This is a genomic window from Massilia sp. Root418 (assembly GCF_001425265.1).
Lineage (GTDB): Bacteria > Pseudomonadota > Gammaproteobacteria > Burkholderiales > Burkholderiaceae_D > Rugamonas.
Map to the genome: position 1 here is coordinate 167,394 of NZ_LMEC01000011.1, position 461,373 is coordinate 628,766.

Annotated in this window: 377 protein-coding genes, 4 tRNA genes and 1 other RNA gene (2 of these 382 running past the window's edge); 184 read left to right on the plus strand and 198 right to left on the minus strand. The window is 65.9% G+C overall.

All coding sequences use genetic code 11. The annotated features are described in order from the left end of the window. Positions 1–336, plus strand: the end of a protein-coding gene (locus tag ASC94_RS08335) for a metal-dependent hydrolase (RefSeq protein ID WP_056393230.1). The gene continues 891 nt to the left of window position 1, outside the view; 336 of the gene's 1,227 nt are visible here — the last part of the coding sequence; its start codon lies beyond the left edge, outside the window; its stop codon occupies positions 334–336. Between the two features lie 170 nt (positions 337–506). Further along, positions 507–1,460 carry an ion transporter gene (locus ASC94_RS08340; RefSeq protein WP_082616354.1) on the plus strand — a complete coding sequence of 318 codons (954 nt, stop codon included), beginning with the start codon at positions 507–509 and terminating at the stop codon, positions 1,458–1,460. Here the strand turns inward: ASC94_RS08340 and ASC94_RS08345 are convergent. Further along, complete coding sequence (locus tag ASC94_RS08345; protein WP_056393233.1) at positions 1,457–2,308, minus strand: oxidoreductase; 852 nt, start codon at positions 2,306–2,308, stop codon at positions 1,457–1,459. The two genes, ASC94_RS08340 and ASC94_RS08345, sit on opposite strands and share 4 nt — an antisense overlap. A gap of 106 nt (positions 2,309–2,414) precedes the next feature. On the opposite strand from ASC94_RS08345, the gene ASC94_RS08350 reads away from it, so the two are divergent. From ASC94_RS08350 to ASC94_RS08370, 5 genes are all read left to right on the plus strand, one after another. Further along, positions 2,415–3,335, plus strand: coding sequence for a LysR family transcriptional regulator (locus tag ASC94_RS08350; RefSeq protein WP_056393235.1), 921 nt, complete (start codon positions 2,415–2,417; stop codon positions 3,333–3,335). A 1-nt stretch (position 3,336) separates the two neighbouring features. After that, entirely contained in the window at positions 3,337–4,245 is a 909-nt protein-coding gene (locus tag ASC94_RS08355; protein ID WP_056393238.1) for a LysR family transcriptional regulator, read from the plus strand. A 178-nt stretch (positions 4,246–4,423) separates the two neighbouring features. After that, on the plus strand, positions 4,424–5,656 hold the full coding sequence (locus tag ASC94_RS08360) for a CmpA/NrtA family ABC transporter substrate-binding protein (RefSeq protein WP_373888110.1): 1,233 nt from the start codon (positions 4,424–4,426) through the stop codon (positions 5,654–5,656). A gap of 9 nt (positions 5,657–5,665) precedes the next feature. Beyond that, positions 5,666–6,562: a nitrate ABC transporter permease gene (gene ntrB / locus ASC94_RS08365; protein ID WP_056393242.1), complete on the plus strand. Its 897-nt coding sequence runs from the start codon at positions 5,666–5,668 to the stop codon at positions 6,560–6,562. Between the two features lies 1 nt (position 6,563). Then, complete coding sequence (locus tag ASC94_RS08370; RefSeq protein ID WP_056393245.1) at positions 6,564–7,370, plus strand: ABC transporter ATP-binding protein; 807 nt, start codon at positions 6,564–6,566, stop codon at positions 7,368–7,370. A gap of 277 nt (positions 7,371–7,647) precedes the next feature. On the opposite strand, the gene tsaD is transcribed toward ASC94_RS08370, so the two are convergent. Further along, positions 7,648–8,688, minus strand: a complete 1,041-nt coding sequence (tsaD, locus tag ASC94_RS08375; protein ID WP_056393246.1) for a tRNA (adenosine(37)-N6)-threonylcarbamoyltransferase complex transferase subunit TsaD — start codon at positions 8,686–8,688, stop codon at positions 7,648–7,650. 231 nt (positions 8,689–8,919) lie between these two features. Here tsaD and ASC94_RS08380 point away from each other — a divergent pair, with 231 nt between their 5' ends. Further along, positions 8,920–9,234, plus strand: coding sequence for a hypothetical protein (locus ASC94_RS08380; RefSeq protein WP_056393248.1), 315 nt, complete (start codon positions 8,920–8,922; stop codon positions 9,232–9,234). A 37-nt stretch (positions 9,235–9,271) separates the two neighbouring features. On the opposite strand, the gene ASC94_RS08385 is transcribed toward ASC94_RS08380, so the two are convergent. Beyond that, complete coding sequence (locus ASC94_RS08385) at positions 9,272–10,330, minus strand: 3-deoxy-7-phosphoheptulonate synthase (RefSeq protein WP_056393250.1); 1,059 nt, start codon at positions 10,328–10,330, stop codon at positions 9,272–9,274. Between the two features lie 100 nt (positions 10,331–10,430). Between ASC94_RS08385 and ybiB the strand changes: the two genes are divergently transcribed. The 8 genes from ybiB (at position 10,431) to ASC94_RS08425 (ending at position 18,982) form a co-directional block, all read left to right on the plus strand. After that, positions 10,431–11,384: a DNA-binding protein YbiB gene (gene ybiB, locus ASC94_RS08390; RefSeq protein WP_056393252.1), complete on the plus strand. Its 954-nt coding sequence runs from the start codon at positions 10,431–10,433 to the stop codon at positions 11,382–11,384. Between the two features lie 164 nt (positions 11,385–11,548). Continuing rightward, positions 11,549–12,757, plus strand: coding sequence for an NAD(P)/FAD-dependent oxidoreductase (locus tag ASC94_RS08395; protein WP_056393254.1), 1,209 nt, complete (start codon positions 11,549–11,551; stop codon positions 12,755–12,757). A gap of 192 nt (positions 12,758–12,949) precedes the next feature. Then, on the plus strand, positions 12,950–13,162 hold the full coding sequence (rpsU, locus tag ASC94_RS08400) for a 30S ribosomal protein S21 (RefSeq protein ID WP_008451879.1): 213 nt from the start codon (positions 12,950–12,952) through the stop codon (positions 13,160–13,162). Positions 13,163–13,295: 133 nt separating this feature from the next. Then, a complete protein-coding gene (locus ASC94_RS08405) occupies positions 13,296–13,745 on the plus strand; it encodes a GatB/YqeY domain-containing protein (RefSeq protein WP_056393256.1) in 450 nt (149 codons plus the stop codon). Between the two features lie 195 nt (positions 13,746–13,940). Then, positions 13,941–15,737 carry a DNA primase gene (gene dnaG / locus ASC94_RS08410; protein WP_056393258.1) on the plus strand — a complete coding sequence of 599 codons (1,797 nt, stop codon included), beginning with the start codon at positions 13,941–13,943 and terminating at the stop codon, positions 15,735–15,737. A 424-nt stretch (positions 15,738–16,161) separates the two neighbouring features. After that, on the plus strand, positions 16,162–18,402 hold the full coding sequence (gene rpoD / locus ASC94_RS08415) for an RNA polymerase sigma factor RpoD (protein ID WP_056393261.1): 2,241 nt from the start codon (positions 16,162–16,164) through the stop codon (positions 18,400–18,402). Positions 18,403–18,458: 56 nt separating this feature from the next. After that, positions 18,459–18,537: transfer RNA gene (locus tag ASC94_RS08420), tRNA-Ile, on the plus strand. 172 nt (positions 18,538–18,709) lie between these two features. After that, positions 18,710–18,982 carry a DUF4242 domain-containing protein gene (locus ASC94_RS08425; RefSeq protein ID WP_056393263.1) on the plus strand — a complete coding sequence of 91 codons (273 nt, stop codon included), beginning with the start codon at positions 18,710–18,712 and terminating at the stop codon, positions 18,980–18,982. A 26-nt stretch (positions 18,983–19,008) separates the two neighbouring features. Here ASC94_RS08425 and ASC94_RS08430 read toward each other — a convergent pair whose 3' ends face one another. Together ASC94_RS08430 and ASC94_RS08435 are read right to left on the minus strand one after the other, a co-directional pair. Further along, complete coding sequence (locus ASC94_RS08430) at positions 19,009–19,968, minus strand: alpha/beta fold hydrolase (protein WP_056393265.1); 960 nt, start codon at positions 19,966–19,968, stop codon at positions 19,009–19,011. A gap of 138 nt (positions 19,969–20,106) precedes the next feature. Further along, complete coding sequence (locus ASC94_RS08435) at positions 20,107–20,589, minus strand: MarR family winged helix-turn-helix transcriptional regulator (RefSeq protein ID WP_056393267.1); 483 nt, start codon at positions 20,587–20,589, stop codon at positions 20,107–20,109. A gap of 26 nt (positions 20,590–20,615) precedes the next feature. Between ASC94_RS08435 and ASC94_RS08440 the strand changes: the two genes are divergently transcribed. After that, positions 20,616–21,350, plus strand: coding sequence for a siderophore-interacting protein (locus ASC94_RS08440; RefSeq protein ID WP_056393269.1), 735 nt, complete (start codon positions 20,616–20,618; stop codon positions 21,348–21,350). Here ASC94_RS08440 and ASC94_RS08445 read toward each other — a convergent pair. Beyond that, positions 21,332–22,645 (minus strand): MFS transporter, encoded by a 1,314-nt coding sequence (locus tag ASC94_RS08445; RefSeq protein WP_056393271.1) that lies wholly within the window; start codon positions 22,643–22,645, stop codon positions 21,332–21,334. The two genes, ASC94_RS08440 and ASC94_RS08445, sit on opposite strands and share 19 nt — an antisense overlap. 87 nt (positions 22,646–22,732) lie before the next feature. Between ASC94_RS08445 and ASC94_RS08450 the strand changes: the two genes are divergently transcribed. From ASC94_RS08450 to ASC94_RS08460, 3 genes are all read left to right on the plus strand, one after another. Then, positions 22,733–23,194 carry a helix-turn-helix domain-containing protein gene (locus tag ASC94_RS08450; RefSeq protein WP_056393273.1) on the plus strand — a complete coding sequence of 154 codons (462 nt, stop codon included), beginning with the start codon at positions 22,733–22,735 and terminating at the stop codon, positions 23,192–23,194. After that, positions 23,191–24,105 (plus strand): hypothetical protein, encoded by a 915-nt coding sequence (locus ASC94_RS08455; protein WP_157201345.1) that lies wholly within the window; start codon positions 23,191–23,193, stop codon positions 24,103–24,105. Before ASC94_RS08450 ends, ASC94_RS08455 begins: the two co-directional genes overlap by 4 nt. 127 nt (positions 24,106–24,232) lie before the next feature. Then, positions 24,233–25,150 (plus strand): hypothetical protein, encoded by a 918-nt coding sequence (locus tag ASC94_RS08460; RefSeq protein WP_162251402.1) that lies wholly within the window; start codon positions 24,233–24,235, stop codon positions 25,148–25,150. Positions 25,151–25,300: 150 nt separating this feature from the next. On the opposite strand, the gene ASC94_RS08465 is transcribed toward ASC94_RS08460, so the two are convergent. Further along, positions 25,301–25,930, minus strand: coding sequence for a hypothetical protein (locus ASC94_RS08465; protein ID WP_056393280.1), 630 nt, complete (start codon positions 25,928–25,930; stop codon positions 25,301–25,303). Between the two features lie 104 nt (positions 25,931–26,034). Here ASC94_RS08465 and ASC94_RS08470 point away from each other — a divergent pair, with 104 nt between their 5' ends. After that, positions 26,035–27,162: a hypothetical protein gene (locus ASC94_RS08470; RefSeq protein WP_056393281.1), complete on the plus strand. Its 1,128-nt coding sequence runs from the start codon at positions 26,035–26,037 to the stop codon at positions 27,160–27,162. 109 nt (positions 27,163–27,271) lie between these two features. Here the strand turns inward: ASC94_RS08470 and ASC94_RS08475 are convergent, their stop codons facing one another. Next, positions 27,272–27,586, minus strand: a complete 315-nt coding sequence (locus tag ASC94_RS08475; protein ID WP_056393283.1) for a hypothetical protein — start codon at positions 27,584–27,586, stop codon at positions 27,272–27,274. Between the two features lie 94 nt (positions 27,587–27,680). Here ASC94_RS08475 and lpxO point away from each other — a divergent pair, with 94 nt between their 5' ends. Continuing rightward, positions 27,681–28,580: a lipid A hydroxylase LpxO gene (gene lpxO, locus ASC94_RS08480; RefSeq protein WP_056393285.1), complete on the plus strand. Its 900-nt coding sequence runs from the start codon at positions 27,681–27,683 to the stop codon at positions 28,578–28,580. A 3-nt stretch (positions 28,581–28,583) separates the two neighbouring features. Here the strand turns inward: lpxO and ASC94_RS08485 are convergent, their stop codons facing one another. After that, entirely contained in the window at positions 28,584–28,922 is a 339-nt protein-coding gene (locus ASC94_RS08485) for a hypothetical protein (protein WP_056393287.1), read from the minus strand. 130 nt (positions 28,923–29,052) lie between these two features. Here ASC94_RS08485 and ASC94_RS08490 point away from each other — a divergent pair, with 130 nt between their 5' ends. Continuing rightward, positions 29,053–30,831: a methyl-accepting chemotaxis protein gene (locus tag ASC94_RS08490; protein WP_056393288.1), complete on the plus strand. Its 1,779-nt coding sequence runs from the start codon at positions 29,053–29,055 to the stop codon at positions 30,829–30,831. A gap of 81 nt (positions 30,832–30,912) precedes the next feature. Here the strand turns inward: ASC94_RS08490 and ASC94_RS08495 are convergent, their stop codons facing one another. Further along, complete coding sequence (locus tag ASC94_RS08495; RefSeq protein WP_056393291.1) at positions 30,913–31,122, minus strand: oxidoreductase-like domain-containing protein; 210 nt, start codon at positions 31,120–31,122, stop codon at positions 30,913–30,915. Positions 31,123–31,145: 23 nt separating this feature from the next. Beyond that, positions 31,146–34,313, minus strand: a complete 3,168-nt coding sequence (locus tag ASC94_RS08500) for a ligand-binding sensor domain-containing diguanylate cyclase (RefSeq protein WP_229417214.1) — start codon at positions 34,311–34,313, stop codon at positions 31,146–31,148. A 186-nt stretch (positions 34,314–34,499) separates the two neighbouring features. Between ASC94_RS08500 and ASC94_RS08505 the strand changes: the two genes are divergently transcribed. Together ASC94_RS08505 and ASC94_RS08510 are read left to right on the plus strand one after the other, a co-directional pair. Beyond that, on the plus strand, positions 34,500–36,065 hold the full coding sequence (locus ASC94_RS08505; RefSeq protein ID WP_082616355.1) for a DEAD/DEAH box helicase: 1,566 nt from the start codon (positions 34,500–34,502) through the stop codon (positions 36,063–36,065). Continuing rightward, on the plus strand, positions 36,062–37,027 hold the full coding sequence (locus ASC94_RS08510; protein WP_056393295.1) for a glycosyltransferase family 2 protein: 966 nt from the start codon (positions 36,062–36,064) through the stop codon (positions 37,025–37,027). The genes ASC94_RS08505 and ASC94_RS08510 overlap by 4 nt, the downstream gene beginning before the upstream one ends. A gap of 19 nt (positions 37,028–37,046) precedes the next feature. Here ASC94_RS08510 and rffA read toward each other — a convergent pair whose 3' ends face one another. The 15 genes from rffA to ASC94_RS08585 form a co-directional block, all read right to left on the minus strand. Then, positions 37,047–38,174 carry a dTDP-4-amino-4,6-dideoxygalactose transaminase gene (gene rffA, locus ASC94_RS08515; protein ID WP_056393298.1) on the minus strand — a complete coding sequence of 376 codons (1,128 nt, stop codon included), beginning with the start codon at positions 38,172–38,174 and terminating at the stop codon, positions 37,047–37,049. Positions 38,175–38,201: 27 nt separating this feature from the next. After that, positions 38,202–38,576, minus strand: coding sequence for an EamA family transporter (locus ASC94_RS08520; protein WP_056393304.1), 375 nt, complete (start codon positions 38,574–38,576; stop codon positions 38,202–38,204). Next, on the minus strand, positions 38,573–39,343 hold the full coding sequence (locus tag ASC94_RS08525; protein ID WP_056393306.1) for a GNAT family N-acetyltransferase: 771 nt from the start codon (positions 39,341–39,343) through the stop codon (positions 38,573–38,575). Before ASC94_RS08525 ends, ASC94_RS08520 begins: the two co-directional genes overlap by 4 nt. A gap of 17 nt (positions 39,344–39,360) precedes the next feature. Continuing rightward, positions 39,361–40,344: a glycosyltransferase family 2 protein gene (locus tag ASC94_RS08530; RefSeq protein WP_082616442.1), complete on the minus strand. Its 984-nt coding sequence runs from the start codon at positions 40,342–40,344 to the stop codon at positions 39,361–39,363. Further along, positions 40,344–42,455 (minus strand): hypothetical protein, encoded by a 2,112-nt coding sequence (locus ASC94_RS08535; protein ID WP_056393308.1) that lies wholly within the window; start codon positions 42,453–42,455, stop codon positions 40,344–40,346. Before ASC94_RS08535 ends, ASC94_RS08530 begins: the two co-directional genes overlap by 1 nt. An 87-nt stretch (positions 42,456–42,542) precedes the next feature. Next, positions 42,543–44,573 carry a hypothetical protein gene (locus tag ASC94_RS08540; RefSeq protein WP_157201347.1) on the minus strand — a complete coding sequence of 677 codons (2,031 nt, stop codon included), beginning with the start codon at positions 44,571–44,573 and terminating at the stop codon, positions 42,543–42,545. Positions 44,574–44,647: 74 nt separating this feature from the next. Next, the gene (locus ASC94_RS08545) at positions 44,648–45,856 is read right to left on the minus strand and encodes a glycosyltransferase family 1 protein (RefSeq protein ID WP_056393312.1); all 1,209 of its coding nucleotides are present in this window, start codon (positions 45,854–45,856) and stop codon (positions 44,648–44,650) included. Further along, entirely contained in the window at positions 45,846–48,914 is a 3,069-nt protein-coding gene (locus ASC94_RS08550; RefSeq protein WP_056393314.1) for a glycosyltransferase, read from the minus strand. Before ASC94_RS08550 ends, ASC94_RS08545 begins: the two co-directional genes overlap by 11 nt. Positions 48,915–48,928: 14 nt before the next feature. Then, positions 48,929–50,512, minus strand: coding sequence for an FkbM family methyltransferase (locus ASC94_RS34000; RefSeq protein ID WP_056393316.1), 1,584 nt, complete (start codon positions 50,510–50,512; stop codon positions 48,929–48,931). Further along, a complete protein-coding gene (locus ASC94_RS08560; RefSeq protein ID WP_056393318.1) occupies positions 50,509–51,747 on the minus strand; it encodes an ABC transporter ATP-binding protein in 1,239 nt (412 codons plus the stop codon). The genes ASC94_RS34000 and ASC94_RS08560 overlap by 4 nt, the downstream gene beginning before the upstream one ends. After that, positions 51,744–52,544 (minus strand): ABC transporter permease, encoded by an 801-nt coding sequence (locus ASC94_RS08565; protein ID WP_056393325.1) that lies wholly within the window; start codon positions 52,542–52,544, stop codon positions 51,744–51,746. The genes ASC94_RS08560 and ASC94_RS08565 overlap by 4 nt, the downstream gene beginning before the upstream one ends. A 123-nt stretch (positions 52,545–52,667) precedes the next feature. Then, the gene (locus ASC94_RS08570; protein WP_082616356.1) at positions 52,668–53,417 is read right to left on the minus strand and encodes a Crp/Fnr family transcriptional regulator; all 750 of its coding nucleotides are present in this window, start codon (positions 53,415–53,417) and stop codon (positions 52,668–52,670) included. 9 nt (positions 53,418–53,426) lie between these two features. Continuing rightward, positions 53,427–53,762 carry a VanZ family protein gene (locus ASC94_RS08575; RefSeq protein ID WP_229417215.1) on the minus strand — a complete coding sequence of 112 codons (336 nt, stop codon included), beginning with the start codon at positions 53,760–53,762 and terminating at the stop codon, positions 53,427–53,429. 122 nt (positions 53,763–53,884) lie between these two features. Then, on the minus strand, positions 53,885–55,090 hold the full coding sequence (locus ASC94_RS08580) for a tetratricopeptide repeat protein (RefSeq protein WP_056393329.1): 1,206 nt from the start codon (positions 55,088–55,090) through the stop codon (positions 53,885–53,887). Beyond that, positions 55,087–56,976 carry a CHASE2 domain-containing protein gene (locus ASC94_RS08585; RefSeq protein ID WP_056393332.1) on the minus strand — a complete coding sequence of 630 codons (1,890 nt, stop codon included), beginning with the start codon at positions 56,974–56,976 and terminating at the stop codon, positions 55,087–55,089. The genes ASC94_RS08580 and ASC94_RS08585 overlap by 4 nt, the downstream gene beginning before the upstream one ends. A 296-nt stretch (positions 56,977–57,272) precedes the next feature. Here ASC94_RS08585 and ASC94_RS08590 point away from each other — a divergent pair, with 296 nt between their 5' ends. The 6 genes from ASC94_RS08590 (at position 57,273) to ASC94_RS08615 (ending at position 68,822) form a co-directional block, all read left to right on the plus strand. Then, positions 57,273–58,757, plus strand: coding sequence for a FecR domain-containing protein (locus ASC94_RS08590; protein WP_056393333.1), 1,485 nt, complete (start codon positions 57,273–57,275; stop codon positions 58,755–58,757). Positions 58,758–59,118: 361 nt separating this feature from the next. Then, a complete protein-coding gene (locus ASC94_RS08595; RefSeq protein WP_162251403.1) occupies positions 59,119–63,441 on the plus strand; it encodes a DUF4214 domain-containing protein in 4,323 nt (1,440 codons plus the stop codon). A gap of 155 nt (positions 63,442–63,596) precedes the next feature. Then, entirely contained in the window at positions 63,597–64,133 is a 537-nt protein-coding gene (locus ASC94_RS08600) for a hypothetical protein (protein ID WP_157201348.1), read from the plus strand. Between the two features lie 180 nt (positions 64,134–64,313). Next, on the plus strand, positions 64,314–66,113 hold the full coding sequence (locus tag ASC94_RS08605) for a type I secretion system permease/ATPase (RefSeq protein WP_056393340.1): 1,800 nt from the start codon (positions 64,314–64,316) through the stop codon (positions 66,111–66,113). 2 nt (positions 66,114–66,115) lie between these two features. Next, the gene (locus ASC94_RS08610; protein ID WP_157201349.1) at positions 66,116–67,477 is read left to right on the plus strand and encodes an HlyD family type I secretion periplasmic adaptor subunit; all 1,362 of its coding nucleotides are present in this window, start codon (positions 66,116–66,118) and stop codon (positions 67,475–67,477) included. Position 67,478: 1 nt separating this feature from the next. Then, on the plus strand, positions 67,479–68,822 hold the full coding sequence (locus ASC94_RS08615) for a TolC family outer membrane protein (protein ID WP_056393342.1): 1,344 nt from the start codon (positions 67,479–67,481) through the stop codon (positions 68,820–68,822). A gap of 42 nt (positions 68,823–68,864) precedes the next feature. Here ASC94_RS08615 and ASC94_RS08620 read toward each other — a convergent pair whose 3' ends face one another. Next, positions 68,865–69,962: an acyltransferase gene (locus tag ASC94_RS08620; protein WP_056393344.1), complete on the minus strand. Its 1,098-nt coding sequence runs from the start codon at positions 69,960–69,962 to the stop codon at positions 68,865–68,867. A 110-nt stretch (positions 69,963–70,072) separates the two neighbouring features. On the opposite strand from ASC94_RS08620, the gene ASC94_RS08625 reads away from it, so the two are divergent. Then, on the plus strand, positions 70,073–71,164 hold the full coding sequence (locus ASC94_RS08625) for an acyltransferase (RefSeq protein WP_056393346.1): 1,092 nt from the start codon (positions 70,073–70,075) through the stop codon (positions 71,162–71,164). 6 nt (positions 71,165–71,170) lie between these two features. On the opposite strand, the gene ASC94_RS08630 is transcribed toward ASC94_RS08625, so the two are convergent. Then, the gene (locus ASC94_RS08630) at positions 71,171–72,064 is read right to left on the minus strand and encodes a sulfurtransferase (RefSeq protein WP_056393348.1); all 894 of its coding nucleotides are present in this window, start codon (positions 72,062–72,064) and stop codon (positions 71,171–71,173) included. 84 nt (positions 72,065–72,148) lie between these two features. Beyond that, positions 72,149–72,859 (minus strand): chemotaxis protein CheB, encoded by a 711-nt coding sequence (locus ASC94_RS08635; protein WP_157201350.1) that lies wholly within the window; start codon positions 72,857–72,859, stop codon positions 72,149–72,151. Positions 72,860–72,936: 77 nt separating this feature from the next. Between ASC94_RS08635 and ASC94_RS08640 the strand changes: the two genes are divergently transcribed. The 4 genes from ASC94_RS08640 (at position 72,937) to ASC94_RS08655 (ending at position 79,142) form a co-directional block, all read left to right on the plus strand. Further along, positions 72,937–73,179: a type II toxin-antitoxin system Phd/YefM family antitoxin gene (locus tag ASC94_RS08640; RefSeq protein WP_056393353.1), complete on the plus strand. Its 243-nt coding sequence runs from the start codon at positions 72,937–72,939 to the stop codon at positions 73,177–73,179. Then, positions 73,176–73,583 (plus strand): type II toxin-antitoxin system VapC family toxin, encoded by a 408-nt coding sequence (locus tag ASC94_RS08645; RefSeq protein ID WP_229417216.1) that lies wholly within the window; start codon positions 73,176–73,178, stop codon positions 73,581–73,583. The genes ASC94_RS08640 and ASC94_RS08645 overlap by 4 nt, the downstream gene beginning before the upstream one ends. Positions 73,584–73,642: 59 nt before the next feature. Continuing rightward, positions 73,643–77,188, plus strand: a complete 3,546-nt coding sequence (gene dnaE, locus ASC94_RS08650; RefSeq protein WP_056393355.1) for a DNA polymerase III subunit alpha — start codon at positions 73,643–73,645, stop codon at positions 77,186–77,188. A gap of 88 nt (positions 77,189–77,276) precedes the next feature. Then, on the plus strand, positions 77,277–79,142 hold the full coding sequence (locus tag ASC94_RS08655; protein ID WP_056393357.1) for a DUF4214 domain-containing protein: 1,866 nt from the start codon (positions 77,277–77,279) through the stop codon (positions 79,140–79,142). A 30-nt stretch (positions 79,143–79,172) separates the two neighbouring features. Here the strand turns inward: ASC94_RS08655 and ASC94_RS08660 are convergent, their stop codons facing one another. Then, positions 79,173–79,403, minus strand: a complete 231-nt coding sequence (locus tag ASC94_RS08660) for a DUF6139 family protein (protein WP_056393358.1) — start codon at positions 79,401–79,403, stop codon at positions 79,173–79,175. Positions 79,404–79,540: 137 nt separating this feature from the next. Continuing rightward, complete coding sequence (locus ASC94_RS08665; RefSeq protein WP_082616358.1) at positions 79,541–80,530, minus strand: DUF535 family protein; 990 nt, start codon at positions 80,528–80,530, stop codon at positions 79,541–79,543. 165 nt (positions 80,531–80,695) lie between these two features. Between ASC94_RS08665 and ASC94_RS08670 the strand changes: the two genes are divergently transcribed. Further along, complete coding sequence (locus ASC94_RS08670) at positions 80,696–82,267, plus strand: ATP-binding protein (RefSeq protein ID WP_056393362.1); 1,572 nt, start codon at positions 80,696–80,698, stop codon at positions 82,265–82,267. A 5-nt stretch (positions 82,268–82,272) separates the two neighbouring features. Beyond that, complete coding sequence (locus ASC94_RS08675; protein ID WP_157201351.1) at positions 82,273–82,872, plus strand: response regulator transcription factor; 600 nt, start codon at positions 82,273–82,275, stop codon at positions 82,870–82,872. A gap of 46 nt (positions 82,873–82,918) precedes the next feature. On the opposite strand, the gene ASC94_RS08680 is transcribed toward ASC94_RS08675, so the two are convergent. Continuing rightward, on the minus strand, positions 82,919–83,842 hold the full coding sequence (locus ASC94_RS08680) for a glycosyltransferase family 2 protein (RefSeq protein ID WP_082616359.1): 924 nt from the start codon (positions 83,840–83,842) through the stop codon (positions 82,919–82,921). Positions 83,843–84,152: 310 nt separating this feature from the next. Between ASC94_RS08680 and ASC94_RS08685 the strand changes: the two genes are divergently transcribed. The 3 genes from ASC94_RS08685 (at position 84,153) to ASC94_RS08695 (ending at position 87,305) form a co-directional block, all read left to right on the plus strand. After that, positions 84,153–85,157 carry an O-antigen ligase gene (locus tag ASC94_RS08685; RefSeq protein ID WP_162251405.1) on the plus strand — a complete coding sequence of 335 codons (1,005 nt, stop codon included), beginning with the start codon at positions 84,153–84,155 and terminating at the stop codon, positions 85,155–85,157. After that, positions 85,154–86,224 (plus strand): lipopolysaccharide heptosyltransferase II, encoded by a 1,071-nt coding sequence (gene waaF, locus ASC94_RS08690; protein ID WP_056393370.1) that lies wholly within the window; start codon positions 85,154–85,156, stop codon positions 86,222–86,224. Before ASC94_RS08685 ends, waaF begins: the two co-directional genes overlap by 4 nt. A gap of 208 nt (positions 86,225–86,432) precedes the next feature. Next, positions 86,433–87,305: a PEP-CTERM sorting domain-containing protein gene (locus tag ASC94_RS08695; RefSeq protein WP_162251406.1), complete on the plus strand. Its 873-nt coding sequence runs from the start codon at positions 86,433–86,435 to the stop codon at positions 87,303–87,305. A gap of 39 nt (positions 87,306–87,344) precedes the next feature. Here the strand turns inward: ASC94_RS08695 and ASC94_RS08700 are convergent, their stop codons facing one another. Both ASC94_RS08700 and ASC94_RS34225 read right to left on the minus strand, forming a co-directional pair. Then, the gene (locus ASC94_RS08700; RefSeq protein ID WP_056393372.1) at positions 87,345–87,569 is read right to left on the minus strand and encodes a hypothetical protein; all 225 of its coding nucleotides are present in this window, start codon (positions 87,567–87,569) and stop codon (positions 87,345–87,347) included. Further along, a complete protein-coding gene (locus tag ASC94_RS34225; protein WP_082616362.1) occupies positions 87,562–87,795 on the minus strand; it encodes a colicin E3/pyocin S6 family cytotoxin in 234 nt (77 codons plus the stop codon). Before ASC94_RS34225 ends, ASC94_RS08700 begins: the two co-directional genes overlap by 8 nt. Positions 87,796–87,991: 196 nt before the next feature. Between ASC94_RS34225 and ASC94_RS08705 the strand changes: the two genes are divergently transcribed. Beyond that, positions 87,992–89,014, plus strand: a complete 1,023-nt coding sequence (locus ASC94_RS08705; RefSeq protein WP_200955616.1) for an AAA family ATPase — start codon at positions 87,992–87,994, stop codon at positions 89,012–89,014. Beyond that, entirely contained in the window at positions 89,011–90,924 is a 1,914-nt protein-coding gene (locus ASC94_RS08710) for a hypothetical protein (protein WP_056393376.1), read from the plus strand. The genes ASC94_RS08705 and ASC94_RS08710 overlap by 4 nt, the downstream gene beginning before the upstream one ends. A gap of 39 nt (positions 90,925–90,963) precedes the next feature. Here ASC94_RS08710 and rng read toward each other — a convergent pair whose 3' ends face one another. The 8 genes from rng to ASC94_RS08750 form a co-directional block, all read right to left on the minus strand. Then, a complete protein-coding gene (gene rng, locus ASC94_RS08715) occupies positions 90,964–92,427 on the minus strand; it encodes a ribonuclease G (protein WP_056393379.1) in 1,464 nt (487 codons plus the stop codon). 43 nt (positions 92,428–92,470) lie between these two features. Then, entirely contained in the window at positions 92,471–93,091 is a 621-nt protein-coding gene (locus tag ASC94_RS08720; protein WP_056393381.1) for a nucleoside triphosphate pyrophosphatase, read from the minus strand. A 21-nt stretch (positions 93,092–93,112) separates the two neighbouring features. Continuing rightward, positions 93,113–93,583 (minus strand): 23S rRNA (pseudouridine(1915)-N(3))-methyltransferase RlmH, encoded by a 471-nt coding sequence (rlmH, locus tag ASC94_RS08725; protein ID WP_056393385.1) that lies wholly within the window; start codon positions 93,581–93,583, stop codon positions 93,113–93,115. A gap of 10 nt (positions 93,584–93,593) precedes the next feature. Then, on the minus strand, positions 93,594–94,334 hold the full coding sequence (rsfS, locus tag ASC94_RS08730) for a ribosome silencing factor (protein ID WP_056393386.1): 741 nt from the start codon (positions 94,332–94,334) through the stop codon (positions 93,594–93,596). Beyond that, complete coding sequence (locus tag ASC94_RS08735) at positions 94,334–94,996, minus strand: nicotinate-nucleotide adenylyltransferase (protein WP_056393388.1); 663 nt, start codon at positions 94,994–94,996, stop codon at positions 94,334–94,336. Before ASC94_RS08735 ends, rsfS begins: the two co-directional genes overlap by 1 nt. Positions 94,997–95,016: 20 nt before the next feature. Beyond that, positions 95,017–95,928 carry an oxygen-dependent coproporphyrinogen oxidase gene (hemF, locus tag ASC94_RS08740; RefSeq protein WP_056393390.1) on the minus strand — a complete coding sequence of 304 codons (912 nt, stop codon included), beginning with the start codon at positions 95,926–95,928 and terminating at the stop codon, positions 95,017–95,019. A 187-nt stretch (positions 95,929–96,115) separates the two neighbouring features. Next, positions 96,116–97,384, minus strand: a complete 1,269-nt coding sequence (gene purD, locus ASC94_RS08745; protein ID WP_056393391.1) for a phosphoribosylamine--glycine ligase — start codon at positions 97,382–97,384, stop codon at positions 96,116–96,118. Positions 97,385–97,451: 67 nt separating this feature from the next. Continuing rightward, positions 97,452–98,177, minus strand: coding sequence for a YebC/PmpR family DNA-binding transcriptional regulator (locus ASC94_RS08750; protein ID WP_056393393.1), 726 nt, complete (start codon positions 98,175–98,177; stop codon positions 97,452–97,454). 184 nt (positions 98,178–98,361) lie between these two features. Here ASC94_RS08750 and ASC94_RS08755 point away from each other — a divergent pair, with 184 nt between their 5' ends. The 5 genes from ASC94_RS08755 to ASC94_RS34005 all read left to right on the plus strand — a co-directional run bounded on the left by ASC94_RS08755 (position 98,362) and on the right by ASC94_RS34005 (position 103,599). Further along, a complete protein-coding gene (locus ASC94_RS08755; protein WP_056393395.1) occupies positions 98,362–100,866 on the plus strand; it encodes an alkaline phosphatase in 2,505 nt (834 codons plus the stop codon). A gap of 292 nt (positions 100,867–101,158) precedes the next feature. Next, the gene (locus ASC94_RS08760) at positions 101,159–102,076 is read left to right on the plus strand and encodes a DMT family transporter (RefSeq protein ID WP_056393402.1); all 918 of its coding nucleotides are present in this window, start codon (positions 101,159–101,161) and stop codon (positions 102,074–102,076) included. 28 nt (positions 102,077–102,104) lie between these two features. Then, positions 102,105–102,494 carry a methylglyoxal synthase gene (locus ASC94_RS08765; RefSeq protein WP_056393404.1) on the plus strand — a complete coding sequence of 130 codons (390 nt, stop codon included), beginning with the start codon at positions 102,105–102,107 and terminating at the stop codon, positions 102,492–102,494. After that, the gene (locus ASC94_RS08770) at positions 102,491–103,465 is read left to right on the plus strand and encodes a quinone oxidoreductase (protein ID WP_056393406.1); all 975 of its coding nucleotides are present in this window, start codon (positions 102,491–102,493) and stop codon (positions 103,463–103,465) included. The genes ASC94_RS08765 and ASC94_RS08770 overlap by 4 nt, the downstream gene beginning before the upstream one ends. 5 nt (positions 103,466–103,470) lie before the next feature. Next, positions 103,471–103,599, plus strand: coding sequence for a hypothetical protein (locus ASC94_RS34005; RefSeq protein ID WP_267875097.1), 129 nt, complete (start codon positions 103,471–103,473; stop codon positions 103,597–103,599). Positions 103,600–103,768: 169 nt separating this feature from the next. Here ASC94_RS34005 and ASC94_RS08775 read toward each other — a convergent pair whose 3' ends face one another. Beyond that, the gene (locus tag ASC94_RS08775; RefSeq protein ID WP_056393409.1) at positions 103,769–106,537 is read right to left on the minus strand and encodes a pitrilysin family protein; all 2,769 of its coding nucleotides are present in this window, start codon (positions 106,535–106,537) and stop codon (positions 103,769–103,771) included. Between the two features lie 136 nt (positions 106,538–106,673). Continuing rightward, the gene (locus ASC94_RS08780) at positions 106,674–107,318 is read right to left on the minus strand and encodes a DUF4136 domain-containing protein (protein WP_056393411.1); all 645 of its coding nucleotides are present in this window, start codon (positions 107,316–107,318) and stop codon (positions 106,674–106,676) included. A gap of 210 nt (positions 107,319–107,528) precedes the next feature. On the opposite strand from ASC94_RS08780, the gene pepN reads away from it, so the two are divergent. The 4 genes from pepN (at position 107,529) to ASC94_RS08800 (ending at position 112,786) form a co-directional block, all read left to right on the plus strand. Beyond that, entirely contained in the window at positions 107,529–110,174 is a 2,646-nt protein-coding gene (gene pepN, locus ASC94_RS08785) for an aminopeptidase N (protein WP_056393414.1), read from the plus strand. A 27-nt stretch (positions 110,175–110,201) separates the two neighbouring features. Further along, on the plus strand, positions 110,202–111,203 hold the full coding sequence (locus ASC94_RS08790; RefSeq protein WP_056393415.1) for a class 1 fructose-bisphosphatase: 1,002 nt from the start codon (positions 110,202–110,204) through the stop codon (positions 111,201–111,203). 111 nt (positions 111,204–111,314) lie between these two features. Continuing rightward, positions 111,315–111,390, plus strand: a tRNA-Thr gene (locus tag ASC94_RS08795). Between the two features lie 178 nt (positions 111,391–111,568). Then, the gene (locus ASC94_RS08800; protein ID WP_056393417.1) at positions 111,569–112,786 is read left to right on the plus strand and encodes an integrase arm-type DNA-binding domain-containing protein; all 1,218 of its coding nucleotides are present in this window, start codon (positions 111,569–111,571) and stop codon (positions 112,784–112,786) included. A 94-nt stretch (positions 112,787–112,880) separates the two neighbouring features. Here ASC94_RS08800 and ASC94_RS08805 read toward each other — a convergent pair whose 3' ends face one another. Next, the gene (locus ASC94_RS08805; RefSeq protein WP_082616444.1) at positions 112,881–113,081 is read right to left on the minus strand and encodes an AlpA family transcriptional regulator; all 201 of its coding nucleotides are present in this window, start codon (positions 113,079–113,081) and stop codon (positions 112,881–112,883) included. Between the two features lie 898 nt (positions 113,082–113,979). On the opposite strand from ASC94_RS08805, the gene ASC94_RS32405 reads away from it, so the two are divergent. The 4 genes from ASC94_RS32405 to ASC94_RS32415 all read left to right on the plus strand — a co-directional run bounded on the left by ASC94_RS32405 (position 113,980) and on the right by ASC94_RS32415 (position 118,687). Continuing rightward, on the plus strand, positions 113,980–114,864 hold the full coding sequence (locus ASC94_RS32405) for a hypothetical protein (RefSeq protein WP_157201352.1): 885 nt from the start codon (positions 113,980–113,982) through the stop codon (positions 114,862–114,864). Positions 114,865–114,984: 120 nt separating this feature from the next. Then, on the plus strand, positions 114,985–116,169 hold the full coding sequence (locus ASC94_RS31650) for a hypothetical protein (RefSeq protein WP_200955617.1): 1,185 nt from the start codon (positions 114,985–114,987) through the stop codon (positions 116,167–116,169). Next, positions 116,166–117,305, plus strand: a complete 1,140-nt coding sequence (locus ASC94_RS32410; RefSeq protein WP_157201353.1) for a hypothetical protein — start codon at positions 116,166–116,168, stop codon at positions 117,303–117,305. Before ASC94_RS31650 ends, ASC94_RS32410 begins: the two co-directional genes overlap by 4 nt. Before the next feature lie 44 nt (positions 117,306–117,349). Beyond that, positions 117,350–118,687 (plus strand): hypothetical protein, encoded by a 1,338-nt coding sequence (locus ASC94_RS32415; protein ID WP_157201354.1) that lies wholly within the window; start codon positions 117,350–117,352, stop codon positions 118,685–118,687. 361 nt (positions 118,688–119,048) lie between these two features. Here ASC94_RS32415 and ASC94_RS08820 read toward each other — a convergent pair whose 3' ends face one another. Next, positions 119,049–119,915, minus strand: a complete 867-nt coding sequence (locus ASC94_RS08820; protein WP_056394952.1) for a phage integrase N-terminal domain-containing protein — start codon at positions 119,913–119,915, stop codon at positions 119,049–119,051. 1,200 nt (positions 119,916–121,115) lie between these two features. Here ASC94_RS08820 and ASC94_RS08825 point away from each other — a divergent pair. After that, positions 121,116–121,547 carry an integrase arm-type DNA-binding domain-containing protein gene (locus ASC94_RS08825; RefSeq protein ID WP_056393431.1) on the plus strand — a complete coding sequence of 144 codons (432 nt, stop codon included), beginning with the start codon at positions 121,116–121,118 and terminating at the stop codon, positions 121,545–121,547. 458 nt (positions 121,548–122,005) lie between these two features. Here the strand turns inward: ASC94_RS08825 and ASC94_RS31655 are convergent, their stop codons facing one another. Beyond that, positions 122,006–123,241: a Fic family protein gene (locus ASC94_RS31655; protein ID WP_082616363.1), complete on the minus strand. Its 1,236-nt coding sequence runs from the start codon at positions 123,239–123,241 to the stop codon at positions 122,006–122,008. Positions 123,242–123,695: 454 nt separating this feature from the next. Then, on the minus strand, positions 123,696–124,157 hold the full coding sequence (locus ASC94_RS32420; RefSeq protein ID WP_157201355.1) for a hypothetical protein: 462 nt from the start codon (positions 124,155–124,157) through the stop codon (positions 123,696–123,698). Positions 124,158–124,803: 646 nt separating this feature from the next. Here ASC94_RS32420 and ASC94_RS33600 point away from each other — a divergent pair. Further along, positions 124,804–125,373, plus strand: coding sequence for a hypothetical protein (locus ASC94_RS33600; RefSeq protein WP_056393437.1), 570 nt, complete (start codon positions 124,804–124,806; stop codon positions 125,371–125,373). Positions 125,374–125,402: 29 nt separating this feature from the next. On the opposite strand, the gene ASC94_RS08845 is transcribed toward ASC94_RS33600, so the two are convergent. After that, positions 125,403–126,149, minus strand: a complete 747-nt coding sequence (locus ASC94_RS08845) for an ABC transporter substrate-binding protein (protein WP_056393440.1) — start codon at positions 126,147–126,149, stop codon at positions 125,403–125,405. 121 nt (positions 126,150–126,270) lie between these two features. On the opposite strand from ASC94_RS08845, the gene ASC94_RS08850 reads away from it, so the two are divergent. From ASC94_RS08850 to ASC94_RS08875, 6 genes are all read left to right on the plus strand, one after another. Next, complete coding sequence (locus ASC94_RS08850) at positions 126,271–126,603, plus strand: winged helix-turn-helix domain-containing protein (RefSeq protein ID WP_056393442.1); 333 nt, start codon at positions 126,271–126,273, stop codon at positions 126,601–126,603. Between the two features lie 8 nt (positions 126,604–126,611). Continuing rightward, positions 126,612–126,869 (plus strand): hypothetical protein, encoded by a 258-nt coding sequence (locus ASC94_RS08855; protein ID WP_056393444.1) that lies wholly within the window; start codon positions 126,612–126,614, stop codon positions 126,867–126,869. 26 nt (positions 126,870–126,895) lie between these two features. Further along, positions 126,896–127,615 (plus strand): DUF4386 domain-containing protein, encoded by a 720-nt coding sequence (locus ASC94_RS08860; RefSeq protein ID WP_056393447.1) that lies wholly within the window; start codon positions 126,896–126,898, stop codon positions 127,613–127,615. Positions 127,616–127,720: 105 nt separating this feature from the next. Further along, complete coding sequence (locus ASC94_RS08865; protein WP_082616364.1) at positions 127,721–130,297, plus strand: MXAN_6230/SCO0854 family RING domain-containing protein; 2,577 nt, start codon at positions 127,721–127,723, stop codon at positions 130,295–130,297. A gap of 137 nt (positions 130,298–130,434) precedes the next feature. Next, a complete protein-coding gene (locus ASC94_RS08870; RefSeq protein ID WP_056393450.1) occupies positions 130,435–132,159 on the plus strand; it encodes a triacylglycerol lipase in 1,725 nt (574 codons plus the stop codon). Between the two features lie 101 nt (positions 132,160–132,260). Beyond that, on the plus strand, positions 132,261–133,142 hold the full coding sequence (locus tag ASC94_RS08875) for a T6SS immunity protein Tli4 family protein (RefSeq protein WP_157201357.1): 882 nt from the start codon (positions 132,261–132,263) through the stop codon (positions 133,140–133,142). Between the two features lie 9 nt (positions 133,143–133,151). Here ASC94_RS08875 and ASC94_RS08880 read toward each other — a convergent pair whose 3' ends face one another. From ASC94_RS08880 to ASC94_RS08905, 6 genes are read right to left on the minus strand one after another with little or no spacing between them, the layout of a single operon-like run. Beyond that, on the minus strand, positions 133,152–135,116 hold the full coding sequence (locus tag ASC94_RS08880; RefSeq protein ID WP_056393459.1) for an MFS transporter: 1,965 nt from the start codon (positions 135,114–135,116) through the stop codon (positions 133,152–133,154). A gap of 16 nt (positions 135,117–135,132) precedes the next feature. Continuing rightward, the gene (locus tag ASC94_RS08885) at positions 135,133–136,230 is read right to left on the minus strand and encodes an N-acetylglucosamine-6-phosphate deacetylase (RefSeq protein WP_056393461.1); all 1,098 of its coding nucleotides are present in this window, start codon (positions 136,228–136,230) and stop codon (positions 135,133–135,135) included. Between the two features lie 3 nt (positions 136,231–136,233). After that, positions 136,234–137,001 carry a DeoR family transcriptional regulator gene (locus tag ASC94_RS08890; protein ID WP_056393463.1) on the minus strand — a complete coding sequence of 256 codons (768 nt, stop codon included), beginning with the start codon at positions 136,999–137,001 and terminating at the stop codon, positions 136,234–136,236. Between the two features lie 35 nt (positions 137,002–137,036). Then, the gene (locus tag ASC94_RS08895; protein WP_056393465.1) at positions 137,037–138,407 is read right to left on the minus strand and encodes a D-tagatose-bisphosphate aldolase, class II, non-catalytic subunit; all 1,371 of its coding nucleotides are present in this window, start codon (positions 138,405–138,407) and stop codon (positions 137,037–137,039) included. 4 nt (positions 138,408–138,411) lie between these two features. After that, positions 138,412–139,371: an ROK family protein gene (locus ASC94_RS08900; RefSeq protein ID WP_056393467.1), complete on the minus strand. Its 960-nt coding sequence runs from the start codon at positions 139,369–139,371 to the stop codon at positions 138,412–138,414. Then, the gene (locus ASC94_RS08905; RefSeq protein ID WP_056393469.1) at positions 139,358–140,494 is read right to left on the minus strand and encodes an SIS domain-containing protein; all 1,137 of its coding nucleotides are present in this window, start codon (positions 140,492–140,494) and stop codon (positions 139,358–139,360) included. The genes ASC94_RS08900 and ASC94_RS08905 overlap by 14 nt, the downstream gene beginning before the upstream one ends. Positions 140,495–140,787: 293 nt before the next feature. Here ASC94_RS08905 and ASC94_RS08910 point away from each other — a divergent pair, with 293 nt between their 5' ends. The 4 genes from ASC94_RS08910 to ASC94_RS08925 all read left to right on the plus strand — a co-directional run bounded on the left by ASC94_RS08910 (position 140,788) and on the right by ASC94_RS08925 (position 149,097). Next, positions 140,788–144,189: a TIM-barrel domain-containing protein gene (locus ASC94_RS08910; protein ID WP_056393471.1), complete on the plus strand. Its 3,402-nt coding sequence runs from the start codon at positions 140,788–140,790 to the stop codon at positions 144,187–144,189. Positions 144,190–144,286: 97 nt separating this feature from the next. Then, positions 144,287–147,256, plus strand: a complete 2,970-nt coding sequence (locus tag ASC94_RS08915) for a TonB-dependent siderophore receptor (RefSeq protein WP_157201358.1) — start codon at positions 144,287–144,289, stop codon at positions 147,254–147,256. Positions 147,257–147,305: 49 nt separating this feature from the next. Next, on the plus strand, positions 147,306–148,679 hold the full coding sequence (locus ASC94_RS08920; RefSeq protein WP_200955618.1) for a Gfo/Idh/MocA family protein: 1,374 nt from the start codon (positions 147,306–147,308) through the stop codon (positions 148,677–148,679). 169 nt (positions 148,680–148,848) lie between these two features. Further along, the gene (locus ASC94_RS08925) at positions 148,849–149,097 is read left to right on the plus strand and encodes a hypothetical protein (RefSeq protein WP_157201359.1); all 249 of its coding nucleotides are present in this window, start codon (positions 148,849–148,851) and stop codon (positions 149,095–149,097) included. On the opposite strand, the gene ASC94_RS08930 is transcribed toward ASC94_RS08925, so the two are convergent. Further along, positions 149,094–150,254, minus strand: coding sequence for a zinc-dependent alcohol dehydrogenase (locus ASC94_RS08930; protein ID WP_056393481.1), 1,161 nt, complete (start codon positions 150,252–150,254; stop codon positions 149,094–149,096). The genes ASC94_RS08925 and ASC94_RS08930 overlap by 4 nt on opposite strands. 204 nt (positions 150,255–150,458) lie before the next feature. On the opposite strand from ASC94_RS08930, the gene ASC94_RS08935 reads away from it, so the two are divergent. Continuing rightward, a complete protein-coding gene (locus ASC94_RS08935) occupies positions 150,459–150,695 on the plus strand; it encodes a hypothetical protein (protein ID WP_157201360.1) in 237 nt (78 codons plus the stop codon). Positions 150,696–150,807: 112 nt separating this feature from the next. On the opposite strand, the gene ASC94_RS08940 is transcribed toward ASC94_RS08935, so the two are convergent. The 12 genes from ASC94_RS08940 to ASC94_RS08995 all read right to left on the minus strand — a co-directional run bounded on the left by ASC94_RS08940 (position 150,808) and on the right by ASC94_RS08995 (position 168,157). After that, positions 150,808–151,941, minus strand: a complete 1,134-nt coding sequence (locus ASC94_RS08940; RefSeq protein WP_056393484.1) for a branched-chain amino acid ABC transporter substrate-binding protein — start codon at positions 151,939–151,941, stop codon at positions 150,808–150,810. A 101-nt stretch (positions 151,942–152,042) separates the two neighbouring features. After that, a complete protein-coding gene (locus ASC94_RS08945) occupies positions 152,043–152,837 on the minus strand; it encodes an ABC transporter substrate-binding protein (protein ID WP_056393486.1) in 795 nt (264 codons plus the stop codon). A gap of 81 nt (positions 152,838–152,918) precedes the next feature. Then, positions 152,919–155,612, minus strand: a complete 2,694-nt coding sequence (locus ASC94_RS08950) for a hypothetical protein (protein ID WP_056393488.1) — start codon at positions 155,610–155,612, stop codon at positions 152,919–152,921. Positions 155,613–155,700: 88 nt separating this feature from the next. Further along, positions 155,701–158,091, minus strand: a complete 2,391-nt coding sequence (locus tag ASC94_RS08955; protein WP_056393490.1) for a glycoside hydrolase family 3 N-terminal domain-containing protein — start codon at positions 158,089–158,091, stop codon at positions 155,701–155,703. Between the two features lie 25 nt (positions 158,092–158,116). Continuing rightward, positions 158,117–159,250, minus strand: a complete 1,134-nt coding sequence (locus tag ASC94_RS08960; protein WP_056393492.1) for a sugar ABC transporter permease — start codon at positions 159,248–159,250, stop codon at positions 158,117–158,119. A 126-nt stretch (positions 159,251–159,376) separates the two neighbouring features. Further along, positions 159,377–160,900, minus strand: a complete 1,524-nt coding sequence (gene xylG, locus ASC94_RS08965) for a D-xylose ABC transporter ATP-binding protein (protein ID WP_056393494.1) — start codon at positions 160,898–160,900, stop codon at positions 159,377–159,379. A 16-nt stretch (positions 160,901–160,916) separates the two neighbouring features. After that, positions 160,917–161,927, minus strand: a complete 1,011-nt coding sequence (gene xylF, locus ASC94_RS08970) for a D-xylose ABC transporter substrate-binding protein (RefSeq protein ID WP_056393497.1) — start codon at positions 161,925–161,927, stop codon at positions 160,917–160,919. A 154-nt stretch (positions 161,928–162,081) separates the two neighbouring features. Then, the gene (locus ASC94_RS08975; protein ID WP_056393499.1) at positions 162,082–163,848 is read right to left on the minus strand and encodes an IlvD/Edd family dehydratase; all 1,767 of its coding nucleotides are present in this window, start codon (positions 163,846–163,848) and stop codon (positions 162,082–162,084) included. 1 nt (position 163,849) lies between these two features. Next, the gene (locus ASC94_RS08980; protein ID WP_229417218.1) at positions 163,850–164,740 is read right to left on the minus strand and encodes an SMP-30/gluconolactonase/LRE family protein; all 891 of its coding nucleotides are present in this window, start codon (positions 164,738–164,740) and stop codon (positions 163,850–163,852) included. Continuing rightward, positions 164,737–165,504, minus strand: coding sequence for an SDR family NAD(P)-dependent oxidoreductase (locus tag ASC94_RS08985; RefSeq protein ID WP_056393502.1), 768 nt, complete (start codon positions 165,502–165,504; stop codon positions 164,737–164,739). The genes ASC94_RS08980 and ASC94_RS08985 overlap by 4 nt, the downstream gene beginning before the upstream one ends. A gap of 34 nt (positions 165,505–165,538) precedes the next feature. Then, complete coding sequence (locus ASC94_RS08990; RefSeq protein WP_056393504.1) at positions 165,539–166,738, minus strand: fumarylacetoacetate hydrolase family protein; 1,200 nt, start codon at positions 166,736–166,738, stop codon at positions 165,539–165,541. A gap of 21 nt (positions 166,739–166,759) precedes the next feature. Then, on the minus strand, positions 166,760–168,157 hold the full coding sequence (locus tag ASC94_RS08995; protein WP_056393506.1) for an enolase C-terminal domain-like protein: 1,398 nt from the start codon (positions 168,155–168,157) through the stop codon (positions 166,760–166,762). A gap of 93 nt (positions 168,158–168,250) precedes the next feature. On the opposite strand from ASC94_RS08995, the gene ASC94_RS09000 reads away from it, so the two are divergent. The 8 genes from ASC94_RS09000 to ASC94_RS09035 all read left to right on the plus strand — a co-directional run bounded on the left by ASC94_RS09000 (position 168,251) and on the right by ASC94_RS09035 (position 181,268). Continuing rightward, the gene (locus ASC94_RS09000) at positions 168,251–169,495 is read left to right on the plus strand and encodes an SGNH/GDSL hydrolase family protein (protein ID WP_229417219.1); all 1,245 of its coding nucleotides are present in this window, start codon (positions 168,251–168,253) and stop codon (positions 169,493–169,495) included. Between the two features lie 139 nt (positions 169,496–169,634). Beyond that, positions 169,635–172,502 carry a glycosyl hydrolase 115 family protein gene (locus ASC94_RS09005; RefSeq protein WP_056393509.1) on the plus strand — a complete coding sequence of 956 codons (2,868 nt, stop codon included), beginning with the start codon at positions 169,635–169,637 and terminating at the stop codon, positions 172,500–172,502. 121 nt (positions 172,503–172,623) lie between these two features. Then, the gene (locus tag ASC94_RS09010; protein ID WP_082616365.1) at positions 172,624–174,900 is read left to right on the plus strand and encodes an alpha-glucuronidase family glycosyl hydrolase; all 2,277 of its coding nucleotides are present in this window, start codon (positions 172,624–172,626) and stop codon (positions 174,898–174,900) included. A gap of 183 nt (positions 174,901–175,083) precedes the next feature. Continuing rightward, positions 175,084–176,121, plus strand: a complete 1,038-nt coding sequence (locus ASC94_RS09015; protein ID WP_229417220.1) for a LacI family DNA-binding transcriptional regulator — start codon at positions 175,084–175,086, stop codon at positions 176,119–176,121. 187 nt (positions 176,122–176,308) lie between these two features. Then, complete coding sequence (locus ASC94_RS09020; protein WP_056393512.1) at positions 176,309–177,259, plus strand: alpha/beta fold hydrolase; 951 nt, start codon at positions 176,309–176,311, stop codon at positions 177,257–177,259. Positions 177,260–177,366: 107 nt separating this feature from the next. Beyond that, a complete protein-coding gene (locus tag ASC94_RS09025; protein ID WP_056393515.1) occupies positions 177,367–177,789 on the plus strand; it encodes a hypothetical protein in 423 nt (140 codons plus the stop codon). A gap of 80 nt (positions 177,790–177,869) precedes the next feature. After that, positions 177,870–178,844, plus strand: coding sequence for a hypothetical protein (locus ASC94_RS09030; RefSeq protein WP_229417221.1), 975 nt, complete (start codon positions 177,870–177,872; stop codon positions 178,842–178,844). Between the two features lie 120 nt (positions 178,845–178,964). Beyond that, positions 178,965–181,268 carry a catalase gene (locus ASC94_RS09035; protein WP_056393517.1) on the plus strand — a complete coding sequence of 768 codons (2,304 nt, stop codon included), beginning with the start codon at positions 178,965–178,967 and terminating at the stop codon, positions 181,266–181,268. Positions 181,269–181,417: 149 nt separating this feature from the next. On the opposite strand, the gene ASC94_RS09040 is transcribed toward ASC94_RS09035, so the two are convergent. From ASC94_RS09040 to ASC94_RS09065, 6 genes are read right to left on the minus strand one after another with little or no spacing between them, the layout of a single operon-like run. After that, positions 181,418–182,398, minus strand: a complete 981-nt coding sequence (locus ASC94_RS09040) for a PfkB family carbohydrate kinase (protein WP_056393521.1) — start codon at positions 182,396–182,398, stop codon at positions 181,418–181,420. A 40-nt stretch (positions 182,399–182,438) separates the two neighbouring features. Beyond that, the gene (locus tag ASC94_RS09045) at positions 182,439–183,662 is read right to left on the minus strand and encodes an ROK family transcriptional regulator (RefSeq protein ID WP_056393523.1); all 1,224 of its coding nucleotides are present in this window, start codon (positions 183,660–183,662) and stop codon (positions 182,439–182,441) included. Continuing rightward, complete coding sequence (locus ASC94_RS09050; protein WP_056393525.1) at positions 183,659–184,114, minus strand: RbsD/FucU family protein; 456 nt, start codon at positions 184,112–184,114, stop codon at positions 183,659–183,661. Before ASC94_RS09050 ends, ASC94_RS09045 begins: the two co-directional genes overlap by 4 nt. Continuing rightward, the gene (locus ASC94_RS09055; protein ID WP_056393526.1) at positions 184,107–184,904 is read right to left on the minus strand and encodes an ATP-binding cassette domain-containing protein; all 798 of its coding nucleotides are present in this window, start codon (positions 184,902–184,904) and stop codon (positions 184,107–184,109) included. Before ASC94_RS09055 ends, ASC94_RS09050 begins: the two co-directional genes overlap by 8 nt. Positions 184,905–184,906: 2 nt before the next feature. Then, entirely contained in the window at positions 184,907–185,959 is a 1,053-nt protein-coding gene (locus ASC94_RS09060) for an ABC transporter permease (RefSeq protein WP_082616366.1), read from the minus strand. Between the two features lie 39 nt (positions 185,960–185,998). Continuing rightward, positions 185,999–186,991 carry a sugar ABC transporter substrate-binding protein gene (locus ASC94_RS09065; RefSeq protein WP_056393528.1) on the minus strand — a complete coding sequence of 331 codons (993 nt, stop codon included), beginning with the start codon at positions 186,989–186,991 and terminating at the stop codon, positions 185,999–186,001. A 215-nt stretch (positions 186,992–187,206) separates the two neighbouring features. Between ASC94_RS09065 and ASC94_RS09070 the strand changes: the two genes are divergently transcribed. Continuing rightward, entirely contained in the window at positions 187,207–188,451 is a 1,245-nt protein-coding gene (locus tag ASC94_RS09070; RefSeq protein ID WP_056393530.1) for an ROK family transcriptional regulator, read from the plus strand. A 34-nt stretch (positions 188,452–188,485) separates the two neighbouring features. Here the strand turns inward: ASC94_RS09070 and ASC94_RS09075 are convergent, their stop codons facing one another. Continuing rightward, positions 188,486–189,784 carry a carbohydrate porin gene (locus ASC94_RS09075; protein WP_056393532.1) on the minus strand — a complete coding sequence of 433 codons (1,299 nt, stop codon included), beginning with the start codon at positions 189,782–189,784 and terminating at the stop codon, positions 188,486–188,488. Between the two features lie 203 nt (positions 189,785–189,987). Between ASC94_RS09075 and ASC94_RS09080 the strand changes: the two genes are divergently transcribed. The 3 genes from ASC94_RS09080 to ASC94_RS09090 are packed head-to-tail and all read left to right on the plus strand — an operon-like array spanning position 189,988 to position 194,380. Beyond that, positions 189,988–191,664 carry an MFS transporter gene (locus ASC94_RS09080; protein WP_056393534.1) on the plus strand — a complete coding sequence of 559 codons (1,677 nt, stop codon included), beginning with the start codon at positions 189,988–189,990 and terminating at the stop codon, positions 191,662–191,664. Further along, positions 191,661–192,947: an HlyD family secretion protein gene (locus ASC94_RS09085; RefSeq protein WP_082616367.1), complete on the plus strand. Its 1,287-nt coding sequence runs from the start codon at positions 191,661–191,663 to the stop codon at positions 192,945–192,947. The genes ASC94_RS09080 and ASC94_RS09085 overlap by 4 nt, the downstream gene beginning before the upstream one ends. Next, positions 192,944–194,380 (plus strand): efflux transporter outer membrane subunit, encoded by a 1,437-nt coding sequence (locus ASC94_RS09090; RefSeq protein WP_082616368.1) that lies wholly within the window; start codon positions 192,944–192,946, stop codon positions 194,378–194,380. Before ASC94_RS09085 ends, ASC94_RS09090 begins: the two co-directional genes overlap by 4 nt. A gap of 86 nt (positions 194,381–194,466) precedes the next feature. On the opposite strand, the gene ASC94_RS09095 is transcribed toward ASC94_RS09090, so the two are convergent. From ASC94_RS09095 to ASC94_RS09115, 5 genes are read right to left on the minus strand one after another with little or no spacing between them, the layout of a single operon-like run. After that, positions 194,467–194,928, minus strand: coding sequence for a GyrI-like domain-containing protein (locus ASC94_RS09095; protein ID WP_056393536.1), 462 nt, complete (start codon positions 194,926–194,928; stop codon positions 194,467–194,469). 11 nt (positions 194,929–194,939) lie between these two features. Next, positions 194,940–198,062: an efflux RND transporter permease subunit gene (locus ASC94_RS09100; protein WP_056393539.1), complete on the minus strand. Its 3,123-nt coding sequence runs from the start codon at positions 198,060–198,062 to the stop codon at positions 194,940–194,942. A gap of 9 nt (positions 198,063–198,071) precedes the next feature. Continuing rightward, the gene (locus ASC94_RS09105; protein ID WP_056394961.1) at positions 198,072–199,256 is read right to left on the minus strand and encodes an efflux RND transporter periplasmic adaptor subunit; all 1,185 of its coding nucleotides are present in this window, start codon (positions 199,254–199,256) and stop codon (positions 198,072–198,074) included. 14 nt (positions 199,257–199,270) lie between these two features. After that, entirely contained in the window at positions 199,271–200,635 is a 1,365-nt protein-coding gene (locus tag ASC94_RS09110; RefSeq protein ID WP_056394963.1) for an efflux transporter outer membrane subunit, read from the minus strand. Between the two features lie 56 nt (positions 200,636–200,691). Further along, positions 200,692–201,360 carry a CerR family C-terminal domain-containing protein gene (locus ASC94_RS09115; RefSeq protein ID WP_056393541.1) on the minus strand — a complete coding sequence of 223 codons (669 nt, stop codon included), beginning with the start codon at positions 201,358–201,360 and terminating at the stop codon, positions 200,692–200,694. 191 nt (positions 201,361–201,551) lie between these two features. Here ASC94_RS09115 and ASC94_RS09120 point away from each other — a divergent pair, with 191 nt between their 5' ends. Beyond that, positions 201,552–202,997 carry a DUF1800 domain-containing protein gene (locus ASC94_RS09120; RefSeq protein WP_056393543.1) on the plus strand — a complete coding sequence of 482 codons (1,446 nt, stop codon included), beginning with the start codon at positions 201,552–201,554 and terminating at the stop codon, positions 202,995–202,997. A gap of 29 nt (positions 202,998–203,026) precedes the next feature. Beyond that, positions 203,027–204,283, plus strand: coding sequence for a DUF1501 domain-containing protein (locus ASC94_RS09125; RefSeq protein WP_056393545.1), 1,257 nt, complete (start codon positions 203,027–203,029; stop codon positions 204,281–204,283). Between the two features lie 221 nt (positions 204,284–204,504). On the opposite strand, the gene ASC94_RS34150 is transcribed toward ASC94_RS09125, so the two are convergent. The 5 genes from ASC94_RS34150 to ASC94_RS09150 all read right to left on the minus strand — a co-directional run bounded on the left by ASC94_RS34150 (position 204,505) and on the right by ASC94_RS09150 (position 212,099). After that, the gene (locus ASC94_RS34150; RefSeq protein WP_056393547.1) at positions 204,505–206,589 is read right to left on the minus strand and encodes a patatin-like phospholipase family protein; all 2,085 of its coding nucleotides are present in this window, start codon (positions 206,587–206,589) and stop codon (positions 204,505–204,507) included. Between the two features lie 248 nt (positions 206,590–206,837). After that, entirely contained in the window at positions 206,838–207,662 is an 825-nt protein-coding gene (locus ASC94_RS33135; RefSeq protein ID WP_200955619.1) for a response regulator, read from the minus strand. A 28-nt stretch (positions 207,663–207,690) separates the two neighbouring features. Then, positions 207,691–209,058, minus strand: coding sequence for a hybrid sensor histidine kinase/response regulator (locus tag ASC94_RS09140; protein ID WP_056393549.1), 1,368 nt, complete (start codon positions 209,056–209,058; stop codon positions 207,691–207,693). 115 nt (positions 209,059–209,173) lie between these two features. Next, on the minus strand, positions 209,174–209,923 hold the full coding sequence (locus tag ASC94_RS09145) for a 2OG-Fe dioxygenase family protein (RefSeq protein ID WP_056393551.1): 750 nt from the start codon (positions 209,921–209,923) through the stop codon (positions 209,174–209,176). Positions 209,924–209,975: 52 nt separating this feature from the next. Further along, complete coding sequence (locus ASC94_RS09150; protein ID WP_056393553.1) at positions 209,976–212,099, minus strand: TonB-dependent receptor; 2,124 nt, start codon at positions 212,097–212,099, stop codon at positions 209,976–209,978. A 112-nt stretch (positions 212,100–212,211) separates the two neighbouring features. On the opposite strand from ASC94_RS09150, the gene ASC94_RS33140 reads away from it, so the two are divergent. Then, positions 212,212–213,972 carry a serine hydrolase gene (locus ASC94_RS33140; RefSeq protein ID WP_200955620.1) on the plus strand — a complete coding sequence of 587 codons (1,761 nt, stop codon included), beginning with the start codon at positions 212,212–212,214 and terminating at the stop codon, positions 213,970–213,972. 30 nt (positions 213,973–214,002) lie between these two features. Here ASC94_RS33140 and ASC94_RS09160 read toward each other — a convergent pair whose 3' ends face one another. The 5 genes from ASC94_RS09160 to ASC94_RS09180 form a co-directional block, all read right to left on the minus strand. Next, entirely contained in the window at positions 214,003–215,484 is a 1,482-nt protein-coding gene (locus ASC94_RS09160; RefSeq protein WP_056393559.1) for a hypothetical protein, read from the minus strand. 86 nt (positions 215,485–215,570) lie between these two features. Continuing rightward, positions 215,571–217,457 carry a PAS domain-containing sensor histidine kinase gene (locus ASC94_RS09165; RefSeq protein WP_056393561.1) on the minus strand — a complete coding sequence of 629 codons (1,887 nt, stop codon included), beginning with the start codon at positions 217,455–217,457 and terminating at the stop codon, positions 215,571–215,573. Positions 217,458–217,587: 130 nt separating this feature from the next. Further along, on the minus strand, positions 217,588–218,100 hold the full coding sequence (locus ASC94_RS09170) for a DUF6702 family protein (RefSeq protein WP_056393563.1): 513 nt from the start codon (positions 218,098–218,100) through the stop codon (positions 217,588–217,590). Beyond that, positions 218,097–220,484: a M1 family metallopeptidase gene (locus tag ASC94_RS09175; protein ID WP_056393564.1), complete on the minus strand. Its 2,388-nt coding sequence runs from the start codon at positions 220,482–220,484 to the stop codon at positions 218,097–218,099. The genes ASC94_RS09170 and ASC94_RS09175 overlap by 4 nt, the downstream gene beginning before the upstream one ends. 184 nt (positions 220,485–220,668) lie before the next feature. Beyond that, the gene (locus tag ASC94_RS09180) at positions 220,669–221,139 is read right to left on the minus strand and encodes a MarR family winged helix-turn-helix transcriptional regulator (protein WP_056393566.1); all 471 of its coding nucleotides are present in this window, start codon (positions 221,137–221,139) and stop codon (positions 220,669–220,671) included. 130 nt (positions 221,140–221,269) lie between these two features. Here ASC94_RS09180 and ASC94_RS09185 point away from each other — a divergent pair, with 130 nt between their 5' ends. From ASC94_RS09185 to ASC94_RS09195, 3 genes are all read left to right on the plus strand, one after another. After that, on the plus strand, positions 221,270–221,551 hold the full coding sequence (locus tag ASC94_RS09185) for a hypothetical protein (RefSeq protein ID WP_157201362.1): 282 nt from the start codon (positions 221,270–221,272) through the stop codon (positions 221,549–221,551). A 76-nt stretch (positions 221,552–221,627) separates the two neighbouring features. Then, positions 221,628–222,743 carry an HD domain-containing phosphohydrolase gene (locus ASC94_RS09190; RefSeq protein WP_056393573.1) on the plus strand — a complete coding sequence of 372 codons (1,116 nt, stop codon included), beginning with the start codon at positions 221,628–221,630 and terminating at the stop codon, positions 222,741–222,743. A gap of 107 nt (positions 222,744–222,850) precedes the next feature. Beyond that, positions 222,851–224,854, plus strand: a complete 2,004-nt coding sequence (locus ASC94_RS09195) for a CHASE domain-containing protein (protein ID WP_056393574.1) — start codon at positions 222,851–222,853, stop codon at positions 224,852–224,854. Here the strand turns inward: ASC94_RS09195 and ASC94_RS09200 are convergent. Continuing rightward, entirely contained in the window at positions 224,845–225,660 is an 816-nt protein-coding gene (locus ASC94_RS09200; protein ID WP_056393576.1) for a TIM barrel protein, read from the minus strand. The two genes, ASC94_RS09195 and ASC94_RS09200, sit on opposite strands and share 10 nt — an antisense overlap. After that, the gene (locus tag ASC94_RS09205) at positions 225,661–226,500 is read right to left on the minus strand and encodes a phytanoyl-CoA dioxygenase family protein (protein WP_056393578.1); all 840 of its coding nucleotides are present in this window, start codon (positions 226,498–226,500) and stop codon (positions 225,661–225,663) included. A 107-nt stretch (positions 226,501–226,607) separates the two neighbouring features. Here ASC94_RS09205 and ASC94_RS09210 point away from each other — a divergent pair, with 107 nt between their 5' ends. Then, entirely contained in the window at positions 226,608–227,537 is a 930-nt protein-coding gene (locus ASC94_RS09210) for a LysR family transcriptional regulator (RefSeq protein WP_229417224.1), read from the plus strand. A 10-nt stretch (positions 227,538–227,547) separates the two neighbouring features. Here ASC94_RS09210 and ASC94_RS09215 read toward each other — a convergent pair whose 3' ends face one another. Both ASC94_RS09215 and ASC94_RS09220 read right to left on the minus strand, forming a co-directional pair. Beyond that, positions 227,548–231,018, minus strand: coding sequence for an ATP-binding protein (locus ASC94_RS09215; protein ID WP_056393582.1), 3,471 nt, complete (start codon positions 231,016–231,018; stop codon positions 227,548–227,550). A gap of 27 nt (positions 231,019–231,045) precedes the next feature. Next, entirely contained in the window at positions 231,046–232,134 is a 1,089-nt protein-coding gene (locus tag ASC94_RS09220) for a hypothetical protein (RefSeq protein WP_229417225.1), read from the minus strand. Between the two features lie 151 nt (positions 232,135–232,285). Between ASC94_RS09220 and ASC94_RS09225 the strand changes: the two genes are divergently transcribed. Beyond that, positions 232,286–232,741 (plus strand): hypothetical protein, encoded by a 456-nt coding sequence (locus tag ASC94_RS09225; RefSeq protein ID WP_056393588.1) that lies wholly within the window; start codon positions 232,286–232,288, stop codon positions 232,739–232,741. Positions 232,742–232,750: 9 nt separating this feature from the next. Here ASC94_RS09225 and ASC94_RS09230 read toward each other — a convergent pair whose 3' ends face one another. Together ASC94_RS09230 and ASC94_RS09235 are read right to left on the minus strand one after the other, a co-directional pair. Next, entirely contained in the window at positions 232,751–234,253 is a 1,503-nt protein-coding gene (locus tag ASC94_RS09230; RefSeq protein ID WP_056393590.1) for a choice-of-anchor X domain-containing protein, read from the minus strand. Continuing rightward, the gene (locus ASC94_RS09235) at positions 234,250–235,347 is read right to left on the minus strand and encodes a hypothetical protein (RefSeq protein WP_056393591.1); all 1,098 of its coding nucleotides are present in this window, start codon (positions 235,345–235,347) and stop codon (positions 234,250–234,252) included. The genes ASC94_RS09230 and ASC94_RS09235 overlap by 4 nt, the downstream gene beginning before the upstream one ends. A 206-nt stretch (positions 235,348–235,553) precedes the next feature. Here ASC94_RS09235 and ASC94_RS09240 point away from each other — a divergent pair, with 206 nt between their 5' ends. The 7 genes from ASC94_RS09240 (at position 235,554) to ASC94_RS09270 (ending at position 245,947) form a co-directional block, all read left to right on the plus strand. Further along, positions 235,554–236,036, plus strand: a complete 483-nt coding sequence (locus ASC94_RS09240) for a cache domain-containing protein (RefSeq protein WP_200955621.1) — start codon at positions 235,554–235,556, stop codon at positions 236,034–236,036. A gap of 179 nt (positions 236,037–236,215) precedes the next feature. Beyond that, positions 236,216–237,868 carry a hypothetical protein gene (locus ASC94_RS09245; protein ID WP_056393593.1) on the plus strand — a complete coding sequence of 551 codons (1,653 nt, stop codon included), beginning with the start codon at positions 236,216–236,218 and terminating at the stop codon, positions 237,866–237,868. Beyond that, positions 237,865–239,388: a hypothetical protein gene (locus ASC94_RS09250; RefSeq protein WP_056393596.1), complete on the plus strand. Its 1,524-nt coding sequence runs from the start codon at positions 237,865–237,867 to the stop codon at positions 239,386–239,388. The genes ASC94_RS09245 and ASC94_RS09250 overlap by 4 nt, the downstream gene beginning before the upstream one ends. A 28-nt stretch (positions 239,389–239,416) precedes the next feature. After that, positions 239,417–239,878, plus strand: coding sequence for a hypothetical protein (locus ASC94_RS09255; RefSeq protein ID WP_056393598.1), 462 nt, complete (start codon positions 239,417–239,419; stop codon positions 239,876–239,878). 22 nt (positions 239,879–239,900) lie between these two features. Next, the gene (locus ASC94_RS09260) at positions 239,901–243,560 is read left to right on the plus strand and encodes a tubulin-like doman-containing protein (protein ID WP_056393600.1); all 3,660 of its coding nucleotides are present in this window, start codon (positions 239,901–239,903) and stop codon (positions 243,558–243,560) included. A 13-nt stretch (positions 243,561–243,573) separates the two neighbouring features. Then, a complete protein-coding gene (locus tag ASC94_RS09265) occupies positions 243,574–245,208 on the plus strand; it encodes a hypothetical protein (RefSeq protein WP_157201363.1) in 1,635 nt (544 codons plus the stop codon). A 19-nt stretch (positions 245,209–245,227) separates the two neighbouring features. Next, on the plus strand, positions 245,228–245,947 hold the full coding sequence (locus ASC94_RS09270; RefSeq protein ID WP_056393604.1) for a hypothetical protein: 720 nt from the start codon (positions 245,228–245,230) through the stop codon (positions 245,945–245,947). 39 nt (positions 245,948–245,986) lie between these two features. Here ASC94_RS09270 and ASC94_RS09275 read toward each other — a convergent pair whose 3' ends face one another. From ASC94_RS09275 to ASC94_RS09300, 6 genes are all read right to left on the minus strand, one after another. Then, entirely contained in the window at positions 245,987–247,525 is a 1,539-nt protein-coding gene (locus ASC94_RS09275; protein WP_056393606.1) for a cryptochrome/photolyase family protein, read from the minus strand. Between the two features lie 69 nt (positions 247,526–247,594). Continuing rightward, entirely contained in the window at positions 247,595–248,863 is a 1,269-nt protein-coding gene (locus ASC94_RS09280) for a hypothetical protein (protein WP_157201364.1), read from the minus strand. Positions 248,864–248,937: 74 nt separating this feature from the next. Continuing rightward, complete coding sequence (locus ASC94_RS09285) at positions 248,938–250,302, minus strand: hypothetical protein (RefSeq protein WP_157201365.1); 1,365 nt, start codon at positions 250,300–250,302, stop codon at positions 248,938–248,940. Continuing rightward, complete coding sequence (locus tag ASC94_RS09290) at positions 250,299–251,126, minus strand: ABC transporter ATP-binding protein (RefSeq protein ID WP_056393613.1); 828 nt, start codon at positions 251,124–251,126, stop codon at positions 250,299–250,301. The genes ASC94_RS09285 and ASC94_RS09290 overlap by 4 nt, the downstream gene beginning before the upstream one ends. Then, positions 251,119–251,514, minus strand: a complete 396-nt coding sequence (locus ASC94_RS09295) for a GntR family transcriptional regulator (protein WP_056393615.1) — start codon at positions 251,512–251,514, stop codon at positions 251,119–251,121. Before ASC94_RS09295 ends, ASC94_RS09290 begins: the two co-directional genes overlap by 8 nt. Before the next feature lie 157 nt (positions 251,515–251,671). Then, positions 251,672–253,900, minus strand: a complete 2,229-nt coding sequence (locus tag ASC94_RS09300) for a molybdopterin-dependent oxidoreductase (protein WP_056393617.1) — start codon at positions 253,898–253,900, stop codon at positions 251,672–251,674. Positions 253,901–254,011: 111 nt separating this feature from the next. On the opposite strand from ASC94_RS09300, the gene ASC94_RS09305 reads away from it, so the two are divergent. Continuing rightward, positions 254,012–254,323, plus strand: coding sequence for a hypothetical protein (locus tag ASC94_RS09305; protein ID WP_056393618.1), 312 nt, complete (start codon positions 254,012–254,014; stop codon positions 254,321–254,323). A 92-nt stretch (positions 254,324–254,415) separates the two neighbouring features. Here the strand turns inward: ASC94_RS09305 and ASC94_RS09310 are convergent, their stop codons facing one another. The 5 genes from ASC94_RS09310 to ASC94_RS09330 form a co-directional block, all read right to left on the minus strand. Next, positions 254,416–256,515, minus strand: a complete 2,100-nt coding sequence (locus tag ASC94_RS09310) for a tetratricopeptide repeat-containing diguanylate cyclase (RefSeq protein ID WP_056393620.1) — start codon at positions 256,513–256,515, stop codon at positions 254,416–254,418. A gap of 116 nt (positions 256,516–256,631) precedes the next feature. Then, entirely contained in the window at positions 256,632–258,326 is a 1,695-nt protein-coding gene (locus ASC94_RS09315; RefSeq protein WP_056393622.1) for a methyl-accepting chemotaxis protein, read from the minus strand. A gap of 69 nt (positions 258,327–258,395) precedes the next feature. Further along, the gene (locus ASC94_RS09320; protein ID WP_056393624.1) at positions 258,396–260,204 is read right to left on the minus strand and encodes an ABC transporter ATP-binding protein; all 1,809 of its coding nucleotides are present in this window, start codon (positions 260,202–260,204) and stop codon (positions 258,396–258,398) included. After that, a complete protein-coding gene (locus ASC94_RS09325) occupies positions 260,194–261,966 on the minus strand; it encodes an ABC transporter ATP-binding protein (protein ID WP_056393626.1) in 1,773 nt (590 codons plus the stop codon). Before ASC94_RS09325 ends, ASC94_RS09320 begins: the two co-directional genes overlap by 11 nt. Before the next feature lie 91 nt (positions 261,967–262,057). Next, the gene (locus tag ASC94_RS09330; protein WP_056393628.1) at positions 262,058–262,822 is read right to left on the minus strand and encodes a phasin family protein; all 765 of its coding nucleotides are present in this window, start codon (positions 262,820–262,822) and stop codon (positions 262,058–262,060) included. 194 nt (positions 262,823–263,016) lie between these two features. Here ASC94_RS09330 and ASC94_RS09335 point away from each other — a divergent pair, with 194 nt between their 5' ends. The 4 genes from ASC94_RS09335 (at position 263,017) to ASC94_RS09350 (ending at position 267,164) form a co-directional block, all read left to right on the plus strand. Next, positions 263,017–264,297 (plus strand): amidohydrolase family protein, encoded by a 1,281-nt coding sequence (locus ASC94_RS09335; RefSeq protein WP_056393630.1) that lies wholly within the window; start codon positions 263,017–263,019, stop codon positions 264,295–264,297. 62 nt (positions 264,298–264,359) lie between these two features. Beyond that, positions 264,360–264,875: a GNAT family N-acetyltransferase gene (locus tag ASC94_RS09340; protein ID WP_056393632.1), complete on the plus strand. Its 516-nt coding sequence runs from the start codon at positions 264,360–264,362 to the stop codon at positions 264,873–264,875. Between the two features lie 15 nt (positions 264,876–264,890). Further along, complete coding sequence (locus tag ASC94_RS09345; protein WP_056393634.1) at positions 264,891–265,409, plus strand: GNAT family N-acetyltransferase; 519 nt, start codon at positions 264,891–264,893, stop codon at positions 265,407–265,409. Positions 265,410–265,502: 93 nt separating this feature from the next. After that, positions 265,503–267,164 (plus strand): methyl-accepting chemotaxis protein, encoded by a 1,662-nt coding sequence (locus tag ASC94_RS09350; RefSeq protein WP_056393636.1) that lies wholly within the window; start codon positions 265,503–265,505, stop codon positions 267,162–267,164. Here the strand turns inward: ASC94_RS09350 and ASC94_RS09355 are convergent. Beyond that, entirely contained in the window at positions 267,102–269,804 is a 2,703-nt protein-coding gene (locus ASC94_RS09355) for an alpha-amylase family glycosyl hydrolase (RefSeq protein ID WP_082616370.1), read from the minus strand. The genes ASC94_RS09350 and ASC94_RS09355 overlap by 63 nt on opposite strands. Before the next feature lie 120 nt (positions 269,805–269,924). Between ASC94_RS09355 and ASC94_RS09360 the strand changes: the two genes are divergently transcribed. Together ASC94_RS09360 and ASC94_RS09365 are read left to right on the plus strand one after the other, a co-directional pair. Then, positions 269,925–270,881, plus strand: coding sequence for an alpha/beta hydrolase (locus ASC94_RS09360; RefSeq protein ID WP_082616371.1), 957 nt, complete (start codon positions 269,925–269,927; stop codon positions 270,879–270,881). A 254-nt stretch (positions 270,882–271,135) separates the two neighbouring features. Further along, positions 271,136–273,862, plus strand: coding sequence for a TonB-dependent receptor (locus ASC94_RS09365; RefSeq protein ID WP_056393640.1), 2,727 nt, complete (start codon positions 271,136–271,138; stop codon positions 273,860–273,862). A gap of 287 nt (positions 273,863–274,149) precedes the next feature. On the opposite strand, the gene ASC94_RS09370 is transcribed toward ASC94_RS09365, so the two are convergent. From ASC94_RS09370 to ASC94_RS09405, 8 genes are all read right to left on the minus strand, one after another. Continuing rightward, on the minus strand, positions 274,150–276,012 hold the full coding sequence (locus tag ASC94_RS09370; RefSeq protein ID WP_229417226.1) for a M2 family metallopeptidase: 1,863 nt from the start codon (positions 276,010–276,012) through the stop codon (positions 274,150–274,152). A 28-nt stretch (positions 276,013–276,040) separates the two neighbouring features. After that, a complete protein-coding gene (locus tag ASC94_RS09375) occupies positions 276,041–276,412 on the minus strand; it encodes a DUF3325 domain-containing protein (protein WP_229417227.1) in 372 nt (123 codons plus the stop codon). Continuing rightward, complete coding sequence (locus ASC94_RS09380) at positions 276,409–278,103, minus strand: PepSY domain-containing protein (protein ID WP_082616372.1); 1,695 nt, start codon at positions 278,101–278,103, stop codon at positions 276,409–276,411. The genes ASC94_RS09375 and ASC94_RS09380 overlap by 4 nt, the downstream gene beginning before the upstream one ends. A gap of 8 nt (positions 278,104–278,111) precedes the next feature. Next, a complete protein-coding gene (locus ASC94_RS09385) occupies positions 278,112–278,444 on the minus strand; it encodes a DUF3649 domain-containing protein (RefSeq protein ID WP_229417228.1) in 333 nt (110 codons plus the stop codon). 4 nt (positions 278,445–278,448) lie between these two features. Beyond that, entirely contained in the window at positions 278,449–280,620 is a 2,172-nt protein-coding gene (locus ASC94_RS09390; protein ID WP_056393645.1) for a TonB-dependent siderophore receptor, read from the minus strand. A 106-nt stretch (positions 280,621–280,726) separates the two neighbouring features. Then, on the minus strand, positions 280,727–281,131 hold the full coding sequence (locus ASC94_RS09395; protein ID WP_056393646.1) for a GFA family protein: 405 nt from the start codon (positions 281,129–281,131) through the stop codon (positions 280,727–280,729). 111 nt (positions 281,132–281,242) lie between these two features. Beyond that, positions 281,243–283,060, minus strand: coding sequence for a monovalent cation:proton antiporter-2 (CPA2) family protein (locus ASC94_RS09400; protein WP_056393648.1), 1,818 nt, complete (start codon positions 283,058–283,060; stop codon positions 281,243–281,245). Between the two features lie 230 nt (positions 283,061–283,290). Further along, positions 283,291–285,693 carry a TIM-barrel domain-containing protein gene (locus tag ASC94_RS09405; RefSeq protein ID WP_056393650.1) on the minus strand — a complete coding sequence of 801 codons (2,403 nt, stop codon included), beginning with the start codon at positions 285,691–285,693 and terminating at the stop codon, positions 283,291–283,293. A 186-nt stretch (positions 285,694–285,879) separates the two neighbouring features. Here ASC94_RS09405 and ASC94_RS09410 point away from each other — a divergent pair, with 186 nt between their 5' ends. From ASC94_RS09410 to ASC94_RS09420, 3 genes are all read left to right on the plus strand, one after another. Beyond that, complete coding sequence (locus tag ASC94_RS09410; RefSeq protein ID WP_056393653.1) at positions 285,880–287,190, plus strand: MFS transporter; 1,311 nt, start codon at positions 285,880–285,882, stop codon at positions 287,188–287,190. A gap of 89 nt (positions 287,191–287,279) precedes the next feature. Continuing rightward, positions 287,280–288,911 (plus strand): alpha-D-glucose phosphate-specific phosphoglucomutase, encoded by a 1,632-nt coding sequence (locus ASC94_RS09415; protein ID WP_056393655.1) that lies wholly within the window; start codon positions 287,280–287,282, stop codon positions 288,909–288,911. Positions 288,912–288,934: 23 nt separating this feature from the next. Beyond that, entirely contained in the window at positions 288,935–290,623 is a 1,689-nt protein-coding gene (locus tag ASC94_RS09420) for an alpha-amylase family glycosyl hydrolase (RefSeq protein ID WP_056393660.1), read from the plus strand. 141 nt (positions 290,624–290,764) lie between these two features. Here the strand turns inward: ASC94_RS09420 and ASC94_RS09425 are convergent, their stop codons facing one another. The 7 genes from ASC94_RS09425 to ASC94_RS09455 form a co-directional block, all read right to left on the minus strand. Next, positions 290,765–293,488: an alpha-1,6-glucosidase domain-containing protein gene (locus tag ASC94_RS09425; protein ID WP_056393662.1), complete on the minus strand. Its 2,724-nt coding sequence runs from the start codon at positions 293,486–293,488 to the stop codon at positions 290,765–290,767. A gap of 107 nt (positions 293,489–293,595) precedes the next feature. After that, the gene (locus ASC94_RS09430; protein WP_056393664.1) at positions 293,596–294,963 is read right to left on the minus strand and encodes a sigma-54 dependent transcriptional regulator; all 1,368 of its coding nucleotides are present in this window, start codon (positions 294,961–294,963) and stop codon (positions 293,596–293,598) included. After that, positions 294,932–296,827: an ATP-binding protein gene (locus ASC94_RS09435; RefSeq protein WP_056393666.1), complete on the minus strand. Its 1,896-nt coding sequence runs from the start codon at positions 296,825–296,827 to the stop codon at positions 294,932–294,934. Before ASC94_RS09435 ends, ASC94_RS09430 begins: the two co-directional genes overlap by 32 nt. Before the next feature lie 23 nt (positions 296,828–296,850). Further along, positions 296,851–297,654, minus strand: a complete 804-nt coding sequence (locus ASC94_RS09440; RefSeq protein ID WP_056394968.1) for an ABC transporter ATP-binding protein — start codon at positions 297,652–297,654, stop codon at positions 296,851–296,853. Positions 297,655–297,664: 10 nt separating this feature from the next. Then, positions 297,665–298,486, minus strand: coding sequence for an ABC transporter permease (locus ASC94_RS09445; RefSeq protein WP_056393667.1), 822 nt, complete (start codon positions 298,484–298,486; stop codon positions 297,665–297,667). 12 nt (positions 298,487–298,498) lie between these two features. Beyond that, on the minus strand, positions 298,499–299,503 hold the full coding sequence (locus ASC94_RS09450) for an ABC transporter substrate-binding protein (RefSeq protein ID WP_157201366.1): 1,005 nt from the start codon (positions 299,501–299,503) through the stop codon (positions 298,499–298,501). 246 nt (positions 299,504–299,749) lie between these two features. After that, positions 299,750–301,375, minus strand: coding sequence for an oligopeptide:H+ symporter (locus ASC94_RS09455; protein WP_056393670.1), 1,626 nt, complete (start codon positions 301,373–301,375; stop codon positions 299,750–299,752). Positions 301,376–301,625: 250 nt separating this feature from the next. On the opposite strand from ASC94_RS09455, the gene ASC94_RS09460 reads away from it, so the two are divergent. Together ASC94_RS09460 and ASC94_RS09465 are read left to right on the plus strand one after the other, a co-directional pair. Beyond that, positions 301,626–303,248 (plus strand): alpha-glucosidase, encoded by a 1,623-nt coding sequence (locus tag ASC94_RS09460; RefSeq protein ID WP_056393672.1) that lies wholly within the window; start codon positions 301,626–301,628, stop codon positions 303,246–303,248. A 118-nt stretch (positions 303,249–303,366) separates the two neighbouring features. Next, on the plus strand, positions 303,367–305,244 hold the full coding sequence (locus tag ASC94_RS09465) for a glucokinase (protein ID WP_056393674.1): 1,878 nt from the start codon (positions 303,367–303,369) through the stop codon (positions 305,242–305,244). 77 nt (positions 305,245–305,321) lie between these two features. Here ASC94_RS09465 and ASC94_RS09470 read toward each other — a convergent pair whose 3' ends face one another. After that, positions 305,322–305,990, minus strand: coding sequence for a hypothetical protein (locus tag ASC94_RS09470; protein ID WP_056393677.1), 669 nt, complete (start codon positions 305,988–305,990; stop codon positions 305,322–305,324). 130 nt (positions 305,991–306,120) lie between these two features. Between ASC94_RS09470 and ASC94_RS09475 the strand changes: the two genes are divergently transcribed. Both ASC94_RS09475 and ASC94_RS09480 read left to right on the plus strand, forming a co-directional pair. Beyond that, a complete protein-coding gene (locus ASC94_RS09475; RefSeq protein ID WP_056393679.1) occupies positions 306,121–306,648 on the plus strand; it encodes a PadR family transcriptional regulator in 528 nt (175 codons plus the stop codon). An 11-nt stretch (positions 306,649–306,659) separates the two neighbouring features. Next, a complete protein-coding gene (locus ASC94_RS09480) occupies positions 306,660–307,925 on the plus strand; it encodes an MFS transporter (RefSeq protein ID WP_056393681.1) in 1,266 nt (421 codons plus the stop codon). Positions 307,926–307,978: 53 nt separating this feature from the next. Here ASC94_RS09480 and ASC94_RS09485 read toward each other — a convergent pair whose 3' ends face one another. The 3 genes from ASC94_RS09485 to groES all read right to left on the minus strand — a co-directional run bounded on the left by ASC94_RS09485 (position 307,979) and on the right by groES (position 310,626). Continuing rightward, positions 307,979–308,488 (minus strand): hypothetical protein, encoded by a 510-nt coding sequence (locus ASC94_RS09485; RefSeq protein ID WP_229417229.1) that lies wholly within the window; start codon positions 308,486–308,488, stop codon positions 307,979–307,981. Between the two features lie 172 nt (positions 308,489–308,660). Beyond that, on the minus strand, positions 308,661–310,307 hold the full coding sequence (gene groL / locus ASC94_RS09490) for a chaperonin GroEL (RefSeq protein WP_056393683.1): 1,647 nt from the start codon (positions 310,305–310,307) through the stop codon (positions 308,661–308,663). Positions 310,308–310,335: 28 nt separating this feature from the next. After that, positions 310,336–310,626, minus strand: a complete 291-nt coding sequence (gene groES, locus ASC94_RS09495; protein ID WP_056393686.1) for a co-chaperone GroES — start codon at positions 310,624–310,626, stop codon at positions 310,336–310,338. Positions 310,627–310,948: 322 nt separating this feature from the next. Between groES and ASC94_RS09500 the strand changes: the two genes are divergently transcribed. The 6 genes from ASC94_RS09500 to ASC94_RS09525 all read left to right on the plus strand — a co-directional run bounded on the left by ASC94_RS09500 (position 310,949) and on the right by ASC94_RS09525 (position 316,641). Beyond that, entirely contained in the window at positions 310,949–314,263 is a 3,315-nt protein-coding gene (locus ASC94_RS09500) for a hypothetical protein (RefSeq protein WP_056393687.1), read from the plus strand. A gap of 12 nt (positions 314,264–314,275) precedes the next feature. Beyond that, positions 314,276–314,926 (plus strand): PEP-CTERM sorting domain-containing protein, encoded by a 651-nt coding sequence (locus ASC94_RS09505; protein ID WP_056393689.1) that lies wholly within the window; start codon positions 314,276–314,278, stop codon positions 314,924–314,926. Positions 314,927–315,304: 378 nt separating this feature from the next. After that, positions 315,305–315,568 carry a hypothetical protein gene (locus ASC94_RS09515; protein WP_056393694.1) on the plus strand — a complete coding sequence of 88 codons (264 nt, stop codon included), beginning with the start codon at positions 315,305–315,307 and terminating at the stop codon, positions 315,566–315,568. Then, positions 315,565–315,876, plus strand: a complete 312-nt coding sequence (locus ASC94_RS09520; protein ID WP_056393696.1) for a cell division protein ZapA — start codon at positions 315,565–315,567, stop codon at positions 315,874–315,876. Before ASC94_RS09515 ends, ASC94_RS09520 begins: the two co-directional genes overlap by 4 nt. Positions 315,877–315,922: 46 nt before the next feature. Further along, positions 315,923–316,101: non-coding RNA, 6S RNA (ssrS, locus tag ASC94_RS31660), on the plus strand. Positions 316,102–316,182: 81 nt separating this feature from the next. Then, positions 316,183–316,641, plus strand: a complete 459-nt coding sequence (locus ASC94_RS09525; RefSeq protein ID WP_056393698.1) for an EVE domain-containing protein — start codon at positions 316,183–316,185, stop codon at positions 316,639–316,641. Here ASC94_RS09525 and ASC94_RS09530 read toward each other — a convergent pair. Then, the gene (locus ASC94_RS09530) at positions 316,619–317,536 is read right to left on the minus strand and encodes a LysR family transcriptional regulator (RefSeq protein ID WP_056393700.1); all 918 of its coding nucleotides are present in this window, start codon (positions 317,534–317,536) and stop codon (positions 316,619–316,621) included. The genes ASC94_RS09525 and ASC94_RS09530 overlap by 23 nt on opposite strands. A gap of 90 nt (positions 317,537–317,626) precedes the next feature. Between ASC94_RS09530 and ASC94_RS09535 the strand changes: the two genes are divergently transcribed. Then, entirely contained in the window at positions 317,627–318,433 is an 807-nt protein-coding gene (locus tag ASC94_RS09535) for an isocitrate lyase/phosphoenolpyruvate mutase family protein (protein WP_056394974.1), read from the plus strand. A gap of 52 nt (positions 318,434–318,485) precedes the next feature. Here ASC94_RS09535 and lgt read toward each other — a convergent pair whose 3' ends face one another. Next, a complete protein-coding gene (gene lgt / locus ASC94_RS09540) occupies positions 318,486–319,304 on the minus strand; it encodes a prolipoprotein diacylglyceryl transferase (protein WP_056393702.1) in 819 nt (272 codons plus the stop codon). Next, on the minus strand, positions 319,298–320,200 hold the full coding sequence (locus ASC94_RS09545; protein WP_056393704.1) for a LysR family transcriptional regulator: 903 nt from the start codon (positions 320,198–320,200) through the stop codon (positions 319,298–319,300). The genes lgt and ASC94_RS09545 overlap by 7 nt, the downstream gene beginning before the upstream one ends. Before the next feature lie 120 nt (positions 320,201–320,320). Between ASC94_RS09545 and ilvD the strand changes: the two genes are divergently transcribed. Further along, complete coding sequence (gene ilvD / locus ASC94_RS09550) at positions 320,321–322,183, plus strand: dihydroxy-acid dehydratase (RefSeq protein ID WP_056393707.1); 1,863 nt, start codon at positions 320,321–320,323, stop codon at positions 322,181–322,183. Between the two features lie 74 nt (positions 322,184–322,257). Here ilvD and ASC94_RS09555 read toward each other — a convergent pair whose 3' ends face one another. Continuing rightward, a complete protein-coding gene (locus ASC94_RS09555; RefSeq protein ID WP_056393709.1) occupies positions 322,258–322,482 on the minus strand; it encodes a TIGR04438 family Trp-rich protein in 225 nt (74 codons plus the stop codon). Positions 322,483–322,617: 135 nt separating this feature from the next. Between ASC94_RS09555 and ASC94_RS09560 the strand changes: the two genes are divergently transcribed. Then, positions 322,618–322,929, plus strand: a complete 312-nt coding sequence (locus ASC94_RS09560) for a c-type cytochrome (protein WP_056394976.1) — start codon at positions 322,618–322,620, stop codon at positions 322,927–322,929. 109 nt (positions 322,930–323,038) lie between these two features. Here ASC94_RS09560 and ASC94_RS09565 read toward each other — a convergent pair whose 3' ends face one another. The 7 genes from ASC94_RS09565 to folD form a co-directional block, all read right to left on the minus strand. Further along, complete coding sequence (locus ASC94_RS09565) at positions 323,039–324,169, minus strand: branched-chain amino acid ABC transporter substrate-binding protein (protein ID WP_056393712.1); 1,131 nt, start codon at positions 324,167–324,169, stop codon at positions 323,039–323,041. A gap of 103 nt (positions 324,170–324,272) precedes the next feature. Continuing rightward, the gene (locus tag ASC94_RS09570) at positions 324,273–325,415 is read right to left on the minus strand and encodes a branched-chain amino acid ABC transporter substrate-binding protein (protein WP_056394978.1); all 1,143 of its coding nucleotides are present in this window, start codon (positions 325,413–325,415) and stop codon (positions 324,273–324,275) included. 156 nt (positions 325,416–325,571) lie between these two features. Further along, positions 325,572–325,943 (minus strand): hypothetical protein, encoded by a 372-nt coding sequence (locus ASC94_RS09575; RefSeq protein WP_056393714.1) that lies wholly within the window; start codon positions 325,941–325,943, stop codon positions 325,572–325,574. Further along, the gene (locus ASC94_RS09580) at positions 325,940–326,365 is read right to left on the minus strand and encodes a DNA polymerase III subunit chi (RefSeq protein ID WP_056393716.1); all 426 of its coding nucleotides are present in this window, start codon (positions 326,363–326,365) and stop codon (positions 325,940–325,942) included. Before ASC94_RS09580 ends, ASC94_RS09575 begins: the two co-directional genes overlap by 4 nt. Before the next feature lie 52 nt (positions 326,366–326,417). Continuing rightward, a complete protein-coding gene (locus ASC94_RS09585; protein ID WP_056393720.1) occupies positions 326,418–327,047 on the minus strand; it encodes a glutaredoxin family protein in 630 nt (209 codons plus the stop codon). Positions 327,048–327,092: 45 nt separating this feature from the next. After that, positions 327,093–329,177: a M3 family metallopeptidase gene (locus ASC94_RS09590; RefSeq protein WP_056393722.1), complete on the minus strand. Its 2,085-nt coding sequence runs from the start codon at positions 329,175–329,177 to the stop codon at positions 327,093–327,095. A 29-nt stretch (positions 329,178–329,206) separates the two neighbouring features. Beyond that, positions 329,207–330,052: a bifunctional methylenetetrahydrofolate dehydrogenase/methenyltetrahydrofolate cyclohydrolase FolD gene (folD, locus tag ASC94_RS09595; protein WP_056393724.1), complete on the minus strand. Its 846-nt coding sequence runs from the start codon at positions 330,050–330,052 to the stop codon at positions 329,207–329,209. Positions 330,053–330,253: 201 nt separating this feature from the next. Between folD and aceE the strand changes: the two genes are divergently transcribed. The 3 genes from aceE to lpdA are packed head-to-tail and all read left to right on the plus strand — an operon-like array spanning position 330,254 to position 336,442. Beyond that, positions 330,254–332,950, plus strand: coding sequence for a pyruvate dehydrogenase (acetyl-transferring), homodimeric type (gene aceE, locus ASC94_RS09600; RefSeq protein ID WP_056393726.1), 2,697 nt, complete (start codon positions 330,254–330,256; stop codon positions 332,948–332,950). A gap of 21 nt (positions 332,951–332,971) precedes the next feature. Continuing rightward, a complete protein-coding gene (gene aceF, locus ASC94_RS09605; RefSeq protein WP_056393729.1) occupies positions 332,972–334,636 on the plus strand; it encodes a dihydrolipoyllysine-residue acetyltransferase in 1,665 nt (554 codons plus the stop codon). 9 nt (positions 334,637–334,645) lie between these two features. Then, a complete protein-coding gene (lpdA, locus tag ASC94_RS09610; protein WP_056393731.1) occupies positions 334,646–336,442 on the plus strand; it encodes a dihydrolipoyl dehydrogenase in 1,797 nt (598 codons plus the stop codon). An 8-nt stretch (positions 336,443–336,450) separates the two neighbouring features. Here the strand turns inward: lpdA and ASC94_RS09615 are convergent, their stop codons facing one another. Both ASC94_RS09615 and ASC94_RS09620 read right to left on the minus strand, forming a co-directional pair. Then, on the minus strand, positions 336,451–336,777 hold the full coding sequence (locus ASC94_RS09615; protein WP_056393733.1) for a hypothetical protein: 327 nt from the start codon (positions 336,775–336,777) through the stop codon (positions 336,451–336,453). A gap of 149 nt (positions 336,778–336,926) precedes the next feature. Then, positions 336,927–337,352 (minus strand): PACE efflux transporter, encoded by a 426-nt coding sequence (locus ASC94_RS09620; RefSeq protein ID WP_056393735.1) that lies wholly within the window; start codon positions 337,350–337,352, stop codon positions 336,927–336,929. Between the two features lie 85 nt (positions 337,353–337,437). Between ASC94_RS09620 and ASC94_RS09625 the strand changes: the two genes are divergently transcribed. Continuing rightward, complete coding sequence (locus ASC94_RS09625) at positions 337,438–338,343, plus strand: LysR family transcriptional regulator (protein WP_056393737.1); 906 nt, start codon at positions 337,438–337,440, stop codon at positions 338,341–338,343. A gap of 12 nt (positions 338,344–338,355) precedes the next feature. On the opposite strand, the gene ASC94_RS09630 is transcribed toward ASC94_RS09625, so the two are convergent. The 4 genes from ASC94_RS09630 to ASC94_RS09645 form a co-directional block, all read right to left on the minus strand. Then, the gene (locus tag ASC94_RS09630) at positions 338,356–338,643 is read right to left on the minus strand and encodes a DUF3144 domain-containing protein (RefSeq protein WP_056393739.1); all 288 of its coding nucleotides are present in this window, start codon (positions 338,641–338,643) and stop codon (positions 338,356–338,358) included. Positions 338,644–338,709: 66 nt separating this feature from the next. After that, positions 338,710–339,942 carry an RNA polymerase sigma factor gene (locus tag ASC94_RS09635; RefSeq protein ID WP_200955624.1) on the minus strand — a complete coding sequence of 411 codons (1,233 nt, stop codon included), beginning with the start codon at positions 339,940–339,942 and terminating at the stop codon, positions 338,710–338,712. 137 nt (positions 339,943–340,079) lie between these two features. Next, entirely contained in the window at positions 340,080–340,262 is a 183-nt protein-coding gene (locus ASC94_RS09640) for a hypothetical protein (RefSeq protein ID WP_056393741.1), read from the minus strand. 75 nt (positions 340,263–340,337) lie between these two features. Then, the gene (locus ASC94_RS09645; protein WP_162251407.1) at positions 340,338–341,021 is read right to left on the minus strand and encodes a TetR/AcrR family transcriptional regulator; all 684 of its coding nucleotides are present in this window, start codon (positions 341,019–341,021) and stop codon (positions 340,338–340,340) included. A 169-nt stretch (positions 341,022–341,190) separates the two neighbouring features. Between ASC94_RS09645 and ASC94_RS09650 the strand changes: the two genes are divergently transcribed. Genes ASC94_RS09650 through ASC94_RS09660 form a run of 3 tightly spaced genes read left to right on the plus strand, consistent with a single transcriptional unit; the run spans position 341,191 to position 345,413 of the window. After that, complete coding sequence (locus ASC94_RS09650; protein ID WP_056393743.1) at positions 341,191–342,324, plus strand: HlyD family secretion protein; 1,134 nt, start codon at positions 341,191–341,193, stop codon at positions 342,322–342,324. A 12-nt stretch (positions 342,325–342,336) separates the two neighbouring features. Then, positions 342,337–343,935 carry a DHA2 family efflux MFS transporter permease subunit gene (locus tag ASC94_RS09655; RefSeq protein WP_056393745.1) on the plus strand — a complete coding sequence of 533 codons (1,599 nt, stop codon included), beginning with the start codon at positions 342,337–342,339 and terminating at the stop codon, positions 343,933–343,935. Between the two features lie 20 nt (positions 343,936–343,955). Then, a complete protein-coding gene (locus tag ASC94_RS09660) occupies positions 343,956–345,413 on the plus strand; it encodes an efflux transporter outer membrane subunit (protein ID WP_056393746.1) in 1,458 nt (485 codons plus the stop codon). Positions 345,414–345,492: 79 nt separating this feature from the next. Here the strand turns inward: ASC94_RS09660 and ASC94_RS09665 are convergent, their stop codons facing one another. Further along, entirely contained in the window at positions 345,493–346,401 is a 909-nt protein-coding gene (locus ASC94_RS09665; RefSeq protein ID WP_056393747.1) for a LysR family transcriptional regulator, read from the minus strand. A 102-nt stretch (positions 346,402–346,503) separates the two neighbouring features. Here ASC94_RS09665 and ASC94_RS09670 point away from each other — a divergent pair, with 102 nt between their 5' ends. From ASC94_RS09670 to ASC94_RS09690, 5 genes are all read left to right on the plus strand, one after another. Further along, complete coding sequence (locus ASC94_RS09670) at positions 346,504–347,103, plus strand: short chain dehydrogenase (protein ID WP_056393749.1); 600 nt, start codon at positions 346,504–346,506, stop codon at positions 347,101–347,103. A 165-nt stretch (positions 347,104–347,268) separates the two neighbouring features. Next, the gene (locus ASC94_RS09675; RefSeq protein WP_056393752.1) at positions 347,269–349,017 is read left to right on the plus strand and encodes a methyl-accepting chemotaxis protein; all 1,749 of its coding nucleotides are present in this window, start codon (positions 347,269–347,271) and stop codon (positions 349,015–349,017) included. 113 nt (positions 349,018–349,130) lie between these two features. Further along, positions 349,131–349,829, plus strand: a complete 699-nt coding sequence (locus ASC94_RS09680; protein ID WP_056393753.1) for a hypothetical protein — start codon at positions 349,131–349,133, stop codon at positions 349,827–349,829. 110 nt (positions 349,830–349,939) lie between these two features. Next, on the plus strand, positions 349,940–350,770 hold the full coding sequence (locus tag ASC94_RS09685) for a BON domain-containing protein (RefSeq protein ID WP_056393756.1): 831 nt from the start codon (positions 349,940–349,942) through the stop codon (positions 350,768–350,770). Positions 350,771–350,925: 155 nt separating this feature from the next. Next, entirely contained in the window at positions 350,926–352,233 is a 1,308-nt protein-coding gene (locus ASC94_RS09690) for an MFS transporter (RefSeq protein ID WP_056393759.1), read from the plus strand. Between the two features lie 34 nt (positions 352,234–352,267). Here the strand turns inward: ASC94_RS09690 and ASC94_RS09695 are convergent, their stop codons facing one another. After that, positions 352,268–352,711 (minus strand): hypothetical protein, encoded by a 444-nt coding sequence (locus ASC94_RS09695; protein ID WP_056393761.1) that lies wholly within the window; start codon positions 352,709–352,711, stop codon positions 352,268–352,270. A gap of 154 nt (positions 352,712–352,865) precedes the next feature. Between ASC94_RS09695 and ASC94_RS09700 the strand changes: the two genes are divergently transcribed. Then, positions 352,866–353,927 carry a lysozyme inhibitor LprI family protein gene (locus tag ASC94_RS09700; RefSeq protein ID WP_056393763.1) on the plus strand — a complete coding sequence of 354 codons (1,062 nt, stop codon included), beginning with the start codon at positions 352,866–352,868 and terminating at the stop codon, positions 353,925–353,927. Positions 353,928–354,026: 99 nt separating this feature from the next. Here ASC94_RS09700 and ASC94_RS09705 read toward each other — a convergent pair whose 3' ends face one another. Together ASC94_RS09705 and ASC94_RS09710 are read right to left on the minus strand one after the other, a co-directional pair. Next, positions 354,027–356,174: a S9 family peptidase gene (locus ASC94_RS09705; RefSeq protein ID WP_056393765.1), complete on the minus strand. Its 2,148-nt coding sequence runs from the start codon at positions 356,172–356,174 to the stop codon at positions 354,027–354,029. 58 nt (positions 356,175–356,232) lie between these two features. After that, complete coding sequence (locus ASC94_RS09710) at positions 356,233–357,879, minus strand: GMC family oxidoreductase (protein ID WP_056393768.1); 1,647 nt, start codon at positions 357,877–357,879, stop codon at positions 356,233–356,235. A gap of 152 nt (positions 357,880–358,031) precedes the next feature. Between ASC94_RS09710 and ASC94_RS09715 the strand changes: the two genes are divergently transcribed. Continuing rightward, positions 358,032–358,952 carry a polysaccharide deacetylase family protein gene (locus ASC94_RS09715; protein ID WP_056393769.1) on the plus strand — a complete coding sequence of 307 codons (921 nt, stop codon included), beginning with the start codon at positions 358,032–358,034 and terminating at the stop codon, positions 358,950–358,952. Here the strand turns inward: ASC94_RS09715 and rodA are convergent. Beyond that, positions 358,949–360,031 (minus strand): rod shape-determining protein RodA, encoded by a 1,083-nt coding sequence (rodA, locus tag ASC94_RS09720; RefSeq protein ID WP_056393771.1) that lies wholly within the window; start codon positions 360,029–360,031, stop codon positions 358,949–358,951. The genes ASC94_RS09715 and rodA overlap by 4 nt on opposite strands. Then, entirely contained in the window at positions 360,031–360,168 is a 138-nt protein-coding gene (locus ASC94_RS32435) for a hypothetical protein (RefSeq protein WP_157201368.1), read from the minus strand. Before ASC94_RS32435 ends, rodA begins: the two co-directional genes overlap by 1 nt. A 222-nt stretch (positions 360,169–360,390) precedes the next feature. Between ASC94_RS32435 and ASC94_RS09725 the strand changes: the two genes are divergently transcribed. Further along, on the plus strand, positions 360,391–361,209 hold the full coding sequence (locus ASC94_RS09725) for a PEP-CTERM sorting domain-containing protein (RefSeq protein WP_056393773.1): 819 nt from the start codon (positions 360,391–360,393) through the stop codon (positions 361,207–361,209). 7 nt (positions 361,210–361,216) lie between these two features. Here ASC94_RS09725 and ASC94_RS09730 read toward each other — a convergent pair whose 3' ends face one another. Continuing rightward, positions 361,217–362,209: a GlxA family transcriptional regulator gene (locus tag ASC94_RS09730; protein ID WP_056393774.1), complete on the minus strand. Its 993-nt coding sequence runs from the start codon at positions 362,207–362,209 to the stop codon at positions 361,217–361,219. Between the two features lie 55 nt (positions 362,210–362,264). Between ASC94_RS09730 and ASC94_RS09735 the strand changes: the two genes are divergently transcribed. Beyond that, positions 362,265–362,573: a DUF1272 domain-containing protein gene (locus ASC94_RS09735; protein WP_056393777.1), complete on the plus strand. Its 309-nt coding sequence runs from the start codon at positions 362,265–362,267 to the stop codon at positions 362,571–362,573. On the opposite strand, the gene ASC94_RS09740 is transcribed toward ASC94_RS09735, so the two are convergent. Then, positions 362,570–363,208: a PEP-CTERM sorting domain-containing protein gene (locus tag ASC94_RS09740; protein ID WP_056393778.1), complete on the minus strand. Its 639-nt coding sequence runs from the start codon at positions 363,206–363,208 to the stop codon at positions 362,570–362,572. The two genes, ASC94_RS09735 and ASC94_RS09740, sit on opposite strands and share 4 nt — an antisense overlap. A gap of 110 nt (positions 363,209–363,318) precedes the next feature. On the opposite strand from ASC94_RS09740, the gene ASC94_RS09745 reads away from it, so the two are divergent. After that, entirely contained in the window at positions 363,319–364,143 is an 825-nt protein-coding gene (locus ASC94_RS09745) for a hypothetical protein (RefSeq protein WP_157201369.1), read from the plus strand. A gap of 25 nt (positions 364,144–364,168) precedes the next feature. Here the strand turns inward: ASC94_RS09745 and ASC94_RS09750 are convergent, their stop codons facing one another. The 6 genes from ASC94_RS09750 to ASC94_RS09775 all read right to left on the minus strand — a co-directional run bounded on the left by ASC94_RS09750 (position 364,169) and on the right by ASC94_RS09775 (position 369,267). Then, complete coding sequence (locus ASC94_RS09750) at positions 364,169–364,903, minus strand: hypothetical protein (protein WP_056393781.1); 735 nt, start codon at positions 364,901–364,903, stop codon at positions 364,169–364,171. Positions 364,904–364,924: 21 nt separating this feature from the next. Further along, positions 364,925–365,683, minus strand: a complete 759-nt coding sequence (locus ASC94_RS09755) for a helix-turn-helix domain-containing protein (RefSeq protein ID WP_056393783.1) — start codon at positions 365,681–365,683, stop codon at positions 364,925–364,927. Positions 365,684–365,885: 202 nt separating this feature from the next. Next, a tRNA-Lys gene (locus ASC94_RS09760) sits at positions 365,886–365,961 on the minus strand. A gap of 61 nt (positions 365,962–366,022) precedes the next feature. After that, positions 366,023–367,789, minus strand: coding sequence for a GspE/PulE family protein (locus tag ASC94_RS09765; RefSeq protein WP_056393785.1), 1,767 nt, complete (start codon positions 367,787–367,789; stop codon positions 366,023–366,025). 18 nt (positions 367,790–367,807) lie between these two features. Further along, positions 367,808–368,617: a spermidine synthase gene (locus ASC94_RS09770; RefSeq protein ID WP_056393787.1), complete on the minus strand. Its 810-nt coding sequence runs from the start codon at positions 368,615–368,617 to the stop codon at positions 367,808–367,810. A gap of 143 nt (positions 368,618–368,760) precedes the next feature. After that, positions 368,761–369,267 (minus strand): glycine zipper 2TM domain-containing protein, encoded by a 507-nt coding sequence (locus ASC94_RS09775; RefSeq protein ID WP_056393789.1) that lies wholly within the window; start codon positions 369,265–369,267, stop codon positions 368,761–368,763. Positions 369,268–369,620: 353 nt separating this feature from the next. Here ASC94_RS09775 and ASC94_RS09780 point away from each other — a divergent pair, with 353 nt between their 5' ends. From ASC94_RS09780 to ASC94_RS32440, 7 genes are all read left to right on the plus strand, one after another. Beyond that, positions 369,621–370,019, plus strand: coding sequence for a barstar family protein (locus tag ASC94_RS09780; RefSeq protein ID WP_056393791.1), 399 nt, complete (start codon positions 369,621–369,623; stop codon positions 370,017–370,019). A gap of 35 nt (positions 370,020–370,054) precedes the next feature. Continuing rightward, positions 370,055–370,675 carry a phosphoribosylglycinamide formyltransferase gene (gene purN / locus ASC94_RS09785; RefSeq protein WP_056393793.1) on the plus strand — a complete coding sequence of 207 codons (621 nt, stop codon included), beginning with the start codon at positions 370,055–370,057 and terminating at the stop codon, positions 370,673–370,675. Between the two features lie 16 nt (positions 370,676–370,691). Beyond that, complete coding sequence (locus ASC94_RS09790) at positions 370,692–372,011, plus strand: RsmB/NOP family class I SAM-dependent RNA methyltransferase (protein WP_056393795.1); 1,320 nt, start codon at positions 370,692–370,694, stop codon at positions 372,009–372,011. 55 nt (positions 372,012–372,066) lie between these two features. Further along, positions 372,067–373,389 (plus strand): mechanosensitive ion channel family protein, encoded by a 1,323-nt coding sequence (locus ASC94_RS09795; RefSeq protein WP_056393797.1) that lies wholly within the window; start codon positions 372,067–372,069, stop codon positions 373,387–373,389. A 125-nt stretch (positions 373,390–373,514) separates the two neighbouring features. Beyond that, complete coding sequence (locus tag ASC94_RS09800) at positions 373,515–374,717, plus strand: fatty acid desaturase (RefSeq protein ID WP_056393799.1); 1,203 nt, start codon at positions 373,515–373,517, stop codon at positions 374,715–374,717. Between the two features lie 219 nt (positions 374,718–374,936). Beyond that, positions 374,937–375,239, plus strand: coding sequence for a hypothetical protein (locus tag ASC94_RS09805; RefSeq protein WP_157201370.1), 303 nt, complete (start codon positions 374,937–374,939; stop codon positions 375,237–375,239). Between the two features lie 2 nt (positions 375,240–375,241). Further along, a complete protein-coding gene (locus ASC94_RS32440) occupies positions 375,242–375,385 on the plus strand; it encodes a hypothetical protein (protein ID WP_157201371.1) in 144 nt (47 codons plus the stop codon). Between the two features lie 56 nt (positions 375,386–375,441). On the opposite strand, the gene rpmG is transcribed toward ASC94_RS32440, so the two are convergent. The 5 genes from rpmG to ASC94_RS09825 all read right to left on the minus strand — a co-directional run bounded on the left by rpmG (position 375,442) and on the right by ASC94_RS09825 (position 378,206). Beyond that, complete coding sequence (gene rpmG, locus ASC94_RS09810) at positions 375,442–375,609, minus strand: 50S ribosomal protein L33 (RefSeq protein WP_056393804.1); 168 nt, start codon at positions 375,607–375,609, stop codon at positions 375,442–375,444. Positions 375,610–375,624: 15 nt separating this feature from the next. Then, positions 375,625–375,861 carry a 50S ribosomal protein L28 gene (gene rpmB, locus ASC94_RS31665; protein WP_008451488.1) on the minus strand — a complete coding sequence of 79 codons (237 nt, stop codon included), beginning with the start codon at positions 375,859–375,861 and terminating at the stop codon, positions 375,625–375,627. A 182-nt stretch (positions 375,862–376,043) separates the two neighbouring features. Continuing rightward, positions 376,044–376,718 (minus strand): DNA repair protein RadC, encoded by a 675-nt coding sequence (gene radC / locus ASC94_RS09815; RefSeq protein WP_056393806.1) that lies wholly within the window; start codon positions 376,716–376,718, stop codon positions 376,044–376,046. A 110-nt stretch (positions 376,719–376,828) separates the two neighbouring features. Continuing rightward, positions 376,829–377,170 carry a multidrug efflux SMR transporter gene (locus ASC94_RS09820; protein WP_056393808.1) on the minus strand — a complete coding sequence of 114 codons (342 nt, stop codon included), beginning with the start codon at positions 377,168–377,170 and terminating at the stop codon, positions 376,829–376,831. Between the two features lie 40 nt (positions 377,171–377,210). Next, positions 377,211–378,206 carry a hypothetical protein gene (locus tag ASC94_RS09825; RefSeq protein ID WP_157201372.1) on the minus strand — a complete coding sequence of 332 codons (996 nt, stop codon included), beginning with the start codon at positions 378,204–378,206 and terminating at the stop codon, positions 377,211–377,213. A 115-nt stretch (positions 378,207–378,321) separates the two neighbouring features. On the opposite strand from ASC94_RS09825, the gene ASC94_RS09830 reads away from it, so the two are divergent. From ASC94_RS09830 to ASC94_RS09865, 8 genes are all read left to right on the plus strand, one after another. Further along, the gene (locus ASC94_RS09830) at positions 378,322–378,777 is read left to right on the plus strand and encodes a peptidylprolyl isomerase (protein ID WP_056393812.1); all 456 of its coding nucleotides are present in this window, start codon (positions 378,322–378,324) and stop codon (positions 378,775–378,777) included. An 11-nt stretch (positions 378,778–378,788) separates the two neighbouring features. Beyond that, positions 378,789–379,751, plus strand: a complete 963-nt coding sequence (ispH, locus tag ASC94_RS09835; protein WP_056393814.1) for a 4-hydroxy-3-methylbut-2-enyl diphosphate reductase — start codon at positions 378,789–378,791, stop codon at positions 379,749–379,751. Between the two features lie 208 nt (positions 379,752–379,959). Next, positions 379,960–380,889, plus strand: a complete 930-nt coding sequence (locus tag ASC94_RS09840) for a branched-chain amino acid ABC transporter permease (RefSeq protein ID WP_056393816.1) — start codon at positions 379,960–379,962, stop codon at positions 380,887–380,889. A 12-nt stretch (positions 380,890–380,901) separates the two neighbouring features. After that, a complete protein-coding gene (locus ASC94_RS09845) occupies positions 380,902–382,119 on the plus strand; it encodes an ABC transporter ATP-binding protein (protein WP_056393817.1) in 1,218 nt (405 codons plus the stop codon). Between the two features lie 8 nt (positions 382,120–382,127). Further along, complete coding sequence (locus ASC94_RS09850) at positions 382,128–382,898, plus strand: ABC transporter ATP-binding protein (protein WP_056393819.1); 771 nt, start codon at positions 382,128–382,130, stop codon at positions 382,896–382,898. Beyond that, a complete protein-coding gene (locus tag ASC94_RS09855; protein WP_056393821.1) occupies positions 382,898–383,620 on the plus strand; it encodes an ABC transporter ATP-binding protein in 723 nt (240 codons plus the stop codon). Before ASC94_RS09850 ends, ASC94_RS09855 begins: the two co-directional genes overlap by 1 nt. Before the next feature lie 96 nt (positions 383,621–383,716). Then, a complete protein-coding gene (locus ASC94_RS09860; protein ID WP_056393823.1) occupies positions 383,717–384,766 on the plus strand; it encodes a M14 family zinc carboxypeptidase in 1,050 nt (349 codons plus the stop codon). Continuing rightward, positions 384,763–385,533, plus strand: a complete 771-nt coding sequence (locus ASC94_RS09865; protein ID WP_056393824.1) for an alpha/beta fold hydrolase — start codon at positions 384,763–384,765, stop codon at positions 385,531–385,533. Before ASC94_RS09860 ends, ASC94_RS09865 begins: the two co-directional genes overlap by 4 nt. Before the next feature lie 190 nt (positions 385,534–385,723). On the opposite strand, the gene ASC94_RS09870 is transcribed toward ASC94_RS09865, so the two are convergent. Next, positions 385,724–386,287: a phasin family protein gene (locus tag ASC94_RS09870; RefSeq protein WP_056393826.1), complete on the minus strand. Its 564-nt coding sequence runs from the start codon at positions 386,285–386,287 to the stop codon at positions 385,724–385,726. A 355-nt stretch (positions 386,288–386,642) separates the two neighbouring features. On the opposite strand from ASC94_RS09870, the gene ASC94_RS09875 reads away from it, so the two are divergent. From ASC94_RS09875 to ASC94_RS09885, 3 genes are all read left to right on the plus strand, one after another. Beyond that, complete coding sequence (locus tag ASC94_RS09875) at positions 386,643–387,512, plus strand: DMT family transporter (protein WP_056393828.1); 870 nt, start codon at positions 386,643–386,645, stop codon at positions 387,510–387,512. 4 nt (positions 387,513–387,516) lie between these two features. Next, positions 387,517–388,212 carry a nitroreductase gene (locus ASC94_RS09880; RefSeq protein WP_056393829.1) on the plus strand — a complete coding sequence of 232 codons (696 nt, stop codon included), beginning with the start codon at positions 387,517–387,519 and terminating at the stop codon, positions 388,210–388,212. Between the two features lie 105 nt (positions 388,213–388,317). After that, on the plus strand, positions 388,318–389,493 hold the full coding sequence (locus tag ASC94_RS09885; protein ID WP_082616379.1) for a serine hydrolase: 1,176 nt from the start codon (positions 388,318–388,320) through the stop codon (positions 389,491–389,493). On the opposite strand, the gene ASC94_RS09890 is transcribed toward ASC94_RS09885, so the two are convergent. Next, positions 389,475–390,254, minus strand: a complete 780-nt coding sequence (locus tag ASC94_RS09890) for an IclR family transcriptional regulator (protein ID WP_056393830.1) — start codon at positions 390,252–390,254, stop codon at positions 389,475–389,477. The genes ASC94_RS09885 and ASC94_RS09890 overlap by 19 nt on opposite strands. Before the next feature lie 129 nt (positions 390,255–390,383). Between ASC94_RS09890 and ASC94_RS09895 the strand changes: the two genes are divergently transcribed. The 10 genes from ASC94_RS09895 to ASC94_RS09940 all read left to right on the plus strand — a co-directional run bounded on the left by ASC94_RS09895 (position 390,384) and on the right by ASC94_RS09940 (position 399,670). Then, positions 390,384–390,770: a diacylglycerol kinase gene (locus ASC94_RS09895; protein WP_056393831.1), complete on the plus strand. Its 387-nt coding sequence runs from the start codon at positions 390,384–390,386 to the stop codon at positions 390,768–390,770. A gap of 108 nt (positions 390,771–390,878) precedes the next feature. Next, positions 390,879–391,883, plus strand: a complete 1,005-nt coding sequence (locus tag ASC94_RS09900) for a sulfate ABC transporter substrate-binding protein (protein WP_056393832.1) — start codon at positions 390,879–390,881, stop codon at positions 391,881–391,883. A gap of 12 nt (positions 391,884–391,895) precedes the next feature. Continuing rightward, on the plus strand, positions 391,896–392,456 hold the full coding sequence (locus tag ASC94_RS09905) for an alpha/beta hydrolase (RefSeq protein WP_056393833.1): 561 nt from the start codon (positions 391,896–391,898) through the stop codon (positions 392,454–392,456). A gap of 27 nt (positions 392,457–392,483) precedes the next feature. Beyond that, entirely contained in the window at positions 392,484–393,122 is a 639-nt protein-coding gene (locus ASC94_RS09910; protein WP_056393834.1) for a peroxiredoxin, read from the plus strand. 96 nt (positions 393,123–393,218) lie between these two features. Next, on the plus strand, positions 393,219–393,992 hold the full coding sequence (locus ASC94_RS09915) for a sulfite exporter TauE/SafE family protein (RefSeq protein WP_056393836.1): 774 nt from the start codon (positions 393,219–393,221) through the stop codon (positions 393,990–393,992). A 223-nt stretch (positions 393,993–394,215) separates the two neighbouring features. Next, positions 394,216–395,022, plus strand: coding sequence for a sulfate ABC transporter permease subunit CysT (cysT, locus tag ASC94_RS09920; protein WP_056393838.1), 807 nt, complete (start codon positions 394,216–394,218; stop codon positions 395,020–395,022). After that, a complete protein-coding gene (gene cysW, locus ASC94_RS09925; protein WP_056393839.1) occupies positions 395,022–395,915 on the plus strand; it encodes a sulfate ABC transporter permease subunit CysW in 894 nt (297 codons plus the stop codon). Before cysT ends, cysW begins: the two co-directional genes overlap by 1 nt. A gap of 3 nt (positions 395,916–395,918) precedes the next feature. Then, the gene (locus ASC94_RS09930; protein WP_056393841.1) at positions 395,919–396,992 is read left to right on the plus strand and encodes a sulfate/molybdate ABC transporter ATP-binding protein; all 1,074 of its coding nucleotides are present in this window, start codon (positions 395,919–395,921) and stop codon (positions 396,990–396,992) included. After that, the gene (locus ASC94_RS09935) at positions 396,989–397,921 is read left to right on the plus strand and encodes a CysB family HTH-type transcriptional regulator (RefSeq protein WP_056393843.1); all 933 of its coding nucleotides are present in this window, start codon (positions 396,989–396,991) and stop codon (positions 397,919–397,921) included. The genes ASC94_RS09930 and ASC94_RS09935 overlap by 4 nt, the downstream gene beginning before the upstream one ends. 138 nt (positions 397,922–398,059) lie before the next feature. Beyond that, on the plus strand, positions 398,060–399,670 hold the full coding sequence (locus ASC94_RS09940; RefSeq protein WP_056393845.1) for a methyl-accepting chemotaxis protein: 1,611 nt from the start codon (positions 398,060–398,062) through the stop codon (positions 399,668–399,670). Between the two features lie 120 nt (positions 399,671–399,790). Here ASC94_RS09940 and ASC94_RS09945 read toward each other — a convergent pair whose 3' ends face one another. The 6 genes from ASC94_RS09945 to ASC94_RS09970 form a co-directional block, all read right to left on the minus strand. Then, positions 399,791–402,187, minus strand: coding sequence for a TonB-dependent siderophore receptor (locus ASC94_RS09945; protein ID WP_056393846.1), 2,397 nt, complete (start codon positions 402,185–402,187; stop codon positions 399,791–399,793). A gap of 162 nt (positions 402,188–402,349) precedes the next feature. Continuing rightward, complete coding sequence (locus tag ASC94_RS09950) at positions 402,350–403,396, minus strand: aldo/keto reductase (protein WP_056393848.1); 1,047 nt, start codon at positions 403,394–403,396, stop codon at positions 402,350–402,352. Positions 403,397–403,406: 10 nt separating this feature from the next. Next, the gene (locus ASC94_RS09955) at positions 403,407–404,450 is read right to left on the minus strand and encodes a quinone-dependent dihydroorotate dehydrogenase (protein ID WP_056393849.1); all 1,044 of its coding nucleotides are present in this window, start codon (positions 404,448–404,450) and stop codon (positions 403,407–403,409) included. Positions 404,451–404,482: 32 nt separating this feature from the next. Next, complete coding sequence (locus ASC94_RS09960; protein ID WP_056393850.1) at positions 404,483–405,211, minus strand: arginyltransferase; 729 nt, start codon at positions 405,209–405,211, stop codon at positions 404,483–404,485. Between the two features lie 82 nt (positions 405,212–405,293). Further along, complete coding sequence (aat, locus tag ASC94_RS09965) at positions 405,294–406,028, minus strand: leucyl/phenylalanyl-tRNA--protein transferase (protein ID WP_056393851.1); 735 nt, start codon at positions 406,026–406,028, stop codon at positions 405,294–405,296. After that, positions 406,025–406,600: an NUDIX hydrolase gene (locus ASC94_RS09970; protein ID WP_056393852.1), complete on the minus strand. Its 576-nt coding sequence runs from the start codon at positions 406,598–406,600 to the stop codon at positions 406,025–406,027. The genes aat and ASC94_RS09970 overlap by 4 nt, the downstream gene beginning before the upstream one ends. A 199-nt stretch (positions 406,601–406,799) precedes the next feature. On the opposite strand from ASC94_RS09970, the gene ASC94_RS09975 reads away from it, so the two are divergent. Next, positions 406,800–406,876, plus strand: a tRNA-Met gene (locus tag ASC94_RS09975). Positions 406,877–406,930: 54 nt separating this feature from the next. Here ASC94_RS09975 and ASC94_RS32445 read toward each other — a convergent pair. From ASC94_RS32445 to ASC94_RS09985, 3 genes are all read right to left on the minus strand, one after another. After that, on the minus strand, positions 406,931–407,071 hold the full coding sequence (locus ASC94_RS32445) for a hypothetical protein (protein WP_157201373.1): 141 nt from the start codon (positions 407,069–407,071) through the stop codon (positions 406,931–406,933). Positions 407,072–407,368: 297 nt separating this feature from the next. Beyond that, positions 407,369–408,385 carry a MerR family transcriptional regulator gene (locus tag ASC94_RS09980; RefSeq protein WP_056393853.1) on the minus strand — a complete coding sequence of 339 codons (1,017 nt, stop codon included), beginning with the start codon at positions 408,383–408,385 and terminating at the stop codon, positions 407,369–407,371. Further along, on the minus strand, positions 408,382–409,263 hold the full coding sequence (locus tag ASC94_RS09985) for a class I SAM-dependent methyltransferase (protein WP_056393854.1): 882 nt from the start codon (positions 409,261–409,263) through the stop codon (positions 408,382–408,384). The genes ASC94_RS09980 and ASC94_RS09985 overlap by 4 nt, the downstream gene beginning before the upstream one ends. A 95-nt stretch (positions 409,264–409,358) precedes the next feature. Here ASC94_RS09985 and ASC94_RS09990 point away from each other — a divergent pair, with 95 nt between their 5' ends. Together ASC94_RS09990 and ASC94_RS09995 are read left to right on the plus strand one after the other, a co-directional pair. Next, the gene (locus ASC94_RS09990) at positions 409,359–410,159 is read left to right on the plus strand and encodes a hypothetical protein (RefSeq protein WP_157201374.1); all 801 of its coding nucleotides are present in this window, start codon (positions 409,359–409,361) and stop codon (positions 410,157–410,159) included. Further along, positions 410,156–412,414, plus strand: coding sequence for a hypothetical protein (locus tag ASC94_RS09995; protein WP_056393858.1), 2,259 nt, complete (start codon positions 410,156–410,158; stop codon positions 412,412–412,414). Before ASC94_RS09990 ends, ASC94_RS09995 begins: the two co-directional genes overlap by 4 nt. Here ASC94_RS09995 and ASC94_RS10000 read toward each other — a convergent pair. From ASC94_RS10000 to ASC94_RS10085, 18 genes are all read right to left on the minus strand, one after another. Further along, positions 412,411–413,316, minus strand: a complete 906-nt coding sequence (locus tag ASC94_RS10000; RefSeq protein WP_056393860.1) for a DNA-3-methyladenine glycosylase 2 — start codon at positions 413,314–413,316, stop codon at positions 412,411–412,413. The two genes, ASC94_RS09995 and ASC94_RS10000, sit on opposite strands and share 4 nt — an antisense overlap. Beyond that, complete coding sequence (locus tag ASC94_RS10005) at positions 413,313–414,203, minus strand: DMT family transporter (protein ID WP_056393863.1); 891 nt, start codon at positions 414,201–414,203, stop codon at positions 413,313–413,315. The genes ASC94_RS10000 and ASC94_RS10005 overlap by 4 nt, the downstream gene beginning before the upstream one ends. 99 nt (positions 414,204–414,302) lie before the next feature. Continuing rightward, entirely contained in the window at positions 414,303–415,325 is a 1,023-nt protein-coding gene (locus tag ASC94_RS10010; RefSeq protein ID WP_056393865.1) for an XdhC family protein, read from the minus strand. A 195-nt stretch (positions 415,326–415,520) separates the two neighbouring features. Next, positions 415,521–415,955, minus strand: coding sequence for a surface-adhesin E family protein (locus ASC94_RS10015; RefSeq protein ID WP_056393867.1), 435 nt, complete (start codon positions 415,953–415,955; stop codon positions 415,521–415,523). Next, complete coding sequence (locus ASC94_RS10020; protein WP_056393869.1) at positions 415,955–417,007, minus strand: M48 family metallopeptidase; 1,053 nt, start codon at positions 417,005–417,007, stop codon at positions 415,955–415,957. Before ASC94_RS10020 ends, ASC94_RS10015 begins: the two co-directional genes overlap by 1 nt. 139 nt (positions 417,008–417,146) lie before the next feature. Next, positions 417,147–417,596, minus strand: coding sequence for a dUTP diphosphatase (gene dut / locus ASC94_RS10025; protein WP_056393871.1), 450 nt, complete (start codon positions 417,594–417,596; stop codon positions 417,147–417,149). A gap of 5 nt (positions 417,597–417,601) precedes the next feature. Further along, positions 417,602–418,822, minus strand: coding sequence for a bifunctional phosphopantothenoylcysteine decarboxylase/phosphopantothenate--cysteine ligase CoaBC (gene coaBC / locus ASC94_RS10030; protein WP_056393873.1), 1,221 nt, complete (start codon positions 418,820–418,822; stop codon positions 417,602–417,604). A gap of 15 nt (positions 418,823–418,837) precedes the next feature. Further along, positions 418,838–419,347: a signal peptidase II gene (gene lspA, locus ASC94_RS10035; RefSeq protein WP_056393874.1), complete on the minus strand. Its 510-nt coding sequence runs from the start codon at positions 419,345–419,347 to the stop codon at positions 418,838–418,840. A 150-nt stretch (positions 419,348–419,497) separates the two neighbouring features. Then, on the minus strand, positions 419,498–422,362 hold the full coding sequence (gene ileS, locus ASC94_RS10040; protein WP_056393876.1) for an isoleucine--tRNA ligase: 2,865 nt from the start codon (positions 422,360–422,362) through the stop codon (positions 419,498–419,500). Between the two features lie 63 nt (positions 422,363–422,425). Next, on the minus strand, positions 422,426–423,409 hold the full coding sequence (locus ASC94_RS10045; protein WP_056393879.1) for a bifunctional riboflavin kinase/FAD synthetase: 984 nt from the start codon (positions 423,407–423,409) through the stop codon (positions 422,426–422,428). Between the two features lie 146 nt (positions 423,410–423,555). Continuing rightward, the gene (locus ASC94_RS10050; RefSeq protein ID WP_056393881.1) at positions 423,556–424,779 is read right to left on the minus strand and encodes a lipopolysaccharide assembly protein LapB; all 1,224 of its coding nucleotides are present in this window, start codon (positions 424,777–424,779) and stop codon (positions 423,556–423,558) included. 68 nt (positions 424,780–424,847) lie between these two features. After that, the gene (locus tag ASC94_RS10055) at positions 424,848–425,276 is read right to left on the minus strand and encodes a biopolymer transporter ExbD (RefSeq protein ID WP_181260123.1); all 429 of its coding nucleotides are present in this window, start codon (positions 425,274–425,276) and stop codon (positions 424,848–424,850) included. Positions 425,277–425,355: 79 nt separating this feature from the next. Further along, positions 425,356–425,781, minus strand: coding sequence for a biopolymer transporter ExbD (locus ASC94_RS10060; RefSeq protein WP_056393885.1), 426 nt, complete (start codon positions 425,779–425,781; stop codon positions 425,356–425,358). A gap of 5 nt (positions 425,782–425,786) precedes the next feature. Continuing rightward, complete coding sequence (locus tag ASC94_RS10065; protein WP_082616381.1) at positions 425,787–426,713, minus strand: MotA/TolQ/ExbB proton channel family protein; 927 nt, start codon at positions 426,711–426,713, stop codon at positions 425,787–425,789. Positions 426,714–426,794: 81 nt separating this feature from the next. After that, positions 426,795–427,457, minus strand: coding sequence for an energy transducer TonB (locus tag ASC94_RS10070; RefSeq protein WP_056393889.1), 663 nt, complete (start codon positions 427,455–427,457; stop codon positions 426,795–426,797). A gap of 492 nt (positions 427,458–427,949) precedes the next feature. After that, a complete protein-coding gene (locus ASC94_RS10075) occupies positions 427,950–429,488 on the minus strand; it encodes a SpoVR family protein (protein ID WP_056393892.1) in 1,539 nt (512 codons plus the stop codon). An 11-nt stretch (positions 429,489–429,499) separates the two neighbouring features. Beyond that, positions 429,500–430,768 carry a YeaH/YhbH family protein gene (locus ASC94_RS10080; RefSeq protein WP_056393895.1) on the minus strand — a complete coding sequence of 423 codons (1,269 nt, stop codon included), beginning with the start codon at positions 430,766–430,768 and terminating at the stop codon, positions 429,500–429,502. 94 nt (positions 430,769–430,862) lie between these two features. Further along, positions 430,863–432,785: a PrkA family serine protein kinase gene (locus tag ASC94_RS10085; RefSeq protein WP_056393897.1), complete on the minus strand. Its 1,923-nt coding sequence runs from the start codon at positions 432,783–432,785 to the stop codon at positions 430,863–430,865. A gap of 494 nt (positions 432,786–433,279) precedes the next feature. On the opposite strand from ASC94_RS10085, the gene ASC94_RS10090 reads away from it, so the two are divergent. Both ASC94_RS10090 and ASC94_RS10095 read left to right on the plus strand, forming a co-directional pair. Beyond that, a complete protein-coding gene (locus ASC94_RS10090) occupies positions 433,280–434,290 on the plus strand; it encodes an adenosine deaminase (RefSeq protein WP_056393899.1) in 1,011 nt (336 codons plus the stop codon). A 332-nt stretch (positions 434,291–434,622) separates the two neighbouring features. Then, positions 434,623–437,160 carry an ABC transporter permease gene (locus ASC94_RS10095; RefSeq protein WP_056393901.1) on the plus strand — a complete coding sequence of 846 codons (2,538 nt, stop codon included), beginning with the start codon at positions 434,623–434,625 and terminating at the stop codon, positions 437,158–437,160. A gap of 68 nt (positions 437,161–437,228) precedes the next feature. On the opposite strand, the gene ASC94_RS10100 is transcribed toward ASC94_RS10095, so the two are convergent. Beyond that, complete coding sequence (locus tag ASC94_RS10100; protein WP_056393903.1) at positions 437,229–438,194, minus strand: response regulator; 966 nt, start codon at positions 438,192–438,194, stop codon at positions 437,229–437,231. A 100-nt stretch (positions 438,195–438,294) separates the two neighbouring features. Between ASC94_RS10100 and ASC94_RS10105 the strand changes: the two genes are divergently transcribed. After that, positions 438,295–438,684 carry a group II truncated hemoglobin gene (locus tag ASC94_RS10105; RefSeq protein WP_373888106.1) on the plus strand — a complete coding sequence of 130 codons (390 nt, stop codon included), beginning with the start codon at positions 438,295–438,297 and terminating at the stop codon, positions 438,682–438,684. 206 nt (positions 438,685–438,890) lie between these two features. Here the strand turns inward: ASC94_RS10105 and ASC94_RS34010 are convergent, their stop codons facing one another. Then, positions 438,891–439,016 (minus strand): hypothetical protein, encoded by a 126-nt coding sequence (locus ASC94_RS34010; protein ID WP_267875098.1) that lies wholly within the window; start codon positions 439,014–439,016, stop codon positions 438,891–438,893. A 186-nt stretch (positions 439,017–439,202) separates the two neighbouring features. On the opposite strand from ASC94_RS34010, the gene ASC94_RS10110 reads away from it, so the two are divergent. From ASC94_RS10110 to ASC94_RS10140, 7 genes are all read left to right on the plus strand, one after another. Next, on the plus strand, positions 439,203–440,549 hold the full coding sequence (locus ASC94_RS10110; protein WP_082616382.1) for a sigma-54 dependent transcriptional regulator: 1,347 nt from the start codon (positions 439,203–439,205) through the stop codon (positions 440,547–440,549). A 283-nt stretch (positions 440,550–440,832) separates the two neighbouring features. Further along, entirely contained in the window at positions 440,833–442,584 is a 1,752-nt protein-coding gene (locus ASC94_RS10115) for a hypothetical protein (protein WP_056393907.1), read from the plus strand. A gap of 79 nt (positions 442,585–442,663) precedes the next feature. Next, entirely contained in the window at positions 442,664–443,104 is a 441-nt protein-coding gene (locus ASC94_RS10120) for a hypothetical protein (RefSeq protein ID WP_056393908.1), read from the plus strand. Then, the gene (locus tag ASC94_RS10125; protein ID WP_056393910.1) at positions 443,101–443,802 is read left to right on the plus strand and encodes a C39 family peptidase; all 702 of its coding nucleotides are present in this window, start codon (positions 443,101–443,103) and stop codon (positions 443,800–443,802) included. The genes ASC94_RS10120 and ASC94_RS10125 overlap by 4 nt, the downstream gene beginning before the upstream one ends. Positions 443,803–443,817: 15 nt before the next feature. Then, positions 443,818–444,294, plus strand: a complete 477-nt coding sequence (locus tag ASC94_RS10130; RefSeq protein ID WP_056393912.1) for a hypothetical protein — start codon at positions 443,818–443,820, stop codon at positions 444,292–444,294. Between the two features lie 28 nt (positions 444,295–444,322). Then, positions 444,323–445,597, plus strand: a complete 1,275-nt coding sequence (locus ASC94_RS10135) for an acetate kinase (protein WP_229417230.1) — start codon at positions 444,323–444,325, stop codon at positions 445,595–445,597. 84 nt (positions 445,598–445,681) lie between these two features. Continuing rightward, positions 445,682–446,947, plus strand: coding sequence for a DNA recombination protein RmuC (locus ASC94_RS10140; protein WP_056393914.1), 1,266 nt, complete (start codon positions 445,682–445,684; stop codon positions 446,945–446,947). 103 nt (positions 446,948–447,050) lie between these two features. Here the strand turns inward: ASC94_RS10140 and glp are convergent, their stop codons facing one another. From glp to ASC94_RS10155, 3 genes are all read right to left on the minus strand, one after another. After that, positions 447,051–448,958 (minus strand): gephyrin-like molybdotransferase Glp, encoded by a 1,908-nt coding sequence (gene glp, locus ASC94_RS10145; protein ID WP_307718834.1) that lies wholly within the window; start codon positions 448,956–448,958, stop codon positions 447,051–447,053. A 7-nt stretch (positions 448,959–448,965) separates the two neighbouring features. Next, complete coding sequence (moaA, locus tag ASC94_RS10150) at positions 448,966–450,066, minus strand: GTP 3',8-cyclase MoaA (protein WP_056393916.1); 1,101 nt, start codon at positions 450,064–450,066, stop codon at positions 448,966–448,968. Between the two features lie 114 nt (positions 450,067–450,180). Beyond that, positions 450,181–453,399: an Rne/Rng family ribonuclease gene (locus ASC94_RS10155; RefSeq protein ID WP_056393918.1), complete on the minus strand. Its 3,219-nt coding sequence runs from the start codon at positions 453,397–453,399 to the stop codon at positions 450,181–450,183. A 576-nt stretch (positions 453,400–453,975) separates the two neighbouring features. On the opposite strand from ASC94_RS10155, the gene ASC94_RS10160 reads away from it, so the two are divergent. From ASC94_RS10160 to ASC94_RS10175, 4 genes are read left to right on the plus strand one after another with little or no spacing between them, the layout of a single operon-like run. Continuing rightward, the gene (locus ASC94_RS10160) at positions 453,976–455,010 is read left to right on the plus strand and encodes an RluA family pseudouridine synthase (protein WP_056393920.1); all 1,035 of its coding nucleotides are present in this window, start codon (positions 453,976–453,978) and stop codon (positions 455,008–455,010) included. A 45-nt stretch (positions 455,011–455,055) separates the two neighbouring features. Beyond that, positions 455,056–455,715, plus strand: a complete 660-nt coding sequence (locus ASC94_RS10165) for an HAD-IIIA family hydrolase (RefSeq protein WP_056393921.1) — start codon at positions 455,056–455,058, stop codon at positions 455,713–455,715. Beyond that, positions 455,715–456,089: a Rieske 2Fe-2S domain-containing protein gene (locus tag ASC94_RS10170; protein WP_056393922.1), complete on the plus strand. Its 375-nt coding sequence runs from the start codon at positions 455,715–455,717 to the stop codon at positions 456,087–456,089. The genes ASC94_RS10165 and ASC94_RS10170 overlap by 1 nt, the downstream gene beginning before the upstream one ends. Before the next feature lie 28 nt (positions 456,090–456,117). Further along, positions 456,118–457,137, plus strand: coding sequence for a S49 family peptidase (locus tag ASC94_RS10175; protein ID WP_056393924.1), 1,020 nt, complete (start codon positions 456,118–456,120; stop codon positions 457,135–457,137). A 168-nt stretch (positions 457,138–457,305) separates the two neighbouring features. On the opposite strand, the gene ASC94_RS10180 is transcribed toward ASC94_RS10175, so the two are convergent. After that, positions 457,306–457,584: a hypothetical protein gene (locus ASC94_RS10180; RefSeq protein ID WP_056393926.1), complete on the minus strand. Its 279-nt coding sequence runs from the start codon at positions 457,582–457,584 to the stop codon at positions 457,306–457,308. A 119-nt stretch (positions 457,585–457,703) separates the two neighbouring features. On the opposite strand from ASC94_RS10180, the gene ASC94_RS10185 reads away from it, so the two are divergent. The 3 genes from ASC94_RS10185 to flhA all read left to right on the plus strand — a co-directional run. After that, the gene (locus ASC94_RS10185; protein ID WP_056393928.1) at positions 457,704–458,420 is read left to right on the plus strand and encodes a pseudouridine synthase; all 717 of its coding nucleotides are present in this window, start codon (positions 457,704–457,706) and stop codon (positions 458,418–458,420) included. Between the two features lie 123 nt (positions 458,421–458,543). After that, a complete protein-coding gene (gene flhB, locus ASC94_RS10190; RefSeq protein ID WP_082616383.1) occupies positions 458,544–459,758 on the plus strand; it encodes a flagellar biosynthesis protein FlhB in 1,215 nt (404 codons plus the stop codon). Continuing rightward, positions 459,755–461,373 carry the 5' portion of a flagellar biosynthesis protein FlhA gene (gene flhA / locus ASC94_RS10195; protein WP_056393930.1) on the plus strand. Its footprint extends 529 nt past the window's final position, so only the first 1,619 of its 2,148 coding nucleotides appear in the window; the start codon lies at positions 459,755–459,757; the stop codon falls past the right edge of the window. The genes flhB and flhA overlap by 4 nt, the downstream gene beginning before the upstream one ends.

Below are 461,373 nucleotides of genomic sequence, written 5' to 3' on the forward strand. Positions count from 1 at the left end.
CTGGCGCCGGCCTGGCTGCCGCCACAGCAATGCCCGTCCGGCCTGCTGGACCCGCAGCCGCACAGCGCGGCCGTGCCCGGCATCGAGCTCTATGGCCAGGCCGGCGGCAGTCTGGCCGAACTGCGCAGCCAGGGCGCGGCCAACTGCTGGCTGGCCGCCTGGATGCGCTTCGCGCGCATGCCCGCCATCGCCGACGGCGTGGCCAGCGACATGCGCTTCGCCACCACCCCGCGCGGCAATTTCACCACGCTGGACCTGGCCGCCACGGCAGGCCGCGCCTGTCCCGCCGACGTGCCCGCCTGGACCCCGCCTCGCGCGGCCCTGCTGGCCCGCTAGCGCCGCCCGGCCTGCCATAGTTGCGCCAGCACAGCAGCCTGAGCCGCATTTTCTCCCACTTCGGGGTCAGACCCCGAAGTAGGCGAAAATGCGGCTCAGCTCGCTGTAGCGTGCAGACGGCGGGGGAGGGGCGCGGTATGATGGCGCGGACCTTGTAACCGGCACTGACCATGACGCCTACCGAATCTCCTCCCCATGCAGCGCCGGCGCCGGCCGATGCGTCGGCCGATCCGTGGCAGCGCTACGGCAAGCCGGACGGCGGCTGGCGCGCCAGCCTGTATGCGGTGATCTTCGAGTCCGATACCCACGCGGGCCGGCTGTTCGACCTGGCCCTGATCGGCGCCATCGTGCTGAGCGTGCTGGTGGTGGTGCTGTCGAGCATGGCGCCGGTGGCGCGCGAGCATGCAACCTTGCTGAAAGTGGCGGAGTGGTTCTTCACGCTGCTGTTCACTGTGGAGTACATCGGCCGCCTGCTGTGCGTGCGGCGCCCGCTGCGCTATGCGCGCAGCTTCTTCGGCGTGATCGACCTGCTGGCCGTGCTGCCCAGCTATGCGTCGCTGCTGGTGCCGGGCGCCCACGTGCTGCTTGATATCCGCATCCTGCGCCTGCTGCGCATGTTCCGCATCCTCAAGCTGACGCTCTACATCCAGGAGTACAGCATGCTGGGCCGCGCGCTGATGGCGAGCCGGCGCAAGATCCTGGTTTTCCTGTCGGTGGTGATGATGGTGGTGTTCCTGCTGGGTACGGTGATGTACCTGGTGGAGGGGCCGCGGCACGGCTACACCAGCATCCCGACTGCCGTCTATTGGGCCATCAGCACGGTGACCACGGTGGGCTTCGGCGACCTGGTGCCCAAGACCGACCTGGGGCGCGGTGTGGCCTCGCTGATGATGCTGCTGGGCTGGGGCATCCTGGCGGTGCCGACCGGCATCATCAGCTCGGAGATCACGCACCAGCGCAGCACCGGCTACGCGCCGCTGCGGCGCTGCCCGGCGTGCCGCGCGGAAGGGCACGAGCTGCTGGCGCGCTACTGCAAGGATTGCGGCGGCGCCTTGCCGGCGTCCCCGGTGCCGCCCGTGGCACAGGGTGCGCCGGCTGCGCCCGCCGCACCGCCCCAGGCTTAGGCCGCCTGCTGCTGTACGTCGTCGTGGTCGGTGGACAGCGACAGCGCCAGCCATTCGCCCAGTTCCTGCTCGACGAAGCGGTTTTTCTCGCGCACCATGCGCACCGTGTCGCTGCCCAGCAGCAAGCGCACCGGCGGCCGGGCCGCGTCGGCCAGCTTGAGGATGGCCAGCGACAGCTTGCGCGGGTCGCCCGGCTGTTTCAGGCTGACGCTGGCGGCAAAGCTGCGCATGGCGCCCACGGTGCCGGCGTAGTCGTCCAGCTGCGCGGCGGTGGACACCAGCGAGTTCCCCTCCAGGAATTCGGTGCGGAAATAGCCCGGTTCCACCACCGTCACATGGATGCCCAGCGGCCGCACTTCCTCGGCCAGCGCTTCGCTGATGCCCTCGACCGCGAACTTGGTGGAGCCGTACAAGCCCCAGCCGGCCGCTGCCGTGTAGCCGCCCACGGACGAGATATTCATCACGTGGCCGCTGCCCTGGCGGCGCATGTGGGGCAGCACGGCGCGCGTGACGTTGAGCAGGCCGAAGACATTGGTGTCGTACAGCGCACGCACTTCCGCATCGCCGGCCTCCTCGACCGCGCCCAGCAGGCCGTAGCCTGCATTGTTGACCAGTACGTCGATGCGGCCGAAGCGGTCCACGGCGGCGCGCGCGGCCAGCACGGCGGCTGCCTCCTGCGTCACGTCCAGGCGCAGGGCCAGCAGATTGGGGTGCTCCCCCAGCGCATCGATGATGGCTTGCGGGTTGCGGGCGGTGGCGGCCACGCTGTCGCCGCGCGCCAGCGCGTCCCTGGCCATCAGGACGCCGAAGCCGCGGGATGCACCAGTGATAAACCATACTTTGGACATGCTGTTCTCCTTGAGAGGTGGTGGGTTGATGGGGGCAAGTTTAGGCCGGCTGCCTCTGCTACACTAGATACTGTAAAGACGTTTGATCTTCATCTCCTGGTTGTAAATGGATACCACCCGCGTCATCACCCTGTTCATCGCCGTGGTCCGCGCCGGCAGCTTCAGCCAGGCGGCGGCCGAGCTCGGCCTGTCGCCGCAGGCGGTCAGCAAGGCCGTGCGCCAGCTGGAGGGCAACCTCGGCGTGCGCCTGTTCCACCGCACCACGCGCAGCCTGAGCCTGACGGAGGAGGGCACGCGCCTGTTCGAGCTGGCCAACCCCGGCCTGCGCCTGCTGGACGAGGCGCTGGAGCACGTGCGCAACAGCCGCAGCGACATGGACGGCATGATCCGCGTGGCTGCGCCCACCTCCTTCGGCCGCCACATGCTGATCCCGCTGGTGCGCGACTTCCAGGACCTGCACCCCGGCGTGCAGTTCGACCTGCTGCTGGAAGACCATTTCACGGACCTGATCGAAGCCAAGATCGACGTCGGCTTCCGTGGCGGCAATCCGCCCGAGCGCAACCTGATCTCGCGCCGCATCGGCCAGCTGGCGCTGATGGTGTGCGCGGCGCCGGCCTATATTGCCCGCCACGGCGCGCCGCGCAGCGTGGACGAGCTGGCGGCGCACCGCTGCACCGGCTTCCGCCAGCCCAACACGGGCCGCCTGATGCCGTGGGAACTGCACGTCGAGGGCGGCACCATCTACAAGGACATCCCGGCCGTCGCCAGCTTCAATACCGCCGAGGCCGAGGCCGAGGCGGTCCTGGCCGGCATGGCGATCGGCCAGCTGGCCGGCTATATGGCGGCGGAGCATGTGCAGGCCGGCACGCTGGTGCACCTGCTGCCGTCCACCACGGTGGCCAGCGGCGCCATCTATATGTACTACCAGCAGCGCACGCAGATGCCGCAGCGCGTGCGCGAATTCATCGATTTCGCTTCGGAGCACGCCCCCGGCCTGTTCCCGAAGATTCAACTTGAAAAGCGCTGACATGGACCGTTTGCATTTGATGGGGGTGTTTGTCGCCGTGGGCGAGGAGCAGAGTTTCGCCGGCGGCGCGCGCCGGCTGGGGATGTCGCCGCCGGCCGTCACGCGCGCCATCGCCACCCTGGAAGAGCGCCTCGGCGTGCGCCTGCTGGACCGCAGCACGCGCCACGTGCGCGTCACCGAGGCCGGCCAGCGCTACCTGGACGATGCGCGCCGCATCATCGCCGAGGTGGACGAGGCCGACGAGGCGGCCGCCGGCAGCAACGCCGCCCCGCGCGGCCACCTGTCGGTGACGGCGCCGGTGCTGTTCGGCCGCCAGTACATCACGCCCGGCATCGTCGAGTACCTGCGGCGCTACCCGGGCATGGAGGTGAGCGCCATGTTCGTCGACCGCGTGACCAATATGATGGAAGAGGGCATCGATGTGGCGGTGCGCATCGGCGAGCTGCCCGACTCCAGCCTGCGCGCCGTTCCGGTGGGACAGGTGCGGCGCGTGATCTGCGCGGCGCCTGCCTACCTGGCCGAACACGGCGCGCCGGCCGTGCCCGAGGACCTGGCGCGGCACGTCATCGTCGCCTCGTCCGGCTCCAGCACGCCGCCGGACTGGCGCTTCGCCAACGCGGGGCGCAGCCAGTCGCTGCGCATCAAGCCGCGCCTGGTGGTCAACAGCAACGACGCGGCCATCGAGGCAGTGCGGCGCGGCTTCGGCATCACGCGCCTGCTGTCCTACCAGGCCGAGGCCCTGCTGGCCTCCGGCGAGCTGACTTTGTTGTTGGAGGAGTACGCCACGCCGGGCGTGCCGGTCAGCATCGTGCACCGCGACAGCCGCCAGGGCTCGGCCCGCATCCGCAGTTTCGTCGCCCTGATGGCCGAGCGCCTGCGGGCGGAACCCATTTTGGCGCCTTCCGCCTAGCCTGCCAGCTTGCGGTGCGCCTGCTTTTGGTGCGCCGCACAATGTCGGTGCTGAAAATACACTGTGTTCCCCGCGTTTGACGGCTGCTGCCCCGGAATTGCCCTGGCACAGCTATTGCAAAGCTAGTGGCAGGGCAGGCGTCCGCCTGCCGCAGTTCACAAACTAGCATGGGGATATGATGGACAGCAAAATCAGCTTGACTCGCCGCAGCCTGTTGAAAGCCGGCGCCGCCACTGCAATCTCCGGCCTTGCCACGCAAGGGGTCTGGGCCGCCGGCTCCGACAAGCCTGAAAAAGAAGAAGTCAAAGTGGGCTTTATTCCGCTGACCGATTGCGCCTCGGTGGTGATGGCGTCCGTGCTGGGCTTCGACCGCAAGTACGGCATCAAGATCGTGCCCAGCAAGGAATCGTCCTGGCCCAGCGTGCGCGACAAGCTGGTCAACGGTGAACTGGATGCGGCGCACGTGCTGTACGGCCTGGTGTACGGCGTGCACCTGGGCGCCGGCGGTCCGAAGAAGGACATGGCAGTGCTGATGAACCTGAACCACAACGGCCAGGCCATCACGCTGTCGAAGAAAGTGGCCGACAAGGGCGCGGTGGACGGCGCCTCCCTGGCCGCGCTGATGAAGAAAGACCCGCGCGAATACTCCTTCGCCCAGACCTTCCCCACCGGCACCCACGCCATGTGGCTGTACTACTGGCTGGCCAGCTACGGCATCAACCCCATGAAGGACGCCAAGACCATCACCGTGCCGCCGCCGCAAATGGTGGCCAATATGCGCATCGGGAATATGGACGGCTTCTGCGTGGGCGAACCGTGGAACCACCGCGCCATCGTGGACGGCATCGGCATCACCGCCACCACCACCCAGGACATCTGGCGCGACCACCCGGAAAAGGTGCTGGGCACCAGCGCCGAGTGGGTCAAGAAGTATCCCAACACGGCGCGCGCGCTGACCGCCGCCATCCTCGACGCCGGCCGCTGGATCGACGCCTCGCTGTCGAACAAGCTGAAGATGGCCGAAACCATCGCCGACAAGTCCTATGTGAACACCTCGGTGGACGTGATCAACCAGCGCATCCTGGGCCGCTACCAGAACGGCCTGGGCAAGACCTGGGACGACCCGAACGCGATGAAATTCTTCAACGACGGCGCGGTGAACTTCCCCTACCTGTCGGACGGCATGTGGTTCCTCACGCAGCAGAAGCGCTGGGGCCTGCTGAAAGCCGAGCCGGACTACCTGGCCGTGGCCACGCAGATCAACCAGATCGACGTCTACAAGGACGCCGCGGCCATGGCCAAGGTGGCGGTGCCCAAGTCCGCCATGCGCAGCGTGAAGCTGCTCGACGGCACCGTCTGGGACGGCAAGAACCCCAAAGCCTACGCCGATTCATTCAAGATCAAAGCATAAGGAGCAGCCATGAGCGCAGTCCTGCACACCATCTCCGCCGTGCCCGTGGAAGAAGCGGCGCCGCCCAAGCCCCCGCGCAGCGCGCGCATCGCCGCCAAGGGCATCAAGCTCGAATCGGGCAGCGCCCGCATGCGGCCCTACGTGATGAAATACCTGCCGCCCGTGATCGGCCTGGCGCTGCTGGTGCTGGCCTGGCAGATCCTGGCCTCGAAGAACAGCAGCTTCCCCACCCCCTGGGCCACCTGGGAGGAAGCGGTGAAGCTGTTCTCCGACCCGTTCTACCGCAAGGGCCCGAACGACCAGGGCATAGGCTGGAACGTGCTCGCCTCGCTGCAGCGCGTGGGCGTGGGCTTCGGCCTGGCCGCGCTGGTGGGCATCCCGCTCGGCTTCATCATCGGCCGCTTCAAGTTCATGTACGGCATGTTCAGCCCCATCATCAGTTTGCTCAAGCCGGTGTCGCCGCTGGCCTGGCTGCCGATCGGCCTGCTGGTCTTCAAGGCCGCCGATCCTGCCGCCATCTGGTCGATCTTCATCTGCTCGATCTGGCCGATGATCATCAACACCGCCGTCGGCGTGCAGCGCGTGCCGCAGGACTACCTGAACGTGGCGCGCGTGCTCAGCCTGTCGGAGTGGAAGATCGTCACCAAGATCCTGCTGCCGTCCGTGCTGCCCTATATGCTCACCGGCGTGCGCCTGGCCATCGGCACCGCCTGGCTGGTGATCGTCGCGGCCGAGATGCTGACCGGCGGCGTGGGGATCGGCTTCTGGGTCTGGGACGAATGGAACAACCTGAACGTGCCGCACATCCTGATCGCCATCGGCGTGATCGGCGTGGTCGGGCTGCTGCTGGAATGGGCGCTGGTGTCGCTGGCCAAAGCCTTCACCTACGAACAAGTGGAGAACTGATATGAGTGCGAACAAATTCATCGACATCAGCAACGCCGACATGGTGTTCAACACCAGGAAGGGCCAGTTCCATGCGCTGGCCGAGGTCAGCCTGACGGTGGAGCAGGGCGAGTTCATCACCCTGATCGGCCACTCCGGCTGCGGCAAGTCCACCTTGCTCAACCTGATCGCCGGCCTCACTACACCGACCGGCGGCATCATGATCTGCAACGGCCGCGAGATCGCGGGGCCCTCGCCGGAGCGCGCGGTGGTGTTCCAGAACCACTCGCTGCTGCCCTGGCTCACCTGCTTCGAGAACGTCTACCTGGCGGTGGAGCGCGTGTTCAGCGCCAGGGAAAGCAACAAGCAGCTGCAGGAACGCACCTGGGCCGCGCTGGCGCTGGTGGGCCTGACGCCGGCGGCCGGCAAGCGGCCGCATGAAATCTCGGGCGGCATGAAGCAGCGCGTCGGCATCGCCCGCGCGCTGGCGATGGAGCCGAAAGTGCTGCTGATGGACGAACCGTTCGGCGCGCTGGACGCGCTCACCCGCGCCCACCTGCAGGACGAGCTGCTGCGCATCGTGGCGGCCACCGGCTCGACGGTGGTGATGGTGACGCACGACGTGGACGAGGCGGTGCTGCTGTCGGACCGCATCGTGATGATGACCAACGGCCCGGCGGCCACCATCGGCGACATCGTGCAAGTGCGCCTGGCGCGCCCGCGCGACCGCTTGGCGCTGGCGCAGGACCCGCTCTACATCGACTACCGCACCAGCGTGCTGGAGTTCCTGTACCACCGCCAGGGGCGCCCGGCGCAGAAGGCCGCGTGAACGCCCGGCGGGTTACGGTGCTGCGCACCTAACCCGCCCTACGTGCGCGTGCCCATCGTACCCACCGTACCCACCGTACCCACCGTACCCACCGTACCCACCGTACCCACCGTACCCACCGTACCCACCGTACCCCCACCGTACCCACCGTACCCACCGTACCCACCGTACCCACCGTACCCATCTTGCCCACCGTGACCATCTTGCCCACCGTACCCATCATGGCCCTCGTGCCCCTCGTAGGGCGGGTTAGGCGGAACGCCGTAACCCGCCGTGCTTAAACGACCCGCAGCTCATCCAGCGGCCAGCGCGGCCGCACATTGAAGGAATAGTCCTTCTGCGCCGCGTCCGGGTTAATCATCAGCCGCCTGGCGCCCGCGAACGCGATCATGGCGCCGTTATCGGTGCAGAACTCCAGCTCCGGGTAAAACACCTTGAAGCGCTTCTTGGCGGCCGCCGCGTTCAGCGACGCGCGCAGCTGCGCGTTGGCGCCCACGCCGCCGGCGATCACCAGGCGCTTCAAGCCCGTGTGCTTGAGCGCCGACACGCACTTGGCCGTGAGCACCTCCACGATCGCATCGACAAAGCCGCGCGCGATGTCGGCCTTGTCCTGCTCGCAGATATTGGCGATCACTTTTTCCTCGTGGTTCTTCACCACCGTCAGCACCGCCGTTTTCAGGCCGGAAAAGCTGAAATTGAAATCCTTGGTGTGCATCATCGGGCGCGGCAGCTTGTAGGCGGACGGGTCGCCGAACTCGGCCAGGCGCGAAATGGCCGGTCCGCCCGGATAGCCCAGGCCCAGCAGCTTGGCCGACTTGTCGAAGGCCTCGCCGGCCGCGTCGTCCAGGGTCTCGCCCAGCAAGGTGTACTGGCCCACGCCGTCCACCCGCATCAGCTGCGTGTGGCCGCCCGATACCAGCAGCGCGATGAAGGGAAACGCCGGCGGCTCCGAGGCCAGCAGCGGCGACAGCAGGTGGCCTTCCAGGTGGTGCACGCCCAGCACCGGCTTGTCCAGCGCCATGCCCAGGCTGCAGGCAATGGACGAGCCCACCAGCAGCGCGCCGGCCAGGCCGGGCCCCTGCGTATAGGCGATGGCGTCGATGTCGGCCAGCCGCTTGCCGGCGCCGGTCAGCGACTGCTCCAGCAGCGGGATGGCGCGGCGGATATGGTCGCGCGAGGCCAGCTCGGGCACCACGCCGCCGTACTCCTCGTGCATCGCAACCTGGGAATACAGGGCATGGGACAGCAGGCCGCGCTCGGTGTCATACAGAGCCAGGCCGGTTTCGTCACAGGAGGATTCAACGCCGAGAACGATCATTGGAACAGTGCAAAGTGAAAGGGGAATCCGCCATTGTAATGGAAAGCGCGCCCGGCCCGCACCAAAGCCGCCCGCGCCGCACCGCCGCAGGGCGCACGCCCAGGCAGCCTGAGCCGCATTTTGGCCACTTTCGGGGTCAGACCCCGAAGCGGGCCAAAATGCGGCTCAGCTTGCCGGGGGTGGCATTGGTCTTGCTTTAGAGGAAACATACGACTTGAAGGAGCCTGGGCCATGGCTGAGTATTGGAAACTGATCTGCAAGCTGAAGGACATCCCGCCGCAGGGCGTGCGGCGGGTGCCGCGCGGGCTGGCGTGGCAGGAACTGCCCGGCGTGGCGGTGATACGCACCCTGGACGACCAGGTGTTTGCCGTGCTCGACGGCACCGCCCCCGACCAGGCGGGCGTGCGCCACTACGCCGTCAAGCTGGAGGAGGGCAGGATCTATCTGGACTTGAATGAACTGAACGCCCCGGCCAGCCGCGCGGAGGCGGCGTTGGCGGGGGCGTTCGGTGTCGCCCCGCATGTGGGGGCGAATTCCTGGACGTAGGGCGGGTCAGGCGCGCGCGCCGTAACCCGCCAGCGCATCACGGACGCTTGAGCAGTTCCGCATGCGCCTTGCGCAGCATATCGGCCGTGGTATCCCAGTCGATGCAGCCGTCGGTCACCGAGCAGCCGTACTTCAGCTCGCGCAAGTCGGCCGGGATCTTCTGGTTGCCGGCCACGATGTTCGATTCGATCATCACGCCCACCAGCGACTGGTTGCCGTGCGTGATCTGGTTGACCACGTCCGTCATCACCAGCGGCTGCAGTTCCGGCTTCTTGTAGCTGTTGGCGTGCGAGCAGTCCACCACCACGTTGGCCGGCAGCTTGGCCTTGGCCAGCGCCTGCTCGGCAATCGCCACCGACACCGAATCGTAGTTCGGCCGGCCGTCGCCGCCGCGCAGCACCACGTGGCCGTACGCGTTGCCGCGCGTGCGCACGATGGACACATTGCCTTCGCTGTTAATGCCCAGGAAGGCGTGCGGGTTGGCCGCCGACAGGATGGCGTTGATGGCAATGCCGATGTCGCCGTCGGTGCCGTTCTTGAAGCCCACCGGGGTCGACAGGCCGGACGACATCTCGCGGTGCGTCTGCGACTCGGTGGTGCGGGCGCCGATCGCGGTCCACGCGATCAGGTCGCCCAGGTACTGCGGAGAGATCGGGTCGAGCGCCTCCGTCGCGGTCGGCAGGCCCAGCTCGCACACGTCCAGCAGGAACTGGCGCGCCTTTTCCATGCCCACGTCCACGCGGAAAGAATCGTCCATGTCCGGATCGTTGATATAGCCCTTCCAGCCGGTGGTGGTGCGCGGCTTCTCGAAATACACGCGCATTACCAGCAGCATGGTGTCGGCCACTTCGGCCTGCAGCGCCTTCAGGCGGCGCGCATAGTCCAGGCCCGCCACCGGGTCGTGGATGGAGCAGGGACCCACCACCACGAACAGGCGCTTGTCCTTGCGGTCCAGGATGGCGCGCAGGTCCGCACGGCCTTGCATCACGGTGGCCGACGCGGCGTCGGTCAGCGGCAGTTTCGCGTGCAGCGCCGTCGGGGTCGGCATGGACGCGAAGTTGGTAACGTTTACGTTTTCGATATCTGGCGAGATCATGATTCGGTGCCTCAACTCTATATTTTGATCAGGGGGACCTGCAAGTGTAGCCGAAATGCAGGATTCATGCGGGCTGCGGCTTGGTGTAAGCTCTCGCTCTATGACTACACATGCCACCCCCTACCCGGCCGCCCATTTCATCAAGGAAATCGGACGCGGCAAAAAGGGCGCGCGCAGCATGACGCGCGCCGACGCCAACGAACTCTTCCAAGCCATCCTGGACGGCCGCGTGTCCGACCTGGAGCTGGGCGGCATCCTGCTGGCCATGCGCATCAAGGGCGAATCGGTGGAAGAGATCGCCGGTTTCCTGGATGCGGCCGAAGCCTCGTTCACGCCGCTGCGGGCACCGGCCGGCGCCTGCGCCCCGGTGCTGATTCCCACGTACAACGGCGCCCGCAAGCTGGCCAACCTGACGCCGCTGCTGGCGCTGCTGCTGGCGCGCGAAGGCGTGCCGGTGCTGGTGCACGGCGTGCCGCACGACACCGGCCGCGTGGCCACGGCCGAGGTGTTCGCCGAGCTGGGCATCCACGCCGCGCGCGGCCATGCCGAGGCCGAGGCGGCGCTGGCGGCCGGCAAGGTGGCCTTCATCACCATCGGGACGCTGGCGCCCAAGCTGGCGCACATGCTGTCGCTGCGCCGCATCCTCGGCGTGCGCAACTCCACCCATACGCTGGTGAAAATGATGCAGCCCTTCGCCGGTCCGGCGCTGCGGCTGGTGTCCTACACCCACCCGGAATACCTGGAGATGCTGGGCGAATACTTCAGCACGGCCGCCGCGCCCGGACGCGGCGATGCCTTCCTGATGCGCGGCACCGAGGGCGAGACGGTGGCCAACGCCAACAAGGGCCAGCGCATCGACTGGTTCCACGCCGGCCAGCGCACGGTGCTGGTTGAGAAGCAGCTTACGGCGGAGCAGGAGGTGGTGCTGCCCGAGGATAAGAGCGCGGCCGCCACGGCCGCCTGGATTGCGTCCGTGCTGCGCGGCGACATCGCCGTGCCTGCGTCCATCGCCGAGCAGGTGGCCCAGTGCGCCAGGGTGGCGCGCAGTTTGTAGTGGCGGCGCTCGGCGGGTTACGCGCTGCGCGCTAACCCGCCCTACGGGTGTACCGGCCGGGATGCCGTAGGGCGGGTTAGACGCGCAGCGCCGTAACCCGCCGGGTGCCGCCACCGGCCCCGGCAAGGTACAATGACCGGTTTTGAAGCAGAATCGGAGCAGTGATGGCGAAATTTGATGTGGCAGTAATCGGCGCGGGCGCGGCGGGAATGATGTGCGCGGCCGAAGCCGCCAAACGCGGGCGCCGGGTGGTGCTGATCGACCACGCCGCCAAGCTGGCCGAAAAAATCCGCATCTCCGGCGGCGGGCGCTGCAATTTCACCAATATCAACGCCGGCCCTGCCAACTTCCTGTCCGAGAACCCGCACTTCTGCAAGAGCGCGCTGTCGCGCTACACGCCGTCGGACTTCCTGGCGCTGGTGAAGAAGTACCGCATCGCCCACCACGAGAAGCACCGCGGCCAGCTGTTCTGCGATGATTCCGCCGAGCGCATCATCGACATGCTCAAGGCCGAGTGCGCGGCGGGCGACGTGCACTGGCGCATGCCGTGCAAGGTCTCCAGCGTGGAGCAGCTGGACGACGGCAGCTATTTCCTCGTCACCGACACCGGCGACATTGAATGCGAGAGCGTGGTGATCGCCACCGGCGGCCTGTCGATTCCCAAAATCGGCGCCTCCGCCTTCGCCTACCAGATCGCCGAGCAGTTCGGCCTGCGCATGGTGGCGCCGCGCCCGGCGCTGGTGCCGCTTACCTTCGACGCCGAGACCTGGGCCCCGTTCGCGCCCCTGTCCGGCATTTCGCTGGAAGTGGACGTGGAAACCGGCACCCTGAAGGGTCGCAACCCGGACGGCGCGCGCTTCCGCGAAGACTTGCTGTTCACCCACCGCGGCCTGTCCGGCCCGGCCATCCTGCAGATTTCCAGCTTCTGGCAGCCGGGCGCGCCCATCGTGATCAACCTGCTGCCGGAGATGGACGTGGCCAAGGAGCTGATCGAGGGCAAGCAGACCGTCAAGAAGCAGCTCGGCAACGTGCTGGCGCAATGGCTGCCGGCGCGCCTGGCCGAGGGCCTGCTGCAGGCGCACGGCTTTGCCGCCGACACCCGCCTGGCCGACATGCAGGACGCCGCGCTGCGCAAGCTCGGCTCGGCCATCAACCAATGGACCATCACTCCCAACGGTTCGGAAGGCTACCGCAAGGCCGAGGTGACCCGGGGCGGGGTGGACACGCGCGAGCTGTCGCAGCAGACCATGATGGTGAGCAAGGTGCCCGGCCTGTACTTCATCGGCGAAGCGGTGGACGTGACCGGGTGGCTGGGCGGCTACAATTTCCAGTGGGCGTGGGCTTCGGGTGTGGCGGCGGGCGAGGCAGTCTGATATCATTGCATTCCCGGCGTGATCTTCCCGCCCGGAGTCAGATGTTGGCAGGACGAAAAGGTTGCTCAAAAACAGACAGTTCCATGCGAATCTGGGCCTGTTGAGCCGGTTTTACGTCCAAAGGTCTTCCCAATTTGGCCGAATACTGCTAATATCTTTATCTTCCTAAAATCTAACGGTTTGAATTTTTACATGACCACTATCCGCCTTAAAGAAAACGAGCCGTTCGAAGTCGCAATGCGTCGCTTCAAGCGCACCATCGAAAAAACCGGCCTGCTGACCGAACTGCGCGCACGCGAGTTCTACGAGAAGCCAACTGCAGAGCGCAAGCGCAAGCTGGCCGCCGCAGTGAAGCGTCACTACAAGCGCATCCGCAGCCAGCAACTGCCTAAGAAACTGTTCTAAGACTGATTCTTCAGGATAGCCCGGCAGTACGGCGTCGCGCCGCGGGGTGTCCTGTCCAGTCGCATACCCGCTCCGGTTCGCCGCAGCGGGTTTTCGCATTTTTGCGCCACATTTTTCCCTGTGAGGAACGAGCATGAGCTTAAAACAACAGATTTCCGATGACATGAAAGCCGCCATGCGCGCCAAGGAAGCGGGCAAGCTGGCCACCATCCGCCTGATGCTGGCCGAGATCAAGCGCAAGGAAGTGGACGAGCAGATCGAAGTGAGCGACGAGCAAGTGGTGGCCATCATCGACAAGATGGTCAAGCAGCGCAAGGATTCCATCACCCAGTTCGAGGCCGGCAACCGCCAGGACCTGGCCGACATTGAAAAAGCCGAGCTGGAAGTGCTGCTGGCCTACAAGCCGGCCGGCCTGTCGGATGAAGTGGTCGCTGCCGAAGTGGCTGCCGCGGTGGCCGCCTCGGGCGCCGCCGGTCCGCAGGACATGGGCAAGGTCATGGCCATCGTCAAGCCCAAGCTGGCCGGCAAGGCCGACATGGCCATGGTGTCCGCGCTGATCAAAAAAGCGCTGACGCCGGCCTGACCTGCGGCTCCGGCGGGTTACGCGCCCTGCGCTAACCCGCCCTACGTGTGCCCCGTCTGGCCGTAGGGCGGGTTAGCGCGCAGCGCGTAACCCGCCGGGCGCCGCCAGCGCCTCATTTGCGCCGCGGCTTGATCCGCCTCAACCCGGACCAGCGCGCGGCGGTATAGCCTCTGATGTAGAACAAGACTGATCGCCGTGATACCTCAATCCTTTATCTCCGATCTATTGAACCGCGTCGACATCGTGGACGTGGTCGGCCGCTATGTGCAGCTCAAGAAGGGCGGCGCCAACTTCATGGGCCTGTGCCCCTTCCACAACGAAAAATCCCCCAGCTTCACGGTCAGCCCCACCAAGCAGTTCTACCACTGCTTCGGCTGCGGCGCGCACGGCACCTCGATCGGCTTCATGATCGAATACTCCGGCATGGGCTTTGTCGATGCGGTGAAAGAACTGGCGCAAAACTGCGGCATGGTGGTGCCCGAGCAGGACGACAAGATCCCGCCTGCCCAGCGCGCCCAGATGCAGGCGCAAAGCATGGCGCTGTCCGAGGCCATGAGCCGCGCCGCCGACTACTACAAGTCCCAGCTGCGCTCGGCGCCCAACGCCATCGGCTACCTGAAAAGCCGCGGCCTGACCGGCGAGATCGCGGCCCGCTTCGCGCTCGGCTTCGCCCCCAACGGCTGGGACAACCTGCGTTCCGTGTTCCCCGACTACGAGGCACTGGCCCTGGTCGAAGCCGGCCTGGTGATCGACCGCGTGGACGAGGAGGGCAACCACCGCAAGCGCTACGACCGTTTCCGCGAGCGCGTAATGTTCCCCATCCGCAACACCAAGGGCCAGGTGATCGCCTTCGGCGGCCGCATCATGGAACAAGGCGAACCAAAGTACTTGAATTCTCCCGAAACGCCTTTATTTTCAAAGGGTCACGAGCTGTACGGCCTGTTTGAAGCACGCCAGGCAATCCGCGACGCGGGCTATGTGCTGGTGACGGAAGGCTATATGGACGTGGTGGCGCTGGCGCAAATGGGTTTCCCGCAGTCGGTGGCAACCCTGGGCACGGCCTGCACCAGCACCCACGTGCAGAAGTTGTTGCGTCAAACAGACACGGTGATCTTCAGTTTCGACGGCGACAAGGCTGGCCGCCGCGCCGCCCAGCGCGCGCTGGAAGCCTGCCTGCCGCACGTGTCGGACAACAAGACCATCAAGTTCCTGTTCCTGCCGGCCGAGCACGACCCGGACAGCTATATCCGCGAATATGGCGCCCCGGCCTTCGAGCAGCAGGTGCACGAAGCCATGCCGCTGTCGCAGTTCCTGCTGCGGGTGGTGTCGGCCGAGCATGACTTGAGCGAGCCGGAAGGGCGCGCGCGGGTGCAGTTCGAGGCCAAGCCGCTGCTGCAGGCCATGACGCCGTCGGCGCTGCGCCTGCAGATCGTGCGCGGCCTGGCCACCATGACGCAGAGCAGCCCGGGCGAAATCGAGCAGTTGTATGAATTGAGCAAGCCGGTGGCCGAAGTGCGCAAGGCGCCCCAGCGCAGCAGCCGTCCTCAGCCGGTGGGCCTGGAGCTGCAGATCGTGCGGCACCTGGTGGCGCACCCGCCGCTGGCCTTCACGATAGACGAGGCCGGCCTGGCCGCCTTCGCCAATTTCGGCGAGGAATCGGCCGAGCGGCTGTACCAGCTGATCGCGGCCGCCATCGCGCTGGGGCCGCAGGGCAGCTTCGCCGCGCTGGCGCAGCATTTGAAGGAGCAGGGTAGCGAGTACGATGGCATCATCAGCGAGATTGCCGCCGAGCCGGAATCGGACTTCGACGCCATCAAGACGTATCTGAGCAGCGCCATCCGCCAGATCAAGACGGATGCCCTGAAAGCCGAGCTGGCACAGTTGTTTGCGTCCGGTTTGTCTTCCAGTGAAATTGGTGTACGCTACCGCGAAATTACGGCCATGCAAGATCAATTGTTGAGAGAGGCAGAAGCGGAGCTTGCAGCCCGCTAGTGACGTGCCCGGCGCCCCTATGGGGCGGGCGTCCCGGGGCTCTGGAAATTGTAAAGTGGCGTGCTATAATAAAACGCTAAGTATTGACTGCTTAGCTTTGGTGTTTCAGTTCGGAATTCTGTTTGTTTTCAGTAAGTTAGGCTCTTGATCGGCGTAAAGATTGTGCGCCGGCGGCCGGGGCCGGAATATGGCCGGATGGCGCAACCAGCAACCGCCCAGGCGCGGCGCCTGCCTCCGGACATTCGTGGATCTAGCCCCCATGCGCTGTCTACAGTAGAATTTCTGCCGAGTACGGTCCCGGGTTTGGACCGGCGGCGGAGTTCCCTGTTTGCGCAAGGAGCCAGAAGGTGTAAGTATTCGTAGCATTGTTGCAAGAACTTTATCCTAACCCGTAAAGCAAGTCGTTGTGTAATCGAAAGCGCCTGTGCCAACAAAGAAACCTGAATCCAAAGCGGCTGTAAAGCCGAGCAAAGTGACCGCCAAGGCTGCCAAAACGGCCGACAAACCGGAGACGCGTGTTGCCAGCACGCCGCCGGCGGTGAGCCAGACCACGGATGCCGCCGCGCTGGCTGCCATCGATACCTCCGGCTACGTGCTGCCGTCCGTGAAGGTGCCGGGCCGTCGCGGCCGCAAGCCGAAAGAATTCCAGCCCGAGAACGACGAGGTCGCCGCGCTGAATGCGGTCGAGCGCGCCGAGCTGAAAGCGGTCGACAAGGCCAAGGCCAAGGACCGCAAGGCCAAGGAAAAGGCCCTGCTCAAGGACGCCTTCTCGTCCGACACGGAAGCGACCGAGGAAGAGCTCGAGCGCCGCCGCCAGAAACTCAAGACCCTGATCAAGTTCGGCAAGGAACGCGGCTTCCTCACGTACGCCGAGATCAACGACCACCTGCCCGAGAACATCGTCGATCCGGAAGCGATCGAAGGCATCATCGGCACCTTCAACGACATGGGCATCGCCGTCTACGAGCACGCGCCGGACGCCGAGACCCTGCTGCTGTCGGACAACGTGGCCACCATCGCCAGCGACGACGAAGCCGAAGCGGCTGCCGAAGCGGCGCTGTCCACGGTCGATTCGGACTTCGGCCGCACCACCGACCCGGTGCGCATGTACATGCGCGAAATGGGTTCGGTCGAGCTGCTCACGCGCGAAGGCGAAATCGAGATCGCCAAGCGCATCGAAGACGGCCTGAAGGACATGATCCAGGCCATTTCCGCCTGCCCGGTGACGATCGCCGAGATCATCGCCGCCTCCGACCGCATCCGTAACGACGAGATCAAGATCGACGAGATCGTCGACGGCCTGGTCGACGAGAGCGAAGGCGAGCCGGCTCCGGCCGCCGCTGCCGCCGAGGAAGAGGAAGAAGACGAGGAAGAGGAAGAAGAGGAAGAAGAGGAAGAGGAAGAAGCGGCCAGCCCGTCGGGCGCGGCGGGCTACTCGGCCGAACAGCTGGAGCAGATGAAGCAGGCTGCGCTGGAAAAGTTCGACATGATCTCGCAGCAGTTCGACAAGATGCGCCGCGCCTTCGAGAAGGACGGCTACAACTCGAAAGCCTACGTCAAGGCGCAGGAAGCGATTTCCTTCGAGCTGCTGGGCATCCGCTTCACCGCCAAGGTGGTGGAAAAGCTGTGCGACACCCTGCGCGGCCAGGTGGACGAAGTGCGCCACATCGAGAAGCAGATCCTGGACGTGGCGGTGAACAAGTGCGGCATGCCGCGCGCCCACTTCATCAAGGTCTTCCCCGGCAATGAAACCAACCTGGACTGGGTGGACGGCGAAGTCGACGCCGGCCACGCCTACAGCGCCATCCTGGGCCGCAACATTCCGACCATCAAGGAACTGCAGCAGCGCCTGATCGACCTGCAGGCGCGCGTGGTGCTGCCGCTGCCGGACCTGCGCAACATCAACCGCCAGATGGCGGCCGGCGAAATGAAGGCGCGCAAGGCCAAGCGCGAAATGACCGAGGCCAACTTGCGCCTGGTGATTTCCATCGCCAAGAAGTACACCAACCGCGGCCTGCAATTCCTGGACCTGATCCAGGAAGGCAACATCGGCCTGATGAAGGCGGTGGACAAATTCGAATACCGCCGCGGCTACAAGTTCTCGACCTACGCCACGTGGTGGATCCGGCAGGCCATTACCCGCTCGATCGCCGACCAGGCGCGCACCATCCGCATCCCGGTGCACATGATCGAGACCATCAACAAGATGAACCGCATCTCGCGCCAGATCTTGCAGGAAACGGGCGCCGAGCCTGATCCGGCGACCCTGGCCATCAAGATGGAAATGCCGGAAGACAAGATCCGCAAGATCATGAAGATCGCGAAGGAACCGATCTCCATGGAAACGCCGATCGGCGACGACGACGATTCCCATCTGGGCGACTTCATCGAGGACAACAACACCCTGGCCCCGTCCGACGCGGCGCTGCACGCGTCCATGCGCGGCGTGGTCAAGGACGTGCTGGACTCGCTGACCCCGCGCGAAGCGAAGGTGCTGCGCATGCGTTTCGGCATTGAAATGTCCACCGACCACACCTTGGAAGAGGTCGGCAAACAGTTCGACGTCACGCGCGAGCGCATCCGCCAGATCGAAGCCAAAGCGCTGCGCAAGCTGCGCCACCCGTCGCGTTCCGACAAGCTGAAGAGCTTCCTGGAAGGCAACTAGGACTTGACGACAATCCGCGCAGCCCCTATGCTGCCGGGTCGTTGTCCACAAGTTTCGGGCCCTTAGCTCATGCTTGGTTAGAGCAGAGGACTCATAATCCTTTGGTGCGCGGTTCGACTCCGCGAGGGCCTACCAGTTGGAAGAATCAGGGGTTACGTTTGCGCGTAGCCCCTTTTTTATTGCCTGGTGCCGGGCAGGCGTTCATGGTTGACTTCCTCCTTGCATGGATTACGCTACAAAAGCCACCGCAGCGCGGCAGCATCTTCCTGACGCCGCACTCCGATTGCCAACCAAGAGGAGTGACACCATGCCGAAATACGTCATTGAGCGTGAGCTGCCCGGAGCGGGCAAGCTCAGCAGCGCTGATCTGCAGGGCATTTCCGCCAAATCCTGCGCCGTCCTGAACGAACTGGGGCCGTCCATCCAGTGGGTGCACAGCTACGTCACCGACGACAAGATCTACTGCATCTACAACGCGCCCAGCGAAGCGCTGGTGCGGGAGCACGCGCAACGCGGAGGCTTTCCAGCCAATCGCATCTCGCAGGTGACGGAGATCATCGATCCAGTCACCGCGGAGTAGAGCGCCTGCGCCCTAGTGCCTGCGCCCTAGCGGCTGCCCAGCCTGGCCATGAAGGCGCCGGTGAGCCTGGCTACCTCGTCCAGCCTGGTGTCCATCACGAAGTGGCCGCCGTCCAGGATGTGCACTTCCGCCGCCGGATTGTCGCGGCGGAAGGCGTGCGCACCGGGCACGGTGAAGGCCAGGTCGTGCTTGCCCCATACCACCAGCGTCGGCAGCTGGCGCTGCTTCAGCCACGCTTGCCAGGCGGGGTAGGCGGCCAGGTTGGTCTGGTAGTCGTAGATCAGGTCGGCCTGGATTTTGGCCTGGCCGGGGCGGTTCAGGTAGGCGTATTCGTCCATCCACAGGTCCGGGTCGTAGGCTTCCACGGCCGGGTCGTCGCCGATGTGGCGGGCGCGCGTGGCGGCAACCGACTGGTGCACCGCGATCACGTCTTTTTCGTGCGCCGCGCGGTCGGCCCAGAAAGGCTTGCGCTTGGCCCACATGGCGCCCAGGCCTTCTTCGTACACATTCCCGTTCTGGAAGATCAGGCCCTGGACTGCGGCGGGGCGGGCCATGGCCATGCGCATGCCGACCGGCGCGCCGTAGTCCTGCATCAGCAGCACGTAGCGGGTGGCGCCCACCGCGTCGGTGAACTTTTGCATCACGGCGGCCAGGTGGTCGAAGGTGTAGCTGAAGCTGGCAGGGTCGGGCGCTTCGCTGTTGCCGAAGCCGGGGTAGTCCGGGGCGATCAGGTGGTAGCGGTCGCCCAGCTTGCGCAGCAGCCCGTCGTACATGCGCGAGGAGCTCGGTACGCCGTGCAGCAGCACGATGGCCGGTTTGCCGGCATCCCCGGCTTCGCGGTAGGCGATTTGCACGCCTTCCACGGAAACGGTGCGGTACGCCACCGGTGCGGCGTGCGCGCCGGTCATGGTCGAAGCAAGGGCTAGTGCTGCTGCTACTTTTGTTGCTGCTGCCAGGGCGTGTGCGCCGGTGGACTTGGTGTGCATGATTGGCCTCCGTTGGTTGCTGGTGGTGCCAATGTAGCTGCCGTGCCGGGCCGGAAAAAGCAGGCTGGGATCAATAGATAGTTTCGCTAGGCGAAACTGCGGGCCGCCATCCTGCAAGAGCGCCGCACGTGCATGCCGTCAGGCGGGCTTGTCCAGGTTTTGCTTCACCTGCTGCAGCAGTTCCAGCAGCGCCTGCTGCTGCTGCGCGCTCATGCCGCGCACGGCTTGCGCGTTCAGGATTTCCGCTTCGCGCTGCGCCGCCTGCTGGATGGCGCGGCCGGCGTCGGTGAGGGACAACCGGGTATTGCGGCGGTCGGCGGCGTCGGCCTCGCCCTGCAGCAGGCCGCGCTCGCGCAGCGCCGTGATCAGGCGCGCCAACTGGGCCTTGTCGCGCCCGCTGTGCCGCGCCAGGTCGCTTTGCGTGGTTCCGGGCCGGTGGCCGAAATAGCTCAGCACTTTCGCCTCCATGTGGGTCAGCTCGTGCTGGCCGTCGCGCAGGGCCTGGAATTGCTGGGTCTTGTACTGGTGCATGATGGTATGGACCAGCTCCAATACCGCGTCCGGCCGCTGTTCGCGGCAATGGTTGACATTGTCATTCGATTCGGGGATGATGGGTGACATTGTCAATCAATTGGAAAAGTAAAGACATGAGTATAGACTCTCCCGTCAGCCGTGTGCAGCGCGTGCGCCACGAGCTCAAGATCCGCCAGGTGGAGGTGGTGCGCGTGCGCGCCATCGGCAGCCATTTCCGCGCCATCACCTTCGGCGGCCCCGCGCTGCAGGACTTCCACAGCGCCTCCTTCGACGACCACGTCAAGTTCATCCTCGGCGAAGGGCCGGATGCAGCGAAGCGCGACTACACGCCGCGCAGTTTCGATCCCGTGGCGGGCGAGCTGGTGATCGAGTTCGCGCTGCACGGCGACGGCCCCTGTGCGGCATGGGCGGCGCAGGCTGCGCCGGGCCAGCGCGTCATCATCGGCGGTCCGCGCGGCTCGCTCATCATCCCGGTCGACTACGAATGGCATCTGCTGGTGGGCGACGAAACCGGTTTGCCGGCCATTTCGCGCCGCCTCGAAGAACTGCCGCGCGGCGCGCGCGCCACCGTCATCGTGAAGGTGGAGGATGCGGCGGACCGCCGCGCCTTCGCCGGCGAGGCAGCGCCCGACGTGCGCTGGGTCGCCAGCGACGCGGAGCTGCTGGCCGCCGTGCAGGCCTGGCCGCTGCCTGCCGGCGACGGCTACGCCTGGTGCGCGGGCGAGGCTGCCACCATGGCCGCCGTACGCCACGAGCTGGTCGGCGTGAAAGGCCTGGGCAAGCACGCCATCCGCGCCGCCGCGTACTGGAAGCGCGGCGGCAGCGGCTATCACGAGAACCTGGAGTAGGCCGCGCAGGCCGGCGCGCGGCGGGGCAGGGTGATGGCCCAGAACAGCAGCGCCGCCAGGCTCACGGCCGCGCCCAGCGCGCATACGCCCAGCCAGCCGGCCGCCGCGTACATGCGGGTGGAGGCCACGGCGCCCAGCCCGCTGCCGGCGGCGTAGAACATCATGTAGCAGCCCACCACGCGGCTGTGAGCCTGCGGATGGCGGCTGAAGATCATGCTCTGGTTGGTAACGTGGATGGCCTGGCCCGCCAGGTCGAGCACGATGATGCCGGCCACCAGCGCCCACAGCGATTGTCCGGTGAATGCCAGCGGCAGCCAGGCCGCCACCAGCAGGGCCAGCGCCACGCCGCTGGTGCGCTGGCCCAGGCCCCGGTCGGCCATGCTCCCGGTGCGCGACGCCGCCAGCGCGCCGATTACGCCGACCAGTCCGAACGCGCCGATGGCCGAGTGCGACAGCGCATGGGGCGGGGCGCTCAGCGGCAGCACCAGCGCGGTCCAGAAGATGCTCAGCGCGCCGAACATCAGCATGGCGATGGTGCCGCGCACTTGCAGTGTGCGGTCGTTGAGCAGCATGGCCAGCATGGAGCGCAGCAGTTGCGCGTAGCGCAGGGCCATGCTCCCTGCTGGCGCAGTTGCGGCCGGCGTGGCGGCGGTTGACGCCTCCGCCGGGGCGGCGTTGCCAGCGCCCGGCATGGGGCTGGCCGGGCGCGCCCCCGCGCCGACGCTGGGCGCCGGGCGCTGCGCGGGCAGGGCGCGCCACAGCACGGCCGCCAGCACCAGCGCCAGCGCGGCCGAGGTCCAGTAGACCGCGCGCCAGCCGGCGAGGTCGGCCAGCAAGCCCGCCACCGTGCGTGCGCTCAGCAACCCGATCAGCACCCCCGCCTGCACCGTGCCGACTATACGCCCGCGCTCGGCCGGCGCGGCGGTGGCTGCCGCGTAGGCGATCAGGCCTTGCGTCATGGCCGTGCCCAGCAGGCCCACGGCCAGCATGCCGCACAGCAGCAGCGGCGCGGCCGGCGCACAGCCCACCGCCAGCAGGGCCGCGCTCAGCAATCCCAGTTGCGCGAGCATCAGGCGGCGCCGGTCCAGCAAATCCCCCAGCGGCACCACCAGCAGCAAGGCCAGCGCGCAGCCCAGCTGGGTAGCGGCGATCACCGCGCCGACCGCCGCGTGCGTGATGCCGAAGTCGCGCGCGAGCGCGTCCAGCAGCGGCTGCGCGTAATAGACGTTGGCGACACTGATGCCGCAGGAAACGGAAAACAGCAGCGTCATCAGCCGCGAAGTGGTGGGTGGCATTCGGCCTCCAATCTGGTTTCAAATTAAAACTAGTTTCGAGTGTATGCAATCCAGTATTAAAATGCAACCACGTTTGAAGGGAAGAAGATGGCCAAGCGGAAAACGCTGAAAGACGATGTCTGCCCGGTGGCGCGCGGACTGGACGTGGTGGGCGACCAGTGGGCGCTGCTGATCGTGCGCGACGCATTCGACGGCGTGCGCCGCTTCAGCGCCTTCCAGAAGAACCTGGGCGTGGCGCGCAACATCCTGTCGGACCGTCTGCACAAGCTGGTGGAGCATGGCATCCTGACGGTGTCGCCGGCCTCCGACGGCACCGCCTATGGCGAATACGTGCTGACCGAAAAGGGCCAGGCCCTGTTCCCGCTGCTGGTGAGCTTGCGCCAGTGGAGCGAACAGTTCCTGTACCGCGAGGGGGAAGCGCGTTCCATGCTGGTGCGGCAGGATACGGGCCAGCCCGTGCCGCCGCTGCGGCTGGTCGATGAACAGGGGCGCGCGCTGGCCGCGGCCGATACCGTGGTGCGCAAGTTGCCGTTGGAGGAAGTTGCATGAAATTGGTTTCCGTACTTTGCTGTTCGATGCTGGCCCAGGCACTGCTGGCCCAGCCGGCCCTGGCGCTGTCGTTCGACTACCGCATCGGCGCCACCGGCTTTACCGAGGACGAACACGGCATCGTGATCCATGCGCACGAACCGTTGAAGCTGGAAGTGCGGCCGGGCGGGCGTGTCTGGCCGCCGCTGGTGGTGGACGACGGCGGCCGCATCTATGCCGGCGGCACGGTGATCGACGCGCTCAGCGGCCGCGTGCTGCAGGCCGCCGGCGGCGGGGTGATCGCCATGCCCTACGGCATCCAGGTGGCGCCGGAGGCGCGCGGATATCGCTTCCGCAACCGCGCCACGCCCGGCCGCGACTGCCTGCTGCCGCTGAGCAAACTCAACGCGGGCGGCGGCAAGCCGGCCTTGCAGGCCATGAAGGACGCCAACGTGGCTTTCGCCTCGTCGCCGCGCGGGGTGGTGGGGCTGGCCACGCATTTCGGCGCGGACGGCAGGGTGTCCGGCTACACCGCCAGCCTGATCGATACCGTGTCCTGCAAGGTGGAGCACAGCACGCCGCTGGGCAATCCGGACCTGCTGGTGGAGCTTGCGGCGTCGAAGTCGGGCGGCTGGTGGATCACGGGGTCTATCGAGCAGACTTTGCTGCGCTCGGCCGACGGGCGGCGCTGGCGCAAGGTGGCCTTGCCGGCCAAGGTGTCCTCTCTGGTAAGCAGCTACGCGGTCAACGACAAGGAAATCTGGCTGGCCGCCGCGCAGGCGGGGGACGATGAGGACAGGCCTTATATGCTGACCTATTCCGGCGACGGCGGCGCCAGCTGGGCCAGCCTGCGGCGCGACGATCCCTTGCTGGGCCGGCTGCCGCCGGCGTGGCTGGAGGGCCAGCGCCGCCGCGCCACCGGCAGCGACTAGCGAAGCGCCGGTTTTTTCGGGGTTTGAGTAATCTGCTGTTGGGACGGTTCTTTTCGGGCGAACTATGGACGATCGGCAGGCAGGACAGGCGGAGCGCGAAGCACAGGGCGCGGCGGATATGGCAAACATGGCCGGTGCGGCTGGCACGGGCAATACGGCCAATCGGGGTGGTACGGCAGAGGCTGCTGACACTGCAGCGGCGGCTAGCTCGGCAGGGGCGGGCAGCGCGGCAGGGGCGGCCGGGCTGGCGGCGCTGTTGGGCGGCGGTGCGGCGGAGGCCCGCAGCGGGCGGCTGCGGGCGCTCGGCTTGTGGAGTGCGTCGGCACTGGCCATAGCCGCCCTGGCCGTGAGCGGTTTTCTGATGTGGCGCAGCTTGCAGGCGGACAAGGCGATTTCCCTGGTGGCCAGATCGGCCATGCCTGCGCGAGCCGACCCGGTGTTGGCGCCACTGCCGGAAGTGGCCAGCGCGCAGGACGTGGCAGCGGCCTTGACCGCACCGGCGGCCGGCCCGGCGGCCCTGCATGGGGATGCGGAACAGGGTGCCCCGGCCGCTGCCGCGCCGGCTTTGCCGTCGGCGGTGCAGGCTGCTACCCCGCCGGTCGGATTGGCTGCGCAGGCCGCGCCGCCGGCTGGACTGGCGGAACAGAACACCGCGCGTCCCGCGGAATTGGCGGAGCAAGGCGCGGCTCGGCCTGCGCTGGCCGCCGCCGTCCGGCCGGAAGCGGTGGCGCCTCAGGCGGGCGCGAAGCGTCCCGCTGCGCGGGCGCGCGTGGCGCTGGCCAGGCCCGGCAGCCAGGCGCGGGCGCCGCTCACGCGGGCGACGGCACGCGGCAAGGGCAGCGTGGCGGGTAAGTCGGCGGCGCTGCGGCGGGTGAAGGCCGCGCCGGCTGTGCGCAAGCCGCTGGAAACCAGCGTGCAGCGCGGGCTGGCGTTATGCAAGGAGAAGGCAGGGGAAGCCGCTGCGGCGTGCTTTGCGCGCGCCTGCCGCAGCTATGCGCGCAACGCGCCCATCTGCCTCAACGACGAACCGGTACGCCGCCGCTAGCGCTGCGCAAGGCTGGCCGCAGGCAGGCAGGCAGGCGGGCAGGCAGGCAGGTCTGGATAAGCTTGGCGGGCTGCGGGCTGCGGGCTGCGGACTGCAGACTGCAGACTGCGGACTGCGGACTGCGGGCAGCAGGATGTGGGCGGTCGCGGATCAGCGGGCGGCTTCGGCGGCTGTCACGTCGTGCATGGCCACCACCAGGTCGGCAGCTGTCAGCACCGGTTTGAGCGGGAAGCCGTCTTCCAGCGCCACCAGCAGGCGGTCGGACGGTTGCTCGGGGCGCGCGGGCAGGAAGGCGAACTGCGGAAAGCGCGTTTCGCCGTGCCGCGCGATCTCGTGCAAGGTGCGCGGCGCCGCGCGCAGCAGGCCGTTGCGCACGTGGCGCTGGCGTTCTTCGGTGCGCTCCTTGAGCAGCGTGCTCAGTCGCGTCACTTCCTTGCGCAGGCGTTCGGCTTCGGCCTGCTGGCGCTGCAATTCCTCGTCGCTGAGCGCTTCTTCCCACTGCGTGAGCTTGAGCAGGCCGCGCTTGTGCAGTGCTTGCCGCTGCAGGTCGATGTCGAGCGCGGCCAGGTGCTGCTGGTGGCTTTCCAGGTCTTGCGTTTCCTTGGTGTCCCCGTTGGCGCGCAGCCATTTGTCGCCGAAGTCGAACACCAGGCCGTCATAGTAGAAATACATGGGCAATGGCTTCGGGGAGGCGAGCAGCAGCACTTCCTGCGCCGTCATGTTCCAGCGGGCGGCCAGTTCGGCCAGGGTGAGGGTGATTTGCGGGGCGTGTGATGTCATGCGCGCAGTATACGGGCATTTGCGGCGCTTCGCCCGGATCGCGGTGGCGCAGGTGTGGTAGAGTCCTGTTCGCTTTTTTCGTGCTTTTCCGGATCCCCAAACTTATGAAGATGCAGACTACGCCGCGTGTCGAGCCGACTTTCGGCGACGCTCCGCCGCCGGCTGCGGCGCCCGAATTCGCCGAGACCGCCTGGCCCGAGCCCGGCCAATTCCCTGCCGAGCCGTCCGCCGGACCGCAAACTGAGCCGTACGCTGAGCCGTACGCTGAGCCGTACGCTGAGCCGCATATCGCACCGCGCATCGCACCGCAGACCGACGCGCAGGCACAAGCGCCAACCCGCCCCCAGCCCAAAGGACATGCTGCGCCAGTGGCCGGCACTGCCGCTGCGCCGGCCGCTGTGGACACGCCGGCAGCCACGCTCCCGGCTGCCGTCGCCCGCCGCGCTTTGCCCGTGAAGACGATGGCCTTGGGCGGTATCGCCGCTGCCGGCCTGATCGGCGCTATCGTGTGGATAGGCAACGCGGCGCAGGAACAGCGCCACCGTCCGCCCGAGCCAAAGGCCCTGGCCGCGCCGCCCGGCATGAGCGCCAAGGCCTTGCCGGCGCCGGAAGTGCAGGCGATTGCGCCGCCGCCGGTCGTGCAGTCGGCTTTTGTGGCGCCATCCGAGCCGCAGCATGCCGTGCCGGCGCCGCCGGTGCCGCCAGGCGCGAGCGCCGCGATTGCCGGGACGCCTGCCAGCACCAGCGCCACCGGCATCATCACCCCCGCCGCAGCCATCATCGCCCCCGCTGCAGGCTTGGCCGCGCCGGCGACAGCGGCCAGCCGCGCCATCGCGCCCGTGGAGCAAGTGGCCGTGCCGGCGCAAGTGCCCGTCAAAATGAAGACAGCGGCTGCGCACCCGGCGGTAGCCAAGGCAGCCACCGTGGACAAAGCCAGGGCGGCCGCCCAGCCCACGAAGGCCGGCAAAGCGGCTAACGCGGCTAAGGCGGCTAAAGCGCCCAAGGCCGACAAGCCGGCCAAGGCCGTCAAGCCAGCCAAGGACGCCAAGGCTTCCAGGAGCACGGCCAAGGCGGCCGGGAGCGGCACAGCGAGCGGGCCCCGCAAGCAGGCCGCCGCCCAGCCCGCGCGCAAGGTGGCTGCAGCCGCAAAGCCGCGCTGCGAAGCGGCCAACCGCAACACGGCGCGCTGCCGCGCCATCAGCAAGACGGCAAAGACCAGCGCGGCGAAATAGCCGCCGAGCGCCGCATGGCGCACGGCCAGCGGAGCGAAGGAACGGCCGGCCTGGCGGCAGGCAGCAGCAGCCGGCCAATGCAGCCGGCCAATGCCGCCGGCCTGGCCGCTCAGGCGCCGCGCTTGGCGAGGCGGCGGCTTGCCAGCCAGTCGGTGCCGCCGTTGTCGAGGGCGGCCGCAATCACGTCCGGCGGCAGGCTGTACACGGTGGCCCAGGTGGCGCGGCCGTCGACGGTATTGGCCGGGAAGCTGCTGGACTCGATCGGCCAGTGGTATTTGCGCTTGAGCGCCTTGACGATGGCCGCCAGCGACACGCGCCCCTGCAGGGGCTCGGCGCCGGTCTGGTCGCTGTTCGACAGCAGCACTGCCAGCACGGCAGCCCGCGCACTGAGCGGGCCGGGGAATTTGGGAGTTTTACTTGCCATAGAGGCATTGTAGCCTGAAGTTTACGCCCCACGAAGATTGGGCAGGAACTACGGTTTGGCGATATCATGGCGGATTGTGTACGCTGGAGGCGCCATGAAGTTGGCACTGGTATCGTTCTATCTGTTAGCAATCTTTCACATCCACTTCCGTGGCAAGGTGAGGCTGCCGTTCATGCGCCAGCTGTTCGACCATTCGTCGTTCATGGCGCCCATCAACCTGTTCATGCACGTGTTCTCGAAGGTGCCGTCGCAGCCCTACCTGGCGCTGGACCAGTTCAAGGAGCTGGAGCCGCTGCAGCAGAACTGGCAAGTGATCCGCGCCGAGGCAGAAAACCTGCTGGCGCTGAAAAAGATCAAGGCTGCCGAACAGAACAACGACGCCGGCTTCAATTCCTTCTTCAAGAACGGCTGGAAGCGCTTCTACCTGAAATGGTACGACGCCAGCCACCCGTCCGCCGAGCAGTTGTGCCCGCAGACCTATGCGCTGCTGAAAGCCATCCCCAGCGTGAAGGCGGCCATGTTTGCCGAGCTGCCGCCGGGCGGCAAGCTGAACCCGCACCGCGACCCCTTTGCCGGCTCGCTGCGCTACCACCTGGGCCTGGCCACGCCGAACGACGACCGCTGCTTCATCGACGTGGACGGCGAACGCCACAGCTGGCGCGACGGCCAGGGCGTGATGTTCGACGAAACCTATATCCACTGGGCCATCAACGGCAGCGAGAGCGACCGCATCATCCTGTTCTGCGACGTGGAGCGCCCGATGCGCTACCGCTGGGCGCAAGCCGTGAACCGCTGGCTGGGCCGCACCATGATGACCGCCGCCGCCTCGCCCAACGAGCAGGGCGACCAGACCGGCCTGGTGAGCAAGCTGTTCAAGGTGTCCTACGTGGCCGGCCAGTACCGCCGCCGCTACAAGGCCTGGAACAAGACCGCCTACAAGGCCACCAAGTTCGGCCTGATCATCGCGGTGGCCGCCGCCATCATCTTCCTGTAAGCCTTATTTGCCGGCCGGCGCACGCTGGCCGGCCTCTTCCCTGGTCAGTATCCACACGTTCAGGATCTGGCCTTCGCTATCTTCCTGGTAGTTCACCACCATATTCTCGCCGCGCAGGCTGGCCGGCATTTCTATCGTATTGTCCGCATTGAAAATGCGCGCCGCCGGCGAGAGCGTGCGCGTTTTGCCGTCAATGACGATGGCGGGATACCAGGCCGGCGTCATCTTGCCGCGCTTGGCGTTGGGCGGGAAAGGGCGGCCGTCCGCCAGCGCCGGCAGGGGCAGTAAAAAAGGCAGCAGCAACAGTATCGAAGACAGGGCCAGGCTGCGTCGTATCCACATGGTGCGCGTCCGGGGAGGGAAAACGCCAGCTTACCCCATCGGCGCCGCCTTGGCGACGGATAACGGACGCGGCCCGTTGCGCCATCGGCCTATACTGGTTCTCCGGACGGTACGCCTGACAGGAGATGCCATGAAATGGTTCTACGACCTCAAGATTGCCACCAAACTGATCGTGTCCTTCGCCGCCGTGCAGGTGCTGGCGCTGATCCTCGGCTTGAACGCCATCGCCGCCATGGGCCGCATGGACCAGGCCTCCGATGACCTGGCGGAAAACTGGTTGCCCAGTGTCCAGGCAGCGATGGCCATCCGCATCGATATCGGCGACTACCGCCGCTGGCAATTGCTGCATATCCTGAGCAGCGAGGACAAATGGCACGATACCTACGAGAAGCGTCTCAGCGACACGCTGGCGGTGTTCCAGGCAGACAGTGAACGCCACCAGAAGCTCATCTCCAGCCCGGAAGAAAAAGCCCTGTACGACGGCTTCCTGGCGCAATGGCAGCAATTCTCCGCCGAGGGCGCGAAGCTGATCGACGCCTCGCGCAAGGGGCTCAAGGACGAAGCCCGCGCCATGGCCACCGGCCCAACTGTGCAGATGCTGGCCAGCCTGAATGAGCAAATGAACAAGCTGGTCAAGCTCAACGCGGAGGGCGGCGCCCGGGCCAGCGCGGCTGCCACCGCCACCTACGAGCGGGCCCGCCTGACCATTGCCCTGCTGCTGCTGGCCACGGTGGTGCTGGGCATGCTGCTGGCGCTGTGGGTGGCGCGCATCGTCGCCCGTCCGCTGCAGGAGGCGGTCACGGTGGCCCGGCAGGTGGCCGGCGGCGACCTGACGCAGGATATCGAAGTGACATCCCGCTGCGAAACCGGGCAGCTGATGGGCGCGTTGAAGGACATGACCGCCAGCCTGCAAGCGCTGGTGGCGCAGGTGCGCAGCGGCACCGACACCATCGCCACCGCCTCCAGCCAGATCGCCTCCGGCAACCAGGACCTGTCCTCGCGCACCGAGCAGCAGGCCAGTTCGCTGGAAGAGACGGCCTCGTCGATGGAGGAGCTCACCTCCACCGTCAAGCAGAACGCGGACAATGCGCGCCAGGCCAACCAGCTGGCGCAGTCGGCTTCCGGCATCGCCGTCAAGGGCGGCGACGTGGTGGGGCAGGTGGTGGGCACCATGGCCTCCATCAATGAGTCGTCGCGCAAGATCGTGGACATCATTTCCGTCATCGACGGCATCGCCTTCCAGACCAACATCCTGGCCTTGAACGCGGCGGTGGAAGCGGCGCGCGCCGGCGAGCAGGGGCGCGGCTTCGCGGTGGTCGCTTCCGAGGTGCGCAACCTGGCGCAGCGCTCGGCCTCTGCGGCCAAGGACATCAAGGCGCTGATCGGCGATTCGGTGGAGAAAGTGGACGCCGGCTCGCGCCTGGTGAGCCAGGCCGGCGCCACCATGGACGAGATCGTGTCCAGCATCGCGCGCGTGACGGACATCATGTCCGAGATCACGGCGGCCAGCCAGGAGCAGAGCAGCGGCATCGAGCAGGTCAACACCGCCATCGTCGAGATGGACCATGTGACGCAGCAGAATGCGGCGCTGGTGGAGCAGGCCGCCGCGGCGGCCGAGGCCATGATGGACCAGGCGGCGCACCTGAGCGAAGTGGTCGGCGCCTTCAAGCTCAACGCGGCGGCCATGGCCGCCACCGGGGCGCCGCCGGCGCGCCGGGCCGCAGCCCATGGCGGCCCGGCGCGTGCCGCCCGATCCGCCCCTGCCGCGCGTTCCGTGCCGGCACCGGCGGCCGGCCCAGCCATCAAGGCGGCAGCGGCCAAGGCGGTGCCGCAGGCCCGCCTTGCCGGCAGGCCGCAGCCGGCGCGCGCCGCAGCCAGGCCGGCGGCGGACGAGTGGGAGGAATTCTGAGCCGCCAGGCCGGACGGCGTGGCCACGCTGCCGTCCAGGCATTGCATGCGGCCGGTGCAATGTCCGGTGCGCGCCGCCGGCTTAGTGCCCGGCGTCCTCCGGATGGCGCGCCTGCCAGGCCTTGAGGTCGGCGCGGTACTGGTCCAGCGCGTCCTGGTAGATGTCGTCCACGCAGTAGGCGCAGCCGCTGTGGCAGCAGTCGCCCGGCTCGGGCGGCTGCGGCGCTTCGGGGCGCGGGTCGGCGGACGGGACGGTGGATGGGACGGCGGACTGGTCTGGTGTGATGCTCATGCTGATAACCTGATGCGAATTGCTTAATCCATGCCAAGCGCCAGCAGCGCCTGGTTGCGGCCTTTTTCCTTGGCGCGGTACATGGCCTGGTCGGCCAGCGCCACCAGCGCTTCGGCTGTATTGTCGTCGTTCGGCGCCAGCACCGCCACCCCAATGCTGATGGTGACCACGCCGAACGGCGAATCCTCGTGCGGGATGGCCAGCCTGGCCAGCTCGGCGCAGATGTCCTGCGCCACGCCGAAGGCGTCGGCGGCATTGGTGGCGGCCGCCAGCAGCGCGAACTCTTCGCCGCCGTAGCGCGCCACCAGGTCGGTGGTGCGGCGCCCGTGCTTGGTGATCAGTTCGGCCACCGTGCGCAAGCAGGTGTCGCCGGCCAGGTGGCCGTAGCGGTCGTTGTACTTCTTGAAGTGGTCCACGTCCAGCAGCGACAGCGCCACTGTCTGCCCGGTGCGCGCGGCGCGCCGCCATTCGGCCGCCAGGGCCTCGTCGAAGCCGCGCCGGTTGCGCACCCCGGTCAGGCCGTCGGTGGTGCTGAGCGCAGCCAGCTTGCGGTTCGATTCCTCCAGCGCGGCGGTGCGCGCCGTCACCAGGTCGGCCAGCTCGGCCTGGCGCCGCGTCAGGCGCCGGATGCGCCAGCGGTGCGTGGCCAGCAGCCCGGCCAGCACCAGTAGGCCCAGCGCCGCGCGGAACCACCAGCGCTGCCAGAATGGCGGCGTGATGATGATGGTCATCTCGGCCGGCTCGGCGTTCCACATGCCGCGGTGGTTGGCCGCGCGCACGCGGAAGGTGTAGGTGCCGGGGTTCAGGTTGGTGTAGCTGGCGTTGCGGTGGCCGGCGTCGGTCAGCACCCAGTCGCGGTCGAAGCCGGCCAGCTGGTAGGCATAGCGGTTCTGGCCGGGGTCGGTGTAGTGCAGGGCCGCGAACTCGATCGAGAACACCGACGCTTGCGCCGACAGGGTCAGCACGCGCGGCGCGGTGACCGCGCCCTCCAGCTCGGCCCCTTCGCTGCGCTGGCCTTCGCCCAGCGAGCGGTTGAACACGGTGATGTCGGTGATGGCCACCTGCGGCGCCACCGTGTCGGCCCGCACCGCGCGCGGCGACACCGCCGTCATGCCGTGCACGCCGCCGAAGTACAAGGTGCCGTCGCTGCCGGCAGCCGAGGAATTGGTGGTGTAGCCGTCGGTCAGGCCGTCGGCCGGACTGTAGCGCTCGACCTGGCCGCTGGCCGGGTCCAGGCGGTACAGGCCGGCGATGGTGCTGGCCCAGACTTTGCCTTCCAGGTCGCTGCGGATGGCCAGCACCTTGCCCGAGCCGACCGCCGCCGCGTAGGGCTTCACGCTCAGGGCGCCGTTCGCGCCCACCGTCACCAGGTCCAGGCCCTTGGCGGTGCCGACCCAGATGCGTCCGGCCGCGTCCTCGTGCAGGCTGGAGACGTTGTCGTCCGACAGGCTGGGCACGTTGCTGGCGGCGCCGTCGCCGGCGTGGCGCAGGTGGCGGAACTTGCCGGTGGCCGGGTCCAGCAGGTCCAGTCCGCCGCCGTTCCATTCCGAGCCGGCCCACACGCGCCCGGCGCGGTCTTCCAGCACCGCCGAGGTGCCGTTGACGCTGCGGCTGGCCGGGTCGGCCGGGTCGTTGTAGTAGATGTGGAAGCTGTCGCGCACGCTGTCGTAGCGCACCAGGCTGTTGCCAGTGGCCAGCCATAGCACGCCGTCCCGGCCGGGCGCGATGGCGTTGATGTAGTCGCTGGCGGTATTGCCGAAGCGGATCACCTTGAAGTGCCCGTCCGGCCCCAGCCGGTTCAGGCCGTTCGCGGTGCCGGCCCATAGCGGGCCCGCCTTGGCGCCGGCCGGGCTGGCGTCCTTGCCCTTGCCGACGCCCTGGCCCACATCCTGGTACAGGCTGTACACGATGTCGTGGCTGAGGCTGCCCGGTTTGCCTTCCTCGCTGCGGTAGCTTTGCAGCACGGTGGCGCTGGCCGGGTCGTACAGGCTCAGGCCGAGGTTGGCCGCCAGCCAGACCTTGCCGTCCGGCGCGGCTGCAAGCGCCAGCAGCGCATTGGTGGACAGCTTGCCCTGGTCCAGGCGGTGCGGCACGTGGCGCCGGAAGCCGCTGCTGTTCAGGTTGGCCAGGCTGATGCCGTCGGTGAAGGACGCCACCCACAGCATGCCGCCGCGGTCCTGCAGCATGGCGCGCAGGTTGTTGCCCGGCAGCGAGTAGGGATCGCTGGACTGGTGCTGGTACTGGTCGAAGCTGGCCGAAGCGGGGTTCCAGCGCAGCAGGCCGGCCGACAGGGTGGTGGCCCACAGGGTGTGCGCGTTGTCGATGTAGAAGCTGGTGATGCGGCTGGCCGGGCTGGCGGCCGGGCGGCGCGGGGCCCAGGGCTGGCCGGCCGGCTGGTTCAGCACGCCGGCCTCGGTGCCCAGCCACAGGGTGCCGTCGCGGTCGAACTGCATGGCGCGCACGATGTTGCTGCGGCTGTCCGGGCGCGCCTCGCTGTCCACGCGGTGGTGGCGGAATTCGGTGGCGCCGGGCGCCAGGTAGTCCACCCCGCCCGGCCAGGTGCCGGCCCACAGGCCGCCGTCCTGGTCCAGCGCCAGCGCGTTCAGGTCGTTGCTGCCCAGGCTGCCCGGCCTGGCCGGGTCGTGCGCGTACACCGTGAACTGGCCGCTGTCCGGGTTGAAGTGCTGCAGGCCGCCCCAGGTGCCCACCCACATGCCGTCCTTGCCGTCGGAAATGATGTTCTTGACGATCAGGCGGTTGACCGGGCCGGCAGGCGGGGCGAACACCGTGAAATCGTTGCTGTCCGGGTTGTAGCGCGCCAGGCCGCTGGAGGTGCCGGCCCACAGCCGGCCGCGCTTGTCCTCGAAGATGGCGGCCACGCGGTCGTGCGGCAGGCTGCGCGGATTGTTGCGCGCGTGCGCGAACTTGACCGCGCGGTAGCCGTCGTAGCGGTACAGGCCGTTGCTGTGGGTGCCGATCCAGACGAAGCCCTGGCGGTCCTGTAGCAGCGCCAGCATGGACGGCTCGTCATTGTCGAGCGGCCCCAGCTTCTTGAAGCGCAGCGAGGGCGGGGCGGCCAGCGCCTGGCTGCAGGCCAGCAGCAGCATCAGCAGCATCGGCAGCAGCGTGAGCAGGAGCGGGGGCAGGCGGCGCGCCGGCAGGGAAAGTGGGGGAGTGGGGGTTGCCATCATTACCATTATACATTTCATTCATGTAACAGAATTACCGGAAAGCGTCTGTTTCCGTGTACAGTGGCGGAAAATTAAGGTATCGTGTAGGCCGCTGAATTTGTATCCTGTATCCGCGCAAGCTGGCCCCGCCCTGCTGTCCTCCCGCCTCGCCGCTTTTCGCGGATTTTGTTGTTTATTGAAAAATTTATGTCCGACATCGAGAACATTTCCACGCCAGAAGCCGTCCCCGCCCCTGCCGCCGCGCCAGCTGTTGCCGAAGCCGCAGTTGCCGCCGCCGCCGAGCAGGTCCGCTTTGCCGACTTCGGCCTGTCGCCCGACATTCTGCGCGCGCTGACCGCGCAAGGCTATGTGCACCCGACGCCGATCCAGGCCCAGGCCATCCCCGTGGTGCTGCAGGGCCGCGACGTGATGGGCGCCGCCCAGACCGGCACCGGCAAGACCGCCGGCTTTTCGCTGCCCATCATCCAGCTGCTGCTGGCGCATGCCAACAGCTCCATGTCGCCGGCGCGCCACCCGGTGCGCGCGCTGATCCTGACCCCGACCCGCGAACTGGCGGTGCAGGTGGCCGAGAACGTGGCCGCCTACTGCAAGTTCACCCCGCTGCGCTCCTGCGTGGTGTTCGGCGGCATGGACATGAAGGGCCAGACCGTGGCCCTGAAGGCCGGCGTCGAGATCGTCATCGCCACCCCGGGCCGCCTGCTGGACCACATCGAGCAGAAGAACATCTCCCTGAGCCAGGTGCAGATGCTGGTGATGGACGAGGCCGACCGCATGCTGGACATGGGCTTCCTGCCCGACCTGCAGCGCATCATCAACCTGCTGCCCAAGCAGCGCCAGAACCTGATGTTCTCGGCCACCTTCTCGGGCGAGATCAAGAAGCTGGCCAACAGCTTCCTGAAGGAGCCGGTGCTGATCGAAGTGGCGCGCAGCAACGCCACCGCCGAGCGCGTCACGCAGGTGGTGTACAAGGTCAGCGAAGAGCACAAGCGCGACGTGGTGGCCCACATCCTGCGCCAGCGCGAGCTCAAGCAGGTGATCGTGTTCTCCAACACCAAGATCGGCGCTTCGCGCCTGGCGCGCGGCCTGGAGCAGGAGGGCATGAAAGCCACCGCCATCCACGGCGACAAGACGCAGCAGGAACGCATGGCCGCGCTGGAATCGTTCAAGAAGGGCGAGATCGACGTGCTGGTGGCCACCGACGTGGCCGCGCGCGGCCTGGACATTTCGGACCTGCCTTGCGTCATCAACTATGACCTGCCCTACAACGCGGAAGACTATGTGCACCGTATCGGCCGCACCGGCCGCGCGGGCGCCTCGGGCGATGCGATTTCCATCTTCTCGGACAAGGATGAGCGCCTGCTGGCCGACATCGAGAAGCTGATCAAGCAGACCATCACGCGCGGCGAGCTGCAGGGCTTCGCGCCGGCCTCCTCGCGCGGCGAGCGCGACGACCGGCACGGCGAGCGCCGCCACGGCAGCCGCCGTCCCGACGGCGAAGGCCGCCCGGCCGGCGCCGGCTTTGGCGGCAGCGCCGGCCCGGGCGCGCGTCCCGAGCGCAGCCGTTCCAGCTCGTCCTCTTCCTCCGGTTCCGGCTACGGTGGCGCGCCGCGCCGCGAGAAAATCGACCCCTGGTTCCTCAAGCCTTACGAGCCGGCCAAGAGCAGCGCCCCGGCGCCCGCGCCGCTGCCGCAGTCGAGCAGCAAGCCCAAGCAAAAAGTGGCCGCCCTGCTGGGAGGGCTGCGCAAGCCGTGAGTGTCCTGAGTCACCAGCGTATCGCCATCCTGCTGCCTTGCTATAACGAGGCGCTGACCGTGGCCGGCATCGTGCGCGATTTCAACGCCTGCCTGCCGGGCGCGCCGGTCTATGTGTTCGACAACAATTCCACCGACGACACCGTGGCAGTGGCGCGCGCCGCCGGCGCCATCGTGCGCACGGTGGCCCAGCAGGGCAAGGGCAATGTCATCCGCCGCATGTTCGCCGACGTCGAAGCCGACATCTATATCATGGTGGACGGCGATGACACCTACGATGCCAGCGTGGCGCCGCAACTGGCCGCGCGGCTGGTGGCGGACGGCCTGGACATGCTGGTGGGCACCCGTGTTAGCGAACAGCAGCAAGCCTACCGTTTTGGCCACCGCTTCGGCAACAGGCTGCTGACCGGCTGCGTGGCGGCCGTGTTCGGCGACACCTTCACCGACATGCTGTCCGGCTACCGCGTGTTCTCGCGCCGCTACGCCAAGTCCTTCGCCGCGCACGCGGCCGGCTTCGAGACGGAAACCGAACTCACCGTGCACGCGCTGGAATTGCGCATGCCGGTGGCCGAGGTACCCACCGTGTACAAGGCGCGTCCGGAAGGCTCGGTGAGCAAGCTCAACACCTATCGCGACGGCGTGCGCATCCTGTGGATGATCGTCAAGCTGTACAAGAATGAGAAGCCGCTGCAGTTCTTTGCGGCCGGCTCGGCGGCCAGCATGCTGCTGTCGGTGATCCTGGCGCTGCCGCTGCTGGAGACGTATATGCAGACCGGCCTGGTGCCGCGCCTGCCCACGGCGGTGCTGTGCGTGGGCCTGGGCCTGCTGGCGGGGCTGCTGCTGTCCTGCGGCCTGGTGCTCGATACCGTGACCAAGGGCCGCGTGGAGCAGAAACGCTTTGCCTACTTGCAGATACCGGCGCCGGCGCCGCGCGATGCCGGCGGCTTGGCGCGCCGCGCCTGAGCCGCCGACGCGGGCGCTGCTACAGCGCTTCCTTGAGCGCCCGCACCACGCGGTCCTGCTCTTCTTCCAGTCCCACCCAGAGCGGCAGGCGCAACAGGCGCTCGGACAGGCCGTCGGTGTGCGCCATGCCGCCGTGCGCGCGGCTGAACTTGCGGCCGGCCGGTGCGCTGTGCAGGGGCACGTAGTGGAACACGGAATTGACGCCCTGGCGCTTCAGGTTGGCGATCGCCTCGGTACGCTGCTCCAGCGAGTCGAGCAGGATGTAGTACATGTGCGCGTTGTGCGTGCAGCCTTCCGGCACCACCGGGCGGCGCAGCCGGCCCTCGGCTTCCAGCGGCGCCAGCGCGGCGTGGTAGCTGTCCCACAGCGCCAGGCGGCGCGCGGTGATGTTGTTGGCCTCTTCCATCTGCGCCCACAGGAAGGCGGCGATCACTTCGCCCGGCAGGTAGGACGAGCCGATATCGACCCAGGTGTATTTGTCCACCTGGCCGCGGAAGAACTGGCTGCGGTTGGTGCCCTTTTCGCGGATGATCTCGGCGCGCTCGGCGAACACCGGGTCGTTCACCAGCAGCGCGCCGCCTTCGCCGGCGATGATGTTCTTGGTCTCGTGGAAGGAATAGGCGCCCATGTGGCCGATGCTGCCCAGCGCGCGGCCCTTGTAGGTCGACATGATGCCCTGCGCCGCGTCCTCGATCACGATCAGGTTGTGGCGCTTGGCGATGTCCATGATGGTGTCCATCTCGCACGCCACGCCGGCGTAGTGCACCGGCAGGATGACCTTGGTGCGCGCGGTAATGGCCGCCTCGATCTTGGTCTCGTCGATGTTGAGCGTGTCGGGGCGGATGTCCACGAACACCGGCACGGCGCCGCGCATCACGAAGGCGTTGGCGGTCGAGACGAAGGTGTAGGACGGCATGATGACTTCGTCGCCTTCCTGCACCTCGGCCAGCAGCGCGGCCATTTCCAGCGCCGCCGTGCACGAATGGGTCAGCAGCGCGCGCGCCGCGCCGGTATTCTGTTCCAGCCAGCGGTGGCAGCGCTTGGTGAAGCTGCCGTCGCCGGACAGGTGGCCGTTGGTGTGCGCCTGGGCGATGTACCACAGCTCGCGGCCGGTCATGAAGGGTTTGTTGAATGGTATCGGGTTCATGCATTTATCCTTGTATGTGTGCTGCGGTTACCCTTGTGAGGCAACCACGGTGCCGAGGCAGATCAGTGCAACGCCGATGGCGCGCGTCATCGACAGGGGTTCGTTGAACAGCCACGCGCCCAGCAGCAGCACGATGACGAAGTTCAGGCTCATGAACGGGTAGGCATGGCTCAGCTGGAACTTGCTCATGGCCCCCATCCAGGTCACGGACGCCAGGAAGGCGGCCGCGAACGCGCTGATGATCCAGGGGTTGAGCAGCAAGCGTATCAAAAACATGAGCTTGTCGCCGCCCGCCGCCGGAAGCGCGCCGGCCTGCATCACCTGCATCTTGATGGCGATCTGGCCGTACACGGTGAGCGCGATGGTGGCCAGGATGTACAGGTAGTTGCCGTAGCCGCTCACGCTGCTGCTCCTTGCGCCGCGCCGCCCGCCGCCGCACCGGCCCCCTCGAACCACTTGTGGAAGGTGTAGTAGCTTTTCGACGGCTCGAAACCCTGGCGGCACCACACTTTTTGCACCGACAGGTTGGTGATCTGGGTCGACACGATCATGTGCGCGATGTCGCGCCCGCGCGCCCAGTTCTGCGCCAGCTGCATCAGCGCGTGGTACAGGCGCTTGCCCTGGTGGCCGGGATGCACGCCGAACAGCACGCCTTCGAACTCCAGGCTGTTGTGCACCTTGAGCGTGGCGAAGGCGGCGATCTGGCCGCCGTGCTCGATCAGCACCACGGCGTCGGCCACGGCGGGGTTGCCGCAGGAATTGGCGGCCCAGCTCGAATAAACCAGGTCGGCATCGCGCTTGTCCAGGCGCGGATCGACGTGGTAGTGGCCGAAATAGCCTTCAAAGGTGAGGCCGGCCAGCGCGCCCACCGCCTCGGCGTCGGCCGCCGTGGCCAGGCGCGTGGTGTAGCCGTCAGGCAGGGCCACGTCCTGCTGCGCGATATGGCGCTTGAGGAAATAGACCAGGGTGTCGGTCAGGAAGCAGCCGGCCTGTTCCAGCTGCTGCACCTGCGCCAGCTCGGTGCTGGCGCAGCGCGCGATCAGCATCTGCACGCCGTGCGCGCCGCACCACTGCATCACCTCGGGCACCGGCTCGCTGCCGTCCAGCGTGGCCTTGGCGGTGACGACGCCGAAACGCTGGCGGTCGATGTCGGAAAGGGAAATCTTCATAACGGTCTCCGGAAGGGTTAGGGGCGGCCGTGGCCCGGTTCGCGGCCGGGCACGGCGTTCGGCGTCAGGCGGCGCACGATGTACAGGGGGCGCTTCTTGACCTCGTCGAAGGTCTTGCCCAGGTACAGGCCGAGGATGCCCAGGATGCCGATGATCAGGCCGCCGATGAAGTACAGCGACACCATCATGCTGGCCCAGCCCGGAATGGCGGTGCCGTGCAGCAGGGCGCGGCCCAGGATCCAGCCGCCGAAGCCGAACGACACGGCCGCCATGCTCAGGCCCAGCGTGACGGCCATGCGCAGCGGCTTGTCCGAGTAGGCCAGGATGGTGTCGGCCGCCAGCTTGCGCAGCTTGGCGAAGGTATAGGTGGACTTGCCGTCCAGGCGTTCGGCGTGCTGCACGCGGATGCCGGTGGTGGGGAAGCCCATCCACTGCACGTGGCCGCCGAAAAAGCGCAGCTGCTCGCGCATGCGGCCGAAATTGTCCACCACCTGGCGCGACATGATGCGGAAGTTGCCGCTGTCGCCGTCGATGTTGATGTCGGCCAGGTAGCTGAACAGGCGGTAGAACAGCCACGAGGTGGCGCGCTTGAGCAGCGGGTCCTGGCGCGGGCCGCGCAGCGCCAGCACCACGTCATAGCCCTCCTGGGCCTTGGCGTACAGGCGCGGGATTTCCTCGGGCGCGTCCTGCAGGTCGCAGTCCATCACCACCACCCAGTCGCCGCGCGCCTGGTCCATGCCGGCCGTGATGCCGTAGTGCTGGCCGAAGTTGCGGCTGAACTGCAGGCCCACCACGCGCGGGTCGGCCTGCGCCAGCCGTTCGATGACGTCCCATGAGCGGTCCGGGCCGCAGTCTTCCACCAGCACGATTTCAAAGTTCGGGCTGATGGTCTGCAGCGCCGCGCTCAGGCGGCGGTACAGTTCGTCGAGCATGGTTTCGGCCCGGTACACCGGGATCACGACGGAAACGACGGGGGGCGGGGAGAGCGTTTGTGCTTGCATTATTGTCCTGCGCCGGCGGCTGCCGGCTTGCTGATGGGTGAAGGAAGGGCGGGCGCGCGCACCAGCTCGATCGAGCGCAGCGCCACGCGGCCCGTGCCATTGACGAAGGCGCGCAGTTCGACCAGGCCGGTGCGCCGGGCCAGCGTGAACGGCACGCTGAGGCGCTGGCGGCCGTTGCCGCTGAGCGTGCGCTGGCCGTGCACGGTGGCACCGGCGGCCGAGCTCACGTCCACGTGGCCGACGCCGGCGCCGGCAGGCGCGTCCGGCGCGCCGGCGATGTCCACCTCGAAGGTGGCGATATAGTTGCCCGGCCGGACAGCGAGGGCGGGCCCGAAGTGCAGGGTGCCCTGTTCGCCCGGCTGGGCCACCAGCCCGCCGTCCGGGGCGGGCTGGCCGACCGTGTGCGGCGAGGCCGCACCCACCGCGAAGCGGGCCGGCGTGGCGTAGCTCAGGTCCCAGCCCGGCAGCGCAGCCAGGTTGCCGGCAAATTCCAGCACGTTCGCTTCCTCGAAGCGCAGCGTGCGCACCGGCGCGCCCGCCAGCGCGGCCAGCGCGGGCAGGTTGATCTGTTTGAGCTCGTCGTCGCCCAGCAGCAGGAAGGTCTTGCCGCTCCAGTAGGCGCGTTCGTACCAGCGGTTCGAGCCCAGGCCGCGCATCGGCGCCGGCAGGCCGTTCTCGATGACGATCTGGCGCACCCGCACGCGCTCGCCGCTCAGCACCGTGAGCTTGCCGGCGTTCCAGTAGCTGGCGTAGCCGTACTGCAGCCCGTTTTGCTGGAGGAAGTCGAGCAGGCGCGTGTCGCGGGTTGGCATGTGCATCGACGGCGGGGCCGGAAAGATCATGGCGTAATAGTTCAGGTAGGCGCCCGGCGCGCTGGTGGCCAGCACGGCGATGGCAGCCGCGCCCGCATAGCGGCCGAACGCCGGCAGCGCCTTGCCGTCCACGATCACGCCGGCAAACACCAGCAGCATGCACAGCAGCGCCGGCACCAGGTAGCGCACCGAGCTGATCATCGCTTCCGTGCCGCCCATGTCGGCCAGCGTGGTGGTCAGCAGGATGAACAGGTTGATGCCCAGCGCGGCGGCGGTGAATACGGCCACGAACAGGCGGCCCCGGTGCTGGCGCTGGAAGGCCTTGGCCAGCGTCCAGGGCAGCAGGGCCAGCAGCGCCACGCCGGCCACCAGCCGCACCGCCTGGTACACGCCGGCTGCCGTCAGCACGGCCTTGCCGCCGGTGGGCAGCGCGCCCAGCACGCCCAGCAGGCCCTGCAGCGTGCCCAGCAGCTGGTGCTGCATGCCGGCGAAGTCCAGCCAGTTGAGGGCGGCCAGGCCCTGGTGGTTGATCACGTGTGCCAGCGTGCGGCGGTTGAGCAGCACCCCGGCCGCCAGCGCTGCCAGCACCACGGCCATGGCGCGCCAGTGCGCGGCCGGCGCGGGCGCCGGCCCGTCCGCGCCGGCCGCGTCCTGGCGGTCGGCCAGCATGAGGGCGGCGGCGGCCAGCAGCAGCGGCAGGGCAAAGAACACCAGCGCGCGCTGGGGGTTGGACCAGAAGGCCAGCACGGTCAGCAGGGCCAGCAGCGTGGCCCAGCCCCAGCGCGCGCGGCCGGCGCTGCGCGTCATCGACCAGTAGCCCTGCAGCATGAAGCAGGTCATGTAGAACAGGGTGCCGTAGGCGGCCTGGCCGTACACGTGTTCGGCCAGCATCACCGTCATGCCGCTCGACAGCAGCACCATGCTCACCAGCCGCGCGGCCGGCGACTGCCCCAGCAGGCCGGTGAGCTTCCAGCCGCCCAGCAGGATCAGGGCGGCCGACAGCAGCGAGGCGGCCGCGTGCAGGGCGAAGCTGTTGCGCGCCAGCGGCAGCAGCGCCAGGATGAAGGCGTGGTTGAACAGCACCCACACGTCGTTGTTAATGTAGTTCCACTCGGGCGGGAAGAAGCGGCCGGTCTCGAACATTTCCTGCGCCAGCAGGTTCTTCACGGCGGCGTCCGCGTGAAAGATCAGCTGGTAGCCGAAGACCAGGAAGAACGCCAGCATCAGCAGGTTCAGCGCCAGCAGTGCCAGCAGCCATTTGCGGCCTGGTTTGCTTGTGATGGAAAGGGGAAACGGCATAGGCAGCTAGTTGCAATCGAGCGCGCCATGATAGCACGCCATTATTAATTAGATAATATTGAAGCCAGCCGTGCAGGCCGGCTTCGCTCAGGCCGGCAGCCGCACCAGGCTGACCTGGTACACCAGCATCTTGCTGATGCCGTTGGTCAGCACCCGGAACTCCAGCAGCTTGGTCGGCTCGCGCACGTCGATCTGCAAGGTCAGCAACTGGCGGCCGCTGCCGGTGACGGTGCGGCGTGCGAACGACGTCACGCCGGCGGCTGCCACCACGTCCACTGCGCCCAGTTCGGCGCCGGCCGGCGCCGCGCCGGTTTCCAGGTCGAAGCTCACCGCGTAGCGGCCGGGCTCGATATCGATATAAGGGCCGTAGTGCAGCCAGCCCGGGGTGCCCGCTTCGCCGACCAGCGCGCCTGCCTTGGCGTCGTAATGGCCGGTGTGGTGCGGGCTGCGCTCGGACACGGGGAAATGCGTGGGCGCGCTGACCCGCGGATTCCAGGATTGCATCACGGCCAGGTTGGCCGGGTAGACCAGGATGGTCATGTCGCCGTGGCGCAGCGTGCGCTGCGGCGCGCCCACTTCGGCGGCCAGGCGCGCCAGGTCCACCTGCGCCAGTTCGCCCTGGGTCAGCATCAGGAAGGTTGGACCGCTCCAGGCGGCCGGCTGGTACCAGCGGTTGGACGCCAATTTGCGCATCGGCATCGGCACGCCGCCCTCGATGACCACCTGCCGCACTTTCACCTCGTGGCCGCTCAGCACGGTGAGCTTGCCCGCGTTCCAGAAGCTGGCGTAGCCGTAGTGCAGGCCGTTCGCGCGCAGGTAGTCCAGCAGGTTGTTTTCCGGGCTGGGCAGGTTGATGGCCGGCGGCAGCTTGAAATGCTGGTTGTAGGGCGACAGGTAGGACGGCGCCGCGCTGGTGGCCAGCAAGGCCAGCGCCAGCACCGCCGCCGCGCGCGCCGGCAGGCTGCCGCTGGGGCGGTCCACCACTTCGCCCACGGTCAGCATCAGCAACAGCAGCACGCCGGGCACCAGGTAGCGCACCGAGGCGGTGGGCGCGGACATGTCGGCCAGGGTGGTGGTCAGCATGATCAGCAGGTTCAGGCCCAGCATGGCCGAGGCGAACACCGCCACGAACAGGCGGCCGCGGTGCGCGCTGCGCAGGGCGCGGCGCAGCGCCAGCGGCGCCAGCACCATCACCGTCACGGCTGCCAGCAGGCGCAGGATCTGGTACACGCCCGGGATCGACACCACCCGGGTGGCCGCGCGCGGCTCGCCGCCCAGGATGCCGAACAGGCCGCCGATGATGGCGTGCACGTTGTGCACCATGCCGTCGTAGGACAGCCAGTTCATGGCGGTCAGGCCGCGGTGGTTGATCACCTGGCGCAGCGTGTAGCTGTTGAGCGCAACGCCCACCACCAGGCCGGCCATCAGCACGCCAAGGTAGCAGCCGTGGCGCCGGCCGGCGCCGGGCGCCCCGGCCTGCCTGTCCAGCGCCCACAGCGTGCCGCCGGCCAGCAGCAGCGGCAAGCCGTAGTAGATCATCGCGCGCTGCGGATTGGCCCAGAACACCAGCGCCGCCAGCACGGCGGTGGCGGCGCCCCAGCCCCAGCGCGCGCGGCCCTGCGCCTGCGTGAGCGACCAGTACGCCACCAGCAGGAAGCAGCCGAGGTAGTAGGCTGCGCCATAGGCGGCCTGCCCGAACACGTGTTCGGCCATGATCTCGGACATGCCGCTGCTGAGCACAATCATGCTCACCAGGCGCGCCGTGGGCGACTGCCCCAGCACGCCGCTCACTTTCCAGCTGGCCCACAGCAGCAGCGCAGCCGAGATGACGTCCGAGGCCGCGTGCGCGGCAAAGCCGTTGGGCATGAAGGCCAGCAGCGGGACGATGAAGGCGTGGTTGAAGAACACCCACAGGTCGTTGTTGACGTAGTTCCATTCGCGCGGGAAGAAGCGCCCCGTCTCGACCATTTCCTGCGCCAGCAGGTTCTTCACGGCGGAATCGGAATGGAAGATCAGCTGGTAGTCGAAACCGATGAAAAACAGCAGCAGCAAGATGTTGCTGAGCAGCAGTAGTGCTAGCAGCTTGCGGGTCAAGCCAGCGGAAACGGGGAACGCCATGGGAAGCTTAGTGGGGAAAAAGAAAGGCGTGGATGATAGCACGCAGTTGTAATTTAATACACATATAAATTGGCTTACGGCAACTCAACGGTGGCGCGGCGGTGCCAGCGCTGGCCCAGCACCACGTCCAGCATCTGCTGCGTGCTTTGCTGCCAGCTCAGGCAGGGCATGCCGGACGAGGGCGGCGCCTTGCCGTCGGCGTGCAAGGCCAGCCACTGCTGCAGCGCCTTGGCCAGCGCGGCGCCGTTGGCGGCAGTGAAGTACCACGCGTGCGCGCCGGCCACTTCGCGGAACACCGGCAGGTCGCGCGCGATCACCGGCAGGCCGTGCTGCGCCGCCTCGATCAGCGGCAGGCCGAAGCCTTCCGCGGCGGACGCCGCCACCAGCGCTGCACTGCGGCGGTACAGCTGCTGCAGCGTGTCGTCGCTGGCGCGTTCCAGCCAGAACAGCCTGCGGCCCAGTTCGGGGTGCCCGCGCAGGCGCGCCTGCAGCTGCGCCACTTCCCAGCCGGGCTGGCCGACGATCACGAGGCAGCTGTCCTTGCCCTTGCCGCCGTCGCTGCCGGCGCGCCACAGCAGTTCCATCGCGTCGAGCACCTGCGCGTGCATCTTGCGCGGCTCCAGCGTGCCCACCATCAGCAGCGCGCGGCGGCCGGCAATGGCCTCCAGCACGGCCTGGTCGGCCGCGCCGCTGCCGGTGCTCGGCAGGCTGGCTTCCAGGTCCGCGCCCAGGTGGCAGTAGCCGATCGGCAGCGGCGCGGCGCGGCGCGGCGGCTGCCGCTCCAGGCGCTCGGCCAGCTCGTCGGCTACGGCGCGCGAAATGCACACCAGGCCGTCCGCCTGGCGGCACACCGTGTCCAGCCAGCGCTGGAACCACGGCGCCATGGATGGGTGGAACATGGACGGGTGGCTCAGCGGCACCAGGTCGTACACCATGAAGTACAGGCGCACGCCGTGCCGGCGCAGGCTGGCCAGCAGCGCCTCGTTGCGCGGCAGCTGGTCGGGACACAGGTCCAGGCCGAGGAACAGGTCGCCCGCGCGCACGCGGATCGGATCGGGCCCGGCGCCGCCATCCATGGCGCCGGGTGCCGGCGCGTAAGCGTAGTAGCCGCCCGCGTCGTACACGGCGGCCACGTCGTAGCCCGCCGGCGGCGCGGCTGCCAGCGCCTGGTGCATGCTGCGCACCACGCGCTGGATGCCGGACCTGGCATCGTGCCTGACCAGCTGCGACAGGTCGATCAGCAGTTGCGCCGGCGCACCGGCCAGCGGCGCCTTAGACTGCATCGGCGGTCCCTTCCGCAGCCAGGGCCGGCGCGGCCGTGCCGGCTGCCGGGCCCGCCGCCAGCGGCAGCGCCACGCTGTGCAGCGCCATGCCGCTGCGTTCCAGTTCCGCGTACAGCGCGGCCAGCGCGGCCGCCAGCGCCGGCAGGGCCGCCGCGTTGTCCAGGCCGCCCTCCGCGCCGCCGTCGAAGTGGGCCTGCTGCACGCCGATATTGCTCAGCGCCAGGTCGGCTTCCTGCGCCGGGTCCAGGCGCACCAGGCAGTCGCCCGGCTTGATGTCGGCCACGCTGTCTTCCAGGCCGAGCTGGCCGCAGCCGATGGCGTGCAGCGCGTAGCGGCGCGCGTAATAGTAGCGCTGCTCGCGCAGCAGCACCGGCTCGGCGCGCCAGCCCGGCAGCGTCTCGGCCAGCAAGGCCTTGAGCAGCGCGGGCGCGGCGGCGCCGTCGGGGTCCGCCTCGGCCAGCGCCGTCACGTCCAGCAGCAGCTGGCGCGGGCCGGCGGCCGGCGCGTTGGCGGCGATGCTGGAGGCCACCTGCAGCCAGTCCTCGTCGCTTGGCTCCATGCTGGCGCGGATGGCGCCCAGCCCGTCCAGCAAGTCCTCATAGCGCGCACGCGCACTGCTGTGGGCGAAATGCTCGATGGCGTCGCGGTACTGCGCGCCGATGCGGGCCGGGTGGTGTTCGGTGGCGATATGGTCCACGCCGCGCAGCGCTTGCGCGCGCGCTTCGTCCGGCGCGTTGCGCAGGCGTTGCATGGCCGCGCCCAGTTCATCCAGCGTGAACGCGTCCTGCAGCTTGATCACGATGTGCTCCGGCAGCTCGGCCGCCGAGCCGTGGCTGTTGATGATGGCCGGCACCTGGTGCGCCAGGCAGTCCAGCACCGTGCCCGAGGTTTCGCCGCGCGAACGGGTGCGCAGCTGCACCGCGGCGTCGGCCGCCATGAGGTAGTTGCGGTACAGCTCCTGCGAGGCGAAGCCGGTGATCTTGATGCGCGGGTGGCGCGCGATGCGGGCCGACAGCGCGTTGCCGAAACTGTCGATGGCGTTCTCGCCGACGAACACCAGGTGGCAGCGCTCGTCCGCGGCCAGCGGCGAGGCCAGCCATGCCTCGACGATCTTGTCGTTGTACTTGGTGCGGCCCAGCAGGCCGAAGGAACACATCAGGAAGTCGTCCTCGCCCATGCCCAGCGCGGCGCGCGCGGCGTCGCGCTCCAGCGCGGGCGGCAGCACGCGCAGGTGGGGAATCATGCGCCAGCCGCCGGCCTGGCGCGGGCCGTACCACAGCGCGGCCAGTTCCTGCGAATGGCGCGAATGCACCAGCACGCCGGCCGCGTTGTCCAGCACCTCCTTGTTGCACGGATAGTGGTAGTAGGACGCTTCGCGCCCCTCGGCGCGCTCGTGGGCCAGGGCCGGGTAGCCGTGCGAGGCGAACAGCGCCTTGCCGTAGCCGTCCGCCGTGCCCGAGTGCAGGTAGTTGACCGCGCCGCTCAGGTAGAAGTCGTGCAGCATCACCACGCCGGGGTGGCGCTGCAGCAGGCCGAACATGTGGGCGTGGAAGGAGGAGTTGCCGAAGTTGTACAGCACCCGGTCGTAGCGGGCGCTGTTGGCCTCGAACCAGTCCACCGAGCGCGGCGTGAAGTTGGCCTGCAGCCAGCGCTCGTCCACCGACTCCTGGGTCACCACCACGTCGATGTCGTAGTAGCGCGCCAGCTCGGGCAGCAGCTCGGCGCTGTAGTCGGCAATGCCGGAGCGCTCCGGCGGCAGCGGCGACACGTAGGCCAGGCGCGGGCGGCGCGCGGGCGCGGCCAGGCCGCCGGCCGACAGCGCGCGGCGCTGCTGCTGGCGCCGTTCATGCACCTGTTCGAACGCGTCCAGCGCCTTGCGCGCGCTGGCGTCCCAGGAGAACAGCTTGCACTGTTCCAGGCCGTGCGCGCGCAGCTCGGCGGCAAAGTCCGGCGTGGTCAGCACCTGCTGCATCTTGGCGCAGATCTCGGCCACCTTGTTCGGGTCGAACAGCGCGTCGGCGCGCCCGATCACCTCGGGGATGCTGCTGTTGTTCGAGCCGATCACCGGCACGCCGCAGGACATCGCCTCCAGCGCCGGCAGGCCGAACCCTTCCTGCAGCGAGGGGAACACGAACAGGTCGGTCAGGTTGTACAGCGACACCAGGTCGTCGTCCGAGACGAAGCCGGTCAGCACCAGGTCGCCCTTCGGGATCTTGAAGCTGGCGGCCAGCGCCTGCAGGCGCAGGCGCTCGGCCTCGCCGATGCTGCACACCACGGCCAGCTGGTACTGCGCGCGCAGCGCGCCGGGCAGCATGGAATAGGCCTCGATCAGGCCCTCGATGTTCTTGCGGTAGTCGATGCCGCCGGTGTACATGATGTAGCCGCGCGTCAGGCCGAAGCCGGCCAGCAGCGCCTTGGCGTCGGCCGGCGCCAGCGTGCGCGGCTTGAAGATGGTGTCCACCGCCGAGGAGATGTTGGCGATGCGTTCGCCCGGCAGCTGCAGCGCTTCCATCGCCTCCAGGCGCGAGTGGCCGGAAATGGCCAGCAGCAGTTCGGCGTTCTTCAGGCTTTGCAGCTTGCGGTAGTACCAGTTGGCCACGTTCGGATCGGTCAGGTAGGTCTGCTTGCGCACCAGCGGGATCAGGTCGTACAAGGTGACGGCGCTGTCGAACTGGTTGCGGCTGTGCAGTGCGGACACGCAGGCGTCCTCGCCCAGGCCTTCGAACAGGCTGGACATGTGCACCACGTCCGGCGCCAGGCTGGCCAGGTAGTGCTCGCGCACCTGCTCGGCCGCGCGCAGGCGCCAGCTGTTCTGGGTCTGGTGCTCCCAGATCTTGGCCGGCAGCGCGTAGGCGCTGATGTGCGACTGCGGCAGCAGGCCGTCGAAGCTCTTGCGCAGCACCGCCACGCTGTCCGGGAAGCGGTTGTTGAGCACGATGCGGAAGTCGTGCTGGCCGCCCTGGCGCAGCATGCCCAGCGTGAGCGCCATGGAATAGCGGCCGATGCCGCGGTGCGTGCTGGAGCCCTGGCAGGCTTGCAGGTCTAATACGATACGCATAGGTCTTGTTCTGGTCAGGAGTGGGAAGCGCGGCGGCGCAGGTCGGCGAGCACCTGGCGCGCGGCGTCGGGGATCTGGCTCGGCGCGCTTGGTGGCGGTGCACTGGGCACGGCAGCGGCGGTGGCTTGCACGTTCTGGCTTGCTTCCAGGCGCATCTTCAGCGAGCGCAGCAGCGGCACCATGAAGGGCAGGCGCGCGGCGTTGCGGCGCAGGAAGAACGACAGCTTGGGCCGCGCGATCACGTAGCGCATCGAGCGGCGCAGCACGCCCTTGCCGGCGCGCACCGCGAAGGCGCGCACGCGGCCTGGCTGGCGGCGCGCGTAGCGCACGCTGCGCAGCAGCTGGAACTTGCCCCAGCGCAGCGGACGGGTGATGCGCCACGACAGGCTGGCGTAGGTCGCCTGCAGCGTGGTTTCAGCCTGCGCCGCGCGCGCGTGCAGGCCCGGCAGCTGGCTCTCGGCGCCGCTGGCGCGCGCGGTCATGTGGGCCAGCTCGCTGGCCAGTTCCCCGGCCCGCTGTTCCATCTGGCCGGCGCGCTGCGCCTGTTCGTTGACGCGCTGCTCCAGCGTGCCGGCCTGCAGGCGCGCTTCGGCCAGCTGCTGTTCGCTGTGCTCGGCCCGCAGGTCCGCGTCGCGCGCGTGGTTGTTGGCCCATTGCGCGGTCTCTTCGGCGCGCTTGTCGGCGTCGCGCACGCGCACCAGCAGGTCGTCGATGGTGTGGCGCGCGTCGGCGATGGCTTCGGCGGTGTCGGCGCGCGCTTCGGCGGCGGCCACGCGGGCGTCGGCCAGGTCGGCGCGGGCGTTGGCGGCCAGCGCCGATTGGTGCAGGCGCTCGGCTTCGGCGGCGGCGGTGGCCGCGTGCGAGGCGGCCAGGCGCGCGCGCAGCTCCTCAAGCGGCCAGGCGCGCGGGTGGCCTTCGCACAGCACGAAACCGTCCGCCGGCTGCGCGGGCAGGGCCAGTTTGGCGGCCAGCCCGTGGTCGGCCGCGCGCTCGCCGGCCACGTAGAAATGGTTCACGCCGTCGGCCTGGGCCAGCTGGTAGCGCGCCGCCAGCAGCGCCGCCAGCGGCGCGGTGTCGGCGCGCTTGAGCACGATCACCCACGGGCGCCAGCGCTGCAGGTCCAGGCCCGCCAGCAACGCGGCCTCGGCCTGGCCGTCCGCGCTGCCGACGTCCAGGTGCAGCAGGTGGATGGCCTGCGGCGCGTGCGCCGCGCACACCGCGTCCAGCGTGGTCAGTTCCACTTCGCGCAGCAGCACGGCCTGGCTGGCCGCGCGCAGCGCCCCGGCGCGTTCCGCGTCCAGCGTGGAGCGGCCGCTGCCGGCCACTTCGTAGAAGGGCACCGGCGCGCTGCCGGCCGCGGCGGCCAGCGCCACCCCCAGGCAGGTGTCGGCCGGGCGCGCCGCGCGCAGGCGGCGCAGCAGGGTGTGTGCCGGTTCGATATTGATGCCGCGCCAGCCCTGGTTGTACAGCGCGCAGGTAAGCGAGCCGCGTTCCGGATCGGCCGCGCCGGCGTCGATGTAGAAGCCATCCTGCACGTGGCCCAGCGCGCGCCACAGCAGCGCGTCTTCGAAGTTGTCGGCGTACGAGGTCAGTATCATGCTAGCGCTCCGTGGCTGACCATCTCGATGCGCGGATCGAGCCAGCTGCAGCCTTCAAAATAGGTATGCTTCAAATTCATCACTTCGAACACCAGCGCCAGGTCGCGCCATTCGTAGTTGTCGATCAGGTGGTTGTCGGCGCTGTGCAGCGCGGTGGCCACCGAGTAGGTGCCCGGTCCCAGGTTGAGCGGGAAGCTGAAGCGGAACTCAAGCTGCTGGCCGCGCCGCACCGGCGGAATCGCGTGGCCCTTGTGGTAGGTGTTGGTGCCGAAGATGTTCTGGCCCAGGCGGTCCTTGATGCGGTAGCCCAGGGTCAGGTCGGGGATGTCGGCGTGCACGTCCACCCGCACCAGCAGGGTGACGCTGGTGCCGGTGCCGTGCACCTCGGCCGGCTCGCCGCGCTCGTTGAGCAGGGCAATGCTGCCCACGGTGGCTTCGCCGCTGCCGGAAATGGTCTGCACCTTGCCGTTTTCCGTGGTTTCCTGGCGCACGTTGTCGCCTTCGCGCTCGGCCAGCATGGCGTTGTACAGGTCCATGATCTCTTCCGGCGTGCCTTCCTTGCTCACCCGTCCGCCGTCCAGCAGGATGGCGCGGTCGCAGATCGACTGGATCGCGCCCTTGTCGTGCGACACGATCAGCAGGGTGGTGCCCAGCGCGCGGAAGGCGCGGATGCGCTCGAAGCTCTTGTGCTGGAAGTAGGCGTCGCCCACCGACAGCGCCTCGTCGACGATCAGCACGTCCGGGCGGCGCGCGGTGGCCACGGCGAACGCCAGCCGCATCTGCATGCCGCTCGAATACACGCGCACCGGCTGGTCGATGTACTCGCCGATCTCGGCGAAGCCCTCGATGTCCGGCATCAGGGTGGTGATCTCGTCGACCGACAGGCCGATCAGCTGGCCGGCCATGTAGGCGTTCTGGCGCCCGGTGAAGTCGGGGTGGAAGCCCATGCCCAGCTCCAGCATGGCGGCCACGCGGCCGTGCATCTCCACGCTGCCCACGGTGGCGGCGGCGGTGCCGGTGATGAGCTTGAGCAGGGTGCTCTTGCCGGCGCCGTTAATGCCGATGATGCCCAGCGCCTGGCCGGGGCGCACCGAGAAGGTGATGTCCTTGAGCACCCAGATGGTCTGGTGGCGCGCTTTGCCGGACGGCGAGAGCCACTCCAGCAGGCGCGCGCGGTGGCTCGGATAGCGTTTGTAGGCCTTGCCCAGGTTGCTGACTCGTATGCTGCCGTTCACAGTTCGTCCACCATTTCTCCCGCGCGCTTGCGGAACAGTTGCATGCCCAGCAGGCACAGGATGCAGGCCAGGCCCAGCGCCGGCAGCAGGCTGTCCCACTGCGGCAGCTTGTGCGCCACCAGGATGTCCTGGTAGGCCATGATCACCGGCGCCATCGGGTTCCAGTCCAGCAGGCCGCGCGCCTCGGCCGGCAGCGCCTTGACCGGGTACACCACGGGCGTGAACCAGAACCAGAACTGCAGGCTGATCGAGAAGAACTGGCCCACGTCGCGGAAGAACACGTTGAGCACCGCCAGCACCATGCCCAGGCCGATGGCCAGCAGCACCTGCACCGCCAGCACCGGGAACACGGCGAAATAAGTCCAGCCCGGGAAGTTGCCGGAGATGACAAGGAAGGCCGTGAACAGGGCGAAGATGATGGCGAAGTTCAGGCCGGCGTTCAGCACCACGATGACGGGCAGGCACAGGCGCGGGAAGTTGATCTTCTTGATCAGGCCGGCGTTGTCGATGAACACGCTTTGCGCCTTGCTGGTGATTTCGGCGAACAGGTTCCAGGTCAGCACCCCGGCGCACAGGTAGATGCTGTAGGCGAAGGTGGAGTCGCTGCCGGGCAGGCGCGAGCGCATCACCTGGGCGAACACCACCGTGTAGACCAGGATCATGGCCAGCGGGTTGAGCACGGTCCAGGCCGCGCCGAGGATGGAATTGCGGTACTTGGACTGGAACTCGCGCTGCACGCTGCCCAGGATGAAGCCGCGGTAGTTGGCGATGTTGCGCAGACGGCCCAGGATCACCATGGCTGGCCCCCGGCGCCGTATTGCGGTAAAGAAACTGTCATGTATGGATTCACAAAGAGAAAAAGGCGGCGCCAAAACGGCCGGGGCGCGCGAAACCGGCGATTATACTTTATGGTCAAACTGCTACGGCGTTCCCTCGACCAGTTTTTGCAGGGCCTGCGGCTTGACGATGATGATGCGGTGAGTTTCTTTTTGGATAATGCCCTGTTGCACCAGCGTGAGCAGCGCCCGCGTGACGGTTTCGCGGCTGGTGTTGATCATGTTGGCAATATCCTGGTGGGTGGGCAGGTTTTCCACCACGTCCGTGCCGCCCGGTTCGGTCTTTTTCATCTGCACCAGGAAGGTGTAGATGCGGCGCGTGGTGTTATTAATGCTGAGCAGGGAGCGGAATTCGGAATCGCGCTGGATCTTCGCGGCCAGGTGGCGCAGCATCTGATTGGCCACCGAGGGCGAGTGCGAAAACAGGTGCAGCGCGGCCGGCGCAGGCAGGAAGGCCACGAGCACCGGCGTCATGGCCACCACCGAGGCGGTGCGCTTGGAGCCGTTGATGACGGCGATTTCGCCGAAAAAGTCGCCCGGCGCCAGCATGCGCAGGCCGATGGCGCGGCCGTCCTCGGTCACGTCGATCACCTGCAGCTGGCCCGACAGCAGGAACAGCAGGCCGTCGCCCTCGCCGCCTTTTTGCAGCACGATATCGCGCTTGGCGTGCTGGCGGAAGCGCAGGTCAACGACGACTTTTTGCAGCTCCTCGTCGCTCAATCCAGACAGCAGCGGGATCTTGCGCAGCTGGACCTGATGCACTTGCAAATTCGAGGGCTTCCTCTCGGCTGCTGCGGCGGGCGTCTCGTTCGGCGTTGGATTCGGAGTGGTCATGAGCGTATTCTACAAAACTGTTGCGGCCAGCGGCGCGGCGCCTCCCCGCCACAGCCAGACCAGCGCGCCGGCGCAGGCGATGCCGGCCGCGTTGGCGGCCTGGTCGCGCCAGCTGAAGCCGCGCCCCGGAACCAGTTGCTGCAGGCATTCCACGAGCCAGCCGGCTACCAGCAGGCCGAGCAGGGTCCAGGCATAGGCCGCCGGCGTGGCGGCCAGCCGGGCGGCCAGCCCGGCCAGGGCGAAGTAGGCGCCGAAATGCAGCAGCTTGTCGTTGGGCAGGGGCGGCAGCCACGCATTGGGCACCAGGCAGCCGCCCAGCACCGCAGCGGCAGCGCCGGCGAACATTATCAGGTCCCACGGCATAAAAAACACAACTTTCAAGGTAAGCAATTGTAAAGCGGGCTGTAGTCTGCGTCGGCTACCGCCGGTAAGCGGCAGCGTCAATGGCACCGTCAGCGGCACCGGCCCTACCACCCATACATGTGCCAGCTCAGCTGGAGCTGGCGGGCGCGGTACTGGAACAGCGACACGTTGTCGCGGTTGTTAGTCACGCGCCATTCCAGGTGCAGCGCCTGGTCGCGCGTGAGCGGATAGACCACGGTGGCGCGCGCCGAGGTGATGGCCTGGCGCCGCACGGTGTCGATCAGGCCCGGCGAGTAGGGCTGCTGGCCGGCCCAGTGGTTGCGGTTGAGCTCGAACTCGCCCTTGAGCGGGCCGAACAGCGGGCGCTGCACGCCCAGCCGCGCTGACCAGCCGTCGCGGTCGCCGCCCGGGCGGTTGCCGCTGGCGTGGTCGTGCACGTAGCCGGCGCTGAACTGTGCCTGGGTCGGTTCGCCCCGGTAGGACAGCACCGCGCGCAGCTCGGCGGTGCCGCCGTCGAATTCGCTCAGCGTCTTGTAGGTGGTGTAGCCCATGCCGGCCTGCAGGCTCAGCTCCAGGCGCTCCGGCAGCTTCCAGGGCGGCGTGGCGCGTACCTGGAGCAAGCCCTGCTCCTGGTACAGCCGCCCGCCCAGGGTGAGCGCGCCCAGGGTGGCCGTGCCGCGCAGGCGCCAGCGTCCCCAGCGCCACGGATGCTCGGCCCCCACCAGCAGGGCGGCGGTATTATAACTGGACAGCGAGTCGTGGCGGCGCAGCTGCAGCTGCACGAAGCCGACGTCGCCGTTCTGGCCCAGTTCGCGCAGGTAGTCGCCGGTGAGGGCGCTGTACTGGTCGCTGCGCGGCAGGTATTCCGGCAGCAGCTCCAGCGGCTTGCCGTTTTCCGGCGTGTAGAACTGGCTGCTGGCGCCCTGGTTGACGTTGCTGTCCGTGCCGCGCGCCACCGCCAGCGCCCACTGGCTGAGCGCCTTGGGGCCGCGGCAGCCGCCCTTGCGCTGCTGTTCGATGATGTCCATGATGCCTGCGCCCGGATTGAAGCGCTGTTCCACGTCGCGGAACAGCGCTTCGGCCTGGCGCTGGTTGCCCAGCGCGCAGTGCAGCATGGCCAGGTCCAGCCATTCGCCGGCGTTCTGCGGGCCCTGGGCCGTCATCTGGGCCAGGATCTGGCCGGCCTCGGTCTGGCGGCCGTCGGAAATGGCCTGCAGGGCACGCAGATACAGGTCTTCGGCCTCCGCCGCGTGGGCGGAGGAGCCGGCCAGCATCATGGCGCACAGCAGGGCGTGCAAACGTTTGATCAAGGCATTCCTTCTGCTGGCGCCAGGGCGGCCAGCGTGTAAAGCGTAGTAGGGCGGTCGCGGCCGCGCAACAGGGTTTCGCCGATGCGGCGCAGCGGCTGGCGCCGCGCCAGGGCGGCCGTGCCGGGGCCCACGATCACATCATACGGATAGTCGCGCGCGGCCGTTTCCAGGCGCGAAGCGACGTTCACGCTGTCGCCCACGGCGGTGTAGATGCTGCGCGAGGACGAGCCGAAGTCGCCGGCCATGGCGCTGCCGCTTTCGATGCCGATGCGCACCCGCACCGGCGCCAGGCCGCGCGCGGCGCGCGCCGCGTTGAAAGGGCGCAGCGCGGCAATGATGGCTTCGGCCGCCTCCAGCGCCTGGTCGGCATGGTCCGGTACGGCCAGCGGCGCGCCCCAGAACGCCACCAGGCCGTCCCCGGTGTATTTGTCCAGTGTGCCGCGCGCCGCCAGCACCGGACCGGTCAGGCAGTCGAGGAAGTCGCGCGTGAGCTGCGCGGCCTGCTCCAGCGGCAAATTGGCCACGTGGCTGGTGTAGCCCTGCATGTCGGCGATCAGCGTGGTCACCTCGCAGAGGCTGGGCGCCAGCGGGTCGGCCAGGTCGCTGCGCAGCAGCTCGTCCACCACCGCATCGGCCACGTACTGGCGCAGCGTGCCGAGCAGGCGGCGCGACTGGCGCTGCGCCTGCTGCCAGGCGAACGGCACCCCGGCCGCCAGCAGGAACAGGATGCTCCACAGCGGGCCCACGGTGGAAAACACCGCGTCGTGCGGGGCCGCCACGTAGGCCAGTGCCAGCCACAGCGCGCCGGCCGTGCACAGCAGCGCCACGTTGGCCAGCGCGGACAGGCGCGGCAGGGTCCACGCCGTGAGCAGGGCCAGCGCGCCGGTGTACACCAGCGCGATGGCGCGCCCCGGCCAGGGCGACGGCGCCAGGCCGGCGCGCGCATCGAGCTGGGCGGTGAGGGCGGCCGCATGCACCAGCAGGCCGCTGGTGTTGGCGCTGATGGGGGTGGCCACGCGGTCGGACAGGCCCAGCGAGGACGAGCCGATCAGCACCAGCTTGTCCCGGATCAGCTCGGCCGGCGCGCTCAGGTCGAGCACGGCGGCGGCGGGGATGACCGCGTAAGCGTTCCAGCTGCGGCTGTAGGGCAGGCGGCGCAGGCCCTGGCCCGCGGCCATGCCGCCGGTCGGGCCGGCTGCGGGGGCGGCGCTGCCGCTAGATGTGGTGCCGCCGCAGCAGCCGAGCAGGGCCAGCGACAGCGTGGGAAACAGCCGTCCCTCGAACCAGGTCTGCATGGGCAGGCGCCGTATCATGCCGTCCTGGTCGGGAATGAAGCCGATATTGCCGATGTGGGCCGCGCGCCCCAGGCCGGCGTGGTTGGCCACGTAGCCGCTGGCCGCCAGCGCGCCGCCGCGCGGCCCCGGCGCGCCGCCGGTGAGCTGGCCCACCCGCAGCGGCAGGTTGCCGTTGAAGTCGAACGCCTGCGGCAGCACCACCGGGCCGTGCTCGGCCAGGACGGCAAGGCGCTCGTCGCCGCCGGCGTCGGCGCGCTCGGGTAGTACCAGGTCCAGCGCCACGCCGCGCGCCCCGTAGTGGCCCAGCAGCTGCTCCACCAAGGTGGCCAGGCGCTCGCGAGGCCAAGGCCACGGCCCGGCCTTGGCCAGGCTGGATTCATCGATGTCGATCACCGCCATGCGCTCTTCCGGCGCGTCCGACGCCTGCACCCGCACCAGCTGGTCGCGCAGCCATTCGTCCACCAGCTGGGTGCCCGGTCCGCCGGCTTGCCACTGCGGCCAGGCGGTCAGCAGCACCGCCACCAGCGCGATCAGAACGCGGATGGCGGCAACGGGCACTTCCGGAAGGCGTTGCAGGACCGATAACTTCATGTCGAAAATGTGGTGCGCGCCCAGTAGCGCGCAAGCAGGAAATAACCTGTAAGTATAACGCTTAGCCGGGGGATGCAGTAAGAATAGTTGCTGCTAATGCATCAAAAATTTCACAGAGGGTCGCGCCGTGTGGCATCAAAACGTGAGATTTGGTAACAGCCTTAGGTTGCCGCTGGCTGCTGCGCTACACTCCGCCGATAATCCCCAAGCCGTGTACGCAAAACGCATGCGGCTGTGATCGCTGTCACAGAAAGTGCGCAGGAAAAGCGGAAAATATGCAAAAAAGGAGTATTCCCATGGTGCCTCTCAAATTGTTCCCTCTGCCGCTGCGCGGCCTGCGCTGCGCCATCGCCGGCGCGGCTGCGGTCGTCCTTTGCGCGGCGGGCGGCAGCGCGTTTGCGGGGGAAGCCGGCCGCATCGTCTTCGTCAGCGGCGACGTGCGCAGCACCAAGGGCGAGGCCGCCATGGGCGACGCCATCCAGGAGGGCGATGAGCTCAGCACCGGCAAGAACGGCTACGTCTATCTGAAAACCGTGGACAACGGCCTGCTGATCCTGCGCCCGGGCAGCCGCGCGCGCATTGTTTCCTACTATATAGATAAGGCCAACCCGGCCAACACCCGCGTCAAGCTGGAATTGCTCTCCGGCGTGGCCCGCGCCGTGTCCGGCGACGGCGTAAAGCAGGCGCGCCAGAATTTCCGCTTCAACACCCCTGTGGCCGCCATTGGCGTGCGCGGCACTGACTTTACTGTCTATACCGACCAGGAAACGTCCAACGTCACCGTGCTGTCGGGCGCTATCGTCGTCAGTGGCTTCGGCGGCGCCTGCGCGCCGGGCGGCAGTGGTCCGTGCGAACACGCGGCCAGCCGCGAGCTGGCTGCCGGCCAGGTCGGCCAAGTGCTCCAGGTTAAACGCGGGGAAGCGGTGCCGCGCGTGCTGAGCAGCGGTGCGCTCGTGCCGGACCAGGTGGCGCCGCCGCGCCCCGACGAGCCGACCGCCAAGACCGGTGCGCCGTCCGCCCCACCTCCTCCGCCGATGACGATAGGTGAGCCTATTTTGGATCCCCAGAAAGCCTCGGCCGCGCTGCAGCAGCAGAGTTTCGTGGTGCGCCAGGCCGAAGTGGCGACGCCGCCGCCATCCACCAATCAGCCCACGTTGCCGGCGGTGCCGCCTATCGTTGAGGTGCCCGATGCGGGCCCCGTTGTCACTCCGTCCGATCCGGTCGTTGTGCCGCCAACTGATCCGGTGGTGGTGACGCCGCCGCCGCCGGTTATTCCGTCCAAGCAGATTGTTTGGGGGCGCTGGGCTGCCGTAATGAACCAGCCTGCTACGATTGAGCCAGCCAAGCTGGTGGCGGAAAAAGCAAAGCGCATGGCGCAAAACTCGTATTATTCGATTTTTTTGACCGCCGGTGCAGATTGGCAGGTGCCGCAGCAAGGCACCATGGGATTCGCGCTGCGTAGCAGCGAAGCGTTCTTACTGGACATTCCTACTCAGTCCATGAGTTCGGCCAGCGTTCAGAACGGTGTATTGCAGGTAGATTTCGGCAAGGGGACCTTTGCGACGTCCTTGGACTTCGTGGCCGGCGCCGACACTTATAAGCTTAGGTCTGAAGGTTACGTTGGTAGTAATGGCCAATTAAGTGGCAAGCCCGAGGTAATCCGACCGACGAATATGACAGTCAACGGTACGCTTGGTCCGGACGACAATGCCGCCTACATATTCTCGTCGAAGCTGAATGCCACCAAGTCCGCCAACGGCATTACATATTGGACCAAATAGTTTCTATTCCTCTCATCCATACAAAGCCGGGTGCCGCAGCGAACGCGCGGCACCCGGCTTTTTCTTTGCAATCTACGCAGCTTATAAGTTCAGCCGTTTTTGTTTCGACGCGGGGTTGACTCAGGCGTTACAACTCTGTACAACCGAGCCAGTTTGTAAACCTGTAACTATTGATTTCCCCACAGTGTTCTCCGATAATGCATCGCGGGCTTTTTTATCGAAATATTTGTGTAAAAAAACTGACAAATGCCTTGACGTGTGACGTGCGTCACATAAATCGCAAATGTCTTCTGCCATGATGGCAACCGTAGTACTGCAAGCATCTCAGCAAGCAGCTCACCAATCTCTAGGAGTGTTTTTAATGGCTACCACCGTTACCGAAATTCAAGCATTGTACGTTGCTTACTTCAACCGTCCAGCCGACGTGCTGGGCCTGCAATTCTGGCTGGACCGCGCCAATGCATCGCCAAACGGCGCCGACTCCGTTGCTAACGAATTCAGCAACTCGGACGAATACCGCGACCTGTACGCTAACAAGACTTCGGCTGAGATCGTCGACGCTATCTACATGAACCTGTTCGGCCGTCACGCTGAAGCAGCTGGCCTGGTTTACTGGGCAAACAAACTGAACACCGGCGAACTGAACATCGGTAACGTTGCTCGCATCATCTCGCAGAGCGCACAAAACGAAGACCAAGTAGCGATCGACTCCAAAGTCAGCGCTGCAGAACAGTTCACCGCTTCCCTGACCGACGCTTCGGAAATCCTGGGCTACTCGGGCGACGCAGCAAACGCTGTCGCTAAGACCTGGCTGTCGGGCGTTAAAGATGAAGCCACCCTGGCCGCAGCTACCACCGAAGCCGCTCTGCAAGCCGTTTCCGACGCAGCTGTTGATGCACACGACGGTGAAGTCAACGTACCGACCACCTCCGTTCTGACCAAAGGTCTGGACAATGTCAATGGCGGCGCTGGTAGCGACCTGATCATCGGTGCTATCGATTCCGGCAACAGCGAACTGAACACCCTGAGCGGCATCGACAACATCAACGGCGGCGCCGGCATCGACACGCTGAAAATCGCTCACAACACCGGTACCATCACCCTGGGCAACCTGTCCAACGTTGAAATCGTCACCATCGAGAGCGCTACTGCAGTGACCCTGGACGCATCGACCGTTGTCGGCGTGACCAACCTGAACATCGCTAAAGCCGGTGGTAACATCGATGCAACCGCAGCTGCATCCACCAGCGTTAATGTGTCGCTGAAAGACGGCGGTACCGTTAAAGTCAGCGGCGGCAAAGACGTGAACGTTGCCCTGACCGACAACACCCACAACATCGACGTCGGCGCGACCGGCACCGATCCAGTTGGCGCAGTGACCATCACCACCACCGGTGCTGCTGCGATCAACAACACCAACGTAACCATGGGCAACATCAGCGTTGGCGGTGGCAAGACAGTTAATGTAACCCAGCACGCTACCAGCAATGCTGGCGCGATCGTGGCTGACGCCGTGACCGAAACTGTTACCCAAGGTAACGTGGTTGTTACCGCTTCCGCTCTGACCACCGACGTGACCGTTACCCAAGACGCAACCGTGGCCGCTGCCAGCCGCGTTGCAGTTACCGGCGCCACCGAAGTTGCCAGCGTGAAGTTCACCAAGCTGAATTCCGGCGAATCCGTCACCGTAGGCAGCCTGACCTTCACCGCCGCTAAAGACCTGACCGCCGCTGAAGTGGCTCAAGCCTTCGCAAACGTGGGCACGAGCGCCGTTCTGCCAACGCAGATCGCTGGCTCCCCAACCACCGCCACCGGTGACACCAACGGCTCCAGCGCAGCAGCCAACGGTATCTTTACCGGCGCCCTGCTGGCAAACTGGAGCACTGCTGCTTCGGCTGACGACACCGTCGTGTTCAACGGCAAGGCCAACACCGCGTTGACCGACCTGATCGCAACCGCCAAAGCCACCGTTACCACGACCACCCAAGGCGTGGCCGCCGTTACGGCCAAGAACACCCTGGGTGTTACCGCTGGTACCGTCACCATCGACGGCGGTGTAGCTCTGAAAACCGTAACCGTGGACGGCTTCGCTGCTTCCACCGGTGTCGCTGGCGTCAACGGCTCCACCAACACCGCGCTGGACACCATCAAGCTGTCGAACGGCGCTAGCTTCACCGTTGACAGCGCTGCTGCCACCCTGGCACTGGCACTGAACAACGTTGACGGCACCGTCACTGTTGCCGCTGGCGCCAAGACCATCAACGCGCAAGTTGACGGCGCTGATGTTGACACCGTTCTGGCATCGGGTTCCGCTGAAACCATCAACGTTACCGGCGCAGGCAACGTGGTAGGCGACACCACCTCCGGTCTGACCGCTGCTAAGGCAATCAGCACCGTTGGCCTGACCGGCACCGCTACCTTCACCATCGCTAACGGCACCGCAACCACCTTCACCGGCGGCGCTGGTGTTGACACCGTTACCGTTTCGAACGCTGGCACCGCAATCACCAAGGCAATCGACCTGGGCGCTGGCGATGATTCGCTGACCCTGAACGGCACCGTTGTTGTTCCTACCGCAGCCCTGAACGGCGGCGACGGCACCGACACCATCGGCCTGAACGGCGCTAGCGCTGCAACCCTGTCGGCTAACGGCGACTTCGCAGGCAAGATCAGCGGCTTCGAGAAACTGGCAATCACCGACACCGTTGGCACCGCTACCACCGTCAACATGGCTAACATGGACGGCATCACCTACGTGGTCAGCAACAACTCGACTGCTGTTGGTACTTCCGCTACCAAAGAAGTGTTCACCGTTGACTTCGCCACCTCCGGCACCATCACTGGCGCTGACCGGATTGTCTTCGACGGCGTGACCGTGACCCTGGCTGGCGGCGAATCCGCAGCGCAGATCGCTGCTAAGTTCGTCGGTCAAACCTACGGCAACTGGGTCGCAACCGGCCTGAACGGTTCCGTAGTGACCTTCGAAGCCATCAATCCAGGCGCAGTGACTCCAAACGTGACCGCTGCTAGCTTCGTCGTAACCGACGTGGATGCAACGACTGCTGCTGTAGTTGCTGCCGCGCCAAGCGCTCAAGGTACCGTTAGCTACACCCTCGACCTGACCGGCGTGGCACTGTATGACACCGACACGCTGACGATCGGCGGCCAAACCGTCTACACCGCTCCTGCCGCTACCACTCTGCAAAACGCTACGGCTGTGAAGGCTGGTGCAGTTGCGACTGGTACCGTCACCATCGGTGGCGTGGTGTACACGATCTCTGCCGGTACCGGTAATAACATCATTCTGACCACCAGCAACGTAGCTCCTGCTGCAACCCTGACGTTCGCGGCAGTTGACACTGGCGCTGACGGTAACGGCTTCGCTGCTGGCACCCCGGCTGTGGTAGCTAAGGTAAACGCTGCTTCCGAAGCGTTCTCGGCTAACTTCGCTACCTCCGGCGCGATTGAAGATGGCGACACCATCGTGTTCGATGGCGTAACCATCACGCTGGCAACCGGCAACACCCCGACCCAGATCGCAGCTGCTGTTGCTGCTGGCACCTACGCCAACTGGACCGCCGTACAGAGCGGCACCTCGGTTGACTTCGTTGCCAAGACTGCCGGTGTGAAGGCTGACGTAGTGAGTAACGACTTCGCTATCACCAACGTCAACGTACTCAACAACGCGACCGCACCTAAGGCTGTTGTCGTCACCACCAGCGAAGGTGCTGGTGCCGGTGCAGGTAACGCTGCTCTGACCATCGACAAGCTGGCTAACGCTGGTACCGTTGAACTGGTTGCCGCTGGTGCTGGCGTCATCGTTAAGATGGCTGATGCTTCCGGTTCGGCAGACAGCTTCAACCTGGTAACCAAGGTTGATGCTAGCGATCTGTCCTTCGGTACCGTGACCGTTGCAGGCGTTGAAACCATCAAGTTCAGCGCTATCGACCTGGACACCACCACTGTTAATACCGCTAGCGTGACCCTGAAGGCAGACAAGGCAACGGCCCTGACCATCGACGGTTCGTCGAACGTGACCCTGACCCTGGATGCGACCACCACCAAGCTGGCTACCATCGATGCAAGCGCTCTGACCGGCAAGCTGGCTGCTTCGGCTAACGGTTCGGTTGCAATGACCATCACCGGTGGCGCTGGTGCCGACACTCTGCACGCTTCGGTTGGTACCTCGGCTAAAGCTGACGTGATCAACGGCGGTGCTGGCAAGGACGTCATCTACGCTGGTACCAACGGTGCTCATCTGACCGGTGGTGACGGCAACGACCTGTTCATCGTGACCGCTGCTTCGGCTTCGGAAGGCAATAAAGAGTCGAACACCTACTCTGAAATCCTGGACTTCAAAGCTGGCGACCTGCTGCAACTGCAAGCCTACAACAACGGTACCGCTGCTGCTGCAGACGTATCGAGCCTGGGCAAGCTGACCGCGACCCTGAACGAAAGCACCGCTGTGTTCTCGGACTTCGTCAACGCAGCAATCAAGCAAGCTGATGCTGGCGCTGCAGTGTGGTTCAACTACAAGGGCGATGCCTACGTTGTTGTTGACAGCGATCTGAACAGCACGAGCGACACCTTCGCCAACGGCACCGACCTGATCGTCAAGCTGACCGGCATCAACGGCGACAACCTGAGCTTCAACTCGGACTTCGGTACCGCCGCTCTGGTGTAATCTCTTCGGAGACAGGCCTTTCCGCAAGGATGGGCCTGCACTGAAAGCTGAAAAACCCCGTCACTTCGGTGCCGGGGTTTTTTTTCGTCCGGAATTTCCCCCGTACTCAGGGTCGGGTACACTAACTGCCCTGTTTCGAATTTAGGTAACGCGTCGTGACAACGAACTATGCAATTGAGCGGATCACTACGGAGTTTGATATCAAAGAAGACCGCGTCCGGCTCTCTGGTGCACTGCCGGGAGGGGAGGCAGTTGTTATCTGGTTGACCCGCCGGATGCTGGGTTTCCTGGTGCCGGTACTGCTGGAGCGGTTGGAGCCGCTCACGCCTGCGGTCGCTGCGGTCCCGACGCCAGCGCCAGCCGATGCCTACGTCGAGCTGCGCAAGGAATTCGCCCAGCAAGCTGCTCGTGAAGCGATCCAGCCTGCGGCTCCGGTGATTGCTGCGCCTGCCAGCGGGCAGTTGTTGCCATCCTTTGTGGACGTCACGCCAAGTAATGGCGTCATTTCGCTGAGATTTCGTGACGAGGCCGGCAATACCGCGACCTTCGGCGTGACCGAAACAGGCCTGCGCCAGTGGCTGCACCTGTTGTACCGTGCCGATCAGTCCGGCGCGTGGGCCTTGGGCGTATGGCCGTCGTGGCTGCGAGGTATTCAGCAGCCAGCCCGGGACCTTGGGATGACCGTGCATTAGCGCCAGGGCCCTTCTGGTGGGCTCCATCGTGTCTTTCCAGGGGCGTCGCGTTTTTTCGTCACGATAAATAAATGTGATGTACGTCACATTTTCTGAGCGTTTTAAGCGATAATGTGTGTGCCCGGCGTGATACGCCGTTTTTGCTGTTCATGCGCTACTACTGCACTGTTAATGCACTCCATGAAAAAATTCCTGAAACCTAAGAACGAAATCGAGCAGGTGCTCGCCAAGTTCAAGAGTACCTTCCTCACCGTTGGCGCGTTCAGCGCCATCAGCAACCTGCTGATGCTGGTGCCGTCCCTCTACATGCTGCAGGTCTACGACCGCGTGCTGCCAAGCCGCAACGAGACGACCCTGCTGATGCTGACAGTGATGATGCTGGGCGCATATCTGTTCATGAGCATGCTGGAACTGATCCGCAGCTTTGTGCTGGTGCGTGTCGGCGCCAAGTTCGATATGGACATGAACAAGCGCGTCTACACGGCCGCCTTCGAGCAGAACCTCAAGACCGGCGGCGGTAACGCCGGCCAGTCGCTGATGGACCTGACCAACATCCGCCAGTTCCTGACCGGCAACGCCCTGTTCGCCTTCTTTGATGCGCCCTGGTTCCCGGTGTACCTGATCGTGATCTTTATGTTCGAGCCATCGCTCGGCGTGTTTGCGTTGTGCGGCACCATCGTATTGGTCGTGCTGGCCTTCATCAACGAACGCGTCACGCACAAGCCGCTGGCGGAAGCCAACTCGATGGCGATTGCGTCCAGCACGCTGGCGACCAATAACCTGCGCAATGCCGAGGTGATTGAGTCGATGGGCATGCTGCCCAACCTGATGGGCCGCTGGATGAAGCTGCATTCGCGATTCCTTAAGCTGCAAGCGGATGCCAGCGAAAAGGCGGGCAAAATTGCGGCCGTTACCAAGTTCGTCCAAGTATCGCTGCAATCGCTGGTATTGGGCTACGGCGCATTGCTGGCCGTCGAGGGTAAGATTACTTCGGGCATGATGATCGCTGCTTCCATCCTGGTGGGCCGCGCGCTGCAACCTGTGCAGCAAGTGATCGGCGTATGGAAAAGCTACAGCAGCACCCGTAGCGCGTACGAGCGCCTGCTCAAACTGCTGGAAGACAATCCGGAGCGCCCGGCAGGTATGCCGCTGCCCAAACCTGCCGGCACGATGGCGATTGAGGCGGTCACCGCGGCGCCGCCGGGCGCCAAGGTTCCTGTGCTGAAAGGCTTGTCCTTTGCTATTGCCGCCGGCGATGTGCTCGGCGTAATCGGCCCCAGCGGTTCAGGTAAATCCACGCTGGCCCGGCTGCTGGTGGGCATCTGGCCTGCGGCGGTTGGCAAAGTGCGCCTGGATGGCGCCGACATCTTCCAGTGGAACAAAGCCGAACTGGGTCCGCACATTGGCTACCTGCCGCAGGATATCGAACTGTTCGGCGGTACCGTGAGCGAGAATATCGCCCGCTTCGGTACCATCGATCCGGACCAGGTGGTACTTGCTGCCAAACGCGCCGGCGTGCACGACATGATTCTGCACATGGCGAACGGGTATGACACCAAGCTGGGTGACGGCGGTATAGGCCTTTCCGGCGGCCAGCGTCAGCGCCTGGGCTTGGCCCGCGCGCTGTACGGCGACCCGACCGTCATTGTGCTGGATGAACCGAATTCAAACCTGGATGACGTGGGCGAACAAGCGCTGCTGCAGGCGATTAACGACTTGCGCCAGCGCGGCAAAACTATTGTGCTGATTACGCACCGTACCAATGTGATTGGGGCGACGAATAAATTGCTGTTGCTGCGCGATGGTGTGGCTGCCGCGTTCGGCCCCACCCGCGACGTGCTGGCAGCACTGAACGATGCCAATCAAAAGGCGCTGCAATCGCAGCAGCAAGCTCAGGCGCAACAGCAAGCCGCCCAAGCACAGCAGCAAGCCGCCCAGCAGCAAGCCGCTGCACCCAAGGCGACGACGGAAGAGGAATAATCATGGCAAATATGCTGACGAAACAAGAAGCGCCGACCGACGTCATTGCACACGACGTCACGCCGCTGGAAGTAAATACCGATGCGCGCAGCTACGCGCGCTTTGGCTGGCTGATTGTGTTGCTGGGGGTGGGCGGTTTCCTGCTGTGGGCGCTGCTGGCTCCGCTGGACAAAGGCGTTCCCATGCCTGGCACAGTGGCTAAGGAAAGCAATCGCAAGGCCATCCAGCATCTGACGGGTGGCATCATCCAGGAGATCCTGGTCAAAGACGGCGATGTCGTGAAGAAGGGCCAGGTGCTGGTTCGCATGAATAACGTTCTGGCCACCAGCCAGGCCGAGACGTCGCGCGCGCAGTACATCACTGCCCGTCTGACGGAGGCGCGCTTGCTGGCCGAACGCGACGGCTCGAAGTCGCTAACGTTCCCCGCTTCGCTGGCTGCCTTCAAGGATGATCCACGCGTGGTAGCTGGTTTCAGCCTGCAAAATCAACTGTTCAGCTCGCGCCGGCTGTCGCTCGACAGCGAGATCGGCGCCTTCGATGAGAACATCGCCGGCCTGAAGGCGCAAGTCGCTGGCCTGGAAGAATCCCGGGAAAGCAAGAAACAGCAGCAGGTCATCTTGCAAGAGCAGCTGGTCAATATGCGCGACCTGGCAAAAGATGGTTACGTTGCGCGCGCTCGCTTGCTCGACCTGGAGCGCACCTATGCGCAGATCAACGGCCAGATTTCCGAGGACATCGGCAACATCAGTCGCGCGCGCCGCCAAGTGGCTGAGATAACCTTGCGACGCAGCCAGCGTGCCTCCGATTTCCAGAAGGAAGTGCGGACCTTGCTGGCGGACACGCAGCGCGAAGCGGAGGCTTTGCAGCCGCGTATCTTGGCGCAAGAGTATGACGTAGCCAATACGGAAGTGAAAGCCCCGGTGGATGGCACTGTCGTGGCGCTGAACGTGTTCACGGCAGGTGGCGTGATCGGCCCGGGAACCAAGATGATGGAACTGGTGCCGAGCGATGATGAGATGATTGTTGAAGGCCAACTGCCAGTGAATCTGATCGACCGTGTGCACGTGGGCCTGCCGGTGGAACTGATGTTCTCCGCGTTCAACGTCAACAAGACGCCGCACATTCCCGGTATCGTGGAACAGGTGTCCGCTGACCGCGCGGTTGACGAGCGCAGCGGCGTGCCTTACTACAAAGTGCGCGCCCGCGTATCGCCCGAAGGCACCAAGTTGATCGCCCAGAAGAAACTGGCGATCCAGCCCGGCATGCCTGTGGAAATGTTCGTGAAGACGGGCGAGCGCACACTGATGAGCTACTTGCTGAAGCCGGTATTTGATCGCGCCAAGAATTCCCTGTCGGAGGAATAAGATGAGTGGTTTGAACAAACGTCTTGCGGTTGCGCTCAAGGTTGCCTTTTCAGGTGTGCTCTTGTATGCGGGCAGCGCCTCTGCCATGACCTTGGTCCAGGCATACGAAGCGGCGCTGGTAAATGACCCAACCTACCAGCAAGCAGTGCAGGATGCCGAAGCTGGCAAGGAGTACCGGATTCTCGGCCGTGCCGCACTGTTGCCAACTGTTCAGGCGAACTACTCGGCCAGCAAAGTGAACGCGGAGCAGGTTATCCATACCTCGCGCGAGGATGTACCTTCCTCGCCAAAGTACATTAGCCGGTCAGCCAGCGTCAGTTTCCGCCAGACGCTGTTCAATCTCGATGCTCTTGCCCGTTATAAGCAGGGCAATGCGCAAGCGGCCTATGCACTAGAAAACTTCGCTGGTCGCACCCAGGAGATGGTCGTGCGCGTGCTTAGCGCCTACATGGACGCGTTGTTCGCCAATGAGCAGGTGAGAATCGCTACGGCACAGCGCGACACCTACCTTGAACAAAAGGCGGTAAACGACCTGCTGTTCAAAAAAGGCGAGGGTACCAAGACCGATATGCTGGAAACCCAGGCTAGGCTGGAGGTAGCCGAGGCGCAGCTGCTGGAAGCGAAAGATAGTCAGCAAGCGCAAATGGCGACACTGGCAGGCATTGTGGGGCAGGAAGTCACGTCTCTCGACGAACTGCGCCCGGACTTCCGCGCGCAGACGGTTGTGGAAGGGGACTTCGAGTACTGGCGCAAGAAAGCCTTAGAACAGAATCCCGATTTGCAGGCACAGGTGTACGCGATCGAGGCTGCACGCCAGGAAGTGAACAGGAACAGGGCTGGCCATGCGCCGCGCCTCGATTTTATTGCCAGCTATTCCAAGGCGGACGCGGAAACATTGAACACCTACAACCAGGATACGACAAATCGTTCAGTGGGTATTCAGTTGACCGTTCCAATCTATGCGGGTGGCGCCGTCAGCGCATCCACCCGTCAGGCATCGGCTGGCCTGGAGCGTGCCAAGGCCGAACTGCAACTGCGGACCGACAAGGTGATGGTCGATCTGCGCAAGCAGTACGCATCCGTGCTGAGCAGCACGGCGAAAATCCAGGCGTTGGACAAAGCGGTCAGCTCCGGCGAATTGCTGATCACTGCCACCGAGCAAAGCATCAAGGGCGGGGTGCGCATCAACCTGGACTTGCTGAACGCCCGCCAGCAGCTTTACACGACCCAACGTGACTTGGCGCAGGCGCGCTACACTTATCTGCTCTCGGTGCTAAGGCTGCGAGCGGCAGCTGGAGAGCTGGGCCCAGACGACGTGCGCCACGTGGCGGCCTACTTCCGCTGATTCAGCGCTATAACGGCAAACGGCCCCTCGGGGCCGTTTTTTTTATGCCGGCATCGCGGCTGGCGCCTGGGGCTGCGGTGTCAGTCTGCGCGCCCAGCGGCGGCCAAGCTGGTTGCTGCCGGTTTCCACCGTGCGGTGCACCAGCCAGGCGAGGCCGACGGCGATTGCCAGCGCGACTATCACGGCGCCGCCGAATGGCAGGCCGTTGCCCATCAGCGCTTTTAGCACGCAATATCCCACTAAAGGGTGCACGCAGTACAACGGGTAGCTGATGTCGGCGAAGAAGTCGAGCACGCGTACCGGCCTGAAGCGTTCGCGGTTGAAATAGCACAGCGCAAACACGGCCACGGCGCTGTAGTACCAGATGGTGACCGCCGGGAACTGGCCTTTTTGCGGGCCGACGGACCACGTGAAGCTAAAGACGGCCAGCACGCTCAGCACCCGCACCGCCAAGGCCGGGGTGGAGATCAGCCCGCTCACGTGCTGGTGGAACAGCACGCCGATCATCATGAAGATCAGATAGTTCAACTCCATCACCGGCGTGACCAGGGCCGACAGGTGTCCGCTGGCGTGATACCAGGTGAAGGCTGCCGCCAGCGCAAGAAAGCCCAGCAGCCAGGCGGCGCTCTTGCGGAACAGGGCGAACGCGAACAGCGCGGCCAGGAGATAGAACTTGATTTCGATCGCCAGCGTCCAGTTCACCGAGTCCATGGACGGCAGGTTCATCAGGTTGTGTACCAGCAGCGCGTTGGCCGCCAGCACCTTGCCGTCGTAGCTGAAGGCCTGGCCCCAGTATCGGGCGCTTAGCCAGATCGCCAGCGTGCCCAGCGCCAGGCAGCAGATATAGGTGGGGAAGATGCGCAGCACGCGGTTGACGAGAAAGCCAGGTATCGAGGTCTTGCGCAAGCTAAAGGGGATCACGAAGCCGCTGATCAGGAAGAACACGGCAACGCCTAACGGCCCTTGGTAAGGCAGTTCGAAATAACGCACCCAAGCGGAGGGCTTGAAGCCCATTTCAGGCGAAAAGGTACGGCTGGCCAGCAGAGCCTGCTCGGCGAAATAGGTGCCGAAATAATGTGTCATAACCACCAATATTGCGGCAATACCACGCAACTGGTTGGCAAAGATGTATTTATTCATTGTTCCTGAACCGGATGGTGGCTTTCGCAGTGGTTATTCAGTACAGTGCCTCATCGTCATTATAAGGTACCGGCTTTCGGCCAAGACCCGGAAAGCTGACTCACTGCTCTATGAAGTCGCTTAATATCCAATACAACCCCCGCATTGACCAGCTGCGCTGGCTGGCCGCCACCATCGTCTTCCTGTTCCACTTCTATATCGAATACCGCAATGCAGGCGGCGCGCCAGCCACCACGGCGTGGCTGGGCATCGTCACCGAAGGTCATACGGGGGTGGGGCTGTTCTTCACGCTGTCCGGCTTCCTGTTTATGCAGATCGCGCTGCATCAGCAGCAGATCGTCTACCGCGACTTCCTGCGCAACCGCATGCTGCGCATCTTTCCGCTGTTTTTCACCGTGTTCCTGCTGGCCACGTCCATCGGGCGCGACAAGTTCCAGGCGCAGGACATCCTGTACATCTTTGCCACCAACCTGGGCAACGCACCGACCGGCATCAGCGTCATTACCGGGGCGGCGTGGTGCATATCACTGGAGTTCCTGTTCTACCTGATCTTTCCCTTCCTGGCGCGCTTTGCCATGGAGCAGGGTGCGCGCTATCTGCTGAAGCTGCTGGCGCTGATGCTGTTCTTTAAGCTGGCGGTGTACACCGAGAGCGAGCGCAGCACGCTGATGTATTTCAGCACCTTCGTCGGGCGCTTCGACCAGTTCCTGATCGGCATGCTGGCGGCCATGCTGGTCCAGCGCCATGGCGCAGTGCTGCAGCGCCACAGCGCGTGGCTGGCGCCGCTGGCCTTGCTGCTGGCCTTTGGCAACAGCGCGCTGCAGGCGCACGTGGCCTCGTTCAACGCGGTGCCGAAGTCGGCGTTCTGGATTACGTGGTCGATGCAGGAGAGCGCCGTGTGGGCGCTGGTGATCGTGGCCTGGGTGGCGCTGACGCGCGCGCTGCCGGCCTGGCTGGAACGGGTGCTGTGCCATGGGGGCAAGATCAGCTTTTCGTTCTATTTGCTGCACATGGCGGTGATCCATTTCCTGGCCAAGACCTTCGGCCTGGTGCCTGTCACCGGCCATGGCGCGCTTGACGCTGTGCTGCTGGGGCTGCTGGTCTATGGCGCCACGTGGGCGCTGGCCACGCTGAGCTACAACGCCATCGAGGAGCCGTTCCTGAAGCTGCGGCGCAAGTACGGCGCGCCGCAACCTTCCTGAGACAGCCTACGCGGCGGCCTGCTTGCCGTAGCAGTGCGGGCAGGACACGCCGTACACGTACTGCTCGGACAACTGCTCGCGCGGCGTGACCACGGCGCGGCAGGCGAAGCACTGGGTGGTTTCCACCGCTTCGAGCTGCGGATTGAGCGCGGTACGGTAGTCGAACACGAAGCAGTCGCCCGTGTAGTGCGCGCCGCCCACTTCCTCGAAGTATTTCAGGATGCCGCCTTCGAGCTGATACACGTTGTTGTAGCCGATGTTCTGCATGTGGATGGCCGCTTTCTCGCAGCGGATGCCGCCGGTGCAGAAGGTGACCACGGTCTTGCCCTCGAAATCGGCCTTGTGCGCCGCGATCACTTCCGGGAACTCGGTGAACTTCTTGATGCGGTAGTCCACCGTGTTGTCGAAGGTGCCCACGTCCACTTCGAAGTCGTTGCGGGTGTCCACCATCACCACCGGCTTGCCGGCGTCGTCGTGGCCCTGGTCCAGCCAGCGCTTCAGCGTGTGCGCTTCCACGAAGGGCGCGCGGCCTTCTTCCGGCTTGATCAGCGGCATGCGCATGGTGATGATCTCTTTCTTGATCTTCACCAGCATGCGCTTGTGCGACTGTTCGCTCGACAGGCTTTCCTTCACTTCCAGGTCGGCCAGGCGGGCGTCGCTGCGCACCCAGGCCAGGTACTGGTCGATGTCGGCACGCAGGCCGGACAGGAACATATTGATGCCTTCCGGGGTGAGCAGGATGGTGCCTTTCAGGCTCAGCCGGGCGCACTGGGCCTGGTATTGCGGGCGCAGGTCTTCCAGGTTGTCGAGCGTGATGAATTTATAGGCAGCGATGTTGACATACGGGGTCGCCGTTGCTGCGCCGGCTGCTGCGGGCGCGCTGGAGGTGTGAGCTTGCATGGTGCGTTTTTCAGGAAAATGCGGAACAGCCGCTATTATAAGCGAGGCGCTTGCCTGCCCGAAAAATGCGTGCTTCGTGCTGCGTTATTTCGCGCCCGTACTGCGCAGCATGGTGCGGATGCGCTGGATGTGCAGGTGCAGCTTTTCCAGGCGCTCGGCGCCGGACGAGTTGGCCGAGCCTTCGGCGTTCATACGCAGCAGCAAGTTGCGGTGTTCTTCGAACATGCGCAGCGCCACCCAAATGGTTTCTTCCATCTTCTCGGTCTGCTTGGCTAGCAGGGTGGCGGCCGTATAGGCGTGCCCGGTGTGGCAGCGGAAGCGCAGTTCCGTGCTATTGCCGATCTGCCACAGTACGCCGCCGCAGCCGGGGCAGTTGAACGGCGCTTGCCGGCCCAGCGATTCCACCGTCTCCAGGTCGCTCAGCACCCGCTTGGCCACGGCAGCTTCCACTGCCACGTGCTCCTGCACGGCGCTGCGCCGTCCGGGTTCGCGAACGGCCAGTTCGGACAGCAGGGCGCCCAGTTCGGCGCCCGGCAGGCAGAAATCCACCAGCACGTGCTGCATGGCGTTGCGCGGCATGTCGGGGTATTCGGCGTCGTCCGGGTCCTGCACCACGCACACGCCGCCGCAGCTGCGGATGGTTTCCAGGCCGGCCGTGCCGTCGTCCAGGTAGCCCGACAGCACCACGCCCACTGCGCGGTTGCCGTATTCCACGGCTGCGGAGCGGAACAGCGGGTCGATGGCTGGCCGGGCGCGGTTTTCCGGCGCGCCCGCATACATCCCACCTGGCGGCACAGGCGCGCGCCTGTGCTTGAATACGTGCCATGTGCCATCTACGATGAATGAACTAGTTCACAGCCCAGGTTGATGCCATGTACAAGGAAATCGGCGCCTTCGATGCGAAGGCAAAATTATCAGAGTTGTTGCGGTCGGTCCGCGCAGGCGAGAGTTTTACCATCACAGTGCGGGGCGTACCCGTGGCGGACTTGGTGCCTTACGTCAGGAAAAGCGATGCCGACGCGGCGGCGGCCGTGTCGGCGCTACAGGCTATGCCCAAGATCAGAGGCGCCAGCGATCAGGACATTGCGGATTGGATCGCCGAGGGCAGACCGTGACGCTGGTGCTGGACGCGTCGATGGCGCTAGCTTGGCTGTTCGAGCGCACCTTGGCTGCGGAGGCTGACTGCGCCCGCCGGGTACTGGCTGGTCTGCTGCAGGCGACGGTTGTGGTGCCGCCGTTGTGGCATCAAGAGGTGGCGAACGGCGCACTGGTCGGGGAGCGGCGGAACCTGGTTGCTGGCGCCCAGATTGACGCGTTTTTAGCGCAGCTCAGGCGCTTGCCGGTCTCGACCGATGAAACTCTGCCGTTGCCGCCTATATCACTGGCACGCAAGTGCGGGCTGACAGTCTATGACGCCTGCTACTTGGAGTTGGCGCTGCGCTCGGGCGCCGTGCTGGCGACTTTCGACCGCCGCCTGGCTGCGGCTGCGCGGGGCGCTGGCTGCGCGGTGTTCAGTTAGCGGCGAGCCGTCCGGGCGCGGTAGAATAGCGCCTCATTGGAACACTGGCGAGCAGCAGCATGAACATGATGGCAATCGAACAAGAAGGCGGCGCCGTAGCCGCGTCGCAAGCGCAGGGCCCGGCTTTTGTCCACCTGCGGGTGCACTCGGAATATTCCATTGTCGACGGGCTGGTGCGCATCGATGACCTGATTGCCACCGCCGCCAAGGACAAGCAGGCGGCGCTGGCCGTCACCGACCTGGGCAACCTGTTCGGCATGGTCAAGTTCTACAAGGCTGCGCGCGGCAAGGGCATCAAGCCGGTGGTGGGCTGCGAAGTGTGGATCACCAACGACGACAACCGCGACAAGCCTTCGCGCCTGCTGCTGCTGGCGAAAAACCGCATGGGCTATCTGCAGCTGTGCGAGCTGCTGTCCTCGGCCTGGCTCACCAACCAGTACAAGGGCCGCGCCGAGATCCGCACCGAGTGGCTGGCCGAGCGCGCCGGCAAGACCTACGAGCTGCTGCCCAACGAGCGCACCGACAACGGCCTGATCGCGCTGTCCGGCGCGCAGTTCGGCGACATCGGCGCCGCCATCGACAACGGCAACCTGGAGCTGGCCGAGCGCCACGCGCAGAAGTGGTCCGCCATCTTCCCCGGCCATTTCTACATCGAGATCCAGCGCGCCGGCCAGGCCAACCAGGAGGCGCAGGTGCGCCATTCGGTGGCGCTGGCGGCCAAGCTGGGCCTGCCCGTGGTAGCCACGCATCCGGTGCAGTTCATGTCGCCGGACGAATTCATCGCCCACGAGGCGCGCATCTGTATCGCCGAAGGCGAGATGCTGGCCAACGCCAAGCGCGTCAAGCGCTTCAACGAGCAGATGCGCTTCCTGTCGCAGGCCGAGATGGCCGAGCTGTTCCACGACCTGCCGGCCGCGCTGCAGAATTCCGTCGAAATCGCCAAGCGCTGCAACCTCACGCTCACCCTGGGCAAGCCGCAGCTGCCGAACTTCCCCACCCCGGGCATGACCATCGACGACTTCCTGCGCGCCGAAACCAAGAAGGGCCTGGAGGAGCGCCTGGAGCAGCTGTTCCCCGATCCCGTCAAGCGCGAGGCGGAGCGCCCGCGCTATGAGGCACGCCTGGAATTCGAGAACGAAACCATCATCAAGATGAAGTTCCCGGGTTACTTCCTGATCGTGGCGGAGTTTATCCAGTGGGGCAAGAACAACGGCGTGCCGATCGGCCCTGGCCGAGGCTCGGGCGCGGGTTCGCTGGTGGCGTACGCGCTGAAGATCACCGACCTCGATCCGCTGAAATACAACCTGCTGTTCGAACGTTTCCTGAACCCCGAACGCGTTTCGATGCCCGACTTCGACATCGACTTTTGCCAGGAAAAGCGCGAGCTGGTGATCCAGCACGTGAAGGACCTGTACGGCCGCGACGCCGTGTCGCAGATCGCCACCTTCGGTACCATGGCGGCCAAGGGCGCGATCCGCGACGTGGGCCGCGTGATGGACTTCGGCTACAACTTCTGCGACGGCGTGTCCAAGCTGATTCCGTTCAAGCCGGGCAAGCCGGTGTCGATCGCCGAGGCCATCGAGGAAGAGCCGATGCTCAAGGAGCGCCAGCAGAACGAGGAGGAAGTGCGCCAGCTGCTGGACCTGGCGCAGCAGGTGGAAGGCATCACCCGCAACATCGGCATGCACGCCGGCGGCGTGCTGATCGCCCCCGGCAAGCTGACCGACTTCTGCCCGCTGTACACGCAGTCCGGCGACACCGGCGTGGTGTCGCAGTACGACAAGGACGACGTGGAGGCCGTGGGCCTGGTGAAGTTCGACTTTTTGGGCCTGACCACGCTGACCATCCTGGACCGCGCGGTGACGTACATCAAGGACCTCGATCCGGCCATGGCCGATTTCGACCTGTCCAAGCTGCCGCTGAACGACCGCCCGTCCTACGACCTGCTGACCAAGGCCAAGACCGTGGCCGTGTTCCAGCTGGAGTCGCGCGGCATGCAGGGCATGCTGAAGGACGCGCGTCCCGACCGTTTCGAGGACATCATCGCGCTGGTGGCGCTGTACCGTCCGGGCCCGATGGACCTGATTCCCGACTTCTGCAAGCGCAAGCACGGCGAACGCTTCGACTATCCCGATCCGCGCACCGAGTCCATCCTGTCCGAAACCTACGGCATCATGGTGTACCAGGAGCAGGTGATGCAGATGGCGCAGATCGTCGGCGGCTACTCGCTGGGCGGCGCCGACATGCTGCGCCGCGCGATGGGTAAGAAAAAGGCCGAAGAGATGGCCGAGCACCGCGAGATCTTCCGCGCCGGCGCCGCCAAGGACGGCCTGTCGGCCGAGAAGGCCGACGAGATCTTCGACTTGATGGAAAAGTTCGCGGGCTACGGCTTCAACAAGTCGCACGCCGCCGCCTACGCGCTGCTGTCCTACCACACGGCCTACCTGAAGGCGCACCATCCGGCCGCGTTCATGGCAGCCAATATGTCGCTGGCCATGGACGACACCGAGAAGGTGAAGATCCTGGTCGAGGACTCGATCGACATCTGCGGCCTGACCGTGCTGCCGCCGGACATCAACAAGTCGGCCTACCGCTTCCGCCCGGACGGCGAGGCGCCGTCGGTCACCGGCAAGAAGGTCACCCAGATCCGCTACGGCCTGGGCGGCGTGAAGGGCGCCGGCCAGAACGCCATCGAAGCCATCATCGCCGCGCGCGAGTCGGGCGGGCCGTTCGTCAGCCTGTTCGACTTCTGTAAGCGGGTGGACAAGAAGCAGATCAACCGCCGCACCATCGAGGCGCTGATCCGCTCGGGCGCCTTCGACTGCCTGGGCGAGGACCGCGCCGTGCTGCTGGCCTCCGTCACCTTCGCCATGGAGTGCGCGGACCAGGAAGCCAAGGCCGCCAACCAGGTGTCGCTGTTCGGCGGCGACGATTCCGACCTGGTGGCGCCGCCAGAATACGTGAAGTGCGCGCCGTTCACCGACCGCCAGAAGCTGGCCGAGGAAAAGATCGCGCTGGGCTTCTACCTCTCCGGCCATATGTACGACTCCTATGCGCAGGAGGCGCGCCGCTTCTCGCGCACCAAGCTGTCCGACCTGGAGCCGTCGCGCGAGCCGCGCATGATGAGCGGCGTGATCACCGGCATGCGCCCGCAGATGACGCAGCGCGGCAAGCTGTGGATCATCACGCTGGACGACAAGACCGCGGTGGTGGAAGTGACCGTGTACAGCGAGGTGTTCGACGAGAACAAGCGCATGTTCAAGGACGACGAATTCCTGGCCGTGGTGGGCAAGGTGTCGGAAGACCGCTTCTCGGGTGGCTTGCGCATCTCGGCCGAGAAGGTGTACGACATCATCGCCGCGCGCAGCCAGTTCGGCCAGCAGTTCGGCTGGACCATGCCGACCACGGTGGCGCCGGCCAAGCTGCAGGAAGTGCTGGCGCCGTACCGCGACCAGAACGGCCTGCCGGTGGCCATGCGCGTCAAGCCGCAGGGCGTGGACTGCGTGGTGCAGCTGGGCGAGGAGTGGCGCGTGGCCCCGTCGGACGCGCTCAAGCTGTCGCTGGAGCAGGTGCTGGGCGCGCGCGAGGTGGCGGTGGAATACTGAAGGTAAATCGCGGTCTTAAGCAATTTACAATTGACAAGGCCGGGGCGCCACGAAATACTGGCGCCATCTCATCTTTCACCGAATTTCCATGGCAACCGTTACCGAAGCAACCACCGCTCTGCTGTCCGGCTACAACCATATCGACGCCTTGCTCGATGACGGTCCGGGCTGGAATTTCCTGGCGCCGTCCACGGCCAACGTCATCACCTATACCTTCTCCACCGCCAGCGGGCTGCAGACCGGCACGACCGGCCTGCAGGGCGCGCCGAGCGCCTTCAGCGCAGCGCAGCAGGCCGCCACGCGCGACGCCATGGCCTACGTGAGTCGCCTGACCGGCATCACCTTCGTCGAAACGGCCAATGGCGCAAGCGCCCAGGTTCACTTCAGCAACGCCGACATCAACGGGGCGCAGACCTCCGGCCTGTGCAGCTGGGGCAGCAGCTATTCCTATGACGGCAGCAACCAGGTCACCGCTTATAGCGCCAAGGCCTATATCTATCTGGACAACGTGCAGTGGGCAAGCCAGAACGCCGTGCTGAACGGCGGCCAGGGCGGCGAGACACTGCTGCACGAAATCGGCCACATGCTGGGCCTGAAGCACCCGTTCGAAGGCGCCATCCAGCTGCCGGACGCCACCGACAATTCCGCTTACACCGTCATGTCCTACACCAGCTCGGGCGGCCCGTACATGAGCTATAGCCCCTACGACGTGGCGGCGCTGAACTGGCTGTACGGCGGCGACGGTTTGGGCGGGGCGCTGGGCGTGAATTCCACCGGCGGCGGGCGCTACTACACCGGCACCGGCGCGGCCGACACGCTCACCGGCGGCAGCGGCGCCGATGCGCTGCAGGGCGCCGGCGGCAACGACGTGCTGAACGGCGGCGCCGGCAGCGACACCGCCATCTACCAGGGCGCGCGCAGCGACTACACGCTGAGGCAGATCACCACCGACAGCTGGGTGCTGAACGGCGCCGAGGGGCTGGACACGCTGAACGGCGTGGAATTGCTGCGCTTTAGCGATATGACGCTGGCGCTGTCGTCCATCGACGGCGTGGCACCGGCGGCGCCGATGCTGCAGTTCGTCAAGGACGGCAGCGGGGCGGCCAGCGGCAACCATCCGCTGTTCACCGGCACCGCCGAGGCGGGCGCCAAAGTGGCCGTGCTCAACGGCGGCACCGTGCTGGGAACCGCCACGGCCGACGCCAGCGGCAACTGGAGCGTCCAGCCGGTGGCGCTGGCCAACGGCGACTACGCCGTGGCAGCCCACGCCACCGACGCGGTTGGCCTGGTGTCGGCCTGGTCCTTGACGCAGACCTTCACGGTGTCGAGCCCGCTGAACCAGACCGGCGGCCAAGGGGCCGACCTGCTGCTGGCCACGGCGGGCAATAACCATCTGAACGGCGGCGGCGGGATCGACACCGTGCAGTACAGCGGCGCGGCCAGCAATTACACGGTGGCGCGCACCGACACCGGCTACACCGTCACCGACAAGACCGGCAGCGGCGGCACCGATCTGCTGGTGTCCGACGAGCGCATCAAGTTCGCCGACCAGAGCATCGGCATCGACATCGACGGCATCGGCGGCCAGGCTTACCGCATGTACCAGGCCTCGTTCGACCGCGCGCCCGACCTGCCGGGCCTGGGCTACTGGATGTACCTGATGGAGAACGGCTGGAGCCTGCGCCAGGCCGCCGCCGGCTTCATGAACAGCCAGGAGTTTGAAAACCTGTACGGTAGCCGCGCCCCGGCCAACGACGTGTTCGTGACCAAGCTGTACAACAACGTGCTGCACCGCGCGCCGGAGGCGGCGGGCTATGCGCACTGGATGGATATCCTGAGCAATGGCAAGGATACCCAGGCCGGCGTGCTGCTGGCGTTCAGCGAAAGCGACGAGAACCAGCTGCAGGTGATCGGCTCGATCCAGAACGGCTTCCAGTACACGCCCTTCGGCTGAGCACGGCGCGGCGCGAGGCCGCCGGCAGGGCTACACGTCTTTGACGCTGGTGATGGCGTAGCCCTTGACGCCGATCTGCTGGTGGGGCTGCTCGATGCGGAAGTCGGGCAGCGCGTCGGCGCCGTCGTCCACTTCCAGCGCCAGGCTGGCGGCTTCCCAGTCGGTATTGATGGCTTCCTGCGGGATGGGCTTGCCTTCAGGCACGGCCAGGTAGGAAAACAGGCCATCATGCTCCGCTCGTCGGTAGATATCCAGTCGCATCGCTTTCTCCCAAAGTGGTAAACAGGAATCAAACAGGAATCAAACAGCAATCAAACAGCAAACGTGCCACGATTCTACCGCGCGCGCGCGGGCGGTGCGCGCCGCGCTGGACGGCGTGCCGGCTGCCGCCGGCCGCTTCAGGCCGTGAGGAGCTCGGCGGCGTGGCTCCCGGCCGTATCCACTTCGATGGCGGCAGCCGCCGGGACGGGCTGCGCCGCAGGGCAGGCCGTGCCGCGCGGCCGCACGAAGCTGTCCACCACCTCGGCCGCCACGCCGGCCAGCAGGTCGTAGCGCTTGCGTGCCTCGGAGCGCTTCCTGGACGCGATCTCTTCCATCACCGGCGCCTGCAGCGGGCCGCAGGCCAGCGCGTAGTCGCCGTCGCTGCGCGGCTGGGCCCCCATTTCCAGCCAGAAGGCATTGTAGTCGGCGTGCACGCGGCCCTTGCGGATCTGCTTGAGCACGGCGCGGTTGTCGTTGCCCACCAACAGGACCTGGCTGCAGCCGTAGGCGTAGCCGAGCTGCTGCACCAGGCGCAGCAGCAGGTTTTTCGGCCGCAGGCCGTGCAGGTCGCGCGTGGCCTCGCGGCCCAGTTCCAGGCCGGCGCCGCACTGCGGTCCCTGCAGGCAGCCCACGCCCACGCTGGCTGCGGCGGACTGGGCGCCGTCGGCCAGGAAGGAGAACGCCACCGAATACACCAGCGCGCCGCGGCAGCGCAGCTGCAGCACCAGCTCGCCTTCGCGCTCCATCGGCACGATGGCGCGCAGGTCCACCTGGTAGGGCGCGCCGGACTTGCCTTCGAAGCGGGCCAGCACCAGCGGGCCGCGCACGGCTTGCGCCACGGTGCCGGCCAGTTCGTGCTGCAGCACGAAGCGGTAGTGCGCCGCCAGCGCCGCCAGGCGCTGCGGGCGGTCCAGGCGGCTGCTCAGGTAAGGGCGGTAAATCTTGTGCAGCAGGCGCGGCTGCAGCAGCGCCAGCTCGCGCAGCGCGCCGTGCGAATTGAGCACCTGCAGCCAGCCGCGCGTGATCAGCGGATGGGCCAGCGCCCGCGCCTGCAGTTTGACGGCCGCGCAGGCCATCGAGGGGAGAGATTTCCGTTCCAGCCCGGCGCGGAGGGTGATAGCCTGCATGTTGTTGGGTGCTCCAATGTGGCGGTACTGAGGAAATAAAGGGCGGCGTGGGCTGGGCCGTAGGAAACAGTGCGTTACAATCAGAAATATTAGCGGTGGCGTGGTGCGCCGACAATTCGCGGATCAGCTTAGGGGAAACACTTATATGGCGCAGTGGTGGGGCGTATGCGGTCCGTATTAACAAGGTTGCACGGCCTGTTATTTTTGTTGCTATACCTGTTGCTCGACTGGCTCACCTATGTCGACCCCCTGTATGGCCTGAACATCACCCCTTGGAACCCGGACCCGGCGCTGGGCCTGGTGTACTGGCTGCGCTATGGCAAAAAAGCCGCGCTGCCGTGGTTCCTGGCGTTGCTGCTGGGCGACATCTGGCTGCGCGGCACGGCCGCCGGGCCGTTTTACACGCTGCTGGGCGCGCTGAGCCTGACCTTGGGCTATGGCCTGATCGGCGAGGGCTTGCGGCGCAACTTCAGCACCAGCGCCATGTTCGACAACCGCCACCGCCTGCTGACCTGGCTGGCGGCCGTGGCGGCCGGCACCCTGCTCAACGCCGTGGTGTACGTGGCGCTGCTCTCGTCCGCCGGGCTGATCCCGCCCGGGCAGGGCGCGCTGGCCGTGTGGCGCTTCACCATCGGCGACGTGGTGGGCGTGATGGTGTCCATGCCGCTGATCTGGATGCTGGCCGGCGAGGACAGCCGCGCGCGCCTGCGGGCTGCCGCCTGGCGCTGGGAAACCCTGGGCTACCTGGTGCTGGCCGTCTGCATGCTCACGGCCGTGTTCGGCCACATCGCGCGCGCCGAATTCAAGCATTTCTACCTGCTGTTCCTGCCGGTGATCTGGGCCGCCACCCGCCAGGGCGTGTACGGCGCGGCGCTGATCGTGTTCACGCTGCAGCTGGCCATCGTCACCTTGGTGCGCTGGACCAATGCGGTGGACATCGAGGTGGCCGAACTGCAGCTGCTGGACGCGGTGCTGGCGCTGGTGGCCTTCTTCATCGGCATCGTGGTGGACGAACGGCGCCAGGTGGCCGACGAGCTGAAGCACACGCTGCGGCTGGCGGCGGCCGGCGAGATGGCCGCCGCGCTGGCGCACGAGCTGAACCAGCCGATGACCGCGCTGTCGGCCTATGGCAAGGCCTGCGAACACTTGCTGGAGCGCGGCGAGACGGGCGAGCTGCTGCAGGGCGCCATCCGGCGCATGGTGAGCGAATCGGGCCGCGCGGCCGAGGTGGTGCGGCGGCTGCGCGACTTTTTCCGCACCGGCGCGCTGCGCCTGGAGCCGGTGCCGGCCAGCACCCTGCTGGCGGCCATCACGCAGCAGTTCTTCAGCCAATGCCGCGAGCAGGGCGTGGAACTGGCGGTGGCGCAGGCGCCGCCGGTGGCGGTGCTGGCCGACCGCATCCAGGTTGAACTGGTGCTGCGCAACCTGCTGGCCAACGCGCTCGATTCGGTGGCCGCGTGCGCGCCGGGGCAGCGCCGCATCACGCTGTCGGCGCACGCGCTGGAGGGCGCGCGGCTGCGCATCACGGTGGAGGACAGCGGCGCCGGGGTGTCGGAAGCGCTGTCGCGGCGCCTGTTCGAGCCCTTCGTGTCCACCAAATCCAGCGGCCTGGGCCTGGGGCTGGTGCTGAGCCGCGCCATCATCGAAGCGCACGGCGGCAAATTGTGGGCCGAAGTAGCCGGCCACGGCATTTTCCGATTTATACTGCCGGCGCTGGAAGGCGAACCTGGAGGATGAGTGGCATGGACCTGACCGTATTTATAGTCGACGACGACCCCGCCGTGCGCGACGCGCTGGGCCTGCTGCTGGGCGTGCGCGGCTACCGCACGGCCGTGTTCGCCAGCGGTGAAGCGCTGCTGCAGGCATGGCGACCGGAGTGGGCCGGCTGCCTGCTGATCGACATCCGCATGAGCGGCATGGACGGCCTGGAGTTGCAGCAGCGCCTGGGGCAGCTGGGCAACCGCATTCCCATCGTCATCGTCACCGGCCACGGTGACGTCACCCTGGCGCGCGCCGCCTTCAAGGCGCAGGCGCTCGATTTCCTGGAAAAGCCCTTCGACGACGCCAAGCTGGTGGCCGCCATCGACGAGGCGTTTTCATCCGAAGCGCGCCAGCGGCGCCAGACGCGCGCGCGCGAAGACCACCGCACCCAATTGCGCGAGCTCACCCCGCGCGAACGGGAAGTGATGGAACTGGTGGTATTGGGGCGGCACAACCGCGAGATCGCGCCGGCGCTGGGCATCAGCGTACGGACGGTGGAAGTGCACAAAGCGCGGCTGATGGCCAAGCTAGGTGTCGGCAACGTCGCCGACCTGGTGCGCATCGCCTTGCAAGAAGAGTAGGGCGGGTTAGCCGCAGGCGTAACCCGCCAATACGCGGCCGAAGAGACTACTTCGCCGCCGCCAGATTAGGCGGCGCATTGGTCGGCAGTGCATCATTGGCTGGCGCAACAGGGCGCTGTGTCCCCGGCGCGATCGACACCCCCGGCGCCCCCGCCGGCTGCTGCAAGCCCTGCACCGCGCGCACCGTCCTGTCGGCCGCGCGCTGCAGCACGATATGCCGGTTGCGGTCCTCCAGGCTGCGTTCATTCTCCTTATGCCACAGGTGATACACCTCGGTGGCAAACGCCCCCTCCTTGCGCATCACCCCGGCGTTAAACAAGCGCACCACCAGGTCCGAATCCTCGTGCCCCCAGCCCTGGAAGCTCTCATCAAAGCCATTCACCGCGTCCAGGTCGCTGCGCCACACGCCCAGGTTGCAGCTCTTGATGCGGCGCCAGCTGAAGCGGCGGCTCTCGCGGCCCACGTCGGGCAAGGTCAGCACGGTCTGCAGGAATTTATTCAGGTCGCCGGTCAGGCGCAGCTTCAGCTTGTCCCACAGCGTCAGGCCGCGCAGGTTGAGGCGCTCGGCCAGCAGGCGCAGGGTGTAGCCGGGGCTGAGCAGCACGCGGCTGCCGGTCACCAGGTAGCCGCGCCTGGCCAGCTTGCGGTGCTGGCTGATGAAGCTCGGCTGCGGCATGCAGTCGCCGTCCAGGAACACGATATAGTCGCCGCTGGCAGCCAGGATGCCCTGGTTGCGGGCGCGCGCGGCGCGGAAACCTTCGTCGGGCTGCCACACGTGCAGCAGCGGCACGGGCGAGCGGCGCCTCAGGTTTTCCACGCACTGGCGCGTGTTGTGGGTGGAGCCGTCATCAGCGATAATGATTTCGAATTGATTATCGTCTTGGCAGAAGCATGCCTCCAGCACTGCCGCCAGGGCATCGGGCCGGTTGTAGGTCGTGATGATGACAGATATTTTTGACGCTTGTTGCATGAAGTGGATGCTGCCTGTGCTGATTTTGCAAGAATAAGCTCACAAAACATTAATGAATAATACTTTTACAAAAAAAAACATTCTGCAAGACAACGCGCTATCTTATCTCATCCACAGTCTGATTTTCCTGCTGCCGGCCTTGACGCTGATCACACGATTCGGCGTGAGCGCGGTCGGTTTTGCCTTTCTGCTGGCCGGTATCGTCTGCTGGCGGGCAGCAAAACCCCGCTTCGTGCGCCATCTTACTGAGGTTCGGCTGGTTTTAACAGCGTTCGGTGCCAGTTTCGTCTTTGCGCTCGCGGGTCTATTGTTGCATCCCGACATACAATTGCGCGCACTGGAGAAACCGGCGCGCATTTTCTTTTGCGTCACCGTGCTGCTGGCCGTGCTGGCCAGCCGTCCCCGCCGCAAGGCCCTGTGGTGGGGGCTGATCGCCGGGACGGTGGGCGGCGCGGTGTTCATTTGCTACCAGCGCTGGGGCCTGGACATCTCGCGTCCCGGCGGGCTTATTAATTCTATAACATTTGGCGACATTCAGCTCTGCATGGGCATGATGTGCCTGGCGGCCGTGCTCGACTTCAAGGGCCGGCAGGCGTTGTGGCCGGCGCTGGGTGCGCTGGCCGGCCTGGCCGGCTCCGTGGCCACCGGCACGCGCGGGGGCTGGATTGCCGTGCTGTTCGCGGTGGTGCTGTTCATCAAATACGGCCACTTCCTGCGCAGCCGCATCTCCAGGGCGCTGGCGGCGCTGGCGCTGCTGCTGCTGGTGAGCACTTATTTCATCGACCAGACCGGCACGCGCGAACGGCTGGAGCAGGGCGTGCACGACGTGACCGCGTATTACGACGGCGGCGCCAGCTACACCAACGTGGGCGTGCGCCTGGAGCTGTGGAAGGGCGGCCTGGCGCTGGCGAAGCAGCACCCGTGGCGCATCTCCAGCACCAGGGAAATCCGTGCCGAGCTGGAGCGCGAAGTGGCGGCCGGCCGCCTGCAGCCCTTCGTGCTGGAAGCCGAGCACTTCCACAACGATATGGTGCATGTGCTGGTATACGGCGGCATACCCGGCCTGCTGGTCTACCTGTTCACCATGCTGGCGCCTTTCCTGTTCTTCCTGCGCATACTGCGCACCCACGAGTCGGCCGGCCCGTCCGTCATTGCCCCGGCGCTGGCCGGCATGCTGCTGGTGATCGGCTATTTCAGCTTCGGCCTGACCGAGGTCATTTTCTGGTCCATTCTGAGCACCATGTTTTATGTGCAAATGCTGTTCCTGCTGATGGGCTTTTGCCTGAACGCGCAGGATGAAAGGAAAGCGGCATGAGCGCTGCCCGTACGCTGGTCATTTCACCCAACTGGATAGGCGACGCCGTGATGGCGCAGCCGCTGCTGGCGCTGCTGCGCGCGGCGCATCCGGAGCGGCCCATCGACGTGCTGGCGCCGCCCTCGGTGGCGCCGGTGTGGCGCCAGATGGCGGAAGTGGACGAGGTGCTGGAAACCCCGTTCCGCCACGGCCCGCTGCAGCTGCGCGAGCGCTGGCGCTACGCGCGCCAGCTGCGCCGGCGCGGCTACGCGGCGGCCTACGTGCTGCCTAACACGCTCAAGTACGCGCTGATCCCCTGGCTGGCAGGCATTACGCAGCGGGTGGGCTACAAGGGCGAGAGCCGCTACGGCCTGATCAACGTGATGCACCATGACGACGTGCCGCCGCGCCCCATGGTGCCGTTCTACGCGGCGCTGGCGCGCGGGCCGCAGGCGCCGCTGCAGCCGGTGCCGCGTCCGGTGCTGCAGGCCAGCGGCGCGCAGATCGCGGCCGCCTGCGCGCGCGCCGGGCTGGACTTGCAGCGCCCGCTGGTCGCGTTCGCGCCGGGTGCCGAATTCGGCTCGGCCAAGCGCTGGCCGGCCAGCCACTTCGCCGGGCTGGCGCAAGCCATCGCTGCGGCCCATCCGCAGGCGCAGATCGCGCTGCTCGGGTCCCCCAAGGACAAGGACGTGTGCACCCAGGTGGTGGAGGCGGCCACGGCGGGCGCCGCCGCTGCGGGCGTGGCCGCGCCCGCGCTGTTCAACCTGGCTGGCGCCACCAGCCTGGCCGAAGCGGTGGCGCTGATCGCGCACGCCGGCGCCGTGGTCAGCAACGACTCCGGCCTGCTGCACATTGCCTCCGCGCTGAACCGTCCCGTAATCGCCATCTACGGCCCCACCGATCCGGGCCACGCGCCGCCGTTCTCGGACGTGGCCGCGTCGATCTCGCTGCGGCTGGAGTGCGCGCCGTGCAAGCAGCGCGAATGCCCGCTGGGCCACCAGGACTGCATGCAGAAGATCGCCCCGCAGCAGGTCTGGCAGACCTTGCAGCCGATGCTGGCCGCGCAGCAAGCGCTGCTGGAGCCCTAGCCATAAGGATGGGGGGCGCCTGCCCTGGCACGGGCAAGCTGGCGCCGGTCGTGTCGGAAAACCTTACACTGCGGCGCAGCTGCGCGGCGGCCGCCCGGCTAAGTTATTGAATTGCAATATAAAGTTCTGCGTGGCATGTAAATTGCTTTTATGAACGATATATTTCCAATTTGAAAGCTTATCCATGAATTTGTTCCGTAAAGCGTGTGTGGCCGTCCTCCCTGTGCTGTTCGCCGCCCATGCGCAAGCAGCCTCCATCACCACCTCGGCGCTGCCGTTCGCGCCGGCTTCCTACACCAGCATGGCGGTGGACCCGGTGACCGGCAAGGTGTACCAGACCACCACCTATAGCGGCTCGTCCATCCTGGCCTACGCCAACACCAACCGTTACGACAGCCGTGCCAGCAACGGCAGCGTGGCGGTGGCGAACTTCGGACCATACCTGGCCGCTTACGACGGCTCGCTCTACCTGCGCACGGGCGGCACCAGCAGCACCGTTATCTCCAAGGTGTCGGCCACCACTGGCGCGATACAGAAGAGCGTAGGCGTGACCGGCGGCATGAGCAGCGAAACGTTTAACTGGGGCGGCTGGTCGGCCGTCAACCCCATGAGCGACGGCAGCAAGCTGTATGTGGTCGGCGGCGTGGCAGCCAACAACCAGTGGAGCATCGCCACCTTTGACTACGCCCTGAACCAGACCAAGACGGTGAGCTTCGATTTGCTGAACAGCACTGCCGGCTATGCGTTCGCCGTGAATGGTTATGTGTTCTTCGGCGACAGCTACAATAGCGCCCACATTTCGCGCCGGGTCGACGCAGCAACCGGCGCCGTGCAGGTGGTGGACTTCACGCTGGCTGGCCTGCAGCAAACTCCTTACATCACCGGCATCAGCTATGACTCGCTGCACGACAGCCTGTACGTGGCCAACAATGGCGGCGTCCTGAGCAAGGCGACCGGCATTGCCGCCCAGCTCGGTGTGCAGCGCAGCGCCGTACCGGAGCCGGCCTCCATGGCGCTGTTCGGCCTGGGCCTGGCAGCGCTGGCCATGACGCGCCGCCGCCAGGGCGCCGCATCCAAATAAGCCCGGCGCTATCCGCCCGGCCGCAATACGGGCCGGGCGCTACGCCTTGCCGCGCGGGCGTGCCGCGTGCGCGGCGATGATGGCGGGCAGCTCCGCTGGATCGCGCACCCAGCAGGCGTACTCGCCTGCGTCCATGCCCAGGCACTCGGCCAGGTCCCGATCCTGGCCGATCTGGTTCTGGTGCCAGCGTTCAACGTAGTCGTCGATCTCTTCTGCCGACGCCTTGCCGGCAATGCAGAGCGAAATGAAATTCTGGTTATTCATACAACCTCCGTCCCCGTACCGCACCCTTGATGGGCGTGCCAGTCACAGCGTCCAGCACCTGCAAATGATAGCCGCGCTTGTCGAATACTTCGATTTCCCCATGTAGGCCATCCCATGTGAAAAACCGTGAGCGCGCCGCATTGGTCCATACCTGGCGTCCCCAGATGACCCTGTATTTATCGAGTTGGTCCAGGAAACACGGGGAGGGCCTCGATATTGGCGTCATGCGTGATCAGTGTAGTTGAAAAATTGGGTCCGCAAAGCCAGAGATCAGATCGAGTTTGCTCTATTGCCGAGCACGGGTATTGATCGTCGTCAATTTGTTGGGCTGGTCGGAGGTCACTGGCCAGGGATTCAAATAGTATCTATGAGGAAATTATCAATATAGTAAAATAGGTGTTATTTATGCTTGGCTAAACACTATGAACCCAGACTTGTCTTTTGCCGCCATGCCTCGTCAACTCATCCTGTTTGGTTCGCCAGGCACGGGCAAGAGCCACAAGGTTGAGGCCGAGATTGCGCCGGCCTTGCACCAGCCGGCAACCATCAAAACAGTCTTCCATCCCGAGTACACTTACGGCGATTTCATGGGGCGGCTGATGCCGCTGAGCGAGCCGGATGGCAGGGTGAGCTACCGCTACTATCCCGGTCATTTCCTGCAGGCCCTGGCCGAGGCGTTGCGCCGCTATCACCAAGCGCCGGCGGGGACGCAGGCGCGCGATGTGCTGCTCGTGATAGACGAGATCAACCGGGGCAACAGCGCGGCCATCTTCGGCACGGTGTTCCAGCTGCTCGACCGCAATGATGATGGATGGTCCAGCTATGAGGTGAATATTTCGGACATGGAGCAGGATGCCCTGCTCAAATTGATGGGTGTTCACCGCTGCGCACGGCAGCCGGGCAGATATGAATGGGATGACGAAGGCGGCGGCCGTGCGGACTTGCCGGAACTGTTTAAGGGTAACCTGGCATTTGTTGCCGAACGAAAGATCAAGCTGCCGCCAAACTTGCACTTGGTGGGGACCATGAATACGTCGGATGAATCGATCTATTACATGGACAGCGCCTTCAAGCGTCGCTGGTCTTGGGAATATATGCCACTGGATGGCGTCCCGCAGTCCGTTCCGATCGAGACGCTGGAGGAAGCGGATTGGCGCCAGTTCGTGAACAAGCTGAATGCCTTCCTGCGCCGTCATACGGCGTCCATCCGCAAGGTGGAAGACAAGCAGATTGGCTACTATTTCATCCGCGCGCGCGACGGCAAGGTGGCGCACAGTGACATCCAGCATAAACTCATGTTCTTCCTGTGGGATACGGTATTTGCCCGCGACAAACGGCCTCTGGAAGATCTGTTCGGCGATAACTGCAAGCTGGTCACATTCGGCGAGTTCAGCGTCCGGTCGGCGCAGTTCATTGCCAAGATCAGCGGTTCGGAGGCACAGTGATCGACTTTTCCCGCCTGCAGGCGGTGGCGGGCAATGATAAGGACCAGCAGTTCTCTTTTGTCGGCATTCGTGACGGCGTGTTGCACTTGCCCAAGGGATGTGATCAGTGGGCGCGCCGCATCAATGATGCGGCCCCGGCAGAGTGCTTCCGGCTGGCGAAAGACGCGTTTATTATGTTGTTCCGCACGCTGGAGGCGTTTCGTGCCACCCGCAGCCCGCTACTGGCCACCGACCGCGATTCCGCCCAGCGCGGCACCGACGGTGCTGAGTTATTGGGCCAATGGGAGGAGTGCGGGAATGTTTTTTATTACCGCCAGCTGGATGTCCTGGATGGGATACTGCACCGGTTCGAAGAACTGGAGATCCTGACGCTGGCGCAGCGCAAGGGCCGCGGCGCAGCCATGGACGGCCGGCGTTTGTGTGGCGAACTGGCGCGCGCCACCTTCTTGGCGGACAACAGCTTTTACGTCGATGACATGTCGATCCCGCGCCTGCAGCTGGAATGCGAGCCCGCTGAACTGGTGCAGATGTACTGCTATGCCTTAGTGGAGGTGAAGCGATGGCTCGGCGAGGAAGATGATGTGCACCGTGACATTCACGTGCTGGCGGCGCAGTTCGCCGAGCTGCATTTGAAGTCGGGCGACGGTTTGTTCGACTTCAACAGCTGGCAGCCGACGCGGGCACTCATGCTGGAGCGGCTGCACGCGATCGACTGCCAGACCGCTTACAAAGATCCGGTATTCCATGAGTTTTACGACGCACTGGAGCGTTTTTTGCTGGGCGGATCGCAGCTTGCCGGCAACGGCTGGCAGTGGGGCATCAGCAGCTTTGCGCCAGTGTGGGAAGCCATGTGCCTGGAAGACCTGATACGCCGTCAGTTGCCCGCACTGGCGGCCTGCGACACCACCAACATCGCCGATGCCGAGACTAAACTGGCCTCGCTGCCGAAGTCGCTCTGCATTACCTCGGGCGGCACTATGATGACTATGCGCTGTTCGGAGTTGCTGTCGGCTGCGCTGGACGGCCGCGCCGGCATTGGCCAGCTGTTTCCTGACGCAGTGCTGCTACGTTCTGTTTCAGCACTGCAGTCCTACTATTACGGGCGCTACGGCGTGCCAACATTGGCGGATGCGGTTTTGCCGTCATCGCTGCCCGCAATCTATCTCAAGCCGCTGCAGGATCTGAAGAGTGGCAACGGCTACGATCAAAATCTTGCGGCCAAGGTATTAAAAAAGCTATTTGCCGAACAAAAACCGGATGCCTTGACCGCCTTTTACGTAGGCCGGGCCCTGTGTGCCAGTTACCAAAGGACTATGGTCACTGTGTGGGACCGGGCGCGGCTGACAGAGCAATTGCTCGCCGAGCGGGAACAGAGCTATTACCCCGATATCGTTATCGGCATGATGTGGGAAGTGCTGTTCCGGGCAGACGACAGCGTACGCCGGGAAAGCGGCGAGAGCAGGCGCTGCCTGGCCGAGCGCAAGGAATTGGGCAGCTACGCCATGGCGCAAGCGGCGATTGCGGTCAGTAAGGATACCCATGCCGAGATCGCGGGCATGGCTATGCTGCACGATTGTTGCTTGGGCGATAGCCGCCACGCGCTGGTCCTCGACGTCAAATATATGACTGGTGCCTATTTGACGGATAAGGCCAACATTGACGACCTGCGCGAACGGTCGGTACGCAAACAGTTCGTCTACGAGCACCAGCTGCGGCGCACGCTGGGGATAGAGACGCACATCAGCAGTGAGTTCCTGCTGCCGCAGTATGATGACAATTTTGATCAGCTCGAAGTGGCGTTTGACGCCGAACACGCAAAAGACTTCGCTGGCGGCTTCATTGCGCTGCGTGCCCTTAACGTCCCGCTGCTGATGCGGCGCTATGCGGCAAGCGCCAGGCGGGAACGCTAGCACCGCCGCAAGGATGCGCCACCCGGCGGCAGGTGGATGTTACATCAGGATCACGTCGTACTGTTCCTGGTGGTAGGAGTTTTCGACCTGTAGCGAGATCTTTTTGCCGATGAAGTCGCCCAGCATGGCCAGGTGCTGGGATTCCTCTTCAAGGAACAGGTCCACCACCTCCTGCGAGGCGAGGATGCGGAACTCGCGCGGGTTGAACTGCTTGGCTTCGCGCAGCAGCTCGCGCAGGATCTCGTAGCAGATGGTGCGCGAGGTTTTTACCTGGCCCTTGCCGGCGCAGGCAGGGCACGGTTCGCACAGGATGTGGGCCAGCGACTCGCGGGTGCGCTTGCGCGTCATTTCCACCAGCCCCAGCGCCGAGAAGCCGCTCACCGACACCTTGGTGCGGTCGCGCGCCAGGGTCTTCTTCAGCTCCAGCAGCACCGCCGCGCGGTGCTCCGCGTTCTCCATGTCGATGAAGTCCAGGATGATGATGCCGCCCAGGTTGCGCAGCCGCAGCTGGCGTGCGATCGCGTGCGCCGCTTCCAGGTTGGTCTTGAAGATGGTGTCGGCGAAGTTGCGCCCGCCCACGAAGCCGCCGGTGTTGACGTCGATGGTGGTCATGGCTTCGGTCTGGTCGACGATCAGGTAGCCGCCGGACTTCAGGTCTACGCGCCGGCCCAGCGCGCGCAGGATCTCTTCCTCCACGCCGTACAGGTCGAACAGCGGCCGCTCGCCGGTGTAGTGCTGCAGGCGCGGCAGCACGCTGGGGGTGTAGGTCTTGCCGAACTCGGTGAGCGCGATGTAGTTCTCGCGCGAGTCCACCTGGATGGTGGCAGTCTCGTCGTGCACGAAGTCGCGCAGCACGCGCTGGGCCAGGTTCAAGTCCTGGTGCAGCAGGCTGGTGGCGGGCAGGGTGCGCGCGCCGTGGGTGATGGCGGCCCAGGTCTTGCGCAGATAGTCCACGTCGGCCGCCAGGTCGGAGTCCGAAGCGTCCTCGGCCTGCGTGCGCACGATGTAGCCGCCTTTTTCCTCGGCCGGCAGCAGAGCCTGCAAGCGCGTGCGCAGCGACTCGCGCTCGGATTCCTTTTCGATTTTCTGCGATACGCCGATGTGGTTGTCCTGCGGCAGGTAGACCAGCATGCGGCCGGCGATGGAGATCTGGGTGGACAGGCGCGCGCCCTTGGTGCCGATCGGGTCCTTGATCACCTGCACCGTCAGCACCTGGCCGTCGAACAGGATCTTCTCGATCGGGGTGGGGGCGGCGTCGCGGCCGTCGTGCGGACGGGCTTCCCAGATGTCTGCCACGTGCAGGAAGGCGGCCCGTTCCAGGCCGATGTCGATGAAGGCGGACTGCATGCCCGGCAGCACCCGCACCACCTTGCCCGAATAGACGTTGCCCGCCAGGCCGCGCGTCAACGTGCGCTCGATGTGCAGTTCCTGCACGGCGCCCTGCAGTATCAGGGCGACCCGGGTTTCCTGGGGGGTGATGTTGATGAGGATGTCTTCGTTCATGTCGTGTTGCCGCTATTGTTCTGAACAAAGATCATACCCGGTATCAAGGCAACGGCAAACCTGCCTGGCGCAGCAATTGGGCCGTTTCGTACAGCGGCAGGCCCATGATGCCCGAATGGCTGCCCTCGATGTGCTCGACGAACAGCGAGGCCAGGCCCTGGATGCCGTAGCCGCCGGCCTTGTCGTAGGGTTCCTGGGTGGCGCAATAAGCCTGGATGGAAGCCGGCGAGAGCTGGCCGAAGCGCACTTCGGACACCTGCGTCACCTGCAGTGCCAGCGCGTGGTGGTGCACGGCGATGGCCGTCATCACCTGGTGGGTGCGGCCGGAGAGCTGCTCCAGCATGGCCACCGCCTCGTCCTTGCTGGCCGGCTTGCCGAGGATGGCGCCGTCCACCGTGACGGTGGTGTCGGCTGCCAGCACCGGGCGCGACACCAGGTGGCGCCGCTGCACCAGGTTCCACGCGAAGGCTGCCTTTTCGGCTGCCACGCGGCCCACGTAGTCATAAGCTTGCTCGCCCGGCAGCACATTCTCGGTGACGTCGGCGCCGCGCGGGCCGTCGCTGCGCAGCAGCAGCAGTTCGAAATCCACGCCGATCTGGCGCAGCAGCTCGCGCCGCCGCGGGCTCTTGGAAGCGAGATAGATCTTCTTGGCGGTCTGTTTCATGGCGTTCGTTCTGTTATGGTTTTAGACGCGATGATAAGGGTGGTTCTGCGTAATCGTCCACGCGCGGTACAACTGCTCGGCCAGCATCACGCGCACCATGCCGTGCGGCAGCGTCATGCTGGAAATGCGGATCAGGCCTTCGGCCCGGGCTTTGAGCGCCGGGTCCAGCCCGTCGGCGCCGCCGATCAGGAAGGCCGTGTCGCGGCCGTCCTGCTGCCACAGTTCCAGCTGCTGGGACAGGCCCACGCTGGTCAAGTCCTTGCCGCGTTCGTCGAGCGCGATGATGCGCACCGACTTCGGCAGCGCCGCCTCGATGCGCTCGCGCTCCAGCGCCATCGCGGTGGCGGCGGTCTTGCTGCCGGAGCGCTCCACCGGCTTGATTTCCTTGAGCACGATGCGCAGCTCGGGCGGCATGCGCTTGGTGTACTCGGCAAAGCCGGATTCGATCCAGGCCGGCATCTTGTGGCCGACCGCCGCGATAATCAGCTGCACTTACTTCGCCTTATTCAGCAGCGGCTTTTTTCAGGCGCTTGATCACGGTCTTGGCCGGTGCTTCCGCTGCCGCCTTCAGCTTGGAGGCAACCTTGGCCTTCTCTTCGCGGTTGGCCTTGGTGGACGCGGTCAGGGACTTGGTGGCGCCGACCTTGATTTTCTTGCCTTCCGGGATAGACGGGTCGATCACCGGTGCAGCGGCCTTCTTGCGCGCGGCCGGCTTCTTCGCTGCCACGGCGCCGTCTTCGGCAGCCTTCGGCTTGGCACGGCTCACGCCTGGTTTGCGCGCAGGCGCGGCTTTCTTCTCGATGACAGGCTCGGCGGCCTTTTCGTTTTTGCCCGCAGCCAGGTGGCCGGACACTTTCTTCGGCGCGGCAGCTTCGGCGCCTTCGGTGGTGGACTTGCGCTTGGCCGCGCCCAGTTTCACCGGCTTGTCGCCCCAGATCTCTTCCAGGCGGTAGTAAGCGCGGATCGGCGCCTGCATGATGTGGACGATCATGTCGCCCAGGTCGACCAGCACCCATTCACCGGTGTCCTCGCCTTCCATGCCGATCACGTCGCCGCCGGCGGCCTTCACCTTGTCGCGCACCGAGGCAGCCAGGGCCTTGGTCTGGCGGTTCGAGGTGCCGGACACGATGGCGATGCGGTCGAACAGGCTGGTCAGGTGGGTGGTGTCGAACAGGGCGATTTCCTGGCCTTTCACGTCTTCCAGGGCGTCCACGACAACGGTTTGCAGTTTTTTAATATCCATTATTCTTTGTAAAGATTATGTTGTTCAATATAGTCTAGCACTACCGGCGGAATAAGTAAGGCTGGCGAGACCGGCCCATTTCCGCGTTGTAACGCCGCACGAATGCCGGTGGCTGAGATGTCCAGCGCCAGGTCGGGCGCCATGCACGTCAGTCCAGACGGCGATTTTCCTATCTGCTCCGGCGCAGCCGCGCGCCGGGCGAATTCTTGTGCCACTGCCTCGGGCAGGGCGTCCAGCCGGAAGCCGGGGCGGCCCGCCACGCACAGGTGGGCCAGCCCGAACAGCGCCTGCCAGTCGTGCCAGGTGTCCAGCCGCTGCAGCTGGTCGGCCCCCATCAGGAAAGCGATGGAGGCCTGCGGCCCCAGTTCGGCGCGCAGCCCGCGCAGCGTGTCCACCGTGTAGGTCGGCTGGCCGCGTTCGAGCTCGCGGCGGTCCACCGTCACCGGGAAGGGCTGGCCGGCGAAGGCCAGTTCCACCATCTCGGCGCGCTGTTCCGGGCTGGCCTTGAGCGCCGCCTTCTGCCAGGGCAGGGCGGGCATGACGATCAGTTCGTCGGCTTGCAGCAAACGCATGAAATGCGCCGCCAGCGCGACGTGGCCTTCATGGACCGGATCGAATGTACCTCCCAGCAGGGCGATGCGGCGGGCCGGGGCGGGCTGCATGGCATCGGGCACTGTGTGCACTACGCCAGCCAGTCGCGGTGCGGCAGGAAGTCGGTGTACAGCGCCGCTTCCGGCGAGCCGGGCTCGGGATGCCAGTCGTAGCGCCATTTCACGATGGGCGGCATCGACATCAGGATGGCTTCGGTGCGCCCGCCGGACTGCAGGCCGAACAGCGTGCCGCGGTCGAAGACAAGGTTGAATTCGACGTAGCGGCCGCGCCGGTAAGCCTGGAAGTCGCGCTCGCGTTCACCGTACGGGGTGTCCTTGCGGCGCTCCAGCAGCGGCAGGTAGGCGGCCAGGAAAGCGTCGCCCACGCTGCGCACCATGGCGAAGCTCTGCTCGAAACCGGCGGCGTTGAAGTCATCGAAGAAGATGCCGCCCACGCCGCGCGCTTCCTTGCGGTGTTTCAGGTAAAAATACTCGTCGCACCAGCGCTTGAAGCGCGGATGCAGTTCGTCGCCGTACGGCGCCAGGGCATCGGCGCAGGTCTGGTGGAAATGGCGGGCGTCTTCCTCGAAGCCGTAGTACGGCGTCAGGTCCATGCCGCCGCCGAACCACCATACCGGCGTGCCGTCGGCCGCCGTGGTGCTGAAAAAGCGCACGTTCATGTGCACGGTCGGCGCGTACGGATTGCGCGGATGGAGCACCAGCGACACGCCGGTGGCTTCCCACGCGCGGCCGCCAAGTTCCGGGCGGGCCGCGGCGGCGGACGGCGGCAGGGCCGCGCCCATCACGTGCGAGAAATTGCAGCCGCCGCGCTCCAGCACATTGCCTTCTTCCACCAGGCGCGAAATGCCGCCGCCGCCTTCGGGGCGGTCCCACGCGTCGCGCAGGAAGGGCACGCCGTCCAGCTGTTCCAGCGCCAGCACGATGCGGTTCTGCAGGTCGAGCAGGTAATCCTTGACAGCGGCAGGGGAGGGCGTGGACGACATCGTGCGGTGGGAAAAAAGTGGAAGGACGGGATTGTAGCATGCGGCGCGCGGCGGGTTACGCGGCTGCGCCGCTAACCCGCCCTACGGAACCCCGGGGATACCGCAAATTATTGACGGCGTAGGGCGGTAGGGCGTAGGGCGGGTTAGCGCGCAGCGCGTAACCCGCCACTGCGCCGCCAATGCGTGCTCAGTGCTTCAACCCGCGCCACCCGATATCGCTGCGGTACTGCATGCCGTCGAAGTGGATCTTGTCCACCGCTTCGTAAGCCTGCTTCTGCGCCATCTTGATGCTGTCGCCCAGGCCCACCACGCACAGCACGCGGCCGCCGTTGGTCACCAGCTTGCCGTCCACCTGCGCCGTGCCGGCGTGGAAGGTGACCGATTCCGGCGTCTCGGCCGGGATGCCGTCGATGATGTCGCCCTTGACCGGGCTGTCCGGATAGCCGGCGGCGGCCAGCACCACGCCCACGGCGGTGCGGCGGTCCCACTCCAGTTCCACCGCGTCCAGGGTGCCGTTGACGGCGTGTTCCATCACCGCCAGCAGGTCCGTCTTCAGGCGCGCCATGATGGGCTGCGTTTCAGGATCGCCCATGCGGCAGTTGAATTCCAGCGTCTTCGGATTGCCGGCCGCGTCGATCATCAGGCCCGCGTACAGGAAGCCAGTGAACGGGATGCCGTCCTTGTGCATGCCGGCGATGGTGGGGTTGATGATCTCGCGCATCACGCGCGCATGCATGGCCGGGGTCACGATGGGGGCGGGCGAGTAGGCGCCCATGCCGCCGGTGTTCGGGCCCTGGTCGGCGTCCTGCAGGCGCTTGTGGTCCTGCGAGGTGGCCAGCGGCAGGATGTTTTTGCCGTCGCACATGACGATGAAGGAGGCTTCCTCGCCGGCCAGGAATTCCTCGATCACGATGCGCGCGCCGGCGTCGCCGAAGCGGTTGTCGGCCAGCATATGGTCCACCGCCTGGTGCGCTTCTTCCAGGGTCAGCGCAACCACCACGCCCTTGCCGGCAGCCAGGCCGTCGGCCTTGATGACGATGGGCGCGCCCTTGGCGTCGATGTAGGCGTGGGCCTGCTTCACGTCCGAGAAGGTCTGGTATTCGGCGGTGGGGATGCTGTGGCGCTGCATGAAGGCCTTGGCGAAGTCCTTCGACGATTCCAGCTGCGCCGCTTCGCGCGTTGGGCCGAACACCTTCAGGCCGCGCGCGCGGAACAGGTTGACGATGCCGGCGGCCAGCGGGGTTTCAGGGCCGACCACGGTCAGCGCAATGTGCTCGTTCTCGACAAACGTGGCCAGTTCGTGCAGGTCGGTGATGTTGATGTTTTGCAGGCGCGCATCCAGCGCGGTGCCGCCGTTGCCGGGGGCAACGTACACCATCTGCACGCGTTCCGATTGGGCCAGTTTCCAGGCCAGGGCGTGTTCGCGGCCGCCAGAGCCGACTACCAAAATTTTCATAAGACCGTTCCGAATGTAAAACTGGGGAGCGGCCCTGCGGCCGCCGTGAAATACCGGGAGGCCGCGATCAGTCTTCGATCAGGGCGTTGGAATAGACTTCCTGCACGTCGTCCAGGTTCTCCAGCGCGTCGAGCAGCTTTTGCATCTTGGCCGCGTCGTCGCCGGTGAACACGGTTTCGGTGGCGGGCTTCATGATGATCTCGGCCACTTCGGCCTTGAAGCCGGCCGCTTCCAGCGCGTCCTTGACGGCGGAAAAATCGTGCGGGCCGCAGATGACTTCGAAGCCGCCTTCCTCGTCGGCGACCACGTCCTCGGCGCCGGCTTCCAGCGCCGCTTCCATCAGCTTGTCTTCGTCCACGCCGGGCGCGAACAAGAACTGGCCGCAATGCTTGAACATGAAGGCCACCGAGCCTTCGGTGCCCATGTTGCCGCCGTATTTGTTGAAGGCGTGGCGCACTTCGGCCACGGTACGCACGCGGTTGTCGGTCATGCAGTCGACAATGATGGCCGCGCCGCCGATGCCGTAGCCTTCGTAGCGCACTTCCTCGTAGTTGGCGCCGTCTTCGCCGCCGGTGCCGCGCGTGATCGCGCGTTGCACGTTGTCCTTGGGCATATTGGCATCGGCCGCCTTGTCCACCGCCAGGCGCAGGCGCGGGTTGGTGGCGATGTCGCCGCCGCCCATGCGCGCCGCCACGGTGATCTCCTTGATCAGGCGGGTCCAGATTTTGCCGCGTTTCGCGTCAGTTGCGGCCTTTTTATGCTTGATATTGGCCCATTTGCTGTGTCCAGCCATGTTCAATCTTCCTTCGACGGTATGCCAGTGAGGCCGGTATTTTAGCATAAGCCCCCTCTGAAAAACCGCCGTGGCGCCACGGCTGGCTCGCCGGGTCATGCAATATAGTCATCACCTGTCACCGCAGTGAAATAAGTTTTTGCTAAGCTTTCCGTCCACACTTTATTTTGTAGGCGGGAACAAAATGGATAGACGGCAGTTTCTGAAATTCGGCGGTTTCATCACCGTGTCGGCCGCCAGCGGCGGCCTGGCGGGCTGCGGCAGCGGCGATTATGCCGAGCCCGGTTTGCCGCCCGCCACCGGCAGCAGCTGGACCTTCCCGCAAAGCGTGGCTTCCGGCGATCCGCGCGCCGACAGCATCCTGCTGTGGACCCGCGTGGTACCTTCGGGGCTGGACCCGGTGGCCGCCGTCGCCGCCGGGGACGACGTGGTGGTGCGCCTGCTGGTGAGCAGCGAGGACAACAGCAAGGCCATCGGCACGCCGGCCGCGCTGGCCGGCAGCCTGCTGGTGAACATCAAGGTGGCCGCGCAGGCGCAGTACGACAACACCATCCGCCACAAGCTCACCGGCCTGCTGCCGAACACCACCTATTACTACCAGTTCGCCGCCGGCGAGGTGCGCTCCAACGTGGGCCGCTTCAAGACCGCCCCGGCGGCCGGCGCCAGCGTGGCGCAGCTGCAGTTCGCCTACCTGACCTGCCAGGACTGGAGCATCAACCACTGGGGCGCGCTGGGCCATATCGCCGCCAATGAAAACCTGGACTTCATCATCCACCTGGGCGACTACATCTACGAGACCGTGGGCGAGAGCTTCCAGGTGGGCTCGGTGGAAACGCGGCACGACGCGCTCAAGCTGCCGGACGGCACCTTCAAGAGCGGCAGCAGCGGCGCCAAGTACGCCAGCTCGCTGGCCGACTACCGCTACCTGTACAAGAAATACCGCACCGACACCCGTCTGCAGGCAGTGCACGAGCGCTTCGCCTTCATCGCCATCTGGGACGACCACGAATTCTCGGACGACGCCTGGCAGGACACGCAAACTTATGAAACCCAGGCCGGCGCGCTGGACGTGCACGCGCCGCAGCGGCGCCGCAACGCCAACCAGGCCTGGTTCGAGTACATGCCGGCCGACGTCACGCTCGACACCGCCGGCGCCGGCTTCCAGAACATCCAGATCTACCGCGACTTCCAGTTCGGCTCCCTGATGCAGCTGGTGATGACGGACCAGCGCCTGTACCGCGCCGACCACGCCATTCCCGAGTCCAGCCCCAACCCCGCCACCGGCGCGCCGCTGGGCAGCGTGGGCACGCGCTACATGGTGGCGCAGGACATCTACAACGGCGCCGAGGCGGCCAAGGTCGCCGCCGCCGGCAAGGCCGGCAGCGACCCGCTGGCCCTGGTGAGCATGCTGGGCAGCACCCAGCGCGCCTGGTGGATGGACAAGATGAAGTCCGCCACTGCCACCTGGAAGCTGTGGGGCAATGAAGTGTCGCTGCTGCGCATGGGCCTGAGCGGCACGGACGCCATCGCCACCCTGCTGGCGCTCGCCTCGGTTACGCCGCTGGCCACGTCCATCGCCGGCACCGCGCCGCTGGCCGGCGGCAGCCTGCCGCTGGCTTCCGCCATCGTGGGCGCCGCCACCGCCGGAGCCGCGCCGGCGCAGGCGCAGGCCGGCGCCATGGCTATTGCAGCGGCCGCCGCCGCCGGCAAGGACACCAGCACCCAGATCACCGCCGCCGCCAGCGCCGGGCTGAACATTGGCGCAGCCAGCGTGGCCGTGGCCGCGTTCGGCGCCGCCGGCAACGCCGTGGCAGCGGGCAGCGCGCCCGCCGCCGTGGCCGCCGCCGCCGCGCAGTTCATCGCCTTCGGCTGGATCAAGCCGGACATCATCGTCAAGAAGGTGGAGTCGCCCTTCGTCACCGCGTCCGGCAAGCAGGCCGCGCTGGCGCCGTACTTCCGCCGCTTCCTGCTCAACTGCGACCAGTGGGACGGCTACAACGGCGAGCGCAAGGCGCTGATGGCGCACCTGAAGGCCAACAGCGTGGCCAACGTGGTGGCGCTCACCGGCGACATCCACTCCTTCTTCGCCGGCGCCGTGCATGACGACTACGACGCGCCCGGCGGCGGCACGCCGGTGATGGTGGACCTGGTGTCGGCCGGCGTCAGCTCGGACTCCTTCTTCACCTACCTGAAGGACGCGGCCGCCAGCCTGGGCGACCTGGCCACCTTGGTCTCCTACCCGCTGAGCCTGCCGGTGCCCGGCCTGGGCACGGTCGGCATCAGCGTCAACCTGCTGGACTACACCATGGGCAAGGCCGCGCCCACGCTGGACAGCCTGCTGGACCAGGTACGCGTGCAATTGCGCGGCGCCCTGGCGCGCAGCCTGCCCGAAGCCCAGCTGGACGGCACGGTGGCGGCGCTGCTGGTCGGCCTGAAAGCCGACAGCGGCTTCAGCGGGCAGCTGCTGCCGCTGGCGCAGCAGCTGGCGGGCCTGGGCAACAACCCCTGGCTCAAGCACCTGAACACCGACGCCCAAGGCTACACGGTGGTCACGCTCACGCCGGGCAAGCTGGTGGCCCAGTTCAAGCAGGTGAACAAGCTGGTGGGCGGCGCCGCCCCCGCCACCGTGATCGCGCGCACCACCACCGCCACCGTCACCGCCGGCACCCCCGCCGTCGCCATCAGCTAACTCCTACACAGCCTGAGCCGCATTTCCCCCCACTTCGGGGTCTGACCCCGAATTCGGGAAAATGCGGCTCAACTCGCTTTAAGGAAGAGCGTCATAGGGAAAAGATGGGGCAAGCGCGCAGCCGGACGCGGTGCTGCTTGTCGGCGGGAACGTTTCGGCATGCCGTGTAGCCATTTCTGCACTGGCAGCCTGAGCCGCATTTTCCCCCACTTCGGGGTCTGACCCCGAATTGGGAGGAATGCGGCTCAGGCTGCTGCCAGCGGGGTTCGGGCTTTCGCTTTACAATCGCAAGATGGATAAAAGCGCAACTGCCCCGGGCCAGTCTTCTTTGCACCGTTCTGCCTATCTCGGCGGCCTCGCCATCGCCATCGGCGGTGCGGTGCTGTTTTCCACCAAGGCGGTGGTGGCCAAGCTGCTCTACCGTTATCACATCGACGCGGTCACCCTGATCGCGTTCCGCATGATTTTCTCCCTGCCGGTGTTCGCCGCCGTGGCGCTGTGGAAAATGCGCACCGAGGCGCCGCTGAGCTGGGCCGACCGCTGGCGCCTGGTCGGCCTGGGGCTGATCGGCTATTACCTGTCCAGCTTCCTGGACTTCCTCGGCCTGCAGTACATCTCGGTGGGCCTGGAGCGGCTGATCCTGTTCCTCACGCCCACCTTCGTCCTCATCATTTCCACCTTGTTCCTGAAGCAGCACATCAGCCGCAAGCAGTGGCTGGCGCTGGCCTTGTCGTATGCGGGGATCGTGATGGTGTTCCTGCATGACCTGAAAGGCGGCGGACCCGACATCGGCCTTGGTTCGCTGCTGGTGCTGGGCTCGGCCAGCTCCTACGCGCTTTACCTGCTGTTCTCGGGCGAGATGGTCAAGCGCCTTGGCTCGCTGCGCCTGGTGGCCTACGCCATGTGCGTGTCCAGCGTGGCCTGCATTGCCCAGTTCTTCATCCTGCGCCCGGCCGCGCTGCTGATCCAGCCCATGCCGGTGTACTGGCTGTCGCTGGTGAACGGCATCTTCTGCACCGTGCTGCCGGTGTTCATGACCATGACCGCGGTGCAGCGCATCGGCGCCGGCACCGCGTCGCAGGCCGGGATGATAGGCCCGGTGTCCACTTTGTTCCTCGGCGCGCTGATCCTTGGCGAGCCGGTCACCGACTGGCAACTGGGCGGCACCGCCCTGGTGCTGTCGGGGATATATCTGCTGTCGAAAAAGTAGCCTTCTCAACTCTCTGATGGATGCCCTTATGAAACCCCGCATTGCCCTGATCGCCCACGACAAGAAAAAAGACGACATGATTAAGCTGGCCGGCGAGTATGTCGATTTCCTCAGGAGTTGCACCCTGACCGCCACCGGCACCACCGGCGGCCGCCTGGTCAGCGAGCTGGGCCTGGCGGTGGACCGCAAGCATTCCGGCCCCTTCGGCGGCGACCTGCAGATCGGCTCCATGCTGGTGGAGGGCGGCATCGACGCGGTGATCTTCCTGCGCGACCCGATGACCCCGCAGCCGCACGAACCGGACATCAATGCGCTGGTGCGCGCCTGCGACGTGCACAATGTGGCTTGCGCCACCAATGTGTCGACGGCGCACCTGGTTCTGTCCCAATTGCAACGTCAAGCGAAGGAGGCTCCATGAGCAAGGCAATACGCATGACCCGCACCGGCGGGCCGGAAGTGATGGAGTATGTGGACGTGGACGTGGGCGCGCCGGGACCCGGCGAGGCGACCGTGCGCCACGAAGCCATCGGCGTGAATTTCATCGACGTGTATTTCCGCACCGGCCTGTATCCGCAGCCGCTGCCGGCCGGCTTGGGCATGGAAGGCGCGGGCGTGGTGGAGGCGGTGGGCGAGGGCGTGACGGAAGTGAAGCCGGGCGACCGCGTGGTGTACGCTGGCCGCCCGAACGGCGCCTACGCGCAGGTGCGCAATATGCCGTCCGCGCAGCTAGTGGTGCTGCCCGATAAGATCGACTTCGAAACCGGCGCGGCCATGATGCTGCAGGGCCTGACGGTGCAGTATCTGTTCCACCGCACGGTGGCGCTGAAGGCCGGCGACACGGTGCTGTTCCACGCGGCGGCCGGCGGCGTGGGCCTGATCGCGTGCCAGTGGGCCAAGGTGCTGGGCGTGAACCTTATCGGCACGGTCGGTTCGGAAGAGAAGGCGGCGCTGGCCATCGAGCACGGCGCGGCGCACGTCATCAACTACAACAAGGAGAACTTCGCCGAGCGCGTGCGCGAGATCACGGGCGGCAAGGGCGTGTCGGTGGTGTACGACTCGATCGGCAAGGACACGTTCTTCGGCTCGCTCGACAGCCTGGCGCCGCTGGGCATGATGGTCAGCTTCGGCAACGCGTCCGGCCCGGTGCCGCCGTTCAGCCTGGGCGAGCTGCAGTCGCGCGGTTCGCTGTTCATCACGCGGCCCACGCTGATGTCGTACGCGGCGCAGCGCCAGGACCTGGAGGACATGGCGAAATCGCTGTTCGGCGTGGTGAGTAGCGGCGAGGTGAAGATCAACGTGAAGCAGCGCTATAATCTGGCCGATGTGGCGCAGGCCCACATCGACCTGGAGTCGCGCAAGACGACCGGGTCGTCCATTTTGATACCTTGAATCCCATGAGCACAGAAGACCAATCCAGCGACGACGACGGCAACCCAAAATTCGGGCGCCTGCTCGCCGTGCTGGTGACGGCGGTGCTGGTTGTGGTGGCGATTACGTTCGCTTCGGAGGCGTACTTTAGCTGAGGCGGCGGATTTATTATCGCTGCCGCCGGATGCGGTGCGGGCTGGCTCGGCGGGTTACGCGCTCTGCGCTAACCCGCCCTACGGGCGCCGGGTTGTCCGGCCGCCTGGCGCGGGAGGACGTGGGGCGGGTTAGGCGGCGCATGCCGCCGTAACCCGCCGATCCGCGGCCTCAGCGCCCCACCGGCACGCCGTCCGCGTTCAACACGCTGACCTCGCCCCAGTTCAGCGAACGCACGCCTGCCTCGATCTTGCGCAGGTCGCCGATCACGATCCACACCACCTCATCCGGCTTGATGAACCTGGCCGCCGCCCTGGCCAGCTGCTGTTCATCCAGCGCGCGCGTGCGGGCGGCGTAGGTGCTCCAATGGTCGTCCGGCAGACCCAGGTTCAAGGTGGACAGCGCGGCGCTCTCCAGCGACTGTATCGTCTCGAACCGCCCCGCCAGCCGCGACGTCACCGTGCGCATGATGCTGGTGTATTCCTCGCCCGTGATGGGTCGCGCGCCTGCGATGTCCCTGATCTCCTTGGCCACTTCCACCATGGCCTCCTTGGTCTTGTCGGTCTGCACCGGCGCCACCACGAAGAAAGGCCGCTGGCCGCGCGTGGCCGCGATCTGGCTGCTGGTGCCGTAGCTCCAGTGCTTGTCCAGGCGCAGGTTGCGGTTCAGGCGCGCGGTGGCCATGCCGCCGAAGTTGGTCATCACCGGTTCCAGCGCCAGGTCTTCCGGCTGCCCCTGCGGCAGCGACATGTGCGCCGCCATGATGGTCGACTGCGGCGCGTCCGGTTTGTCCACCAGGAAGATACGCTTGCCTTGCGTGGCCGGCGCCGTCACCAGCGGCTTGGCCGGTGCCTTGCCCGCCTGCCATTTGCCGAAGGACGCCTCCAGCAGCGGCTTCACTTGCGCCAGCGTGGTGTCGCCGGTGACGACGATGGTGGCGCTGCCCGGCTTGAACCAGTCGGCATGCCATTGCACCAGGTCCTCGCGGCGCATGCCGTTCACGCTCTGCTCGGAGCCGGACTGCGTGCGGCCGTAGGCGCTGTCGGCGCCGTACAGCACGGCCGGCATCAGGCGCTGCGCCAGGACGGTGGGCTGGGCCTTTTCCTGCGCGATCTGCGCCAGGCGGCGCTGCTTGGCCACGCTGAACTGGTCGGCCGGGAAGGACGGGCTGAGCGCCGCCTCGGCCAGCAGTTGCAGCGAGGGCGCCAGGTTGGCCGTGGTGGCCTGCAGGCGCGTGATGGATTGGTCCAGCGTGGTGGCGGTGCTGAGGCGACTGCCCAGCGACTCCAGCGCGTCCGACAGCTGGAAGGCGTTGTGCCTGGCGCTGCCCTTGTCCAGCAGGTCCAGCGTGAGCGAGGCCAGGCCGGCCTTGTCCTTGCTGTCGGACGCGGCGCCCGCGTCGATGGCCAGCGCCACGTTCACGATGGGCGCGGAGTGGCGCTCCAGCAGCATCACGTTCACGCCGTTCGACAGCGTGGCGCGCTGGATGGCCGGGAACTTCACGTCCGGCGCCGCGCCCAGCGCGGGCAGCAGCTTGCGGTTCAGTTCCGACTTGGCGGCGGACAGCTTGGCGAACGGCTTGACCGTCATGGTGTAGTGGTGCGCGCGCAGCCACTGGCTGGCGCTGGCCTTGACCTCGGCCGGGGTGGCCCTGGCCATCACGTCCAGCTGGGCCAGGTGCGCATCCGGCGTGCCGCCGAAGGTCTGGTTCTCGGCCAGCAGGTTGGCGCGGCTGCCGATGCGTTCCATCTCGCGCGAGAAGTCGGCCAGGGTGCTGGTGCGCACGCGCGCCAGCTCCGCAGCGGTGGGGCCCTTGTCGAGCAGTTCCTGCAGCACCGCGTCGATTTCGCGCTCCACCTCGGCCTGGTCCGCGCCAGGCTTGAGCGTGGCGACGATCTGGAAGGTGCCGGCGATTTCCCCGCCGCGCGCGAAGGCGCTCACGCTGGTGGCCAGGCCCTTGTCGTACACCAGGCGCTTGACCAGGCGCGAGCTCTTGGTGCTGGCCAGCACTTCCGCCAGCAGGGCGAGGTGCTGCTGCTGCGGGTCTTTCCAGGCCGGCGCGTGCCAGGCGCGGTAGACGCGCACTTGCGGCACCTGGTCTTCCATCTCGTCGCGGATGTTGCGGTCCAGCGTGGGGATCCAGGTCTCGGTGCGCGGCAGGGCCGGGCCGGGGGCGATGCCGTCGAAGTACTTCTTCACCAGCTCCAGCGCGCGCTCGGGCGTGATGTCGCCGGCCAGCGTGATGACGGCGTTGTTCGGGCCGTAGTAGGTCTTGTACCATTCCTTGATGTCGTCCAGCGAGGCGGCGTTCAGGTCGTCCATGCTGCCGATGGTGGTCCAGGAATACGGATGGGAATACGGGTACATCTTGGCCGGCTGCTCCACGCGCACGCGGCCGTAAGGCTGGTTCTCGCCCTGGCGCTTTTCGTTCTGCACCACGCCCCGCTCGCGCTCCAGCATCTCTTTCGAAATGTAGTTGGCCAGGAAGCCCATGCGGTCCGCCTCCAGGTACAGCGTGCGCTCCAGCGCGGACACCGGCACGTCCTCGAAGAAGTTGGTGCGGTCGGTATTGGTGGTGCCGTTGCGGTTGCTGGCGCCCAGGTCGTCCATGGCTTCGCGGAAGCCGTGCGGATAGTTTTCGGAACCGTTGAAGAAGAAGTGCTCGAACAGGTGGGCGAAGCCGGTCTTGCCGCGCTTCTCGTTGCGCGAACCCACGTGGTACCACATGTTCACGGCCACCACGGGCACGTTGTGGTCCTCGTGCACGATGAGCGTGAGGCCGTTCTGCAGCACGAACTTCTTGTAGTTGAGCGCGTAGGGCTTGAGGTCGAGGGCTGGCGCGGCCTTGGCTGCACCCGCAGGCTTGGCCGCTTCGGCAGCGGTGGAGGGGATGGTCTGCGCAAAGCAGAGCGCAAGCGCGAGCGCCAGTGTGGTCTTCATTTCTCACCTGTTGTAGTTTTAAATAAAAACATGCGCGATCGGGATTGCCGTCGCGCATGCTGTATTTATTCTAACAAGGTGGGTTCAGGCGGCAAGCGGAGAATTGTAGCGGCCTGATACAAATGCCCGGAAGGGCTTACTTCAGCTCCAGTTCCACTTGCCGCACCTGGCCGTTCTGGGCCGGGAAACCGGTGAACGCGCTCTGCACCAGCGCCGGCATGATCTGCGGCGTGGACTGCTTGCGGCTGGTGTTCTGCACCGTTACGTCATACAGCTTCTGCCCGGTGACCGTGTTGATGGCCACGCGCAGCTGGCGCTCGTAGTTGTGGCGGATGGTTTCGCGCAGTTCCATGGGGCCGTAGAAGAACGGGTCGTAGAACGGGCTGTAGCCGGCCCAGCGCGAGTAGCCCCAGTATGGACGGTAGAAACCCCGGCCGTAATAACCGCGGCCGAAGTAGGGGCCGGTCCAGAACGGATCGTAGGCTTCCAGCACGCGGGTGGGGCGGTCGATGGTGCTGACGAACACCCCAACTTTCAGCTTGGCGCTGTTGCCGTCGGCAGCCTGGGTGAAGCCCAGCTTGCTCAGCTCCTGGCCCACCATGGCCTGGTAGGTGCGCAGCTCCAGTGTATCGTCCGGGCTGCGCGGCTGGTCGAACACATAGGACTTGTCGGTCAGGTCGCCCGGCCATGCCTGGAAGGTCGTGACATCGCTGCGGATCGTAGTGGCGCAACCGCTCAGCAGCAAACTGGCCGCCGCCACCAGAATGGCTAAAGATTTCATGGCATTACTCTCCTGCAATAATAAAAACACTGTCACTTATATAGTGTACGGCGGCAGCGAAAGTTGCGCTTAACTATTACAGAATGTTACGGCGCCCGGAACAGGGGAAACAAGTCCCGGAAAAGAATCGGCCGAATCGGCCCGAAAGCGCGCGTCCTCCAGCCCGGTGTTGGTAAAATAGCTTTTTCCCCTAGTCCGATCGAATTCCCCATGCGCACCGACAGCCCACAGACGATCTTCCGTAAAGACTATACCCCTCCCAGCTACCTGGTGCACACCGTGGAACTGGGCTTCGACCTCGACCCGGCCCGCACCATCGTCGCCAGCCGCGTCACGCTGAGCCGCAACCCGGCCAGCAAGAGCAAGGATATCGTGCTGCACGGCGAGGAAATCGATCTGGTGGCGCTGCGCATGAACGGCAAGACCCTGCAGCCGGGCCAGTACCTGCTGGGCACCAACTCGCTGACCATTCCGAAAGCGCCGGCCGAGGTGACGCTGGAAATCGAAACCCTGTGCGCGCCCGAGCTGAACACCACGCTGTCCGGCCTGTACGTATCGAACGGCAGCTTCTACACCCAGTGCGAGGCCGAGGGCTTCCGCCGCATCACCTACTTCCCGGACCGTCCGGACGTGATGGCCAAGTACACGGTGATGCTGCGCGCGGACAAGGAGCGCTACCCGGTGCTGCTCTCGAACGGCAACCTGCTGGAACAGGGCGACCTGGACGACGGCCGCCACTACGCCAAGTGGGAAGACCCGTTCAAGAAGCCGTCCTACCTGTTCGCGCTGGTGGCCGCGCGCCTGGTGTGCCAGGAAGAGACCTACACCCTGAAATCCGGCCGCGAAGTGCTGCTGCAGGTGTGGGTGGAAGAGGGCAACCTGGACAAGACCGACTACGCCATGCAGTCGCTGAAGAACTCCATCCGCTGGGACGAGGAGCGCTTCGGCCTGGAGCTGGACCTGGACCGCTTCATGATTGTCGCCGTGGGCGACTTCAACATGGGCGCGATGGAAAACAAGGGCCTGAACATCTTCAACACCAAGTTCGTGCTGGCCAATTCGCGCGTGGCCACCGACATCGACTACGCCGGCATCGAAGCCGTGGTGGGCCACGAGTACTTCCACAACTGGACCGGCAACCGCGTGACCTGCCGCGACTGGTTCCAGCTGTCGCTCAAGGAAGGCCTGACCGTGTTCCGCGACCAGGAGTTCAGCGCCGACATGATAGGCACGGCCAGCGGCCGCGCCGTCACCCGCATCGACCAGGTGCGCACCTTGCGCCAGGCCCAGTTCCCGGAAGACGCCGGCCCGATGGCGCACCCGGTGCGCCCGGACTCCTTCGTCGAGATCAACAACTTCTACACCGTCACCGTGTACGAAAAGGGCGCCGAAGTGGTGCGCATGTACCAGACCCTGCTGGGCCGCGAAGGCTTCCGCAAGGGCATGGACCTGTACTTCGAGCGCCATGACGGCCAGGCCGTGCAGTGCGACGACTTCCGCGCCGCCATGGCCGACGCCAACGGCCGCGACCTGGCGCAGTTCGAACGCTGGTACAGCCAGGCCGGCACGCCCATCGTCAGCGCCGTCACGCGCTACGACGCGGCCGCGCAGACCTACGAGATCACCCTGAGCCAGCGCTGCCCGGACACGCCCGGCCAGACCGACAAGCTGCCCTTCCACATCCCGGTGGCCGTGGGCCTGCTGGACGCCGAAGGCAAGGACATGGCGCTGGCGCTGGACGGCACCGTGGTAGGCTCCACCACCGCCGTGCTGGAACTGAAGGAAGCCGAGCAGACCTTCCGCTTCACCGGCGTGCGCGAAGAGCCCGTGCCGTCCATCCTGCGCGACTTCTCCGCGCCGGTGGTGCTGGAATACCCGTACACGGACGCCGAGCTGCTGCACCTGTTCCGCTACGACAGCGACGCCGTGAACCGCTGGGAAGCGGGCCAGCGCCTGGGCATGGAGCGCCTGCTCAAGCTCACGGCGGCAGTGGCGTCCGGCGCCGCACTGGAACTTGACGACACCTTCATCGAAGCGCAGCGCGCCATCCTGGTGGACGAGTCGCTGGACGCGGCCTTCCGCGAGCTGGCGCTGGTGCTGCCGTCCGAAACCATCATCGCCGAGCAGATGGACGTGGTGGACCCGCACGCCATCCACGCCGCGCGCCAGTTCATGCGCCGCACCATCGCGCGCGAGCTCGCGCCAGAACTGCTGGCGCAGTACCAGGCCAACCAGACGCCAGGCCCCTACAGCCCGGACGCGCAGTCGGCCGGCAAGCGCGGACTGAAAAACCTGGCCCTGGCCTACCTGCTGATCGACCCCGGCACGGCCGAACTGAAGCTCGCGCAGCAGCAGTTCGAGCAAGCCACCAACATGACCGACCGCGCCGCCGCGCTGGTCGCCCTGATCCACAGCGGCGAAGACGCACGCAGCTACCTGCAAAGCTTCTACGACGACTTCTCCAACGAAGCGCTGGTGGTGGACAAATGGTTCGCCATGCAGGCAGCCGCCCCGAACACCGACGTGGCGGCCGTGCGCAAGCTGATGCAGCACCCGGCCTTCACCCTGAAGAACCCGAACCGCGCGCGCAGCCTGATCTTCAGCTTCTGCAACGCCAACCCGTCGCAGTTCCACGCCAGGGACGGCAGCGCCTACGAATTCTGGGCCGAGCACGTGATCGCGCTGGACGCGCTGAACCCGCAAGTGGCCGCGCGCCTGGCGCGCAGCATGGACCGCTGGCGCCGTTACGCGCCCGAGCTGCAGGAACAGATGCGCCGCGCGCTGGAAACGGTGGCGCGCGCTGCGCCGCTGTCGAACGACGTGATGGAAGTCGTCAGCAAAGCGCTGGCCAACTAATTTAATTTGCAAACCAAAAGGGAACCAATGAAACGCATCAGCCTGACCCAGTACCTGGTCGAAGAACAGCGCCTCCACAACACCATCCCGGCCGAACTGCGCCTGCTGATCGAAGTGGTGGCGCGCTCCTGCAAAACCATCTCGCACAGCGTGGGCAAGGGCGCCCTGGGCGACGTGCTGGGCGCGCTGGAAACCGAAAACGTGCAGGGCGAAGTGCAGAAAAAGCTGGACGTGATCTCCAACGAGATCCTGCTGGAAGCGAACGAATGGGGCGGCCACCTGGCGGCCATGGCGTCGGAAGAAATGGAAACCATCCACCCGATCCCCAACCGCTACCCGATGGGCGAATACCTGCTGGTGTTCGACCCGCTGGACGGCTCCTCCAACATCGACGTGAACGTCTCCATCGGCACCATCTTCTCCGTGCTGAAGGCGCCCGAAGGCATGGTCACCCCGTCCGAGCAGGACTTCCTGCAGCCGGGCGCGCAGCAGGTGGCGGCCGGCTACGCCGTCTACGGCCCGCAAACGCAGCTGGTGCTCACCACCGGCCACGGCGTGAACTGCTTCACCCTGGACCGCGAGATGGGTTCCTGGGTGCTGACCCAGCGCGGCATGCAGATCCCGCCCACCACCAAGGAATTCGCCATCAACATGTCCAACGCGCGCCACTGGCACGCGCCGGTCAAGCGCTACGTGGACGAACTGCTGGCCGGCGAAACCGGCCCGCGCGCCAAGAACTTCAACATGCGCTGGATCGCCTCCATGGTGGCCGACGTGCACCGCATCCTGAACCGCGGCGGCATCTTCATGTACCCGGCCGACACGCGCGACACCTCGATGCCGGGCAAGCTGCGTCTGATGTACGAAGCGAACCCGATGGCCTTCATCGTGGAGCAGGCAGGCGGCGCCGCCACCGACGGCAAGCAGCGCATCATGGACATCGCCCCGCACAAGCTGCACCAGCGCGTGCCGGTGTTCCTGGGCTCGCGTGACGAAGTGGCGGTGGTGACCGGCTACCATGCCGAGTGATTTATCGGTAAAAACGAAAAAGCACTAGCGCATCTGGACGGTTTATTGTTAGAATGCGAGCCTCTTTCGCCGTAGCCGGTACGCACCGCTACAGGCGCTAGGCAAGGTTTCGCCGCTGTAGCTCAGTCGGTAGAGCAGCGCATTCGTAATGCGAAGGTCACCAGTTCGATTCCGGTCAGCGGCACCAGTAGTTAGTATTAAGCAGCACCAAGAAGTATCAAAAACCCGCCTCTCTCATAGGGAGCGCGGGTTTTTTGTTGTCTCCTGTAGTCTGGTGGCGTAGCATAAAAGCGCGTAGAAATGGCGGTACTGGTGGCGGTATCTGGCTCGTGACGAAAAACGAGATACCGCCAACGGAGGCGAACATGGCACTGACTGATACGTTCGTCCGGACGGTAAAACCGGGCAGGCTCTCGGGCGAAAAGCACACGGATGGGGCCGGTATGTACCTTCTCGTGAAGGAGACAGGGAAGTACTGGCGGATGAACTACCGTTTCCTTGGCAAACGCAAGACGCTGGCGCTTGGCGTTTATCCGGAGGTATCGCTGGCTACCGCACGCAAGCGGCGCGATGACGCCCGCAGGTTGCTCGCCGAGGGCATCGACCCTAGCCAAGCCAAGCGGGACGACCGCAACACGCGAACCGCCGCCGCCGCACAAACCTTTGAGGCGGTAGCCAACCAATGGCTCTTGAAAATCGCGCCCACCCGTTCAACGAGCACGCAAGGCAAGGTCAAGGGCTGGCTCGAAAAAAACGTCTTCCCCGTGATCGGGAAAAAGCCCATTGCCAATATCAAGCCGCGTGACGTGCTGGCCGCCGTGCAGAAAATGGAAGCGCGAGGCGCCGTCGAGTCCGCACATCGGGTCAAACAAGTCTGCGGCCAGATTTTCCGGTTCGCCGTGGCGCTCGACTTGGTGGAGCGCGATATCACCGCCGACTTGCGTGGTGCGCTCGCACCGACCGTGAAGGGCAATTTCGCCGCGATCACGGAGCCGAAGCAGGTGGGGGCGCTGATGCGTGCCATTTACGACTACCACGGCTTTCCTGCGGCCGTGGCGGCGCTCAAACTGGCGCCCTTGATGTTTGTGCGTCCCGGTGAGTTGAGGGCCGCAGAGTGGGCGGAAATCGATCTAGACGCGGCAGAGTGGCGGATACCTGCGGCCAAAATGAAAATGAAGGTCGAGCACCTTGTTCCGCTCAGCACCCAGGCAGTGGACATCCTGCGCGAACTTCAACCGATCACAGGCGACGGCCAGTATGTCTTCCCGAGCCTACGCAGCAAGGCCTGCATGAGTGAGAACACCATCAACGCGGCCTTGCGCTATATGGGTTACGGCAAAGAGACCATGACCGGGCATGGCTTCCGCGCCATGGCGAGAACCATCCTCGATGAAGTGCTTGGCGAGCGCCCCGATCTGATCGAGCACCAGCTTGCCCATACGGTGCGCGATCCCTTAGGCCGTGCGTACAATCGCACGTCGCATCTGCCCGCCAGACGCGAAATGATGCAGCGGTGGGCGGACTATCTGGATAAGCTGCGGGTTGGTGCCGAGGTGGTGCCGCTCCGTGGCGGCGGACGATAGCAGCCGATAAGGGGAACGGAGCCGGCCAGCGTTGCTGACCGGCTCCGTTTGGCTTCCTTGCGAGGATAAGACGCAGGGACGCTTTCAGAAACGATCAGGTGATGCTGCGGCTGGCGTCAATACAGCGCTGCTGCCACTGCGCGATTTCAGCCGCATCCCAGGCCACTGACTTCGGCCCGATAGGAATTGGCGCTGGCAAAATCCCTGCCTTCACTTTCCGCCAGACAGTGGCGCGAGACCATCCGGTGGCTTCGATCACCGCAGGCAGGCGCAGGAATTTTCTGGTCGTGGTCATAACGTGCTCCTTCATTTCATGTGCATTAATGGGGGACGGGAACGCGTGCCGACTGCGTACGTAGTCCGTGGCGTTTCGATGAGGAAAGCTCTGTGTTCGCGCCAAGGGCCAAGGGCTGCAAGGGCGACCAGAGCCAATCTACTTAAAAAATCTGCTGTAGAGCGGTCCATCGCGGTTGGCCAGTGCAATTTCGCTCGATGTCCACACAATCTGAAGGTTCAATATGGGTGACGCTTGAAGGCTCGCCTACTTCTGCAGGGCTAGCTGCTGCCTCTGTAATGTAGGCAGCGCGGCAGCTTGTGTCAAACGGCTTGCACCGTATTTCCGAAGGCGGCTCTCGCCCTGCTGGAATTCGGCGAATGTACGCGAGCTGTAGCTAGGTGTCCTTGAGCTTTTGGGGCTTCGATCGCCCACCAGAGGAGCGGGTTAGAGGAAGGCAGGTATAACGCTCCTGGAGCGCTGTAGCTTACGGATCAAAGTGGTGGAGACATATCACAACGGTGCAGCAGGCAGGCGCGTTTCCCTCTTCGACTATGAAGAGCTCACGGCTACACAGCGTTCGGCGCCCATCACACCGTCTCCACCGACCGCGCAAATGATCTCAAATTTCACTAAGGCGATCGAGTCTCCCTGATCGGTAAGTCACCCACTCCCCAAGCAGGTGTCAATCGTGTACCCTTTATCCCCTAGAGCACGATGTACACTGTTTATCCTGCGTTAAGCCTTACGCTAGCGACAACGACGGCTTCCTACTGGCATCCGTAGCGTGACAATTTGTGAATTTTTCAAATTAGCAAGATGATATCCTGGCTCACAGGAAAGTCCGGAAGCAGTGATCGGCCAATGGATCGGTAGCGTAAAAGAGAGTTCCTGCAGAAGACCTCTTAAGGAAAAGGAATTGCAAGCGATGAGTAGTCAACAACTGGATGAGATGAGAGAGGCCGCGCGAGACAATCGCATTGCAGAAGAGCTCGGGATCACGCTGGACATTTTCGAAACGCTATCACCAGAGATTATCTTTGACGACGATCACCCGTTCTACTTTGTACTTCAGTTTAATGAGGACTCCCCTCCAGAATTGCTAAGGCTAGTGCAGGGCTTGGACGAGGGCGAGTACTCAATGCGTATTGATGCGGGAATTCTTGAAGAGCCCGATGAGTGGGACGGCGCAACATGGACCGAAATTGGTGAAGTCGCCCAGCCATATAAGGTATTTCTGAATTCTTATTACCACCTAGGTGACATCTTGGCTGAATATGGTGATGGGGGTAGTGGAATTTTACGGAATAGCACGCCTGTAATTTCCCGCATGGTATTTTGTCAATTAATTGGTGCATTAGAAGCTTATCTTGGCGACACCTTAATCAGAAATGTGATTGGAGATAAAAATTCGTTTATGCGGCTCCTTTCTTTAGACAAGGAACTTATTGAGACGCGAGTAACTTTACTCGAATTTGCCAAGAATCAAAATTTTTTGCAAGATCATGTGCGAACTCATCTTCAAAGCGTTCTGTATCACAATCTCGCAAAAGTCGGAAAACTGTACAAGATTGCATTGCAAATTGACATCTGGCCGGGCAAAGAGATTAAGGAAAACCTGTTCCAAGCAATTCAATGGCGGCATGATTGTATTCACCGCGATGGACGTACAAAAGATGGAATAGAACTCACCGCCATTACGACGGAATATGTAAAAGAAGTATTGGAAACCGTGAATAGCTTCATACTTCACATTGAGCAAAAACTTGGTGAAATTCAATATTATTCACCGAGAAAATTGTGAACGAAGATTGGGTTGAAATTGGCCTGAAAGTTTCGTAATGCTTCTCAATAGTTAATAGATTAACTTGCTAAGTCTATTTGTAAATTAATTCGATTAAAAAACAATTCAAGGAAAAAATTCGTGAACCCTATATTTTTGGAAGATGCTCGCGTCGGTTGTCTATCAGGGCTCGGCCAACTCAACGTAGAAGAATACCTTGCATTGGTCAATGAGGTTTACAAAGACAACGGAGGAATCCCGGGGCAACGCGCCCCGTTAAAAACGAAGACCGGCATCAATATCAGAAAGCGCATGATCGATGATCTTAAGCGAGGAGCGATTCTCCCACCTGTTGTTATTGGTGCCGTTGTTCCTCCAAGTATTTTTGAAGAGGCTCAAAATTGCAGATCCAATTCCGACTTTGAAAGGCTCATTCGGAAAATTGATAGATCGACGTTGTCGGTTATCGATGGCATGCAAAGAACAACCGCGTTGGAAACAGCAGTCGCAGAAGTTGGTGAGGGCAACAAACTGTGCAAAAGTATCCGTGTTGACCTCTGGTTAGCAAAATCAATCGATAGCATGGTTTACCGCATGCTCGTTCTTAATACTGGCCAAGTGCCATGGGATATAAAGCGACAGCTTGAAACTATCTATAAGCAAGTGCTTAAAACAATTGAGAGCGAAGTTTCTGATATTGATGTATTTAACATCGATGAAAAAGAGCGAAGAAGTGGTGCGGGCCAATATCGATCAACTCGAATTGTTGAGCTATTCCTTGCTTTTACTTCTCGAAAGCCCCATATCGAGGTGAAAGAGAAAGTCGCCGAAGATTTTGCTCGCATGGAAGCAACGGAGGCGACCGCGAACGAAAAAGCAGTTCCTGCGTTCATTGAGACGATGAAGTTGCTCGTCAAGTTAGATCAGGCCTTCGCGACAACCGCAATGCAGCCAGAATATGTCGATGCCGGAACTCGATTTAGCGAAGGCAAGGACATTTTTACGAGCGCTCCTGCGAGTATCGCTTTTTCTGCCGCAGCTGCGCAGTTCTTATTGGGTATGCCAGGCTATCCTTTTGATTTCGAGAATCTTGAAGCGAAACTTGGCACATTACGTTCGAGCATCGAAATCATCACAAAAAAAATTACGGACGCGCCTGATAAGGCTGATTTTATTGATTACTTAACTTTGAATCAAAAAGTTTCCGCAAGGTCCGGTCGGATCGGTGAGTATGAGCGCGAGCTATTCTTCCGTGCGTTCGAGCATATGTTCGAACATGCATCCAATCTTGAGAGCCTGACCCCTTGTTGGTCCGCATATAAATGACCAAAAACCTAAAGGATCTCTCAACTTCATTGCTTGCAAAATTCCGGGATGTTTCGGGACAGGCAGTTTCAGGTCGGTTGAGCGCGCCAAATGATTTGGCGGGGGAAACGGCGGCGCTAAAGAACTTGCTGGTAGGTGAGTCATGGCATTCCTCGAGTGGAGTCTGGGTATGCGATTTTATTCACGATGACGCATACTGTATTGCACTGGCTTTCGAGATATCTGCACAGGACAGGGTGCAACTCGATAGTGAAAGTGAGGGGACGATCGAACTTATTGACATACCTGGATCAGTCTATCTTTACTTAGCAGAAACCCTAAGGCTTCGGCCGATGGAACTGGATCCTCTATGGGTTGAAGAACATATTGGCGGCCCTGCCGGCGAAGTGGATGGGGTTGAGCTTGATGTTATTAAGGAAGTCCTTGATAGCGTTTCTGTATTTCGTTTGGGAGATAAGTCAATCTTCAAGCCGAAAACTTCAGGTCGATATGTAGCTAACTATTTATGCACCTTCGATAAAAACCTGAAGGAAAGTAATCGTCTCTCCGAAAATTCGCTTGAAATTATTCGTGAGATTTTCCTTCAAGAGAAAGATCATCTTATCGAAAGTAATCTATTCGAGGCAATGTCTACGACTGTTTTACGGCACGCGTTCCTAGAAATTTATCGGACACTCGAGTTTGTGTTCGTACTACCTCGAGCTAATTCTTTAATCAACCAACTTCGGGCGACAGGCGCAACGCTTAGTGTTAATGTACTCGATTTTGCGCGCCAATGTTATAAGGAGCTCGGTTGGAAACGCGTAGAACGCGACTCGATAGAAAGATTGTTCCGTGAGTATGCAAATGTAAATTACGGTGCTTTTCGCACTTTAGTCGGGAGTTGCACGCCGTTCGACAACATCACGCTCGTAACGCCGCCAGCTACCAATGCAGAAATAGTGACACTCGCCCGGGACGTGGCAGAGAAATATTACGCTTTACGCAATCAGGTTGCCCACCAATTTTGGCCTGAAGAGATGACACAATGTAGCGACGCAGATTGGCAGGCATTGATTGAATTCACATTGGGTTGCATTGCCCATTTCTACGACCAACATCTTAGTAAGCAAGCAACCACCTTAATCAAGGCATAGCGGTTGCGTCACAAAAAAATACAACCCTTCCAGACTGCAAGCCGATGGCCATAAAGAAAAAAAATTCCGACAAACCTTATTCTGGTTTTATTTTAACATTTGAGCCAGCACGTACTGAATGGCTAGCTGAGCGTGTGCAATCTGGGAAACAAATTTCCGAATCGTTTTCTGCTTTGGATGTTAGTTTTGAAAGAAGAGAGCTTGTAGCCTTGGTTTTAAACAAGAACCCATTTTCGATAAATGCACTCGCTTTAATGGAAAAGATGCACGGAAGCGGGGGAGCTGGGAAGATAAAAATGCGCATGTCAGAAATTCTTCCTTTCCCTGCTCCAGTAACTCATTTTGAACTGAGTAACCTGCATTTTGAGCTAAAGCCCTGCACTCCTGAAACTCTGCTGAGGTCAGAGCCAATTCAATGGTCAGAATTTGTTGACACTCTTTGCCGCCTTAGGCCAGAGATGCAGGAGCGGATTACTGAAATGGTCGCACGTCGTAATATGCGACCTTACTTAGCCGGAAATTCAGACAAGATTGACAGACTAAATGAGCAGCGCGACGGGCTAGGATTGAGCTTGGATATTGCGCAGATAGACCGGGCAGCCATTCTAAAAAGCCTTAACCCGGATAAAATACCAAAAGCCAATTCGATATTTGATCTACTGGACAATCTTCCGATTGCAGAACGGTCGCTATTGGAGCATGATGCCCCAATTATAAAGAAACTGCTAGGAACAGAGAGTGTAAAATCCGCCCACTTCTCCGAGGCGGGCCGTAGCGTCAGGGTGCACATTACAGATCAGACCCCTCTGGAATCGGTATTGGGCATAGATCTATTAATATATAGCACGTGTTACAATAATTTTCTATTGCTGCAATACAAGAAAATGCAAAAACGAGTCAAGGGATGGGCTTACACTGCTTCGCCTACTTCAAACATCCATGCCCAACTTGAATCCATGAGGAATTTCCACGAGACGGTTAATAATGAACCAGTTCAAGATACTAATCTGTGGAGCTATCGATTAAACAATGCACCATTCTATTTTAAATTCTGCGAGCAGTTAAACATTGACGCTAGAGATGATAGTCTTATCCCGGGCATTACTTTAAGCGAACCACATTTGCGTGAATTTCTTTCACTTCCAGCCGCGAAAGAGGATGGTCAAACGCTGACGATAGGTCATCAAAATTGCCCCCGCTACCTCAATAATAGCGAATTCATTCAGCTGGCAAGGGTGGGATGGATTGGCTCAGACGCAAGAGCGACCAACTTGATAAGGAAGTTGCTAGAAGAGAACGAAAAAGGAGGACGTCGAGCAATGCTTGCAATTATTGACATTCCTCAAACTAAGGAAGCATCTAGCCGAGGCAAAAAAAAATAGACTGCACAGTGCCCTGCGACATTGGCGGGGTGGACTTTGTCTGTCTTCTTCCCCCAACTGACGATGCACACCAAAAAAAACTCCGGTAACGATCCGGTCAGTAGACAGCTGTCTGGTCCAGTTCTGGTGACGTCGTCGAGCAGGCCCCTCGCCAGCCAGGTAGTTCATGATTCTTGATTTTTCCTCGGTTCACCCGCAAGATCCACGGATTCCAACTCACAGGCCCCTGAACGAGGAATTGTGGAGCGACGTCCAACGTAGACCACGACTGCCTAAAGGGGCGAATCGATAGCTTGTAGCGGCAATGTCCGTTTTGGGCGAAAGCTGCCGTTCGCCTGGTGCATATACGAAAGATGACCGCTCATCTACCCAAGTAGATAGAGGTAACCTGCTCACGAAAATGGCCCATCTCCGCCGACAACTGCAGCCGCACAGCTTGATCTACCGATTTGCTGGCCGCATCCAGCTGCCTGGATGTGAGCCCGCCGCCCGCTGGGCAGGGCCAGCCGGCCAACTCGGCATAGCGCCGCTGTGCATACTCATGCCGCAACCCATGCACGCCATGGACGCCCGCTTTGTCGCACTGCGCCCGAAAGCGGTTCAGCTGATCGCGATAGCGCATCTCCGCCGGAATCAGACTGCCTTTCCCCGCTAGTGCCTTCGCCGCATCCAGGACGGCGCGCTGCTGCACAGTCGTGATCGGCACCTCCCGATACTTGCCGCCTTTGGTCCAGCTATCCTGCAAGCGCAGGAAGCTGCCGCGATCGGCCCACACAGGCTTGATCTTGATGCTTTCCTCCCGCCGCAATCCAAACGCAGCCTGCAACTGCAAGGACATCCGGGTATAGGGATCGGTCACGCGGGCGAGCATGTCGGCATCGAGCACCTTGGCCTTCGACACGTTGGTGACAAACACCCGCTCGGCGATGCCATACGCGTCGTTGGTGCGCGCAATGATGTTGTCCTTGCCGATCTTCTCGGCCCACCAGCGCAAGGCGCTCATGCGGTTCTTGAGCGTCCCGGTGCTAATGCCGTCCAGCTTCCATTTATCGAGCAGCGCCGCCACATGCTTGGGCTTCAGGCTGTCCGCGCTCATATGGTGGAAGCCCCGTTCCGCCAGGTCGTTCGCGCACAGGTTCAGCAAGCGCTCGCGGTCGGCCTGCGTCGCAAAGCTGCCATCCCGGTTGCGGTGACAAAGCTGTTTGAGCTGGTAGTTCAAGTCGCGCATGGCAAAGTTCCTCCTTCCGATCATTGGGTTTCAACATCAATGCCGCGTGGTGTAGGTTTGTCAGGTAAGTGTTTCTGGCCACTTGTACTGCCGCAGCAGGACAAGTTGAACTAGGGCCTCGGGACACCACTCCCGTGTATGCGGTTTCTGATACTGCCTGCCTGCGCCGCATGCGCTTGTGGCACCGCTGCGCGGTCCCGGAGGGAACTGCCGCAGCGGGGACCAATCACCCAGGGTCCATGGAGTGCACCTCGTGCACGGATCAAACTCAAACAACCAAGCCCGAAGCGGGCGGAGGGAATCGCAAGGCTTGCTTGCGATGGAGGCGCTTGGCCTCGTCACTGAACACCATCACGCGGAAGTAAGCCGCTTGCCGCCTGAGGCTATGCCGTCGGCGGCGCGTCGTCACTGGCAGCACGCCGCCAGTAACGACGCCTTTGGTGACGCCGCTATCGCACGGTGTGCGACGGTCACGGCGATTCGGAAGCGCCTGCATTGGCGATTCGTGCGCGATGCTGGCCTGCAGCGATACCGCTGCTGGTAGTGCCGGCCAATCGCGCAGAGTGCAACGCAGGGCTTTGTAGCGGCCCGCTGCCACGAGGAGCTGGCGGGCCAATCCAGGCAAGGAGCTTGCCCTTGCCATGCGCGCCGCTTGGCGCTGGTCGGGAGCGTATGCTTCCCGGATTCTGTGGCGTGAAGTTCAGGCCACGGTGTCGTGCAATGACGGCTTACTTTGCTGAATAACGTGGACGCGCTTGGCGTCCGATATGGAGGCGGGTAACGACCGCAACGCCCATGCTCTGTGCATGGGACCACGCTCGACAGCGTGGGGGTGGGAGCAATTCCCGCCACTTGAGAAACTTCATTCTATGCCGGGCGGCGGCGTTTTCAAGGGATTCGCCTTGGGCGCGGCCTGAAAACTCCCAGCACGGAGCACTTGCCGATGTGGCGGTATCTTTGGCGGTACTTTTCAAAAAATGGCGGAAATCGCCCTCTGGTAGTGCGGTTCCGGTCAGCGCACCAGTAGTTAGTATTAAGCAGCACCAAGAAGTATCAGAAACCCGCCTCCCTCATAGGGAGCGCGGGTTTTTTGTTGTCTCCTGAAGTCTGGTGGCGTGGCATAAAAGCTCAGGGAAATACTGGCATTTTTGACGGTATCTCCGGCAATCGCGGAGCCGAGATACCGTCAGGGAGGCAGCCATGGCGCTCACCGATATGTTCATCCGGGAGGTCAGACCCAGCAGCGCTGCGGGCGACAAGCACGCCGATGGCGGCGGCATGTATTTGCTGGTGAAGGGCAGTGGTAAGTACTGGCGCATGGACTACGGCTTCCTGGGCAAACGCAAGACACTGGCGCTGGGCGTCTACCCGGCAGTGTCGCTGGCAAGCGCCCGCAAGCGGCGCGATGAGGCCCGCACCTTGCTGGCCGAGGGTGTCGACCCGAGTCAGGCCAAGCAGGAGGGCAAGTACGCCAGGACCGCCGCCGCCGCGCAAACCTTTGAAGTGGTTGCCAGTCAGTGGCTTCGGAAAGTCGCGCCAAGCCGTTCGGTCAGCACCCAGGACAAGGTTAAAGGCTGGCTCGACAAGAACCTCTTCCCCGTGATCGGCAAAAAACCGATTGCCGATATCTAGCCGCGTGACCTACTGGCCGCCGTGCAGAAAATGGAAGCGCGAGGCGCTGTCGAGTCCGCACATCGAGTCAAACAAGTATCGGCCAGATCTTCCGGTTCGCGGTGGCGCTCGACCTGGTGGAACGAGGCTGCGATCTTGTACACCACGGTTTTTCAAATCGTCCATTTGATGTGCCCTCCTAGCCGTCAATTTGCCAGCTGAAAGCGCGCACGTCCGTGCGGCCGCACACGAAACGCACATGGTTCCGCCACGCGTCCAGCCAGGACCATGCAAATAACTGTGGCAAGAGCGGTTCTAATCGCGAGCCGGGGGGGGGCGGGTGATTGGATCGGCCGATCAACTCCTCTTAAACTATCTTCAATGTCAACTATCCGCAGGTAAACTCGAATTCAAACCAAGCCATTAGCTTAAAAATTGGACGGCCCTACGGCAGATTGATTGAAGAGGTATTTCAGAATTCAGCTAGGGGTATTCGCTAATTGCAACCCAGTCAACAACACCAAATCGGACGCGCCAACTAATGGCTCCAATAGCGAAAACCCCAGTACAAGTCGGGCATTGATCACTGCGTCGTCTGTTATCAGGGCAATGCGTAACACAATATCGGGAAATTTTGCTTTTATCATACGCGCCCTAACTAGTAACTCTGCCGTACTATCGGTAGTTACGGCCATGAGTAGCGGAATAGGACTCCGAACTGAAGAGCGAAGGTCACTAAGACGCGTGACCGCGTATTCTATTTTTACAAGCTGGCCTAACTCTTCCGATATGCCATGGATCTGATTGACAAAATGCCAGTTCCGCTCAGGGAATTTAGACCTGAAGAGCCATTCTTTCGCTATTATCAACGGCCTAACAGAAATTGCATCCTCTGCTACGAGATTGCGCGACGCGTCCGCTATTGCTTGGGCGAACTGGTCCTCGTCCCCCTCGATCTTGCCTCCGCCATCAATGATGAACTGCGCATATCCTGTGGCCATATATCGCATATGATGCAACAATTCTGTGTAATCACCAGTTACTCCTGCTACAGCCAAGTACTCCTCAAATTGTCCATTGCCCGCCATTAGGACATCAGAAAGCGGAAAATAGGCTGACGCAGGATCGCTTTTTTTCAAATACGCATTGAATATAATTCTGGCCACGCGACCGTTTCCATCTTTAAATGGATGTGCGGTAATAACAACAAGATATGCAAGGAGGGCGCGAAAAATCGCTGGCTCCGTAGTTTGCGGGGTGTACCAATGAAATGGAGAATCCCTAGGCACGGGCGCCAGCCTTAGCCAGGGCAGATAACTGATCGATAATGGAGTGGTTCTGCTAATTGGCTCCGCTTGCATTAGACGTGCAAACACGCGGTAGGCAGTCAACTCCATTCCATTGGGTTGCGTATACAGAGCTGACTTATCAACGCTTTCCAGCGCGGCCCATTCTTGGCCAACCATGTAGCTATGCCGCGGCTGAGTCTTGATCCATTCCCGAATAGTTTCTCGGATCGGCAAATTAGCCAACGGCACCGAGAAGCTACTCATCTGGCTGTAGCCAGGTCTAGGTTTGGAGAGCGCGATGGTAATGAGATGATCGCAGTTCTCCCATCGTGCGCGCTCTGCGTCACTCAGGCTGGTCCAACTAGGCGGCGCGAAGGGAATTCGCCAAACATGACCGCCATCGTCTCCATCTACACGAAAGCTCATCTATCTAGTGCAACCGTTGGATCGGTACAACCCGCAGACCGCGCTCAACAGTAGGAGCGCCTTCATTTGAAACATGCCCATAATAGTCGACTGGGTCGGTACTGGCTTCAGTATTTTTTCTGAACCCGAAAAAATTAATTCCTAGCCCATGAAACGAGCACGCAAAATGCAAGTTGCCGAACAAAGAACTGTCCAATAGAAGTGCAGCCAACGGCGATTCGGAAAGGTCGACATCCTTTACTGATTCCGACGAGTATAACAAGCGACGAGGAGACTTCTCGAGCAACAGCCTATACCGAACAGTCTTGCATACGACGTCGTATGACTGAGACACTGCGACAGGTCCTGGAGCCATTGCCGACGTGTTTCCGATTACCAATTTCTCCTGAGCGCCCGCTGAGCTGCAGAATGCTAAGCCTGCAATGATACCAAATAGAGATTTCATGCGTACCTCTCAGTAATAAACTGTGTCCCGCGTGATATCGATACCCCCCATCGGGCCTATCCAAGTATACTCGTAGGTAAGAGCAGTGCTGGTATCCACAATATAATATAAGGCCCCAGGATCTACGTGCCCTGTCTGCATCATCGCCTGCATATCAGTGGTATCGCCCCGCCCGTTTGTAGAGTTATTCGGCGAGGAGGGGTACATCAGATCTGGATTGCCATTTGGAACATGGGTATGGATCATCGCGACGATGACTTCACCATTGGTCACATTTGCTACCGGATTCACTCCAATGGCGGTCCCCACCACGATTGGCTCTACCCTAAGTGAGCCATCAAGCTGACGAACGACAAATGTTCCCTGCTCGTTGTGTTGGTAGATTAGTTTTCCACCCATTTCATTCGAGATCGCTATGATAGTATCACGAAGCTGGTCCAGATTAACATTGGCTGGCGTCCTCACAGGCATGGGGCTCGAGTGGTACGTATCATTATCCAAAGAACTTGCTCCCGAACCTCAATAACTCCATGGCTGATAAACCGGGCCTTGGTTATTATTGTTGTATGTTGGGTTCCCTGGAATAATTACTCTCGGGATGTCGGGATCGGTGCTGGTATTGCCGTAACTTGCCATCAGCTCGTCGAGACTATTTGGAAGGGGCTGCATATCTTCTCCATTTTTGTTGGGCCGATTGCTGGGCTGCATTATTGCAGGTGAGCGGAATTTACCCAAGTATATAACTAATGTCAAGTTTGATCTTTAACGAAGATGTAAATGTCATCGCTTTATTACTATCGTATTAGGAGTTAATCTTGAGTTTATCTTTTGGCGACCTCTAGAAACCTACCGCTCGTCGGCCTGACTCGGTAAGAATCCGCCATCCAAAAGACGGGCGGTAAGCCGGTGCGCTGCATGGGTATCGTCCGCGTCACCTTCGCCTTGCATGGCAAGGCGGCGAGCTACAACCTGAAACGCTTGGTGTTTCTGAAGGAAGGCGGGCCAGCACCGTTCTGATGGGCGGATTGGGCGAAGCAGCGGCAGAATGCGGCCAGCTCGCCGCGTTATGGCGCTTCCGCCCACATCGCGACATCGGTCGGCGCAACCCGGCCGAACTATGATGAACGTCCTCCAAGGCGGCTTGCGCATCGGCTTGCGTTCGCAGAAAGAAGGATACGGTTTTTGGATCGAGGGGCTGGGAGCAAGTGCTTCCAGAGCGCAGTTACTTGCCGACTTCAGCGAAAGCGCCGAGAATCAAACTCAGCTTATTGGTGCGATGAACATGGCATTACGTTTATCCGTACGCCTGATTATTCAGCGCCTCTTGCCTCCCGGTGCTATTTGGAGCGGCCGGCGCCTGCTGCGGGCGCTTATTGTCGTAAAACTGAATCCCAGTCCCCGATCATGTGGCTGCGACGGATATCGCCACGACGCCATCGGTGTACGGGAAGCGGCCACGCTCGGGATGGGCGTCGCCTTGCTGGTTGTGCCCGACGCGCTGCAGGGACTCCTGAGTGGCGCCCTGGTGCGCGTAGTGCCCGACTGGTGGGTGGATGCGGGCAAGGTGTCAATGTTCTACAGTACCCGCAACCTCATGCCGGCCAAATCGCGGGCGTTCATCGATTTCGTGAAAGAGGAGTTCATCCGCTTGGGGTACGGGGAGCAGTTCGACGGCTCCGGTACCTGATGGCTTGAGCGCCAGACCGGCTCCCTTCCTTACTCCTCTGCCCCGCGCTCCTCGCCCAACATGGTGGCGACATGGCGGGCGATAGCGCCGTTCGATTTCATCGTCGCCAGTATCTCGGCCAGGCGTGGCGCCAGCGCGGCGTGGCGCTTGTGCAGGTAGATGTAGACCGGCGTGTCCTGCACCAGGCCCGCGTTGTAGACGTCGCGGTAGCGCTTGTGCAGTTTGGCCAACTGGCGCTGCCCGAACTCTTCCAGGTCCACGAAGATGTCGGTCTGGCCCAGCGCTACGTTCTGCAGGCCGGTCTGGCTGTCTACCACGGACGAAATCTGCTGCAGCGGCAGCACCTGCTCCAGGCTGGCCTTGAAGGTGACGTAGCCGCTGCGGTATTCCACGCGGTAGGGCGTGCCTTTCAGGCTGTCCCAGTTGGCGATTTTCAAGCCCGGCAGGCGGGTAAAGGCGGCTACGCGGAAGGACAGCAGCGCTTCGTCCACCCGCACCAGGTTCGGATGGGTGTCGGCGTAGGCGCGGGCCCGTCCGACTTCGCCGTCTATCCTGCCGGCGTCCGCTTCCATCGAGCCGCGCAGGGGCGGGAAGATGCGCACTTCCACGTCCAGCCCCAATTGCTGGAAGGCGTCCTCGCAAATCAGGGACAGTACGCCGGGTGCGAAGCTCGCTTCCTTCGGGAAGGGATGGGCGAGCACCAGCATGCCGCCCGCGCTGGCTCCATGCCCAAGCAGCAGGCCTGCGCTCAACAGCCAACTGGCGGCGGATTTCACTGTCGTTCCCGGACGGAGATGAATGGTGCGGCTTGCCTAATTCTACTCCGTTGCGAATTGATAGTCAGAATGCTCCATCACAAAGCTTGACCCTCTTTCATGTGTCAGGTATTGTTGACAGGTGAGCGCGAAAAAACAGTCCCTGGATGGTAATCAACTGCTGGCGGTGCTGGCGGCGCTGGCCAACCCGCACCGGCTGCGCATCATTGCTGCGCTGGAGAGCGGCGGGCGCAATTACGTCAGCCAGCTGGCGCGCGACCTGGGCATCAGCCGTCCGCTGCTGCATCTGCACTTGCAGAAGCTGGAGGAAGCCGGCCTGGTCGTGAGCCAGATGGAGCTGTCGAACGACGGCAAGGCGCTCAATTATTTTGAGCCCAGCAGATTTTTAATCGAACTCTCGCCAGCTGCCATCGCGGAGATGGCGAAGACGCTTCAAGTCCCCAACGAACAGTAGAGGTTCATATGTCTGAAAGCATTTACTTGTTGACGATCTGCCTGCCGCTGGGCGCGGCCGTGATCATCTTCGGCATGAAGTACTTCTCGGCGGCGTTCGCCGCGCGCGCCCGCGCCGAGAGCGACGCCGCCTACAGCGCGCTGGCCGGGAAGGCAGTGCAGGCGCAGGCCGCGCAGCAGGCCACCTTGGCGGCCATGCAGGCGGAGATCGCCCGGCTGTCCGGCAGCGTGGCGTCGGTCGAAAAAATCCTCAAGCAAGTCGAGTAATCCGCAGTCTCTCACCGGGAGTACATATGGACGGCAGCAATCTGATTCAGGCGCCGCGCGCGGCGCTGCAAAGTTATGGGCGGCTGGGCGGCGTGCTGTACCTGGTGATCATCGTCATCGGCCTGCTGGGCGAGGCGCTGGTCCGGGGCACGCTGGTGGTGCACGGCGACCCGGCCGCCACCGTGCGCCGCATCCAGGAGTCGGAATGGCTGTGGCGCCTGGGCGTGGCGGGGCAGATGCTTCTGCTGCTGTGCGCAGTGGCGCTGACGTGGATCTTCTACGTGCTGCTGCGGCCCGTGTGCAAGAACCTGAGCCTGCTGATGGTGCTGTTCGCGATCACCTCGCTGGCGGTGGAAAGCGTGAGCGCGCTGCAACTGCAGGCCATGCTCGACACGCTGGCGATGGCAAAGTACCTGAAGCCGGAAGACCTGCCGCAGCTGCACGCCATGGCCTACCTGACGGTGGTGTCGCACGCGCAGGCGTTCGGCCTGGCACTGGTCTTCTTCGGCGTGGATATCCTCATTGTCGGCTACCTGATCCGGCAATCCGGCTACATCCCTAAGGCCATCGGGGTGATGATGCAGCTGGCCGGCGTGTGCTACCTGATCAACAGCTTCAGCATGGTGCTGAGCCCCACGCTGGCGAGCGTGCTGTTCCCCGCCATCCTGCTGCCCGCGCTGGTGGGCGAAAGTGCGTTCTGCCTGTGGCTGCTGATCAAGGGCGGCGGCCGCGCGCAAAAAGTTTGAAGCGCCGGGCAGGATCGGTTAGGATGCCAGGTGAGAAGGCTTAGGCCGGACTTCCTTCTACCTCCGATTCAGTCTGGCCGCTTCCCTTCTCACCTTTTTCGCACCATGACGACTGGGTACTCCGCAACCGATTCCCTGCTGCTGCGGCGGCACGCCCAGGTCTTCGTTCCGCCGGGGACGGCGAGCGTGCCCGATTCGTATCTGGATGCGCTCGAAGTCAACCTGGCCGGGGCCGGGTATGCCGTCTCGACTTCGCTGCGCCAGCGCTTGCGCACGCGCACGCCGCAGGAGCTGGGCGTGCTGCAAGCGCACCTGCTCGATACCCTGTTGGCCAACGTGGGCGGCCAGCACAAGCACGTGCCGCTGTTCCGGCATTTTCCCGACGGCGTGCCGGACGACACCTTCGACCTGTGGTGCCGCAAGGTCCTGAGCCATTTCATGCAGGGCGAGGACCAGCCATGCCTGTATTGCGGCCGGACCGGTACCACGCATGTGCTCAACCCCTGCCGCCACGTGGTGTGCGACGCCTGCTTCGATGGCAGCAATTACTCGGCTTGTCCGGTATGCGAGCAGCACGTAGATCCGTCTTCGCCATTCTTCAAGCCCGCGCCGGAGCGCTCGGGCGCGGGCGCGCCCGTTGTACTGAAACTGCTCTCGCTGGGAGAGTCGCTGGAGGCATCGGCACGGGAGCTGTTCGTGTCGCTGTGCGCGCGCAAGCAGGTGCTGTCGCCGGTGGACAAGGACGACTTTGCCACCCTGATCCGCGAGCGCGGCGAAGCCATCCTGGGCTGGCTGCCCGCCGACATTCCGGTACGCGAGAACGTGGCCACCTTATTCGGCGAACTGCTGAAACGGATGCCGCCCGAGACCGTGGTGACGCAGGCGCGGCGCTACTTCAGCAGCGCCACCGACGTCGCGCGCCTGATCGCCGCCTATTCGGATGCCGACGTGGCGCTGCAGGGACAGATCGTGTACCGCGCGCGCGCGATTGCCGAGTTGCGCGGGCTGGAAAAGTACAAGCGGATGTTTGCGGCGTGGTCGCACTGGGGGCATCAGCATCACCAGCAGTCGGTCCAGTTGCCGGTGCTGGTCAATCGCTTCAAGGTGGCGAAGCTGGGCCGTCCACTGCGCCGCGCGCTGCTGGCCTGCCTGGAGGGCATGAATCCGGACGCGTTGGTTGAAGACATGCTGCGCCACCGTTCGTACTGGGTCTGGCTGGGCGAGTTTTTGCATCCGCATGAATACCGCGCGCGCTTCCCCAACACCGCGCGGGCATTCGAGGCGGTGCGCAAGAGGGCACCCGACGGTACGCGCGCCGCACCGTTCCGGGGCTACTACGCCAGGCTGGAAAGTGCGGCTTCGCGCAAGGATGCGCGTGGCATGACGGCCTTGCTGGCGCAGCGTCCCGGCGAGCTGGCGCGCCGCTTCGACCATGCGTTGCGCGTGGCAGGCAACGACGCCAGCGCGGTCGAGCAGCTGCTGGCCGAGTTCACGGCCGCTGCGCCGCGCCTGGCCACGCCGGTGCTGCTGACGCTGCGCTCCCTACTGCCCACCCGCGTCGTGGCGGGGAAGACGCGTGTCTATTGGCCCAAAGGGAAGGTCACCAAGGGCGTGTACGCGCCGGACGAGCGGCCGGCCTTGCCTGCGGTGGCCATCGAGCGCACGCTGGCGGTGCTGGAGCAGGAGCTGCTGCGCCGCTTTGCAGAAAAGCCGGATTTTCCGGTGTTCCTGATCGATACCCGCCTGAAGCAGGTGATGGTGCCCTTCAACGAGCGCACGGCCAGCCGCTCGGCCATCCAGCTGCCCAGAGGGTCGACCCTGGCGGTGCCGCTGGCCGGCACCATGCGACTGTTCCTGCACTGGTGCGAGCCGCAATCGGGCGGCAGGGTCACGGACCTGGACCTGTCCGTCGCATTTTTCGACAAGGACTGGCGCTTCTGCGGCACGTGTTCGTACTACGAGCTGAAGTTCAAGGATATTGCCCGCAGCGCCGGCGATCTGCGCGGTGCGCCTTATCCCGACGGCGCCAGCGAGTTTGTCGATATTGACTGCGGACGCGCGCTGGCGGACGGCATCCGCTACGCCGTCGCGGTGCTGAACAACTACGCCGGCATGCCGTTCGAGCAGCTGGAGCGCGCCTATGCGGGTTTGATGCAGCTGGAGGACGCGCACGGCGCCCATTTCGACCCGAAAGCGGTCAAGCTGAAATTCGATCTGCAGGGAGAAAACGGCATTTTCATGCCGATGGTGCTGGACTTGCAGGAAGGCCGGCTGCATTGGCTGGACGTCTATTCCAAAGGCGAACTGGCTTTCAATAACGCGGACAGCTCGAATGCAGCCGTCACCGCCATCTGCCCTACGCTGATCGACTATTTTGCCAGCGGCATCCGGCCCTCGCTGTACGAGCTTGTGCTGCTGCACGCCGCCGCCCGCGCGCAAAGCGTGGTGCTGCGAGGCGCACAGGACGTGGTCTTCGAACGGCACGCAGGCGAGGACAGCGCGGCCTTCCTGGCGCGCCTGCGGTCCGGCGCCGGTACGCCTTGCGCAGCCTTGCCGGCCGGCGGCCCGGTCTGCGCCGCCCTGCTGGAGGGCGACGCATCGCTCCCCGCGCACAGCCAGGCCTTCATCCTGCAGCCGGGCGTCGCCGCCGGCACCCTGTCGCCGGCCGATTTCCTTTCCTGACCCCGCTCGCACGCGAGCTCAGCCGCGCGGCACGCTTTTTTTGGATCGCGTAAATTATGTAGAATTAAACAACTACGCGAGCGGGGCGTGATTAGCATGATCATGGTGACTAGCATGATGAGAGCGGAGCGGGGCTGATGGCCAGCGTGCCGGACGACACTGAGCGCAGCCAGCAATCGATCCCGGATGCCAAGGGCATGCCGACGTTCACCTGGCAGACCACCAGCTCCATGCTGGCGGACGCGGTCAAGCTCACCATGCCGCCTTCGCACATCCTGCCCATCGTCTTCGTGCCCGGCATCATGGGCTCCAACCTGTCCAGCACCGACGGCGACGAAGTCTGGGTGCTGAACAAGACCGCCGGCGCGCCGCTCGGCCTGGCGATGATGTGGGCCAAGCGCGGCTCGGGCACGCGCCAGAAGGTGCTGCACCCGAAACGCACCCAGGTCTACCGCGAAGGCGCGGTGCCGAAGAAGGGCGTGGGCACCATCCGCGACAAGGCGCACTTCATCGAGCGTGGCTGGGGCGAGGTCTCCGAGGCCAGCTATCACAAGTTCCTGCTCTGGCTGGAGCAGAAGATGAACGCCGAAGGCTACGACCCGGCCTACTGGGACGACTTCTCCTATACCTCCGTGAGCGCCACACCCAGGCCGGGCGAGAAGCCGCCGCCGCGCAAGCTGCCACCCGGGATCTCGATGGACATGGCCGGCCTGCCGCGCGTGGCCGAGGACGACCACCTCGCCGCGCCCATCCTGTCGGACGAGCTGCTCAAGCGCGCCAAGTGCCGCTTCCCGGTCTACGCCTGCGGCTACAACTGGCTGGCCTCCAACACGCAGGCGGCGGAGGCGCTGAAAGAGCGCGTTGCCGCCATCATCGCCGAGAACAACAAGGGCCAGTACAAGTGCGAACAGGTGATCCTGGTGACGCACTCCATGGGAGGCCTGGTGGCGCGCTGCTGCGCGCAGCTGGACGGCATGGCCGACAAGATCGCCGGCATCGTGCATGGCGTGATGCCGGCGGTGGGCGCGGCAGTGGCCTACCGGCGCTGTAAGGTCGGCATGCGCGAGGAGAGCTTCACTGCCGGCCTGGTGATCGGTTCCAATGGCCGCGAGGTGACGGCGGTGTTTGCGCAGGCGCCGGGGGCGCTGCAGCTGCTGCCGTCGGTGGAATACGGGCCGCACTGGCTCAACATCAAGGACGACAAAGGCCATCCGGCGCCTCCGCTGCCGAACGCCGACCCGTATGCCGAAATCTACCTGGAGCGCTCCGCGTGGTGGGGGCTGGTGCGCGAGGAATGGCTGTCGCCCCAGGACGGCCTGGCGATCAAGTGGAACGAGTTCGCCAAGAACGTCAAGCTGGCCAAGGCCTTCCACGACGAGCTGGCCGGCCAGTACCACGCGCAGACCTACGTTTTCTACGGCGGCAAGGTCGGCAACGGCGATGGCTTCGACAGCTTCGAGAAGATACACTGGAATATGAAGCGCGGCATGTCGCCCGGCGGGAAGGCGCCGGACCTGGCGGGCGCGCTCGCCTACGGCAACGACAAGGTGCGCACCGACGGCAGCAACAAGCTGTACATGGGCGGCCAGACCGAATACATGCCGGACTATTCCGGCTACACCGGCGGCAGCACGTACGAAACCAGTTACTATGAAATCTCCTGCGGCATGCAGGACGGGCATGGCGACGGCACTGTGCCGGCCAGTTCCGGCAGGGCGCCGCGCAAATCGGGCGGAGGCAACATCAAGCAGCAGTTCAAGCTGAGCGGGTTTGAACACGAACCGGCCTACGGCGACGCTATCGCGCAGAAGGTCACGCACTACGCGATCACCAAGATCGCGGCTATCGCAAGGCTGGCATGAAGAAAATACTTTTATCGGGCATGGCCGTTATGCTGACGGCATGCTCATTGGTGGAGGCTAAACCTGTGGCGCCTATCAGCAAGGAAGTCCGTGCCGTGTGCATGGGACGGCATCAAATGGAACTGCCCAAGGATTTCGAACAGGCCATGGGATCGTCGTCGATCTTCACGCCGCCGGGATTGACGGACGCGGGCGCGCCGATCGACGTGGTGGTGAAAGCGGCCGGCATGGGCCCGGCCGAATTCCAGCGCCAGGTGGAGCTGCGCCGTGGCGCGCTGCTGGCGGCAGGGCGCAAGGCGACCAATATACTGAAGGAAGTGGTCCAGGTCAGCAAGGAAGCCGTCATCTTCCGCGTGATGGAGATCGACGATGCTTACAACAGCGAGCTGCATTTGCTGCGCGACGGCGTGTACATCGTGGCCTCCACCGACTCGTACGAGAACAGCTACGCGAAGGCCGAGGCGCGGCTGGTGGAATTTGCCGGCCACGTGGAGAAGGCCGGCGACGGTGCCAACACCGCCAGGGGATTTTGCCTGGGGCCGGTGGTGGTAAACGGCCGCTATGCGGGCGAATACGGCAAGCTCAGTTTCCGCAGCAAGGCGGCGCCGGAGGTGCAGGTGTCGGTGGTGGTGGACACCTACACGCCCGATGAAAGCAAGTCGCTGCTGCAGCGCGTGAGCGGCGGCGATTCGCTGCTCACGCGCATGGGCGTGCATCCCAAGGTGCTGCGCAAGGGCGAGCTGCAGGTGGCGGGCATGAACGCGCAGGAATGGCTGGCGTGGATACAGCCGGAGGAGGACAGCGCGCGCAAGCAGTTCAGTTTTGCGCTGGAGACGCGCCGCCCGGCGCCCGGTCCGCTGCAGCCGTCGCTGCACCTGGAGTTCGACGCGGGCCGGCGCGGCGAGAGCGGCTTGAGCCAGGAGCAGGCGGTGGCGCTGTGGGACAGCGTCAGCCGCAGCATCCGCCCGCGCGCGGGGAACTGACCGGCTGCGTCAGGCCGCGCGCTTGCGGTCGAAGTGCGCTTCGATCGCTTCCAGCGTTTTCCCTTTCGTTTCCGGCAGCAGGAAGGCGGCGGTGAGGAAGTACAGCACCGCGCAGCCGGCGCCGTAGAAGAACATCGTGGCATAGCCGTGCTGGCCTACCGTCGGCAGGAACACGGCCGCGATCACCGTCGACACGAACTGGTTGATCAGGAGGGCGATGCTCATGCCGTTCGAGCGTATGCGCGTGGGCATCAGCTCGGAGAGCGCCAGCCACACGCACACGCCAGGCCCGACCGCGAAGCTGGCCACGAACAGGAAGATGGCCAGGGCCACCTGCCAGCCGTGCGACGCGGGCGGCACCTGCACCAGGTAGGCCTTCTCGATGCGCAGCGGCGCGTTTGCGGCGTCTGCCGGGTCGGCGAAAGGGTTCAGGTGCAGGCGGCGGAAGAAGGCGCCAATGACGCTGTCCGGCTGCACCGTGTCGGCGCGGCTCATGCGCAGTTCCGGCAAGGCGGCGTCGTCGCTGCGGCGGGTCTGCACGTTGGTGAACGGCCCGTAGGCGTAGGCCACCACGAGCTGTTGCGGCGCTTGCCCGTTGGGGGCGGACAGGGCTTGCAGGGTGGGCTGGTCGAGGCGCAGGGCGAGGCCGTCTTGCTGGATGCGGGCTTCGATGGCGGGGCGCACGTCGCGCTGGCCGGATTCGGCGCTGCGGAACAGCAGGCCGGCGGCCAGCAGGGACAGGACGATGCCGCCGCTGCCGAGCATGAGCAGGAATTTTCGGCCTTTGCGGTCCACCAGCACAACGGCCACCACGGTCATCACGGCGTTCACCACTTTCAAGCCGACGTCGGCCATGTTGGCGGTGGCGCCGGGCAGGCCGGCTTGGTTCAGGATGTTGACCACGTAGGCCAGGATGGAGTTGATGCCGGTGGCTTGCGTCAGCGCGAGCACGAGGCAGGCCAGCAGGAAGGGCAGCACGTAGCGGCGGCTGAGCAACGGGTCGCTGGCGGGGGCCGGCGTGCCCGGGCCGGCGCCATGCGACGGCGATGCGCCGGCATGCGGCGCGCTGGCAGGGGTGGAGGCGGCTGCTGCTACATCGGCTGGGACGAAGGCATGGGGGGCGGCATGGGCGGGGGCGGCTGCTGCTGCGGCCTTGGCGGGCGTTGCGGCTGCGGTGGCATGGATGGGCGTGGCGCCGGCTTGGGCTTGCAGGATGGCTTGCAGCTCGGCTTGCGCTTCGTCGGCGGGGCGGGTGCGCAACAGGGAGGCGAGGGCGGCTTCGGCGCGGCCGCGGCCGGCCAGCCAGCGCGGCGATTCGGCCAGCAGCAGCGCGCCGGCGGTGAACACGATGCCCGGCGTGAGGCACATCCAGAAGATGCTGCGCCAGGCCTGGTCCTTGGCGGCAAACACGGTGGCGGCGCGCTGCGCTTCGGGCAGTGCTTGCGCGGCGGCGGTGACGGCGTCCACCGCGTGCGCTTGCGCCAGGCCGATCACAGCGGCGGCCACCAGGCCGATGGTCAGCAGCAGCTGGAACAGGGCGGCGCCGCGCCCGCGCTGCGAGGCGTGCAGGCATTCGGCCAGGTAGAGCGGCACCACCACGCCGATCAAGCCGCCGCTGATGCCTTGCAGCAGGCGGCCCAGCAGCAGCGGCGTGTAGCCATCCGCCAGCGCGATCAGCGGGATGCTGAGCGTGAACAGCAGCCCGGAAAGGGCCATGGCCCAGCGCCGCCCGACCAGGTCCGCCAGCGCGCCCGCGAACAGCGAGGACAGCACGGACCCCAGCAGCACCGCCGCCACGATAAAACTGAGCTGCTGCGCGCTGAGCTTCCAGGCCAGCGAGGCGGTCGATTCGAGGTAAGGCAGGGCGCCCGCGATGATGCCGACGTCGATCCCGTACAGCAGGCCGCCCATCCCGGCAATGAACAGCATGAAGCGCTTGGCGCGGACAGGGGCAGTGGACTTCATGCTGGACATCGTGGCTCCGTGATTTCTAATTATGGGAAAGGTCGATGGCTTCGCCTTCGACGTAGACGGCAACCGGCTGCAGCACGGCGTCGAGCACCACCATGTCGGCCCAGGCGCCGGGTGCGAGGCGTCCGCGTCCGGTCTCGCCGAGATAGTCCGCCGGGTAAAGCGAGAGGCGGTGCGAGGCATCGGCCAGGTCCAGGCCCAGGCTCACGAAGTTGCGCAGCGCCTGGTCCATGGTGAGCACGCTGCCGGCCAGCGATCCGGTGGCCAGGCGCACGCAGCCCAGGCACTTGAACACGCGCTGCGTGCCGAGCGCGTATTCGCCGTCCGGCATGCCGGTGGCGCTGGTGGCGTCGGTCACGCCGTACAGGCGCGGGATGGTGCGCAAGGCGCTCCTCAGAGCGCCCTGGCTCACGTGCATCAGGTCCGGGATCACTTCAGCGTATTCGGCGTGGGCAAGCGCAGCGCCCACCATGCCGGGGTTGTAGTGGTCCATGCCGGTCATGCCGTTGAACAGGTGGGTGAAGCCCGACACGCCCGCGTTGAGCGCGGCCACGCCGTCCTCGTAGCTGCCGGCGCTGTGGCCGATCTGCACGCGGATGCCCATGGCTTTGAGCTGCGGTATCAGTGCCAGGTGGCCTTCCACTTCCGGCGCCAGGGTGAGCACGCGGATGGGGGCGACGGCGTTCAGGCTGCGCACCAGCGCCATGCTGGCCACCATCACGTCCGGCGGCTGTGCGCCCAGGCGGTGCAGATTGAGGAAGGGGCCTTCGAGGTGCACGCCCAGCATGCGCGCGCCGCCTGCGGGACGCTCGGCGATCACGCCGGCCAGGCCGGCCAGCGCGCGCCGTATCGACGGTTCCTTGGCGGTGAGCGTGGTGCCGAGCAGGGACGTGGTGCCGTGGCGCGCGTGGGTGCGCGCCACGGTGGCACCGGCGTCGCCGCCCTGCATGATGTCGACGCCGGAGGCGCCGTGCACGTGGAGGTCCACGAAGCCGGGCAGTATCGTCAAGCCATTCTGGCCTGCGGCAGGATCTTCCTGTATTTGCTGGATGCGCTGGCCGAAGCCGATGCTGCCTGTGATCCAACCTGTGGGGGTAAGTATTCTGCCGTGTAGCACGCTCTATTCCGCTATGAGTAATTCGACGCCCAGCTCGCGCAGCCCCTGGCTGTACTCGGGGCTGATGCTGGCGTCGGTGATGACGGTGTGGACCCGGTTCAGCTGCACGATGCGGTGCAGGCTGACGCGCCCAAACTTGGAGGCGTCCGTGAGGACGATGACTTTTTTCGCGCGCTCCACCATTTTCTGGTTCAGGCTCGCTTCCGCTTCGTGGTGTGTGGTGACGCCGAACTGCAGGTCGAAGCCGTCCACGCCGAGGAACAGCTTGTCGAAGCTGTAGGCCTGCAGGCAGGCCTCGGCCTGCGCACCCTGGATCGACAGCGACTGCTTGCGCAGCAGGCCGCCCGTCATGATCAGGTCCACACCCGGCGCGTTCGCCAGTTCCCACGCGATGTTCAGGCCGTTGGTGAGTACCGTCACGTCCTGCGCGCCGTGCAGGTGGCGCGCCAGCGAGATGGTGGTGGTGCCCGAGTCGATGATGATGTTCTCGCCCGGCTGCACCAGCGTGGCCGCCAGCGCGCCGATGCGGTCCTTCTGCTGCTGGTTCAGCGCGTCCTTCTGGTGGATGGTCTGCTCCGTCACCGCCGTGCGGGTGAGGACGGCGCCGCCGTGGCTGCGGGTGGCCACGCCCTGGCTTTCCAGCGCACTGAGGTCGCTGCGGATGGTCACCGCCGACACGCCGAACTGCTCCACCAGCGGCGTCACCTGGACGGAACCGTGTTGGGTCAGCATTTGCAGGATGGATGCGCGGCGTTGGCTGGTATTTCGCATGATGGCGTCTCGGTCGACTTTAAAAAACGTCGAGCTTAACAGATCGATGCGGTGCTGGTGGAGGCTTCGCTGCCTGCGCCGGCCACTCCCGTCGCACCGGACCCGGCCGCGGCATTGCGGTTGCAGGCGCGCGCATACTGCGCCAGCAATCGGCCGATCTTGTGCTGCACCAGGGCGCTGGCGCTGGCGGGCAGCTGCCCCTGCAGCACTTCCAGGTACTGCTCCGGCAGGTGCTGGCTGAGCAGGGACAGGGGAATGTGCAGCGCGTCCAGGTTGGCGAACAGCTGGTCCACGGCAGCCACCACGGGCGCTTCGCCCCAGTAGTAGCGGCAACGGTCGCTCAGGCCGTATCGCCGCAGCAGGCGCTGCTCGGCGCTGCTGCCGGGGTAGTGCTTGCTCCAGTGGCGCGGCTGCGCCAGCATCACTTCGTCCAGCACCTGCATCAGGCGCGAGCAGCGGCCGGCCGGCACCAGTTCTTCCTCGATGCGGCACAGCGACAGCATGGCTTCGCGCAGCGCGAAGGTAGCGGCGGGGCCCACCTTCAGGATGGCGAAATGGTCGCGCACCATTTCGTGCAGCGCGGTTTCGCGCTGGTAGTCGGTGGAGTGGGCCTCGAAAACGAGGCCGGGCTGGTCGGCCACGAAGTCCGACAACGCGGCGGCCTGTGCGGCGTCGTAGTGCTGGATGTGGCTGTGGTCGAAGTCCACGCCGGGCTGCACCACCATGGCCACCACGCGGCGCCAGGCGCCATGCAGGCCGGCATCGAGGAAGGCCTTGCGGTGCACGTCCAGCGTGCGCGCGGCAGCGGCGGGCGAAGTGACCGCGCCGGCTTCCGCCAGTTCCGCTTCGCCGCCGGGAATCGGCACTTCGGTGCCGATCACGTACACCGGCGGCGGCAGGCCGGCCTGTTCGGCGGCCGCTTCGGCCACCATGGCCAGGCGCACCGAGCGCGCGGCGATGGTGTCGTCGCTGAGGATGGCCGGGTCGTCGGCGCAGCGCATGCTGCAATCGAGGTGGATCTTGTGGAAGCCCGCCGAGGCGTAGGCCGCGATCAGCGTGTCGGCATTTTCCATGGCGGCGGCGGCGTCCAGGTGCTGCCAGGCGTTGGGGCCGAGGTGGTCGCCACCCAGCACCAGCATCTCCTGCGGGAAGCCTTCGTCGTGCGCCATGTTCTTCACGTAGTCATGGAACACGGCGGGCGTCATGCCGGTGTAGCCGCCGAACTGGTCCACCTGGTTGGAGGTGGCTTCCACCAGCAGCAACGTGCCATAGGAGGCGGCCACTTTCATGGCCGCGCGCAGCACCAGCGGATGGCTGCAGCAAACGCTGTACAAGCCGGCCGCCGCGCCGCGCCGGTGGGCGGCCACGACTTGCTGGATGGGGGACGAGGGTGCAGGTATGGTCATGGTTTCACGCAGTGGTGGGTTGGTCGAACATTTGCTTCGCCAGCAGGGCCGCGCCGCGCGCGCCGCCAGCGTCGCCGAAGCGGGGCGGCAGGATGGGCGGCACTTGCACGCCGGGGAAGAGGTGGCGGCGCATGGCTGCGGGCAGGCGCTCATACAGGTGCGCCAGCTGCGACAGGCCGCCGCCCAGCACGATGGCGTGCGGGTCCAGCGTGATCACCAGCGTGGCCAGCGCGTGGGCCAGCAGGTCCAGGTGCACTTCGAGCGTGTGCGCGGCGGTCTTGTCGCCGGCCTGCGCGCGCGCGGCGATGGCGAGCGGCGTGTCCCCCGGCCCGCCGGCAAAGTGGGCGTGCAGCTTGCTCATGCCGGGGCCGGACACATAGCGTTCCATGCAGCCGCTGCGGCCGCAGGGGCAGTCCAGGATGGGCACGGCGTGCTGGATCAGCAGCGGCGCGGGCGCTGGCCAGTGGCCCCATTCGCCGGCGATGCCGTTCATCCCGCGCAGCAGGCGGCCTTCCACGCAGTACCCGCCGCCGGCGCCGGTGCCGATGATGGCGCCGAACATGCTGGGCAGGCCATGCGCCGCGCCGCCCTGCGCTTCGGACAGGGCGAAGCACTGGCAGTCGTTGCCGATGGCGACAGGACGCTGCAAGGCTTCCTGCAGCGCGGACACCACCAGGCGTCCGTTCAGCGCAGGCACGTTTGAACTGACCTGGCGCCCGGTAGCGCTGTCGATGATGCCGGGCAGGCCGATGCCGGCCGGCGCGCGCAGGCCGAGCGCCGCGTCGCCGCGCGCCACCAGCGCCGTCATCTCCTGTACGAAGGCGTCGAAATCGGTGCCGGGCGTGGCGATGCGTTCGCGGTGGACTTCGGCCAGCGCGCCGCCGTCATCGGCAAAGGCCACCAGCTCGATCTTGCTGCCGCCGATATCGATGCCGTGGTAGCCGCGTGGTTCAGAAGTCGTCATGGCGGTAAATGGTGACGCCCTGGACGACACGGTTGACCGTGCCGCCGGTGAATGGATTGTCGGGCCGCAGTTGCAGCAGCGCCGACTGGTGCAGCGCGTATTGCTGCGCCATCAGCAGCCACAAGGGCGCCAGCCAGGCATCCGGCCAGGCCGGCGCGTCGATGCCGATGTGCGCACCGCAGCCTACGGTCAGGCAGCGGCCGGCCACTTTTTCGCGCTGCAGTTCCTGCAGCAGGTCGTGTTCGTACTGGCGGGCCAGCGGTTTGGTGCTGCGGAACAGCACCACCAGCGTTTCCTCGTTCAGCATGGCCTTGGGGCCGTGGCGGAAACCGAGCGGGCTGTTGGCCACGGCCAGCACGCGGCCGCCGGTCAGCTCCAGTATCTTCAGCGCGGCTTCCCTGGCCAGCGCTTCCAGCGGGCCGCTGCCGAGGTAGACCACGCGCGACACCGGCTGCGCGCCCAGCGTGGCCAGCGGCGCAGCCCAGGCGCGCAGCGCTTCCTCTCCCAGCGCGGCCAGTTGTTCAATGCGTGCGAGCTGCGGTTCGCGCCCCAGCACGGACAGCGCGGCCAGCAGCATGCAGGTGAAGCTGCTGGTCATGGCGAAACCGCGGTCGCAGCTGGCGGCGGGCATCAGCAGGTTGCAGACGGCGGCGTCGTTGGCGCCTTGCTGCGCCAGCTGGCCTTCCGGATTGCAGGTGATGTTCAGGAAGCGCGCGCCGGGTACCAGGTCGCGCAGCAGGCTCACGGCGGCGGTGCTCTCGGGGCTGTTGCCGCTGCGCGCGAACGACACCAGCAGCGTCGGCGCGTCCGCTTCCAGATACAGCTCGGGATGCGTGAGCAAGCTGGTGGTGGCGACTGCGCGCACTTGCGCCGGCCAGGCGGCGTTCAATTCGTCGGCGATGATGTCGCCCGCGTAGGCGGAGCTGCCCGCGCCGGTGAGGATGACGCGTTGGCGCGGATCGCGCAGGCAGCCGCCCAGGAAGGCTGCGACGCGTGCCTGTTCGGCGGCGAGGCCGGCGGCCAGTTCGCGCCACATGGCCGGCTGGTGGGCGATTTCTTCGGCGGTATCAAGGCCGCCGATATCACGCCAGTCTTGGGGAGCACGCTGCAGTAGGGTAGTCATCGAAAGAAATAGAGTGTTGGAGTCGTAGAAATCATAAGTCTTAAATTTCGAACTGTCAAATACGAAAGATAAAAGAAAGTTTATTTGCCGAGAATGGCGCTGCGCTGCGCCTTTCATGTGTCTTAATTACTACGAAATCGAAAGTACATAGTCTGACAAAATACCTAAACGAAAGAAAATAGGCCGAATGTTTGGTCATTTCAAGCATTTCTGCGTGTTTTCGCTTTCTTTTTGTTGACCTTGCTTGTTTTTGTTTCTAGAGTAGTCGCATCAGACATACAAAAACTTTCGATATGAAACGTCTTTCTCCTGTTCTCGGCTGGGCCTGTCTGCTGGCCAGCGCGCCACTGCTGGCGGCACCCATCGGCAACCTTCGCAGCATCGCGACCGGCAGCGGCCAGCAATGGGAACTGGTCACCGATACCGGGGCCGTAGTACAGCTTAGCCTGCCGCGCGCCGATGTGGTGCGCATCTGGGCCGCGCCGAAGGGCGCCGGGCTCACAGGGGCGGGCGACAAGGCTGCCGCCATCGTGGTTGCTACGCCCGATGCGCAGGTCAGGCACAGCGTAAGCGAACAGCCCGGCCATATCCTGATCAGCACCGATGCGCTGGCCATGCGCATCGACCGCAAGCCCTTGCGCTTCACGCTGTTCCGCGCGGGCGACAGCGCGCCGCTGTGGAGCGAACTGCAGCCGCTGGAGCTGGGCGCGAAACAGACGGTGCAAACGCTGTCGACAGATAAATCGGAACGCTTCTTCGGCGGCGGCCAGCAGAACGGCCGCTACGAATTCAAGGGCAAGCAGCTGCAGGTGTCGTACTCCGGCGGCTGGGAAGAAGGCGACCGTCCCAGCCCGGCGCCCTTCCTCATGAGCTCACGCGGCTGGGGCGTGCTGCGCAATACCTGGTCGGATGGCAGCTATGACCTGCGCCAGAACGAACAGATCTCGCTGGAGCACGCGGAAGCGCGCTTCGACGCTTATTACTTCGTCGGCAAAAGCCTGCGCGACGTGCTGGCGCGGTACACCGAATGGACCGGCCGTGCGCGCATGCTGCCGCGCTGGGCGCTGGAATACGGCGATGCCGACTGCTACAACGACGGCGACAATGTGAAGAAACCCGGCACGGTGCCCAAGGACTGGTCCGACGGCCCCACCGGCAAGACGCCGGACGTGGTGGAGTCCGTGGCGCGCCGCTACCGCGAGCACGACATGCCGGGCGGCTGGATACTGCCGAACGACGGCTACGGCTGCGGCTACACCAACCTGCCCGAGACAGTGCAGGGGTTGGCGAAGTACGGCTTCCGCACCGGCTTGTGGACCGAGAACGGCGTGGAGAAGATGGCGTGGGAAGTGGGCACCGCCGGCACCCGTGCGCAGAAGCTGGACGTGGCGTGGACCGGCAAGGGCTACCAGTTCTCGCTGGACGCCAACAAGTCCGCCTACGACGGTATCCTGAACAACTCCGACGGCCGTCCCTTCATCTGGACCGTGATGGGCTGGGCGGGAACGCAGCGCTATGCCGTCACCTGGACCGGCGACCAGAGCGCAAGCTGGGATTACATCCGCTGGCATATCCCGACGCTGATCGGTTCCGGCCTGTCCGGCCAGGCCTACGCGACCGGGGACGTGGACGCGATTTTCGGCGGCAGCCCGGAAACCTATACGCGCGACCTGCAGTGGAAGGCATTCACGCCGGTGCTGATGGGGATGTCCGGCTGGGCGGCGGCGGAGCGCAAGCATCCGTGGTGGTTCGGCGAGCCGTACCGCAGCATCAACCGCCGCTACCTGAAGCTCAAGCTGCGCCTGACGCCATACATGTACACGCTGATGCGCGAGGCCGAACAAAGCGGCGCGCCGCTGGTGCGGGGACTGATGTGGGACAACCCGGCCGACCCTGCGGCCTACACCGAGGCGCACAAGTACCAGTTCCTGCTGGGGCGCGACGTGCTGGTGGCGCCGGTGTACCGCAGTCAGGCCGTCAGCGCAGGGTGGCGCAAGGCGATCCATTTGCCGCAGGGGCAGTGGTTTGATTACTGGGATGGGCGGCAGGCCACTGCCGGTGCGGCCGGGCGCGATATCGACCTGCAGGTGGCGCTGGACAAGCTGCCGGTGTTCGTCCGCGCGGGCGCCATCCTGCCGATGTATCCGGAGGTGCTGTTTGACGGCGAGAAGCCGAAGGATCAGCTGACGCTGGACCTGTATCCGCACGGCGAGTCGGCCTTCACGCTGTACGAGGATGACGGCAATAGCCGCAAGTACCAGGAGGGCGCGTTCAGCGAGCAGGTGATCCGCATGCAGGCCGTGGCCGGTGAGGTGCGGGTTGAGATTGGCGCAGTCAACGGCAGCTACGCCGGCCAGGAAGCGCGCCGCAGCTATGCCCTGCGCGTGCTGGCACGGCGCATGCCCGCTGGGGTGCAGTTCGCCGCTGGCGGCGCGGCCGGCACGCCGGCACGGACCTTGCCCGCGCTGCCGGACCGCGCCGCTTTCGACGCCGCAGCCGAGGGCTGGTACTTCGACGCCGCCGACCGCCTCGGTACATTGCACGTGAAGGTAGCGAAGCAGGACATCCGCCAGCCGCTGGCCTTCAGCGTGCAGGGCGCAGCTGGCGCCCGCGCCGCCGCCGGCGCTCCTTCCGCAGTGGAGGCCCAGGCAGCCGCCGTCGTTTCCCTGGCGCGCGCTGACGACGAATTCCCCGCCGCACCAGCTACAGGCCGCGCGCTGACGGCCGATGCGATGATGGTGCTGAACCGTCCGGCCGAAGAAACCGGCCATCCAATGGAAAACGCTTTCGACGGCAAGCCCGAGACCTGGTTCCGCACGCCGCGCAGTCCGGCCATGCAGGGCGGTCCGCACGAGTGGGTGATCGGTTTCACAGAGCGCCGCCTGATCGATGGCATCGAGCTGGCGCCGCGCACCGGCGAGCACTGGAAGCATGGCCAGATCCGCGATTACGAAGTCTACATCGGTGACAACAACGGCGACTGGGGCGCGCCCATCAAGCGCGGCCAGCTGAAACTTCAGCAGGGCGTGCAAGCTATCAGCTTCCCGCCCGCAGCCGGCCGTCTGTTGCGCTTCCGCGTCCTCAGCACGCAGAACCCCGAGGGCGATGCGGCGGCGAGCACCGACCCGATGGTGACCGCCGTGCAGGCGGGCGACGCTGCGCGCGCCTTCAACGCCGCCGTGCCGAGCGAGGTGGCGCCCATTACGCTGTCCGAATTCCGCGTGATGGAGCACCAGCTGCCGGACGGCCCGGAACTGCAGCGCTACCTGTCCGACCTAGCGCTGCCGAAAACCGTCAGCCTGGATAAGCCCGCAGGCAAGCCCGCAAGCCAGGCCGGCGAGATGCGCATGAACGGCCTGCGCTTCCGCAAAGGGCTCGGCGTCGGCCCGTCCAGCCGCATCGATTTGCAACTGGGTGGCAATTGGAAACTGCTACGCGCCGACCTGGGCGTGGACGACAGCTGCCGCAGCGCGGGCGGCCTGCAGTTCCAGGTCTGGAGCGGCGAGCGCCTGTTGTACGACAGTGGCCTGGTCAACGCGCCCGCAGTCGTCAAGCCGGAGATCGACGTGCGCGGACTTAGCCAGGTCAGCTTACGCACCTTGGGCGCGCGCGGCGCCAGGCCCGCGCAGGTGTGCGGCAACTGGGCCAACGCCGTCTTGATAGGCACAGAGGGCGCCACCGTCCAGCCGCGCTGACCGCAACCCATCTTTACCAGTAAGGAGCCCCTCTGCGGACCGGGGAGGGACTTTTGCAGCCTCACGATAACAAACCACTTATAAAAGGGAGAGAACCATGCAATTGAAAAAAATGATGGCCGCGATGGTGGCGGTGGGACTGGCTTCTTCGGCCATTGCAGCCGACGAAGCTGAACGTAGGGACGACAAGGGTGAGAAGATCACACGGGTGGAAGTCACGGGTTCCAGCCTGAAGCGCATCAACGCCGAAACGGCCTCGCCGGTGCAGGTGATCGACGCCAAGCAGATAGAGAACATGGGCGCGCGCACCCTGCTGCAGGTGCTGGATAACCTGCCTGCGGCGCGCCCCGCCCAGCAGGACTTCCGCTCCATGTTCACCGGCTCGGACGGCGGCTCGCAGGCCAACCTGCGCGGCCTGGGCGCGCAAGGCACGCTGGTGCTGCTGAACGGCCGCCGGCTGTCCTTCTACGGTGCGCCGGCCGGCTTCCAGACCATGTTCGTCAATATCGACGCCATCCCCGCCGCCGCCATCGAGCGCATGGAGGTGCTGACGGACGGCGCCTCTGCGGTCTACGGCTCGGACGCGGTGGCTGGCGTCATCAACGTCATCACCAAGAAGAACTACCAGGGCCTGGAAGCGCGCGCCAATGCCGACTTCTCGCCCGACGTGAAGTCCTACGGCGAACGCCAGGCCAGCCTGATCTACGGCAAGGGCGACTTGAACACCGACGGCTACAACGTCTACGGCTCGGTGAACGTGTACCAGCGTGACCGCATCTCGCTGGCGGACACCTACCTGAAACGCCCGGACTACTTCTACGTCAACAACCCCACCTTCGTGCCCAACTTCCGCATCGGCACCGGCAGCGAGCCGGGCGTGCTGAATCCCGGCACCTTCTTCGTGTTTGATAAAGCCAACAACAATGCCCGCACCCAGCGCGCGGTCACCGGCTGCACCAACACGCTGACGGAAGCCTCCGGCACGCGCTGCATCTGGAACAACCTGCCCTACGCGCTGGACACCGGCCCCACCTCGGACCGCGCCACCGCCTTCGTCAGCGGCCGCGTGAAGCTGGGTGGCGACCTGGAAGGCTTCGCGGAAGCGGCCTATACCCATATCAAGCTGCGCGGTGAAAACGGCCCGCGCAGCTTCAACAGCGGCAGCACCAACAACTGGTTCGCGCGCAATACCGGCACCAAACTCAATACTTTCGCCTATCCCTATCTGAGCCCGAACAACACCTACCTGCAAGGCAAGCTGGGTGCCGACATGGCCGCCAAGATGGGCGGCGCGGCGGGCCTGAACTACCTGATGCAGGATGCGCCCGGCCACTTCGGCCAGAAGAACGAGGACGACAACTACCGCGCGCTGGCCGGCCTGCGCGGCAGCATCGGCGGCGGCTGGGACTTCGAGACCGCGCTGAGCGTGGCTGGCAGCCACTCCACGCTGTTCCAGACCATCAACGTCAACACCAAGGGCTTTGAAAAAGCCTTCGGTCCGTTCACGAAAGACCCGGCCACCGGCCGCACCTATATCGCGGACAATCCGGCCTACAAGTTCGGCCAGATCAGCGAGGCCAACGCCGCGCTGCTGCGCGAAGCCTATCCCACCTTCGACATCCAGTCCTGGACCAAGCTCATTACCTGGGACGGCAAGGTGGAAGGCACGCTGTTCAAGCTGGGCGAGCGCGAAGTGCGCGCCGCCTTCGGCGCGAGCCTGATGCGCGAGAGCTTCCTCACGCCGGGCAACGCGGATGCGGCCAATGGCCTCATCACGCAGCAAGGCGGCTCCTGGTTCGACGGCGCGCGCACCATCGGCGCGGTGTTCGGCGAGGTAGTGGTGCCGGTGACGGACAAGCTGGAACTGAACGCCGCCGCGCGCCTGGACAAGTACCCGAACTTCTCCGCCAACCTGGCGCCCAAGCTGGGCGTGCAGTGGCGCGCGCGGCCGGAGCTGCTGCTGCGCGGTACGTACTCGGAAGGCTTCCGCGCGCCCAACCTGGCCGAATCCGGCACCGGCGGCGTGTTCGCGCAGGTGGGCGGCATCCGCGACACCGTGCGCTGCGACGAGACCAACGCCATCGCGCGCATGCTGATGAAGTCCGTCACGCCGACCGACGTCGACCTGGGCAAGACCCTGCTGAACTCAAACTGCTCCACCACCGTGGGCGGGCTGACGCCGCCGAACCCGGACCTGCGGCCGGAGAAGGCAAAGATCTCCACCGTGGGCATGGTGCTGCAGCCGGCCAGGGACGTGAGCATTTCCGTGGACTACTGGTTCGTCTACCGCCGCAACGAAATCGTGCGCCAGGACTTCAACGAGCTGTTCACCCAGCTGGTGGAAAAGCACGGCCCGACGCTGGCCGGGACCGACCAGGCCATCCGCAGCGAGCTGACCGACGCCGACCGCGGCAACGTGGCGGCGGTGGCGGCCATGTGCGCCAACCCGGCCAACGCTGCCGCATGCTCGGGTGGCGCGCCGCGCTACTCGGTAGGCAACCTGGGCGGCTTGATCAACTCCTACTCGAACCGTGGCCGCACGCTGATCGACGGCGTGGACATCGACGCGCGCACCCGCTTCTCGCTGGGCGACATGGGCAAGCTTGGCACCGGCATCTCGGCCACCATCCGCAAACGCGAGACCATCAGCAGCGACAACGCGGGCGGCTTCAACGGCAACACCGTCGGCTACTACGATTCGCCGCGTTTCCGCGCCACCGTGAATGCCGACTGGAGCTACCGCAACTTCATCACAAGCGTGTTCGTCAACTACACCGGCCGCACCAAGTGGGCTTATGGTCCATGGGACGAGGACAACGCACCTGGCAAATGCACGGCCGCTTCGGTGGCGCTGCCTGAAACGCTGTGCGACGGCGCGCCGTCGTACACCACGGTGAACCTGGCCCTGAACTGGAAGCCGGTGAAGAACCTGGAGGTGGGCCTGAATATCAAGAACCTGCTGGACAAGAAGCCTTACTACGACCCGAACGGCTGGGAAGGCTACAACCATAGCCAGAACCTGTTCGGCCGCCAGTTCGCCGTTTCGGCCAGCTATAAGTTCTGGTGACCCGCTACAATCGATACTCTACCGAGGTAAAGCACTGATGGATAAACAATTGGATAAGCAATTCAATCGACGACACTTTCTTACCGCCGGCGCCGCGCTGGCGGGCAGCCTGCTGCTGCCGCGCGCCTTCGCTGCGGGCGGCGGCGAGCGCCTGCGCATCGGCATGATAGGCACCGGCATGCGCGGCCAGGTGCTGCTCAAGGAGCTGCTGCGCCGCGACGACGTGGAAGTGGCTGCCCTGTGCGACATCGACCCGGTGATGCTGGGCCGCGCGCTGAAACAGGTTGAAAAGGAAGGCAAGGCCAAACCAGCCACGTTCGGCGAGGACCGCGACCCGCAAGCCTACCGCCGCCTGCTGGACGGCGGCAAAGGCAGCGGCATCGGCAAGCTCGATGGCGTCGTCATCGCCACGCCCTGGGAGTGGCATGCGGAGATGGCCATCGCCGCCATGCAGGCCAAGGTGGCGGTGGGCTGCGAAGTGGTGGCCGGCGTAACCCTGCAGGACCACTGGGACGTGCTGAATACCCAGCTCAAGACCGGCACGCCCTATATGCTGCTGGAGAACGTGTGCTACCGGCGCGACGTGATGGCGGTGCTGCAGATGGTGCGCGCTGGTCTGTTCGGCGAACTGGTGCACCTGCAGGGCGGCTACCAGCACGACCTGCGGGCCGTGAAGTTCAACAGCGGCGATCCGGCCAAGCCTTACGGCAGCGGGCTGGAATACGGCGCCAAGGGCTTCTCGGAGGCGCGCTGGCGCACCGAGCACTCGGTAAAGCGCAACGGCGAGCTGTATCCGAGTCATGGCATCGGGCCGTGCGCGATGTACACCAACATCAACCGTGGCAACCGCTTCACGCGCATCAATGCCTTCGCCACCAAGGCGCGCGGGTTGCATGATTACATCGTCAAGCAGCCGGGCGGCGCGCAGCATCCGAGCGCGAAGACGCAGTTCAAGCTGGGCGACGTGGTGACCACCACGCTGGCTTGCGAGAACGGCGAGACGATATTGCTGCAGCACGATACGTCGCTGCCGCGCCCTTATTCGCTGGGCTTCCGGGTGCAGGGGACGGACGGGCTGTGGATGGATGTGAACCGGTCCATTCATATCGAGGGCAAGAGCAAGCCGCACCAGTGGGAGGACTTCCAGGCTTACCAGGAGAAGTACGACCATCCGCTGTGGCGCCAGTATGCGTCGCGCGCGGAAGGGGCGGGGCACGGGGGCATGGATTTCTTTGTTATCCATGCTTTCGTTGAGGCGCTGAAGGCGCAGGCGCCGATGCCGATCGATATTTACGACGCGGTGGCGTGGAGCGCCATTACGCCGCTGTCGGAGATGTCCATTGCGCAGAATTTCCAGACGCTGGATTTCCCAGACTTTACCAATGGGTTGTGGAAGACGCGCAAGCCGGTTTTTGCGCTGTAGGGGCGGCTTTGGCGGGTTACGGCGTTCCGCCTAACCCGCCCTACGGGGGGCGGCGGCTTTTGATTTTGTAGTCGCCGGCGCTACTATGTAGTCGGCATTCCATGCCTATCATGCGCCGGGGATGGGGCTGCTGCTCTAGACTATTGGCATGAGCCGACGTGTTGACGGAATGATAGCTGAAAGGGTCTCTGTTGCCTTGTTGACGCGGGCCGCCTTTGGTGCCGGCACCGCGCTCAATTATGCCGAGCTGTCCGGCATTCCGAAACGCCTGATCTGCGAGATCATGGCGCGCCCCATCGCGCAGGTACGCAGCTATACCACCTTGCTGGAACCGGACGCGGACCGCCGCGCCGTGGCGCGCGAAGCGCCGGACCTGGGACCGGAATTGGGGCCCGACCTGGAGCCTGGCCCGGCCTAGGGCCGCAGCACCACCTTGCGGCAATTGTCTTCCTTCTTGTCGAACATGCGGTATCCCTCGGGCGCCTGCTCCAGCTGCATGCGGTGCGAGATGATCACCTCCGGGTGCAGCTTGCCTTCGTCGATGAAGCGCAGCAGCTCGGGCATGTGCTTTTGCACGTGGGTCTGGCCTGCGCGCACGCCGATGCCTTTTTCGAAGATGTCGCCGAACAGGAAGCCGTGGATGAAGCCCGAGTACAGGCCCGGCGCGCTGACCGTGCCGCCGCGCCGCACCGCCGCGATGCACTGGCGCAGCGCGCTGCCGCTGCTGCCTTCCAGTTTCAGGCTGGTGAGCGCGGTTTCCAGCGCGCTGCCCTTGGCCTCGAAGCCGACCGCGTCGATCACCGCATCCACGCCCCGGAAGCTGGTCGCTTCGATGATGGTTTCGGCCGCGTCCACCTCGTCGAAATTGAGGGGAATCACGCCGTAGGTGGCGCGCGCGAATTCCAGGCGGTAGGGGTGGTGGTCCACCATGAAGATGCGCTCGGCGCCCAGCATGCGCGCGCAGGCCGCTGCCATCTGGCCGACCGGGCCGGCGCCGAAGATGGCCACCGAGGAGCCGGCCGTGACGCCGGCGTTCAGCACTGCCTGGTAGCCCGTGGGCAAGATGTCGCTCAGGAACAGCACTTTCTCGTCAGCCAGGGTATCCGGGATCTTGATGGGGCCGACGTTGGCCTTGGGCACGCGCACATACTCGGCCTGGCCGCCGGGCACGCCGCCGTACAGGTGGCTGAAGCCGAACAGCGCGGCGCCGGGCCGCAAGTCTTTCTTGTTCATGATGGCGCCGCGGTCGGGGTTGGTGGTCTCGCAGGCGGAATACAGATGCCTGTCGCAGAAGAAGCAGCTGCCGCAGGCAATCACGAACGGCACGACTACGCGGTCGCCCTTGCGCAGCTGGGTTACGCCGGGGCCGGCGTCCACCACGACACCCATGAATTCATGCCCCATGATGTCGCCTTCTTTCATACCGGGAACCTTGCCACGGTACAAGTGCAGGTCGGAACCGCAGATGGCGGTGGCGGTGATCTTGAGGATGATGTCGTCCGCTTCCTGGATGATGGGGTCGGGAACGGTGTCGACTTTGACGTCGTGGGCGGAGTGGTAGACGAGCGCGCGCATGGATGCCTCCTGTGCAGGTTAGGCATTCAGCTTAGTGCCGGCGGGGGCGGCACGGCAGGGTAAATACTCTGAATAAGAAGTAGGCGCAGTCCTACATTGCGCCTGTCCGCGCGCCTATGCAGGCGCCAGGATGGCGGGTCTACCATGGCTTTACCTTGCCGTATGGCCAGGCGAGGCACCCATAACATCATCAAGGAGATGACCATGGCTAGCAATCAAAGCGATATCAACAAAGACCGCGACCTGAACCAGGGCAGCCGCCAAGGCGGCCAGCAGGGGGGCAAGCAAAGCGATCTGCAGGACCAGCAGAACCAGCAGAGCGGCAGCCGCCCAGGGCAGAGCCAGCAAAGCGGCCCAAAGGGTACTACGCAGGGTGGTCAGGTTGATGACCAGGAAATGAACCGCGAAACCGGCAGCGGCGGCGGCAGCAAGAGCCGCTAGGTTGGCCGCGTTTGGCGGGTTACGCGCCTGCGGCGCTAACCCGCCCTACGGGAGCCGTCGAGGTGGTCTTAGGGCGGGTTAGCGCACGCCAGCGCGCGTAACCCGCCGCATATCAATAACTCGTAATCGGCGCCGGCTGGCCATTTTTAAACGTGAAAATGGTCACCGGCGATTCCTTCATATCTCCCTTGGCGTCGAACGCGTAGGTGCCCGCCACGCCCTTGTAGGCGGTGGACGAGATCACTGCGCCCACCTTGGCCGGATCGAGGGAATTGGCCTTCTGCATCGCTTGCGCGTACATCATGGTGGCGTCGTAGTAGGACGCGGCGTAGACGTCCGCGTCGCGGTTGTAGCGTTTCTTGAACGCGGCCTTGAACTGCGGGCCGCTGGCGGCCTTGTCCAGGATCGCGCCGCCCTGCGAGCACAGGACATTGTCCGCCACCGCGTCGCCGCCCAGCTTGCCCATTTCCGCGGTGCAGATGGTGTCGCCGCCCAGCAGCTTGGCGTTGATGCCCAGCTGCTTCATCTGGCGCGCCATCGGTGCGCCCTGCGGCGCGTAGCCGCCAAAGAAGATCGCTTCCACCTTCTTGGCTTTGAGCTTGGTGAGGATGGACGTGAAGTCGAAGGCCTTGTCGGTGGTGAACTCGTGGCCGGCCACGGTCATGCCGGAGGCCTTGGCCTGCTTCTTGAATTCTTCAGCCACGCCCTGGCCGAACGCCGTGCGGTCGTCGATCACGGCCACGGTCTTCAATTTCAGTTCCTGCGCGGCGTACATGGCCATTTTCGAGCCGAGCTGGGTGTCGCTGGCGTTCACGCGGTACAGGCCCTTGTAGCCCTGCTGCGTGATTTTCGGATTGGTGGCAACGGTGGCGAAGATCACGCCGGCATCGTTGTAGGCGCGCGAGGCGGGGATGGCGACGCCGGAGTTATAGGGGCCGACCACGTATTTGATGCCGCCGTCGATGAACTTCTGCGCCACCTGCACGCCGGCTTTCGGGTCGCCCTGGTCATCCTCGGACTGCAGTTCGAATTTGATCTTTTTGCCGGCCACGGTAATCGGCTTGGCGTTCAGTTCTTCCACCGCCAGGCGGGCACCGTTCTCGTTGTCCTTGCCGGAAAAGGCCTGCGGGCCGGACAGGGGGCCGCTGTGGCCGATTTTCACGATGGTGTCCTGTGCCGCTGCGCTGCCCATGGCGCTGATGGCGCCCAGCAGGGCGAGTAAGCCCGTGCTCAGTTTCAAATTCATTGCGTCTCCTTGTGGTCGATATGCGGGTGCATTATCGCCAAGTGGCGGGGGCAGGGCAACCGAAAACTTGTGGGAGCGCTCACTAGCAGGCGGCGCGTGCGCTAGCGCTGCGCCACCCTGCGCTGGCGCGCCAGCGCGCTGTTGATGCGGTCGATCAGGCCATCGTCGTGGCTGCGGGCGATGGCAAAGTGCATGCCGTTTTCCACTTGCAGGGGCTTGGGCAGTACGGTCAGGCGCACGCCGGGCGGCAGGGACAGGTCTTTCAGGTGGGGCTGGATCAGCTGGTCGAGCGCCGCTTCGATTTCGGCCGGGCTGTCGCCCGAGGGCTGGTACAGCAGCAGGGCGTCCACCCGCTTGAGCAGCAGGCGCTGGAGGCGGGTTGCGCGCGAGGCGATGTCTTCGTCCACCCGGAACAGTTTGTTGCGGCCGAGTTCAAAATCGTCGCCGTAGGTGTAGCCGCGCACCGCGCCGATGGTTTTGCCGCGCAGGTCGTCGATGGTGCGGAAGGTGAAGCTGGCGTCGCTGCGGGTGACCAGCCAGAGGGTGTTGCTGGAGGCGGGGTCGGAGTAGCGCAGCGCGCGCAGGCGGTCGGCGGTTTTCGGCAGGCCGAAAATCAGGCCACCGCCCTCGCGCGCACGGCGTTCGGCGCGCGGCCAGGGGTAGGCCTTGATATCAAACGTGACGTTCAGTTCCTGTTCCAGGTAGGTGAACAGTTTGCGGCGCCAGGGCTTGGGCTGCTGCTGCCTGCCGCTGGCGTCCAGGGTATCGCCGAGCAGCAGGGTGAGCGTCTGCGGCGCGGGACGCGCAGCCGGATCGGCCATGGCCTCCGGGGCGAGCATGGCGCAAGCGAGCAGGGGACCTGTTCGCAGGAAGTTGCGCTTGCTGGGGTTCGGCATGCGGGTGCTCGTGTGGTTCTGGACGACTGATTATTGCAGAAATCAGCCGCCGCGTGCGGGCGCGGCGGGCTGGCGTGCCGCTCATCGCTGCGTCCTGGCGGTGTCGCCGCCGCTGCTGTCCACTGGCTGGGCGGGCGTGACGGCGGTGACCGGCGTTACCGGGCGGATGCGATCGGCGGCGGGCGGCTGGCCGGCGGGACGGGCGCCGGCGGCGGCAGCGATGTTGGCGGAGTTATAGGCGGCGATGGCGGCGGCCAGTGCGGGGTCGGCGGCGTTGGGGGGCGGCTGGCGGTTGGCTTCGCGCGCGGCGTCGGCGCGCTGGGCTTCGGCGGCCTGCACGGCGGCTTGGGCGGCGGCGTCGGCCGCGTCGGCGGCGGCTGCGGCGTCGGCGGCCGACGCGGCGGCAGCGGCGGCGGTGCCGGACAGGGTGCTGGCCGAGGCGACGGCGGCGTTGCGCGCGGCTTGCTGTTCGGCGGCGACGCGCTGTTCGGCGGCCAGGCGCTGGTCTGCTACCTGGCGCTGGTCGGCGATGCGCTGGTCTGCAACGCGCTGGCTGTCCGCCAGCCGCAGGTCGGCGGCACGCTGCTCGGCGGCGCGCTGGGCGGCTGGGGTGTTTAGGTTGTTGGGGTCGTCGGGGTTGTTGGCTTGCCGGGCGGCGCGCAGTTGCTGCTGGCGGTCGGCTTCGCGCTGGGCGTCAATGCGCTGGGTTTCCGTGCGCTGGTCTTGGGCGCGCTGGGTTTCCATGCGCTGGGCATCAATGCGCTGGGCCGCCTCCTGCTGCTCGGCGGCACGCAACTCGGCGGCACGCTGGCCGGTCGACCGTTCAGCGGTCACGCGCAGGTCCGCAGTGCGCTGGGCGGCCAGACGCAGGTCGGCCGCGCGCTGCTCGGCAAGCCGCAACTCGTCCACCTGCCGGTCAGCCAGGCGCTGCTCGGTGGCCTGCTCGTCGGCCCGTTGGCCAGCAAGGCGCTGCTCGGCGGTTCGCTGCGCGATGAGGCGCTGGTCAGCGGTGCGCTGCTCGGTGACGCGCTGCTCGTCGGCCTGCTGGTCGGCCAGGCGCTGCTCGGCGGTTCGCTGCGCGGTGAGGCGCTGGTCAGCGGTGCGCTGCTCGGTGACGCGCTGCTCGTCGGCTTGCTGGTCGGCCAGGCGCTGCTCGGCAGTACGCTGGGCCGTGAGGCGCTGGTCGGCGGTGCGCTGTTCGGCGACGCGCTGCTCGTCGGCTTGCTGGTCGGCAAGGCGCTGCTCGGCGGTTCGCTGCGCGGTGAGGCGCTGATCAGCGATGCGCTGTTCGTTGATGCGCTGGTCGTCGGCCTGCTGGTCGGCCAGGCGCTGCTCGGCGGTTCGCTGGGCTGTGAGGCGCTGATCTGCGGTGCGTTGCTCGGTGACGCGCTGTTCGTCGGCCTGCTGGTCGGCCAGGCGCTGCTCGGCGGTACGCTGGGCTGTGAGGCGCTGATCTGCGGTGCGCTGCTCGGTGACGCGCTGCTCGTCGGCCTGCTGGTCGGCCAGGCGCTGCTCGGCGGTTCGCTGCGCGGTGAGCCGCTGGTCAGCGGTGCGCTGCTCGTTGATGCGCTGCTCGTCGGCCTGTTGGTCGGCCAGGCGTTGCTCGGCGGTTCGCTGGGCGGTGAGGCGCTGGTCAGCGGCGCGCTGCTCGGTGATGCGTTGGTCGTCGGCCTGCTGGTCGGCGAGGCGCTGGTCGGCCAGGCGCTGCTCGGCAGTGGTTTGGGTCACCCGGGCTTCGAGCGCCTGGCGGGTGGCGAGGGCGTCGGCTTGCTGGCGCTGGACCTCGATGCGTTCGTTCTCCAGCCGGTCGGCCAGGATGGCCTGGGCAGTCGCGTCCTGGCGCTGGGCGGCCAGGCGCTCATTCTCCAGCCGGTCCGCCAGCGCCGTGGCCGCGAGGTCCTGCTCGCGCGTGCTGTTGAGCTGGCGTTCCTCTGCCGCACGGTTGGCCGCAAGGCGTTCGGCCTGCGTCTCTGCCAGCACATTGTCCGCCTGCTCGGCGAGCGCCTGGCGCGCCACGTCAAGCTGCTGCTGGCGCAGGATGTCGGCCTGCGTCAGCGCGGGCGCACTTTCAATGATGGCGTTGCGCAGCGCCTGGTCGGACAGCTGGAGCTGCGAGGCCGTGGTTTCCTCCTGCAGCGCCTCCGGCAAGACCTCTTCCAGCGGCGTATTGGCGCTGACCTGGCGCGCAAGGGCGTTGCCCAGGGTGCTGAACTCGTCGGTGGTTCGCGTCAGCAGGTCCAGCGTGCCCTCGCGGTCGATCTGGAACGCCGCCTCCAGCAGGCGCGGATTCAGGTTCAGTATGTCGCTGGCCGATTCCGGCGCCAGCGGGTCCAGCGTCAGGCCGATGTCCGCCAGCGTGCGCGCGGCCAGCTGCGACGCCGGCAGCCCGGCCGCGCCCTGCTGGCGCAGCGTGTCGGCCAGCCGCTCGGCGAGCGTGCGGCTGCCGTCGTCGCTGGTCAGCAGCGGGGTGAGGTCGGCGGAGGCCGGCGGCAGCTGGTTGAAGGACTGCCGCAGCGCGTCCGCCGCGCTGTTCAGCAGCTGCAGCTGGGTCTCGCCCGGCGCCGGCGTATCCGGCGCGCCTTGCAGCTCCTGCAGCTGCCTGCGCGTGAGCGCCACCGTGGACAGGAACTGCGCCAGATCGGAAAACTCGACAGTGGCCGCTGCGCTCAGCACGGCCGGCGCCACGGCTGCGGCTTCGCCGGCCGCCGGCGCACCGATGGGCTGGACGGGCGGAATGGCTGCGGCATCGGCCGCATTGGAGATCGGAGGCAGCATGGCATCACCTTGCGGACAGTTGGTCCCGCGAGAATGCGCCCTTGCGCCGCCCCCGTCTGTGGGCTGGCGAACACAAGGGCGGCTTGCCTCAGCTCACCATCAGTTTCACCGATTTCAACTCCACGCTGTTCGGCCCCGCGTGGATGGTGAACGAGCCCGGTTCCACCACGCGCTTCATGTCGGTATTGAAGAACCACAGGTCGGACGGCTTGATGTCGAAGGTGAGCGTGCGCGATTCGCCCGGCGCCAGGGTCACGCGCTGGAAGGCCTTGAGCTCCAGCACGGGACGGGTGACGGAACTGACGTCGTCGCGGATGTAGATCTGCACCACCTCGTCGCCCAGCAGCGCGCCGGTGTTGCGCACGTCCACCGTCACCTGGGTGGACTCGCCCACGCGGATGGCGGCCTTGGCCAGGCGCGGCTCCGAGATCGCAAACGTGGTGTAGCTCAGGCCAAAACCGAACGGATACAGCGGCTTGGTCGAACCGTCGATATAGCCGCGCCGCGCGGAAGGCTTGTGGTTGTAGAAGATGGGCAGCTGGCCCACGCTGCGCGCAATCGACACCGGCAGCTTGCCGCCCGGCGTGGCACGCCCGAACAGCAGGTCCGCCGCCGCGTGGCCGGTTTCCTGGCCCAGATACCAGCCCTCGATCAGCGCCGGCGCGCGCTCGGCCAGCAGGTTCACCGACAGCGGGCGTCCGTTCAGCAGGAACACCACGGTGGGCTTGCCGAGGTCGAAGACGGCTTTCGCCAGCTCGTTCTGCATGCCCAGCATGTCCAGCGTTTCGCGGTCGCCCAGGTGGGTGTCGGCCCACGCTTCGCGGCTGGTCTGCTCGTTGTCGCCCAGGACCATGATGATGGTGTCGGCCGTCTTCGCCGCTTCCAGCGCGTCCGCGATTAGCCTGGCGTTCTTCTCTTTCGGCGTGAAGACGATTTCGTCCGCGCCCCACACGCGGCTCTCGGTGATGCGCACGCCCTCCGACCAGGCCAGCTCGAAACCGTGCTTCTCGCTCTCCGCCTTCAAGCCCTCGTAGATGGACACCACGTGGCGCGGCACGTCCGAGTAACCGCCGATGGGCGTGTCCTTGGCGTGGGTGCCCAGCAGCAGTACCTTGCCCACCTTTTTCGGGTCCAGCGGCAGGATGCCCTTGTCGTTCTTCAGGAGCACGGCCGAGCGGCACGCGGCCTCGCGCGCCAGCGCCACGGCGTCCGGCGTGGCGGTCAGCCTGTCGGCGGCATCCGCGTCCACATAGGGCTGCTCGAACAGGCCGGCCTGGAACTTCAACGTCAGGATGCGCGCCACCATGGCGTCGATCTCGGCCACCGACACGCGCTTTTCCTTCACCAGCGCGGCCAGTTCCTTGTAGCCGAAGCCGTCCGGCGTTTCAATGTCCACCCCGGCCTTGACCGCGCGCAGCGCCGCCTCCTTCGCGTTGGCCGCCAGCTTGTGGCGCGTGATCAGCTCCTTGATGCCGAAGTAGTCCGACACCATCAGCCCCTTGAAGCCCCACTCCTCGCGCGTGACTTTGTGCAGCAGCCAGCGGTTGGCGTGCGAAGGCACGCCGCCGATCTCGTTATACGAAGGCATGATGGCGGCCACATTGGTCTCCTTCACGATCTTCTCGAACGGTGGGAAGAACTCCTCGCGCAGGGTGCGTTCGGTCACTTCGGCCGGGCCGATGTTGGTGCCGCTTTCCGGCTGGCCGTGGCCAGTCATGTGCTTGAGGGTGGTGTAGACCTTGTCCCTGGCCAGCTGCTTGCTCTCGCCCTGGAAACCCAGCACGGCAGCCTTGCCGATTTCGCCGGCCAGGTGAGGGTCTTCGCCGTAGGTTTCCTCGATACGGCCCCAGCGCGGTTCGCGCGCCACGTCCACCACCGGCGCCAGCGCAAAGTTCGAGCCGCGCGCGCGCATCTCGCGCGCCGCTACGGCGTAGACCTTGCGCACCATGTCCGGGTCGAAGGACGACGCCAGCGCAATCGACTGCGGGAAGCTGGTGGCGTCGCGCGCGGCGTAGCCGTGCAGCGCTTCCTCGTGCGTGAACATGGGGATGCCGAGGCGGGTCTGTTCCATGGCCCACTTTTGGGCCGCGTTCACATAGCTTGCCGTTTCCAGCGCGTTGCGGTTCACGCGGCGGCCGCTGTCGCCGGCCGCGCCGCCGGGAGCGGCCTGGCCCTGGCGGTCCGACGGGCGGCCCAGCATGCCGATGCCGTGCGGGTGCAGCTGGCTGGCCTTCTCGGGCGAGAAGTTGCCGGCCGCGTCTTCGATCTTTTTCTTGTCCTGCCAGACGCACTGCATCTGCTCGATCTTCTCTTCCAGCGTCATGCGGCCCAGCAGGTCCTGCACGCGCCTGGCCACCGGCGCGGACGGGTTTTTGTAGAGTGGCGTTGCGGCGGCGGCGAGGGCCATGGGCGCCTGAAAGGCGGCCAGGCCCGCCAGGCTTCCTGCGGTGGACAGGAATTGCCTGCGGTTTTTGCTCATTGCGTTGTCTCCGTTGTGTTTATTCTTATCGCTTGGCCGAGCGCGTGCTTACGTCGATCCACACGGCCAGCGTGAGGATGAAGCCCTTGACGATCATCTGCCAGTAGGTGTCCACGTCCAGCATGGACATGCCGTTATCCAGGCTGGCCATCACCAGCGCGCCGATCAGCGCGCCGTACACGGTGCCGGAGCCGCCGCGCATGGAGGTGCCGCCGATGAAGCACGCCGCGATCGCATCCAGCTCGCCCGCGGTGCCGGCCGATGGCGAGCCCGCCGCCAGGCGCGCGGTGTTGATCACGCCGGCCAGGGCGCACATCAGGCCCATAATGCCGAAGATCCATAGCTTCACGGCTTTCACGTTGATGCCGGACAGGCGCGTCGCCTCCATATTGCTGCCCACCGCGTAGACGCGGCGGCCGAACACGGTCTGCGTGGTCATGTAGGTGAAGATGCCCAGCAGCGCGAGCAGGAGCAGCACCGGCAGCGGAATACCTTCATAGGAATTGAGCGTGACCACGAAGGCCGCCACGATGGCGCCGATGGCGATCACCTTGGCCGCGTCGCGCCACATCGGCGCCGCTTCCAGGCCGTGTTCCGCGCGGCTGCGGCGCTGCTGCCAGGTGAGCGCCACGGCGATGGCGAACAGCGCCACGCCGAGCAGGATGCCGAGCTGCGGCGGCAGGTAGCCCTGGCCGAGGTAGACCAGGTCGTCCGATACCGGCGCCACGGTGGTACCGCCGGTCACGCCCAGTACGATGCCGCGGTAGGCCAGCATGCCGCCCAGGCCGACAATGAAGGAGGGGATGCTCAGGTAGGCGGTGAGGTAGCCGTTGAACAGGCCGACCAGCAGGCCGAACGCCAGCACCAGCATCAGGTTGAGGGGCAGGGACAGGTGGTGCGTGACGTCCAGCACGGCGGCCACGCCGCCCAGGAGGCCAAGCAGCGAGCCCACCGAGAGGTCGATTTCGCCGGCGATGATCACCAGCGACATGCCGCAGGCGACGATGCCGGTAATGGCCATCTGGCGCATCAGGTTGGAGAGGTTGCGCGGCGAGATGAAGCCGCCGTCGGTCTTCATGCTGAAGAAGCCCCAGATCAGCGCGATGGCGATCAGCAGGGCCAGCATTTTGTATTGCGTGAATAGTTTTTTGATGTTCATGGTTGTCTCTTGTTTTCTTGGCGGACCTGGCTTGGCGGGTTACGCGCTGCGCGCTAACCCGCCCTACGGGTAGCGGATGGGTTTCACGTAGGGCGGGTTAGGCGGAGCCGTAACCCGCCATGCCCGCTAGGCCTGATCCAGCGCCGCAGCCAGCACGGTTTCCTGGCTCAGGTTGTCGTTGTCGAAATTCCCGCGCAGCTGGCCTTCGCCTATCACCAGCACGCGGTCGGAGATGCCCAGCACTTCGGCCAGCTCGGACGACACCATGATGATGGACATGCCCTGCGCGGCCAGGTCGAACATCAGCTGGTAGATCTCGAACTTGGCGCCCACGTCCACGCCGCGCGTGGGCTCGTCCAAAATCAGGATCTTCGGCTTGGTGAGCAGCATCTTGGACAGTACGGCCTTCTGCTGGTTGCCGCCGGAGAGCCCGGTGATCGGCAGGAAGGGACTGGCGGTCTTGAGCTTCACGCTGGCGATTTCGCTGCGGATGGTCTTCAGCTCCGCTTCCTGGTCGATGCGCGTGGCGCGCGCGTACTGGCCCAGCACCGACAGCGTGATGTTCTGCCCCACGCTCAAATCGGGCACGATGCCGTGCTGCTTGCGGTCTTCCGGCACCATGGCCAGGCGGGCCCTGATCGCCTTTTGCGGCGTGCTGGTGTCGAGCTTCCGGCCGTCGAGCCACACTTCGCCTTCGTGCGCGCCGGGGTAGGCGCCGAAGATGGACGACACCAGTTCGGTGCGCCCCGCGCCCACCAGCCCCGCGATGCCGAGGATTTCTCCCTTGCGCAGCGTGAAGGAGATGTTGTCCACCCGCTTGCGCGCCGGGTTGTCGGCGTCGTAGCAGCTGATGTTGCGCGCCTCGAACACCACTTCGCCCGGCGCATGCTTGCGCTGCGGGTAGAGCTGGTTCATTTCGCGCCCCACCATCTGCGCGATGATGCGGTCCACGTTCATCTCGCTCATCGGCGTGGTGGCGATGTGCTGGCCGTCGCGAATCACCACGATGGTGTCGCAGATCGCTTCCACTTCGTCCAGCTTGTGCGAGATGTAGACGCAGGTCACGCCCTCCGCCTTGAGCCGGCGGATGATGGTGAGCAGCACCTGGATTTCGGACGCCGTCAGCGACGAGGACGGCTCGTCCAGGATCAGCAGCTGCGCGCGCTTGTTGAGTGCCTTGGCGATCTCGATCAGCTGCTGGTGGCCGCCGCCGTAGTTCTTCACCGGCTCCACCACGTTCACGTCTCGGATGTTGAGCCAGGTGAGGATCTCGGCCGCGCGGCGGTTCATGGCCGCATAGTCCATGCGCCCGCCGGGCAGGGTGATCTCGTTGCCGAGGAAGATATTCTCCGCCACCGACAATTCCGGCACCAGCATCAGTTCCTGGTGGATGATGACGATGCCGGCATCCTCCGTGTCGCGGATGGACTGGGCGCGCAGCGGCTCGCCCTTCCACAGGATCTCGCCGTCCCAGGTGCCGTGCGGGTAGACCCCGGACAGCACCTTCATCAAGGTGGACTTGCCGGCGCCGTTCTCGCCGCACAGGCCGATGCATTCACCGGCCTTCATCTTGATGTCGATTCCGTTAAGCGCTTTCACACCGTCGAACTGCTTGACGATGCCTCTCATTTCCAAAAGATAGTCGGCCATGCTGGGTCGCCGCCGGTCAGTTGGTGGACAGTTGGGCCTTGGTGTAGAAGCCGTCGTCAACCAGCACGTTGACGTTGGCCTTGGTCAGCGGGATAGGCTTGAGCAGGATGGTGTCCACCTTCTTCATGCCGTTTTCGTACACCGCGTTGTAGGCCGGCTTCTCGTTGCGCACCAGCTGCACGGCCAGCTTGGCTGCTTCGGAGGCGATCAGCTTGAGCGGCTTGTAGACCGTCATGGCCTGGGTGCCGGAGATCACGCGCTTGACGGCCGCCAGGTCGGCGTCCTGGCCGGACACCGGCACTTTGCCGCCCAGCTTCTGCGCGGTCAGCGCCTGGATGGCGCCGCCGGCGGTGCCGTCGTTGGAGGCCACGATGGCGTCGATCTTGTTGCCGTTGGCGGTCAGCGCGTTTTCCACGATGGTCATCGCTTCGGCCGCGCTCCAGTCCTTCACCCACTGCTTGCCGACGATCTTGATGTCGCCCTTGTCCACCAGCGGCTGCAGCACTTTCATCTGGCCTTCGCGCAGCATCTTGGCGTTGTTGTCGGTGGGCGCGCCGCCCAGCAGGTAGTAGTTGCCCTTCGGTTTGAGCTTGGTCACGGCGTCGGCCTGCAGCTCGCCGACTTTCACGTTGTCGAAGGAGATGTAGGCGTCGATGTCGGAGTTCAGGATCAGGCGGTCGTAGGAAACCACTTTGATCTTGGCCTTCTTGGCCTCGCGGATGGCGTTGTTGAGCACCGTGGCGTTGTAGGGGACGATGACCAGCACGTCCACGCCGCGCGAGATCAGGTTTTCGATCTGGGCGATCTGGCGCTGCTCGCTGGCGTCGGCCGACTGGACGAACACCTTGGCGCCCAGCTTTTCGGCTTCGGCGTTGAAGAAGTCGCGGTCGCGGGTCCAGCGCTCCACGCGCAGGTCGTCGATCGAGAAGCCGATTTTCGGGTTCTTGGCGTCGGCGTGCGCGAAGCCGCTGGACAGGGCCATGACTGCGCCCGCGATTGCTGCTACTGCTTTCAGTTTGGTGTTCATCTAAGGTCTCCTAAGGTAGGTTATGCGCTTGGCGGGTTACGCGGGCCTTGCCCGCTAACCCGCCCTACGTCTATTTTTTTACATCGGTACATCGGTGCATCGGTGCATCGTAGGGCGGGTTAGCGCCGCCAGGCGCGTAACCCGCCGGAGCCGCCTAGTGGTTATGGCGCGGCATGGTGTCCGCTACGCCACGGTACTTCACCGCCAGCTCCATGCAGGCGCCGTCGTGCATCTGGCCCACCGTGGAGCGGTACAGTTCCTGCCACGGCGTCTGGCTTGGCGGCACCGCCGGTATGCCTTCCGCCTTGCGCGCCGCCAGCACTTCTTCCGTGATGAGCATATCGCAGCTGCCGGTGTTCAGGTCGATGCGGATGGTGTCTCCGGTGCGCACATAGGCCAGTCCGCCGCCCACCGCGCTTTCCGGCGACGCGTTCAAAATGGACGGGCTGTCCGAGGTGCCGGACTGGCGGCCGTCGCCCAGGGTCGGCAGGTTCAGGATGCCGCGTTTGATCAGCGCATCCGGCGGTTGCATGTTCACCACCTCGGCCGAACCGGGCCAGCCCACCGGGCCGGCGCCGCGTATCACCAGGATGCAGTTCTCGTCGATGTTGAGCGACGGGTCGTTGATGCGGTTGTGGTAGTCGGTGGAACCGTCGAACACCACGGCGCGGCACTCGAACACGTTCTCCGCGCCGGCGCGTTCCAGGTAGCGGGCGCGGAAGTCCGGCGAGATCACGCAGGTCTTCATGATGGCGAAGTCGAACAGGTTGCCCTTCAGGACAAAGAAGCCGGCCTTGGTTTTCAGCGGCTGGTCGAACGGCGTGATCATTTCGCGGTCGTTCGATTCCCGGCCCTGCAGGTTCTCCGCCATGGTCTTGCCGGTGACGGTGGGCCGCTGCGAGCGCAGCTTGCCCTTCTGTTCCAGCTCCCACATGATGGCGGGCACGCCGCCGGCGCGGTGGAAACGCTCGCCCAGGTATTTGCCGGACGGCTGCATGTTCAGCAGCAGCGGCACGTCGTGGCCGTATTCCATCCAGTCCGATTCGCGCAGCTCCACGCCGGCATGGCGCGCCATGGCGACAATGTGCTGCTGCGCATTGGTGGAGCCGCCGATGGCGGCGTTGACCACGATGGCGTCCAGGAAGGCTTCGCGCGACAGGATGCTGGAAGGGCGGATGTCCTGCTTGGCCAGCTCCACGATGCGGCGCCCGGTTTCATAGGCCATCTGGCCGCGCTCGCGGTACGGCGCCGGAATGGCCGAGCAGCCGGTGAGCGACATGCCCAGCGCTTCGGCGATGGCGTTCATGGTGGAGGCGGTGCCCATGGTGTTGCAGTGGCCCGCCGACGGCGCGGACGCGGCGCCGATCTGCAGGAATTTTTCGTTGTCGATCTCGCCCGCAGCCAGGCGGCGGCGCGCTTTCCAGATGGCCGAGCCCGAGCCTACCAGCTCGCCGTCCAGCCAGCCGTCCAGCATCGGCCCGCCCGACAGCACGATGGCGGGGATGTCCACCGTGGCGGCGGCCATGATCTGGGCCGGGGTGGTCTTGTCGCAGCCGGTGGTGAGCACCACCGCGTCGATCGGGTAGCCGTGCAGGATCTCCACCAGGCCCATATAGGCCAGGTTGCGGTCGATGGCGGCGGTGGGGCGGCGGCAGTTTTCAAAGATCGGGTGCAGCGGAAATTCCATGGCGATGCCGCCCGCGTCGCGGATGCCGTCGCGCACGCGCTTGGCCAGTTCCAGGTGGATGCGGTTGCACGGGCTGATGTCGCTGCCCGACTGCGCGATGCCGATGATCGGACGGCCGCTGCGCAGTTCTTCCGGCGTGATGCCGTAGTTCATGAAGCGCTCCAGGTACAGCGCGGTCATGTCGATATGGTCTGGATTGTCGAACCAGTCTTGCGAGCGATAGCGGCGGGTCATGTTACAGGTTTCCTTTGTATTGATGTTGCTGCTGTCCCGGGGTCTCCACACGGAACGAGAATACACCGCCGGCCAGCGGATGGGCGGCGCGCGCCGCGTCCGTCATGCCTTTCCAGGCGGTGGTGGCAAACACGGTGCGCAGGTCCGCGCCGCCGAATGCCACCTTGGTGATGTTGGGGCAGGGGAAGGCGACGGTATCGATCACCTCGCCCTGCGGGGAGTAGCGGTCCACGCGCGCGCCGCCGAACATGGCGACCCACACGCAGCCTTCGGCGTCCACCACCGAGCCGTCCGGATGGCCGGGGGCGGCCGTGCGCACGAATTCGCGCTTGTTGGACAGGCTGCCGTCCGGCGCGGCGTCGTAGGCATACACCACTTTGGCCAGCGTGTCGGTGTGGTAGAAGGTGCGGCCGTCCGGGCTGTGGCACGGGCCGTTGGTGATGATGATGCCGTCGTCCTTCTTTTGCAGCGCGCCATCGGCGGACAGGCGGTACAGCGCGCCGGTGGGCGCGCTTTCGCCGTTGTCCATGGAGCCGAACCACAGTGCGCCGTGGCTGTCCACGTAGCCGTCGTTCAGGCGGTTGCCGGGGATGTCCGCTTCCAGCTCCAGCAGCGGAGCGAATTCACCGGTCTCCGGTGAAAAGCGCAGCAGCTTGCCGGGCAGGCCGCAGACCAGGCCACCGTCCGCCATCGGCAACGCAAAGCCGGTTTCGGCCGGCATGACCCAGCTTTGCTGCGCGCTGCCGTCTTCGGCGCAGCGGTGCAGGCGCTGACCCTTGATGTCCACCAGGTACAGCGCCGCTTCGGCGGCGTGCCAGAACGGACCTTCGCCGAGCTTGGCGCCCAGCTCCCAGATGCAGCCTGGCTGCGTGGTGGCCATCACTGCGTTCATGCGCCGTACCAGCCTGCGTCGACGAAGTAATCGCGGCCGGAGCAGCGGGCAGCGTTGTCGGAGGCCAGGAACAGGGCCAGCGCGGCCACGTCCTCGGTTTCCACGCGCTCGTGCAGGCACTGCGCCGCCAGGATGGCAGCTTCGTCTTCGGCCGAATGCCACAGCGCCATCTGGCGCGGGGTCTTCACCGAGCCGGGGATGATGGTGTTGACGCGGATGCCGTCCGGGCCCAGGTCGCGGGCCAGGCCGCGCGTCAGGCCTTCAATGGCGGCCTTGGCCGTCATGTACAGCGACAGCTGCGGCAGCGCCAGGTGCCAGGAGATGGAGCCGAAGTTCAGGATCACGCCGCCGCCCTTGGCTTTCATGCCGGGCGCCACGGCCTGCGCGCAGAAGAACTGGTGGCGCAGGTTCACGGCCAGGCTGTCGTCCCAGTACTTGCCGGTCACGTCCTTGACCTGGTGGCGGTTGTCGTTGGCCGCGTTATTGAGCAGCACGTCCACCTTGCCGAAATCGATCTGGATGGCGGCGAAGGCATTGCCCAGCGCGTCCAGGTCGGTCAGGTCGCAGCGGATGAAGCGCGGCGGGCGCTTGCAGCCGGCCAGCGATTGTTCCAGTTCGCGCGAGGCTTCCTCGGCGATATCGAGGAACACCACCTGCGCGCCCTGCTTGGCGAAGGCGTCCACCATGGCGGCGCCGATGCCGGTGCCGCCGCCGGTGATGACCACCAGCTTCTCGGCCAGGTCGTGGTAGGTGGCGTACACCATGGGTTTGCGTTCAGTTGTTACAGGCGCCACCATCTTATTTCGCTCCATTCGGGTTGTTCAGCAGGCCGCGTGCGGCCAGGTTGTTGTAAAGGGCGCGTACGCCAAAGGTCCAGGGGGTGATCTCGTTGCTGCGGTGGACGTGGTTGATCAGCGCGCCCAGTGCCGGGCTGGTGATGGTCACGCGGTCGCCCATGTGGTGGGTGAAGCCGGCGCCCGCTTCGCCGCGGTCCTTGATCGGCGAGAACATGGTGCCGAGGAAGAGCATGAAGCCGTCCGGATACTGGTGGTGCGCGCCGCTGGTCTGCGACACCAGGTCCAGCGGGTCGCGGCTGATTTCGCGCATGAAGCTGGCGCCGTCCAGGCGGAAGCCGTCTTCCGCGCCTTCGATCACCATGCGCAGTTCGGCGTTGCGTACCGTGTCCATGGTGAAGCCGCCGTCGAACAGGCGGATGAAGGGGCCGATGGCGCAGGAGGCGTTGTTGTCCTTGGCTTTACCCAGCAGCAGGGCGCTGCGGCCCTCGATGTCGCGCAAGTTCACGTCGTTGCCCAGCGTGGCGCCCACCACTTCGCGCCGGCTGTTCACGGCCAGTACGATCTCCGGCTCCGGGTTGTTCCACTTCGATTCAGGGTGCAGGCCGACGTCCGCGCCGAAGCCGACCGCCGACATGGGCTGCGACTTGGAAAACACTTCCGCGTACGGGCCGATGCCCACTTCCATGTATTGCGACCAGGCGCCGCGCGCGATGAATTGCTGCTTCAGCTTTTCCGCTTCCGGCGAACCGGGCTTGATGCTGGACAGGTCGGCGCCGATGGATTCCAGCAGCGAGGCGCGCAGCGCGTCGGCGCGGCTCTTGTCGCCGCCGGCCTGTTCTTCGATCACGCGTTCCAGCAGGCTCACGGCGAAGGTGACGCCGCAGGCTTTCAGGGCCTGCAGGTCGCACGGGGCCAGCAGCTGCGGCACTTCCGCGTCCGAGTGGACCGCCAGCGCGCTGTCGACCAGGCGCTGCACGGGGCCCAGCGATTCGCCCTGCGCGCTGCGCGCAAAGGCAGCCAGGTCGCTGCGCTCGAACAGGTCGGACACGGTGGGCGCATGCGCCGTGATGTCGAACACTTCGCCATTGCGCACCACCACCACGCTGGGGCCGTTGATCGCACCGCCGCGCCATACGCGGCCAACCAGCAGGGCATGTTCCAGGTCGGCAGGCAGCGTCTGGGTAACTTGAGCAAAAGTCATTGTCTCTATCCTTTAATTGTTTTAGTCGCGGCCCAGGCTGGGGAGCTTGGGCGAATAGGTCCAGCCGGGCACCAGGTAGCGCATGGCCATGGCGTCGTCGCGCGCGCCGGTCGCTACCTTGTTGTACAGCGCATTCGCGGCCATGATGCGGTCCATGTCCGGTTCGATGCCCAGGCCTGGCGCTTGTGGCACCTGTACTTCGCCGCCGGCGATCTGCAGCGGGTTGCGGGTCAGGCGCTCCTGGCCTTCCTGCCAGATCCAGTGCGTGTCGATGGCGGTGATGCGGCCCGGCGCGGCAGCTGCGGCATGGGTGAACATGGCCAGCGACACGTCGAAGTGGTTGTTCGAATGCGAACCCCAGGTCAGGCCCCAGTCGTGGCACAGCTGCGCCAGGCGCACGGAACCCTGCATGGTCCAGAAGTGCGGATCGGCCAGCGGAATGTCCACCGCGCCCAGCAGGTGCGAGTGGGCCATCTGGCGCCAGTCGGTGGCGATCATATTGGTGGCGGTCTGGATGCCGGTGGCGCGGCGGAACTCGGCCATGATCTCGCGGCCGGAATAGCCGTTCTCCGGGCCGCAAGGGTCTTCCGCGTAAGCCAGGATATGGCCCTGGCCTTTGCACAGGGCGATGGATTCGTCCAGCGACCAGGCGCCGTTCGGGTCCAGCGTCACGCGCGACTCGGGGAAGCGCTTCTTGATTGCGGCGACCGCTTCCATCTCCTCGGCGCCGCGCATCACGCCGCCTTTCAGCTTGAAGTCGCGGAAGCCGTACTTCTCCACCGTGGCTGCGGCCTGGTCGGCGATGGCTTCCGCCGTCAGCGCTTCCTGGTGGCGCATGTGATACCAGCTGCTGTCCGAGCCGGCGCCGCTGCGCTCCAGGTAGGGCAGGTCGGTGCGGCGGCGGTCGCCGATGTAGAACAGGTAGGCCAGCATGGGCACGCTGTCGCGTTGCTGGCCAGCGCCCAGCAGTTCGCACACCGGTACGCCGAGGTGCTGGCCGGCCAGGTCCAGCAGCGCCGCTTCAATCGCGGTGACCACGTTTTCCAGGCGCAGGTTGATTTCGTGCGGCTGCTTGAGCACTGCGGCTTCGGCGGCCGAAGTGACCTGGTGCTGGTGGCCGCCGCCCTTGCCGGCGATGGACTGGCGCACCGCGTTCAGCGTGCGGTTGTAGCGCCCGATCTCGGTGCCTACCACCAGCGGGACGGCTTTCTCCAGCGCCTGCAGGATGCCGGCGCCGCCCGGCACCTCGCCCATGCCGGTGTGGCCCGAGCTGTCTTTCAGCAGCACCAGGGTGCGGGTGAAGAAGGGCGCGTGCGCGCCGCACAGGTTGAGCAGCATGCTGTCGTAGCCTGCCACCGGGATCACCTGCATTTCAGTGATCCTGGGGCTGCGCGAAATTTGATTTGTTGCGTGTACCATCGCTTTGTCCTAAAATGAATAGCGCTAACATAACACAAGTGTGAGGGATTTATGCGGTCAAGTCAACACAAGTTATGCGCCTGGTTTTCAGGCGTGTTGTTTGCAGCCGCTGCTGCATGTACCGCCCCTGCCGCCTCTGCGGCGGTGGACTCCGGCAAGGCGGCGGAGGCGCACTGGGTGGCGTCCTGGGGCACCGCAGTGATGATCCCGGAAGGGCAGAACGAGCTGGCCGCGGAACACTGGCGCGACGCGAGCTTGCGCCAGATCGTTCATCTTTCGCTGGGCGGCAGCCGGCTGCGGGTCCGCATCAGCAACACCTACGGCACCGCGCCGCTGGTGCTGGAGGGCGCCGCCGTGGCGCTGGCCAAGGCACCCGGCAAGGCAGACGTCGACGGCGCCAGCGCGCGCCCGCTGACTTTCAACGGCCGCACCAGCGTCCTGATCCCCTCCGGCGGCGAGTACTACAGCGATCCGGTGGCGCTGGAGCACAAGGCCGGCGCCGACCTGGCCATTTCCATGTACTTCAAGGGCGAACCTGCGCGCCAGACCGGCCACCCCGGCTCGCGCACCAACAGCTTCGTCATCAAGGGCAACCGTGTGATGGACGCCGAATGGCCGGCCGCCGCCAAGGTGGAACGCTGGTATGCGCTGGCCGACGTGGAAGTGCAGGCGCCGCGCAGCGTGGGCGCGGTGGTTGCCATCGGCGACTCCATCACCGACGGCAACGGCTCCACCACCGACGGCAACGACCGCTGGCCGGATTTGCTGGCGGCGCGCTTCGCCCGCGAAGGGCAGGTCATGGGCGTGGTCAACGCAGGCATCGGCGGCGGCCGCCTGCTGCGCGACGGGCTGGGGCCGAACATGGTGTCCCGCTTTGACCGCGACGTGATCGCCCGCAGCGGCGTTACCCATGCCATCGTGATGATAGGCGTGAATGACCTGGGCGGGCAGCACCGCAACGGCGACAACTCGCCGGAAGCACGCAAGAAGCTGCTGGACGATATGATGACGGCGCATCGCCAGCTGGTGGAGCGCGCGCATGCGCAGGGTATTTGCGTGATCGGCGGCACGGTTTCGCCATATTCGGGTTCGGATTACTACCGTCCCAACGCGGACAACGAGGCAGACCGCGTGGCCCTGAACAACTGGATACGGACCTCCGGCGTGTTCGACGGCGTGGCAGACTTCGATGCCGCGCTGCGCGATCCGGCCCGGCCTTCGCACCTGCTGAAGGAGCGCGACAAGGGCGACGGCCTGCATCCCTCGCCGGCCGGCTTCCGCGCCATGGCGGACGCGGTGCCGCTGGACGCGCTGCGCCAGTGCGCGGTGCGGCGCTGAGGCAGGCTTGGCGGGTTACGCGCTCGCGCGCTAACCCGCCCTACGTAGGGCGGGTTAGCGCGCAGTGCGTAACCCGCCGCCCATGATTGACCAATAAAACAAAACTAGGCCCGTGCAAGGGCCAATCGGAGACAAACGAATGACATTCATCACCAGGGCAGCCTGCGCCGCCCTCCTGCTGGCCTGCGCCTTGCCCGCGCTGGCGCTGGGCCAAAAATCCTTCGTGGCTTTCGAACGCCCCGCCGGCGACCCGGTGGCCCTGGTGCAGTCCGGCGCCGCCGCCAAACTGCTGGTCGACCCTGCCGACCACGCCGGCGTGCTGCGCGCCGCCGGCGACCTGCAAGGCGACATCCTGCGCGTGAGCGGCGTGCGCCCCGTACTGCAGAAAGGCGGCGCCATGGCGGGCGCGGACGTGGTCATCATCGGCACCGTCGGCAAGAGCGCCCTGATCGACAAGCTGGTGCAGTCTGGCGCGCTGGACGTTTCCGCCATCAAGGGCAAGTGGGAAGCCTGGCAGGTGCAGACCCTCAAGAACCCCCTGCCGGGCGTGGAGCGCGCGCTGGTGGTGGCCGGCAGCGACAAGCGCGGCACCATCTACGGCATCTACGAGATCTCCGAGCAGATCGGCGTATCGCCCTGGTACTGGTGGGCCGACGTGCCGCCGGCGCAGCACGAGGACGTCTACGCCAGCGCGCCCGCCCGCGTCAGCGACGCGCCTGCGGTGCAGTACCGCGGCATCTTCCTCAACGACGAAGCGCCCGCGCTGACCGGCTGGGCCAAGCAGCGCTACGGCGGCTACAAGCACGAGTTCTACGAAAAAGTGTTCGAGCTGCTGCTGCGCCTGCGCGGCAACTACCTGTGGCCCGCCATGTGGGACGCCGCCTTCTTCGACGACGATAAACTCAACGGCGTGCGCGCCGAGGAGTACGGCGTGGTGATCGGCACCTCGCACCATGAGCCCATGATGCGCGCCCACAAGGAGTGGGACCGCTACGGCAAGGGCGCCTGGGACTACAGCAAGAACGAGAGCGTGCTGAAGGACTTCTGGCGCGGCGGCCTGCGCGCGTCGAAGGGCACGGAGAAGATCGTCACCCTGGGCATGCGCGGCGACGGCGACGAGCCGATGTCCGAGGAATCCAACGTGGCCCTGCTGGAGCGCATCGTGAAGGACCAGCGCGAGATCATCGCGCAGCAGATCAACCCGGACATGAGCAAGGTGCCGCAGGTGTGGGCTTTGTACAAGGAAGTGCAGGAATACTACGAGAAGGGCATGCGCGTGCCGGACGACGTGCTGCTGCTGTGGTGCGACGACAACTGGGCCAACATCCGCCGCCTGCCCACGCCCGAGGAGCGCAAGCGCGCCGGCGGCGCGGGCGTGTACTACCACTTCGACTACGTGGGCGGCCCGCGCTCTTACAAGTGGCTGAACGTGACGCCGATTCCGAAGATCTGGGAGCAGATGCGGCTGGCCTACGAATACGATGCGAAGCGCATGTGGATCGTCAACGTGGGCGACCTGAAGCCGATGGAAGTGCCGATCGAGTTCTTCCTCACGTATGCCTGGAACCCTGCGGCCTGGCCGGCCGAGCGCCTGCCGGATTACCTGAAACTGTGGGCCAGGCGTGAATTCGGCGCGCAGCATGCGGACGAGATTGCGGACATCGTGGCCAGGTACACCAAGTACAACGGCCGCCGCAAGCCGGAGCAGCTGGAACCGGGCACCTACAGCCAGGTGAACTACAACGAGGCGGCGCGCATCGCGGGGGAATACAGGGATCTGGCGGGGCGGGCGGACCGGATAGACGCGGCCTTGCCGTCCAACCTGCGCGACGCCTTCTTCCAGCTGGTGCAGTACCCGGCCAAGGCGGGCTCGGTGGTGAACGACATGTATGTGCTGGCGGCGCAGAACCAGCTGTACGGCAGGCAGGGCCGCGCATCCACCAACGACCTGGCCGAGCGTGTGCGCGGCCTGTTCAAGCAGGACGCGGAACTGGCGCGCCAGTACATGGAAGACGTCAGCGACGGCAAGTGGAACCACATGATGTCGCAGACCCACCTGGGCTACACCTACTGGAACCAGCCGCCGCGCAACGTGATGCCGGCGGTGTCCGAAGTGCAGGTGGGCCGGGCCAGCGACATGGGCGTGGCGGTGGAGGGCAGCGAGTTCGCATGGCCCGGCCAGAACGCCGACAAGCTGGCGCTGCCGGTGCTGGATGCGGAAAGCAGGCAGGCGCGCTGGCTGGAGGTCTTCAATCGCGGCCAGCAGGCCTTCAACTACACCATCACCGCCAGCGAGCCGTGGGTGGTGCTGAGCAGCGCGGCAGGGCGTGTGGTGCGCGAGAAGCGCGTGATGGTGGACGTGCGCTGGGCGGACCTGCCGCGCGGCGCCGGCCCGCTGGAAGCCACGCTGACCATCGAAGGCGCGGGCGGCAAGACGCGCGTCAAGGTGCCGGTGCGCCGGCCGGTGCAGGCGGCCCCCGGCAGCTTCGTGGAATCGCAGGGCGTGATCGCCATCGAGGCGGAGCATTATGCGGACGCGGTGGCGAAGGAGGGCTGGCAGTGGCTGCGCATTCCTGACCATGGCCGTACGCTGTCCGCCATGACCACCTTGCCCGCCAGCGCGGCGCTGTCCGTGCCCGGCGCAGCCGAAGGCATGCGGCTTGAATACAAGGTGCACCTGCTGACGGCGGGCGAAGTTACGCTGCACACCACCCTGGCGCCCACGCTCAAGTTCCAGCCGGGCGAGGGCTTCCGCTACGCCGTGTCCTTCGACGGCGAGGAACCCCAGGTGGTGAACGTGCACGCGGACGGCTCCCAGCGCTTCTGGGAGCGCGCGGTGTCGGACGGCGCGGTGGTGTTCAAGACCAGGCATAAGCTGGCGGCCGGCGCGCACACGCTCAAGTTCCGGGCGGTGGATCCGGCGCTGGTGCTGCAAAAACTGGTGATCGACGCTGGCGGCCTGAAGCCGAGCTACCTCGGCCCCCCGGAAAGCCCGAAAGCGCCGTAACACCGAAAACACCGAAACACCGAAACACCGAAACACCGTAGGGCGGGTTAGCTGCGCGTAACCCGCCGGAGCCGCCAGCGGCCCCAAGATTACGCAACCATAGGTCCACAACGGAGACAAAATGAAACGAATACTCAAGGCGCTCGCGCCTATGCTCGCGGTGCTGCTGCCGCTATGCATGCCGGCAGCGCCGGCAAGCGCTTCAAGCAGCGCGCCGGGCGCGGTGGAAGACGGCTACGACCTCTGGCTGCGCTACCGCCCGCTCGACAAGGCGGCGCGCGTGCAGGTGCGCCCCGTGGCCAGCGCCATCGTGGCCCCCGGCGCCGTTGCGGGTACCGGCGCCGCCGGCGGCAGCCCCGCCGCGCCTCCCGCCACGCCGCTGCAAGCGGCTGTGGCCGAGCTGCAGCGCGGCCTCGGCGGCCTGCTGGGCAAGGATCCGCCGCTGGCCGCGTCCGTGCAGGACGGCGCCGTGGTGCTGGCCACGCCCGCGACCCTGCCCGCGCTGTCCTCCATGGGCCTCAAGCTGGACACCCTGGGCCGGGAAGGCTACCTGCTGCGCAGCACGCACCTGCAGGGCCGCAAGGTCACCCTGATCGCCGCCAACAGCGACATCGGCCTGCTGTACGGCTCCTTCGCGCTGCTGCGCAAGATCGGCACCGGCGCGGCCGCCCGCGCGGAACTGGCTTCACTGGACGAACGCTCCGCCCCCAAGCTGACGCTGCGCGTGCTGAACCACTGGGACAACCTGGACCGCACCGTGGAGCGCGGCTACGCCGGCGAGTCTATCTGGAACTGGTGGGCGCTGCCCGAAGTGCGCGACCGCCGCTACGTGGACTACGCGCGCGCCAACGCCTCGCTGGGCATCAATGGCACAGTGCTCAACAACGTCAACTCCAAGCCGGACATCCTGACCGCGCCATGGATCGCCAAGGCCGCCGCCGTGGCGGACTCGCTGCGGCCCTACGGCATCAAGGTCTACCTGTCCGCGCGCTTCTCCACGCCGCTGGAACTGGGCGCCACCAAGACCGCCGACCCGCTCGATCCCGCCGTTGCGGCCTGGTGGAAAGCCAAGGCCGACGAAATCTACAAGGCCATCCCCGACTTCGGCGGTTTCCTGGTGAAAGCCAACTCGGAAGGCCAGCCCGGCCCGCAGGACTACAAGCGCAGCCACGCCGATGGCGCCAACATGCTGGCCAAGGCCGTGGCGCCACACAAGGGCATCGTCATGTGGCGCGCCTTCGTGTACGCGCACGAGAAGCCGGATGACCGCGCCAAGCAGGCCTATGACGAGTTCAAGCCGCTGGACGGCGCCTTCGACCCCAACGTCCTGGTGCAAGTGAAGAACGGCGCCATCGACTTCCAGCCGCGCGAACCGGCCCACCCGCTGTTCGGCGCCATGCCGAAGACGCCGCTGATGATGGAATTCCAGATCACCAAGGAATACCTGGGCTACGCCACCCACCTGGCCTACCTCGGCACCATGTACCAGGAAACCCTGGCCACCGACATGCACGCCGGCCCAGGCGGCGGCAGCGCCACCGTGGCCCAGATCCTGGAGGCCGGCGCGCAGCAGAGCGCGCGCAAGGAAGACGGCGCCGCGCGCCTGACCGGCATCGCCGGCGTGGCCAACATCGGCAGCGAGCGCAATTGGAGCGGCTCGCACTTCGACCAGGCCAACTGGTACGCCTTCGGCCGCCTGGCCTGGAACCCGCAGGCCGACGCCCGCGCGCTGGCGCGCGAGTGGGCCGCGCAGACCTTCTCGTCCGAGCCGGCCGCCGTGGCGCAGATCACCGACCTGATGATGATGTCGCGCGAAGCGGTGGTGAACTACATGACGCCGCTCGGCCTGCACCACCTGATGGGCACCGGCCACCACCACGGCCCGGCGCCCTGGGTGGCCAACCTGGAGCGCCCCGACTGGAACCCGGTCTACTACCACCGCGCCGACCAGGGCGGCATCGGCTTCGACCGCACCGCCAGCGGCAGCAATGCGGTGGCCCAGTACGCGCCGGCGCTGGCGCGCCAGTACGCCGATCCGCGCACCACGCCGGAATCCATGCTGCTGTGGTTCCACCACCTGCCGTGGGACTACAAGATGGCCTCCGGCCGCAAGCTGTGGGATGAACTGTTGGCGCGCTACGACAGTGGCGTGGCGCAGGCGGACGAGATGCGCCAGCGCTGGGCGCGGCTCAAGCCCATGGTGGACGCGCGGCGGCATGAAGACGTGGCGGTCCTGCTCAACAAGCAGTACGCGGAAGCGGTGTGGTGGCGCGACGCCAGCGTGGCCTACTTCCAGTCGGTGTCCGGCCTGCCGCTGCCGGCCGGCGTGAAGGCGCCGGGCATGCCGCTGGAGTACTACAAGTCGCTCAAGTTCCCCTACGCCCCCGGGCGCGGCTAGCGGGACGGTGGTCCGGCCAAATGATTGCGGTAACATAAATGTGACCGTTTGTTGTATGGCCGGACAGTTTTAGCATGGCAGCTTGTGGTAAAGTCCACTTTTTAACACAGGTTTTCTGAGCAGATGGCAAGAACTAAGGCGAAAGCAGCAGCGGGACCGGAATCCCGCTCAGGCGTCCCCACCATGTCCGACGTGGCGAAACTGGCCGGCGTGTCGCCGATGACGGTCTCGCGCGTGATGAACGGGGACACCAAGGTGCGCCAGAGCACCCGCCGCAAGGTGGACGAGGCTGTGGCTGCGCTCAACTACGTGCCCAACCAGGCCGCCCGCCGCCTTGCCGGCTCGCGGCCTATCCGCATTGGCTTCCTGTACAGCAACCCCAGCGCGGGCTACCTGAGCGAGTTCCTGGTCGGCCTGCTGAACCAGGCCAGCCTGAACAACGTGCAGCTGGTGGTGGAGAAGTGCGAGGCCGGCGAGCACTGGAAGGAACAGACGCAGCGCCTGATCGACAACGGCGTGGACGGCATCATCCTGCCGCCGCCGCTGTGCGACATGCCCGGCCTGATCGACATGATCGCCAAGTCCTCGCTGCCGGCCGTCACGGTGGCCTGCGGCCAGCCAGACCCGCGCGTGTGCGCCGTCAGCATCGACGACTACCAGGCCGCCTACGCCATGACCTCGCACCTGATCACGCTGGGCCACCAGCGCATCGGCTTCGTCATCGGCCACCCCAACCAGACCGCCAGCGCGCGCCGCCTGGCCGGCTTCAAGGCCGCCATCGCCGACCGCACCGTGCAGGACTCGCCGGAACTGATCGTGCAGGGCATGTTCACCTACCGCTCCGGCCTGGACGCGGCCGAGCTGCTGCTGGGCCTTGAGCAGCGTCCCACCGCAGTCTTCGCCAGCAATGACGACATGGCGGCAGCCACCGTGGCCATTGCCCACCGGCTCGGCCTGGACGTGCCGGGCGACCTGACGGTGGCCGGCTTCGATGACACGGCCCTGGCCACCACCATCTGGCCGGAACTGACCACCGTGCGGCAGCCGATCACCGGCATGGCCGAGGCGGCGGTGCAGTACCTGGTGCGCCAGATCCGCGCGCTGCGCGACGGCGCGCCGGAAGCGCCCGAGCACGTGCTGATGGACTTTTCGCTGATCCGGCGCCAGTCCGACGCCGCGCCGCGCATGCGTCCGCCCATCAAGCTCGCCGCCAAGCCTTAAACACCCTAAAGAGTGATGCGTCCCCTCCAGCGTACCGCTACGCTGGAGGCGGGCTTTCGCGTTTATCCTTCATAAATAATGAACGATAACTTCATACCTTTGCGATTGATTGCCTGATCAGTGAATCATATAGTGTGTCCATGGAAGCGCAGTCGCCGACAGCGCCAATCAACTCGGGAGCAATAGCATGAGCATCGTATTCAGCCAGATTCGCCGTACCATCCTGCGCGGCGCCGCCGCCGTCACCGTGGCCGCCGCCGTGGGCAGCGCCTTCGCCGCTCCTGCCGCCACCCCGGCCGCCGCCCCGGCCGGCTTCACCAGCAAGACCGCCGCCGTGAACGGTACCAAGATCCACTACATGGTGGGCGGCAAGGGCACGCCGGTGGTGCTGCTGCACGGCTACACCCAGACCAGCCATATGTGGAAGCCCATCATGGGCGAGCTGGCCAAGACCCACACCGTGATCGTGCCCGACATGCGCGGCGTGGGCGGCTCGGAAAAAGCGGCCGGGGGTTACCTGAAAACCAATATGGCCAAGGACATCCACGAGCTGGTGGGCACTATCAGCAAGGAGCCTGCCACCGTGGTGGGACACGACATCGGCCTGATGGTGGCCTACGCCTATGCCGCCCAGTACCCGGCCGACACCAAAAAAGTCGCGCTGATGGACGCTTTCCTGCCCGGCATCGGCAACTGGACCAATATGTTCCTGCTGCGCGACCTGTGGCACTTCCACTTCTTCGGCGAAACGCCGGAAAAACTGGTGGCCGGCCGCGAACGCACCTATTTCGAACACTTCTGGAACGACTTCGCCGCCGACAAGACCAAATCGATCAAGGAAGCGGACCGCAAGCTGTATGCCGCGTCCTACGCCCAGCCGGGCGGCGTGCGCGCCGGCTTCGAGTACTTCAAGACCTTCCCGCAGGACGCGGAGCAATTCGCGGAACTGGGCAAGACCAGGCTGACCATGCCCATGCTGGTGCTGGCGGGCGAAAAGTCGGGCGGCGACTTCCTCATCAACCAGGGCAAGCTGGTGGCGGACAACGTGGATGGCCGCATCATCAAGGGTTCGGGCCACTGGATCATGGAGGAAGCACCCGAGCAGACCATACCCGCCTTGCTGGGCTTCATCGAGTAAGCTCAGCAGATTCCCCGGTGTTTGTTAGGTGCCGCACGGTGTGCGGCAACTGATCGGCATATCGTTACTCAGGCAATGAAGCCCATCAACGACACCGAGGAATCATCATGGACAACACTACGAACAGCACGGATAAATCCAGCAACGCCACCCGCGACGCCGCGACCCAGTTCAGCCGCGACACCCGCGCCGACATCCACAGCGCCATCGACCGCACCGCTGAGAAAGTGCAGCCCACTGCGGACCGCCTGGCCAGCTCCGCTCACGCCACCGTGGACAAGATGGCAGAAAAAGTGACGCCCACCGCCGACCGCCTGGTTGGCGCAGCCCACACGGCAGTTGACCGCGTGGCCGACACCGCAACCCAGGTAAGCGATAAAGCCGCCACCGGCGCCAAGCAGCTCGGCGAGGCTTACACCCGCTTCGCCGAAACGGGGCGCAACTACGTGCGCACCAGCCCCGCGACGTCGGTACTGCTGGCCGTGGCCGCAGGCTATGGCCTGTCCAAGCTGCTGGGCGGCCGCAAGTAAGCATCCGGCCCGCTTCAGCAAGATCCTGTAAGCCTGATTGCCGGCGGCCGCGTTCCCCGCGCCGCCGGCCGGAGAACTGCATGCACACTTCCAATCCCGGTTCTATTTCCGCTTCCGATGCACCACGTGCCACCGGCATCGCCGTGATACCGCCAGCCGAATCCGGACAGTCCGGCGTGTCCTGGAGCGCGGTGCTGGCGGGCGCACTGGCGGCCGCCGCACTCTCGTTCATCCTGCTGATCCTGGGCGTGGGCCTGGGCCTGTCCGGCGTTTCCCCCTGGTCCTACAACGACGCGCCGATCGGCAAGTCGGCCATCATCTGGGTGGCCTTCATGGAACTCGCTTCGGCGGGCGTGGGTGGCTACCTGGCCGGCAGGCTGCGCGTCCGGTGGGCCAATACCCACGGCGACGAAGTCTACTTCCGCGATACCGCACACGGCCTGCTGGCCTGGGCCGTGGCCACCTTGCTGACCGCCGCATTGATGGCGGGCGCGGTGCGCGCAGCGCTGAGCGGGGCGATTGACGCCGGCGCAGCCACCGCCACCGCAGCCACTGCGGCTACAGCAGCCACCGCAGCTACTGCGGCCGGCGCCACCGTCGGTGCCGGTGCTGGCCCGGCGGCAGGCAAGGGCGGCGCTGCCGGCCCGGCCGCCTACTACTCCGACATGCTGCTGCGCGCCGATACGCCCGCGCCGGAAACCGACAACGGTGCCCTGCGCGCCGAAGTGGGCCGCATCCTGCTGCAACAGCCTGTCGGCGGCCCTGCCATGGCTGCGGACGACCGCCAGTACCTGGCGCGCCTGGTCGCCAAGCGCACCGGCGTGGAGCAGGCCGAGGCCGAGCGCCGCGTGGACGACGTCCATGCCCGCCTGCTGAAAGCCCGCACCGACGCCGAAAACGCCGCCAGGAATGCCGCCGAGCAAGCCCGCAAGGCCGGCGCGCAATCCGCGCTGTGGATGTTCGTGGCCCTGCTGCTGGGCGCCTTCATCGCCAGCTGGGCCGCCACCTTCGGCGGCAAACTGCGCGACGCGGACGGTCCGCTGCCGCGCCGCTGATCCCACCAATATCTCAAGGAGAGGAGACCGCCATGCGCTCGATCCTGCTGTGGATGCTCGGCATACCGCTGCCCATCATCATCCTGCTTGCCCTGTTCCGTTGAATTTTTTGAGGATCTCATGACCAATACGAAAAAAGGCCAGCCGGCCAGCGCCATCGACCTGTCGGCCAGCATCGCCTACAACGCCAACAAGCCCGCCGAGCATGGCGAAGCGGCGCGCACCCCTCCGCAAGGCATGCACGTGGACGCGGGCGCGCCACCGGCCACCGCCGGCACCGCGTCGGAAACGCAAAGCTCGCCCAAGGTGGGCGGCGGCGTGCCGCCGCTGGGCGTCAATCCCAACGACGGCAACCTGGAACGCGTGCGCACCGACGCCGGCGGCCAGCGCCTGACCACCAACCAGGGCGTGCCGGTGGGCGACAACCAGAACTCGCTGAAAGCCCATCTGCGCGGACCCACGCTGATGGAAGACTTCATCCTGCGCGAGAAGCTCACCCATTTCGACCATGAGCGTATCCCCGAGCGCATCGTGCATGCGCGCGGTTCGGCGGCGCACGGCTACTTCGAGTCCTACCAGGACCTGAGTGCCGTCACGCGGGCCGCGCCGTTCGCGCAGGCCGGCAAGCGCACGCCGGTGTTCGTGCGCTTTTCCACCGTGGCCGGCGAACGCGGCTCGTCCGACACTGCGCGCGACGTGCGCGGTTTCGCCGTCAAGTTCTACACCGACGAAGGCAACTGGGACCTGGTGGGCAACAACATGCCGGTGTTCTTCATCCAGGATTCGATGAAGTTCCCGGACCTGGTGCACTCGGTGAAACCGGAACCGCACAACGGCATCCCGCAGGCGGCCAGCGCGCACGACACCTTCTGGGATTTCACTTCCCTGATGCCGGAGTCGATGCACATGCTGATGTGGCACATGTCCGACCGCGCCATCCCGCGCAGCTACCGCATGATGCAGGGCTTCGGCGTGCACACCTTCCGCCTGGTGAACGCCGACGGCGTGAGCGTGTTCTGCAAATTCCACTGGCAGCCGCTGGCCGGCACGCACTCGCTGGTGTGGGAAGAGTCCAACAAGATCATGGGCGCCGATCCGGACTTCCACCGCCGCGACCTGTGGGAAGCCATCGAGGCGGGCGCCTATCCGCAGTGGGAACTGGGGCTGCAGATCTTCACCGAGGAGCAGGCCGAGAACTTCCCCTTCGACGTGCTGGACGCCACCAAGATCGTGCCGGAGGAACTGGTGCCGGTGCAGCCGGTGGGACGCATGACGCTGAACCGCAATCCGGACAACTTCTTTGCCGAAACCGAGCAGGTGGCCTTCTGCACCGCGCACATCATTCCCGGCATCGACTTCACCAACGACCCGCTGCTGCAGGGGCGCATCCACTCTTATGTGGACACGCAGATCAGCCGCCTGGGCGGGCCGAATTTCCACGAGATTCCGATCAACTCGCCGGTGTGCCCGGTGCACAACAACCAGCGCGACGGCATGCACCGGCAGGCCATTCATCGCGGCAAGGTGTCGTACGAGCCCAATTCGCTGGGCGGCGGCTGCCCCTTCCAGGCCGGCATGGCGGGCTTCACCAGCATCCGCGAGCAGGCCGTGACGGAAGACAAGGTGCGCGGCAAGCCCGAGCTGTTCGCCGACCACTATTCGCAGGCGCGCCTGTTCTGGATCAGCCAGAGCCCGGCCGAGCAGGCCCACATCGTCGGCGGCTTCCGCTTTGAGCTGAGCAAGGTGCAGGTGCCCGCCATCCGCGAGCGCATGCTGTCCATGCTGGTCAACGTGGACGCCACCCTGGCGCACGGCGTGGCGTCCGGCCTGGGCATCCGGGTGCCGCCGCCGCAGCCGCTGGCCACCACGCTGCCGCTGCCGCACTATCCGCCGTCGCCCGCCTTGTCGCTGCTGGCGCGGCCGGGCGAGCAGGGCATCAAGACGCGCCAGGTAGCCATCCTGATCGCGCCGGGCGTGGACGGCCCCATCGTGCAGGCCATCCAGTCCGCGCTGCTGAAGGAAGGGGCGGTGCCGCACCTGGTGGCGGGCACGCTTAACCCGGTCTGCACCGCCAGCGGTGCCTTGCTGCCGGTCGAGAAGACGTTCGAGAACGCGCCGCCGGTGCTGTTTGACGCGGTGGCCGTGCCGGAAGGCGCGGCGGCGGCCGAGCAGCTCAGCAAGGACGCGCTGGCGCTGGACTTCGTGCGCCAGCAATACCGCCACTGCAAGCCGCTGCTGGCGGTGGGCGCGGGCACCGCGCTGCTGGGCAAGGCGGGCATTCCGCCCAAGCTGCCCGACGGTTCGGACGACCCGGCGCTGATCGGCACCGACCCGTCCGACCTGGCCGACGCGCTGGCCGCGTTCAAGACCGCGCTGGCCGGCCACCGCGTGTTCGACAGGGAAACCGATCCGCCATTGGTTTGACGGCCGCCGCGCCGGGACGCCGGTGCCGGATCAGGTGCCGGATCAGGTTGCGGATCAGGTGCTGGATCCGGCGCGGCGTCCGGCCCGCGCCGCGAGGGCAGGGGGCCGCTGCCGTGGCAGCAAGGGCCGCTGCGGCAAGGCGTGCCGCCTCAGGCTGCTTGCGCGGCGCGGGCGTCCTGGCCCGCTGGCTGCTGCGCGAGGAAGGCCGCCGTCTCGGCGGCGGTGGCCGGATTGCAGCCTTCGCGCATGGCGTTGATGCTGGCGCTGGCCACCGCGTAGCGCGCCGCCAGTTCCAGCGTGGCGGCGTCCGCCTCGTCCAGCGCCACTGCCGACAGCATGCCGGCCGAGTCCAGGCTGGCTACCAGCCCGGCTAGGAAACTGTCCCCGCAGCCGACCGTGTCCACCACCCGGATGCCCTCGGGCGCGCCGACGGCAGCGCAGGCGCGGCGCGACAGCAGCACCGCACCCTGCGCGCCCAGGGTCAGCGCGATCAGCTTCACGTCCAGCGTTTCCAGCAGCATGCGCGCGGCAGCCAGCGGCGCCATGCCGGCATACCCCAGATGCAGCAGGTCCTCCTCGCTGACCTTGATCAGGTCCGCCACGGCGAGCGCGCGCTGCACGCCGGCGGCGTAGGAGGCCAGGTCGCCGCACACCAGCGGGCGCACGTTGGCGTCCACCGAGATCAGTGCGCCTGCCGACGCTGCCGCGCCGATGACGTCCAGCGTGGCGTCGATATCGTCGGGCACCAGCGCCAGGCCGCCCGTGTGGAACAGCCGCATGCCGGCCGGCAGCGCGGCGCGCGCTTGCCCGGGCCGGATGTCGCGGTCGGCCACGCCCTCGCGGTGGAAGACATAGCTGGGCGAGCCGTCGGCATCCAGGGTGACGATGGCCAGCGAGGTTGGCCTGGCGCTGCGCGCCGGGCTGCCCAGGAGCACGCCGTCCCGCGCCAGCAGGCGCGCGAAGCCCTGGCCGAAGCTGTCCGCCGACAGCGGATTGAGATACGTCGCCTGCATGCCCTGGCGCGCGGCGGCGATGGTGAAATTGCACACGGCTCCGCCGAGCGCGGCGGCAAAGCGGCCGTCCGGCATTTCTATCATGTCCACCAGTGCTTCGCCGAATGTCACTACCATGTTGCTTCTCCTGTTGTAGGGGGATCAATCTGGGCGGCCGCTAGGCCGCGTTCAATATCTTCAAAAACAGTTCGCGGTCGGGAGCGAAATTGGCGTGCAGCGGCAGCAGCGCAGCGCCCACCGCGCGCGCGTCCGCACCGATAACGCCGCCCAGCAGGGACGGGCGCCGCACGCCTTCCCAGCTGTATTGCGCCAGCGCTTGCGCGGTGCGCTCCAGCAGGCGCGCCAGCAGGGCGGGGTGGCCCGAGCTGTCGAGCACCGCCTGGTCCAGGTCGAGCAGGCAGTTGGCATTGCACAGCGCCAGCGCGATGGCGCGCGCGGCGCCGTCCAGCCAGGTCTGCGTGTGCGCCAGCCACGGCGCCTGCAGGGCGCGTGCGTCGTAGGCGGCGCTGTCGTCCAGGCCGGCGGCGGCGTACAGCTGCTCCAGCGTGAACAGCGAGGCCGCGCTCAGCAACTGGCCGGGAACGTCCCCGCCGCCGCAGGCCAGCGCCAGGGGCAGCGAGCCGAGGGCGCCGGCATTGCCTTTCAGGCCGGCGTGCACGCCGCTGTTGAGCACCAGCGCGCCGCCGATGAAGGTGCCGACAAAGATGTACAGGAAGCTGTGCACGCTGCGCCCGTGCCCGGCCACCAGTTCGGCCACGCAGGCGGCCATGGTGTCCTTGGCGAAGACCACCGGCACCTCGCTGAGTGCCTGCACTTCGGCGCGGATGTCGACCTGCTCCCAGCGGCCGGCCTGCGGCGCGGCGCCGCCCAGCACTGCCTGCCAGCCGCCCAGGCCCAGCGGCGCGGCGACGCCGATGCCGCTCAGGCGCGCGGCCCGGCCCGGCCCGAGGCTGCCGCGCAGCGATTGCAGCTGCGCGCCGATCTGGCCGAACAGCAGGTCCGGGTCGGGATAGCGGTAAGCGGCCGAGCGGCGTTCGCGCACCTGGCCGCAAAAATCGACCAGCAGCAGGTCGACGCTGCGGCGCCCGATCTTGATGCCGATGAACCAGGCGCCATCCGGGTTGAGCGTGATCGGCACCGACGGCTGCCCGACCTTGCCGCGCTGCGGCGCGCATTTGCGCACCAGTCCTTCATCGAGCAGGCGGTCGATGATCAGCGCCACGGTCTGCGTGCTGAGCCGGGTCAGGCGCGCCAGGCCGGCTTTCGGCATGCTGCCGTGCAGGCGGATCGCCTGCAGCAGCACGCGTTCGTTGTACTGGCTCATGCCGCTCTGGTTCGAGCCGCGCGGCCGCAGCCAGGCGGCGTCGCCGCGCGGCGTCATCTGTCCTCCGGGACGCCGGCCAGTACGCCCTTGCGGAACAGGAAATTGGCGTAGGGCTGCAATTCGCCGGTCTGCACGATGGCGTGCGCTTGCCGCACCTGCTCATAAAAGGCATAGCGCTCGACCGCCTCGCACTGGGCCGGCGCCGCCGCGCCGGCCGACCCGCACAAGGCCACCAGCTCGCGCTGCAGCGCCGAGCGGTGCTCCGGCGGCTGCGCCGACACGGCCATGAAAGACACCGGCCGGCCCGGCAGGTCCAGCGGGAACACCGACAGCACGGCGCCGCAGGCCCGCGCCAGGCTGGCGCCCGGCAGGCGCACCACGGGCTTGCCGCGCCCGAGCGAGGCGGCGGTGAAATTGGCGTCCACCACGGCGACGGCATCGCCATGCCCCATCTCGGCCAGTATCTTCAGCAGTTCCGGCGTGAGCAGGGGATCGATTCCTTTAAGCATGGGCCAGTTCCGGCAGGTCGCGCGGGTCCTTGGCGCCGGTCATCACGGCCACGGTATCGGACATGCTGATGTGCTGGGGATTGACCACGGCAACGCGTTTGCCCAGGCGCTGGATGTGGATGCGGTCCGCGATCTCGAACACGTGCGGCATGTTGTGGCTGATCAGCACCACCGGCAGCCCCTTGTCGCGCACGCGCCGTATCAGCTCCAGCACCATATTGCCTTCCTTGACGCCCAGCGCGGCGGTGGGCTCGTCCAGGATCACCACGTGCTTGGCGAACGCGGTGCTGCGCGCCACCGCCACGCCCTGGCGCTGGCCGCCCGACAAGGTGCCGACCGCCTGCTGCATGGAGCGGATGCCGATCTTCAGGTCCTGCATGTGGCCGACCGCTTCTTCCAGCATGCGCTTCTTGTCGATCAGGCGCAGCCACTTGCCCAGCAGGCCGGGGCGCAGGATTTCACGGCCCAGGAACAGGTTCTCCGCAATCGTCATGGCCGGCGCCACGGCCAGGTCCTGGTACACGGTTTCAATGCCATGGCGGCGCGCGTCGATCGGCGACTTGAACTGCACCAGCTCGCCGTCCAGCCGCAGCTGTCCCTCGTCCGGCACGATGGCGCCGGACAGAGCCTTGATCAGCGAGGATTTGCCGGCGCCGTTGTCGCCGATGACGGCCAGGATTTCGCCGGCGCGCAAGTCGAAGTCGGCGCCGTCGAGGGCGGTCACGCCGCCGTAGCGTTTCACCAGGCCGCGCGCCTGGAATACATGGGATGCATCTTGGGTGGAGCTCATGGTCAGCCTTTCTTGTGCGTCAGTTGGTCGGTGGCCACTGCCAGGATCACCAGCACGCCGGTAACCAGGATCTGGTAGACCGAGGGCACGCCCATCAAGGTCAGGCCGTTGCGGAACACGCCCACGATCAGCACGCCGACCAGGGTGCCCACGATGGAGCCGCGCCCGCCGAACAGGCTGGTGCCGCCCAGCACCACGGCAGTGATGCTGTCGAGGTTGTCGGTCTGCCCGCCTTGCGGGTCGCCCACGCCCATGCGCGCCACCGACAGCAGCGCGGCGATGCCGTAGAACAGGCCGGCAATCATGTACACGCCCAGCAGCACGCGTCCGGTGGCGATGCCGGTCAGGCGCGCCGCTTCCGGATTGTTGCCCACCGCGTACAGGTGGCGGCCAGGCGCGGTCTCGCGCAGCACCAGCCAGGTCAGCACGTACAGCCCCAGCATCAGCGCGGTGCCGTAGGTGACGCTGGTCTGGCCGAGGTGGAAGGTGTTGCCGAAGAAGGTCATCGCTTCCGGCAGGCCGGTCACGGTTTGCGCCTGCGAGTAGATCTGCGTGACGGCGAAGGCGATATTCATGGTGCCCAGCGTAACGATGAAGGGCGGCAGCTTGATCGAGGTGACCAGCGCGCCGTTGACGTAGCCGATCAGCACGCAGGCGGCCATGCCGCACAGCACGGCCGCGTAGGGATGCATGCCGTAGTCGACACCGAACTTGGTCATCACGACCGAGCCGAGCGCCATCGCCATGCCGCACGAGAGGTCGATGCCGGCGGTGAGGATGATCAGGGTCTGGCCGAGGGCGATCACGCCCACCACCATCACCTGCTGCAGGATCAGCGAAAAGTTCTGTCCGCTCAGGAAGCGCTCGGACTGGGTGGCGAAAAAGAGCACGGAGGCCAGCAGCGCGATCAGCGGGCCGAGCACGGTGACCGGGGGCAGCAAGTCCTTCAGGCGCGACAGGCCGGGGCGCAGGGGCGCGGAGGGCGGGGTGGCCGGGCTGGCCGGGCTGGCATTCACTGCTGCGGGCGCAGGCGCCGGCTTGAGTTGGGCATTCATGGGATTCCTTGGTCTGGGTGGACGGGACGGCGGGCGGGCTTATTTGCCCCAGCAGGCGCCGAGGCCGAAGGCGGTGTCGCGGCTGTCAACGCCGGGCATCTGCCTGTCGGTCACCAGCGTTACGCCGGTGTCCACGTAGCCGGTCGCCTTCTTGCCGGTCTTGGCGTAGGCCACGCCGGCGTCCAGCGCCAGGCCGGCCATCTTCAGCGGGTACTGCTGCGCCGTGGCGCCGATCACGCCGGCCTTGACGTCGCGCACGCCGGCGCAGCCGCCGTCCACCGACACGATCAGCACGTTCTTCTCCTTGCCGGCCGCCTTCAGCGCTTTATAGGCGCCGGCCGCCGCCGGTTCATTGATGGTGTAGACGACGTTGATGTCCGGGTTTTTCTGCAGGCAGTTTTCCATCGCGGTCTGGCCCTTGCCCTGGTCGCCGTAGCTGTCCGCCATGCACACCACCTCCGCGCTTTTGGCCGGGGCGATGGTCCTGGCGTCGATGCCGGCCACGCCGTAGCCGGCCAGGAAACCGTTGTGGCGCGCGATGCCGACCGGGTGGCCCGGGAACAGGTCCAGCGTGGCGATGCGGGCCGGCTTGCCGCCCAGCGCGGCCTTGGCGTACTGGCCGATCAGCTGGCCGGCCTTGAAGTTATCGGTGGCGAACAGCGCGTCGGTGGCACTGACCGGATCGGCCGGACTGTCAAGCGCAATCACCATCACGCCCTGTTCGCGCGCCCGCTTGATGGCGGGCACGATGGCCTTGGCGTCGCTGGGGGTGATCAGGATGGCCTTGGCGCCGGCCGACACCATGTTCTCGATGGCCGTCACCTGGCCAGCGTTGTCGCCGTCCGATTTGCCGGCCGCCGTCAGCAGCTTGGCGCCCTGCAGCCTGGCGGCATGCTGCGCGCCTTCCTTCATCTTCACAAAAAACGGATTGGTTTCGGTCTTGGTGATCAGTCCGATCACGGCTTCCTGGGCGGCGGCGTGGGCGGCGGCGGATGCGATCAAGCCCATTGCGATGCAATGCTTTGCGTTCATGCGTGTCTCCGGTTGGTTTATTGGTCGCGCTGCCCGGAGCGAGCCGGGCAGGGTGGCGCGAAAGCGCTGACTGAAATATATGCCTGCACAATTAATAAATCAAGTGCTTTTATTTAATCGCGCCAGCCTTGCCCGGATTGACGCTTGCTTGCAACAACGCTAAGCTCGCGTTTTGCCCGACCAATCCCGGCCAGGCGCGCGCAGGAGCTTCACCCATGCAGGAACACCACAGCCCGGCGGCACCCGCTCCAGACGAGGGCGGCGCAGACAATCTGCGTCCACGGGGCTCGAACCAGACCGGCATGCGCCAGTTCAACGAACGCGTGGTGCTGCAGGCGATCCGGTTGCATGGCAGCCTGCCCAAGGCCGACCTGGCGCGGCTGACCACGCTGAGCACGCAGACCGTGGCGCTGATCATCGCCCGCCTTGCCGATGACGGACTGGTGATGAAACTGGAACCGCTGCGCGGCAAGATCGGCCAGCCCTCGGTGCCGATCGCGCTGAAACCGGACGGCGCGTTCTCGATCGGCGTCAAGATCGGCCGCCGCAGCCTGGACGTGCTGCTGCTCGACTTCACCAACACCGTGCGCATGCGCCATTCGCAGGCCTACCGCTTTCCGGACCCGCAGCAGGTGTTCCAGGTGATTGCCGGGCAGGTGCGCGCGATGCAGGCCGCGCTGGCGCCGGAGCTGCGCGGCCGCATCCTCGGCATCGGCGTGGCGGCCCCGCTGTCGCTGGGTAGCTGGCAGGAATTGATGGGGGTGGCGGGCCAGGCCGGGCTGTGGAACCGGCTCGACATCGCGCAGCGCATCGAAAGCGACACCGGCCTGCCGGTGATGTTCGCCAAGGATACCGCAGCCGCCTGCGTGGCCGAACTGGTGGCGGGCCGGGGGCGCAGCGTCAAGAGTTTCCTGTATCTGTTCGTGGACACCTTCATCGGCGGCGGCCTGGTCATCGACAGCAACCTGTACGCCGGGCTGCACGGCAATGCCGGCGCCGTCGGTTCGCTGCCGGTGGGCGTGGCCGCGCCGGACGGCAAGGCGCCGGCGCAGCTGCTGTCGACCGCCTCGCTGCTGGGACTGGAGCGCCTGTACGAGGAAGCCGGCCTGGATCCGGCTGCCGCCTATGACGAGCGCGCCACCCAGGCGCCGTGGGCCGGGCACAGCGCGCGCTGGCTGGAGCAGGCGGCGGCAGCCATCGCGATGGCGGTGAGCAGTGCCAGCTGCATGCTGGATCCGGAAGGCGTGATCATCGACGGTTCATGCAGCCGCGCGCTGCTCGACCAGCTGATGGTGGCGGTCACCGGCGCGCTGGACCGCTACAACTGGGAAGGCGTGCAGCGGCCGGCCGTGCACACCGGTTCCATTGGTTCCGACGCGCGCGCCCTGGGCGGCGCGCTGCTGCCGCTGTATGCCAATTTCGCGCCGGACCGCGAACTGTTCCTCAAGCTCGACGCCTGATGCACGCATACGCGGCCACATCCGTCTCACGCGCCTACCACCACGCCTCGACTTGCAGGCCGGCCGACGTGCCGCTGGTGGCATTGCCGTACACCGGACCGCCGTTGTTGCTGGCGTTGACCAGCGGCGTGGCGGCGCCGTTCCACTTGCCGTAGCTGACGAACAAGCGCAGTTCCGGGCGCGACCAGTAGCTTTCGCCCAGGGAGATGGCGGGCGCCAGCGTCAGCTTGGTCAGGCGCGCGGTCTGGCCGGTGCTTTCCTGCTTGAGCGCGCTCACGCCCAGTTCGCCCTGCAGCTTCAGGTTGGGCAGCAGGGCGTACACCGGCCGCACGCCCAGCGTGGTCCAGGTGTTGCGCAGCGCCACGTCGTCCGCCTTGTCCTTCTGGTAGACGGCGGCGAATTCCATGCTGAAGCGGCGCGTCGGCTGGATCACCAGGTCTTCCAACAGGCGCACGCGGGTCACGTCCGAGCCCAGCGCCGTGCTGCCGGCCGGCCCCATGCGCACGCAGCACACGCCGATGCCGGTGCCCGGGCCGCTGCCGTACTGGAAGCCTGCCATATTTGTTCCGCCGAGTACCTTCTGGTGGTGGAACAACCCGATCGCCCAGCCGTCGTGGCCGTGGTCGCCCTGGCCCTGGACGGGGGCCCCCGCTGAGCGGTTGCGCCCGCCGGCCGTGACGATGGTCAGCGCCGCGTCGATGGTGCCGCCCGGATTGACCGGCAAATCCTGGTACAGCAGGTTCTGGCGCAGCGCGGACGGCGTGTTGACAATGGCGCCGCCGGCCCCGGTGGCGTTGGTGTCGTTGTCCTTGAACACCGCGTAGCTGAACTTGCCCGCGCCCAGCGGAATCTTGTCCAGCCCGCCGCCGGTGCCATTCATGTTGATGTACTGCATATCCAGCATGTGGATGTCGGGACGGTAGTAATAGCGCTTGCCCACCCAGGCGGTGCCGCCGTTCAGGAAGGGCAGGCCCTTCGCTTCGACATACCCCTTCAGCAATTCCAGCTTGGCGCCGCGGAAGTCCGATGCCGGCGCGTAGGCATTCACCCACAGCGTGCCGACGAAGCTCACGCCATTGTCTGCCTTGGCCAATTCCTTGGTGTAGCCGAATTCGGCGTTGGAATCGCATTCATTGCCCAGGCGGTAGTAGGCGGTGGGGCCACCTAGCGCGTAGCAGCTCAGCGGCCCGTGGCGGGAACTGCTGCCTGCGCTGGCGCGCATATAGCCGTGGAAACCTTCGGTGTCGTTGGGATAGGCGTCGGCCTGTGCGGCGCCGGATGCAAGGGCGAGCGCGAACGCCAAAGGCAGCGCTTTGCGGGGTAGTGCGGTCATGTTGTCTCCTGAATTTTCTTATGGATTTTGGGTGCAGCGGAGACGAGTTTGCGTCAGCCGACTAATTAAATCAATAAGTTTTATTTAATGCGGTGCAATTACAACAACAGGCCGGGCCGCGCGCGGTCATCCATTTGGCGGGGGGACGTAACTCCGGCGCAGTGCTATGCTCACGGCAAGGCTTACCACTACGGCGACGATGCATGGACGTATACGCACCGCAAACATGGCTACCGCATGAACGCCCGCTGTTGCCGGGTTCCCCCTCCACGCCGCTGCATTCGGACCGGCGCCGCCTCGCCTACCTGATCGTCGGCTTCATCGTCGCCCTGACCGGCGGCCTGGGCAACGCGCTGGTCACCGTCAACCTGCCGTATGCGCAAGGTTCGCTGGGCGTGTACGCGGCAGAAATCGCGTGGCTGCCGGCCGCCTACGTGATGGCCAACGTCTCCATGAATTTGCTGCTGGTGAAATTCCGCCAGCAGTACGGCTTGCAGCTGTTCACCGAACTGTTCCTCGGCCTGTACGCCCTGGCCACACTGGCCCACCTGTTCGTGCACGGCCTGGCCTCCGCCATCGCAGTGCGCGCCGCGCACGGCATGAGCGGGGCGGCGCTCACGGTGCTGGGCCTGTACTACGTGCTGCAGGCCTTCCCCGCGCAGCACCGGCTCAAGGCGGTGGTGATCGGGGTCGGCTTCCCGCAGCTGGCGCTGCCGATGGCGCGCCTGTTCTCGTCGGAGCTGCTGGAAATCGGCGAATGGCGCGGCCTGTACTTCTTCGAACTGGGGCTGGCGCTGCTGGCCATGGGCTGCGTGCTGCTGCTCAAGCTGCCGCCGGGCGACCGCGTGAAAGCGTTCGAGAAACTGGACTTCGTCACCTTCGGCCTGTTCGCGCCCGGCGTGGCGCTGCTGTGCGCCGTGCTGGCGCTGGGGCGCACCGTGTGGTGGTTCGAGTCGGCCTGGCTGGGCTACTGCCTGGCCGGCTCCATCGTGCTGATCGCGGCGGCGCTGCTGGTGGAGCACAACCGCGCCGCGCCGCTGCTCAACACGCGCTGGCTCAGCACCGGCATGATGCTGCGGCTGGCCGCGTCGGTGCTGCTGATCCGCATCGTGCAGTCCGAAGCGGCGGGCACGGTGGGCTTTTTGCAGGCGCTGGGCCTGAACAACGACCAGATGCAGACCCTGTGGCTGATCACGCTGGTGGGCAGCGTGGGCGGCATTGCCGTCAGCGCGCTGACCATTACCCCGGCGCGCATCCAGCCCTCGCTGATGATCGCGCTGGCCATGATGGCCGTGGGCGCCTTCATGGACAGCCGCGCCTCCAATCTCACGCGGCCGGAGCAGATGTACTTCAGCCAGTTCCTGCTGGCCTTCGGCGGCACCTTCTTCCTGGGGCCGACCTTTGTTTCCGGCTTTGGCGCGGTGATCGCCGCGCCGCGCAACCTGATCAGTTTTTCGCTGATGTTCACCATGTCGCAGAACATCGGCGGCCTGCTGGGATCTGCCATTGTCGGCACGGTGCAGGTGGTGCGCGAGAAGTTCCATTCCAGCCAGCTGGTGGAGCACCTGACCCTGCTGGACCCGCAAGTGGCGGCGCGCGTGCAGGCGGGCGGCGCGGCGCTGGCCGGAACGCTGGCCGATCCGGGCACCCGCAACGCGCTGGGCGTGGCGCAGCTGGGCGCGGCGGCCACGCGCGAAGCCAACATCCTGGCCTATAACGACGTGTTCCTGATGATCGCCGTGGTGGCGCTGGCCACCATCCTCTGGATGCTGCTGCACCACCTGTGGAATATCTGCACCGCCTGCCGGCCGGCGGTGCCGGCGCAGAACGCGCAGAGCGCCATGGCCCAAGTCTCCCTCAATAACTCCGGATCGAAATGAGCACAAACACGCAGCCAGAACCCAGCCAGGCCGACCAGGCCGCCGCTCCCGCCGCTCCCGCCGCAGCGCCTGCCGCGCCCACGCTGCCCGCCCCGCCGCAGCCCGGCAGGCGCCAGCAATGGCTGTCCGCCGCCGGCTTCCTGCTGGTGGCGCTGGCCGGCGTGCTGGTGGTGCTGTACGCCTGGCGCCTGCCGCCGTTCAGCACACCCATCGTCACCACCGAGAACGCGCTGGTGCGCGGACAGGTGACGGTGATCGGCACCCAGTTGTCCGGCTACGTCGTGGCCGTGAACGTACAGGACTTCCAGTTCGTGAAAGCGGGCGACCTGCTGGTGCAGATCGACGACCGCATCTACCAGCAGCGCTACGAACAGGCGCAGGCGCAACTGGCGGCGCAGAAGGCCGCGCTGGCCAACTGGGAGCAGTCGCACCGCAGCGCCGAAGCCAGCATCGCATTGAACCAGGCCGCGCTGGCCAATGCCGAAGCGCAGGCCGTGCGTTCGATGGCGGACCTGAAGCGCGTGGAAGCGCTGGTGGCGGACGGCTCGCTGTCCATCCGCGAACAGGACCAGCAAAAGGCCGGCAAGGCGCAAACCGCCGCCGCCGTGGCGCAGGCGCGTGCCAGCCTGGAGATCGCGAAGCAGTCCGCGCAGGCGGTGGTGGTCAACAAGCTGTCGCTGCAGGCGGCGGTGGCCAATGCCGAAGCCGCGCTGAAAGCGGCCAGGGTGGACCTGGACAACACCCGCATCACCGCGCCGTCCGACGGCCAGCTCGGGCAGGTGACGGTGCGGCAGGGCGCCTACGTGAACAGCGGCGCACAGCTCATGGGACTGGTGCCACGGCAGATGTGGGTGATCGCCAACCTGAAGGAAACCCAGATGAACGCCGTGCGCGTCGGCCAGAGCGCCACCTTCAAGGTGGACGCGCTGGACGGCGCCGTCATGACGGGGCAGGTGGAGCGCATCTCGCCCGCCACCGGATCCGAATTCAGCGTGCTCCCGGCGGACAACGCCACCGGAAACTACGTCAAGATCGCCCAGCGCATCCCGGTGCGGATACGGATCGACGGCGGACAGGGCGAAGCGCACCGGCTGCGGCCCGGCATGTCCGTCATCGTCAGCATCGACACCTCGTCCGTGCGCGAAGACGAAGTGCCCGCCAGGCCGCGCACCGCCAAGCCCGCGCCCGGGCCCCCAGCCGCAGCAGCATCGCCAGCTGCATCCCCAGCCGCCACGCACGGCTCTGTGCCCGCGCCGCGCGCGCCCGGCGGAGCCCGCCCATGAGCGGCGCAGTGCCACCCCGCCTTGCGCGTACCGCCCGCAGGGCTTGCAGCGGGTACGCTGATTGCGCTGGCCTGGTGCTGGCCGCCTTGCTGCTGGCTGGCTGCGCCGCCAAGGTCGGCCCGCCCCCGCAAGCAAGCTTGCAGGCGCCGGCCGACTGGCGCAGCCGCATCGGCCCCGACAGCGGCGCGCGGCCAGTGGAGCAGCAATGGTGGCAAGGCTTCAGCGACCCCGCGCTGACCGCCCTGGTGGCCGCCGCGCTGGAACGCAACGGCGACCTGCGCATCGCCCGCGCCCGCGTGGCCGACTACCGCGCCCGCGTGGCGGCAGCCCACGCCAGCGAGCTGCCGGCAGTCACCGCCAGCGGCAGCCCCACGCGCACCCGCACGCTGGCCTACAACGGCGTGCCCTACGAAACCAATCTGTTCCAGGCCGAAATCCAGGCCAGCTACGAAATCGACGTGTGGGGCCGGTTGGCCAACCTGACCGATGCCGCGCGCGCCGCCTACGCCGCCGAGCAAGCCAGCGCCGACGCGGCCGCGCTCTCGATCGCCGCCAGCGCCGCATCCGGCTACCTGAACCTGCGCGGCCTGGACGCCCAGCTCGACCTCGCGCAAGCCACGCTCAAGCTGCGCGAAGAATCGCGCGAGCTGGCGCGCAGGCAGTTCGAAGTCGGCTACAGCTCGCGGCTCGAATGGCTGCAGGCGCAGGCCGAATACCAGGCTGCCGCCGAGCAGGTGCCGCAGCTCCAGCGCCAGATCTTCGAGCAGGAAAACGCCCTGTCCATCCTCACCGGCGCCAATCCCGGTCCGATCGCGCGCGGCGCGCCGCTGTCCGACCTCGCAGCGCCGCCCGTGCCCGGCGGCCTGCCGTCCGAGCTGCTGCTGCGCCGGCCCGACATCGCGCGCGCCCAGCACAACCTGCTGGCCGCGAACGCCACGCTGTCAGCCGTGCGCGACCAGCTGCTGCCATCGTTCCGGTTGACGGCCAGCGGCGGCCTGCAATCGGCCGTGTTCAGCGATTTCATCAAGGACCCCACGCATTTATGGCGCCTGACCGGCGCCGTGGCCGCGCCGCTCTTCGAAGGCGGCCGCGTGCAGGCGCAGACCGACTCCGCCGCCGCCGCGCGCGACCAGGCCGTGTACGCCTACGAAAGCGCGGTGCGCGCCGCCTTCGCCGAAACCGACAACAGCCTGGGCGCCATCCAGCGCCTGCGCGAGCAAGCCGTGCAAAACGACGCCCGCCGCGCCACGGCCGCCGAAACGCTGCGCATCGCGCGCAACCGCTACCGCAACGGCTACGCCTCCTATCTCGAAGAGCTGGACGCCCAGCGCACCCTCTACAACGCCGACGTGCAGCGGCTGCAGCTCAAGACCCGCATCCTGGTCGCCTCGGTCGACCTCTACCGCGCCCTCGGCGGCGGCTGGCAGCCCTAGCGAAAATGGGGTCAGGGTTAATTAATTTTGCAACTAGTTGCAAAATTAATTAACCCTGACCCCATTTGGGTGTGCGGAAACCTGGCTTATTTGACCGGGATGCAGAGCTCGCATTCGAAGACGCCGGCGGCGTCTTCGGTGTAGTCGGCGGGGTAGCGCTCCAGGCAGGGGCCTGGGCGCATTTCCAGGCCGCTGGCGGGCAGGGCCTGGCTGAAGAAGGTACCCCAGGCGGCGCTCATGTCGCTGCCGTCGCCGCGGTAGCGCGCGACAGCGTGGCGGCCGCCAGGCAGCTGCGCCGTGGCGGCCGGCGCTTCGGCCTGGTAGCCGGCTTCGACTTCCACGCAGGCGTCGTAGCGGCAGCGCTCCGGCGGCGTGGTGGACGGGTCGTCCTGCGCCACGCCGTAGGTGGTGCGCGCCATCAGCCCGTGCGCGGCGCGCCAGGGGTTGAAGACGTCGCTCCAGAAGCTGCCGATGGCCGGGCCGAACGGGCCCGTGTAGCGCAGGTAGGCGACCTTGGCCGGCGGTATCTCAATGACGCGTATTTCCATGACCATCCTCCTTATTTGGCGATTTCACTGGTGGCGACCGGGGCCGGGGCTGGCGCGTGCTTGTGGCGGCGCAGCTTGTCGCGCAGGCGCTTGAGCAGCCCTTCCAGATCGTCAATGTAGGTGAAGACGGCCGGCACCACAAGCAGGCTCAGCAGCGTGGACGTGATCAGGCCGCCGATCACGGCGATCGCCATCGGCGAGCGGAAGCTCGGGTCGGCGCCCCAGCCCAGCGCCAGCGGCATCATGCCGGCGCCCATGGCGATGGTGGTCATCAGGATCGGCCGGCTACGCTTGTGGCAGGCGTCCACCAGCGCGTCGAAGCGGTTCATGCCGGCCTGGCGCGCCAGGATGGCGTAGTCCACCAGCAGGATGGAGTTCTTGGTGACGATCCCCATCAGCATGATCAGGCCGATCATGGACGGCATCGACAGCGCGTTGCGCGTGATGAGCAGCGCCACGAAGGCGCCGCCGATCGACAGCGGCAGCGCGGCCAGGATGGTCACCGGCTGCATGAAGTCCTTGAACAGCAGCACCAGCACGCAATAGATGCAGATCACGCCGATCAGCATGGCCAGGCCGAAGCTGGCGAACAGCGCGGCCATCTCCTGGGCGTCGCCCAGTTCGGCGATCTTCACCGACGGCGGCAGGTTCTTCATCGACGGCAGCGCGCGCGCTTCTTCATTGAGTTCGCCCAGGGTGCGGCGGCCCAGTTCCACGTCCAGCGTGACGTTGCGGCTGCGGTTCAGGCGGTCGATCTGGGCCGGGCCGGATTCCATGCTGATGTCGGCCACGGTGGAGAGCAGCACGGGGCCGTTCTTGCCCGGCACGGTGAGGCGGCCGATGGCGTCCAGGTCGGCGCGCACGGTGTCGGGCAGCTTGACGCGGATCGGCACCTGGCGCTCGGGCAGGTTCATCTTGGTCAGGTCGAAGTCGTAGTCGCCGGCGGTGGCCACGCGCACCGTTTCGCCGATGGCGTTGGCGGTCACGCCCTGGTCGGCGGCACGCGCGAAGTCGGGCCGCACGATGATTTCGGGCCGCACCAGCGAGGCGCTGGAGCTGACGTTGCCGATGCCCTTCATGGTGCGCAGTTCGCGCTCCACTTTCTGGGCCGCGTCGGTCAGGGCGATCGGGTCTTCGCTGCGCAGCACCAGCTGCATCTTGACGCCGGTGTCCGGCGGGCCGACGTTGAAGCGCGCGCCGGGGATGTTATCCAGCCTGGCGCGGATCTGCGTTTCCAGGTCGGGCAGGGATTCATCGCGCTTGGTGCGGTGCACCGTGGTCAGGGTCAGCACGGCGCGGCGCGCCTCGGCCGCAGCGCCGGGGGCGAAGGCGTCGCCGCTGGAGCCGCCGCCGATGGAGCTGAACACGCCGGTAATGCCTTTCACCTGCATCACGGCCAGGCGGGTCTGCTCGGCCACGGCGCGCGTTTCTGCCAGCGTGGAGCCGGGCGGCAGTTCGATGTTGACGTTGGTCTGCGCGCGGTCGGCCGGCGGCACGAAGCCGGTCGGCAGCAGCGGCACCAGCATGATCGAGCCGACGAAGAAGATGCCGGAGGCGATGGCGGTGATGTGGCGGTGGCGCAGGCACCAGCGCATCAGCGTGATGTAGCGCGTCATGAGCCAGCCGTCCTGCTCGTCCTTGTGGGCCACGGGCTTCATCAGGTAGGCGGCCATCATCGGCGTGAGCAAGCGGGCCACCACCAGCGAGGCCAGCACCGCCAGCACGGCGGTCCAGCCGAACTGCTTGAAGAACAGGCCCGGCACGCCGCCCATGAAGGCGGTGGGCAGGAACACGGCCACCAGCGCGAAGGTGGTGGCGATCACCGCCATACCGATTTCGTCGGCCGCTTCCATGGCCGCTTCCATCGGGGTTTTCCCCATGCGCAGGTGGCGCGAGATGTTTTCGATTTCCACGATGGCGTCGTCCACCAGCACGCCCACCACCAGGGCCAGCGACAGCAGCGTGACGGTGTTGAGGGTGTAGCCGAACCAGTACATGCCGAGGAAGGCCGGCAGCACCGACAGCGGCAGCGCGGCGGCGGCCACCAGGGTGGCGCGCCAGTCGCGCAGGAACCACCACACCACCAGCACAGCCAGCAGCGCGCCTTCGTACAGCAGCTCCATGGAGCCGTCGAAGTTTTCCTCGACCGGGAAGGCGTTGTCGATCGACAGTTTCAGTTCGATGTTGGGGTAGCTGGCGCGCAGCTCGTCGACCGCTTTCTGCGCGTCGGCGGCGACCTGGGTTTCGCTGGCGCCCTTGGTGCGCAGGATCTCGAAGGCCACCACGCGCTTGCCGTCCTGCTCGGCCACGGCGCGCGGCTCGGCCACGGTGTCGCTGACGGTGGCGATCTGGTCGAGGCGGATGTGGCGCCCGTCCGGCAGCGGGATGTCCATCGCGCCCAGCGCGGCGGCGGTCTGCACGGTGCCGATGGTGCGCACCGACTGTTCGGCGCCGCTCACGTCGCCGCGTCCGCCCGGCGCTTCCTTCTGCACCTGGCGCAGCTGGCGCGACACGTCCAGCGCGGACACCTTGAGGGCGGCCATGCGGCTGTCGTCGAGCTCCACGCGGATCTCGCGCGACACGCCGCCCATGCGCTTGACCGCGCCCACGCCCGGCACGCTGAGCAGCTTCTTGGCCACGTCGTTGTCCACGAACCAGCTCAGTTCCTGATCGTCCAGCGGACGGCCGGCGCCGGGTTTGGAGGCGGCGGTGAAGGTGAGCACGGCGCGCCCGGCGGTGGTGACCTTGCTGACCACGGGGTCGCGCAGTTCGCCCGGCATGTCGGCGCGAACCTGCGCCACCGCGTCGCGCACTTCATTGACGGCGTCCGAGATGTTCTTTTCGAGGATGAACTCCACGGTCACGGTGGCGTTGCCGTCCAGGACCTTGGTGTAGATGTTCTTGATGCCTTGCAGCGTGGCGACCGAGTCTTCGATCTTGCGCGCCACTTCGGTTTCCAGCTGGGCCGGCGCGGCGCCCGGCAGCGAGGCGCTGACGGTGACGATGGGCAGCTGGATGTCGGGGAAGTCCTGCACCGGGTTGGCGCGGTAGGCCAGCAGACCGGCCAGGGTCAGCAGGGCGAACAGCATGATCGCCGGGATCGGATTCTTGATCGAGAGGGATGAGAAATTCACTGCGGCTCCTTACTTGGCCTTGGCCGCTTTGGCGGCAGCCTGCGCGGGCACGGGGGCCGTGGCCGGGACGGGCGGCGCGGCGGCGGCCACATTGTTCACCAGGTCGCCGTCGTTGAGGAAGCCGGCGCCGCTCACCACCACCTGCGTGCCGGCGTCGATGCCGCCCAGGATTTCGATACGGTCGGACAGGCGGCGCCCGGTCTGCACCTTGATGCGGCTCACGCGCTTGTCCGGGTTCAGGCGGAACACGTAGCTAAAGCCGTCGCGCACGGCCACCGCCTGCTGCGGCACGGTCATGGCGTCCGACGCGCCTAGTTCAAAGCGGCCGCCGGCGAACATGCCGGCCTTGAAGGCGTTTGCTTCGGCGCCTTTCGGGGCGGGCAGGTCCACGTACACCAGGGCGTAGCGGCTTTGCGGGTCGATGGTGGGCGCCACCATGCGCACCTTGCCGGTCAGCTCGGCGCCGTTGGCGGCCTTCACCACGGCGCTGGCGCCGGCCTTGATCCTGGGCAGGTCGGCCGCTGTCACTTCGGCGCGCCATTCCAGGCGGCCCTGACGGATCATGCGGAACAGTTCCGTGCCGGCGCCCACCACCGAACCGACGGTGGCGCTGCGGGCCGAGATGACGCCGCTGTCCGGCGCCACTACCCTGGTGTATTTCAGGCGCAGTTCCTGCGTGGCCAGCGCGGCCTTGGCGGAGGCGATGCGCGCCTTGCCGGTCTGCTCGGCGGTCATGTACTGGCTGATCTGCTGGGCGCTCAGGGCGCCGGTCGCTTCCAGCGAGCGGGCGCGCGCGGCGTTGGCGGCTGCTTCGGCGGCGTTGGCTTCGGCTTCCATCACGGCGGCGCGGGCCTGGGCCAGGTCGGCGTTGACGGTGTCGGCCGAGAAGGTGGCCAGCACGTCGCCCTTGCGCACCACGTCGCCGACGTTCACTTTCACGTCGGTCAGGCGCAGGCCGTTCGATTCGCTGCCGATGCTCGCTTCCTGCCAGGCGGTGACGTTGCCGTTGGCCGTCAGGGTGATGGGCAGGCGCGCGGCGGATGGCTTGGTGGTGGTGACGGTGAGGGCGGCCTTGGGTGCGTCCTTGGCGTCCTTGCCGTCCTTCTTCTCGTCGGCGGCGGCGGACAGCGGCGCGTGCAGGGCGAAGGCGGCCAACAGGAGCAGAGCCAGTGGTTTGAGCGCGTATTTGTTCATGGTCTTGGATGTCATTATGGGTTGTTCGTATTGGCGGGCGCGGTCCAGCCGCCGCCGGCGGCGCGGTACAGCGCCACCCAGGCGTTGCTGCGCTCCTGCTGCAGGTTCACCACGGTGTTCTCGGCGGCCAGGCGGCTGCGGCGCGCGTCCTCCAGCTCCAGCAGGCTGGCCAGGCCGTTCTTGTAGCGGTCTTCGATGGCGGTGAAGGCCACGCGGTAGCCTTGCAGCGAGATCTCGGCGTCGCTGGCGCGTTCGGCGGTGCTGTTGAGCGTGACCATGGCTTGCTCCACTTCGGCCACCGCCTTGCGCACGCTGCCGCGGTACTGGCTGACCGCCAGCTCGTAGCGCGCCTGCGCGGCGTCCACGTTGGCGCGGCGCCGGCCGGCGTCGAACACCGGCACCGAGATGGCCAGCGGGCCCACGGTCCAGGTGTCGAGCTGGGTGTTCTCGCCGCCGCTGCGGAAGTTGGCTGCGCCCACGGAGCCGGACAGCGACAGGCGCGGATAGCGCTGCGCCTGCGCGCCGCGCACTTCAAAGCTGGCCGCCGCCACCTCCTGCTCGGCGGTGTAGACGTCCGGCCGCTGGCTCAGGGTCTGCGCGGGCAGGGCCGCGATGGCGATGGCGGGAGCGGGCACCGCTGCGCCGGCCGCCAGTTTTGCGCGCAGTTCGGGCTCGCCGATGGCGGTCAGCGCCACCAGGGACTTGACGCCGATGTCGCAGGCGGCGCGCTGGGCGCTGGCGCGGTTGCGGCCGTCCGCTGCGCTGGCGCGCGCCAGGGCGGCGTCGGCCGGCGAGACGAAGCCGGCTTTGCTGCTCAGTTCCGTCAGGCGCGCGCTATAGGCGCGCGAGCCGGCGTCCTGCGCGGCGACCGCGAGCAGCTGTTCGCAGGCGCGCAGGGCGTAGTACTGGTTGGCCGTTTCGGCGGCCACCGACACGCGCGCTTCGTGCCAGCCTGCGCTGGCGCTGTTGAAGCGCGCTTCGGCCGCGTTGCGCGCGGCGCGGCCGGCGCCGAACACGTCGATCTCCCACGACGCTTGCAGCGCGGCCTGGCTGGTGGTGCCGGTGGGGATGGACGACTGCTGGTTCTGGCGCGCCACGCTGCCGGCCAGGTCCAGCGTGGGGACCAGCGCGGCGCCTGCCGCCACGCGCTCGGCGCGCGACTGGGCGATGCGCGAACGGGCCGAGGCCAGCGTGGGGCTAGCCGCCTGGGCCGCGTCGATCAGCTGCACCAGCAGCGGGTCGCCCTGGTTCTGCCACCAGTTATTCAGGTCGGTCAGGCTGCCGTTGTGCGGCAGCGGCGCCTGCCATTGCTGCGGCGCGGCCGCGTCCACCCTGGCCGGCGGCGCGCTCAGTGCGCAGCCGCCCAAGGCGAGCGCCATCGCCACCGCCAGCGCTGTCTGGGCTGCCATCTGCACCGGTTTGTGCTGTTTTTTCTTCATGCTGTTTTTTCCTTGATGCGGATTTTTTCTGCTTCTATCAATGCCGTGGCGTAGTCGCTCAGGCGTGCGGTCCAGGTGGCGATGGCTTCCGGTCCGGCCATCAGCTGCGGCCTGATGGTCTTTACTACATCGCCCGCCATCATCAGCATCAGCGCCATGGACGCGATGCTGAAGGCGAGGCGGTGGGTCTCGTCGTCCGGCGCGGCCTGGCCGAGGTGGCGCGCCAGCACGCGGCTGAAGGCGTCCTGCTCGGGGCGGATGCCGTTTTCAATTTCATTGGCCCAGATGCCGGTCGGTTCCAGCATTTCGCGGAACCACAGGCGCATGCAGGTTTCCATCAGGTCGCCTTCCAGCAGCGGCGCCAGCATCTGCTGGAAGAAGCCTTCCAGCGACTGGCGCAGCGTGAAGTGCGGCTGGTCGAACATGGCGATGTTGTCTGCCGGGGCGGGGGACATGGCGGTAAAGGCGGCTTTGTAGAGGCCGGCCTTGTCGCCGAAGTAGTAGCTGATGGCGGCCACGTTGACGCCGGCCGCCAGCGCGATTTCGCGGGTGGAGGCGCGCGAGTAGCCCTGTTCGGCAAACAGGCGCATGGCAGCCAGCAGCAGGCGCTCGCGCGACTGCTCGCCGTCCGCGCGGATTTTTTTGGGTTTGGCTTTTTCGCTCATCGCGCCATTTAATCATAGAATATAAACAATTGATATAACTAAATCAGTCGTTTGATTAACTTTCTAAACGCTTGTCACAACAGCCATGAAACCCGGCTGTAACAACTGCTTACACGCGATACACGACAGCGTGGCGGCGCGCTGCAGGCTGGTATAAAGTCATGGCTATAACGACATCGAAGAGGCCAAACATGAGAGCTGCCCGCTGGTGCGCACCGATGATATTGGCGGCTGCGGCCCTGGCCGCCCAGGCGGAGCCGCTGAGCGGGCCGGCCGCCGCCGTGCACGTGCTGAACCGGCTGGCCTACGGCCCGGCGCCGGGCGACATCGAGCGCGTGACGCAGATGGGCGTGGCGCGCTATATCGACAGCCAGCTCTATCCGGAAGCGCTGGAACTGCCGGCCGCGCTGAACGAGCGCCTGGCGGCGCTCGACACCGTGCAGCGCAGCAGCGGCGAGGTGCTGGGAGACTTCCTGGCTGTGCGCGACATGGTGAAGGATGAAACCGACGGCGCCAAGGCTATGCGGCGCGAGGTGCTGGGCCGCATCGCCACCCAGGCCGCGGAGGCGCGCATCGCGCGCGCGGTAGCCAGCCCGCGCCAGCTGGAAGAGGTGATGGTCGATTTCTGGTTCAACCATTTCAACGTCTTCTCCGGCAAGGGCCAGGTGAAACCGCTGGTGGCCAGCTACGAGCGCGACGCGATCCGGCCCTACGTGTTCGGTTCCTTCCGCGACATGCTGGGCGCCACCGCCAAGCATCCAGCCATGCTGTACTACCTCGACAATTACGTTTCCAAGGCCGGCGGCCTGAATGAAAACTACGCGCGCGAACTGATGGAGCTGCACACGCTGGGCGTGGACAAGGGTTACACCCAGAAGGACGTGACGGAGCTGGCGCGCATGCTCACCGGCTGGACCTTCGCCCCGCGCCAGCTGGTGGCACGCAACGAGACCTTCCGTTTCGATCCCAAGCGCCATGACAACGGCGAGAAGCAGTGGCTGGGCCGCGCGGTCAAGCCGCAGGGGCAGGCCGAGGGCGAGTATGCGCTGGACGTGCTGGCCGTGCATCCCGCCACGGCGCGCCACGTGAGCTACAAGCTGGCGCAGTACTTCGTGGCGGACCAGCCGCCGCCGGCGCTGGTGGAGCGCATGGCGCAGACCTGGATCGCCAGCAGGGGCGACATCCGCTCGGTGCTCAAAACGCTGTTTGCCAGCGAGGAGTTCATGGCGCCGGAAGCGCAGGGCGCGAAGTTCAAGACGCCGTACCAGTTCGTGATCTCGGCAGCGCGCGCGGCACAAGCGGGGACTGGGGGCGCTGCGGGCACCGCGGGCATGGCTGCGGCCCCGCTGGCGGAAGTGAAGCCGGTGATGGGCGTGCTGGACCGCCTGGGCATGCCGCTGTACGGCTGCCAGACGCCGGACGGCTACAAGAACACGCAGGCGGCCTGGCTCAACCCGGATGCGCTGAGCCGGCGCATCGGCTACGCGGCCACCCTCGCGCAGGGCGTGGACGTGGCAGTGGTGCAGGCGGCGCTGGGCGAGTCGGTGTCGCCGCGCACGCAAGGCATCGTGGCCAGCAGTCCGCAGAAGCTACGCACTGCCATGCTGCTGGGCAGTCCCGATTTCATGCAGCGCTAGGCGCACGGTCAGGCGCACAGGAGCACACTATGCAACGCAGAGACTTCCTCAACGCCTTCGCCGCCGGCGCCGGGCTGATGATCCCGCTGGGCCGCGACGCCTGGGCCGCCACCGCCACTGCCGCGCAGGGCACCGGCCCGGCCGCCGGCGCCACCGGGCGCAAGCTGGTGGTAGTGATGCTGCGCGGCGCGGTCGACGGCCTGAACGTGGTGGCGCCGCTGGGCGACGCGAACTATGCGCGGCTGCGGCCCACCATCGCACTGGCCGCGCCGGACCAGGACAACGGCGCGCTGGACCTGGACGGCTATTTCGCCCTGCATCCGGCCCTGGCGCCCCTGATGCCGCTGTGGCGCGAGAAGAAGCTGGCTTTTGTGCATGCCAGCGGCTCGCCGGACGCCACCCGTTCCCACTTCGACGCGCAGGACTACATGGAGTCCGCCACGCCGGGCGTGAAGAGTACGCCCGACGGCTGGATGAACCGCCTGATCGCTGCTTTGCCCGGCGCCTCCACGCCCACCCGCGCGGTCAGCGTGGGGCCGACCATGCCGCGCATCCTGGCGGGACAGGCGGCGGCCATCAATATCGCCAACGGCGCGGCGGCCGGCAAGCCGGGTGCGCTGGACCGGCCGCAGCTGGCGGCCGCCTTTGACCAGCTCTATATGGGTAACCAGCGCTTCGGCAAGGTCTACCAGGACGGGCGCGAGGCCCATAAGGAAGTGATGGCGGCCACCATGGCCGAGGCGGTGGCGGCTGACGGCGGCGCACCGCTGCCGAACGGCTTCCCGGACGATGCTGCGCGGCTGGCGGTCCTGATGCGCAACGACCCCAATGTGCAGCTGGCCTTCTTTGCGCTGGGGGGCTGGGATACGCACGCCAGCCAGGGCGCCGGCACGGGGCAGCTGGCCAACCGCCTGGCGCCGCTGGGGCAGGGACTGGCGCTGCTGGCGCAGCGGCTGGGGCCGATGTTCGAGGACACCACGATCGTGGTGATGTCCGAGTTCGGGCGCACCGCGCGCGAGAACGGCAACGGCGGCACGGACCACGGGCATGGCAATGTGATGTGGGTGCTGGGCGGCGGCGTGGCGGGCGGGAAGGTGCTGGGCGAGTGGCAGGGCGTGGGCGACGGCCAGCTCAACGAGGGCCGCGATTTGCCGGTGACGACGGACTTCCGCACGGTGCTGGCGCACATCGCCGAGCGGCACCTGCGGCTGGGCGACCGGCAGCTGGCGCAGGTGTTTCCGCGCATGCCGTCGGCGGCTTCCGGCTTGCGGCTGCTGCGCGCTTGATGCGGCGGGTTACGCTGCTGCGCAGCTAACCCGCCCTACGCCCCCGCACGCGCGCCGACGCCCCCCGACGCCCCCCGACGCCCCCCGACGCTCCCCGACGCTCCCCGACGCCCCGCGACGTCCCCCGACGCCCGCCGACGCCCCGCGACGCCCGCCGGCGCCCCGCGACCGTCCCGCCCCCCGTAGGGCGGGTTAGCGGAGCGTAACCCGCCGATGCGCCGTCACAGCCGCGGCGTAAGCTTCATCTGCGGATGAGGCTTGTACATCCTCTCCTCCACGCTGGCGCCGGTGGCGTCGATGTGCGCGCCCATGGCCGCGAGGTCGGCCAGCAGGTCTGCCGCCAGCGCCTTTTCCGGCACGTTCAAACGGCTGCGGCCGGCCGCATTGCGCCAGCGCGCGGCCGCGCCGGGGGCGCTGGCCTGCCGCGCCAGCCGTTCCAGGTTCCCCAGCACCGATAGCACCTGCACCTGCTCGTGATTGTCCCAGCCGTTGCCGCCGCCCTGCGGGTGGAAGCGCCGGTACAGCATCTCGGCCGCGCAAGCACCCGCGTCGCCCAGCCGTTCCACGGCATCTTTCGGCATGTTGAGATTGAGTCCGCCTTCGCCCGGCCGCATGCTGATCTGGACGATGCGGTCGCGGTAGCCGGGGTAGGGAAACAGGATCTCGTCGCGCCAGTTCTGCATGGTGGTGAAGATATTGGCCAGGAAGCGGAACACGCCGGCCGGCGTGGCGTCGCTGGACGGCGCCCAGTAGCGCTGCATGCCGCGGCTGTTGTCGTCGGGCAGATAGACGCGGCCGTCCAGCCCGCACTGCCCGGCGTCTTCGATCGGGTACTTGGGATGCGCTTCCTTCAGGTTGATGGCGAAGGTGGGATGCTCGGGCAGCAGCGTGTCGAAAAAGTGCAGCGGCATGTTGCTGGAGATGCCGCCGTCCGAGAACCAGACGCGTTTCAGCTTGCCGTCGTCGGTGAAGTCGCGCGCGTACAGCGGCACGGCGGAGAGCAGCAGCGGAAAGCTCAGGCTCATGCGCACCGCCACCACCACAGGCAGGCGGGCGTTGGTGGCCAGGCGCACCAGGCGGCTGCCGTCGGGCGCGGTGACCGCGTCCTCCAGCGGCGGCACGGGGGCCTGCTGCAGCAGCCAGTCCATCACGTTTTGCGGGAACAGGTGCGCCCACTCGCCGGGGTGGAAATAGAAAGCGCCGGCGTTGTCGCGGAACGGCAGGGCGTAGGGCATCTGCTGGCTGAGCGCCGTGGTGATCACTTCCAGGTTGATGGCGCGTTCGTTGGGGGCCTGCCCGTCCTGCGGTCCCCACAGGTCGCCGAAGGTGAGCGGGCGGCCGGGCGGCAGGCCGGCCAGCTGGTTCAGGTAGGCGGTCAGCCAGTCCGTGAGCGCGGTAACCGGTTCCTTGCCGGTGCTGCGGCCGCTGCACAGGCCATAGAAATTGCGGTGCAGGCCGTGCAGCAGGGCGCTGCTCCAGTGCCACAGGCCCCAGCCGAAGCCGCAGGCCAGGCAGAGCGGCACCAGCAGCAGGAAGGGGATCTGCATGGCGATGTTGAGCGGACCGGCGTGGCCGGGCAGGCCGGCGATGGCGGCCGCCAGCACCAGCGCGGCGGCTGCGGCCGCGCAGGCCACTTCGGCGCCCAGGCGCAGCAGGCCGGGCGGGAGGCCGGCCAGCCTGCGGCCAAAGCCAGGCGCGGACTGCGCTGCGGACGGGGCGGCGGTATCGGTGGCAGAGGCAGCTGCGGCAGCAGGGGCCGCAGGGGCAGCGGAATGCCGGGCGGTGGCGGCGGACATGGCGGGCGGCAGCAGGGCGAAGGCCCGGTGGGTGAGCCAGGCGGCGCCGGCGGCGGTGCCCAGCATGGCCAGCGTGGTGGCGGCGCTGCGCAGGAGCGTGAGGTGGGTGGCCAGCATGACCAGCGGCGCAATCAGCAGCAGCGCGGCCGCCAGCGCGGCCTGCCAGTTGACCAGCGAGGCGGCGATGCCCAGCGCGGCACGCGGCTTGTCCTGCGCGCCGATGTAGCGCATGGCCTGCTCGAACGGGACTTCCAGCGCGGCGGTGGGCTGGAACAGGCGCGCCAGCCGCGAGCGGCCGTGGTCCTGCGCCTGCAGCTCTTCGGGCAACCCGGCCAGGGTGGCGAAGGCGGACGGGTGGCGGCCGCTCTGGCGCCCGCATTCGGCGGCGGCGCAGGCTGCGGCGGCAATGGCACCGGCCGAGGTGCCGCCGATGTTCTTGAAGGCGTAGCCGCGCGCCAGCCGGGCGATCAGCTTGGGATAGACGATGCCGCTGCTGATGCCGCCCTTCATGACCAGGTCGCACTGCGGGAGCGCGGCGGGTGGTGGCCTGGGCCGATCCGGCCGATCCGTGCTGTTGCTGTCTGCGACGCTGATTTCTTGCTCCTTGGGCAAATATCCGGACAAAAAAAAGCCCGCGTATTATCGCGGGCTGAATCCAATGTTCGGAGAACGTTTGGAGGAGACAGTTCCACTATAGACGCGATTTTGTTGCACTGCAATACCGTATAACTACGATGTCGATCTATCCACTTTGGCAGTTACGCCAGCGCCGCATTCGTGCAGGTTTCCAGCGCCGCGGCCAGTTGCTGCGGTTCCAGCGGATGCGCCAGCACCAGCGACGGGGTGACCCCGGGTGGCAGCAGGCCATCCAGCGCGTCGCCGTCGGCGGACGTGATCAGCACCAGCGGCACGCCCTCCCATTCGGCCTGGCAGCGTTGCAGCACCGCCGGCAGGAAGGCCGTATGGCGCGGCTGCGCGGTGTCCGCGTCGCACAGCAGCAGGTCGAACGGCTGCCGCGCGCACAGGGCCGCCTGCTCCGCGTCCGCCGCCACCAGGAGCGCGTAGCCGTAATGGGCCAGGATGCTGGCCACCAGGCCGCCGCCGTCGGGCGCGGCGTCCAGCAGCAGTACGCGGACGGCAGCGCGGGCAGGCGGCGCCGTAGGCTGTGCCGGGGGCGCCTGGCCGTCCGCCGTGGCCGGGGCATGGCCGCGCAGCGCCGGCGGCAAAAACAGTTCCAGGGACGGGATCAGGGTGTCCGGTTCCAGCGACTTGGGCAAATGGCCGTCGAAACCCGCCGCGCGCAGGGCAGCGCCGCCGTCCGACACCGGCAGCGCACTGGCTGCCAGTACCGGGATGGCGGCGGTGGCCGGATCGGCCTTGAGCCGGGCCACCACGCCGTAGCCGTCCAGGCGCGGCAGGTGGATGTCGCAGATGATCAGGTCGGGCCGCTGCGCCCTGGCGGCAGCCACGCCCTGCTCGCCGTCGTAGGCGCCCAGCGGCTGGTGGCCGAAGGCCTCCAGCAAATAGCACATCAGGTCCATATTGGCCTGGTTGTCTTCCACGATAAGGACACGTGCTGCCATACCGCTCCCTGCTGCCCGGCCGGGCCGTTTATTTTTTACTCTTCATTGCCAGCGTGAAGGTGCTGCCGTGCCCGAAGTCGCTGCTGAAGAACAGCGAGCCGCCGATCAGGTTGGCCAGGTTCTGGCACAGGTACAGCCCCAGGCCGGCGCCTTCCGCGTGGCGGGTGGAGGTTGAGTCGAGCTGGGAGAAGGCCTGGAACAGCTTGGCCTGGTCCTCCTCGCGGATGCCGGCGCCGCTGTCGGCCACGGCGAACTCGGTGACCACGCCGTCGCCGTCGGCGCGCTGGCTCAGCGTGACGCGCACCGTGCCCTTCTCGGTGAACTTGATGGCGTTGTTGGCCAGGTTGATCAGGATCTGCGTCAGTGCGCGGCGGTCGGTATTGAGCGTCACCGCCTGCGGCGCCAGCTCCACCTCCAGCGCCAGGCCTTTTTGCTGGGCCAGCGGGCGCAGCGTGTCGGCCACTTCGGCGATCAGGTTCTGGCACTGGATAGGCTCGACCGACAGGGTGACCTTGCCGGCTTCGATCTTGGCCACGTCCAGGATGTCGTTGATCAGCGAGAGCAAGTGGCGCGCGCTGTTGCGGATGGTGTTGAGCTGCTTGTCCTGCTCGCCGGTCAGCGGGCCGGGCAGCTTCATCAGCAGCGCGCCGGTGAAGCCGATGATGGCGTTCAGCGGCGTGCGCAGCTCGTGCGACATATTGGCGATGAAGGCCGACTTCATGCGGCTCGCTTCGGCCAGTTCCAAATTCTTCAGCGCGATCTCGCGGTTGATGGTTTCCAGTTCGCCGGCGTGGTGCGCCAGCCGCATATTCAGCTCGATCACCTGGCGCTCGATCACCTGGCGCTCGCGCGCCTGCAGCTCGCTGTTGACCTGCACCGCCTGCTCGTAGGTGGAAATCAGCAAGTCCAGGATCTGCTGGCGTTCGGCGTTGATGAAGTGCTTCTGGTCGCCCAGGTACAGGGCGATGCCCACTTCCATGTTCTGGTTGCGGCGCAGCTTCTGGTTCACCAGCATATGGCCGATGCGGTTCAGCAGGTAGTCCTCGGCGTAGGGCTTGCGGATGAAATTGTCCGCGCCGCACTCGATCCCCTTGATGATGTCCTTCGGATCGGTCAGCGAGGTGACCAGGATGACGGGAATGTCGCGCAGCGCGCCGTCGGTCTTGACCGCGCGGCACAGCTCATAGCCGTCCATTTCCGGCATCACGATGTCCGACAGCACCAGGTGCGGCTTGCGTTCGCGGATGGCTTCCAGCGCCAGCCTGCCGTTGCCCGCAACGCGCGCTTTATAGCGCACCGACTGGATCAGGCGGCGCAGCCGCTCGGCCTGGGTGGGGCTGTCCTCAACGATGAGGATCTCGATTTCATCCGGTTCGATCTCGTAGCTGGAGTCCACGGACTGCCTCCAAAAATTGTTTTTCAAGCGCTGCTGACTCTGAGGTAACTATAAAGGATTTAACTATCAAACTGGGAATTTTCATTTCCAGCGGTGCGCTGGCGTTGCCGCCGCGTCAGGGCTGGGCGCCCTGGAACTGGCCCGCGCGGTAGGTCAGCACCAGGGTGTCCCGGTGCGCCGGCTGCCCGCCGTCCGGCGCCAGCGGCTGGATCGGGGTCGATTCATGGATGACAGTGGCGTCGTCCAGCAGCAGCATGGTCCACGGCTCGGTCATGGTGAAGCGCTTGCCGTTCGGGCCGTCGGCTTCGAAGATGCGGGTCTCGCCGCCCTTGATGCCGTGGCGGCCCACCAGCAGCACGGCCACGTAGTCCACGCCGTCGCGGTGCGCGCCTTCCGGCGTGGGACGGCCGATGCCGTCGGTGGTGTCGATGCGGAACTGGTGCGCCTCGATGTACCACGGCTGCGGCGCGCGCGCCGCCGAACAGGCATTGCCCACGGCGGCCAGCAGCTGCCGCCAGGCCGGCTGCGCCACGGTGTCCGGCTCCATGGGCTCGAACAGGCGGTGCATGCCGCCGTGCAGGGCGTTGTATTCCAGTGGTTGCCAGTGCGCGCGGTGCGCGGTCTGGGCCAGTGCGCCGTCCTGCTGGATGAAGCAGGAATGACGGCGGCGCCGGTAGCGGCCGCCGTCCTTCAGGTAGTTGTCCAGCTCCAGCCGTTCCCAGCTCGGCAGCAGCGCGTTCAGCGCCGCCAGCGTGGTGCCGGCCAGTGCGGCCACGTCTTCGGGATGCAGCAGGGCGTAGCCTTCGCTGCGCAACGCTTCGGTAAGGCGCTCGGGCGCGGTGTAGATCGGGGCGTAAGTCGTCATTGGAGCAAAAGGTGGTGCCTGGAAGCGTCAGTGGTCATCTATTCTACGACGTTCAGTAACTCTGCGTGAGCATCAGCCGGAAGGAGCGGCTTTCGGCCGGATGGAAATGGACGTCGTCCACCGGCTGGGGTTCTCCCTTGAGCCGGGAGGCGTAGTAATAGTCGATGGCGGACACGCGGCGGTTGGCCAGGTTGAACGCTTCCAGTTCCAGCTGCAGGCCGCCGCCGAACTTGTAGCCGATACGGCCGTTCAGGGTCTGGCTGGCGCGCGAGCGCACGCGGTTGTCTTCCGTGAGGGGACGCGGGCCGAAGTAGCGCAGGCGCAGCGCGCCGGACCAGGGGCCCAGCCGGTCGACCGTGAGCGCCAGCTGCGCCACGCCTTCCACCGCGCCGGGGAGGTAGGCCGCGCCGGCTGCGTGGGCGCCGCGGCTGCGGGCGCGCGCGAAGGCGAGGTCGGCGTCCACGCTAAGCCACTTGAAGGGCTTGTAGTAGTTGGAGAATTCCACGCCGTAGCGGCGGCTCGGGTCGCCGGCCTCGGTGGCGCCGGCGTCGCCCACGTAGCTCAGCTCCGAATCGAAGTCCAGGCGGTATACGGCCAGCGCGCTTTGCAGGCGCGGCAGCCATTCGCTGCGCAGGCCCAGTTCCAGGCCGCGCGAGCGCACCAGCGGTGCAGCGGCGGCACTGGCCACAGCCGTTCCCGCCGCTGCCGCCGCTGCGCCGCCGCTTGCCGCCTGCACCGCGCCGCGCGCATCGTTGCTGTGGAAGCCGGTGCCGGCATTGGTATAGAACTCGGTCTGCGCCCAGGGACCGAAGACGGCGCCCAGGCTGGGGCTGAGCAGGCGGTCGCTGGCGCGGGCGGCGGGGTGCTCCGGCGCGGAGGTGCTGCCCGCCTGCGTGGGCGGGATGGGCGGGATGGGTCGTACGCCGAAGCGGTAGGCGTCCGCGCGCAGCCCGGCCGTAGTGCGCAGCACCGGCGACCAGCGCGTGCTGTTCTCCACGTACAGGCCCAGGCTGCTCTCCACGATATGGTCGGCGCGGGTGGTGGCGATAGCCCTGCGGGCCACTGTCTTGTATAAGCCGTTGAAGATATTGTCGTGCTGGAGCTGCAGGCCGGCGGTGGTGACGGAGCTGGCCGCGCCGATGTGCGCGTGCCAGGCATGGCTGGCGTCCACGCCGCTGGTGACGCGGCGGTCCGGCTGGGCGAACTGGTCGCCGTTCACCGGGTCGTCCATGAAGTAGGTGAAGTTCGAGTACAGGTCCAGCCGGTTGGCGATGAGGTAGGCGCTCAGCTTTGTGGCCGTGTCCTCGCCGCTGCGCTGCCAGGCGCCGGACAGGCTGTAGCGGTGGGCCTTGCCGCCGTCGCTGTTGTCGATGCCGTCGTAGCGGCCCAGCAGGCCTTGCTGCACGGCGCGCAGCGGAATCTGGTCGGTGGCGTTCCACTCCCCGTGGTAGGCCATGGCCGTGACGCTGTAGCCGTTGTTGGCGTAGCCCTCGCTGTAGCGCAGCACGCCGTTCAGTTTCCGGTAGTCGTCGCCGCGCGTGTAGGGTCCGTCATTGTGCATGGCCTCCAGCGCGTACAGCACCGCGCCGCTGCGCGCTTCGCCCACTGCCATCGAATCGGCCAGCAGCGCGCGGCGGTAGCCGTTCTGGCCCACGCCGGCGCTGGCCACGCCGCGCACCAAGCGGTTGGCGTAGACGATGGACGCGGCGCCGGCCGAGGCGAAGTCGCCATTGCCGGCGGAATAGGGGCCCTTCCGATAGTCGAGGCGCGCGGCCAGTTCAGGGATCAGGAAATTGAGGTCGGTCCAGCCCTGGCCATGGGCGTGGCTGCGCTGGTTGACCGGCATGCCGTCCACGGTGGTGCGCAGGTCGGTGCCGTGGTCCAGGTTGAAGCCGCGCAGGTAGAACTGGTTGGCCTTGCCCTCGCCGCTGTGCTGGCTGACGATCAGGCCGGGCGTGGCCTCCAGCAGTTCGCCGGGCCGGTAGATGGTGCGCGCCGCCAGCTGCTGCTGCGTCACGCTGCCGTCGCCCGCCGCGTCGGCGATACCGAGCTGGCTGGCGCGCGATGCGTCTATCATCACGCGCTGCATCAGCGTGTCGTCTGCATGGGAGGAGGGGGCGGCCAGCAGGGAACACCAGGCGGCCAGCGCGAGCGGGGTGGGGCGGAATATCGGCATGGCGGGCAGTATAGCGGCAGGCCATCCGGCATGCCAGATTCTTGCCAAATTCACACGATCTTAGGGCAGAATGGGAGCGCCATCGACGGGATGGCCAACCAGGGAATGGACAATGAAGAAACTAAGTTTGGTATTGTTGATTGCCGCGCACGCGGCGGCGAGCGCGGACGACAATCCGGCCGCATTGGCGGACCGTGTGTTCGCCAAATGGAGCGGTGCGGCCACGCCCGGCTGCGCGGTGGCGGTTGCGCAGCCGGGCCAGGCGGTGTTCAAGCGCGCCTACGGTTCGTCCGACCTGGAAAAGGGCACGCCCAATACGCCGGACACCGTGTTCGAGGCCGGCTCGGTGTCCAAGCAGTTCACCGCCGCCGCCATCCTGCTGCTGGCGAAGGACGGCAAGCTGTCCCTGTCGGACGACGTGCGCAAGTACCTGCCGGAGATGCCGGATTACGGCACCCCCATCACGCTGGAGCACCTGCTGACGCATACCAGCGGCTTGCGCGACTGGGGCACCGTGGTGGAACTGGAAGGCTGGCCGCGCGGCACGCGGGCCGTCTCCATGGACCAGGCGCTGGCGGTGATCGTGCGGCAGCGTGCCCTGAATTTCACGCCGGGCGAGCGCTTTTCCTATACCAACAGCGGCTACGTCCTGGCGGCGTTCGTGGTGCAGCGCGTGAGCGGCAAGACGCTGGCCGAGTTCACCCGTGAGCGGCTGTTTGTTCCGCTGGGGATGAAGCAGACGCAATGGCGCGACAATTTCCGCCGCGTGGTGCCTGGCCGCGCCGTAGCCTACAGCCGCGCGGGCGAGGCGTACGAGCAGGACATGCCCTTCGAGGATGTGTACGGCCACGGCGGACTGCTGACCACCGTGGGTGACCTGCTGACCTGGAACGACGCGCTGACGCGCAATCTGCTGGGCGAGGGCTTCACGCGCGACATGGAGCGCAAGCCGGTGATGCCGGCGGGGCGGGCCAGCAGTTATGCGCACGGGCTGGTGGTGATCAACCGGCAGGGCGTGGCGGAAGTGTCGCACGGCGGCGCGACGGCGGGCTACCGGACGTGGCTGGGCCGTTTCCCGGACCGCCAGCTGTCGCTGGCGCTGCTGTGCAATGCCGGCGACGTCAGCGCGGACGCGCTGGCGCGCTCTGTGGCGAAAGCCTGGCTGGCGCCGGCCGCCCCCGCCGTCCCGGCCGCCGCCAGCGCCACCGCCCCGGCCACCGCTAGCGCCGCCACCGCCGCTGCCACCGCTAGCGCCGCCACCGCCACAGCCACCACAGCCACCACAGCCACCACTGCCACCACTGCCACCGCTGCCATCATTGCCACCACCGCTGCCGCTCCCGGGCAGGCCGCGCCGCAAGCCGCCGACAGCGCGGCGCCATATATCGGCACGTTCTATAGCGAACTCAATGCGCGCAAGGTGACGCTGGAACTGCGCGACGGCGCGCTGGCCATCAAGAACGGCAAGGTGCTGCGCGCGCTGGACGGCCAGACCTTCGCGGTCAACTCTGGAACCTTCGCCTTCTCGGGGCCGGACCAGTTTGTCGCCCGCCAGGAGGACGGCGACACGGTGCGCTTCCGCCGCCTGGTGGACACGGCGCCGGACCGCGCGGCGCTGGCGGCCTACGCGGGCAGCTACCGCAGCGAGGAAGTGCCGGCCACCTACCAGGTGTCTGCCGAAGGCAGCAAACTGGTGCTCCGCCTGGCGGGCAACGGTGGCGCGGCGATCCCGCTAAGCCAGCTGTCGCCGGACAGCTACGCCGGCGGCAGCGTCGTAGTGCGCTTCCTGCGCGACGCGCAAGGCCGCGTCAGCGGCGCCGCCGTCGGCACCGACCGCCTGTTCGACATGCGCTTCGAGAAGCTGTCCCAGTAAGCTGGCGCGGTGCCGGCTCGCCGCGCTGCGCTAAGGCGGAGGCGCGGCAGCGCGATCGGTGGGAGCCGCCGGAACGGTGGGCAGCGGCCTGAGGGCGTGTTCCAGGTCGGGCTGGTTCAGCCGGATCACGTAGGGCCAGGGCGTGCCGTTGATCTCGATGAAGTTGCGCGCGTCGTCGCGGTAGCGGGGGCCGGGCTGGAAGGCGCGCGCGAGTTCGAACAGCGGGGTGGCGGCGCCGGCCAGCAGCAGCGCCAGCAGCGCGCCCAGCATGGCCTTGCGCGCAGGGCGGTGCGGGCCTGGACGGTCCAGCGCGGCGACCGTGGCCAGCATGAGGACGGTGAGCGCGGGGATGGCGGCCTGCGTGGCCAGCTCGTTGCCGGGGCCGAAGCGGAACAGCGGCAGCAGGGCCAGCTCCAGCGCCGCCAGCGCCAGCAGGGCCGAGCCCTGGCCTAGTGCCAGCAGCACCAGCGCGAGCAGCCCCCATTCCAGCGCGGCGAACAGCGCATAGTGCAGCCATGCTGCGGCGTGGTCCGCCTCGGGCAGCAGCGCGAAGGCGCCAAGCTCGCCCGCCGTGAGGAAGCGCACCAGGATGAGCAGCGCGGGCAGGATGGCCCAGCAGGCAGCGCCGCTCAGTTCCAGGTCCAGCGCGGGCCAGGGCAGGCGGCGCGCCACGCTCCAGGCCAGCAGCGGCGCGGCGCCCAGCGCCACCAGCGGCGACCAGCACACGGCGCCGAGCAGGATGAGGGCGGCAGCAGGCGCGGCCAGGCCATGCGCGCGGTGGCGCCACACCAGCGTGGCGGCCAGCCAGCCGGGCAGCGCGTGGTTGGGCATCCAGAACAGTTGTGCGGTGGGCGACGCGTACCGGTATGCGCCGGCCCAGCTTTCGAGGTGCTGGGCGAAGGCAGGCAGGCCGGGCTGGCGCAGCAGCCAGCCCGCCAGATCCATGCCGCTGAACAGGACGGCCACGGCCATGGGCAGTATCCAGCCGTTGGGCCGACGCGTGCCGCCGGCGCCCACCAGCAGCGCCAGGAACAGCGCCGCGCCGCCCGCCGTCCAGAACCATAAGGCCAGGCGGGCGCCGTCCAGAACGCTCACCTTGCCGGCCAGCGCCGGCAGCAGGTAGTAGCCCAGCGGGGCGCGCAGCAGCAGCGTGCCGTGCTCGCCCGCATAGGCCAGCGGCCAGGGCAGCAGCGCCAGGTCGCGCAGCAGCGCCATGCGGGGGAGCCAGCCGGCGTTCAGGTGCAGGCCGCCCGCCAGGCCGCCCAGGATGGTCCAAATCACCGCCAGCGCCACCACGGCGGCCCGTTCCGGGCGCGTCAGGCCGCTGTGGCCGCGCCGCCGGTCGCGCCAGCATGGCCAGGCCGTCAGCGCCAGCGGCAGGCTGGCGGCCAGCGCGTAGGGCAGCCATAGCCAGCCGAACAGGAATACCGGCAGCGGCAGGCACAGGTAGCCGATGGCCAGCATTTCCAGCCGGTCCAGCTGGCGCAGCGGATTGGGCGGGGCCGGATGCATGCGCCATATCCCTTCAACGAGGTGGAAGGGATTACCATAGCGCAAATTTTCAGCGATAGCAAATAAGCAACGGCGGGGCGGGCCGCTTAGCGCAGCTTTTTGATGATGTCTGACAGGCGGAAGGGCTTGGCGACAAAGTCGAACTGGCCGATCTCGTCCTTTTGCTCGGAGAGGATGGAGGCCAGGTAGCCGGAGGACAGGATGATCTTCAAGTCCGGGCGCAGCGCGCGCGCGCTTTTCGCCAGTTCCAGGCCGGTCATGCCGGGCATCATGACGTCGCTGAACAGGATGCTTAAGTCCGGCGTGCGGTGCAGGATGTCGAGTGCCTCGCTGCCGTTGTTGGCCGACAGCACCGCGTAGCCCAGGCTGGTGAACAGCTGCGCGGTGATGTCGAGCACGTCGGCCTGGTCGTCCACCACCAGCACTTTTTCCGCCGGCCCGCCGTGCGCCTCGTTATCGGCGCTGCCGGCGCCGGACAGGGTGGGGAACAGGAGCATGATGTCGGTGCCCTGGCCCGGCTGCGACACGATGCGCAGTTCGCCCTTGGCCTGCTGCACCGCGCCGTACACCTGGCTGAGGCCCAGCCCGGTTCCCTTGCCCACTTCCTTGGTGGTGAAAAACGGCTCCACCGCGCGGCTGGCCACGTCGGGCGTCATGCCGCAGCCGTTGTCGCGCACGCTCAGGCACACGTGCTCGCCGGCGTCGGGCAGCGTGACCAGGCTGCTTGAAATGACGATGGCGCCGCTGTCGCCGATGGCGTCGCGCGCGTTCACCACCAGGTTGAGGATGGCCGATTCCAGCTGCGGCACGTCGGCCATAATCTCGGGCAGGCCGGGCGCCAGGTCGAACTCCAGCCGCATCGTGCTTTTCACGGCGCGCCGCAGCACGGCCTCGAAGGAATCGATGATGCGGTTCACGCGCACGCGCTCCGGCGTGAACGGCTGGCGGCGTGCGAAGGTCAGCAATTGCTGGGTGAGGGTGGCGCCCCGGCTGGCGGCGCGCGCCATGCTGTCGATGGTTTTCAGTTGCAGCGCGCGGTCGCCGGTGCTGCGCAGGATGTCGAGGCCGTTGCTGATCACGTTCAGCAGGTTGTTGAAGTCGTGCGCGATGCCGCCGGTGAGCTGGCCGATCGATTCCAGCTTTTGCGACTGGAACAGCGCTTCCTTGGTGCGCGCCAGCGCTTCCTCGGCTGTGCGGCGCTCGGTGACGTCGCGCGTGATCTTGGCGTAGCCGATCAGCTCGCCCATCGAATCGGTGATCGGGTCGATCACCACGTGGGCCCAGAAACGGCTGCCGTCCTTGCGCACGCGCCAGCCTTCGCGCTCGAAGCGGCCTTCGCGGCGCGCCGTGGCCAGCGCGTACATGGGCAGGCCGGCCGCGCGGTCGTCCTCGGTATAGAAGCGCTCGAAGTGGGTGCCGACCACGTCGTCCGAGTCGTAGCCCTTGATGCGGCGCGCGCCCTCGTTCCAGTTGGTCACCAGCCCTTCGGGCGAGAGCATGTAGATCGCGTAGTCGGTCACGCCCTGCACCAGCAGGCGGAAGCGTTCCTCGCTGGCGTGCAGCGCTTCCTGCTCCTTGCGGCGCGCGGTGATGTCGCGCGTGATCTTGGCGTAGCCGAGCAGCACGCCGTCCTGGTCGCGGATCGGGTCCAGCACCACGCTGGCCCAGAAGCGCGTGCCGTCCTTGCGCACGCGCCAGCCTTCGTCCTCGAAGCGGCCGACATCGCGCGCCACCGCCAGCGCGCGCGCCGGCCGGTGCGCGGCGCGGTCCTCTTCCGTGTAGAAGCGCGAGAAATGCTGGCCCAGGATCTCCTCTTCCCGGTAGCCCTTGAAGCGCTCCGCGCCGGCATTCCAGCTCGTCACGATGCCTTCCGGCGACAGCGTATAGATGGCGTAGTCGGTGACGCTGGAAATGAACAAGCGCAAACGTTCTGCCTCGACGGCGCTGGCTGGACCGGGACTGTTGACGCTCATGTACGTGTCTGTCTGCTGGGTGGGCGTTACGGCAGGTTGCCGGGGAGAACCCATTGTACGGTGGAAGAGCTCGGCTTGAGTAGTAGCTGTGCCGTGTACAGTGCTGTCCAGGACACTGCGGCAGCGGCGCTCACGGCAGCGGCCGTTCAGGCGTGGCGGCGGAGAAGGTGAGGGACCGGGCGGCCGGGCCGGAGGGCGAGGCGGCCACGTTGACGGTGTTGAGCTGGCCGGGGATGAAGTCCGACAGCACCATGTGGCGCAGCACGGCGCCCGGCGGCAGCGCGCTGCCCGGCAGCTCCTGGTAGATGGTGATGCTGGCGGCGTCCGCCTGCACGCCCACCCATTGCAGCGCCAGGCGCTTGCCGCCGGCGCTGATGGTGAACTGCCGTTCAACGTAGCGCCGCAGCACCGCCTGGTCCTCGGGCTGGCCCAGGTCGAACTGGCGCTGGTACAGATTGGCCAGCAGCGCTTCCACGTCGTGCGCGGTGTAGGTGTGCACGATCTCGGTGCTGCCGGTGTTGGCGTTGTAGCTGATGTCGGTCAGTCCCATGTGGTAGTTATGGGCCGCCGCCGGACCGTGCAGCGCCGCGCCGCACAACAGCAGCGCGGCGGACAGCGCCAGCCTTGCCGCGCTGCGCATCATTTTTTCGCGTCGCCTTTGACGTCGCCGGCCTCGGTCTTGGCGTCCTTGCCCTTGAGCGGGGTGTTGTAGTCCTTCATCATGTCTTCACGGCCCTGTTCCTGCTTGTACAGTTCCATGCGCGAAGGCGTGACCTTGCGCGGCCAGCCGTTGTTGCTGGTGTCGATGTCGGCGGTTTCCCAGTTCGGGTCCTGCGTCAGGCCCACCATCGGCTCGTCGGTGACGATGAGCTTGGTGATCTTCTTCGGCGAATAGCGCCACACCTCGGCCGGCACCCGCTCGACATATTTCTTGCCGCTCTTGAGCTCGATCTGCAGGATCAGCGGCATCACCAGTCCGCCCACGTTGGAGAAGTCCACCAGGTACAGGTGCTTGCCCTGTTCCAGCAGCTTCTTCTCCCACGGCTCCAGCTTCTCGATCGCTTCGGCGTAGCTGTTGCGGTCCTTGTTGGTGACGGTGAAGTCGTCGTGCTCGTTGTAGAAGTCCTTCAGCTCCGGATGCGCGTCGGTGCGGCGCGGCATGCCTTTGTTCCTGATGCTGGTCATCGACTCCGGCTCGGCTGCTTTCTGCGCCTTCTTCCAGGCCTTCTCGGTGTCCGGATTCTTGGTGCTCACGCCCACTTCGCTGATGCCGTCCACGCTGATGTCCACCGCGTCCGTGGTGTAGAACCAGCCGCGCCAGAACCAGTCGAGGTCGGTGCCCGACGCGTCTTCCATGGTGCGGAAGAAGTCCGCCGGGGTGGGGCGCTTGAATTTCCAGCGCCGGCCGTATTCGCGGAAGGCGTGGTCGAACAGCTCGCGGCCCAGGATGGTTTCGCGCAGGATGTTGAGCGCGGTGGCCGGCTTGGCATAGGCGTTGTTGCCGAACTGGAGCAGGGACTCCGAGTTCGTCATGATGGGCACCTGGTTGCGGCTGCGCATGTAGTCGACAATGGCGCGCGGTTCGCCGCGCGACTGCGGATAATTCTCTTCCCACGCCTGCTCGGCCAGGTATTGCACAAAGGTGTTCAGGCCTTCATCCATCCAGGTCCACTGGCGCTCGTCGGAATTGACGATCATGGGGAAATAGTTGTGGCCCACTTCGTGGATGATGACGCCGATCAGGCCGTACTTGGAACGCTTCGAGTAGGTGATCTCGCCGGTCTTCTTGTCCTTCACCGGGCGCGGGCCGTTGAAGGAGATCATCGGGTATTCCATGCCGCCCACCGGGCCGTTGACCGAGATCGCGGTCGGGTAGGGATAGTCGAAGCTGTACTTGTTGTACTGCTCGATGGTGTGGATGATGGCCTGCGTGGAATACTTCTCCCACAGCGGATTGCCTTCCTTCGGGTAGTAGGACATGGCCATGACGTTGGTGCCGTCCTTTTTATAGCCCTGCGCGTCCCAGATGAACTTGCGGCTGGAGGCCCAGGCGAAGTCGCGCACGTTCCTGGCCTTGAAGTGCCAGGTCTTGGTGGCGGTGCTGGCCGACTTCTCGGCCGCTTCCGCTTCGGCCTGGGTGACGATGACCACCGGCTTGTCGCTGCTGCGGGCGCGGGCCAGGCGCTCGCGCTGGACCGCGCTCAGCACCTGTTCCGGGTTGAGCAGTTCGCCGGTGCTGGCCACCACGTGGTCGGCCGGCACGGTCAGGCTCACGTCGTAGTCGCCGAACTCCAGGGTGAATTCGCCGGAGCCGATGAACTGCTTGTGTTGCCAGCCCGCCACATCGTAGTAGGCGGCCATGCGCGGGAACCACTGTGCCACTTCGAATAAAGTGTTTTTGTCCTGCTCGAAGTACTCGTAGCCGGCGCGTCCGCCCAGCACTTTCTGCTCGTTGATGTTGTACTGCCAGTCGACGGCGAAACTGAATTTTTCGCCCGGCTTGAGCGGGGTCGGCAGGTCGATCCGCATCATGGTCTGGTTGACGGTGTAGGGCAGCGGCTGGCCGCCGGCGGTTTTCACGGCGCCGATCTTGAAGCCGCCGTCGAACTCGCGGCCGGCCAGGATGCCGCGCATGCCTTCGAACTTCATGCCGTCCTCGGCGCCCTTGGCGCGGGTCCAGGCCTCGCGCGACGGCGCGGTGAGCATGCGGCGCGCGTCCGAATCCGGCTTGTAGATGTTCTGGTCCAGCTGCAGCCACAGGTAGTGCAGGGTGTCGGGCGAGTTGTTGTGGTAAGTGACCTGGCCGCTGCCGGTGATGGCGCGCTTGCCTTCGTCCAGGGTGGCGCGCAGGGTGTAGTCGGCGCGCTGCTGCCAGTAGGCGTGGCCGGGGGCGCCGGACGCGGTGCGGTAGGGGGTGGCGGTGGGCAGCAGCTCGTCGAGCTGGCGGAATTTGTCGTCGAAGGCATCGGCGGCGTGGGCCGATAAGGAGAGGCACAGTGCTGCAATACTGATCGGCAAACGCTTCATCTTCCGCTATCCCTGTTTTCTAATGAAAAAGTTAAGCGGTTATTCTAGAACGGCTGTTTCCCCAGCTGTAATTTCATTTGTAAATAACTTGATACATTGAAAAAGTCTCGCGCGCGAAGATTTACCCTTGCCGCCACTGGCGAGGCATTGATGCGCGCAAGGCAGCGGATGGCGGGTTTGTTCGTCAGGCGTTTTTCATCAGGCTGTCGCGCAGGGCGGTCAGCTGTTCTTTCATGCCCACCACTTGTTCCAGCGTGCAGCTGGTGGCGCCCAGGATTTCCGGCGGCAGCTTGGCCGCTTCGTGGCGCAGCGCGTCGCCGTGCGGGCTGAGGGCGATGATCACTTGCCGCTCGTCGTTCGGGCAGCGCGTGCGCGTCAGCAGCTCGGCCTGCTCCATGCGCTTGAGCAGCGGCGTCAGGGTGGCCGAGTCCAGGAACAGGCGCTCACCCAGCTCGGAGACGGTCTGTTCGTTCTTTTCCCACAGCACCATCATCACCAGGTACTGGGAATACGTGAGCCCGAGCTTGCGCAGCAGTTTGCGGTACAGCTTGTTCATTGCCAGCGAGGTCGAGTACAGGGCGAAGCACAGTTGCCCGTCCAGGCGGGGCACCTGGCGCAGCGGATCGGTGGCGGGGGTAGCAGTTGAGGTATCCATGTGCACAGTATAGATAGTGCGCTATTCAATTGCAAGCAAACGCTCACAAAAAAGTTTCGCTTGTCAGTCAGGCACGATTTGGCTAAGGTGAGAGAGCCCGCTTCCCAGAAAGCGGCAAGGGGATGAATGCATGAAACGGACACCGGACTTGCGGGGCAATGCCCCGACTTTGCTGCTGGTCGAACTCGATCCCGTCACGGTAATCGACGGCGAGCGTTGCGACGACACCTACCTGGCCAGCGACGTGGCCGCCGTCGGCAGCATGCGCGAGTTCTGCCCTTCCTGCCGACAAGGCCAGCTGCAGCTGGTGCCGCGCCAGGACAATGTCCGCATCGCCCACCTGTTCTGCTTCCACTGCACGCGCTGCTTCGGCGCGCTGTTCGAGGACGGCACCCCGGCGTTGTGCGAATAGCTTGCCGTCCCTGCTATGATGCTGGCTGGTAACTATCCAGCGTATCAGCTTCATCAGCTTCTATGGGACGCAGTCCATGAACGACAACAACAAGGCCATCCTCCTGATCGCCGACTCGGTGCCGGACAATCTGCTATGGCTGAGCGGCCTGCTGCAAGACCTGTACGAGGTCAAGCTGGCCGCCGACGGCCCGGCCGCGCTGCGCATCGCCCAGCAGGTGCCGCGCCCCGACCTGGTGCTGCTGGACGCCGGCCTGCCCGGCCTGGACGGCCTGGACGGCCTGGACGGCTTCGCCGTGTGCCGGCAGCTCAAGCGCCATCCGGACACGGCCGGCCTGCCGCTGCTGCTGATGGTGCCGCCCGGCCAGCCCGGGCTGGAGCAGCGCGGCCACGGCGAGGGCGCGGCCGACGTCATCAGCCACCCCTTGATTGCCGAAACCGTGCTGGCGCGCGTGGCGCTGCAACTGCAGCTGAAGCGCTCGGCCGAACTGCTGGCGCACCAGCGCCTGCACCTGGAAGAGCTGGTGACGGAAACCACCACCGAGCTGACCATGATGGTGGACGCGGTGATCTGGGCGCTGGCCACCCTGGCCGAAACGCGCGACCGCGAAAGCCCCAACCATATCCACCGGGTGCAGCGCTACGTGGTGGCGCTGGCGCGCGAGCTGCAGCGCCACCCGCGCTTCGAGCACGAGCTGAGCGACCGCAACATTGATTTCCTGTACAAGGCCGCGCCGCTGCACGACATCGGCAAGGTCGGCATTCCGGACGCCATCCTGCTCAAGCCGGGCCGCCTCAGCCAGGAGGAATTCGAGCAGATGAAGCTGCACACAGTGTACGGCCGCGACGCCATCGCCGGCGTGGAGCAGCGCCTGGGCTTTTCCAACGACTTCCTGCGCTTCGCGCGCGAGATTGCCTATGCCCACCAGGAGAAGTTCGACGGCTCCGGCTACCCGCAAGGCCTGGCGGGCGACGCCATTCCGGTGTCGGCGCGGCTGATGGCGGTGGCTGACGTGTACGACGCGCTGATCTCGCGGCGCGTGTACAAGCCCGCCTTCACGCACGAGACCGCCATCGAGCTGATCCGCCAGGGCAGCGGCGAGCACTTCGACCCCGACGTGGTGGACGCCATGCTGATGGCCGAGCAGCGTTTCATGGAAATTGCTACGGAATTCCAGGACCCAGTGCAATAACTGTTGCTTGAATCTATTGCTTTTATTTATGTAGCCACACGGCTATGTTATAGTCGATTCAGCCCTGCGGCCAGGCTGTTCGGCCGCGTCCATTGTCGAGCACGGACATGCATTTGCGCATACACGGTTACCTGGCGTTTGTTGTCGGCATCTGCATCACCGTGTGGGTGTGCCTTTTTGTGTCCGACGCACAACAGCACACGCTGCGCACCACCTTCCAGCGCGACACCGACAAGATCGCCCGCGACACCGCCGTTCGCCTGCAAACCTATTTCGACACCCTGCTCAGCATCAAGGGCATGTACGCCGTGCGCGGCGGCCGCGTCACGCGCAGCGAATTCAACCGTTATGTACGCGAGCTGCGCCTGAGCGAGCGCTACCCCGGCTTCCAGGCCATCCAGTTCGTGCGCCTGGTGCCGGCCGCGCAGCTGCACGGCTTCGCGGCCGGCGTGCAGGCCGACACCAGCCTGCTGCCGGAAGGCTATCCGCAGTTCAACGTGCATCCGGCCGCCGTGCGCGACCTGCACTACATCATTGAATACAACGAGCCCATGGTGGGCAACGAGAACGCTTTCGGGCTGGACCTGGGCGCGCTGGAGCCGCACCGGCGCGCGCTGGAAATGGGGCGCGACAGCGGGCAGATCGTGGCGACCGAGCGCATCACCCTGGTACAGGACGCCACCGGCCAGCCCGGCTTTGTGGCGCGCGCGCCGGTCTACCGCGACGGCCCCATCGACACGGTGGAGCAGCGCCGCGCCGGGCTGATCGGCTTTATCGCCATCGTGTTCCGGGTTAACAACCTGATGCGCGAAGTGATCGATACGCCGCTGCTGGGCCATATGTCGATCCAGATCCACGACGGCGGCTACCAGCGCGACGACAGCGTGCTGCCGCGCAATATGGACACCTTGATGTACGACAGCGCCGGCAAGATCGGCAGCGGCGAGCGGGTGGCGCCCTTGCCCGGCCTGAACAGCAAGGCCAGCCTCAACGTGGGCGAGCGGCGCTGGCTGATGGAATTCAACGGCCACGCCGGCACGCGCTACAGCACCGGCAATGTGCGCGTGGCCATGATCGCCGCGGCGGGCACCCTGATCAGCGCGCTGATCGCGCTGCTGCTGATGGTCTCGCAGCGCAACAGCGCGCTGGCCGAACAGCTGCGGCGCGACATCGCCGAACGGCAGAAAACCGAGGCGGCCCTGGTGCACACACAGCACGGGCTGGAGCGCAGCCTGGACGAGCTGGCGGCGCAGAAAGCCAACGCCGAGCTGGCGCACCGCGACCTGACCCTGGTGCTGGCCACCCTGAAGCAGGCGCAAACGAATCTGATCACGTCGGAGAAGATGGCCTCGCTGGGCGCGCTGGTGGCCGGCATCGCGCACGAGCTCAACACGCCCATCGGCAACAGCCTGCTGACCGCCACCGCCCTGAGCGACATGGTGGCCGATTTCGACCGCAAGCTGGCCGACGGCGGCATCAAGCGCTCGGCGCTGGACGCCCATTTGCGCGACGCGCGCACCGCCTGCGCCATCATCGCCAATTCGCTGGGCCGCGCGGCCGAACTGATCACGTCATTCAAGCAGGTGGCGGTGGACCAGACCAGCGGCCAGCGGCGCCGCTTCCGGCTGGACGGCGTAGTGGGCGACGTACTGGCCACCTATGCCGCGCAGCTGCGGCGCGCCAATTGCGAAGTGGTGCTGGAGGTGCCGGAGCTGCTGGAATTCGATTCCTATCCCGGCAGCGTGAGCCAGGTGCTGAGCAACCTGATCAACAACGCCATGCTGCACGCCTTTGAAGACCGCCACAGCGGCACCATCCGCCTGCGCGCGCAGGCGCTGGACGGCGCGCAGGTGCAGATCGAATTCAGCGACGACGGTGTGGGCATGTCGGCGCGCACCCTGCACCAGATATTCGATCCCTTCTTCACCACCAAGATGGGGCAGGGCGGCTCGGGGCTGGGGATGAACATCGTCTACAACATTGTCACCGGCGTGCTGCACGGGACCATTTCCATCCAGTCCGAGCCGGGCCAGGGCACCACCGTGACGCTGGTGCTGCCGCTGGCCGTGCCGGTCCGGGAAGGCGAAGAAGAGGGGCGCGTTCAGGCGTAGCGGGCGCGCAGCAGCTGCATCATGGCCACGTTGAGCTGCCACTGGTCGGCCAGCGGCGCGCCGGTGTAGGGCATGGCGGGCAGGTAGGGCGCCGGGCCGAATTCCGGCGTGATGGTCAGCAGCCCGGCGCCGGCGGCGCGGCGCAGGCCGACGATGCGGTCCCACCATTGCAGGTGGGCCTGCAGCGCGTCCGCCGCCTCGGGCGCGCGGAAGTCCGCCACCTGCGGCCCCTGCGCATGGCCGACGCGGGCGTGGATGTGGCGCACATGCGGCAAGGTAGCCGCCAGCGTCTCCGGCTGGTCTTCCAGCAGCGATTCGCAGGCGCAGCACCAGTGCGACAGGTCCGCCGTCAGCGCCAGCTGCGGCAGCTGCTGCAGATAAGGCAGCAGCAGCATCGGATGGCCGCTGAAGCGGCTGCGGTGGATCTCATGCACGATGGGCACGCCGTGCTGCTGCGAGACGGCGTCCGCCAGCGCGATCAGCTCCAGGTTCTGCGCCTGGCTGTAGAAGTCCTTGCCGGTGTGGGTGTTCACCAGCAGCGGGCGCGCCGCGCAGGCATTGTGCAGCAGCTCGGCCAGCGCCTGCTTGTGCGCGTCGAACTGCGGATGGAACACGGTTTCCCACTGCTGCGCGATCAGCGCCAGGCCGGCGTCCGCGATGCGCCGCGTCCAGTCCTCGCGCGCGGCCGCGTCCAGCGGCAGCGACATTTCGATGCCGTCGAAACCGGCCGCCTTCACCTTGTCGATGAAGACCTGCGGCGCCAGCTCGTTGCTGCCCCAGTGCGGGGCGAAAATCTTGATCTGCATTTAAATAAAACCCCGCACCGGGAAATCGGCGCCGCGCTGTATCCAGTTCTGCGGCGAGTAGGCGGTGCGCGCGTCGGTGGCGTGCAGCGTGTAGGCGTGGCGCGACACCGGCGAGCGGTTCGGCGCGCTGTAGTGCGGCAGCAGGCCGTGGAAGCACACCAGGCTGCCTGCCTTGCACTCCAGCGGCACGGCGGTCGAATCGTCCGGCCAAGGCGTGGCGTCCAGCTTTTCCACGCGGATGTCGTCGCCGTTGCGCACGAAGCGCTCGCGCAGCGGCGTGCGGTGGCCGCCCGGCTCGGCCCACAGGCAGCCGTTGTCCAGCGTGGCGTCCTCCAGCGCGAACCAGAAAGTGGTTACGCTGATGGGCGTGGTGTCGAAATACGTGGCGTCCTGGTGCCAGCGCACTTCGCCGCCGATGCCCGGCTGCTTGAAGATGTACATGGACTGCCACACCTGCGCCTCGGCCAGCCCCAGGTCTTTGGCTACGGCCGCCAGTTTCGGGTCGGCCGAGAAGGCGCGGAACACCGGGTCCAGGTCGTGCATGGCGTGGCCGATCTTGTTGATCGACAGCTCCTTGGCCTGCTTCAGCTGGCCGTCCGGGCCGAAGGCTTCTTCCTCGAAGAAGCAGCGGATGGTGTTATCTGAACGCAGGAAATATTCGTCGGCCTTTTTTTCCTGGTCCTTGGTGGTGAAGATGCCCTGCGCCACGCTTGGATCGAATTCGTTGACAATCTTCGCGGCACGCGCGCGCAGCGCGGCGATCTCGTCCAGGCTCTTGAAGCCGGGGATGACGATGTAGCCATCGCGCTCATATTGTTGTTTCTGTGCTTCGGTCAGCATGGCAGGGGTCTCCGGAGGATGAGGGATGCGCCATTGTACGGGCGGCCCGGCGGCGTCACAATCGGCAAACGGTTGACACGTTGTCTTCGAAATGGCGACAATAGGCGATGGATCAGCTCAGGGCGATGGAAATTTTTGTCGAAGTGGCGCGGCTGCGCAGCTTCAGCGAGGCAGGCCGCCGCCTGGGGCTGACGCGCGCCATGGTCAGCAAGCACATCATGCAGCTGGAAGACAAACTGCAAGCGCGGCTGCTGCACCGCTCCACGCGCGAAGTGAGCCTGACCGACGTCGGCCAGGCCTATCTGGAGCCATGCATGGCCGCCGTGGCGCAGGCGGCGGAAGCGGCGCGCGTGGTCGCGGGCGTGCGCGAGGCGGGCGGCGAGCTGGTTGGGCCGCTGCGCATCCAGGCCCCGTCCAGTTTCGGCAGCGCCTGGCTGGCGGACGCGGTGGCCCGCTTCAGCCTGCCGCATCCGCAGCTCACGCCCCTGCTCTACGTGGACGACGCGCTGCTCGACCCCATCGAGCACGGCTTCGACCTCACCATACGGGTGGGCGGCATTCCCGACAGCCGGGCCCTGTCGCTGCGCCCGCTGGCCCCCTGCAAGGGCGTGCTGTGCGCCAGCCCCGCCTACCTTGAGCGGGCGGGCCGGCCCGCCGTGCCGGAAGACCTGGCGCGGCACCAGTGCCTGCACTTCAGCCACCTGACCGACGGCGCCACCTGGCATTTCGCGCGGGGCGAAGAGCGCAGGGCAGTGCGCATCAACGCCGCCTTCACCGCCAACAACGGGCTGGTGCTGCATCAGGCGGCCCTGCGCGGCCTGGGCATCGTCTACAGCACCACCTTCCTCGCTTGCGAAGCGCTGCTCTACGGCACGCTGGTGCCGGTGCTGGAAGACTGGGAGTTGCCGCTCAACTATCTCAGCGCCCTCTATCCCGCCAGCCGCCAGCCCTCGCCGAAGGTGCGCGCGCTGATCGATTTCCTCGTGGCGGAATATCAGCCGATACCGCCGTGGGACAAGGCGCTGCTGGGAGTCTAGTGCGGCTTCCCTAAAGTAGTTCCCACAGCTGCCTGAACTCCGTGCGCTCCAGCATGGCGCGCAAACGGGGCGCGAGGTCGGGGGAGGCGGGAGGAAGTTCCGCGGCCAGGCGCTCGATGCGGGCCAGGTCGAGGTCGGCGACGGCTTGCTTCAGCGCGCTGCGCAGTTCGGCAGGCAGCGGGGCCAGGTCGGCGGCGCTGAGTGGCGGCTGCAGGGCGGCGGCGGCGGCCAGCGGCTCGCGCAGGAAGTGAAGGCCGAGCTGCAGCTCCAGCATGGCGAACAGGTCGTCCTGTTCCAGCGGCTTGCGCAGGAAGTCGTCGGCGCCCGATTGCAGCGCTTCGCGGCGCTCTTCCTCGAAGGCGCTGGCGGTGAGGATGACAATGCGCGGCTGCTTCAGGCCGGGCTGGGCCCGCACCCGGCGCGTCACTTCCAGGCCGTCCATGCGCGGCATGCGCCAGTCCAGCAGCACCAGGTCCGGCTGCAGCGCGAGAATGCGCTCCAGGCCTTCCACGCCGTCGCGCGCTTCGTGCAGGCGGAAGCCCAGCGGTGCGAGCAGGGTGTGCAGCAGCTGGCGGCCGTCGGCGTTGTCGTCCACCACCAGGATCGTGTTGCCGCGTTCGGAATCCGGCAGGCCGGCCACCCGCTCGCGCGCCTGCGCGGGCGACAGCGCGCCGGGCCGCTGCTCAACAGTGAGCATGAAGCTGAAGGTGGAGCCGGCGCCGGGTGCCGATTGCAGTTGCAGGTCGCCGCCCATGAGCTGCACGAATTCGCGGCTGATGGTGAGCCCCAGCCCGGTGCCGGCCTGGCTGGTGGGGTTGCCGGCCTGGATGAAGGGCTGGAAGATGCGGTTGCGGTCGTCCTCGGAGATGCCGGGGCCGGTGTCGATGACGGCAAAGCGCAGGCGCACGGTGTCGCGCTCGCCGGCGCTGCCGCGCACCGACAGGGTGACGCTGCCGCCTTCGGTGAATTTGACGGCGTTGGAGAGCAGGTTGAGCAGCACCTGGCGCAGCTTGGCGCCGTCCGCCACGATCACCGGCGGCACCCCGGCCGCTTCCAGCTTGAGCGTGGTGCCGTTCTGGCTGGCGCGCAGGCGCAGCATTTCCAGCACCGACTCGAACAGGCTGTGCAGGTCCACCGGCAGCAGTTGCAGCTCGGTGCGGCCGGACTCGATTTTCGATAGTTCCAGGATGTCGTTGATCAGGGTGAGCAGGTGGTGGCCGGAGCGGTTGATCATGGCCAGCTGCTCCTTCTGCTGCGGGCCCACGCCGGGGTCGTTCTGCAGCAGCTGCGAGAAGCCGATGACGGCGTTGAGCGGGGTGCGCAGTTCGTGGCTCATATTGGACAGGAACACGCTCTTGGCGCGGTTGGCCGCTTCGGCGCGGCTGAGCGCCACCGACAGTTCGGCGGTGCGCTCGCGCACCAGCTCTTCCAGGTGGGCGCGGTGGCGGCGCAGCTCGTCCTCGGCTTCCTTGCGTTCGGTGATGTCTTCCACGCAGCCTTCGATGTAGGCCAGCTGGCCGGTGTCCGGGTCGGCCACCGGCCGCGCCACCACGTTCACGTACATTTCCTTGCCGTCGCTGGGGCGCCGCATCAGCACGGCGGTGCGGTGCGAGATGCCGCCGCTGCGTTCCAGTTCTTCCTGCCAGCGCACCCGGCCGGCCGGGTCGGCGTACAGGTCCAGCACGTTCTGGCGCCGCACCTGGTCGCGCTCTTGCACGCCCAGCAGGCGCATGCCGGCGTCGTTGATCTCGTCCAGCATGCCGTCGCGGTTGGTTCGGAACAGGGGGATGGGCACGTCCTCGTACAGGTTGCGGTAGCGCCGTTCGCTTTGCTCCAGCGAGCGTTCGCGCGCGGCCAGCTGGTCGGCCATGGCGTGCGTCTGGTCGAAGGAGTTCTGCAGGCGCTCGGCCATGTGGTTGAAGGCGTGCGCCAGCGCGCCCAGTTCGGCCAGGCGGCTGACCGGCACGCGCTGGCTGAGGTCGCCCGCCGCCATGGCGCCGGCGGCGCGCGCGATGCGGCGGATGGGCGCCGTCACCACCGCCGACAGCAGGCTGGCCGCCAGCAGCGACAGCAGCAGGGCCAGCGCCACCACCATGGCCGACTGGCTGTTGCCGGTGCGTACGCCGTCCAGATACCAGGATTGCGGCATGGCCGTCAGCAGCAGCCAGTCGTGGCCGCCGTCCCGGTCCCGGTATGGCGTGGCCAGCATCAGCCAGCGCTCGCGCGACAGCGGCTTGCTGGTGAGGACGTCAAAGTTATGCTGCAGCGGCGCGTGGATGGCCGCGTAGCTGCCGGCATGCGCGAGCAGCGCCTGCAGCGCGGCCGGTGCCACCGGGTCGGCGGGATCGGCCGCGGGCTGCGAGCTGGCGACCGCGCGGCCCAGGCGGTCGATCACGATGGCGCGCCCATGGGCGGCCAGTGGCAAGGCCTGCAGCACGGCAGCCAGGTCGCGCGGCACGGCTTCGCCGCCGGCGGCGCTGCGCGCGGCCAGGTAATCGTCCAGGCGCAGGCGGATGTTGTCGGCGATTTCCTGGTGCAGGCGCATGGCCAGCTTGTCGGCCGAGGTTTCCGCGCTGCGCAGTGTGAGGAAGGCGGTGGTGCCCACCATCAGCAGCACCAGGGCGATGAAGGGCGCGGCCAGGAAGGCGGGAATCGGCACGCCGCCCTCGTCGCCGGCCGGGACCTCTCCGGTGCCGCCCGCGCCGTCCGGGCCGGTGACCCATTGCCAGTGCGGCTGGCCGAAGCGGCGCTCCTGCACATGGCAGGGCAGCGCAGCCCAGAACATGTTGCTGCGGCGCGCCAGTGGCAGCGCCAGCAGCATGGCGAAGGGCGCCAGGAGCCAGGTGATCAGCGTGGTGAACACCAATGCCGGCGTGACGCTGCGGTAAGCCAGCTCGGGCGTGAACTGCGGCGAGGTGATATAGCCCCATAGCAGCGGTTCGATGGCCATGAAGGCCAGCACGAACAGTGCGTACCAGCCCCAGGTGCGTGCCCGGCGGAAGTCGGGATTGCGCCCGATCAGCTGGTGCGCCAGCCAGAAGCAGGCCGGGTTGATGAAGTAGCCGAACAGCCAGTCGCCGAGGAAGGCCGGCGGCACGCCTTCTACCAGGTCGGACAGGCCGTAGGCAAAGGGCGCCACCAGCAGCGCCGGGTAGCCGAACAGCACGATGCACAGGAACACCGACAGGTCTTTCAGCGATTCAAAGGTCTGCGCGCCGGGCACCAGCACGATGGCCGAGCCGATGTAGCCGGTGAGGAAGATGCTGGCGAAGGTGAAGATGGCGGCGAGCAGCGCGCGGCTGTTCCAGCTCTGGCTGGTGATGCCCAGTGCCCAGCGCCCGCCGGCGCGCACCGTGATGCCGCCGTAAGCGCACAGCATCAGCGCGAAGCCGATCAGGTAGCCCAGCCGGCCCCATACTTCAAGCAGGCTGAGGGGAATCTGGTTGAACAGCGCTTCCAGCATGTTGATGACTGCGTGCATGAGCTCCGTTCCCGATGGTGTGTGCCGCTAGACCTGCCAGGCGCCGTCCCGGTAGACCGTTTCCTGGTCCAGCCAGACCGCTTCGGTCACGGCGAACACGTCCACATGATAGCGCGCATCTTTGCGCTTGAACTGCGGTTTCTGGTATTGGCCGTGCTTGGCACCCAGCGACAGGTGGATGCCGCACATGCGCTCGAAGGTGCCGATGTCGTTCACCAGGCAGTTGCGCGAGAACGCGCGGTTCATGCCGAAGCCCAGTTCGCGCAGCCACACTTCGCCCTCGTGGGCGCGGATGATGGCCAGCATATTGTCGAACTCGGGCGTGGAATCGACGGCGCCGGTGACGCGGCCGCGCTCGACGATCATGGTGATGGGCCGGGCCGGGTGGTTCACGTGGAAGGAGGTGTCGCCGAACACGAACACGCGCACCTTGCCGCTCACCGCTTCCAGGTCCTGCGCCTCGGTGAACACTTCGCCGATGGGGAACTGGCCGCCGACGTTGTTCATGCCGCTGTAGTCGCCGATGTTGAGCTTGGCCGGTTCCAGCGGCGAGTCGAAGCGCAGCAGCGCGCCCTCGCCGCTGTCGACCACGGCCGACTGCGCCGCATCGATGCGCGCCTTGAGGGCGCGGCCCACGCCGCGGTAATACGCCAGGTCGTAGGTCAGCGAGGCGATGTAGTGCAAGCCCTGCTCGCCGGGCATGCGCGACAGGTGCACGTGCTCGATGACCTTGAGGCCGCGCTTGAACAGCTCGATTCGGATGCGGAACGCTTCCAGGCGGAAGCTGGTGGACTGGATCAGCACCACCAGGTCGTCCCGGCCCAGCTCGGCGAACGCGGCCAGCACCGCGTCCGGGGAGACGGTATCGAAATCGATGAAGCGGCCGGCCGGCAGCGCGCGGCGGTAGGCGGCGGTGAGCGCCTGGTTCAGTTCGCAGCGCCGGTCGTAGACCACCAGTGCCCGCTGCGGCGGCGCGTATTCGATGGCCAGGGCCAGCAAATCGCCCACATTGCGCGCGGCCGCGTCGACCGCCTCTGCGGAGAGGGCGCCGGCTGCCGGCTCGGCGGAAGCGCAAGCAGGGGGAGCGGGAGGCTGGAAATCGGACAACTGTGTCATTTTTTAATCAGAAGTAATACAAATTGGAGGCACCAGCATTATATGCCCTGCAATTTCCTTGTACAGCGCTGGGGAGGCGCGTAAAATCGTCGGAATATAGCCGGACGGCAACTTATAGATCCGGTGTCACACTACAGGCCAGGAGGCAGCGATGAGCTCAGTAAAGGGAATGGATTTGCCGCTGGAACGGCCTGACGATGGCGACGGACGCGCGGCGCTGTTCGTGCCGACCACGGCCATCAAAGAAGAAGTGCTGCAAACCGTGCGCAAGGGCGCAGCCATTGTCGGATTCGGCAACCACGACCGCACCTTGACCATTTATTACGAAAGCAACCGCTTCGCCGAGCCGACCCTGGCGAAATGGGAGCAGAAGGCGCGCAAGTGCTTCGAGCGGCTGCTCGATAACCTGCCCACCACCAGCAAGATGGTGAGCAAGCCGGAGAACTTCGAGCAGGTGGGTTACATCAGCAGCAAGGGCATCGTGATCCGCCGCATGGACGTGCTGCACCGCTGGCTCGAATATTCGGACGCGATGGACAGCGCGCCCGCCGGTGAAACCGTGGCCTTCGCGCCGCCGCCGCCGCCCAAGAAGATCGTCGCCGAATAAGCCTCCTCTCTACACCACCATGATGCTGGCCTGCGCCTTGAGCGGGCAGGGCAGCGTGTCGTCGAAGGTGATCTCGATGGCGCTGGCCACGAAGAAGCCGCCGATGTGCTGCGCGGCGATCTCCGGCGGCGTGCCCGGCTTGGTCAGGTTCACGTCCTGCGCGAACAGGAAGATGCGCCACATGCCGTACACGGTTTGCCCGTACTTGAGCAGGATGCGGTAGGCCTGCTCCAGGTTCAGGCTGCCCGCGTACGCGCCGTCGTTGGCGCCGGGGTCGAAGCCCAGGCCGTCGTCGGTGAGCGGGATCACGAAGTTCAAGCCCTGCGGCGCCTGGAAGATGGCGAACGAGTACAGCTCGGTGCCGTGGAACAGGCTGCCGTCCTCGCGGTGGAACCTGGCGCGCACCCATAGCGGACTGAAGGCTTGCACCTGCGGCGGCGCCTCCACGTCCACCGCGCCGGCCGTGTGGATGTTGGTCTGCGTCTCGGTCACGCTGTAGCTGTAGGTGGCCCCGGTGGTGAAGCGCTGGTAGGTCCAGCTGACGTCGGTGGCGTAGGGCACGCCGGCGTTGGGTGCTTCCAGCATGGTCCATTCGGCCACCACGCGTTCGCCCACGGTGAGTTCGCCCGGCGCCGGCGGCGTGGCTTCCTGGCCGCGCCAGAACGGGTCGGCCGCGTCCGAGCAGGCCACGGCGATGGCCACCGAGGCGATGGCCGAGGCCACGCCGGCCACGGTGTACTCCGGTTCGCCCGACGCGGCGCCGTCCAGCGAGCAGCAGGTAACGCTGGGGTCGGTTTCCTCCACGCTGCCGCCCACGCTGAAGCTGGCCTTGCCCGCGCCCAGCGCGGCCGCGATGATGGCCACCAGCGCGGCAATGATGGCGATGATGATGGCCAGGATCTTCCACCAGGGGTCGGCAAAGGGCAGCTCGCCGTGCACGCCGGGGAATGCAGGGTTGGGCGTCCACACCATGGTCAGGCCGGTGGGCACGATGGGGCCGCCGCCGGGTGGGCAGATGCATTCCTTGCCATCCGGCCCGGTCTGGCCCCAGCGCTTGCCGGGCAGGTGGCCTTTCAGGCCGGACACCGCCAGGGTGCCTTCCTGCACCGTGCAGGTGTAGGTGTTGCTGGTGGCGTCGAAGCGGGTTTCGGACACGAAGATCTGCTGGATCGAGCGGCGCGCGGTGAAACCGTCGGCGCGCGCCAGGATGCTCACCAGGGGCTTGCCGGGACTGGCGTGCTGGAAGTTGGCGTCCCACATCACTTGCACGGCGGCGCCGGCCGGGATGCTGGCGAAATAGAAGGTGCGCGCCACCGGGACAATGCCGGGGTCGCCCACGCTTTCGAGCCAGACGGTGACGTTGGTCAGCGCGCTGGAGGACAGATTGGTGATGTGGGCGGCAATGCGCAGGCCGTAGATGGCATTGTCGAAAATGCCGTCCGGCAGCATGATGTTGGTTACGGGCTCGATCGCGAAAGGGCGCGTGAGCACCTGGAGTGGGGTAGCGCTCATGGTGCTTCTCCTGGTTGCCGGTCTGGCTGGACCACGACGTAGCTGACGCCGCCCACCACCTTGCCCTGGCTGCGTTCGATGATGTGCACCAGCTGGTACTGGCCGGGGTGCAGGCCGTCCGCGCTGAAGGCGGCGTACACGGCGGCGGCCGTGCCGCGCCGCAGGTTCACCCGCAGGCCGTGCTGGCTGTACTGGCTGTACTGGCTGTGTTCGGCGCCTTCCAGGGCCGCGCTGTCGATGGCGCCCGTGTCGTCTTCCGCCGCGCCCGGTTCCCGGTCCAGCGTTTCGTCGCCGCCCACTTCCGAGCCGGCCGCGTAGGTCTTGGCTACGCTGACCGCCAGCACCTGCTCCTGGTCCGCTGGCGGGGCCGCGTCCCCGGCGCCATCGGCATCATCGGCACCATCGGCGCCATCGGCATGGCGGTGCCGGTGCCTGCCGCCGCAGATGGGCTCCAGGCTCAGCGCCACGCGCACGGCGCGCTGCGGCGCGGGGCGCAGCGCCAGTTTGTCCAGCCCCAGCAGCATCAGCTGGCGCTGATTTAGCTCGCCGCCGTATTCCACGCTGATGAAGGCCTGCTTGTCCCGGCGCGGCAGCGCGCGCACGCTGATCACCATGGCCGACGCCAGCATGCTGGCCATCAGCACGGTGATATTGCGCTGCGCGATCTGGTCGTGCGCGGGCGGGTCGAACACATAGCCGTTCGGCAGCGGGTCGGGAATCGGACTGGCGTCGTCCGGCCCGTGCGCCGCCGCCAGCAGGCATTCATGCCCGCCGTTGACGACGACCGGCACCCAGGGCACCAGGCACAGCACGTCCTGGCCGGCCGGGTCCAGGTCCAGGTCCACAAAGGCCGAGCCGATGGGATTGGCGGTGCCGACAATGACCTGGGCGCTCGGGTCGGCCCAGTAGAAGTCGATGCGGGTGCCGTTGGCCAGCGCGCTGCCGGTGTTGGCGGCGTGCGCCCAGAGGTAGGCCGGCTGGCCGGCCACGGGCGTGCCGGGCACGCCGTTCGGGTCGGCGCCGGGCACGACCCAGATATCGGTGCTGGCCCACCAGTAGGGTGAGCCGTCGCGGATGGTGATGTGAGCAGGCATGGCAATCCTTTCGGAAGCGGCGCGGGAAGACCCCGCATTTCAGCTTAGGCCGCTGCCGCCAGGGCAATTTGATGTAAATCAGACTCAGGCGTCTGGTTTGCGCAACCCGCTTGCGGAAGTCATCGTGTTGCTGTAAGGCATGTGTTATGTTGGAGGTGCCGGGCGGCAACGATCTGTCCGCGCCTTACATTCCAAGGAGACGTTTTATGTTGAAGCATGCATTCCAGCTGATGTTCGCCGCCGTACTGGCCCTATCCATCGGCGGCGCGGCCCGCGCGCAGGACGCCAACCACCGCGGCACGGCCGACGAGGCGGTGGCGATGGTGAAGAAGGCCGGCGCCTTCATGGAAAAGAACGGCCGCGAGAAGGCGATTGCCGCCTTTAACGATCCGAAGGGCGAATTCATCAAGGGCGACCTGTACGTCTTCATGTTCGGCACCACCGGCGAGCAGCAGGGCGTGGCGCTGGCGCACGGCCAGAACGCCAAGATGGTCAACAAAAACCTGATGGAACTGAACGCCGGCGGCGTGTTTCCGATCAAGGAATTCCTGAAGGTGGCCAACAGCCCGGCGGGCAAGGGCTGGGTGTCCTACAAGTGGCCCAATTCCATCAGCAAGAATATGGAAGACAAATCCACTTATGTCGAGAAATTCGGCGATGTGCTGATAGGTGTCGGCATCTACAAATAGTGCGCAGGAAAAGTTCGGCTAAAATCCGCGATACAGCGCAATACGCCCCGGTAAAATGGGGCGTATTTTTTTATGGCGCCTTGCCCGAACCGCAGGGCGCTGCGTTATGATGCAAAGGACAACTTGAGCTCGCCCAGGCGGAGTTCAGGTTCCGCAAGCGGATCAATTCGAGCGTATACATGGCATACAGGTGGGAGACTTCCGACAGCGTCTGGCTGGAGGACGACGAAAGTGGGCAATTTCAGCTGGCGTCCAGCCAGGGCTTAAGCCGTATCGAGTGGCAGGCGCAGGCGCGCAGCCGCCTGCCGGACGTGGCGCAGCTATTGGGCGCGTCGCTGCCTGCGGGCTGCGCGCACGCAGCCATTTATCCCGAGGGTTTTGCGTACTGCCCGGAATGCGGCGCCGCGCTGCAGGTATGCGCGCCGCCGGCGCAAGGCCTGCCCGCGTGGTGGGGCCCGAGCACGGCGCCGCTGCCGGTGAACGAGGCGCCCTTGCCCCGGCACGCGCCGCACGGCCTGCCGCTGACGGCGCTGCCGCTGGCGGCCAGCCTGGAAACGCGTCCGCCGGAGCCGGAGGTCGGGCAGGCGGAAGTGAAGATACCGGCGCCGCCGAACGCGGTGTGCATGTTTGCAGCAGCCGATTTCGGCTTTGCCGCGCAGCGCTTGCTGGCGCTGGCGTACACGCGCAACGTGCTGCAGTATTGGGACCCGGCCGCCGCGCGCTGGCATGTGATGACGAGCGAGGACCATCTGGCGGACCTGACGTTCAGCGCGTCCGCGTATGCCTGGCTGCCCGCGCACGGTGCGGCCAGGCGCGGCGAGGTGGCGCTGGTGCCGTCGGCGCAGGGGCTGGTCAGGCTGGTGGTCAATCCGGTCAGCGAGAGTTTTCATACCGAGGTGGTGCTGTCGGCGCGGCTGGCCAGTTCGCCGGGCATGGCGGGACGGCGCATGGCCTGCCTGATCGTGGCGGCGGACGGCGTGCGGCTGTGGACCGCTAATGCGGATGGGGCGGATGGGGAGACGCTGGAGATTGCGGCGGAGCCGGCGGAGCCGATGGATTACGCTGCGCTCACCCGCCCTACGGGGACTCCGGAGGACGCGATTCCGGATCCGGACGCCGCTGATGTTGCCGATGTCCCCGTAGGGCGGGTTGATAACCCGCCGCGCGCAGCCGACGGCGTCATCCCGGCCGAAGGCTGGTCGCGTCCTTTGAGTTATGACGGTAAGCTGATCTGGCTGCACGCACGGGGGCATCTGGTGTGGCGCCCGGGCAGTGCGCCGCAGTGGCTGCCGTGGCCTGCAGACTGGGCGCCACGCTTGCAGCTGGGCGCGCCGGCGCGCAGCCGCGACGGGCGGTTGTGGCAGATCGGCCATCACCTTGGCCAGGGTTATTCCTTCCGCGAACTGGGCGTGGCGCAGGCGCAGGAGCATGCGCTGCTGGACGGCGCGCGGCTCGGCTTCGGCACGCTGCTGTTCCGGCGCGGCCACCAGGTGAAGAACGAGCCGTGGGACGTGGAAAACGTGGAAGACCAGACGCGCGACTCGGCGCTGGTGCTGCCGCTGCTGGAGAACGTGAGCAGCACGCGCAGCCAGCCCACTGGCCTGGTGCTGCGCATGGAACGTCCGCCTGCGAAGGCCGAGGATGCGCTGGGCGGCGCGGTGATCCAGCGCACGCTGATCGAATGGGTGGGACAGCGCAACGTGATCCTGGACGAGGCGGTGCGCCTGTCGCATCCCGGCGATTGCCAGCCCTTCGTATATGACGATTGCCTGTGGCTGCACCACCCGAGCTGGAACGAGATTCGCGGCTGGCATTTGAAAGCGCTGCCATGAGGCGGGGCTTGCTGCCTGCGCTGGCGCTGGCGTGCACACTGGCCGTGCCGGGGGCGATGGCGCTGGCCGCGCCGGTGTCGCATGTTTTTCTCGTGCAGAACTCGGGCTGGATGGAGCCTTTCTACACCGACCCGGCCTCGCAGTACAAAGCCCTGGTGACGGAGGTGGTGCTGGCCGCCATCCAGCCCGGCGACGCGCTGGTGCTGGCGGCCTTCAACCAGAGCGTGCCCGGCGCGCCGTCGCCGAAAGCGCTGCTGGCCGCGCAGGTGAACGACCAGCCGCAGCGCGCCGCCGTCGCCGGTGCGCTGGCGCCGCTGGCCGCCGCTAAAAAGCCCGGCAGCAATGCGCTGGCGGACACCGACCTGGGCGAGGCGGTCAGCGCCTCCATCGCCACCGCGCTGGGCGGCAAGCCCGGCCTGGTCTGGCTCTTCACCAACAACAAGAACAGCCCCAATAACGACCAGGCCACCGCGCAGCGCAACCGCGAATTCTATGAGCTGATCCACCACGGCGCCAGCATCAAGAAGGCGCTGGCCTTCCCGCTGCACATGCCGGTGCAGGGCCGCTACCGCGCCAGCGGCATGATGATCTACGTGTTCGCCGTCCAGGACCAGGGCGCGCGCGATCTGGACGCGCTGCTGCGCACGGGCCGCCTGCAGAAAGTCATCACTGAGCCGCCGGCGCGTCTCAAGCCGCTGGACCAGGACACGGTGCGGCTGTACCCCGCCAAAGTGGAGAATGTGCCGGGCGTGACCTTCTCCACCCAGCCCAGCGGCATCCTGCGTGCCGACATCGACGCGGGCGCCTCCGCTGCCGCCGCCGCGGGCGCGGGCGGTACGCCGGACGCGCGCATCCAGTGGCGCCTGGAGAACACCATCTACCCCTACACGATCACCAGCGCGCGCCTGGCCGCGCGCTCCGTGCTGGCCGGCGCGGAAAAGCCGATCGCGCTGGGGGCCGAAACGGTGAGCGGCCTGGCGCCCGGCAAGTCGCAGCCGCTGTCCTCCACCATGGCGCTGCCGGTGGCGCACCTGCCCGGCAAATGGTCGCTGGAGGCGGTCAAGGCCGCCGGCTCGGCCGCCGTGCTGCCCGGCGCCATCGAGGTGCAGCTGAGCGAACAGAAACTGGAATTGTCGCAAGCCTTCCGCGAACGCATGGCCACGCTGTTCCCGGGCGACCCGCTGCCGGACATCTTCACCCCGCCCAGCCAGGTGCAGGGTTCGCGCGCCGTGCTGCCGCTGGAAGTGCGCATGCGCTTCGGCATCGCGCCCTTGCTGGCGCTGCTGGGCGGGGTGGCGGCGCTGCTGCTGGCCGGCGGCGCCGCAGTGCTGGCCGCCACGCGTCCGCGCAAGGTGCAGGTCACCGTGGAAGGCGAGCTGCGCACGCTGCACGTCAAGGCCGGCAACAGCCAGCCGCTGTTCGACAAGGCCGGCAACAAGGTCGCCGTGCTGAACACCACCTTATTTGGCAATACACTGACGGATCTGCGCGACGGTGCGCAAGTCCGCCTCGGCCGCTAACATCCCGCCCCTATCAGGATCAACCAGAATGCAAAACAATACCGACCCAGGCTTCAAGATCCCCGGCAACCAGGCCGACCCGAATGCCAAGCCGTCCGCCGAACCCACGCTGTCGCCGGTGCCGCCGGGCGGCGCACCCGCAGCCACAGCGCCGGGCGCGCCGATTGAAGTGGCGCCGGTGCAGGGCGCACCGGCCACCGATACCTCCACGCGCGACCTGGCCATCGGCGGGGCCGTGTTCCTGGTGCTGCTGATCGTGTTCTTCTTTGCCCGCAACGCGTACTCGAATCACCTGGTGCGCCGCCGCGTGGCGCCGTCGTCGGCCGACACGGCGGGCTGGCTCATGTTCTTCGGCCTGGCCTTCCTGAGCGCAGCCGCCGTGCTGGCCGTGCTGAACGCCAGCAAATTCCTCACCTTGGCCATCACCGGCACCTTGCTCGTCCTCGGGGTCGCCTCGCTGGCGGGCGCGCTGGTGACGGGCCGCCGTTAATCCACTGCGTCCAGGAGAGACCATGGCAGAATTCCCGAACAACGGCGCTGGCAAGAAAGCCGAACTCAAAGTCGACCTGCGCCCCACGCTGTTCATCGGCGCCGGCGGCACAGGCATGGAAGTGATGATGCGCATCCGCCGCCGCATCCTGTCGGCGGTGTGGAACCGCCGCCATCCCACGCGCGTGGAATCCATCGGCCAGTTCCCGGTGGCGCGCTTCCTGCACGTGGACCTGGACAGCGGGGCGGTGATCGACGAAGGCAAGTCGCAGCGCACCGACCCGTGGTACGAGCTGGTGAAGCTGAGCGACGAGGAACGCCTGGTCGAATCGATCGACCTGCAGCAATACCACGAGTCCGACGACAGCCTGGCGCGCTTCCCGCTGATCGAAAGCTGGATGCCGCTGCGACCGAAAAAGCTGCGTTCGCTGGGTATCGATCCCTCCAAGGGCGCCGGCCAGATCCGCGCCGTCGCGCGCCTTTACCTGTACGACAAATACCCCAAGCTGCGCGGCCGCATCAAGGGCGCGCTGAATTTCCTGAGCAGTAACGCGGGCAACGAGCGCAAGGAGAATTACCAGCGCCTCGGCCTGCAGGTGGATACGTCCAAATTCCGCATCGTGGTCATCGGCTCCAACGCCGGCGGCACCGGCGCCGGCACGGCCATGGACCTGGGCTGGATCGCCAAGGCCATCGCGCGCCAAGAGGTGGCGGACAGCCAGGTGGACCTGGTGATGTTTATGCCGTCCGGCTACGCCAAGGCCAACAAGGAACGCACCGAGGCCAATGCCTACGCCACGCTGATGGAACTGGAAACGGCCATGCGCGACATGAACGCGCAAGTGCGCTGGGCCGACCCGGACAGCCTGACCGGCCGCGGCGCGCCGTTCGACGACGTCTACTTCGTCGACACCGCCAACCTGGCCAACAAGGCCACGCAGGACGTGAAGGACGTCTACCAGATGGTGGCCGATTCGCTGTTCGAGGATTTCGCCTCGGCCGATTTCGCCAACCGCAAGCGTTCGGTGGCGGTCAACCAGCAGCAGCACAAGCTGGGGCCCTTCAACCCGCGCGTGCCGGAGCAGCGCTTCGGCGACATGCGTCTGTCCTATTCCAAGGTGTACTCGGCCTTCGGCCAGGCCGTGCTGGACACCCAGCAGAGCCTGCGCGAAGACATCCGCGCCTACGAGCTGGCGGCGCTGATGGTGAAGGCCTTCTTCGGCCTGCTCGGCAGCGACGGCAGCAAGGCGCGCCGCGCCGGCGACCAGGAGCGCGACATCTTCATGCGCGAGCAGATGGCCATGTCCGAGCACCCCTTCGACGAGTTCCCGGACTTCAAGAAGGGCACGGTGGACGTGACGCCGTTCCAGGAGTACGCGCTCACCGACCAGCTGCTGATGGACAAGGACGAGCGCTCCCTGCTGGAACGCGTGGAGAGCAAGGTACAGCTGGAGATCGACCGGATCATGGGGGACTACGAGCTGAAACAGTGGCGCGAAAAAGTAGCCGAGCTGCTGCCCCACCTGGAGCGCGACGCCATCCGCGAAGCCGGCGCCACCGCCGAGACCAGCGAGGACCGCCTGAAGCGCCACACGGCCGAACTGCTGCAGCGCCTGAAGGGCCGTGCGCGCGAGCAGCTGTACGCGTTGCTGGACGACCGCAAGCAGGGCGGCCTGGAGTTCGTACTGTCGCTGCTGGAGCAGATCAAGGCCCGCATTTCGCAGCGCGACCTGGTGCACATGGAACGCAACGGCAAGCGCTATCGCGACATCCGCGACGCGCTGCGTACGCGCCAGGTGGAGGAATCGCTGAACAACCTGTCGCAGGCCGCGTCCAAGATGTTTGGCAGCGAGGCGCAGTCGCGCGAGGTGATGGCGCACCTGAAGCGCGACATCGCCGATTACCTGCGCTTCCACATGCTGGCCGTGGCGGCCGGCCAGTCGGTGGAGCTGCTGCGCTCCATGTCGGCCTGGCTGGGCGATGCGCAGTCGGTGGACGAACAGGGCCAGGCGGTATGGAACGGCATCGCCGGCGAGCTGCAGGAGGGGCGCCGTTGCGTGGAAGCCATGCTGGGCGCGGTGGACCAGCGCATTGCGCAGCTGCGGGCGGACGCGCAGCATGAACACGCCACCTACATGAAGCTGGCCAGCGACACGGTGCCCGAGGCGGTGAAGCTGACCGGCGACATCAGCGTGTGGAGCGAGGAAGTGCTGCTGGAGTTCGGCGGCTCGGCGCGCCTGTTCCCGCAACTGGGCGACGAGAAGCTGCGTTCCATGCTGCTGCTCAAGCTGTTCCGCCGCGCGCAGACGCAGCTGAGCAGCGAGCAGCTGGAAGAGGGCCAGTCGCCGCCGGACCCGCTGCTGGAACGGCTGATGGCCATGTCGCCGCAGGAGCGGCAGCATACCTTCAACGAATGGATACGCAGCGCCATGCCGTGGGTGAACGCGCGCTTTTCGGCCGAGTTCACGCCCAACGCCGACCAGTTCAAGTGCTTCATCGGGGTGGGCGACGCCAACGCGTGGCGCAAGCTGGAGCCGGAGATCAAGGCGGCCGTGCCGACCGGCTTCTTCCACGGCGACCTGGTGAGCATCGTGAACACCGGCATCGGCGGGCGCGCGGTGTGCTACATCGAGCTGTCCGGCGTGCCCATGACGGTGCTGCGCGGCCTGCCGACCTGGCGCACCTCTTACCAGATCGAGAATCCCAAGATCCCGACGCACCTGCATTTCGACTCCACGCGCTTCCGCCACCCGATCGCGCCCTCGATGGATGAGCTGAACCGGCTGGCCGACGACTACGAGTGGTTCCTGCAGGCGATTGCGCTGGGGGTCATCAAGCGCAAGGCGGACCTGGCGGACCGCGAGGCGCTGTTCCAGCCGCGCGGACAGTACCTGTTTGAAGTGGAGCAGGGGTCGGGCGAATGGCTGCAGATCGGGAACGAGTTTGCCATCCGCTCCAACGGGCTGCCAGCCTATTACCGCGACCAGGTGGTCGGCGCGGTGCAGCAGCGCCTGGCGCGCATGGGCCCGCACCAGTTCGTGCTGCTGGCGGCGCTGATGCGCTTCTACCAGCACCGGGTGTACCAGCCCAAGCTGGAAGTGGACGAGACGGGGGCCGAACTGCCGTCGCCGTCGCTGCCGAACATCACCGCCAAGCGTCTGCATGACGAGTGGCTGAAGCGCGCGCAGGCCTTGAACGCGGGCGGGCCTGCTGCGCCGGTGGAGCGCGCGCTGGAGCTGCTGACGGTATGGAGCGATCCGGTTGCCGGGTCGTCCACCGACGCTTATAGCTGGGAGGTCCAGCAGGCGGTGGACAAGCGCGTGCTCAAGCCGGAAATGCTGGCCGGCGATGCGGCGGCCGCGCGCGTGCTGGGCGAGGCACCGGCATCGGCGCCCGCATTGGCACCGTCGCCTGCGGCCGCCGTGGCGCTAGCTCCCTTCTCGGCCGTGGCGCCGGTGCGCTACAAGGTATTCGTCAACAAGACGCAGCAAGGGCCGTACGGCTTGCCGGAACTGGCGCAGCGCATCATGGCGGGCGAGGTGGATGGCAATACCAAGGTGTGGAATATGCAATGGGTGCCGCGCGTGGACCAGTGGAAGCTGGCCAGCGAGATGCCGGATATCGCGCCGCTGCTCGGCGCGGCCATCCCGGACCCGCATGACGACATCCCCGATCCCGAATAAGGAAGGCTGAGTAGTGGACGTAGTGACGTACCGATGCATCAATAATGACTGTGGCAAGGGCTTTCCGCGCCAGGTGAAGTTCTGCCCGTTCTGCGGCACTCGCCAGGCAGGCGCCGGGCCGGCTGCGGCGCGGCCGGCCGGCCCCGCCACGGCTTCTGCCGGTGCGGGTACGGCGGGCGGTGCCACTGGCGTCGGCGCTGCTGCTGCGCAGGCCAGGCCGGAGGCGGCCAAGCCCTCCGCGTCCATGCCGCCCACGGCGCCGCCGACCCGCGTGCCACGGCCCGCCAACGTAGGCATGCAGGCGGGAGCCAGGGCTGCCGACGCGCGAGAAGCGGAGAGCGCCTACGCCAAGGCCGGCCAGCATGTGCCGCCCGACGTGGAACTGGACTCCGCACCGGACGACAATGCGCCGGCGCTGACGCCCGACGAAATCGCCGCGCTGCAGGCGCGCCTCAACAGGGCGCGCGGCATGCCCCCCGCCGGCGGCGGCTCCGGCGGAGCTGCCGGTGCAACCGGCGCTGCGGCCGCTGCTGCTGCAGGCGCTAAAGGCGCTGCCGGCGCCGCTGGTGGTGCTAGTGGTGCTGGTACTGGCGGGGCCGGCGGAGTTGCCGGTGCTGCCGGCGCCCGGCAGGGCGGGCCGGCAGGCGCCGCCGCAAGTGCGAGTGGTCCAGCGGGCAAGGCGCCCCCTGCCGGCGGCGCGCGCCCGCAAGGCGGGCCGCCGCTGCGCGAGCCGATCGGGCTGGGCACCTGGCTGCTGGTGGCCATGATCCTGGCCTTGATCTGGTATCTCGCCAAGCCCGCCAACAAGGAAGAACGCATCGCCGCGCGCGTCGGCCAGGCCGAGAAGTACGCCGCCGAATGCAAACTTGAGGACGCGCGCGCCGAACTGGCCACGCTGCGCAGCGACAAGGCCCCGGCCGCGCAAATCCGGCGCGTGAATGAAGCCATCAGCGGCGCGGCCCCCGCCTGCGAAAAGAAGCGCCAGCGCGCGAAAGCCTGGTCCGACCTGAAGCCGGCGCTGGACAGCGCGCTGGAGAAGGCTCCGCCCGGCGGCGCGCTGGATACCGCCGACAGCCGGCTATCCGCCTTCACCAAAAAGTGGGGCGCCGACGACGAAACGCGCGAGCTGGACAAGCGCATCGACGGCAAGAAGGCAGAACGCCTGCTGGACGATGCCGACGCCTGCCTGCAGCGGTCCGACCGCGCCTGCCTGGAAGCCAAGCTGGTGGCCGCCGAGCGCTTCAAGCGCCCCGAGCTGGAAGAGCGCATCCGCACGCTGCGCGAATCGCTGTCGCGCTTGCTGGAAGCGACGATGCTGGAACAGAAGGCGCCCCAGGCCGCCGCGCCTGCCACTCTTCCGCCCGCCATCGCCAGCCAGCCGCCGCGCGCAGCGTCCCCCGTCATCAGCACCGTCCCGCAAACCGCGCAAACCGCGCAGCAGGCCCGCAAGATCCTGGCCGACGCCGAACGCGAGTTCAACCAGGGCAACTACAAAGGCGCCATGGACAAGGCTGAGATTTGTGCAACGATGATAGACGTGGGCAACCGCGAATGCCTGGGGTTGAAGCAACGGGCCGAGCGCCTGAACCGCGACATGCTGCGCTGTGTCGCCAGCGGCGCGGACTGGATTAATGACCGGTGCCAATAGACAGGAAATGGAGGGCGTCTTGAAACGCACAAGCAGCCTTGGCTTCAGCCTTTGCACCAGCCTTACCCTGAGCGCCGCGCTGCTTGCCGGCTGCGCCGCACCCGACAACGGCGGCCGCTACGGCCCGCGCAACGAAGGCAGCAGCAGCGACGGCAGCGCCGCGCAGAACGCCGCCGCGGGCGCGGCCATCGGTGCCGTAGCTGGCTGCGCGCTGGCCGCCATGGCCGGCAAGAAGTGCGCGCAGGGTGCGGCCATCGGCGCGGCCATGGGGGCCGCTATCGGCTGGACCACCTATTCCGAGAAGGTCGCCAACGCGCAGACCGTCAACAACGAAGCGCGGCGCGAAGGGCTGGCCGTGCCTGCCAACGAAATCCGGCTCAAGCAGTACGAGGTGTATTCCACCGCCAGCGTGGCGCGCGCCGGCGGCGAGCCGGTGCAGGTGGTCGGCAATATCAAGCTGTACGGCCAGTCGCAGCGGGTGCCGGAAGTGGTGCAGAGCATGACGCTGCTCAAGGCCAACGGCGAGAAGGCGTCCGACAAACCGCAGATCGCGCGGGTGGAGCGCATTGACGGTGCGGGCCATTACCGCGCGGTGGGTGTCTACAAGATCCCGCGCGGCATGGAGCAGGGCCAGTACACGGTGCAAAGCGTGCTGCTGCTGGACGGCCGCGAAGTGGCGCGCCGCACCGCCATGTTCCAGGTGGCCCAGTCCAGCGTCCCCGCGCTGGCACAGCGCTAGCGCCGCCGCCGCTGGCCGCAGCAGCAGGCGCCGCCGTCGTCACAGTTCGTCCAGCCTGCCGCGCACAGCCGCCGCCTGCGCGCGCAGCGCTTGCAGGGCAGCCGGCTCCATCTTGCGCAGCTGCGGATACACCATGCCGATGCGGGGATTGCTGGCCAGCCTGGCCTCATTGCGGGCAAAAAAATCCCAGTACAGCGCGTTGAACGGGCAGGCCGTATCGCCGATACGCGCCTTCCTGTCATACCGGCAGCCCTTGCAGTAATCGCTCATGCGGTCGATGTAGGCGGCGCTGGACACGTAAGGCTTGGTGGCCAGCAGCCCGCCGTCGGCGAACTGGCTCATGCCCAGCGTGTTCGGCATTTCCACCCACTCGAACGCATCGATATACACGCCCAGATACCACTCGTGCACCTGCTGCGGATCCAGCCCCGCCAGCAAGGCGAAATTCCCGATCACCATCAGCCGGTGGATATGGTGCGCATGCGCGTGCTGCAAAGAGTCGCCGATGGCCCCGGCCAGGCAGCGCATGCCGGTGCGACCGTCCCAGAACCATTGCGGCAAGGGGAGCTTGTGTCCGAACACATTGTTCTGCGCATAGGCCGGCATGCGGCTCCAGTACACGCCGCGCACATATTCGCGCCAGCCCAGCACCTGCCGGATATACCCCTCGGCCGACGCCAGCGGCACCCGCCCGTCGCGCCACGCCTGCTCAACCGCGCCCACCACTTCGCGCGGATTGAGCATCTTGGTGTTGAGCGCAAACGACAGCAGCGAATGGAACAGCCGCCACGCGCGGCTGCTCATCGCATCCTGGAATTCGCCGAAGTGCGGCAGCGCATGCGCCACAAAGCCGTCCAGCTGCAGCAAGGCTTCCTGCCGGTTCAGCGGCCACCTGAATTGCGCGGCGTTCGGCTCGCCGAAGCTGCGCGCCCCGGACGCCTCAATCTCGCGCCACAGCGCCGAGTGGTCATGGCAGGGGCGGGCGTCCATCGGCTCCGCAGGCTTGCCGGGCCAGGCCTTGCGGTTGTCGTGGTCGTAGTTCCACTTGCCGCCTTCGGGCTTGCCCGCCGCATCCATCAGCACGCCGTGCCTGGCCCGCATGGCACGGTAAAAGTGCTCCATGAGCCATTGCTTGCGGCCTTCGAACAGCTGTTCCGCCTCGTCATGCCGGCTATAGAAATGCTCGCTGTCCACCATGCGGCTGGGGATGGGCAGGTTGCGCGCATAGCGCGCCAGCTGCTCGTCCAGGCGCCACTCATCCGGCATCTGGTATTCGAATTCACCCGCACCGAACTGCTCGATGGCGTCGTCCAGGTTGGCCGGCAGCGACTGGCGGTTGGCGGCGTCGCCGATCTTCAGATAGTGGACGCGGTGGCCCTGCGCGCGCAAGTGGCGCGCCAGCTCGCGCATGCCGGCGAAAATGGCAATGATCTTTTGCGCGTGGTGCAGCACGTAGTCGGTTTCCTGCCGCACCTCCATCATCACGTAGACGACGTCGTCGTGCCGGTGCCGGAACCAGCTGTGTTCCGGGTTGAGCTGGTCGCCCAGGATGAGGCGCAGGGTGGAGGTCTGGTGCATACCCGGACTGTAGGCGCGCGGCCCCGCCGCGTCCAGCCGCCGCCTGCGCGGCGGCGGTTCAAACCCGGGTCAGCGCAGCTTCAAATAGACCAGCATGGTGCGGGGCGTCCACAGGCGGCCCGCCCCGAGTAGCAGCAGTGCCGTCACGGCAGCCAGAAGCAGCAGATAGGCGAAGTCCGCCTTCATGCCGCCCAGCGGCTGCTCGGCTGCGCCGGTAAAGACTGCCCACGCGAAGGCGGCCATCCACGCCGCTGCGGCAAACCATCCAGCGTATGGCTGCGGCATGCCCTTGATGACCACAGCTGCGGCAATCACCAGCGGAATCTCGGCCAGGATAATGCTGTGGCGCCAGGCCGCGTGCATGGCGGCGTCGGACGAACTGAAGCCCAGCAGTATGTCCATCACGGGCAGCAGCGCGAACATACACAACACCACCGGTCCGGCGACGTGCAGCGTGCTGGTGAAAATACTCATCGCAATGTCGCGCTGCCGCATGCCGCCCGGCGCCAGGAAGCTGCGCCAGTGCAGGTCGCGCACCGCGAGCAGGTGGTAGGCCTGGTAGACCAGCGCGGCCATGCCCAGCAGGTGATTGACTGTCAGCGCGTCGCCGGTGCCGGTGCTGTTCATCATGCGGAGGACGGAGGTGAACGAGGCGCCGCCGGCCAGGCTGTGCCAGTCGAGTTTGCGGTCGCCCGCTATCGCCACGCCGCGCTTCAGCAGCGAATAACGCCGCATTCTTGCCAGCCAGCTGAGCATGCGCGCGTTGGCATCCTCGTTGCCGGGGGCTGCCAGCGTGGGTTGCCCGCGCCAATGCAGCAGCAAGCCTCCCGCCAGCGCCGGCCAGCAAAGCGCGGCCAGCGCCAGAGGCAGCACCGGCCCCGCGCCGGGCAGCTCCGTAAATGCCGTGTCCAGCATGAGCGGGCCGCCCAGTACCAGCAGCAGGGCGGCCGCGAAAGCCGCAGCCGGGTGGCAGACCTTGCGCAGGCGCGGCAGCAGGTCCGACTGGCACAGCGCATACAGCATGCCCATGCAGGCTGCGAGCGACACCAGTGCCGCCGCGCCCAGCCAGTTCGGCTTCGGCGCAGGACGCAGTGCCAGTTGCACCATCAGCGCTGCAGCCAGCACCAGCCAGGTCAGGGATGTGTCGCGCAGGCAGCCGCGCAGGAAGGGCGTCCAAGCGGCCGCCGGCGCGCGCAGGTTTTCCAGCGTCTTGCGCGCCTTGACCAGGTTGCCCGCCCTGCCTGCGGCATGCAGGAACATGCCCACACTGGCGAAGGTGGCCAGCAGCATGGTGCCGACACGGCGTCCATGCTGATCCGTCTGGGTGGCGATCAACATGAAAAGCACGGTCAGGCCAACAAGGCCAGTCAGGCCAAGCAGGTGCATGGCGGGTCGTTTTGAGATGGACGGCGTCAAGCGAATACTCCTTGGGGGCGCATGTTGCGCAGCAGTTTTTCGGGCGTCCAGCGGCGGTTGGCCAGCCAGGTGCAGGCGGCCGTGCCAGCCGCCAGGAACAGCGCGTAGCCGGGACCAATGCTCCAGCGCAGGGTGTCGTAGCCGGCGTACAGCGCGCCGATGCCGGCCGCCACGGCGGCGCCTACCAGCAGTGCCAGCGCGAGTGGCGGCAGCGTGCGCAGCAGCACGGCGGCGCTGGTGGCAAACACCAGTTCCAGCGGCAGGATGGCGACATTGAGCACGCTGGCCAGCGCCTCGGCCGGCGCGGTGCCGAGGCCGATCCGCGCCGCCAGGTAGACGACGGCGACCAGCAGCATGGCGGCCATCTGGAACGTCAGCGTGGACAGCAGGATGTGCGTGCCGATGCGCTTGCGCTGCAAGCCGCCGGGCAGCAGCAGGCCGCGCCAGTGCAGGTCGCGCACGGCCAGCTTGCCGGCGGTCAGCACGCAGATGAAGAGCAGGCCGAGGGCGCGCAGCGGCGTGGCCGAGCTGTTCCAGTGTACCGTGAGCGTTTGCAGCAGGATGACGTAGAACAGGATCTCGCCGTTCATCAGCATCGCCAGTTTGTGCACCAGGCTGGGCACTTGCGGCGTGTCCTCCACTTGCGCCTGCGGCTGCCATTGCAGCACCGTGTAGCGCTGCATGAAAGCGGTGGCGCGGTTGACGCGCTTGCGCACCGGTGCCGCCGCGCCGTAGGCAGGCGGCCTGGCGCCGTGGCGCCGCCATGCACTCCAGGCCAGCGCGGGCCACGCCAGGCTGAAGGCCAGCAGCAGCGCGGCTGGCAGCGCGGCGAACCAATCCAGGAAGGCGCCGGGGCCTTTGCCCAGCGCGAACACGAGGATGACAGCGAATACCGCCGGCTTGGCTGCGCGCCGCCAGACGGGCGGCGCCAGGCCCGCTTGCGCCATGGCGCGCAGCGCCGCAAAGCACAGCAGCAGCGACAGCAGCGCCGGTCCGGCCAGCCAGAAGGTGCTGGAGGCGGGCATGGCCAGCTGCACGGCGGCGCCGACGCTGACCGCCGCCCAGTAGCGTGTGACCGTGGCCAGCCAGGCACGCAGCCAGGCGCGCCACAGCGCATCGGGCGCGCGTTGCGCGCCGAGCACGCGCACCGCGTCGTGCAGCCCATGCGCGTGGTAGTGGGCCAGCAGCACCAGGAACACGCAGGCGGCGCCCAGCATGACCTTGATGGCGGTATCGGCGCCTTTGCCGGGGCTGCCCGACACCATCAGCAGGCTGACCCAATACACGCCCAGGCAGGCCAGCATGACTTTGGCGGCGGTCGCGGTCATCGGGGGCACGACGGGGAGGGACGCGGTTTTCATGTGTTCAGTTCCATGAACAGTTCATCGAGCGTCAGCGCGCGTCCGGCGGCTGCCAGTTGCGGTGCGCGGCGGCTGTCGATCAGCACCCGGCCGCTGGCGGCGCCGCGCCACACGGTGGCCTCTGCGGGCGGCGCGCTGCCTGGCGGTGCCAGGCGGTAGTGCTCCAGCATGGCGTCCCAGCTGTCGAAGGCCTGCAGGCGGCCGTCCCGGATGAACGCCACGTGGGACACCACGCGTTCCAGGTCGCTCAGGATGTGGCTGGAGATCAGGATGGTCCGTTCGCGCTGCTGGTCGCCGCTGAAAATGGCGCGCATGAACTCGCGCCGGGTGAGCGGGTCCAGGCTGGACACCGGTTCGTCGAACAGCAGCACGTCGGGGTCGTGCGCCAGGGCCAGCACCACGGCCAGCTTTTGCTGGTCGCCGCCGGACAGCTTGCTCACGTTGGTGGACAGCGGCAGGTCCAGCCGCAGCGCCAGCGCCAGGCAGCGTTCCTCGTTCCAGCGCGGATAGGCGCGGCCTATGGTCTGCAGGTGCTCCAGCACCGACATCCAGCCGAACAGGTCCGGCGTCTGCGCCACGTAGCCCAGGCGCTCGCGCACCGCGTCGCTCAGGTCCAGCGACGGGCAGCCCAGCAGCGCGCTGCTGCCCGCATCGGGCGACACCAGGCCCGCCAGGCATTGCAGCAGCGTGGACTTGCCGGCGCCGTTGCGGCCCACCAGGCCCACCACGGCGCCGGCGGGGATGTCGAGGGAAATATCGTGCAGCACGTCGCGTTGCTTGCGGCGCAGCGTGAGGCCGCTGGCGCGGATGACGGAGTCAGTCATGGTCTTCCTTTGCGGAGGGGTCGTTGAGGCACTGTTCGAAAAGGGTGAGCGCGTCGGCCGGCTGCATGCCGAGCTGGCGCGCCATCTGCACCGCCGCCTGCAGCGCGGGCAGCAGCATGGCGGCCTTATCCTGCGGCGTGGAGGCGGGCTGCGCGTCGGCGATCACCATGCCGAGGCCGCGCCGGCGTGCCAGCAGGCCTTCCGCCTCCAGCATGCTGTAGGCCTTGCTGACGGTCATGGGGTTGATTGCGTGGTGCTGCGCCACCGCCCGCACCGACGGCAGTTCGCCGCCCGGCTTGAGCTGCCCGCTGGCCACCAGCCGGCGCACCTGTTCCACGATCTGGCGGTAGATCGGGACGGGGGAGGTGGGGGCGATATCGAAGTTCATGCGAATTAGTGTATCACTACATTAATACACTCCGCAAAGAAAAAAACCGGTCCAGGCTGGATCGGCACGAGCGCGGGGTCAGCGCGGCTGCGGGGTGCACGCGCCGGACAGCGTGCCGCTGGACAGCGCCCTCACGCTCTCCACTCGTGTCTGCAAGTCACAGCGGCGCCATGGTGATCGGCACGCCGGACAGCACGGCGTTGCCGGACAGGGGATCGCGCAGGTTCTCATCCAGCAGCACGTTCAGGTTCACGCCGGGCCGTTCGGCCGCCACGCCCAGCTGCGTGCCGGGCAGGTCGTGGCCCCAGCCGTGCGGCAGGCTCACCACGCCCGGCATCATCTCGCTGCTCACCTCCACCTGCACCGCGATCTGGCGCGCGCCGTTGCGCACCGTGGCCTGGCCGCCGTCCACCAGCTGCAGGCGGACCGCGTCGTCCGGGTGCACCAGCGCCGTGCAGCGGTAGGCGCCCTTGGCCAGCACCGGCAGGTTGTGCATCCAGCTGTTGTTCGAGCGCAGCTGGCGGCGGCCGATGATCACCAGGTCCGCCGCCGGCGAGGCCAGGTCGGCCGCCACGCGCGCCAGGTCGTCCAGCAGCATGGATGGCGCCAGCTCGATCTGCCCGGACGGCGTGCGCAGCGCTTCCGGGATGCGCTGCGTCATTGGGCCGAGGTCGATGCCGGACGGCGCAGCCTGGATTTTCGCCAGGCTCAGGCCGCCCGGAGCGCGGCCGAACTGGTCGCCGTAGGGGCCGCTGCGCAAAGCCAGGTCCAGCAGGCGCTGCACGCCGCGCTGCGGGGCCAGCATGGCCAGCACCGTGTCCGCCAGCGGGCCGACGGACTTCTCCAGGTCGTCGCGCAGCAGCGCGTCGTCCAGCGCGTCGATGTCGGCTTGCGCGCCCAAGCCTTTGACAATGGCGGCCAGGCGCAGCAGGGTTTCCCATTCGTCCGGCTGGCCGCCGCTGCGCGCCAGCACCGGCGGGCTGTAGCGCGCGTGGTTGCGGTGCGAGAACTGGGTGAAGGTCACGTCGTAATGCGCGTCCTCCAGCGGCGACACGCCGGGCAGGATCACGTCCGCGTGGCGCGAGGTCTCGTTCAGGTAGATGTCCATGCTCAGCATGAATTCCAGCTGCTCCAGCGCGGCCGCCAGGCGCGGGCCGTTGGGCGCCGACAGCACCGGGTTGCCGGCGATGGCGATCAGGGCCTTCACCTGGCCCGGGCCGGGCGTGTCGATCTCCTCGGCCAGGCAGGTGATGGGCAGCTCGCCGGCCACCTCCGGCGCGCCCGACACGCGGCTGCGGTAGCGCCCGCTGACCACGCCGCGTCCGGTGCCCGGCTTGCCGCGCGTGTTGGCGGCGAAGGCGGGCGCCTTGGGAAACATCATGCCGCCTTCCTGGTCCAGGTGGCCGGTGAGGATGTTGACCACGTCGATCAGCCACGAGGCCAGGGTGCCGTACTGCTGGGTGCAGGTGCCGATGCGGCCGTACACCGCCGCGCGCTCGGTGGTGGCCAGGGTGCGTGCCAGTTCGCGCATGACGGGCGCGCCGATGCCGCAGCGCGCCGCCACCGCCTCCGGCGCGTAGGCGCCCACGGCGGACTGCAGCGCATCCAGGCCGGCCACGTCGCCGGCCAGGTGGCCCAGCTTGACCAGGTTCTCGTCGAACAGCGCGTGCACCAGGCCGAGCAGGAAGAACACATCGGCGCCGGGCCGGATGAAGTGGTGCTCGTCGGCCGCGGCGGCGGTCTCGGTGCGGCGCGGGTCCACCACCACGATGCGCCCGCCGCGCGCGCGCAGCGCTTTGGCCTTGCCGCGGAAGTCCGGCACGGTCCACAGGCTGCCGTTCGACACCATGGGATTGGCGCCCAAGATCAGCATGAACTGGCTGCGTTCGATGTCCGGCACCGGCACCGATAGCCAGCTGCCGTACATCAGCCCCGAGGACAGCATTTTCGGCACCTGGTCCACGCTGGACGCCGAATACATGTTGCGAGTAGACAACGCTTTCGCCAGTTTCGGGAAGTAGAGCATCAAGCTCATTTTGTGCGACACCGGGTTGCCCAGTACAGTGGCTACGGCATGGGCGCCGTCGCGTTCGATGATGGGCAGCAGGCGGCGCTCGATTTCGGCATAGGCTTCTTCCCAGCTGGCCGGAACAAAGACGCCGTTGCGCTTGATGAGCGGTGTGCGCAGGCGGTCGCCGTCCTCGTGCAGCTCCTTCAGGCCCACCGCTTTCGGGCACAGGAAGCCGGCACTGAAGACGTCCGCCTCGTCGCCCCGCACGCGCAGCACTTGGTCTTGCTTGAGTTCCAACTCCAGGCCGCAGCTGGCCTCGCAGAAGGGGCAGATACGGCGGACGACGGTGGCTGACTGTGCGGCTGGCTGGTCCATGACGGCTTCCTTAAAAAAGTGAACGCTCGTGCTATTGTCAGGATTTGTTACATTGATGTCAATCGTGTTTTACTTGCCCAGGTGTATGCTGGGTTCGTTAGGAGAACAATCATGAAACCAAGGAACTTATTCTACGCCGCGCTGGCAGTGGCCATCGTGGTCGCCAGTCTCAGCGGATGCCAAAAGCAGCCCGAGGCGCCGGCCGTGGGCCCGGCCGAGCAGGCCGGCCGCAAGCTCGACCAGGTGACGCAGCAAGCCGGCGCCGAGCTGACGCAGGCCGCGCGCGAGACCAACCAGCAGCTCAGCGAAGCGGCCAGGAAGACCAGCGAAAAGCTGAACGAAGCCACCGAGGAAGCCGGCCGCAAGATTGAAAAAGCCGGCGAAAAAATCCAGGAATCCGCTCGCGAAGCGCGCGACAAATAAGCCCCGAAAATGGGGTCAGGGTTAATTTTCCAGGAAAGATTTCCTCGAAAATTAACCCTGACCCCATTTTGGGGTTCGGCGTTTCGTCGCGGTTAGTGTTTGATGGCGGGTTTCAGGGGGACGACGTTGCTGTGCTCGCCCGGCGGGGGCGGGATTTCGGGGGCGCCGCCCAGCACCACGCTGAGCTCGACGAAGCCGGCGCGCCAGGCCCGTTCGAGGTCTTGCTCGATGGCTTCCATCGAGGTCTGGTGGAAGCGCTCGAAGCCGCGCACGCCGTAGGCGCGGTTGCGGCCGTGCGCCTTGGCCAGGTATAGCGCCATGTCGACCAGGTTGACCGCGCGCTCCCACGGCAGCGGCGTTTCCGCCGGCACCAGCGGAAAGGGCGCGAAGCCCACCGACACGTTGACGTTGAAGCGGTGGTTCTGGTATTCGATCTGCTGCGACGAGATGCTCACCAGGATGCGCCGCGCGATCTCTTCCACGCCGCTGCGCGGTATCGCCGGCAGGAAGGCAAGGAATTCTTCGCCGCCCCAGCGCACGATCATGTCGGTCTCGCGCAGCGCTTCGCGCAGGGTGGCGGCAATCATCTTGAGCACCACGTCGCCGGCCGCGTGGCCGTGCGTGTCGTTGACATGCTTGAAGTGGTCCACGTCCAGCAGGAACAGGGCGCCGACGATGTCTTCGCCGGCCGGGCCGCGATTGTCCACCTGGTTGTGGGTGCGCATGAATTCCTGGAAGTGGCGCCGGTTGTAGAGCGAGGTCAGCGGGTCGAGCGAGCTTTGCGCCTTCAGTTCCAGGTTCTTGACTTCCAGCTGCGCGTTGGCGTGCCGCACCTTGCGGTACAGCAGGCCGACTATCGCCGAGGCCAGCGCGAACACCACCGCCAGCAGCCACCAGATGCGCTGCTGCAGGCGCCGGTTGTCCAGCTCGGTGCTCTTGACCTGGTTCTCGCGGCTGAGCAGCTCGATCTGGCGCTGCTTCTTTTCGGTCTCGTACTTTTCCTGCATGTCGTAGACCGCCTTCTGCCGCTCCTGCTCGAACAGCGCTTCCGAGATGGTGCGCTCGCGGTGGTAGGCCTGCACGGCGCCGCGCAGGTCGCCGGCGCGTTCGAGCGCCTGGCCGTATTCCTTCAGGATCACTTGCAGCTCGGGCTGGTCGCCGGTCTTTTCGTAGTACAGCAGGCCGGCGTCGAAGTGCTTCTTGCCTTCGGCCAGGTGGCCCAGCCCCAGGTGCGCCTGGCCGAGATTGACCAGCGCGGTGGCGCGCGTGGCGGCGTCGCGCGTTTCCGCCGAGGCCGCCAGCGCCTCGGTGGCGTAGCGCAGCGCGCTGGAAAAGTCCTGCTCCTTCAGGTAGCTGTCCGACAGGTTGACCAGGGTGTTGGCGACCAGCGTCTTGGCGCCCATCTTGCGCGCCACTTCCAGGCCGGCCCGCAGCGCCGCCAGCGCGCGCTTGGGCTGGTGCGAATCGATCGCCAGGCCGTACTCGGTGCCCTTGGCGGTGGCCAGCCGGCCCGGCGAGTTGAGCTTTTCGGCCACCCGCACCGACTCGTCCAGCACGCCCCAGCCCTTGTCGTATTCCTTCATCTGCGTGTAGAGCAGGGCCAGCGCGTTGAGCGCCTGCGCCAGTGGCACCAGGTCGTCCAGCTGGCGGCCCAGGTCGACGGCGATCTGCAGCTTGCCCAGCGCGGCGGGGAAATTGCCCTGTTCGGCGTAGGACTGGCCGGAGGTGATGGTGGCCTGCACCCGCAGCGCCAGGTCGGCGGTGCCGTTGGCCAGTTGTTCGGCCTCGAAGGCCAGCTGGTGCGACGCCTTGCGCTCGGCCATGGCCGACAGGGTGTACGCCTTGGTGAGCAGGCCCTTGGCCAGGATGGCCTGGCTGTTCTGGGCGCGGCCGAAGGCGATCAGCTCTTCCGACAGCAGCAGCGCTGTTTCCAGCTGGCCCAGCGAGCGCCAGGCCGAACTGAGCTGGGCCAGGAATTCAGCCTTGGTGGGGGCGGGCGCGGCGCGCGCGGCCGGTTCCATCTTTTGCAGCTGCACCAGGGCCTTGTCGGGCACGTAGCGCACCTGGTCGCGGATCTCGGCGATGCTGGCGTCCATGGGCGACTGGCCCCAGGCCAGCACGGGCGCAAGGACGCAGGTTGACGCCAGCAAGCGTATGCCGCGCAGTATCGACTTATCCTTGAAGCCAGCCAACGTGATGTCCTTGTTTATGCACCGTAAGATGTCTGGACAATTATATTCTTGTTGCAGGCGAGAAATCGGCCCCTGCGGGCAGATTTTCGCCAAAAATGCACAGTTCGCCTGATTTGTTATCGCAATGCCAATGCGGCCGGCCCACCCTGCCGCAGATGGAAGATGCTGACCGCGCGCGACAGCGCCTGGGCCTGCTCTTGCAGGCTCTCCGCCGCCGCTGCCGCCTGCTCCACCAGCGCCGCGTTCTGCTGCGTGATGGCGTCCATGTCCGTGACCGCCTGGTTCACTTCGGCAATGCCGGTGCTTTGCTCCTGGCTGGCGCTGGTGATTTCGCCCAGGATGGCGGCCACCTGGCGCACCGAGTCCACGATCTGCTCCATGGTCTGGCCGGCCTCGTCCACCAGGCGGCTGCCGGCGTCCACCCGTTTCACGGAGTCCCCGATCAGGTCGCGGATTTCGCGCGAGGCGGCGGCGCTGCGCTGCGCCAGGTTGCGCACTTCCGAGGCCACCACGGCGAAGCCGCGGCCCTGCTCGCCGGCGCGCGCCGCTTCCACCGCCGCGTTCAGCGCCAGGATGTTGGTCTGGAAGGCAATGCCGTCGATGGTGCCGATGATGTCGGCAATGCGGCCCGAGCTTTCCTTGATGGCGCCCATGGTGCTGACCACCTGCGCCACCACCGCGCCGCCCTTGCCCGCCACTTCGGAGGCGGTGCCGGCCAGCCGGTTGGCCTGGCTGGCGCTGTTGGCGTTCTGCTGCACCGTGGCGGTCAGGGTTTCCATCGAGCTGGCGGTTTCTTCCAGCGAGCTGGCCTGCGATTCGGTGCGCGCCGACAGGTCAGCATTGCCCAGGGCGATCTCGTTGGTGGCCGTGGTCATCTGCTCGGCGCTGCCGCGGATCTCGCCTATCATGCGCGCCAGGCTGTTGTTGATGGCGGCGATGGCCTGCATCAGCGTGCCGATCTCGTCCTGGTGGCGCAGCGGGATCTCGGCGCTCAGGTCGCCTGCGGCAATGCGTTCGGCGGCGGTGATGGCCGTACCGAGGTCGCGCTTGAGCTGGCTGTAGATAAAGCGCAGCCCGGCCACCGGCACCACCACCGACAGCAGCACCAGCACCACGGCGATGGTGAAGGCGGTGCGCACGGCCTGTTCGGCGTCGTGCACGGCGGCGCCGGTGCGGGTGTCGAGCTGGATCAGGAATTCGTTGACCGGCTGCATGATGCGCGCCTTGTTCTGGTGATAAGCCTGGTCGTGCATCAGCTTGCGGGCCTGGTCCAGGTCCGGCTCGCCCTTGCGCGTGAACTTGCCGCTGCCGTCGTCGAACAGGCCCTTGACCGCGTTCATGGCGGCCACTTCGGTGCGCACCAGCGCGTCCGAATTGTCCTGCGCCGCCTTCAGGCTGGCGAATTCCTTGTCGCTGAAGCCGGCCTGCTTCATCAGCTCCTGCAGCGGCACGCTCTGGCCGCTGGCCGGCGGCACCGGCATGCCGCCGGCCACGAAGTCCCAGTAGATGCGCTCGTAGTGTTCGGGACGCGGCTTCTTGCCGTTGCGGATGTCGAGGATGTCGTTGTATTGCTGTTCATAGCGCGCGTCGCCGGTGACCACGTAGGTGCGGGCCAGGCGCGTCAGGTCGTCCGAGCTTTGGCGCAACTCGTCGGCCAGCATGTAGGAACGATAACGGGCCTGGTGGGCCTCGGTGGCGGCGGCCTCGCGCTCGCTCACCCGCAGCATGGCCCACAGCGTCATGGCGGCCAGCAGCAGGGTGACGGCCAGCAGGGAAATGAAACCTTGTTTGATTGACAGATGGGGCGTCATGGCAGAACTCCTCGGGCGAATGAACCGAGTATCTGCCATGCCCGCGCGAAAGGAACTTGTCCTTTGGTGCTATGCGGCCAGTTGCTGCAACAGGTAGAGGCGCTGGTACAGGCCGCCTTCGATCCGCATCAGCTCGTCGTGCGCGCCTGCTTCTGCAATGCGGCCGTGGTTCAGCACCACGATGCGGTCGGCGTCGCGGATGGTGGACAGCCGGTGCGCGATGGCGATGATGGTGACGCGTCCGCGCAACTCATCCAGGGCGGTCTGCACGATCTGCTCGGTCTGGCTGTCGATGCGCGAGGTGGCTTCGTCCAGCAGCAGGATGCGCGGCTTGCCGGCCAGCGCGCGGGCGATGGCGATCAGCTGCTTCTGGCCGCTGGACAGGCGCGAGCCGCCTTCGCCCAGGCCGGTGGCGTAGCCGTGCTCCAGCGCCGCGATGAAGCCGTGCGCGTGGGCGGCGCGCGCGGCCGCTTCGATGTCGGCGTCGGACAGGCCGCGTCCCATGTCGATGTTGTCGCGCGCCGAAGCGGCCAGCAGGAAGGGGTCTTGCGGCACCAGGCCCACTTCCCCGCGGAAGCGCGCGTTGGGTATGCCCGCCAGCGCCTCGCCAAGGATGGCGATGTCGCCATGCTTGACCGGGTAGTAACGCAGCATCAGCGACAGCAGGGTGGACTTGCCGCTGCCGGTGTGGCCGACAATGCCGAAGAAGCCGCCCTGCGGGATGTCCAGCGACAGGTCGTGCAGCACGGTCTGGTCTTCGTTGTAGGCGAAGCTCAGGTGGCGGATCGCCACCGCCGGCACGTCCGGCGGTACCTCGGGGCGCAGCGTTGCAGCGCCGGCATCGGCACCGGGATCGGCAGCGGCCGCGTGTTCATCCGCCACCGGCTCGTCCAGCAGCGCCGACACGCGCGCGGTGGCCACCACCGACTGCTGCAGCTGGCTGAACTGCATGGTGATCTGGATCAGCGGTTCGATCACGCGCGCGATGTAGCTGATGAAGGCGTACAGCACGCCCACCTCGGCCGCGCTCATTTCGCGCTGGCCGAAGGCGAAGATGACGGCGCCCAGCAGGATCACGTTGAGCATGTCCAGCGCGGGCCGCAGCAGCCAGGCGTTGGCGCGGATCTCGGCCAGGCGCTGGGTGTAGTGCTCGGCGTTGGTCTTGCCGAAGCGGGCGGCGAAGCGCGCTTCCGCGTTGTTCGCCTGCAGCACCGGCATGCCGCCGATGGACTCGGCCATCTGTCCGTTGATCTCGCTGCGCAGCTGGCGCGCGCGCGTGACGGCCGGCGCGCTCCAGCGCTGGTACAGCCACACGATGCCCAGCACCGCCGGCAGCAGCGCCAGCACGATCAGCATCAACCGCCAGTCCAGCCAGGCCATGGCGATCATGGTCCCCACCAGGACGATGGAGCTGTCGAGCATGACGAACAGCACCTGCACGTACAGCGTCTTGACGGCCTCGGTGTCGTTGGTCACGCGCGACACCAGCTGGCCGATGATGGCGCGGTCGAAGAAGGCCATGGGCAGGCGCAGCACGTGGCCGTAGACCTGCTCGCGCAGGCGCTGCACCGAGCGCATGGCCAGGCCGGACAGGCGCACCAGCTGCAGGTAGCGCAGGCCGCTGGCGACCCAGCCGGTAAGCACCACGGCCGCCAGCAGCATGGCCATGCGCGGCCAGTCCAGCACGCGCGGCAGCAGGTGTTCGTCGATCAGCGCCTTGCCCGCGATCGGGCCCAGTACTTCGAGGAAGGCGGCAGCGACCAGCCACAGCAGGGCCCAGCCCAGGTGGTGGCGGTCCGGCAGCGCGGCGCGGTGCAGCAGCCCGAGGGCCTGGACCGCCTGCTTGCTGGCGGAAGTTTCGTCCGGTTTAGAGAGCATCGAGGCTGGCCTCCAGTTGTTGATAGCGCCACTGGCTGGCATACCAGCCGTCCTGCGCCAGCAGCTGCTCGTGGGTGCCGGTTTCGCTGATGCGGCCGTCGCGCAGCACCACGATCAGGTCGGCGTTGACCACTGCGCTCAGGCGGTGGCTGGCAATGATGGCGCTGCGTTCGGCGCCGCTCTGGTGGCCGGCCCGGCGCAGTTCCTCCAGGTGTTCCAGGATGCGCGTTTCGGTGCCGGTGTCCACCGCCGACAGCGCGTCGTCCAGCAGCAGCAGGGAATTGTTGGCCAGCAGCGCGCGCGCGATGGCCACGCGCTGGCGCTGGCCGCCCGACAGCGTGATGCCTTTCTCGCCCACTTCGGTTTCATAGCCCTGCGGGAAAAGCAGGATGTCGTCGTGGATGGCGGCCAGGTCGGCGGCGTGCTGCACGTCGGCGCGGCTGGCGTGCTCGCGCGCCAGCGCAATGTTCTCGGCAATGGTGGCCGAGAACAGGAAGGATTCCTGCGGCACCCAGCTGATGGCGCCGCGCAGCGCGCGCAGGGTGTACTGGTCCAGCGCGTGCGCGCCCCAGCGCACCGTGCCGTGCTGCGGCGTGAGCTGGCGCAGCAGCACTCGCAGCAGGGTCGATTTGCCGCTGCCGGTGGGGCCCACCAGGCCCAGGGTCTGGCCCGGTTTCAGGCGCAGCGAGATATCCTTGAGCGCCGGCTCGGCGCCGGCGGCCTGCCCGGGGTAGGTGTAGCTCACCCGCTCCAGCACCAGCTCGCCCGGCGGCAGCTGCGCGATCTTGCCGTGGTCGTCCACCGCCAGCGGCGCGTCCAGCATGGGCAGCAGGCGGGCGTAGGCGGCGCGGCCGCGCTCGATCAGCGACAGCACCCAGCCGGCCGCGAACATGGGCCAGATCAGCTGGCCGAGGTACATGCTGAAGGCGGTCAGCGCGCCGATGGTCAGCTCGCCCTGCCAGACCAGGTAGCCGCCCAGGCCCAGGGTCAGTCCGGTGGCGGCGGTCAAGGTCAGGCCCACCGCCGGTTCATAGGCCGCTTCCCACACCTGCGCGGTGAGGCTGGCCTTGGCGGCGTGGCCGGCCAGTTCGCCGAACTGCGCGCTGCTGCGCTGTTCCAGGCCCAGCGCGCGCAAGGTGCGCACGCCGGACAGGGTTTCCTGCACGTGGCCGTTCAGCGCGGAAAAGCGCTTGAGCGAATCGGTGGAGGCGGTGTGGATGTGGCTGGAAATGCGCCAGAACGCCAGCGCCATCAGCGGGAAGGGCAGCAGGGCGATGCAGGCCAGGCGCCAGTCCACGCCTAGCAGCATGATACCGAGCACCATCACCAGCGTCAGCGTGCCGTCGAAACCGGCCAGCATGGCTTCGCCGGCCGCCATCTCGATGGCGTCGATGTCGTTGGTGGCCAGGGCCATCAGGTCGCCGGTGCGCTGCTTCTGGTAAAAGGCCGGGCCCTGCAGCGACAGGCGCGCGTAGAAGCGCGTGCGCAGCTGCACGCCGAGCTGGTAGGCAGCCGCGAACAGGCGCAGGCGCCAGCCCACGCGCAGGAAATAGATGGCCGCGCCGATCAGCAGCAGCTCGCCGATCTGCAGCAGCAGGCCGGTGCCGGACAGGGTGTGGGCAGCCAGGCCGTCTATCATCGCGCCGATGCGGCGCGGGACCAGGATGCTCAGGAAAGCCACGCCTGCCAGCATGGCGCCGGCGGCGAGATAAGCCGGCCAGTGCTGGCGCACAAAGCCGGCGATCAGCCTCGATAAACTCATTGAAATGTCCTTGCAGCGTCAAGCCCGCTAGGATACCTCAGTGAGGTCCGCCCTGCAGGGCGGCCGCGTTTACAAGGCTTACTTCGTCGGCTTACTTCTTCACTGCCTTCAGCGAAACGGCATCGCCGGGGGCGGCCGGCTTGGCGGCGTTGGTCTTGGGCTTGGCCGACTTGGCTGCCGGCGCTTCTTCCTGGGCAGGGGCCACGGCTTCCGCCACGGCTTCGGCCACGGCTTTCTGGGCCGGCGGCGCTACCACGGTGGCTGGCGCGGCCGGCTCGGCTTCTGCTGCGATGGGCGCAGCCGCCGCCGCCGGCGGCACGGCAGCGGCCGGCGCCTTGGCCGCAGGTGCGGCGGCGGGGGCTGCGGGCGCGGCAGCGGGGGCTGCAACCGGGGCATTGACCGGGGCATTGACCGAGGCGCTGAACGGTGCCGCCGCAGGCGCTGCAGGCGCAGCGCCCACCAGGGACAGCGGCTTGGCGGCGGCTGCCGCGCCGGCTTCGGTAGCGTCCTTGATCTGTTCCTTCACTACCTCCAGCAAGCCCGCCTGGGTCTTGCTGGCGATGCTGACCAGTTCGCGGCCATAAGCCAGCAGGCTGTCGAAATTCGGGGCTTGCACGGGATTCAGCTTGAAGAACTCGCCAGGATCCCTGGCCTCCAGCAACTGCCTGGCGGCGGCGGACGACTTCTCCACCGAGGCCTTGGTGGCGCTGACATTGAGGGCGATGATTTGCTGTACGCCGTCGAAGGCGGTGGCGGCGAACTCGTTGGCGATGCTGAGCTGCTTGTTCAACTGCTTGTCCAGCTGGGACTTGGCATTGGCGGTGGCGGCGGAAAACTGTTCGGTGAACGAAAACATGACTTCTCCTGGGAACGTTTATATTGCGCTGCAATAAAATCCATTCTAGCGGCGATTGCCGGCGAAGAAAAGTTATTTTTTTCGCTAGCTCAGCAGCTTGCAACACGATATTGACGCGGTGCAACATTGCGATAGTATTTGCGCCCTGGCGCAGGCTCTGCCTACAATCGGCCATCGCAGCCTAGGGGGACAGCATGGAAGCCACGACGGACATCGTGATACGCAACGCCAGCCTGCCGGACGGCCGGCGCGGCATGGACCTGGCCATCGCGGACGGCAGGATCGCGGCGGTGGACGCGGCGCTGCCGCTGCGCGGCGCGCAGGAAATCGATGCCGGCGGCGACCTGGTGTCGCCGCCCTTCGTGGATGCCCACTTCCACATGGACGCCACGCTCAGCTACGGCCTGCCGCGCGTGAACCAGTCCGGCACGCTGCTCGAAGGCATCGCGCTGTGGGGCGAACTCAAGCCGCAGCTGACCCAGGAAGCGCTGGTCGAGCGCGCCATGCGCTACTGCGACTGGGCGGTGGCGCGCGGCCTGCTGGCCATCCGCACCCACGTGGACGTGTGCGACGACCGCCTGCTGGCGGTGGAAGCGCTGCTGGAAGTGCAGCGCCGCGTGGCGCCCTACCTGGACATGCAGCTGGTGGCCTTCCCGCAGGACGGCCTGCTGCGCAGCCCCACCGCGCTGGCCAACCTGAAGCGCGCCATCGGCATGGGGGTGGACGTGGTGGGCGGCATCCCGCACTTCGAACGCACCATGGCGGACGGCGCCGAATCCGTGCGCATCCTGTGCGAATTCGCCGCCGAGCAGGGCTTGCGGGTGGACATGCACTGCGACGAGTCGGACGACCCGCTGTCGCGCCACATCGAAACGCTGGCCTGCCACAGCCACCGCCTCGGCCTGCACGGCCGCGTGGCCGGCTCGCACCTGACCTCCATGCATTCGATGGACAACTACTACGTGAGCAAGCTGCTGCCGCTGATGAAGGAAGCGGGCGTGGCGGCCATCGCCAATCCCCTCATCAACATCACCCTGCAGGGCCGCCACGACAGCTACCCCAAGCGGCGCGGCATGACCCGCGTGCCCGAGCTGATCGCCGCCGGCATCGACGTCGCCTTCGGCCACGACTGCGTGATGGACCCCTGGTACAGCCTGGGCTCGGGCGACATGCTGGAAGTGGCCCACATGGGCCTGCACGTGGCGCAGATGACGGGGCAGGACGCCATGCGCGCCTGCTACGCGGCCGTCACGGAAGCGCCCGCGCGCATCCTCGGCCTGGAAGGCTACGGCCTGGCGCCCGGCTGCCACGCCGACCTGGTGCTGCTGGACGCGGCCAGCCCGGTGGAAGCGATCCGCCTGCGCGCCGCGCGCCGCCTGGTCATGCGGCGCGGGAAAATCGTCAGTGAGTCGCCGCGCGCGGTTGCCAGGCTGAGCCTGCCGGGCCGTCCGGAGCTGGCCGATTTCCGATTGTAATGATTGCGCCGCCGGCGAAAATACATGACAATCATGCATCAAAATTGTGAGCCGGGGGCGTTTTGAAAGAGATAGACATCCGTCCGATTGCGGACAGCGATTTCGATGCCGTGTGGGGCATCTTTCAGCAAATCCTCGCCGCCGGCGACAAATACCCGTTCGACGACGCCAGCCGCGAAGCCTGCCGCAACTACTGGTACGGCGCCGGCGCGAAGACCTGGGTGGCGGTGCTGAACGGCGGGCGGCTGCTCGGCATGTACCGCCTGCTGCCCAACCAGGCCGACCGCGGCGCGCACGTGGCCAGCGCCTCCTACATGGTGAGCCCGGCCGCGCAAGGCATCGGCGTGGGCAAGCTGCTGGGCCGCCACAGCCTGGAACAGGCGCGCCTGGACGGCTACCTGGCCATGCAGTTCAACTACGTGGTCAGCACCAATGTGGCTGCCGTGGTGCTGTGGAAGCAGCTCGGCTTTACCATCGTCGGCACCCTGCCCAAGGCCTACCGCCACCAGCAACTCGGCTACGTGGACGTGTACGTGATGTACCGCCTGCTGGACGACCCGAACAACTGGCCGCTGTGAGGCCGCGCTGAACCCATGCTGATACTGGAAACCGAACGCCTGCAGCTGCGCACCGTCAGCCCCGACGATGCCGCCTTCTACCTGGAACTGGTCAACGAACCCGCCTGGATACGCTACATCGGCGACCGCGGCATCCGCACGCTGGACGCGGCCCGCGGCGCCATCCTGGACGGCCCGGTGGCCATGTACGAGCGGCTGGGCTATTCGCTGTACGTGGTGCAGCGCTGCAGCGACGGCGCGGCAATCGGCATGTGCGGCCTGATCAAGCGCGACGTGCTGCCCGCTACCGACATCGGCTACGCCATGTCGCCGCGCTACTGGGGCCAGGGCTATGCCTACGAGGCGGCCGCCGCCGTGGTGGCGCACGCGCGCGGCACGCTGGAGCTGCCCGGCCTGATGGCCATCACCTCGCCCGATAACGACGCCTCCATCCAGCTGCTGGGCAAGCTGGGCATGCGGTTTGTCGAGCGCACCCGCCTGGACGGCTGGGAAACGGACAGCAACGTCTACCGGCTGGATTTCCGCCACGCCTGAGGTATTTCTTCTTGCTTTTCCCGTGCTGAGGCACATGATGTAGTGGACAAGGCGCAGACCTTGCGTCATGGAGTAATTCCAAGGGGAAACATCATGAAGTTTGCCAACCTCAAGATCGGGGTGCGCCTGGGCATGCTCAGCGCCTTCTTCTTCGCGGCGCTGCTGGTGGTCGGTTATGTCGGCTGGGACGCGCTCAACTTCATCAAGGACCGCAACGCCGAGGGCATGCAGCGCTCGGTCACCTTGACGCGCGCGGTGGACACGGCCCGCAGCGCGCAGGTGGAATTCAAGATCCAGGTGCAGGAATGGAAGAACATCCTGCTGCGCGGCAACGATCCCGCCAACCTCGAACGCTACACTGCCGCCTTCGTCAAGACCGGCCAGCAGGTGCAGGGCGAGCTGCAAACACTGGACGCCCTGCTGCGCAAGCTTCAGCTGAGCACGCCGCTGGTGGCGGAAGCGGCCAGGATGCATGAAGAGCTTGGCACCAACTACCTGGCGGCGCTCAAGCAATACGACCCCGCCAACCCTGACAGCGCCAAGGTCGTGGACGGACTGGTCAAAGGCATGGACCGCGTGCCGACCAGGAAAATCGACGATATCGTGGTCTTCATCGGCGAACAATCGCAGCGCCTGGCCGCCGGGCTGGAACAGGACAACCAGGCCGCCCACCGCAGCGCCAGCATTTCGCTCCTGGTGATGCTGCTGGCCACGCTGGCGCTGGGCAGCGTGCTGGTGACGTGGCTGATACGCGGCATCACGCGGCCGCTGAGCCAGGCCATCGGCATCGCCAAGACCGTGGCGGCGGGCGACCTGCGCTGCAGCGTGGACGTGACCCGCCAAGACGAGATCGGCGAGCTGCTGGCCGCGCTCAAGCAAATGAGTGGCAACCTGGCCGCCATCGTGGGCCGGGTGCGCGCCGGCACCGACACCATCGCCACCGCCAGCGCGGAAATCGCCACCGGCAATATGGACCTGTCCTCGCGCACCGAGCAGCAAGCCAGTTCGCTGGAGGAGACCGCCGCGTCCATGGTCGAGCTGACCAGCACGGTGCGGCAGAACAACGAGCACGCCGACCAGGCGCGGCAGCTGGCCCACACTGCCTCCGAGGTGGCCGTGCGCGGCGGCGCCACGGTGTCGGAAGTGGTGGCGACCATGGGCGCGATCAATGAATCGTCGCGCAAGATAGTGGACATCATCGGCGTGATTGACGGGATAGCCTTCCAGACCAACATCCTGGCGCTCAACGCGGCGGTGGAAGCGGCGCGGGCGGGCGAGCAGGGGCGCGGCTTTGCCGTGGTGGCTTCCGAGGTGCGCAACCTGGCGCAGCGCTCGGCGGCGGCGGCGCGCGAGATCAAGGAGCTGATCGGCACGTCGGTGGAGCGGGTGGAAGCGGGCAGCAAGCTGGTGGGGCAGGCGGGGGTGACGATGTCCGAAGTGGTGGCCAGCGTCGACCGGGTGAACGGCATCATCGGCGAGATCGCGCTGGCCAGCGGCGAGCAGCGCGACGGCATCGAGCAGATCAGCATTGCCATCAGCCAGATGGACAGCGTCACGCAGCAAAACGCCGCCCTGGTCGAAGAAGCCGCCGCCGCTGCCGACTCCCTGCAGCAGCAAGCGCAAAGCCTCACCGAAGCCGTCAGCATCTTCAAACTGCATGACAGCCTGAGCCGCATTCCCCCCACTTCGGGGTCAGACCCCGGGGTGAGGAAAATGCGGCTCAGGCTGCCTGTGGGAAGGGAAGAACCAGGTTAGGGGAATTCCGACGCGGGCGGCCCAGGATTTTTCGTTGTGGGTGCCGCCGGGCGCTTCGTGGTAGTAGAGGTTGTCGCCTTCGCGCCAGCCTTGGGCCAGCATCACGGCACGCATCAGGGCGGTGTCTTCGAGGCCGTCGTTGATGGTGCCGGCGTCGAGGTAGAACCTGACCGGCAACGGCTGCAGCTTGCCGATCAGGCTGCGCTGGTTCCACCAGAATGAGCTCGATACGCCGCCTGCCATGGAGAACACGTCCGGCCGATGCTGCGCGATCAGCACCGAGGCAATGCCGCCCAGCGATGAGCCCATGATGGCGGTGTCTTCCTTGCCGGGACGGGTGCGGAAGTTGCGGTCCACATAGGGCTTGACCGTGTCGACCACGAAGCTTTCATACGCGGCCAGCTTGCCGCCGCCGTATTTGGCGTCGCAGCAGGGCGTGTATTCGTCGATGCGGTCCTTGGTGTTGTCGATGCCGACCACGATGATCTCCGCCATCTTGCCTTCGGCCACCAGCTTGTCCACGGTTTCATCGATGCCCCATTCGGCGCCGTAGGCGGCCGTTTTGGCGTCGAACAGGTTCTGGCCGTCGTGCATGTAGAGCACCGGGTAGCGGCGCTCGGGATGGGCGCCATAGCTGGCGGGCAGGTAGATGCGCAGCGCGCGGCTGTTGCCCAGTTGCGGCGAGGCGAAGCCTTCGATGATGCGCAGCTCGCCGCGCGGCACGGCTGGCCCGGCGCTTGCACCCGCAGCGTCCGCAAAGGAAGGCGCGGCAGGCTCCAGTTCCAGCACCAGCGCCGAGCGCGCGGGCAGCGTCACTTCGCCGTTCAGGGCGTAGCGCCGGCCGCTGATGACGTCGGTGCCGCCCGCTACGCCGGACAGCATCTCGTGGAAGCGCGCCGTCTGCAGGGTGACCGGCCTGGCGTTGCGGTTCAGCGCCACCATGACCTTCTTTTCGCCGTCGTAGCGGAAGTAGACGTAGGCGTCCTGCTCCGGGCCGTAATGCATCAGCTGGCCGTTGTGGATCACGCGCGCGCCCTTGCGCCAGTTCAGCAGCTTTTTCATGAACGCCTGCGCGCTGCGCTGCTGCGCGGACAGCCCGGCGCCGGTGAAGGCGTTCACCTGGTCGCCGGCCCAGCCGCCGGGGAAGTCGCGGCGGTAGGAGGCGTCGTCGCGCGCGCCGGTGCTGCTGGTCATCTGGATTTCCGTGCCGTAGTACAGCTGCGGGATGCGCGGCATGGTCAGCACGTAGGCGATGGCCATGCGGAACAGCGCGTCATCGTTCTTCAGCTCGCTGAACAGGCGCGACATGTCGTGGTTGCCTTCGAATAGCACCAGCTTGTCCGGCCTGGGGTAGAGATGGTCTTGCGACAGCGTCTCGTACAGGTTGGTCAGGCTGGGCTCGCCTTCACCCTTGCCGGTGAGCGCCTTGCGCAGCACGTCGTTGAGCGGGAAGTCCATCATGCTGGGCATGTAGGAAGCATAGCCGTCATGGTTGCGCTTGCCGTACTGCCAGCGCGCCACCACCGGGATCTGGCTGCTCCATTCTTCGCCCACCAGGTTGAGGTTGGGGTATTCGGTCATGATGGCGCGCGACCAGGCGCTGAGGAAGGCGGCGTCGGAATAGCCATAAGTGTCCACCCGCAAGCCGGACAGGCCGGCGTACTCTATCCACCAGATGTTGTTCTGGATCAGGTAAGTGGCCACGTAGGGATTGGCCTGGTTCATGTCCGGCATATTGGGCGAGAACCAGCCCTGCGTGAAGTTGCGCTTGTCCTCTGCGGAACCATAGGGATCGGCCACGGCCACGCGGTGATGCTGGGTGGGCACGTATTTGCCGCCATAGGTGATCCAGTCCGGCATCGGCATGTCCCGCATCCACCAGTGCCTGCCGCCGATGTGGTTCAGCACCACGTCCTGGATCACGCCGATGCCCTGCGCGCGCGCCTTGGCGCTGAAGCGGCGGTAGTCTTCGTTGCTGCCGTAGCGCTCGTCCACCTTGTAGTGGTCGGTGGCGGAGTAGCCATGGTAGGAGTAGGCCGGCATGTCGTTCTCCACCAGCGGCGTGGGCCAGACCATGGTGTAGCCCATGCCTGCAATGTAGCCCAGCGCATTCTCCATCCCTTGCAGGTCGCCGCCGTGCCGGCCGCCGCCGTTGTTGCGGTCGGCTTGCTCGGCCAGGCGCGGGCTGTTGTCGTTGGCCGGATTGCCGTTGGCGTAACGGTCGGGCATCACCTGGTAGATGGCGTCTTTGCCGGAGAAACCCTGGCGCTCGGCCGAGCCGGGCTCGCGCGCCAGCAGCTGGTAGCTGTAGCTGGCGGCCGGCTTGCCGCCGTGGCCGGCCTGTCCCGGTTCGGTGAAGCGGATCTCGAATTTGCCGGGCTGTGCGCTGCTGTCCAGCGCGAGGTCGATGAACAGGTAATTGCGGTTGGCCACGCGCGCCACCTTGCCGATGCGTACGCCGGGATAGCTGATGCCGGGTTCCAGGTCGGCGATTCGCTTGCCGTGCACCATCAGCTGCAGTGTCCTGGACTGCATGCCGGCCCACCAGTTCGGCGGCTCCATATGGTCGATGCGATAATCTTTGCCCGCGGCGGGCAGGGTGCAGGCGGCCAGCAGGGCGCTGGCGAGCAGGCGTTTCATGGGTGTCTCCTCGATTCCGTTGCGTAGTACGACTACACACGGCGGGCTTATGTGGTCTATATCGCCAATAATACATGGGAAATGCGCAATTTTTAATCTAGTTTTGGTACAGGAGGGGTGATGGTGCAACGTGGGCGGCGAATAGTGTTGGCGGGGCTGGGGCTGGTGCTGGCGGGCGTTGCCCCGCTGGCCGGGGCGCAGGCGGCGGCGGAGCAGGGCAACTTGGTCGCGCTGGGCGATTTTCCTTCCTCCCAGGTGGCGCCGCGCAAGGTGGTGGTGTGGCTGCCGCCCGGCTACGGTGCGGGCAGCGAGCGCTACCCCGTGCTCTATATGCACGACGGCCAGAACCTGTTCGACCCCGCCACCGCCATGGGCGGCCAGGCCTGGGACGTGCACAAGCGGCTGGCCGCGCTGGCGGCGACTGGCGCGGTGCGGCCCGCCATCATCGTGGGCATCGCCAGCACGCGCGACCGGGCCCGTGAATATGGCCCGGCGCAGGCGGTGGAGGCGCTGGCGCCGCCCTTGCGCGCCGCGCTGCTGGGCGATCCGCCCACGCCCGGCGGGCTGCCCACGCTGTCCGAGCAATACCTGCGCTTCATCGTGGAGGAGCTCAAGCCCGCCATCGACGCGCGCTTCCGCACCAGCCCCGAACGGGCCGATACCTTCATCATGGGTTCTTCCATGGGCGGGCTGATTTCGCTGTACGCGCTGGCGCGCTATCCGGACGTGTTCGCCGGCGCGGCCTGCCTGTCCACGCACTGGCCGCTGACCACCAACTTCAACATGCTGTTCGATCAGGCCGACGCCCGACCGGTACGCTACGCGTCCGCCTATTTCGACTGGCTGGCCCGCAAGCTGCCGCGCGCCGGCCGGCACAAGCTGTATTTCGACCATGGCGATGCCACGCTGGACGCGCTCTACGCGCCATACCAGCAGCAGGTGGACGGCATCGTGCGGGCCAAGGGCTACCGGATGGGCGTGGACTGGATCAGCCAGGTGTTCCCCGGCGCGGAGCACAGCGAGGCGGCGTGGCGCGAGCGCGTTGAGGTGCCGCTGCGCTTCCTGCTTTCGCGCTGATTTTGTAGTTCGACTACAAGTGGCGACTGGCGAGTATGTAGCTGAAATACAACGAGGACAGCGTTTTCATAGGCGGCGCCAGAGGCTAAACACGTGTTATTGCGTAGCCGGGATGAACTTTAATTGACTTGATATCTAGTTTTAGTACAAAATTCCGCATAGAACGTCTTGAGAGCGTTTGCTTTGCTGGCTCCCGTGTAGTCGAAATAAACAGCCTGCGGGACTTTTGATCTGTCTAAAGAGGGGACATCCTTATGAAGAATTTCGCACCTGAGCGCTCGCAGCGCGCGGTCCTGCAACTGAGCCCGGTGGCGGCCGCATGCGCCCTGTTTGTTTCCGCACTGGCCGGCTCGGCCCACGCACAAACCAGCGGCGAACAAGCTGCCGCACCGATGGCCACGGTCACCGTGTCCGGTATCCGCCGCGGCATTGAAGACGCCATCTCGGTGAAGAAAGAAGCCACTTCCATCGTTGAGGCGATTTCCGCCGAAGACATCGGCAAGCTGCCGGACGTGTCGATCGCCGAATCGATCGCCCGCCTGCCAGGCCTGGCCGCCCAGCGCGTTGCCGGCCGTGCCCAGGTGATCTCCGTGCGCGGCCTGTCGCCGGACTTCTCCACCACGCTGCTGAACGGCCGCGAGCAAGTGTCCACCGGCGACAACCGCTCCGTCGAATTCGACCAGTACCCGTCCGAGCTGCTGAGCGGCGTCACCATTTACAAAACCCCGGACGCGGGCCTGATCGGCCAGGGCCTGTCCGGCACGCTGGACCTGCAGGCCGTGCGTCCGCTGGCCTTCGGCAAGCGCACCATCGCCGTGAATGTGCGCGGCGAGAAGAACTCGGTGGGCAAGATCTCCAACGCCAACGACCAAGGCAACCGCGTCAGCTTCAGCTACATCGACCAGTTCCTGGACCGCACCCTGGGCGTGGCGGTCGGCTTCGCCCACCTGGAGTCGCCGGTGCTGGCGCAGGAAACCGGTATCTACGAACCGTGGAAGACCGATTCGCGTCCGGGCGTCGCCTCCGGCACCACCATCACCGACGGCATCAAGGCCCTGGGCCGCAGCGGCTACAACCGCCGCAATGGCCTGATGGCCGTGCTGCAGTACCGCCCGAACAAGCAGTGGACCAGCATGGTGGACATGTACGCGTCCCAGTTCAACCATGAAGACACCGCCAACCAGTGGGAAGTCAACCTGGGCGGCTACAACGGCGGCCTGAAGCCCGATCCGGTCTTCACCAACGTCACCAACAACGGCAACGCCCTGGGCAGCGCCACCGCCAACAATGTGTACCCGCTGGTGCGCGGCATGTACGACAAGCGCAAGGACGACATCCGCGCGCTGGGCTGGAACAATGAACTGCGCCTGGACGGCGTGACCCTGGTGGCGGACGCCAGCTACTCGAACGCCAAGCGCGACGAAGTCAGCCTGGAAAACAACCTGCAGCTGGGCGCCGTGAACTCGGTGCAGTACCTGGACAACGTGAAGCTGCAGTTCGGCAGCGGCACCTTCCCGCTGATGACCCCGACCCGCAGCTACAGCGACGCCTCGCAGCTGTACGTGAAGGGCACCATCTACGGCTCCGGCTACGGCAAGACCCCGAAAGTGGAAGACACGCTGAAGAGCTTCAAGCTGTCGGCCAAGTTCGACGCGCCGAAAGCGGTTGAATCGTGGATGTCGAGCTTTGAAGTGGGCGGCAACTACAGCGACCGCCAGAAGGTCAAGGAACAGCCGGAAGGCAACATCAACCTGCAGGGCAATCCGACCACCATCTCGAACGACCTGCTGTTCTCGCCTGTGAACCTGGGCTTCGCCGGCATCGGCACCATCCCGTCGTGGAACGTGCCGGCCGTGGTGGCCAAGTACATGACCTTCAAGCCGACCGCCACCGAGAGCTATCTGATCTCGAAGAACTGGGAAGTGTCGGAGAAGATCACCACCGCCTTCGTGAAGGCCAACCTGGAGCACGACTTCGGCAGCGTGACCATGCGCGGCAACGTGGGCGTGCAGGCGCAGCACACCGACCAGTCCTCGGACTCGAACTACTACGACGGCACCGCGCCGGCCGGCCAGCAAGTCAAGCCTGTCCACGACGGCAAGACCTACACCGACTACCTGCCGAGCATGAACCTGGCGTTCGCCTTCGAAGGCGACCAGACCGTGCGCATGGCCCTGGCCAAGCAGATCGCCCGTCCGCGCGTCGACCAGCTGCGTTCCGCACTGGACTTCGGCGTGAGCGACACCACCTTCAAGCCGGGCGCCAGCGGCGGCAATGCACGCCTGGATCCATGGCGCGCCAAGGCCTTCGACATCTCGTACGAGAAGTACTTCGGCAAGAAGGCTTACCTGGCGGCGGCTGCGTTCTACAAGAAGCTGGACACCTACATCTTCACGCAGACCAAGAGCTATGACTTCGGCGCCTACATCCCGGGCACCAAGGCCAATACTGCCATCGGCGACTACAAGGCGCCATACAACGGCAACGGCGGCAACATGAAGGGCCTGGAGCTGTCCGGCTCTCTGCCGCTGAACATGTTCAGCCCGATGCTGGACGGCTTCGGCGTGGTGGCAAGCCACACCTACACCGACAGCGCCATTGCGATCGAAGATCCGGACGGCAGCATCGGCAAGGGCATTCCGCTGCCAGGCCTGTCCAAGCACACCACCAACCTGACCTTCTACTACGAGAAGAACGGCTTCGAGACCCGCATCTCGCAGCGCAAGCGTTCTGACTTCGTGGGCGAGATCGGCAACTTCGCGGCAGAGCGTTCGCTGCGTTACGTGGTGGGTGAGAACATCATCGACTTCCAGATCGGCTACTCGTTCCAGAGCGGTCCGCTGAAGGGCGTGGGCCTGGTCGCCCAGGTGAACAACCTGCGCAACGCCGCTTACGAAACCTATAACGGCAACCGCAACCAGCAACTGGAATACCAGAAATACGGCCGCACGCTGCTGCTGGGCGCGAACTACAAGTTCTAAGCCGGTTCAGCTGACGTAAAAAATCCCGCCATGCGCAAACATGGCGGGATTTTTCTTTGCGGCGCGGGTTGGCGGGTTACGCACTGCGTGCTAACCCGCCCTACGGGATCAGCGGTGGCGCGGCATCGGCGGGTTACGCACTGCGTGCTAACCCGCCCTACGGGATTACAGCGGTATGTCCGTAGGGCGGGTTAGCGCGGCAGCGCGTAACCCGCCAAACCACCGCCAAACCACCGCCAAACCACCGCCAAACCACCGCCAAACCGCCGCCAAACCGCCGCCGCCGCTTACTTCTTGGCGCCTTCAGCGGCGGCCAGCTGGCGGTTCTGGTCGTCGAGCCAGGTCTTCAGCGGGGCGAAGTAGTCGAGCAGCGCGGAGCCGTCGATGCGCTCTTCGCCGGTGGCCGCTTTCAGCGCCTCGGGCCAGGGCTTGCTGGCGCCCATGGCCAGCATCTGCTGCAGCTTGGCGCCGGCTTTCTGGTTGCCGTACACCGAGCAGCGGTGCAGCGGCCCGCTGTAGCCGGCTTCGCGGCACAGCGCGCGGTGGAACTGGAACTGCAGCATGTGCGCCAGGAAGTAGCGCGCATACGGCACGTCGGCCGCCACGTGGTACTTGGCGCCGGCGTCGAAGCCGTCGGCCGCCAGCGGCGCCGGACGGCTCACGCCCATGTACTGCTCGCGCAGCTGCCACCAGGTCTTGTCGTAGTCGGCCGGCTTGGTCTTGCCGGCGTAGACGTCCCAGCGCCACTTGTCCACCGAGTAGGCGAACGGCAGGAAGGCCACCTTGGCCAGCGCGCGCTGCAGCAGCTCGCCGATGTCGGCGTTCGCTTCCGGCTCCTGGTTCATCAGGCCGATCTTCTTCAGGTAGTCCGGCGTGATCGACAGCGCCACGGTGTCGCCGATGGCTTCGTGGAAGCCGTCGTTGGCGCCGCCCTGGAACAGGAAGGACTGCTTGTTGTAGGCCAGGTCGTAGTAGATGTGGCCCAGCTCGTGGTGGATCACCTTGAACTCTTCATCGGTCGGGCGGATGCACATCTTGATGCGCACGTCCTCCTTGCCGTCCATGGTCCAGGCGGACGCATGGCACACCACTTCGCGGTCGCGCGGCTTGGTCAGCAGGGAGCGCTGCCAGAACGTCTCGGGCAGCTTCTGCATGCCGAGCGAGGTGTAGAAGCGCTCGGCGTACTGCGTCATCTGCTTGGCGTCGGTCTTGCGCTCTTCCAGCACCTTGGTCAGGTCAAAACTGCTGGCATTGTTGGCCGGTTTCAGCAGCGGGTAGATGTTCTCCCAGCTCTGGCTCCACATATTGCCGAACAGGTGGGCCGGGATCGGGCCGCTGGCCGGCACCACGTCCGGGCCGTAGGCGGCGCGCAGTTTGTAGCGGGCGTAGGTGTGCAGCGAGTCATACAGCGGCTTGACCTGCTGCCACATGCGTTCCATCTCGGCCGAGAAGGCTTCCGGCGGCATGTCGTACTGCGAGCGCCACAGGGCGCCGGTGTCGGCGAAGCCCATTTCGCGCGCGCCCTTGTTGGACAAGGCCACGTAGTCGACGTACATCTGCTTGTAGGATGGCGACTGGGCGTGCCAGCCCATCCATACTTCCTTCAGCTTGGCCGGGTCGCGGCTGGTGGCGAGGATTTTTTCTAGCTCACCCAGCGGCAGGCATTCCTGGCCGCCGGTGGGGCAGTATTTGGCTTTGCCGTAGGCGCCGTTCAGGGCCGCGTTCTTGGCGGCATAGGCTTCGCGCTCTTTCGGATCGGACAGCATCAGGGTCAGCTGCAGCAGCTTGAGCTTGCGCGCGTAGTCTTCCTTGAGCGGCAGGCCGTTATAGCGGCGCGCGCCGAGCGCGGCTTCGCCGGCGGCGCTCAGCTGGCGCTCGCCGAAATAGGTAGCCAGGGCTTCGGTGTCGTCGGTAATGAAGTTCTGCGCCACCCATTGGGCGCGGGCGCTGTCCAGGTTGAGCTTTTCCAGCTTGGCTTCCGTGTCGTTCAGGAAGCGTTCGGCCTGGGCGACGGTTGGCTTGCCGGGCTTGCCGGGCTTGCTTGTGGCAGGCGCATTGGCAGCGGCACCCTCGGCGTGGGCGGGCTGGAACGCGCAAGCGGCCAGCATCACGGCGGCGGGGATGGCTTTGATATACAGCGGTTGTGGCACTGCAGTCTCCTTCGGGTTGATGAATGGACTAATATACACCGGCCAGAAGGTGGGCGACAGATCCACAGGCATAGGCCGCCACGCCGAGCAGGGCGGCCGCGCGCGGGGCGTAAGACAGCAACAACACCAGCAGCAAACAGGTGCCGGTCAGCGCGCCCAGCCACAGCAGCAAGCCGTGCGGTCCGCCCACGGCGTGCACCGATGCGGCCAGCGCCAGCGCCAGCGCGGCGGCGCCGCCCAGCTGCAGCCGCCTGCGCATGGCCGGCGGCGGTTCCGCGCCGCGCCCGCGCAGGTCGGCGTAGTGGCGGTCCATGGCCATGCTGAGCGCGAACATGCCGCCGTAGCTCAGCGCGAACAGCGCGAGCAGGTCGAGTAGGTCGCGGAGATGCAACGCGCTCACGTCGCTGCCGGCACAGGCACAGGCACAGGCGCCGCAACTACGGCCTCAGGGCTGCGTGGCGCGACTGCTGCGGCGGGCACGGGAACGCTGGCTGTGCGGGCGGAACCGGCTTTGGCGGCTGGAGCGGATTCCCTGGCGCTGCGGCCGAGCCGGTGGGCGGCGAAGGCCAGCAGCAAGCCGAGGGCGAACACGGTCAGGTCGAAGCCGGCGACGGCGGCCGGGCCACGGCTTTGCAGCAGCGTCACGCCGAGATGGGAGCTGGTGGTGAACGCGTTCAGCACCGGTATGCCCATCAGCAGCAGCGCGCCGGCGCCCAGTTGGAAGCGCCACATCGGTCGGTCCGGCCTGATCTGCGCTAGCCCCATGGCAGCGCCCCAGGAAATGAAGAACCACATGATCTCGTTTTCTGGCCGTTCCGCCATCCCGACCGGCAGCAGGCGGTTGGCCCAGAAGTAGGCGCCGTAGGCGACGGGCAAGCCGGCAATGACGCCCAGGTTGAGCGCTTCCACCAGCCGTGTGCCGAAGCCCACGTTGCCGCGTAAATTGCCGCCCGCCTTCAGCGCCTTGGCTTGCCGCTGGCGGCTCTTGACCGCCCACAGCAGCGCGCCGGTGGCCACCATGGCGCATCCCGCCAGGCCGGAAAGGAAGAAGAAGCCGCGCATCAGCGGGCCCGCAAAGCGCGCGATGTGCAGGCCGTACATCACGCCGTGCGTGGCGGCCGCGCCGCTCGGGGCGTCGCCGGCTTGCGCCAGCAGGGCGCCGCTGGCGCCGTCGAACTGCATGGCGGGCTGCTTGTTCGACAGCTCGCGTCCCGCCGCGCGCGTGACCGAGATGCGCGCGTTCGCGTCGTTCGGGCTGGTGACGCTGAGCGCACCCGCCGCGCGTCCGCCCCAATGCTTTTCCGCCCGCTCGACGATGGGCCGTACCGCCGCCAGCGGCACGTAGGCGCCGGCCGGCTTGACCGGCTTGCCTGCGCTGGGAAAGACGTCCGCCGTCATGGCTTCGCGGTCGCCCTTGTAGGCCACCTGCGTGGCGGCGGGCATGTACAGGAACATCAGCGTCACCAGGCCGGTGTAGGTGATCGTCAGGTGATAGGGCAGGGCCAGCACGGCGGTGGCGTTGTGCGCGTCCAGCCAGGAGCGCTGTCCCTTGTTGCTGCGGAAGGTGAAGAAGTCCTTGAAGATGCGCTTGTGCGTGATGACGCCGCTGATGATGGACACCAGCATGAACATGGCGCAAAACCCCACGATCCAGCGCGCCCAGATGGGCGGCATATAGTGCAGGTCGAAATGCAGGCGGTAGATGAATTCGCCGCCGCGCGTTTCGCGCGGCTCGTTCAGTTCCATGCCGCTGGCCGGATCGATCAGCGCCGATTTCAGCCCGCGCTTGCTGCGGTCCGGGTCCGTCCATGCGATGCGGATGGCCGGCGTACGGTCGGTGGGCAGGGTGATGAACCAGCGTTTGGCGTCGGGCGCGCGCTCCTGCAAGGCTTGCACCGCCACCACGGCGGCGGTGGCCGGCGCCACGCCGCGCACCTGCACGGCGTGCAGCTCCGGCTTCATCCACAGGCTGATCTCGTCGCGGAAATAGCTGGCGGTGCCGGCGCTGAATACCAGGAACAGGATCCAGCATACCAGCAGGCCGGACCAGGTGTGCAGCCATGCCATCGATTGGCGGAAGTTTTCTTTCATCGGCAACCTCAGGAAATGGCGCAGGCGGCGCCGGCCAGCGCGGCTGCCGGCAGCAACACGCCCGCCCAGGCGCGCGCTGCCGTGCGGGCGGCGAACGCCCACAGCACCGCGCCCGCGTAGACGGCAAAGGAGGACAGCGTGGCGGCCATTACGGCGTCCGCGCGGCTCAGGTTCAGCCGCGGCAGCAGGGGCAGCAACTGAGCCAGGAAGGCGCTGGCCGCCGCCGCCAGCGCGTAGCCGCCCAGGATGGCGGCTGCGGCGCGCGCGGCTACGCTCAGCCGATACGCCAGCCGATGACCCAGCCGATGACCCAGCGGCGCGGAAAGGATAGGCATCCGCATGGGACTACCAGGCGTAGCGCGCCGTCAGCGCGGCGCTGCGGCGTTGGCCGTAGAAGCAGTCGCCGCGCGCCAGGCAGGTGGAAATCTGCACCTTGTCCGCCAGGTTGGTGACGTTGACGGCAATGCGCCAAGGGCCGCTGCTGTAGGACAGCATGGCGTCCAGCAGGGTGATGCCGGGCGTTTCCAGCACATCGAGCCCGTCCCATGAGGACGACAGGTGGCGTACCCCGCCGCCCGCGCTGAAGCCGGCCTTGCCGGCGATGGCGAAGCGGTGCGTCAGCCAGGCCGACACGTTGTGCTCCGGGACGCCGCTCAGGCGCTTGCCGTTGTCGGCGCCGTTGCTGCGGGCCACCTTGGCGTCGGTGTAGGCGTAGCCTGCGGTCCAGCTCCAGTCGCGTCCCAGGCTGCCGCCGCTCTCCAGCTCCAGGCCCTGCACCTGCACTTCGCCGATCTGGATGCTGTTGAGCGGATTGGCCGGGTCGGTGGTCTTGCGGTTGGTGTCGCGCAGGTCGTACACGGCCAGGGTGGTGTTGAAGCCGCCGTCCTTCGGCTGCCACTTCAGGCCCGCCTCCCATTGCTTGCCGCGCTGCGGCGCGAAGGCCTTGCCGCTCAGGTCCACGCCGCCCAGCGGCAGGAAGGACTCGGAATAGCTCACGTACGGCGCCCAGCCCTGTTCCGACAGGTACAGCAGGCCGGCACGCCTGGTGGTGGCCTTGTCGTCGGTGCGGCTGGCGGCGCGGCCTTCGATGTCGTTCTCGGCGGCGTCGCGGCGCAGGCCGACCAGCGCGGTCCAGTTGGGTGTGAACTTGAGCTGGTCCTGCAGGTACAGGCCCCTCTGGTGCAGATTGGTGGTGGGCATGTGCGAGAGCGAGGCGGGCGGCGTGTAATGGCCATACACCGGCGCGTACACGTCCAGCGGCGCTGCCACGCCGGTGCCGCGCGCCTGGCGGGTTTCCACGCGCTGCAGGTCGAAGCCGGCCAGGAAGGTGTGCTGGATGGCGCCGGTGGCAAATTTCGCTTCCAGCTGGGTGTCCGCCAGCAGCGTATCGAGCTCGTTGTACTGCTGGATCAGGTCGCGGTTGATGGTGCGCTGGTCGGCGTTGAAGACCGGGCGCGCTGGGCGGCCGGCGGCCGGCACGGCGGTAAAGCTGGTGTAGGCGCTGCGGTAGTCCACGCTGCTGTTCGACTTGCGCACCGTCTGGCGCAGCTGGATGCCGTTCCTGAAGCGGTGGCTGAGCATGTAGCCCAGGTTGGTCTGCTCGGTGTTGTAGGCGTCCCAGCCCGGCTCGCCGGTGAAGGTGCTGGTGCCGATGCGGCCGAACCTGGAAGGCAGCAGTGTGCCCTGCCACGGGAAGAAGCCGATCAGCGAGCCGCTCTTGTCTTCCTGGCGCAGCGCCGTCAGGGTCAGTTCGGTGTCGCCGTTGGGCGACCAGGTGAGCGAAGGCGCAAACACGCGCCTGTCGTCGGCCACGTGGTGTACCTGCGTGCCGCTGTCGCGCGCCACGGCCACCAAGCGCGCCATCCAGTGCCCCTGCTCGTCCAGCACCTGGTTGATGTCGGCCGACACCTGCTTGCGGCTGTTGCTGCCCAGCTGCGCCTGCACTTCGCGCTGGTTGCCCGATACGGGGCGCTTGGATACCAGGTTGACCACGCCGCCGATGCCGCCCTGGCCGTACAGCACGGACGACGGGCCGCGTAGCACTTCTACGCGTTCCAGCGTGTACGGATCGGGGCGGGTGGTGTTGTAGGAGCCGAAGTTCATCTGCACGCCGTCCTGCAGCAGCGCGGGGTTGCCTCCGCGCGCGCTGACCGAGTCCACGCGGCTGTCGAAATAGGTGGAGACCAGGCCGGCGCTGTAGTTCACGGTCTGGCGCAGCGTTTGCGCGCCCTGTTCTTCGAAGCGCTCGCGCAGGATCACGGAAATGGATTGCGGGGTTTCGATCAGCGGCGTGTCGGTCTTGGTGCCCACGCCGGCGCGGCGCGCAGCGTAGGTGTCGTCTTCCTTCTTGCCGTCGACGGTGACCACGGCCATGACGGCCGGGGCGGCGGCTGCGCCGGCGTCGTCAGCCGGGCCGGCGGCGTGGGATGCCGGGGCGGCCCCGCCCAGGGCAGCGAAGACCAGGGCCGAGCGCACGGCGGCGCTCAGCGGCGAAGAGGGAAAACGAGGGTGCGGCATCGGGCCATCCTTGAAAGTGAACGGCTGGCGATGGCTGGCGTGGTTGCTTGACTCTTTTAATGAGAATGATTCTCATTATAGCAGAGCTGCACCCGGGAGGACAACCTTAAAGATGGCGCGTTTCCGCAGGCGGGTGCTGCCAGTTGTTGTGGCGGCCGTCGGAGTAGTGCACCGGCGCGGCGATCAATTCTTCCGGCGTCACGTCGTCCAGGCAAGCGACTTGCACGCCGACGTAATGGCCGCCGATTTCCTCGACGTAGCCGCGGCCGAAGGCGTGCACGCCGCAGGTACGGCAGAACAGGTGATGCGCGCTTTTGGTGGCGAACTGGTAGTCGGTGAGCGCGTCCTCGCCGGCCAGCAGGCGGAAGGCGTCGGGCTTGATGATGGCGCCCCAGTTGCGGATCTTGGTGCAGATCGAGCAGTTGCACTTGCCGGTGCCGGCGCTCAGGTCGATGTCGGCTTCAAAGCGCACGGCGCCGCAGTGGCAGCTGCCGGTGTAGGTTTTTTTCATTGAATGTCTCCTGACGGCCGGGCCAAATCCGGCCTGCAGGAAGTGTAGCGCGGCGGATGGCCGCGCGGTGCACGGTTCCGGGCGACGGGCGGCGGGCTGCGGGCTGCGCGCTCAGGCTTCCGGCACGCTGCTGCGTTCTTGCAAGTCGGCCGCCAGCAGCTGGTTCATGCGCTCGCTCGATTCGCGCAGCGCCACGGCATATTTCTCGTCATCGCCCCACACCTTGGCCAGCGCGGTGATCATGTCCTCGTCGTGGCGGCGGAAGCTGGCGCTGGCCTTGGCCGCGTCTTCCGGCGCCACGCCCAGCGCGCGCAAGGCCTTCTCGCCGATGGCCAGACCGCCTTCGAAGGTTTCGCGCTCCACCACGTGCGCGCCCCGGTCCAGCAGGCGGTAAGCGTGGCGGCGGTCGTAGGCGCGCGCCAGGACGGTCAGGTTGGGGAAATACTGCTTCGCGATTTCCACCAGCGCCTCGGCCTGGTCGCGGTCGTCGATCGCCACGATCAGCAGCTTGGCTTGCGCCGCGCCTGCGGCGCGCAGCAGGTCGAGCCGGGTGGCATCGCCATAATAGACGCGGCGGCCGAAGCGGCGCACCAGCTCCACCTGCTCGGCGCTGGCGTCCAGCGTGGAGATGTTGAACTTGTTGACCATCAACAGGCGCGCGGCGATCTGGCCGAAACGGCCGAAGCCCGCCACGATCACGTCCGGCTCGTGTTCCAGCGCGCCCGCTTCGGGTTCCGGCTTGCTGGAAAAACCCGGGCCTGCCAGGCGGTCGTACAGGATCAGCGCGAAGGGCGTGAGCGCCATCGAGATGGCGACGGCGGCCACCGACAGCGCCGAGATGTCGGCTGCGATCACGCCCGAGGCGGAGGCAAGCCCCAGCAGCACAAAGGCGAACTCGCCGCCCTGGCTGAGCGCCGCGCCGGTCTGCGCCGCCGTGCGCGAGGGCATGCCGAAGGCGCGCATGATGCCGTAGATGACGGCGGTCTTCACCGCCATCAGGCCGAACACCATGGCCGCCAGCAGGCCCGCCTGCTGCGCCGCCAGCGCCAGGTTGACGCTGGCGCCCACCGACATGAAGAACAGGCCAAGCAGCAGGCCGCGGAACGGTTCGATGTCGCCCTCCAGCTCGCGCCGGAATTCGCTGTCGGCCAGCACCACGCCGGCCAGGAAGGCGCCCAGCGCGGCCGACAGACCCACCGCCTGCATCAGCAGCGACACGCCCACCACCAGCAGCAGCGCGGCAGCTGTGAAGATTTCGCGCGAGCGGATCTTGGCGATGTAGCGCAGCGCGGGCCGCATCAGGAAGCGGCCCACCACGATGACGATCACCACCGCGCCGATCACGGCGGCGGCGTGGACCCAGGCGGGCGTGCCTTTCAGCAGGCCGGAGTCGGCGGCGTTGCTCACGCGTTCGTCGGCCAGCAGCGGCAGCGCGGCGATCATGGGGATGGTGGCCACGTCCTGGAATAGCAGGATGCCTTGCGAGGCGTCGCCGGTGGGCGTCTTGCGCAGGCCTTTTTCCTCCAACGACTGCAGCACCACGGCGGTGGACGACAGCGACAGGATGAAGCCCAGCGCCACGGCGGCCTGCCAGTCCATGCCGAACGCCAGGCCGATGGCGGCCAGCGCCAGGCCGCTCAACAGCACCTGCAGGCCGCCCAGGCCGAAGAAGGCGGTGCGCATATGCCACAGCAGGGATGGCTGCACTTCCAGTCCGATCAGGAACAGCATGATCACCACGCCGAATTCGGCGAAGTGCATCACCTCGGCCGGGTCGTGCACGAAGGCGAGGGCGGAAGGGCCGATCAGCAGGCCGGCCACCAGGTAGCCGAGCACCGAGCCCAATCCCAGCCGCTGCGCCAGCGGCACCGCCAGCACGCCGGCGGTGAGGTAGACCAGGGCCATCAAGAGGAGATTGGAGCCTTCCATTGCGTATCCTTAGTTGTGTAAGGACGCAGTATGCGGTGACGTGGCGCGTTTGACAATTGCGCGTGAGGGGGAGGCGGGTGGCGGCGGTGGGCGATGGCGGGTTACGCGCCGGCGCGCTAACCCGCCCTACACGGGTAGAACGTAGGGCGGGTTAGCGCGGAGCGCGTAACCCGCCGAACCGCCGAACCGCCGAACCGCCGAACCGCCGAACCGCCGAACCGCCGCGCCGCCTAGCGCAAGGAAATCGCAACGGTACTCGCCGCGCGCGCCGTCGCTGGCAGTTGCACTGTCAGCACCTGCCGCTTGCCATCCCAGCCAAATTTGGCCGGCTTGCCCTCCAGCGTGACGCCGGCCGGCTTTGCAGCCACATTGTGCACCGTCAGCGCCACACTGCGTTCCGGACGCTGGTACTGCTTGCCCACTTCCGACGCCAGCGTGATGACCAGCTGCTTCTCATTCGCCGCGCTGGCAAAGCGCACGATCTCATACTTGCCCTTGGCATAAGCGTCCGGCGTAGCGCCATCATCGTCATACAGCTTGCCGCTGCCCGACAAGACCGCCGCGTCGTGGTAATAGTGCAGTTCCAGCTTGCGCGTGCTGTAGTCGCGGGTGCTCTGCACCGGCGCCACCATCGGAATGAAAGAACCCGCGCGCACGAACACCGGAATGTGGTCCAGCGCTACCGGCACCACGGCCGTGATCCCGCCCGCGTAACGGCGGCCGCTGTGAAAGTCGAACCACGCCGGGCTGGTGGCCGGCAGGTAGACTTCCTTGCGGCGCGCCCCCGGCTCGGTAATCGGCGCCACCACGAACGCGTGCCCCCACAGATAGGACGACACCAGGTTACGCACATTCTCGTTCTGCGGCTCTTCATACAGCATCGGCCGCATCAGCGGCAGGCCCTCCTGGCTGTTGTCGAAGCCCAGCGTGTAGTTATACGGCAGCATGCTGTAGCGCAGGCGGACGGCCTCGCGCGCCAGCGCCTTGGTGGCCTCCTCGCGGAACACCGGCTCGGAGGGGACTTCCTGCTGCGCGTGCGGGCGGAACACCGGCTGGAACACGCCGTACTGCAGCCAGCGCGTATACAGCTCGTCGTCCAGGTAAGGGTTGGCGAAGCCGCCCAGGTCCGAGTGCATATAGCCCAGGCCCTGCATGCCCATCTGCACCGCGATCTCCGGCTGCGCCTTCAATCCGCCCCAGCTGCGGTTCACGTCGCCCGACCAGGGAATCAGGCCGAAACGCTGCGAACCGGAATAGCCGGCGCGCATCAGGATGAAGGGCCGCTCATCCGGGAAGTCCTTCTGGTAGCCCTCGGCGATCAGGCGCGCCCAGTCGTGGCCATAGGTGTTGTGCACCTGGTCCGCCGTGCCGGTGCCATGGCGCACGGTGGACGGATGCACTTCCGGTTCGCCCAGGTCGCCCCACCAGCCGGCCACGCCGTAATCCTGGCGCAAGCCTCTGTAGATGTTCCAGAACCAGTCCTTGCCGGTCTTGCTGTAGATGTCGATCAGGCCCGTGTTCCCGAAGTAGAAGTCGTAGCGCGCCGGGGTGCCGGCGGCATCGGTGGCCAGCGCCTTGCTGTCCACCGCGTCCTGCCATTTGCTGGAGGAGGTCAGCACGAACGGCTCGGTGATCAGTACCGTCTTCACGCCCTGCGCGGCGAAGTCCGATACCATCTTCTTCGGCGTTGGGAAGTTGTCCTTGTCGAAGGCCAGGTTGCCCATGGTGCCCTTGATGTCCTTGCCGAACCAGTACAGGTCGAACACGATGGCGTCCAGCGGGATCTTCTCGTCGGCGAACTTCTTCACCACCGCGCGCGCCTCCTGCTCCGTGTGGTAGCCGAAGCGGCTGGCGAAATTGCCGAAGGCCCAGCGCGGCGGCAGCGGCTGGCGGCCGGTCAGGCTGGTGTAGCTGCCCACCACGTCCTCCCAGCTGTCGCCCGCGATCAACTGGTAGGTCTTGCGGCCGCCGATGGTTTCATACGCCAGCGTATTGTCCTTTTTGCTGTCGAAGTCCAGGTGGCCAATGGCCGCGTTGTCGAAATGGAGCGCGTACATCCTGGACGACATGGCCACCGGCAGCGTGAAGTTCAGCAGTTCCGAGCGGTCGTCGTAGCCGTAGTGCGCCTTGTTGTACAAGGTGAAGCGGTTGCCGCGCCGGTTCATGCCCACCGCGCGTGCGCCGGCGCCGTATAGCGCCTCGTCCTTGTCCAGCTCGAAGTCGATCACCTCGGCGCCGTCCTTTTTGCTGTAGCCGCGCTTTTCCATCACCAGCGGCTTGCCCTTGTAGGCGTAGGCGATGCGGAACGGCGACTTGGTCACCGTGACGCTGATGCCGCCGGCCACCGCGTATTCCAGCTTGCCGTCCGCATCCTTCAGGGTGGCGCTGTCCTTGCCCGGCGCCAGCACCACCGCGTGCGACGCCGGCACGACGGCCTCGCCCTGCGGCACGAACGTGGTTTCAACGATACGCGGCGAGTACGGTTTGATGAAGTATTTGCCATCGCTGGTAGTAAGCTCCAGCTGGTTGCCGTTCAGGGTGGCGCCGTGCAGTGTGCGGTCGGCGTTCTGGGCCAGCGCAAGCGGGCTGGCCAGCAGCAGGAGGGCGATCTTGCTCAGGGTAGATGTGGTCATGTCGTTTTCTGTTATTTGACTACAAAACGGGTGTCTCTGGCGGGGCGGAAGCAGGCTAACCCGCTAATTCTACTATGAGTGCTTTGGATTGACACGGCATTATCAGCGTGTTACTTTACTACAAAGTAGGCTTACACATTTTGTCCGGCATCCAGCCAGGACCACAAAAATCGGGGACAGGCAGGTATGCAATCACCATCCATCAAGCCCAGGCTGAGCTTCTGGCAGCTCTGGAACATGAGCTTCGGCTTTTTCGGCATCCAGTTCGGCTTCGCGCTGCAGAACACCAACACCAGCCGCATCTTTTCCACCCTGGGCGCGGAAATGGACCAGCTGTCCGTCCTGTGGCTGGCAGCGCCCGTCACCGGCCTGCTGGTGCAGCCGCTGATCGGCTACCTCAGCGACAATACCTGGCACCCATACTGGGGCCGCCGCCGGCCCTTCTTCTTTGTCGGCGCCATCCTGGCCGCCATTGCGCTGTTCCTGATGCCCAATTCCACCGTGCTGTGGGCTGCGGTGATCGTGCTGTGGCTGATGGACGTATCGATCAACGTGTCCATGGAGCCGTTCCGCGCCTTTGTCGGCGACAAGCTGTCCAACTCGCAGCAGATTGCCGGTTTCGCGATGCAGACATTCTTCATCGGCTGCGGCGGCGTGGTGGCATCGCTGCTGCCGACCATTTTCACCGACTACCTCGGCGTCAGCAACGTGCCGGTCAACGGCGCCATTCCGGACACCGTGCGCTACTCCTACTACGTGGGCGGCGCGGCCTACGCGATCGCCGTGATGTGGACCGTGTTCACCACCACCGAAGCGCCGCCGGAAGACATGGCCGCATTCGAGCAGGAGCGCAAGCGCGGCACCGTCAAGGCGCTGGGGGAAATCCTGGGCGGCTTCGCGCGCATGCCGAAGACCATGGTACAGCTGGCCTTCGTCCAGTTCTTCACCTGGGTTGCGCTGTACGCCATGTGGGTGTATTCCACCCCGGCCGTGGCCGACAATGTTTTCCACACCAGCGACGCGCAATCGGCCGCCTTCCAGGCGGGCGGCAACTGGGTCGGCATCATGTTCGCGACGTACGGCGGCGTGTCGGCATTGGCTGCGTTTGGCCTGCCCGTCCTGGCGCGCTACGCCAGCCGCACCGCAGTGCACATGGTGTGCCTGCTGATCGGCGGCGCCAGCCTGATCTCGATGTACTTCATCAGCAGCAAGCTGATGATGCTGGTGCCGATGGTCGGCGTTGGCATTGCATGGGCCAGCGTGCTGACCATGCCGTACGCGATCCTGGCCGGCGCCTTGCCTGCCAAGCGCATGGGCTACTACATGGGCCTGTTCAACTTCTTCGTCGTCATTCCGCAAATCGTGGCCGGCCTGGTGCTTGGCCCGCTGGTCATGCAGGTATTCGGCGGCCGTCCAGTCCAGGCGCTGGTGGTCGGCGGCGTCTGCATGATGATAGGCGGCGTGCTGACGATGCTGGTGCGCGACAAGGCCGAATAAGCCGGGTCCGGGCCAGCGGCGCATTGCTGCGCCATGCGCCGCTGTTCTGCCGTAAGGTAGATGCTGTTATCAATACGGCAGGAGCAATCATGGCAATCCAGGTAGTCACTACGCATCCCATCCCCGGCCAGCGGCCGGGCACTTCCGGCCTGCGCAAGAAGGTCCACACCTTCAGCCAGCCGCACTATCTCGAAAACTTCATCCAGGGCCTGTTCTATACGCTGGGCGATTGCGCCGGCAAGACGCTGGTGCTGGGAGGCGATGGCCGCTACCACAACCGCGCCGCCATCCAGACCATCCTGCGCATGGCCGCCGCACACGGCTACGCGCAAGTGCTGGTGGGGCAGGGCGGCATCCTGTCCACGCCAGCCGTGAGCTGCGTGATCCGCAAGCGCCAGGCTTCGGGCGGCATCATCCTGTCGGCCAGCCATAATCCCGGCGGGCCCGATGGCGACTTCGGCGTCAAGTACAACATCGCCGCCGGCGGCCCCGCGCCGGAAAGCGTGACCGACGCAGTGTTCCACCACACGGAAACCATCACCCAGTACCGCATCAGCGACGCTGCCGATATCGACATCGACACCATCGGCATCTCGCAGATCGAGCAGACGCGGGTGGAAGTCATCGACTCCGTGGCCGACTACGCGGAACTGATGGGGCGCCTGTTCGATTTCGACGCCATCCGGGCGCTGTTCGCTGGCGGCTTCACCATGCGCTTCGACGGCATGAGCGCCGTCTCCGGTCCCTACGCCAAAGCCATCATCGAAGGCATGCTGGGCGCGCCGGCCGGCACCGTGATCAATGGCGTGCCGCTGGAGGATTTCGGCGGCCACCATCCGGACCCGAACCCGGTCAGCGCCGCCGAGCTGATCGCCCTGATGGCCGGCCCGGACGCGCCGGATTTCGGCGCCGCCTCGGACGGTGACGGCGACCGCAACATGATCGTCGGCCGCAAGTTCGACGTTACCCCGTCCGACAGCCTGGCGGTACTGGCCGCCAACGCCGCCGTAGCGCCGGGTTATCGCGGCGGGCTGAAAGGCATCGCGCGCTCCATGCCCACCTCGCGCGCGGCGGACCGCGTGGCCGAGGCACTGGGCATCCCCTGCTACGAAACGCCGACCGGCTGGAAGTTCTTCGGCACGCTGCTGGACGCCGGCATGGCCACGCTGTGCGGCGAAGAGAGCTACGGCACCGGCTCGGACCATATCCGCGAGAAGGACGGCGTATGGGCCGTGCTGTTCTGGCTCAACCTGCTGGCCGCCAGCGGCAAGGGCGTGGAGCAGATCGTCACCGAACACTGGGCCCGCTTCGGCCGCCACTACTACTCGCGGCACGACTACGAAGCCATCGAAACCGAGGCCGCGCGCCTGCTGATGGCCGACCTGCGCATCAAGCTACCCAGCCTGGCGGGCACGGTACTCAACGGCCACACCGTCGATTTCGCGGACGACTTTGCCTACACCGATCCGGTGGACGGCTCCGCCGTGCAGCAGCAGGGCGTACGCATCGTCATGAAAGACGGCTCGCGCATCGTCTACCGCCTGTCCGGCACCGGCACCGAGGGCGCCACCTTGCGCGTCTACCTGGAGTTGTTTGAATCCGATCCAACCCAGCACCACCGCCCCACGCAGCAAGCGCTGGCTAGCCTGATCGCCGCCGCCGAAAGCGTGGCCAGCATCGCCATGCACACGGGAAGGGCCACCCCGACCGTGATCACATAACCACAACCACAGGACCGAACTGCATGAAACTATCTCCCATTGCTTTGTCTTTGGCGCTGCTCGCGGGCAGCATGAACGCACAGGCGGCGCAACCAGCAGCACCGGCGGCACCAGCGCCCAAGCCATTCCTGTGGGAGAACGCCACCGTCTACTTCCTGCTGACGGACCGGTTCAACAACGCAGACCGCGGCAACGACTTTTCTTACGGCCGCAAGGCCGACGCGGCGCCGCAGCGCGGCTACATGGGCGGCGACCTGAAAGGCGTGACGGCCAAACTGAAGGCCGGCTATTTCGACAGCCTGGGCGTGGACGTGCTGTGGCTCACGCCGCCGGTCGAGCAGCTGCACGGCTCCACCGACGAAGGCACCGGCAAGTCCTACGGCTTCCACGGCTACTGGGCGAAGGACTTCACTGCGGTGGACGCCAACCTGGGCACCGAACAAGACTTCAGGGACTTCGTGGAAGCCGCCCACGCGCGCGGCATCCGCGTGCTGCTGGACGTGGTGATGAACCACACCGCCCCGTTCACGGCCGACGAGCCGGCGTGGCCACTGGACTGGGTGCGGCTCGGCCCCGTCTGCACCTACAAGGACGTGGCGACCACCGTCGATTGCACGCTGGTGAAAGGCTTGCCGGACGTGCTCACCGACAGCAATGCCAGCGTGGCGCTGCCGGACGCGCTGGTGCAGAAGTGGAAGCAGGAGGGGCGCTACGAGCGCGAAGTGAAGGAGCTGAACGCGTTCTTCGCCCGCACCGGCTATCCGCGTGCGCCGCGCTACTACCTGATGAAATGGCATGCGGACTGGGTGCGCAAGTTCGGCGTGGACGGCTTCCGCGCCGACACCGTGAAGCACACCGAGCCAGGTATCTGGAAGGAGCTGCGCACGGTGGCCAGCGCCGCGCATGAGGACTGGAAGCGCGCGCATCCGGGCAAGGCGCTGGGCGACGGCAAGTTCTATATGCTGGCCGAGGTGTACAACTACAATATCGCCCACGGCAGGCAGTTCGACATGGGCGGCGGGGCAATGGTGGACTTCTATGACAACGGCTTCGACGGCATGATCAACTTCGGCCTGGTGTGGGACGCGAAGCAGGATTACGAGACCTTGTTCAGCAAGTATTCGGCGTCGCTGCAAGGGCCGCTGAAGGGGTATTCGGTGGTGAATTACACGGCTTCGCACGACGATGGCAATCCCTTTGATCCGGCACGCAAGAAGCCGTTCGAGACGGCCACCAAGCTGCTGCTGGCGCCGGGCGCCGCGCAGATCTATTACGGCGACGAGACCGCGCGCGTGCTCGATGCGCCCGGCGCGCAAGGGGACGCCAAGCTGCGCACGTATATGAACTGGGATGACCTGGCGAAGAATGCCGCGCGCGACGGCTACAAGGTGGCGGACGTGCGCGCGCATTGGGCGAAGCTGGGGCAGTTCCGGCATGCGCACGTGGCGGTTGGGGCGGGTGTGCATGAGAAGATTGCGGACCAGCCGTACACTTTCAAGCGCATCTATGAGAAGGATGGCGTGAGCGACAAGGTGGTGGTGGCACTCGACGTGCCGGCGGCAGCGCGCAGCGTCATCAAGGTGGGCGGCGTTTTCGCGGACGGGCAGAAGGTGAAGGACTACTACTCCGGCGCCAGCGCGGTGGTGAAGGGCGGCGAAGTGACGTTGCCGGTGAAGGGCGGCGTGGTGCTGCTGGGGGCTGCCGGGCGGTGATGCTTGCTGCGGCGGGTTACGCTACGCTAACCCGCCCTACGTGACGTGCCCGGTTTCACCGTGCACGACGTGCCGTGCCCCGGGTTTCGTAGGGCGGGTTAGCGGGCGCAGCCCGCGTAACCCGCCGTGCTTGCCCGCCGCCTACTCGACAAACACCACCGCCGTGCGCGCCGGAATGGTGAATCGTCCGGTCGCGCTGTCGTAACGCGCCGCCAGCGCGCGCTGGTCCGCCGCGCCGCTGGCGGTGTGCACCGGATGCAGGCGGTAGCGTTTCCCCTTCTCCTCCTCCGCCACAATACTCTGCTCAACCTTGTCCACATTGATCAGATACGTCACCGTCCCGAACCCCGCCCCCGCGTAGCCCGCGCCATCCAGGCGTGCCGCCACCACGGTCGGCACCTGCGCCGATCCCGTATTCAGAAAATGCAGCCGCTGCCGGATGTCCGCCGCCGTGCGCATGCGGAACAAGGTGCTGCTGGCCCGGATCTTCAGCAGATCCCGGAACGCGTCGCGCGCAAACGCAATGTCGGCCGGCGCCGGCTTGATCGCCGCGTTGGCCAGCAATGGCTTCATCAGCGCGTAATCCTTGCCGTTGTCCGCTTCGGGCGGCAGGCCCACACCGTAGTAATTGTCCTGGTACGACCAGTCCAGCCGGTTAAACCAGTCGCCCGACTCGAAGCTGTTCCGGTCCAGCGACTTGGAGCGCAGGATATCGAACCCCGCGTGGTAGTACGCCACGCCCTGGCTGAAGGCATTGATCGCCGCGCCCAGCATCTGCACCCGCGCGCGCTCGGCGCTGCTGGTGGCCAGCGGCAGGCGGAAGGCGTTCAGGTCGTACATGGTCTGGTTGTCGTGATTCTCGACGTAGTTCACCACTTCGCCCGGCTCGCTCGCATAGCCCGCAGGCTGGCCGCTGTAGTCGATGTCCTGCAGCGCCACCTCCGTGTCCTGCCAGGTCTTCATCCTGACCGTGCGCACGCCGCCGGCCAGGCCCACGCGCACCAGGTCCGTCGTGCGCAGCAGGTCTTCCTTCGGACGTTGGCCCGCGTGCGCATTCGGATCATAGACCAGGCCGTTGATATAGCCCTGCATGCTGAACATCTTCTCGCCCGAGTCACCGGCGCCGCCGCCGCGTACCGCGTCGCGGCCACGGTCGCTGAAGGTGCCGATGCCGCTGCCGTTCAGCGACAGCTGCGAAGCCTGCACGAAGCGCGTTCCGTTCTCCACTTCACCGAAGTTCCAGCCCTCGCCGATCAGGTTCACCGGCCGGCCGGCGGCCTTGTCCACGCGTGCCTGCAGCGCCTCCATGGCCGCGCGCGGCTGGTGGCCCATCAGGTCGAAACGGAAGGAGTCGATCTTGTAGTGGCGCGTCCACAGCTCTGCCGAGTCGATCATCAGCTTGGCCATCATCATGTTCTCGGTGGCCGTGTTGTCGCAGCAGGTCGAACGCTCGATTACGCCCTTGGCGTTCAAGCGGTGATAGTAGCCCGGCACCACGCGGTCCAGCACGGACTTTTCATCCTGGCCGGCGCGGTAGGTATGGTTATAGACCACGTCCATGCCCACGCGCAGATTGGCCTTGTGCAGCGCCATCACCATCTGGCGGAATTCAATGATGCGGCGCGCGCCGTCTGCCGGGTCGGTGGCGTAGCTGCCTTCCGGCGCGCTGTAGTGGTAAGGGTCGTAGCCCCAGTTGTAGCAGTCCTTGATGAAGGTAGCAGCCACCAGCGCCTGCTGGCTGCCGCTGTCCGGGGCGCCGGCCGGCTGCGGTGCCACGCAGCCCTTTTCCGGCACCGAGCCGATGTCGTACACCGGCAGCAGGTGGATGTCGGTCATGCCCGCCCGGCTCAGTGCGGCCAGGTGCTGCATGCCGTTCGAGCCGCTCTCGGTGAAGGCGGTGTACTTGCCGCGGTTGGCGGCGCTGACGGTGCTGTCGTTGATCGAGAAGTCGCGCACGTGCAGTTCGTACACCGACATGTCGGTTTGTGCAGCGACCTTGTTCGGCACCGGCGCCTTGTCCCAGCCTGCAGGCTTCAGTTTTGCCGAATCCAGGTCCGCGATGTAGCTGCGCAGGGAATCGGTGGTCAGGCTGATCGAATATGGGTCGGTGACGAGGTTGCGCACCAGGCCTGTGCCTGGCGCCACCACGTCCACCACGTACTTGTAGTATTTGCCGGACAGGTCGCTGCGGCGCGCGGCGGACCAGATGCCGGTGGCTGCGTCGAAGCGCATGCTGTCGACAGCGGTGGCTTTGCCGTGGCCGTTGTCGTAGGTGCAGACGGAGACTTGCTGCGCGGTCGGCGCCCACAGTTTGAAGCCGGTGCGGCCCCTGGCGACGGTGGCGCCCAGGTCCGCAGCCTTTCCGGCCGCCGCGTAGATGTCGTCCAGCGCGCCGGCGATCTGCAGGGTGGTGGCGTCACGCACGGTGCCGTCGGCGTTTTCCTGTACCAGTACCAGCTGCTGCTTGAGCAGCGCGGGGAGCTTGGCCTGGTCGGCCTGCGCCAAGGCCAGCACCGCGCCGCTGCCCACGTATTTGAAGCGCTGCGCCGCGGCAGGCGGAATGGTCCCGGTGTGGATGCCCATCGCCAGCGCGCCGTCGGCGCCGGATACGGCGGCGCCGGCGCTGGCAGCGATCCTGCCGGTGGCCGAGTGATAGAGCTTGAAGGCGCCGCCGCCGTCTGCGGCTGGCCACTTGACCAGCTGGCGGGTCAGCCACACTGCGCGCGCGTCGAAGGTGCCGGACTGCTGCAGCACGGTCTCGAACGGGGCATCGCATGCGCTCAACTGCACTGCCGCCTGCGCCCCGAACGCCGCCATTACCAGCGCCGCGCCCAGCGCCAATCGCGCTCCTGTCTTCCCAGCCATAGCAGTGTCTCCGAAGTAGTTGAGCTACAAATTTGGCAATTGCAGCTTGGATTTGACCGATATGGTAATCCAATTGCTGTAGCTTTACTACGAATTCCGTCAGGAGCCTACTTCTTGCCGGTGCTGATGTGGTACTTCTTGAGCTTGTCGTACAAGGTCTTGCGCGGGACGCTGAGGTTGTCGGCGGCGAGGGCGACGTTGCCGTCGGCGGCGGCCAGGGCCTGCGCGATCAGGTCGCGTTCGAAGTTGTCGACTTGCTGGGGCAGGGAGGTGGACGCGCCTGTGGCAGCGTCGTCCACGGCGGCAGCAGGGAAAGCGGGGCCGCTGGCGGCGGGCGGTATCGAAGGAGCCAGGCCCAGTGTCAGGCGCTCGGCGAAGTTGCGCAGTTCGCGCACGTTGCCGGGCCAGTCGGCCGCCTGCCAGGCGGCCATGTCCTGCGCGCTCCATTGCGGCAGCGGGCGCTGGTAGCGCAAGGCCGCCTCCTGGACGAAGTGGGCCAGCAGCAGCGGGATGTCCTCGCGGCGCTCGCGCAGGCGCGGCAGATCGATGGTCACCACACCGATGCGGTAGTACAGGTCCTCGCGGAACAGGCCCTGCGCGCTCAGTTGCAGCAGGTCCGCCTTGCTGGCTGCCACCACGCGGCAATCGAGCGCCACGCCTTCGTTGGCGCCAAGCCGCTCCAGGCGGCGTTCCTGCAGCACGCGCAGCAGCTTCACCTGCAAGGCCATCGGCATGCTCTCGATCTCATCGAGGAAGACGGTGCCGCCGTTGGCGTATTCCAGCTTGCCGATGCGGCGCTTCTGGGCGCCCGTGAAGGCACCGGCTTCGTGGCCGAAGATTTCGCTCTCGAACACGGACTCCGGCAGCGCGCCGCAATTGATGGCGACGAAGTTGCCCTTGCGGCCGCTGGCCGCGTGCAGCAGGCGCGCCATCACCTCCTTGCCGGTGCCGGTCTGGCCGTTGATCAGGATGTCCACGCCGGCCGGCCCCACGTTGCGCACCAGGAGCTTCAAATGCTCGATGGCTGGCGAGCGGCCGATCAGGTCCGGCGTATCCGGGTGCAGGGCGCGCGCGGCGCGCAGCTCGCGGTTTTCCAGCACCAGCGTGCGGCGCTCCTGGGCGCGGCGCACCGCGTCCATCAGGCGTTCGGAGGCGAAAGGCTTTTCGATGAAGTCGTAGGCACCGCTGCGCATAGCGGCAACCGCCATGGTGACGTCGCCGTGGCCGGTAACCACGATGACGGGTAGCTCCGCGTCCAGCGCGGTCACCTGCGCCAGCAGTTCCAGGCCGGAGCGGCCGGGCAGCCGGACATCGGTGACGATCACGCCGGGGAAGTCAGCGCGCAGCAGCGGCAGCGCCTCTTCGGCGCTGGCGCAGGCTTGCACGGTGAAGCCGCCCAGTTCCAGCGTCTGTGCGGTGGCCAGGCGCAGCGCGGCTTCGTCTTCAATGAGGATGGCTTGCATGTTTGCTTGCATCGGTGCTTTCCAGTTGCAGGGGCAAGCGCAGCACGAATTGCGCGCCGCCGGATGGCAGATTGTGCGCCGTCAGCTGGCCGTTCATCGCCTGCACGATGGACGACGAAATGGCCAGGCCCAGCCCGAGGCCCTTGCCGGACGGCTTGGTGGTGTAAAAGGGTTCGAACAGATGCGCGGCCACTTGCTCGGGGATGCCGCCGCCGCTGTCGCTGATGCGCACTTCGGCATGGCCGTCCACGCGCGCCAGGGTGATGGCCACCTCGCGCTGCGGCGCGTCCTCCACCGCGTCGAGCGCATTGCGCAGCAGGTTGATGAGCACCTGCTCGATGCGCACCGCGTCGCCGGCGACCAGCAGGGGGCCGGCATGCGCGTCGGCATTCGGCCCGGCATCCGGCCCGGCATCCGGCCCGGCATCAGGCCCGCTACCGCCACCTGGCGCATGGCTGCCTGCCGCCGCATCCGGGCTTGTATCGATGGCCAGCGCCACGCCGTGGCGGCGGAACTCGCTCTCCATCATGAAGGCCGAGGCGCGCACGGATTTCGCCAGCTCCACCTGGCAGATCGACTCGTCCTTGCGCGCAAAGCCCTTCAGCTGCGCGATGATGGCGCCCATGCGCGCGCTGGCGTCGCCGATGTGGCCCAGGTTGGCCTCGGCCTGCGCCGGCTGGCCGCGCTGCAGGAAAGTGCGCGCGTTGTCGGCAAAGGCGCGGATGGCAGCCAGCGGCTGGTTCAGTTCGTGCGTCACGCCCGCCGCCATCTGCCCCAGCATGGCCAGCTTGCCGGCCTGGACCAGCTCATTCTGCGTGGAGCGCAGCATCTGCTCGGTCGCCTTCAGGCGCGCGTACTTGTTCTCCAGGTCCTGATTGGTCTCGCGTAGCTGCTGCGTGCGTTCCACGATGCGGCTGTCGAGCTCACGCGCCGCCTGCTGCAAGGCCTGGCGCGACTCGTGGCGTTCTTCCAGCCTGCGCCGGCGCTGATGCAGCGCCCACCAGGACGCGGCCGCGCAGGACAGCAGCAGGAAAGCCGCCAGCGCCCATAGCAGGCCGGCCCGCGCCACGCGCGTCTGGGCCGGGAACAGCATCAGCTGCCAGCCCAGGCGGCCCACCGGCCGCGCCACGAAGCGGCCCGGATGCTCGGACAGCGGCGTGACCTTCTGGCCCATGTACTGCTGCGTGTGCGCCAGTTCCTGCATGGTGGCCGCGCCGAGCGGCTGCAGGCTGCGGTAGCGCCACTGCGGCTGGTTGCTGAGGAAAATGACCCCGTGCCGGTCCGCCAGCGCAATGGCGTGTTCGCTGCTGCGCCAGGTCTGTTCAAAATCGGCCAGGCTGATCTTGGCCACCACCACGCCCGCCACCGGCCCGCCGGCGGTGCCGTTGCGGTACACCGGCTGCGCGATGAAGTAGCCGGCCTCGCTGGTGCTGGTGCCGATGCCATAGAACAGGCCCGCGCGGCCGTGCAGCGCTTCGTTGAAATAGGGGCGGTACGAGAAGTTCTTGCCGACGAATCCCAGCGGCTGGTCCCAGTTGCTGGCACCGAGGGTGAGGCCGGTGCGGTCCATCATGTAGATGGCGCCGACCTTGGCCTGCTGCTGGATGGTCTGCAGCGACTGGTTCAGGCGCGCGATGGTGGGCGCGTCCTCGGGATGGGCCAGGGCTTGGATCAGGTCCGGCTGGAAGCCCAGCACGAAGGGCAGGGTTTCGTACTTCTCCATGGCGGACTGCAAATCCGGCGCCATCAGCTCCAGCTGGCGCCGGCCCTGCTCCATCAAATCCGCCTGCGCGCGCAGCGTACCCACCCAGCCCGCCGCCGCGATACCCCCGGCGGCGGCCAGCAGGGCCAGTACTCTGAACAGTTTTGCGCGCATGGTGCGATTTTACATCGCGCTCCTCAATCCACGGCGGCCATGCGCATTTCGTCGTTGTGGTGGCGCTGCTGCTCTTCCATCACCAGCATGCCGAGTTCGCGCTTGAGGGCGTTGAATTCGGCGGCGGACGGGTCGCGCAAGCGCGGCAGGTCGACCATGATGTCGCGCTTGACGGTGCCGGGACGGTAGGTCATCACCACGATGCGGTCGGCCAGGTAGATCGCTTCTTCGATGCTGTGGGTGACGAAGATGATGGTCTTTTTCAGTTCGGCCCAGATGCGCAGCAGCTCGTCCTGCAGGTTGCGGCGGGTGAGGGCGTCCAGCGCGCCGAACGGTTCGTCCATCAGCATGATGGGGGAGTCCAGCGCGAGCACGCGGGCGATCGCCACGCGCTGGCGCATGCCGCCCGACAGGTCTTTCGGGAAGCGGTGGCGGAAGTCGCTCAGCGACAGCATGTTGAGCAGCTTCGATACGGTCTGGTCGATCTGGTCCTTGGACATGCCTTTGATTTCCAGGCCGAAGGCGATGTTCTTCTCCACCGTCATCCAGGGGAACAGCGCATATTCCTGGAACACCATGCCGCGCTCGGGACCGGGGCCGGTCACGACCCGGCTGTCGGCGGTGATCTCGCCGCTGGAGGGCAGGGAGAAGCCGGCGATGGCATTGAGCAGCGTGGACTTGCCGCAGCCCGACGGCCCCAGCAGGCAGACGAACTGGCCCTGCGGGATTTCCAGGTTGATGTCCTTGAGCGCCACCACTTCGCGGTCGCTGCTCTTGAACACCTTGTTCACGCCGCGCACGGCGATGTGGCTGAAGTTCTTTTCCATTTTGCTCATCTCAGTTCTCCAGGCCACGGTGCCAGCGCAGCAAATGATTATTCAGTTTGTTCATGCCGATGTCGATGAAGAGGCCCAGCAGGCCGATACTGATCATGCCGGCGATGATTTTGTCGGACCAGAAGTACTCGCGTGCCTCCAGGATGCGGAAGCCCAGGCCGTTGTTCACGGCGATCATCTCGGACACGATCACCACGATGAAGGCGGTGCCGATGCCGATCCGCACGCCCGACAGGATGTAGGGCACGGCCGCCGGCAGCATCACGCGTACGAACATGGTGCGCTGGTTCACGCCGAGGTTGCGCGCGGCGCGGATATAGATGCCGTCCACCTGGCGCACGCCGGCGATGGTGTTCATCAGCACCGGGAAGAAGGCGCCGATGGCGATCAGGAACACGGCCGGCGCGTTGCCCAGTCCGAACCACAGGATGGACAGCGGAATGTAGGCGATCGGCGGGATAGGGCGCAGCAGCTGCATCAGCGGGTTGAACCAGCTGTAGGCGCGCTGGCTGGAGCCCATCATCAGCCCGAGCGGCAGCGCCAGGCCGGCGCCGATGGCGAAGCCCACCAGCACGCGGTACATGCTGCCCAGCGTGTCCATCCACAGTTCGCCCGACAGCGCCCACGACAGCCACGACGAGGCGGCCGGATCGTAGGCCGTCAGCGGCAGCGAATACTCGACCAGTTTCTGCACCACCGCCAGCGGCGACGGCAGCACTTGCGGATTGACCCAGCCCAGCATGGCGCTGGCCTGCCACAGCAGCACGACCACGGCCGGCACCACCAGCCCCGTGCCGATTTCCCGCCAGTTCAGTTTTTTCATGATGTCCCCGTCTTATTTGATGTTCAGGCTTTTCTTCGCTTCGTCCAGCAGGTCGGTCTTCACCCACTCGCTGGCCACCGGCGCCTTGCGCATCTTGCCCACGCCGGTCTTGGCCATGACGTCCGTGGTGATCTGGATGTGCTGCGCCGTCACGTCATAGGTGTAGGGCGAATTGCTGATGGCGTCCTGGAAGTCGTCGGCGGTGATCTGGTTCTTGAAGATCACTTCGCGCACATACTTCTCGGCGGTCGGCTTGTTGTCGATGAAGGTCTTGGTGGCCTGCACGAAGCAGGTCATGAACTTGGCTGCGGTGGCGCGGCGCTCCTTGTAGAACTTCTCGCTCATCACCAGCGTGCGCACCGGTTCGCCGATCGGGGTGTCGTAGGGCTTCATCACTTCCACGCCGAAGCCCTTGTTGATGGCCTGCGACGATTGCGGTTCCGATTGCATGATGGCGTCCAGGTTCTTGCCGAGCAGCGCCTGGTTCAGGTCCGCGAAGGCCAGGAAGATCAGCTGCACGTCCTTGCCCGGCTGGTCGGAGAAGGTAATGCCGGCCTGCTGCAGTTCCGCCGCCAGCAGCACCTCGTGGATGCCGCCGCGCGTCACGCCGACCTTTTTGCCCTTCAGGTCCTTGATGGATTTGATGCCGCTGTCCGGACGCGCCACCAGGCGCGCACCGCCTTTGGCGAAGCCTGCCACCACGTAGATCGGGGCGCCGTTGGCGCGGCCCTGGATGGCCGCTTCGGACGCGGTTGCGCCCACGTCCAGCTCACCTGCCAGGATGGCCTGCATCACGTCCGGGCCTTTGGCGAAGATGTGTTCTTCGACCTTGATGCCGCACTTGGGTGCGATCTCCTTGATGTACGACACGGCGCCGTAGTGCGCGAATTTCAGGTTGCCCAGGCGGACCACCTCCTGCGCGCTGGCCGCGCCGCTGAATCCAGCGGCGCCGGCGAATGCTGCGGCGATTGCGATGGGGGTGATGCGGCGGATGTTCTTGCGAATGCTGATGCTCATGCTCGTCTCCTAAGCGGGTTTGTTGTAAGGAGCTAGTGAGCAGAAAGCATGCCAAGCGGACAGAAAATGCCAAGTGCTTGATTTGATTGGTTTGGTGCACCGCCGCAAGGCCCAGGCCGCAGGCGGGCATGGCGAAAAACCGGAATGCGCGGCGCGCTTTGTGCGGATTTCCGCCGCATGACTTCAATGCCGCTAGCGGTGCGGGGGCGTGAATGAAAACAGCCCGCGCGGGGCGGGCTGCGGGCATTAAGCGGACTTCGGTGCCGGGGTGCCGTAGCACAGGTTCGGCTCAGGCTCGGGGCGGTAGTTGTCCACCATGCGGTAGCGCGTTGCATACCAGGCGAAGATGGCCGCCGCCAGTCCGGCAAAGGCGGCGAAGAAGTACATCTGGAAGGCCATCACGGAGAAGCCGGTGCTGGCGATGTAGGCCGACACGGCTTCGTTCTTCACGCTGGAATTCAGGATCAGCACCCACAGGTTGCCGACCGTGACCGCCAGGTACCACAGCGACATGATGGTGCCCTTCATCGACGCGGGCGCCTGGCTGTACGCGAATTCCAGGCCGGTGGCGGACACCAGCACTTCGCCGAAGGTCAGCAGCGCATAAGGCAGGATCTGCCACGCCATCGAGACGGCGGTGCCGCCGTCCATCACCACCTGCAGCGTGCCGATGACGACCCAGGACAGCGCGGAGAAGAAGATGCCCGCACCCATGCGGCGCAGTGCGGTCGGCTCGATGCCCATCTTGCGCAGGATGGGCAGCAGCGCCAGGTTGTTGAAGGGGATCAGCAGCATCACCAGCAGCGGGTTCAGGGCCTGCATCTGCGCCGGCACGAAGCTGAAGCTCCAGCCCAGCAGCTGGTAGGTGGGATGCGTCATGTCGTTGGCCTGCACGATCCAGGTGGAAGCCTTCTGGTCGAACAGGGACCAGAACGGCGTCACCAGCGCGAACACGATGAAGATGCGCAGCACGGCGCGCACGCCGTCCACGCCTTCGTCGCTATGCTTGCCGCGTGCGCGTTCCAGCTGCATCGAGGTGCCGATGCCGCCGAAGGCCAGCAGCAGTACCAGCGCCGTGCAGGCCGCAATGACGAAGCCCCACTTGGGCGTCATGGCCAGCGAGCCGAGCGCGCCGATCACGCCGACCATGGCCATGGTCAGGCCGGGTCGGGATTGGCCCGGTGCGGCGCTGACCAGGGCGGTCTTGGCCACGTTCATGAAGGAGTTCGGATTCGGCGCGGCCGGCGGCACGTGCACGTACTTTTTGCGGCCCAGCCACAGCACGAAGGTGGCCACGAACATCAGGATGCCCGGGATGCCGAAGGCCACGGCGCCGCCGTAGTCGCGCAGGAAGATGGGCATCAGCAGGGAGGCGAAGAAGGAGCCGAAGTTGATGCTCCAGTAGAAGGCGTCGAACACCACCTTGGCGCGGTTCTTGTTGGTCTGGTCGAACTGGTCGCCCACGAAGGAGGCCACCAGGGGCTTGATGCCGCCGGAGCCGAAGGCGATCAGGCCCAGGCCCAGATAGAAGCCTTCCAGGTTCTTCTCAAACACGGCAAGGCAGGCATGGCCGGCGCAGTAGATAAGGCTGAACCAGAATACCGTGTTGTACTTGCCGAAGAAGCGGTCGGCCAGCCAGCCGCCCAGCAGGGGGAAGAAGTACACGCCGATGACGAAGGTGTGGAACACGTGCTTCGCTTCGCTGGGGCGGTCGGCCAGCGGGATGAACAGCAGCAGGGTGCTGATCAGGAACGGCGTGAGGATGTTGCGCATGCCGTAGAAGCTGAAGCGTTCGCAAGCCTCGTTGGCGATGATGTATGGGATTTGCCGCGGCAGTGGCCCGTTGCCCTGCTGCGCTGTGTTTTGTGACATGGATTCTCCCTGAAGGTCTCTGAGCCGGATGCTATGCCGAACCCACAGCGCTTGGCAACTGGTATATGCAAGTTGTAATCACGCAAATAAATCAAGATTTCATGTAGTTTGACTACCTTAGTGAGCGCCAGGTTTTTCACTAATATTTTGATTTATAAGGGTAATTGTGGTTTTTCTTGGGCGCGTGGAAATTTGAAATATGGCGATTGTTGATGTATATTCTCTACAAACATCAACCTTGGATACCGACATGAGCAAAGAATTGTCCCCGAACTGGTGGCGCGAAGCGATCATCTACCAGGTTTATCCGCGCAGCTTCAACGACAGCAACGGCGACGGCGTGGGCGACCTGCCCGGCATCACCGCCAAGCTCGATTACATTGCGCAGCTGGGCGTGGACATCGTCTGGATCTCGCCGTTCTTCAAGTCGCCGATGAAGGACTTCGGCTACGACATTTCCGACTACTGCGACGTCGATCCGCTGTTCGGCACCCTGGCCGACTTCGACGCCCTGATCGCCAAGGCCCACAGCCTGGGCCTGAAGATCATGATCGACCAGGTGATGTCGCACACGGCCGAGGACCACCCGTGGTTCGCCGAAAGCCGCCAGAGCCGCGACAACCCGAAAGCCGACTGGTACGTCTGGTCCGACCCGGCGCCGGACGGCTGTCCGCCGAACAACTGGCTGTCGGTCTTCGGCGGCTCGTCCTGGCAATGGGACTCGCGCCGCAAGCAGTATTACATGCACAACTTCCTGGTCAGCCAGCCGGATCTGAACTTCCACAACCCGGAAGTGCAGCAGGCGCACCTGGATGCGCTGCGCTTCTGGCTGGAGCGCGGCGTGGACGGCGTGCGCATGGACGCCTGCAATTTCCACTTCCACGACCGCCAGCTGCGCAGCAATCCGCCGGCGCTGGTGCGCGACACCTCCACCGTCACCGACGTGAACCCTTACGGCATGCAGGCCCACATCCACGACAAGACCCAGCCCGAGAACGTGGCCTTCCTGCAGAAGCTGCGCAAGCTGCTGGACGAATACGGCGCCGTCGCCATCGGCGAAGTGGGCGCGGATGATTCGCTGGCCGTGATGGCCGAGTACACCGAAGGCGGCGACAAGCTGCACATGGCCTACAGCTTCAACCTGCTCACGCCGGTGTGCTCGGCCAGGCATATCCGCTCGCAGGTGGAGCAGTTCGGCGCGCGCGTAAAGGACGGCTGGGCCTCCTGGTCGGTGGGGAACCACGATTCCATCCGCGTGATGACGCGCTGGGGCGGCGACAATCCTTCGCCCGACATGGCCAAGCTGGTGCTGGCCATGCAGCTGTCGCTGAAGGGTACGCCCTGCCTGTACCAGGGCGACGAGCTGGCCTTCACCGAGGCGGACGTGCCCTACGAACTGCTGCAGGACCCGTACGGCATCACCTTCTGGCCCGAGTTCAAGGGCCGCGACGGCTGCCGCACACCGATCGCCTGGACCCAGGACGCGAACGGCGGTTTCACCAGCGGCAAGCCGTGGCTGCCGGTGGACCAGAAGCACATCGCGCGCGCCGCGTCGGTGCAGGAGGCCGATGCCGCCTCGCCGCTGGCGTTTGCGCGCAAGATCGTCGCCTGGCGCCGCACCATGCCGCAACTCACGCGCGGCGACGTGGTGTTCTTCGATACGCCCGAACCGGTGCTGGCGCTGCGCCGCGACCTGGCGGGCGAGCGCAGCGTGCTGGCCGTGTTCAACCTGGGCAAGGAGCCGGTGACGGTCGCGCTGCCGCAGGCGGCGGGTGCGGAAACCATCAGCACACCGGGGCTGCCGGGCGAAGCCAGCGCGGACGGCCAGGTGAAACTGCCGGCCTACGGGGCATGGTTCGGCTACGCCGCCTGACGCCGGGCGCCGTCGAAACGCTTGCACGGCGGGTCAATGACCCGCCCTACGAAAGCAGGTTTTAGGGTATCCTTGCCGCCTTCCGGGGCGTTATCTTCCCAACAAAACAAAATCGACGATGAGACAAGCTGAAGTTGACCAAAAAACCAGCCGCACCGCCTTTGCGGACGGTCCGCGCCTGCTGGCCGATATCGGCGCCACGCACGCGCGCTTCGCGCTGCAAACCGGCCCGTCGGAGTTCCGCGCCGTGCGCGTGCTCAAGTGCGACGACTTCACCGGCATCGTGCCGCTGCTGCGCAGCTATCTGGCCGACCACGCCGACATCACGCTGAACCACGCCGCGCTGGCGGTAGCCAACCCGGTTAGCGGCGACTACGTGCGCATGACCAACCGCGACTGGGAATTCTCCACCGACGAAGTGCGCCGCGCCCTCGGCCTGCACACGCTGCTGGTGGTGAACGACTTTACCGCGCTGGCCATGTCGCTGCCCGGCTTGAAGCCGGCGGACCTGATGCAGGTGGGCGGCGGCGCCCCGGCCAGCAATTCCGTGATCGGCGTGCTCGGTCCGGGCACCGGCCTGGGCGTGTCCGGCGTGATTCCCACGGTGGACGGTTTCGTCACCCTCGGCTCCGAAGGCGGCCACACCAACTTCGCGCCGGCCGACGAGCGCGAATACGCCATCCTGCAGTACGCATGGCAGACCTGGCCGCACGTATCGACCGAGCGCCTGATTTCCGGCCCCGGCATGGAGATCATCTACCGCGCCATCGCCAAGCGCAACGGCCGCAACGTGAAGGACTTGAACGCGCAGGAGATCATGGCCGGCGCGCTCACCGACAAGGATCCGCTGTGCCTGGAAGTGCTGGAGTGCTTCTGCGCCATGCTGGGCGGCGCCAGCGCCAACCTGGCGGTGACGCTGGGCGCCTTCGGCGGCATCTTCATCGGCGGCGGCATCGTGCCGCGCATGGGCGACTGGTTCGCCACGTCGCCGTTCCGCGCGCGCTTCGAGGCCAAGGGCCGCTTCACCACCTATCTGTCCGAGATCCCCACTTACGTCATCACCACGCCCAACCCTGCGTTCTACGGCGTGGCGACCATCCTGTCCGAACACCTGCGCGGGCGCAGCGGCGCTAATACGCTGATGGAGCGCGTGCAGCACCTGCAGCATGAGCTCACGCCTGCCGAGCAGCGCGTGGCGGCGCTGGTGCTGGAGCAGCCGCGCCTGGTGCTCAACGAGCCGATCGCCGACATCGCGCGCCTGGCCGAGGTGAGCCAGCCGACCGTGATCCGCTTCTGCCGCTCGCTGGGCTTCTCCGGCCTGGCCGACTTCAAGCTGAAGTTCGCCAGCAGCCTGACCGGCGCCATTCCCGTGCGCCACAGCCAGGTGCGCGTCTCCGACAGCACGCACGACCTGAGCGCCAAGGTGATCGACAATACCGTGTCGGCCATCCTGAAGTTCCGCGACCAGCTGGACGTGCGTTCGCTGGACAAGGCGATCGCACTGGTGGCGAAGGCCAAGCGCATCGAGTTCTTCGCGATGGGGAATTCGCGCGTGGTGGCGCTGGATGGGCAGCACAAGTTCTTCCGCTTCCGCATTCCAACGGCAGCCTACGGCGACTCGCATTTGTTCGTGCTGGCGGCAGGGCTGCTGAAGGCGGGCGATGTGGTGATTGCGATTTCCAATTCCGGCAAGCTGCCGGAGCTGCTGGACGCGGTAGACGCGGCGCGCGCCGCCGGGGCGGACGTGATCGCCATCACCAGCAGCCAGTCGCCGCTGGCCAAGCGCGCCTCGGTGTGCCTGGCGGTGGACCATTCGGAGGACAGCACCACGTTCCTGTCGATGATTTCGCGCATCCTGCAGCTGCTGCTGATCGATATTCTGTCGGTGGGCATTTCGGTGGACGCGCAGAATGCCGAGCTGGTGCTGGAGCGCAAGGCGGGCGAGGGGGTTGAGTCCGATAGCCGCCGTTTGCTGATTTCTCACCTGGATAGCTGATGGGAAGCGGCGGGTTACGTGCTGCGCACTAACCCGCCCTACGATCAACCCGCCCTACGATCAACCCGCCCGGCGCTTTATTCGCTGGCCTGGCGTACCACCAGGTCCAGCAGCGCCTGCGCACTCTGGATGGCGGAGGAGGCGCGCGCGTCCTTTGCCAGCGTTTCAAACGTGCCTTGCGTGAAATACAGGCCGTCCGAGGCCAGGAAGCCGAGCCGCAAGTGGCCGGGGCCGGGCGGCGGCATGCGTCCGCCTGCGGCCAGCGTGGCCTGGCGCAGCGCGGGCTTGGCGGTTTCCACCAGCGCCTTGGCGCTCTCGGCCACCGCGTCCGGCGCACCTTCAAATACGGCGAACTTGCCGGTCTGGTTGATGTAGCGCACGGTGCCGTCCGCGTAGGCGGCCAGCACGTCCAGCCCTTCGTCCAGCGGCACCTCCACGATCACACCCAGCAGTTCGTGGGCCGGCACCGCGTGGCCGTTTTCGCGCAGCCAGTTGCAGGCCAGGATGCGCACCCGGCTTTCCTCGTCGCGGTCTTCCGCGATGGTGCGCACCACCGAGGCGTCGGCCTGTTCGCCGAACAGCGCCGTTTCCGTGCCTTGCGGCTGGTACAGCGAGGACTCGTCGCAAAACAGCAGGTTGTAGATCAGGTTCAGCTCGTCCTGCTTGTAGGGAGCGCTGGGAGCGACGGGGCCAGCCGGCGCCGCCGGGGCTTTTTTGCCGAAGAGGGAAAGTAGTTTCTTGAACATGGGACCGGACAACGGGACAGAGCTTGCATGATACGGCAATGCGGGAAATCGGGGAGTACAAAAAGTTCTTGAAGTTTTGAAAAAACGGTTTAAGATATATCTTAGTTCGATATATCTTATGGAGATTCACATGTTCCACTTTTTCAAAGGCCACCACCGTTTCCACCCTCATATGCATGGCCACGGCCACCATCGCGGCGGCGGCGGGCGCGGTCCCAAGATGTTCGATGCCGGCGCCATGCGCTATGTGGTACTGCAGCTGATCTCGGAAAAGCCGCGCCACGGCTACGAAATCATCAAGGAGCTGGAGCAGCGCACCGGCGGCAGCTATACGCCCAGCCCGGGCGCGATCTACCCGCTGCTGGCCATGCTGTACGACATGGGCCACGTGTCCATCAGCCATGACGGCGCCAAGAAGCTGCACACGGTCACCCCGGACGGCCAGGCATTCCTGGACGAGAACCGGCAGATGGTGGACGCCATGATGACGCGCCTGAGCGAGCCGGCCGAGGCGGGCGGCGACTTGCGCTCGCTGATGCACGAACTGAAGGAAGCGGTGATCCGGCGCGCGCGCGACGGCGCGCCGGACGAAACACGGCTGCAGCATATTCGCGCTATCCTGCGCAAAGCTGCCGCCGATATCAACCAACTCGATTGAACGGATTGCCTATGACAAATCCCTCCCCGGTCGCCCCCCTGGCAGCCGTCTCCGCCACCCGCGAACGCCTGATCCTGTGGCTGCTGGCGCTGACGCAGTTCACCGTCATCATGGACTTCATGGTGATGATGCCGCTGGCGCCGCAGCTGATGCAGGCTTTCGGCAAGACGCCGGCCGCCGTGTCGGGCGCGGTGTCGGTGTATTCCTGGTGCGCCGGCCTGTCCGGCCTGCTCGCCATGACGTATATCGACCGCTTCGACCGCAAGCGCCTGCTGCTGGCGATGTTTTTCCTGTTCACCCTGTCCAACCTGGCGTGCGCGCTGGCGCCCAACTTCCATGTGCTGGTGCTGTCGCGCGCCTTTGCCGGGCTGACGGGCGGCGTGCTGGGGGCCATCTGCATGGCCATCATCGGCGACCTGGTGCCGCCTGAGCGGCGCGGCGCGGCCACCGGCATTGTCATGACGTCCTTCAGCCTGGCCGCCATTGCCGGCGTGCCGGCGGGCGTGATGATGTCGGCCCACTTCGGCTGGCAGTCGGCGTTTTACCTGCTGGTGGGCTTTTCCGTGGTGATCTGGTGCCTGGCGCTGCGTGCCCTGCCGTCCATGTCGGCGCACCTGAAGAACGAGCCGGTGCCGGTGGCGCGCATCCTGCCCGAGCTGGTGGGCATGTTCCGCGTGCCGGCGCACTTGAAGGCCTTCGCGCTGTCGGGCATGACGATGATGTCGGGCATGCTGGTGATTCCCTTCATTTCGCCCGTGCTGGTGGCGAACTACGGCGTGCAGCCGGCCGAGATCACGTGGATCTACCTGGCGGGCGGGCTGGCCACGCTGTTCAGCGCGCGCCGCATCGGCGCCTGGGCCGACCGCGCCGGCAAGCAGCTCGTGTTCCGCTGGGTGGCGGCGTTTTCCATCCTGCCGCTGATGCTGATCACCCACCTGCCGCACGTGCCGCTGATCGGCCTGGTCCTGATGTTCCCGTTCTTCATGACGGCGCTGTCCGGCCGCACCGTGCCGCTGCAAGCGTTGATGACGACGGTGCCCGAGCAATCCAGGCGCGGGGCCTTCCTGAGCGCCAATTCGGCGGTACAGCAGATGGGGACGGGGCTGGGCGCCTTCGTGGGCGGCCTGTGGCTGAGCACGGACGCTGCCGGGCACATTGCCGGCTACGGCTACAACGGCTGGCTCGCCGCCGCGCTGACCTTGATGGCGATACTGTGGATCAGCCGCGTGCGCAGCGCCGCAACGGCCGCGCCTGCCGCCACCCGCTCCGCCGCATAAATCCCGCAGGGCGGGTTAGCGGGGCAAAGCCCCGCTAACCCGCCGCTACCGCATCACTCCCCCGGCCCGCCGCGCAGCAGCGGCTGCTTCTCCTTGCGCCACTGCTCCAGCGACATCGGCTCGCCGCTGACATCGTCGTCCACCAGGATTTCACCATCCGACTGCGCCACCAGGAAGCTCTCCCAGCGCTGCGCCGCATCGCTGCTGTTCTCAACAAAGCTGAGCTGGTAATACTGCTTGCCCTTCCAGGCCCGCAACTGCGGGTCGTACTCCATCACCGCGCCGCGCGCCTGGCCCTTGGAAGCCGCGTCTATCTTGCCCGCCCACGCCTTCAGCTCCGGCAGCGCCATCAGTGCCGCCACCGCCTGCTCACGGCTCAGCGCACCCTTCGCTGCGGGCGCCGGCAGCGCCGTGCTGCCGGCGCTTGCCACCGTGGCCAGCTGCGCCGGCGCAGCCTCGTGGCGCGCCGAATACAGATAGTAGGCGCCCAGGCCAGCCGCCAGCAAGCCGGCCAGCGTCCCGGCAATCGCAGCGGTTTTCGAATGTGGGGAGCGCGGTGCCATCGGATGAGAACCTTGTCGTAGAGGGAGGAAACTTGCGGCCATACTAAACCAAACCCTCCCCACCGGCAACCTGGCCCTGGCGCCGGTGCCGCGCGCAAACAAAAAGCCCGCAAGGCGCGAACCTTGCGGGCTTTTCAGCGGGGAACCGGAACGGTTCGGCGCGGTGCGGCTATTACATCATGCCGTCCATGCCGCCCATGCCACCCATACCGCCCATGCCACCCATGCCGCCGGCTGGCTTGTCTTCGTTGATTTCAGCAACCATGCAGTCGGTGGTCAGCATCAGGCCAGCGATCGACGCTGCGTTCTGCAGTGCCGAGCGGGTTACCTTGGCTGGGTCCAGCACGCCCATTTCAACCATGTCGCCATAGGTGCCGTTGGCGGCGTTGTAGCCGTAGTTGCCTTTGCCAGCCAGAACAGCTGCCACCACCACCGATGCTTCTTCGCCGGCGTTTTGCACGATCATGCGCAGTGGCTCTTCCATCGCGCGCAGCACGATCTTGATGCCGGCTTCCTGGTCAGGATTGTCGCCCTTGACGGTCAGTTGCGAACGGGCGCGCAGCAGGGCGACGCCGCCGCCTGGCACGATGCCTTCTTCAACCGCGGCGCGGGTGGCGTGCAGTGCATCTTCCACGCGGGCTTTCTTTTCCTTCATCTCAACTTCGGTGGCAGCACCAACCTTGATCACGGCAACGCCGCCAGCCAGCTTGGCCACGCGCTCTTGCAGTTTTTCGCGGTCGTAGTCCGAGGTTGCTTCTTCGATCTGCACGCGGATCTGCTTGACGCGCGCTTCGATGTTGGAACCGTCGCCGGCGCCATCGATGACGATGGTGTTTTCCTTGCCCACTTCGATACGCTTGGCCTGGCCCAGTTCTGCCAGGGTGATCTTTTCCAGGGTCAGGCCGATTTCTTCAGCAACAACCTGGCCGCCGGTCAGGACAGCGATGTCTTCCAGCATGGCTTTGCGGCGGTCGCCGAAGCCAGGCGCTTTCACTGCGCAGGTTTTCAGGATGCCGCGGATGTTGTTCACCACCAGGGTCGCCAGCGCTTCGCCTTCGATGTCTTCGGCGATGATCAGCAGCGGACGGCCGGCTTTGGCCACTTGCTCCAGTACCGGCAGCAGGTCACGGATGTTGGAGATTTTCTTGTCGCACAGCAGGACGAATGGATTGTCCAGGATGGCAACTTGCTTTTCCTGGTTGTTGATGAAGTATGGCGACAGGTAGCCGCGGTCGAACTGCATACCTTCCACTATGTCCAGCTCGTCGTTCAGCGACTTGCCGTCTTCCACGGTGATGACGCCTTCCTTGCCCACTTTTTCCATCGCTTCAGCGATGCGCTCGCCGATCGAGGAGTCCGAGTTGGCGGAGATCGAGCCAACCTGGGCGATCTCTTTGGAGGTGGTGCATGGGCGGGCGATCACGGCGATCTGCTCGACGGTGGCAGCGACTGCCTTGTCGATGCCGCGCTTCAGGTCCATTGGGTTCATGCCGGCGGCAACGAACTTCATGCCTTCGCGGACGATGGCCTGGGCCAGCACGGTCGCTGTGGTGGTGCCGTCGCCGGCGTTGTCGCTGGTTTTGGAAGCAACTTCCTTGACCATTTGCGCGCCCATGTTCATCAGCTTGTCTTTCAACTCGATCTCTTTCGCGACCGACACGCCGTCCTTGGTCACGGTAGGGGAGCCGAAGGAACGCTCCAGTACCACGTTGCGGCCTTTCGGGCCCAGGGTGACTTTTACTGCGTTGGCGAGGATGTTCACGCCTTCAACCATCTTGGCGCGCGCTGCGTCGCCGAATACTACGTCTTTAGCTGCCATGTTCGGATTCTCCTGAAATTATTTCTAATTACTTATTAACAACGGCCATGATGTCTTCTTCGCGCATCACCAGCAGCTCGTCGCCGTCAACCTTGACGGCCTGGCCGGAGTATTTGCCGAACAGAACGCGGTCGCCCACTTTCACTTCCAGCGGACGCACTTTGCCGTCGTCCAGCACTTTGCCATTGCCCACGGCCAGGACTTCGCCCTGGTCTGGTTTTTCGGCGGCTGCGTCAGGGATGATCAGGCCGGATGCGGTTTTGGTTTCCTGGTCGAGACGTTTGACGATGACGCGATCGTGCAAAGGGCGAAGGTTCATACAAAACTCCTTTATCAATGGTGGTAAGTACCGTTTGGTGCTGATGAGGCCGCGGTTGGCGATCAGCCTCGCCGCTGCCTCAGAATTCTTGTTAGCACTCTCGGCTAACGAGTGCCAATTATAGGGACGCTTATGCCCTATTTCAAGACAGGCATGAACTTATTTGATTGTCAGCTATGGAAAAGCCGCCAGGGTGTGGCGGAAATCGTGCGGTTCTTTGCGCTGGCTCAAGCATTGGCTGATGGTATAAATAACAAGCTTTCATTTAAATCAAGCGGGCATAGACTGGAGGCGGTAGCTCAACATTGTGAGGAGGCCGCCCATGTTCAAGTCCCTATTTGCCGGCTTGCTTGCCGCGTTCCTGCTGGCCGCCGGCCCGCAGGCGTGCGCGCAGGCCGCCGAGCCTGCCCTGCATATCGCGCGCGGCGCCGCGCCGCCGGGGGCGTCCACGCTGGCGTTGCCGCCGCCGCCGCGCGCCAGCGTCATCGAGAACGGCCGCCAGTGCACCGTGATCACCTTTGAAGGCGTGGGCGACCTGGCCCCCATTCCCGTGTTCGACGGCATTTCCTCGCCCGGCTGGCTGGGCATTATCGACGCCGATGCCGGCGGCACCGGCAACTTCGCGCAAGAACCGTCGCCCCAGACCATCGCCTTCTGGCTGGGCGGCGATCCGGGCTCGCGCGACATCGTCATGGCCAACAAGGCTTCCAAGGTGGAGTTCTACTACGCGTCGTACGTGGGCGTCACCATGCAGGCGCTGGACGAGGCGGGCAATGTGCTGGCCACCGCCACCGGCGGGCCGAACTACCGGGGCGGCTCAGGCGACCCGAACGGTGACTTCAACCGGTGGGATCCCCTGTCGGTGGAAGCGGACGGCAACAAGATCAAGACCGTGCGCGTGACCGGCAACACCAACCAGACCGGGATCGACAACCTGAAAGTGTGCAGCACCATCGGTGTGGAGGCGGTGGAGATGACGCAGGCCATCCAGCAATACCAGGACCTGGCCGCGCTGAAAGCCAGCCTGGGCGCCGCACGCGAACCGCCGGTGCCGGTGGTGGCAGGCAAGACCGGGGTGCTGCGCGTGTACATGCAGAAGGTGGACGCGGTGACCACGGTGAGCCTGCGCCTGACCGGCCAGGTGAACCAGAACCGCACCGTCACGCTGCAGCCACAGTGCCAGCCGGAAGACCAGCGGCGCGAGCGCAACGGCTGCCGCGCGGTGAACTTCTACTTCATACCGCCGGAAGGCGACTGGGACGTCAATATCAAGGTGGTCGATTCCGGCGGCAATGTGCTGGAGGACCACGACCTGCCGTTCAAGAGCCGCAAGACCGATACGCTGACCATGAAGGCGGTGCAGGTGTGCGACGCGAGGAACGCTGCCGGCACGTGGCTGTGCGCGCCGGCCAGCGCGTTGGCGGGCAACACCACGCTGTTGCGCAAGATCGCGCCCACGGCATCGGTGGGGCTGGACATCACCAACAGCGTGGTGCGGCGCGACGCGTCGCTGTATGCGGCGCCGTTCGACTGGTGGGTTGCAGCGGCCAAGGACACCAATGATTTATACGGTTTCTTCGACTGGCTGGCCGCGCTGGGCGGCGAGCACCGCACCTATTACGGCATGGTGCGCACGGCGGCGCCGGGCGGCTTCGGCGGCGTCGCGCACGACATCCCCTCGCATGCGGCGATCGGCCGCACCAGCGCCACGCGGCTGGGTGTGGAAACGGTGCAGGAAGTGGTGGCGCATGAAACCGGCCACACGCTGGGCCTGCGCCACACCAACACCGGCGCGCCGGCGGCGGGCGCCGCGCCGCCGGGCTGCTACAACACTGCAGCCGATTCGGGCACCGACTGGCCCTTTGCCGACAACCGCATCCAGAGCGCGGCCCGGACGGAGGTCGGCTTCGACGTCGGCAACGCCAGGCCGCTGGCGCCGGAGACCACCTTCGACATCATGAGCTACTGCGTGCCGCGCTGGATATCGCCGCTGCGCTACAAGCGCGCCATGACGGCGCTGGGCGGCGGCGCGGTGGCCGGTCCCAGCGTCGTGGCCGGCGACCAGGATGCCGCGCTGGCGGGCCCGGTCCCGGCGCCGCTGCCGCGGGCGGTGGTGGACGGCGTGTTCTGGACCGTCTCCGGCACCCTGGAGCAGGGCGGCGTGCGGTTCGACGCGCTGTTCGGCAACGCGCGGCGCGGCCCGAACGACCGGGGCGAGGGCACGCACCGCATTGAACTGCGCAGCAGCGGCGGTGCGGTGCTGTTCACGCGCGCGTTCACGCCTGCCGTGGCGCACACCGAAAGCGCGGGCGGCGACGCCAGCGGTCCGCCCACCTTCTTCGAGCTGATACCGTTCAACGCGTCGGCCGCTGCCATTGCGGTGCTGGATCCGTCCGGCGCCACGCTGGGCGTGCTGGCGCTGGGCGGCGCGCCGCCGGTGGTGGACGTGCTGCGGCCGCTGGCGGGCGGCGTGAGCGGCGTGCAGGAAATCGCCTGGCAGGTGGCGGACCCGGACAGTGGCCATTTCACTTCCAAGGTCTACTATACGGCCGACAGCGGCGCCACCTGGGCGCAGATCGGCAAGGAAGACGGCGCGCTGGCGCTGAAGGCGGACTTCGACACGCTGCCCGGCGGCAGCGGCAGCGTGCGCATCAAGGTGGTGGTGTCGGATGGGGTGAACACCGGCACGGCCGTCACGCCGCCGCTCAGCGTGCCGAAGAAGGTGCCGCAGAACGTGGCTATCGTGCAGCCGGCGGACGGCGCGGCCTTTGCGCCGCAGGCCATGGTGGAACTCGAAGGCATCGCCTACGACGTGGACGACGGCATGCTGGACGGCACGGCCGTCAGCTGGACGTCCAGCCTGGACGGGCCGCTGGGCACGGGCGCGGCACTGGGCGTGGGCACGCTGCGCACCGGCACCCACATGATCACCATGCGCGCCACCGACAGCGACGGCAACACCGCCAGCGCCGCCGCCACCGTGCACGTGGCGGGCGCGCCGCCGCAGCTGGAGCTGCTGATCGCGCCGCTCGATACGCTGCCCACCACCTGCGTGGAAGCCAGCATCGCGGCGCGGGCCGAGCCGGGCAGCGTGGCGCTGGCGAAGGCGGAGTACAGCGTGGATGGCGGCGCCACCTGGACCGGCGTGCCGCTGGACCGCCTGCCGCTTAAATTCCGCGTGCCGGGCAGCGGCTTCTTCCACATGATCGCGCGCGTCTTCGACGCGGCGGGGCAGGTGACGGCGCGCGACGCCAAGTTCTTCGTCGACAGCAGCTGCGCCGCCAGCGGCCCGCCGCGCATTGACGGCGCGCTGGCTGGCAAGGGCGTGGCGGCGCCGGGCGTGATTTACGTCGACCTGAAGCTCACCAACAACGGCCAGGGCGCGGCGCAGCAAGTGCGCGTGGACACGCTGGGCATGCTGGTCCTGTCGGGCAGCGGCACGCCCAGCTTCAACGCCATGTCGCCGCACTTGCCCATCGCGCTGCCGGACCTGGCGCCGGGCGGCAGCGCCACGGTGCGGCTGTACATCAACCTGCCGTCCACGGTGAAGCGCTTTTCGCTGATCGACAGCGGCACCTTGCGCGACAGCTTCGGGCGCACGCTGAAGTTCTCCACCACCCAGATGGTCTTGCCTTGAAGGGAGCCGGAAATGTCTATCATCCTGTTTAACGTCATGACCAAGGTCATGCCCGCCTGCCTGGACACGCTGCGCCGCGCGGGGCGCGGCCCGGCGCTGCCGGGAGCCCTGCTGGCCTTGCTGATGTCCGTACTGCTGACCGCATTGCCGAGTGCGGCGCAGGCGCAATCGTGGAGCGCGGACACCAATCCGTCCGGCGGCCAGATCGGCGGCGCGGCGGGCGCCACGCTGTCATGGGGCTATGCCATCGCCAATAACGATGCGGCACTGTGGCTGGTCACCACCGGTGTCAGCGCTGACGTCTTCGAGCACGCCACGCCGTTGTCCTTCTTCAACTTCCCGATCCTGGGGCCGGGCCAGGCTGCGGGCATTCCGCCCAACAGCGCGTTCGGCCTGTACAGCCTGACCTGGGATGCCACCGCGCCGCTGGGCTTCGTCAACCAGGGCAATTTCGTGCTGACGGCGGAATGGTGGAGCGGCGATCCGTTGGCCGGCGGCAGCTATGTGTCGGCGGCTGACAGCATGCAGCTGGGCTATTCGGCGGAGGTGACCGAGGTGCCGGCGATACCCGAGCCGTCGGCCGCGCTGCTGCTGTGCGCGGGGCTGGCGCTGCTGGGCTGGCGGCACAGGTCCAGCAGGTGGGTCTTGCCGGACAAGTGGTGAAACCCGTGCGCGCGCACCGGTGTGCCGGGGCGGACCGCCAGCCCCTGGCGCACCAGCGCGTCCGGGCAACGCGCTGCGCCGTCGCCCGCGTGGTATTGCAGCCGCACGTCCTGCCCCCGCACGCGCAGGCGCAGCGCGCAGGGCAGGTCGCGCTCGCAGCCGCGTATGTTCTCAAGCACTACTCCTTGCACCAGCGCATATCCGTCCGGCTGCACGCGCAGTTCCTCCTGGACGGGAACGTCCAGCACCGCCAGCGGCAGTGTTAGCGCACCCAGCAATGCTGCCAGTTTTTCCATGGTCCGAGCACTTCCCCTAAATATGTGCATCATGCGCGTGTAGCTGTTGACGCGCCTTCCCTTGCCATCCTATAGTTGCGGGATGATTTCAGAATTCCAAGAACTTTCCGACAAAATCGACCAGCTCGCCGAGATGAGCCTGGCGCTGCGCCGTGAAAACGCCCAGCTGCGCCAGGCCAACGCGGCCCTGGTGGCCGACAATATGGCTTGCCAGCGCCGCCTGTCGGAGGCGCACGCGCGCGTGTCGGCCCTGCTGGAAAAGATTCCGGCCCATCCAGCCAATCCTGCCGATGCCGCCACTGAAGGCGCGGCCGCCACGGCGCCGGTGCAAGAGGACGTGCAATGATCCACCTGGACGTGAACATCATGGGCCAGCCCTACCGGCTGGCTTGCAAGGAAGAAGAGGAACGCGCGCTGCGCGAAGCGGCCAGCTTCCTGGACAAGAAAATGACGGCCATCCGCGACGCCGGCCGCGTCAAGGGCAACGACCGCATTGCCGTGATGGCGGCGCTGGGCATGGCAGCCGAATTCCTGTCCGCGCGCGCGCCGCAGGGACCGTTGTCGGACATGTCGGTGCTGGACATGCAAGACAAGATGGCGGCCATGAACAAGGTGCTCGACAGCGCGCTGACGCCGCAAGAAAATCTGTTTTAGCGAACAAAAGGCCTTTCCCTGGCGGCGATAGAGGAGTAAACTCCGTGTCACCCTGCAGTGTTCGCGGATGCCATATATTCCTTGAACCATTTGTATGCAACGGTCGCGGAAATTTGTTTGATGGGAGTGAGCGTCGCTAGCCCGATGAACCCGAAATTGAACTAACTGTGACCACCTGAGCCACCAGGTTCGGGATGCCGGCATAGCGGCACAGGCGGGGCTCTATTCCCAAAGAAGCGGTTGTTAGCACCCCGGTGCGCAGCCGCTTTTTTACGTCTATCGCTTTCATATTTTTGAAGGAGCGCCATGGCTTACTGGCTGATGAAATCCGAACCGGACGAGATGAGCATCGACGACGTGCTGGCCGCGCCGGGACACACCGTGCCGTGGTTCGGCGTGCGCAACTACCAGGCCCGCAACTTCATGCGCGACGGGATGAAGGTGGGCGACGGCGTGCTGTTTTATCACTCCAGCTGCGCGCAGCCTGGCATTGCCGGCATTGCCGAAGTGGCCAGCGCGGCCTATCCGGACCACACCCAGTTCGACCCCAAGAGCCACTACTACGACCCCAAGTCCAAGCCGGAAGAGCCGCGCTGGCAGATGGTGGACGTGAAAGCGCTGCGCAAGACGCGCCTGCTGCCGCTGTCCGAACTGCGCACCATCCCCGCGCTGGAGGACATGGTGCTGCTGCAAAAGGGCAGCCGCCTGTCCATCACCCCGGTCACCCCGGCGCAATGGAAAACTATCCAGGCGCTGCTGGAATAGGCGCGCAGGCCGTTCCCCAGCGCGCCTGCAGAAAGTCGATGAAGGCCTTGGCCGCCGGCCCCATGCGGCGCTGGGGCCGCAAGCAGTAGACGCCGCTTTCCCTCCCGGTCCACTCGGGCAGTATTTGTACCAGCTCGCCCGCGTCGATGGCCGCCGCCATGGTCACGGCGGAATGGAAGGCAATGCCCAGGCCATCTACGCACAGGCGGCGGATTGCGTCGGCATTGTTGCCCCTCACGCGGCCGCTCGCCACCAGGCGGCATTCCTCGCCCTGGCGGAACAGGCGCCACGCGCTGTCGTCGTGATTGGCGCTGGACACCAGGCACTGGTGCTCCTGCAAATCCTCGACAGTCTGCGGCGTGCCGTGACGCGCGAGGTAGGCCGGCGCCGCCAGCAGGATGCGGCGGTTGTCCAGCAGCTTGTGCGCCACCAGCGAGGAGTCCTTCATGCGGCCGATGCGCAGGGCCAACGTAATGCCGTCCCCCACCAGGTCGACGTAGCCGTCTTCCAGGCGCAAGTCGAGCTGGACGTGGGGGTAGGTGTCCAGGAACGCAGCCACGTGCGGCACTACGTGGCTGTGCCCGAACGCCACCGGTACGCTGACGACAATGGCGCCGCGCGGCAGTTCCTGTTCGTCGCGCACCATTTCGTAGGCGCCCCGCAGCTGGGCCAGGGCGCTGCTGCACTCGGCGAAATAGCGCTGGCCGGCCGCGGTCAGCGACATGGCGCGCGTGGTCCGGCTCAGCAGCGGCGTGCCGAGCTCCCGTTCCAGCAGCTTGACGATGCGGCTGGCGGAAGAAGGCGTCATGGCCAGCGCCTTGGCGGCGCGGGCGAAGCTCTGGTGTTCGGCAACTGCCACAAAGGTGCGCACCAGGTGCAGGGAGGGTTCGGTCATTGCGGTGCCCAGGGAATGAGTGTGTGAAATCCGTGGCTATTATCAAGCCAAATGCACGCTATTAAAATGGATTTCATTTTTGGAGCCACCATGGATACCCTGCATTCCGCCGCCGCCTTCCGCGCACTTCACCACCAGTCCACGCCGCTGCGCCTGCCCAATGCATGGGACGCGGGCAGCGCCCGGCAGATAGCGGGCCTGGGCGCTGCAGCCATCGCCACCACCAGCGCCGGTGTAGCGTGGTCGCTGGGCTACCGCGACGGCAACGCGCTGCCGGTGGCGGAGCTGGCCGCGCGCGTCGCTTCCATCGCGCGCGTGGTGGCGGTTCCCGTTAGCGTCGATATAGAAGGCGGCTACGCGGACGATCCGGCGCGCGTGGCCGACACGGTGTCGCGCCTGATTGACGCGGGCGCCGCCGGCATCAACATCGAAGACGGGGCAGGCGCGCCCGATGCGCTGTGCGGCAAGATCGACGCGGTCAGGCAGATGGCGGCGCGCTGCGGCGTGCCGCTGTACATCAACGCCCGTACCGACGTGTATGCGCGCGCCCTGGTGCCGGCCGGGCAGCGCAGGGCGGAAGTGCTGGCGCGGGCGCAGGGCTACCGCGATGCGGGCGCCGATGGCCTGTTTGCCCTGGGGCTGGTGGACACGGCGGACATGCGCGCGATCGCCGACGGCAGCGGCTTGCTGCTGAATGTGATCGTGTGGCCTGGCTTGCCGCCGCTGGAGGGGCTGGCCGCGTTCGGCGTGCGGCGTGTCAGCGTGGGGTCCTGGTTGCCGCAGACGCTGTGGCGGCACAATGCGCGCATGGTGTCCGGCTTCCTGCACGATGGCGCCATGGCAGCGCTGATGGACAGCGCCGCGCCGTATGCGGAGGTGAATGCGGCGTTCCCGTAAGAGCGAGGCCGCCGCAAGCAGCCTTACGCAGCCTTATGCAGCCTTTGCAGCCTTATGCAGCCACCGGGGCGGTGGCGGCCACGTTGCGCTTGTAGGACCACAGCAGCAGCAAGATGGCGCCGATGATCATCGGCAGCGACAGCATCTGGCCGGAGGAAATGGTGAAGCCGAGGAAGTCCACTTCATAGTCCGGCGTGCGGAAGTATTCGGTGAAGAAGCGCGCGCAGCCGTACAGCAAGGTGTACATGGCACCCACGGCCAACCGCGGCCGCGCGTGGCGCGCGAACATCCACAGGATGATGAACACCAGCAGGCCGTCCACCAGCGCCTGGTAGATCGGCGACGGATGGCGCGGCATGGCGTCCACGTTGGGCCAGATCATGGCCCAGGGCAGCGACGGGTCGGCAATGCGGCCCGGCAGTTCGGCGTTGATGAAGTTGCCGATGCGCCCGGCCGCGTAGCCGAGCGGCACCAGCGGCGCGATGAAGTCGTACACGTCCAGCACATTGCGCCCGGCCTTGCGCGCCCACAGCCACATGGCCAGCATCACGCCCAGGAAGCCGCCGTGGAAGGACATGCCGCCGCGCCAGACCGCGAAAATCTCCAGCGGATTGTGCAGGAAGAAGTCGGGACGGTAGAACAGCACCTCGCCCATGCGCCCGCCGATCACCACCCCCAGCATGCCGTAGAACAGCATGTCGTCCAGGTCCTTGTTCTGCCAGCCCAGCTTGGCGATGTGCGGCTGCCTGATGCGCACCCGGCCCAGCGCCACGAACAGCGCAAACGCCAGCACGTACATCAGCCCGTACCAATGGACTTTGACCGGACCTAGCGAGAAGGCGATGGGATCGGGCAGCGGGTGTATCAGCATTGCGTGTTCTTTCTTAACAGTTCAAGGAAGCCTTGCAGCACCGGCGAAGGATTGTCGCGGCGCCAGGCCAGGCCCGTTTCCACCAGCGGTGTGGGGTCGAGCAGCGCGCGGTATTCTACCCCGGGGCGTTTCAGATTCGACACCGATTGTGGCACAAGTGCGAGGCCCATGCCAGCCGACACCAGGCTGACGATAGTCTGCATCTGGATCGCTTCCTGGCCGATGACAGGGGTGATGCCGGCCGCGTGGAACACGCCCAGCGCCGCGTCGTACAGCGCCGGCGAGATCGCGCGCGGGAAGATAATCAGCGGCAGTGCGGGCAGGGCCTTCAGGGCCACTTTGCGCTTGCCGTGCAGCGCTGCCAGGCCGGCCGGCGCGGCCAGCACCAGCGGCTCCTTGAGCACCGGCAGGTAGTCGAGTTCCTCGCGCGCGCGCTCGGGCAGCGGCGGGATCAGCAGGCCGGCGTCGATGCGTCCGTGCAGCAGGTCTTCCAGCTGCAGGTCGGAGGTCGCTTCCTGCAGCGCGATCTGCACCTGCGGGTAGGCCGCGCGGTAGGCGCGCAGGAAGGGCGGCAGCACGCTGTAGTCGGCCGACGAGACGAAGGCCAGCGCCAGGCGCCCCACCTCGCCGGCGGCGGCGCGCTGCACCAGCTGCGGCAGCTCCAGCGCCTGCGCCAGCATGCGGCGCGCTTCCGGCAGCAGGGCCGCGCCGGCCGCCGTCAGCGCCACGCCGCGCCGGTTGCGCTCGAACAGCGGCGCGCCCAGCAGCTCCTCCAGCGCCTGGATCGCCTGCGACAGCGGCGGCTGGGTCATGTGCAGGCGCTGCGCGGCGCGGCCGAAATGCAGCTCCTCGGCCACGGCGGTGAAGTAGCGCAGCTGACGTAGTTCAAGGTTCATATGGAATCCTATGGTATTTCGTTGCTGTGATATGCATAGCGTATCACAGGCGCGGAAAACCGATATTTGACATGGCAGTGCGGGCAAGGCACTCTGCCAGTACATCATAGGAGTCACGTCATGCCCCAATACCGTTCCCGCACCACCACCCACGGCCGCAACATGGCCGGCGCCCGCGCCCTGTGGCGCGCCACCGGCATGAAGGATGGCGATTTCGACAAGCCCATCATCGCCGTGGTCAATTCCTTCACCCAGTTCGTGCCCGGCCACGTGCACCTGAAAGACCTGGGCCAGCTGGTTGCGCGCGAGATCGAAGCGGCCGGCGGCGTGGCCAAGGAATTCAACACCATCGCGGTGGACGACGGCATCGCCATGGGCCACGGCGGCATGCTGTACTCGCTGCCGTCGCGCGACCTGATCGCCGACTCGGTGGAATACATGGTCAACGCGCACTGCGCCGACGCCATGGTCTGCATCTCCAACTGCGACAAGATCACCCCCGGCATGCTGATGGCCGCCATGCGCCTGAACATCCCCGTGGTGTTCGTCTCCGGCGGCCCGATGGAAGCGGGCAAGGTGGTCAAGGTGGTCAACGGCAGCCAGAAGATCATCAAGCTGGACTTGGTGGACGCCATGATCAAGGCCGGCGACAGCACTGTCTCGGATGCCGACGTGGCCGAGATCGAGCGCTCCGCCTGCCCCACCTGCGGTTCCTGCTCCGGCATGTTCACCGCCAATTCCATGAACTGCCTGACCGAGGCGCTGGGCCTGTCCCTGCCGGGCAACGGCACCATCCTGGCCACCCACTCGGACCGCAAGGAACTGTTCCTGAAAGCCGGCCGCCTGGTGGTGGAACTGGCCAAGCGCTATTACGAGCAGGACGACGCATCGGTCCTGCCGCGCAACATCGCCACCAAGGCCGCGTTTGAAAACGCCATGGCGCTGGACGTGTCCATGGGCGGCTCCACCAACACCGTGCTGCACCTGCTGGCCGCCGCGCATGAAGCCGAAGTCGAATTCAAGATGGCCGACATCGACCGCATCTCGCGCAACGTACCCTGCCTGTGCAAGGTGGCGCCGATGACGGACAAGTTCCACATCGAAGACGTGCACCGCGCCGGCGGCATCGTCTCCATCCTGGGCGAACTGGCGCGGGCCGGCCTGCTCGACACCTCGGTCTACAGCATCCACGCGCCCACCCTGGGCGACGCCATCGAGCGCAACGACATCAAGCGCAGCGACGATCCCGCCGTGCACCAGATGTTCCGCGCCGCGCCCGGCGGCGTGCCGACCCAGACCGCGTTCTCCCAGTCCGAGCGCTTCGCCGAGCTGGACCTGAACCGCGAAACCGGCTGCATCCGCGACAAGGCGCACGCCTACTCGCAGGACGGCGGCCTGGCTGTCCTGTACGGCAACCTGGCGGAAAACGGCTGCATCGTGAAGACCGCCGGCGTGGACGAAAGCATCCTCAAGTTCAGCGGCAAGGCGCGCGTGTTCGAAAGCCAGGACGCGGCAGTGGAAGCCATCCTGGGCGACACCGTGCATGAGGGCGACGTGGTCATCATCCGCTACGAAGGCCCGAAGGGCGGCCCCGGCATGCAGGAGATGCTGTACCCGACCTCCTACATCAAGTCCAAGGGCCTGGGCAAAGCGTGCGCGCTGTTCACCGACGGCCGCTTCTCGGGCGGCTCGTCCGGCCTGGTGATCGGCCACGCCTCGCCGGAAGCGGCCGAAGGCGGCGCCATCGGCCTGGTGGAGGAGGGCGACATGATCGACATCGACATCCCGAACCGCAGCATCAACCTGCGCATCGACGCGGCCGAACTGGCAGCGCGCCGCGCCGCCATGGAAGCGAAGGGCGCGGACGCCTGGCAGCCGGTCAACCGCGAGCGCTACGTCTCGCAGGCGCTGCAAGCCTACGCTGCGCTGACCACCTCGGCCGACCGCGGCGCCGTGCGCGACCTGTCGCAGCTGAAGCGTTAAGGCCGGCGCGCGTGACGGCGGATTACGCGGCGTTGCCGCTAATCCGCCCTACGGGGGGCCTTCTGGTCCCCCGCTTACTTTTTCTTGTCGAAATTCTGCTTCACGCGGTCCTTGCGGCGCTGCTCGTCCACGTTGTGGGCCTTGCGCTTGTCCAGGCCCAGCATCGGCTCCAGCACCTCGAACCAGGCGAAGGCGAACACCATCAGCCCGACAATCCACCACCACGACAGCTCGGCAAAGCGCCAGACCTCGAAGTAGCGCAGCCCGCACAGGGCCAGTATCAATAAAATCAACGGCATGGCGTTCTCCTTTACATCATCTTACAAAAGAAACCGGCTATACGGGGCCGAATATTGTGGCGGCCGTCAACCCGGGCTATCATGCCAGCGTTGTGGAAAAGCGTTAGAATGAATGTAGTTACTATGGAGAAAACGATGAAACGATTTCTGATGATTGGTATGGTGGCCGTGTCGGCGTTCGCAACGCAATCCGCAATGGCGAACGCAGACCTGGCCAAGGCAAAGAATTGCATGGCTTGCCACGCGGTGGCGAACAAGCTGGTCGGCCCAGCCTACAAAGACGTGGCGGCGAAATACGCAGGCCAGAAGGATGCCGAAGCCAAGCTGGTGACGAAAGTCATGAAGGGCGGTTCCGGCGTATGGGGCGCGATCCCGATGCCAGCCAACCCGCAGGTCAGCGAGGCGGAAGCCAAGACCCTGGTGAAATGGGTCCTGGCGCAGAAATGACGTAAAAAAGGAGCCCCCGGCTCCTTTTTTTATTGCCTGCAAAATGGGGTCAGGGTTAATTAATCAGGCAACTAGTTGCCTGATTAATTAACCCTGACCCCATTTTTCTTTAGCGGACTACTTCGATGAGCTGGCGCTTGCCATCCTTGTAGCCGTACAGCGTGAGGGCGCCGTTGTTGATGTCGCCGTACTTGTCGAAGCTGATCGGGCCGGTGATGCCCTGGTATTTGATCTTCGCCAGGAAGGGCAGGTACTTGGCCGGGTCGGCGGACTTGGCTTCGGCCATCGCGGCCGTCATCGCCATCACGGCGTCGTAGGCGTACGGCGCGTAGATCTGCACTTCCGAGTTGTACTTGGCCTTGTAGCGCGCCGCGAACTCGTCCAGGCCCTTGCGCTGGTTGGCCGGGATGCCGCCCGCTTCGGCGCAGGTGACGATGCCGTCGGCCCCGCCCGACAGTTTCGGCAGCGCTTCCGTGCATACGCCGTCGCCGCCCATGAAGTGGGCCTTGATGCCCAGCGCTTTCATCTGGCGCAGCAGCGCGCCGGCAATGCCGTCCATGCCGCCGAAGAACACTAGGTCAGGGTTCTTGGCGCGGATCGAGGTCAGGATGGCGGTGAAGTCGCTGGCGCGGTCGGTGGTGAATTCCTTGGCGACGATCTGCGCGCCCTTGGAACCCTTGATGAACTCGCCGGCCACGCCCTGGCCGTAGGCCGTGCGGTCGTCGATCACGGCGATGCGCTTGGCGCCCAGCTTGTTGACCGCGTATTTGCCCAGCGTGCCGCCCAGCTTGTTGTCGTTGGCGACAATGCGGAAGGCGGTGTTGAAGCCCTGGTGGGTGTAGACCGGGCTGGTGGCCGAGGCGGAAATCTGGGCGATGCCGGCGTCGTAGTAGATTTTCGAGGCGGGTATCGAGGTGCCGGAATTCTGGTGGCCGATGATGCCGTTGATCTTGGCGTCCACCAGTTTTTGCGCGGCGGCCGTGCCCTGTTTCGGGTCGCCCGCGTCATCTTCGGCCAGCAGCACGAACTTGACGGCTTTGCCGTTGATCTTGAAGCCTTTGGCGTTCAAGTCCTCCACCGCCATGCGGGCGCCGTTTTCATCTTCCTTGCCGAGGTGGGCCGAGGGGCCCGAGGTGGCGGCCACGTGGCCGATCTTGACGATTTCCTGCGCCGCTGCTACGACCGGCAGGCCGCCGGTGAATGCCAGCGCGAGCGCCGCAGCGAGATACTTTGTTTGCATTGTGCTTTCCTTAAAATGAAAAAAGGCCGTCCAGCGCTGGACGGCCTGTAGCAATTATCGCCGATTTATCGCTGATTATTCAGCACAAAGTTCGGGGTAAAGCTTATTTGATGACTTCCGTTTTGGTTTTGACGCCGTTTTTGTAGGTGAACAGGGTCAGCGAACCATCCTTGATGTCGCCCTTCGAGTCGAAGGAGATCAGGCCGGTCACGCCCTGGTACTTGATGTTGGCCAGGTAGGGCAGGTATTTGGCCGGGTCGGCCGATTTGGCGTCCATCATGGCCTGCGCCATCACCATCACCGAGTCGTACACGTAGGGCGCGTACAGCTGCACTTCCTGGTTGTACTTCTTCTTGTAGCGGGCGCGGAAGTCGTCCATGTTCTTTTGCAGTTCGGGGCCAACGCCACCGGCTTCGGCGCAGGTGACCACGCTTTCCGGCGCGTTGTCGCCGGACAGGCGCGGCAGCGCGTCGGTGCACAGGCCATCGCCGCCCATGTATTTGGCATTGATGCCCAGCGCCTTCATCTGGCGCAGCAGCGGGCCGCCCACCGAGTCCATGCCGCCGAAGAACACCAGGTCCGGGTTCTTGGCCTTGATGGAGGTCAGGATGGCGTTGAAGTCGGTGGCCTTGTCGTTGGTGAATTCCTTGGCGACGATCTGCACGCCGGGCTTGGCCTTGGTCGCGCCTTTGACGAACTCGTCCTTGACGCCTTGGCCGTAGGCGGTGCGGTCGTCGATCACGGCGATCTTCTTGGCCCCCAGCTTGTTCACGGCGTAGGCGCCCAGCGTGCCGCCCAGCTTGGCGTCGTTGGCGACGATGCGGAAGGTGGTCTTGAAGCCCTGCTGGGTGTACTTGGTCTGGGTGGTGGCGGGCGATACCTGCGGGATGCCGGCGTCCGAGTAGATCTTGGAGGCGGGGATGGAGGTGCCGGAGTTCAGGTGGCCGACCACGCCGTTCACGTGCGAGTCGACCAGCTTCTGCGCCACGGTGGTGCCTTGCTTCGGATCGCTGGCGTCGTCTTCGGCCTGCAGCACGAATTTGACGGGCTTGCCGTTGATCTGCGGGTTCTTTGCGTTCAAATCCTCGATCGCCATGCGGGCGCCGTTTTCATTGTCCTTGCCGAGGTGGGAAGAGGGGCCGGAGACAGGGCCGACGTGGCCGATCTTGACGATTTCCTGGGCGCTTGCGCTGCCAGCGAAAGCCATAGCAATGGCAAATGGAATCAGCTTGGTGTTGAACTGCATGAACATTCTCCGATGGATTAGTAACGGCGGCGTCTCATGAACGCCACTTCTGGTTCTGCTGCACGAGAAGGTACAACAAATTATCCGCTACGCAAAGCAGGAAGCAATGGTTTTGTGCAATTTGGCCAAATTGACACTCATTGAACTTACTTGAAACTACTTTTTCTGCGCCTGCAGGTGCGTCAGTTCCTGCGCCACGGCGCGCGTGACGATCTTCGACAGGGTATCGTGCAGGCCGTCGCGGATTTCCGCCGTCAGGCCGCGCAGCGCCGTGCTCAGCACTTCCTCCATGCTGTCCTTGATGCGCTGCTCCAGCACGAAGTCCACGCGCGACTGCAGCTGCTGCAGGATGCGCTCGGATAGCTGGCGTTCCAGCGCTTCCCATTCCGTGGGCTGCGGCTCTGCAGGCTGCGGTTCCGCCGGCGCGGAGGCGGGCAGGGCGGCAACGGGCGCGGGCGCGTTGTCCAGCACTTCGGTCAGGACGGGAATGGACGCATCGAACGACTGGGCTGGGCGGGCGGGGCTCATGATTTGTTGGCGACGAAGTGGGTGGGTTGGTATTCCTGCTGTTTGTACCAGACATAGCGCTTGCGTCCGGCCGCCGCGTCCGTCTCTTCCGCCGAGACCACTTCGATCACGCGCTGGAAGCGGGGGAAGACAGCGGTGGTGCGGCGCGACAGGTTCACCAGCAGGTCGGTGTGCGGCAAGTCGGCCTGGTCGGTGCAAGCGAGCACGATGGGCGTTTCCGGCGCCAGCGGGTCGCTGCTGACTACGTGCGGCAGGAAGTCCACGCCGGAAAAGGACCACAAGGCTTCGTCAAGATCGGCCAACTGCTCCATATCGTCGGTCATCAGCACGATGCGGTTGCGCGCGGCGTAGGCCTTGCGCACCAGGCGGCAGGCGTAGGCGATCTTGTCTGGAACGTTGGTGTGGAAGTCGATACGGGTCATGGCTGGACTGGCAATACGAATGTCGGTCCAGCATTTTAACCGTAGCGGGCGTTTAGAACTGGAAATCCGGCGGCGTATTGACGGGGCGCAAACGGCGTTCACGCGCCGCTTGCTCGGCGGCGGCTTTTGCGGCAGCCGCCTGGGACTCGGCGAGTGCGCGCTCTTGCGCCGTGGGGCCGGGCGGCGGCGCGGCGGGCGCGGGCGCCGGATTGCTGAAGCCGGACGGCAGCATGGGCGTGGCCGGGTAGCCCGCGTCGCTCAGCAGGCTGTCCCAGGTGCCCTGCTCGTAGCCGATCTGCTTGCCGCGCCCGACCAGCAGCAGCGGCAGCTGGCCGGCACTGCCGGCGCGCCGCAGCGCTTCGTGGTCCGCCACGCTGTTGACGGTTTTTTCCGTATAGGGAATGCCGCGCGCCTGCAGCAGGGTGCGGCCCTGGTCGCAGGCGGCGCAATTTGCGGTGGTGTAGAGCGTGACGGGGCGGCTCTGCACGGCGGCTGCCAGCTCGGCCGGCATGGCCGGCTGGCTGGCGGTGCTGCTGAAGGCCTTCAGCGGGACGGCATTGGCGGGCGGGGGCGTGTCGGTGTAATGCACCACGCCCTTGGCGTCCTTCCATTTGTACATCTGGGCTTCGGCCGTGCCCGCGCACAGCAGCAAGGCTGCCGCCAGGGCCAGCCGCGCGTGCATGGCGGCCCGCTGTACCGTCCGCAGCGCCGTCCGCATCGCCGTACCTTAGGCGGCCATGCCGCTGTGGCGCAGCAGGGCGTCGATGCTGGGCTCGCGGCCGCGGAAGGCGGTAAAGGACTCCAGCGCCGGGCGCGAACCGCCGACCGAGAGGATTTCCTTCAGGTAGCGCTTGCCGGTTTCGGACACCGCGTCCTGGCCCAGTGCCTGCGCTTCCTCGAAGGCCGCGTAGGCGTCGGCGGACAGCACCTCGGCCCACTTGTAGCTGTAGTAGCCGGCCGCGTAGCCGCCGGCGAAGATGTGGCCGAAGGAGTTCTGGAAGCGGTTGAACGCGGGCGGCACGATGACGGCGAAGCGCGCGCGCACCTCGTCGATCACCTGCTGCACCGACTTGCCGCCCTCGGGCTGGAAGTCGTAGTGCAGGTGCATGTCGAGCAGCGAGAATTCCACCTGGCGCAGGGTCTGCATGCCGGACTGGAAGTTCTTGGCGGCCAGCATCTTGTCGTACAGGGCGCGCGGCAGCGCTTCGCCGGTGCTCACGTGGGCCGTCATATGGCTCAGTACTTCCCATTCCCAGCAGAAGTTTTCCATGAACTGCGACGGCAGCTCCACCGCGTCCCACTCCACGCCGGCAATGCCGGACACGCCGAGCTCGTTTACTTGCGTGAGCATGTGGTGCAAGCCGTGGCCGAATTCGTGGAACAGGGTGATCACTTCGTCGTGCGTGAACAGCGATGGCTGCACTTTGCCGTCGATGACGGCAGGTTCGGTGAAGTTACAGGTCAGGTAGGCGACCGGGGTTTGCAGCTGGCCGTTCGCGCCCAGGCGGCGGCCGCGCGCGTCGTCCATCCAGGCGCCGCCGCTCTTGCCGGCGCGCGCGTACAGGTCCAGGTAGAACTGGCCCACCAGCTTGCCGTCCCGCTCGATGCGGTAGAAGCGCACGTCCTTGTGCCACGCCGGCGCGTCGTCCGGCGCGATGGTGACGGAGAACAGCGAGGAAATCAGGCGGAACAGCCCGTCCACTACCTTGTGCTCGGGGAAGTACTGCTTCACTTCCTGGGCCGAGAAGGCGTAGCGCGCTTCCTGCAGTTTTTCGGAAGCGTAGGGGATGTCCCAGGCTTGCAGCTGGCTGATGCCCAGTTCGTCCTTGGCGTAGGTGCTCAGCTCGGCGAAGTCCTGCTCGGCGTAGGGACGGGCGCGGCGCGCCAGGTCTTCCAGGAAGGCGATCACCTGCTCGGGATCTTTCGCCATCTTGGGCACCAGCGACACTTCGGCAAAGTTCTTGTAGCCCAGCAGCTTGGCTTCCTCGTCGCGCAGCTTGAGCAGGGTGACGATGTTCTGGGTGTTGTCCCAGTCCTCGCGCTTGCTGAACACGTCGCCCAGCTCGGAGGCCTTGGTGGCGTTGGCGCGGTAGACGGTTTCGCGCAGCTCGCGCTTGTCCGCGAATTGCAGGATCGGGTAGTAGGATGGGAAATGCAGCGAGAACATCCAGCCGGCCTTGCCTTCCTTTTCCGCCAGCGCCCTGGCGGCCTGCTTCACGTCGTCCGGCAGGCCGGCCAGGTCGGCTTCGTTTTCCACCGTCAATTTATAGTCGTTGGTGGCGTCCAGCACGTTTTCCGAGAAGCGCGTGGAGACCGCCGCGTGTTCTTCCTGGATGGCGGCAAAGCGTTCCTTCTGTTCGGGCGGCAGTTCGGCGCCGCCCATGCGGAAGTCGCGGATGGCGTTGTCGATGATGCGCTTGCGGGCCGGGTCCAGCGCGTCGAAGCCGGCGCTGGCGCGCAGCGTCTTGTACTTGGCGAACAAGGCTTCGTTCTGCGCCACGGCGGTGCCGAACTCGGTCATCTTGGGCTGGTTTTCGTTGTAGGCCGCGCGCAGCTCGGGCGTGTCGACCACATTGTTCAGATGGCTGACCACGCCCCAGGCGCGGCCCAGCAGCTCCGAGGCGTCTTCCAGCGGCGCCACGAAGTTGTCCCAGCTTACTTCGTCGGTCGGCGCTTCCAGCGACGCGACCACGGCGTAGCTCTTTTCCAGCAGGTGGTCGATGGCGGGCGTGACGTGTTCGGCCTTGATGGCGTCGAAACGTGGCAGGCCGGAGAAGTCCAGCAGGGGGTTTTGGCTTACGTCAGTAGTCATATTCTGTCCAATGTGGCCAAAGGCCTTGATTATTTACGCTCGGCCGACTCGATGGTGTTCATCAGCAGCATGGTGATGGTCATCGGACCCACGCCGCCCGGTACCGGCGTGATGTGCGAAGCCACTTCCTTGATGCCGGCGAAATCCACGTCGCCGCACAGTTTGCCCGCGTCGTCGCGGTTCATGCCTACGTCGATCACGATGGCGCCCGGCTTCACCATATCAGCGGTGAGCGTGTTGCGGCGTCCGACTGCGGCCACCACCACGTCGGCCTGGCGGGTGTACAGGCCCAGGTCCGGAGTGGCGCTATGGCAGATGGTGACGGTGGCGTTCGCTTGCAAGAGCAGCAGGGCCATGGGCTTGCCCACCGTGTTGCTGCGGCCGATCACCACCGCGTGCTTGCCGCGCAGGTCGACGCCGGTCGATTCGATCAGCTTCATGCAGCCGTAGGGCGTGCACGGGCGGAAACCTTCCAGGCCGGTCATCAGTTCGCCGGCGCTGAGCACGGAGTAGCCGTCCACGTCCTTCGAAGTGGAGATGGCCTCGATCACCTTGTGCGGGTTAATGTGCTTGGGCAGCGGCATCTGCACCAGGATGCCGTGGATGGCCGGGTCGTTGTTCAGCGCGGTGATGCGTTCCAGCAGGGCTGCCTCGCTCAGGTCGGCCTCGTATTTCTCCAGCACCGAGTGGAAGCCCACGTCGCCGCAGGCTTTCACCTTGTTGCGGACGTAGACCTGGGAAGCCGGGTCTTCGCCCACCAGGATCACGGCCAGGCCGGGCTGCTTGCCCTGGGCGGTGAGTTTGGCGGCGCGTTCCGCGATTTCCGCGCGCAATTTTTGGGAGAGGGCGATACCGTCGATCAGTTGAGCAGACATGATGTGTGGAGTAGGTGGGAGGGAAAAGCAGAATTATACAGCCAAGGAAAAACGCCATATCTCACAATATGAAACGTTTTATCGCAATTTGAAAAATCGGAAAATCGCTGTTAGAATCTTCACACTAATCCGAAGTCTTAGTAAATAATCAGCAGCACCGTCCGATAGCGATCCGGGCGCCCACACTAGGAGACTCAACGCATGGCACCTCAACTTGACCAGGTCACGGCCCTCACCGCCAACGATTCTGATAAGCAAGAAACAAAAGAATGGCTGGAGGCATTACAAGCCGTCCTGGAAAATGAAGGCCCGGACCGCGCACACTATCTGATGGAACGCCTGATCGATCTGGCCCGCCAAAGCGGCTCCGACATCCCGTTCTCCGCCAACACCGCCTACGTCAACACCATCCCCGCCCACCTGGAGCAACACTGCCCGGGCAACCTGGAATACGAAGAGAAGCTGCGCTCGTGGATGCGCTGGAACGCCATGGCCATGGTGGTCAAGGCCAACCGCGTGGACGGCGACCTGGGCGGCCACCTGTCCTCCTTCGCCTCGCTGGCCAATATGCTGGGTATCGGCTTCAACCACTTCTGGAAAGCGCCAAGCGACACCCACGGCGGCGACCTGCTGTACATCCAGGGCCACTCCTCGCCGGGCGTGTACGCGCGCGCCTTCCTGGAAGGCCGCCTGACCGAAGAACAACTGACCCATTACCGCCGCGAAGTCGGCGGCAAGGGTCTGTCGTCGTATCCGCATCCCAAGCTGATGCCGAACTTCTGGCAGTTCCCCACCGTGTCCATGGGCCTGGGCCCGCTGATGGCCATCTACCAGGCGCGCTTCCTGAAGTACCTGCACGCCCGCTCCATCGCCGACACCACCGACCGCAAGGTCTGGGCGTTCTGCGGCGACGGCGAGATGGACGAGCCGGAATCGCTGGGCGCGATCGGCATGGCCGCGCGCGAGCGCCTGGACAACCTGGTCATCGTCGTCAACTGCAACCTGCAGCGCCTGGACGGCCCTGTGCGCGGCAACGGCAAGATCATTCAGGAACTGGAAGCGGACTTCCGCGGCGCCGGCTGGAACGTGGTCAAAGTAATCTGGGGCCCGGGCTGGGACGCGCTGCTCAAGCAGGACAAGGAAGGCATCCTGCAAAAAGTGATGATGGAAACGCTGGACGGCGAATACCAGAACTACAAGGCCAAGGACGGCGCCTACGTGCGCAAGCACTTCTTCGGCAAGCATCCGAAGCTGCTGGAAATGGTCGCCAACATGACCGACGACGACATCTGGCGCCTGACCCGCGGCGGCCACGATCCGCACAAGATCTACGCCGCCTTCAAGGTCGCCCAGGAACACAAGGGCCAGCCTACCGTCCTGCTGGTGAAGACCATCAAGGGCTTCGGCATGGGCAAGCACGGCGAAGCGCGCAACACCGCGCACAACACCAAGAAGCTGACCGACGAAGCCGTGCGCGAAATGCGCGACCGCTACTCGATCCCTATCCCGGACGACAAGCTGGGCGACATCCCGTTCTACAAGCCGGCCGACGACGCGCCGGAAATCAAGTACCTGCACGAGCGCCGCGCCGCGCTGGGCGGCTACCTGCCGCAACGCCGCATGCAGGCCGACGAGAAGCTGACCGTGCCGCCACTGTCGGCCTTCCAGAACGTGCTGGACGCCACCGCGGAAGGCCGCGAAGTGTCGAGCACCCAGACCTTCGTGCGTATCCTGACCACGCTGCTGAAAGATGCCAGCATCGGCCCGCGCATCGTGCCTATCCTTGTTGACGAGTCGCGCACCTTCGGCATGGAAGGCCTGTTCCGCCAGGTCGGCATCTTCAACCAGCAGGGCCAGTTGTACGAGCCGGTCGACAAGGACCAGGTGATGTACTACCGCGAAGACAAGGCCGGCCAGATCCTGCAAGAGGGTATCAACGAAGCGGGCGGCATGAGCTCGTGGATCGCCGCTGCGACCTCGTACTCGACCAATAACCGCGTGATGATTCCGTTCTACACGTACTATTCGATGTTCGGCATGCAGCGTATCGGCGACCTGGTATGGGCCGCCGCCGACATGCGCGCACGCGGCTTCCTGATGGGCGGCACCGCTGGCCGTACCACGCTGAACGGCGAGGGCCTGCAGCACGAAGACGGCCATAGCCACCTGTTCGCAGCGGCTGTGCCGAACTGCATGCCGTACGACCCGACCTTCGGCCACGAAGTCGCGGTGATCGTGCAGGACGGCCTGCGCCGCATGGTGGAGAACCAGGAAGACGTGTTCTACTACATCACCATCATGAACGAGAACTACCCGCACCCTGGCATCAAGCCGGGCCAGGAAGAGGGCATCCTGAAGGGTTTGTATCTGCTGCAGAAGGGCGACGAGGGCAGCCAGCAGCGCGTGCAGCTGATCGGCTCCGGCACCATCCTGCGCGAATCGCTGTTCGCCCAGGAGCTGCTGAAGAACGACTGGAACATCGCGGCCGACGTCTGGTCCGCGCCTTCGCTGACCCTGGTGGCGCGTGACGGCCAGGACGCGGAACGCTGGAACCTGGTCAACCCGACCAAGGAACAGCGCGTGCCGTACGTGGCGCAGCTGTTGAAGGACACCAGCGGTCCTATCGTGGCGACCACCGACTACATGCGTGCGTTTGCTGAACAGATCCGCGCCTTCATCCCGAAAGACCGCACCTACCGCGTGCTGGGCACCGACGGTTTCGGCCGCTCGGATACCCGCGCCGCGCTGCGCGAGTTCTTCGAAGTGAACCGCTACTACATCACGGTGGCAGCGCTGAAATCGCTGGCTGAAGAAGGCAAGATCGACGTGTCCGTGGTGGAGCAGGCCATCGTCAAGTACGGCCTGGACGCGAACAAGCCAAATCCGGTGACCCAATAAATAGAAAACGGAGCAAACGCTATGAGCATTGTGGAAGTTAAAGTCCCGGATATCGGCGATTTCAAGGAAGTTGAAATCATCGAGCTGATGATCAAAGTCGGCGACACCATCAAGGTGGACCAGTCGCTGATTACCGTTGAATCGGACAAGGCCAGTATGGAGATTCCTTCCAGCGCCGCAGGCGTGGTCAAGGAAATCAAGGTCAAGGTAGGCGACAAGGTTGCCGAAGGTTCGCTGCTGCTGTTGCTGGAAGCCGATGGTGCCGGCGCTGCTGCAGCTCCTGCCGCCGCTGCGCCGGCCGCCGCTGCTCCTGCGCCTGCCGCTGCGGCGCCTGCGCCTGCCGCTGCCGCCGCGCCGGCCGCATCGGCTGGCCCTGTGGAAGTCAAAGTGCCGGACATCGGCGACTTCAAGGAAGTGGAAGTGATCGAAGTGATGGTCAAGGTGGGCGACACCATCAAGGTGGACCAGTCGCTGCTGACCGTTGAATCGGACAAGGCCAGCATGGAAATTCCATCGTCGCATGCCGGCGTGGTCAAGGAAGTGAAGGTCAAGCTGGGCGACAAGGTTGCCATGGGTACGGTTGTGCTGGTGGTTGAAGCCACCGGCGGCGCCTCGGCGCCAGCCGCAGCCCCTGCTGCTGCGTCGGCTCCGGCTGCCGCCGCTGCACCCGCAGCTGCGCCCGCACCCGCCGCTGCCGCCGCTGCCGCTGCTGCGCCGGCTGCATCGCAAGGCTCGGTCGCCACCGGCAAGCTGGCGCACGCGTCGCCTTCTATCCGCAAGTTCGCCCGCGAACTGGGCGTGGACCTGGGCAAGGTGCCGGGCAGCGGTCCGAAAGGCCGCATCACCCAGCAGGACGTGCAGAACTTCGTCAAGGGCGTGATGGCCGGCACCGTGGCAGCGCCTGCCGGCGCCGCATCGTCCGGCAGCTCGGGCGGTGGCAACTTCAACGTGCTGGCATGGCCGTCGCTGGACTTTAGCAAGTTCGGCGAAACCGAACTGCTGCCGCTGTCGCGCATCAAGAAGATCTCCGGCCCCAACCTGCACCGCAACTGGGTCCAGATCCCGCACGTCACGCAGTTCGACGAAGCGGACATCACCGACCTGGAAGCGTTCCGCGTCGAGACCAACAACGCCAACGCCAAGAACAAGGATGCCGCCAAGCTCACCATGCTGGCCTTCGTGATCAAGGCCTCGGTGGCCGCGCTGAAGAAGTTCCCGACCTTCAACGCCTCGCTGGATGCGAATGGCGAAAACCTGATCCTGAAGAAGTACTACAACATCGGCTTCGCAGCCGACACGCCGAACGGCCTGGTGGTGCCTGTGGTGAAGAACGCGGACCAGAAGTCCGTGTCCCAGATCGCCCGCGAAATGACCGAGCTGTCGCTGCAAGCGCGCGAAGGCAAGCTGAAGCCGACCGACATGCAGGGCGCCACCTTCACGATCTCGTCCCTGGGCGGCATCGGGGGCACGCACTTCACGCCTATCGTGAACGCGCCGGAAGTGGCCATCCTGGGCCTGTCCAAAGCGTCCATCAAGCCTGTATGGGACGGCAAGGCCTTCCAGCCGCGCCTGATGATGGGAACCTCGCTGTCCTACGACCACCGCGTGGTCGACGGCGCGATGGGTGCTCGCTTCTCCGTGTACCTGAGCGAAGTGCTCGGCGACATGCGCAAAATTCTGCTGTAAGGAGCCACCATGAGCACTGTGGAAGTCAAAGTCCCTAACATCGGCGATTTCGCCGAGGTGGAAGTGATCGAAGTGATGGTCAAGGTGGGCGACACGATCAAGGTCGACCAGTCGCTGATCACCGTGGAATCCGACAAGGCCAGCATGGAAGTGCCTTCGTCGCACGCCGGCGTGGTCAAGGAACTGAAGGTCAAGGTTGGCGACAAGGTCAAGGAAGGCGTCGTGCTGCTGGTGGTCGAGGAAGCCGCAGGCGCTGCCAGCGCTCCTGCTGCCGCCGCGCCTGCGCCGGCTGCCGCAGCGCCTGCGCCTGCCGCAGCGGCTCCTGCCGCCGCGCCGGCCGCGCCTGCGGTTGCCCCGATCGGCGGCAGCTACAGCGGCCAGGTCGATATCGATTGCGACATGATGGTCCTGGGCGGCGGCCCTGGCGGCTACTCGGCTGCCTTCCGCGCTGCGGACCTGGGCATGAACACCGTCATCGTCGAGCGCTACGAAACGCTGGGCGGCGTGTGCCTGAACGTGGGCTGCATCCCGTCCAAAGCGCTGCTGCACGTGGCCTCGGTGATCGATGAAACCGCGCACATGTCCAAGACCGGCGTGACCTTCGCCAAGCCGACCATCGACATCGACCAGGTCCGCTCGTACAAGGAAGGCGTCATCAAGAACATGACTGGCGGCCTGGCCGGCATGGCCAAGGCTCGCAAGACGCAGGTCGTCACCGGCGTCGGCCAGTTCCTGAGCGCGAACCACATCGAAGTGACCGCGAAAGACGGCAGCAAGAAGGTCGTCCAGTTCAAGCAGGCCATCATCGCTGCCGGTTCTGCCGTCGTGAAGCTGCCGTTCGTGCCGGAAGACCCGCGCATCGTCGACTCGACCGGCGCGCTGGAGCTGCGCCAGATCCCAAAACGCATGCTGGTGATCGGCGGCGGCATCATCGGCCTGGAAATGGCCACCGTCTATTCCACCTTCGGCGCGCGTATCGACGTGGTCGAAATGATGGACGGCCTGATGCAGGGCGCGGACCGCGACGCGGTCAAGGTCTGGCAGAAGTACAACGAAGCACGCTTCGACAACATCATGACCAAGACCAAGACGGTTGCGGTCGAGGCTCTGCCGGAAGGCATCAAGGTCACGTTCGAAGCGGCGGAAGCCGGCGCCACCGCGCCAGCCCCGCAGGTCTACGACATGGTGCTGGTGGCCGTTGGCCGCAGCCCGAACGGCAAGAAGATCGCCGCTGAAAAAGCTGGCGTGATCGTCACCGACCGCGGCTTCATCAACGTGGACAGCCAGATGCGCACCAACGTGCCGAACATCTTCGCCATCGGCGACCTGGTGGGCCAGCCGATGCTGGCGCACAAGGCGGTACACGAAGGCCATGTTGCGGCGGAAGCTGCCGCAGGCCAGAAGTCGCACTTCGACGTGAAGGTGATTCCATCGGTGGCCTACACCGATCCGGAAGTGGCATGGGCCGGCATCACCGAAGACGAAGCGAAAGCCAAGGGCATCAAGGTCGAGAAGGGCCACTTCCCCTGGGCAGCGAGCGGCCGCGCCGTGGCCAACGGCCGCGCCGAAGGCTTCACCAAGCTGCTGTTCGACGCTGAAACGCACCGCATCATCGGCGGCACCATCGTCGGCACGCACGCCGGCGACATGATCGGCGAAATCGCGCTGGCCATCGAAATGGGCTGCGACGGCACCGACATCGGCAAGACGATCCACCCGCACCCGACCCTGGGCGAGTCGATCGGCATGGCCGCCGAAGTGTACGAAGGCGTCTGCACCGACCTGCCGCCACCGCGCAAGCGCTAAGCAGCAAGCTAGCATGCCAGCATGCAAAAGGCCCGGTTCATGCCGGGCCTTTTTACGTCTGCCGGACGCCAGTCCAGCTCATCGAAAACTGGTAACCGAATGTATTTCGCGCTTAGCTGTTCAAGTTGTTTTTGCGCAGCCTGGCAATGCTTGACAACGGACCGCTCTACTTCCCTTTGCCGCTTTTCGCTCCCCCCATCAAACTCCTCCGCGAAATGTTCGCAAGCATCGGCGTTCCGAATGAATGCCCGCACATCTTGCGGGGTGGTGTTCTTGGCCGGTGCGATTGCGGGTACCGCGAGACACGCGAGCAGGATGGTTGTTTTAATCCCCATTGTTTCCTCTGGAATCAGCGTCCGTTGTTCGACCAATGTGGGACATCCCGTCCCTCGCCATTATATTTTTTCTTGACGCGGTTGAAGTTCAAAGCGTAGGCGCATGGGGATTCGATGCTTTGATCCCCGCCAAGCTGTTCGTTGAGCGGCTACTGTGCCAGCGCCGAAGCGGGGAGGCCGAATATGCGGTCGAATGTCCAGCTGAAGACGAAGGTGTAGACCATGAAGAAAATCACCAGCCCCAGGTCCAGCACGAAAGCGTCCCACAGCGACATGTTCAGCCACCAGGCGAACAGCGGTACCAGCACCAGCACCAGGCCGCCCTCGAAGCCCACCGCGTGCGCCACCCGGCGCGCCACGCTGCGGCCGCGCGTGGCCTGGCGCGCTTCCCAGGCTTCGAACAGCGAGTTGTAGATCAGGTTCCATACCACCGCCGTCAGCGACGAGCCAATGGCGGCCACGCCGGCGTGGCTGGCCTCGTGCCCACCCAGCAGCATCAGCGCGCTGCTGGTGAGGCCGACGGCGATCAGTTCGAACAACGATACGTAGACGACTTTGCGCTTGATTCCTTGCATGACTTCCTCCTGTGGCGCCTATCTTATTGCGCGCTGGCTGATTGAAAAAGTCGACAGCTATCAATTTTTCTGACAGCATGCCCGTATGGCCTTCTCCAGCGACACCGTCGCCATCTTCCTTGCCGTGCTCGATCACGGCTCCTTCTCGGCGGCGGCGCGTGCGCTGGGCCGCGTGCCGTCGGCCGTCAGCATGGCGGTTGCCCAGCTGGAGGCGGAGCTGGACCTGCAGCTGTTCGAGCGCAGTTCGCGCCACGCGCTGCCGACCGAGTCGGCGCGCGCCTTGGAAGCGGAAGCGCGCCAGATGGCCGGGCAGCTGCGCCGCCTGCAGGCGCACGCCCTGTCGCTGCATCAGGGCCTGGAACGCCATCTGACGCTGGCGGTGGCGCCGGAACTGCTGTCGGTGCCCTGGAGCGAGCCGCTGGCGCGCCTGGCGGACGAGTTCCCGTCGCTGGAGGTGGCGGTGCTGTCGGCGCCGCAGGCGGACGCGCTGCGCATGCTGTACGACGGTGCCGCGCAGCTGGCGCTGATCTACGAACGCCAGCGCGTCGATGAGCGCGAGAGCTTCCAGGAATTGGGCAGCGAAGTGCTGGTGGCGGTGATCTCGCCGCGGCACCCGCAGGCGCGCGAGCGCAACGGCAGCTTCCGCTGGGAAGACCTGGTGGACATCCGCCAGGTCGCCATCGTCAGCCGTGACGCGCAGGCGCAGGACGAGCGCATCCTCATTTCACGCAAAGTGTGGCGCACGGACAGCCATCTGGCCACACTGGGCCTGGTGCAGGCGGGACTGGGATGGGCCTATCTGCCGCAGCGGCTGGCGGCGCCGCTGGTGGAGTCGGGCGAGCTGCTCGGCATCGGCTTCGAGCACATGAGCAACCAGGTGCGGCTGTGGGTCGACGTGGTATGGCTGAATGACAAACCGCTCGGCCTGGGGGCCAAGCGGTTGATCGCCCTGATGAAGGACATCTCCGGGCTGGAAGCGCGCCCGGGCTGACAGCGGGGGGAATTACTTGGTGCGGTACTTTTCGAAATTGACTTCGAAGTCGCCGAAGTTATCGTTCAACATCTTCTCGTGCTGCTCCTTGTAGTACTGGATGGCAGCGTCCTTCTGCTGGGCGAAGGCTTCCTGGTTGCCGGTCGAGACAGCCAGCATGTAGGCGTTGAAGCGGGTTGCCGCGAACAGGATGGCCGGGCCGATGGTGTTGCGGTCCACGGTCTGCGCCTTGTCGTTGGCCAGGTTGATGAAGGCGTCGACAAGCTGCCAGAATTGTTCGTCGGAGGTAGGGGTAGTCATGGATGTCTCTGGAAAAGATTTAAACGAGTGGGCATCCTGCCACGGATTGGCCGCCGGTGGCAATGGTTAGAGCAAATTCAGCGTCATATCGATATGGCTGGCCACCGGCGCGCTGTTGACCAGTTCCCGCGCGCGCAGCATGGCCGCCTGCGCGTCGCCGTTGCGGCCCAGGCGCTTGAGCAGCATGCCGCGCACGCTGAAATAATAGGCGTAGCCGGCCAGCTCCTCCGCCAGCGGTTCGATTAGCACCAGCGCCGCCGTCGGCCCGCGCAGCTTGTTTACCGCCACCGCGCGGTTCAGGGTCACGATGGGGGAGGGGTGCACCACTTGCAGCACGGCGTACAGGCGGTCGATCTCGGCCCAGTCGGTGTCGGCCGCGGTTTCCGCCTGCGCGTGCACGGCCGCCACCGCCGCCTGGATCTGGTAAGGCGTCAGCTCGCGGCAATGCAGGGCCGTGTCCACCATGGGCAGCGCCTCGTCGATCAGCGCCTGGTTCCAGCGCCGCCGGTCCTGGTCGTCCAGCAGGATCAGCGCGCCCTTGGCGTCCACCCGCGCGCCGGCGCGCGCGTGCTGCAGCATCAGCAGCGCCGCCAGCCCCAGTGCGCCGCCGTCGTGCGGGAACATGCGCGCCAGCAGCCGCGCCAGCCGGATCGCTTCTTCGCACAGCTCCATGCGGATGTACTGCCGCCCGCTGCTCGACGCGTAGCCCTCGCTGAACAGCAGGTAGACCATGGCCAGCACCGCCTGCAGGCGCTCGGCGCGCTCGTGGGCCGCCGGCTGCTCGAAGGAGGTGGGGGTTTCGGCCACGCGGCGCTTGGCGCGCGCGATGCGCTGCTCCATGGCCGGCTGGCGGATCAGGAAGGCGTGCGCGATCTGCTGCACGCTCAGGCCGCACACCGCGTGCAGCAGCAGCGCGATCTGGTGGGACGGCGGCAAGCCCGGATTGCCGCAGATGTAGAGCAGGCGCAGGGTATCGTCGCGGAAGGGAACGAAGTTGCGGTTGCGCTCGATGCCGGCGTTCGCGTCCACGCTGTCGGCCACGTAGTCGGGGTCCGACAGCGCCTGGCCGCGCGTACTCACCGGCGCGAGGCCGGCGTTGCGGCCGCAGGCCACCAGCCAGGCCAGCGGGTCGCCCGGCAAGCCGTTGCCCGGCCACAGCAGGCGCGCGCGCATGGCCGCGTCCTGCCAGGCATTGAGCGCCAGGTCCAGGTCGCGGAAGGTGCGCAGCAGCGCGGCCAGCGCCTGCGGGCGGTGCAGGGACAGCAGTTGCGCAATGATGTCGTTGTCGGGTGATGCCACGTCGGATCGGAAAGGGTTGTGCGCAAAGGCCTAGCTTACGGCAAGCGCTCCGCCGCGCCTAGCGGCGGCCGTAAAAAAACCGGGAAGCATTCCCGGTCTGTAGGCCGCCCTCGGGCGTGCCGGGTGGCGCCGTGCGCCTAGCTTGCGATAAAGCGCGAAGGGATCTCGATGCCGCCCGCTCGCGCCGCCTCCGCGTAGGCGCGCAATTCGTCGATGGCCGCTTCGAGCTGTTCCTTGGTGGGATTGGCCTGGAAGACCTTGATGCGCTCGTTCAGCGCAGCCACTTGTTTGCTCCATTCGAGCCGAGAAAACTTGCTCATACAACCTCCTGTTTTAAAGGCACAGGATGCGCCGGCAGAGGTTTTTCCTCAGTGCGCTAGCGCACAGATGCTCGCTCAGTCCGGCCTGGCCAACACGCCGCCGAGGAACAGTTCCACGCCCACTTCCACTTGCTGGCGCACGTCGGGCACGGGCGCGGTGGCGGTGACGACGAACAGGTAGCGCTTGAGCTGGTCGCCCATGATGCAGTTGAGCAGGTGCACGGTCAGCGCTTCGGGCGCGATGTCGCCGCGCAGCTGGTTGCGGATGTCCGGCCGCGAGAAAAAGCGCGTGAGGGCTTCGCGCGTCTGCTTGGGGCCGGCCTCGAAAAAGGCCAGCGCCAGTTCCGGGTTCGACATCGATTCGGCGATCACCATGCGGTGCACCGCCAGTACCTGCGGCGAGGCCACCAGCTGGCCGAAGCGCATGGCAAAGTCGAGCAGGATGTCGTGCAGCGGCCGCACCGACGTTTCCATGTCGTGCATGGTGGCGAAGAAGGGCGCGCAGCCGGCGTTGATGACGGCAGTAAACAGCCCGGCCTTGCCGCCGAACTTCACGTAGATGGTGCGCACGGCCACGCGCGCCTGCTTGGCGATCATCTCCAGGCTGACCTTGCTGTATCCCTTTTCCAGGAATAGCCGGGCTGCGGTCTCCACCAGGTCCTGGGTGCGCGCCTCGGCCTCCGCGGCGCGCGGGCGGCCCGCCGTCTTGGCGGGGCAGTGGTTGGTGCCGAAGAACTCGATGTCTGGCAAAACGGGCAATTTTTCTGAAGTGGCGGACGTCATGGCGGTAGCTGTCTATTTGATGGGCATCTTAACAGATGGGGACTCTAGTCCAAAATAAAATGAAATGCAATCGTTTCATTTCTTGACTTGCCTGCCGAGTTGTCGAATAATGCACCTATCCCATTTCATTAATTCGGAGCACCACATGTCCAACGAAGCAGAGCAAAAAATGCTGGGCGCCGCCCCCGCCCAAGCTGCCGCCCCCGCTGTCCCTGCCGCCCCTGCCGGCCCCGGTTCCAACCGGCGCGTGCTCGTCATTGCCGGCCTGATCGCGCTGGCCGCCATCGGCGCCGGCGCCCGCATGTGGTACCGCAGCCATTACTTCGTCGAGACTGAAAACGCCTATGTGGCCGGCCATGTGCACCCGGTATCGGCCCGCATCTCGGGCGTGGTGACCAAGGTGCTGATCGACGACAACCAGCTGGTCAAGCAGGGCGACCTGATCGCCGAACTGGACCCGTTCGACCAGCGCGTGAAGGTCGAGCAGATCGAAGCGCAGATCGCCAGCGCCGAGCAGCAGGTGCTGCAGGCGGACGCGCAGATCGCCCAGGTGCACGCGCAGGCCTCGGCCGCCGCCGCCCAGGTGGCGCAGTCCGAAGCGCAGCTGCTGCGCGCCAGGCAGGACGCCGAGCGCTACGGCCAGCTGTACAGCAGCCAGATGAAGGCGGTCTCGAAAGCGGAACTGGACAGCGCCAACGCCGGCCGCGCCAGCGCCGTGGCCGACCTGGCCGCGCGCAAGGACAGCGCCGCCGCCGCCAAGGCCCAGACCACTGCCGCCGCCGCCGCGCGCGACGTGCTCAAGGCGCAAGTGAACGTGCTGCGCGTGCAGCTCAAGGACGCCCAGCAGCAGCTGGCCTACAACCGCATCCTGGCGCCGGTGGACGGCCGTATCGGCAAGCGCGCACTGGAAGTGGGCCAGCGCGTGCAGCCCGGCCAGCAGCTCACCGCCATCGTGCAGGACAACGTGTGGGTTACCGCCAACTTCAAGGAAACCCAGCTGGCCGAGCTCAAAGTGGGCCAGCCGGTGCACGTGAGCATCGACGCCATCCCCGGCAAGACCCTGGTCGGCCGCGTCGACAGCTTCGCGCCGGCGTCCGGCGCCCAGTTCGCGCTGCTGCCGGCCGATAACGCCACCGGCAACTTCACCAAGATCGTGCAGCGCGTGCCGGTCAAGGTCACCTTCAAGCCGGAGGACGTGAAAGCGCTCAGCGGCCGCCTGGTGCCCGGCATGTCCGCGATCGCCGAAGTCGACCTGAAATCCGGCGCTGCAGCGCACTAAGCGGAAACGGCCATGAGCGGCACTACCACCATCGACAAACTCCCGGCGCTGCCGCAGAACGGCCAGAAGGTCGACCTGCGCACCTGGATCGCCGTCGGCGCCGGCATGCTGGGCGCCTTCATGGCGGTGCTGGACATCCAGATCACCAACGCCTCGCTGAAGGACATCCTGGGCAGCCTGTCGGCCACGCAGGAAGAAGGCTCCTGGATCTCCACCGCCTACCTGGTGGCCGAGATCATCGTCATCCCGCTGACCGCGCTGCTCACCCGCGTGTTCGGCGCCCGCACTTACATGATGGGCACCACCGCGCTGTTCCTGCTGTTCTCCACCCTGTGCGGCGCGGCCTGGAACCTGGAAAGCATGATCGTGTTCCGCATGGCGCAGGGCTTCACGGGCGGCGCGCTGATCCCCATGGCCTTCACGCTGGTGATGCTCAAGCTGCCGCCATCGAAGCGCGCCGCCGGCATGGCCATCTTCGGCCTGACCGCCACCCTGGCGCCCTCCATGGGCCCCACGCTGGGCGGCTACCTGAGCGAAATCTACGGCTGGCCATCGATCTTCTACATCAACTGGGCGCCGGGCCTGCTGCTCATCGCCGGCATCGCCTACGGCCTGGACGCCGAGAAGACCAAGTGGGGCGACCTGCTCAAGACCGACTGGATCGGCATCGGCTTCATGGCGCTGGGGCTGGGCTGCCTGACCATCTTCCTGGAAGAGGGCAACAGCAAGGACTGGTTCGATTCCGGCTTCATCATCGCCTTCGCCGCGCTGGCGCTGGTCGGCCTGCTGGGCTGGGTGGTCACCAGCGCCACCCGGGCCAACCCCTTCGTCAACCTGGCCCTGTACGGCCAGCGCAACTTCCTGGTGGCCACCGCGCTGTCGGCGGTGTTCGGCATGGCGCTGTACGGCTCGTCCTTCCTGCTGCCGCTCTACCTGGGCCAGATCGCCGGCTACTCGCCCATGCAGATCGGCGAAGTCATCATGTGGGCCGGGCTGCCGCAGCTGTTCATCATGCCTTTCGTGGCCAAGCTGTCGGGCAAGGTGGACAACCGCATCCTGTGCTCCTTCGGCCTGGCCATGTTCGGCCTGTCCTGCCTGATGAACGCCTACATGGATGCCAGCACCGGCTACGACCAGCTGCTGGCATCGCAGGTGGTGCGCGCGCTGGGCCAGCCCTTCGTGATGCTGACCTTGTCGAACTTCGCCATGCAAGGCATCCCGCCCAAGGACATGGCCTCGGCCTCCAGCCTGTTCAACATGACGCGCAACCTGGGCGGCTCCATCGGCATCGCCCTGCTGGCCACCGCGCTGTCGCAGCGCGAGCACTTCCACTCGCAGCGCCTGGGCGAAGCCATCAACTCCTTGGCGCCGGCCACGCAGGAACGCCTCGCCGCGCTCACGCAAAGCTTCATCAGCAAAGGCTATGAAGCGTCCATGGCGGCCGACCAGGCGCTCAAGGCCATCGACGGCATCGTGCGGCGCGAATCGTTCGTGATGGGCTACAACGACGGCTTCTTCATCGTGGCCGCGATTCTGCTGGCCTGCGTGCCGGTGCTGTGGATGTCCGACAAGGTCAAGTCCCCCGGCGCCGGTGGCGGCGGCGGGCATTAATTCAGAGAGAGATAAACGCTATGCTTACGACGTTCAACAAGATCACGCTGGCCGCCGCCTTGGGGCTGGCGCTGGCAGGCTGCAGCACCGTGGGTTCGGACTTCAGCGCGCCGAAAAACGTGGCCGATGCCGGCTTCCGCCACGCGGCGGGCGCCGCCAGCACGGCGCGCCTGCCTGCCCAATGGTGGACCATCTACGGCGACGACACCCTGAACCGCCTGGAGCAAAGCGCCCTGCGCGACAATCCCAGCGTGAAGGCCGCCGCGCAGCGCCTGCTGCAGGCACAGGCGCAACTGGGCCTGGCGCGCGCCAGCGAATCGCCGTCGCTGAGCGTCAACGGCGGCGTGTCGAACTCGCGCACCTCGGCCAACACCTCGCAGGGCATCGCGCTGGGGCACCGCTCCATCTCCGGCAACAACTACTCGCTGGGCGCGTCGATGTCCTACGAAGTGGACCTGCTGGGCCGCGTGCGCCGCATGGTCGAAGCGGCCGACGCGCAGGCACTGGCCGCCGAGACGGACCGCGACGGCGTGCTGCTGCTGCTGTCCTCGCAGGTGGCCACCACCTACTGGCAGCTGCGCGGGCTCGATACCGAGCTGGCCATCCTGAACGGGGCGCTGGACAGCCGCCGCGAAACCGAAGAACTGGTCAACGCCCGCTTCAACGCCGGCCTGTCCAACGAACTGGACACCTCGCGCGCCCGCATCGAGCGCGCCAACGCCGAAGCGGACCTGGAAGAAGTGCAACGCCAGCGCAACACGCTTGAGCACAGCCTGGCCACGTTGACGGGCGCCTCGCCCTCGGCCATGCAGCTGCCCGCCGCGGCCCTGGCCAGCCTGCCGCAGCCGCCGTCGATTCCGGTCGGGCTGCCGGCCAGTTTGCTGTCGCAGCGGCCCGACTTGGCCGGCAGCGTGGCCACGCTGCGTGCCGCCAACGCCCAGATCGGCGTGGCCGAAGGCGCGTTCTACCCCGCGCTCAGCCTGACCGGCAACTTCGGCTTCGCCTCCGAAAGCCTGAGCGAGATCGCCAAGGGCGGCTCGCGCCAGTTCAGCGTCGGCCCGCTGGCCCTGTCGCTGCCCATCTTCGACGGCGGCCGCAACCGCGCCAACCTGGCGCTGGCCAAGGCCCGCTACGAAGAAGCGCTGGCCAACCACGAAGGCAAGCTGCTGACGGCGCTGCGCGAAGTGGAAGACGCCCTGTCGGACGTGCAGCAAAAGCAGAAGCAAGAGCAGGTGCAGGCGCAATCGCGCGCGGCGGCCGCGCGCGCCTACCTGGTCGCCCGCGCCCGCTACGAGCGCGGCGTCTCGACCTACCTCGACGTCACCGACGCCCAGCGCAGCAGCCTGGCCGCCGACCGCGCCGCCGCGCAAATCACCACCCAGCGCCTGCTCGCCACGGTCGCCGTCGCCCGCGCCCTCGGCGCCGGCTGGCAAGCCCCGGCCCCGCTCGCCACCGTTTCCACGGTCGCCTCCCGCTAAGCAGCCTGAGCCGCATTTCCCCCTACTTCGGGGTCAGACCCCGAAGTAGGGGGAAATGCGGCTCAGGTCGCTTGTAGGATTAGGACGAGGGTGTAGGAATCGGCGCGAGGGGGCTGAAGCGGGCCAGCATGAAGTCGATGAAGGTGGTGAGCTTGGGCGTGGGTTGGCGGTCGCGCGAGTACACCAGGTGCATGGGGCGCGCCGCCGGCACGTAGTCGTGCAGCAGCGGCACCAGGCGGCCGGCGGCGATGTCTTGCGCCAGCAGGATCTCGGCCTGCATCACGATGCCGAAGCCGCGCAGTGCCGCCACCCGCAATGCCTGGCCGTTGTTGGAGCGGAAGCGGCTTTCGCGCACCTTGCTGGCGCCGGGCTGGTTCTTCAGCCGCCAGCGCACCTGGTGCGTCCATTGCATGAAGTCCAGGCATTCGTGGTGTTCCAGGTCGTCCGGCGTGCGCGGCGTGCCGGCCCGCGCCAGGTAGGCCGGCGCGGCGCAGATCACCATGCCGTAGGGCCGCAGCGCGCGCGCCACCAGGCCCGAATCTTCCAGCACCCCGATGCGGATGGCCGCGTCGTAGCCTTCTTCCACGATGTCGATCATGCGGTCGTTCAGGTTGAGCTCGAGGCTGACCTCGGGGTGCAGCGCCAGGTATTCCGTCATGGCGGGACTGACCCATTCGCTGCCGAAGGACACCGGCGCGGTGATCTTCAGCTTGCCGCGCGGCGCCGCACGCATGGCTTCGGCCCCGGATTCGGCCGCGCTGATCTGCGCCAGGATGGCGCGGCACTGGTCGGCATACTGGCGGCCGATCTCGGTCAGGCTCTGGCGCCGCGTGGTGCGCGCGAGCAGCGCCGCCCCCAGCTTTTGTTCCAGCGCGCGGATGTGTTTGCCCACCATGACGGGCGAGATGCCGCATGCGTCGGCCGCTGCCGTGAAACTGCCCCGGTCCACCGCCGCCACGAATACTTCCATGCTGCGCAGCTTGTCCATATTCCTAACCTATAGTTCGCAATGTTGTTCATTCTAGTGCATTTATTCCTGTGGTGAAGCAAGCCATACTGGCTGCACCAACCAACCCAACAGGAGAACAGCATGAAAATCATCGTCATTGGCGCAACCGGCACCGTGGGCAAAGCCGTGGTGGAGCAGCTCGGGCTGCGGCATGAGATTGTGGCAGTCGGCAGCAGCAGCGGCCAGTACCAGGCCGACATCGGCGACATCGCCCAGGTGCGGGCCTTGTTTGAACAGATCGGCAAGGTGGACGCGGTGGTGGTGGCGGCCGGCAAGCTGGCCTTCGCGCCGCTGGGCGAGTTCACGCCCGAGCAGTTCCGCGTCGGCCTGGACAGCAAGCTGATGGGCCAGGTGAACGTGGCCCAGGTGGCGCAGGATTTCCTCAACGACGGCGGCTCCATCACGCTCACCAGCGGCATCGTGGCGGACCAGCCGATCCGCAATGGCGCCAGCGCCACCATGGTGAACGCGGCGGTGGAGGGCTATGCGCGCGGCGCGGCTATCGAACTGCCGCGCGGCCTGCGCATTAACGTGGTGAGCCCGACCCTGCTGACCGAGTCGCTGGACAGCTACGGCCCGTTCTTCCGCGGCTTTGAGACCGCGCCCGCCAGCCGCGTGGCGCTGGCCTACAGCCGCAGCGTGGAGGGCGCGCAGACCGGGCAGGTGTACAAGGTCTGGTAATTTCTGCGGTTTTGCTGCGGCGGCGCGGCCCCGGGCTTGCGCCGTCGCAGCCTCTCCCTTCGTGGGCAAGCAGGAATGCTGCATCCGTGTTAAATTTTCCGTTATTTCCATTAGTCAACAAGTAGTGAATAATTAGTCAATAACGAGGAAACGGGATACCCAAACATGGACATTGAAAGTACTAAAATCAGCACACGCTTGGCCACCGGCTTTGGCCTGGTCTTCCTGCTGCTCATCATCGTCACCGCACTCGGCATCAACCGGGTGCAGAAGATTGACACCATCCTCACCAACATCAGCGACGTGAACAACGTCAAGCAGCGCTACGCCATCAATTTCCGCGGCAGCGTGCATGACCGTTCCATCGCCCTGCGCGACGTGGTGCTGGCGGCGGATGCCGGCGCCGCCGCGCCGTACATCGAGCAGATCAAGACGCTGGCCGACCATTACGCCAAGTCGGCCGCGCCGCTGGACCAGATCATCTCGGCCGGCAAGAACGTCACGCCGGAAGAAAAGGGCGCGCTGGAAGGCATCAAGGCCAGCGAGGCCAAGACCCAGCCCTTGATCGCCAAGGTGATCGCGCTGCGCACGGCCGACCAGCTGCCCGAAGCGACCGCGCTGCTGCAGCAGCAGGCCGCGCCGGCGTTCGTGGAGTGGCTGGCGTCGGTCAACAAGCTGATCGACCTGGAAGAAAAAATGAGCATGCAGCAGGCTGACAGCGCCACCAGCGTGGCGCGCAGCTTCTTCGTGTTCATGGTGGTGCTTTGCCTGATCGCCATCGGCGTGGGCGTGGCGGCGGCCTGGTTCATCAGCCGCGGCCTGCTGCGCCAGCTGGGCGGCGAGCCGGAGTACGCGGCGTCCATCGTGGGCAGCATTGCCGCTGGCAACCTGGCGGTGCGGATCGACACCAAGCCGGGCGACAACAGCAGCCTGCTGCACGCCATGCAGGCCATGCGCGACAGCCTGGTCAACATCGTCAGCCAGGTGCGCGCGGGCACGCAGACCATCGCCACCAATTCGCGCGAAATCGCGGCCGGCAATATGGACTTGTCCAGCCGCACCGAGCAGCAGGCCGCCAACATCGAGGAAACCGCCTCGTCGATGGAGCAGCTGACCGGTACCGTCAAGCAGAACTCCGACCACGCCCACCAGGCCAACCAGCTGGCGCTGTCGGCCTCCGAGGTGGCGGTGAAGGGCGGCGCGGTGGTCAACCAGGTGGTGCACACCATGGCATCGATCAATGAATCCTCGAAGAAGATCGTGGACATCATCGGCGTGATCGACAGCATCGCCTTCCAGACCAACATCCTGGCGCTGAACGCGGCCGTGGAAGCGGCGCGCGCTGGTGAGCAGGGCAGGGGGTTTGCCGTGGTCGCCACCGAGGTGCGCAACCTGGCGCAGCGCTCGGCCGGCGCGGCCAAGGAAATCAAGAGCCTGATCGATGACTCGGTGGAAAAAGTGGACGCCGGCGCCAAGCTGGTGGACCAGGCCGGCGCGACCATGCAGGACATCGTCAACAGCGTCAAGCGCGTGACCGACATCATGGGCGAGATCTCCACTGCCAGCGCGGAACAGACCTCGGGCATTGAACAGGTGAACGAAGCGGTCGGCAAGATGGACCAGGTGGTGCAGCAGAATGCCGCGCTGGTGGAGCAGGCTGCCGCCGCTGCCGCCTCGCTGCAGGACCAGGCAGGCAATCTGTCGCAGGTGGTGAGCATCTTCAAGCTTGACGATTCCACGCCCGCGCTGCTGCCCCGCGCACCCACTGCGTCCGCTCCGGCTGCCCGCCCGGCCCCTGCCGTCACGGCGGCCCGTACCGCGCCGGCACGCCGCGCGGCGCTGCCTACCGCCAAGCCTGCTCCCAGGAAGGCGCCCGCCGCCGCCGGCCCTGACGACGGCTGGGAAGAGTTTTAAAACCGACAATTTTTTGTTTGGCAAATATGCGATTTCGCCAAGCAAATATTTTGTAACAGCTGTTACGTATTGACGCACGGCATGTATTATTGCCTCTCGAAGGGGTAAAAAACATGCCTAAAGTCATCTTGTCTATGTTGTCCGCCGCGCTGCTGTCTACGCCGGTTTTCGCTGCCGCCGCGCAGCTCACCGACGTGGAGGCGCGCTGGCTGCAGGCCGGCGCTGCGGTGCTGGCTTACGCCAAGCAACAGCAGCTTCCCATCGACATCATCGTGCAACCGCAGGCCCAGCCCGGCGCAGTGCCGCTGGCCATGGGTTTCGACGGCGGGCGCTGCAAACTGGTGTTCACCATGCGCGGCAACCCCGCTGCCGAGGACGTGCTGCAAGCCGTGCCGGCCGCGCAGCGCGCGCTGATGATCGAGGCCATGACGGCGCACGAAGTGGCCCATTGCTGGCGTTATGCGCAAGGCGCCTGGCATTCGGTGCCGAGCGGCTTCCAGGAGCGCACGCCGGACGCAGCCCAGCCCCCCGAAATCCAGAAGCTGACCCAGGAACTGCGCGAAACGCGCCGCGAGGAAGGCTTTGCCGACCTGGCCGCGCTGGCGTGGGTGCAGCGCAGCCATCCGGGCGAGTATGGGCAGGTCTACGGCTGGCTGCGCCAGGTGCGCGCGGCGCAGCCCGACAGTCACGTGTCCCATGATACCGAGGCCTGGCTGGCGCTGGCTGCCAGCGGCGCGGCGTTTTCGGAAGGCACCACGCCTTTCGAACAGGCCCGCTCGCTGTGGAAGCAGGGCTTGCAAGCGGCCGAATAAGGGCGTATCGGTCCCCGCCGATTTGATGAGTCTTGTGTTGGTTAGCGTACAGAGTGGATTTGGCCACAGGCGTTTAATCACTACGCTAACCATCACTTAGGGGGACTATCATGAACAAATTCGTAATCCTTGCACTGGCAGGCGCCATCAGTAGCGGTTATGCCATGGCTGATAATGACCCGGCCGCTTACAAGGCCATGAAGGACAAGGCCGACACGGAATACAAGGCCGCCAAGGCCCAGTGCAAAAGCCTGAAAGCCAACGCCAAGGACATTTGCCAGGAAGAGGCAAAAGTGGCCAAGGCCAAGGCTGAAGCCGACGCCGTGGCCCAGCACAAGTCCGATGCCAAGGACATCCGCAAGGCCCGCGAGGATGTGGCCGATGCCGAGTATGACCTGGCCAAGGAAAAATGCGACGATATGAGCGGCAACGCCAAGAGCGCTTGCAAGCATGACGCCAAGGCAGCCAAGGACTCGGCCATCGCCGACGCCCGCCGCGCCGATCCCACCCCGACCGTAGGCGAGCGCACCGCTGCCGCCGCCGGCACCGCGCGCGACAAGACCGCCGCTGCCGCCGACAATATGCGCGACCGCACTGCCACCACCACCGACAATATGCGCGACCGCACCGCCGCCACCACCGACAACATGCGCGAGCGCACCGCCACCACCACCGCTGCCGCGGCCGACACCACCCGCAATACCACGGCCGCCGCCGGCGACGCTGTCAGCGACACCGTCATCACCACCAAGGTGAAAGCCGACCTGGCCGCCGATCCTGGCGTGAAAGCCATGGACGTGCACGTGGAAACCGTGAAAGGCGTGGTCATGCTGAGCGGCTTCGTGCCATCCAAAGCGGAGGCCGACAAGGCTGTGCAGCTGGCGCGCGGCGTGAAAGGCGTGAGCGACGTGAAGAGTTCCATCCAGGTCAAGCAGCAATAAGAAACACTAAGCAGCACTAAGCGGCAGCCCGCGACCACGCTGCCGCTTTCCCCTGAGCCCGCTGCGCGCGGGTTTTTTTATTGTTTGCTTAAATTATGATCGTAATTTAAAATCGCGGGTATGCAGCATCCTTCAACATTCCTGTGAGGCAGCAAATGTTCGCTCAACCCCTCTCCGCCTGGCTGGCACGCCGCGGCTTGCACTATTCCTGGGTCATCGTCGCCCTGACCTTTTTGACAGCATTGACTTCATCGGCCGCGCTCGGCCTGCCCGGTGCACTGCTGCAGCCGCTGAGCAAGGAGTTCGGCTGGGACGTGGACCAGATTTCGTCCGCGCTGGCAGTGCGCTTCGCGCTGTTCGGGCTGATGGGGCCGTTCGCCGCCATCCTGATGGAGCGCTTCGGCCTGCGCAACGTGGTGGTGACCGCGCTGGGCCTGGTGGCGGCCGGCCTGGTGCTGGCCACCCGCATGAGCGAGTTCTGGCACCTGGTGGCGCTGTGGGGCGTGATGCTGGGCATTGGTTCGGGCATGACGGCCCTGGTGCTGAGCGCGGTGGTGGCCAACCGCTGGTTTGAAACGCGGCGCGGCCTCATCATCGGCCTGCTTACGGCCAGCTCGGCCACCGGCCAGCTGGTGTTCCTGCCGCTGGGCGCCTGGCTGATCGAGCACTACGGCTGGCGCATGGCGCTGTTGCCGGTATTTTTCGCCTGCTCCCTGGTGGCGCTGGGCGCCTTCTTCCTGATGCGCAACCGCCCCTCGGACCTCGGCCTGCTGCCTTTCGGCATGGACCCGGCCGCAGCCCCCGCTGCCGCCCCCGCCGCACCCATGAAGATCACCTTCGGCACGCCATTTGCCGTGCTGCGCAGCGTCGCCGCCAACCGCACCTTCTGGATCCTGTTCGGCACCTTCTTCATTTGCGGGCTGAGTACCAACGGCCTGATCCAGACGCACTTCATTTCCCTGTGCGGCGATTCCGGGCTCGGTCCGGTGCCGGCCGCGTCGGTGCTGGCGATGATGGGCGCGTTCGACCTGATCGGCACCATCGCCTCCGGCTGGCTGTCGGACCGCTATGACAACCGCAAGCTGCTGTTCTGGTATTACGGCCTGCGCGGCCTGTCGCTGCTGTGGCTGCCGTATTCGGAGTTCACACTGTACGGCCTGTCGCTGTTCGCCATGTTCTACGGCCTGGACTGGATCGCCACCGTGCCGCCCACCGTCAAGCTGGTGGGCGCCACCTTCGGCAAGGAGCGCGCGGGCATGGTGTTCGGCTGGGTGTTCGCGGGCCACCAGCTGGGCGCGGCGGCGGCGGCGTACGGCGCGGGACGGGTGCGCACGCTGTGGTTCACCTATAACCCGGCGCTGTTCGCGGCGGGCGCGGCGTGCGTGGTGGCGGCGCTGCTGGTACTGGCGATACGGCGCCAGCAGGCAGCTGCCGTGGCGGTGCCGGCGAAGGCCGCCGCGTAGGCGGGCAGGAGGCTGGCGCGCCAGGGCACAGGGCTCAGTTCGAGCCGCTCACCTGCTGCAGTGCGGCTTCGGCATGGCGCTGCGCCGGTGCGTGCTTGGCGGCGGGATAGCTGCGGTCGGCCATCAGGTTTTCCCAGAAATCGCGCTCCACGCGGTTGGCGGCCAGCCTGCCGTATGGCTGGCCGTTGCTCTGCGCTACCGTCGCTTTCACCCAGGCTTCGTGGCGGGCCTTGACCAGCTGGTAGTCGTGCGCCGAAGCCATCATGGCGTCCACGCTTTGCTGCTGGGCGGCCGCCACGCGGAAACAGGCGCGCCATTCGCGCAGCGCTTTTTCCACCAGGCGCACGCTTTCCAGCGTGGCCGAGCGGGCGGGAAAGTTCGGCTGCGCGCACGGCGATTTCTGCAGCGGATCGGTTTCCGCGCCATGGCCGGCGGCGCAGGCGGCAACCAGGATCAAGGCGGCGTACAGCTGTTTCATCGCATATCCCGTATAGTGAACTTGCACTTATTGTAACTTGCTCAAAGGGAAGTAGTATATATTTTTGTAACTTTTTTGCCACAGCGAATCAGCGTGGTGCTGTGGCTGTTTCGTCACTATACTGTTGGCAATGACAACAGGTGGAGACGCATACATGAGCCGGTTCGGAATTTTCGCGTGGACTGCGCCGTCCCCGGTCACGCTGCTGGCCTTGCTGCTGCCTGCGCTGGCGCATGCGCAAGCCGATTATCCGAATACGTCCGCCATGGGCAGCATGGTCGACCGCAACGCCGCCTGGTATCGCCAGTGCCTGCGGGTGCAGCATGTCGAGCCGCCGGCGCGCGAGCTGCCGTCGCCCGCCGCCGTGCACAAGCTGCGCCAGTGCGGCGCGGAAAACCGCTACTACGACACGCGCGCCCGCGCCGGCGCCACCCCGGCCGACTGGGAGCAGGTGCGCCATTGCGCCTACGCCGAGAGCGACGCCACCGTGCTGATGATGTTGTATGCGAACGGCTATGGCGTGTCGCGCAATTACGACCTGGCCGTCAAGTACGCCTGCTCGCTGCCGGCGGCGCCGGCGGAAATGGATGGCCGCGTGGCCCATTTGAACGAACGCATGCTGCACCACGAATCGCAGCCCTTCGACCAGTGCGACGACATCACCAGCGGCCTCATGGGCGGGCAGTGCGCCGCCATCCAGGACCGGCTGGACAGCCGCGAGCGCGGGGCGAAGCTGGCCGCATTGATGAAGGCGTGGCAGCCGCCGCAGCAGGCTGCGGCGGCCAAGGTGCAGCAGGCGCTGGAGCAGTTCGCCTCGCACCGTGCGGACCATGAAACCGACATGAGCGGCACCCTGCGCGCGGCGCTGGCCATCGAGGCGCACGGCGTCGAGCTGGACCTGTTTGCGCACGACGTGCAGGATGCGGAGAAGGGCAAGCTGCCGCGCTACACCGAGCAGCAGTACCAGCAGCTGGACAAGAAGCTGAACCAGGTCTATCAGCGTTTGATGCAGCAGCCGCAGAAGGAAGGCGAGCAGGGTTTCGGCTACGGCACCGTGACCAAGGAAGGGGTCAGGCTGACGCAGCGCGCCTGGCTGGCGTACCGCGACGCCTGGGTGGCGCTGGGCGCGGCACGCTATCCTTCGGTGGCGCCGCATGCGTGGAAGGCGCTGCTGACACAGCGCCGCATTGAACAGCTGGAGGAGCTCGGGTCTTGAGTCGGCGGGTTACGGCTCCGCCTAACCCGCCCTACAGGATGCGCCATGCGATGCGAGGATGCGTCGGGCGCCGAGCCGGAGCCGTAACCCGCCGCTCCGTCACTTCAGGTACTTCGCCAGCCAGCCGTGCACTTCGTTGTAGAAATAGCGGCTGTTTTCGCCCTTCAGCACCCAATGGTTCTCGTCCGGGAACACCACCAGCTTGCTCGGCGTGTTCAGGCGCTGCTGGGCCGCGAAATTCATCAGGGCGTTGTTGACCGGCACCCGGTAATCCAGCTCCCCCACGGTGATCAGGATAGGCGTCTTGAAGCCCGTGCCCTTCTCGTGGTTCCCCGCCTGCATGATAGGGCTTTGCTCGCGCCACACCGGCAGGTTGCCCCACACCGGGCCTCCGCTGTTGACCTCGCGGCCGTACACGCTGTCGCTGGTACCCCACTGCATTACCAAGTCCATCTCGCCGGCGTGCGACACGATGGCCTTGTAGCGCGTGGTGGTGGCTTGCAGCCAGTTGGCCAGGTGGCCGCCGTAGCTGGCGCCGCCTGCGGCCAGCTTGCTGCCGTCGATGAAACTGTACTTCTTGATGGCTTCGTCCACCGCCTGGTTGATCTCGTCGCCGGGGCCTTTCAGCGGGTCGAACTGGATCGAGCGCGCGAACGCTTCGCCGTAGCCGGTGGACCCCTTGTAGTCGGTCAGCAGCACGATGTAGCCCGGCTTGGCCAGCAAATGGTAGTTCCAGCGCAGTACGAACTGGTCGCGCCACATATTGGCCGCGCCGCCGTGGATCACCGCGAACAGCGGGTATTTCTTTGCCGGATCGAAGTTGGCCGGCTTGACGATCATGTTGTGGATCTGGCGGCCGTCCGGCGTCTTGAACCAGAAGTGTTCGGGCGCCTGCCAGTCGATGGCGGCGGCTTTTTCCACGTTGAAGGCGGTCAGGCGTTTTGGCGCCTTGCCATGGAATGCGAACACTTCCGGGGGATTGATGGCCGATTCCCACACGCCCACCAGCGCGGAGCCGCCCGCGCTCAGCGAGTTGATGCTGCCGGTGGCGGCCGACGGTTCGGCTTTCACTTCGCCGCCCGCGTAGGCGATCGAGTGCAGCTGCTCCAGGCCCGCGTGCTCGAAGGTGAAGTAGATGCGCTTGCCGTCCGCCGGCAGCGCGTAGCGCGACACCGAGCGGTCCAGCGCGGCGGTCAGGATCTTCGGCTGCGCGCCCGCGCTCATCGGCCAGGAGAAGCTGGCCAGGCGGTCCAGGTCGTACACTTTGCCTTCGGTTTCAGCCTGCGTCAGGCACAGCAGGGTCTTGCCGTCCGGGGAAAACTTCAGGCTGCTGTAGCTGTGTTTGTCCGCCGTCAGGCGGGCCGCTTCGCCGCCGGCGGCCGGCAACGAGAATATCTGCGTGTAGGCCGAGGCGCGCGCCAGCTCGTCGCGGTTGGTCGAGGCGCTGAAGACGATGGACTTGCCGTCCGGCGCCCAGACCGCGTCCAGCGACTGGCCTTCGTCGCCCTGGCCGCCGCCGAAGCCCGGCATGGCCGCCAGCTTGCTGCCGGACAGGATGTCCTTCGGCGTGGCGCCGGTCTGCGCGTCCATCACGAACAGGCGCACCAGCTTGTCGTCCAGCCATTTGTCGAAGTAGCGCGGCGGGAAGCTCTCATAGGCGCGCGCGCTGTACTTGCGGTCCTTGCGTTCCTTGGCGGTCTTCTTGACGGATTCCTCGTCGGTGTTGCCGGGGAAAAGGTCGCTGATGAACAGGATCTGCTTGCCGTCCGGGCTGAACTTGGGCGAGCGGGCGCCCAGCGTGAGGGTGGTGAGGCGCTGCGCTTCGCCGCCGCCGGCCACGTCGATGCGGTAGATCTGGCCGGCTTCGTCGCCGTCGCGCTTGGCGACGAAGATCAGCTGCCTGCTGTCCGGCGACCAATTCAGGGCGCTCTCGCCGCCCTTGGAGAAGGTCAGGCGGCGCGGCGCGCTGTCGTCGGTGAGGGACTTGATCCACAGGTCGGACCATTGCTCCTTGCTGTCGTAGGCCGTATCGGTGACGGAGAATACCGCCCATTTGCCGTCCGGGCTGGGCACCGGCGCGCCGACGCGCTTCATCAGCCATACATCCTCGTGGGTGATGGCGTGCCTGGCGGCGATGCCGGCCGCCGCGGACGGGGTGGCGTCGGCGGCATGGGCGGAAACCGCAACGAGGCTGGCGGTAGCCAGCAGCAGGGCGGTGAGGGGATGGAGCAAGCGGGTGGAGGTCATGTGCACAGTCCGGCTGGTGGATCGAAGCCGTAGATGGTGGACAAAAGCGCCACCCCTGTCAATCAGCCAAATGTTTCTCCAATGTATCCGCGCTGGCGGCGGCGCGGGCCGCCAGTATCATGTCGGCGGCCTTTTCCGCGATGGCCACCGTGGGCGCGTTGGTGTTGCCGCCGATGAGGGTGGGCATGATGGACGCGTCGGCCACGCGCAGGCCTTGCAGCCCGTGCACGGCCAGGGTGTCGTCCACCACGGCCATGGCGTCGCGGCCCATTTTGCAGGTGCCCACCGGGTGGTAGATGGTTTCCGCCTTGCGCCGGATGAAGTCGCGGATCTCGTCGTCGCTTTGCACCTGCGGGCCGGGGTGTAGTTCGGTGCCGCGATAGGGATCGAAGGCCGGCTGCGCGAGAATGGCGCGGGCGGCCTTGACGCCGCGCACCATGGTGTCCATATCGTCCGGGTGCGACAGGTAATTCGGCTCGATCAGCGCGTGCGCCAGCGGGTCGGCGCTGTGCAGGCCGATGCGGCCGCGGCTCCTGGGCCGCAGGTCGCACACGTGCAGCGAGTAGCCGTGGCCCAGCATGGTGGCCCTGGCATGCGCCAGCGTGCGGCCGTGGCCGTCCAGCGTGGCGGGCGTGAAGTGGAACTGCAGGTCGGGCACGGCCAGTTCGGGACGGCTCTTCACGAAGCCGCCGCCCTCGGCCGAGTTGGTGGTGAATGGGCCGCTGCGGCGCAGCAGGTAGTTCAGCGTGTGCGCCGCCTGCGCCAGCAGGTTGCGCCACGAGATGCCGAGCGAAATGTGCTGCGTGCTTTTCTGCACCAGCAGCACGTCCAGGTGGTCCTGCAGGTTCTCGCCCACGCCGGGCAGCGCGTGCAGCAGCGGAATGCCGTGGCGCGCCAGTTCTTTTTCAGGCCCTATGCCGGACAGCATCAGCAGTTGCGGCGAATTGATGGCGCCGCCGGACAGGATCACCTCGGCACCGGCCAGCGCCTCGTGCTGCTTGCCGTCCTTCAGGTAGGCCACGCCGCGCGCCCGCCTGCCGTCCAGCAGGATCCTGGTGGCGTGCGCGCCGGTGATGACGGTGAGGTTGGGGCGCTTGAGCACCGGATGCAGGTAGCCGCGCGCCACGCTCCAGCGTTCGCCGTTTTTTTGCGTCAGGTGGTAGCGGCCCAGGCCTTCCTGGCTGGCGCCGTTGAAATCGTCGTTGGCCGCGTAGCCGGCCGCCTTGCCCGCATCGAGGAACACTTGCGTGAGCGGATTGGGCGAGCGCTGCGCGCACACGTTCAGCGGGCCGCCGCTGCCGTGGTAGGCGTCCGCGCCCGGCTCGTGGTGCTGCGCGCGCTTGAAGACGGGCAGCAGGTCGGCGTAGCTCCAGCCCCGGTTGCCGAGGGCGGCCCAGTGATCGTAGTCGCTGCGGTGGCCGCGGGTGTAGATCATGGCGTTGCTGGAGCTGCTGCCGCCCAGGGTTTTCCCGCGCGGCCAGAACAGCCTGCGCCCGTTCAGCTGGGCCTGCGGTTCCGTGTGGTAGCGCCAGTTCAGCGTCTTGCTCATCATCAGGAACAGTATGCCGATCGGCATGCGGATGAAGGGGCTGCTGTCGCGCGGCCCGGCCTCCAGCAGGCAAACCCTGATGGCCGGATCGGCCGACAGCCGGTTGGCCAGCACGCAGCCGGCCGATCCCGCGCCGACGATAACGTAGTCATACATATTCCGCTCCTGGTTGCGCCCGATATGCCGCCTGGCGGCCGCTCCAGTGTTGCACACCGCGCCCGGCGCCGCAATTGCCCCGCGAGCCAATCGCTGGCGCCGGCGGAATAGTACGGTTACCATGCCGTTTCCATCATGTCGCGGGTGCTCCCATGAAGATATTGCGCACGTTGTTCTGCATCGCCGCGCTTGCTGCCAGCGCCGCGCCGGCGCGGGCGCAGTCGGTAGCGTTCACGTTTGACGACGGGCCGGATCTGGAAGCCACGCCGCGCCTGTCGCCGCAGCAGCGCAACGCGGCCATGCTGGCGGCCCTGGACAAGCACGGCGTGAAAGCGGCGCTGTTCGTCACGGCGGGCAACGGCGCGGACCGGCCGGAGGGGCTGGCGCTGGCGCGCGCCTGGGGCGAAGCCGGCCACGCCATCGGCAACCACACGATGACGCATCCGGACCTGAACAGCGCCAAGCTGCCGCTGGTGCAGTACCAGCAGGAGATCCTGGACTGCGACAAGATCATCAGCACGCTGCCCGGCTACCAGAAGTGGTTCCGCTACACCTTCCTGCGCGAAGGGAACACGCCGGAGAAGCGCGACGGCATGCGTGCCTTCCTGAAGCAGCATGGCTACCGCAACGCCTACGTGAGCCTGGACACCAGCGACTGGCGCCTGAACGGGGAACTGGTGCGCGTGCTGGGCGCCGACCCCAACGCGGACCTGGCGCCCATCCGCGCGGCTTACCTGGCGCACTTGAAGCAGCGCGCGCTGGCTTACCGCGCGTTGTCGCAGCGCCTGCAGGGGCGCGATATCGCGCAAGTCCTGCTGCTGCACCATAACCTGATCAACGCGCTGTGGCTGGACGACGCCATCGCCATGTTCAAGGGCATGGGCTGGAGCATCACCACGCCGGCGGCCGCCTTTGCCGATCCGGTTTACCTGCTGGAGCCGGACCGGCCGGCGGCGGGCCAGAGCCTGCTGCTATCGATGGCGCGTTCGCTGGGGCTGGGCAAGTTCGACGGCTGGCTGCGCCTGCAGGACGACGGCGACTACGAAATCGACGCGCTGAAGAATGCGCGCTAAGCCAGCTGGCGCTGGCGCCGTATGCTCATCAGGATGCCGGCGCCGATCCCCAGTGTGGTCAGCGCAGTGCCGCCGTAGCTGATGAAGGGCAGCGGCACGCCAACCACCGGCAGGATGCCGCTCACCATGCCGATGTTGATGAAGGCGTACGTGAAGAAGATCATGGTGATGGCGCCGCCCAGCAGGCGCTCGAACTGCGTGCCGGCGCTTGCCGTGATGGCCAGGCCGCGTGCGATCAGCAGGAAGTACAGCGTCAGCAGCACCGCAATGCCGAGCAGGCCGAATTCCTCCGCATACACGGAAAAGATGAAGTCCGTGGTGCGCTCCGGCACATAGCCGAGGTGGCCCTGCGTGCCCTGCAGCCAGCCTTTGCCGTCCAGCCCGCCCGAGCCGATGGCGATGTTGGCTTGCTTGATCTGGAAGCCCGTGCCGCGTGGGTCCGCTTCCGGGTTGAGCAAGGTCAGCACGCGCTGGCGCTGGTAGTCGTGCAGCATCGGCCAGGCCAGGGGGATGGCGGCGGCGGCGCCCGCCGCCAGCGCGGCCATTGCCTTCCAGGACAGGCCGACCAGAACGATCACATAGCCGCCGGCCGCCAGCACCAGCAGCGCCGTGCCCAGGTCGGGCTGCTTCATGATGAGGGCGGCCGGCACCAGCAGCAGCACGGCTGCCACCGCAAAGGTCTTCCAGCGTTGCAGGCTGGCATATTGGTGGAAGAACCACGCCAGCATGAGCGGCATGGCGATCTTCATCATTTCGGAGGGCTGCATGTCGAAACCGATGTGCAGCCAGCGCCGTGACCCCTTCTTGATCTCGCCCACCATGAACACCGCCAGCAATAACAGCACGCCCAGCGTGTAGAGGGGCGCGGCGTAGCGCATCAGCGTGTGCGGCGGCACGCTGGCCACAGCCCACATGATGCCCAGCGCGATCAGCACATTGCGCAGGTGCAGGGCGAAGCGGCCGGGGAAGTCGGCGCCGGCCGAGTACATGGTCAGCAGGCCGGTGGCCAGCAGGAGCAGCACGCACAGGGTCAGCTGCGGGTCCAGCACGGCAAGCAGCGCCTTGAGGCGGCGCGCCATCACAGCATGCCTTGCGCGCCGCGCACCGCCTGCAGCCATACCAGGCGGCCCACCAGGACGGCCAGCCCGGCCAGCGCAACGGCGGCCAGGATGGCGAGACGGCGGCGGAAGCGGCGTTGTTCTTGTTGCGGGTCCATGGCTGTTCTTTTGGGGAAAGATGTAATTTTAGCATGTCGGTAAACTTTACAGCAATTTGGGCATGACTTTACGCACGCTTCCTTCGCATGCCGCATCCGGCTGTCGAGAGCGCGTTAAATTGCTGTCGGAAAACTTTACAGTGGATGTCGTGCTCCCGAGTGGATGCGTCGTGGCACGCAATTTGCTTGTTTTTTGGAAATAATTTATTCCATGAGGAAAATATGATCGCTCTGAAGCGCTGCCTGACCCAACTCTCCATCTGCCTGCCGCTGCTGCTGGCCGCCGGCGCCAGCCAGGCCACCATGATCGGCCAATGGACTTTTGAAGGCAGCAATGCGCTGGCCGATTCCACCGGCAACTTCGGCAACCTGCAACTGCGCGGCAATGCCAGTATCGCCAACGGCCAGCTGACCGTGGACGGCAGCGGCACCAGCGCCCTGGGCTGGGCCCGCACCACCAGCTACGGCGGACCTGTCATCACCAGCAAGACGCTGGTGGTATGGGGCCAGTTGACCGGCCTGAGCAGCGCCGCCACGGCCGGCTCGATGATGACCATTGATAAAATCGGCAGCGACAATTTCGATGGCATCATCTACGGCGAAAACCAGGCCAACACCTGGATGAATGGCAGCAGCAACGGCTGGCGCAACGCCGCCTTCAATCCCGGCTATACCGAAACATCGATCAACAACCTGATCCAGATGGCGATCAGCTACCAGGATTTCGGCAACGGCACGCTGCGCATTACCGGCTACCGCAACGGCGTCAGCATCGGCAGCTACCTGGCCAACAACGCCGCCTCCTGGAGCGCGGGCGACACCGAGATCCTGTTCGGCATCCGCCACGCCAACTCCGCCGCTTCCGGTCCCGGCGGCCTGGACGCCGTCCTGAGCGAAGCGCGCCTGTACAACACCGCGCTGAGCCAGGCGGAAATCCAGGCGCTGCGCTTGAACACCGTGCCGGAGCCGGGCACCCTGGCCGCGTTCGGCCTGGGCCTGGCCATGCTGGCGGCGGCCCGCAAGCGCCGCGCGCGCAAATAGCAGACAGTCACGCGAACCGGTCGCGGTACTCGCTGGGCAGCACGCCCAGGTGTTTCGCGAACGCCCGGCGCAGGTTGTACTCGGTGCCGAAGCCGGACAGCCGCGCCACCTGCTTGATGCTGCAGCCGGCCGATTCAAGCAAGCGGCATGCCGTTTCCATCCTGACCCGCGCCAGCCATTGCGCGGGAGACGCACCGGTCTCCTCGCGCAGGCGGCGGTGCAGGCTGCGCGCCGACAGCGCCATCGCCGCCGCCATCCTCTCAACATCGATGTCCTCCGCCGTGCGCGGCCGCAGCCACTGCGTGAGGCGGTGCGCCAGACCGCCGCTGCCGGACTGCGCCAGCAGCTCCGTGCTGAACTGGCGCTGGCCGCCGGGCCGCTTGTGGTACACCACCAGGCGTTTGGCGGCGGCAATGGCGACAGCGCGGCCGAGGTCCTCTTCCACCAGACTTAGGCAAAGATCGATGCCGGCGGTGATGCCGGCCGAGGTGTACAGCGGCCCGTCCTTGATGTGGATGGCGTCGTCCTGCACCTGCACTGCCGGGTAAGCCCGGCGCAGGCTGTCCACGTCCTGCCAGTGTGTAACGGCGCGGCGGCCGGCCAGCAAACCGGCTTCAGCCAGCATGAAGGCGCCGGTGCAGACCGATGCGCAGCGCCGTGCCGCGCGTGCGCCTTGCGCCACCCAGTCCAGCAACGCCGGCTGGGCCAGCGCCGCATGCACGCCGCGTCCTCCCGCCACGATCAGGGTCGCGCCTTGCAGCGCGGCGAGAGCGGGCAGCGGGGCGGTCATGACGGCGATCCCGGAGCAGGACGCCACCGCGCCACCCAGCTGAGACACCAGCACCACGCGGTAGGCCGGCGCACGGCCCGCGTCGCGGCATTCGTCGTTGGCGGTGGAGAACACCTGCACGGGGCCGGTAGCGTCCAGCAGGAGGAAGTCGGGGAACACCAGGATCAGCACGGTGGCGGGGTCTGGCGGTTTTTCAACGTTCGATGTCATGAATGCCAAGTCTAGCACGGCTACACTGGGTGACCACACATCAACCGGAGTAGCCATGCTGGAACTGAGACCGACGTGCGAGCACTGCAACAAGAATCTGCCGCCGGACGCGCCGGACGCGCGCATCTGCAGTTACGAGTGCACCTTCTGCGCGGATTGCGCGGACAGCGTGCTGGCCAATGTCTGCCCTAACTGCGGCGGCGGCTTCGAGCGCCGCCCGGTGCGACCGGCACGCAACTGGCAGAACAACAATTACCTGGGCAACGACCCTGCGGGCACCGAGCCCAGGCACCGTCCAGTGGACGCTGCGGCGCACGCGGTCTTCGCCGCGCAGCTTGCTGCCATTCCGCCGGCGGAACGCTAGCTGCGGCGGCGGCGCGCGAACGCCAGCGCGAGCAGACCTGCGCCCAGCGCGGCTGCGGTGCCGGGCTCGGGGACGACGTTGGCGTTCGCCACGCGCGCGAATACGTCCAGGCCGCCGTGGTTCAGGCTCAGGAAGCTGTGCTGGTTGCCCGAGCTATAGCTGGCTTCACCCCACAGGATTTCCTTGCAGTCCAGCGCGCAATGCGCGCCTTGCAGCGTGATCCATGGGTCTTCCGGGAAGCCGCCGCTGCGCGACAGCACGTTGCCAACGATGGTGTTGCCCAGATCCACGCCGTCGCGCCCGGCGTTGAGCCAGCGCAGGTTGGGCGTGAAGACGCGGCCCCGGGCCTGTACCAGGCCGAAAATTTCCGCGTACGACGCCAGGCCCCAAGTCTGGCGGTCGCCGGTGATGAACAAGATCTCCGTGGCGCCAGGCAGGGCTTTCCAGAAGTCGGTGCTGTCGTTGTAGGTGCAGCTGCCCGACAGGTTCAGATCGCACTGGCCATTGAAAATGCCGTCGTTGGAACGGCCGACCTGGGTCCAGCCGTTGAGGATGGGGGAGGCGGCGGCACTGGACAGCAGGCCGGCGGACGCCAGCAGCGCGCCAGCCAGGCGGAACTTGAAAGTCTTAAGCATATGGATACATTTCCTGGTTATTATTACTGGTTGCAAGAAATGCATTGTATGGCGAGAGTATCCATAAGGCAATTTTAATGTTATTGCAGTAACTTTTATAATGGAAGCTTATGCATGGAATGATTGCTGCAGCGGCGCTGCTGCTGGCCGTTTCGCTGCCTGCGGCAGCCCGTGCGGCGTGCGTGGCGGAGCCCCTGCCCGCGCCGCTGGTGGGGGCGCCGCTGGTGGTGCTGGGTGAAGTGCACGGTACGGAGGAAGTGCCCGCCTTCGTGGCGCGCTATGTCTGCGCCACCGCGGCGAGCGGCAAGCCGGTCAGGCTGGCGCTGGAGATGCCGGCTGAAGAACAGGCACGGCTGGACGCATACATGGGCGGCGCCGGCACAGCGGCTGAACAGGCCGCGCTGCTGGCCGGGCCCTTCTGGCAGCGCCCGTTCCAGGATGGGCGTTCCAGCGCGGCCATGCTGCGCATGCTGGAAGCCTTGCGCGCCATGCGCGCGGCGGGCATGGCGGTGGAGGTGCTGGCTTACGACAGCGGCGGGGCAGGGCGCGAAGCCGGCATGGCGCAGCAGCTGCGCGCCGCCATGGCGCGCCACGGCGGCAGCGCCTTCGTGGTGCTCACCGGCGGCCTGCACGCCACCCGCACGCGCGGCAACCGCTTCAATCCCAACTTTGAATCGATGACTTATCTGCTGGCGGACCTGAAACCGCTGTCGCTGACGGTGGTCACGGGCGGCGGCAGCGCGTGGGTCTGCTCGGGGACGGACGGCTGCGGCCCGAAAAACTGGACCATCAACCAGGGCGCGCCCTCTGCCTCGGGCAGCGTGGCGCTCGACACGCCTTCGCCGCAGTTCGACGGCAGCTTCCACGTCGGCACCACCACTGCCTCGCCGCCTGCTGTGCCCGGCAAGGCGGGCGAGGGCCGGAGCGCGCCCTGAGCGCCCTGATTGGGCAACAGGCCGCTTAGTCCTTGCTTGCCGGGGTAATGGTCTTGCTGACCTTGCCCGTCTCATCCAGCATCTGGATTTCCGCCTTGCCCTCGGCGCTCACCATCAGCATCATGCGCACGCGGCCTTGGGCGTCCTTGAGCTGGAGTGACGAGGCTTTCTCGCCGGTGTTGCCCAGCCAGATACGGTTGCTGCTCAGGCGGCCCTGTTCGGCAAGCTTCTGCCAGTAGGCCTGGCGCTCGCCGGCGGGCAGCTTGCGTGCTTCCTCGCCGAAACGGCGCACGTCCTCCATCGAAGTGAGCTTGAAATGGGGCACGTCGTTGATCTTGAGCGCCGTCTGCTGGTGGCTGGCACTATCGGTGTTGATCAGTTGCAGCGCCTGGTCCTGGCGGAAGCGGTCGAAGGTGAGCGACAGGCCGGACGATATCCTGCCGTCGGCGGCGATGCTGCCCTTCTGGATCAGGCCGCCGTTTTCGGTGCCTTCATCGTTGATGAACAGCATGCCGGCAAAGCTGTTGCGGTCAGGGCGGGCGCCCTCCTTGCCCTGCATGAAGTCGCCCGGGAACTGCGCCTTGCTGGAGATGATCATGCGCCTGGTGCCGTCCGGCTCCACGATGTTGATCCTGCCCACGGTGATCTCGTCGAAGTGCTCATGGCGGGGCGGCTCCTTGGCACCGGTCAGCATGAATACGGCTGCCAGCGCGCTGGCCATGGTGGTTGCGCCTGCGAAAAAAGTTCTGATTTGCGACATATTGCGTCTCCTTCGTTAGGGTTATTTCAACTCGTTTTCAATTGCTGCACTGGCCCTGCGCAGGCGCCACTCCACCAGGAAGGCCAGCACACCGCAGAACGCGCACAGCGCGCCCAGGTATTGCAGCACCTTGTTGAGTGGCGAGCGGACGTAGCGCACGCCAGCCAGTTCAAACTTGCGCCGTCCGTTTTCGGTGTGCTCGAAAAACACGCTGCCCCGGTCGCCCCAGAATTCGGCCGTCTGCAGCCGCACCCTGGCCGCTTCGAACTCGGCCAGCTGCCTGGCGTACTCTTCCCGGGTGAGTGTGTTGGCGGCCAGTTTCAGGTTCAGTACCTCCTTGAACTGGTCGAATACGTTGTCCGACTCATTCTTCTGGATCACGCCCCTGGAGGTGTATTTGTACAAATTGTTGGCCGAGAAAATGCCGTCGTTGGCGGCCAGCATCAGCGCGAAGCCCAGCGCGCAGCAGGCGGCGGCGCCGAACAGCCAGCGCCTGGCGTGATGCACGCGCCGCGTGACGCTGCCATTCAGGAACTGGCTCACTTCGGGGATATGGCGCAAGGAACCCTGCAACACGTGTTTGTCGATGCCGCTCAGGAACTCGGCGGGCGGCAGCTCCAGCGCCTTGACGATGGCGCTGAACATGTCCGCCGACGGCTGGGACTTGTCGTTTTCCAGCTTGGACAGGTAGGACTGCTCAATGCCGATGGTGGCCGACAGCTGCGGCTGGGTAAGGTTCTTCTCGGTGCGGATCTGTTTGAGCTTTTCGCCGAAATTCATTGCTGCGCGCCTTTTCTTGTAGAGATGGCACGTATTCTTCTGGATTCAGCCTGGAATGAGAAGATGAATATGCGGGAATACCGGTGAATATGTCTGTTTTGGCAAGAATGGGCGGGGATGGGTGGGGGAGGCGCGTGCGATGGACGCAAAAAAGGGTTAGCAGCTTGCGCTTGCTAACCCTGATCTGGACTTGCTGAATTCGTGGTAGGCCGTGCGGGATTCGAACCTGCGACCAACGGATTAAAAGTCCGCTGCTCTACCAGCTGAGCTAACGACCCGAAAGAGGCCGTATTATATACAGCTCGCGGCACCTTGCAAAGGGTTTTCCGCGGCTTTTTCTCAGGCCAGGGCGGAAGTCACCTTCAGCACCTCCTCGGCGCTGGTGGCGCCCTCGGCGATCTTGTAGGCGCCGGCGATGCGCAGCGGCTTCATACCGTCGGCAATGCTCTGGCGGCGCAGCGCGGCGATGTCGGTTTCCTCCTGCACCTGCTGGCTGAACGCCTCGGTCACCGTCAGCAGCTCGTAGATGCCGGTGCGGCCGCGGTAGCCGGTCTGGCGGCATTCGGGGCAGCCCACCGGCCGGTAGATGCGCTCCGGCTTGGGCAGGTCCCACGCCCCGCCTATGCCTTGCCACACATCGTCGGCGATATGGCCGTCGGGCGATTTGCAGTCGGGGCACAGGGTGCGCACCAGGCGCTGCGCCATGATGCCGACCAGTGTGGCCTCCAGCAGATAATGCGGCACGCCCAGCTCCAGCAAGCGCATCACGGCCGACGGTGCGTCGTTGGTGTGCAGGGTGGACAGCACCAGGTGGCCGGTCAGCGCGGCCTGGATCGCCATTTCCGCCGTGGCCAGGTCGCGGATCTCGCCCACCATGATGATGTCCGGATCCTGCCGCATCAGGGCGCGCACGCCGTCGGCGAAGGACAGGTCGATGCCGGGCTGCACCTGCATCTGATTGAAGGCCGGCTCCACCATCTCGATCGGGTCCTCCACCGTGCACACGTTCACCTCCGAGGTGGCCAGCGCCTTCAGGGTGGTGTACAGCGTGGTGGTCTTGCCCGAGCCGGTGGGGCCTGTGACCAGGATGATGCCGTGCGGGCGCTTGGTGAGCGCATCCCAGCGCGCCGCGTCGTCCTCGGGGAAGCCCAGCTCGGGCAGGGTTTTCACCACCACTTCCGGGTCGAAGATGCGCATCACCAGCTTCTCGCCGAAGGCGGTGGGCAGGGTGGACAGGCGCAGTTCGATCTCCTGGCCGCCTGCGGTGCGGGTCTTGATGCGGCCGTCCTGCGGGCGGCGCTTTTCAATCACGTCCATGCGGCCCAGCAGCTTGATGCGCGCCGTCATGGCGATCATCACCACGGCCGGCACCTGGTAGACCTGGTGCAGCACGCCGTCGATGCGGAAGCGTATCGTGCCCAGGTCGCGCTTGGGCTCCAGGTGGATGTCCGAGGCGCGCTGCTCGAAAGCGTACTGCCACAGCCAGTCGACGATGTTGATCACGTGCTGGTCGTTGGCGTCGACCTGGCGGTTGCTCTTGCCCAGCTCGACCAGCTGCTCGAAGTTGTTGCGCAGCGCCAGGTCCTGGCCATTGGACTTGTTGGCCTTCTTGATGGACTTGGCCAGCGCGAAGAACTGCGAGGTGTACTGCGCGATGTCGAGCGGGTTGGAAATCACGCGGCGCACCACGCGGCGCGAGATCTTGGCGATCTCCGCTTCCCACTCGTGCGCGAACGGGTCGGCGGTGGCCACCACCAGGGTGTCCAGCGTCATTTCCACCGGCAGGATGTTGAAGCGCGCCGCGTAGTTGGCGGACATGACGTCGGCCACCTTGGTGAAGTCGATCTTGAGCGGGTCGATGCGGTAGAAGGGCAGCTTGGCGTGGCCGGCCAGCCATTCGGTCAGCATGTCCAGCGTGAGCAGCTTGTTGGGCGCCAGCGCCGAGTGCAGCTTGCAGTGCGCCACCGCGCACAGCGGATGCATGGCGCCGACGGTGTTCTTGAGGATGCCCTGGGCCTGGGCGTAGGCGGGCTTGACGCTGGCCTTGTCGACCAGGCCATCGGCCAGCAGCCAGGTGAAGATTTGTTGCAGGTCGAGTGCTTTCATCTGGCTGAGGTCTCTTGGCTATTTTTGCAGCGCTTGCGTGATGCCTTTGACCCAGGACTTGGCCGGCAGCTTGGTGTCGGCCACGATCTGCGCTGCGCGCGCCTTGAGCGCCTCCAGGTCCATGGGGCGCGCGCGCTTGAAGGCGATCGCCACCACGTTGCCATCATGCACCTGCGGCAGGCACACCACCTGTGCAAAGGCAAACTTCATCGCCTTGATGTTCTTGGCGTAGCTCGGATGGTCGCCGAACAGGTTCACCGTCATCACGCCGTCGTCGGCCAGGCAGGCGTTGCAGGCCTGGTAGAACTCGGGCGTGTCGAGCACGGGGCCGCGCGCGGTGGCGTCGTACAAGTCCACCTGCAGCACGTCGAGCGCGCCCTGGTTGGCCTTGTCGTTGACGAAATCGAGCGCATCCATTTCCAGCACGTGCAGGCGCTCGTCGTTCCCGGGCAGCTTGAACATCGAGGCGCAGATGGCGATCACCGACGGGTTCAATTCGATGGCGGTGACGTCGGCTTGCGGAAACTGTTTATAGCAAAACTTGGTCAGCGCCGCCGTGCCCAGGCCCAGCTGGGCGATGCGCCGCGGCTGTTCGAGCCACAGCATCCAGGCCATCATCTGCTGAGCGTACTCCAGTTCCGGCCAGTCCGGCTTGCGGATGCGCATGGCGCCCTGCACCCACTCGGTGCCGAAATGCAGATAGCGCACGCCATCCTGTTCCGACAGCGTGACAGGCGCATATTTCGCCTTGCGCGCCGCTTTCGGCGCCGCAGCCGAGGCCGGGCGCGAGGATTCAACTTGTTCGATGGATTTGCGTTTGATGAGCATGGAAGGAAACCTGGAGGTGAGCATCTATTATCCCGCGCCTGCTTACCGCAAAGCAAGCCACAAAAATGGGGTCAGGGTTAGTATTCCGCACAGCGGAATACTAACCCTGACCCCATTTATTATTCTGCGGCGGGGAAGGGGACTTAGTTTTGCATCGGTTCGACCGACACGCGCAGGCGCACGCGCTGGCCAGGGTCGAAAGCCATGATGCTGGTGTAGTTGCGGCCGCGGTAGTCGTACGTCACTTCGTAGCCGTTGGTGCGCGATTCCCAGTGGTCCACCGTGCGGCATTGCTTGACGGCCTGCTCGCTTACGCCGGGCTGGACGTTCTGGTTGTCCACGCGGTCGCCCACCACGGCGCCCGCAATGGCGCCCGCGGCGGCGGCAGCGGTGCGGCCGTTGCCGCTGCCGATCTGGCTGCCCAGCAGCGCGCCGGCGATGCCGCCCACGATGGAGCCGCCCGCGCTGCGCTGGGCCGGCTGCTGCACCTGCACGTACTCGGTGCGGCATTCCTGGCGCGGATGGTTCACCTGCTCAACCTGCGGCTGCACACGCACCACGCGGCCGTAATCCTCGAATTCCGTGGCTTGCGCCCATGGCAGCGCGCCCAGGCACAGGGCCGACAGCATCAGTTTGGATGACATGTTCATTTGATACCTCTTCTTGGTGTTAGATGGTCAGGGTATGCAATCCGCTTTGGCATAGGGATGGCTGCATACTATGGTAATCCTGCCCTTGCCGCGAAAACAGTTCTCATGGCAACAAATTGTAACAGCCGGCCAAACCCGATGAAATGTTCTATTTCTTACAAAACTTGCGTTAGATATCACTTACGTGTTGATTCGCAGGATACAACACGTTACCCTAACAACCGTATGGGATCAGATTGACATAGAGAAACGCGACTCGCCGCCGGCGCAATGACCCGCCCGTGGCCTCCATGTATAGGTAACCACTATAGCGAAAAGCAAACCGTACATTAACAGGTCGATTTGAGGGAAAAATGAGTTTGTTGATAACTGTGCCGCCCAACCTTGTCCAGTCCATTCGTGCATTTCGTGTCACCGATCTGCAAGACGAGGCAGCCCGCCTGGGGCAGCACTTTTTATACGCGCATTGCCATGCCGGCCTGACCAAGCAGCAAGTGCTCGGCATCATTGCGGAGTCATTCCTTTTCCCTAAACCGTGCGGCAAGAATTTCGAGGCGCTGCGCGTGACCCTGACCGATACCTTTGCCAAGGCCGGCGAACAGAAGGGCTTCCTGATTGTGCTGGAACAGCTGCCGAACCGGCAGAAATTCGACCGCGAGGCGCGCGAGTGCCTGCTGGACGTGTTCCGCGACGCGGCCGACTTCTGGGCCGAGAAGAAAGTGCCGTTCCGCGTCTTCTATTCCTTCGAATAAAGACCCGCCCCGCCGCGCAGGTATAATAGCGGGCTATGAAAAACATCGTCATCCTCATTTCTGGACGCGGCAGCAATATGGAAGCCGTGGTCCGCGCCGCGCAAGCCGAGCAGTGGCCGGCCCGCATCGCGGCTGTCATCAGCAACCGTCCCGACGCGCTGGGCCTGGCTTTCGCCGACGAGCACGGCATCCCGACCGCCGTGGTCGCCAACAAGGAGTATGCCAGCCGCGAGGCCTTCGACGCCGCGCTGCAGGAGGTCATCGACGGCTTCAAGCCGGACCTGGTGGTGCTGGCCGGCTTCATGCGCATCCTGACCCCGGCCTTCACCGCGCACTACGCGGGCCGCATGCTGAACATCCACCCATCGCTGCTGCCGCTGTTCCCGGGATTGCATACGCACGAGCAGGCGCTCGCGTCCGGCATGAAGGAACACGGCGCGACGGTGCATTTCGTTACCGCCGAACTCGATCACGGCCCCATGGTGGACCAGGCCGCCGTGCCTGTGCTGCCGGGCGATACGCCTGCAACGCTGGCGGCGCGCGTGCTGGTGCAGGAGCACGAGCTCTACCCACGCGCCATCCGCTGGTTCGTCGAGGACCGGCTGACGATCGAAGACGGCAAGGTCAGGGTCGACCATACTGGCCACAACAAGTAATTAACCAAGGAATTCCATGAGATTGCCACCAGCGATACTCGCCAGCACCGAAGAAGTGCTGCGCGAGATTTTGCGCTTTACCGCCCCGGCCGACAGCACCCTGTCGCGCTACTTCAAAGACCATCCCCGCCTCGGCGGCCGCGAACGCGGCGCCATCGCCGAGGGCGTGTACGCCGTGCTGCGCAACCGCGCCTTCTTCACCGACCAGTCGGAAGCAGGCAGCGGCGCCACCATGCGCCGTTTGACCCTGCTGGGCCTGGCCGACGCCGTGGGCGCCGACGCGCTGGGCGGCGTGACCCCCGAAGAGCTGGAGTGGATCGAACGCGTGATGCAGATCGACCGCAAGCTGATGCACAAATCGATGCGCTCCAACATGCCGAAGTGGCTGTTCGAGAAGCTGGTGGCCCAGTTCGGCGAAGAAGAGGCGCTGCTGCTGGCCGACGCGCTGAACACCCCGGCCCCGCTGGACCTGCGCGTCAACACCATGAAGTCCGGCCGCGACGAAGTGATCGCCGAGCTGGCCCAGGCGCCGATCGCCGCCGACCCGACCCCGTACGCGCCGCTGGGCCTGCGCGTGCACAAGAAGCCGCAGCTGCAGAACCTGCCGCTGTTCAAGAGCGGCGCCATCGAGGTGCAGGACGAGGGCAGCCAGGTGCTGGCCCAGATCCTGGGCGCCAAGCGCGGCGAAATGGTGGTGGACTTCTGCGCCGGCGCCGGCGGCAAGACGCTGGCGCTGGGCGCGCTGATGCGCAACACCGGCCGCCTGTACGCCTTCGACGTGTCGGAGAAGCGCCTGGCCAAGCTGAAGCCGCGCCTGGCGCGCTCCGGCCTGTCGAACGTGCATCCGGTGCAGATCGCGCACGAGCGCGACGCCAAGATCAAGCGCCTGGCCGGCAAGATCGACCGCGTGCTGGTGGACGCGCCCTGCTCGGGCATGGGCACCCTGCGCCGCAATCCGGACGTGAAATGGCGCCAGGCGGAAAGCGCCATCGCCGAGATGCACGATAAGCAGATCGCCATCCTGGCCGGCGCCGCGCGCCTGGTCAAAGGCGGCGGCCGCCTGGTGTACGCCACCTGCTCCTTCTTGAACGAAGAGAACGACGACGTGGCGGCCGACTTCCTGGTCAAGCACCCGGACTTCGAGCTGGTGCCAATGAGCAAGGTGCTGGCCGAGCAGAAGATCGCGCTGGAGATGGGCGACTACCTGAAGCTGCTGCCGCACAAGCACCAGACCGACGGCTTCTTCGCCGCCGTGTTCGAGCGCAAGCCGATGCCGAAAAAGGCCAAGCCCGAGCCCGAGGCGGAAGAGGGCGGCGACGCCGGCGCCGCAGAGTAAGTAAGATGGGGCCGGCCGCTGAGCTGGCCCTTTTTCCATCCACCCCGTGAGAACGATGAAGCAAGAACCCCTGAAGAACCTGATTACCGATTTGCTCACCGACCTGCGCGACCCCGGCCTGATGTGGCAGGTGGGCGCGCTGATGCTGGCCATCGTGCTGGGCTATGTGCTGTCCGGCCTGGTCCGCAAGCGCGTGGCGGCGCGCGAGCCGGCCACCGGCATGGTGCGCTTCGGCATGGAAAGCTTCAGCCGCGTGATCGGCCCGCTGGCCATCACCTGCTTGATCTTCGTGGCGCAGGTGGTGCTGGCGCGCTACCAGAAGGTGCACCTGCTGAAGGTGGCGCTGCCCATCTTCGGCTCGCTGGCGGTGATCCGCTTCGTGTTCTTCCTGCTGCGCCGCGTGTTTGCGCGGCGCGGCGGCGAGATCGGCGCCACCATGCTGACGTTCGAGAAGATCTTCCAGCTGCTGGTGTGGGCCGGCGTGGCCATGTACATCACCGGCATGTGGGACGATGTGTTCTACTACCTCGACCATACGGTGTTGCCGCTTGGCAAGCACAAGGTGTCGGTGGCGGACATCCTGCAGGCGGCCATCTCGGTGGTGGTGCTGCTGATGCTGGCGCTGTGGGCCGGCGCCGCGCTGGAAGAGCGCCTGATGGGCTTGCAGACCGTGCATTCCAACCTGCGCGTGGTGCTGGCGCGTACCGGCCGCGCGATCCTGATCGTGGTGGCGGTGCTGGGCAGCCTGTCCATGGTGGGCATCGACCTGACCGTGCTGTCGGTGTTCGGCGGCGCGCTGGGCGTTGGCCTGGGCCTGGGTTTGCAGAAGATCGCCAGCAACTACGTGTCCGGCTTCGTGATCCTGCTGGACCGCAGCCTGACCATCGGCGACATGATCACGGTGGACAAGTACTCCGGCCGGGTCACCCAGATCAATACCCGCTACACGGTGCTGCAAGGCCTGGACGGCGTGGAATCCATCGTACCGAATGAAATGCTGGTGTCGGGCGCGGTGCAGAACTCGTCGCTGTCGAACAAAAACCTGTGGCTGTCGACCAAAGTGTCGGTCGCATACGACACCGACGTGGACTTTGCCTTGAACCTGCTGGAGCAGGCCGCGCTGTCGATCGAGCGCGTGGCCAAGGACAAGCCGCCAGCGGCCACGCTGGTCAATTTCGGCGCCGACGGGCTCGACTTGCAGGTGGGCTGGTGGATCGCGGACCCCGAAAACGGCCGTGGCGGAGTGACTTCGGACGTCAACCGGGCGATCTGGAAAGCCTTGCAAGAACATAAAATCTCGGTGCCATTCCCGCAACGGGAGATGCGCATCATCGGTCCAGTACCGTTACCAGAAGATACAGAATCGCTTAAAAAATAGTCAGCTCCGGTAGGCGCGCTGCTCAACGGAGGGGTGTTTCAGCGTACAATGACGCATAACAATAGTTATTCCGGCGGCGGCAGGGAAGCCGCGCCGGCGCATGGGACACCCTCTCTGGAGTAGTAATGACCTTTAGTTTACAAGCAGTGCTCGATTTCCTCAGTAACGGCATCACCGGCGCATCTGGCTGGCAAGTATTTGCCTACACCATGATCGTCACCCACATCACCATCGCCAGCGTCACCATCTATCTGCACCGCCACCAGGCGCACCGCGCGCTGGAGCTGCATGGCATCCCTAGCCACTTCTTCCGCTTCTGGCTGTGGCTCACCACCGGCCAGGTGACCAAGGAATGGGCCGCCATCCACCGCAAGCACCATGCCAAGTGCGACACCGAGGAAGACCCGCACAGCCCGGTAACCCGTGGTATCAAAAAAGTATTCTGGGAAGGCGCCGAGCTGTACCGCGCTGAATCCAAGAACATGGAGACCATGGAGAAATACGGCCACGGCACGCCATCGGACTGGATTGAAAAGAACCTCTACACGAAATACAGCTGGATGGGCGTGGTGCTGATGGGCTTTATTAATATCGCCCTGTTCGGCGTCATCGGCATTACCGTCTGGGCTATTCAAATGATGTGGATCCCCGTCACGGCCGCCGGCATTATCAATGGTATTGGCCACTACTGGGGCTACCGCAATTACGATTGCGCGGACGCTGCGACCAATATTATTCCGTTCGGCATTATTATCGGCGGCGAAGAGCTGCACAATAATCACCACACGTTCGCCACCTCGGCCAAGCTGTCGTCCAAATGGTATGAGTTCGATATCGGCTGGTTCTATATCCGCACGCTGGAAACCATGGGCCTGGCCAAGGTAAAGAAAGTCGCCCCCGCGCCGAAATTCCAGCATGGGAAAATGGAAGCCGATCTGGAAACGCTGCAATCGGTGATCGCTAACCGTTATGACGTGATGGCCAAATACGCCAAGTCCATGAAGAGCGCATGGAAGGAAGAGCTGGAACATTTGAAGGATAAGGCGCAGCTTGAAGCCCGTTTCCTGAAATCGTCGCGCAAATTCCTCACGCGCGAACCGGCCAAGCTGGAAGCACCGCAAAAGCAGCAGCTGGTGGAATTGTTCGAGCACAGCAAGGCACTGGAAACCATGCACAGCATGCGTGTGGAATTGGGCGTGATTTGGGAGCGTTCGCACTTCACCCGCGACCAATTGCTGCACAAGCTGCAGGACTGGTGCAACCGCGCGGAAGCATCCGGTATTAAATCCCTGCAGGACTTCTCGCTCCGACTGCGCAGCTACGCGTAAATCGGCGACACCCCGCAAAAACGGCCCGCAAGGGCCGTTTTTTTATTCCCTTTCGATACTCGGATCGCGCCCGCTCTGCGCCTGCGCTTGCGTCTGCGCTTGAGCTAAGCTAATTCCTGGCGCGTTCGTGCTCAAAACGGGCTTGGCCGCGTTGCTGTTTCTCGCGCTGGCGGGGGCGATGCCGCTTCCAAGGACTTGCAGACGGGGCGGACCAAGGTGGTGATTAATTACCGCGTGCGTCCGCATGCGGCGGTCACGGTCTATCGCGACCTGGGCAATCACCCGGGCGAAAGGATTATCGCGCCGGCGGTGCAAGAGGCGTTTAAAAGCCGTGGCGGCGCGTTATACGGCCGAGGAATTGATTTCGAAACGCGCCATAGTCCGCCACGATATAAGTCGACGCGCTGCGGGAAAGAATGGCTCGGCACGGGCTTGGTCATCGATGAGTTTTCCATCGCCAGTTTTAACTTCAGTAAAACCTTTGATGAGGCGATTGAGGCCAAGCCACGGCTGAGCAATTGAAGATGAAAGCCGAAAGGGATTTGCAGCGGATTGAAGTGGAAGCGCAGCAGAAAATCGCCCTGGCCAAGGCGGAAGCGGAATCGTTGTCGCTGCAACGTCATCAGCCTGCCGTTGAAACAATAATACTTCCACGAAGGCCGCAATAAGCCGGCAATAAAAAAAGCCGCTCAGTGAGCGGCTTTTTCATGGAAACAAGGATCGATTACTTGATCTTGGTTTCTTTGTACAGAACGTGCTTGCGTGCCTTGGGATCGAACTTCATGATCTCCATTTTGGTAGGCATGGTGCGCTTGTTCTTGTCGGTGGTGTAGAAGTGACCGGTACCTGCGGTCGATTCCAGCTTGATTTTGTCGCGGCCAGTTTTTGCCATGATAGTGACTCCCTATTAGACTTTTTCGCCGCGGGCACGCATGTCGGCCAGGACGGCGTCGATGCCTACCTTGTCGATTACGCGCAGACCGGCGTTGGACAGACGCAGGGAGACCCAGCGATTTTCAGATTCAACAAAGATACGACGGTTCTGCAGGTTAGGCAGGAAACGACGTTTAGTTTTGTTGTTTGCATGGGAAACATTGTTGCCGACCATCGGCTTCTTCCCAGTGACTTGGCAAACACGTGCCATGGCGCACTCCTTGAATAGATTCCACAATTGGAAAAAACAAGAGTATATAGAAAAAACTGAGCTTTTTCAACGACTTGCGAAAAACAATTGTGTCTCGGTCTGCGCGAAAAATTTAACAATTGTAAAATGCGCCGCCAAACCCTTGTTTTTCATAGGTAAACCGCCGTGCGGCCCTGTGGTTTTCAGAGCTGGCCGTGCTCGGCGAAAGAGTGCACCAGGTGGCCCGCGACCACGAAATGGTCCAGGATGCGCACGTCCACCAGGGCCAGGGCCTGCACCAGGGCGCGCGTGAGCACCAGGTCGGACTCGCTGGGCTCGGGCGTGCCGGAGGGGTGGTTATGGGCCAGCATCACGCTGGCGGCGTTGCGCGCCAGCGCTTCCCGCACCACTTCGCGCGGGTAGACGCTGGTGTGGGACAGCGTGCCGCGAAACAGTTCGCGCGAGTCGATGAGTCGGTTCTTCACGTCCAGGAACAGTACGTGGAACGATTCATACGGCTGGGAACCCAGCGCCAGGCGCAGGTACTGCTTCACGGCGGAGGGTGAGCTGAGCGTTTGCCCGGCCTGCAGCTGCTCCCCGACGGCGCGTCGCGCCAGCTCCAGCACGGCTTGCAGCTGGGCGAACTTGGCCGAGCCCAGGCCGGGGATGGCGGAAAAGTCGTGCAGCGTGGCGGCGAACAGCGCCTGCAGCGACCCGAAGTGCAGCACCATGTCGCGCGCCAGCTCCACCGCGTTCTTGCCGCGCACGCCCACCCGCAGGAAGACCGCCAGCAGCTCGGCGTCCGACAGGGCGGTGGCGCCCTCGCGTATCAGGCGCTCGCGCGGGCGCTGGTGTTCCGGCCAATCGACAATTCCCATGCTGGACCTCGCTACGCCGGGAACACCCCGGCCTGATCCAGTATTGTTGTCATATTGCTAGCGGTGGCGTTTGTGCCGGCGCAAGCCGGGGCGAAGTCGCTGCGAAGTATTTAGCGCGCCAGGGCGAAAGCGCCGGCCGCCACCAGCACCATGCCCACCATGCGGGTGGCCGTCATGGCCTCGCCCAGCACGGCATAACCGATCAGCAGCACGGTGGCCATGGTGATGGCCGTCATCAGCGGATAGGCCAGCGTCATCGGCAGTTTTTGCAGCGTGATGGTGTAGCAGACGAAGCCCAGCCCGTAGACGGTGCATGCCGCGCCCAGGTAGGCCAGGCGCGTGATGGTCCAGCCATCGCCGGTGCCGTGCGACAGCTTGATCAGGAAAGTGGCGCCGGCACTGGCCAGCGAGGCCAAGGCACACCAGAAGTAGCCGTTCAGTACAGTGTTCATAGAGAGAGGGGCAAGGATGGCAGACGGACCACGCAGAATATCACGCGGCGGCGCGCAGCTCCGGCTGCAGGGGGAGGCCGCGCCGGCCCAGCCAAGGCTGGCAGGCGGCTAGGGTGAACGGGATCAGCATGGGGTACAGGCTCCAGATGGCGCGGCCATCCACCCGCACCGACAGCGCCGCGTAGAGCGGCGGCAAGGCCATGAGCAGCAGCAGGCGCTTGAGCGGGCGCAGCTGGGCCGGCGCCTTGCGCATGCCCAGCAAGGCCAGCGGCAGCACCAGGCCGGCCGCCAGGGCGATCGATGCCAGCGAGCGCAGGTCGCGCAGCGCTTCCATCACGCGCGCCACGCTGGGCACCCAGGTGTAGCTGGGCAGGCCGCCGATGATCCACCAGCGCACGGCCAGCATCCAGGCCACCGCGGCCGCCAGTGCCAGCAGGCCGGCGCGCCAGCCGATCTGGCGCGCGGCCAGCAGCCAGAACAGGAGCACGATGTTTTCCTCGCGCACGCCGGTGCCGACCACGCCGGCCAGCGCCGCCAGCCAGGGCTGGCCCGAGACCAGGGCCAGCACGAAGGCGGCGCGGGCGCACACGGAGCCCGGGTCCACCAGCAGATAGGGGGCGTACCAGAAGGTGGGCACGGAACAGATCAGCAGCAGGCCGGCGGCGATGGCGCCGTTGCGGCCGTAGCCCAGGCGCAGCGCGGTCAGCGCCGACATGGCGGCGGCGGCGGACACCAGCAGCCAGTTCAGCAGCGCGAAATTGTTGCGCACGTCTCCCGGAATGGCGGCCGCGGCCGCAGGGACCAGCAGCCGGTAGGGGAAGGGCGCCACCAGCGCGCTGGCCGGGACTTCGCCGCGCAGGTAGCGGGCGGTGTTGAAGTAGTGCAGCGAGTCTTCGACTGTGCCGCCCCAGCGCCACCACATCACGGCCAGGGCCAGCGCGGCAAAGCCGGCGGCCGCCAGCAGCAGCGGGCCCCACTGGTAGCGCAAGGGTGTTTTTGGATAGGCGTAGGGGGCGGGGAAGAGAAAATTCATCATGGCGGGCGCATTTTAGTCGATTGCGCCGGCCAGTGGCGCATTTGGCAACATGGGCCAACATGGGCTGCCGCGTGCGGAGTGGCTTACAATAGCGTTTTCCCGTTTTTTGCCTATCATGTCCAACGCACAACCTCCAGTCGTTACCGCCTCGGCCTACCTCACCCTGCATTACCGCCTCGCCACTGCGGACGGGACCGATATCGTCACCACCTTCAACGGCACGCCCGCCACGCTGATGCTGGGCCAGGGCCAGCTGGCGCCGGTGCTGGAAGAATTGCTGCTGGGCCTGCCGGAAGGCACGCACAAGACCTTCGACCTGGCGCCCGGCGTCGGCTTTGGTCCGCGCAATCCGGAACTGGTGCGTCCAGTGTCGCGCGCCACCCTGGATGCCAACTCGGCGCCCGGCGCCGACTACAAGATCGGCGACCTGGTGGACTTCGCCGCGCCGGGCGGCGGCCGTTTCGCCGGCGTGCTGCGCGAGCTGGGCGAGAACGAAGCGCTGTTCGATTTCAACCATCCGCTGGCCGGCCAGGCCGTGAAGTTTGAAGTGAACCTCATTTCCGTGCTGTAAAAGGAACCGCCATGGACAAAGAAATCCTGCTGGCCCAGCCGCGCGGCTTTTGCGCCGGCGTCGACCGCGCCATTGAAATCGTCGAGCGCGCGCTGCAGCAGTTCGGCGCGCCGATCTATGTGCGCCACGAAATCGTGCACAACGCCTACGTGGTGGAAGACCTGCGCAGCAAGGGCGCCATCTTCATCGAAGACCTGGCCGACGTGCCCGCCGGCCACACCCTGGTGTTCTCGGCGCACGGCGTGTCGAAAGCGGTGCGCGCCGAGGCGGAAGCGCGCGGCTTCAGCATTTTCGACGCCACCTGCCCGCTGGTGACCAAGGTGCACGTGGAAGTGGCCAAGATGCGCAAGCAGGGCTGCGAGATCGTCATGATCGGCCACGACGGCCACCCCGAGGTGGAAGGCACCATGGGCCAGACCGACGAGGGCATGCATCTGGTGGAAACCGTGGCTGACGTGGCGAAGCTGAACGTGGCCAATCCGGACGCGCTGGCCTATGTTTCCCAGACAACGTTGTCCGTAGACGACACTACCGACATCATCGCGGCCCTGAAACAGAAATATCCCAACATTATCGAGCCGAAAAAGGGCGATATTTGCTACGCCACCACCAACCGCCAGGAAGCGGTGAAATTCATGGCGCCGCAGGTGGAACTGGTGATCGTGGTGGGCAGCCCGAACAGCTCCAATTCCAACCGCCTGCGCGAAGTGGCCGAGAAAAAAGGCACGCCGGCTTACATGATCGACAACGCGTCCCAGATCGACCCGGCCTGGCTGGAAGGCAAGCTGCGCGTGGGTGTGACGGCCGGCGCGTCCGCGCCCGAGGTGCTGGTGCAGGCCGTGATCGACCGCCTGAAAGCGCTGGGTGCGCGCAGCGTGCGCGCACTGGACGGGGTGCAGGAAGCGGTGACCTTCCCGCTGCCGAAAGGCCTGGACGGTCCAAGGGATGAGATAAAAAATACAAGGAATGTCTGACATCCGGAACTGGCCGGTTCCGCGGCGGAATTAAATTCGGTGAACTTAATTTTTTTTCGATATTAGTTTTTGTTAAACCTCGCTATGATTGCGGACGCTTTAGGTTGTAGCGTCAAGTTGTAGCGTCAGTTACAGCGTCATTCAACGGCGGCACTGCGGGGAATCTTCTCCGGGTGCCGTTTTTGTTAATTCAAGAGGCTATCCCACGATGGATACATTCATCCAACAACTTATCAATGGCCTGGTGCTGGGCAGCATGTATGCGCTGATCGCGCTGGGCTACACCATGGTGTACGGCGTGCTGAACCTCATCAACTTCGCCCACGGCGACGTGCTGATGGTGGGCGCCATGGCCGGCCTGACCATCCTGAACCAGCTGAACCAGCATTTCCCCGACATGCCGGGCTACCTCAAGCTGGGCATCGCCATCCTGGGCGCCATCCCCGTCTGCATGGCAGTCAATGTGCTGATCGAGCGCGTGGCCTACCGCCGCCTGCGCAATGCGCCGCGCCTGGCGCCGCTGATCACCGCCATCGGCGTGTCCATCCTGCTGCAGACTTTCGCCATGATGATCTGGGGCCGCAACCCGCTGCCGTTCCCGCAGCTGCTCTCGTCCGACCCCATCATGCTGGGCAACTCGGTGATCACCCAGACCCAGGTACTGCTGCTGGTGCTGGCTGCCGCCGCCATGTTCGGCCTGGTGATGCTGGTGGAAAAAACCAAGATGGGCCGCGCCATGCGCGCCGTCGCGGAAAATCCCCGCGTGGCCGGCCTGATGGGCGTGGACTCGAACAAGGTCATTGTCGCCACCTTCGCCATCGGCGCCGCGCTCGCTGCCGTGGCCGGCGTGATGTGGGGCGCCAACTACGCCTCCATCCAGTTCGCCATGGGCTTCGTGCCCGGCCTGAAAGCCTTCTCGGCCGCCGTGCTGGGCGGCATCGGCAACATCTACGGCGCCATGATAGGCGGCATCGTGCTGGGCATCATTGAAAGCCTGGGCGCCGGCTACATCGGCGACCTGACCGGCGGCTTCCTCGGCTCCAATTACCAGGACATCTTCGCCTTCGTGGTGCTGATCCTGGTGCTGACTGTGCGTCCGTCCGGCATCATGGGCGAACGCGTGGCCGACCGCGCATAAGAAAGGACTGACATGGCACTGTTGAACTTTGACGTCCAGAAAGACGCGAAAAAAGCCTACACCAGCATGGCAGTCGTGCTGGTGCTGATGCTGGTGTTCCCCTTCGTGGCCGCGCCCTTCGGCAATTCCTGGGTCCGCATTGTGGACCTGGCGCTGCTGTACATCATGCTGGCGCTGGGCCTGAACATCGTGGTCGGGTTCGCCGGCCTGCTGGACCTGGGCTATATCGCCTTCTACGCGGTGGGCGCCTACATGACCGGCCTGCTGGCCTCGCCGCAGTTCGCCACCCTGCTCGAATCGCTGGTCAACCTGCATCCCGGCATCGGCGAAGCGCTGGTGGCGGTGATGGGCGAGGAGATCCGCACCAATGGCATCCACCTGTCGGTCTGGTTCATCGTGCCGCTGGCGGCCGCGCTGGCCGGCCTGTTCGGCGCGCTGCTGGGCGCGCCGACCCTGAAGCTGCGCGGCGACTACCTGGCCATCGTGACCCTGGGCTTTGGCGAGATCATCCGCATCTTCATGAACAACCTGAACGAGCCGGTCAACATCACCAACGGCCCGCAGGGCATCAACCTGATCGACCCGATCCGCGTGTTCGGCACCTCGCTGGCCGGCGAAGCCGGTTCGCGCGCCACGGTCTTCATCGGCGGCTACGGCATGCCGTCCGTGAACGCCTACTACTATTTGTTCCTGTTCCTGTGTATCGCCGTGGTGTTCGTCACCAGCCGCCTGCAGCACTCGCGCCTGGGCCGTGCCTGGGTGGCCATCCGCGAAGACGAGATCGCCGCCAAGGCCATGGGCATCAACACCCGCAACGTCAAGCTGCTGGCCTTCTCCATGGGCGCCTCTTTCGGCGGCGTGGCCGGCGCCATGTTCGCGTCTTTCCAGGGCTTCGTGTCGCCGGAATCGTTCTCGCTGACCGAGTCCATCGCCGTGCTGGCCATGGTGGTGCTGGGCGGCATCGGCCACATCCCCGGCGTCATCATGGGCGGCGCGCTGCTGGCAGCGCTGCCGGAGATCCTGCGCCACGTGGTGGAACCGCTGCAGGAGAAGCTGTTCGGCCACGTCATCATCGAAGCCGAAGTGCTGCGCCAGCTGCTGTACGGCCTGGCCATGGTGCTGATCATGCTGAACCGCCCGGCCGGCCTGTGGCCAGCGCCCAAGCATGAAGACCGTCCCGACGCGGACAGCGACAGCAAAAATCAATCGTCCGGCGTCATGCCAGCCTGAGGTAAAGAATGAGCGAACAAGTCATTTTGAACATCGCCGGCGTCAACAAGCGCTTCGGCGGCTTGCAGGCGCTGACCGATGTCGGCATCACGATCATGAAGGGCCAGATCTACGGCCTGATCGGTCCCAACGGCGCCGGCAAGACCACCTTCTTCAACGTCATCACCGGCTTGTACCAGCCGGACACCGGCACCTTCGAGCTGGCCGGCAAGCCGTATTCGCCGTCCGCGCCGCATGAAGTGGCCAAGGCCGGCATTGCGCGCACCTTCCAGAACATCCGCCTGTTCGGCGAGATGACCGCGCTGGAAAACGTCATGGTGGGGCGCCACGTGCGTTCGCACCAGGGCGTGTTCGGCGCCGTGTTCCGCCATAAGGCGGCGCGCGAAGAAGAGGCGGGCATCCGCCGCCGCGCGCAGGAGCTGCTGGACTTCGTCGGCATCGGCGCCTTCGCCAACCGCACTTCCAAGTTCCTGTCCTACGGCGACCAGCGCCGCCTGGAAATCGCGCGCGCCCTGGCCACCGATCCGCAGTTGCTGGCGCTGGACGAACCGGCGGCCGGCATGAACGCCACCGAGAAGCTGGCCCTGAAAGAGCTGCTGATCAAGATCAAGGCCGAAGGCAAGACCGTGCTGCTGATCGAGCACGACGTGAAAATGATGATGAGCTTGTGCGACCGCATCACGGTGCTGGAATACGGCAAGCCGATCGCGGAAGGCCTGCCCGCCGAGATCCAAAGCAACAAGGCGGTGATCGACGCCTATCTGGGAGGTTCGCACTAATGAGTGACAATGTTTTAAAAGTCGCGGGCCTGAAGGTCGCGTACGGCGGCATCAAGGCCGTCAAGGGCATCGACCTGGAAGTAAACAAGGGCGAGCTGGTCACGCTGATCGGGGCCAACGGCGCGGGCAAGACCACCACGCTGAAAGCCATCACCGGCACGCTGCCGGACTGCAAGGTCGAAGGCACGGTGTCCTACATGGGCCAGTCGCTCAAGGGCAGCAAGTCCTTCCACCTGGTGGAGCAGAAACTGGCCATGGTGCCGGAAGGGCGCGGCGTGTTCACCCGCATGACCATCACGGAAAACCTGATGATGGGTGCCTACACGCGCGACGACAAGGCCGGCATCGAGGCCGACATCGCCAAGTGGTTCGACGTCTTCCCGCGCCTGAAAGAGCGTGCGGCGCAGCTGGCCGGCACCTTGTCGGGCGGCGAGCAGCAGATGCTGGCCATGGCGCGCGCGCTGATGTGCCATCCGACGCTGCTGCTGCTGGACGAGCCATCCATGGGGCTGTCGCCCATCATGGTCGACAAGATCTTCGAGGTGATCCGCAACGTCTCGAACGAGGGCATCACCATCCTGCTGGTCGAGCAGAACGCCAAGCTGGCGCTGCAGGCGGCCCACCGCGGCTACGTGATGGACTCCGGCCTCATCACCATGACCGGCAACGCCGCCGACATGCTGAACGACCCGCGCGTCAAAGCCGCCTACCTCGGCGAATAAGAAAATGGGGTCAGGGTTAGTTTCGCCGTCCCCGGAAACTAACCCTGACCCCATTATGATTTACACTGGTGGCTCCTCATCCACGGAGCCACCCGCATGAGCGTCAAATCCCTGCCCGAACTGCTCACACTGGAACAGCTGATCGAGGACGGCGGGGACTTGCTGAAGGCCAGCGTGGCCTGCACGGTGGCGGCCGACAGCCAGCAGTTTCCGGTCTATGTGCTGACCATGGGCAGCAACGATCCCGCCGCGCCCGCGCTGGGTTTCTTCGGCGGCATTCACGGCCTGGAGCGCATCGGCACCCAGGTCATACTCTCCTTTCTTCAGAGCCTGGTGGCGCGCTCGCGCTGGGACCACGGGCTGCATCATTTGCTGGAAAACGTGCGCCTGGTGTTCATGCCCCTGGTGAATCCGGGCGGCATGTGGCAGGCCACGCGCTGCAACCCGCAGGGCGTGGACCTGATGCGCAACTCGCCGGTGCAGGCCAGCGAGCGCGTGCCTTTCCTGCTGGGCGGGCAGCGCGCCACGTCCATGCTGCCGTGGTACCGCGGCGCGTTCGGCGCGCCCATGGAGGCAGAGAGCCGCGCGGTGTGCGAGGTGGTGGAGCGCGAGCTGCTGCCGCGCCAGTTCAGCCTGAGCCTGGATTGCCATTCCGGGTTCGGCCTGCGCGACCGCATCTGGTTCCCGCATGCACACACGCGCACGCCGATCGCGCACCTGCCCGAGATCGCGGCGCTGGAGGAGCTCTTTACGGCCAGCTATCCGCACCACAACTACACCTTCGAGCCGCAGAGCCTGCAATACCGCACCCATGGCGACCTGTGGGACCACCTGTACCTGCGGTTCGAGCGCGGCGGCGAGCGCGGCGAGGAAGGGCACGACAGGGTGTTCCTGCCGTTGACGCTGGAGATGGGGTCCTGGCTGTGGGTGAAGAAGAATCCGCGCCAGCTGTTCTCGCGCCTGGGCGCCTTCAATCCCACCGCCGCGCACCGTTTGCAGCGCGTGCTGCGCAGCCACCTGGTGTGGTTCGATTTTTTGATGCGCGCGGCCTATGCGCACGCGCGCTGGCTGCCGGACGCGCCGTCGCGGCAGCACCAGCGCAAGCGCGCACTGGCGCACTGGTACGGGCTGGGAGTGCCGGCATGAGCTGGGTGTTCCTGCGCGGGCTGATGCGCGAGAGCCGGCACTGGGGCGCGTTCCCGGACCAGTTCCGCGCAGTGCTGCCGGAGGCGGACATTGTCACGCCCGACCTGCCCGGCAACGGCATCAATTTCCGCCAGCGCAGCCCGCTGTCGGTGCAGGGCATGGTGGAAGCGTGCCGCGCCGACCTGCGCGCGCGCGGGCGGCATGGGCCGTATGACTTGCTGGCGCTGTCACTGGGGGCGATGGTGGCGGTGCAGTGGCAGGCCAGTTATCCGCAGGAGGTGGCGCGCTGCGTGCTGCTCAACACCAGTATGCGGCCGTTCAGCCGCTTTTATCAGCGCTTGCGCTGGCAGAACTATCCGGCCATCCTGCGCCAGCTGGTGCTGGGCGGGGCGCGGCGCCAGGAGCAGCTGGCCCTCAGGCTTACCAGCGTGACGCACGGCGGCGATACGCGCGACAGCGAGCTGCTGAAGCGCTGGGTGGATTATCACAACGAGTTCCCGGTGTCGCGCATGAATGCGGTGCGGCAGCTGGCGGCGGCGGCGCGCTTTCGTGCACCGGCGCGCCAGCCGGACGGGGCGCCGCTGCTGGTGCTGGCGGGCGCGCGCGATGGGCTGGTCGATCCTTTGTGCTCGCAGCGCCTGGCGCAGGCCTGGGATGCGGATTTCCGCTTGCACCCGGAGGCAGGGCACGATTTGCCGCTGGACGATGGGCCATGGGTGGCGCAGCAGGTGGCGCAGTGGCTGGCGGGTTACGCGCTGCCGCGCTAACCCGCCCTACGGGTACGAGTGCCGACCGCCTGTAGGGCGGGTTAGGCGGCACGCCGTAACCCGCCATGGCCACGGACGAAAAAAAGCCCCGGACTAGCCGGGGCTGATGAAGGACATCCGCCAGAGAGGACACCACGGATGCCGAGGAGACCTGAGCGGAGCCGGCCCCTGGGGACCGGCGCTTCACGCATTACTTCTTGGCAGCAGGAGCAACCTTGGAAGCGGCAGCAGCGAACTGGTTCACGGCGGCGTTCAGGTTGGTTTCGATGGCTTCGCCAGCTTGCTTGGCGGACTTGGTGAACTGCTCGTAGCCGGCGCTGGCATTGCCCAGGGTCGATTTCAGCAGGGCGATCGCGTTTTCCGAACCGGCTGGCGCGTTCTTGCTCACTTCGTCAACCAGCGAGATCACTTTGCGGTTGGTTTCGGCGATTTGCGTTTCAGCGGCGCGGCTGAATTCAGCCTGGGTGCCGGAAGCGATGGCTGCCAGGTGACGGCCGTAGGCGATGGTTTTTTCTGCGGTTGGCTGAACTTGCGCAGCAGCCAGCGAGAAGAATTCTTGTGGATCTTTGGCCGACAGCAGCTGCTTGGCGGCAACCGAGGACTCTTCCAGCGAGGCTTTGGCCGCGGTCAGGTTCAGGTCGACCAGCTTTTCCACGCCTTCGAAGGCCTTGGCGGTCAGCGACGAGAAGATGGCGAATTGGCTCTCAAAGTTGGCTTTGGTCGCATTGGAAAATTGCTCAGGGATAGAAAACATGTAAATCTCCAGTTTGGATGTGATTTAAGCTAATAGGCGTTAAATGCTGCTGAAAGTTACCTGCAGTAAAACAGTACGTCTAAGATCAGGGCTCTACCAACAAATTGTGCAACGCAACAAACCCGATTTTACGGACTTAAAATTTTAAGTCAAGCGATTTTTGTGCGTTGCACAAAGGAACCCACTCTGCCGCGTTCGCCCTGTATTTCCGGGCGGAACGACCATTTTGATCTGGATCAATTTTGCTGCGCTTGCGGCGGCCGCCAACCCGAACGGTGGTGCCGTGCTAGACTCTATGGCTCCCGTGCAACATCCACTGGCTGGCTGGGCGCGTTCGATACTTTTGGTAGCCCATATGTCCAAACCAGCGTCCTTCCTGTCGCCCATTCCCTTGTTTTTCGTGTTCCTGTGGAGCACGGGCTTTATTGTCGCCAAGTTCGGCCTGCCGTATGCGCCGCCGCTGACGTTTTTGCTGCTGCGTTTCGTCGGCGTGCTGGCCATCCTCCTGCCGCTGGTGCTGGTCATGCGCGCGCCCTGGCCCAGGGGCAAGATCCGGGAAGTGGCGCTGGCCGGGCTGCTGATGCAGGCCGGCTACCTGGCCGGCGTGTGGTGCGCCATCAAGCTGGGCATGCCGGCCGGCCTGACCGCCCTGATGGTGGGCATGCAGCCCATCCTGACGGCCATGGCCGCGCCGCTGATCGGCGAGCAGGTGCGTCCGCGCCAGTGGCTGGGCCTGGTATTCGGCCTGGGCGGCGTGGCGCTGGTGGTGTACGCCAAGATCACGCTGGTGGGCCTGTCCTGGCAAGCCATTGCCTTGTGCCTGTTTGCGCTGCTGTCCATCACGGCCGGCACCATGTACCAGCGCCGCTACTGCCCGCAGTTCGACTTGCGCACCGGCACCATCATTCAGTTCGCGGCATCGTTTGTGGCGGTTTTGCCATTCGCCCTGTATTTTGAAAGCTTTACTGACATACAATGGACTGTGCGCTTTGTCGGCGCGCTGGCCTGGTCCGTGCTGGCGCTGTCGATCGGCGCGATATTCCTGCTGTTCGCGCTGATACGCCGCAGCGATGCCACCCAGGTGACCAGCTTGCTGTACCTGACGCCGCCCACCACCGCCATCATGGCGTGGCTGATGTTCGGCGAAGCGTTCAGCCTGCTGGGCGTGGCCGGGATGGCGCTGGCGGTGCTGGGCGTGGTGTTTGTAGTCAAGCAACCCAGGTGAACCGATGATCAATAGTCCCGACCAGCAGGCGGTCGATGCCGCCATCACCTCGCGCCGTTCGATCCGCGCCTTCCTGCCCACGCCGCTGGCGCGCGAAGATATTGAACAGCTGCTGCAGGTGGCCGCGCGCGCGCCGTCCGGCACCAATACCCAGCCGTGGAAAGTCTACGTGCTCACCGGCGGGAAAAAACAGCACTTGTCCGAGCGCATTCTGGCCGCACATACTGATCCGGAGCAGGCCAGGCTGCATACGGAGGAATACGCCTACTATCCGCGCGAGTGGGTCTCGCCTTACGTGGACCGGCGCCGCAAGGTGGGCTGGGATCTGTATGCACTGCTGGGGCTGACCCGCGAGAACAAGCAGGGCATGGCGGCGCAGCACGGCCGCAACTACGCCTTCTTCGACGCCCCGGTGGGGCTGATATTCACCATAGACCGTATCCTGGAGCAGGGCTCGTGGCTGGACTATGGCATGTTCCTGCAAAACATCATGGTGGCCGCGCGCGGCAGGGGGCTCGATACCTGCCCGCAGGCTGCTTTCACGCAATACCACAAGATTATCCGCGACGTGCTGGAATTGCCCGATAATGAAATGGTCGTGTGCGGCATGTCGCTAGGCTATGCCGACCCCGGCCGGATCGAGAATACTTTGATAACCGAGCGCGAGCCTGCTGCACATTTTGTTAAATTTGTAGAGTGAACAAGCTGTGGTTTTACGGTGCAATGCGGGACGGATTTCGCTTGCGCCGCCGTGGGGTTTTGCTACACTGCAACAAGAATAGTCTCACTGCATTGGGGAACTGAAATGGTTAAATTTACCTTGGGCGCGATACTCGCCTTGCTGTGCGTCTCGTTGCCGGCTGCCGCAGCCCATGCGGGAGAAAGCGCGCGCAAGCCCGCAGTGAAGAAAAGCAAGGCGGCACCGCGCCGCCAGACCATGGTGCTGGGAGCGATGGCGTCCGCCGTGCCGCGCGAGCGCACCGTGCGCCGCGTGATGGTGGTCGACGGCAAACGCAAGGTGGTGTACCAGAAGGTGACCAACGTCGGCGAAAGCCTGGCGCGGCCCACCATGGGCGACCTGGCCGGCCTGCACCTGACGCGCGATCCGCTGGACCTGAAGTCCAACGTGGCCTTCGTGCTGGACCAGGCCAATTCGGAAATCCTGTTCGAGAAGAATGCCGGCGTGGCGCTGCCCATCGCCTCCATCACCAAGATGATGACGGGGCTGGTGGTGGTGGAAGCCAACCAGGACATGGACGAAGTGCTCACCGTCACCGAGGAAGATGTCGACCACGCCAAATTCAGCAGCTCGCGCCTGAAAGTCGGTTCGCAGCTGACGCGCGCCAATATGCTGCACATCGCCCTGATGAGTTCGGAAAACCGCGCCGCCTCGGCGCTGGGCCGCCACTATCCGGGCGGCTTGCCCGCCTTCGTGGAAGCCATGAACGCCAAGGCGCAGGCGCTGGGCATGACCGATACGCACTATGTCGATTCCAGCGGCCTGTCGAAAATGAACGTGGCCAGCGCGCGCGACCTGGCCAAGCTGGCCATGGCGGCGTATCAGCATCCGGTGCTGCGTGAATATTCCACCGATGCGAAGGCCGTGGTGGAAGCGAATGGCCGTCCGATGCATTTCGGCACGACCAACCGCCTGATCGCCACGCCGGGCTGGGAGATCGGCCTGCAGAAGACCGGCTTTATCAACGAGGCCGGCCGCTGCATGCTGATGCAGGCCGTGATCCAGGGCCGCGCCGTGATCATGGTGCTGCTCGACGCCAAGGGTTCCGCTGCGCGCGCCGCCGATGCCGGCCGCATGCGCAAATGGCTGGAAGCGCTGAAACCGGCCGGCCTGTCGGCCGACGCGCTGGGCGGCGGCAGCCTCGGCGCCGCCGGCGGCGGCACGGTCAGCGGCGGCATGAGCCCCGCTGTCGCGGCCGACGTGAACGGCGGCGCCAGCCGCGCTTACTCGACCGGCATGTAACCCAGGGTTGCCGAGATCTGGTTGGCGGTGGTCACCAGGTCTTCCAGCCATTCCTCCTGCAGGCGGTCGGCCGGCGCCGAGATGGACAGGCCGGCGATCAGCTTGCCGCTGTCGTCGCGGATGCCGGCCGCCATGCAGCGCACGCCCAGTTCCAGTTCCTCATTGTCGCGCGCATAGCCGCGCGCACGCACCAGGCTCAGCTCGCGCTCCAGCTTGGCCAGATCCGTGATCGAGTTCTTGTTGTGCCCGGCCAGGCCGGTGCGCGTGGCGTAGGCGCGGATGGCTTTGGGCTCGTCCACCGACAGGAACAGCTTGCCGGTCGAGGTCAGGTGCAGCGGGCCGCGCCCCCCAATGGCGCGCACCACCTGCATGCCGGAACGCTCGGAAAAGGCACGGTCGATATAGACGATCTCGTCGCCCTGGCGCACGGACAGGTTGATGGTCTGCTGGGTTTTCTTGTGCAGCGAGCGCATGAAATCCAGCGCCGCTTCGCGCACGGACAGGCGGCTCTTCACCACATTGCCCAGCTCCAGCAGGCGCATGCCGAGGCGGTAGGTGCCCGGTTCAATGCGGTCCACGAAACGCGTGAGCACCATGTCGTTCAGGATGCGGTGCGCTGTGGATGGGTGCAGGCCGGACACCTTGGACAATTCCTTCAGGCTCACCGGGTCGGGATACTTGGCCAGTGCATCGAGCAGGGCAACCATGCGTTCGATCACCTGGATGGTGGTTTTTTGCTCCGGGACGGGTTCGATTTTCATGATGTGGTTGGTGCGGTGCAGTATTCGGTCTCTCCTTTATACCATGATGTGAAAAAAATGGGAATTCCGGCGCGCACTTCCCCTATGGGGAGGGCATAATGACGCAGCGTATCAATCCTGGACAGGCATATGGAACAACCGGTTAGCGAATTCAAAAGCAAGAGCGGCATCAAGCGGATCTTTTCGGCACTGTTGTATTCTTTCGACGGACTCAAGAGCGCGTGGCGCTCCGAGCATGCCTTCCGGCAGGAGCTGATGCTGTTCGCGGCCGGCACGGTGGTGGCGCTGCTGCTGCCGGTGTCGGCCTTCCAGAAGCTGGTCCTGGTGACGCCGCTGGTGCTGATGCTGATCGTGGAACTCATCAATTCGGCCATCGAGGCGGTGGTGGACCGCATCTCGCTGGAGCGCCATCCGCTGTCCAAGAACGCGAAGGACTTCGGCAGCGCCGCCGTGCTGCTGACCGGCCTGCTGGCAGCGCTGACCTGGGCGGTGGTGCTGGTGCAGCGCTTCTGGTAAGGCCTTATGCCTTTCGCGTATATAAAACTGCTAAAACCTTCGTTCTCATTTATATAAAGCAACGATAACCTACAGCTTCTGAGGTCCTAACTACAACGGGGTATTCTGATGCTGTCCAAAAAAATTATCGCTGCAACCATCTTCGCCGCCACCGCCGCATCCAGCTTCGCTGCCGAGTTCAGCCTGCTGAACGTCTCTTACGACCCCACCCGCGAGCTGTACGCGGACGTCAACACCGCCTTCGCCAAGGACTACAAGGCCAAGACCGGCGACACGGTCAAGATCAAGCAGTCGCACGGCGGCTCGGGCAAGCAGGGCCGCGCCGTGATCGACGGCCTGGAAGCGGACGTGGTGACCCTGGCGCTGGCCTATGACATCGACGCCATCGCCGAGCGCAGCCTGCTGAACAAGGACTGGCAGAAGCGCCTGGGCCACAACAGCACGCCGTACAGCTCCACCATCGTGTTCCTGGTGCGCAAGGGTAACCCCAAGGGCATCAAGGACTGGAACGACCTGGTCAAGCCGGGCGTGGCCGTCATCACCCCCAACCCGAAAACCTCGGGCGGCGCGCGCTGGAACCACCTGGCCGCCTACGGCTACGCGCTGCGCCAGCAGGGCGGCAGCGAGGCCAGCGCCAAGGAATTCCTGAAGAAACTGTACAAGAACGTGCCGGTGCTCGATTCCGGCGCGCGCGGCGCCACCACCACCTTTGTTGAACGCGGCATCGGCGACGTGCTGATCGCGTGGGAAAACGAAGCGCTGCTGGCGATCAAGGAATTGGGCCCGAACAAGGTGGAAATCGTGGCGCCATCGGTCAGCATCCTGGCGGAACCGCCGGTGGCCATCGTCGACAAGGTGGTGGACAAGCGCGGCACCCGCAAAGTGGCGGAGGCCTACCTGAACTTCCTGTACACCGATGAAGCGCAGGAACTGATCGCCAAGAACTACTACCGTCCGACCGTGGAGAAGGAAGCCAAGAAATACGCGGCCCAGTTCCCCAACGTGAAGCTGTTCACGCTGGCCCAGGTGGCGGGCGACTGGGGCAACGCGCAGAAGGTGCACTTCGCCGACGGCGGCGTGTTCGACCAGATCTACGCGCCCGGCGCGAAGTAAGAGGGCAGGGCCGTGGCCGGCTTGTTGTCGAGGTTCCGCGTGCTGGTCGCCCCCGGCCTGCACGGCAGCGGGCCGCAGCACTGGCAAAGCCGCTGGCAGCGCCTGTATCCGGCTTTCGAGCGGGTGGAGCAGGACCGCTGGGACCAGCCCGACCTGCCGGCCTGGTCGGCGCGGGTGAGCCGGTTGCGGCGGCAGGACAGCCGCCCCACGCTGATCGTGGCGCACAGTTTCGGCACCCTGGCCACGGTGCACAGCCTGGCGCGCGATCCCGCCGGCGTGGCCGGCGTGCTGCTGGTGGCGCCGGCCGATCCGGACAAGTTCGGCGTGGCCGCGCAGCTGCCCACCGAGCGCCTGCCGTGCCCGTCCATGGTGCTGGCCAGCAGCAACGACCCCTGGATGACGGCGCAGCACGCCGCGCTGTGGGCGCAGCGCTGGGGCAGCGAATACCTCAATCTCGGCGCGCTGGGGCATATCAACGCCGAGTCCGGCTTGGGCGACTGGCTGGCGGGCCAGCGCCTATTGCAAATACTGGCTGAACGGGCGCACAATGAGCAGACCGTCAATGTTTTTTAGCCAACCGTACAGCACAAGGAGATTTATATGACACTACGTCTGGGCGACACCGCCCCTGATTTCGAGCAGCAATCGTCGATCGGCCCGATCAAGTTCCACGAATGGGCGGGCAATTCCTGGGTGGTGCTGTTCTCGCACCCGGCCGACTTCACCCCGGTCTGCACCACCGAGCTGGGCCTGACCGCCAAGCTGAAGCCGGAATTCGACAAGCGCAACGTGAAAGCCATCGCCCTGTCGGTGGACCCGGTGGAGTCGCACACCGCCTGGATCAAGGACATCGAAGAAACGCAGAAAACCGTGGTGGGCTTCCCCATCATCGCCGACGCCGACAAGAAAGTAGCCACCCTGTACGACATGATCCACCCCGAGCAGTCCGCCACGGCCACCGTGCGCACCCTGTTCGTGATCGATCCCAACAAGAAGGTGCGCCTGTCCATCACCTACCCGATGAGCACCGGCCGCAACTTCGATGAAGTGCTGCGCGTGATCGACGCGCTGCAGCTGACCGACGGCTACACCGTGGCCACCCCCGGCAACTGGAAAGACGGCGACGACGTCATCATTCCACTGACCGTGCAAGACCCGGACGTGCTCAAGCAAAAGTACCCGAAAGGCTTCAAGGCCGAGCGTCCTTACCTGCGGGTAACACCTCAGCCCAACAAGTAATGCCTTGATGCGCCGCTGGGCGCATAAGCAAATAGAATTTTCGTTGTTTGGAATTCAGGCAAGTCTGTATACCCTTGCGTTTCTTAAGGGGAATCTATGGACTTGTCGTTTGTTGCTTCGGGTTTTGCTGTCGGCCTGCTGGTTGGCATGACGGGTGTCGGCGGCGGCTCGCTGATGACGCCCATCCTGACCCTGCTATTCGGCGTCTCCCCCTCGGTGGCCGTGGGCACCGACCTGGCCTTTGCGGCCGTCACCAAATCCGCCGGCACCTTCACCCACCGCCTGCGCGGCACCGTGCGCTGGGACATCGTGCGCCTGCTGTGCATGGGCGCGGTGCCTGCCGCCATGATCGCCGCCATCGGCCTCAAGCAGTTCGGCGCGCTCGACAAGGAAATCGGGCAGGTAATACGCTATTCCATCGCCGGCTCGGTCATGCTGACCGTGGTGGCCATCCTGTTCCGCAGCAAGATGCTGGCCTGGATCAACGCCCATCCCGAGCGCCAGCTGCAGGGCCGCGCGCTGGACGTGGCCACCGTGGTGTCCGGCTTCGTGCTGGGCACGCTGGTGACCGTGTCGTCCATCGGCGCCGGCGCCGTGGGCGCCACCTTGCTGGTGATGCTGTATCCGCGCCTGAAGCCGGCCGAAGTGGCCGGCACCGACATCGCCTATGCCGTGCCGCTGACCGCGGTCGCCGCCGTCGGCCACTGGTGGCTCGGTTCGATCAACTGGATGCTGCTGCTGACCTTGTTGGTCGGCTCGGTGCCGGGCATTACCATCGGCTCCTGGTTTGCGCGCGCCGTGCCGGAGCGCGTGCTGCGCGGCTTGCTGGCTGCCACCCTGACAGCGGTGGCAGCCAAGCTGCTTGCGTAGCCAGGCCACGTCAGTGAGCTCGGCAATGAGCTCGGCAATGAGCTCAGCACTGACAAAACCGCATCTAAGCAAATGACAATTGCATCGTTTGCTTCATAACTCCTCTATGCGATTATCCGGGCCTAAACTCGGAATTGTAATAAGAGGAGTATTCATGTCTGCAGTCGCCATCCCGGCCGCCCCGCCGGTGACGTTCAAGTCCAGGAGCGCCCCTTACCGGGTGATGCCGGGCTTCAAGCTGTCGCTGGGCTTTACGATCTTCTACCTGTCGCTGATCGTGCTGATCCCCCTGTCGGCGGTGTTCCTGAAAACCTTCACCATGACGTGGGACCAGTTCTGGACTGCGGTCACGTCCGAACGCGTGATGGCCTCCTACCGCCTGACTTTCGGCGCCTCGCTGATCGGCGCCCTGATCAACGCGGTGTTCGGCTTCATCGTGGCCTGGGTGCTGGTGCGCTACCAGTTCCCCGGCAAGCGCATCATCGACGCGCTGGTGGACTTGCCGTTTGCGCTGCCCACCGCGGTGGCCGGCATTACGCTGACTGCGCTGTATTCGTCCAACGGCTGGTTCGGCACCTTCCTGGAAGGTACACTGGGCCTGAAGGTGGCGTTCACGCCGCTGGGCGTGGTGGTGGCGCTCACCTTCATCGGCCTGCCCTTCGTGGTGCGTACCGTGCAGCCGGTGCTGGAAGACGCCGAACGCGAACTGGAAGAGGCCGCCGCCAGCCTGGGCGCCAGCGCCTTGCAGACCTTTGTGCGCGTGGTGTTTCCGACCGTGCTGCCTTCGCTGATGACCGGCTTCGCGCTGGCCTTTGCGCGCGCCACCGGCGAATACGGTTCGGTCATCTTCATCGCCGGCAACATGCCCATGGTGTCGGAAATCACGCCGCTGTTCATCATCACCAAGCTGGAGCAGTACGACTACGCGGGCGCCACGGCGATTGCCGTGGTGATGCTGCTGATCTCCTTCGTGCTGCTGCTGTCCATCAATCTGCTGCAAGCCTGGGCTCGCGGAAAGTCGGGGAAATAATGAGTGCACCTACCGCAACGCCAACCGCGCGGCGCCGTGGCGAACTGGCCTCGGCGCCGAACATCCTGGAACCGCTGTGGGTGCGCGGCGTCCTGATCGCCGTGGCGCTGACCTTTTTGACCCTGTTCCTGTTCGTGCCGCTGGTGGCCGTGTTTGCCGAAGCGCTGAAAAAGGGCTGGGACGTGTACGCCTCCGCCATCGTCGAGGATGACGCGATTTCCGCCATCAAGCTGACCCTGATCACGGCCGTCATCGCCGTACCGCTCAACCTGGTATTCGGCGTGGCCGCATCCTGGTGCATCGCCAAGTTCGAGTTCCGCGGCAAGAGTTTCCTGCTGACCCTGATCGACCTGCCGTTCTCGGTCTCGCCCGTCATCTCCGGCCTGATCTACGTGCTGCTGTTTGGCGCACAGGGCTGGTTCGGCCCCTGGCTGGCCGAGCACGACATCAAGATCCTGTTCGCCGTGCCGGGCATCGTGCTGGCCACCATCTTCGTCACCTTCCCCTTCGTGGCGCGCGAACTGATCCCGCTGATGCAGGCGCAGGGCAGCGAGGAAGAGGAGGCCGCCATCGTGCTGGGCGCGTCCGGCTGGCAGACCTTCTTCCGCGTGACCCTGCCCAACATCAAGTGGGGCCTGCTGTACGGCGTGATCCTGTGTAACGCCCGCGCCATGGGCGAGTTCGGCGCGGTGTCGGTGGTGTCCGGCCACATCCGCGGCGAGACCAACACGGTGCCGCTGCAGGTGGAGATCCTCTACAACGAATACAACTTCGCGGCCGCCTTTGCCGTGGCCTCGCTGCTGGCACTGCTGGCGCTGGTCACCCTGGCCCTGAAATCCTTTATTGCCTGGCGTCTGCATGAAGACTATGCAGGCCACACTTCGGAGCACTAAGCCATGACGATCGCAGTCAAGAACATCAACAAGCGTTTCGGCGAATTCACCGCCCTGAACAATGTGTCGCTGGATTTCCCCACCGGCGAACTGACCGCGCTGCTGGGCCCGTCCGGCTGCGGCAAGACCACGCTGCTGCGCTGCATCGCCGGCCTGGAACACCCGGACTCGGGCCAGGTGCTCCTGGACGGCAAGGACGCCTCTGACCGCCACGTGCGCGAGCGCCAGGTGGGCTTCGTGTTCCAGCACTACGCGCTGTTCAAGCACATGACCGTGTTCGAGAACGTGGCCTTCGGCCTGCGCGTGAAATCGCGCGCCGAGCGCCCGTCCGAAGCGCAGATCAAGAAGAAGGTCATGGAACTGCTGGGGCTGGTGCAGCTGGACTGGCTGGCCGACCGCTATCCGCCGCAATTGTCCGGCGGCCAACGCCAGCGTATCGCCCTGGCGCGCGCGCTGGCGGTGGAGCCGCGCGTGCTGCTGCTCGACGAGCCGTTCGGCGCGCTGGACGCCAAGGTGCGCAAGGAACTGCGCCGCTGGCTGCGCCGCCTGCACGACGAACTGCACGTGACCAGCATCTTCGTCACCCACGACCAGGAAGAAGCGCTGGAAGTGGCGGACCAGGTGGTGCTGATGAACAAGGGGAACGTCGAGCAGATCGGCGCGCCGGACCAGGTGTACAACCACCCCGCTTCGCCTTTCGTGTACGGCTTCCTGGGCAATGTGAACATGTTCCACGGGCGCGTGCACGAAGGCGTGATCACCACCGGCAGCGTGGCGCTGGACCTGCCCACGCACGGCGCAACGCAGGACAGCAAGGGCATCGCCTATGTGCGTCCGCACGAGCTGGAGGTGGACCGCTACACGCAGGGCGCGGAAGGCATCGTGGTCAAGCTGCGCCGCGCGCACGCCATCGGCCCGCTGGCCCAGCTGGACCTGGAGCGCGCCGACAACGCCGAGATGATCGAAGCGGTGATACCGAACGAGCGCTACAGCCATCTTGGCCTCAAGGAGGGCGAGACCCTGGTGGTGCGGCCCAAGCGCCTGCACGTGTTTGTCGATGAGGGAACTGCGATATGAACTTCCAGCAACTGCGTTCCATACGCGAAGCGGCGCGCCGCAACTACAACCTGACCGAAGTGGCCAACGCGCTGTTCACCTCGCAGCCCGGCGTGAGCCGCCAGATCCGCGAGCTGGAGGACGAGCTGGGCGTGGTCATCTTCGAGCGCAACGGCAAGCGCCTGACCGGCCTGACCGACCCCGGCAAGGGCATCCTGAAAATCATCGACCGCCTGCTGGTGGAGGCCGAGAACCTGCAGCAGGCCAGCCTGGAATACACGGGCCAGAACAGCGGTACGCTGACCATTGCCGCCACCCACACCCAGGCGCGCTACGCGCTGCCCAAAGTGGTGCAGAGCTTCCGCGCGGCCTTCCCGGAAGTGCGCATCGCCCTGCAGCAAAGCTCGCCGGAGCATATCGCGGAGTGGGTATTGTCGGGCAAGGCCGATATCGGCATCGCCACCGAGGGCCTGAGCCAGTTCCCGGACCTGGTGTCCTTCCCATGCTACCGCTGGAGCCATCTGATCGTGGTGCCGGACAACCACCCGCTGCTGGCGCGCACCAATATCCGCCTGGAAGACCTGGCCGAGTTCCCGCTGATTACCTACGACGTGGGCTTCACCGGCCGCGGCCACCTGGACGACGCCTTCGCGCGCGCCGGCGTGCGCCCGGACATCGTGCTCACGGCCATGGATTCGGACGTCATCAAGCAGTACGTGTCGCTGGGCCTGGGCGTAGGCATCGTGGCCTCCATGGCCTTCGACCACGGGCGCGACAAGGGCTTGCGCGCGGTGGAAGCGTCGCACCTGTTCGCGGCCAACACCACGCGCCTGGCGGTGCGGCGCGGCGCCTATCTGCGCACCTATGCGCAGGAATTCATCCTGCAGTTCGCGCCCGAGCTGCGCCGCAGCGATATCGAAGTAGCCCTTGCCGGGGCTGAAGCGGCGTAAGCCAGCATTGTTGTTGCGGCGGGAAAACAAGGCCAACTTTTTCCGCCGATCATTATCAAATAGACATATACTCGATCCAGCGTTCAGCTTCATTGCACCCCTTTTTGAAACATTGTTTTAAAGTTCAGGGAGCGTCAAATGAATATTGGAAACTGGAAGATACGCACGCGCCTGGCCGGCGGCCTGGGCTTGTCGCTGGTGTTCATGGTGGGCATGTCCATCGTCGGCATTGGCAACCTCGGCAAGCTGAACGACGGCACCGGCGACCTCGCGGCCGACAAGGTGCCCAAGGTGATCGAAGCCTATGAAGCGGTGGGCGCGGTCAACGACATCGCCCGCGCCATGCGCAACGCCATGCTTTCCACCGACGCGGACACCGTGCGCAAAGAACTCAAGCGCGTGGACGACAAGAAGGCCGAGATCGCCAGCCACCTCGACAAGCTGGCTGCACTGATCGCGGACGATGAAGATGCGGAAAGCAAGGCCAGGCTGAAAACCGTGCTGGACGCGCGCGAGCGCTACGAGGTGGTGCAGACGGCGTTTATCGCCAAGTCCGCCGACGCGGCCAAGCGCGACGAGAACGTGGTGTTCCTGCTGACCACGGTGCGCAAGGAACAGACGGCCTATCTCAATGCGTTGACCGAACTGGTCAAATACCAGACCGAAGCGGTGGCCAGGGCCAGCACGGAAGCCCATGCGGCCTACCTGGGCGCGCGCACCATGATGATCGCGCTGACCGTCATCGCATCCGCGCTGGCCGCGGCGGTGGTGTACTGGATCACGCGCAGCATCACGCATCCGCTGAACCGGGCGGTGGGCGTGGCCGAGGCGGTGGCCAGCGGCGACCTGACGCAGCGCATCGAGTGCGACACGGCCGACGAAACCGGGCAGCTGCTGCGGGCGCTGAAACACATGACCGAGAGCCTGGCGCGCACCGTGGGCCGGGTGCGCTCGGGCTCGGACACCATCTCCACCGCGTCCAGCGAGATCGCCAGCGGCAACCTGGACCTGTCGTCGCGCACCGAGCAGCAGGCATCCAGCCTGGAGGAGACCGCGTCCTCGATGGAGGAGCTGACGGCGACCGTCACCCAGAACGCCGAGAACGCGCGCCAGGCCACCACGCTGGTGGTGTCGGCCTCCGAGTTCGCCACCAAGGGCGGCAAGGTGGTGAGCGAGGTCGTCACCACCATGGGCGCCATCAAGGAGAGCTCGAACAAGATCGTGGACATTATCGGCGTGATCGACGGCATCGCGTTCCAGACCAATATCCTGGCGCTCAATGCGGCGGTGGAAGCGGCGCGCGCGGGCGAGCAGGGCAGGGGCTTCGCGGTGGTGGCCTCCGAGGTGCGCAACCTCGCGCAGCGCTCGGCGGCAGCGGCCAGGGAGATCAAGGCGCTGATCGGCGAGTCGGTGGAAACCGTGGACGCGGGCGCGCGGCTGGTGGACGAGGCGGGCACGACGATGGAGGGCATCGTCAAGGCGGTGCGGCAGGTGGCCGACATCATGACCGAGATCAGCGCGGCCAGCCAGGAGCAGAGTTCCGGCATCGCGCAGGTGAACCAGGCGATCGTGTCGATCGACGATGTGACGCAGCAGAATGCGGCGCTGGTGGAAGAAGCGGCGGCGGCCGCGCAGTCGATGCGCGACCAGGCCGAGATGCTGGCCGAAGCGGTCAGCGTGTTCCGGCTGGCGGGGCAGCAGCACGGCGCGCATCCGGCGCCGCCCAAGCGTATGGCGTTGGCGGCGTAGGCTTGCGGACGTTGACCGGGCGGCGCGCGGCGGGTTACGCCTTCGGCTAACCCGCCCTACTGGCCGAAGTCCGGCAATCGTAGGGCGGGTTAGACGCGCAGCGTCGTAACCCGCCGTGCATCACCAGCTATAGCCCGCCTTCGCGTAGTAATAGCGCCCATTGAAGCCGTTCGGCGCAAAGCCGCTGTACGGGTTGATGCCGTTGTTATTGAGGTTATTCAGCGACGTCACCTGGTCCGGATACTTGTCCGTCACGTTGTCGACACCGGCGCTCAGCCTCCAGCTTTTGCCCAGTTTCACGCTGCCCGACAGGTCCAGCACCCACTGCGGGCTATACACCTGGTCCTGCGCCGCCACGTTCTGCGGCACCGTTAAGCTGCCGTAGCGCGTGACCTGGCTGCGCGCGCTCCAGATGCCCGCCGTGTAATCGGCGGCCAGGCTCAGCTTGTCCTTGGGCGAACCCACCGTGGCGCGGTTCACGGTCTGGCGGTCGATCAGCAGCAGCTTGTCCCTCGTCAGCACCGCCGGATTGTCCGCCACCCGCACGATGTCGTTCTTGTTGTGGTTATACGCCAGCGTGAAGTCCACGCGGTCGCGGTTGGCCAGGTCCACGCGGTAGGTGCTCACCAGGTCCACGCCCTTGGTGCGGGTGTCCACCGCGTTGGTGAAGTAGCGTGCCGCGCCCACCGGCGCGCCCTGCGCTGCCAGCGTGGCCTTCAGCGTGTCCGGCAGGATCAGGTTGGCCGAGAACAGGATGCGGTCGTCGATGTCGATGCGGTACACGTCCACCGTGGTGCTGAAGTTGCGGAACGGCTGCAGCTGCAGGCCCAGGCTCAGGTTCTTGGCCTTCTCCGGCTTTAGCGGCTGCGCGCCCAGCGCCAGCGCGGCGGCGCTGTTGACTGCGAACGTGCCGGTTTCAATCGGCGTGTTGAAGCCGTTGATGATGGAGAAGTTGGTGGTGGTGATGGTGTAGTGCTGCTGCGCCAGCGACGGTGCGCGGAAACCGGAGGAGGCCGTGCCGCGCAGCGACACCGCGTCGCTGAAGGCGTAGCGCGCCGAGGCCTTGGCCGAGGTGGTGTTGCCGAAGTCGCTGTAGTTCTCGTGGCGTGCGGCCAGCGCGCCGGAGAACTGTTTGGTGAACGGCGCTTCCAGGTTTACGTAGATGGACTTGTTGTTGCGGCTGTTCTTGCCCGCATTGACGGGACGGAAGCCGCTGAAGCCCTGCGAGCCGCTGCCGCTGTAAGACGCGGCATCGCCCGCTTCGATCTCGTAGCTTTCGCGGCGTGCTTCCACGCCGGTGGCCAGCGTCAGTGGGCCGCTCAGGCCGGGCACGGCGAACTCGCGCGCCAGGTCGAAGTTGAACACCGACTGGGTGTTGGTCAGTTTGCCGAGGTGGAAGCTGGTCGGGCTCTTGTCCTTCAGGTCCTGGTTGACGGTGTTGTGGATGTTCAGGTCGAAGCGGTTGCTGCCGTAGTCCAGGCTGGCGTCCCAGCGCCATGCGCCGGCCGCGCCGCGCAGGCCGGCCGTGAGCGATTCGTCGATGGAGGTGCTGTCCTGCAGCGGCAGGAAGCCTTCCGGGAACAGGGGGCTGCGCAGCGCGCCGCCGTTCAGCGCGGTGCGCCAGGTGGCGGCGGCCTCCGTCTTGCGCTGGCCGAAATTGCCGAAGGCGTAGAAGTCGATGTCGTCGTTCACGTGCAGCTGGCTGTTGAAGAACAGATTGCGCGGCTTGGTGTCCGGGTCGCCGTAGCGCTGGTTCACCTGGCCGTAGCGCGGCTCGGCCTTGTTGCGCAGGTCGGGGCCGGCGCGGTTGGTCGGATCGCGGTCGGCCGCTTCCGCCGCCAGGCGCAGCCAGCCGCCGTTGCCCAGGTCGAAGCCGGCCGAGGCCTTGAGCGTGATGCTCTGGCCATCGCCTTCCTGGTATTCGCCGTAGCCGATTTCCGCCTCGCCGCCCTTGGCGCCTTTTTTCAGGATGATGTTGATGACGCCGGCAATCGCGTCCGAGCCGTACTGCGCCGCTGCGCCGTCGCGCAGCACTTCGATGCGGTCGATGACGGCGATGGGGATGGCGTTCAAGTCCACCGGCGCGGAGCCGCGGCCCAGGGTGCCGTTCACGTTGACCACCGCCGAGGCGTGGCGGCGCTTGCCGTTCACCAGGACCAGCACCTGGTCCGGCGACAGGCCGCGCAGCTGCGCGGGGCGCACGGCGTCGCTGGCGTCGGCCCCGGACGGGCGCGGGAAGTTCACCGAGGGCAGCACGCGGCCCAGCACGGTGGCCAGCTCGGTGGAGCCGGAGGCCTGCAGCTCGCGCGCGCCGATGATGTCGACCGGCGATTCGGAGTCGGCGGTGCGGCGGTTCCTGGCGTAGGTGCCGGTCACCAGCACGGATGGCACGTCGGCCTCGGGCGCGGACTGTACGCCCTGCGTGCTTTGCGCCGCAGCGGGCAGGCCGAGCGTGGCGATCAGGCTGAAGACCAGCGCTGCGCGGCCGGGGTGGGTTTGCGTGTGGCGGAAGCTCATGAAGGACTCTCTTGCATGTATAAAGCAAGGAGCTTAAAGAGGCGTTGCCAAATGTGGAAGGAATCCTTCCTGCTAAGCTTATGCCAGCCAGCTATATGCCGGCCAGCTATATGCCGGCCAGCTATATGCCGGCGCCCCGTTATGCGGGGCGCATAGCAACGGCTACTGGCCGGGATTCGGCAGCCGCGCGTGGATGGCGTCGATCTGCGCCACCACTTCCGGCGCGAGCACGGTGCCCAGCGCGTCGGTGTTTTCCTTCAGCTGCGCCAGGGTGGTGGCGCCGATGATTGTGGAGGCCACGAACCAGCGCGTATAGCACCAGGCCAGCGCCATCTGCGCCGGCGTCATGCCATGCGCGCGCGCCAGCGCGGCGTACTGCGCCACCGCTTCCAGCACGGCCGGGCGCAGATAGCGCGGGCTCCAGCTGGGCGGGAAGATGGTCAGGCGGCCGTGCGCTTTCGGGTTGTCCAAGTACTTGGCGCTCAACTGGCCGAACGCCAGCGGGCTATATGCCAGCAGGCTTACTTGCTCGCGGTAGCAGGTTTCGGTGAGCAGGCTGGTTTCGTAGTGGCGCGCCGTCAGGTTGTACAGGTTCTGGATGGTGGCGATGCGCGGCAAGCCCTTCATCTCGGCCTGCTTGATGAACTCGTTCACGCCCCAGCACGATTCGTTCGATACGCCGATGTGGCGGATCTTGCCTTCCCGCTGCAGCTCGCCCAGTGCGGCCAGCGTGTCTTCAACCGCCACGCAGGCGCGTTCGCTGGCCGGGTCGAACACGGACGCGCCGAAGATCGGCACGTTGCGGCTGGGCCAGTGCAATTGGTATAAATCGATATAGTCCGTTTGCAGGCGCTGCAGGCTGGTGTCCACGGCCGCGCGGATGTTGGCCGCGTCCAGGTTGTTGCGGCCGCCGCGCACCCAGTGCAGGTTCGGGTTGGGGCCGGCTACCTTGGTGGCCAGCACCACGTCCGCGCGCCTGCCGCTTTTCTTCAGCCAGCTGCCGATGTGGCGCTCGGTGGCACCCTGGGTTTCGGCGCGCGGCATCACCGGGTACATCTCGGCGGTGTCGATGAAGTTGATGCCGCGTTCCAGCGCGTAGTCCAGCTGGCTGTGCGCATCGGCTTCGGTGTTCTGCTCGCCGAAGGTCATGGTGCCGAGACAGATCCGGCTGACTTTCAGGTCGGTGGTGCCGAGCGTGGTGTAGTCCATGGCTGCTCCCTCAGTTGCGGCGCACGGCGTCGGCGCAGTCGCGCACCAGCGCCGGGCCGGCGTAAATCAGGCCGCTGTACAGCTGCACCAGCTGCGCGCCCGCGTCCATTTTCACCTTGGCGTCCGCGCCGCGCATGATGCCGCCTACGCCGATGATCGGCAGCGCGTCGCCCAGTTCGGCTTTCAGCAGGCGGATCACCTGGTTCGACAGTTCGAACACCGGCGCGCCGGACAGGCCGCCCGCTTCGGCGCCGTGCTGCATGCCTTCCACGGCAGTGCGGCTCAGGGTGGTGTTGGTGGCGATCACGCCGTCGATCTTGTGGCGCAGCAGCGCGTCGGCGATGTTCTTCACCTGGTCGCCGTCCATGTCCGGCGCGATCTTCAGGGCCAGCGGCACGTAGCGCTTGTGCTGGTCGGCCAGGCGCTGCTGGGCCTCCTTCAGCTGGGCCAGCAGGCCGTCCAGCTCCGAGCCGCCCTGCAGCTGGCGCAGGTTCTTGGTGTTGGGCGAGGAAATGTTGACCGTCACGTAGCTGGCGTATGGGTAGACCTTCTGCAGGCAGTGCAGGTAGTCGTCGGCGGCGCGCTCGATCGGCGTGTCGGCGTTCTTGCCGATGTTCAGGCCCAGCACGCCTTCCTTGTTCTGGTAGAAGCGCGAGGACTGCACATTGGCCACGAAGGCGTCCACGCCACCGTTGTTGAAGCCCATGCGGTTGATGATGCCGTGCGCGGCCGGCAGGCGGAACATGCGTGGCTTGGGGTTGCCCGGCTGCGCGCGCGGCGTGACGGTGCCCACTTCGATGGAGCCGAAGCCCAGGTCCGCCAGCGCGTCGATGAAGGCGCCGTCCTTGTCCAGGCCGGCCGCCAGGCCCACCGGGTTCTTGAACAGGATGCCCATCACGGTGCGCGGGTCCGGCCTGGGCGCGCGCACGAAGGCGCGGGTCAGGCCCAGTCTGGAGGCTTTCTTGAGCGCCGGCAGCGTGAAGTGGTGGGCGGCTTCCGCGTCCATGGAAAACAGCATGGGGCGGGCGAGGGAATACAGGAATTTGTCGGACATGGCGGGGGCTGGCTAAAAAAGTAGCCCGTATTCTACCGCGCCATGACACTCCACTGTCCCTTGACCCTGGCCTCCAGCGGCTGGAAGTTGATCTTGTAGGACATTTTGGGACTGTCCGCGATCCAGTAGCCGAGGTAGACGTAGGGCAGGCCCAGCTCCTGCGCCTGGGTGATCTGCCACACGATGTTGTAGGTGCCGTAGGAAGCGCCTTCCACGTCCGGGTCGAAGAAGGTGTAGACCGAGGACAGGCCGTCCGACAGCACGTCGATGATGCTGACCATGCGCAGCGTGCCGTCCGGCTCGCGGAACTCCACCAGGCGCGTGTTGACGCGGCTTTGCAGCAGGAACTGGGCATACTGGTCGCGGCTGTCCTGGTCCATGCCGCCGCCGGCGTGGCGCGTGCTCTGGTAGCGCAGGTAGAGGTCGTAGTGCTCGTCCGAGAAGGACAGCGTGGCCACGCCCGCAGTCAGGTTGCTGTGGCGGTTCCAGGCGCGGCGCTGGCCGCGCGTGGGCTGGAACTCTCCCGCCACCACGCGCACCGGCACGCAGGCCTGGCAGCCGTCGCAATACGGGCGGTAGGTGAAGATGCCGCTGCGGCGGAAGCCGTTGCGCACCAGTTCGGAATACACGTCGGCATTGATGAGGTGCGAGGGCGTGGCCACCTGCGAGCGGGCCTGGCGTTCATCCAGGTAGCTGCAAGGGTAGGGCGCTGTCGTGTAGAACTGCAGCGTTGCGAATGGCAGATCGTTCAGGTGCGTCATGCGCTTCCCAGGGCAGAAAATGGTGTCCGTGTGCTGGTGTCCATGGACATATCATAGCGCACAAACCGGCGAACTCTGCACCCTAATCGGATGCGTGCGGGTATGGCTGCAACGGAGTCCAGTCGGCGATGGCGGGCAGCCCGATGCTGGCGCGTAGGTGCTGCAGGAATTGCGCGCGCGGGATGGGGGCGGCGCCCAGCGAGGCCAGGTGGCCGGTCTCCTGCTGGCAGTCCACCATGGCCACGCCGTTGTGTTTCAAAAAATGCACCAGGTAGGCCAGCGCAATCTTGGAGCCGTCCGTGACGCGGGCGAACATGGATTCGCCGTAGAACATACGGCCGATGCACACGCCGTAGGCGCCGCCCACCAGCTCGCCGTCCAGCCACAGCTCGGACGAGTGGGCGTAGCCCAGCCGGTGCAGGCCGGTGTAGCCGGCGATGATGTCGTCCGAGATCCAGGTGCCGGGACCGTCGCGGCGCGGTGCGGCGCAGGCCCGCATCACGTCCTCGAAGGCGGTGTCGAAGCGCACCTGCCAGCGGCCGGCGGGGTCGGCCGCGCTGCGCTGCACTTTCTTGATGGCTTTCTTCAGGCTGTCCGAGACGCGGAAGCGTTCCGTCATGAGCACCATGCGCGGGTCGGTGCTCCACCACAGGATGGGCTGGCCTTCCGAGAACCAGGGGAAGATGCCGCGCTGGTAGGCGGCCAGCAAGCGGGCCGGCGAGAGGTCGGCGCCGGCGGCCAGCAGGCCGGGCGCGTCCGTGGTCAGCGCCTGGGAGACGTCGGGGAAGGGTGTATGGGCATCCAGCCAGGGGATCATACGTCGCTGCGCATGGGTTTCGTGATGTCCTGGGTGTGGAAGCCGTAGCCGCCGCCGCTGGCGCGCATGCGGGCGCGGTCGGCGAAGAACAGTTCCAGCGTGCTGCGGATGGTGGGGAAGGCCAGGTCGTCCCAGGGGATCTGGGCTTCCGTGAACATTTGCACGTCCAGGCTTTCCTCGCCGGGTGCGAAGTCGAGGTCGCGCAGGGTGGCCAGGTAGAACATGTGTACCTGGTGCACGCGCGCCACGTTCATCAGGCTGAACAGGGGGCCCAGCTCGATGTTGGCGCCGGCTTCCTCGATGGTTTCGCGCATTGCGGCTTCGGCGGTGGTTTCGTTGTTTTCCATGAAACCGGCGGGCAGCGTCCAGTAGCCGTAGCGCGGTTCGATGGCGCGCTTGCACAGCAGCACCTGCAGCTGGCCGTCACGCTCCCACACGGGAATGGAGCCCAATACCATCTTGGGATTCTGATAATGGATTGCGGTGCACTGGGTACAGACGTAGCGCGGGCGGTTGTCGCCGGCAGGGATGGTCAGCTCGACCGGGTTGGCACATTCGGAACAGAATTTCATGGGAGGCGGTTCTAGTCAGCGTTTTCTAGGCAGCGTTTTTCGTCACAGTAGCGCTTACTTTACACCGATTGCGGGCGCTGCGCGTAGCGCGAGCGCAAGCTATGCCGGGCTTCCGAAGGATAAATCGCCTCTATCATCGATGATTTTGGGATTGATATTGCCTAAAGTCTGGAGTTGCCCTATAATACGTTCATACAGACGCGGGGTGGAGCAGTCTGGCAGCTCGTCGGGCTCATAACCCGAAGGTCACAGGTTCAAATCCTGTCCCCGCAACCAGATACAGAAAGCCGCTGGATTCGAAAGAGTCCAGCGGCTTTTCCGTTTCCGCGCCTATTTTTTCAGGAAGATTATTGCGTAAAGCATGATCAGGTTGAAAATCACGCCACCTACCGTCATGAAGACACCTGGCCGTATGGCCAGCTTGCGTCTGTTTTCCTGGCTTTCCATGTATTCAGCAAACCATTTGATCATGACTTTCTCCAACACCGCTTACCCGGCGAGGTAGTGGGTGAAAGAATAACTGGTAGCCGTTATCACTGAGACTGCAATTGATTAGCACCACGGGCGCCAAGGCGCCTTCGTCGTCCGTGCGGGAAGTCAATGTGGCATCTGTCGTGCTGACCGTGACGAGTACGGCGGATGCAACAAAAGTAGCGGCACGCAGATGTTCAGCAGAAACCAGCTCAGGAATTTGATGAGTTCCATGATTTCGCCTCGCGGGGATGGTGCGAGCATCGCCGGCATAGCCGCTGCTGGCATTGGCGTGCGTCAAGCGGCGGGCGGGGCGGCGAGGGCGGTGCGCAGGTAGGCGAGCAGGGCGGGCGTGATCCAGGTGCCGGACAGCAGGATGGGGTGGGCTTCGTGGGCGCGGCGCAGTTTCTCGCGGGTGGCGGGATCGGCGCCGGCGTGGCGCTGGAACAGGGCCAGCCATTGCCGCGCCAGTTCCTGCGTGCGGCTATCGTGCGGCGCAGCGCCTGCGGCCATCTGCTGCTGGACTGCGGCGATCAGGGTGAGCCACGCGTCCGTTTGCGTGCCGCTGTGCGCGCGCATGTGGGCCAACTCGGCCTCGTCAAGGTATTCCGCGTAGAGGGTCAGCTTGAAGGCGCTGAAGGCTTGCGCCACGTAGTGCTGCATGGCGGGGCTGATGCCGCTGTGTGCGCGGGCAGCCGGCCTGTCGGCCAGCATGGCGTTCAGGCGGCGCGCGAAGTCCGGATTTGCGGCGGTGCCGCGCTCCAGCATGGACATCCATTGCCGCGCCAGCGTTTGCGCCGCTTCGCTGTCGGCTTGCGCGCCTTGCGCCATCAACGCATGCACGGCTGCCACCAGCGCCGCCCACTCGCGCTGCGCCGCGCTGCCCGCCAGCGGCAGCGCCGCCAGCTCTTCCTTGCTGAAGTACTGCTCGTAGCCGGCCATGCGTTCCAGCGCGGCCAGCCAGTCGGCCAGACCGGGCTGTTCGCCGCCCGCCAGCTGCTGCTGGAGCTGCGCCAGCTGGCCGCGCAGCACGGCCGCTTGCGCGATCTGGCGGTCCAGCGCGGCGATCTGGCGCGCCACCAGGTCCGCCAGCGGCGGCTCCGGCTGCGCAAGGAAGGCGGCGATGCGTGCCAGCGGCATGCCAAAGCGGCGCAACGCCTGGATCTGGTGCAGGCGCGCCACGTCGGCGGCGTTGTACAGGCGGTAGCCGGATTCGGCGCGCGCGGACGGCTTGAGCAGGCCCAGGCTGTCGTAGTGGTGCAGCGCGCGCACCGTCAGGCCGGCGCGCCTGGCCAGCTCGCCGACCCGTATCACGGCGCAGCCTGCGCGGCGCCCATCGTAGCGCCCACCGTGGCACGGATGATGCCGGTGCTGCCGGCCAGGCGCAGGCCGTCGCTGCGGCCGGACAGGTAGCGCTGCGTCAGTTCGCCGCGCCCGAAATGCTCCACCCGGCCGTAGCCCAGCGCTAGCAACTGCGCTTCCAGTTCGGCCGGATCGAAATTGCTCTTCCACGGCTCGCCGCCTTTGGCCAGGCTGGCCGATATCGCTTCCATTGCCGCACGCTCGGCCGGCTCCAGCAGGCGCGGCGCAATGACGAAATCGAACACCACGCTGCTGCCCGGCGCGCAGGCGGCGATGAAGGCCAGCGTGTGCGCCACGTCTTCCGGGCTCAGGTAGAGCGTGACGCCCAGCCAGGTGAAGCAGGCCGGCGCGGCGCGGTCGAAGCCGGCCTGGGCGAGGCCGTCCGCCAGCGAGGTGGTGCTGAAGTCCACGGCTGCGTAGCGCAGCGCATCCGGAACGGCAATGCCGGCGGCGGCCAGGCGCTCGCGCTTCCATTGCTGCGTGGCCGGCAGATCCACTTCAAATACGCGCGCCTGTGGCGGCAAGCTGCCGCGGTAGGCCGAGGTGTCCAGCCCCGCGCCGAGGATCACGTGCTGCATGACGCCGCGCTGCTGCGCCGCCTGCCAGGTATCCTCGGCCAGCCGGCTGCGGATCACCAGGATGGTGCGCAGGGCCGTGGTGAGGCCATCGCGGAAACGCTCGGGGTGGCCGCGCACTTCGGCCTCCCGCTCGGGGCCGATGATGCGCAAGGCCAGCGGGTCGTCCAGTATCAGCGGCGCGTCCAGCAGCTGGTGCGCGGCGCGCAAAACGGCGACCATCATGGCACTGGGCTTGGGGCTATCGCTTGGCATGTCTTTCCTTTCGTGGTGATGAGAAGGATAGCCTAAAGCCTCGCCTTGCGTGAGGGTCAAGCACGGCCGCGCGGCTTTCCATTATGATGTCGGCTATGCAACGCCTACTCCTCTTCCTGCTCGCTTGCGTGGCCTGCTCGGCGCTGCGGGCGGACGGCCGCGCGGGCCCGCACACGCCGCCGTCCCCGTCCGCCCATCCCGCGCTCGCGCAGCTGCCCGCGCGCATGCTGTGGGCGTGGGAGCGCCCGGAAGATTTGCGCTGGCTGCCGGCCGATACCGGCGTGGCTTACGTGGCGTCCACCATGGTGCTGCGCGGCGAAGAGGCGCTGGTCCATCCGCGCGCCGCGCCGCTGCTGCTGCCCGAAGGCGCCGCGCTGGTGCCGGTGCTGCACGTGGACGCGTCGTGGCGCCTGCCTCCCGCGCTGAACGCGCAGCAGTCCGCCCGCATCGTGCAGGAACTGCTGCGCGTGGCGCAGCGCGGCAACCGCAACGTGGTGCAGCTCGACTTCGAAGTGCGGCGCTCGCAGCGTCCCTTCCTGGCGCAGACCATGGCAGAGATCCGCCGCCGGCTGGACCCGCGCATCGCGCTGTCCGTGACGGCGCTGGCCTCCTGGTGCCTGGACGACGCCTGGCTGCCGGCCGGCGTGGCCGACGAGGTGGTGCCGATGGCATTCCGCATGGGCCCCGGCCAGGACGCGCTGCGCCAGCGCCTGCAGCGGCACGGCTTTACCCAACCGCTATGCCGCGCCGCCGCGGGCTACGCGAGCGACGAACCGGCGCTGCGCAGCGTGGCTGCACGCGGCTATTATTTTTCTCCCCGTCCGTGGACCGCCGCCAGCTGGCGGGCCATGCAACCCGGCCTTCATTCAGCCGACAATTACTCTTCCCATCCATGAAACGATTCCGCATCCTCCCATCCCTCGTTGCCGTTGCGCTGTTCGCGGCACTGCCGCAGGCCGCGCTGTCGAGCGGCGGCGACGGCTACGGCAGCAACCGCTTCGCATCCGAATACCAGGTGGCCGCCGGCGTGTTGCCCCAGTTCGCGGGCGGCAACCTGGGCGTGCTGCCCGGGACCTACTGGCGCGTCTATCACTATCTGGCGTACCAGGCGTCCAAAGGCCGCGCGCTCACGCCGCAGCAGCTCGCGGCGCTGGAGCTGGACCGCTGGCACGTGGGCAAGGGCAGCGACTGGGACTACAGCTACGAGGCAGAGAAGAACGGCTCCGGCGCCTGGCTCCAGGCGCGCGCGGGGTACGCAAAACAGTGGGGCCTGGCGGACGTTAAGCTGGACGTGATGGGCGACGTGGACCACGCCAGCTACGTCAACTGCCATGCCGACGCGTTCAGGCAGGCCGCGCTGACGATGAAGGCGCGCGCGCAGCTCGGCGCGGGCGGCAAGGCGGACCAATGGCACAAGGCCTGGCTGCAGGGGCAGGACGCGGTATTCGCCAACTGCGCGGAACCGCCTTACCAGTACGGCTCCCCGCAGCCGAAGCGCGTGCCGCAGCTGCCGCCGCCCGTGCCGGCGAACGCGCCGGACTGGCTGAAGGCAGACCAGGCCTACCAGACCGCCGCCGCGCTGTTCTACGCGCGCAGTTTCGACGCGGCGCGCAAGCAGTTCCAGGCCGTGGCGCAGGATGCCAAGTCGCCATGGCGCACGCTGGGCGGTTACCTGGCCGCGCGCAGCCTGATACGCAGCGCCACCCTGGAGCAGGACGGCAAGGCGCCGGACCGCGACGCCAGGCTGGCGCTGGCGCGCAAGGAGCTGGAGGCGCTGGCGCCGTCTTATGCGCCGGCCAGGCAGATGATCTCGCTGGTGGACGCGCGCCTCGATCCGGTGGGCCGCATCGCCGTGCTGGCGCGCCGGCTGGACCAGGAGCCGTTCAATGCGGAGACGCCGCGCCTGCTGAGCGATTACCTGGTGTTGCTGGACAAGCAGCCGCGCAGCGCCATGGTGGCTGCGCAGGAGCCGCTCACGGCGTGGATAGGCAGCATGCAGGCCGAGGCGCCGCTGGACCTGGACGCGGACCCGAACAGCGAGGACGTGCAGCGCGCGCGCCTGCAGGCGCTGGCCAAGCTGCGCCAGGACTGGCTCAAGCAGAAGGACGGCGGCGCGCTCTGGCTGGCGCCCCTGGTGACGCTGGCGCACGCCGGTGAATTGAGCGAGGCTGAGCGCAAGGCCGCCGCCGCGGTGCCGGCGGGCCATCCGCTGTACCTGACGGTGCAGTACAACCTGGCGCGGCTGGCGGTGGCGGAGAAGCGCGCCGCGCAGGCCGACAAGGATATCGACCGCCTGATGGCCAGCCACGGCAAGGCCATGTCGGTGGCCACCGCCAACCGCTACCTGGCGCTGAAGATGCTGACGGCGCCCACGCTGGACGAGTTCCTGAAGGCGGCCCCGCGCAAGCCGGACATGGTGGAAGTCGGCGAGCCGATCGACAGCAAGCCGGCGCAAGCCGAGACGGACGAAGACTTCCGCCGCACCGTGTTCCGTTACCTGCCGCTGGGCGAACTGAAAACGCTGCTGGCCCATCCGCGCCTGCCTGCCGCGATGAAGGCGCCGCTGGAGGAAACCGTCATGGCGCGCGCGCTGATCCTGGGCGACGAGGCGACCGCGCTGGCGCTGCTGGACCGCGTGGCCGCCAGCCGCAAGACCACCGAACACCTGTACGCGCGCTACCGCAAGGCCGCCAGCGGCGCAGAACGCAAGCTGGCCGGCGCACTGATCCTGGTGAACACGCCGGAACTCAATCCCGCCGTCATCGACGGGCAAGGCCGCACGCGCTACTGGGGCTGCCGCAGCGAAGGGATAGAACCGGCCGATGCGCAGCCGGCGCAGCCGCCGCGCTACCTGGGCCCGGAGCAGCTGGCGCAGGCGGCCAGGGAGCAGCAGCAGCTGCTCAAGCTCCCGTTGCGCACGGAGTTCATCGCGCCCACCTTGCTCTCATGGGCGAAGCAGAAGCCGAACGACGAGGAGGCGCCCAAGGCGCTGCATTTCTTCGTGGCGTCCACGCGCATGGAATGCCCTTACGGCACCGACAAGGAAGAGAAGGAGCAGCCGCGCGCGCAGTATTCGAAGGAAGCCTTCAACTTGCTGCACAAGCTGTACCCGAACAGCAAGTGGGCCAGGCAGACCAAGTACTTCTTCTAGTCTTCCGCGCGCGGATGCAGGCTGGCCCAGAGGTGGGCCGCCGCCATGGTGCGGTGCGGCGCGTAGCGCTGGAGGATTTGCTCGGTGCGCGGCATGTCCGGCTTGCTGTCTTCGCCGAGCAGGATTTGCAGCGCGGCGCGGATGGCCACGTCGCCGTGCAGCGAGCAGTCCGGGTAGCCGTAGCCGCGCAGCAGGCCGTAGTTGACGGTCCACGGGCCGATGCCTTTCACCGCCAGCAGCGCCTTGCCGATGTCCTCGATGCTGTTGGCGGGGCCGGGGACCAGATCGAGTTCGCCGCAGGCCACCAGTGCGGCGAAGCGCAGCAGGGTTTCCGCCTTGGCGCGCGAGAACTTGCGGCTGGTGAGGTCTTCCACCTGCAGGCGCGCGGCGCTGGCCGCGTCCGGGTAGCACCACAGGCCGCTGCTGTGCTGCGTGCCGGCCTGCAGGATGAAGGTGCGGCGCAGCGAGATGGCGAAGGGCAGGTTGATCTGCTGGCCGATGATGGCCCACGTGAGCGCTTCGAATACGGTGGCCGACTGCACGATGCGCAGGCCGGGCTGGCGGCGCGACAGCTCGCCCAGCAGCGCGTCGTTGGCGGCGAAGTCGAGGAAGGGTTGCGGATCGATGCGCAGCCCGAGCACGTTCAGCACGGCGTCGTCGGCTTGCGCGGCGATCGCGGACGGCAGGCCGCCGGCAGCGCCAGGCAGGTCGGCGTGCACGCTGTACTCGGCCGCGCCGGGGGACAAGGCGATATCGAGCACCAGCGGCACGCCATCCATCACCACGCCCTTGCGCAGCCGCTCCGGGCTGATTTGTTCGGCCACGCTTTCCGCGTCGCGGCTGTGGAAGGCGAGCACGTCGTGCAGGCGGTAGCCCGGCGGCAGCGGAAGGCGGTGCGTCATGCGGAGGCGGACTTGCGCAGCCAGCTGAAGTTCGGCTTGAAGCCCGTCACCAGCGCGGTGCCGACGATGACGATGGCCGAGCCGGCGATGGTGTACCAGCCCACCACTTCGTTGAGGAACACGGTGCCGAGCAGGATGCCGAATAGGGGGCTGAGGAAGGTGACGGTCAGCGCCGAGGTCGGGCCGACGTCGCGTATCAGGCGGTAGTACAGCAGATAGGCCACGCCGCTGCACAGCACCCCCAGCGCGAGGGCGGCGCCCATGATGCCCACGGTGGGCTCGCCCGGCTGCGGGAAGAAGGCCAGCGACGGCAGCACCAGCAGCGAGGCGGCCCACATGCTGCCGTGCGCGTTGGCGAACGGCTCCACGGCCTTGGCCGACTTGGCGTAGGTGCTGGCGATACCGTAGTTGAAGGCGGCGAACAGCGCGGCGGCAATGGCGATGCCGGCGCCTTCGCGCGAGCTGGCGTGGTCGAAGCCGACCAGCAGCGCCACGCCGCCGGTGCCCATGACCAGGCCCAGCATGACGCGCGCGGACACCATCTGGCGCTGCCACACGGCGCCGATGACGGCGCCCCAGATCGGCGCGGTGGCGTTGAGCACCGCCATCACGGAGGCCGACAGGGTGCGCGCGGCGTAGGCGTACAGCAGGAAGGGCAGGGCGGAGTTGAAGAAGCCCAGGACCAGGTAGTGCTTCCAGTTCTGGCGCAGGTCCAGCGGCTTTTTCATCAGCAGCGCCACGGCCAGCAGGAACAGCGAAGCGAACACCACGCGGTATTCGATCAGCACCGCCGGCCCCAGCACCGGTGCGGCGATGCGCATGAAGAGGAAGGAGCCGCCCCAGATGGCGGCAAGCAGGATAAGGCGCAACAGGTTGGCAGTGCTCATGGAGGGCTCGGTCTAAAGGGTGGTCAGGCGGCGCCATTGTGCGGCCGGCGCCGGGTAGGCACCAGCCGGTTCTTGCTGTTGAATTCGTTCAGGTGCTGCTCAGGTCACCACGCAGGCGTTGGGCGCATCCTGCAAGGACGGCGCTTCCGGCGAGGCGGCATGCTTGACCTGCAGCGCGGCCGGCACGCCATTCTTCACCGCCGTCATTTCGGCCAGGATGGAGATGGCGATTTCGGCCGGAGTCTTGCTGCCGATGTACAGGCCGATGGGGCCGTGCAGCTTGTCCAGCTGCGCTTCGCTCACGTCGAACTGCACCAGGCGCTCGCGGCGTTTGGCGTTGTTCACGCGCGAGCCGATGGCGCCGACGTAGAAGGCGTCCGACTTGAGCGCTTCCATCAGCGCCAGGTCGTCCAGCTTGGGATCGTGGGTCAGCGCCACCACCGCGCTGCGGTGGTCCAGGCGCATCTCCAGCACCAGGTCGTCCGGCATGGCGTGCACCAGCTGCACGCCGTCCACCTGCCAGCCGGCGCGGTATTCTTCGCGCGGGTCGCACACGGTGACGTGGTAGTCCATGGCGGTGGCAATTTGCGCCAGGAAGCGCGACAGCTGGCCGGCGCCGATGATGAGCAGGCGCCAGCGCGGCCCGTGCTGGGTGACCAGTTCGCCGCCGCGCAGCTCCAGTACATTGCCGGCGGCGGTGTGCGCCAGGTCGACCGCGCCGGTGGCCAGGTTGAGGCGCCGCTGCACCAGTTGGCGCTGTTCCAGCATGTCCAGCAGTTCGGCGATGCGGCTGTGCGCGCCCAGCGGCTCGATGGCCAGCTCGATGGTGCCGCCGCAGGGCAGGCCGAAGCGGTGCGCCTCGTCGGCGGTGATGCCGTAGCTGACCACTTCGGGCGCGCTGCGCGTGATGCCGTGCTCGCGCACGCGCGCAATCAGGTCGTCTTCGATGCAGCCGCCCGAGACCGAGCCGACCACGCGGCCGTCGTCGCAAATGGCGAGCGTGGCGCCGATCGGGCGCGGGCTGGAGCCCCAGGTCTTGATGACGGTGACCAGCTCCGCGCGGTGGCCGGCGGCCACCCAGGCGGCGCTGGTTTTGAGTACTTCGAGGTCTATGCTGTCCATGGCGACACTATACTATGCCAGCGACAAGGCCGCTTATCGCCTCGCCGCGCAGCGCTTAGCCGGGCTTGCGGCACCAGGCCGGCGCCCATCAGGGCCAGGCCGGCAGGTTCCGGTACACGCACCGCCGGCGGGGTCACCTGGCCGTTTGCATCCATGAAAGTCTGGTTCTGGAACGCGATATTCGAGTAGTAACAGTTAGCGCAGCTTGCGGCGGCAAACATAGTTGAGCGCCGTTTCGGTGTGGCTGCCCGCTGCGGGCTGCTCGGGGTCGTACTGCTCGTACTTGAAATTGCCCACCGCCTCGCCGCGCGCCAGGGTGGCGGGGTAGTAGGTCTGCGCCAGCAGCGTGACGCTGCGGTCCTTGCAGGCGTACAGGTACTGGGCTTTGAGCGAGCGGTAGGTCTTGCCGTCGGGGGAGGTTTGCGGCTTGCTGAAGGAAACCAGGGTCCAGGCCTTGCGGGCGTCTTCCGGGCCGCCGTCCGCGCTGTCCACCCTGGCCACGCTGGCCTTGTCGACGTACAGCGTGGCGCTGGCGTCGCCGGACAGCTTGCTCCAGTTGGCGCCGGTCGCCGCGTGGGCCGGGCCGGGCAGGAGCAGCGCCGCCAGCAGCGGCAGGGCGGCGCGCCGCATCACGGCACCAGCGGCTTCTTCGCCACCAGCTTGGCCTTGATCTCGGCCACGCCCTTGTCGATGGCGGCAAAACGGGCGCTGGTGGCGGGATGCAGGGCGGTATAGCCGTTCAGCACCGACGCCGGATACTGCGACGACAGGCGCTGCCAGAACGGCTTGACGCGGTCGATGTTGTAGCCGGCGCGCGCCAGCATGTACAGCGCCAGGTTGTCGGCGGCCGTGTCCATGTCCTGCGGCACCGGCTTGATGCCGCCGCTGCCGATCAGCAGCGACAGGTCCGGCTTGGTGCGCACCAGGTTGTCTATCATGCTGCCGACGGCGGCCGAATTGCGCATGGCGCCGGCGTGGCCCAGCACATTGTGCGCGATGTCCTTGGCCAGCACGTAGGCGATGGCTTCGTCGCTCTGGGCAAAGTTCATCATGCCGCGCGTGATCAGCACGCGCTGCCCGTCGGCGTAGGAATTGATGTTGTCGGCGTTGCCCAGCTGGACGCGGATGGCGCAGGCGCGCGTGACGGGCACCTTGAGCGTCTGGTTGTTGCCGTTGCGGGCAATGGTCATGTCCAGCGCGGCCTGCTTGCCCACCAGCGGGCCGAGTACCTCGGCCGCTTGCGACTCGGCGTCCGGGCCGCCCGGCAGGGACTTGCCCTCCACCGATACCAAGCCGTCGCCCTTGCGCAGGCCGGCGCGCGCGGCGCCGCTGCCGGCCAGCACCGAGCTGACCTGCAGGCGCTCGCCGTAGCCCAGCACGGTGCGCGCGGCCTCGGAGAATTCGCCCGGATAGGAATAGCGGTTCTGCGCGGTGAAGCCGAGCAGGTTGCGGGCCATGCTCTTGCACAGGTCCGCATTGTTGATCAGCAGCGGGGCGGACACGCGGGACAGGCGGTCCTGCAGGTTCACCATGATGCGCAGCGCGTCCTGCGCGGCCGCCATTTTGGCGCTCAGCACCGGCTGCTGCGGTTCGGCGGGCACCGGCACGGCGGGGCCGGGCTGCGGGGTGGTGGCCTGCGGCGCAAAGGTCGAGCAGGCCGATAGCAGCACGGCCGACAGCATTGCCGCCGCGGTTGCCAGCGTCCTGCCCGCAGCGGCGCCGGTCCGCGCCGCTGTCGCGCTTACCTCCGCTGCCGTCTTTGCCCCTGTCTTTGCCCCTGCCCCTGCCAATGCGTGCGCCTTGCCTGTCATGCAATTTTCCTCAGTGTTTGCCGGTGCTGCCGAAGCCGCCTTCACCGCGTTCGCTGCTGTCGAATTCTTCCACCACGTTGAATTCCACCTGCAGCACTGGCACGATAATCAGTTGCGCCAGGCGTTCCATCGGGTTCAGCGTAAACGTGTTTTGACCCCGGTTCCAGGTCGATACCATCAGCTGGCCCTGGTAGTCGGAGTCGATCAAGCCTACCAGATTCCCGAGCACAATGCCGTTCTTGTGGCCCAAGCCGCTGCGCGGCAGGATCATGGCGGCATAGCCGGGATCGGCGATGTGGATGGCCAGGCCAGTGGGCACCAGCACGGTCTCTCCGGGCGCGATGACGATGGGCGCGTCGATGCAGGCGCGCAGGTCCAGGCCGGCGCTGCCGGGGGTGGCGTGGGCCGGCAGTAGGTCCTTCATGCGCGGGTCGAGGATTTTGACGTCGATTTTTTTCATTGCGGTCACTGAAATAGGGAGTGCTTGTCGATGCGTTTGGAGATTTCGGAAATCAGCTGGCGCGCCAAGGTGAGCTTGTCGGCGCGCGGCAGGATGGTGTGGCCGTTTTCGTCGAACAGGATGATGGTGTTGTCGTCCTGGCCGAAAGTCTGGTGGCCGATATTCCCGACCAGCAGGGGGATGCCTTTCTTCTCGCGCTTGGCCGCGCCGTATTCGAGCAGGTTCTCCGATTCGGCGGCGAAGCCCACGCAGTAAGGATAGCCTGCCAGGTTGGTGCGGGTGGCCACGGTGGCCAGGATGTCCGGGTTCTGCTCGAACTTCAGGTCCGGCACGGTGCCGTCGCCGGTCTTCTTCATCTTTTGCGTGCTGGGGTTGGCCACGCGCCAGTCGGCCACGGCCGCCACCGAGATGAACACGTGCTGGCCGTGCACGGCCGACAGCACTTCGTCGTGCATCTGCAAGGCGCTTTGCACGTTGATGCGCTGCACGCCGAACGGCGTGGGCAGCGCGGTGGGGCCGGAGACCAGCACCACCTCGGCGCCCGCTTCGCGCGCGGCGCGCGCCACGGCGTAGCCCATCTTGCCCGAGGACAGGTTGGTGATGCCGCGCACCGGGTCGATGGCCTCGAAGGTGGGGCCGGCGGTGATCAGGATGCGCTTGCCCGCCAGGACCTTGGGCTGGAAGGCGGCGACCAGTTCGGCCAGCAGCTGCTCGGCTTCGAGCATGCGGCCCAGGCCCACTTCGCCGCAGGCCTGTTCGCCGGCGGCCGGGCCGAAGACCTGCACGCCGTCGTCCCTGATCTGCTGCACGTTGCGCTGGGTGGCCGGGTTCTGCCACATTTCCACGTTCATGGCCGGCGCCACCAGCAGCGGCACGCTGCGCGGGCGGGCCAGGCACATGGTGGAAAGCAGGTCGTCGCACACGCCGTGCGCCAGCTTGTAGATAAAGTCCGCCGAGCAGGGCGCGATCAGGATCGCGTCGGCGTTGCGGGTCACGTCGATGTGGGCCATGTTGTTGTCCACGCGCGGGTCCCACTGGCTGGTGTAGACCGGCTTGCCGGACAGCGCCTGCATGGTGACCGCCGTGATGAAGTGGGTGGCCGCGTCGGTCATCACCACCTGCACGGAGGCGCCTTCGCGCGTGAGCGCGCGGCACAGTTCCGCCGCCTTGTAGCAGGCCACGCCGCCGGACAGGCCCAGCACGATTTTTTTGCCGCTCAGTTCCATGACTGCTCCTGCTCGTTACTTGTTGACTCTGCGCAGCTCATCGAGGATGAACAGCGCGGCGCCGACGCAGATGGCCGAGTCGGCGATATTGAAGGCCGGGAAGTGGCCCAGGCCCTTCCAGTGGAAGTCCAGGAAGTCCACCACGTGGCCGTACAGGACGCGGTCGATCACGTTGCCGATGGCGCCGCCCAGTATCAGTGCCAGGGCCCAGCAGAACATGCGCTGGCCGGCGTGCTTTTTCAAGAGATAGATGATGAACAGCGCGGCGGCGATGCCGATGCCGGTGAAGAAGTAGCGCTGCCAGCCGCTCTCGTTGGACAGGAAGTTGAACGCTGCGCCTTTGTTATAGGCCAGCACCAGGTTGAAGAAGGGTGTGATCACCACTTCCTCGCCCCAGCGGAAGGTCTTGTTGACCGTGATCTTGGTGATCTGGTCGAGCAGCAGCACGATGAAGGCAATGCCCAGCCATGGCGTCAGGCCGCCGGAGGAGGACTTGGAGGAGAAGCTTTTTGGTTTGGATGCCATGTTTGGTCTTGTCGGTTGGCCTTGGCGGGTCAGGCGCGTCGTGTAACAGGGCTGCGCCGCTAACCCGCCCTACGGTGTCTCTGTGACGTCGCTGGTTTTCGTAGGGCGGGTTAGCGCAGCAAAGCTGCGCGTAACCCGCCGCACCGGAGTTTAAGCGAACTTGCGCTTTTCCCCCGCGCCGAACAGGTTGCTGTGGCAGCGGCCGCACAGCGTCGGGTGGTCGGCGTGCGCGCCCACGTCGGCGCGGTAGTGCCAGCAGCGCTCGCACTTGGCCGCGGACGATGCCGCAACGGCCACCGCCTCGTCGGCTTCCGCCGCCACTTCCACTGCCTTGGCCTGCGAGGTGATGAAGACGAACTTCAGGTCCTCATCCAGGCTGGCCAGCAGCCGGTACTTCTCGCCGGCGGCCTTGATCTCCAGCTCGGCCTGCAGCGAGGAGCCGATGGCGCCCGAGGTGCGCAGGTCTTCCAGCTGCTTGGTCACGCCGGTGCGCACGTCGCGCAGGGCGGCGTACTTGGCCAGCAGGGCTTCGGAGTCCGCCACGGCCGGCAGTTCCCACCAGGTCTGGGTGAAGATGGTTTCATCGCTGGCCTGGTATGCTTCGGCGCCGGCAAATACCGCCCACGCTTCCTCGGCGGTGAAGGACAGCATCGGCGACATCAGGCGCAGCAGGCTTTGCGTGATGTGCCACAGCGCGGTCTGCGCCGAACGGCGCTGCTGCGAATCGACGGCCGAGGTGTACAGGCGGTCCTTCAGGATGTCCAGGTAAAAGCCGCCCAGGTCTTCCGAGCAGTAGTTCTGCAGCTTGGACACCACCGGGTGGAACTCGTAGTTCTCGTAGTGTTTGGCGATGTCGGCCTGCAGGCGCGCCATGTCGGCCAGCGCGTAGCGGTCGATCTCCAGCAGCTCGGCCACCGGCACGGCGTTCGCCTTCGGATCGAAGTCCGAGGTGTTGGCCAGCAGGAAGCGCAGCGTGTTGCGGATGCGGCGGTAGGACTCGGTCACGCGTTTGAGGATCTCGTCCGAGATCGACAGCTCGCCGGTGTAGTCGGTGGCGGCCACCCACAGGCGCAGGATGTCGGCGCCCAGCTTGTTCGACACGTCCTGCGGCGACACGGTGTTGCCGATCGACTTGGACATCTTCTTGCCCTCGCCGTCCACCACGAAGCCGTGCGTCAGCAGCGCCTTGTAGGGCGCGCTGCCGTTCAGCATGGAGGAGGTCAGCAGCGAGGAGTGGAACCAGCCGCGGTGCTGGTCCGAGCCTTCCAGGTACAGGTCGGCGGGGAAGGCGCTTTGTTCCTTGTGCGAGCCGCGCAGCACGGTCTGGTGCGTGGTGCCGGAATCGAACCACACGTCCAGCGTGTCCTTGTTCTTCTCGTACAGGGCCGCGTCCTCGCCCAGCAGGGTGGCCGGGTCCAGCGACAGCCAGGCATCAATGCCGTTCTTCTCGATCAGCTGCGCCACCTGTTCCAGCAGCTCCGGGGTGCGCGGGTGCAGGTCGCCGCTCTCCTTGTGGATGAAGAAGGCCATCGGCACGCCCCACTGGCGCTGGCGCGACAGGGTCCAGTCCGGACGGTTGGCGATCATGCCGTGCAGGCGCGCCTGGCCCCAGTCCGGGAAGAACTGCGTTTCGTCGATGGCTTTGAGCGCGGTCTGGCGCAGGGTGGCGCCGCCGTCTTTCGGATGCGCGTCCATGCCCGCGAACCACTGCGAGGTGGCGCGGTAGACGATGGGGGTCTTGTGGCGCCAGCAGTGCATATAGCTGTGGTCGAACATCTTCAGTTCGAACAGCGCGCCCGCTTCGCGCAAGGCGTCGCAGATCGGCTTGGAAGCTTCCCAGATGGTCAGGCCGCCGAACAGCGGCAGGGTAGGGACGTATTTACCGTCGCCCATCACCGGCTTGAGGATCTCGTCGTCCTTCATGCCGTGCGCCTTGCAGGAGATGAAGTCGTCCTGGCCGTAGGCGGGCGCCGAGTGCACCACGCCGGTGCCGCTCTCGGTGGTCACGTAGTCGGCCAGGTAGGCCGGCGACAGGCGGTCGTAGAAGGCGTCGCGCGCGTGCAGCGGGTGCTTGAAGCTGATGCCGGCCAGGTCCTGGCCCATGCAGGTGCCGATGGTGGTGCCTTCGAGCTTGTAGCGCGCCAGGCAGGACTCCACCAGGTCTTGCGCCAGGATCAGCAGCAGCGGCTGGCCGTCGCGTTCGGCCTGCACCAGCGCGTATTTCACTTCGGCGTGCACGTTCAGGGCCTGGTTGGACGGGATGGTCCACGGGGTGGTGGTCCAGATCACGATGAAGCCGTTCTGCGTCGGCAGGGCCGGCAGGTCGAAGGCCTTGGCCAGCTTGTCGAATTCATGGAAGGCGAAGCCGACGTCGATGGCCGGATCGCGCTTGTTCTGGTATTCCACTTCCGCCTCGGCCAGTGCCGAGCCGCAGTCGAAGCACCAGTTCACCGGCTTCAGGCCGCGGTATACGTAGCCCTTCTCCAGCAGCTTGCCGAGGGCGCGCAGCTCGTCGGCTTCGTTGGAGTAGTTCATGGTCAGGTAAGGGTTCTCCCACTCGCCCAGCACGCCCAGGCGGATGAAGTCCTTCTTCTGGCGCTCGACCTGCTCGTAGGCGTAGGCGCGGGCCTTGGTCAGCACGTCCGCGGTCGGCAGGTTCTTGCCGTGCAGTTTTTCGATCTGGATCTCGATCGGCATGCCGTGGCAATCCCAGCCCGGCACGTAGGGCGCGTCGAAGCCGGCCATGGTGCGGGCCTTGACCACCATGTCCTTGAGTACCTTGTTGACGGCGTGGCCGATGTGGATGTCGCCGTTGGCGTAGGGCGGGCCATCGTGCAGCACGAACTTCGGACGGCCGGCGGCAGCCTTGCGGATGCGCTGGTAGATCTTCTTCTCTTGCCAGTCTTTGACCCAGGTCGGCTCGCGCTTGGCGAGGTCGCCGCGCATCGGGAACGGGGTTTCGGTCATATTGACCGGGTACTTGCTTTCAGCCTTCTTTGGTTTGTTGTCGGACATAGCGATCTTCAAGTGGGTGTATCTGTGTGCTTTTCGGGACTGCTGCGGGTACTGCCGGCAGAGTCAAATTCGGTCGGTGGCGTTGACGGCGCCGCTGCTGGTGCGCTTGGCAAACCAGGCGCGCGCCAGTCCGGCGTCGCGGTCGATGGCGGCGGTCAGGGTGGGCAGGTCGATGAACTTCTCTTCGTCGCGGATCTTTTCCAGGAATTCCACGCGCACGTTCTTGCCGTAGCAGGACTGGGCGTAGTCGAAGATGTGCACTTCCAGCAGCGTGCGGCCGGCGTCTTCCACGGTCGGGCGCACGCCCAGGCTGGCCACGGCCGGCAGCGGGCCCCGGCTGTCATCCAGGCCGTGCACCTGCACGATGAAGATGCCGCCCAGGGCAGGGCGGTGCGGAACGCGCAGGTTCAGCGTGGGGTAGCCGATGGTTCGGCCCAGCTTGGCCCCGTGGATCACGTGGCCGGAAATCGAGTACGGGTGGCCCAGCAGTTGCTCGGCATGGGCGAAGTCGCCTTCGGACAGCGCGGCGCGCACCGCCGAAGAGGAGATGCGGGTGGCGCCCTTCATCACGGTGGGCAGGGTGTGCACCTCGAAGCCGTACTGGCGGCCCGCTTCGATCAGCATGGCCACGTTGCCGGCGCGGCGCGCGCCGTAGCAGAAGTCGTCGCCCACCATCAGCCATTTCACGTGCAGCCCTTCGACCAGCACGTTTTCGGTGAATTCCTGCGGCGTGAGCGAGGCGAAGGCATTGCTGAAATGCTCGACGATGACGCGGTCGATGCCGTTATTTTCCAGCGATTGCAGCTTGTCGCGCAGGTTGGCGATGCGGGCCGGGGCCTTGGACAGGTCGCCGGCCTTGCGGGCGAAGAATTCGCGCGGGTGCGGCTCGAAGGTCATCACGGCCGCCTCCAGGCCCAGCTGGCCGGCCGCCGCGCGCACTTGCGCCAGCAGCGCCTGGTGGCCGAGGTGGACGCCGTCGAAGTTGCCTATCGTGAGCGCGCAGGGCGCGCGCGCCGCTGCATTGGGTAGTCCGCGAAATACCTTCATGGGAATCTGGAGCGAAAACTGGGCTAAATGGGGGATTATACGGACTGTTGGCCGGATTCACATGGGGAAACACCGCGCTGCACCATATAAACGCAAAAAAGCGCTGCGGGCGTGAGCCGGCAGCGCTTTGCTTCCCGCGTGGGAAATTACATCGGGTGGTTGATCTGCATGATGTTGTAGCGGGCCAGTTCGGCTTCGCCTGCAGTGCCCTTGACCGACTTCAGCGTGGTCAGTGCAGCTGCCTTCTTGCCGGCAATGGCTTGCGCCTGGCCGTAGTGCAGCTTCATCTCTTCAGGACGGCGCGCGGTGCCGAACTTGATGGCTTGGTCCATCAGTTTCAGGCCGGCGTCGCCTTTGCCTTCGCTGACCATGGCGTAGCCCAGGTTGGCCAGGCCGTCGGCGTCCTTGTTCTTGATGAACTCGGCTTCGGCGGTGGCACGGTTCTTCTGCGCTTCGGCTTCGGTCTTCAAGGCCAGGTCTTTCAGGCGCTGGTGGCGGCCGGCGTCGGCGCCGGTGCCCAGGGCACCCTTCTTGTAGCCTTGCTCGATCACTTTCAGCGCTTCAGCCGGGTTGGCCACTTGCAGCGCCAGCTGGCCCATTTCCATGTATTCGTTCGGCTTGGTCAGCAGGCCCAGCGCCAGTTTCAGGCGCAGCAGGTCCAGGTTCAGGGTGCTGGAGAAGCCCGGCTTGCCTGCCACGCGGTTCAGCAGGTCGGCCCAGTAGCTGGTTTTCGGGTAGCTGCCGGCCAGCTTTTCCAGGGTGGCCACGTAGCCGGCCTTGTCGTTCTGTTTCAGCTGGATGTTGGCCAGCATCTGCAGGTTCGCTTCCGACTGTTTGCCGCCGGCTTGCAGTTCCTTGGCCGCTTCGGCGTATTTGCCGCTCACGTAGTAGGTCTGCACCAGCAGGTCGTGCATGGTGGCGTCGTTCGGGCTGTCCTTCAGCGCGCGCTGGATCCAGGTGATGGCTTTCGGGTAGTCCTTGGCGCCGTAGTACATGCCGGCCAGGCCCTTGGTGAAGTTCGCGCTTTCCGAGGCGGACAGGCGGCCGGAGTTGATCACGGCTTCGAACGCGCGGATGGCGGTGTCGTTGTCGCGGGCGGCAGCAGCGGCTGCGGCGCGGACGCGCTCAATCTGGTATTTCTCGAATTCGGTCTTGCCGCCGACTGCGTCGGCTTCCTTCAGTTTGGCCAGCGCTTCCTTGTGCTTGCCGGAGCTCGTCAGCTTCTGTGCTTCCTGCAGCGGCTTGCCAACAGCGGCGCTGACGGCGTCAGCAGCGTAGGCGACCGAGGTCAGACCAGTCAACGGGGCGGCAGCGGTGAAACCGATGGCGGCCATCACCAGGCCGAGATGAGCGAGACGAAACTTGGTCATGAGGAAGTATTCTTTCTGTAAAAACGAAATAGGCAGGAAGACCTGCCTATCGCGGAAAATAGTACGGATTATTGGAACTGTTCGTTGCCGACCAGACCAATCTTGGTCACACCCAGACGCTGGGCCGAAGCCATCACGCCTGCCACCGATTTGTACGACACCAGCTTGTTGGGGCGCAGATGCACCTCAGGCTGGTCAGCTTGCGCTGCCACGGCGACCAGTTTCGATTCCAGGGTAGCGCGGTCAGGAACAACCTGGTTATCCCACAGAATCGTACCGTCGAAGTCGACGTCAATCGTAATGACCACTGGATCCTTGGTAGGCGGCGGCGGGGTGCCGACCGGCATGTTCAAGTTCACCGAGTGGTTCGCTTTCGGAATGGTGATGATCAGCATGATGATCAGTACCAGCATGACGTCGATCAGCGGCGTCATGTTCATTTCCATCATTGGTTCGGGATCCGCGCCAGCGGACGGCGAACCGACATTCATACTCATGGTGTTTCCTTTGTAGAAGGTGACTGGACCTGCCCCGGCCAAAGCGCCGGCCGGGGCATCGAGGGTCGTGGCCTAAGCCTTAGCCCTTGTCAGGTGGTTCGGTGATGAAACCGACCTTCTGGATACCAGCACGCTGAGTCGTGAAGATCACTTTGCCGATCGACTCGTACTTGGTTTCTTGGTCACCACGTACGTGCACTTCCGGCTGCGGCAACTTCACTGCCTCTTTTTTCAGAAAATCGAACAGCTCATTCGTGTCCGCCATTTTCTTTTGATTCCAGTAGATGTCGCCATCCTTGTTAACAACGATGTTGACGTCTTCCGGTTTGGTCTGAATTACCTGGTTGGTCTCTTCCGGCAGCTTGATCTTCTGCAGTTTGAGAACGACCGGGCTCGTAATCAGAAAGATAATCAGCAGAACCAACATGATGTCCACGAGGGGCGTCGTGTTGATCTCTGACATTACCTGATCTTCTCCGCTATCGGAGCCTACGGACATCGACATGGTTATTATCCAATCTTTTTAGCGCCGCCGGCACGGATGGCCGAGTCAGCGGTCGACATGGCGCCCGAGATCAGCACCGAGTGCACGTCGGCGGAGAAGGCGCGCACGTCTTCCATTGCGGACTTGTTACGACGCACCAGCCAGTTGTAACCCAGAACGGCAGGCACTGCCACGAACAGACCGAACGCGGTCATGATCAGTGCTTCACCCACTGGACCTGCCACTTTGTCGATCGACGCGTTACCGGTCATACCGATGTTGATCAGTGCATTGTAAATACCCCAAACGGTACCGAACAGACCGATGAACGGTGCGGTCGAACCCACGGTTGCCAGGAAGGACAGGCCGTCTTGCAGACGCGACTGGACTTTGTCCACAGCGCGCTGGATGGACATGGTCACCCAGGTCGACAGGTCGATTTGTTCCAGCAGGGCGCCGTCGTGGTGCGAGGTGGCCTTGGTGCCGGTTTCAGCGATGAAGCGGAATGGCGAACCGTCGGTCAGGGTGGCGGCGCCGGCAGCGATCGACGATGCTTTCCAGAACTTGGCAGCGGATTCTTTCGACTGCTTGAAGATCTTCATCTGGTCGATCAGCTTGGTGACGATGATGTACCACGAACCCATGGACATGATGGTCAGGATGATCAGGGTGCCACGGGAAACGAAACCACCGTTCCAGACGGCTTCGAAGCCGAATGGGTTTTCCACTTCTTCGTGGGTTGCTGCTGCCGGTGCTGCTGCTGGAGCTGCTGCTGCGTCTGCTGCTGGAGCTGCTGGAGCTGCCGCTGCATCCGCTGGCGCCGCTGCAGGTGCCGAAGCGGCTGCCGAGGCAGGCGCGTCAGCCATGGCTGGGGCGCTGACCAGAGCGGATGCTGCGGTCACCGAGAACAGCACAGCGGCCAGTACAGCGGACAAACGGGTATTCTTAAACATGCTTCCTCCAAATTGATAAAATAATCAGTTCGCTGAAATGTCAACGAAGTACTAAGTGGGACGTCACTGCTGCCCCGGTTTTTATTCCAGCGTCCAGACGTATTGCATTTGCATCCACGCTTGCTCCGGCTTGCCGTCGGTCATGCCAGGCTTGAATCGGCACTTGGAAATACCCGCGATTGCGGCTTTGTCCAGGTCCCTGAAGCCACTGGATTTCACTAATTTGGATTCGACGACATGGCCGTCTACACCAATCAGGAACGATAACGTGACCGTACCGGTTTCTTCGTTGCGCAGGGAGGATTTAGGCCACTCTGGTTTTGCGCAAGTGTTGAAGTCGGCAACTGCAGGCACGTGTACCGATTTTGCAGGCGGCGCTGGCGGTGCCGGTGGGGCAGCTGGCGCCGGTTTCTGCAGTTCGTTCGTCGCAGGTTTCACGTTGGTCGCGTTAGCGATCACGTTCTGCTGCGGCGGCGGCTGCTGCACGTTCACCTCAACCGGAGGAATGAAGGGCGGTGGTGGCGCTTTCATCTCTGGCGGTGGTGGCGGTGGCGGCAGTTCTTTCGGAGGAGGTGGTGCCACTTCCTCGATGATCTTGGTTTCTACGGGTTCGACCATTTTGGCGACCAAGCGTTTACCCAGTCCCGACACGATCCCGTAAGCCACCAGGATGTGCAACAAGACCACGATGGTTATGCCAGTTAGATTCTTCTTGGCGTCCTTCTCGTTATGCGTGAAATTCATGCCTGCTTTCTCCAATACCAACTCTTTTGTACTACCTCGAACCCCGTTATGGCGACAAAAAGCTCCAGCCGCATCCGGGACGTCGGCGAATTATACATACGAATCCGTCAATTTACATAGATTTTTGCTTCCTAAAACCGGTTAAATTTCATGTGCTTAGCTGCGTTTTGACCCCCGCTGCTGCACCGTTCTGGCACAAAAAGCAAGACTTCTCGGCACGTTTTTGGGGAGTTATTTTTCACCCCTTCACGATGTTTATTTTTCGGCCGAAAAACGGAATTAAATTGCGGAAGTGGCCTGACCAGCCGTGTAAAAGTTGGTCGACACCGTTGCTTGCCCGCAACTCAAGTACACTTGCAATATGAATAGTATAGAAGAATTTTGCTGACGGGCGCCCGTTAAGGTGGTCTTAAAAATTGTTCTATCTATATGCGCCGCGCGGCTGTGCCGCGCGGCGTAGTGGGGGCCCGGGCGCGGCGCCCGGGGGGACCATCAACCGCCGCGGTTGCGCTTCTCGCGCTTGACTTCCAGCGTGTTAATAACATTGCCATGCGGGTCGACTGTTTCCAGGTGGACATCGAAGCCCCACAGCCGCGCCACGTGCTTGAGCACCTCGTTGGCCTGCTGGTTCAGCGGGCGCCGGTTGAACTGGGTATGGCGCAGCGTCAGCGCGCGGTCGTCGCGGGTGTTGACGGACCAGACCTGGATATTGGGCTCGCGGTTGCCGAGGTTGTACTGCTCGGCCAGCTGCTGGCGCACATAGCGGTAGCCGAGTTCGTCGTGGATGGCCGACACGTTGAGCTTTTCGTTCTTGTCATCGTCCAGCACGGCGAAGAAGTGGAACTCGCGGATCAGGCGCGGCGACAGGTACTGGGCAATGAAGCTTTCATCCTTGAAGTTGCGCATGGCGAAGTCCAGCGTCTTGCGCCAGTCGCTGCCGGCGATGTCGGGGAACCATTCACGGTCCTCGTCGGTGGGGTGTTCGCAAATGCGCCGGATGTCGGTCATCATCGCGAAACCGAGCGCATACGGGTTGATCCCGCTGTAATAGGGGCTGTGCACCGGCGGCTGGTACACCACGTTGGTGTGGCTCTTGAGGAATTCCATCATGAAGCCCTCGGCCACCACGCCCTCGTCGTACAACTGGTTCAGGATGGTGTAGTGCCAGAACGTGGCCCAGCCCTCGTTCATCACCTGGGTCTGGCGCTGCGGGTAGAAGTACTGGCTGATCTTGCGCACGATGCGCACCATCTCGCGCTGCCAGGGTTCCAGCAGCGGCGCGTACTTCTCTATAAAGTACAGCAGGTTTTCCTCCGGCTCGGGCGGGAAGCGCGGCGCCGGCTTGTCGATCTCTTCCTCGTCGCGCCGCGGCAGGGTGCGCCACAGCTCGTTGATCTGGGATTGCAGGTAGGCTTCGCGCTCCTTCTGCTTCTGCTGTTCCTGGAACAGCGACAGCTTGGCCGGGCGCTTGTAGCGGTCCACGCCATAGTTCTGGATCGCGTGGCAGGAGTCCAGCAGCAGCTCCACCGCGTCGATGCCGTGGCGCTGCTCGCACTCGGCGATGTAGTTCTTGGCGAACACCATGTAGTCGACGATGGCCTCGGCGTCGGTCCAGGTGCGGAACAGGTAGTTGCCCTTGAAGAAGGAGTTGTGCCCGTAGGCGGCGTGCGCGATCACCAGCGCCTGCATGGTCAGGCTGTTCTCCTCCATCAGATAGGCGATGCAGGGATTGGAGTTGATGACGATCTCGTAGGCCAGCCCCATCTGGCCGCGCTTGTAGCCTTTTTCCGTGGACAGGAAATGCTTGCCGAAAGACCAGTGGTTGTAGGACACCGGCATGCCCACCGAGGTGTAGGCATCCATCATCTGCTCGGCGGTGATGATTTCCAGCTGGTTGGGGTAGGTGTCCAGGCCGAAGTTCTGGGCGACGCGGCGGATTTCTTCATGCGCCTGCTCGATCAGCTCGAACGTCCACTCGGACTGCTCGGGCAGGGCGCGCGGATGCGGTGGGCGTTTGGTCATCTGGTTCATATCGTGGCCGTTTATTTAGGCTGCTTCTTGAACAGTTCGCGGAACACCGGATAGATGTCGGCCGGCGTGACGATTTTCTGCATGGCGAAGTGCGGGTGCATGTCCGGCACCTGGGCGTACTGCTCCCACAGGTTTTGCGGCGGCCCGTCCGTGATCTCGACATAGGTGTAGTACTGCACCTTGGGCATGATGGTGTTGACCAGCAGCTGCTTGCACAGCAGCGAGTCGTTGTCCCAGTTGTCGCCGTCGGACGCCTGGGCCACGTAGCTGTTCCACTGGCCGGCGCCAAAGCGCTCGTCGATGATCTTGTTGAGCAGGTGCAGCGCCGACGACACCACCGTGCCGCCCGATTCGCGCGAGTGGAAGAATTCATCCTCGCTCACCTCGGCCGCGGCCGTGTGGTGGCGGATGAAGACCACTTCGATCTTGTCGTACACGCGCTTGAGGAACAGGTACAGCAGGATGAAGAAGCGCTTGGCGGTGTCCTTGCGGCTCTCGTCCATGGAGCCCGACACGTCCATGATGCAGAACATCACTGCCTGCGTCATGGGCTTGGGCACTTTTACCCGGTTGCTGTAGCGCAAGTCGAACGGGTCGATATAGGGGATGGCCAGCAGCCGCGTGTGCAGGTGGTGGATCAGCTTGCGCAGCTCCACCACGTAGGGATCTTCCATCGGCGCGCCCGCTTCAAGCAGGGCCTGCAGTTCGCGCTCGGCTTCCAGCAGCCGCTTGCGCGAGCTGCCGCCCACGGCGATGCGCCGGCCCAGCGCGCCGCGCAGCGAGCGCAGCACGTGGATGTTGGACGGCGTGCCTGACACGGTGTAGCCGGCGCGCTGGTTCTTGAACTCGGTGGTGGCGGTCAGCTGGGTCTTGACCAGGTTGGGCAGCTCCAGGTCCTCGAAGAAATAGTTCATGAATTCTTCGCGCGACAGCTCGAAGATGAAATCGTCTTCGCTGGTCTGGTCGCTATTGCCGGCCTTGCCGCGCCCGGACCCGCCGCCGCCTTTCGGCCGCGCGATCTGGTCGCCCTTCTGGTATTCCTGGTTGCCCGGGTTGATCACTTCCCACACGCCGCCATGGGCATGGCCGAACGATGGCTCGTTCACGTCCTTGACGGGAATGGAAACTTTTTCGCCATTCTCGACGTCGGTGATCGAGCGGCCCTTGATGGCCCGTCCCACCGCGTCCTTGATCTGGCCCTTGTAACGCCGCAAGAACCGTTCGCGGTTGACCGCGGACTTGTTCTTGCCTTGCAAACGACGATCAATGAGGTAAGTCAAAGTGCCTCCTGCTGCTACATAGTATCCGGCGTCGGAAGAGGGCGCTCGCCGATGCCGGCGCGCCGCCCCTGCTCCGTATTATCGCACCGCCGGCTTAGGATGACTTCCTCACGCGCAGATACCACTCGCACAGCAAGCGCACCTGTTTCGCGGTGTAGCCTTTTTCCACCATGCGCGCCACGAAGTCGGCGTGCTTGTTGGCGTCCTCGGCGCTGGCCTTGGCGTTGAACGAGATCACCGGCAGCAGCTCCTCCGTGTTGGAGAACATCTTCTTCTCGATCACGGTGCGGAATTTCTCGTAGCTGGTCCAGGCCGGATTCTTGCCGCCGTTGTTGGCGCGCGCGCGCAAGCCGAAGTTGACGATCTCGTTGCGGAAGTCTTTCGGGTTCGAGATCCCGGCCGGCTTCTCGATCTTCTCCAGCTCGTTGTTCAGCGATTCGCGGTCGAAGCTCTCGCCGGTGTCCGGGTCGCGGTATTCCTGGTCCTGGATCCAGAAGTCGGCAAAGGTCACGTAGCGGTCGAAGATGTTCTGGCCGTACTCGGAATAGCTTTCCAGGTAGGCGGTCTGGATCTCCTTGCCAATGAACTCCACGTAGCGCTGGGCCAGGTGCTCCTTTATATAGGAGAAGTATTTCTGCTCGGTCTCCGGCGGGAACTGCTCGCGCTCGACCTGCTGCTCCAGCACGTACAGCAGGTGCACCGGGTTGGCCGCCACTTCGGTGGTGTCGAAGTTGAACACCTTGGACAGGATCTTGAAGGCGAAGCGCGTCGACAGCCCGCTCATGCCCTCGTCCACGCCGGCGTAATCCGCGTATTCATGGATGGACTTGGCCTTGGGATCGGTGTCCTTCAGGTTCTCGCCGTCGTACACCAGCATCTTGCTGAAGATGGAGGAATTCTCCGGGTCCTTCAGGCGCGACAGGATGGCGAACTGCGCCATCATCTTCAGCGTGCCGGGCGCGCACGGCGCCTTCTCCAGCGAGGAATTCACCAGCAGCTTGTCGTAGATCTTGATCTCGTCGGTCACGCGCAGGCAGTAGGGCACCTTGACGATGTAGATACGGTCGAGGAATGCCTCGTTGTTGCGGTTGTTCTTGAAGGCCTTCCACTCGGACTCGTTGGAGTGCGCCAGGATGATGCCGTCGAAGGGAATCGCGCCGAAGCCCTCGGTGCCCTTGTAGTTGCCTTCCTGGGTGGCCGTCAGCAGCGGGTGCAGCACCTTGATGGGGGCCTTGAACATCTCGACGAATTCCATCAGGCCCTGGTTGGCCAGGCACAGGCCGCCGGAGTAGCTGTAGGCGTCCGGATCGTCCTGCGCGTAGTCTTCCAGCTTGCGGATGTCGACCTTGCCCACCAGCGAGGAAATGTCCTGGTTGTTCTCGTCGCCCGGCTCGGTTTTCGAGATGGCGATCTGCTTCAGGATGGACGGGTAGCGCTTGACCACGCGGAACTGGTTGATGTCGCCGTTGAACTCGTGCAGGCGCTTGACCGCCCACGGGCTGGGGATGTTGCGCAGGTAGCGGCGCGGGATGCCGTAGTCCTCTTCCAGGATGGTGCCGTCCTCGGCCTCGTTGAACAGCCCCAGCGGCGACTCGTTGACCGGCGAGCCTTTCAGGCAATAGAAGGGCACTTGTTCCATCAGCGACTTGAGCTTTTCCGCGATGGACGACTTGCCGCCGCCCACCGGACCCAGCAGGTACAGGATCTGCTTGCGTTCCTCCAGGCCCTGCGCGGCATGGCGGAAGAAGGACACCACTTGCTCGATCACTTCCTCGGTGCCGTAGAACTCGCGGAAGGCCGGGTAGATCTTGATGACCTTGTTGGCGAAGATGCGCGACAGCCGCGTATCGTTGCGGGTGTCGACCAGGGTCGGTTCGCCAATGGCGGCCAGCATCCGCTCCGGCGCGGTGGCATAGGTCAGCCTGTCCTTCTTGCATAGCGCGAGGTATTCTGTCATCGACATTTCCTCTTCCTTGGTGCGCTCGTACCGTGCTGCGTAGTTGTCAAAAATGGTCATTTGAATGTCCTTTGATGTAAACCTGCTAGTCACCTGGTCGGCAGTCAAGACGGCTGCTGGCCCTTGCCTTAATCGATACCTGCTCCCTGCATTATTTTTGTTGGTGTTCTTCGTTGTGGTTGCCAGCTGCCTGCGCTGGTACGGATTGCCCGTACCTCGGAGCTGAACTTTGTGGCCGTGCGGTGGACTTTTGCCGGCATGTTTGTGTGTATGTCGAAACGCATCTTACGTCTATGAAATTTATTATTGCTCTATTGGTTCAGGAAGTCAAAAGGTATGTCGTAACTTACTTAGATAGTTTGTGCAACTTATTGATTTTAAAGTGGAAAATTGTCGAAAAACCTAAATTTCCAGTGGTTTTTCAGGCGTTTTTCCGGTGCTTTCGTGCCACATTAGCACGGCTGAAGCGGTCATGCCGACACCTCTGCAAACCGTGCGCGCATTTTGCTTTGCCGTTAAGATGGCCGCATTGCGATACACATGAAAGAAAGCCGATGAACAACCAGCTACGCACCGTGGTGCAAACCATGCCCAAGGCAGAACTGCACATCCATATCGAAGGTTCGCTGGAGCCGGAGCTGATTTTCGCGCTGGCCGAACGCAACGGCGTGACGCTGCCCTACGCCTCGGTGGACGCGCTGCGCGCAGCCTACGCCTTCACCGACCTGCAATCCTTCCTCGACATCTACTACGCCGGCGCCAGCGTGCTGCTGCAGGAGCAGGACTTCTACGACATGACCGCGGCCTACCTGCAGAAGGCGGCGGCGGACAACGTGCGCCACGCCGAGATTTTCTTCGACCCGCAGACGCACACCGCGCGCGGCGTGGACATGGCCACCGTGTTCAACGGCATCCACCGGGCCTGCCAGGACAGCCCGGTCAGCGCCACCCTGATCATGTGCTTCCTGCGCCACCTGTCCGAAGAAGACGCGCTGGCCACGCTGGACGCGGCGCTGCCGCACCTGGACAAGATCATCGGCGTGGGCCTGGACTCGTCCGAAGTGGGCCACCCGCCGGAAAAGTTCGCGCGCGTGTTCGCCCGCTGCAAGGAACTCGGCCTGCACCTGGTGGCGCACGCCGGCGAGGAAGGCCCGCCGGCCTACATCGAGTCCGCGCTGGACGTGCTGCACGTGGAACGGATCGACCACGGCGTGCGCGTGCTGGAAGACGCCGCCCTGACGGCGCGCGTGGCGCGCGAGCAGATCGCGCTGACGGTGTGCCCGCTGTCGAACACCAAGCTGCGCGTGTTCGACCAGATGCAGGACCACAACCTGGTACAGCTGCTGGACGCCGGCCTGATGGCCACGGTCAATTCGGACGACCCGGCCTACTTCGGCGGCTACCTGAACGACAACTTCATCGCCACCTTCGAGGCGCTGCCGCTGGGCCTGTCGCACGCCAGGCGCCTGGCCCGCAACAGCTTCGAAGCGTCCTTCCTGCCGGCGGACCAGAAGCAGAAATTCCTGGCCGAAGTCGACGCCTTCTTCGCCGCCGTCCCCGCATAACGACGTCCCATGTAGAAGCAGCCTGTGCCGCATTTTCCGCACTTCGGGGTCAGACCCCGAAGTGCGGAAAATGCGGCACAGCTCGCCAGGCTGTTTGGAGCACTGCCATGCTCAAACTGGCTTCAGTAAAGGGTTTGCGGACTTGGCCTGCCGCAGAATCCCGTGGCCGGGGGCCATGTATCTGGCGCCCCCGCTCCTGCCCAACGGCATCAATTTGGCTCAAATTTGCTTGACACAAGGAAGCAGCCTAAGCCGCATTTGCGCGACATCGGGGTCTGACCCCGAAGTGGGGGGAAATGCGGCTCAGCTCGCTAGGGTATCTGGAGGGTGATATGTTCAAACTGGCTTTACGCATGACCTTGCGCGACTGGCGCGCGGGGCAGTTGCGCTTCCTGCTGGTGGCGCTGGTGGTGGCCGTGTCGGCGCTGTCGGCGTCCGGCTTCTTCATCAACCGCCTGCGTGCGGCGCTGGAGCGCGACGCGCACCAGCTGCTGGGCGCGGACATGGTGGTCAACGCGGACCAGCCGGTGGACCCGGCTTGGCGCGCGGAGGCGCAGCGGCGCGGCCTGGCGCTGGCCGACACGGTGGTTTTCCCCAGCATGGCACAGGCCGGCGAGGGCGAGGCGGCGCTGTCGCAGCTGGTGTCGCTGAAGGCGGTCAGCAGCGGCTATCCGCTGCGCGGCCGCGTGAAGACCAGCACCGATCCCGAGCAGGCCAATGACGGCGTCGGCGTGCCGGCCGCCGACGTGCCCGAGCCCGGCACCGTGTGGGTGGACGCCGGCCTGCTGACCGCGCTGCAGGTGGGCGTGGGCGAGGACATCAAGCTGGGCGACAAGCACTTCAAGGTGGTGCGCCTGATCGCCGCCGAGCCGGACCGGGGCGCATCCTTCATGAACTTCGCGCCGCGCGTGATGCTGGCGCTGCCCGACCTGGCGGCCACCGGCCTGGTGCAGCCCGGCGCGCGCGTGACCTACCGCCTGCTGCTGGCGGCGCCGCCGCAGCGCGGCGGCGACGTGAAAGACTACGAGACCTGGCTGCGCGCGGCCATCGACCAGGGCGGCGTAAAAGGCGTGCGCGTCGATTCGCTGGAAGCGGGCCGGCCCGAGATGCGCTCCACGCTGGAGCGCGCCGACCGCTTCCTGTCGCTGGTGGGTCTGCTGTCGGCCATGCTGGCGGCGGTGGCCGTGGCCATGGCCGCGCGCCGCTTCATGATGCGTCACCTGGACGCCTGCGCCATGCTGCGCTGCCTGGGCCTGACGCAGAACCAGGCCACGGCCATGTATCTGATCGAATTCCTGCTGGTCGGCCTGGCCGGCAGCGTGATCGGCGTGGCGATCGGTTTCGCCAGCCATTTCGTGCTGCTCGAAGCGCTCGGCAAGCTGGTGGCGAACGACCTGCCGCCGGCCAGTATCCGCCCCGCGCTGCAGGGCGTGGCCACCGGCATGCTGCTGCTGGCCGGCTTCGCGCTGCCGCCCATCCTGCAGCTGCGCAATGTGCCGCACAACCGCGTGATCCGGCGCGAGGCGGCCGGCCCGCAGCCGATGGCGCTGGCTACCTACGGCCTGGGCCTGGGCAGCTTTGTGCTGCTGCTCCTGTGGCAGGCCGGCGACGCCCAGCTGGCGCTGCTGACTGCGGCCGGTTTCCTGGGCGCGTTCGCGGTCTTCGCGCTGGTGGGCTGGCTGGGCTTGAAATCGCTGAAGTCCCTGCGCGGCGCCTCCAGCCACCAGGCCTGGCGCTTCGCAGTGACGTCGCTGCAGCGCCGACCCGGCGCTACCGTGATCCAGATCGTGTCGCTGGCGCTGGGCCTGATGGCCTTGCTGCTGCTGACCGTGGTGCGCGGCGACCTGATGACGGCCTGGCGCAATGCCACCCCGGCCGATGCGCCGAACCGCTTCATCATCAATATCCAGCCCGAACAGAAGGAGGAGATCGCGAAGCGGCTAGCCAGCGCCGGCGTGGTGAACGCGCCGCTGTATCCGATGATACGGGGCCGCCTGGTGGCCGTGAACGGCGAGGCCATCACCGCCGCTACCTACACCGAAGACCGCGCGCGCGGCCTGGCGGACCGCGAGTTCAACCTGTCCACCATGCAGGCCATGCAGGAGGGGAACCGTATCGCGGCGGGCAAGTGGTTCGACGACGCCGCCATGCCGGCCGGCGCGGCGGAAGCGTCGGTGGAGGAGGGCCTCGCCAAGACCCTGCGCCTGAAGCTGGGCGACACCATGCGCTTCGATATCGCCGGCTCGCCGGTGGAGGCGAAGATCACCAGCCTGCGCAAGCTGGAGTGGGGCTCGATGCGCGTGAACTTCTTCGTCATCATCAATCCCAAGGCCATGGCGGACACGCCGCAAAGCTGGATCACCGCCTTCCACCTGCCGAAGGCGCAGGCGGCGCTTGGCAATGCCTTGACGCGCGACTTTCCCAACCTGACCATCGTCGACGTGGGCAGTGTGCTGCGCCAGGTGCAGTCGGTGCTGGACCAGGTGATCATGGCGGTGGAGTTCCTGTTTGGCTTCACCTTGCTGTCCGGCGTGCTGGTGCTGTATGCGGCGCTGATGGGGTCGCAGGATGAGCGCACCCGCGAGGCCGGCCTGCTGCGCGCGCTGGGCGCCACCCGCAAGCAGCTGTCGCAGGCGCAGCTGATCGAGTTCACGCTGGTGGGCGCGCTGGCCGGCCTGCTGGCGGCGAGCGGCGCGGCGGCCATGGGCTGGGGGCTGGCGACTTATCAGTTCAAGTTCGAGTGGGCCTTCAATCCGGGCGTGTGGCTGGCGGGGCTGGCCGTGGGCGCTTTGTGCGCCATCGCCGGCGGCTGGCTGGGCCTGCGCGGCGTGCTGCGCAAGCCACCGCTGCAAACCTTGCGCGAGGCGTGACGGCGGATTACGCGGCTTTGCCGCTAATCCGCCCTACGGTGCGGCGCCGCCGCGTGACGGCGGAAATGCTATGCGGCTTCGCGCATGTACTGCGCGTGCGTGTAGGGGGGCTCGGGCAGGTAGCTGCTCGGCAGCGCGAACAGGGCCCAGTAATACGTCTCGTCGCCGTGGCACACTTGCGGCTCGCGGCAGTAGCGCTGCCAGCTGCCGCCGATGGCCTTGTCATACATGCCGTCGCGGCCCACATGGTTGAAGAAGGGCAGCACCTCGCGCAGCGCCAGCGCTTGCAACAGGGGGCGCGGGGCGCCGCTGTCGCGCGCGATCTCGTAGTGCGCCCGCATGCCCGCCTCGGTTTCCACGACCATCAGCTGCGCGCCGCCGGCGCCGTCGATCAGCAAGATGCCGCTCGGCTGCGGGAAAATGTAGTGCTCCACAAAGCCGTGGCGCCGGTATAGCTGGCGCACCACCTCGGCCACGCGCGGGCATTGCAGGAAACTGTAGGCGTGCATGGCCAGCAGGTCGTGCGCCACCCGCTCCCGGTCCAGGAACCAGGCCCGCTCCATCTGTTCGATCTGGCGCTCCAGCAGCTGCGACGCGCCGGCGTCCTGCTTGCACAGGTAGCGGTCGATCAGGCCGTCGTGCATGGCGTCGATGGCCAGGCGCTCCTCGGCCGAGTCGACCAGCAGGATCTTCTTGCACGGCAGGTATTGCAGGGCGCGGCAAAAGTCCAGGCCGTTCATGTGCGGCATGTAGAAATCCACCACCACCACGGACGGCACGGCAAAGCGCTCGCGCCGGCTGCTGATGCGGAAAATGCCTTCCACGTCCACCGTCACGCTGCAGGGTGGCAAGTCGTGGTTCACGCGCAGCGGCGCGCGCGCGTGGCGCGGGCTTTGCATCAGCCAGGCCAGCGCCGCGTCGGCCTGGTGAAAGATCTTGCGCGCGCGGGGCCGGGCGGCGAGGTCCTGCAGGAAAGCGCTGCCGTCGTCCACCAGGACGGTAAGTGTGGGGTGGGCGTAAATGGGCAGTTTCATTTGTTTCGGAACTATTGATCAAAGGAGAAGTTTCGCCTGAAACACGGCTTTGACGTTTGACCAATATCAAGCTTTTGCTGCGTAGGCTATGATTGAGCTTATGAATGAGCCACAATCCCTGTATGACACCATAGGCGGCGAAAGCAAGCTGCGCGAAATGGTGGACCGCTTTTACGACTTGATGGAGCTGGAACCGGAATTCGCCGGCATCCGCGCCCTGCATCCGCCCAGCACGGAGGGCTCGCGCGACAAGCTGTTCTGGTTCCTGTCCGGCTGGATGGGCGGGCCGGACGCCTTTGTCGAGCGGTTCGGCCATCCGCGCCTGCGCGCGCGCCATTTGCCGTTCCCTATCGGCACCAGCGAGCGCGACCAATGGCTGCGCGCCATGGCCTGGGCCATGGAGGACGTGGGCATTACCGAGGCGCTGCGCCTGCGGCTGATGGAATCGTTCTACCAGACGGCCGACTGGATGCGCAATCATCCGCACTGAGTTCCGTCGCGCCATTTGCATTTACTCATGCGCAACCCTCGATGACTGATATTAATTTTATTTTCCGCTATCCGTGTGTGCGGATAATAAAATCGCCTGGCTGGAATTAATATAAATTCAACCAAAGTCACAATTCGCCCGCCGCCCTGGCTGCGGGCGATTTATATAAACACGGCAGCAGTGCGGATTGCACTGAAAATGGTGTGTCAATTCTTGCCGTCCGCCGCTATCGTCCGGGGCTGGCGCCGGCCGGACAGCGCGGCGCCGATGCCGATGCACTGGACTCTGACTGCCACGTGCGCCGGTTTGCCATACGCTGCCAGGTATTTCAAGCATTTGCCGAATGGGTTAGGGTAATAATTCATCGAATGATTGCATATTGCTATGGATTTTCAATGATGAGTTAAAAATAGCTATTTTTATAATAGTTTCGGATTTGCGACGGGAAAACAACCGCAGGCGCGTGCACGGTATGTAACATTCCGCAGGTTATGGTCAGGAATAAAGGCTGCATTACCATGTCCACCAAAGCCCTGCTGTGTATTTCCATTGGCGATGCCGCCGCCGGTGGGGAGTTTGTGCGCAGCGCGCCCGGATGGGAGGTGGTGGTGGCATCGGAACTGCCGGTGGCGGAGCGGCTGTTGCTGGAAGCGCCGCTTGCGGTGGGCGTGGTGATGCTGTGCGCGGGCGCCGGCACGCTCGACAGCCTGGCCGCCTTCCTGCGCAAGCATTGGGAAGTGCAGTGGATCGCCATCTGCCATCCTACCGCGATGCAGCTGGCGCCCTACCGGGAACTGGTGCACGAGCATTGCAGCGATTTCCACACCACCCCGGTCGATGTGTTCCGCCTGGCCCACACCTTGGGTCACGCCCAGGGCGTGGCGGCGCTGCGCAACTGCATACCTTGCAGCGGCGTCCCGCCGCGCATGCCGCTGTTGGGGCACAGCAAGGAGATCCTGCGGCTGCGCCAGCAGATCACGCGGGTGGCGGCGGCCAGCGCGCCGGTGCTGGTGCGCGGCGAGAGCGGCACCGGCAAGGAGCTGGTGGCGCGCGCCGTGCATGACCATTCGGCCCGCGCGGGCGGGCCTTTCGTCCCCATCAACTGCGCTGCCATCGCGCCGTCGCTGCTGCAGTCGGAGCTGTTCGGCTACGAGCGCGGCGCTTTTACCGGCGCCGCGCGCGAGAAATGCGGCCTGCTGGAGTCGGCCAATGGCGGTTCGGTCTTTCTCGACGAGATAGGCGACTTGCCGCTGGAGCAGCAATCGTCGCTGCTGCGCTTCTTGCAGGAGAAATCGGTCACCAGGCTGGGCGCCACGCGCAGCGTGGCCGTCGATGCGCGGGTGGTGGCGGCCACCCATGTCGATTTGGAGGCGTCGGTGGCGAAAGGAACGTTCCGCGAAGACTTGTATTACCGCCTGAATGTGCTGTCGCTCGACGTGCCGCCGCTGCGCCGGCGCAAGGAGGACCTGGCACCGCTGGCCGATCACTTCTTCCGCAAGTTTGCCGCTGAGCGGGCGCCGCGGCTGAAAGGCTTCAGCATGGGCGCGCTGGCCGCGCTGCAGGCGCACGACTGGCCCGGCAATGTGCGCGAACTGATCAACCGGGTGCGGCGCGCCATGGTGATGGCCGAGGGGCGGCTGATACAGCCGGCCGACCTGATGCTGGCCGGCCCCGTCCCCAGCGCGGACGGCGAGCGCCTGGGCCGGGTGCGGGTGCGCGCCGAGCGCTCCGCCATCGAATCCAGCCTGGGCAACGGCAAGAGTGTCACATTGATCGCGCAGGAACTGGGCGTGTCGCGCATGACGCTGTACCGTCTCATGGCCAAGCACGGCATTCCCTCGCCGGCCCGTTTGCGCGGCAAATAGGCCGCCGCCGTCCCACTCCTGTGACACCCCTGAAACGGCGCGGCGCACGGGCTACGCGGGCGCGCCGGGCCCGATAGCCGGGCTCATCTGTCACCTTTATGTGACTGGCCGGACCCGGCCGGCGCCCGCCGCGCGCTGCCAGCGGCCTTTGCGGGAGGCTCTTCTTGTTTGAAATCAAGGCCTTGGCATGCAGGGAAGCACGGTGGCACTGTTATTGCGATAGCCATCACAGCCAGGCAGAACAGCTGGCAAGGAATGTCCACCTCTCCAACAAGGAACCACCATGAAAAAGACAACCATAGCGGCCGCGCTGGCCTTGGTGCTGAGCGCCGGGGCCGGCGCTCAAACCACGCCAACCTCGTCGGTCGACCAGTCGGGCGGCGCCTCCGCCAACGATAGCGCCAGCGCCAACCAGGACAACAGCACCAACAAGGGTAACGACAACCGCAGCAACAATAACAATAATAACAACAGCAGCTCCGGCGCCGCGCGCGCGGCCGCCAGCGGCGCGGCGGCGGCCAACAACGGGGCCACCGCGACATCGAATCTGAGCAACTCCTTCAACACGTCGTCCGCCACGGCCACCAGCGCACTGACTGGCTCGGTGACGGGCAACGCGATCCAGAACATCGGCAACACCGCCAGCAATGGCGGTAACGCCAATGGCGGCGCGGGCGCGGGCGCGGCCGGGGGCAATGCCCTGGGCGGCCTGGCTGCAGGCAGGGGCGGCGCGGGCGCGAATGCCGGCAGCGGCAACGGCGCGGCCGGCGGCGTCGGCGGCACGGCCAGCAACGGCAGCGCCAGCAACGGCAGCGCGGCAAGCGGCACCGCCAACGGCGGCATGGGCGGCGCGGGCGGCCTGGCCAGCGGCGCCAGCAGCGGGTTCGCGGGTGCCGGCGGCAGCGGTGGCGCGGGCGGCGCAGGCGGCGAGGGCGGCAGCGGCACGGGTGGCAGCGGCGGCATGGGCGGCGCCAGCGGCGCAGGCGGCGCGGCGGCGGGCGGCGCGGGCGGCAATGCGGACGGCGGCAACGGCGGGCGCACCGGCATGGCCATGGGCAGCGCCGGTGGCAACGGCGGCAATAACGGGCCGACCACCGGCGGCGCGGGCGCGGCCGGGGGCAGCGGCGGCAGCGGCGGCAGGGGCGCGGCCGGCGGCGCGTCGGCCAGCGGCGCGGCCTCGGCCTCGGCCTCCTCGTCCACCGGTGCCAGCAGCACTGGCGCGGCCAGTGCCAGCAACGGCAATAACTTCGGCATGCCGGGCGGCGCGCCGGTGCCATCCACCTCGACGGGCGGCGCGCAGAGCGCCGGCGCCACCAGCGGCAACGCCACCGGCGGCACTGCAGGCACCGGCGATAGCGGGGCCAATTCCGGCGCCAGCACGGCAGGCACCGGCGGCGGCGGCGCGGCCGGCGGCAGCGGCGGCGCAGGCGCGGCCGGCGGCGAAGCGGGCGGCACGGCCGGCAACGGTGCGGCAGGCGGCAGCAACGCCAGCGGCAACGGCGGCGCGGGCGCGGGCCTGGCCAGCACCGGCGGCGCTGCCACGGCAGGCAGCAGCGGCGCCGCAGGCAGCGGCGCGGCCGGCGGCAACGGCTCCAGCTCGGGCGGCGCGGGCGCGGGCGGCGCGGCCGGCGGCAGCGGCGGCAGCAGCGGCGCTGCGTCGAATGCGGGCGGCGCTGGTGCCGCGGGCGGCGCGGCCAGCAGCGGCATGGCCAGCAATGGTGATCCAAGCAACGGCAGCGCCACGGCCGGCAACGGCGGCGCGGGCGGCAGCAGCGGCGGCGGCAACAGCGGCGGCGCGGGCGGCAGCGGCGGCACCAACAGCGGCGGCAGCGCCACCGGCGGTGCGGGCGCGGCCGGCACGGGCGGCATGGGCGGCACCAACAGCGTGAACGCAGGCACGTTCAACATGTCCAACACCATGAGCAACGTCGGGCAGTCGGCGGCGGGCATCATGGTGGTCAGCCAGAACAACGGCTTCTCCTCGCTGATACAGCAAAGCGTCAACGTCCAGGCCAACCTGGCAGTGGGCAAGTAGATCCGATGCAGTAGTGCCAGGGCGGTCCGGCTGCGCTGTGCGCCGGACCGCCTTGCGCAGGTTCCGACTGGAGGACACCATGCTTGTAACGACTTACTGCCGGCTCGCTGCCGGCCTGGCCGCCGCGCTGGCGGCGCTGCCGGCGGCAGCATCGCCGCCGGCGCCTTGCAGCGCCTCGTGCGCGGCCGCGGCCCCGGACGCCGCGCCCGCCGCAGTCGCGGCGCTGCCGGCGCGCGCTCCGGCGGCGCCCGGCACGCCGCGCAAGGCCGGCTTCGCCGCCGCCGTCCAGCAGGATGACGGACGCCTTGAGCAATTGCGCGGCGGCGCCGACACCGTCTGGAACGACATGAAGCTGAGCGGCACGGTGGGCGCCAACACGGCCTTGAACGTGGTCACCGGCGCCAATCTCATCAGCGATGGCGCTTTCGCCAACGCCGCCGGCCTGCCCACGGTGATACAGAATTCCGGCGCCAACGTGCTGATACAGAACGCCACCATCGTCAACGTGCAGTTCCGATGAGCGCGCTGCTTGCTCTGCTGGTGTGGCTGCTGTGCCCGCTGCTGCTGGCGCTGCCCGGCACGCTGCGCCCGTGCGCGGCGGCCGAGGTGCCGGGGCTGGGCGGCGCCGGCATGACGGTGCGCGTGACCAGCCTGAAGGAAGCGCGCTTCAGTTCCACCATCCGGCAGCAGTTCGACTTCAGCTGCGGCTCGGCGGCGCTGGCCACCATGCTGACCTACCACTACGGCTACGCGCTCACCGAGCAGCAGGCCTTCGAGGAGATGTACCGCCACGGCGACCAGCAGAAGATCCGCCGCGAAGGCTTCTCGCTGCTCGACATCAAACGCTTCCTGGAGCGGCGCGATTTTCGGGCGGACGGGTTTGCGCTGCCGCTGGAGAAGCTGCGCGAGGAAGGCTTTCCCGCCATCGTGCTGCTGGAGGAGAACGGCTACCACCATTTCGTGGTCGTCAAGGGCGTCGACGAGAGCCGCGTGCTGATCGGCGATCCGGCCGGCGGCACCCGTGCGATGAGCCGCGCCAGGTTCGAGGCGCTGTGGCGCAGCAAGCTGCTGTTCGTGATCCACGCGGCGCCGCGGCAGGCGCAATTCAACGCGCCGTCCGAATGGCGCCTGGCGCCGCGCGCCTTGCTGGGCGGCGCGGTGCCGCGCGAGAGCCTGTCCACGCTGACCATGCCCAAGCACGGCCTGGGCGACCATTAGACAAAAGGAGGCGCCATGCGCCACATCGGATGGTATCTGGCCCTGCTGGCCGCCGCCCCGGCCGGCACGCAAGCCGCGCCGCCGGGCTGGCAGCCGGTGGCGGACACGCTGCTGGACGGCATGCGCGGCGGGCTGGACATCGGCCAGGGCCAGGGGCTGGCGGTGTCGCTCGGCATAGAGCGGCTGGTGTCGGTCAATGGCAGCACTGTCTCCAGCACCAGCGCCAGCTTCAGCATCGGCATGGCGGCCGCGCCGCAGGGCGCGCCGTCGGCCGGCTACACGCTGGTGCAGAACGGCGCCGGCAACCTGGCACTGACAGCGGCGATGCCCAACGCGCTGGGCGGACTGGTGCTGCAAAACAGCGCCAACGACCAGCTGCTGCGCAGCCAGACCACCATCAGCGCCTCGGTCAATAGCCTGGCGGCGCTGCGCGGCATGAATTTGGAAGGCAGCCTGCGCCAGGCCCTGGCGTACGTAGTCGGGGCGCGCTGACGTCCCGCCACAAGAAAGGACGTCCATCATGGCAGTCTCCCACCAGCTGTGCCTCGGCGCAGCATCGCTGCTGTTTGCCGGCGGCGCAGTGTCAGGCCAGGACCATGAAGCGCCGGTGGCCGAGATGGCGGCGCGGCTGGAGGCCATGAAGCGCGAGCTGGACGAGCAGCGCCGGCTGCTGCAGCAATTGACGGCCCAGGTGGCGCGGCAGGCGGAGCAGCTGCAGGCGCTGCAGCCGCCGTGGCAGCCCGGCCAGCAGCCCGCAGGGCAGCCGGTGCTGGCCGAGCGGCGCGGCGCGGGCGGGCAGCCGCAGCCCGTGGGGCAGGCGCCAGCCGGCGACAGCCGGCCGCCGGAAGTGGCGCCGCTGTTCGAGCAGCCCGGCGTGCTGACGGCCAAGGGCCACGCGGTGCTGGAGCCCTCGCTGCAGTTCGGCTACTCGTCCAGCAACCGCGTGGCGCTGGTTGGCTACACCATCATTCCGGCGCTGCTGATCGGCCTGGTGGATGTGCGCGAGATCAAGCGCAACACGCTGACGGCGGCGCTGACCGGGCGCTATGGGCTGGACAGCCGCACCGAGGCCGAGATCAAGCTGCCCTATGTTTACCGGTCCGATACCACCCTGAGCCGCGAGCTGTTTACCGGCACGGCGGTGGACCGCGTGTTCGGCACCAGCGGGCGCGGGGTGGGCGACGTGGAAGTGGCGCTGCGGCGCCAGCTCAACGACGGCGGTCCGGACCAGGCCTATTACGTGGGTGGCCTGCGCCTGAAGACGCGCACCGGGCGCGACCCGTTCGAGGTCGTTACCGACTGCACGCAGCGCTGCGTGGGCAGCAACGCCTCCGGCACCGGCCTGCCGCTGGACCTGCCCACCGGCTCCGGCTTTTACGCCGTGCAGCCGAGCCTGACCTGGCTGTTCCCGTCCGATCCGGCGGTGTTCTTCGGCAGCATCAGCTATCTGCACAACGTCAAGCGCAAGAATGTCTCGCGCCGCGTGCTGAACGGCGAGATGGAAGCGCTGGGCACCGTGGCGCCGGGCGGCGTGCTGGGCATCAACTTCGGCATGGGCCTGGCCTTGAACGAGAAAGCCTCGCTCAGCCTGGGCTATGACCACAGCTCGATCGCCCGCACGCGCCAGAACGGGGCACCGGTGCCGGCTTCGGTGCGCACCCAGCTCGGCACCCTGGTGACCGGCTTCTCCTACCGCTTCAACGCCAGGCGCTCCATCAGCGTGGCGGTGGGCGCCGGGCTGACGCGCGATACGCCGGACGTATCGCTGTCGGTACGGATGCCGATCACGTTCTGAAACGCCGCGCGCGCATTTCATCGGCAGGCATAATCTGGTAAGGTGCCCTTCCTAAAGGCGCCTCGCCTGCTCTCGCGCGCAATCATGAACCATACTGAATTTCTCGTTTTGCTGGCGCTGGGCGCCGTCCTGCTGGTGCTGCAGATCCTGGCCTTGCTGCGCGGGCGCAGCCAGGGCGGCGGCCACGCCGAACTGGCGTCCCATATCGAACGGGTGGAGCGCGAGGTGCGCATGCAGCTGCAGGCCACGGCGCAGGCCTCGCGCCAGGAGATGGGGCAGACCCTGGCGCAGTCGCACGCGGCCACGGTGCAGCAGCTGGACGGCATGCGCCGCCAGATCGAGGTGCTGACCGAATCCAACGCGCGGCGCCTGCTGGAAGTGCGCGCCACCCTGGAAGTGAAGATGCGCGAGCTGCAAACCGACAACGGCGCGCGGCTGGAGGAAATGCGCAAGACGGTGGACGAGAAGCTGCACGCCACGCTGGAGGCGCGCCTGAGCGCGTCGTTCCAGCAGGTGTCCGAGCGGCTGGAGCGGGTGCACCAGGGCCTGGGCGAGATGCAGCTGCTGGCGCAGGGCGTCGGCGACCTGAAGCGGGTGCTCACCAATGTGAAAACGCGCGGCACCTGGGGCGAAGTGCAGCTGGAAATGCTGCTGGAGCAGGTGCTCACGCCGGACCAGTACGCCAAGAACGTGGAAACCGTGGCGGGCAGCAATGCGCGCGTGGAATTCGCGCTCAAGCTGCCGGGCCAGGTGGCGGGCGGGGCGCCGGTGTGGATGCCGATCGACGCCAAGTTCCCCAAGGAGCAGTACGAGCGCCTGCTGGAAGCGGCCGAGCGGGCCGACGCGGAAGGCGTGGCGACTGCCGGGCGCGAGCTGGAGCGCGCCGTGCGCGGCGAGGCCAAGACCATCGCCGACAAATACCTGGCGCCGCCGCAGACCACCGATTTCGCCATCCTGTTCCTGCCCACCGAGGGCTTGTATGCGGAAGTGATGCGCCGGCCGGGCTTGGCCGACGACTTGCAGCGCGTGAACCGGGTCAGCATTGCCGGGCCGTCTACCCTGATGGCGCTGCTGAACAGTTTGCAGATGGGCTTCCGCACGCTGGCGCTGGAGAAGCGCTCGTCCGAAGTGTGGCAGGTGCTGGGGGCGGTGAAGACCGAGTTCGGCAAGTTTGGCGACGTGCTGGCGGCCACCAAGCTGACCCTGGAAAAGGCGGCGCGCAACATTGAAACGGCCGAAGTGCGCAGCCGCCAGATGGCGCGCAAGCTGAAGACCGTGGAAGCGCTGCCCAGTGAAGCGGCGCAGCTGATGCTGGGGCCTGATGCCGATTACGACCCGTCCGATCCGTGAGTTTCGGGCGCGCAGGCATGGCGGGTTACGCCGCCCTGTGCTTACTGCCGCGGCCCCGTAGGGCGGGTTAGCGGCCGCAGGCTGCGTAACCCGCCATGCCCGCTCACACCAGCCCCTCAAACAGCACCACATCCAGCAGGTCGCCCGGCGCCGCGTCGCCCTGGCTGGCCGGCAGCACCACCATGCAATTGGCCTCCGACATGGAGCGCAAAATGCCCGAGCCCTGCGCGCCGGTGATGCGCACTTCCTGCTCGCCCTTGCCGTTCACCGTCACGATGCCGCGCTGGTATTCGGTGCGCCCCGGCTTCTTGCGGATGGCTGCCGCGCTGCGCGCGCGCATCACCGGCAGCGCCTGCTGTGCCGCGTCCGCGCCCATCATCTGCAGCAGGGCGCCGCGCGCGAAGAAGTAGAACGCCACCATGGCCGCCACCGGATTGCCCGGCAGGCCGAACAGCAGCGCGCTGCGCCCGCCCGACGCGATGCGGCCGAAGGCCATCGGCCGCCCGGGCCGCATTTCCATCTTCCAGAACGCCACGTCGCCCAGCTCGGCCATGATCTGGCGGATGTAATCGGCCGCCCCGGCCGACACGCCGCCCGTGGTCAGCACCACGTCGGCCTGCTCGCACGCCCTGCGCAGCGCGCCGCGCAGCGATTCCGGGTCGTCCTTCACGGTGCCCATGTCGATGGCTTCGCAGCCGAGCCGGCGCAGCATGCCGAACAGGGTGTAGCGGTTGCTGTCATAGATGCTGCCCGCGTCCAGCGCCTCGCCCACCGAGCGCAGCTCGTCGCCGGTGGAGAAGTAGGCCACCCGCAGGCGGGTCTGCACCGCCACTTCGGCGATGCCCAGCGAGGCGATCAGGCCGAGGTCGGCCGGGCGTACGCGCTTGCCTTTGCGCAGGGCCGGCGCGCCTGCCGCCAGGTCTTCGCCACGGAAGCGGCGGTTGGCGCCGGGCGCGATGCTGCCGGCTGCCACGGTGACCTGGCCATCGGCCACGGCGGCGGCCAGTTCCTGCGGCAGCACGGTGTCCAGCCCGGCCGGCATGACGGCGCCGGTCATGATGCGGATGCATTCGCCCGGGCCGGCCGCCACGGCGGCGGGATGGCCCGCGTACGCGGTGCCCACCACCTTCAGGGTAGTGGGCGCGTCCGCCGCCAGGTCCGCGCCGCGCAGCGCGTAGCCGTCCATGGCGGAATTGTCGTGCGCAGGCACGTCGATGGGGGAGATGATGTCGGCCGCCAGCACGCGGTCCAGCGCGCTGCGCAGTCCCACGCGCTCGGGCAACGAGGCCTGCGGCATTTGCTGCACCAGGCTGCGGATGATGGCCTGCGCCTGTTCCACCGGCATGGCGTCCGGCGTGTAGCCGGCGGCAGCCGGGGCGCCGTGGCCGCGCGCGGCCAGCGCTTCCATGTCCTTCAGGTCGCCCAGTGTGTTGATGTTGCGGAAGGCGGCGCCGTCGCTGAACAGTACTTCGGCTACGCGCACCGATTTGTACCAGCCGTCCATGCGGCGCGCGCCGCTGTCGAGGTAGGCGGTGAGCTGCGGCAGCACGCTGGCTTTCATCAGGCTGAAGACGGGATGCACGCGCTGATAGCTGTCGCCGCTCTCGTCGGACTCGGTGGTGACGGCCACGGCCAGGTCGGCGTCCTGCTCTACCAGGGCGGCGTGCAGGCGCTCGGCCAGGTCGGCCGGCAGGAAGGGGGAGTCGCACGGCGCGGTGAGCAGCAGGGCGGTGCCGCAGCGGCGCAGCGCCGTCTGCAGGCCCGCCAGCGGGCCTTCGAAGCCAGCCAGTTCGTCGGCCCAGACCGGCACGCCCATGGCCTCGTAGATGCCCTGGTTGCGGTTGGCGCTGATGGCCACGCTGGCCACTTGCGGCGCCAGGCGCTGCAGCACATGGGCGGCCAGGGTGCTGCCGTGGAACGGTTGCAATCCTTTGTCGACGCGGCCCATGCGGGTGCCGCGTCCCCCGGCCAGGATCAAGCCGGTGATGCTGGCGGCAATGCTGTGATTCACGCTCAAACTAACCCCCGATATAAGACATCTCGACTTTTTGGCTGATGCCCGCCGTCTGGCTGGTGCGCAGCTCGGAGTAGCGGTCGCCGCGCGCCTGCCACAGGTGGCTGACGGCGCCGGCGATCTCGGCATCGCTGCTGCCGTTGCGCAGCAGGGCGCGCAGGTCGTGGCCGCGCGTGGCGAACAAACAGGTGTACAGCTTGCCCTCGGTGGACAGGCGGGCGCGGCTGCAGTCCCGGCAGAACGCCTGGGTGACGCTGGAAATCAGGCCGATCTCGCCGCCGCCGTCGCGGTAGCGCCAGCGCTCGGCGGTTTCGCCCGTGTAGTTGGCGGCCACCGGCTCGATCGGCATCTCGGCGCCGATGCGGCGCGCCACTTCGGCCGAGGGCACCACTTCGTCCAGCTTCCAGCCGTTGGAGGCGCCCACGTCCATGTACTCGATGAAGCGCAGGATATAGGGCGTATCCTTGAAATAGCGCGCCATCGGCAGGATTTCCTGGTCGTTCATGCCGCCCTTGACCACCATGTTGACCTTGATGGGCCCCAGGCCCACGCCGTGCGCCACGTCCAGGCCGTGCAGCACGTCGCCCACCGCGAAGTCCACGTCGTTCATGCGCTTGAAGATGGCATCGTCCATGGCGTCCAGCGACACGGTCACGCGCTGCAGGCCGGCGTCCTTGAGCGACTGCGCCTTTTTGGCGAGCAGGGAGCCGTTGGTGGTGAGCGTGAGGTCGAGCGGCTTGCCGTGCACGGTTTTCAGTTCGGCCAGCATGCCGATCAGCTTTTCGATGTTTTTGCGCAGCAGCGGCTCGCCGCCGGTCAGGCGGATCTTTTCCACGCCGTGCGCGATGAAGATCTGCGCGATGCGCGTGATTTCTTCAAAGCTGAGCAGGGAGGAATGCGGCAGGTAGTTGTAGTCCTTGTCGAACACTTCCTTGGGCATGCAGTAGACGCAGCGGAAATTGCAGCGGTCGGTGACGGAAATGCGCAGGTCGTGCAGGGGACGGGCGAGCTGGTCCCGCAGCTCGCCCGTGGGCGCCTGCAGGACGGCTGGCACGACAGCCGCTTGCGAGCGGTTGTCGGTGAAGAGAATGATTTTTTCAGACATGCGGATACGATAGCACGACCGCACTTTGCATGCGCTGTATCAGTTGCATATATGGAACTACCAATGAAAAAGGGGAAGCGCGCGGCTTCCCCTTTCTAGTCGGCTACCCGGCTTTTAACGGCGGGTGTCGACCTGGACCAGCGGCTCGTCCACTTGCGGCGGCAGCGGCTTGCGTTCGCGCGGCACGCGCACCGGGGTGGTAACGGTCTGCGACGCGGCTTCCTGCGCAGCGCGCAGCTTGGCCGGGTCGGTAGCTGCCAGCGTCAGGCCGGCGGCTTCCAGGATCGCGTTCAGGTCGGCTGGCTTGGCGGCCGGGGCTGCTGCCGGAGCAGGGGCTGCCTGGGCTGCCGGGGCTGGCGCGGCGGCTTGCACTGCCGGGGCGGCTGCGGCTGGCGCGGCTTCCACAGCTGGCGCGGCCACTTCTGCTGCCGGCGCGGCGGCAGGCTCGGCTGCCGGGGCGGCCGGTGCTGCTACGGCGGCTTCAGCGGAATCGGCGCTTTGCGGCTTCTGCTCGAACGCGTACTCGGCTGCCGGAGCCGGCTCTGGCGTCACTGCTGCGGCGGGTGCTTCAGCAACGGTGTCGGCAACGGCTGGGGCGGCAACTTCCGTGGCCGGCGCCTGGGCTGCTGCTTCGGCCGGGGCGGCTGCCACGGCTGGCTCAGCTGCGGCTTCGGCTGCAACCGGTGCAACCGGTGCAACCTCCACCGGCGCTGCAGGAGCAGCTTCCACTGCCGGCGCTGGCGCATCCACTGCCACGGTCGGATCGACCGGAGCGGCGACGGCGACAGGGGCGTGTGCAACGCCGAGGTCGGCGTCGGCGGCGGGAGCGTCTGCCGCCACGGTTGGATCGGCTGGTGCCGGGATGGCGGCCGGTGCTGCCGGGGCGGCCTCGCCTTCGGCTGGCGCCACGGTGAAGCTCACTACCGGTGCGGACTCGCCATCAGCCAGTTCCGCGCCTTCCACGCCCTCGGCGCCTTCGCGTTCGCGGCGGTTGCGGTTGCGGCCGCCACGACGGCGGCGGCGGCGCGGCTCTTCGCCGTCCAGTGCTTCACCGTCTTCGCCTTCAGGGCCGGCGTTGGCCGGTACTTTCACTTGCGCATCGCCCACCGGTGCGGCCGCTGCCGGCGCGCCGGTCAGGGTGACGGCTGCGGCGGCTGCGCCCGCGGTCAGGGCCAGCTCATCGGCCTTGAACTCGGCTTTGGCTTCGGTGGCCGTGGCCTTGTCGGCGCGCGGCTCGCGCGGTGGGCGCGGGGTGCGTTCGGCACGCTCCGGACGCTCGGCGCGTTCCGGACGCTCGGCGCGCTCGGGGCGTTCCGCACGTTCAGGACGCTCGGCGCGCTGGGCCTGGGCGTCGGCCGGCAAGCCTTCGCGCGCTTCACGCGGCTCGCGCGGTGGACGCGGCGGACGGGCCGGGCGGCCTTCGCGCGCTTCCGCCGGCTTGGCGGACTCGTCTGCACCGGCGCGTACGCCCGGTTCGCGTTCTTCACGCTCGCGGCTGCCTGGCTTGCCGCTGCGGCTGCGGCCGCGCGGGCCACGGGCGTTGCGGTCGCCGCGCTCGGCGCCCGGCTTGGCGGCCGGTGCTGGCGCAGGCGCTGCCACCGGCTCTTCTTTCTTCGGCGAGAAGAAGGAGAACAGCTTGGCGAAGAAACCTTGCTCGACCGGCGCGGCCACGACCGGAGCCGGCTTGACCGGTTCGGGCGCAGGCTTGCGTTCCACCACAGGGGCGGGCTGGGCCGGGGTAATGGTCTTGACGACGGCTTCCTGGCGCGGCTTGGCTTCTTCCTTCTGGCGCTTGTTGTAGGCCATGTCGGTTTCTGCTTGCTCGGCCATGGTGTAGCTGGCGGCGTGGTCTTCCAGGCGCGGATCGTCGTGCTTGATGCGCTCCAGCTTGTAGTGCGGCGTGTCCAGGTGCTTGTTCGGGATCAGGATCACGTTGATGCGGTGGCGGTTCTCGATCTTGAGCACTTCGCCGCGCTTTTCGTTCAGCAGGAAGGCTGCCACGTCCACCGGCACTTGCACGTGGATGGTGGCCGAGTTTTCCTTCATCGCCTCTTCCTGGATGATGCGCAGCACCTGCAGGGCGGACGATTCGGTATCGCGGATGTGGCCGGTGCCCGAGCAGCGCGGGCAGGTCACGTGCGAACCTTCGGACAGCGACGGACGCAGGCGCTGGCGCGACAGTTCCATCAGGCCGAAGCGGGAAATCTTGCCCATTTGAACGCGGGCACGGTCGTGGTGCAGCGCGTCCTTCAGGCGCTGTTCCACTTCGCGCTGGTTCTTGGCCACTTCCATGTCGATGAAGTCGATCACGATCAGGCCGCCCAAGTCGCGCAGGCGCAGCTGGCGGGCCACTTCTTCGGCTGCTTCGCAGTTGGTGTTGAAGGCGGTGGTCTCGATGTCGGAGCCGCGCGTGGCGCGGGCCGAGTTCACGTCCACCGACACCAGCGCTTCGGTGTGGTCGATCACGATGGCGCCGCCCGATGGCAGCGGCACGGTGCGCGAGTACGCGGTTTCAATCTGGTGTTCGATCTGGAAGCGGGAGAACAGCGGCACGTCGTCGCTGTAGCGCTTCACGCGGTGCACCATGTCCGGCATCACGTGGCTCATGAACTGGTGAGCCTGCTCGTAGATGACGTCGGTGTCGATCAGGATTTCGCCGATGTCCGGCTGGAAATAGTCGCGGATAGCGCGGATGACCAGCGAGGATTCCTGGTAGATCAGGAAGGCGCCCGAGGCGGCCTTGCCGGCGCCTTCGATTGCGCGCCACAGCTGCATCAGGTAGTTCAAGTCCCACTGCAGCTCTTCGACGTTGCGGCCGATGCCGGCGGTGCGGGCGATCACGGACATGCCTTGCGGCAGGTCCAGCTTGTCCATGGTTTCGCGCAGTTCCTGGCGTTCTTCGCCTTCCACGCGGCGCGAGACGCCGCCGCCGCGCGGATTGTTCGGCATCAAGACCAGGTAGCGGCCGGCCAGCGAGATGAAGGAGGTCAGGGCCGCGCCTTTATTGCCGCGCTCCTCTTTTTCCACCTGCACCATAATTTCCTGGCCTTCGCGCAGGGCTTCCTTGACGGAGGCGTTGCGCACGTCCACGCCTTCGCGGAAGTAGCTGCGCGCCACTTCCTTGAACGGCAGGAAACCGTGGCGGTCTTCGCCGTAGCTGACGAAGCACGCTTCCAGCGACGGTTCGATGCGGGTGATGACGCCTTTGTAGATGTTGGACTTGCGCTGCTCACGGCCAGCGGTTTCGATGTCGATGTCGATCAGTTTCTGACCGTCGACGATGGCAACGCGCAACTCTTCTTGCTGCGTCGCATTGAACAACATGCGTTTCATTTTTATTAACTCCGCGGCCCGAAGGCCATCTCTTGCCGTTCCCGCAGGAACGGCGTGATACCAGGGATATACGCGGGAGTAAGGAGGCGGAGGGGTTTTGCCTCGTCATGCGGCGCAGCAACGCGGTAGCGTTGCGGCCGCAAAGGGCGCATGAGGCCGAGCGTCATGCCGAGTGTGCGCACTGCTTGCAATTCATCCAGCGGGCCAACCGGACGAGGTGAATCGTCCGGGGCGGGCGGAGCAGGCAGGCGTGCGCAAAGCGTCGAGCCATGGCATCTTGTATGGTGCCTGGCGAAAACGGCAAGCGTAATCAGCTTCATCAACCAGCGAGCAACGACTGTGTGCTTGCTCGCCGGACTTATCCTAACAATCCAGCCAATCTAATCCCTGCACCCGTGCTCGCTACCCGATGGCGACAGTGGTCGCCACCCTGATGACCGCACGAGTGTGCGTATACATTTATTTCCACTGAATTTGCTAAATAAGCGAGGCCAGCGGTACGCCCCTGTGTAAAATGTGCTTTTATTCTTACACGTACAGCAGCTTAAACTGCGGCAAAACGATTATATATTCAAAATGAAGGACTTAGAGAGATTTTCTGGGAAGAACGGCCGAAACGTGGTCCAGAATGCGGCGCAAAAGCCGCAAGCCGCCGTCCCCACACAGGTCCTGCCGCAAGCACAATTCCTGACGATAGGCGAAGAAGACGCCGGCCAGCGCATCGATAACTACTTGTTGCGAATCTGCAAAGGTGTGCCGAAAAGCCATATCTACCGCATCCTGCGCTCTGGTGAAGTGCGTGTGAACAAGGGCCGTATCGATCAGTTGTACCGTCTGGTACAAGGTGATGTGGTGCGCGTCCCGCCGGTGCGCGTGGCGGAAAAGGCGGAAAACAACGTTCCGGCGGCCGAGTTCGCCATCATCTTCGAGGATGCGCACCTGCTGGTGATCGACAAGCCGGCCGGCACCGCCGTGCATGGCGGCTCGGGCGTGTCCTTCGGCGTCATCGAGCAGCTGCGCGCGTCGCGCCCGGACGCCAAGTTCCTGGAACTGGTGCACCGCCTGGACCGCGACACATCCGGCCTGTTGTTGCTGGCAAAGAAACGGTCGGCCCTGACCAATCTGCACGAACAGATGCGCGACGGCCACACCGACAAGCGCTACCTGACCCTGGCCGTGGGCGACTGGAAGAATGCGCGCCAGCACGTGAAATCGCCGTTGAAGAAGTACTCCACCGCCGACGGCGAGCGCCGGGTGGCGGTGGCGCCGGACGGCCTGGCCTCGCACACCGTGTTTACCCTGCTGAAGAAATATCCGCAGTTCGCCTTGCTGGAAGCCGAGCTGAAAACCGGCCGCACTCACCAGATCCGCGTTCATCTGGCATCTTCTGGCTTCCCCATTGCAGGTGACGATAAATACGGCGATTTCGCATTAAACAAGGCGCTCCAGAAAGCTGATGCCACGCGTGGCGCGCTCAAGCGCATGTTCCTGCATGCCCACCAGATTACGTTTACCCACCCGGAAACCGGCAAAACCATGACATTGAACGCACCGCTGGCCGCCGAGTGCGAACGATTCTTGGTAAGCTTGGGTAAACCATTGAATTTATAAAATAATACTGAGCAGAGGAGCCGGTGGCAGGCAGCGCCGGAACACATGGCAAGAAAGCAATTTGATCTGATCGTGTTCGATTGGGATGGCACGTTGATGGACAGCACATCGACGATCGTGCGCTGCATTCAGGCCGCCGCCAAGGATCTGGCCTTGCCGATACCCGGCGAGGACGCGGCCTCGCACGTGATCGGCCTGGGGCTGTACGAGGCCATGCAGGCCGTGATGCCCCATATCGACCCCAAATATTACCCGCGCATGGTGGAGCGCTATCGCTACCACTATTTGTCGAAAGACCATGAGCTGACGCTGTTCAAGGGCGTGGCCGAGATGCTGCAGGAGCTGTCGCAGCAGGCCTATTTCCTGGCCGTGGCCACCGGCAAGAGCCGGGTCGGGCTGAACCGGGCGCTGAACGCGGCCGGGCTGCTGTCGATGTTCGACGCCACGCGCTGCGCGGATGAAACCTTCTCCAAGCCGCACCCGGCCATGCTGCAGGAGCTGACCCGCGAACTGGGCCAGGACCTGAAGCGCACCGTGATGATAGGCGACACCAGCCATGACTTGCTGATGGCGAACAATGCCGGCGCGGCCGGCGTGGCGGTGGAATACGGCGCCCATCCGGTCGACCAGTTGCAGGCCTGCAATCCGATGTATTCGGCCAGGACCGTGGCCGAACTGCACCAGTGGCTGAACGAGAACGCCTGATGAGCGAGAGCGTGGAAATCCTGATCTGCGCGGCGGACGCGGTGCAAGACCTGGGGCGCGGCGTGCGCTTTCCGGTCACGGCAGGCGGCGAGGACGCCACCGGCTTCGTGGTGCGCTACGGGGGCAAGGCCTACGGCTATCTGAACCGCTGCGCCCATGTGCCGATCGAACTGGACTGGAACCAGGGCGAGTTCTTCGAGTCAAGCAAGCTCTACATCATGTGCTCGACCCACGGCGCTGTTTATGTGCCCGAAAGCGGCCAATGCGCTGGCGGTCCCTGCCGGGGCGGCCGGCTGCGTCCCATCACCGTGGTGGAGCACGACGAGCAACTTTACTGGCAGCCGGACGACTACATCCGGCCCGCCCGCGCCTGAGCGGCGCCCATCTCCGAGTTAAGATTTTATGAGCGACAATACAAGCGATAGCAATAATAGCGGCGACGGCAAGAGCAATGCAGCCGCCGCCACCCCGTCGGTGGCCGGTTTGAACTGGGAGCGCGAAGTCCTGGAAAAGCTGGTGCTGTCCACCGTGCGGGAGCGCCGCGCCAACCGGCGCTGGAGCATCTTCTTCAAACTGATGACATTGGTGCTGGTATTTGTCGCCATCGCCGCCTATTTCGATTTTACCTTCCCCGGCAGCGATTCTGAAACGCTGGGCCGCCACACCGCGCTGATTGAAATCGAAGGCGATATTGAAACCGAAGGCAGCGGCTCGGCGGCAGTGGTGATCCCTGCCCTGAACAAGGCTTTTTCGGACCACGGTTCGGTCGCGGTGGTGTTGCATATCAACAGTCCCGGCGGCAGCCCAGTGCAGGCCGGCATGATTGTCGACGAGATACGGCGCCTGCGCCAAGGCTACCCGGCCAAGCCGCTGTACGTGGTGGTTAACGAAATCTGCGCGTCGGGCGGCTACTACATTGCCGCCGCCGGCGACAAGATCTTCGTCAACAAGGCCAGCATTGTCGGCTCCATCGGCGTGCTGATGGACGGCTTTGGTTTCACCGGCGTGATGAACAAGGTGGGCGTCGAGCGCAGGCTGCTGACCGCCGGCGCCGACAAGGGTTTCATGGACCCCTTCACCCCGCTGAGCGACAAGCACCGCCAGCATGCGCAGACCATGCTCAACGAAATCCACGCCCAGTTCATCGACGTGGTGCGCACCGGGCGCGGCAAGCGCCTGAAAGAAACACCGGAAACCTTCTCCGGCCTGTTCTGGACCGGCGCGCGCGCCATCGACATGGGGCTGGCGGACGGTCTCGGCACGGTGGACACTGTCGCGCGCGACGTGGTGCACGCCGAAGACATCGTCGACTATACCCAGCATGAAGGCTTGCCCGAGCGCGTGCTGAAGAAATTCGGCGCCGCAGTGGGCGCGGGTGTCATGAAGGCGGCGGTGCAGGGCGCCGCTCCGGCGGTGCGCTAGCCTTGCGCAATGTGCGTGCGCGCACAGTGCAACGTTGACAAGACGGCTTGATTTCTTCTTGTATTCCTCCCGGGGTGGACTATATTGGTGTTGTAGTTCTTTCCCAGGGAGGCCGCATAAACAGCTTAACTCGTTGTCTGCACAACTTTACCGTAAGTCAGAAACGAACTACTCAACCGCATCGCTGATGCGGACCCGAGAGAATTTCAATTCCTCGCATTGAGCCCCGCAATGGGGCATGAGAACGGCGGCGTCATTGCCGCTGTTTTCATTTCCGAAGCCGCCTGCACCGAGCCAGTCCATGAAATGCTGCTGCGCGGCTGCGTGCCAGCCCGCCTGCGGCATGGCTGGCGCGGCCTGGCCGACCGGGCCCTGCCTCCAGCGGTCCAGGCCCAGCCGGGTAGCATGCAGCACCAGGTGTTCGCTTGCACTTTTCCGGGAGTTCATCTCAGATCCTTTCTTACAGGCATTAGGTGGATTCCTACATGAGTTCAGTGTAGCCACGCGAGGTGAGCCCCCTTTGATCTGCGTCAAGCTGTGTTTGAAATCTGGTAAAGTCTCGCCCTATGAGCAAATTATCTTTAGACCGCATCCTGCAATCCCAGGGTTTCGGCACGCGCAAATACTGCCGCGCCCTGATCGAAGACGGCGAAGTCAGTATCGCCGGCGAAGTCCACGACAACTACAAGGCCAGCATTGAAACCGACGGCCTGGTGTTGACCATCTTCGACGAAGAGTGGGTGTACCGCGAACACCTGTACATCGCGCTGAACAAGCCTGCCAACTACGAATGCTCGCGCAAGCCCAGCCATCATCCCGGCGTGCTGACCTTGCTGCCCGAGCAGTTCAGCTGGCGCGAAGTGCAGCCGGTCGGCCGGCTCGACCACGACACTACCGGTATGTTGCTGATGTCCGACGATGGGCCATTTATCCACGCACAATCGTCGCCGAAGCGGCACGTTCCCAAAGTCTACCAGGCGACCACGCAAGATCCCGTGACGCCCGAGCTGGTGGCGCAACTGCTGGCCGGCGTGCAGCTGCACGACGAGCCGGCGCCGCTGGCGGCCCTGGTGTGCGAGCCACGTGGCGAGCACCAGCTGGAAATCGTACTGGAGCAGGGCAAGTACCACCAGGTCAAGCGCATGCTGGCGGCTGCCGGCAACCATTGCAGCGCGCTGCACCGCTCCGCCATCGGCCAGCTGCAGCTGGCGTCGCTCGGCCTGGAAGAGGGCGAATGGTGCTATCTCACTCCGGAACAGCTGGCGCTGCTGGCCCCCGCCTGATCGGTCTTTCCCCGCAGTAATATCAAATAGCCGGGCTTTTGCCGCCTTCCTCCACGGATGGCGGCGCAGGGCGCGCGGCGATAATGGCTCCTGTTATCACGGTGTGCAGGGCGGGAGCGCGGCATGGCAGAAGAAAGCGAAAGCGAAAAGACAGAACCGGCGTCACAGAAGCGCCTCGAGCAGGCGCGTGAAGAAGGCGACGTTCCCCGATCGCGTGAAGTTGCCACGTTTACCGTGCTGATGACGTCCGGCGCCATGCTGTGGATGTTCGGCTCCAGCCTGGTGCGCGACCTGTCCTCGGCCATGGTGTCCGGCCTGGCGCTGAGCAAGGAACAGATTTTCAATTCCGATGTCCTGCTGACCCGGGTCGGCTTCGACATCGGGCGCGTGCTGCTGGCCTGCCTGCCGCTGGGCGTGGCGGTGATGGTGGTGGCGCTGGTGTCGCCGCTGCTGGTGGGCGGCTGGCTGTTCAGCGGCAAGGCCGTTACCCCCAGCCTGATGAAACTCAATCCCATGCGCGGCCTGGGCAATATGGTGTCGACCAATGCCCTGGTGGAACTGGTGAAAGCCATCGTGAAAACCATCGTGGTCGGCTTCGTCGCCTATCTGGTCGTCATGAAGCAGAAAGATGCCGTCATCGGGCTGGCCATGGAGCCGTTCAGGCTGGGCAGCGCACATCTGCTGGACATGCTGGCCATGAGCTTCTTGTTCATTGTCGGCGCGCTGGGACTGATCGCCGCGATCGACGCGCCTTACCAGATGTGGCACTACGCTAACAAGCTGAAGATGACGCGCCAGGAAATGATCCAGGAGTCGAAGGAGTCCGACGGCAATCCTCAGATCAAGGGCAAGATCCGCCAGCTGCAGCGCGAGATGGCCAAGCGCCGCATGATGGCCGACGTGCCGACCGCCGACGTGGTGGTGACCAACCCGACCCACTACGCGGTGGCACTGAAGTACACCGAAGGCTCGGGCGCGCCTAAAGTGGTGGCCAAGGGCACCGACGAGGTGGCGGCCAAGATCCGCGAACTGGCGCGCGAGCACAAGGTGGCCATCCTGGAAGCGCCGGCGCTGGCGCGCGCGCTGTACAAGCACAGCGACATCGGCGACGAGATCCCGCAGCGCCTGTACGCGGCCGTGGCCGAAGTGCTGGCCTATGTGTTCCAGCTGCGCACCTTCAAGCCGGGCGGCCGTTATCCCGACCGGCCAGGCAAGCTGGACGTGCCGAACGACATGGACCCGAACCACCCGGCCTACGAGGCCGCCAGGCTGGCCAGGCAGCAAGCCTTGCAGAACAAGACCGACAACGCCGATAACAACAACGGAGCAGCACAATGAACAGCATCAGAATGCCCGCATGGATGAACCGCACCTTCGGCGGCATGAGCGGCGCCGGCAGCAAGAGCCTGGCCCCGCCCATCCTGATCATCATGCTGCTGGCCATGATGGTGCTGCCGCTGCCCGCCTTCGTGCTGGATTTGTTCTTCAGCTTCAACATTGCGCTGTCCATCATTGTGCTGCTGACTGCGCTTTACACCGTCAAGCCGCTGGACTTCATGGCCTTCCCGACCGTGCTGCTGGTGTCCACCATGCTGCGCCTGGCGCTGAACGTGGCTTCCACCCGCGTGGTGCTGACCGAAGGCCATACCGGCGCGGCGGCGGCCGGCAAGGTGATTGAAGCCTTCGGCCACTTCCTGATCGGCGGCAACTACACGGTCGGTATCGTCGTGTTCATCATCCTCACTATCATCAACTTCACCGTGGTCACCAAGGGCGCGGGCCGTATCGCCGAGGTGGGCGCGCGCTTCGCCCTGGACGCCATGCCGGGCAAGCAGATGGCGATCGACGCCGACTTGAACGCGGGCCTGATCGGCGAAGCCGAAGCGCGCAAGCGGCGCAGCGAAGTGTCGATGGAAGCCGAGTTCTACGGCGCCATGGACGGTGCCTCCAAATACGTGCGCGGCGACGCCATCGCCGGCATTCTGGTGACGGTGATTAACATCGTCGGCGGCCTGCTGGTCGGCCTGATCCAGCACGACCTGGCCTTTGGCGAAGCGCTCAAGACCTACACCCTGCTGGCCATCGGCGACGGCCTGGTGGCGCAGATCCCGTCGCTGGTGATCTCGATCGCGGCCGGTATCGTGGTGTCGCGCGTGGCCAGCGAGCAGGACATCGGCACCCAGGTGATCGGCCAGCTGTTCGCCAAGCCGCAAGTGCTCTACATTACCGCCGCCATCATCGGCGGCATGGGCCTGATCCCCGGCATGCCCAACCTGGTATTCCTGCTGCTGGCGGGCGTGCTGGGCGGTTCCGGCTACCTGATGGCCAAGCGTGCCAGGGGCGGCGCGGGCGGTGACGGCACGGGCGCGCCCGGCGCCCCGGCGGCCGACGGTAGCCCGGCGGCGGCAGGCGGCGCGGCAGCCCCGGCGCCCGAGCAGGAGGAGGCCAGCTGGCAGGACATCCTGCCGGTGGACACCCTGGGCCTGGAAGTGGGCTACCGCCTGATTCCCCTGGTCGACAAGACCCAGGGCGGCGAACTGCTCAAGCGCATCAAAGGCATCCGCAAGAAGTTCGCGCAGGAAGTTGGCTTCCTGGCCCCGCCGGTGCACATCCGCGACAACCTGGAACTGAAACCGTCCGCCTACCGCATCGCGCTCAAGGGCGTGGAAGTGGGCGCCGGCGAAGCCTTCAACGGCCAGTTCCTGGCCATCAACCCCGGCATGGCCAGCGGCACCTTGCCCGGCCTGGTGACGGAAGACCCGGCCTTCGGCCTGCCCGCCATCTGGATCGACGCCGGCCTGCGCGACCAGGCGCAAACCATGGGCTACACCGTGGTGGACGCAGGCACCGTGGTGGCCACCCACCTGAACCACCTGATCACCACCCACGCCTCCGAACTGCTGGGCCGCGCCGAAGTGCAGTCCCTGCTGGACCACCTGGGCAAGGAATCGCC

Bases quoted from the DNA above. Each gene is read 5' to 3' on its own strand.
- ASC94_RS10050 (WP_056393881.1), bottom strand. From the start codon at position 424,779: ATGACCAAGTTTCGTCTCGCTCATCTCGGCCTGGTGATGGCCGCCATC.
- ASC94_RS09395 (WP_056393646.1), bottom strand. From the start codon at position 281,131: ATGAAAAAAACCTACACCGGCAGCTGCCACTGCGGCGCCGTGCGCTTT.
- ASC94_RS10095 (WP_056393901.1), top strand. From the start codon at position 434,623: ATGTTCAAACTGGCTTTACGCATGACCTTGCGCGACTGGCGCGCGGGG.
- ASC94_RS09050 (WP_056393525.1), bottom strand. From the start codon at position 184,114: ATGCTTAAAGGAATCGATCCCCTGCTCACGCCGGAACTGCTGAAGATA.
- ASC94_RS08760 (WP_056393402.1), top strand. From the start codon at position 101,159: ATGGATAAAAGCGCAACTGCCCCGGGCCAGTCTTCTTTGCACCGTTCT.
- ASC94_RS08825 (WP_056393431.1), top strand. From the start codon at position 121,116: ATGGCGCTCACCGATATGTTCATCCGGGAGGTCAGACCCAGCAGCGCT.
- ASC94_RS08405 (WP_056393256.1), top strand. From the start codon at position 13,296: ATGAGCTTAAAACAACAGATTTCCGATGACATGAAAGCCGCCATGCGC.
- ASC94_RS09145 (WP_056393551.1), bottom strand. From the start codon at position 209,923: ATGACGACTTACGCCCCGATCTACACCGCGCCCGAGCGCCTTACCGAA.
- ASC94_RS09775 (WP_056393789.1), bottom strand. From the start codon at position 369,267: ATGAACATGTCATCCAAACTGATGCTGTCGGCCCTGTGCCTGGGCGCG.
- ASC94_RS09955 (WP_056393849.1), bottom strand. From the start codon at position 404,450: ATGTCCGACAAATTCCTGTATTCCCTCGCCCGCCCCATGCTGTTTTCC.
- ASC94_RS33600 (WP_056393437.1), top strand. From the start codon at position 124,804: ATGATGAACGTCCTCCAAGGCGGCTTGCGCATCGGCTTGCGTTCGCAG.
- ASC94_RS09910 (WP_056393834.1), top strand. From the start codon at position 392,484: ATGACACTACGTCTGGGCGACACCGCCCCTGATTTCGAGCAGCAATCG.
- ASC94_RS09710 (WP_056393768.1), bottom strand. From the start codon at position 357,879: ATGTATGACTACGTTATCGTCGGCGCGGGATCGGCCGGCTGCGTGCTG.
- ASC94_RS08450 (WP_056393273.1), top strand. From the start codon at position 22,733: ATGGCCAAGCGGAAAACGCTGAAAGACGATGTCTGCCCGGTGGCGCGC.
- ASC94_RS09930 (WP_056393841.1), top strand. From the start codon at position 395,919: ATGACGATCGCAGTCAAGAACATCAACAAGCGTTTCGGCGAATTCACC.
- ASC94_RS09985 (WP_056393854.1), bottom strand. From the start codon at position 409,263: ATGCCAAGCGATAGCCCCAAGCCCAGTGCCATGATGGTCGCCGTTTTG.
- ASC94_RS08660 (WP_056393358.1), bottom strand. From the start codon at position 79,403: ATGCGACTGGATATCTACCGACGAGCGGAGCATGATGGCCTGTTTTCC.
- ASC94_RS08535 (WP_056393308.1), bottom strand. From the start codon at position 42,455: ATGCCGTTTCCCCTTTCCATCACAAGCAAACCAGGCCGCAAATGGCTG.
- ASC94_RS08910 (WP_056393471.1), top strand. From the start codon at position 140,788: ATGAAACGTCTTTCTCCTGTTCTCGGCTGGGCCTGTCTGCTGGCCAGC.
- lpxO (WP_056393285.1), top strand. From the start codon at position 27,681: ATGAAGTTGGCACTGGTATCGTTCTATCTGTTAGCAATCTTTCACATC.
- ASC94_RS09285 (WP_157201365.1), bottom strand. From the start codon at position 250,302: ATGAAAACCGCGTCCCTCCCCGTCGTGCCCCCGATGACCGCGACCGCC.
- ASC94_RS10045 (WP_056393879.1), bottom strand. From the start codon at position 423,409: ATGAAGGTATTTCGCGGACTACCCAATGCAGCGGCGCGCGCGCCCTGC.
- ASC94_RS09650 (WP_056393743.1), top strand. From the start codon at position 341,191: ATGTCCAACGAAGCAGAGCAAAAAATGCTGGGCGCCGCCCCCGCCCAA.
- rpmB (WP_008451488.1), bottom strand. From the start codon at position 375,861: ATGGCACGTGTTTGCCAAGTCACTGGGAAGAAGCCGATGGTCGGCAAC.
- ASC94_RS09420 (WP_056393660.1), top strand. From the start codon at position 288,935: ATGAAACTATCTCCCATTGCTTTGTCTTTGGCGCTGCTCGCGGGCAGC.
- ASC94_RS08440 (WP_056393269.1), top strand. From the start codon at position 20,616: ATGAGTATAGACTCTCCCGTCAGCCGTGTGCAGCGCGTGCGCCACGAG.
- ASC94_RS08345 (WP_056393233.1), bottom strand. From the start codon at position 2,308: ATGTCCAAAGTATGGTTTATCACTGGTGCATCCCGCGGCTTCGGCGTC.
- ASC94_RS08610 (WP_157201349.1), top strand. From the start codon at position 66,116: ATGGCAAATATGCTGACGAAACAAGAAGCGCCGACCGACGTCATTGCA.
- ASC94_RS09670 (WP_056393749.1), top strand. From the start codon at position 346,504: ATGAAAATCATCGTCATTGGCGCAACCGGCACCGTGGGCAAAGCCGTG.
- ASC94_RS09160 (WP_056393559.1), bottom strand. From the start codon at position 215,484: ATGCATCCGGCCCCGCCCAATCCGCTGCGCCAGCTGGACCGGCTGGAA.
- ASC94_RS10160 (WP_056393920.1), top strand. From the start codon at position 453,976: ATGAAGGACTTAGAGAGATTTTCTGGGAAGAACGGCCGAAACGTGGTC.
- moaA (WP_056393916.1), bottom strand. From the start codon at position 450,066: ATGTCTGAAAAAATCATTCTCTTCACCGACAACCGCTCGCAAGCGGCT.
- ASC94_RS08490 (WP_056393288.1), top strand. From the start codon at position 29,053: ATGAAATGGTTCTACGACCTCAAGATTGCCACCAAACTGATCGTGTCC.
- lpdA (WP_056393731.1), top strand. From the start codon at position 334,646: ATGAGCACTGTGGAAGTCAAAGTCCCTAACATCGGCGATTTCGCCGAG.
- ASC94_RS34000 (WP_056393316.1), bottom strand. From the start codon at position 50,512: ATGATACTGACCTCGTACGCCGACAACTTCGAAGACGCGCTGCTGTGG.
- ASC94_RS08870 (WP_056393450.1), top strand. From the start codon at position 130,435: ATGGCCAGCGTGCCGGACGACACTGAGCGCAGCCAGCAATCGATCCCG.
- ASC94_RS10165 (WP_056393921.1), top strand. From the start codon at position 455,056: ATGGCAAGAAAGCAATTTGATCTGATCGTGTTCGATTGGGATGGCACG.
- rffA (WP_056393298.1), bottom strand. From the start codon at position 38,174: ATGAACCCGATACCATTCAACAAACCCTTCATGACCGGCCGCGAGCTG.
- ASC94_RS09425 (WP_056393662.1), bottom strand. From the start codon at position 293,488: ATGGCTGGGAAGACAGGAGCGCGATTGGCGCTGGGCGCGGCGCTGGTA.
- ASC94_RS09280 (WP_157201364.1), bottom strand. From the start codon at position 248,863: ATGTTGATCGCCACCCAGACGGATCAGCATGGACGCCGTGTCGGCACC.
- purN (WP_056393793.1), top strand. From the start codon at position 370,055: ATGAAAAACATCGTCATCCTCATTTCTGGACGCGGCAGCAATATGGAA.
- ASC94_RS09790 (WP_056393795.1), top strand. From the start codon at position 370,692: ATGAGATTGCCACCAGCGATACTCGCCAGCACCGAAGAAGTGCTGCGC.
- ASC94_RS10180 (WP_056393926.1), bottom strand. From the start codon at position 457,584: ATGAACTCCCGGAAAAGTGCAAGCGAACACCTGGTGCTGCATGCTACC.
- ASC94_RS33135 (WP_200955619.1), bottom strand. From the start codon at position 207,662: ATGGCAGCACGTGTCCTTATCGTGGAAGACAACCAGGCCAATATGGAC.
- ASC94_RS08655 (WP_056393357.1), top strand. From the start codon at position 77,277: ATGGCAACCGTTACCGAAGCAACCACCGCTCTGCTGTCCGGCTACAAC.
- pepN (WP_056393414.1), top strand. From the start codon at position 107,529: ATGCGCACCGACAGCCCACAGACGATCTTCCGTAAAGACTATACCCCT.
- ybiB (WP_056393252.1), top strand. From the start codon at position 10,431: ATGACTACACATGCCACCCCCTACCCGGCCGCCCATTTCATCAAGGAA.
- ASC94_RS08565 (WP_056393325.1), bottom strand. From the start codon at position 52,544: ATGGTGATCCTGGGCCGTCTGCGCAACATCGCCAACTACCGCGGCTTC.
- ntrB (WP_056393242.1), top strand. From the start codon at position 5,666: ATGAGCGCAGTCCTGCACACCATCTCCGCCGTGCCCGTGGAAGAAGCG.
- ASC94_RS09865 (WP_056393824.1), top strand. From the start codon at position 384,763: ATGAGCTGGGTGTTCCTGCGCGGGCTGATGCGCGAGAGCCGGCACTGG.
- ASC94_RS08625 (WP_056393346.1), top strand. From the start codon at position 70,073: ATGAAGTCGCTTAATATCCAATACAACCCCCGCATTGACCAGCTGCGC.
- ASC94_RS09900 (WP_056393832.1), top strand. From the start codon at position 390,879: ATGCTGTCCAAAAAAATTATCGCTGCAACCATCTTCGCCGCCACCGCC.
- ASC94_RS08960 (WP_056393492.1), bottom strand. From the start codon at position 159,250: ATGAACATCAAAAAACTATTCACGCAATACAAAATGCTGGCCCTGCTG.
- ASC94_RS08955 (WP_056393490.1), bottom strand. From the start codon at position 158,091: ATGAGCAAAAACCGCAGGCAATTCCTGTCCACCGCAGGAAGCCTGGCG.
- ASC94_RS31655 (WP_082616363.1), bottom strand. From the start codon at position 123,241: ATGAGCTTTCGTGTAGATGGAGACGATGGCGGTCATGTTTGGCGAATT.
- ASC94_RS09345 (WP_056393634.1), top strand. From the start codon at position 264,891: ATGCTGATACTGGAAACCGAACGCCTGCAGCTGCGCACCGTCAGCCCC.
- ASC94_RS09855 (WP_056393821.1), top strand. From the start codon at position 382,898: ATGAGTGACAATGTTTTAAAAGTCGCGGGCCTGAAGGTCGCGTACGGC.
- ASC94_RS09360 (WP_082616371.1), top strand. From the start codon at position 269,925: ATGGTGCAACGTGGGCGGCGAATAGTGTTGGCGGGGCTGGGGCTGGTG.
- ASC94_RS09330 (WP_056393628.1), bottom strand. From the start codon at position 262,822: ATGTTTTCGTTCACCGAACAGTTTTCCGCCGCCACCGCCAATGCCAAG.
- ASC94_RS10135 (WP_229417230.1), top strand. From the start codon at position 444,323: ATGGCAGTCTCCCACCAGCTGTGCCTCGGCGCAGCATCGCTGCTGTTT.
- ASC94_RS09165 (WP_056393561.1), bottom strand. From the start codon at position 217,457: ATGAGCGTCAACAGTCCCGGTCCAGCCAGCGCCGTCGAGGCAGAACGT.
- ASC94_RS33140 (WP_200955620.1), top strand. From the start codon at position 212,212: ATGAAGAAACTAAGTTTGGTATTGTTGATTGCCGCGCACGCGGCGGCG.
- ASC94_RS09390 (WP_056393645.1), bottom strand. From the start codon at position 280,620: ATGCCGCACCCTCGTTTTCCCTCTTCGCCGCTGAGCGCCGCCGTGCGC.
- ASC94_RS08855 (WP_056393444.1), top strand. From the start codon at position 126,612: ATGTCTGAAAGCATTTACTTGTTGACGATCTGCCTGCCGCTGGGCGCG.
- ASC94_RS10005 (WP_056393863.1), bottom strand. From the start codon at position 414,203: ATGAGCACTGCCAACCTGTTGCGCCTTATCCTGCTTGCCGCCATCTGG.
- ASC94_RS08355 (WP_056393238.1), top strand. From the start codon at position 3,337: ATGGACCGTTTGCATTTGATGGGGGTGTTTGTCGCCGTGGGCGAGGAG.
- ASC94_RS09960 (WP_056393850.1), bottom strand. From the start codon at position 405,211: ATGACGCACCTGAACGATCTGCCATTCGCAACGCTGCAGTTCTACACG.
- ASC94_RS08505 (WP_082616355.1), top strand. From the start codon at position 34,500: ATGTCCGACATCGAGAACATTTCCACGCCAGAAGCCGTCCCCGCCCCT.
- ASC94_RS09410 (WP_056393653.1), top strand. From the start codon at position 285,880: ATGCAATCACCATCCATCAAGCCCAGGCTGAGCTTCTGGCAGCTCTGG.
- ispH (WP_056393814.1), top strand. From the start codon at position 378,789: ATGGACAAAGAAATCCTGCTGGCCCAGCCGCGCGGCTTTTGCGCCGGC.
- ASC94_RS09780 (WP_056393791.1), top strand. From the start codon at position 369,621: ATGAGTTTGTTGATAACTGTGCCGCCCAACCTTGTCCAGTCCATTCGT.
- ASC94_RS09185 (WP_157201362.1), top strand. From the start codon at position 221,270: ATGAAACGGACACCGGACTTGCGGGGCAATGCCCCGACTTTGCTGCTG.
- ASC94_RS08630 (WP_056393348.1), bottom strand. From the start codon at position 72,064: ATGCAAGCTCACACCTCCAGCGCGCCCGCAGCAGCCGGCGCAGCAACG.
- ASC94_RS08780 (WP_056393411.1), bottom strand. From the start codon at position 107,318: ATGAAATCTTTAGCCATTCTGGTGGCGGCGGCCAGTTTGCTGCTGAGC.
- ASC94_RS09545 (WP_056393704.1), bottom strand. From the start codon at position 320,200: ATGAACCTTGAACTACGTCAGCTGCGCTACTTCACCGCCGTGGCCGAG.
- ASC94_RS10100 (WP_056393903.1), bottom strand. From the start codon at position 438,194: ATGAAACTGCCCATTTACGCCCACCCCACACTTACCGTCCTGGTGGAC.
- ASC94_RS09095 (WP_056393536.1), bottom strand. From the start codon at position 194,928: ATGGAAATACGCGTCATTGAGATACCGCCGGCCAAGGTCGCCTACCTG.
- ASC94_RS08975 (WP_056393499.1), bottom strand. From the start codon at position 163,848: ATGACCCGCCGCTATCGCTCGCAAGACTGGTTCGACAATCCAGACCAT.
- ASC94_RS08670 (WP_056393362.1), top strand. From the start codon at position 80,696: ATGCGGTCCGTATTAACAAGGTTGCACGGCCTGTTATTTTTGTTGCTA.
- ASC94_RS08385 (WP_056393250.1), bottom strand. From the start codon at position 10,330: ATGATCTCGCCAGATATCGAAAACGTAAACGTTACCAACTTCGCGTCC.
- ASC94_RS09400 (WP_056393648.1), bottom strand. From the start codon at position 283,060: ATGGAAGGCTCCAATCTCCTCTTGATGGCCCTGGTCTACCTCACCGCC.
- ASC94_RS08525 (WP_056393306.1), bottom strand. From the start codon at position 39,343: ATGAAGATTTCCCTTTCCGACATCGACCGCCAGCGTTTCGGCGTCGTC.
- ASC94_RS09665 (WP_056393747.1), bottom strand. From the start codon at position 346,401: ATGGACAAGCTGCGCAGCATGGAAGTATTCGTGGCGGCGGTGGACCGG.
- ASC94_RS09035 (WP_056393517.1), top strand. From the start codon at position 178,965: ATGACCAATACGAAAAAAGGCCAGCCGGCCAGCGCCATCGACCTGTCG.
- ASC94_RS09040 (WP_056393521.1), bottom strand. From the start codon at position 182,398: ATGGTAGTGACATTCGGCGAAGCACTGGTGGACATGATAGAAATGCCG.
- ASC94_RS08735 (WP_056393388.1), bottom strand. From the start codon at position 94,996: ATGCAGCCCGCCCCGGCCCGCCGCATCGCCCTGCTGGGAGGTACATTC.
- ASC94_RS09085 (WP_082616367.1), top strand. From the start codon at position 191,661: ATGAGCACAAACACGCAGCCAGAACCCAGCCAGGCCGACCAGGCCGCC.
- ASC94_RS10085 (WP_056393897.1), bottom strand. From the start codon at position 432,785: ATGACCATTTTTGACAACTACGCAGCACGGTACGAGCGCACCAAGGAA.
- ASC94_RS08460 (WP_162251402.1), top strand. From the start codon at position 24,233: ATGGCCGGTGCGGCTGGCACGGGCAATACGGCCAATCGGGGTGGTACG.
- ASC94_RS09120 (WP_056393543.1), top strand. From the start codon at position 201,552: ATGAGAGCTGCCCGCTGGTGCGCACCGATGATATTGGCGGCTGCGGCC.
- ASC94_RS08370 (WP_056393245.1), top strand. From the start codon at position 6,564: ATGAGTGCGAACAAATTCATCGACATCAGCAACGCCGACATGGTGTTC.
- ASC94_RS09935 (WP_056393843.1), top strand. From the start codon at position 396,989: ATGAACTTCCAGCAACTGCGTTCCATACGCGAAGCGGCGCGCCGCAAC.
- ASC94_RS09455 (WP_056393670.1), bottom strand. From the start codon at position 301,375: ATGTCACAAAACACAGCGCAGCAGGGCAACGGGCCACTGCCGCGGCAA.
- ASC94_RS08615 (WP_056393342.1), top strand. From the start codon at position 67,479: ATGAGTGGTTTGAACAAACGTCTTGCGGTTGCGCTCAAGGTTGCCTTT.
- ASC94_RS09440 (WP_056394968.1), bottom strand. From the start codon at position 297,654: ATGGAAAAGAACTTCAGCCACATCGCCGTGCGCGGCGTGAACAAGGTG.
- hemF (WP_056393390.1), bottom strand. From the start codon at position 95,928: ATGTCGTCCACGCCCTCCCCTGCCGCTGTCAAGGATTACCTGCTCGAC.
- rpsU (WP_008451879.1), top strand. From the start codon at position 12,950: ATGACCACTATCCGCCTTAAAGAAAACGAGCCGTTCGAAGTCGCAATG.
- ASC94_RS08875 (WP_157201357.1), top strand. From the start codon at position 132,261: ATGGGACGGCATCAAATGGAACTGCCCAAGGATTTCGAACAGGCCATG.
- ASC94_RS08360 (WP_373888110.1), top strand. From the start codon at position 4,424: ATGGACAGCAAAATCAGCTTGACTCGCCGCAGCCTGTTGAAAGCCGGC.
- aceF (WP_056393729.1), top strand. From the start codon at position 332,972: ATGAGCATTGTGGAAGTTAAAGTCCCGGATATCGGCGATTTCAAGGAA.
- ASC94_RS08485 (WP_056393287.1), bottom strand. From the start codon at position 28,922: ATGTGGATACGACGCAGCCTGGCCCTGTCTTCGATACTGTTGCTGCTG.
- dut (WP_056393871.1), bottom strand. From the start codon at position 417,596: ATGAAAAAAATCGACGTCAAAATCCTCGACCCGCGCATGAAGGACCTA.
- ASC94_RS34150 (WP_056393547.1), bottom strand. From the start codon at position 206,589: ATGAAGGGCGGCATCAGCAGCGGCATCGTCTATCCCAAGCTGATCGCC.
- ASC94_RS09060 (WP_082616366.1), bottom strand. From the start codon at position 185,959: ATGAATGCCCAACTCAAGCCGGCGCCTGCGCCCGCAGCAGTGAATGCC.
- rpmG (WP_056393804.1), bottom strand. From the start codon at position 375,609: ATGGCAAAAACTGGCCGCGACAAAATCAAGCTGGAATCGACCGCAGGT.
- ASC94_RS09795 (WP_056393797.1), top strand. From the start codon at position 372,067: ATGAAGCAAGAACCCCTGAAGAACCTGATTACCGATTTGCTCACCGAC.
- ASC94_RS09065 (WP_056393528.1), bottom strand. From the start codon at position 186,991: ATGAACGCAAAGCATTGCATCGCAATGGGCTTGATCGCATCCGCCGCC.
- ASC94_RS09170 (WP_056393563.1), bottom strand. From the start codon at position 218,100: ATGATGCGCAGCGCGGCAAGGCTGGCGCTGTCCGCCGCGCTGCTGTTG.
- ASC94_RS09765 (WP_056393785.1), bottom strand. From the start codon at position 367,789: ATGAAAGCACTCGACCTGCAACAAATCTTCACCTGGCTGCTGGCCGAT.
- ASC94_RS09735 (WP_056393777.1), top strand. From the start codon at position 362,265: ATGCTGGAACTGAGACCGACGTGCGAGCACTGCAACAAGAATCTGCCG.
- ASC94_RS08445 (WP_056393271.1), bottom strand. From the start codon at position 22,645: ATGCCACCCACCACTTCGCGGCTGATGACGCTGCTGTTTTCCGTTTCC.
- ASC94_RS09695 (WP_056393761.1), bottom strand. From the start codon at position 352,711: ATGAAACAGCTGTACGCCGCCTTGATCCTGGTTGCCGCCTGCGCCGCC.
- ASC94_RS09630 (WP_056393739.1), bottom strand. From the start codon at position 338,643: ATGACTACCCCTACCTCCGACGAACAATTCTGGCAGCTTGTCGACGCC.
- ASC94_RS09025 (WP_056393515.1), top strand. From the start codon at position 177,367: ATGGACAACACTACGAACAGCACGGATAAATCCAGCAACGCCACCCGC.
- ASC94_RS09500 (WP_056393687.1), top strand. From the start codon at position 310,949: ATGTTCAAGTCCCTATTTGCCGGCTTGCTTGCCGCGTTCCTGCTGGCC.
- coaBC (WP_056393873.1), bottom strand. From the start codon at position 418,822: ATGGAACTGAGCGGCAAAAAAATCGTGCTGGGCCTGTCCGGCGGCGTG.
- ASC94_RS09090 (WP_082616368.1), top strand. From the start codon at position 192,944: ATGAGCGGCGCAGTGCCACCCCGCCTTGCGCGTACCGCCCGCAGGGCT.
- ASC94_RS32440 (WP_157201371.1), top strand. From the start codon at position 375,242: ATGAAAGCCGAAAGGGATTTGCAGCGGATTGAAGTGGAAGCGCAGCAG.
- ASC94_RS09250 (WP_056393596.1), top strand. From the start codon at position 237,865: ATGAGGCGGGGCTTGCTGCCTGCGCTGGCGCTGGCGTGCACACTGGCC.
- ASC94_RS09590 (WP_056393722.1), bottom strand. From the start codon at position 329,177: ATGACTACTGACGTAAGCCAAAACCCCCTGCTGGACTTCTCCGGCCTG.
- ASC94_RS09355 (WP_082616370.1), bottom strand. From the start codon at position 269,804: ATGAAACGCCTGCTCGCCAGCGCCCTGCTGGCCGCCTGCACCCTGCCC.
- ASC94_RS10060 (WP_056393885.1), bottom strand. From the start codon at position 425,781: ATGTCGATGTCCGTAGGCTCCGATAGCGGAGAAGATCAGGTAATGTCA.
- ASC94_RS08500 (WP_229417214.1), bottom strand. From the start codon at position 34,313: ATGATGGCAACCCCCACTCCCCCACTTTCCCTGCCGGCGCGCCGCCTG.
- ASC94_RS08680 (WP_082616359.1), bottom strand. From the start codon at position 83,842: ATGCAACAAGCGTCAAAAATATCTGTCATCATCACGACCTACAACCGG.
- ASC94_RS09415 (WP_056393655.1), top strand. From the start codon at position 287,280: ATGGCAATCCAGGTAGTCACTACGCATCCCATCCCCGGCCAGCGGCCG.
- ASC94_RS09615 (WP_056393733.1), bottom strand. From the start codon at position 336,777: ATGGGGATTAAAACAACCATCCTGCTCGCGTGTCTCGCGGTACCCGCA.
- ASC94_RS09800 (WP_056393799.1), top strand. From the start codon at position 373,515: ATGACCTTTAGTTTACAAGCAGTGCTCGATTTCCTCAGTAACGGCATC.
- ASC94_RS09995 (WP_056393858.1), top strand. From the start codon at position 410,156: ATGAAACGATTCCGCATCCTCCCATCCCTCGTTGCCGTTGCGCTGTTC.
- ASC94_RS09045 (WP_056393523.1), bottom strand. From the start codon at position 183,662: ATGACGCCGCGCGGCGACGCCGCCTGGCTGCGGCCGCGCGGCTCGAAC.
- ASC94_RS08430 (WP_056393265.1), bottom strand. From the start codon at position 19,968: ATGCACACCAAGTCCACCGGCGCACACGCCCTGGCAGCAGCAACAAAA.
- ASC94_RS09240 (WP_200955621.1), top strand. From the start codon at position 235,554: ATGTTGAAGCATGCATTCCAGCTGATGTTCGCCGCCGTACTGGCCCTA.
- ASC94_RS09295 (WP_056393615.1), bottom strand. From the start codon at position 251,514: ATGAACTTCGATATCGCCCCCACCTCCCCCGTCCCGATCTACCGCCAG.
- ASC94_RS09365 (WP_056393640.1), top strand. From the start codon at position 271,136: ATGAAGAATTTCGCACCTGAGCGCTCGCAGCGCGCGGTCCTGCAACTG.
- ASC94_RS09480 (WP_056393681.1), top strand. From the start codon at position 306,660: ATGACAAATCCCTCCCCGGTCGCCCCCCTGGCAGCCGTCTCCGCCACC.
- ASC94_RS09940 (WP_056393845.1), top strand. From the start codon at position 398,060: ATGAATATTGGAAACTGGAAGATACGCACGCGCCTGGCCGGCGGCCTG.
- ASC94_RS09305 (WP_056393618.1), top strand. From the start codon at position 254,012: ATGAAACCAAGGAACTTATTCTACGCCGCGCTGGCAGTGGCCATCGTG.
- ASC94_RS09685 (WP_056393756.1), top strand. From the start codon at position 349,940: ATGAACAAATTCGTAATCCTTGCACTGGCAGGCGCCATCAGTAGCGGT.
- ASC94_RS09530 (WP_056393700.1), bottom strand. From the start codon at position 317,536: ATGACCGAACCCTCCCTGCACCTGGTGCGCACCTTTGTGGCAGTTGCC.
- folD (WP_056393724.1), bottom strand. From the start codon at position 330,052: ATGTCTGCTCAACTGATCGACGGTATCGCCCTCTCCCAAAAATTGCGC.
- ASC94_RS09335 (WP_056393630.1), top strand. From the start codon at position 263,017: ATGGAAGCCACGACGGACATCGTGATACGCAACGCCAGCCTGCCGGAC.
- ASC94_RS09705 (WP_056393765.1), bottom strand. From the start codon at position 356,174: ATGACCTCCACCCGCTTGCTCCATCCCCTCACCGCCCTGCTGCTGGCT.
- ASC94_RS09755 (WP_056393783.1), bottom strand. From the start codon at position 365,683: ATGAATTTCGGCGAAAAGCTCAAACAGATCCGCACCGAGAAGAACCTT.
- ASC94_RS10185 (WP_056393928.1), top strand. From the start codon at position 457,704: ATGAGCAAATTATCTTTAGACCGCATCCTGCAATCCCAGGGTTTCGGC.
- ASC94_RS09655 (WP_056393745.1), top strand. From the start codon at position 342,337: ATGAGCGGCACTACCACCATCGACAAACTCCCGGCGCTGCCGCAGAAC.
- ASC94_RS09405 (WP_056393650.1), bottom strand. From the start codon at position 285,693: ATGACCACATCTACCCTGAGCAAGATCGCCCTCCTGCTGCTGGCCAGC.
- ASC94_RS09350 (WP_056393636.1), top strand. From the start codon at position 265,503: ATGAAGTTTGCCAACCTCAAGATCGGGGTGCGCCTGGGCATGCTCAGC.
- ASC94_RS10125 (WP_056393910.1), top strand. From the start codon at position 443,101: ATGAGCGCGCTGCTTGCTCTGCTGGTGTGGCTGCTGTGCCCGCTGCTG.
- xylF (WP_056393497.1), bottom strand. From the start codon at position 161,927: ATGAACACCAAACTGAAAGCAGTAGCAGCAATCGCGGGCGCAGTCATG.
- ASC94_RS09105 (WP_056394961.1), bottom strand. From the start codon at position 199,256: ATGAACAAATACGCGCTCAAACCACTGGCTCTGCTCCTGTTGGCCGCC.
- ASC94_RS08820 (WP_056394952.1), bottom strand. From the start codon at position 119,915: ATGCGCGACTTGAACTACCAGCTCAAACAGCTTTGTCACCGCAACCGG.
- ASC94_RS32445 (WP_157201373.1), bottom strand. From the start codon at position 407,071: ATGATCAAATGGTTTGCTGAATACATGGAAAGCCAGGAAAACAGACGC.
- ASC94_RS10070 (WP_056393889.1), bottom strand. From the start codon at position 427,457: ATGAATTTCACGCATAACGAGAAGGACGCCAAGAAGAATCTAACTGGC.
- ASC94_RS10110 (WP_082616382.1), top strand. From the start codon at position 439,203: ATGTCCACCAAAGCCCTGCTGTGTATTTCCATTGGCGATGCCGCCGCC.
- ASC94_RS09445 (WP_056393667.1), bottom strand. From the start codon at position 298,486: ATGAAAAAACTGAACTGGCGGGAAATCGGCACGGGGCTGGTGGTGCCG.
- ASC94_RS08790 (WP_056393415.1), top strand. From the start codon at position 110,202: ATGAAACGCATCAGCCTGACCCAGTACCTGGTCGAAGAACAGCGCCTC.
- ASC94_RS09080 (WP_056393534.1), top strand. From the start codon at position 189,988: ATGGACGTATACGCACCGCAAACATGGCTACCGCATGAACGCCCGCTG.
- ASC94_RS09895 (WP_056393831.1), top strand. From the start codon at position 390,384: ATGGAACAACCGGTTAGCGAATTCAAAAGCAAGAGCGGCATCAAGCGG.
- ASC94_RS08475 (WP_056393283.1), bottom strand. From the start codon at position 27,586: ATGGCAAGTAAAACTCCCAAATTCCCCGGCCCGCTCAGTGCGCGGGCT.
- ASC94_RS09880 (WP_056393829.1), top strand. From the start codon at position 387,517: ATGATCAATAGTCCCGACCAGCAGGCGGTCGATGCCGCCATCACCTCG.
- ASC94_RS08700 (WP_056393372.1), bottom strand. From the start codon at position 87,569: ATGAATAACCAGAATTTCATTTCGCTCTGCATTGCCGGCAAGGCGTCG.
- ASC94_RS08545 (WP_056393312.1), bottom strand. From the start codon at position 45,856: ATGCAGTCTAAGGCGCCGCTGGCCGGTGCGCCGGCGCAACTGCTGATC.
- ASC94_RS08895 (WP_056393465.1), bottom strand. From the start codon at position 138,407: ATGACCATACCTGCACCCTCGTCCCCCATCCAGCAAGTCGTGGCCGCC.
- ASC94_RS08495 (WP_056393291.1), bottom strand. From the start codon at position 31,122: ATGAGCATCACACCAGACCAGTCCGCCGTCCCATCCACCGTCCCGTCC.
- ASC94_RS32415 (WP_157201354.1), top strand. From the start codon at position 117,350: ATGGCCATAAAGAAAAAAAATTCCGACAAACCTTATTCTGGTTTTATT.
- cysW (WP_056393839.1), top strand. From the start codon at position 395,022: ATGAGTGCACCTACCGCAACGCCAACCGCGCGGCGCCGTGGCGAACTG.
- ASC94_RS08595 (WP_162251403.1), top strand. From the start codon at position 59,119: ATGGCTACCACCGTTACCGAAATTCAAGCATTGTACGTTGCTTACTTC.
- ASC94_RS08945 (WP_056393486.1), bottom strand. From the start codon at position 152,837: ATGCCGAACCCCAGCAAGCGCAACTTCCTGCGAACAGGTCCCCTGCTC.
- ASC94_RS09260 (WP_056393600.1), top strand. From the start codon at position 239,901: ATGGCAGAATTCCCGAACAACGGCGCTGGCAAGAAAGCCGAACTCAAA.
- ASC94_RS09830 (WP_056393812.1), top strand. From the start codon at position 378,322: ATGTCCAACGCACAACCTCCAGTCGTTACCGCCTCGGCCTACCTCACC.
- ASC94_RS09235 (WP_056393591.1), bottom strand. From the start codon at position 235,347: ATGCCTGCTCACATCACCATCCGCGACGGCTCACCCTACTGGTGGGCC.
- ASC94_RS09535 (WP_056394974.1), top strand. From the start codon at position 317,627: ATGGATACCCTGCATTCCGCCGCCGCCTTCCGCGCACTTCACCACCAG.
- ASC94_RS09200 (WP_056393576.1), bottom strand. From the start codon at position 225,660: ATGCAGATCAAGATTTTCGCCCCGCACTGGGGCAGCAACGAGCTGGCG.
- ASC94_RS08585 (WP_056393332.1), bottom strand. From the start codon at position 56,976: ATGAAGTTATCGGTCCTGCAACGCCTTCCGGAAGTGCCCGTTGCCGCC.
- ASC94_RS10055 (WP_181260123.1), bottom strand. From the start codon at position 425,276: ATGAGTATGAATGTCGGTTCGCCGTCCGCTGGCGCGGATCCCGAACCA.
- ASC94_RS10115 (WP_056393907.1), top strand. From the start codon at position 440,833: ATGAAAAAGACAACCATAGCGGCCGCGCTGGCCTTGGTGCTGAGCGCC.
- ASC94_RS08805 (WP_082616444.1), bottom strand. From the start codon at position 113,081: ATGACCACGACCAGAAAATTCCTGCGCCTGCCTGCGGTGATCGAAGCC.
- ASC94_RS09730 (WP_056393774.1), bottom strand. From the start codon at position 362,209: ATGACATCGAACGTTGAAAAACCGCCAGACCCCGCCACCGTGCTGATC.
- ASC94_RS09290 (WP_056393613.1), bottom strand. From the start codon at position 251,126: ATGACTGACTCCGTCATCCGCGCCAGCGGCCTCACGCTGCGCCGCAAG.
- ASC94_RS08640 (WP_056393353.1), top strand. From the start codon at position 72,937: ATGTACAAGGAAATCGGCGCCTTCGATGCGAAGGCAAAATTATCAGAG.
- groL (WP_056393683.1), bottom strand. From the start codon at position 310,307: ATGGCAGCTAAAGACGTAGTATTCGGCGACGCAGCGCGCGCCAAGATG.
- ASC94_RS09950 (WP_056393848.1), bottom strand. From the start codon at position 403,396: ATGGACTACACCACGCTCGGCACCACCGACCTGAAAGTCAGCCGGATC.
- ASC94_RS09555 (WP_056393709.1), bottom strand. From the start codon at position 322,482: ATGCCGTTGATTTTATTGATACTGGCCCTGTGCGGGCTGCGCTACTTC.
- ASC94_RS09860 (WP_056393823.1), top strand. From the start codon at position 383,717: ATGAGCGTCAAATCCCTGCCCGAACTGCTCACACTGGAACAGCTGATC.
- ASC94_RS09515 (WP_056393694.1), top strand. From the start codon at position 315,305: ATGATTTCAGAATTCCAAGAACTTTCCGACAAAATCGACCAGCTCGCC.
- ASC94_RS10105 (WP_373888106.1), top strand. From the start codon at position 438,295: ATGAATGAGCCACAATCCCTGTATGACACCATAGGCGGCGAAAGCAAG.
- ASC94_RS09325 (WP_056393626.1), bottom strand. From the start codon at position 261,966: ATGAGTTTATCGAGGCTGATCGCCGGCTTTGTGCGCCAGCACTGGCCG.
- groES (WP_056393686.1), bottom strand. From the start codon at position 310,626: ATGAACCTTCGCCCTTTGCACGATCGCGTCATCGTCAAACGTCTCGAC.
- ASC94_RS08985 (WP_056393502.1), bottom strand. From the start codon at position 165,504: ATGGTGTACGCCACCTACCACGACCTGGCCGAGAAGCTGGTGGTCATC.
- ASC94_RS08980 (WP_229417218.1), bottom strand. From the start codon at position 164,740: ATGAACGCAGTGATGGCCACCACGCAGCCAGGCTGCATCTGGGAGCTG.
- ASC94_RS09380 (WP_082616372.1), bottom strand. From the start codon at position 278,103: ATGAAAGAAAACTTCCGCCAATCGATGGCATGGCTGCACACCTGGTCC.
- ASC94_RS08620 (WP_056393344.1), bottom strand. From the start codon at position 69,962: ATGAATAAATACATCTTTGCCAACCAGTTGCGTGGTATTGCCGCAATA.
- ASC94_RS10010 (WP_056393865.1), bottom strand. From the start codon at position 415,325: ATGGACAGCATAGACCTCGAAGTACTCAAAACCAGCGCCGCCTGGGTG.
- ASC94_RS09525 (WP_056393698.1), top strand. From the start codon at position 316,183: ATGGCTTACTGGCTGATGAAATCCGAACCGGACGAGATGAGCATCGAC.
- ASC94_RS09890 (WP_056393830.1), bottom strand. From the start codon at position 390,254: ATGAAAATCGAACCCGTCCCGGAGCAAAAAACCACCATCCAGGTGATC.
- ASC94_RS09915 (WP_056393836.1), top strand. From the start codon at position 393,219: ATGGACTTGTCGTTTGTTGCTTCGGGTTTTGCTGTCGGCCTGCTGGTT.
- tsaD (WP_056393246.1), bottom strand. From the start codon at position 8,688: ATGATCGTTCTCGGCGTTGAATCCTCCTGTGACGAAACCGGCCTGGCT.
- ASC94_RS09275 (WP_056393606.1), bottom strand. From the start codon at position 247,525: ATGCACCAGACCTCCACCCTGCGCCTCATCCTGGGCGACCAGCTCAAC.
- ASC94_RS09030 (WP_229417221.1), top strand. From the start codon at position 177,870: ATGCACACTTCCAATCCCGGTTCTATTTCCGCTTCCGATGCACCACGT.
- ASC94_RS09070 (WP_056393530.1), top strand. From the start codon at position 187,207: ATGCAGGAACACCACAGCCCGGCGGCACCCGCTCCAGACGAGGGCGGC.
- ASC94_RS09740 (WP_056393778.1), bottom strand. From the start codon at position 363,208: ATGCTTAAGACTTTCAAGTTCCGCCTGGCTGGCGCGCTGCTGGCGTCC.
- ASC94_RS09055 (WP_056393526.1), bottom strand. From the start codon at position 184,904: ATGAGCTCCACCCAAGATGCATCCCATGTATTCCAGGCGCGCGGCCTG.
- ASC94_RS08665 (WP_082616358.1), bottom strand. From the start codon at position 80,530: ATGCAGGCTATCACCCTCCGCGCCGGGCTGGAACGGAAATCTCTCCCC.
- ASC94_RS09230 (WP_056393590.1), bottom strand. From the start codon at position 234,253: ATGAGCGCTACCCCACTCCAGGTGCTCACGCGCCCTTTCGCGATCGAG.
- cysT (WP_056393838.1), top strand. From the start codon at position 394,216: ATGCCGGGCTTCAAGCTGTCGCTGGGCTTTACGATCTTCTACCTGTCG.
- ASC94_RS08705 (WP_200955616.1), top strand. From the start codon at position 87,992: ATGAACCCAGACTTGTCTTTTGCCGCCATGCCTCGTCAACTCATCCTG.
- ASC94_RS08575 (WP_229417215.1), bottom strand. From the start codon at position 53,762: ATGTTCGCCGGCGCTGCCGCTGCGGTGCTGGGCGGCTGCCTGGTGCCC.
- ASC94_RS10020 (WP_056393869.1), bottom strand. From the start codon at position 417,007: ATGCTGTCGGCCGTGCTGCTATCGGCCTGCTCGACCTTTGCGCCGCAG.
- ASC94_RS08880 (WP_056393459.1), bottom strand. From the start codon at position 135,116: ATGTCCAGCATGAAGTCCACTGCCCCTGTCCGCGCCAAGCGCTTCATG.
- ASC94_RS08990 (WP_056393504.1), bottom strand. From the start codon at position 166,738: ATGACTTTTGCTCAAGTTACCCAGACGCTGCCTGCCGACCTGGAACAT.
- ASC94_RS08380 (WP_056393248.1), top strand. From the start codon at position 8,920: ATGGCTGAGTATTGGAAACTGATCTGCAAGCTGAAGGACATCCCGCCG.
- ASC94_RS09690 (WP_056393759.1), top strand. From the start codon at position 350,926: ATGTTCGCTCAACCCCTCTCCGCCTGGCTGGCACGCCGCGGCTTGCAC.
- ASC94_RS08765 (WP_056393404.1), top strand. From the start codon at position 102,105: ATGAAACCCCGCATTGCCCTGATCGCCCACGACAAGAAAAAAGACGAC.
- xylG (WP_056393494.1), bottom strand. From the start codon at position 160,900: ATGGCCGACTATCTTTTGGAAATGAGAGGCATCGTCAAGCAGTTCGAC.
- ASC94_RS09015 (WP_229417220.1), top strand. From the start codon at position 175,084: ATGTCCGACGTGGCGAAACTGGCCGGCGTGTCGCCGATGACGGTCTCG.
- ASC94_RS08755 (WP_056393395.1), top strand. From the start codon at position 98,362: ATGGATAGACGGCAGTTTCTGAAATTCGGCGGTTTCATCACCGTGTCG.
- ASC94_RS08465 (WP_056393280.1), bottom strand. From the start codon at position 25,930: ATGACATCACACGCCCCGCAAATCACCCTCACCCTGGCCGAACTGGCC.
- ASC94_RS08550 (WP_056393314.1), bottom strand. From the start codon at position 48,914: ATGCGTATCGTATTAGACCTGCAAGCCTGCCAGGGCTCCAGCACGCAC.
- ASC94_RS08995 (WP_056393506.1), bottom strand. From the start codon at position 168,157: ATGGTACACGCAACAAATCAAATTTCGCGCAGCCCCAGGATCACTGAA.
- ASC94_RS08940 (WP_056393484.1), bottom strand. From the start codon at position 151,941: ATGAATTTGAAACTGAGCACGGGCTTACTCGCCCTGCTGGGCGCCATC.
- ASC94_RS09970 (WP_056393852.1), bottom strand. From the start codon at position 406,600: ATGAAATTCTGTTCCGAATGTGCCAACCCGGTCGAGCTGACCATCCCT.
- waaF (WP_056393370.1), top strand. From the start codon at position 85,154: ATGAGCGCTGCCCGTACGCTGGTCATTTCACCCAACTGGATAGGCGAC.
- ASC94_RS09715 (WP_056393769.1), top strand. From the start codon at position 358,032: ATGAAGATATTGCGCACGTTGTTCTGCATCGCCGCGCTTGCTGCCAGC.
- ASC94_RS09990 (WP_157201374.1), top strand. From the start codon at position 409,359: ATGCAACGCCTACTCCTCTTCCTGCTCGCTTGCGTGGCCTGCTCGGCG.
- ASC94_RS09320 (WP_056393624.1), bottom strand. From the start codon at position 260,204: ATGCTCTCTAAACCGGACGAAACTTCCGCCAGCAAGCAGGCGGTCCAG.
- ASC94_RS09110 (WP_056394963.1), bottom strand. From the start codon at position 200,635: ATGGCGCTCGCCTTGGGCGGCTGCGCACTGAGCGCGCCGCCGGCCAGG.
- ASC94_RS08570 (WP_082616356.1), bottom strand. From the start codon at position 53,417: ATGACCACTCCGAATCCAACGCCGAACGAGACGCCCGCCGCAGCAGCC.
- ASC94_RS08905 (WP_056393469.1), bottom strand. From the start codon at position 140,494: ATGACTACCCTACTGCAGCGTGCTCCCCAAGACTGGCGTGATATCGGC.
- radC (WP_056393806.1), bottom strand. From the start codon at position 376,718: ATGGGAATTGTCGATTGGCCGGAACACCAGCGCCCGCGCGAGCGCCTG.
- ileS (WP_056393876.1), bottom strand. From the start codon at position 422,362: ATGTCCGACAACAAACCAAAGAAGGCTGAAAGCAAGTACCCGGTCAAT.
- ASC94_RS34005 (WP_267875097.1), top strand. From the start codon at position 103,471: ATGAGCACAGAAGACCAATCCAGCGACGACGACGGCAACCCAAAATTC.
- ASC94_RS09770 (WP_056393787.1), bottom strand. From the start codon at position 368,617: ATGCTCATCAAACGCAAATCCATCGAACAAGTTGAATCCTCGCGCCCG.
- ASC94_RS08750 (WP_056393393.1), bottom strand. From the start codon at position 98,177: ATGGCTGGACACAGCAAATGGGCCAATATCAAGCATAAAAAGGCCGCA.
- ASC94_RS32435 (WP_157201368.1), bottom strand. From the start codon at position 360,168: ATGGACCCGCAACAAGAACAACGCCGCTTCCGCCGCCGTCTCGCCATC.
- ASC94_RS08935 (WP_157201360.1), top strand. From the start codon at position 150,459: ATGGCTAGCAATCAAAGCGATATCAACAAAGACCGCGACCTGAACCAG.
- ASC94_RS10015 (WP_056393867.1), bottom strand. From the start codon at position 415,955: ATGCGGCGCGCCGCCCTGCCGCTGCTGGCGGCGCTGCTCCTGCCCGGC.
- ASC94_RS09870 (WP_056393826.1), bottom strand. From the start codon at position 386,287: ATGTTTTCTATCCCTGAGCAATTTTCCAATGCGACCAAAGCCAACTTT.
- ASC94_RS09700 (WP_056393763.1), top strand. From the start codon at position 352,866: ATGAGCCGGTTCGGAATTTTCGCGTGGACTGCGCCGTCCCCGGTCACG.
- ASC94_RS09585 (WP_056393720.1), bottom strand. From the start codon at position 327,047: ATGCACGCGCGGCTGGCCCTGGCGGCAGCCTTGCTGCTGTGCGCGGGC.
- ASC94_RS09205 (WP_056393578.1), bottom strand. From the start codon at position 226,500: ATGCTGACCGAAGCACAGAAACAACAATATGAGCGCGATGGCTACATC.
- rng (WP_056393379.1), bottom strand. From the start codon at position 92,427: ATGAACGAAGACATCCTCATCAACATCACCCCCCAGGAAACCCGGGTC.
- ASC94_RS09675 (WP_056393752.1), top strand. From the start codon at position 347,269: ATGGACATTGAAAGTACTAAAATCAGCACACGCTTGGCCACCGGCTTT.
- aceE (WP_056393726.1), top strand. From the start codon at position 330,254: ATGGCACCTCAACTTGACCAGGTCACGGCCCTCACCGCCAACGATTCT.
- ASC94_RS09430 (WP_056393664.1), bottom strand. From the start codon at position 294,963: ATGCAAGCAAACATGCAAGCCATCCTCATTGAAGACGAAGCCGCGCTG.
- ASC94_RS08925 (WP_157201359.1), top strand. From the start codon at position 148,849: ATGATAGCTGAAAGGGTCTCTGTTGCCTTGTTGACGCGGGCCGCCTTT.
- ASC94_RS08860 (WP_056393447.1), top strand. From the start codon at position 126,896: ATGGACGGCAGCAATCTGATTCAGGCGCCGCGCGCGGCGCTGCAAAGT.
- ASC94_RS09570 (WP_056394978.1), bottom strand. From the start codon at position 325,415: ATGCAGTTCAACACCAAGCTGATTCCATTTGCCATTGCTATGGCTTTC.
- ASC94_RS09195 (WP_056393574.1), top strand. From the start codon at position 222,851: ATGCATTTGCGCATACACGGTTACCTGGCGTTTGTTGTCGGCATCTGC.
- ASC94_RS08530 (WP_082616442.1), bottom strand. From the start codon at position 40,344: ATGCAAGCACAAACGCTCTCCCCGCCCCCCGTCGTTTCCGTCGTGATC.
- ASC94_RS09640 (WP_056393741.1), bottom strand. From the start codon at position 340,262: ATGAGCAAGTTTTCTCGGCTCGAATGGAGCAAACAAGTGGCTGCGCTG.
- ASC94_RS09945 (WP_056393846.1), bottom strand. From the start codon at position 402,187: ATGAGCTTCCGCCACACGCAAACCCACCCCGGCCGCGCAGCGCTGGTC.
- ASC94_RS09745 (WP_157201369.1), top strand. From the start codon at position 363,319: ATGCATGGAATGATTGCTGCAGCGGCGCTGCTGCTGGCCGTTTCGCTG.
- ASC94_RS32410 (WP_157201353.1), top strand. From the start codon at position 116,166: ATGACCAAAAACCTAAAGGATCTCTCAACTTCATTGCTTGCAAAATTC.
- ASC94_RS09315 (WP_056393622.1), bottom strand. From the start codon at position 258,326: ATGACGCCCCATCTGTCAATCAAACAAGGTTTCATTTCCCTGCTGGCC.
- ASC94_RS10155 (WP_056393918.1), bottom strand. From the start codon at position 453,399: ATGAAACGCATGTTGTTCAATGCGACGCAGCAAGAAGAGTTGCGCGTT.
- lgt (WP_056393702.1), bottom strand. From the start codon at position 319,304: ATGCTGATACACCCGCTGCCCGATCCCATCGCCTTCTCGCTAGGTCCG.
- ASC94_RS08590 (WP_056393333.1), top strand. From the start codon at position 57,273: ATGGTGCCTCTCAAATTGTTCCCTCTGCCGCTGCGCGGCCTGCGCTGC.
- ASC94_RS08455 (WP_157201345.1), top strand. From the start codon at position 23,191: ATGAAATTGGTTTCCGTACTTTGCTGTTCGATGCTGGCCCAGGCACTG.
- ASC94_RS10000 (WP_056393860.1), bottom strand. From the start codon at position 413,316: ATGACGCACCGCCTTCCGCTGCCGCCGGGCTACCGCCTGCACGACGTG.
- ASC94_RS09725 (WP_056393773.1), top strand. From the start codon at position 360,391: ATGATCGCTCTGAAGCGCTGCCTGACCCAACTCTCCATCTGCCTGCCG.
- ASC94_RS08930 (WP_056393481.1), bottom strand. From the start codon at position 150,254: ATGCGCGCGCTCGTCTACCACTCCGCCCACGACGTCAAAGTCGACACC.
- ASC94_RS09565 (WP_056393712.1), bottom strand. From the start codon at position 324,169: ATGCAAACAAAGTATCTCGCTGCGGCGCTCGCGCTGGCATTCACCGGC.
- ASC94_RS09150 (WP_056393553.1), bottom strand. From the start codon at position 212,099: ATGCCGATATTCCGCCCCACCCCGCTCGCGCTGGCCGCCTGGTGTTCC.
- ASC94_RS09840 (WP_056393816.1), top strand. From the start codon at position 379,960: ATGGATACATTCATCCAACAACTTATCAATGGCCTGGTGCTGGGCAGC.
- ASC94_RS09875 (WP_056393828.1), top strand. From the start codon at position 386,643: ATGTCCAAACCAGCGTCCTTCCTGTCGCCCATTCCCTTGTTTTTCGTG.
- ASC94_RS10175 (WP_056393924.1), top strand. From the start codon at position 456,118: ATGAGCGACAATACAAGCGATAGCAATAATAGCGGCGACGGCAAGAGC.
- ASC94_RS09465 (WP_056393674.1), top strand. From the start codon at position 303,367: ATGAGACAAGCTGAAGTTGACCAAAAAACCAGCCGCACCGCCTTTGCG.
- ASC94_RS09575 (WP_056393714.1), bottom strand. From the start codon at position 325,943: ATGAGCCCCGCCCGCCCAGCCCAGTCGTTCGATGCGTCCATTCCCGTC.
- ASC94_RS08915 (WP_157201358.1), top strand. From the start codon at position 144,287: ATGCAATTGAAAAAAATGATGGCCGCGATGGTGGCGGTGGGACTGGCT.
- ASC94_RS09435 (WP_056393666.1), bottom strand. From the start codon at position 296,827: ATGCGCGCAAAACTGTTCAGAGTACTGGCCCTGCTGGCCGCCGCCGGG.
- ASC94_RS09850 (WP_056393819.1), top strand. From the start codon at position 382,128: ATGAGCGAACAAGTCATTTTGAACATCGCCGGCGTCAACAAGCGCTTC.
- ASC94_RS09460 (WP_056393672.1), top strand. From the start codon at position 301,626: ATGAGCAAAGAATTGTCCCCGAACTGGTGGCGCGAAGCGATCATCTAC.
- ASC94_RS32420 (WP_157201355.1), bottom strand. From the start codon at position 124,157: ATGCCTGTGAGGACGCCAGCCAATGTTAATCTGGACCAGCTTCGTGAT.
- ASC94_RS09660 (WP_056393746.1), top strand. From the start codon at position 343,956: ATGCTTACGACGTTCAACAAGATCACGCTGGCCGCCGCCTTGGGGCTG.
- ASC94_RS09215 (WP_056393582.1), bottom strand. From the start codon at position 231,018: ATGCACGCAGTCATCAACATGCTGGAAGCGCTGTTCAACCAGATTCCC.
- ASC94_RS08435 (WP_056393267.1), bottom strand. From the start codon at position 20,589: ATGTCACCCATCATCCCCGAATCGAATGACAATGTCAACCATTGCCGC.
- ASC94_RS08395 (WP_056393254.1), top strand. From the start codon at position 11,549: ATGGCGAAATTTGATGTGGCAGTAATCGGCGCGGGCGCGGCGGGAATG.
- ASC94_RS08770 (WP_056393406.1), top strand. From the start codon at position 102,491: ATGAGCAAGGCAATACGCATGACCCGCACCGGCGGGCCGGAAGTGATG.
- ASC94_RS09225 (WP_056393588.1), top strand. From the start codon at position 232,286: ATGAGCTCAGTAAAGGGAATGGATTTGCCGCTGGAACGGCCTGACGAT.
- ASC94_RS09300 (WP_056393617.1), bottom strand. From the start codon at position 253,900: ATGGACCAGCCAGCCGCACAGTCAGCCACCGTCGTCCGCCGTATCTGC.
- ASC94_RS09210 (WP_229417224.1), top strand. From the start codon at position 226,608: ATGGATCAGCTCAGGGCGATGGAAATTTTTGTCGAAGTGGCGCGGCTG.
- ASC94_RS08720 (WP_056393381.1), bottom strand. From the start codon at position 93,091: ATGAAACAGACCGCCAAGAAGATCTATCTCGCTTCCAAGAGCCCGCGG.
- ASC94_RS09450 (WP_157201366.1), bottom strand. From the start codon at position 299,503: ATGAGCATCAGCATTCGCAAGAACATCCGCCGCATCACCCCCATCGCA.
- ASC94_RS10065 (WP_082616381.1), bottom strand. From the start codon at position 426,713: ATGTTTAAGAATACCCGTTTGTCCGCTGTACTGGCCGCTGTGCTGTTC.
- ASC94_RS08470 (WP_056393281.1), top strand. From the start codon at position 26,035: ATGAAGATGCAGACTACGCCGCGTGTCGAGCCGACTTTCGGCGACGCT.
- ASC94_RS09820 (WP_056393808.1), bottom strand. From the start codon at position 377,170: ATGAACACTGTACTGAACGGCTACTTCTGGTGTGCCTTGGCCTCGCTG.
- ASC94_RS09520 (WP_056393696.1), top strand. From the start codon at position 315,565: ATGATCCACCTGGACGTGAACATCATGGGCCAGCCCTACCGGCTGGCT.
- ASC94_RS10090 (WP_056393899.1), top strand. From the start codon at position 433,280: ATGAACAACCAGCTACGCACCGTGGTGCAAACCATGCCCAAGGCAGAA.
- aat (WP_056393851.1), bottom strand. From the start codon at position 406,028: ATGATCCCCTGGCTGGATGCCCATACACCCTTCCCCGACGTCTCCCAG.
- ASC94_RS08425 (WP_056393263.1), top strand. From the start codon at position 18,710: ATGCCGAAATACGTCATTGAGCGTGAGCTGCCCGGAGCGGGCAAGCTC.
- purD (WP_056393391.1), bottom strand. From the start codon at position 97,384: ATGAAAATTTTGGTAGTCGGCTCTGGCGGCCGCGAACACGCCCTGGCC.
- ASC94_RS09560 (WP_056394976.1), top strand. From the start codon at position 322,618: ATGAAACGATTTCTGATGATTGGTATGGTGGCCGTGTCGGCGTTCGCA.
- lspA (WP_056393874.1), bottom strand. From the start codon at position 419,347: ATGGCATCCAAACCAAAAAGCTTCTCCTCCAAGTCCTCCTCCGGCGGC.
- ASC94_RS10075 (WP_056393892.1), bottom strand. From the start codon at position 429,488: ATGAACCAGATGACCAAACGCCCACCGCATCCGCGCGCCCTGCCCGAG.
- ASC94_RS09825 (WP_157201372.1), bottom strand. From the start codon at position 378,206: ATGATGAATTTTCTCTTCCCCGCCCCCTACGCCTATCCAAAAACACCC.
- ASC94_RS09750 (WP_056393781.1), bottom strand. From the start codon at position 364,903: ATGTCGCAAATCAGAACTTTTTTCGCAGGCGCAACCACCATGGCCAGC.
- ASC94_RS10170 (WP_056393922.1), top strand. From the start codon at position 455,715: ATGAGCGAGAGCGTGGAAATCCTGATCTGCGCGGCGGACGCGGTGCAA.
- ASC94_RS09245 (WP_056393593.1), top strand. From the start codon at position 236,216: ATGGCATACAGGTGGGAGACTTCCGACAGCGTCTGGCTGGAGGACGAC.
- rodA (WP_056393771.1), bottom strand. From the start codon at position 360,031: ATGGCGCGCCGCCTCAAGGCGCTGCTTGCCGTGCTGGACCCGCAGCTG.
- dnaE (WP_056393355.1), top strand. From the start codon at position 73,643: ATGAACATGATGGCAATCGAACAAGAAGGCGGCGCCGTAGCCGCGTCG.
- ASC94_RS08675 (WP_157201351.1), top strand. From the start codon at position 82,273: ATGGACCTGACCGTATTTATAGTCGACGACGACCCCGCCGTGCGCGAC.
- ASC94_RS09010 (WP_082616365.1), top strand. From the start codon at position 172,624: ATGAAACGAATACTCAAGGCGCTCGCGCCTATGCTCGCGGTGCTGCTG.
- ASC94_RS08350 (WP_056393235.1), top strand. From the start codon at position 2,415: ATGGATACCACCCGCGTCATCACCCTGTTCATCGCCGTGGTCCGCGCC.
- ASC94_RS08865 (WP_082616364.1), top strand. From the start codon at position 127,721: ATGACGACTGGGTACTCCGCAACCGATTCCCTGCTGCTGCGGCGGCAC.
- ASC94_RS09020 (WP_056393512.1), top strand. From the start codon at position 176,309: ATGAGCATCGTATTCAGCCAGATTCGCCGTACCATCCTGCGCGGCGCC.
- ASC94_RS08540 (WP_157201347.1), bottom strand. From the start codon at position 44,573: ATGGCGTTCCCCGTTTCCGCTGGCTTGACCCGCAAGCTGCTAGCACTA.
- ASC94_RS09005 (WP_056393509.1), top strand. From the start codon at position 169,635: ATGACATTCATCACCAGGGCAGCCTGCGCCGCCCTCCTGCTGGCCTGC.
- ASC94_RS08775 (WP_056393409.1), bottom strand. From the start codon at position 106,537: ATGAAGACCACACTGGCGCTCGCGCTTGCGCTCTGCTTTGCGCAGACC.
- ASC94_RS09220 (WP_229417225.1), bottom strand. From the start codon at position 232,134: ATGACACAGTTGTCCGATTTCCAGCCTCCCGCTCCCCCTGCTTGCGCT.
- ASC94_RS09255 (WP_056393598.1), top strand. From the start codon at position 239,417: ATGCAAAACAATACCGACCCAGGCTTCAAGATCCCCGGCAACCAGGCC.
- ASC94_RS09680 (WP_056393753.1), top strand. From the start codon at position 349,131: ATGCCTAAAGTCATCTTGTCTATGTTGTCCGCCGCGCTGCTGTCTACG.
- ASC94_RS09580 (WP_056393716.1), bottom strand. From the start codon at position 326,365: ATGACCCGTATCGACTTCCACACCAACGTTCCAGACAAGATCGCCTAC.
- ASC94_RS09190 (WP_056393573.1), top strand. From the start codon at position 221,628: ATGAACGACAACAACAAGGCCATCCTCCTGATCGCCGACTCGGTGCCG.
- ASC94_RS09625 (WP_056393737.1), top strand. From the start codon at position 337,438: ATGGCCTTCTCCAGCGACACCGTCGCCATCTTCCTTGCCGTGCTCGAT.
- ASC94_RS09125 (WP_056393545.1), top strand. From the start codon at position 203,027: ATGCAACGCAGAGACTTCCTCAACGCCTTCGCCGCCGGCGCCGGGCTG.
- ASC94_RS09485 (WP_229417229.1), bottom strand. From the start codon at position 308,488: ATGGCACCGCGCTCCCCACATTCGAAAACCGCTGCGATTGCCGGGACG.
- ASC94_RS10120 (WP_056393908.1), top strand. From the start codon at position 442,664: ATGCTTGTAACGACTTACTGCCGGCTCGCTGCCGGCCTGGCCGCCGCG.
- ASC94_RS08890 (WP_056393463.1), bottom strand. From the start codon at position 137,001: ATGCGAAATACCAGCCAACGCCGCGCATCCATCCTGCAAATGCTGACC.
- ASC94_RS09845 (WP_056393817.1), top strand. From the start codon at position 380,902: ATGGCACTGTTGAACTTTGACGTCCAGAAAGACGCGAAAAAAGCCTAC.
- ASC94_RS09475 (WP_056393679.1), top strand. From the start codon at position 306,121: ATGTTCCACTTTTTCAAAGGCCACCACCGTTTCCACCCTCATATGCAT.
- ASC94_RS08340 (WP_082616354.1), top strand. From the start codon at position 507: ATGACGCCTACCGAATCTCCTCCCCATGCAGCGCCGGCGCCGGCCGAT.
- ASC94_RS10140 (WP_056393914.1), top strand. From the start codon at position 445,682: ATGAACCATACTGAATTTCTCGTTTTGCTGGCGCTGGGCGCCGTCCTG.
- ASC94_RS09175 (WP_056393564.1), bottom strand. From the start codon at position 220,484: ATGAAGCGTTTGCCGATCAGTATTGCAGCACTGTGCCTCTCCTTATCG.
- ASC94_RS09620 (WP_056393735.1), bottom strand. From the start codon at position 337,352: ATGCAAGGAATCAAGCGCAAAGTCGTCTACGTATCGTTGTTCGAACTG.
- ASC94_RS09385 (WP_229417228.1), bottom strand. From the start codon at position 278,444: ATGCGGATGCCTATCCTTTCCGCGCCGCTGGGTCATCGGCTGGGTCAT.
- ASC94_RS09885 (WP_082616379.1), top strand. From the start codon at position 388,318: ATGGTTAAATTTACCTTGGGCGCGATACTCGCCTTGCTGTGCGTCTCG.
- ASC94_RS09180 (WP_056393566.1), bottom strand. From the start codon at position 221,139: ATGGATACCTCAACTGCTACCCCCGCCACCGATCCGCTGCGCCAGGTG.
- flhB (WP_082616383.1), top strand. From the start codon at position 458,544: ATGGCAGAAGAAAGCGAAAGCGAAAAGACAGAACCGGCGTCACAGAAG.
- ilvD (WP_056393707.1), top strand. From the start codon at position 320,321: ATGCCCCAATACCGTTCCCGCACCACCACCCACGGCCGCAACATGGCC.
- ASC94_RS08800 (WP_056393417.1), top strand. From the start codon at position 111,569: ATGGCACTGACTGATACGTTCGTCCGGACGGTAAAACCGGGCAGGCTC.
- ASC94_RS10130 (WP_056393912.1), top strand. From the start codon at position 443,818: ATGCGCCACATCGGATGGTATCTGGCCCTGCTGGCCGCCGCCCCGGCC.
- rsfS (WP_056393386.1), bottom strand. From the start codon at position 94,334: ATGGATATTAAAAAACTGCAAACCGTTGTCGTGGACGCCCTGGAAGAC.
- ASC94_RS08605 (WP_056393340.1), top strand. From the start codon at position 64,314: ATGAAAAAATTCCTGAAACCTAAGAACGAAATCGAGCAGGTGCTCGCC.
- ASC94_RS08950 (WP_056393488.1), bottom strand. From the start codon at position 155,612: ATGCTGCCTCCGATCTCCAATGCGGCCGATGCCGCAGCCATTCCGCCC.
- ASC94_RS09075 (WP_056393532.1), bottom strand. From the start codon at position 189,784: ATGACCGCACTACCCCGCAAAGCGCTGCCTTTGGCGTTCGCGCTCGCC.
- ASC94_RS09115 (WP_056393541.1), bottom strand. From the start codon at position 201,360: ATGAGCGAAAAAGCCAAACCCAAAAAAATCCGCGCGGACGGCGAGCAG.
- ASC94_RS09505 (WP_056393689.1), top strand. From the start codon at position 314,276: ATGTCTATCATCCTGTTTAACGTCATGACCAAGGTCATGCCCGCCTGC.
- ASC94_RS34225 (WP_082616362.1), bottom strand. From the start codon at position 87,795: ATGACGCCAATATCGAGGCCCTCCCCGTGTTTCCTGGACCAACTCGAT.
- ASC94_RS08900 (WP_056393467.1), bottom strand. From the start codon at position 139,371: ATGACGACTTCTGAACCACGCGGCTACCACGGCATCGATATCGGCGGC.
- ASC94_RS09470 (WP_056393677.1), bottom strand. From the start codon at position 305,990: ATGTTCAAGAAACTACTTTCCCTCTTCGGCAAAAAAGCCCCGGCGGCG.